The following is a 445,102-nucleotide window of genomic DNA, read 5'->3' on the forward strand; positions in this document are numbered from 1 at the left end:
TATCTAATCTAACGCGGGCCGATCCTTCTCCGATAAATCTTTCCCCCGAAGGGCGTATAAGGTATTACTCACCGTTTCCAGTGGCTATTCCTTAGAGAAGGGCACGTTCCCACGCGTTACTAACCCGTCCGCCGCTCATCCCGAAGGATGCGCTCGACTTGCATGTGTTAAGCCTGCCGCCAGCGTTCGTTCTGAGCCAGGATCAAACTCTCAAGTTGAAAGCATGTTGCCATGCTGTCCTTGACGTTCGAACCTCTGCACATCTCCAATACTCAGGGCCACCTTTGGGGGCAGGCCCATATGTCCACCCGGCTAAGGATTGAACACGCATTGGAAGTCATCTGTTTGTCTGTGCTTCAGGTTATCCAAAGATAACAAGAAACCGAACAAACAGTGAAGCTGACACTAGATCATCGAACAGACCAGATGGCCCACCCTACTAGCGTTGATATACAGACGTTGATCCATCGAAACGAACCAAACCGCCCACATATCTCTTCAGTTATCATCAATGTCAAAGAGCAGCATCCAGAAGACAAACAAAAGACCGATGCGCCAAATCGTCCAGCGCGCCCGCCTCAATACATCCAATAAATGCCCCGGCCTCTCCCGAGCGTCCCACCGTCTTCCCGATGCGCCAGGCTGTCTTTCCAACCCGTCCGGCCACCGAAGCGACCCAACCAACCGCGTCGCCGCTGCCGGTAGAGGGGGTTCTAGTGTTAACTCATACTTCCCGCAAGCGATAATTTCACAAAATTACATCTTTTTTCAAAAACCCCTGTTTTTTGCTTATAATCAAATAATTACCAGGTCATTTGCACAAGAGATCACGCAGGATCCGTCCAAAGTTGCCAAAGCGCGCGCAGAGCCGCCGCCGACCGGGATCCTGCCCCGTCCCGCCCATCAAGCGAGACGGCGTTTTGTCTGCCGGGGCAGCCGCAGGAGGAGCAGGGTCACAATGACTGCCAGGTAGATCAATGGCTCCATCTGGAAGCCCTTTGCCAGCATCACGTAGTGCAGCCCCCCCAACAGGGCGACCAGATAGGTCAGGCGATGCAGCTGACGCCAGCGCGGGCCAAGCCAGCGCGTGGCGCGATTATTGGAGGTCAGCGCCAATGGCAGCATCAGTGCAAAACCCACCATACCAATGGTGATATAGGGGCGCTTTGCGATGTCGCGCAGGATTTGCGACAGGATCTGAACATCCAGAACCAGCCAGACCAAGAGATGCAGCGTAACATAGGCGAAGGCCAAAACCCCAATTGCCCGCCGAAACCGCAACAGGTTCAGGCCAGTAAAGCGGCGCAACGGTGTCACGAACAGTCCCAGAATGACCAATTGCAGCGCCGCTTCGCCCAGGCCATGTTCCAGCGCCTTGACCGGGTCCGGCCCCGATCCGCCAGTCAGCCCCAGATACAGCAGCCAGGCTGGATAAAAGGCACCCAGCAGATAGAGCCCCCAAGGCGGCAGTCGGCGCAGCATCTGATTACAACGGTCGATCATTCTGGCAAACTTTCTGGTCTGTGATCCTGTGGCTCTGGTCTGCGGTGTCACGATGGGTCAAAAATGTTTGGTGAGATCCATCCCGTCATACAGGCTTGCGACCTCCTCCTCGTAGCCGTTGAACATCAGTGTATCATCGCGCCCGGCAAACAGCCCGCCACCAAGGCGGCGCTCGGTCGCCTGGCTCCAGCGGGGATGCGATACCTTTGGGTTCACATTGCTGTAAAAGCCATATTCGCGGGCATTGGCCATGTTCCAACTGGTCTGCGGCTGCGTATCGGTCAGGCTGATGCGGACGATGGATTTGATCGATTTGAAGCCGTATTTCCATGGCACCACCAAGCGCAGCGGCGCGCCGTTCTGATTGGGCAGGCCCTTCCCAAAGATCCCGGTCGCCATCAGCGTCAGCGGATGCAGCGCCTCGTCCAGGCGCAGGCCTTCGCGGTAGGGCCAGTCCAGCACGGGATAGGCGGTGCCGGGCATTTCGGACGGGCGGTACAGGGTTTCAAAGCTGACGTATTTTGCCCCCTCCTGCACCCCCGCCAAGGCCAAAAGATCCGCCAGCTCAAAGCCCATCCAGGGCACCACCATCGACCAGGCTTCGACGCAGCGGAACCGGTAGATGCGCTCTTCCAGGGTCATTTCCCCCAGGATCTGCTGGAAATCATAGTCGCCGGGGCGGTCCACCAGACCGTCGATCTTGACGCTCCAGGGTGTGGTGGTCAGCTGGCCGGCGTTTTTCGCAGGATCGCCCTTGCCGGTGCCGAATTCATAGTAGTTGCAATAGGTGGTCACATCCTCCCAGGAGTTTGGCTCCAGCGTTTCGGCCTGTGCCGCCCCTGGCAGCGCGCCAAGCCCTGCCAGCCCAGCCATGCCACCAAGTCCCGCCATTATCTGACGGCGATTCAAATAGGCCTGCTTCGGCGTCACATCAGCGGCACTTAGGGTATTGGTCCAGCGGTGGGCCATGGCGGCGTCTCCTCGAAAATTGCACTTATCGGAGACCTAACGCAGAGCAGAACCAAGGCCAAAACATATCCTGTCACGTCTGCGCGACTGCACTGTAACTTGCCTGAATTTCGTTCATCGGCCGCGAGCCGCCATTATCCTGCATAATCCGCACATGACGGCGGCGCAGCCTGCGTGGTTCTGTTACCCCAACAGAATGGGCAATGGTTTCTACCTCCTGGATGAGCTCGGTCGCATAGCGGGCGACACGTTTGTATTTGTCTTCGACCACCAACCCCTTTTGAAATCGCGGATCATGGGTGGTGATGCCGGTGGGGCAGGTGTTCTTGTTGCATTTCAACGCCTGAATGCAGCCCAGAGAAAACATGAAGCCACGCGCCGAGGTAACAAAATCCGCCCCCGCCGCCAGGGCCCAGGCAACATCGCTTGGGTTGATCAACTTCCCACTGGCGATCAGCCGGATACGGTCGCGAAAGCCATATTCATCGCGCAGATCGCAGACCAGCGGCAGGGCTTCGCGCACCGACATGCCGACCAGATCGATCAAAGGCATCGGCGCCGCGCCGGTCCCCCCCTCGCCGCCATCAATGGTGATAAAATCCGGCACATCGGCAGGGCGGGCCGCCATATGCAGGAACATCTCGCGCAACACCACCTCAGAGCCCGCCACGGTCTTGATGCCCACCGGTTTGCCTGTCACCTCGCGCAGGTGGGCAACCATATCCAGCAATTCGTCAAAATTAGCCATCTCCGGATGCCGGTTGGGGGAAATGCTGGCCTCGCCTTCGGGGATGCCACGGATTTCGGCAATCTCGGCGCTGACTTTGGCGGCAGGCAGGATGCCGCCCTTGCCCGGCTTGGCCCCCTGCGCCAGCTTCAGCTCGAACATACGCACCGTTGGATTTTCTGCCACCGCGCGCAGTCTGTCATCGCTCAGCCCGCCTTCAGCATTACGTACACCATATTTTGCGGTGCCGATCTGAAACACCAGATCGCAGCCCCCCTCCAGATGATAGGGGCTCATGCCGCCTTCGCCGGTATTGAGCCAGACCCCGGCCTCACGCGCCCCCCGGCTAAGCGCACGCACCGCTGGTTTTGACAGCGCGCCATAGCTCATACCCGAAACATTGAAGAAGGAAGGCGCCCGATAGGGCACCCGTGCGCCCGCCCCAATCACCATGGGTTCGGTACTGGCATATTGGTCATCCAGCGGTGGGAACGGAGCGTTGACAAAAATCGGCGTGCCCGGCACCTCGGTATTTCGGGTTGAACCAAAGGCCACTGTATTGCCCTCCCCCTTGGCGGCCCGATCGACCCAGTCGCGCTGTGCACGGTTAAACGGCAGCTCTTCACGGTCCATGGCAAAGAAATACTGGCGAAAGAATTCCCCCATGGTGCTGAACAGATGCCGGAAGCGGCCTATCACCGGATAGTTCCGCCGGATTGCATCCCCGGTCTGTGTTCGGTCCACCACAAACAGCAGCAGCGCCACAAGCACCAAGGCCCCCAATGCGAAAACAAAGCCAATGGCAAGAAATTCTATAGCCTTTGCCGCGAAACCCATGCAGAAACTCCTATATATAGATGAGACAGGTGGCCAGACGCTGCCTGTTCCTATCCTCCTAACGTGAGGGGGATACCCGCAATGGGCAAGCCACCGTCGTTCACATTAGGAGATGCCAGATGAAATATTTCACCGCAGTCGCCGCCTTTAGCATCAGTGCCACACTGATGGTGCCCGCCTTGGCGCAGGATATGGTCAGTTATCGCAGCGGGCTGGCCTATGACGATGTCACCTTTGGGTTGGAAAATGCCATCACCAACCATGGGCTGGTGGTTGATCATGTCAGCCATGTCGGTGACATGCTGGAACGCACCCGCAGCGCTGTCGGGTCTGATGTTGTGCTGTTCCAGCAGGCCGATGTCTATTCCTTCTGCTCAGCCAAACTATCGCGTCAGGTGATGGAGGCCAATCCGATGAACATCGCCTTCTGCCCCTATGACATCTTTGTCGCCCAGCGCCCCGGCGAACAAGCCGTCACCATCGGTTTTCGCGCCTTCCCAGAGGGGGAGATGCAGATCATCCAGGCCCTGCTGGACGACATCGTACAGGAAGCCATCGAAGAATAAGCCCCAACCCTGCACCCTGATCTACCGCCGAAACCAAACTGCGGTTGGTTCAACCAGCACAAAGCCCGCCAGATCTGGCGGGCTTTGTTTGTTCTGCTATCCGATTACCTGAAACACGGAAAGGCGGGACGCGGCATGACCTTTCTATGATTAAGGGCATTCTGCCACCAACCGCTGTTTCAGGTTCATGGCAGAACACTTTAGATCAGTGCACCACCGCATCCTCAGGTTTTGGGCGGTCCGTAGAGCCAAGGCGATCACCGATGATCAACCCGTCGCCACCTGCCGAAACAGGAATGGTATCCCCGTCCTTGACCTCGCCGCTAAGCAGCAATTCTGCCAGGGCGTTTTGCAATGACCGCTGGATCACCCGCTTCAGAGGGCGCGCACCAAACACCGGATCATAGCCTTCATCCGCCAGCCAGGTCTTGGCACTGTCGTCCAGCGCCAGAGTGATCTTGCGCCCTTCCAGACGTTTGGCCAGACGCGCCATCTGAATATCGACGATACCGTCCATATCGGAACGCCCCAGACGGTCAAAGATGATGGTCTCATCCAGACGGTTCAGGAACTCGGGCCGGAAATGCGCCCGTACCGCTTCCATCACGTCGCGCTTGGCGGCCGAAGCATCCGCCCCATCCGGCAGCTGGCTCAGCGCCTGCGCGCCGAGGTTGGAGGTCAGGATGATCAGCGTCTGCTTGAAATCAACCGTCCGCCCCTGGCCATCTGTCAGCACACCGTCGTCCAGCACCTGCAACAGCACGTTAAAGACATCCGGGTGCGCTTTTTCCACCTCGTCAAACAACACCACCTGATAGGGGCGACGACGCACCGCTTCGGTCAGCGCCCCGCCTTCGTCATAGCCGACATAGCCGGGAGGCGCGCCAATCAGACGGGCCACACTGTGTTTCTCCATGTATTCCGACATGTCGATCCGCACCATGGCGTTGTCATCGTCGAACAGAAAGTTCGCCACTGCCTTGGTCAGCTCTGTCTTGCCCACCCCGGTCGGCCCAAGGAAGAGGAAAGAGCCCAGCGGCCGGTTTTCATCGTTCAGCCCGGCCCGCGCACGGCGCACCGCATTGGCCACCGCCGTCACCGGCGCGTTCTGACCAATGACACGGGAATGCAGCGCGTCTTCCATGCGCAGCAGCTTGTCGCGCTCTCCCTCCAGCATTTTGGAGGTCGGAATACCGGTCCAGCGCTCCACCACACCCGCAATCTGCTCGGGGCGCACCGCTTCTTCAACCATGACGCCCTGCTCTTCGCGGTTTTCGGCTTCACTAAGCTTCTTTTCCAGCCCTGGGATCACGCCGTAAGACAGTTCCCCGGCGCGGGCCAAGTTGCCTTCGCGTTTGGCAATATCCAGATCGGCGCGGGCGCGGTCCAGCTGCTCTTTCAGATCGCGCGCCCCAGCCAGCTTGTCGCGTTCAGCCTGCCATTGGGCCGTCATCTCTGCCGATTGCTCTTGCAGATCCGACAGTTCCTTTTGCAGGGTTTCCAGCCGATCACGCGAAGCGGCATCCTCTTCGACCTTCAGCGCCTCTTCTTCAATCTGCATCTGCAGGATCTGGCGGTCCAGCGCATCCAGCTCTTCAGGCTTGCTGTCCACCTGCATACGCAAGCGGCTGGCGGCTTCGTCCACCAGGTCGATGGCCTTGTCCGGCAGGAAGCGATCGGTGATATAGCGGTTCGACAGGGTTGCTGCCGCCACCAGTGCCGCATCCGCAATCCGCACCCCGTGGTGCAGCTCATATTTTTCCTTGATGCCGCGCAGAATAGAGATGGTGTCCTCTACCGTGGGTTCCTGCACCATAACGGGCTGGAAACGACGGGCCAGGGCAGCGTCCTTTTCCACGTATTTGCGGTATTCATTCAGGGTGGTGGCACCGATGCAGTGCAATTCACCCCGCGCCAGCGCCGGTTTGATCAGATTGGCGGCATCCATGGCGCCTTCGGACTTGCCTGCGCCCACAAGGGTGTGCATCTCATCAATGAACAGGATGATCTCGCCGGCCGCCTCGGTGACTTCGGTCAACACAGCCTTCAGTCGTTCTTCGAATTCACCACGATATTTCGCCCCGGCAATCAGCGAGCCCATGTCCAGCGACAAAAGCTTCTTGTCGCGCAGGCTCTCGGGCACATCACCGTTGACGATGCGCAGGGCCATGCCCTCGGCGATAGCGGTTTTACCCACGCCAGGTTCGCCGATCAGAACCGGATTGTTCTTGGTACGGCGCGACAATACCTGCATGGCGCGGCGAATCTCTTCATCCCGGCCAATGATCGGATCAATCTTGCCTTCGCGGGCCGCCTCGGTCAGATCGCGGGCATATTTCTTCAGCGCGTCATAGCCTTCTTCGGCCGTGGCGCTATCGGCGGTGCGGCCTTTACGGATATCATTGATTGCCTCATTCAGGGCCTGGGCGCTGACATTGCCTGCGGCAAGCGCATCCTTGGCCTTGGATTTCACCATACACAGGGCCATCAAGACCCGTTCAACCGGGACAAAACTGTCGCCTGCTTTTTCGGCAATCTTGCTGGCTTCATCCAACACCTTGGCGGTCTGGCCATCCAGATAGACCTGACCAGTATCACCGGTGACTTTGGGCAGTTTGGACACGGCCAGATCAACGGCTTCGACCACGCGCGACGCGGTGCCGCCCGATTTGCCGATCAGATTGCTTGCCAGCCCCTGGTCATCATCCATCAATGCCTTGAGAAGGTGCTCCGGCAGCATCCGCTGATGCTCTTCGCGCATCGCAATTGTCTGCGCCGCCTGCACGAAGCCTCGTGCGCGCTCAGTGAACTTGTTCAAGTCCATGTCGTTCTCCTTATACAAGCGCCCGAATACATATGGCAGCGCCCGCTTTGCGGCACGCCCCGGTCCGGGCCTCTGAAATAGATTTGGGAGGTCTTCCCGCCTCTTCAAGATCACAGTGATGCAATATTACTGAAAAATCACTGATACATGTCAAACCCACAGCCTTGATCGGTGTTTTTTGGGCTTTCCTCGCATGGGGCAGCGCAGTAGGAAAGCGCGATTCCCACAGCCCAAGCCCCGGAGAGCCCCATGTCCCAGACCACAGCCGACGACCGCCTGATTGTTGCCATGGATGTACCCGATGCCCTTGCCGGATTGAAACTGGCTGAACAGCTGGGCGATGCCGTGTCCTTTTACAAGATCGGCCTGGGCATGTTGACCGGCGGCGGCCTGGCGCTGGCCAATGAAATGAAGCACGAGCTGGGCAAGAAGATCTTTCTCGACATGAAGCTCTTTGACATTGGCGCCACGGTTGAAAGCGCGGTGCGCGGGCTGGCGCAGTTCGACCTGGATTTCCTCACCGTGCACGGCGACCCCTATGTGGTGCGCGCCGCCAAGGAAGGCGCCGCTGGCAAAGATATGAAAATTCTGGCCGTAACCATTCTGACCTCGCTGGATCGAGCTGATCTGGACGGTGCACTGATCAAGCCCGGCGATATTCGTGACCTGGTGCAGGAACGCGCAGGCAATGCCTTTGCGGCGGGGGCTGATGGCGTCATCGCCAGCCCGCAAGAAGCCGCCCTGATCCGCGCCCTGCCCGAAGCCGCAGGCAAGTTGATCGTCACCCCCGGCGTGCGCCCGGCTGGCGCGGCACTGGGCGATCAGAAACGCGTCGCCACCCCGGCCACAGCCATTGCCGATGGTGCAGATCACATCGTTGTCGGCCGCCCCATCTGGCAGGCCAGCAACCCGCGCGCCGCCGCGCTTGCCATCCTGGACGAGTTGAAAACTATCTGAAACGACCCAACAAAAGGCGAAAACAACTGGTCAGATCCGACTATCGCCTAAAAAAGCATCAGAAATAAACTTTATCCAGGCGTTGCTGTTGATTGCTGTACCGCCGGGGCCTGCCTGCTTTACGTAGGGTCAAGATGCTGTATTGATGCGGAAATCCGCTTTACCCAGCGCTGCTGTGCCAAATTGTCTCGTGACGGGAAAGCCACAGAACCAGGCGCCACACCGTTGCGGGCAAGCGATGGAATTTGCGAAACTCGACAATATCGGTGATTCTAAGGCTGAGACACTCCCCTGACGAGCTCCTCTTCCTGAGGTTCGTCTGCCTGGCCCCCGCCATCGCGCGGGGGAATTTTTTGCCGCCTGCGCAGATCCCCTGACAGATTGATGTGACCACCGGCACAGATGGCAACTGGCCGTCAGCTCGACCGCCGCCCGAGGTAGTCGCGTAGCTGCCCGGCAAAATGCGGCACGGCCAGCCGGTGATCGCAATAGTCCTGCGGGCGCATCAGCTGCCAGCATTGCCCCTCATCTCCCAGGCGTACCTGCTGCTGCAGTTCGGCGGGCTGATGACTGACAAAGAACCAGACCAGACCACGCGGGCGGCGATAGCTGTTGGACCAGGTCAGATCGCTTGCCGCAAGGGATAGGCGGACTTCCTCATAGGTTTCGCGCAGGGCACAGGCCTGCGGTGTCTCATCGCCTTCGCGGCCACCGCCCGGCAGATCCCAATAGCCTGGATAGGGAATATCCGGGCGGTCGTCTCGCTTGATGACCAGCAGATCCGCCCCAAGAAAAAGCGCCAGTTTGGCACCGGAAAATGACATATCCACCCTTTGCAAACGCGAAGCCCTAAAGACAAATCCCCGAACTGACGATAAAATGCAGCACCGCCTCTGACACAGATATAGCCCCCACCCCGCCATGCAAGCCCTTTGCCGTGATTGCCTTCGCCAGATTGCCCCAACGCGTCGCTGCCCGGCCTGCGGCAGCCCGCGCATCACCCAGCATGCAGAACTGTTTTCCCTGACCATCGCGCATATGGACTGCGATGCCTTTTACGCCAGCGTCGAAAAGCGCGATAACCCGGCGTTGGCTGGCAAACCTGTGATCATCGGCGGCGGCAAACGCGGCGTGGTATCGACCGCCTGCTATGTGGCGCGCATCTCTGGCGTGCGCTCGGCCATGCCGATGTTTCAGGCGCTGAAACTCTGCCCCGATGCCGTGGTGATCAAACCGCGAATGTCCGCCTATGTCGAAGTCAGCCAGATGGTGCGCGCGATGATGGACGAATTGACCCCGGATATCGAACCCCTGTCTCTGGATGAGGCCTTCATGGATCTCTCTGGCACCCAGAAACTGCATGGGCACCCGCCGGCGGTCATGCTGGCACGGCTGGTCAAACGGATGAAGGATGAACTGGGCATCACAGGGTCAATCGGGCTGTCACATAACAAATTCCTGGCCAAGGTGGCCTCGGATCTGGACAAGCCGCGCGGCTATTCGGTGATTGGCAAGGCGGAAACTGCCAGCTTTCTGCGCGACAAACCTGTGCGACTGATCTGGGGTATTGGCCCGGCCACACAGGCCGCATTGGAAAAGGCCGGTATTCGCACCTTTTCCGATCTGCTGCGCTGGGACCGCCAAGACCTGAACGCGCGCTTTGGTGGCACCGGTGATCGGCTCTGGCATCTGGCGCGCGGCCAGGACCGCCGCCGGGTTTCCTCGAATGCGCCGGTCAAGTCGATCTCGAAAGAGACCACATTCATGGAAGACACCGCCAGCCTAGAGGTGCTTGACGGTCATCTGTGGCGGCTGGCGGTACAGGTAGCGGATCGCGCCAAGGCCAAGGCAAAGGCCGGCCGGGTTGTCACCCTGAAGTTAAAGCGCGCCAATCATTCTGCCCTGACCCGGCGCCTGTCCCTGCACAGCCCGACCCAGCTGGCCGATGTGATCTACCGCCAGTCGCGGGCCTTGCTGGATCAGGTGGGCGATCAGGGGCCCTATCGCCTGCTCGGTTGTGGAATCTCGGATCTGGTGCCCGAAGCGCAGGCCGATACCAGTGGTGATCTTCTGGACCCCCTGGCCGGAAAACGCGCCCAGGCAGAACGGGCTACCGATGCCATTCGCAAGCGCTTTGGCGAGGATGCCATCCGTAAGGGGCGCGCCCTGCGCTAGGGCGTGTTGCGCAAAAGGGGCTACCGGTTTTGCGCCATCTGCCAAATCAAATCAGGAAAGCCAGTCGCCTGAACGCAAATGGCGCTAGCAGCCGCACCACCGCAAGCGTCCGGCTGCCCGCTATTCAGCCGCCAGCCGCCGCCCGTCCTGGTCGATACCTATTTTGGCGATCAGCCCGGCAACCTCCCCCATAAGCGCCTTTACCTCGGCAAAACGCGCATTGGGCCGCACCTGTGCCTCGTCCATATATAAGGAGCGATCGATTTCGACCTGCACCGCATGCTGCCGCCGCGAAGGACGACCATAGGCCTGGGTGATATAGGCCCCGGCAAAGGGCGCGTTACGGACCACGCGCAGCCCGGCCTGGACAAAGGCCGCCTCCACCTGGTCCATCACCTCTGTCGCTGCCGAAGATCCAAACCGATCCCCCAGAACCACCTCGGGCAGCGCCGCCCGATGGGTCGGAAGGTTTGCCACCGCTTCATGCGGCATGGAATGGCAATCAATAAGCACCGCCTGGCCGAAACGATCATGCGCCTGGCGCAGCAACCCCTGCAGAGCCGCGTGATAGGGATACCAAATCTGGTCGATTCGCTGCAGCGCCTCTTGCCGGGGCATCTTGCCGTGATAGATCGCCCGGCCATTGGCCACCACCCGCGGAATCACCCCCAAGCCCGAGGCCACCCGCGGGTTCTGCCCCCGGCGCGGTACGCCTTCGATCAAGGCTGGGTCCAGCTCTCCGGGGGCGCGATTGAGATCGATATAGGCCCGCGGCTGGGTCGCCAGCAGCAGCGGGGCCCCGAATCCGGGCACATCAGCAAAAAGCTGGTCGACAAAGGCATCCTCTGAACTGCGAATCTGCTGTTGGTTCAGAATCGTGCCCTGCACAAAGCTCGGCTCATAGTATGACCCGCTATGCGGCGAGGCAAAAACCACCGATGACGTCAGTTCAGTGGGTGAAATAACGGAAAATGCGCGCTTAGACATAGGTGCTTCTGCCCTTGGTTCCTCGAAATCACCATAGAGCGAAAATTCTACGACCAAAAGCTCTTGCGCCCCTGCGCGACTCTGATTATAGACCCCTTCACCGGCGCGGCTACCACGCTCCAATCACTTGGTGTAGGGCGGTCGCAAGGGTTTCATGGGCGCTTAGCTCAGCGGTAGAGCACTTCGTTGACATCGAAGGGGTCACAAGTTCGAACCTTGTAGTGCCCACCATGAATTCATTGTTTTGGCCATTCGGCCGGAACGCCCGCAAACCCAGGCGCTGGTTCGCGCCGCAGAACAGGAGAATGACTATGAAAGTCAAGAACTCGCTCCGCTCGCTCAAGAACCGGCACCGTGATTGCCGCATTGTGCGTCGCAAGGGCCGCGTATATGTGATCAACAAGACACAGCCGCGTTTCAAAGCACGCCAGGGCTGAGACTAAGATCTCGCTTTGTTAAAAAGACCGCATCTTCGGGTGCGGTCTTTTTGCGTTTACACCCCCGTGCGGATGCAACTGCCCACCGGGTTTTGGAATGCTCTGGCCTGTCTGGACTGGTGCGGAATTGAGGGTGAGTTTTTTCCGATGGTTTTAGTAGGTTTCTATTTCCCTTTAGTGGTTTTTTCTATATTCGACTAAATAAGTCAGAAAATGACGTCAATCTGGAGATCACACTCGCTATGTTGAAAGCCACCACCATTCTCGCAGGGATCCTTGCTGCAACTCTTGCGACCTCGGCCGCTGCCGAAGGCGAAGTAAACCTGTATTCGTCGCGTCACTACGACACCGACGAGCGCCTCTATTCTGATTTCGAAGAGGCCACCGGCATCACCATCAACCGGATCGAAGGCAAGGCAGACGAGCTGATCGCCCGCATGACTGCGGAAGGCGTCAACTCTCCCGCTGATATCCTGCTGACCGTCGATACATCGCGTCTGGCCCGTGCCAAAAACGCAGGCGTTTTGCAAAGCATCGACAGCGATGTTCTGGAAACCAGCGTGCCCGGTTACCTGCAAGACGCCGACAACCAGTGGTTTGGTTTTTCCCAGCGTGCCCGCATCATTTTCTACGACAAGGCAGATGTGGCAAACCCGCCGCGCACCTATCTAGATCTGGCCGACCCTGCCTACAAAGGCCTGGTCTGCATCCGGTCTTCCTCGAACACCTATAACCAGACGCTGCTGGCCTCGATCATCACCCACCACGGTGCCGAGGTTGCCAAGGACTGGGCTGAAGGCGTGGTTGCCAATATGGCGCGCGCCCCACAAGGCGGCGATACCGATCAGCTGCGCGGCATTGTCTCGGGCGAATGTGAAATTTCGGTCGCCAATAGCTACTATTTTGCCCGTTCCATCCGCAAAGAGGTCAAGGGCCTGTCGGCAGACCGCGACATGATCGGCTGGATCTTTCCCTCGCAGGACGCCGAAGGCGCGCATATGAACCTGTCCGGTGGCGGCGTTGCTGCCCATGCGCCCAATCGCGACAACGCGATCAAGTTCCTGGAATATCTCGCCTCTGAACAGGCGCAGCAGTACTTCTCGGCTGGCAACGATGAATTCCCTGCCGTGCCCGGTATTGGCCTGGCGCCAAGCATCGCTGCACTGGGGCATTTCAAGCCTGATGATGTGAACCTGTCGGAGGTGGCCAAGAACATCCCCGAAGCGCAAAAGATCTTTGATGCGGCGGGCTGGGAATAATCCTGCCCCCTCTGATCTGCTGAAAAATTAGGCAAAGGCGCGGGGAAACCTGCGCCTTTTCTGCGTCTGACATTTCCTTTTCAGCATCGGTTTGCCACTCTGCCCGTATTCGCCACCGGAGCTAGAGATGACACCCCACCCCGTGCCGACGATCCGCCAGCTGACCGCCCCCGAGCTTGCGCAACACTGCCCCGCTCTCAGTGATATTCTGGTGACCACCGTCGAAGCCGGTGCCAGCGTCGGCTTCATCCTGCCCTTTACAGCGGACGATGCGGCGGCCTTTTGGAACAACCGTGTCTTTCCGGCGGTCCAGCGCGGCGACGTCCGGCTGTTTGGTGCCTTTGTGCAAGATGATGTCTTGGTGGGGACGGTGCAGCTCTCGCTGGCGATGCCTGCCAACCAGCCCCACCGCGCCGATGTGGCCAAATTGCTGGTACATCCAAGGGCGCGCCGCGCCGGATTGGGGCGCAGCCTGATGCTGACGCTCGAAGCCGAGGCCCGCCAATTGGGCAAGACATTGCTGGTGCTTGATACTCGTTCGGGCGATCCGTCACAGCGGCTCTATGAAAGCCTGGGCTACCGCGTGGCTGGTTCAGTGCCAGGATTTTGCCGCCACCCCAGCGCCGAGATCTATGAGGCCACCACCTACCTGTACAAAGCGCTCACATAGCGCCGCGACCGGCAGGCACCATAGGCTAGCGGCGCCGGTCCACTTGGCGACAGATCAGAATCACTGGCAGCAGCCCCACTGCCATGATCACCAGCGAGGGCACCGCCGCCCCCTCCAGTCGCTCATCCGAGGCAAGCCGGTACGCCTGCACTGCCAGCGTGTCATAGTTGAAAGGGCGCATGATCAAGGTGGCGGGCAGCTCTTTCATCACATCGACAAACACGATCAGCAGCGCTGTCAGCAGGCTCGGGGTGAGAAGCGGCAGATGCACCCGGCGCAACATGCCCAGCGGCCCCTGCCCCAGAGAGCGCGCCGCCGAATCCATATTGGCATGCACAGTGGATTGCCCGCTTTCATAAGCGCCAAGCGCCGCCGCCAGAAAGCGCACCATATAGGCCCCGACCAGCAACCAGATTGACCCTGAAATCAGCAGCCCCGTGCGGATCTCAAAATTGGCCCGCATCCAGGCGTCCAAAGCATTGTCAAAGGCCGCAAAGGGGACCATCAGCCCCACCGCGATCACCCCACCAGGCACCGCATAGCCCAAGCGCGACATATAGGCCGCCAGCGCCGAGCTGCGCCCCGGACGCAGCCGTTGATAAAACCCAAGGCAGATTGCCGCCATGACTGTCAACAGCGCCGCCAGCGTCGCCAGCAACAGCGAATTTTGCAGGAAACCGATATAGCGGCTGCTGAACAGGTTCTGCTCTGACTGCAGCCCCATGTTGAACAGGATGATCAACGGCAGCAAAAAACCAAAACAAACCGGCAGGGCACAGAGGATCCAGGCAAAAAAGGCCTGTCCGCCCTTCAGGTCAGCTGGTGGCATCGGTGCATGTTGCTTGCCCGCCTGATGATAGCGCGCCTTGCCGCGGGTGGACCGTTCGACTACTGCCAGCACCAGCGCAAGGCAGAGCAGGCACAGCGCCAGCTGCGCCGCTCCGGCCCGATCCCCCATGGAAAACCAGCTGGTGTAGATCCCGGTAGCAAAGGTCTGGACGCCAAAATAGGACACGGTGCCAAAATCCGCGATGGTCTCCATCACCGTCAGCAAGACCCCCGTGGCAATCGCCGGGCGCGCCATCGGCAGGCTGACCAGCCAAAAGGCCTGAAAGGCGCTTTTCCCAAGCGCCCTGGCGGCCAGAAAGGCACCACCGCTTTGTTGTAAGAATGCAGCCCGCGCCAGCAGATAGACATAGGGGTAAAGCACCAGCACCAGCATCGCTGCCGCCCCGCCAAGCGATCGGATTTCCGGGAACCAGTAATCGCGCGGCCCCCATCCCGTCACCGCGCGCAGCGTCGTCTGCACGATGCCGGGATGATCCAGAATGAAAGTATAGGCATAGGCCAGCACATAGGCCGGAAAGGCCAGCGGCAGGATCAGCGCGATCTCAAATATCCGCACGCCGGGGAACCGTGTCATGGTCACCAGCCAGGCCGCCCCCACCCCGATGGCCAGGGTGCCAACCGAGACCAGAATCACCAGCCCGACAGTGGTCAGAGCATAGCGCGGCAGCACCGTGTCCAACAGATGCAGGATGGTATCTGTGCCGCCAGTCAGCGCCGCCACCGCCACCGCAACCATCGGTAGGATACAGGCCAATGCAACGCACCAGGCCAGAATAGAGAACACTCTGGTTCCGGCGTGTCGCCCACGGCGATTGCCCTGCGGGGCGTAGTCTTTGGTCTCTTTCACGGCAGTCATGCGGTCCGCTCTTGGTCTGATTTTGCGCGTCCCCTCTTATGCGATTATTTTGCTCAGAAACTCCAGCCGGAAACCAATGTTCCGCCAGCAGGAACTGGCCCTTCAGATGGAGAGGGACGAAAAAATCCCCCCAAGGGTCGGCAGACCACCTGGAGGGATAAACAGAGCAAGCTTTGCGCGCCGCCTAGTCGTAGCTGCGCTGGTCCTCGATCACCACGCCATCCTTGGGCAGTGCACCGGGCGAGACGACTTCGATACGGCCCTTGAGTTTCAGAACCTCGATCACCGATTTGCCAAAGCTGATTTCATCGCCAGCACTGGCCTCGATCTGCACCGTCATGGTGTCCATTTCACCATCTCGGGCAGCAATGACACGTGCCTTGACGATTTCGTCATGTTTATCAACCAGTGCGGCAACCTGTTCTGGCCGCACAAACATGCCCTTGATCTTGGTTGTCTGATCGGCGCGGCCCATCCAGCCCTTGATCCGCATATTGGTCCGCCCACAGGGAGAAACCCCAGGCAGGACCGCCGAAAGATCACCCGTCGCAAAACGGATCAGCGGATAATCTGGGTTCAGCGTTGTCACGACGACCTCGCCCACTTCGCCAGGGGCAACGGGCGTCCCGGTGCCAGGGGTGACGATTTCGACAATGACCATCTCATCGACAATCATGCCCTCCATTGCGGCGCTCTCATAGGCGACATTGCCCAGATCCGCAGTGGCGTAGCTCTGCAGGCAGGTGATGCCGCGATCAGCATATTCCTGGCGCAGCGACGGGAACAACGCGCCACCACCGACAGCGGCTTTGGTAAAGCCAAGCGTCACGCCCATGGCATCGGCCTTATCCAGGATCACCTTCAGATAATCCGGAGTGCCCGCATAGGCCGTCGCCCCCACATCACGTGCGGCAGTCACCTGAAGTTCGGTCTGGCCGGTGCCGGCAGGCAGCACGGTTGCCCCAACGGCGCGGGCGCCACTTTCAAAGATCATGCCCGCAGGCGTCAGATGGTAGCCAAAGCAGTTTTGCACCACATCCCCCGGACCGATGCCAACCGCATGTAGGAAACGCCCCATGCGCCACCAGTCGTGATCCACCCCGCCCGGTTCATAGATCGGGCCAGGCGACTGAAAGATATGGGCAAACCCGGTGGCAGGTTTCACGGTAAAGCCCCCAAAGGGGGCATTGCCCCCCTGCGCTTTGCTGAGGTCGGATTTGCGCAGCACCGGCAGGGCGGCCAGATCGGCAGCCGAGGTAATGGCGCGCGCATCAATATCTTGCAGGCTGCCCGCATAGCCAGCTGCCGTTTGGGCCAGGGCAATCTGCCTTGGCAAGGCGGTGGCAAGGTCGCCGGCGCGCTGGTCGTCGGAACGCGTTTCCAAGCTGTCATAATTGGTCATAGTCTCACCATCCCTCCCTTAGCTCAGCCACCGCTTGCGGCGGCGGTAAGACCGCACATCACGGAAGCTCTTGCGGCCCTCGTCCGACATCCCAAGGTAGAATTCCTTTACATCGGGGTTTTCGCGCAGTTCAGCAGCAGGGCCATCCATCACCACCCGGCCAGATTCAAGAATATAGCCGTAATGGGCATAGCGCAGCGCTACATTGGTGTTCTGTTCAGCCAAGAGGAAGGTCACGCCCTCTTGTTCGTTGATTGTTTTGACAATCTCAAAGATCTGTTCCACCAGCTGCGGTGCCAACCCCATCGAGGGTTCGTCCAGCAGGATGGTTTCAGGGCGGCTCATCAGGGCGCGGCCCATGGCCACCATCTGTTGTTCCCCACCAGAGGTATAGCCCGCCTGGCTTTTGCGGCGCTCTTTCAGCCGGGGGAAATAATTGTACACCATCTCAAGGTCTTGCTGAATGGTGGCCCCAGCGTCAGAGCGGGTATAGGCGCCGGTCAGCAGGTTTTCTTCGACCGTCAGGTGTTCAAAACAATGGCGCCCCTCCATCACCTGGATCACGCCATTGCGCACCAGATCGGCGGGGTCTGCATTGTGAACCGTTTTGCCACGGTATTTCACCGATCCCTTTGTCACCTCGCCGCGCTCTGAGCGCAGCAGGTTGGAAATCGCCTTCAGCGTCGTGGTCTTGCCAGCCCCGTTGCCCCCCAAAAGCGCGGTGATACCACCCTTTGGCACATTGAGGCTGACGCCTTTCAGAACCAGGATCACGTGATTGTAGATCACCTCGACATTGTTGATCTCTAGCAGGGTCTCGGCCTGCACATCAGTGGTGTTGGCTGCATCCAGCATCAAAGTTGTCCTCATGCGGTCCAGGGCGCTGTGTATTTGGCGCATCCGGGTCTGTTCGGGGTGGTGCGGCAGCGCAGCCGCCGCACCGGATTAAAGCCCGACCCCACGGGAATGTGGGATCGGAGAAGGGTTTACTGGCACCGAGGCTCGATACCGTTTTCAGACGCATAGGAAGCCGAATCTGCGTCGATCAGCGGCTTGATCACATCGCTGTCGGTCTTCTGGAAATCGGCAATCAAGCTCCAGGTTTTGGACGATGCGTCCCACTGGGTCACACCAACAAGGCCGGGGCCGCCGTGGTTTTCGCAGCTCACGTTGAAGGCTGGGCCAAAGTAGCGCATGCCAAGCGCGGCCATGCGGGCCTCGGGCATTTCCAGGGCTTCCATACCATCGCGCATCATCGCAGGCGTGATGTCGGCGGTACCGTGCATTTCCTGCGCAGTCTTGGCAGCCTCGACTGCCAGCATCGCAGCGTACAGACCACGGTTATACAGAACGTTGCCGATCTGATCGCCCGCGCCTGCTGCCAGGCCCTTGTCGACAACATATTTCTGAATATCGTCAAACACCGGGAAGTCACGGCCAACATTGTGGAAGGTCACAGCCTTGTACCCATCTGCCGCATCGCCAGCAGGCATCACGTCATGTTCTGCACCAGACCACCATACACCAATGAAGTTTTCCATTGGAAAGCGGATGTTCGCGGCTTCCTGAATGGCAACCTGGTTCATCACGCCCCAGCCCCACATCAGGACAAAGTCAGGGCGTTCGCGGCGGATCTGAAGCCACTGGGATTTCTGCTCCTGACCGGGGTGGTCAACGGGCAGTGTGGTCAGTTCAAAACCATGCTTGGCCGACAGCTCTTCCAGGGTGCGGATCGGCTCTTTGCCGTAGGCAGAGTTGTGGAAAACCAGGGCGATCTTCTTGCCCTTCAGATCACCACCGTTTTCGTCCAGCAGGTAGTTGATGATACCCGAGGCGCCATCCCAGTAGTTGGCAGGGTAGTTGAAGACATTGCCAAAGACTTCGCCATTGGCAGCCGAGGTCCGGCCATAGCCCATGGTATGAAGCGGGATACCGTCAGCTGCGGTTTTGGGAATCAGCTGATAGGTGATCCCGGTCGACAAGGGTTGATAGACCAGGGCGCCTTCGCCTTTGGTGGATTCGTAGCATTCAACACCTTTTTCGGTGTTATAGCCGGTCTCACATTCGATCAGCCGTGTTTTCACACCACCGATGCCACCGTCACGTTCATTGACGAGGGTGAAATAGTCGGCATAGCCATCTGCAAACGGGATACCGCCCGCAGCATAGGGTCCGGTACGATAGCTCAGTGATGGGAACACCAGGTCCGCCATAGCAGGGCCTGCCGCCATCAAAGCGCCCAGCGCCAGAGTGGTCAACTTCATTTTCATCGGTTTACATCCTCCCTTGGTCTCATCCGATTGTCGTCTTGGGTCGGCGGGTTTGAATTTTGTCTTTGTTCCCACCGGTCGTGTAGGGACCTTACCGCTTAGTGCGGGAAGGGCCACAGTCTCAATTTTTCCTTGGCAACCCGCCAAAGCTGCGCCAGCCCATGTGGTTCAACGATCAGGAAGAACACGATCAGCGCCCCCACGATCACCAGCTGGAAATGCGCCACGATATCCGTGGGCCAGCCCAGCACATCAACGCCGACCACTTTCAGGATCACCGGCAGCAGCACCAGAAAGGCCGCGCCAGCAAAGGAACCAAAGATCGAGCCAAGGCCGCCGATGATCACCATGAACAACACCTGAAACGACTTGGTAATGCCAAAGGCCTCGCCCACTTCGACCGCGCCGAGGTAGAGTGCAAAGAACAGCGCGCCGGAGATGCCGATAAAGAAGCCAGAGACCGCAAAGGCCGTCAGCTTGGCTTTCAGCGGGTTTACCCCAATGATTTCCGCCGCAATGTCCATGTCCCGGATTGCCATCCAGCTACGGCCGACCATGCCGCGGGTCAGGTTGCGGGCCACAAGGGCACAAAAGGTCAGGAAAATCAGGCAGAACAGGTAGGTCGCCCATGCCGGTGCATTCGGGCCAGTGATCAGGATGCCAAAGGCTTCCCGCTCGGGGGCGTTGATCTGACCAGAAGCAGAGTAGTTGTAGAACCACGGCACCCGGTTGAACAACCAGACCAGAAAAAACTGCGCCGCCAATGTGGCCACCGCCAAGTAAAAGCCCTTGATCCGCAGACTTGGCAGACCAAACAACACGCAGACCACCCCGGTGATCCCACCCGCCAGCAGCACGTGAATGAACATGCTCACCTCGGGAAAGGTGGTCATCAGCTTGTAGCAGGCATAGGCGCCCACCGCCATGAACCCACCGGTGCCCAGACTGACCTGACCGCAATAGCCCACCAGAATGTTGAGCCCGATCGCCGCGATCGAATAGATCAGAAATGGCAGCAGAATGGCGCTGGCCCAATAGTCATTGATGGTGAAGGGAATGACCAGAAAGGCAATGAACAGCACAAAGTAATACCGATAGCGATCAAACTTGATCGGGAAGGTCTGGCTGTCCTGTTCATAAGAGACTTTGAAGTCTCCGGCTTCGCGATAGAACATGGGTTAGATGCTCCCCTGTTGTTGCGCGCGGTTACGATCCACTGCGCTTATTTGATTGGTTTCTTTGGCATATCCGCTCTGCTCGGCTGATTGGGCCAGGCGCAGATAGGCAATGAGGCCGGTAAAGAGCCCAGCCGCCGCCAAGAGCGCCGATGTCACGATCTGGGCGTCGGTAAATCCGTCGGCGCTAAGCGCCAGGAAACCAAAGGCCCAGAACCCGGACCAGGATATAACGTTGATGATGGCGATAAGCTTCATCTGTCAGCTGTTCCTTTCATAGGCGCCAGATCGGCGCGGGCTGCGGCAGTTTGCGAAGGCTCTTGTCACGCCCCAACCCCTGTTGGGGGGGGGCGCGTTATTGGTATCTGGGTCAGACCCGTTCGATAATCTTTTCGCCAAACAGACCCTGCGGACGGAAGACCAGGAACAGCAGCGCCAGAACATAGGCAAACCAGTTCTCGGTGGCACCGCCCACCATGGGGCCAATGGCAAATTCAAAGAGCTTTTCGCCGACGCCGATGATCAGGCCACCCACGATGGCACCGGGGATCGAGGTAAAGCCGCCCAGCATCAGCACTGGCAAGGCCTTGAGCGCGATCAGCGACAACGAGAACTGCACGCCTGATTTGGTTCCCCAGACGATCCCGGCAACCAGCGCGACAAACCCCGCAACCGACCAGACCAGAACCCAGATGAAGTTCAACGATATGCCAACCGACAGGGCCGCCTGGTGATCATCCGCAACAGCCCGCATGGCACGGCCCTGTTTGGTATATTGGGCAAACAGCACCAGCCCCGCCACCAAGAGCGCCGCAATCACGGTGGCCACGATATCCAGCTGGTCGATAAAGAAGCCGTAGAAGTTATCCGAACCAAGGCCCGCTGTCATATCTTCGATCCAGAAGGATCCACCCTGCGGCAGGCCCACGTCCAGTTTCTTGATCTCGGATCCCCACATCAGGTCAGAAAACCCTTCAAGGAAATAGGCCAGACCAATGGTCGCCATGAACAGGATGATCGGCTCCTGGCCCACCAGATGGCGCATCACGATACGTTGCACCAGCCAGGCAAAGATCACCATCACCCCAACCGTCAGTGCAATCGCCAGCAGTGCCGGCACATGCCAGCCAAAGTGGTGCACCTCGGTGCCAAACATCGCGTTGATGATATGGCTGAAGGGCACCTGCCCTTCCATGATGCCCACCAGGGTCATCGCCGCAAACAGGGCCATCACACCTTGGGCATAATTGAAAATGCCAGAGGCCTTGTAGATCAGAACAAAGCCCAGCGCCACGAGCGCATAAAGCACCCCGGCCATCAGCCCGTTAAAGAAGACTTCGGTTGCAAAAAGAAACTGGTCAGACATCAGTCGCTCTCCTCATATCTGTCAGAACTCTAGTCATGTGCCACCCCCAGATAGGCGTCGATCACATCCTGATTGTTGCGCACTTCATCCGGGGTGCCGTCGCCAATCTTTTTGCCGTAATCCATCACCACCACGCGGTCGGACAGATCCATGACCACACCCATGTCGTGTTCGATCAGGGCAATGGTGGTGCCGAATTCGTCATTCACATCCAGAATAAAGCGGGACATGTCCTCTTTTTCCTCGACGTTCATGCCCGCCATGGGTTCATCCAGCAGCAACAGCTTTGGCTCTGCCGCCAGGGCGCGGGCCAGTTCGACCCGCTTTTTCAAACCATAGGGCAGACGCGCCACCGGGGTTTTGCGGATGTGCTGGATTTCAAGAAAGTCGATGACCTTCTCCACCACTTCACGGTTGGCGGTTTCTTCGCGCTCGGCCTGGCCTTTCCAGAAGGCCTGCCGCAGCAGCCCCGTTTTCATATAGTTGAGCCGCCCGGTCATCACGTTGTCCAATACGGTCATGCCTTCAAACAGGGCAATGTTCTGGAAGGTACGCGCGATACCCTGCTGCGCCACCTCATAGGGGCGCATCTGCGGGCGTGGCTTGCCATGAAATTCAACCGTGCCCTCTTGCGGCACATAAAAGCCAGAGATCACGTTCAGCATCGAGGACTTACCAGCCCCGTTGGGGCCGATGATGGCACGAATTTCGCCTTGGCGGATATCAAACGAAATATCCTTGATCGCCACCACACCGCCAAAGCGCAGGGTGATGTTTTTCATTTCCATCACCACGCCGCCAATGGTGCGACCGTCTTCAGTGACATAGCTATCGGATTGGTCAAGCATGTGCGACGCCTCCAGTGATCTGCCAACCCAAATTGTTAACCATTTTAGGGGACAGTTGAGAAAGATAAGTAGCAAGGAGTTCCCTGCAATGTTTAGCGAGTTCGAGCACACCTGCCTGTTGAAGATGGCGCTTGAGTGTCGACGCGACGGCCTGTCTCAATCTGAAAGCTGCGCCGCCATAAAGTCGCGCACCGGCGATTTCAGCGCAGCCTTCATGATCCGCCAGGTGGTGCATACCGCCTTCCATCCCGAACGCCGTCCCGACCTGGTCTAAGACCCGGTCAAAGGGTTCGAAACGGGCAATGTGCCGGGGGGAATGCAAGCGGATCATTCTGCCGCCACCCTGTGCTGCGCCGTCGGGGCAAGCGTGGCATCCATGATCGTAAGCGTTGCGCTGATCGCGCCCTTGCGGCCATCTTCATAAGTGACTTCGGTGGTGGTCGAGATCTCGCTTGATCCGTCATAAAGCGCGGTAATGATATCGTCGAACTTCTCTTCGACGATACGGCGGCGCACCTTGCGGGTCCGGGTCATCTCCCCGTCATCCGCATCCAGTTCCTTATGCAGCACCACAAAGCGATGCACCTGACAGCCCGACAACATCGGATCTGCGGCAACCGATTTGTTCACCTCGGCGACATGTTCCTGAATAGAGGCCAGCACCTTGGGGTGGCCTGCCAGTTCCTGATAAGAGGCATAGGCAATATTGTTGCGCTCTGCCCAGTTGCCCACCGCCGAAAGGTCGATATTGATAAAGGCAACGCAGCGGTCCTTGCCATTGCCAAAGAGAACCGCCTCCAGAATATCGGGATAGAACTTCAGCTTGTTCTCGACAAACTTGGGGGCGAACATGCCGCCATCAGCCATCTTACCCACATCCTTGGCCCGGTCGATGATGCGCAGATGGCCGGTTTCTTCTTCAAAAAAGCCCGCATCCCCGGTGGCAACCCAGCCTTCTGGGTCTTTGGTGTCAGCTGTGCTTTCGGGGTTTTTGTAGTATTCCACAAAGGTCCCGGGTGAGCGGTAGAAGATTTCGCCATTGTCAGCGATACGGATCTCCACATCCGGTGCCGGCACCCCAACCGTATCGGCGCGCACTTCGCCATCGGGCTGCACGGTGATGAAAACGGTGGCTTCGGTCTGACCATACAGCTGTTTGAGGTTGATCCCCAGCGAGCGGTAGAATTCAAAAATCTCGGGGCCGATTGCCTCGCCCGCCGTATAGCCGACGCGCACATTGCCAAAGCCCAGCGTATCTTTCAGCGGGCCATAGACCATCACGTTGCCCAGCGCATATTTCAACCGGTCCATCAATCCGACAGGCTTGCCATCCAGAATGCTGGGGCCAACCCGTTTGGCATGGTCCATAAAGTAGTGGAACATCTTGCGCTTGAAATTGCCCGCGTCTTCCATGCGGATCATCACATTGGTCAGCTGGGTTTCAAACACCCGCGGTGGCGCAAAGTAATAGCTGGGGCCGATCTCGCGCAGATCGGTCATCATGGTCTCCGGGCTTTCCGGGCAGTTGACGCAGAAGCCTGACCAATAGGCCTGACCAATTGAGAAAATGAAATCGCCGACCCAGGCCATCGGCAGATAGGCGAGGATCTCGTCGCTCTGTTTCAGCTTGTCAAATTCGCAAGCGTTCTTTGCGCTTTCGATGATATTGCGATTGGACAGCACCACGCCCTTGGGCTTGCCGGTGGTGCCCGACGTATAAAGCATCACGCAGGTGCTGTCATAGGTCAGCGCGGCGCGGCGCGCCTTCAGTTCGTTGATCCATTCATCATGGGCGGCACGGCCCTGATCCTGCACATGGGCATATTCATGCAGGGTGCTGTGATCGTATTTGCGCAGGCCGCGTGGATCAAGATAGATAAGGTGTTCAAACTGGTGCAACTGGTCCTGCACCTCGATCACCTTGTCGACCTGTTCCTGATCAGCCGCAATCACAAAGCGGGCACCGCAGTGATCCAGCACATAGGCCATCTCTTCTGCATTGGCGTCCTGATACAGCGGCACCGGAATGGCACCGACGGACTGCGCCGCCACCATGGACCAGTACAGATAGGGGCGATTGCCACCGATGATGGCGATGAAATCACCCTCATTGACGCCAAGATTGATCAAACCCAGCGCCAGGGCCTCGATCTCCTTGGCGGTTTCCGCCCAGGTCCAGCACTGCCAAATGCCAAATTCTTTTTCCCGGTAGGCCGGTTTATCACCGAATTCCGAAACGTTGCGTTCAAGCAGCGCCGGCAGGGAGAGTTTCCCCGCAGCGCCTGACTGCATCTGAGCCAATGTCTTTCTCCTCCCATTCCGGCCTCCCCCGGCCGGCGATCGCTGTCACACGATTCTATTCCCAGTTTGGGACTGGCTCATGCTAGCGGGTCAAGTTTTTCGTGAAGTTTTCACAAACCTTACGAATTGTAACAGGCCAAAGACGGGCCCGGATTTCAGCCTTTGCCGCGCCCCGTTTTGCCGCCCCCCTTTGCCAATGCCGCCTGCAATGATAGCCAAGGTACGGGAGAGTGCCATGAACCGAGCAGACAAGACCTACGCCGCAATGACCAGCGCCGGGCTGAACCTGATTGCCCAGGCGATTTCGATATATGACAGCGAGTTGCGCCTGGCGGTGTGCAACAGCCGCTTTCAAGAGATGTTCAACCTGCCCGACGCCCTGGTCACCCCCGGCGCCCGGTTCGAAGATACCATTCGCCATATCGCCTCCAGCGGTGAATATGGTCCGGTGGATGACATTGAAGAACTTGTGGCAGTACGCGTAAATCAAGCCCTTGATTTTGAACCACACTACCTGGAACGCACCCGCGCCAACGGGCAGGTCATCTCGATCGAGGGGGCGCCCCTTCCGCAGGGCGGCTGGGTGGCGGTCTACACCGATATCAGCCGCGCCAAACGGGTCGAACAGCTGCTGCGCGCCCGATCCGAAGAAATGTCAGACCGGCTTATCGCCCATACCGAAGAACTTTCAGCAACCAACCGAGAGCTGGCAGCTACCAATAACGCGCTGGAAGAGGCCAAGCGGCAATTGACGGAAATAGAGGGGCGCACCCGGCTGACCACCGAAATGATGCCCGCCCATATCGCCCATGTCGATGCCGATGGCTACTACACCTATACCAACCGGCGGCTAAGCTCGGTGTTTCCAAGCCGACCCTCTGATATTTTGGAAATGCACATCTCGGATGCGCTGGGGGACCAGGCCTTTGCCAAGATCGAACCGCACCTGCGCGCGGCCTATCAAGGCGGCAGCCCGGTGTTTGAATTCACCGAAGCCCATGACAGCCGCCGCATCCGGGTGGCCTTTACCCCGGATCAAAGCGGCGGCGTCTATATCCTGTCGATGGATGTCACCGAGGAAACCCAGGCCCGCGTTGCCCTGCAACAGGCGCGGCGCCGCGAAATGGCGGCGCAGATGACGTCAGGTCTGGCGCATGACTTTTCCAACCTCCTGACCATCATTCTGGGGATGCAGGGCAAGCTGGGTAAAATGGACCTGCCCCCCCAGGGACAAGAGATGGTGCGCGGTACGCTTGCGGCGGCGCGGCGCGGCGGGCGACTGCTGAACCGGATTGCAGAGATGACAGGCCAGCGCAGCCTGCGCCCTCAGGCGACCAACATGCACGCGCTCTTGGCTGAACTGAAAATCCTCGCCACCCCGTCGTTGCCCCAGGGCATGGGGTTGAGCGTGCTGGACAATACCCCTGATGTGCTCTTCCTGCTGGACGCAGGGAAGCTGCAGGATGCGTTGTTGAACCTGATTCTGAACGCCCGCGATGCCTGCGGCGTCAACGGCCAGATTACCGTCAGCGCCCATAGCATTGGCCAGATCTGGCTTGAAATCAGCGTCACCGATACCGGTCCCGGCTTTTCTAACACGGCGCTGAAAGAGGCGCTCAACCCGTTTTTCACTACAAAAGGCAGCGAAGGATCGGGGCTGGGGCTGCCAATGGTATATGATATGGCCAAATCCGCCGGCGGCGATATGCGCGTTGGCAATACCGTGTCAGGCGCCAATGTCACCCTGCGCCTGCCCTACCGGCTTGCCCCGGATTGCCGGGGCGGCCTGGCGCTCTTGGTTGAAGACAACGAAGAGCTACGCTCTACCTTTCGTGACATGCTGATTGATCTTGGCTATTCGGTGATCGAAGCCACCAGCGTCGACGAAGCCTGCGCCCTGGCAGCAGACCTGCCCGATATCACGCTGGTCCTGTCGGACGTCAAACTAGAGGGCGAGGCCACCGGCATTGATCTGGCGCAACGCCTGAAGGGCACCGGTCTGCCAATTGTGTTGATGACCTCGCTGCTGCCCAGTGATCCGCAGTTCCGTATCGCGCTAAAGACTGGACCCGTGCTGCAAAAACCCTTTACCACACAGCAACTGTCCGCCCTTATCACCCCGGAGACCCCAGCATGACCGCGCCTCTTGTCACGATCCTGGATGATGAGCCCGAGATCCGGCAGATCCTTACCGACTGCCTGCAAGAGGCGGGGTTTCGCACTCAGAGTTTTTCCCGTGCCCGCGAATTTGAAGCCTCGCTGAAGCGGGTGACGCCGGATGTTTGCCTGGTGGATCTGTCGCTGCCCGATGTGGACGGGCTGACGCTGGTGCATCGGCTGGCGCTGGAACAGGGGGCGGCGGTGATCATCATCTCAGGCCGGGCACAGGTGCAGGATCGCGTCACCGGGCTGGAACTGGGGGCCGATGACTATATCACCAAACCCTTTGACCCCACAGAAGTGGTGGCCCGCATTCGCGCCCGCCTACGCTCTGGCCCGCGCAGCCAACCGACCAGCGGCAATACCGCCAGATTTGCCGGCTGGACCGCGCATTTCGACCGCTACATGCTAGAGGATGACGCCGGCACCGAGGTACCGTTTTCCCATGCCGAAGGCGAGGTGCTGCGGCTGTTTCTTGATAGTCCCAAACGGCTGATTTCACGCGCTCAGATGCAAGAAAGCCTGGGCGGCGGTGCTGGGGACAGTTTTGACCGGGCCATGGATGTTCGGGTGTCCCGACTGCGCACAAAACTGCGTGAAGATCCAAAAAACCCCCGTCTTATCAAGACAATATATGGCGCGGGCTATATTTTTCTTGGTGATGTCACCTGGGCCTGACCCCAGCAAACCGGGGGCAGATGCCGGGGGAAAAGATACTGCCTGCCCCCTCTTGCTCGCGCGATTCGCTCTGGTATAGAATCGGTGTATGGCCACCTGTCTGCTCTATACTCAAACCCAAAACCGTCGGTCCCGGTTTTACCGGATCGAATTGGCGTTGAACCTGTTTTCAGAAGTCTCGGTGCTCAGGGAATGGGGCTTTGCCGGCAGCAATGGCCAATGCGCCATCAACAACTATGACAACCTGCGCGAGGCCTCTCTGGCTGCAGACAGGCACCGCAATAGAATGTTGAAACGCGGCTACGCCCGCAGCTGATTCCCGTGCCACGGCCAACCCGGATCCGTCTGGACCGCGCTACAGCGACAGCGCCGCCTGGTGCAAAACCTCCAACCCCTTAACCAGATCTTCCTCTTTGGTGTCTTCGTCAAAGGCGTGGCTGATGCCGCCGATCGAGGGCACAAACAACATCGCCGTCGGCATCACCCGCGCCATATTGGCCGCATCATGCAGGGCACCCGAGGGCAGATCGCGCCATTTTCCGGGTGCCTGGGCCTCGGCCGCCTGACGCAGCGCTGCCTTCAGATGCGGATCCATGGCGGCCGGCTCAATGCCGCCCACCGTGCCCAGCTCTACGGTGACGCCGCGCTCCTGGGCGATCTCTGCTGCTACCGCGCGCATGATTTCTTCCAGCGCCAACAGCAGCGCCGGGTCACCGTCGCGCCACTGCAGCGCAAAACGCACAGTGCCCGGCACCACCGAAGAGGCATTGGGGCTGAGTTCCGCATGACCAAGGGTCCAGACCGTTGTCGATGTGGCCACCTCGGCAAAGCGCTGGTTGATCCGCTGGTTGAAATCGCACAGTGCCTGAAAGGCATCCTGGCGCAGCGCCATTGGCGTGGTCCCGGCATGGTTCTGCCGCCCATTGATCACGATACGCAGCTCGCGGATGCCGACAATGTCGCTGACCACGCCAACCTGATCGCCCGAGACATCCATGCCAGGCCCCTGTTCGATATGCATCTCGATAAAGCCGGTGAACATGTCATAGGGCAGAAAATCCTTGGCGCGCCCAGACATGCGGGCGCGGGCCGTGCTCAGCACCACCCCGCCGGTATCGGTCAACTGGTCTGCCTCTGCCAGAGACACGTTTCCGGTCCAGACATCGGACCCGGTCAGAATGCCAAAGCGCCCCTCTTCATCCTGGAAGTTCACGACTGAAATTGGCGGCCCGCCCGCCTCCTTGGCCGCCCGGGCGATTTCCAGCCCAGCCACCACACCCAGGGCACCATCCAGCCAGCCGCCTTCCGGTTGGCTATCGCTATGCGATCCAATCAGCAGGGATTTTTCGCCGGCCAGCCCAAAGCAATTGCCAATAGGGTCCAGGTGAACCGTTAGCCCGGCCTCTTCCATCCGTCCGGCCAACCAGCGCCGGGCCGCAATATCCACAGCACTATAGGCTGGGCGCACAACGCCTTTTCCCTGACCAGAGGCACCAAAAGACCGCAGGCGGTGCAGATCATCAAGAAAGCGGTCGCAATTCAGGCTCATAGGATTCTCTCTATCTTGAACTGTTTCCGGAACAGCGCCGGTCGTCGCGCATTCTGCGCTGCCCCTTTCACTTTCATGGGCATTGTCACAGTGCAATGTCCAAGAGCCGGAGAAAAGCCATTTACCCTTGGATGCGACATTATTACTAAATCGAACATTTTTCTGTAAATTCGGGCCCGCCGACCCCTGAGAATTATCACGCTTCCAAAAAATTTCGCCCGTGCCAAACCCTCTCTTCCATGTCGGAGCCTGCTCCAATATGAAATTCAGGAACAGAATTGGAACGCGCTGCATGACACATATCACCCTGATCCGCCACGGGCAGGCCAATACCGAGGCCCGCGATGAGGCAAGCTATGACCGGCTGAGCGCGCTGGGTCACCAGCAAGCGGCCTGGCTGGGCGACCACCTTGCCGAAACGGGCTCTCATCATCCAAGGATATATTGCGGCACCCTGACCCGACATATCGAAACCGCCACCGCGATGGGCTGCCAAGAGGTGATCCAGGATCCCCGCCTCAACGAGATGGAATATTTCACCATGGCCCAGGCGATGGAGCAGCAATTTGACCTGCCGATCCCGCAGGAACGCGAGGGCTTTATCGAGCATCTGCCAAAGGTGTTCCAAGCCTGGGCCGCCAATAAAATCGACGCCCCGCCCGAAAGTTGGCAGGCCTTTGAACAGCGCACCCAGCAGGTGCTGAGCGACATTGCCGAGGGCGACGGCCCGGCACTGGTGGTGACCTCGGGGGGCTTCATCTCGATGGCGATGCGTCAGGCCATGGGGCTGGATACCAACGGCATGGCCCGCGTTGCGCTGGCAATCATGAATACCTCTATGCACCGACTGTTTCCCATCGGCGGCCATCTCAGCCCCGTCTTGTTCAACGCGGTGCCGCATCTGGATAGCACTGAACGTCAATACGCCCAGACCCACCTGTAGCCCCACGCCTGCCCCAACCAAGACCCTGCCAGGAGATCAGACATGCAGCTTTACTACGCCCCCGGCACCATCTCGATCGCCGTCGCCATCGCCCTGGAAGAAGCCGGGCTTGAGTATGAGGCGATCAAGGTCGACTTTGCCAGCAAAGAACAGCAGACCCCAGGCTATGCCCAGATCAACCCAAAGGCCCGCGTACCCGCGCTGGCTGTTGAGGGCGGCATCCTGACCGAAACCGGGGCGCTGCTGGATTATATTGCCGATCTGGCCCCCCAGGCAAACCTGCGCCCTAGTGACCCGTTGCTGGCCGCCCGCATGCGCGAGGTGATGTATTACATTGCCTCTACCATGCATGTGAACCACGCTCACAAAATGCGCGGCAGCCGCTGGGCCAGCAAGACCTCCAGCTACAAGGACATGCAGGCCAAGGTGCCCGAAACCATGGCAGCCTCTTGTGCCTATATCTGCCAGTTTGGCCTGCGTGGTCCCTTTGTGCTGGGCGACACAGTCAGCCTTGCAGACTGCTATCTCTATGTGGTCTGCACCTGGCTTGCAGGCGACGGTGTAGATCTGACAAACTTCGCCAAAATCCAATCCTTCATGTCGGCCATGCAACAGCGCGCCTCGGTGCGCGCGGTGCAGGCCAAGGGAATGCTGTAAAGGACACGCAATGACACATCTCTGGGTTCGGGCTGAACAGCGCCCCAATGAAGACCGCACTGGGCTAACCCCGGAAGGCGCCAAGGCGCTGCTAGACGCAGGCATCAAGGTCACGATCGAAGAAAGCTCCGTTCGTGCCATTCCGCTGCAGGGCTATCGTGATGCAGGCTGCGCCATCGCGGCTGAAAATTCCTGGCCCACCGCCCCGGCGGATGCAATCATCTTTGGCCTGAAAGAACTGCCCGAGGACGGCACCCCGCTACCGCATCGCCACATCATGTTTGGTCACGCCTTCAAGGGCCAACATTCCGGCAAGGCCCTGCTGGACCGTTTTGCGGCGGGCGGTGGCACGCTGTATGATCTGGAATATCTGGTGGATGAAGCCGGTCGCCGGGTGGCTGCTTTTGGATACTGGGCGGGCTATGCCGGTGCTGCGGTGACGCTGAAAACCTGGTGCGCCCAGAAGCGCGGCGAGATCTGCGGTCCCGTCGGCGTCTATCCCGGCAAGGATGCGCTGCTGGCGGAATTGAGCGCCGAGCTGAAAGCGGTGCAGGCGGATGTGCCCTCTGCAATTGTCATCGGCGCCATGGGCCGCGTTGGCACCGGCGCGGCTGATCTTTGCGAGGCGATGGGCATCACAGTCACCAAATGGGACATGGCAGAAACCGCAAGCGGCGGACCCTTCCCCGAGATCCTGCAACATGATCTGTTTCTCAACTGTATCTTTGCCCGCCCCGGCACCCCGGTCTTTGTACCGCAAGAGGCCCTGACAGCGGATCGCAAGCTCAGCGCGATTGGCGATGTCGCCTGCGACCCCGACAGCGATTACAACCCGGTCCCCGTTTACAGCCAGGCCACCAGCTGGGACGCCCCGGCGCTGCGGGTGGCCACTGATCCGGTGATGGATGTGATGGCGATCGACAATCTGCCCTCGATGCTGCCGGTTGAAAGCTCGCAGGACTATGCAGCCCAACTGCTGCCCTCGCTGCTGACGCTGGACGATCTGAAGGCCGGTGTCTGGGGCCGAGCGGAAGCAACCTTCCGCGAATTCGTACCCGCCTGATGGAGCTATACCTTGGATATACTGCGGCGCTGATGGGCACTGTCTGCTGGCTACCGCAGGCCTGGAAAGCCTGGGCAAGCCGCGATACCTCTGGCCTGTCTCTATCTGCCAACCTTATGTTTTTGCTCACAGTGGGCCTGTGGTTCTGCTACGGAATCATGGTAGGGGACTGGCCGATCATCATTGCCAATTTCTGCGCCATTCTGATTGTGGTCAGCATCGTTCTGGCCAAACTGCGCTATAAATAACGGAGAACTCACATGACTATTCACTGGTGTGGCACCGGCCTTTCGGCCATTCCCGGTCTGCGTCGCCTGCTGGAAGCGGGCCACGATGTCGCCGTTTGGAACCGGACAACCGACAAAGCCCGCGAAGCTGTGGGCGACCTCACCTCCAATATCCATGCCTTTGACATCGACGCCCTGGGCGCATTGCTCAGCCCGGCAGATGTTGTCATTTCGATGCTGCCCGCCGATTTCCATGTACAGCTGGCCGAACTGGCGATTTCCAAGCAGGCGCATTTTGTTTCGTCGTCCTATATCGCCCCCGAGATGCGCGCCCTGGATGACAAGGCCCGCGCGGCCGGCGTTGCCTTGGTCAACGAGGTCGGCCTTGACCCGGGCATCGACCATCTGATGGCCCATGCGCTGGTGGGTGATTACAAGGCCTCGGCCGCCTTTGACGCCAGCAATGAGATCAGCTTTCTGTCCTATTGCGGCGGGATCCCCAAGATCCCCAACCCCTTCCGCTATAAGTTCAGCTGGTCGCCCCTGGGCGTGTTGAAAGCGCTGCGTTCACCGTCCAAATCCATCCGCGATTTCAAGGAACTGGAGGTCGCGCGCCCCTGGGATGCAATCTCGACCTACCACGCCCCCCTGCCCGAAGCCGAAAGCTTCGAAGTCTACCCCAACCGCGACTCGCTGCCCTTTGTTGGCCAGTACCACTTTGGCACTGATTGGCAGATCAAGGAGTTCGTGCGCGGCACCCTGCGCCTGAACGGCTGGAGCACAGCCTGGGCAGATGTCTTCAAGGAAGTCGAAACCCTGGAAGGCGCGGCAGGCGATGCCCGGCTCAAGGAAATGTCGGATCAGTTCTGGGATGAAAACGCCTATGACGAAGGCGAACCTGACCGGGTGGTGATGTGTGTCGAACTCAAGGCCGAACAGGCGGGCAAGACAGTCTGGCACAAGACCTATGTGATGGATGCCTGGGGCGATGATCGCGGCACCGCCATGGCGCGTCTCGTGTCCTTCCCGGTCTCCTATGCCATCGAGGCCGTGATAAATGGAAAAATCGCCCCCGGCGTTCACGCCGCCCCCAGCGATCCCGCCCTGGTCGAGGACTGGATGGGAAAGATCGCCCAGCTGGCGCAACATCTTGAAGTCAAAAACCGCCTCGCCTGATAGCGGCGATGGCCATGCGAATACCTTGGGCCCGCACAAGCGGGCCCTTTTTCTTGCCCGATCACCACGATTTCAGCCTGCAATGCGCGCCATGTTTTAACGGCCGATAACATCGCCTTCGACGTCGACCACCGCAATCCCCAGCGCGTCCAGACCCGCTTCCAGATTGTCCGCCAAATGGGGGGTGCCAATCAGGTATTCCACTGTCGGGGTGGTGGCTTCGGTCCGTGCCGTCTCGATGGCCTCTTCTAGCTCTTCGGCTTCAAAACTCCCTCGGCCAATCCACATGATCGCAGTCAGCTCGGCCTGCTCATCCTCGCCAAGTCGCTCAATAAAAGCCCGCAGTTCACCTTCTGCGCGCCCCAGTTCCCGCGCCATCAGTGCCACCTGTGCCACCTTGCGTGTTGAAATTTCCAGCATCGCCTACCTCCTTCTGTTCGCCGCTTACCCCATCAAACAGGAGCGCAGGATAAGGGTCTTTGATCTGAGGCAAGTAAAGCACCTTGCCCCATCAATCTGCGTCTGGGCTCACAGGCTCCTGTCCGAAGATTTCGAGCCCCTTGCTGCGCCCGCGCAGATGCACCGCAGGCAGGGCAATCCATCCCTCGCGCGCGGGCTCTGCTGCAGCAGCCTCAAGCACCGCAGCCGAGGCAATAACACCAACGCCCGCAGTTTTGGTCAGCTCTTCCAGTCGCGCTGCCGTATTCACTGTATCGCCAAAAACGGAATACTCCAAACGCTCGGCAGAACCGACAACACCCGAAAAAACATCCCCAAGGTGGAGGCCAATTCCGACCCGCACTTCATTTTGGCCACTGGCGCGTCGCTCAGCGCCCCAGTCCCCAAGCTCTCGGAGCAAGGCCTCAACGCAATTCAGCGCTTCGCGACCGGCATTTTCGCCATCAAACAAGATCATCGCCGCGTCGCCGATAAACTTGTCAATCATCCCACCGTGATTGCCAACCGCCAGATGCACCCGCCTGCGAAACTCGCTGATATAGGCGCCAACCTCTTCCGGAGCACGCCCTTCTGACCAACGGGTGAAGCCGCGAATATCCACAAACATCACCGCCATCTCATGCTGCTTGCCACGGCGCAGCTCGCTCAGCCCGCCGTCGGCCAGCCGATCCGCCAACTGCGCGGGCAGATAGCGGGTCAGGTTGGCACGGGCCTGTGCATCTATGATGGAACTGTGCAGCAGCTTGCGCGTCCGGTAGGCCACCGCAATCAGCACAACGCCCCCCAAGGCGATCATGGTGATCCGCACCACATTTGGTGGCAGCATGACAAGATCTTTCACCCGGTTGGTCACATAGGGGGTAATCGCCTCGGGTTGCCACAGGGTCAGGTAGGCAAGCCCGGCAACCGTCAAGGTGACGCAATAGGTCTGCAGATAGGGATTAAAGCGCAGCACTGAAAAAGCCAGAATCACCGGCACCAGCCAAGTCGGGGGGAGCAGAAAGGTCAGCTCTCCGGGCAGACCGGTATTGATCAACCCGGCCCAGGTGTTCACCAGCATGAAGGCACAGTCCAGCGTGACGGCCGGCCAGACCATCCAACTGCGAAACCGCCCGGAACTCGCCAGCCAGAACGCCACTGCGCCCAGCAGGAAATAGGAAATCAGGGTGCAGAAGGCCAAAATCCACTGCATCCGCAGATAGGGCTGCGTGTAGCCTGCATCTCCTTTGACAGCAAAAACAAAGGCAAACAGCAGACAGAAGGCCACGCCGATCCGCAGCAGGGCAACCAGCCGTTCGACTTCCACCTCGGCTTTGCGCAGCAGAGCGCCATCAAGTGTCTCGTGCGTCACGTCTCTTTTGCCCCCAGCGGTACAACATTGATTGTCGGCTCTGCCGGGATCTCTTCAAAATCAAAATTGTCCAGCCGCTGTGCCCGCCGCCCGGCCTTCTCGGCGCTGATCTTGATCTCGGCAATATCCTTGGCCGCCTGGCCAAAATGGCGATCCAGATTGCCGACGCGATCCCCCAGCCGTTCGACATCCCGGTGCAGATGCCCCAGTTCGGCACGGATGGCCCCCGCCTGTTCGCGCATGCGGGCATCCTTTAGAATGGCGCGCATGGTGTTCAGCGTCGCCATGCAGGTCGTGGGGGATACAATCCAGACCCGCGCGGCAAATCCCTCGCGCACCACCCCAGAGAAATTTGCGTGCAGTTCGGCATAAACGGCCTCTGAGGGCAGAAACATCAGCGCCCCCTCGGCGGTTTCGCCCTCGATGATATATTTCTGCGAAATCGCCGTGATATGCGCCCGCAACGCCGCCTTCATCTGCCGGATGGCATAGGCTTTTTCATCGCGGCTCTCGGCGCGGTGCAGCGCTTCATAGGGTTCCAGCGGGAATTTGGAATCGATCACGATCGGGCCCGGCGGGTTGGGCAGATGCACCAGGCAATCGGCGCGTTTGCCGTTGCTTAGGGTCGCCTGCATGGTGTAGCTGCCCGCCGGCAGCGCCTTGGACACGATGTCATTCAGCTGGATTTCCCCAAAGGCGCCGCGGGTCTGCTTGTTTGACAGGATATCCTGCAGCGACAGCACATCGCCTGACAGTTTGGTGATATTGTCCTGTGCCCTGTCGATCGCCGCCAGCCGTTCCTGCAACTGGGTCAGCGAGGTCACGGTGCGCTTGCTGCTGCCATGCAGGCTTTCTTGCATACGTTCCTGCATTTCAGCCATGGCCTGGGCCTGCCGCAGTGCATTTTCAGCCAGCCGGTCGTTCATATGCTGCTGCACATCATTCAGGCGCGTCTCAACGGTTTGTACCATCTGCAGCTGCGCGGTGGCCTGGCTGTCGGACACATGCTGCACCCCGCCGCGCAGCTGCTGCACCGATTGGCCCAGCTGGTTCATATGCTGCGCCAGCGGGGCAACAGCCCGCGCCGCTCGCGCGGAACTGCGCAGCGACAGCAGCAACAACAGCAGCAACACCGTGGCAAAGCCAAGTCCCAGCAAAATCAGAAGCCCGACTTCATTCATCGCCTGAACGGCCTGCTCCATGCCCTCCATCAACTGCGCCCAAACAGCCGTTCGATATCGGCCAACTTCAGCTCGACATAGGTGGGGCGACCGTGATTGCACTGGCCGGAATGCGGCGTGGCCTCCATCTCTCGCAACAAGGCGTTCATTTCCTCGCCGCGCATCCGCCGCCCCGACCGGATAGAGCCGTGGCAGGCAACCCGGCTCAGGATGGCCTCCAGACGCGCCTGCACCAGTTGGCTTTCGCCCTGGTCGTCCAGCTCATCCAGGATATCCTTGACCATGGCCTCGGCATTGACCTCGCCCAGGATGGCCGGGGTTTCGCGCACCGCAAGGGCAGATCCGCCAAAGGCTTCGATGGTCAGGCCGAACTGTTGCAGCGCCTCGGCATGGGCCAAGATGCGGGCACAGTCATTGCTTCCAAGTTCGACAATTTCCGGGATCAGCAGCGCCTGCGCCGCGACGCCGTTTTGCGCCATCTGTTTCTTCAGCTTTTCATAGACCAGCCGTTCATGGGCCGCGTGCTGATCGACAATGACCATACCGTCCTCGGTCTGAGCGATTATGTAGTTTTCGTGCACCTGCCCGCGTGCCGCCCCCAACGGCAGATGCTCGGCCCCGGGCGCGCTGCCCTCGGGCGCATCCAACATCGGCCCCGGGGCCTCCTCGGTCACGCGACCGCTGTAATCGCCCTGCAGCTCGGCAAAGCCCTGGGCGGCGGGTGGCGGCGCGGTAAATGCAGGGCTGAAACCTGGGCTCTGCCCCGCATAGGACGCACTGCGCGCCCCCATGGAAGGCCGGTCCATCTTATACACCCGCGGGGCACCCGTGGCGGTTGGCGCTTCGGGGCGCATCGCCCCAAGGGTCGCACCGGCCACAGTGGTCGAAGCCCGATGCCCCGCCTCTGCCAGGGCATGCCGCAGGGCGGATACGATCAACCCGCGCGCCAGACCGGGGTCGCGAAATCGAACCTCGGATTTTGCGGGATGGACGTTCACATCCACCAAGGTCGGATCGCAATCAATGAACAGGGCCGCCGCCGGGTGGCGATCCCGGCTGAGAAAATCAAAATAGGCCCCCCGCAACGCGCCCGTTAGCATCTTGTCCTTCACCGGTCGGCTGTTCACAAACAGAAACTGCGCCACCGCCGCGCCGCGTGAATAGGTCGGCAGCGCCGCATAGCCAAACAGGCGAATGCCATCGCGGCTGGCATCGACACGCAGCGCGTTTTCGCCAAATTCGCGCCCCAGCACCGAGGCCAGCCGCCCGTGCAGCGCATCAAACAGATCGCCAGTCAGTGGGTCAGCGCGAAAGGTCACCCGGCCCTCGCCGCCGCCCGAGACATCGCGCAGGGTGAACCCCACCGAAGGTTCCGCCATGGCCAGCCGCTTAATCACATCGCCAATGGCCTGGGATTCGGCGCGATCCGTGCGCATGAACTTCAGCCGGGCCGGCGTGGCATAAAACAGATCGCTCAGCTCGACGATGGTGCCCGCGCGCAGAGCCGCCGGGCGCACCGGTTCCATCTTGCCGCCAGAAACCTTGATCTGTGCTGCCTCATGCCCTGCCGCCCGGCTGGTGATGGTAAGTCGCCCCACCGCGCCCAAACTGGGCAGCGCCTCGCCGCGAAAGCCAAAGGTGTGGATATTGAGCAGGTCTGATCCGTCGATTTTTGAGGTGGCATGGCGCGACAGCGCCAGCGGCAGATCCTCGGGCGTCATGCCGCAGCCATCATCCGTTACCCGGATCAGGGTCTTGCCGCCATCGGCAATATCTATGGTGATCCGCCGCGCCCCTGCATCAATGGCGTTTTCAACCAGTTCCTTCACTGCCGAGGCAGGACGTTCCACCACCTCGCCGGCGGCAATACGGTTGATGGCGCTGTCATCCAGCTGGCGAATGGTGGGGCGCTGGGGATCGCTGATATGGGGGTTCTGCGTGCTCATACCGCTAAATTTAGCAGCTTCACGCGATTCTGCCACCGCTTGTGTTGTAAATTCCGAACAAGAGGGGAACAAAATTGCATACCGCAGGCTGCGGGGATTTTTCCCCTGCCTGCGGCACTATTCACACCCCGGCCGGGGCACCTGCGCGGCTGCGGCAGGGGCCGCATTTGGCGGTCACGGCAAGGACGCCCCCCGAAACTGTGGCGATCATTCCGGCGGCGCTGACCGCGTCCTGCCCGCCCAACCACAGCGGGCCATAGCCCGCAAGAACATAGCCGAGCACCGCCGCCAGCACCGCAAATCCCACGCTCCAGCCGATCTGGGCTTCCAGCCGATTGGTCATCATCCGCGCCGAGGCCGCCGGGCAAATGAACATGGCAATGACAATGATGGACCCCACCGCATCAAAGGCCGCAACCGCCGCAACGGCTGCGGTGATCACCAGGCCCAGGCCCAGCAGATTGGTGCGAATGCCCATGGTACGGGCAAAGCCCTCATCAAAGGTGGAAATCTTCAGCGCCCGCCAGAACAGTGCGATGAACAGGCAGACACCCACCAGCGTCAGGGCCATGCGGGGCAGCTCTACCGGCAGATAGCGCAGCGCCTGCGGATCCAGCAGCGACCTCCAGCCCGTGGCATCCAGCCAAATCAGGCTTTCCAGATTGCCATAAAGCGCATGTTCCACATCCAGATGCACCGCCGAGGTATCGCTCTGTTCCAGCAACAAAACCCCAAAGGCAAACATGGTGGTAAAGACAACCCCCATGGCAGCGCCCGGTTCAATCCGGCCCAGACGGCGAATGGCTTCGATCAGCACCACCGCAACCAACGCCGCACCCGCCGCGCCCAGCATCATCGGCCAGGCAGCGATCATGCCCGTCAGCAGAAAGGCCACCACGATGCCAGGCAGCACCACATGGCTGATGGCATCGCCGATCAGGGCCTGACGGCGCAGCAACAGGAAATTCCCCGGCAACGCGCAGGCCACAGCGGCAAACACGCCAATCAGCATCGGTGTCAGGGACAGGGGGACAAATTCTTCGCCGCTCATGACAGCACCTCACGCGGACCGTCAATTCGACGGTCGATTTCTTGGATTTGATCCACGGTCAGCACCGTTTCAATATCGCGCAGCCCATCATAGAGCGCCGCTGCGGCCTCTTGCGTGACGTCACCGCGCACCACTTCCCAACGCCTTTCGTCGCGCAGCGCCTTGGCGGCGCGGGCCTGGCCCTTGGCGGTGGCAACCCCATCCGCCCGCAGCAGGCCAGCCCGGCGCAGCAACCGCAGGGTCAGGCTCTCATAAATGGCCTGCCCCTGGGCCAGCGCCAGCAGGCCCTGGCGCAGGTGCACGCGCCGCTGGAACCGCATATGGCGCAGCATCGCCGCCAGTACGCCGCGGTTAGGCGCCAACAACAGCGAGAGCGCAAAGAGTGCAAAGCTTACCAAAACGATGATCGGGCCAGTTGGCAAATTCGGGGCCGAGGCAGAAAGCGCCGCGCCGATATAGGCCGCAATACCGCCAAACAGCCCAGCCAGCAGCACCACGCGATCGGATCGCTCGGACCAGAACCGCGCGGTGACGGCAGGGATGATCAACAGCGCGACGATCAGGATCAGCCCGACAATCTTTAGCCCGACAACGGTCACCGCCATGACCAGCCCCATCATCAGCAGGTCGATCCGGTCTACCGGCAGGCCACGTGCCGCGGCATATTCCGGGTCAAAAGCCACCAATGTCATAGGCCGACGGGTCAGCAGCACCAAGAGCAGCGTCACCGCCCCACCCGCAGCGATCACCAGCGCGTCGCTGTAAAGCATCCCGGCGGTAGAGCCGAGCAGGAACCCTTCCAGCCCGGCCTGTCGGCCCACCCCCAGCGTCTGGATCACGGTCAGCAGAACAATGCCAAAACCAAAAAACACCGACAGCACGGCGCCAATGGCCGCATCTTCCGCCAGGCGGGTATTGCGGGTCAGCCAGTTCATGCACCAAAGGCCGATACCGGCAGAAACGGCGGACCCCAACAACAGCCCCGCCAGATTGCGTCCATCGCCGCCTGCCAGGGCCATCAGCAAAAAGGCTATGCAGACCCCAGGCAGGGTGGCATGGCTCACCGCGTCGGAAACCAGCGCCCGTTTGCGCAGAAACAAGAAGGTGCCGGTGATCCCGGCTGCCGTCCCCAAGAGGGCCGCCCCGATGGCCACCAACGTGGCATTATAGCCAAGCTGCAGGGTAAGTGCGTCCAGTAGCATGATCTGTTCCTCTAGCCCCGCGCCAGCTGGTCAATCTGCGTCGCTGCCAGACGGCCGCCATAGGCCACCTGCAAGCTTTCTTCGCTGAAGGCCTCAGCAACCGGGCCTTCGGCGACGCGGCGGGTATTGATCAAGAAGACATTGTCAAAATATTCCGCCACCGTGGCCAGGTCGTGATGTACCACAACCACGGTCTTGCCAGCCGCCCGCAGGGATTTCAGCACAGAAATAATGGCCTTTTCCGTTGCTGCATCGACCCCAGCAAAGGGTTCATCCAACAGGTAAAGATCAGCGCCCTGCGCCAGGGCGCGCGCCAGGAACACCCGCTGTTGCTGACCGCCGGACAGCTGACCAATCTGGCGGGTCGCAAAATCCGCCATGCCAACACGGGACAGACAGTCCAGCGCCTTGGCTCGATGATTGCCCTTGATCCAGCCCAACAGGCCCAGTTCACGATAGAGCCCCATCAGAACCACATCAATCACCCGTGTCGGGAAATCCCAGTCCACGCTGGCGCGCTGCGGTACATAGGCGATACGGGCACGCTGTTCGGCCAACGGTCGGCCAAAGATCGTCACTCGGCCCGAAATCGGCGCAACAATGCCAAGTGCGGCTTTCAGCAGGGTGGATTTCCCCGCCCCATTGGGGCCAATGATGGCGGTCATCTGCCCTGGCTCTACCGTCATATCAACGGAAAACACCGCTGGCTTTTCACCATAGCTGACGGTGAGACCACGCACGGCCAGTGGGCTTTGGGCGATTTTGGCATCCTGGTCCAGCCCGGCAACCACGCGGTTTTCAATTAGGCTATTTGCTGCATCCAATGACATATTACAGCCCCGCCGACAGTTTGCTATCCATACCGCGCGCCGGGATTTCGGCCCCCAAGGCAGTGGCGATGGTGGTGATATTGTGATCGAGCATTCCCAGATAGGTGCCTTCATAGCTGCCATCTGCCCCCATCGCATCCGAGAACAGCTCGCCTCCGATGCTCACCGTATGACCCTGGGCCGCCGCGCCTTCGATCAGCGCACGCATAGAGCGGTCCGAAACCGAGCTTTCGACAAAGACCGCCTTGATATCGCGGGCAACCAGCAGATCGACCAGTTCGCCAATACGGTTCAGCCCGGCCTCTGACTGGGTCGAAATGCCCTGAATGCCCAGAACCTCATACCCGTAGTCACGGCCAAAATAGCCAAAGGCGTCATGGGCCGTCAGCAAGACACGATTGTTTTCCGGCACCTTGGCCAGTGCTTCGGTGCCATAGGCGATCAGGCGATCCAGTTCAGCCAGATGCGCCTGGGCATTGGCGGCAAACAGCTCGGCCGATTGTGGACGGGCTGTTGTCAAGGCCGCGCGCACCTCTTCCACCACCAGCTTCCACAGGGCCGGAGACATCCAGACATGCGGGTCATATTTGTCAGCATAGTCGTCGTGGCTGCGCAGCAGATCCTTGGGCAGCCCCTCGGCCACCGCCACCACCGGGCGCTTGCGGGTCAGATCGTGAAAGAATTCCTGCATCTGGGCCTCAAGATACAGCCCATGCCAAAGCACCAGATCGGCGCGGGTCATGGCCACGATATCGCTACGGGTCTGGCGATAGGCATGGGGATCAACCCCCGGCCCCATCAGCGCTTTGACCTCCACCTCGGCACCGCCAATCTGGCGCGCTGCATCGGCAATCATACCGGTTGTCGCCACAACTTTCAGTGGCGCGTCCGCCTGGGCCCGGCCCGCCACCAATGGCAGAGCAAGAAGCATCATCAGGCCCAACAGGGCAACATTTCTCAAACGCACAGGCTCACGCCTCCTCTAGATAGATTTGAAGTGAATATGCGAATGATTCTCAACCTAGTCAACGCAATTGCGACTTATTCGCAAAAAAACATGTCGATCTTGTCCAATAGAGTAAAATACCAACAGCCCAGCCCCGGCTTGCTTGCCAAGATGCCGCACCCGTGCGACTTTTGCGCGGAACTCTGTTGAGGATCCCCGGAATGGAAAGCCAAACCTTGGAACACACGACCCCGCTGGCCCTGGCCCAGGAACCGCGCAACCCCGGTATGGCGCTTGACCTTGATTGGGTCGCCAGCGTGCAGGCCAATACATCTGCAATTGAACGCCGCTGCGCCACGTTGCCCGCACGGCGCAGCGTGAAAAAGGACTATCAGGCTGCCTGGTTGCTGAAAGCGATCACCTGCATCGACCTGACCACCCTGTCCGGGGATGACACCGACGACCGGGTGCGCCGTCTTTGTGCCAAGGCCCGTCAACCGCTGCGTCCCGATCTGTTGCAGGCCCTGAACATGGGGCCGATCACCACCGGCGCGATCTGTGTCTACCATGACATGATCCCGGCCGCAGTGACCGCGCTGGAGGGCACCAACATTCCCGTCGCCGCAGTGTCCACCGGGTTTCCCGCCGGGCTGTCGCCCTTTCACCTGCGCCTTGCCGAGATCACCGAAAGCGTCAAGGCAGGTGCCCGTGAAATCGACATCGTGATTTCGCGCCGTCACGTGCTGTCGGGTAACTGGCAGGCGCTTTATGATGAAATGCAGGCCTTTCGCATGGCCTGCGGTGAGGCCCATGTAAAGGCGATCCTGGCCACCGGAGAGCTGGGATCGCTGCGCAACGTGGCGCGGGCCTCATTGATCTGCATGATGGCGGGGGCCGATTTCATCAAGACCTCAACCGGCAAGGAAAGCGTCAACGCCACCCTACCCGTCAGCCTGGTGATGATCCGCGCCATCCGCGACTATTACCACCGCACCGGTTTCCGGGTTGGCTACAAGCCGGCCGGCGGTATCTCCAAGGCAAAAGACGCGCTGGTCTATCTGTCCCTGATCAAGGAAGAACTTGGAAATCACTGGCTTCAGCCGGATCTGTTCCGCTTTGGCGCGTCATCGCTGTTGAATGACATCGAGCGCCAATTGGAACATCATGTCACCGGGGCCTATTCGGCCAGCTACCGCCATGCGCTGGCCTGATCAGATGCTGCAGTTGAGACCAAATTGTGAATGTTGCGATCGCGATCTGCCACCGCGCAGCCCAGAGGCCCGGATCTGCACCTTTGAATGCACCTTCTGCGCCGATTGCGCCGACAACATCCTCAAAGGGACCTGCCCCAACTGCGGCGGCAATCTGGTGCCGCGCCCCCTTCGTCCCGCAGCTGCACTGCTGCGCCATCCTGCCTCCACCCAACGGGTGCTGAACCCCCAGGGCTGCACGGCAAAGGAACCGATACAATGAGCATCAAAGAGATTTTTGAGACCATGGATTATGGCCCTGCCCCCGAAAGCGCCGCCGAGGCTCTGGCCTGGCTGGTTGACCAAGGCGACCGCTTTGGCCATTTCATCAATGGCAGCTTTACCGCGCCCGGCGATGGCTTCAACAGCCGCAACCCCGCAACGGGCGAGGTTCTGGCGACCCTCAGCCAGGCGAGCCAGGCCGATGTCGATGCCGCCACCGCTGCGGCGCGCAATGCCCAGCCCGGTTGGGAAAAACTTGGCGGGCCGGGACGGGCGCGGTTTCTCTATGCCATTGCCCGGCTTTTGCAGAAACACGCGCGCCTGTTTGCGGTGCTGGAAACCATGGACAACGGCAAGCCGATCCGCGAAAGCCGCGATATCGACATTCCCCTGGCGCAGCGCCATTTCTACTATCACGCGGGCATGGCCCAACTGATGGAGGCTGAGCTGCCGGGAGCCCAGGCACTTGGGGTCTGTGGCCAGATCATCCCCTGGAATTTCCCGCTGTTGATGCTGGCCTGGAAGGTCGCGCCGGCGCTGGCCATGGGGAATACCGTGGTGCTGAAACCGGCGGAATATACCTCGCTTACCGCGCTGCTGTTTGCCGATATCTGCCAGCAAGCCGGGCTGCCCAAAGGCGTGGTCAACATTGTCACCGGCGATGGCGCCGTGGGCGAAATGATCGTGGCTGCTGATGTGGACAAGATCGCCTTTACCGGGTCGACTTCGGTTGGGCGGCGCATCCGCGAAGCCACTGCCGGCTCTGGCAAGGCACTGACGCTCGAACTGGGCGGCAAATCCCCCTATATCGTGTTTGACGATGCTGATCTGGACTCTGCGGTCGAAGGGTTGGTGGATGCCATCTGGTTCAATCAGGGCCAGGTCTGCTGTGCCGGATCGCGCCTCTTGGTGCAGGAAGGCATTGCCGATCAGTTCTACACCCGGCTCAAGGCGCGCATGGACAAGCTGCGCCTGGGCAGCCCGCTGGATAAATCCATCGACATCGGCGCCGTGGTTGACCCGGTGCAACTGCAAACCATCAGCGCACTGGTCACGGCCAATCAGGCCGGCGAAACCTATCAACCTGCCCTGCCCCTGCCAAGCGAGGGCTGCTTTTTCCCACCAACGCTGATCCAGGGACTCGCGCCATCGGATCCGCTGATGCAGGAAGAAATCTTTGGCCCGGTCCTGGTTTCTTGCACCTTTCGCACCCCAGCCGAGGCCGTAGAACTGGCCAATAACAGCCGCTATGGGCTTGCCGCCACCGTCTGGAGCGAAAACATAAACCTGGCGCTGGATCTTGCCCCCAAGCTGGTCGCCGGGGTGGTCTGGATCAATGGCACCAATATGTTTGACGCCGCCGCCGGCTTTGGCGGGGTCCGCGAAAGCGGCTTTGGCCGGGAAGGCGGCTGGGAAGGCCTGAGCGCCTATACCCGCCCCAGGGACAAACCCAAGGCGCGCAAATCCCTTGCCGCCTTTGCAGGCAAACAGCCAGGCGGCAGCACCGATCCGGTGGACCGCACCGCCAAGATGTATATCGGCGGCAAACAGGCCCGTCCCGACAGCGGTTATTCCAAAGCCATCTACGCCCCCAATGGCAAGCTGATCGGCCATGTGGGACAGGCCGGGCGCAAAGACATCCGCAACGCTGTGGAGGCCGCAGCCTCTGCCAAGGCCTGGTCCAGGACCACTGGCCATCTTCGGGCGCAGATCCTGTACTATGTCGGCGAAAACCTGTCCGCCCGCGCCGCCGAATTTGCCCATCGCATTGATGCAATGACAGGCAAGAAAACCGGCGCGAAAGAGGTCGAAACCGCGGTTGATCGCCTGTTCATCGCCGCCGCCTGGGCTGACAAGTATGATGGTCAGGTGCATGGCGTGCCAATGCGCGCCGTGGCCCTGGCGATGAAAGAACCGGTTGGCGTGATCGGCGCGCTCTGCCCGGATGAGGCACCGCTGCTGGGGCTGGTGTCGCTGATGGCGCCGGCGCTGGCCATGGGCAACCGGGTGGTGCTGGCCGCTTCAACCCCGTTCCCGCTGGCTGCAACCGATTTCTTTCAGGTGCTGGAAACATCCGATGTCCCGGCAGGGGTGGTCAATATCCTGACCGGCGATGCCGAAGCGCTGGCCGAACCACTGGCTGCGCATATGAATGTCGATGCGGTCTGGAGCTTTGCCTCGGCAGATCTGGACAGCACGATTGAGCAGGCCTCGGCGCTGAACCTGAAACGAACCTGGGTCCCCCAGGGGGCCATTGACTGGAGTCAGGACCACAGCCGCACCGTGCTGCAGCAATCCACCGAGGTGAAAAACATCTGGGTGCCCTACGGCGAGTAAGGCCAGACCAGGCAGAACACAGAAAAGGCCGGGGAATTTCCCCGGCCTTTCTTGTTGCATGCGTCCGCTAAAGATCTGCGCCAGATGGGATCAGTTGATTGTCTCGGCCAAACCAACGGGGCGGCCCACAACGATAAATTGCAGCTCCTGCGGGCGCAGAACCTCTGCGGCAACGCGGTTGAGCTCCTCTAGTGTCACCGCGTTGATCTTGTCATTGCGGGTCCGCACATAGTCGATCGGCAGGTCATCCATCTGCATCCCCACCAGGATCGATGCAATCTGGCCATTGCCATCAAAGCGCAGCGGATAGGCCCCGGTCAGATAGGTCTTGGCATCTTGCAGCTCTTTCTCGGTGACGCCATCGCTGGCAAGGCGCTGCCATTCAGCCTGAATCACCTCGACCGCTTCGGCCATCTTGCTGTTGGCCGATCCCAGCTGCCCCATGTAGGTCGCCGCAAGATCCTGCGGCACCAGATAGGAATAGACACCATAGGTCAGCCCGCGTTTTGCCCGTACCTCTTTCATCAGGCGGCTGTCAAACGACCCGCCGCCCAGAATTTGGTTCATGATATAGGCGGCAAAGAACCTGGGATCATCGCGTTCAATCCCCTGATGGCCAAACAGCGCCACCGATTGCGGTGTGTCATAGTCAACGATGCTGACCCCCCCGGGAATGGTCACCTCGGCTGGCCCCGGCAGCGCCGCCCCGGCGGCGGGCAGATCGCCCAACAGCCGATCCAGCAGTAGCCCCAGATCTTCGGGGGTGATGTCCCCCACCGCACTGACATAGAGCCGGTCTTTGGCAAAGATGGCATCATGCGCAGCAAAGATATCCTGCCGCGTCAGCTCCGAAACGCTCTCGATGCTGCCCTTTCCGGAACTGCCATAGGGGTGGTCGCCATAGGCCATGGCGGCAAAGGCCTGGCTGGCGATCTTGTTGGGGTCCTTCAGATCAGACCGCAGCCCGGCAAGCACCTGTGCTCGAACCCGGTCCAATGCATCCTGATCAAAGCGTGGCTGCTGCAGGGTTTGCTGCAGCAGGGCAATTGCCGCATCGCGATTTTCGCTCAGAAAGCGGGCCGAGATCGACAGGCTGTCACGGTCGGCATCATAGCCAAAACTGGCTGCCAGATTTTCAACCGCGCGGGTATAGTCCTGCGCCCGCATGTCACCGGATCCTTCCTCCAGAAGGCCAGCCATCAGATAGGTCGCCCCCCGTTTGCCCGGCGCATCCAGCGAGGTGCCGCCGCGAAAGCGCAGCTCTAGCGCGGTAAAGGGGATCGAATGGTCCTCGACCAGCCAGGCAGTGATGCCACCGGGTGAAGTGACTTCTTCTATCTTGATTTCCGCCTGCGCCGGCAGCGCCAGCGCTGCGATCCCGGCCCAGAAAAACAGAGCCGTCTTTATCACTGTAAGGCGCATCACTTGCCCTCCTCCTGCCGCATCATCCACCCCGTCACCGAGGCCTCAGGACGAAGCAAATCCTGCGCCGCAGCGATGATTTCATCCGCGGTAATCGATTGCAAAACCTTTGGCCAATCCTGCACATCCGCAATCGTCAGCCCCGAGGTCAGCGCCCGGCCATAACGATTGGCGATGCCATCGACATTATCGCGCGCATAGATTTCCGAAGCCCGCAATTGCAGTTTGATCCGCTCTAGCTGCTCCATATCCACGCCTTTGGCCATGAATTCGGCCAGGGTGGCATCCAATGCATCCTCGGCCTCTTGCAGGGTGACCCCTTCGGCTGGAACCACCAGAAAATCAAAGCTGGTCGCATCCAGCGAAACGCCTGAATAAAACGCACCCGTGTAGACCGCGACCTGCTGATCAAACTGCAGCGCGTTGGCCAGATATGATGTCGTCCCCCCGCCCAGCAGTTCGGCCAGAAGATACAGCGCCGCGGCCTTTTCCTGTGCGCCCGCATCGCGTTCCGGCGCCAGATAAGAGCGCTGGACATAGGGCTGGGCGACGCGAGGGTCACGGTAGATCAGGCGACGCTCTGCGTTTTGCGGCGGCTCTTTGCTGCGCGCCCGAACCTGCGGCAGATCTGGATTTGCAGGGATCGCGCCATAATAGGTCTCGGCCAAGGATTTCACCTCTTCCGGATCCACATCACCCGACACCACCAGAATGGCATTATTTGGCGCGTAATAGGTGCCGTAAAAGGACAGCGCATCGGCCATGTCCAGCTCTTCCATCTCGTGACGCCAGCCGATCACCGGCTGCCCGTAGCGATGGTTCAGATATTGCGCAGCGTTCAGCTGTTCAGAAAACAAAGCGCGAGGGCTGTTATCCGTGCGCTGGTTGCGCTCTTCCAGGATCACTTCGCGTTCGGTAACAATATCCTCTTCGGCAAGGCGCAGATTGACCATCCGGTCGCTTTCCATCTGCATCATCAGTTCCAGCCGATCCGAAGCAACCCGCTGAAAATAAGCTGTGTAATCATAACTGGTGAAGGCATTGTCGCGCCCACCATTGGCCGCCACGGTCGCCGAAAGTTCGCCGGGGGCAAGGGTATCTGTGCCCTTGAACAGCAAATGTTCCAGAAAATGCGCAACCCCGGACTGACCAATAGGTTCATCAGCAGAACCCGCCCGGTACCAGACCATATGCTGCACCACGGGCACCCGGTGATCTTCGACCACGACAACCTGCATGCCATTGTCCAACGAAAAACTTGTGACCGGGTCTTCGGCCTTTGTGACCGTCGCGGGCGTTTCAGCCAGAGCGCCGCTGCCGACTCCGATCATGCTGCCTGTCAGGCTGATGCTCAGCATGGTCGCCGCCAAGGTAATCCTTGGGATCATTTGGCATTCTCCTCATTATCGAGACCAGGGCTGCAGACCGCAGCGCGGGCCTATATCGGGCGTTGATGTATCAGTGGGGCAAGTGGGTCGCTTCAAACCATGGTGCCAGTCAGATGAACCGGGCAGGCTGCCTGCGGCCCCGGATCAGTTTCGATCTAGCCGCGCTGGATCTGGCCTGCCATCTGACGGGTATCATGGTTGGAATAGCGCAACCCGCTCATCCGCGCTTAACCTACCCCCTTGAGGCGCAAGCGCAAGTATCACTATCGCAAAGGTGATCGCTGGCCGCACAGCCACCGCAGCCGGTCGCACCTGCCCAAAGCGGCGGCAGGCAACAAGACAAGGTGATCAGGCTGTGGCCGCTATTCTTCACTCACAGGTGGCGCAGAGGGTGTGCCAGCCCCGGCCCGGCGAAAGGCCTCATTGGCGGCAAAGGGGTCAAGCGTCTCTTTGGCGTAGATCTGTTCGTAGCGGTCAACCGGCGCGATCTTGATACGTCCGCCGCGCCGTCTGCGTTTGAGGAAAGCGGCATCTTCTGCAGCCAGGGCCTGGCGCACATTCGGCGACACGCCATACCGGCTAGACGCGGTGACAAGGCCGGCATCGCTGGCTGGAACACCTGATCCCGGCACCAGCGCCGAGGGCTTGCCGCCCAGGGCCGCCACGGCATCGGCCTGCGGATTGGTATCCGTGCGATTGGTGCCACCCGGCGTTGGCTGCGGCAACGCGGCATAGTCAGCCGGCGCGCTCAGCGGTTTTGGCGGCAGCACCAGAAATTCATCTGGTCCGGGGCCGGTGCTGCGAATGTCGCGCAACGATTTTTGTCCGCAGCCTGTTACAGCCACGGCACAGATCAGACCGATAATTGCCAGAGGAATTCGCATTTCCCCAATACTCCCGCCAGTTTCAACGCGGTTTTAGCCTATTTCCCGGGGGAGGTCACGCAGGCTTTTTGCTGCGTCCCTCAAACAGGATCAAACCAGCCGCCCCAGCAAAAATGAACACGTCTGCCAGATTGAACACATAGGGGTTGTTGACCCCGCAGCAGGACATATTGAGAAAATCGAGCACATAACCATAGAGCAGGCGATCCGCGACATTGCCAAGGGCCCCGCCGATCACCAGCCCGGCGGAAACATGCATCAGCGCGCCCTTGTCGCGGCCTCGCCCAACCCAAAGCACAAGCGCCAGACAAATCGCCAGCGACAGGCCAATCAACACCCAGCGCGCCGTATCGACATCGCTGTCAAACAGGCCAAAATTGATGCCAGTGTTTTCCCCATAGCGAAAATTCAGCAGGGGCGGCAGCACATCTATGCTCAGACGCCGGGACAGGCCCATCCAGTGGATGACCAGATATTTACTAGCCTGGTCCACCAGAAAGGCCCAGAAGGCGCCCCAAAAAATCAAACGTGCTGCTGCCATTTTTTTCTCGTGTCTTGTTTAGTGGCGGAAGTGGCGCATGCCGGTAAAGACCATGGCAATGCCCTGCGCGTTGGCAGCGGCGATCACCTCGTCGTCACGCATGGAACCGCCCGGCTGGATCACGCAGGTTGCGCCTGCTGCTGCTGCTTCCAGCAGACCATCAGCAAAGGGAAAGAACGCATCAGATGCCACAGCCGATCCCTTGGCCAGGCTTTCGTCCAGACCCAGTTCATCCGCCATGCGCTGCGCCTTGGAAGCCGCAACATTGGCGCTATCCAGGCGGCTCATCTGGCCGGCCCCAACGCCAACGGTGGCATTGCCTTTGACATAGACGATGGCGTTGGATTTCACGTGTTTGGCGACTTTCCAGGCGAACAGAAGGTCCTGCATTTGCTCTTCGGTGGGGGCTTTTTCCGTCACCACTTTCAGGTCATCCATGCCAACGTAGCCCACGTCTTTGTCCTGCACCAGAACACCGCCGCCCACCTGTTTATAAGCGGTGATGGCAGCGCGTGTATCCGGCAGACCATCAGTCAACAGCAGGCGCAGGTTTTTCTTGGCGGCAAAGATCGCCTTGGCCTCGTCCGAAGCGCCGGGGGCAATCACCACCTCAGTGAAGATCTCGACAATCTTGGTGGCTGTTTCCGCATCCAGCGGCTGGTTCAGCGCCACGATGCCACCAAAGGCAGAGGTGCGGTCACAATCAAAGGCCTTTTGATAGGCTTCAACCAGGCTCGCCCCCTTGGCAACGCCGCAAGGGTTGGCGTGCTTGATGATCGCCACCGCAGCTGTTTCAGCCGGATCAAATTCCGCCACCAGTTCATAGGCGGCATCCGTGTCATTGATATTATTGTAGGACAGCTCCTTGCCCTGCAGCTGCAGCGCCGTGGCGACACCGGGGCGATCGGTGCCATCGGTGTAGAAAGCTGCTTTCTGGTGGCTGTTCTCACCATAGCGCAGGGTCTGCTTCAGCTCACCGGCAAAGGCACGGCGGCGCGGGGCTTCCAGCTCTAGCGCGGCGGCCAGCCAGGTGGATACGGCAGCATCATAGGCAGCGGTGCGGGCATAGGCGATCTGGGCCAGCTTGCGGCGGAAATCAGGTGCGGTGGTGCCACCGTTCTGATCCATGTCGGCCAGCAGCGCCTCATAATCGGCGACATCCACAACCACGGTGACATCACCGTGATTCTTGGCGGCGGCGCGAATCATTGCCGGGCCGCCAATATCGATGTTTTCGATGCAGGTATCATAATCGGCACCCTTGGCCACAGTTTCTTCAAACGGGTAAAGGTTCACCACCAAAAGATCGATCGGGCCGATACCATGCTCTTCCATCGCCTTGATGTGATCGGCATTGTCGCGCAGCGCCAGCAGCCCGCCGTGTACCATCGGATGAAGAGTTTTCACCCGCCCATCCATCATTTCAGGAAAGCCTGTGATTTCAGCCACATCCTTGACCTCTAGCCCGGCCTCACGCAGGGTCTTGGCGGAACCGCCGGTGGACAAAAGCTCAACGCCGCGTGCGCTTAGCGCCTTGCCCAGGTCGATAAGACCCGTCTTGTCGGATACGGAAAGCAGGGCGCGGCGAATGGGGGTCTGGTCGGTCATGGCAGGGCGGTCCTTTTCAGGCTCAAGTCTAGGCTCAATCAAAAATCTCGGGCTCATCCCGATTCAGGTCACGCACGGCAATGGCGGTCTCTTGCGCCTTGCTCAGCGTCCACCGGACGCGTGTCGCATACTCGATTGCGCGGCCAGATAAAACGATCTGCTTGGCTGCTCGCGGCTTTAATCGCGTTTTTTCCAGATAAACACTGGGTTCCAGCGTCAATTCACAGTTTCCATCATGGCGGAAGACCCAGATCTCACCGCTTTTCAGCGCCATCGAAACTGCAGCGCCCCCCAGATCCAGCGTCGAATCCACCTCTGGGTGCAGGTGTAGTCGCAACTCAAAGCCAATACCCTGGGTGCCAGAGCGATCCAGCATTTTGGAGAAAACCCGCTTGGCAGGCTCTTCGATGGCCACCAGAAGATCTTCGCCCGACAGGCTGCGGCCATCATCTGACAATTCCAGGGTGCGCGCATGGGTCAGGCCAAAATCACGCAGATAACCGTCATGACCGCCCTGAAAGCGGTTGGCTGTGGTCTCTTCCTCCAGCGCGATCTGCACCTCGGCTGGCCCCTCGACCAGTAGCTCTTGCCCGGTGGTGCGGTCCGCCGGTGCCAGACGCGCGCTGGAATGCCCCGCCAGGCAAAGGGTGGAATGCGACGGGGTGGCCCGCCCTGCACGACGCCATTCCAGGCCAAAGGTCTCTCCCGATCCGCAGTTCACCACCAGGGGACGCCGCCCCGAGGTCAGCTCAAACGCCAGGGTCGAGGCATGGCCATTGCTCGAGGCCGCCCCTTGGGGCGGAACAGCCGCATCGATCACCACCGATGTGCGCCGGGCCGCAAGCCGGGCATAGCCCATCGCCAGACCATCAAGATGCTTGCCGGAAACATGGGCGGCGGCCAGCGCGTGATCCAGCCAACCTTCCAGTCCACGACCGCCGCCGTGAAACCGCGCCAGCCCGCCGTCCGCATGGCGCAACGTCCGCAGTGCCGGGGCAATCCGTTCTATCGCCTTGATCTGCGCTGCAGGCACCGTGCGCCCCGCCTCATGCAGGGCGGCGGCAGCCCAGGTCAGCAGGGTGAAGACCTCCAGCAGTTCTTCGGGGTTGCGGGTTGGCACACCGCCTTCAGCGTCGATCTGGCTTTCACATTCCTGCGCCAGGGCGCGGATGGCCGGATCGGCCAGCTCTTCGCGCCCCTGTAGCGCCAGCCCGGCATAGATCAGCCCTGTAAGCGCCTCAAACCGGGGCAACCCCGGAGAGGCCCCCTGCCAGCGCCGCGACAGGAACCAGGTCTGCTGCGACAGAGACTGATAAAAGGCCTCGCTCTCGGCCCGGTCCTTGCCGCTGAGCAAAAACAATGCGTGGTTGATCCAGCGGATAACCCGCCGCCCGGTCAGATCCGGCGACCATGACAGGGCCGCGCCAAACCCGGCCGCAGCGCCATGGGTTTCGATCCAGCCCCAGACCCATTTCTGGGCCTTCTGCCGCGCCCGGATATCGCCCACCGCTGCCAGATCATCCAGCCAGGCAAACCCCTGACGCTCTGCCTCGAAGGCCGCATCGGGGGCCGTCACATCCCAGAGCCCGGTGGTGTCCGATTCGACCAAAAACCCAGCAAAGAGCAGATTGCCTGCCACCAGCTGCCGCCCACGGGCAAAACTGCCGATGGTGCGCGGCTCGGGGCGTGACACAAACCCGCTGGCGGCTGGCTGCTTGCGGGCGCGCCAGGCATATAACCTATTCATGATCCGGGTCCCACGACCCGCCACTCTATCGTATCTGGACATGCTCTCTGCCTCACGCCTTTTGCTTTGAAGTTCTGGCGTTTTGGCAAAAGACTAGCGGTGTTGCTGTCTCAAGTCACCGAAGAATGCACAGGCGGGGTATCGATCAGGCAGATTTGCGCAAAAGCGCCATGTAAAACCCATCCATGCCACCCTGATCCCGCCAGTAATCCGGGCGCAGACGCAGGCCGCCTTCTTCAGTGATCCAGGCCGGATCAATTCCCAGCGACGCCAGCACGCTGCTGTCGGCGGACATATCCGGAAAGATCTCCAGCGCCTCTTCGATCTGGCATTCGCCTTCGTCCGGCAGCAGCGAACAGGTGCAAAAGACCAGACGCCCACCGGGTTTGACCAGGCTCCAGGCATGGGAAAGCATCTGCGCCTGCAGCTCTATCAGGGCACCAAAGGCCGCGCCGTCCTTGGCATGTGGCAGATCGGGGTGGCGGCGAATGGTACCGGTGGCAGAACAGGGTGCATCCAGCAATACCGCATCAAACTGCCCCGCCTGTTCCAAGGCATCGCCAACCACCAGATCGGCAGCCAGCCCGGTGCGGGCAAGGTTTTCGCGCAGGCGATCCATCCGCGCAGCAGAGCTATCCACCGCCGTCACCAAGGCACCGCTGGCGGCCATCTGCATGGTCTTGCCACCCGGCGCTGCACAAAGATCAAGCACCCGCTCGCCCTTTTGCGCCTGCAGGATCTGGGCGGGCAGTGCAGCAGCGGCATCCTGCACCCACCAATCCCCGGCCTCATACCCCGGCAGCACCGAAACCTGCCCGGCCTCGGCCAGACGCTGCGACCCCGTCGCCATGCGCTGTCCGCCCAGCGGCGACAAATCCGCACCCGGTTTTCCGGTAATATCCAACGGCGCGCCGGCATAGTGGGCCGCTTCAATCTCAAGCATGGCGGCACTGCCCCAGGCCTGCGCCAGCGGGCTGCGCAGCCATTTCGGCAGGCGCGGCACCCGCAGTTTGGCCCATTCTGCCGGACCCTGATCTGCCACTTTGCGCAGCACCGCATTGACCAGCCCTTTCAGTTGGCCATGGCGGCGGTGCTTGGAGATGATCGCCACCATGTCATTGACCACCCCATGCGCGGCAGCCCCGTGGCACAGTTCAACCGTTCCCAGCCGCAGCGCATTATGCACGGTCAGCGGCGTCGATTTCTTCAGATGCTTTTGCAGCACGCGATCGGCGCGTTCCAGGCTGCGCAGGGTCTGCAGGGTCAGGCGCTGGGTACGGGCACGATCTTCCGGCGTCAGCCGCTCCAGCGCGCCAGCGGCATAACATTCTGCCAACAACCGGCCCTCGCCCAGAACCTGATCCAGAAGGTAGATCACCGTACGGCGGGCCTGGGTTCCATCGGACATTGCTGCTCTCCTTCGCATGGGGGCGCGCCTTGCTGGCCATAGCATCAGCGCGTCGGGTGGCTTGTCCCCACCAAGGAGGGGCGTATACCATGGCCGCAGCATAAAGGAACCCGCGATGAGCGACGAGACCCAGACCCCGCAACAAAGCGCAGCCCCACAGGATGCAGAGAGCACACAGCCAACCCTGCCCCCTGCCGCCCAGCGCGCCCTGGCCGAAGCCGCACAGCGCCGCAAAGAGGCCGAGGCCAAGGCAAAACCACCCGTGGAACTCGGCGGACGTGACGGGCTGGACCCGGCCCGGTATGGCGACTGGGAGAAAAAGGGCATCGCCATCGATTTTTAGCGCATGCAACGCCAATGTAGGAACCGGCTTTGCGCGCCTGGAACTGGCTAATAACTCAGTGAGAGCCAGTCGCGCCAATGCCAATGATCGCAACTGGCCCTTGGATGGCCGACTGATGCGGCTTACAGCCCAAGCACATCCAGCATGTCGTATTCCCCCGGCGCCTGCCCCTGCCCCCAAAGCGCCGCCTTCAGCGCGCCACGGGCGAAAATCGCCCGATCCGTCGCCATATGGCGCAGCACGATACGTTCCCCGGCGGCAGCAAAAAGCACGTCATGCTCCCCCACGATATCGCCGCCGCGAATGGCGCTAAAGCCGATGTCACCACGTTTGCGTGCCCCGGTGATGCCATCACGCCCCGAATCAGACACATCCGCCAAGGCAACCCCGCGCCCCTCGGCGGCAGCTTCGCCCAGCATCAGCGCGGTGCCTGAGGGGGCATCCACCTTGTGATGGTGATGCGCCTCGATCACCTCGATGTCAAAATCCTCATCTAGCGCGGCGGCGACCTTTTTGGTCAGCTGCACCAGCAGGTTGACACCCAGGCTCATATTGCCGGCCCGTACCAGAACCGTCTTGGCGGCGGCAGGTTTCAGCGCCGCAATCTGCGCCTCGGACATGCCCGTGGTGCCAATCACATGCACCGCGCCCGCCTCGGCCGCCATCTTGGAAAAGGCCAATGTGGCCTCCGGAGAAGTGAAATCAATCACTGCCTGCGCCTGCGCAAACACTGCCTGCGGATCATCGCTGACCATCACGCCGATTTCACTGCCACCCATCGCCAGGCCAAGATCCTGACCGACCCAGGGATGACCGCTGCGTTCCACCACGCCGACCAACCGCGCCTTGTCGCTGTCCAGCACCGTCTTGATCAACATCTGCCCCATGCGGCCAGAGGCCCCCGTGATCACGATCCCCGGTGTTTTGGTCATTGCTGTGGTCCTCATTGCTGAATGGGTCGATGTTTTTGCTGGTTTTCTCCTACCTGCTTGGCGATGACTTGGCAAAGGGCAGGTTTCGGCTTAGATCGAAGTTATGGCAAAGAACAAATCTTCTGAGGGGCGCGCCCCCTCCCAACGGCAGCTGCGCGTCGGCGAGCTGATCCGCCGGACCCTGTCCGAAGTGCTGATGCGTGGGGAACTGCACGACCCCGAGCTGAACCGCATGTCCGTGACCGTCGGTGAGGTCCGCGTCACCCCTGATCTGCGCATCGCGACGGCCTATGTGTTGCCGCTGGGCGGCAAGGGGCAAGAGGACCTGCTCAAACTGCTGGCCCGCAACAAGTGGGAGCTACGCACCCTGGCAGGCAAGAAGCTTGGGATGAAATACACCCCAGACCTGCGCTTCCAGCTGGATCTGACCTATGATCAGATGGATGCCACCCGCAAGATGCTGGAACAGGACGCGGTGCGCCGCGATCTCGACGAGTGATCCGCCCGGCCCTGGCAGTGCTAGCCACCCTTTGGGCGGCACCGACACTGGGGGCCGACAGCGGGTCAGACGTGGTAGCGACCGCACAGATCACTGAAGAACAGGCAGCCGCCGAGACAGCTCCGCTGCAGTGCGAAGATATCGCCTATGATGGCAATCGCTATACGCTATGCGAAGTGGATGCCAGCCGGGCGCAGCTCCGGCTGTTTCTGCACGATGAACAAGGTCAGGTTTATGGCCATTTTTCCCGCATCGAAGAGGCGCTCGCTGCAGAAGGCAAGGCCCTCGCCTTTGCGACCAATGCCGGCATGTATCACGCCGATCGCGCGCCGGTCGGGCTCTATGTTGAAGATGGCAAGCAAGAGATGCGGCTGGTGACCAATGCCGGACCGGGCAATTTTGGCCTGCTTCCCAATGGCGTCTTGTGCCTGCGCGAAGGCCGCGCCGATGTGTTTGAATCCCTCGCCTTTCGCGATGCGGCCCCCCGCTGCACCTCGGCGACTCAGTCGGGGCCGATGCTGGTGATTGATGGCGCGCTGCATCCGCGGTTTCTGCCCGACTCTACCTCGTATTATATTCGCAACGGGGTTGGCACCTCGGCGGATGGCCGCCGCGCGGTCTTTGCCATTTCGCGGAATGCGGTGACCTTCCACCAGTTTGGCAGCCTGTTCCGCGACTATTTGAAACTGCCCAATGCGCTGTATTTCGACGGCAATATATCACGCCTGCATGCGCCACAGATCGGCCGCTCTGATGCGGGTTTCATGATGGGGCCGGTGATCGGCGTGGTGGAATAACCCGCCGCCAGACGCCACACCGGTCACCGTCCAGGCTGATCACACCGCCCCAGGACTTTGGACTGTCGAATTGACAGGACAGCATCCCTGGGCTAGGCCGCGTGCCTCACTTGCATTCGGGGAACGACATGGCACGCAAACGCAAAGGGCGCGATATTTCAGGTTGGCTGGTAGTGGATAAACCTGCCGGGCTGACCTCGACCGCTGTCGTCAACAAGGTCCGCTGGGCGCTGGAGGCCAAGAAGGCCGGCCATGCAGGGACGCTCGACCCCGAGGCAACCGGCGTGCTGGCCATTGCCCTGGGCGAGGCCACCAAGACCGTTCCCTATATTACCGACGCGTTGAAGGCCTATACCTTTACCGTGCGGCTGGGCCAGGCCACCAACACCGATGATGCCGAAGGCGAAACCATTGCCAGTAGCGATGCGCGCCCCACGGATGAAGAGATCAAGCAGGCGCTGGGTGCCTTTATCGGCGATATCCAGCAGGTGCCGCCTAAGTTTTCTGCCGTCAAGATCGACGGGCAGCGCGCCTATAAACTGGCCCGCGACGGCGATGATGACTTTGAAATCGCTGCCCGACCGCTTTGGGTGGAAGAACTGGTGCTGGTGGATCGTCCCGATCCCGACCACGTGGTCCTGGAAATGACCTGCGGCAAGGGCGGCTATGTGCGCTCTATCGCGCGGGATCTGGGCGCGGCACTGGGCTGTCATGGCCACGTGAAGGAGCTGCGCCGCATCTGGTCCGGCCCATTTGATGCCGCCGACGGGCTGAAGCTGGACGACATCCTGCGGATGGAACGCACACCAGAGCTGGACAGCTATCTGCGCCCGCTGGAACAGGGGCTGGCCGATCTGCCCGAGCTGAAATGCACCCCGGAAGGTGCGGTGCGCCTGCGCAATGGCAATCCCGGCATGGTGCTGGCGGCAACCGTCGAATACGGCGATGAAGCCTGGGCCTCGTTTGAAGGCAAGGCTGTTGCCGTGGGCATCTACAAGGCAGGCGAATTGCACCCCTCGCGCGTGTTTGTGCAGCCAGAGTGATACATAGCGCCGGACAGATCTGTGCTGCGATGGGCTTGCCTCATCGCTGGCAGGCTGGCAGGACAGCGCCATGATCAGCCGCAGCCATACCAAGGGCGATGCGCCCTCCACCGCTGTCTATTCCGACTGCGAAACCTATCGCTACAGCCTGACCCGCGTTTGGGAACCCACAGGCCAGCGGGTGATGTTTGTGATGCTGAACCCCTCCAAGGCCACTGAGGTACAGAACGACCCCACGATTGAGCGCTGCGAACGTCGCGCCCGCGCCCTGGGGTTTGGCGGCTTTCAAGCCACCAATATCTTTGCCCTGCGCGCCACCGATCCAAAGGTGATGCGCGCCGCCGCTGACCCGGAAGGCCCCGACAATCGAACGGCGATCCTTGCGGGCATGCACTGGGCCGATATGGTAATCTGCGCCTGGGGCACCCATGGGGCGCATCGCGGCCAGGGCGCGATCATCGCCGACCTGCTGCGCGCCAGCGGCAAACCGCTGCATCACCTGGGGCTGAGCAAGCACGGCCACCCCAAGCATCCGCTCTATATTGCCTATTCTCAGGCCCCGCAGCTTTGGAATTGACGTATTTTTAACGGCAGGAATTCGCTGAATTCTCTCCAAGCCGTTGAACTTGCCAGCAAAGCACCCAGGCGCCATGTTCCGCATTTGTTTGGAGACAATTAAGCCGGATATGGCAGACTGACCACGGATCGTCACCCTAGTCTGCGCGACGGTCGCTTTGGTTTTGGAGTGATGCCATGTTGTGGTTTGCAGGTCTTTTGGGGCTTATGGGGATTGGCGGTGCCGCCCTGTTGGATTTTAGCGACGATCAGACCTCAGAGGATCAGGCCGGGGACGATGCTCCGCCGGTTGCCCCTGTAGTTCCTGCCGATGAATTCCTTGATGGCGCAACAGAGGGCGACACCGACAGCGGCACCGACAGCGGGCTGGAACTCTGCGATTTTATTGACAGCAGCAGTGACACAGACAGCGAGAGCAACGGCAGTGGAGATCTGCCATTGTTGGACGGGCCGCAGCTGACAGGGTCTGACCTGGCTGACACCATTGTCGGCAGCGACCTAAACGACCACATCACCGGCCTGGCCGGCAACGACCAGCTGAACGGCTATGCGGGCGACGATTCCATCGAGGGCGGCGCAGGCAATGACAGCCTGCATGGGGCAACAGGGGACGACACGCTGGCGGGGGGCAGCGGCGGTGACACCCTGCACGGAGAATACGGCGATGACGCGCTGCGGGGCGATGCGGGCGACGACGCGCTGTTTGGCCATTTTGGTGCGGACACCCTGACAGGCGACGACGGCAACGATACCGCCCATGGCGGTGCGGACAACGACAGCCTGGACGGCGGGGCCGGCAATGACGCGCTGCATGGCAATGACGGCAATGACACGCTGGCAGGCGGCGACGGTCAGGACAGCTTGTTTGGCGGCAGCGGCGATGATTTTGTGTGGGGTGCCGATGATGGCGATGAGACGGATTACCTCAACGGCGGCGCGGGCGATGACACCCTGGTGGCCGGAGCCGGCGATATCGTAACCGCAGGCGACGGCGCGGATCACATCTGGGCCGAAGATCTGGCAGGCAGCGGCGAGGCTGTTGAATTGATTGATTTTGACAGGTCCGAAGATCAGCTGGTGGTCTTCTGGACCCCGGATAGCGAAGCGGAGCCGCAGATCACAATCGAACCCGATGAAGAGACCCCCGGCCAGCAGATCATCCGGGTAAATGGCACCGAGGTTCTGCGCCTTTCGGGCGGCGAAGGGCTGAGCGTCGCTGACATCGCGCTGATCGACAGCCAATCTGCGATCTCTGCCGGGTTCTTGCCTGGTTAATCTCAGCAGAATGATCGGGGCAAAACATCTTTGCCTTTTCCCGCAATACCGCCTATACGCCCGCATCTGCTCTGCATCTGTCATAGATTCGGGACAGCTCTACTCCATGGGCCTGCGCTGGACGACATCCCGGCCTGTGCCATCCCTCTAACCTTTTTAAGGAGACCCCGATGTCGATTACAGCTGAAGAAAAAGCACGCTTGATGAAAGAATTCGCAACCAAAGAAGGCGACACCGGTTCGCCCGAAGTACAGGTTGCTCTCCTTACCTCGCGCATCAACACCCTGACCGAGCACTTCAAAACCCACAAAAAAGACAACCACGGTCGTCGTGGCCTTTTGAAAATGGTTGCTCTGCGTCGTAAGCTGCTGGACTACACCAAAGGCAAAGATGTGGCCCGTTACCAGGACCTGATCAAACGCCTTGGCATCCGCCGCTAAGAACACCAATCCATTCGGATTATCAACGCCCGCTCTGATTAGAGCGGGCGTTTTTTGTTTGTCGCAGGGCGGCTCGCTTGCATCAAATCGATTCGATCATTAGAAGGTTTCGATATATTATAACATAATAGAATCGATGCCCTCTTCTTCAGCCACCCGCCCATCAAAACGCAACCTTGGTGAAACCAGCGTAAAGCGCCGCAAACGCAGCGAAGACCCCATGCGAGCCTATGACCAATTGCCGCGCGACCTGCGGCTTTGGATTCAGGGCGCCAAGCTGCCCTGGTCGCCTGCCTCTTGCCGCAAAGTCTGGCTAAAGACCAAAGCCAGAGGCGACACTCTGGAACAGGCCCTGGCCAGCCTGGACCGGGCAGAAGCGGCAACTCTGGCACGCAGCGATCGGCCTACACGGATCCCTGGAACAGGGGTGGCTTGATGCCTTTGATCGTTAGTCACGGCGCACCCATTCAAGACACCCGCACCAGACCCTTGCCTCTTCAGCCTTGTGGTCAATGCGGGACAGCAAGTCGATCAAATGATCTACTTGCCGATCCCCGGTGCAAAAAGACAACAGGCTAGTCAGATCAGAAGGGACTGATCCCCCCGAAGACGATCAAGAACAGGGTGTTTTACAGGGCAAATCCCGCGACCCTGCAACGGCTCGCAAGCAGTTTCACCATGGAAAGCGAAGCGCCTTAGTCAAGGCTGGCCTGCGCCGGAATCGGAAACACCAGATCATAGGCCCAGTTGTAAACAAAAGCATAGACAAGATAAAATCCGGCGAACCCAAGGTCCATCACCAGCGCGGCCCAGATCCCGATTTGCAGGTGCCAGGCGATGAAGGGCAACAGCATCGCCAACAGACCAGCCTCAAACAGCAGCGCATGAAGAACCCGCAGGGTCGGCCATTTCTGACTGTGACCAACCCAGTGGATCATGGCGCGGTCAAAGCCAAGATTGAACAGATAGTTCCAGAGTGTGGCCAGGGTCGCCCCGACCAAGGCAATCACGCCAATCGCGTGCATCTCCAGCCCAAAGGCCCAGGCTCCCAGCGGGATGGCCACCAGTAGTCCGATTACTTCAAAACTGATGGCGTGACGAATTCGATCTGCTGTACTGCGCATCTGCGACCCCATATATCTGTGGCCCCAAAGGGCCCAAAACCGGGCCGTCCCGTGTGCTAACCCGCTGCATGCGGGGGAGGTCGTCCTCATCTTTTCAGTAATATATCGCCGCTCTTGCGCGTAGCAAGGCCCGCCCCCTGTGCTTTTCCTTTCTTTTGGCGACATTCTGCTGTAAGGGCGGTTTATCTGAGACACGTGCTTGGCTTCGACACGCGAAATAAAGATGGAAGAAGCCGGCGGCAATGCGGCCGCTACATGCAACGGGAGACCCGGGATCCGCCTGGGAGTGCTCCCATATAGGATGCTGACATGTTCAACGTTACGAAAAAATCGATGCAGTGGGGCGAAGAAACGCTGACACTGGAAACGGGCAAGGTTGCCCGTCAGGCTGATGGCTCGGTCATCGCCACCCTGGGTGAAACAAGCGTTATGGCCAACGTGACTTTTGCCCGCCAGCAAAAGCCTGGCCAGGACTTCTTTCCCCTGACCGTCCACTATCAGGAAAAATACTATGCCGCGGGTAAAGTGCCCGGCGGTTTCTTCAAGCGCGAAGCGCGCCCCACCGAAAAAGAAACACTGACTGCGCGCCTGATCGACCGTCCGATCCGCCCGCTGTTTGTGCCTGGCTTCAAAAACGAAGTCCTGGTGATGTGCACCGTGCTGAGCCACGATCTGGTCAATGACCCGGACATGGTTGCGATGATCGCGGCCTCTGCCGCGTTGACCCTGTCTGGCGCGCCCTTCATGGGTCCAATCGCAGCGGCCCGCGTTGGTTTTGAAGGCGGCGAATACGTCCTCAACCCAACCGTCGACGACATGCAGGACCTGCGCCTGAACCCTGATCAGCGCCTGGATCTGGTTGTTGCCGGCACCAAAGACGCGGTGATGATGGTCGAATCCGAAGCCTATGAGCTGTCGGAAGCTGAAATGCTCGGCGCGGTCAAATTTGCCCATGATGCCATCCAGCCTGTGATCGACCTGATCATCTCGCTGGCGGAAGAAGCAGCAAAAGAGCCCTTCGATTTTGCTGCGCCTGACTATGCCGATCTGTTTGAAGCGGTGAAAGCTGCGGGTGAAACAGAAATGCGCGCCGCCTTTGCGATCAGCGACAAGCAAGAGCGCACCGCCGCTGTTGCCGCCGCACGCGCCACCATCAAAGAATCCCTGACCGAAGAGCAGCTGGACGACGCCAACCTTGGTTCCGCCCTGAAAAAGCTGGAAGCGGGCATTCTGCGTGGCGATGTTGTCAAAACCGGCAAGCGTATCGATGGCCGTGCCACCGATGAGATCCGCGACATCGTTTCCGAAACCGGCCTGCTGCCGCGTACACACGGTTCTGCCCTGTTCACCCGTGGTGAAACCCAGGGTCTGGTTGTGACCACGCTGGGTACCGGCGACGATGAGCAGTTCATCGACGCGCTGCATGGCAACTTCAAATCCAACTTCCTGCTGCACTATAACTTCCCTCCCTATTCGGTTGGTGAAGTTGGTCGTGTGGGCGGCCCCGGCCGTCGTGAAATTGGTCACGGTAAGCTGGCATGGCGCGCGCTTCAGGCGGTTCTGCCTGCGGCAACCGACTTCCCCTACACCATCCGCGTGGTCTCCGAGATCACCGAATCCAACGGCTCCTCCTCGATGGCTTCGGTCTGCGGTGGCTCCTTGTCGATGATGGATGCAGGCGTGCCGCTGAAAGCACCGGTTGCCGGTGTTGCCATGGGTCTGATCCTGGAAGACGACGGTTCCTACGCGATCCTGTCCGACATCCTGGGTGACGAAGATCACCTTGGCGACATGGACTTCAAAGTGGCCGGTACCGAAGCAGGTATCACCTCTTTGCAGATGGACATCAAGATCGCAGGCATCACGCCCGAGATCATGGAAAAAGCCCTGGAGCAGGCCAAAGCTGGCCGTATCCACATCCTGGGCGAGATGAACAAAGCACTGTCCGGTGCTGCGGAATTCTCGGTCCACGCGCCACGCATCGAAACCATGCAGGTGCCCACCGACAAGATCCGTGAAGTCATCGGTTCCGGCGGTAAAGTCATCCGCGAGATCGTCGAAGTTTCCGGCGCCAAGGTTGATATCAATGACGAAGGCATCATCAAGATCGCATCGCCCAACGGCGACTCGATCAAGAAAGCCTACGACATGATCTATTCCATCGTGGCCGAGCCCGAAGAAGGCAAAGTCTACACCGGGAAAGTTGTCAAAATCGTCGACTTCGGCGCCTTTGTGAACTTCTTTGGCAAGCGCGACGGCCTGGTGCACGTCAGCCAGATCGAAAACCGCCGCCTGAACCACCCTTCGGATGTTCTGAAGGAAGGCCAGGAAGTGAAAGTGAAGCTCTTGGGCTTTGACGATCGCGGCAAGGTCCGCCTGTCGATGAAGATGATCGATCAGGAAACCGGAGAAGAGATGGCTCCTGAGAAAAAAGAAGACTGATCCAGCCTTCTGATCTGACCAAACGAAAGGCCCCGGCGTGTTGCGCTGGGGCCTTTTTCATGCCCGTTGCGGCACCAGATCATCCCATGTTTCAAACGGGTACAGATCATCAATGGCAAGCAGGCACCGGGTCTTTGGCAGGAAGCTTTCCCTGGCGCCGGATCTGCGCTAGGTGAAGACATGCATTCGCTGATCATCCATATGCCCGGCAGCAGCAACCGCGCCGCCAATGTCGAACACCTGCTGTTCTCGCTGCCCAACGCCGAGGTGATCGAGGCGGTGAACGGACGCAAGGTGGCTGCGGACCATGCAGAGATGCTGCGCCCCGGCGATCTGCATCAGCCGCCCTACCCCTTTCCCCTCGGTCCCGGCGAAATTGGCTGCTTCCTGTCGCACCGACGCTGCTGGCAGCGCATTGTCGATACCGGCTGGGATTACGCGCTGATTGTCGAGGATGACCTGGCCCTTGATGCAATCGGCTGGGGCCAGGCCTGCGCCCTCATTCACCGCTTTGCGACCCCGGATCGCTTTATCCGCCTGCCCGCCAAACGCCGCGAGGCCCCCGCCACCCAGATCGGCCAGGAAGGCGACAGCAAACTGTTCCTACCCAAGGTGATCGGGCTGCAGACCGTGGCGCAGGTGGTTGGTCGCAGCGCCGCCCAGCGCCTGCTGGCCGCAACCGAGGTGCTGGACCGTCCGGTGGATACCTTTCTGCAGATGCACTGGATCCACCAGCAGCCGATTCACACCATCCTGCCCAACGGCGTTTCCGAACAAACCGAGGCGCTGGGGGGATCCACCATCCAGAAACGAAAATCTGGCAGCAAGCTCAGCCGCGAATTCAAACGCACTCTCTATCGCGCCCAGATTTCATCACGACCACAGAAGAGATAACCTGCCGATTTCGCACAGTCCGCTTCGATACGCCTAAGCGGCCTTGCAGCATCCGTCATCATGGGCCCGAGCTGACAAAACACACCGCCTGAAACGGAAAAAAGGGGCCAATGGCCCCTTTTCACGTCTTGGGAAATGTCATCAGCCTTAGCTGGGCGCTTTGGTTTTGCGCAGGTAGGGGAAGACGGTCTCGAATTCGCCAAACTTGGCTTTGGCATCCTCATTCGACACGGTGGGCGGGATGATCACATCTTCACCCGGAACCCAGTTTGCCGGGGTGGCGACACCGTTGCCGATGGACATTTGCAGCCCATCCAAGGCGCGCAGGATCTCGGCAAAGTTGCGGCCAACGGTCATCGGGTAGGTCATCGACAGCTTCAGCTGCTTGTCCGGCCCAATGATAAAGACAGACCGCACCGTGGCGCTATCAGCAGGGGTGCGGCCATCGGGCAGGTAGGCCTCGGCGGGCAGCATGTCAAAAGCCTTGGAAACGGCCAGACCTTCATCGGCGATGATCGGGAAGCCAGCGGCGGCATTGCCGTATTTCTCGATATCACCTTTCCATTTCTTGTGATCCTCAACACCATCAACAGAGACGCCGATGACCTTGGTGCCGCGCTTTGCCCATTCATCGCTCAGCTGCGCCACTGCCGAAAACTCGGTGGTGCAGACCGGGGTGAAATCCTTGGGGTGAGAAAACAAAATGGCCCAGCTGTCGCCGATCCAATCGTGGAAGCTGATCTCTCCCTGGTCGGTTTCGGCGGTGAAGTTTGGAACGACATCATTAATACGCAAACCCATAACGGTCTCCTCTTTGGTCATCATCGGGCCAGTCTTCAGCCCGGTTTCATGATGCCGCAACGTTACAGTCCAACAGAAGATTCACCACCCCAAAACACCAAAGCCAAGACTGATTGGGCCAATCCCTGCCAAACTTTGCCGTCAATCCGACTGGCACGAATAATTTGATCAAATTATTCCGCATGAGAGCTTGCCCCTCGGTAACCGGGATGACAGAGTACCGCTTGACCTCTGGCCCGCCAGCCAGAACCTGCATCGAAATGGGAGACCCGGACATGATTGAGAAACGCGACTTTTACATCAACGGTGCGTGGGTGGCCCCCGCACAGGCACATGATTTCGAAGTGATCGACCCCTCTACCGAAGAGGCCTGCGCGGTAATCTCGCTAGGCGATCAGGCCGATACCGACGCCGCCGTCGCCGCTGCCAAGGCCGCGCTGCCCGGTTGGATGGCTACCCCGGTGGCAGAGCGGATTGCCCTGGTGGAAAAACTGCTCGAGATTTATGCCAAACGCGGCGATGAAATGGCGGAAGCGATGTCTCTGGAAATGGGCGCCCCCATTTCAATGGCACGTAGCCAGCAGGTTGGCGCCGGCAGCTACCACCTGGACAACTTCATCAAAGAGGCCAAGGCCTTTGCCTTTGAAGAACCGCTTGGCGACCACGCCCCCAATGACCGCATCATCCATGAAGCGGTCGGCGTTGCAGCGCTGATCACCCCCTGGAACTGGCCAATGAATCAGGTCACCCTGAAGGTGGGTGCGGCGGCGGTTGCCGGCTGTACCATGGTGCTGAAGCCGTCTGAGCAAAGCCCGCTGAATGCAATGCTGTTTGCCGAAATGATGGACGAGGCCGGTTTCCCCAAAGGCGTCTTCAATCTGGTCAATGGTGATGGCGTTGGCGTTGGCTCACAGCTGAGCGCCCACCCCGACGTGGATATGGTGTCTTTCACCGGCTCTACCCGCGCAGGCACCGCGATTTCCAAAGCCGCCGCAGATACCCTGAAAAAGGTGCATCTGGAGCTGGGCGGCAAAGGCGCCAACCTGGTGTTTGACGATGCCGATGAAAAGGCCGTGAAACGCGGCGTGCTGAGCATGATGAACAACACCGGCCAAAGCTGCAACGCACCAAGCCGGATGTTGGTGCAAAAGGGCGTCTATGATCAGGCCGTCGCCACCGCCGCCGAAGTAGCGGCCAAGGTTTCCGTTGGCCCGTCCTCAAACGAAGGCCGCCACATCGGCCCAGTGGTCAACGAGGTGCAGTGGAACAAGATTCAAGACCTGATCCAAAAGGGCATTGATGAAGGTGCCAAGCTGGTCGCCGGCGGCACCGGACGCCCCGAAGGGCTGAACAAGGGCTTTTACGTCAAGCCCACCGTCTTTGCCGATGTGAACAACCAGATGATTGTCGCGCGCGAAGAAATCTTTGGCCCAGTGCTCAGCATCATCCCCTTTGAAACCGAAGAGGAAGCCATCGAGATCGCCAATGATACGCCCTATGGGCTTACCAACTACGTACAGACTCAGGACAGCGCCCGCGCCAACCGTTTGGCCCGTGTGCTGCGCTCTGGCATGGTTGAAATCAACGGCAAGTCCCGCAGCGCCGGCGCGCCCTTTGGTGGCATGAAACAGTCCGGCAATGGCCGCGAAGGTGGTCGCTGGGGTATCGAAGACTTTCTTGAGGTCAAATCAGTGGGCGGCTGGACGCCAGAATAAGGCCAGCGCAGCCCTGAAAACCACGCAAAGGCCGCCCAAGGGCGGCCTTTGCTGTGTTCGCACCAGCGACAATCCTGCCTGCGCCCCCCGATACCGTCAGACCTTGGCGGCCCCTTCGACCACCAGCTGCGGCACCCCATCAGAGGTCTTGAGCGTCGAACAGCCATCCCAGCCGATCACCCCCCGAACCCGTTGCCGCAATGAGGAAAAGCTCTCAAAGCGCACCACATCCACGGGGGTATCGAGATGCAGGACAACTTGGCGGCTTTCTCCGTCTCCCATCAGGGTCAGGCTGCGCACCTCGGCGGTGAAGGCCTGCCCCAGATAGCGCCCGCGCACATGATCACCGACGCGCAGCTGCAACCGGTTCCCGGCCCGCGCCTGCAGAGTATTCCAATCGCGGGCGCCGTATTGCTGCGCCACCAGTTCCAGCGATTGCGAATGGCCCAGGGCAACGCCGCTGGACTTGAGCTGCTGTCGCAGCCGCTTTGCCTGGAGCTTTAACGCATCCACAGGCGGTATATTTGAAAAATCAGTCATCTGTATCTCGTCCCATAAAGGCACGCAGGTCATGATGGGGGCCGCATTGCCATCCAGCGCGCCAGAGATATGAGCGATAGATGTGATCTTGGTCTTTAGGGTTTCACCATGGCCCCGACAGGGCTGCGGCAGGCAGGGAACCCAAACCTTGCGCCCCCTTACGGCACTCGCCCGCTTTGCGTCAAGCCCCATGCCGCCGCCCGTGCGCAGGCCAGAACTGGTCAAACCGGAAAATTCGCTCTATTCACAAGGGCGCAAAGCCAGGAAGGACCCTGTCATGATCACCGCTCGCCTACATGGCCGTCTTGGCAACCAGATGTTTCAATACGCAGCCGCCCGCGCGCTGGCGCACCGCCTGCACTGCCCCGTGGCGCTGGACAGTCGCGGTGCAGAACAGCGCGGAGAGGGGGTGCTGACACGGGTCTTTGATCTGCCCCTCACCCCGCCTAGCCCGCTGCCGCCACTGAAAAACAAGGCGCCGCTGCGCTATGCCCTGTGGCGCGGGTTGGGGCTGGCGCCAAAGTTTCGCCGCGAGCGCGGGCTGGGCTATAACCCCGCGTTTGAAAGCTGGAGCGATGACAGCTACCTGCATGGCTATTGGCAGAGCGAGCGCTACTTTGCCGGTATCGCGAACCAGATTCGCGCCGATTTCACCTTTCCCGAGGTCTCAAATACCCAGAACGCCGAGATGGCAGCACAGATCACCGACGATAACGCCATCTCACTGCATGTGCGGCGCGGCGATTATGTGGCCCTCTCGGCCCATGTGCTCTGCGATCAGGCCTATTACGAAGCGGCGCTGGCGCGCCTTCTGGACGGGCTGGCCGGTGACGATCCCACGGTCTATGTGTTTTCGGATGATCCCGACTGGGCCAAGGAAAACCTTCCGTTGCCCTGTCGCAAGGTCGTTGTCGATTTCAACGGGCCGGAGACCGATTTCGAAGACATGCGCCTGATGAGCCTGTGCAAGCACAATATCATCGGCAACAGCTCTTTTTCCTGGTGGGCCGCCTGGTTGAACCAGAACGCGCAGAAACGGGTGGCGGGGCCGGCCAACTGGTTTGGCGACCCCAAATTGCACAACCCGGATATTTTGCCGCCAGACTGGCTGAAGATCAGTACCTGACGCCCCAGCGCTGATCCGGCTAGAAATCCGCCTTGGCGCGAAACTTCATCGACAGGCTGCTATCCGGGTGCTTGATCCGTAGCTCTTCGGAATGCAGCATCATGCGATCATAGTCCAATCCCGCGCCACTGGCATAGAGCGGATCGCCCAAGATCGCATGGCCCAGCGCCAGCATATGCACCCGCAGCTGATGGGTCCGCCCGGTCTTGGGCGTCAGACGCACGCGGGTTTCGTCCTCGCCAAATTTCACCACCCGGTATTCGGTCAGGGCGGGTTTTCCGGTGTCATGGCAGACCATCTGGCGCGGCCGATTCGGCCAATCCACGATCAGCGGCAGATCCACCTCTCCGGCCCTTGGCTCTAGCCGCCCGGCAAGACGCGCCACATAGACCTTGCGCGCAGTGCGTTTTTCAAATTGCATCGACAGATGTCGCTGCGCATGCGGCGTAACGCCAAAAACCAGCACCCCCGAGGTATCGCGGTCCAGCCGATGCACCAGCAGGGCCTCGGGGAAAACCGCTTGCACCCGTGTGAGCAGGCAATCCGCAAGATGCGCGCCACGTCCAGGAACGCTGAGCAAACCAGCGGGCTTGTTGACCACCAGAATCTGGGCGTCATGATGCAGGATCTCCAGCGGGTCCTGCGGCGGGGTATAGTCACTTGAAACTGCCATGAGCGCCTGCCTACTGCGCCTTGCTGTCCGGGGCAAGTTCCCGCAACGTCGCGCTTGCCCCACAGGCCGCCAAAGGCAAGCATCGCCGCAAGCAATCCAAGGGAGAGAAGACCATGCACCCAACCATCACCCGCATGCAGGAGGTCGTCGCCAAGGGCGAGGAAGAGGCCATCGCCGAGCTGCTGGCCGAAGACGTGCGGTTTCTGCCACCAACCTATTGGAAAACCTGGACTGGACGCGCACCTGTTGCCGCGGTTCTGGGCCATGTAGGGCAGATCTTCTTGGATTTCCGCTATCGCCGCATCATGGGCGACGGTGCCGATTGGGCCTTGGAGTTCCAGTGCAAGGTCGGTGATCTGGACTGCGTCGGCGTTGACCTGATCACGCTGAATGATGCCGGGCTGATCCAGACCTTCGAGGTGGTAATGCGCCCGCATAAAACGATTGGGGCGCTCCGCGACGCGATCAATGCACGGGTCCAGACAGATGCCCGCTTTCTAGAATTCCGCAAGGCGCTCAGCTAGAACGCCCCGCCCCTGCGGCCTGGCCCAAAGCGGGCTTGGCCAGGGTGGCCTCAGGCGAGGGTCTTTGCCGGGCTGCGCCAGTTGCGGATCAATGGGATCGAATAGATCACCAAGGCCGCCCAGATCATCGGGAAGGCAATCATCCGGGCGCGGCCGAATTCCTCTCCGAACACAAAAACCGCGATCAAGAAGATCATGGTTGGCGCGATATATTGTAAAATCCCAATGGTCGAAAGCCGCAGCAATTTCGCGCCATTGGCATAGACGATCAGCGGCACCGCCGTCACCAAGCCACAGCCCATCAGCAGCCAGACATCAACGCCCTGAAAATGCGTTGTCCCAGTGACAGAAGCATAGACCAGATAGCCCAGCGCAGGCGGTGTCAGGATCAGCACCTCCAGCATAAAGCCCTGATTGGGGCCAACCGGCAGCCGCTTTTTGAAAAAGGCATAAAACCCCCAGCTGAGCGTCAGCCCAATGGCCGCCAGCGGCACGCGCCCGGCCTCAAGCGTCAACACCAGAACCCCGGCCGCCGCCAGGGCAATAGCCGCCAGCTGGGTGCGGCTCAGCTTCTCGCGCAGCAAGACCGCGCCCAGGGCAATACTGAACAGCGGGTTGATGTAATAGCCCAATGCGGCATCCAGCGCCTGCCCAGCCGAAATGGACCAGACATAGATCCCCCAGTTGATGGAAATCAGCGCCGCCGTCACGCAGGCCATCCCAAGGGTATGCGGACTGGTCAGCGCCGTGCGCAGATCACGGGTACGCCCCAGAAAGACCAGCAGGACCCCGGCCACCGGCACCGACCAAAGCACCCGATGCGCCACCACCTCGGCCGCAGGCACATGATCCAACAGCTTCATATACAGCGGCAAAAAACCCCACAGCAAATAGGCCGTAATGGCAAAGGCCAACCCCTGAGGGGTATCAACATTCTCGCGCGCATTCTGGGTCATCTGTGCCTCCTGTGACACGCCTTTATCGCAGCTCATTCAGAAAGAAGAAGCACAGATTATGTGATCCCGCCATCACAGATCGTGATGTGCGATCATTAGGGTTTTGCCGCAAGGATGGCATCGAAACGATCTTGCGCCCGGCGCGGAAGATCGGCGGGAAATGTTGTTTCTGGGCTGTTGCCAACTTCGATCAGCATCACCATGCCCATGGCGAAATGCGGCGAGCATTTGATTCCGTAGCGCCCCGGTACCGTCAGTGTAACCGTGTAATCTTCATTGATCTGGCTCTTGAACGGTGCGGCACCTTCGGGCGTCATGCCGTCGATGGTCGCAGCATTGTGGCCCGGTTGCACCGGGATGAAACGCACTTCGTCGCCGGGGGCGATCCGCAGAAAATCCGGTTCATAGATCATCGGGCCGCTTGCGTTGCGCGTATACATCTGCACCTCATGCGTCTCGGCCCAGGCAGGCCGGGCGGTCAGGGCCGTCAGGACACTCAGCAGCAGTACAATGGGTTTCATCTGTTCACTCCTCAAGACATTGAAAACGAAAGACCGTTGCGCCGTCGGCGGGGTCGCGCAGCCGGGTGGCCCGCACGCGAAAGATTGATGCAAGCCGCGCAGGGGTCAGCACATCCTCGGGCGGGCCGCAGGCGACCATCCGCCCCGCTTCCATCACGCCAAGGCGATCGCATCTCATTGCCTGATTAAGATCATGCAGCGCCATGACAACCGTCACCGGCAAATCGCCCACCAACCGCAACAGCGACAGCTGGTGGTGGATATCCAGGTGGTTGGTCGGCTCGTCCAGCATCAAGAGACGCGGCCGCTGCGCCAATGCCCGCGCGATCTGGACGCGCTGGCGCTCACCGCCCGAAAGCGTTGCCCAGCTGTGCCCCGCCATATCGGCCATGTCCACGGCCGCCAGAGATTCTGCAACGATGACCCGATCCTGCGCACTAAAAGGCGCCAGCGCCGAGAGCCAGGGCGTGCGGCCAAGCTCGACCACATCGCGCACCGAAAGCGCCTCGGAGGTTTCGGCAATCTGTTCCACAACTGCAATCTGCTGGGCAATGTCGCGCCTGCCAAGGCTGGTCAGGGGATCGCCGTCCAGCAAAACAACACCAAATGGCCGCGCCAGAAGCCCCGCCAAAAGACGTAAGAGCGTAGACTTGCCAGAGCCGTTTGGGCCGATCAGGCCGAATGTCTCGCCCGGGGCAATCTCAAGCGAGACCTCTTGAACAATGCGCCGCGATCCCGCCGCCCAGCCGAGGGATTTTGCTGCCAGTCTCACAGCCGCCTCCGGCTGTGTACAAGAATCAGCGCAAAGCCCGGCGCGCCGACCAGCGCTGTGACCACGCCGATCGGGACAACCTGACCGGGGATCAGCATCCGCGAGGCGATATCCGCCGCAATCAGAAAGACAGCCCCCGCAAGCGCCGAGGCGGGCACCAGCCGCGCGTGTCTCGGACCGACGACAAACCGCATGGCATGCGGGATGACAAGGCCGACGAATCCGATGGATCCAACCAGGCTGACCATGGTCGCAGTCATCAGCGTCACCACACCGATCAGCACAATCTGAACCCGGCGAACCGGCACGCCAAGCGATGCCGCTGAAGAAACACCGAAGGAAAACGCATCCATCGCGCGTGCAAACCACAGGCAGATCAGAAAGCCGATCATCGCGACGGGCGCCGCCAGCATGACATCCGGCCATCGTACGCCGGACAGATTGCCCAGCAGCCAGAACATGATGCCGCGCGCCTGTTCCGCATTCGCCGACTTGGCGATAAGAAAGGAGGTCAACGCGTTGAAAAGCTGCGAACCGGCGATGCCCGCAAGCACAAGCTGCGCCGAGCCGCCACCCGCGGCCCGCGCCAGCGCCGCCACCACGACAAATGACAGGGTCGCACCGATAAAGGCCCCGCCCGAAATCCCGAGCAACCCGCCACCGACGCCAAGGATCGTCACGGCCACGGCGCCCGCTCCGGCCCCCGCAGAGACGCCCAAAAGATAGGGATCCGCCAAGGCATTGCGCACCAAAGCCTGTAGAACAACGCCCGATAGGGCAAGACCCGCGCCACAGCCCGCAGCGACCAGGGTGCGCGGCAGCCGGTAGCTCCAGATTATGCCAGCGTCGATCGGATCAAGGATCAAACCCGCATCCCAAAGACGGTTTGCAAAGACCGCCGCCACCGTCGAAAGCGGCAGCGGCGTTTCACCAATGACAACCCCAGCCAGGATTGCCAGGATCAATACGGCTGGCCCCTGTGCAATCCACAGCCCAAACGAGCGCCGAAAAACGCCTGGAGCAGCCGCATCCGTCATTGCAGATCGAACTTCGGCAGGGCCTCGGCCAGCGTTTCAAGCGCCGTGATATTGCGGATTGATGGATCCATAGAATGCGCATTCAGGATCACGATGCGGTCATTCTTTACAGCATCCATCTGGCTGGTCACCGGGTCTGTTCTAAGAAATTCCAGCTTTTTCTCGACATCATCCGCCGCAAAGCGGCGCCTGTCCATCTTGGCCACCACGATGACTGACGGATTCGCGCGGGCGATGGTTTCCCAGCCGACAACCGGCCATTCCTCGTCGCTTTCCACGACATTACGCAGCCCGAGCTTGTCCATCATATAACCCGGAGGCCCCTTGCGCCCGGCAACGTAGGGGTCAATGTCCATCTCGGCCGACGAGAACCAGAAAACAGCCGAGGCATCTTGCAGATCCAACTCAGCCGCCTTTGCAATGGCCGCAGCTTCGCGGGCCTTCAGATCCGCCAGCAAGGCGTCGCCTTTGTCAGACACATCGAAGATCTGCGCAAGCTGGGTGACGCCTGCATAAATGCTGGCCATCTCAAACATGGCAGAGCGGGTTCCGTCCGATCCGGTGCTGTTGTCCTTGGCCCAGCAATCGGCGGGCAGAACAAAGGTCGGGATGCCAAGATCCGAGAATTGTTCGCGGGTGGCAACGATGCCCTGCGGGCCGATATGCCATTCATATTGCACCGCAACGATATCCGGGCGCTTGTCGACCACGGATTCGAAGCTGGGATCATTGTCCGCCAGCCGTTCGACACCCGCATTCAATTCAGAAAATTCAGGCAACACCTCGGTAAACCAGACCGATGTTCCCGCGACCTTGTCGCCAAGTCCAAGCGAATACAAAAGCTCGGTTCCGGCCTGACCGACCGTAACCGCAGTCTTGGGGGCTGCATCGAAGGTGACCTCGACACCGCAATTTTCAATCGTCAAAGGATAGGTCGTCTGGGCCTGCGCCATCGGCACAAAACTGGCCACGCCCAGCAGAGCCGCCGTCAGAAATCGGGAATACATTGATTGTCTCCAGGGGATGATGCGACCAGAAACAAAGAGGGAATAGCGAACCCGTGGCTGACGAATACGGCACCCGAAAGGGGCGACGCATAGGTACTGGCGATGGCAGGTGCCTTTGGGCACCGCAGGATTAATCTCATTCGACACCTCCCCGGACTCCCCGCCCGGGCCGCGTTGCATTCAGCGTCGGCAGGTCTCCTGACTTGCGAGTCATCACAGCAGCGGCCTTCCCATGGCACGGTGGCCACAGTGGCATGATCGCTGCACGCTCATCGCCTACAGTTGCGGGGGCAGTTCCGGTTCACCGGCAAGCCGGTGGCGGATTCCCTTTTGATTCCTCATGGAAACCGACAGGTTGTGTTCTAGTAAGCAATTTCCCCTGTTGCAACGACTATTCTGTTGCGGAACCCTGCCGCCTTTGCCCGCCGTGCTACGGCTGTAAAATGCGCAACCCGGCACTGCCCCCCTATTCCGCTGCGACCACCGAAATGCCGGTTGGGGTGTAGTTCAGCACCGGGGCCAACCAGCGTTCGGCCTCTTCCAGCGTCATGCCCTTGCGGGTCGCATAATCCTGCACCTGATCCCGCTCAACCTTGGCGACGCCAAAGTAATAGCTGTCGGGGTGGGCGATATAGAGGCCAGACACCGATGATCCGGGCCACATCGCCATGCTTTCGGTCAGCTCCACCCCGGTGGCGGCTTCGGCGTCCAGCAGGCTGAAAAGCGTACGCTTTTCGGTATGGTCGGGCTGGGCAGGATAGCCGGGGGCAGGGCGAATGCCGCGATAGGGTTCGCCCACCAGGTCAGCAGGGGCAAAGGTTTCATCGGGGGCATAAGGCCAGAGCTCGCGGCGCACACGCTGGTGCAACATCTCGGCCATTGCCTCGGCGTAGCGGTCGGCCAGCGCCTTGACCAGGATCGAGGAGTAGTTGTCATTTGCCTTGTCGAACCGCTCGGCAATCGCCTTTTCCTCTGGGCCGGCGGTAACAACAAAGCCGCCGATATAATCGTCAACGCCCTTGGGCGCGACAAAATCGGCCAGCGCCACGTTGGGCCGCCCCGGCCGCTTGGCATGTTGCTGGCGCAAGGTGTGTAGCGTGGCAAGCGGCACCTGCCGACCGCCATCCTTGAACAGGTGGATGTCATCGCCTTCAGCATTTGCGGGCCAGAAACCGACAACAGCGCGCGGGCCAAACCAGCGTTCGTCAATGATCCGTTTCAGCATCGCCTGCGCATCCGCGAACAACGCACGGGCGGCTGCGCCCTGTTTGTCGTCCTGCAGTATCTTGGGGTAAACCCCCTTCAGCTCCCATGTGCGAAAGAATGGCGTCCAGTCGATATACTCGGCGATTTCCGCCAGATCCCAATCATCGATCACCCGCGTGCCCAGACATTCGGGGCGGGCAACACTGTAGCCCTGCCAGTCAATTGTCATCGCATTGGCCCGCGCCTCGGGCAGCGGCACCCGTTTCTTGGCGCGCTCGGCGCGTTCGTGGCGCTCGGTCACTTCGATATATTCAGCTTTGATCCCATTGACATAGGCCGATTTGCGATCATCGCTCAGCAATTGGCTGACCACCCCCACCGCGCGGCTGGCATCCAGTACATAGATCGCCTGGCTGCCTGTGTAGCGCGGCGCAATCTTGACGGCGGTATGCACCTTGGAGGTGGTCGCGCCACCAATCAGCAGCGGGATATCGAAGCCCTCGCGCTCCATCTCGGCGGCCAGATGGGTCATTTCATCAAGGCTGGGGGTGATCAGACCCGACAGGCCGATCACATCAACGTTTTCCGCACGTGCAGTTTCAAGAATTTTCTGCGGCGGTACCATCACGCCCAGATCGATGATCTCGTAATTGTTGCAGGCCAGAACCACGCCGACGATATTCTTGCCGATGTCATGCACATCGCCCTTTACGGTTGCCATCAGAACCTTGCCGGCACTTTCGCGCCCTTCGCCGCCTGACAGGCGCTTTTCTTCTTCCATGTAGGGCAACAGGATCGCCACCGCCTGTTTCATCACACGCGCCGATTTCACCACCTGCGGCAGGAACATCTTACCGGCGCCAAAAAGATCGCCCACCACATTCATCCCCGCCATTAGCGGGCCTTCGATCACGTGAAGTGGGCGTTCGGCGGATTGGCGCGCCTCTTCGGTATCGGCCTCGATGAATTCAGTGATGCCGTTGACCAGCGCATGCTCCATGCGCTTTTCCACGCTCCAGTCACGCCAAGCCAGATCGCGGGTCTTTTCCTCGCGCAGGCCGCCGCGAAACCGCTCGGCAATGTCCAGCATCCGCTCGGTTGCGCTGCCCCCGGCTTTTGGACGGCGGTTCAAAACCACATCCTCGCAGGCCTCGCGCAGTTCCGGATCGATCTGGTCATAGACCGCCAATTGCCCGGCGTTGACGATGCCCATATCCATCCCCGCCTGAATGGCGTGATAGAGAAACACGGCATGCATCGCTTCCCGCACCGGTTCGTTCCCGCGAAAACTGAATGACAGGTTCGACACCCCACCCGAAACATGGGCATGCGGAAGGTTTGCCCGGATCCAGCGGGTCGCCTCGATGAAATCGACGCCGTAGTTGTCATGCTCTTCAATCCCCGTCGCCACCGCGAATACGTTGGGATCAAAGATAATGTCTTCGGGCGGAAAGCCGACCTCATCCACGAGGATGCGATAGGCACGCGCGCAAATCTCGGTCTTGCGGGCACAGGTATCGGCCTGCCCCTCTTCGTCAAAGGCCATGACCACAACTGCCGCGCCATAGGCAAGGCAGAGCTGCGCCTGATGGCGGAACTGGTCTTCGCCCTCTTTCATAGAAATGGAATTGACGATGGATTTGCCCTGTACGCATTGCAGCCCCGCCTCGATCACCTCCCATTTAGAGCTGTCGATCATCACCGGCACGCGGGCGATATCGGGCTCGGACGCGACGAGGTTCAGAAAGTCCACCATCGCCTGCTTGCTGTCGATCAGCCCCTCATCCATGTTGATGTCGATGATCTGCGCGCCGTTTTCCACCTGATCGCGTGCCACGTCCAATGCGGCGGCATAGTCATGGTTGGTGATCAGCTTGCGAAAACGGGCAGAGCCGGTGACATTGGTGCGCTCGCCCACGTTGACGAAGGGGATATCGGGCGTCAGAACAAATGGTTCCAGCCCGGAAAGGCGCAAATACCGGCTCATGCTGCGACCTCGCTTGGCAAGCGGCGCGGCGCAAAAGGCGCCACCGCCTCGGCAATGGCCGCGATATGGTCGGGCGTGGTGCCGCAGCAGCCGCCAACCACGTTCACCAGCGCTTCGGCCGCAAACTGCGCCACTTGGCGCGCGGTATCGTCCGGGCCTTCGTCGTATTGGCCAAAGGCATTGGGCAGGCCCGCATTGGGGTAGGCGCAGATCAGCGTGTCGGCGACGCCCGCAAGCTCGGCCAGATGCGGACGCATCGCGGCGGCCCCAAGGGCGCAGTTCAACCCCACGCTAAAGGGGCGCGCATGGGCCACCGAATGCCAAAAGGCCGTCGGAGTCTGCCCAGACAGCGTGCGCCCCGAGGCATCGGTGATCGTGCCCGAAATCATCAGAGGCAATTGTGCGCCATGTTTTTCAAACGCCTCATAACATGCAAAAATTGCAGCCTTGGCGTTCAGCGTGTCAAAGATCGTCTCGATCAGAATAAGGTCAGCGCCGCCAGCGATCAGCCCGTTCACCTGCTGGCCATAGGCAATGCGCAGGTCATCAAAGGTCACAGCGCGATAGCCGGGATCGTTCACATCGGGGCTAAGCGAAGCGGTACGGTTCGTCGGCCCAACTGCCCCGGCAACAAACCGCGGCTTGCCGTCGATCGCCGTGGCGCGGTCCATCGCGCGGCGGGCGATGCGCGCGCCTTCGGCGTTCAGATCATGCACCGCGTCCTCCATCCCGTAATCAGCCTGCGCGATCGTCGTGGCAGAAAAGGTGTTGGTCTCGACAATATCGGCACCTGCCATGGCAAAGTCGAAATGGATCTCCTCGACCGCCTTGGGCTGGGTCAGGATCAACATATCGTTGTTGCCCTTTTGCGGATGATCCGAATGGTGGCGGCAGGCATGGCCAGACCCGTGGCCGGCGTAGTCTTCCTCGCTCAGGCCAAGTGTCTGGATCTGGGTACCCATGGCCCCGTCAAGAATTAGGATTCTCTCGCGGGTTAAGGCCGCAAGCTGGTGAAATGTGTCGGTTTTGTTCTGTACTGGCATTCCGCACTTATGGCGCATCGCTCCACTAGATAAAAATTCATAATATGACGAAAGATTATGAATTTTACACATGTTCACCAGGTGCAGCGGCGATGCAAACTCCCTGCATCTGCCTGCCCGTAAACCAGCACCATAGGGGGGAAGGGGCCGCCACTTTTGAATGACACCTCAGGCCCAGACGCGCGCGGGGCCAGGGACAGCCCCGTCCCCAGCCCCTGGCAGGTTTTGCGATAGCGCCCCTGCCCGCCTCAGTTTTCGATAAGGCCGGGCAACCAGGTCCCGATGCCGGGTTGCCAGACAATCAACGCCAGCACGGCCAGCTTGATCACCAAAAATGGCGTCACGGCCGCATAGATATGCTTCATCCCGATGCCCTCTGGCGCGACCCCCCGCATGACAAACAACAACAGGCCAAAAGGCGGAGTCAGCAGTCCGATTTCCATGGTCAACAGATAGACCACGCCCAGAACCAGCTCGTTTATGCCCAGATGCGCCGCCAGCGGTACAAACACCGGCACGGTGACCATCAGCATCGACACCTGATCCACAAAGCATCCCAAGAACAACAGGATCAGGATCATCCCCACCAGAACCATTGTTGGGGTCGGGTCCACCGCATTGATTGCTGCAATCAACCCATTGGTTGCGCCGCTGAAAGACAAGACCTGGGCAAAGGTCTGGCTGGCGGCCATGATGAACAGGATCATCACCGACAGCTTGACCGTCTCCATCAGTGCCTTGGCGATCTTGGTCAGCGACAGGGCCCGGTAGGCGGCCCCGATAACAAGCGCGGCAAGACAGCCAAGAGCGGCGGATTCGGTCGGTGTGGCAAACCCCATCAGCAGGCTTCCGATCACCACCGCAAACAGCACCGACAACGGCGCGACATAGATCATGAAGGGGCGCCAGCGCTCTGCCAATGTCATCTCAGGCAGATCATCAGGCGGGGCGACGCTGGGGTCCAGAATGCTGCGCCCGATGATGTAGACGACAAAGGCACCCGCCAGCATCAGTGCAGGGATCACGCCCGCGATCAGCAGGCCCGAGATGGAGATGCCCGCAAGGCTGCCGACCAGAACCGCCAGCGCCGACGGCGGGATCAGCATTGCGATCGCGCCCGAGGCCATGATCGGCCCCATGGCCATGGTCGGGTGATATCCGCGCTGCAACATGCCCGGCATCAGTGTGGAGCCCAGCATAGCGGTATTGGCAATGGTGGAGCCGGACAGGGCGGCAAAGATCGTGCCGCCAAAGACGGTGACCACCGACAGACGGCCGGGCACCCGCGTCACCACGCGTTCGATCGCGTCAATGGCCCGATGGGCAATACCTGTCTGAAACAGAATTTCCCCCATCAATATGAACAGGGGTATCGGTGCCATTTGGAAATTGGCCACCGATTGGGTGGCATTTCGCGCCAATTGCAGCAGGCCGCGATCCCCGCCCAGAATCTCGAAAGCGCCGATCATGGTGACGGTGATAAAGGCAAAGGCGACCGGAAGGCCGATCAGCAAAAGCATCGCCAGACCGCCCAGCATCAGCGTGAGCGTGAGAATCCAATCCATGGAAATTCCTTTCAGAGGCCAGTCAGCGGCGCGGATTGCGGCGAGGGGCGGAAAATCTTGCGCAGGAACTCGATCATGCACAGAAGCATCGACAGTGGCAGGACGGTCAGCGCCCACCATTCGGGAAAGGTGAAGGCAGTGCGCACCATCGATCCGCGCGCATAGGACTGGATCAAGGCTTGCAACCCGGCCCATCCCAGCACCGCACAGGTGACGGCACCCAACAGGCAGGTCAGCACGGCGGCAACACGTGCGCCGCGCGGTGGCAATCCGCGGGTCACCAGATCCACCTGCACATGGGCATCCAGATGTAACACCCAGGGCGCGCCAAGAAAGGCAACCACCATCAGACCGTATTCGATCACATCAAGCGCCCCGTAGATGACGGGCAGACCAAGGTTGCGCAAAAAGACATTGAGCGGAATCACCAGCGTGATCGCCGCAAGGATGGCGGCGGCAAACACGGCAAGGCCAGTGGTCAGCGCGCCGAAATAGCGATTGAAGTTCAACATGGGAACAACGGTGGAGCGGCACCAGGCCGCCCCAGCCACCTTACTTTGTCAGACAGGATTGCAGTTTCGCGCCAAGATCGGCGTCGATTTCCATCACTTCGCCCCAGCCTTCGGATTGCGCGGTTGTGGCCCACAAATCCTTATCAGCACCCGCAAAGGAAATGGTTTCGATCCCCGCCTCGGCCTGGGCCTGGGCTTCGGCCTGATTGCGCGCGATATTCTCGGCGTTCTGCGCCTCGATCCAGGCGGCACCCTTTTGCAGCAGCGCCTGCTGATCTGCGCTCAGGTCGTTCCAGCTGTCCATGTTGACCAGGAAATTCACATCCACCTGGTAGAAGCCGGGGTCGACCCGATAGGCGGTCTGCTCATGCCAGCCCAGATCCAGAACCCCCTGGCTGGGCCAGCCATAGCCATCAATCGCCCCACGTTCGAGCGCGGTATAAACCTCGCCCGGAGCGGTCCGCACAAGCGTTGCCCCCAGCTTTTCGAACATGGCGCGATAGACTGGCGTGGTGCGGATAGTCAGACCGGTCAGGTCCGGGCCCTCCAGTGGTTTTGCCAGATACAGATGGTAGTTCATGTTATCACCCACGCGGGCGAGGTATTTCACGTTCATCTGTTGCTGGTGAATACCATCGATCAGCTCATAACAACCATTGGCGCGTTGCTCCTGAATGGTGTTCTGCGCCAGATGCAGCGCGTCACCGGTTGGCAGCAGGTTTGGATAATAGGCCGTAGTGTTATTTGCGATATCCACGATGCCAGCCTGAACTGCGTTGCCCAGTTCAAACGGCGGAACGGCCTCGGGGCCACCCAGAAGATCAATCTGAACCAGGCCCTCTCCGTTTTCATTGACCCAGCCAACGAAGGCTTCGAAGTCACGGGAAAACGTTGTGCCAGTGGCAAAGGCCGTGACGGCCTTTAACGTGACTTCCTCAGCCTGAACCGAGACGGCGGTGAGGGCTGAAGCGCCAAAAATTGCGGCTGTGGCGAATGATCTGATGGTCATATTCGGTCTCCCTGGGTGTGTGTTCTGGGGCGGATGGGGGCGGTTTTCTGCCTCTTGTTGATCCGTTTCCATTGTGAAAGCCTAGAGGCAGGACTGGTAATCTTCAAGCATGAAGTTTTATACATGAAGCAAAAAATTTCCTCGTATTTGCAATAGGATAGATATCCAAATCTCCAGGTCTCCATGATCTCGTGCATGCAGGCATCCAGCCCGCGCAGAGGTACTGCCGAGGTGTTGTTTCAGTCTGGCAATCTGGCCCAACCTAACGGCCGGACCGAATCTATTTTCAGGTCTTGGCCCGGCCAGGCTGGCCGATCCAGACGCCGTCGCGGAAAGGCCCGTCAGTCGTGATACAAATGGTGCCCGTCATGCGGTCTCTCCGGCGAAACTGCGAACCGTGGCCAGCGCTCCGTCCAGTTGCGCACCGGACTCATCCGCCAAAGCGGCAGTACGCAGGCGTCGCATCCAGTCGGCCGCATCGGGGCGCCCCTGCAGAATGGGCAGTGCCTGCATGATTCGGGCGAATTTTGAATGCCCGCGCACATGGGTGTCGGAATAGCCCTTGATCAGCCGATAGTTGGCCAGCAGTTCGGCAGCCAGCGCACGATCCTTGCGCGCCACATCTGTCACCGTGGCAAACCATCCGTCGACATGCGCCATCTCCGTGTCATGCCGCAACAATGCCCGGCGCCAAGGGCGCAGGGCCGAGACAGCCCAGAGCATCAGGAACCCGCGCAACCGGTCGGTTCTGATCCGGCGCCCCTTGTCCAGGTGCCGGGTGTAGAAGGCATCGAGACGTTGCGATTTTTGCAGGCGTTTGCCCAGCCACCTGGGCAATGTGGTGGTGAATTCTTCAAACCGCGGATGGAAATACTCGGTCACCATCAGCACCTGATCGTCACCAACAACAACCTCGTCGCGCACACGGCTCATGCGGCTGGCGCGGGTCTTGATGTCGGCGACCCGCAGAATGTCGTCATAGCACAGCGCCCGCGCGCAGTACTTGGCAGCCGCAACCGTCATTGCAAACGGTGCGCTATCCATCGTGGCCAGGCTTTCGACCATGTCCAGATACTGCGTCCCATAGGCGAGATCCTGATAGTCCACCACCTTTTTCAGGCCCAGCGCAGCCATGTCCTGTACCGGCGCGGGCAAGGCAGCAAGACGCGCTTGCAACTGCCCCCACTGCGCCTGATGGCGGGCTGGCACATGCAGCGTTTCAATCTGCTTTTTCACGACTTCCGGCTGCGGTGGTTGCCGTTTGCCGGTGGCACAATCAAAGGCATCGTTAAAGGCCCGCAGCGAGGCCTCGACACCGCGACCAGAAGCCCGGATCACGTCTTCATAGCTTTGCTTGGGAAAGGGCAGCGCGCCAGACCCGGCGAGCCCACCCAGCAGAGAGGAAGAGATCATCGACCCGGCGGATTTTGCAAGCGCCTCCATGTCGAAGGCCACGGTATGATCGGCGGCGATGCCCATGGCTTCCATCACCTTGTGACCATCGGCACGCCCGTCTCCGGGAACCGTTTTTTCCGCAACCGCAGGAATGCGATGGGTCGAAGCGATCAGGGTGGTGCGCCCCGGCGTCACAAAGCCACGCATGATGGCGCGACCGCCTTCCATCAGTTCGGATGCGATCAGGATATCCACGTCACCTTCAGCGGGCGATAGCGCAAAGACCGGCATACGGCCGGTGTCGCGACACATTTCAACGTAATAGATCGTGGCCCCCGTCCGCTGCGCCACCCCCGCAACCGAGGTGGACTGCGCACGATAACCGTTGGCCTCTGCCACGGCGGTGATCCAGTTCGTCAGGACGCCACCGCCCTGGCCGCCCACGGCAAGCGCAGCCAGCGTGATGATCTTTTCACCATCCGAACTGGGCGAACGGCGGGCGGCAATCGAGGTGTCTTGAATGTTCATCTCGTCAATTCCTTCAGGCAAAGACCACGCGTTTCGCGTCACGCCTGTGTTGCAGCCAATCAATGATCTTCTGGGTCCTGCGCGCCTTGCGGCCTTCGCGCGGGGTCGGGTTGGATACGATTTCGGCCTGGTAGAAACTCGGGCAGAGCACGGCTGCATCGGCAACTTCGCCGCAATTGCCGCATCCGACACAGGTCTGGTCGATCGCCGCGACCGGATCATCGCGCAGCGGATCGCCGGTATCCTTGACCGACAGGGACGGGCAGCCCGAAAGCCGCATGCAGGCGTGATCACCGGTGCAGATGTCCTCATCCACGCCAAAGCGTGGCCGCACGGTACGCTTGCCTTCCTTGGTGGCCTTGGCCAGCAGCGGTTTCTCCCGACGCTGCCTGTTCAGCATGCATTCAGAGGAGGCGACGATGACCTTTGGGCCTGCGACCTGTGTTGTCAGCGCCTCTTTCAGCGTGTCGCGGACCTTGGTGACGTCATAGGTTCTGTCGATCTGGCGGATCCATTTGACGCCCATGCCCTGGCAGGCCTCGACAATGGAGTTCTGGGTCTGCTTGGTCTTGTTGTCTGCACGAGAGGACAGAATGTCCTGTCCGCCGGTCGCCGCAGCATAAAAATTGTCGACGATCACGATCACGTTGTCGGACTTGTTGAAGACCGCGTTGCCCACAGACGACGTCAGACCATTGTGCCAGAACCCGCCATCCCCGACAAAGGAGATAGAGCGACGGCCATGCGGGTCTTCATTGTGAAACGCCGAAGCCGAGGCCGGGCCGAGACCATATCCCATGGTCGTCGCGCCAAGGTCGAAGGGCGGCATGATCGAAAACAGATGGCAGCCGATATCTGATGAAATGTGGTGCTCTCCCAGCTCCTGCTCGACCAGTTTGGTGGCGGCAAAGATCGGCCGCTCCGGGCAGCCGGTGCAGAACCCCGGCGGGCGGGCCGGCAGAACCTCTGAAAGATCCGGAATCACGACAGGTTCTTCATTCTTGGCCACGGCGGCCACAGGCATCAGTTCTGGCGCATGGGCCGTGAGAAAGGCCCCAAGACCCTGCAGCATCACCTGCCCGGTGTATTCACCGCCCATCGGCAGCATGCCCTTGCCCTCAAGCGTGACACGCTTGCCGGCCTTGTAGAGCATATGCCCGATCTGCTGTTCGATGTAGTTGGGATGGCCTTCCTCGACAATCAGCACCGCGTCCTTGCCTTCGCAGAAGTCAAGGATCTGGCTGTCGACCAGCGGGTAGACACAGTTGAGGCAGAGAATATCCAGATCGGTATCGCCATACAGATCGGCAAGGCCAAGACGGTTCAGCGCGCGGATTACCGTGTTGTAGGTCCCGCCCTGAATGATCAGACCAACCTTTCCAGATGGCTGCCCGAACCGCTCGTTCAGGCCGCGTTCCAGAATGAAGCGTTCAGCCGCGGGTTTGCGCTTGGTCAGCTTCTCCGCCTCATGAAGATAGGTGGCGGGGGGCAGGACGATCCGCTCAAGATCCCGGCGGGGGCTTTCCAGCGCCTGGCTCACCGTCATGTCGGGGCGGCGATTGTCGGAGGCGGCGAAAGAGCCGTGCACATGGCACGAACGGATGCCCATCTGCAGCATCACCGGCGTGTTGCTGGCCTCCGACAGCTCAAAACCATCCCCAACTGCGGCGACGATCGAGGGCAGGTTGGGGCGCGGGTCAAGCATCCAGACCTGGCTTTTCATGGCAAAGGCGTAGGTGCGCTCCTGCATGATCGAAGAGCCTTCGCCGTAGTCTTCGCCGACGATTATGAGGGCACCGCCGGTTACACCGCCCGAGGCCAGATTGGACAGCGCATCAGAGGCGACATTGGTCCCGACGACCGATTTGTAGGTGACCGCGCCGCGAATGGGATAATGCACCGATGCCGCCAGCATCGCCGTAGCCGTGGCCTCGCTTGCAGAGGCTTCAAAACGCACGCCCAGTTCCCCCAGGATATCCTGAGCATCTGCCAGAACATCCATCAGGTGAGAAATCGGCGAGCCCTGATAGCCCCCGACATAGCCGACGCCATTTTCCAGCAGCGCCTTGGTGATGGCGAGGATCCCTTCGCCAGAGAAGGTATCTCCATCTCCCTGTTTCAGTTTTTGGACTTCCTTGGCAAAGGAACGTTCAGCCATGGGTGGTCTCCTTGGGTCGTACCGACCGACATCTGAAGCGGGGCGACGCTATGTCGTCAGGCCTCCATGCCGGAAAACTTGGCCATGCGCGCGCTGCGGATGGCATTAATTTGCCCCTGGTTGGGACTAGGCCGTTGGGGCCTTTCAAAAATCGTGCTGCCGGATGCTGTAGAAAACGCGCAACAGCAGATCGTTCATCATCTTTCTGTCGTCAGCAGAGAGCACCGAAAACATGACGTCCTGCATCCGAAGCATGGCCGGCCAGGCTGTTTCGTGAACCCGCTTGCCGGTTTCGGTCAGTTGGATGTGGCGGATGCGGCTGTCCTTGGCGTCGGCTTCGCGACGGATCAGTCCGGCCGCTTCCATTGTGTCCAGTGTGCGCGACAGCGTCGGTTGTTTAATCACCGTCAACACCGACAGGGTGTTGATGGTGCAGGGGCCATTTTCGGTCAGGACGGCCAGCGCGCGCATCTGCGCCACCGTGATGCCCACATCTTTCAACGCCTCTTCAACGCCCTTGTTGTAGCGCGCCATGATGCGGTTCATCACATAGGGGGTGAAGCCTTCCAACTGATCGGGCCCGGCGGTCATGCGCCCAGCCCTGCGGCCCTGTGCCCTTTGCGTGGCGCAACGGGGCCGATGATGGCGAGGTCAGTGTAAGCGGCAGGCGACATGTCTTCAGGCCCCCGGAACCAGCGCCAGAACCCGAACGGGCGAACCGGTTCCCTTGACGATCTTGAGCGGCGCGGCAACCAGCACCGCCCCCTTGGCCGGTAGCTCTTTGAGATTCGTCAGCGATGCCAGGCCATAGCGGTTTGCCTTGTGCAGCAGGTTGTGGGCCGGGAAGGGCAGATCAAAACCTGCCGCCAGCCCAGCGTCGGTCCCGATGCACTGTGTGCCCCAACCCAGCGCCTTCTTCGCCATCAGGTATTCTATGCAGTCTGCCGACGGACCAGGCGTATGCGGGCCGGTTTCGTCGGTATTGAGAAACCTGTCCTCGTCGTGATTGTACTGATCCCAATCGGTGCGCATCAGCACCCATTCGCCAGCCTTGATCTCGCCATGCTCGGCTTCCCAGTCCTGCACGCCCTGCTTTGTCAGCAGGAAATCATTATCTTCGGCGGCCTGCGCCGAACAGTCGATGACATTTGCAGGGGCCATGAATTTTTGCGGATCAATCGTGTCGACCGACCCATCCGGGTAATCCTTGCCGGTGACCCAATGGTGGGGCGCGTCGTAATGCGTTCCCGAATGTTCACCAAGCTTGAGCCAGTTCCAGGCCCAGAATGGCCCGCGATCGCCGTATCGCGAAATCTGGTGGATTTCGATCTTGGGCGTATCATCGGCAAGCTCGGGCGGCAGTTTCAACAGCGGTGTATCAGGCCCCAGCGGTGCCGAACAATCGACAACCCTGATTTCCCCATCCAAAAGTCCGCTGGCAAGCGCGGCAAGCGTGTCCGTCTGGTTCATAGTGAAGTCATCCCTGTTGGTGTTGTTGATTGATATATATGCAGATGCATATTTCAATTTGTTTCAAGCATAAAGTTTATTTTCAGGTCGAATTTTTCGCTGGACGCTGGTTTTGGGACGAATTTTCACCGCTTTGGGCCACGGAAGGGCTGTTTTCTCTGCGCTGCAGCATCATTTACGGCCGCCGCGCCCCTGCGAATCCGGTTGTTTCCGGTTCAGCCTGACCGGCAATTGCCTGGGCCGTGGGCATGCAGCAGCCGCCCCTTTCACACTGTCATATGATCAGTTTAATCACCGCCAGCGCGGTCCAACAGTTGAGTTCGCGCGCCATACCACCTATTTCAAGCAGGCGTGCAGACACGCAGGATGCCTGTCGCACCCTTCAGACCCACACCAGGACCCCAGCCCAGGTCCAGCGCAGCCCTTACCGGCAAAGGATTTCCTTCGTGACCAACCATCTTTACCAAAACGATTTGCCTGATGATCTGAAACTTGGCCCGGTGGTGGCGATCGACTGCGAGACCATGGGGCTGAACCCGCACCGCGACCGGCTCTGCGTCATTCAGCTGTCGGATGGTGATGGCAATGCCCATATCGTGCAGGTGGCCAAGGGCCAGACCGAGGCACCCAATCTCTGCGCCATGCTGCAAGACCCTAATACGCTGAAGCTGTTTCACTTTGGCCGCTTTGATATTGCCGCCATGTACCACGCCTTTGGCGCGCTTACGGCACCGGTCTATTGCACCAAGATCGCCAGCCGATTGGTGCGCACCTATACGGATCGCCACGGGCTCAAGAACCTGACGCAAGAGCTGATCGGAGTAGACATCTCCAAGCAGCAACAGATGAGCGACTGGGGCGCCAAGACCCTGACTGATGCGCAACTGGACTATGCTGCATCGGATGTTTTGTACCTGCATCGCCTGCGCGAGGCGCTGAACAAGCGGCTGACGCGCGAAGACCGCATGGAAATGGCCCAGGCTTGTTTTGATTTTCTGCCAATGCGTGCCAAACTGGATCTCGCTGGATGGCCCGAAACGGATATTTTTGCACACTCATGACCTCATCAGACAAATTCCTCGCCACGGCCCGTCAGGTTGCCACCGACGAAGCCCGCGCGCTCGACGCTCTGGCCGAGAGCTTTGACCACCGCTTTGTTGCAGCGGCCGAGCTGATACTGGCGGCAACTGGCCGGGTGATCATCAGCGGCATCGGCAAATCCGGTCATATCGGCCATAAGATCGCCGCCACCCTGGCCAGCACGGGCACGCCGGCCTATTTCGTCCACCCCGCCGAGGCCAGCCATGGCGATCTGGGCATGCTGTCCAAGGGCGATGTGGTGCTGGCGATTTCCAACTCTGGCGAAGCGCCGGAACTGGCCAATCTGCTGGCCTTTACCCGCCGTTTCAACATTCCGCTGATTGGCCTGTCCAGCAAACCCGAAAGCACCCTGATGACCCAGGCGGATGTGCAGCTGCAAATCCCCGCCATGGGCGAGGCCTGCGGCTATGGTATCGTGCCGTCCAATTCCACCACGCTGACCCTGGCCATGGGCGATGCGCTGGCCATTGCCATCATGAAACACCGCGATTTCAGGCCCGAAAATTTCCGCGACTTTCATCCCGGCGGCAAGTTGGGTGCCCAGCTCAGCAAAGTACGCGATCTGATGCATGGCGGCGATGCCCTGCCATTGGTGCGCCAGGATACCCCGATGTCCGAAGCCCTGATCGAGATCAGCCAAAAGGGATTTGGCGTTGTCGGCGTCACCGATGACACGGGTCAGATTTTGGGCATCATCACCGATGGCGATCTGCGCCGTCACATGGATGGGCTGCTGCAAAAACAGGCCAACGAGGTCATGACCAAGCAGCCAACCACCATCGCCCCCGACGCCCTGGCCGAAGAAGCCGTGGCCATCATGAACCTGCACAAGATCACCTGTCTATTTGCCATTGATCCCAGCAAGGGCCAGCGCGCCGAGGGGCTTTTGCATATCCACGACTGCCTGCGCGCAGGCCTTGGGTAGGCACAGGGAAACCCGATCATGGATCCGTATTCGCGCACAGTAAGCTATCTCAAAGTGCTGCTGCCCCTGGCAGCGCTGGCACTGTTGTCGACGCTGTTCATGATCTCGCGCGGCGTCGAAACCGAAGCGGTCATTCCCTTTGCCGACCGCGAAATTGAGGAACGCCTGCGCGGCCAGCAGGTAACGGCACCGTTCTTTTCCGGATCTACCGCGCAGGGCGATGAAATCCAGGTCACCGCAACCGTGGCCCGCGCCAAGGCGGACGAACCGGTGATCGCCAGCAGCCTTGAGGCCGAGATCCGCATGGTGGCCGGAGGTCGGCTGACGCTGAGTTCCGATCGCGGCACCGTGCATCCGGATCAGGATCTGGCCCGCTTTATCGGCAATGTCGAACTGACCACCGCCGATGGCATGGTTGTCACCACAGAGGCGCTCAAGACACAGCTGAGCCGTGTGCAGGCTGAAAGCCCCGGCGCCATTCGGGCCACCAGCGCGCTTGGCGATCTGACGGCCGGCCATATGGAAATCACCTCAGAAACTGTTGGTGGTCCCGTGCATCTTCTCTTCACCAAAGGCGTCAAGCTGGTATACGCTCCTTAAAAATTGGAAAGATAGATCCTTGACCCATTTGTGCCGCCTATTGATTGCCCTGATGACCAGCCTGTTTCTTTCGCTGCCGGTGTCGGCGCAAAACGCCTCTGTCGCCTTTGGCTCGGCCAAGGCAGATCCGACGCAGCCGGTTGAAGTCACTTCGGATAAGCTGGCGGTCAACCAGGTGGATGGATCGGCGGAATTTACTGGCAATGTACTGATCATACAGGGCGTTATGCGGCTTTCGGCTGCTCGGGTTCTGGTGATCTACAAAACCGACGACACCGGCAAGCGCGGCATCGAACGACTGGAAGCCACGGGCGATGTGCTGCTGGTCAGCGGCCCGGATGCGGCTGAGGCCCAGAAAGCGGAATATAGCATCGACCAGGGCACCATCGTGATGACGGGCAATGTTCTGTTGAACCAGGGGACAGGCTCGCTTACCTCGCAGCGGATGGTGGTCAACCTGACCACCGGCACCGCTAGCATGGCCGGGCGCGTCAAAACCATTTTGAACCCCAGCTCCGAAACGGACGACAGTAACTGATGCCCCGCACCCCTGATCTGCACCTGACCGAAGGCTCCTCTGGCCTGCGTATCGAAAAGCTCCGCAAAAGCTATCGCAAAAAAGTGGTGATCCGAGATGTGTCAATCTCGCTGAATCGTGGCGAGGTCGTGGCGCTGCTGGGGCCAAATGGATCAGGCAAAACCACCAGTTTTTACGCCATCGCCGGGCTGGTCTTTCCCGAGGCTGGAACCGTGACGATTGATGGCCAGAACGTCACCAGCCTGCCGATGTATCGTCGTGCACGACTGGGGATTGGCTATCTGCCGCAGGAAATGTCGATTTTTCGCGGCCTCTCGGTCGAGGACAATATCATGGCGGTGCTGGATATTGCCGTCAAACACGACCACAAACGCCGCGAACGTCTAGAAGAGCTGCTGTCGGATTTTTCGATCGAGCATCTGCGCCGGGCTCCGGCGCTGGCGCTTTCGGGGGGGGAACGTCGCCGGGTGGAAATTGCCCGCTGCCTGGCCGCCGATCCAAAATACCTGCTGCTGGATGAACCCTTTGCCGGGGTCGATCCGATTTCGGTAGGCGATATCCGCCATCTGGTGGCCGATCTCAAGAAGCGCGGGATCGGGGTCTTGATCACCGACCACAACGTACGCGAAACTCTTGAGATCGTAGATCGCGCCTATATCCTGCATGACGGTCAGGTGCTAATGTCAGGCAGCCCTGCCGAAGTGGTTGAAAATGAAAACGTCCGCCGGGTCTATCTGGGCGACAATTTCCGCATCTCTTAGGCCGTAGGATCCGGGGCGGAAATCAGACAAGCGCCGGAAAAGAGAGACCTTTTTTGCTGCACTCAGCAATAGCGGGTTTCCGCCAATCAGACACAACTGGCGGGATCAAATTAGCGGAATGCCATTGACTCTGATGCTGGTTTGTCATCGAATTGAAACATGGCAAACGTGCACTCTCAGGCAGACCTAAACGTGGTCTTGGCAACAAGACCTGAAGGCCTGTCCCGCACTTCCCTGCCAAATCCCCTGACCCAAAACTGACGACACCCCTTCGGGCCCGGCCCGGATGGTGTTTTGGGTGGCAATTTGTGAAGGAGATCACATGCATTACAAAATCACCGGTAAACAGATCGACATTGGCGAAGCATTGCAGACCCATGTTCAAGCCGAGCTAGGGGCCGTCGTCTCGAAATATGCTGAGCGTCCAACTGACGCAAATATTGTATTTTCCAAGTCCGCGCATGAATTTGTCTGCGAAGCCACCGTGCATCTTTCCACTGGGCTAACTGCGCAGGCCAAGGCGCATGCCACTGAAATCTATGCCGCTTTTGAAGCCTGCTGTGAAAAGATGGAAAAGCAGCTGCGCCGCTACAAACGGCGGTTGAAAGATCACCATCGTGATCGCAGCGAACCGGTTGAAATTCTCGGCGCAAACTCCTATATCCTCGCCTCTGACGACGCGGATTCCAGTGCCGAACCCGACACACTGCAGCCGATCATTGTTGCCGAAATGGAGACCAGGATTCAGTCCCTCTCTGTTGGTGAAGCCGTGATGCAAATGGAGCTTGCAGGTGCGCCGGTATTGGTGTTCCGCAATGAGAGCAAAAACGGTGTGAACGTGGTATACCGCCGGGAAGATGGCAACATTGGTTGGATCGACCCGCAACAGGTATAGGCCAGACATAGGGCTGGGCCACAGCATCTGAACAGAGCAGGTGACCTATGCAGATTTCTAGTATTCTGAAACCCGGCGCCGTCCGGGTAATTGGGGCCGCATCCAGCAAAAAGCGCCTGTTTCAGGAAATTTCTGAAGTCGCACATACCTGTTATGGCCTTGATGCCCAGTCCACTGTTGAGGCTCTGCTTGATCGCGAGAGCCTTGGTCCTACCGGCGTGGGGCACGGCGTTGCCCTGCCCCATGCCCGCCTTGATGGTCTGAACGAGGTACGCGGCGTCTTTGTGATTCTGGAAAAACCGCTGGATTTTGACTCGGTTGATCGCCAGCCGGTGGATATCGCCTTTTCGCTTTTTGCGCCGGAAGATGCCGGGGTGGAACACCTGAAGGCGCTGGCTCTGGTGTCACGCACCCTGCGCGAACAGAGCTTTTGCACCAAACTGCGTGCCAACCACGACCCGGCGACGCTGTTCGCCATCCTGACAGAGAATCAGCCCGTCCAGGCCGCCTGAATACGCAAGAACGCGACAGGTTCTAGCCCTCGGGCCCTGCTGCCCAGGGGGCAAAGCCAAACATCATGTAATCGCGCTGATAGAGCGATGAAACCTGCTTTTCCAGCGCCGCGTCCCAGATCGCGGCCAAGGGATAGGGCTGATCCGCCGCCGCCTGCTGCAGTTGCCCTGGGCTATCACAGCCCAACCGCTGCGCTAGAGCAGGCAGCGCCTCGCCCAGTTCGTCTTCGCGCAGAATCAGATCCGGTGCCCCCACCTCAGCCAGCCCCGACAGGGCCTGCGACTGGCTGGCCCAGTCCGCATCCACTCGGATCGAGGTCTGCCCGGCTAGATTGGCCTGCAAAAAGGTCAGAAACTGCGAAAAGGCCGCCCGGTGATCGGCAAGGCTATAGCTGGCATCGGGGCCGTCTTTGGGGATCGGGAGTTTGAACTGGCGCCGCAGCGTCTCGCGGATATTGCCATAGCTCTCGCCACCCTTGGCAAGTACACGGCGGCAAAAGACGGCATGCACCCGCGCAGCCGGATGGCGCAACACCGTAAAGCTGCGAAACCCCGGATGATGGCGCTTCCAATGGCGCAACTGCTTTTGATTCATCCGGCTTTGCAGCTCTTCCCCTGCCCCCTGATCCAACTGGGCCATCCAGGCGGTTACCTCGGCCTCGGGTCCGCCCCTGATCGGCAGGTAGAGCAACGGCGTCACCGCGCCAGCGACATAACTGGGGACTGCAGGCCCGCGGCGGGGTTCAAAATTGGGGCTGCGGCCCAGGTTGAAATGATCCATTTCCGCCAGGGCTGCCGCCATCTCGGCGGGGTTCTCGACCTTGGACCTTAGCGGTGCCGGATTTTGCGGCTTCAGGCTCGCGTCCAGCGCCGCTAGCCGCCCGGATATCCCCAGCCACTGCGCAAGCCCATTCATTACCTCCAGGCTCTGCAGGTCTTCATAGGCAAGGAAAAAGGCGCTTTGGCCGCTTTTTTGCAACCTGTTCAACAGGGTAACCTGAAACGCCTGCAAATCGGCCACATGTTGGGAAAACTCGGCACTGTCAAAGCGGGCCTGCGCCTCTTTGCGGCGCTTTACATTGGTCAGTTTCCACTGCCCGGTGGCCTGCGCGATCTTCCAGGAAACATAGCTCTCCAACGGGTTTCTGGTCAGGATGATCTTGGCGCAGCGCGGATCCTCTAGCGCCAGATCCAGAATGCGCGGATCATGGTCATGGAAATAGCGAAACCCGGCAAGCCCGCCAGCCGCCGCAGATCCCTTGATACGCGCAAGCAGCCCGCCCGGATCCTGTTCGCGCATCTCCTGGGTCATCCCCAGAAGATCATCACGGTTGGGATAACCAATGAAGTGCGGGTTGAAGGCCTCACCATGGCAGGTAACACCCGAGATCGCATTGAGGTTGGTTTCCAGAAAATTGGACCCCGTCCGCATTTCGGCAAAAACAATGAAGTAGTCAAACGAATCTGTCATTGGTTACCTTTGCACCAGATAGGGTTTCCGAGGGGGTTTGGCACGATCCATCCGCCCCTGCTCGACTGGGAAATCCCCCATTAGATGGGGGTGCATGCCCTGGTTCTTCAGGTTTTGCAGAAACTGGCCAAACCCATCAAGATTTACCAATGCAGGCGGCGCGCTCAGCGGGTGCAGATGTCCCAGTTCGTCCAGAATGGCCTGCAGCGGCTCCATCGGTGCCTCGACAAACTCTGCCATGCTCCAGATGCGCACCCGCGCCGTGGTCTCGCGGTGGCGCAGGGTATGCAGATAGCTGGCCTCTATCTGTTGCAGCCGTGCAGCCTCGCGGCGCACCTCGCCAAAATCCCGTTCAGATCGAAACAGTGGCACCGCCCAGGCACCGCTGATCACCGAGATTTGCGCATTGGGATCACGGGCCAGCTCTTCTCGGATCTCTTGCCGGTCGCCGGGGCCAAACTGAAAGCACTGGTGCTCGCCTCGGGTGTTCCAGATCAGATTGGTCAAAAAACTCTGGGGGTTGTAATCGCGCAGCTTGGCGCAGTCAGTCAGCGCCCCATTGATCATGGTGCTGCCCTGGACCAGCTCTGCGCGTTCTGCCGCAAACAGATGCCCATGCACCCTGGCCCCGGTAATCTGCGCCAGCCAGGTTTCAAAATCCTCAAACAGTTCGGAAAAGCCCTGAAACACCGAATAGCGGTTCGACGTAACACTTTTGACCGACCAGTGGCTGGGAAACCGGCTTTGCATGTACAGGCCTGGGCGACTGCGCGTGCGGCGCTCTACCGCCTTGGCAAAAATGCGGTCGATCTTGCCGGGGTTGGGTTCGGTGCGCGTCAGCGCCCTGGCACCATCGGTCAAGAACGCCTGATACAACCGATCCGCCCGTGGCCAGATCTTGCGCGCGACAAAACAGTCAGAGCGCCGCAGCAGTTGCAGGTGGTCATCGTAGAACACATGCGGTTTGCCCTGAAAATCGAATTTCGACAGGGTCAGAGAGCGGCTCTCGATCCGGCTGGAATGTTTCCGCGCCAGGGTCTGGAAATAACTTTCGTCCGGGATCCAGACCTTTTGGAAGTAGCGATCATAGCGCGCGCGTTCGCGATCCTGCAGGATCGCCGTCAGGGTCTGCCGGGTCAGGCACCACCATTGGCTGCCCATATGCGGCACCAGGCCCGCCGGGATGCGCCGACGTATCCCCAGCCTGCGCTGCAGATCGACATAGCGGTCAAACAGATAGCGATGCCTTTTCCATGAAAACGGAAACCGCAGGGTAAAGCGTTCCACATCCAAACCGCCGACGATCCAGGGCACATCAGCAGTGGTGGCGCTTTCGATGAAATCGGTCTGCGGCCGCGCCTCCAGATAGGCGGCCAGCTCCTCTGCCGGGCGTAGCGGCAGGCAAGACCCCGAGGACAGGTAGACATGGCGGACCTCTGCAAAGTCCTGCAACATCAGGGTCGCGGCAGATTGCGACGCCGCGACAATGCCCCAGGTGCCCCATTCGCAGCGATGCCGTGTGCAGAACCGGACCAAGGGATCTGACGCCAAACCTTGACGAAACCTTTGAAAGACGGCCTCATCGACGTTCTTGTCCACATGCAGCACCACAGGACAACCCGCTGCCGTCCAGTGTCGCGCCACCTGTTCCGCCCGCTCCAGAGCAGTGTGCACCAGCATGACAATACCAACCGAAGCGGCGCTCATGCCCAGTTTCCCTTGGACATCAGGCCCAGGATCTCTAGCTGACGCCAGTTGATGTATTTCTCGCTCCATTTGCACCACAGCTCTGGCTGCTGTTCCAGCGCTTCGGCATAGGCCTTGTATTCGCGGGAATTGGCATAGTGCTCGCTGCGCGCCAGCTCTTCCTGAGCCTTGGCCCCCAGCGTATCAAGAAACTTGGTATGCAGCAGCGCGCCGCTGGCTTTTTCACCGCCGTCGGTTTCGTAAACCTGGTTCAAGCCGCGCGGCAACAAGGCATGTGTCGAGCTGACATAGGCATAGCGGCGATCCCATTTCACCAGCGGGATCTTGTTCAGGGCAGGCGCATTGCGCGGCGCATCGGCAAAGAACACCCGCGCGCGTGGCCCGCCCTGGATCCACAGATTGCCATACATCGGGTTCTTGCTGATGGTGTAATTGCCGCTATCAAACCAATTGGCGATCTCCAGCGGGTTTTGCCCAGCGTGATAGGGGGTCTCGCCCAGCGGCCCCTTGGGGTAGGTATCTATCAACATGGCAGAAAAACTGCGGATGGCCGAACTATCCAGCCAATCGGTCAGTGCCTGAATGGGCCGGGTATCACAGAAGGGATAGATAAACAGCTCATCCGGGTCGACCACCAGAACCCAATGCCCATGGGCGTATTTGCGTTTCAGGTAGTTCATCCAATCAACGCCATAATGCGCCCGCCGATAGCTCGCCTGGGTTTGCCACAGCGACACGTCATCCATGCCCTGCAGATAGGCCACCGTATCATCGTCAGAATCGTTGTCGACAAACAGGAAATGGTTGATCCCGAGCTTGCGGTAATAGTCTAGAAAATAGGGAAGCCGGATCTGTTCGTTGCGCATGGTGCAGACCAGCAGAACATCACTAGGCTGGATCGCGCGCGTATTGTCCTGCAGGCAGCTCAGCTCAGCCGATTTACGTAGCGCCCGCACCAGCCTGCGCTTGCGCCGAACCCGCATACGGTAAGAATCCCAAAGCCCCACAGTCCCTCCACGCCTGTTCTATGCCCCGTACCAGACGCAATGGCACATACTGCGACACATTCTGTAGCAGGGCCAAATCGGCATGGACCCAGGGTAATTCCAGGGCCGCGAAACGGCCTGCCACAGGCCGCAATATGTCATGGAAAACTTCTATAAACAACGAATTTAGAAGCGGTTAGGCGGCCTCTTTACGGCTGACTATTGTCTGCCTGCCCCCATGCGCCCGGTTCGGGCGACCTTACCACTGCAACCGTGGCATCAACCCCGCCGCACAGAGCTGCGCCGGGCCACGATAGAGCTGCGCCTTTTCATGCCATAAATTCGGCGCGCCCATCAGCCTGTCATAGTAGCCATCAAAATCTTGCGGTGTGTGAAAATGCTGCTGGCGCTGCTTTTCACTTGCCGATTTACCAACAATCTCCGGCAGGAACTTGCTGTGCAGCAAAACGCCCGCAGGCTGCAGCCCGCCCGGCCCCTCGTATATCTCGTTCAGGCGCGGCGGCAGCAGGGAATGGGTTGAGTTCACATAGGCATACCGTCGATTCCAACGAACCAGTGGAATCTTGTTCAAGGTCGGAGAGCGCTCTGGGCGGTCTGCGAAAAACGCCCGTTCCCGTGCCCCCCCCTGTAGCCAGAGACTGCCCATCGGGCTCTGGCGGGTGGCGCGGTAGGGGCCTGTGTCGAACCAGTTCAGCACCGCGCAGGGGTCCTGCCCCGGCCTATACTGGTGGCTGTCCAGCGGCCCCTTGGGGAACAGATCCAGCATCATCGCGCCAAAGCCGCTGCGCCCCTGCGCCGCCAGATGCGCCGTCAATGCCTGCAGATCATGGCTGTCAATGCCATCATAGGTCAGCAGCTCATCCGCATCGACCGTCAAACACCAATGCCCATGACCATAGCGCAGCTGCAGCCAGGCACTCCAGTCCAGGCCAAAGCGCGCCGCGCGATAGCCATCTGCAACCTGCCATAGCGAGACATCCGGTTGATCGGTCAAATAGGCAGCGCTGCCATCCGTGCTGGCATTGTCGACCACCAGAAACTGCGAGACGCCGAGGCGGCGATAATAGTCCAGAAAATAGGGCAAGCGCACCGCTTCGTTGCGCAGCACCACAAAGGCCAGAATATCCTGCGCTGCAATCTCGCTGGTGCGGTCCACCAGGGGCATCAGACGGTGCCGCGCCCGCAGGGCACGCCACAGAAGTTTTCGACGCTTCAGGCGCAGCCGATAGCGCGCAGCCCAGCCCGGCAGGGCGGATGCGGCGGCATGGGGCTGCGCCACCAGATCAGGCCTCGTAGTGGCCCGTCTGGTGCCAGGCCCAGGCGTCGGCAATCATGGTATCCAGGGTTGACCGGCGCGGTTCCCAGCCCAGATCGGTGACCGCGCGGGTCGAGCCAGACACCAATTTGGTACAGTCACCAGCCCGGCGCGGGCCGGTATTGCAAGGCACCGGGCGGCCCGTAACCGCAGCGCCACGGTCCATGACTTCGCGCACCGAAAAGCCGCTGCCGGTGCCCAGGTTGAACACCTGGCTGCCCTTGCCATCCTCTAGCCACTTCAGGCCCAGAACATGCGCATCAACCAGATCGCAGACATGCACATAATCACGGATGCAGGTGCCATCAGGCGTGTCGTAATCGGTACCAAAGATGGTCAGCGCGTCGCGCTTGCCGTCGATCGCATCCAGCACCAGTGGCACCAGATGGGTCTCGGGGCGGTGGAATTCACCCACCTCGGCCTCGGGGTCGGCACCGGCCACGTTGAAATAGCGGAAGATCACCGAATTCAGCCCGGCAGAGGCGCCAAAATCCTGCAGGATATCTTCGACCGCACGTTTAGAGGCACCATAGGCATTCAGCGGCAGTTGCGGCGTGTTTTCATCCAGGACCACGTTGTCGTGTTCACCATAGGTGGCGCAGGTGGAAGAAAAGACAAAGTTCAGACAGCCCGCCGCCACGGCTGCCTCGATCAGGTTAAGCGAGCCACCGGTATTATTCGCCCAGTAACGGCCCGGTTCGCTCATGGCTTCGCCAACCTGGCTAAGGGCGGCAAAATGCATCACTGCCACCGGCTTGTACTTGGCAAAGACCTCGTCCAGCCGGGCACGATCCTTCAGATCCCCCTGTTCAAAGGGACCAAATTTAACCGCATCTTTCCAACCGGTTACCAGGTTATCATAGGTGACAGGTGTGTATCCCGCCGCTCTTAGCGCCTTACAGGCATGAGATCCGATATAGCCGGCACCGCCGGTCACAAGAACAGTCGTCACGTTGATTTACGCCTTTCACAGCCCTGGTATCTATTGGTCACTGCGGGCATGCGATCAATAGATGTTTTCATCTAAAGCGTTCCGCCGTCTCGCTTATTCAGCGGCCTTGTCGATCTGGGTGACCTTGTTCAGATGCGCCATCAGATCGTCGCGCAAATCAGGACGGGACAGGGCAAAGGACACCGTCGCCTGCAGGAACCCGGCCTTGGAGCCGCAGTCAAAGCGCTCGCCCTCGAAACGGAAACCCGAAACCGGCACATCCGAGCCAATATCCTGGGCGATCGCATCGGTCAGCTGGATTTCCCCACCAGCCCCAGATTTCATCTGGCGCAGGTTACGCAGCACCGATGGCCCAAGGATATAGCGCCCGATCACCGCCAGGTTCGACGGCGCCTCAGAGGCTTTGGGCTTTTCCACCATACCCTTGACCGACACGACAGAGCCGTGATCTTCGGCAACATCCAGCACCCCGTAAGAGCTGGTCTGTTCCGGGGCCACTTCCATAGCTGCAACCATATTGCCACCGGTTTCGTCGTAGGCTTCAACCATCTGCTGCAAGCAGGGTTTCTCGGCGGCGATGACGTCATCCGGCAGAATCACTGCAAAGGGTTCATTGGCAATCAGGCGACGGGCGCACCAAACAGCATGGCCGAGCCCCATGGCGCGGTGCTGGCGAATATAGGCGATGGCGCCGCTATCCATATAGGTGTCTTTCAACACCTCCAGCAGTTGGTCCTTGCCCTTTTTGCGCAGCTCCTGTTCCAGCACTGGAGAGTGATCAAAATAATCCTCCAGCGCGCCCTTGCCGCGCGAGGTAACAAAAATGAACTCCTTAATGCCAGCCGCGCGGGCCTCGTCGATGGCATATTGCACCAAGGGACGGTCAACCAGTGTCATGATCTCTTTGGGGACCGATTTGGTTGCCGGCAAAAAACGCGTGCCCAGACCGGCCACCGGGAAAATTGCTTTTGTTACTTTTTTACGCATGGAGTTCTCACTCTTTCACATCAATAATTTGGTCAAATATCACAGGACGTCTACCGATCAGTCCGCAATACAAGCGCTCCACATTCATTGTCTCGCCATCGGCCGCGCCCAACATTCATGCAGGGAAGGCCTGAGCCTCCCCTATCATTATTGTGAACCGAATCCATGACTGATCTCAACTACAGCGCGGCAAAACGAGACAAAACCTGCTCATTTCAGGGAATATTTACGCTAATTTTCACCCATTTTCGCCATCATCGCCTCTAGTCGCGCCACATCTTCGGGATTGTTCAGCTCCCAGAACTCTCGCCCGCGCGCGGAAACCTCAACACAGAGAATCTTGCGGCCATTTTCCAGGAAGCGCAGCTGCTCCAGCCCTTCCAGCTGTTCCAGCGGGCCAACCGGCCAGCTGGGATAATCCGCCAGGGCATCCGGCCGATAGGCATAGACCCCGACATGATGAAAGACCGGCGTCAGGTCTTCGGCGGCGAACTGTTCAGCGCAAAAAGGTACCACCTCCTTGGAGAAATACAGCCCGCTGCGATCGCGGCCAAAAACCGCAGTGGTACCGCCAACGCGCCCCGCCGCCCGATCAGCCAGCAGGCTGTTCAGCGTTGCGCCGTCACATTGCAGCACCGGCGTTGCCAGGCCCATTTCAGGCGCAGCGCGCAGCCCCTTGACCAGGTCTTCGATAAACCAATGCGGGGTCAGCGGCGCATCGCCCTGCAGATTTACCACCACCTCATAGCCGCCGCCCAAGGCGGCATGGGCTTCGGCGCAGCGTTCGGTGCCATTGCCACAGCTTTCGGCGGTCATCACCACCTCGGCACCAAAGCCTTCGGCGGCCTGACGGATGCGGTCATCATCCGTTGCCACCACCACCCGATCGACCCCCTGCACCGCACAGGCAGCACGCCAGGACCGTTCAATCAAGCTGCGCTTTTCACCGCTCGCCCCGGTCAATGCGACCAGCGGTTTGCCGGGGTAGCGCGTCGAGGCATAGCGGGCAGGGATGACGATCAGGACGGACATCAGGCTTCTTTCAGTTCAACATCAGGGGCATAGGCAATGAAAAAGGGATTGGCATAATCCTCTTTGCCGTAGAGCAGCGGCGAATGATCGTCAAAGCGTACCACTTTGCCGCCCGCACCAGACAAGACCGCGTGGCCTGCAGCGGTATCCCATTCCATGGTGCGGCCAACGCGGGGGTAGATATCCGCCTCGCCTGTGGCCACCAGGCAGAACTTCAAGGAAGATCCCGCGCTCTTGCTGTCTTTGACGTTATACTTGCCAATGTAGTCCTCTGTCGCCTGATCGCGGTGCGATTTCGACGCCACCACCATCAGCGCGGTATTGTCGCTTTGTGCAACGCTCAGGACGCGGGTCTCGCCGATCACCTGCGGATCAAAGACGCCGGCTGCGCTGGTTTCTTCCACGGTAGAGCCATCCGCCAGGGTAAAGAACATCCGCTGTTTCGCAGGCGCATAGACAACACCACGGGTGGGTACACCTTTTTCAACCAAGGCAATATTCACAGTGAAATCACCACGGCGGTGGATGAATTCTTTGGTGCCATCCAGCGGATCCACGATCAGGAAGGTATCGCCACGCGTCTTGTGCGATTCGGATTGCTCCTCGGTCACTAGCATTATGTCAGGGAAGGCACTGCGCAGACCGGCCGAGATCAGGGCATCGGCTGCCTCGTCCGCAGCGGTCACCGGGCTGTCGTCAGACTTTACCTTTACGTCAAAATCGTCGGAATTGTAGATTTCCATGATCTTGTCGCCAGCTTCGATTGCCAGGCGACGGATCACCGGAATTAGTGCTTCATAGGTCATGCACAGCCCCCACGTTGAACGGGTTAATTGAAAATTTTTCTCTGCCCCCTTATGCTGATTACAGGATGGATCAGCAAGAAGTCCGTTCAGTTATCAGCAGGCTCGTGTGGCCACAGCACAGATCGCAGGCAAAATGTTTCAGGTTCGCCCCGAAGAGACGAGGTTTTACAGCGCCATTTCGCTGCTGGAAGTAGTATTCCACTCTATCGTGCGCAGCGTCCGTTCCAAGCATAACAATGCGCTGATCGCCCTGGCGATGAACATCATGCAGGCGGTGATCTTTGTTGCCCTGTTCTACGTGATGTTTGCAGTGATCGGGCTGCGTGGCTCGGCGATCCGGGGGGATTTCCTGCTCTACGTGATGTCGGGCATCTTTCTGTTTCTGACCCATACGAAAACCGTTGGGGCCGTGGCCGGTGCCGAAGGCCCTGCCAGCCCGATGATGCAGCATGCGCCGATGAATACCATGGTGGCGATTCTCTCGGCGGCGATTGGCTCGCTTTATATTCAGACGGTTTCGCTGTTCCTCATCCTCTTTGTCTATCATGTGGCCTTTACCCCACTAGAAATTGAACAGCCTATCCAGGCTTACGGCATGGTGCTGCTGGCCTGGTTCACCGGTGCGGCGGTCGGGCTGGTGTTTCTGGTACTCAAACCCTGGTCCCCCGGAACGGTTGGCATTTTGACAACTGTCTACCAGCGGGCAAATATGATTGCCTCGGGCAAGATGTTTTTGGCCAATACCCTGCCCAGCTCTATGCTGGCGATGTTTGATTGGAACCCGCTGTTTCACTGCATCGATCAGGCAAGGGGCTATACTTTTATCAACTACAACCCGCATTTCAGCAGCTGGCAATATGCCGCCTGGGTGGCGCTGGCGCTGGTCATGATTGGCTTGATGGGTGAATTCTATACCCGCCGCCATGCCTCTATCAGCTGGAACGCACGGCGCTGAAACGTATCGCCTTTATGTGCGGTCACGCGACTGGCTCTCCTGCTTTGATTTTGCATGTTCAAAGCGTTCGTCCATAAACCTGAAACACAGGTTTGTGGCAGCACGCCCTTTCCATTGAGAGGTCATGCCGCGCGCCCCCGGTCCCGCTGCGGGGCTTGGCGGGGGCTCAGGTCACCACCCGCAGCGTCAGATTGATCCGCCCGCCCTTGGGCAGCAACCGGGAAGAGCCAAAGCGGATCCTGTCCACCCCATGATAATTCAGCCGCGCCGCGCCGCCCATCACCACCACATCGCCTGAATTCAACCAGAGCCGATCCGTCGCCCCACCTCGGCGGGTGTCGCCCATGCGAAACAGCCCGTCATCGCCCAGGCTGATCGACACCACGGGATAGGAATAATCCGCCTCGTCCTTGTCCTGATGCAGCCCCATCCTGGCATCCTTGCCATAGTAATTCAGCAAACAGGACTCTGGCTGCCGCTCCAATCCGGTGAGATCCTGCCAGATATCCAGTACCGGCTGCGGGATATCTGGCCAGGCCTGACCCTTGGGGTGGCAATCGGCATAGCGGTATCCAGCCGCGTCGGCATACCAGCCAAAATCGCCAGCCGAGGTCATCCGCACCGACATCTTGCCGCCACCTGGCACCGCAGGCGAAAACAGCGGTGCCGCCCGCAGAATCGGTCGCAACACCTCGATCAGGGTGCGCTGCGCCGCAGGACCCAGATACCCTTTGTGAATTTCAAACCCACGCAATCGCAGCATGCTCATGGTGATTAGCCCGTTCTTAACCCTCTCCCGTGCAAAAAAGCGCACTGAATCGCAATTCTCGATGCGTTCAGGCGGTTGCAGGGGCAATTTCTGCTCCCTATATACGCCGTGACGCAGTGAGGTGCAGACCCCACTGCAACAAAATCGGGGCCTGGATGCCACAACGGGTTCAGGCCGCGGGTAATCGCCTTAGTAAGTAAAGGGATCAAAATGAGCAAAGTTATCGGGATCGACCTCGGAACCACCAACTCTTGTATCGCCATCATGGATGGGTCGCAGCCGCGCGTTATCGAAAACGCCGAAGGCGCACGCACCACACCATCGATTGTTGCCTTCACCGACGACGAGCGTCTGGTCGGCCAGGCTGCCAAGCGTCAAGCTGTAACCAACCCTGAAAACACCGTCTTTGGTGTCAAGCGTCTGATCGGTCGTCGCTTCAACGACGAAGACCTGGCCAAAGACAAAAAGAACCTGCCCTTTGCCCTGGTGAACGGTGGCAATGGCGATGCATGGGTTGAATCCAAGGGTGAGAAATACTCCCCTTCGCAGATTTCTGCCTTCATCCTCGGTAAGATGAAAGAAACCGCCGAGTCCTATCTCGGCGAAGAGGTGACACAGGCCGTGATCACCGTTCCTGCCTATTTCAACGACGCCCAGCGTCAGGCCACCAAAGATGCCGGCAAGATTGCTGGCCTCGAAGTGCTGCGCATCATCAACGAGCCAACAGCCGCTGCGCTGGCCTATGGGCTCGACAAGGAAGAAACCCAGACCATCGCGGTTTATGACCTTGGTGGTGGTACCTTCGACGTGACCATCCTGGAAATCGACGATGGCTTGTTCGAAGTGAAATCCACCAACGGCGACACCTTCCTTGGCGGTGAAGATTTTGACATGCGCATCGTCAACTACCTGGCGGGCGAATTCAAAAAAGAACACGGCGTTGACCTGACCAAAGACAAGATGGCACTGCAGCGTCTGAAAGAAGCCGCTGAGAAAGCCAAGATCGAGCTGTCCTCTTCCAGCCAGACCGAAATCAACCAGCCCTTCATCTCGATGGATCCTTCCTCGGGCCAGCCGCTGCACCTGGTCATCAAACTGACCCGTGCCAAGCTGGAAAGCCTAGTAAACGACCTGATCAAGGCGTCGATGAAGCCCTGCGCCGCCGCTCTGAAAGACGCCGGTCTGTCCGCCTCTGACATCGACGAAGTCGTTCTGGTCGGCGGTATGACCCGGATGCCAAAAGTCTTTGAAGAGGTAACCAAATTCTTCGGTAAGGAGCCACACAAAGGTGTGAACCCTGACGAAGTGGTTGCCATGGGTGCTGCCATTCAGGCCGGTGTTCTGCAAGGTGACGTCAAAGACGTTGTTCTGCTCGACGTGACCCCGCTGTCCCTGGGCATCGAAACTCTGGGCGGTGTCTTCACCCGCCTGATCGACCGCAACACCACCATCCCGACCAAAAAGTCTCAGGTCTTCTCGACCGCCGAAGACAACCAGTCGGCTGTGACCATCCGGGTTTTCCAGGGTGAGCGCGAAATGGCGGCTGACAACAAGATGCTGGGCCAGTTCAATCTGGAAGAAATCCCACCGGCACCTCGCGGCCTGCCACAGATCGAAGTGACCTTTGACATCGACGCCAACGGCATTGTGTCGGTTTCGGCCAAGGACAAAGGCACCGGCAAAGAGCAGGTCATCACCATCCAGGCTTCCGGTGGTCTGTCCGACGCTGACATCGACCAGATGGTCAAAGACGCCGAAGACAATGCCGAGGCCGATAAGGAACGTCGCGAGCTGATCGAAGCCCGCAACCAGGCCGAAAGCCTGATCCATTCGACCGAAAAGCACGTCGAAGAGCATGGCGAAAAAGTGGATCCCTCCACCGTCGAAGCCATCGAGCTGGCCCTGGCTGCTCTGCGCGACGATCTGGAAGGCGAAAATGTCAACGCCGAAAAGATCAAGGCAGGCATCCAGAACGTCACCGAGGCCTCCATGCGTCTGGGCGAAGCCATCTACAAGGCTGCTCAGGAAGAGAGCGGTGAAGAGCCATCTGCTGCCGACAGCAATGAAGGCCCCGGCGATGATGACATCGTTGATGCCGAATTCGAAGATCTGGACGGCGACAAGCGCTAAGGTCTGAACACTTGGCCGCAACGGGCCGGTCCGAGCACGGGCCGGCTCGTTGTCGTTGAGGCAGCAGGGGTAAACCGATGTCGAAACGCGATTACTACGAGATTCTCGGCGTAGCCAAAGGCGCCAGCGCTGATGAAATCAAGAAGGGCTTTCGCAAGAAGGCCAAAGAACTGCATCCGGACAGCAACAGCGATAACCCGGATGCGGAAGCACAGTTTAAAGAGGCCAACGAGGCCTATGACGTCCTGAAAAACGCTGAGAAAAAGGCCGCCTATGATCGCTTTGGTCACGCTGCCTTTGAAAACGGCATGGGCGGTGGCGGCGGTGGCCGTGGTCCCGGCGGCCCAGGTGGCGGCAATGGCGACTTCTCATCTGCCTTCTCTGATGTCTTTGACGACCTGTTTGGCGATTTCATGGGGGGCCGTGGTGGTGCTCCGGGCGGCGGGCGTCAACGCGCCTCTCGCGGGGCTGATCTGCGCTACAACCTGCGGGTCTCTCTGGAGGAGGCCTATTCCGGGCTGCACAAGACCATCAAGGTGCCCACCTCAGTGGCCTGTACCGCCTGCGACGGATCCGGCGCCGAAGGTGGGGTCGAGCCAACCACCTGTCCGACCTGCTCGGGCATGGGTAAAGTACGCGCCCAGCAGGGGTTTTTCACGGTAGAACGCAGCTGCCCGACCTGCTCGGGGCTGGGCCAGATCATCAAGAACCCCTGTAAATCCTGCCATGGCCATGGCCGCACCGAAAAGGATCGCTCCCTCTCGGTGAACATCCCGGCCGGCGTGGAAACCGGCACCCGCATTCGCCTTGCTGGCGAAGGCGAAGCTGGCCTGCGCGGTGGGCCTCCGGGCGATCTCTACATCTTTGTCGAGGTAGCGCCACACGGTCTGTTTGAACGTGACGGCAACAATCTGTATTGCCGGGTACCCGTCTCGATGGCCAAAGCGGCCCTGGGCGGCGCCATAGAGGTGCCCACCATCGACGGTGGCCGTGGACGGGTCCAGATACCCGAAGGCAGCCAGTCCGGCCGCCAGATGCGCCTGCGCAGCAAGGGCATGCCCGCCCTGCGTGGCGGCGGTGTTGGCGATATGTTCATCGAACTGGCGGTGGAAACCCCGGTGAATCTGACCGCCCGGCAAAAGGACATTCTGCGCGAATTCGAGGATCTGTCGGAAGACACCACCAACCCCGAATCCCGCAGCTTCTTTTCCTCGGTCAAGGGCTTTTGGGACGGCATGAAGGGGTAAGCGGCCATCCCGGAAACGCCTTCGTCTGGCGTTTCGGCGCTCAATCAAAATGCTACCATCAAAAGCGCCCCTCCGGGGGCGTTTTTCTTTTGCCACTCTCTCTGTCCGCCTAAGCTGAAAGCCTCTGCATCCGCAAAGGAAAGGAATCATGGCACAGGGTAAGACACGCAATGCAGCCACCCTGCCCCTGTTTCCAGATGCCCCCCTGACCGGGGACCGCCCGGCCACAGCCGGTGCGGCTCTCTCCACCGGTCGCCTGCCCTCCTACATCAAAGATCACCGCAGTCGGCTGCGGGACCGGTTTCGCGACGGGGGCGCCGCTGCCATGCCCGATTACGAACTGTTGGAACTGGTGCTGTTTCGATCGCTACCGCGGCAGGACGTCAAACCGCTAGCGCATCAGCTGCTGAAACAGTTTGGCGATTTCAGCCGGGTTGTAAGCGCCCGCCCGGAACGGTTGGCCCAGGTTAAAGGTGTCGGCGAAGCCTTGATCACCGATCTCAAGGTGCTGGAGGCCGCCGCCCAACGCATGGCCCGCGCCAAGGTGATGCGGCGGCAGGTAATTTCCAGCTGGGACGCCCTGCTGGACTATTGCCACACGGCAATGGCCCATCGCAGTACCGAGCATTTTCGGGTGCTGTTTCTGGACCGCAAGAACTGCCTGATCGCGGATGAGGAACAGGCGCGTGGCACCGTCGATCACGTACCCGTCTACCCGCGCGAAGTGGCCAAACGGGCTCTTGATCTCAATGCCAGTGCGGTGATTCTGGTGCATAATCACCCATCGGGCGATCCTTCGCCCTCGGCCAGTGACATTGACATGACCGAACGGGTCAATCAGGCGCTCTCTCCCTTGGGGATTGTCCTGCATGACCACCTTATCATCGGCAGCGCCGCAGAGCTCAGCTTTCGCAGCGAAGGCCTGCTATAGTGCCACCGCACGGCAAGGCCGCGCCAAATGACGCTAGCGCACCCAGACTTCGACCCTGCGGTTGACCTGTCGGCCCCAGTCGCTGTCATCGCAGGCCATGGGAAGGGCCTCGCCAAAGCCATCGACCTCTAGATCTACACGTTCGACCCCGATGGTCTCTGCCGCTTCCAGCACCGCCCGCTGCACCCCTTTTGCCCGTTTGATGGCAATGGCACGGTTGCCAGAGGCTGGGCCTTCGCCATCGGAAAAACCAACGAATTTCAATGTTTTTCCATCATATAACCCGGTTTCCAACGCCCGGGCCAATTGCGCGATATTGCTGCGTGACTGGGCGTCTGGCCGGGCCGATCCGGTTTCGAACCGAAACGAGATACTCAGCCGCTGAAACCCGGAAAGCACCTGTACCAGCCGCTGCAGCTCTGCCAGATCCACCTCTGGGCCAGCGGCAAGGATGGCATTGCTCAGCCGGTCGCCCTGGGCATTCAGTGAAATCATCTCGGGGGCCTGATCGACAAACCCGGCGCGGCGAATAACGATCTGTGCCCCCGGACCGCGCACATAGCCCAGAAAATCGCGCGCAACCTTGGGCAGGCGGCGCTGAGGCAGATACAAAAACATCGGCGCGGTCAGCGGGTAGTCTTCGGTCTTGATCCCGCGGCGATTAGCCCGCAGGGAAAAGCCACAAGGCCCCGTCAGCGTCAACATGCGCGCGGTGCCTGTGTCAGAAAAGCTTGCCATTCCAATCGCAAAAGGATCGGTGGCAACCCGCCGTACCAGATTCTTTTCCCGTTCGTGATAGCGCAGCCCCCCTGCCAGCTGCCGATCTGAGGCGGCCAGCACCCGATCTTGAAAGGCCTGGGTCATCCCCGATCCCGCCACTGGCAAATGCAGCGAAATCGGTGCATCCGGTCCGCCCAGGACCTGCCAGTTGTCGATCTCGCCAGAAAACACCGCCGCCAGTTGCGGTAGGGAAATCCGCGTCACCGGGTTTTCCCGCGATACCACCGGCACCATGGCATCCAGCGCAACGATCCTGCTGCGGCTGGCCGTGGTCATGTCACCAAGCCCCACCGCACGGGCCTGGGTCTGCTCTCCCGGTCGCATCTCGCGTAGGGCCATGACGATATCAGCCTCCTGCGCGATCAGATCACGAAAGCCATCATCCGTTGTGCCAACCAGAAAGGAAAACCGCGCTGCCGGGGCCCCGTCCGGGCGCAGCAGAGTATAGTCGAAATCACCGCCGGACAGTGTCTCGCGGCGGGTTTGATAGCCATTGCGCAGTGCAAAGCCTTCGATCAATGCCGGCAGCAGAACCTCTGCCATGTTTGCAGACCCCGACAGGGTCACTTCGGCGACAAAATCAGACAGGCTGGGGCAGCCCGGCCCGTCACAACTGACACCAGATCCATCCAGGGTCAGCTCTCCGAACTTTGTCTCAACCCGGTAGAATTCACCGTCGAATCCCAACAGGTTACCGGTGATTTCAACCACACCATCCGGCGACGACAGGGTAACATCCTGCGCCTGCGCGAATTTCGGAGAGACAAAGAGGAGCAGTGCGGCGCAAACCGCCGCACGAAAATCGAGCATGTGAAATCCTGAAGTAGCCGAAAATTACCTAGAGGCGATTTTCAGGTTTTCTACCAGATTATTCAACACCAGAAAGTCACCCGTGGCACTGCAATCTGGTACGGTGAGGGTTAAATCGCGGCTTTGCACCCGTCCGTCCGACATACGCAGGCTTTGCGCGGCGATTTCGCGGCCACAGTTGATCTCGGTAATTTCGGTCTCGATGCTGATTTCGATATCGCCTGCCGCCTTGGCCCCTGCATGATCCGCATCGCGGCTAAAGCTGTAGATCTCGGCCAGGTGCGGCACCAATTGCGCCGGATCCCCTAGTTGCAGCAACAGCCCGGCCCCCTGCGCCGGATCCGCACCATGCCAGACATGGCCCGCTTCGCCATATTGGGCGCCAAATTCACGTGCATGGATTTCAAAGCCGCTGTTGCCGCGCCATTGCAGCACAACCCGATCAACGCTGGCCATATCGGGTACCGTCACTTGGACAACCCTACCCGCCGAGGCCAGCGCGACAGCCGGAGCAGACGATGACGATGACGAGGGCACCACGATAAAGGTTGCAGTACTGGCAAGCGCAGGGACCACCAGATCCAATGCGCCGTCTTCATCCAGCGTTTCTGTAACCATCATGCCCTGGTGGTGCAGGGTAATACGTTCCCCCGGACGACAGGGAGCAGAAACCTGTAGCTGCACCAAAGCGCCGGGCAGCGCCTTGCCCTTAGCCTGAAGCGCACAACCGGCAACCGGAACCGCCGGTACAGCCTGGACAGCCCCCTCTGGGGCAGAGATCTGCGGCTTGGCCGAGGTGAGTGTAATTTTTTCAATCGCAACGGGTTGAGCCAAAGCCGGATCCTGCGGCAGCTGCGGTTGCGCGGCCTCTGCCTGTCGCATCTGCGGCTGGTGATCCGCAGAAGGCTGCATCATGAAACCGATTCCCAAAGCACAGGCGGCAGTCGCGGCGCTTATCAGAATGACACGTTTATTCAGCATCTTACCCTCCAGAACCAAGCATCAACATTTACATTTGGCGCCTTGATTTAAGGCTGTAAAAGAGGCCGGTTTATGGCCACCACCTGAAGAGATTCAGGCATTCGCCCGTCATTTCCGCCTGCAAAACCCCCGTCACAAGGGGGGGGGCAGGCGGTGACGACATTGGAAATATGATTGGCCAAAAAGAATTAACCCCAGCCAAGGGCCGGGGTCATTCACGCGGATTTTATGGCTGCCCTGACCGCAGCTGCGATCAGGGCAGGATCATTGCTGGCCGGGGGCTTAGGTGATGCGCCCGTGGCAGTGTTTGAACTTTTTACCAGACCCGCAGGGGCATTTGTCATTGCGCGAAGGGTTGCCCCAGGTCTGTGGATCATCTTCGACAAAACCGGGTGCCGCATCCTCGGGGGTGCCTGCCGGGGCAGGCGCGCCCCCCAGGGCCATCTGCTGCATGGCCGCCTGACGCGCCGCCATTTCCGCCAGCATTTTTTTCTGCTCTTCCTCGGTCATCGGCCGCACACGGCTGAGCTGCTGGGTCACATCCTGACGCAGCGAGTCGAGCATGGTTTCAAACAGCTGAAAGCTTTCGTTTTTGTATTCGTTCAGCGGATCGCGCTGCGCATAGCCACGGAACCCCACAACAGAGCGCAGATGCTCCAGTGTCAGCAAATGTTCACGCCATTTGGCGTCGATGGTCTGCAACAGCACCTGCTTTTCGATGTTGCGCATGCTTTCCGGGCCGAAGGCTTCGGCTTTTTCCGCCATCATCTGATTGGCGGCATCATTCAGGCGCTCAGCCATCTGTTCATCATCGACGCCTTCTTCGGCGGCCCAGTCGGCAACCGGGGCATCCATGCTCAGCTTTTCCAGAACAGCCGCGTGCAGCCCATCGACATCCCACTGTTCGGCATAGGTTTTTGGCGGCATATAGGTGTCGATCATCTCTTCGATCACCTCTTCACGCATGTCGCCAACAATCTCTGACAGATCCTCGGCGGCCATAATTTCACGACGCTGACCAAAGATCACCTTCCGCTGATCGTTCATCACATCGTCAAACTTCAGCACGTTTTTACGCATGTCAAAGTTACGGCCTTCGACCTTGGCCTGGGCGCGTTCCAGCGATTTGTTCACCCAGGGGTGAATGATCGCCTCGCCTTCCTTCATGCCAAGGCTGGACAGCACTTTATCCAGACGTTCCGAGCCAAAGATCCGCATCAGATCGTCTTCCAGGCTCAGATAGAAACAGGTGCGCCCCGGATCGCCCTGACGGCCAGAACGGCCGCGCAGCTGGTTATCGATGCGGCGACTTTCGTGGCGCTCAGAGGCCATCACACAGAGACCGCCGGCCTCAAGGACCTTTTTCTTTTCTTCCGCGTGTCTGGCTTCTTCATCGGCGCGCAGGGCGACAGGATCGGCATCCGGGTTGGCCTCTAGCGCGGCCATCACCATCATATCGACGTTACCGCCAAGCTGAATATCGGTGCCGCGCCCCGCCATATTCGTGGCGATTGTCACCGCGCCAAGCCGACCGGCATCCGCCACAATCTGCGCTTCCTGCTCGTGATGGCGGGCATTCAGCACATTGTGTTTGATGCCTTCACGCTCCAGCATCTGGCTCAGCAGTTCTGATTTTTCAATCGAGGTGGTGCCCAGCAGAACCGGCTGCCCCTTGGCATGGGCTGTTTTGGTTTCATCCACCATAGCCTGAAATTTTTCAACCGCGGTGCGGTAGACGCGGTCGTCTTCGTCGACACGGGCAATAGGTTTGTTGGTGGGTACTTCGACCACGCCCAGACCGTAGATTTCGGTAAATTCTTCGGCTTCGGTCAGGGCGGTGCCGGTCATGCCGGACAGCTTGTCATAAAGGCGGAAATAGTTCTGGAAGGTAACCGAGGCCAGCGTGGTGTTTTCCGGCTGGATGGTGACCTCTTCCTTGGCTTCGATCGCCTGGTGCAGCCCCTCAGAGAGGCGGCGCCCCGCCATCATCCGGCCAGTAAATTCATCAATCAAGACCACTTCGCCATCGCGCACAATGTAGTCCTTGTCGCGCTGGAACAGCTTGTGCGCCCGCAAGGCGGAGTTGACGTGATGCACCACTGTGGTGCTCTCGGGATCATAGAGCGACGCTTCCTCATCCAGAAGCCCATGCTCTCGCAGGGTTTTCTCGAGAAAATCGTTACCCTCTTCGGTGAAGGTCACACCGCGGGTTTTTTCATCAATCTCAAAATGCTCTTCCGACAGGAAGGGGATCATCTTGTCGATGGAAATATACAGTTCCGAACGATCTTCGGCCGGGCCAGAGATAATCAGGGGCGTGCGGGCCTCGTCGATCAGGATCGAGTCGACCTCATCCACGATGGCAAAATTGTGCTGTAGCTGGAACACCTGGTCCAGGCTGGGCTTCATGTTGTCGCGCAGGTAGTCAAAGCCAAGTTCGTTATTGGTGGCGTAGGTGACGTCGCATTTGTAAGCGGCCATCTTTTCATCTTCGGGCTGGCCCGACCAGATCACGCCGGTTGTCATGCCAAGGGCGTCAAAGACCTTGCTCATCCATTCCGAGTCACGCTTGGCCAGGTATTCGTTCACCGTCACCACATGGACACCGCGCCCAGTCAGCGCGTTCAGATAGGCCGGGAAGGTCGCCACAAGGGTTTTGCCCTCGCCGGTTTTCATCTCGGAAATGTTACCCTGGTGCAGAAAGATGCCGCCCATCAGCTGGGTGTCAAAGGCCCGCAACCCCAGCGCCCTGCGCGCGGCTTCGCGGACATTGGCAAAGGCCTCTGGCAGCAGAGCGTCCAGGTTTTCGCCGTCCAACGCCCGCTTGCGCAGTTCTTCGGTCTTCGCTTTCAGCCCCTCATCGCTAAGCTTTTCGAACGTCTCTTCCAGCGCATTGATCTTTGCAACCAGCGGCCGTGTCGCCTTGATTTTGCGGTCATTCGGTGTTCCGAAAACCTTTTTGGCGAGTGTTCCGATACCCAGCATGTGTTCTCCAACGATCCTCTTATTGGCCTCTGTATCAGGCAGGCTTGCCCGTCGCGGTCTCAACCCATAAACAACGGGGGAAACGACGGTCCTGCCCTAGGCCTCTTTGGGATGTAAGGGGCAGGAAAATAAGTGTCAACGCCGCGCCCCGTTGCGGCCCGGGAATAGGAAGAATTCAATGCGTAAAGGCCTCACTTTTCTGCGTGGTACAGCACTGGGCATATTTTTGGCCCTGCCCCTGCCTGCATTGGCTGCGCCACATGCCAATACCGTGATCGCAACCGTTAATGGCGAAGCCATCACCCTGGGTCACATGATCATGGCCCGCGACAGCCTGCCCGAGCAGTACAAACAGCTGCCCGATGATGTGCTGTACAACGCGATCCTTGATCAGCTGGTGCAACAGACCGCGCTGAAACAGGAACTGCACGGCGGCGTGCCCCAGTACGTAAAACTGGCCGTCGACAACGAAGAGCGCGCCCTGCTGGCCGCCAATGTCATCGACAAGGTAATGGAAGCCGCCAGCCAGGAGGACGACCTGCGCCAAGCCTATGAGGATAAATATTCCGATGGCGATGGCGGCGATGAATTCAACGCAGCGCATATTCTGGTCGAAACCCAGGAGGACGCGCTGGAAATCAAGACAGAGCTGGACAGCGGCGCTGACTTTTCCACCATGGCCAAGGAACGCTCTACCGGACCATCCGGGCCAAATGGCGGCGATCTGGGCTGGTTCACCCGCGGTCGCATGGTCCCTGAATTCGAAGAAGCCGTGCTGGACCTGCGGGCCGGCCAGATCTCTGCCCCGGTTGAAACCCAGTTCGGCTGGCACCTGATCCTGCTGAAAGAGCGCCGCAAGACCGCCGCCCCCGCCTTTGAAGAGGTCCGCGAGGTGCTGAGCCAGGAACTGAAAGATGCGGCCGTCGAGGCCCGCGTCAGCGACCTGACCGCCGCCGCCGTGATTGAACGCCCGGAGATTGAAGATTTCGACCCGGAAATCCTGCGCGACCTTAGCCTGGTGAGGAACTGATCATGGGCAACAGCCTGCCCCGCTCTCCGCTTGCCCCAGCGGCCTTTCCGGATTTGCCGGTGATCAAGGGCCTGCGCCTCTGCGCTGGCTCCGCTGGTGTCAAATATAAGGATCGCAACGATGTCATGCTGGCCGTGATGGATCCAGGCACCACCGTCGCCGGCACCTTCACCCGGTCCAAAACCCGATCAGCACCAGTGCGCGACTGCCAGGCCAAATTGGGCGGCGACAGCAGTACCGGCGCTGCCATTCTGGTGAACTCTGGTAATTCCAACGCCTTTACCGGCCATTATGGCCAAACCTCGGTGGCGGAAATCACCGCTGCGGTGGCGCAGATTACCGGGCTGCCGTCTGCACGCGTCTTTACCGCCTCGACCGGGGTGATTGGCGAACCGCTGCCGCATGACCGCATCATTGCCCAGATTGCGGCGTTGAACGATGGGCTGCAGGATACCGCGCTTGAGGCCGCCGCCGAGGCGATCATGACCACCGATACCTTTGCCAAGGGCGCGTCGGCCAAGGTTACCGTTGAGGGCAAGACCCTCTCTATCGCCGGTATCGCCAAGGGGTCGGGCATGATCGCACCCGATATGGCCACCATGCTGGTCTATATCTTTACCGACGCCAAAATCCCGCAGGAGCCACTGCAGGCAGAGCTGAGCCGCCTCTGCGACCGCAGCTTCAACTGCATCACCGTGGACAGCGATACCTCTACCTCGGACAGTCTGATGCTCTGTGCCACCGGGGCCTCTGGCGTTGATGTCACCAATCAGCCTGAGTTTTCCCAGGCACTAGAAGCTGTTATGCTCGATTTGGCGCATCAGGTCGTGCGCGATGGTGAAGGTGCCACCAAATTTGTCGAAATCCAGGTCACCGGCGCCGTTTCAGATGCAGAGGCCAAGACACATGGGCTAGCCATTGCCAATTCACCGCTGGTGAAAACCGCCATCGCCGGGGAAGACCCCAACTGGGGACGTGTTGTCATGGCCATTGGCAAATCTGGTGCGGCAGCGGACCGCGACCTGCTCTCCATCTCTTTTGGCGATGTTCTGGTGGCGGAAAAGGGCTGGGTCAGCCCCAGCTACCGCGAAGAGGACGGGGCCGCACAGATGCGCCGTGACGAGATCACCATCAAGGTGGATCTTGGCCTTGGCGAGGGGCACTGCACCGTCTGGACCTGCGACCTGACCCACCAATATATCACCATCAATGCGGACTATCGCTCATGAAGGTGGTTCTGGTCTCGGCGGTTGCCTTGATTGATGTCGAGGGGCGGGTGCTGCTGGCACAGCGGCCAGAGGGCAAATCCATGGCCGGACTTTGGGAGTTTCCCGGTGGTAAGATCGAGCCAGGCGAAACCCCAGAGGCCGCCCTGGTTCGTGAGCTGCAAGAGGAGCTGGGAATCGATACCTGGTCATCCTGCCTCGCACCGCTGACCTTTGCCAGCCATAGCTACGATAGCTTCCACCTGTTGATGCCGCTGTTTGCCTGTCGCAAATGGAACGGTATTCCCCAGGCCCGCGAAGGGCAGACGCTGAAATGGGTGCGCCCGCAAGAGCTGCGAAACTATCCAATGCCGGCGGCCGATATTCCGTTGATCCCCATTCTGCGGGACTGGCTCTGAACGAGGGGTTGCAGCCAACGGGCTGTGGCCCGCCCCTGCCCCTTTGCACTGTTCTGACAACTCGTCCCGTGGGGTTGCCTTTTGCTCCGGCAGACAACCGGCGCCAACCATCGACCCTCCGTAAAAATACTCGGATTGGCAAAATAACCCGCCCCGCGAATCGCTGGAAACCTTTTGTTAACCAATTTGGCAAAATATGGGCGCAGTCTTAACAAGCCCACCCAGAGCCAACGGCTTTCCTGGGCAGATCCTAAGCCGATAGCTACCCCTCTGCGGGGTCTTTGCAAGGGATCTGCGGAGCGGCCATACAGGCAATACCTATCTACGCAGCCCGCTGCGGAGCGCATATAAAGGTCCCCAAGGTCCGCCCGCGCTCTACCATATTTCAAGACCACCACTCACTCGCAGAACCGGGGCGGCCAATCTGGCCGCCCCAAGCGTGCTCGCCGCGCAGCCCTAAGCGTGCTCGCCGCGCAACAGCGCCGCTGGAGCGGGCAGAAACGCATACGCGCCCCCAGACGCAGCAAAGGCCCCCCAACCATCAATGGATCGCCAAACACATCTGCCAGGGCGCTGCATGTGCAAAAGCCCCGGCATTTCTGCCGGGGCTTTTTGATTTCAGATCCAGACGCTTGCCCAAAATCAGGCGGGCTGTAGATCGATATTTCAGGATCAGATCAATCCAGGCTACGTTCAACTTCCTGGCGTTCAAAGATCTCGATGACGTCGCCTGCGCGCACATCTTCGTAGTTTTCAAAGGCCATGCCGCATTCCTGACCGGACTGCACTTCGGCAACCTCGTCCTTGAAACGCTTCAGGGTCTTCAGCGTGCCTTCGTGGATAACCACGTTGTCACGCAGCAGGCGCACACCAGCGGACCGGCGGGCAACACCTTCGGTAACCAGACAGCCTGCAACCTTGCCAACGTTAGACACCTTGAAGACATCCTTGATCTGCGCGTAGCCGATAAAGGTTTCTTTGATCTCGGCGCTGAGCAGACCGGAAGCGGCCTTTTTCACATCGTCGACCAGATCGTAGATCACCGAATAATACCGGATCTCGACGCCCTTTTGGTTGGCCGTGTTCCGGGCCGAGGTATTGGCCCGGACGTTAAAGCCCATGACCGGCGCGCCGGAGGCTTCGGCCAGGCCGATATCGGTTTCGGTGATGGCGCCCACACCAGAGTGCAGCACCCGGACGCGAACTTCATCGTTGCCGATTTTTTCCATCGCCTGAACGATGGCTTCAGCAGAGCCCTGCACGTCAGCTTTGACTAGGATCGGCAGCTCAGAGACGGTTTCGTCATCTTTCGCCTTCTGCATCAGCTGTTCCAGGGTTGTCGCAGCGCCGGCAGCGGCGCGCTTATCCTTGGCAGCCTGAGCACGATATTCAGCAATCTCGCGCGCCTGGGCTTCGGTTTCGGTCACGTTCAGAACGTCGCCCGCTTCAGGTGTGCCGTTCAGGCCAAGGACCTCAACAGGGACCGAAGGGCCGGCTTCTTGCACGCGCTCGCCCTTGTCGTTGATCAGCGCACGGACCTTACCGTATTGCTCACCGACAACAAAGATATCGCCCTGACGCAGGGTGCCGTTCTGAACCAGAACAGTGGCGACGGGGCCACGGCCCACATCCAGCTGCGCTTCGATCACGGCGCCCTGGGCAGCACGATTCGGGTTGGCCTTCAGTTCCAGGATTTCAGACTGCAGTGCAATGGCTTCCAGCAGTTGGTCCAGACCCTGGCCAGTATGGGCCGAAACCTCAACGTCCTGCACGTCGCCAGACATCGCTTCGACGATGACTTCATGCTGCAGCAGATCGGTGCGGACCTTCATGGGGTCAGCAGCCGGTTTGTCGCATTTGTTGATCGCCACGATCATCGGAACCTCGGCCGCCTTGGCATGCGCGATGGCTTCAACGGTCTGCGGCATCACCGCGTCATCCGCCGCGACAACCAGAACCACGATATCCGTGACCTGTGCACCGCGCGAACGCATCGAGGTAAAGGCTGCGTGGCCAGGGGTGTCGAGGAAGCTCAGCACCGCGCCACTTTCGGTGGTGACCTGATAGGCCCCGATGTGCTGGGTAATACCGCCGGCTTCACCGGCCACAACGCGGGCGTTGCGGATGGCATCCAGGATCGATGTCTTACCGTGGTCGACGTGGCCCATGATGGTGATGACAGGTGGGCGTGGCTGCAAGTCTTCAGCCTTGTCTTGCACTTCGTTGATCACATCTTCGACGTCAGACGCCGAGACACGCACCACTTTGTGGCCGAATTCTTCGATGATCAGTTCCGCAGTATCAGCATCAATGGTCTGATTCTGTGTCACCATCATGCCCATGTTCATCAGCGATTTGACAACCGCGCCAACACGTTCGGACATCCGATTTGCCAGCTCGGAAACCATGATGGCTTCGGGCAGCTGCACTTCGCGCAGAACCTTTTCGCGCTCGACCGTGCCCATGGCTTTTTGCCGGGCGCGCTCTTGCTTGCGCTTCATCGAAGCCATGGAGCGGTGACGGTTGCCCGCGCCGCCGGTGGCCTGACCCAGTGTCAGCTTGCCGGAACGACGGCTGTCATCTCCGGTCCGCCCCTTGTTGCTGCGACCACGCTCTTCGCGTTCACGATCAGATTTTCGCGGGGTCTGGGCAGGTGCCGGTTTGGAAGCGGGCGCACGGGGGGCCGCAGCTTCGGAAGGGGCCGCAGCAGCCTTGCTACTGGCAGCGGGCTCGGCAGAGCGCTTGGCTGCCTCTGCGGCTTCAAGCTTCTTGCGCTCTTCCTCTTCGGCCTTTTGACGGGCGCGCTCTTCGGCTTCGCGCTGTTCGCGTTCCTTGGCCTCGGCCTCGGCCCGGCGACGGGCGCGGTCTTCTTCGCGGGCTTTCTCTTCAGCGGCACGATTGGCCGCGTCTTCGACTTCACGCGCCTTGGCAGCCTGCAACGCCTTCAGGCGGCGGCTCATCTCTGCATCGGTAATACCAGCGGGCCGACGGGATCCGTCGGTTGCAGGCGCGGCATTGCCGCCCTTGTTGCCACCCGGCTTTGGCACCACAACGCGCTTGCGCTTGGTTTCCACCACGACATTCTTGGTCCGCCCGTGGCTAAAGCTCTGTTTTACATTCCCAGGCCGGGAACCGCCGCCACGCAGACCCAAGGTCTTTTTGCCGTCACTATCGCTCATAAAGCTCTTTATCCTTCTGTGCGGCCGTTGCCGCCCACCATTTCGCGCAAACCCTGCAATCGTTGCGCCTCGTCTACAACACGTTTGCTGAGTCCACCAGAGGCGAGCGCCGCATGTATCACAGTTTGGCGCCCAAATGCCATCCCCAGCTCGTCAGCCGTCAGGCACCCGATGAATTTTCCCCGATGCGGGGTACTCAATTTTGATTTGCCACGCCCTGATCCATCACTTGCTTGAATCAGGACCGTGGCTTGTTCTTTACCCAGCCAATCCTTGACTTTTTCATAGCCACCAACGGCCTGGCCCGATTTTCGCGCCAGGCTCAGCAGGTCCACCAGGCGGCGCAGTGTCTGCCGCTCCACCTCATCGGGCAAATCCTCCGGCAGAGTCACCGGCGCTTTGAAACCACGGGCAAAGAGTTTTTTCTTTACCGCCAACTCCAGCGCTTCGCGGCTGGCTGTCACATAAACCCCACGCCCCGGCAATTTGCCGAAGATATCGGGCACAACCTGCGACTCAGGCCCCATCACAAAGCGGAGCAGGCCCTGCTTGGGCTCTGACTCGCCAGTCGCAATACATTTGCGTTCCGGCCCATCTTCGTGATTTTTGCTGGCGCCTGCGCGACCCATATCGTTCTCTCCTGTCCGAAACCCGAGGCTTACGCCTCGGCTTCCTCTGCATCATCTTCAATGCTGTCTTCAGCATCATCGCTATTGCCAAGCAGATCATCAGGATCCACCCAGCCCAGCATGACCCGTGCGGTCATCACCAAGTTCTGTGCCTCTTCCAGGCTCATGCCAAAGGGCTCCAGAATGCCGTCGTCCTTGATCCGCTCGCCGTTGTCATTGGTCCAGCCACCGGCCAGTTCCCAATCTGCACAGGTTGCAAAATCTTCCAGCGTCTTGATGTCGTCCTTGGCCAGGGCCTCGATCATCGGCGGGGTCAGACCTTCAAACAAGATCAGGCTGTCCTCGGCGCCCAGCGCGCGGGCGGCATCAATCGCGGCCTTTGCCTTGGCTTCCAGATGGTCGCGGGCACGGGCCTGCAATTCAGAGGCCGTGGCCTCATCCACACCATCAATCACCAAGAGCTCGTCGAGCTCGACATAGGCGACCTCTTCAAGGTTGGTAAAGCCTTCGGAAACCAGCAACTGGGCAAAGAATTCGTCCAGATCCAGCGTTTCCATGAAGAGACCGGTGCGCGCTTCGAATTCCTTCTGGCGGCGGGCCGATTCTTCTTCTTCGGTCATGATGTCGATATCAAGCCCGGTCAGCTGCGAGGCCAGGCGCACGTTCTGACCACGGCGACCAATCGCCAGGCTCAGCTGCTCTTCCGGCACGACAACTTCGATCTTGCCGGCTTCTTCGTCCAGAACCACCTTGGAAACCTCGGCGGGCTGCAGCGCGTTCACCAGGAAGGTGGGCTGATCATCGTTCCATGGAATGATGTCGATCTTTTCGCCCTGCAATTCGTTCACAACAGCCTGAACCCGGCTGCCGCGCATACCGACGCAGGCACCAACCGGATCAATCGAGCCGTCGTTGGAGATCACGGCAATCTTGGCGCGCGAACCGGGGTCGCGGGCAACCGCCTTGATCTGGATAATGCCGTCATAGATTTCGGGCACTTCCATTTTGAACAGTTCGGCCATGAATTCTGGCGCGGTCCGCGACAGGAAGATCTGCGGGCCACGGGGCTCGCGGCGCACGTCCTTGATGTAGCAGCGGATACGGTCATTGGGGCGATAGCTTTCGCGGCCAATTTTTTCATTGCGACGCAGGATGCCTTCGCCCGCACCCACATCAACAATGACATTGCCGTATTCTTCGCGTTTGACCAGCGCGTTGATGATGGTGCCCGCGCGATCCTTGAACTCTTCGTACTGGCGGTCCCGTTCTGCTTCGCGCACCCGCTGCAGAATAACCTGCTTGGCCGATTGCGCCGCGATACGGCCCATTTCCACTGGCGGGACCTCTTCGACAAAAGTGTCCCCGACCTTGGGGTCTGCCATATATTGCTTGGCCTGCTCGACGGTGAATTCAGCCTGGTAGTTTTCCAGCGCGTCATCCTCGACGACCGAGCGCACACGGGTAAAGGTCGCCTTGCCGGTCTTGCGGTCGATCGACACGCGGATGTCCATCTCGCTGCCATAGCGGCTCTTGGCGGCGCGGGCGAGGCTTTCTTCCATCGCGTCAACCACCAGACCGGGGTCGATCATCTTTTCGCGTGCCACAGCTTCGGCAGTTTGCAACAGCTCTAGCTGGTTTGCAGAGGTGATAGCCATTACTTCGTCTCCCCTTCGGGCTCTTCGGCCTCGATCTCGTCAAATGCGTCTTCGTTCAAGGTGCCGGCCGCTTTGCGCTGACGCAGCATTTCCGTGATCAGATCATCGGTCAAAACCAGCTTGGCATCGGACAGCCAGTCAAATTTCAGACCAATGGTAACGGTTTGGCCCTGATCGTCGATATTGATCAGAACTTCATCATCTTCGGTGCCGGCCAGCTCACCCTTGAAGCGGCGACGGCCCCCGACCAGCTCATCTGTTTCCAGCTTGGCCTCGTAGCCTTCGAACATATCAAAGTCCTTCAGCCGGGTCAGCGGCCTGTCGATACCGGGGCTTGATACCTCCAAAGTATAAGCATCCAGAATCGGGTCTTCAACATCCAGCGAGGCGCTGACTGCGGTGGAAATCGCCGCGCAATCATCCACCTCGATGCCGCCGTCTGGCTTGTCGGCCATGATCTGCAGCGTGGTGGTTTTGCCGGACATCAGGCGAATACGAACCAACTCATAGCCAAGATCCTCGATCACAGGGATAAGGATTTCGGCCAATCGGCGGTCAATCGCAGCTTTGGCAATAAGGTCGTTGGTCATTTGACTTCCCACAATCGGGTTGGCCACAATCGGGTTGGGCATTGGATTTAGCGTCCGATCAGGACACAAAAAAACGGGCGCGCGGCCCGTTGACTAATCCGGTGGTGTCTTGAACCAGAGCTCAACACGCCGCTGTTGAATTGCCATATACGCCCCTTGTTCCGAATCTGCAAGCCTTCAGTTGCGCGCGGTCCATTCGCGGCAAATCCGCACCGAAGTTACAGCCGCCACCAGCGTTCACCTATCCGCCCGTCGTCCAGGGCGTTATGTTGGGCCACCACCCGCGGAATGCCCACATCCGATCGGGCAGCCAGGGCCATGTCCTCGGCCGAGGGGTGATACAGGAAACCGCCCCGCGCCAACAATGCCTCAGGCTGCGGCAGGGCCGTTACATCGACAAAGCCATCGCGCAGGGCCTCGGCCCGCACCGCCGGGTCAGAGATAACAATCACTTCAAGGCTATCGACCCAACCGGCCTGCCCTTCCTTATAATGTGCGGCCACCTTGGTGGCGCGAAAATGCCGCCCCTCCTGGGCGCGGTCCACCTGATAGCAGCCGGTACCGATCAGCTGTGCCAGCGGCAGATCAACTGCACCCTGCGGCGCAATTGCATAGCCCGCCCCCGCCAGCAGATAGGGCAGATGCGGATTGGGATGGGACAGGTGGAATTCAACCTGATGCGCCCCCAGTGCAACCATCGACAGCTGTTCAACACCCGGCACGACCAGATCCACCAGCGAGGCCACAACATCTGCTGCCTGCAAGGGGCTGCCATCATGGAAGACAACATCCTGGCGCAAATCAAACTGCCAGATGCGGGCGTCCGAACGGCTGTGCCAGCTGCTTGCCAGTTCGGCCCGCAACAGGCCATCCGGGGCAATTTCGGTCAGACAGTCCAGCACCGCACCGCGCGCCACCAGATCCAACAGCCCACCATCGCGCGGCAGCGCCAGACGCAAGGTGCCACCGGGCCGCGGTGAAGCAGCCAAAGAGGTTCCTGTCGCGGCCAGCAGGGCTGCGGCAGCACCAGAGGTAAACAGGGCGCGGCGGTCGATACGGGTCAAGGCAACAGTTCCTTGGCAATACGGTCCATGGCCAGCACCAGCTCTGCACTGATTCCCGGCTCTGACAAAGCATGCCCCGCATTGCGCACCATGATCAATTCGGCATTTGGCCACAGCTCTGACAGTTTCCAGGCGGATGCGGGCGGGCAGATCATATCATAGCGCCCCTGCACGATCACGCCCGGAATATGTGAAATCCGGCCGACATTGGCCAGGATCTGCCCGTCAAAATCGAGAAAGCCACCATGGGTGAAATAATGGTTCTCCAGTCGGGCAAAAGCGCGGGCATAATCGCCGGGCCCCTCGACAGAGGTGCCATTGGAATGGATCGAGGCCAGGGCATTTTCCCAGGCGGACCAGCTGCGGCCCAGCCGGGTTTCTTCCGCCCTGTCGCCCGAAAACAGCCGGGCATTATAGGCGGCGATCATATCGTCGCGCTCTGACTGCGGGATCGGAGCGACAAATTTGGCCCAGGGCTCCGGCCAGAACCGCCCAGCGCCGCCACCGTAAAACCAATCAAGTTCGCCTTTGGTCATCAAGAAGACACCGCGCAGCACGATCTGCATCACCCGCTCCGGGTGGGTCTGGGCATAGATCAGCGACAGGGTTGCCCCCCAGCTGCCGCCAAAAACCACCCACTTCCCTATCTCTAACTGGCGGCGAATGAGTTCCATGTCGGCGACCAGATGCCAGGTGGTATTATCTTCACAAGAAGCATGCGGCTGTGAACGGCCACAGCCACGTTGGTCAAACAGGATGACGCGATAGATCTTGGGGTCAAAATAGCGCCGCATTGCCGGGCTGCTGCCGCCCCCTGGCCCACCGTGACAAACCACCACAGGGATGCCACGTGGATTGCCGGATTGTTCGACGTATATCTTGTGTCCCTGCCCCACCTCGATCATTCGCTGATCGAAACTGTCAAGCGGGGGGTAAAGATAGTGCACAGCGCGCTTTTGATCCGTGTATTTGTCCATTACTGACCTAGATGACATCATAGGCTACAAAAGAACATACGGAGACAGGAATGCAAGCGCCTCAATCCACGGTCGACCCGGCAGAAATCGCAAAATTCGAGGCCATGGCCGCTGAATGGTGGGATCCCAATGGCAAATTCAAGCCATTGCACATGCTGAACCCCTGCCGTCTGGACTATATCACCAGCCAGATCGCCGCCGAGTTCGATCGGGATCTGACCCAACCAGAGCCTTTTGCTGGGCTGCGCTTACTGGATATCGGCTGCGGTGGCGGGCTGTTGAGTGAACCCATGGCGCGGCTTGGCGCCAAAGTCACCGGCGCCGATGCCGCCGCTGGCAACCTGCCGGTGGCGCGGCTTCATGCCGAACAGACCGGGCTGCAGATCGATTACCGCCATACCACCGCCGAAGACATGGCCGCGGCTGGCGAACAGTTCGACGTGGTGCTGAACATGGAGGTGGTGGAACATGTCGCCGATCCGCTCAGCTATCTGACTGCGACGCAACAGCTGTTGAAACCGGGCGGGCTGGAAATCTGTTCCACCATCAATCGCAACCCCAAAAGCTATGCCATGGCAATCTTTGGTGCCGAGGTGGTGATGCGCTGGCTGCCGCGCGGCACCCATGAATGGCATAAATTCATCACCCCCGATGAATTGGCAGAGCTGTTGCAGCAGGCTGGGCTGACCCCGGTAGATCGCAAGGGGTTTGTCTTTAACCCGCTTAGCTGGAACTGGTCGATTTCCGACCGTGATCTTTCGGTCAATTACGTAACCGCCAGCATCAAAAAGGCGTAGTCTGCGCTGGGTTTTGCCTATCTCTTCTGATGCGATGCAGCTCGAGTTGCCCCTCCTATCCTTTTGTATAGGAGGCCTGCACCTTTGCGGCCTTGGGCTTGGGGGGCAAAGCCTATAGGGCCATTTCAAATAAGGCTTTTGCGCCTGTCTTCACGCCAATGATCACAGGCCGCAACACACCTTTTTGAGACCCCGCCCAGGGCTTGGCCCTGGTTCTGCCACCACTCACACCTCGACAGGGGGCTCAAACGCAACAAGGGATGCCTGATCGCAGGCATCCCTTGCTTTTTACTACCGAACTATTTCCGATTTCTTGCGGCACAGTCGCAAGGCCCAGAGGCCGGTTGCGTCGCTTCAGCGGGCCGCGTCAGGCGTTGGATTCCAGCTTTACCCGCAGTTCACGCAGAATTGGCAAGGTCGCCCGGACGCGTTCACCACCCAGATCGCTGACCACTTCAGAAATCAGCGGCACGATGCTGGCCAGCGCCGCATCACGGGCCTGTCGTCCAGCCGGGCTGATCGCCACCATCTTGCGCCGGGCATCATCCCAATCCGGGCGGATATGCACGTAGCCGGCAACTTCCAGTTTGTTCAGCGTATTGGTCATCGCGCCGCGCGTCACATGAAAGGCCTTGGCCAATTGCGCCGGGGATCGCTCAACCCCGGTACGTGTCAGGTGATTGAGCACGGAAAAATGTGACAGTTCCATCCCCTTTGGCAGGGCTTTGCCCAGACGGGCCCGCGCCAGCTGGTCCGCCATCAGGATCTCGCTGAACAGCGAAACCGCCAGGGAGTGGGTTTCTTCCATCACGGACTGTCAAACTCTCGGTCATGGGCCAGGGCGGGGATGCGCCTGCGTGCTTGTGCCACTTTATCACGGTCAAGATCAACGTAGCTTATCCCCGGTTCGCGCCCTGCATCCGACAGGATTGCACCCCAGGGATCCACCACCAAAGAATGGCCATAGGTCTTGCGCTGCGCGCCCCGGCTGGTTTTGTGCAGACCCGTCTGGGCAGCGGCCAGAACATAGCAGCCGGTTTCGATAGCGCGGGCCTGTAGCAGGGCGTGCCAATGGGCCGCACCGGTCACGGGCGAAAAGGCTGCTGGCGCAATCAGGATCTCGGCCCCTGCCTTGGCCAGCGCCCGGTGCAGATGGGGAAAGCGCAGATCATAACAGATGGTCAGCCCCAGCGTGCCAAAAGGCGTCTTGGCGATCACCGCGCGATTGCCCGGCCGGTAGCCATCTGATTCGCGAAACGTTTCTTCCGGGGTGACCGCCACATCAAACATATGAATCTTGTCATAGCGTGCCGCCACCTCGCCATGCGGCGAGATCAGGAACTGGCGATTGGCAAAGCGGCCATTCGCATCGTCACCGGTCTTTACCCCGAAAGATCCCAGCGACAGCCAGATTCCATGCTTGGCGGCACAATCGCGCAGGGCGGCAAGGCTGGGGTCTTCGGCTTCCAGATGAAGCACTGACTGCTGATGCGTGCGGCTCAGCGAGACACAGTTGGAGACCTCTGGTGTCAACACAAACCCGGCGCCATTGGCCGCAGCCTCGCCAATCAGGCGCTGTAACAGGGCCAGGTTTTCTACCGGGCTATCGCTGGAGGTGATCTGCAACAGGGCAGCGCGCATCAAATATCCCTTCTGCTATTTGGGTTTACCTCAGACAGCAAGCAGGGCGTCCAGCTTGCCGGCCTGTTCCAGCGCGTACAGATCATCACAGCCGCCTACATGGGTGTCACCAATAAAGATCTGCGGCACGGTATAGCCGCCATTGGCCCGCGCGATCATCTCGGGTTTGCGCTCCGGATTGGTCAGCACATTGACCTCGGAAAATTCCACGCCTTTCTTGTTCAACAGGCGTTTGGCCGCGTGGCAAAATCCACAAAGCGGCGAGGTATAAATTTCAACCATAGTCTTCCAAGGCTCCATATCCGGTTGCTGAGTTTCTGAGGTATATGGGGGGATATTGCAATCTTTGCCAGTAGCTGCCCGGTAAATCACGCCCGTGTGACCCGCGCCAAAACCGCGACCCGCACCTCTGCGGCGCCCGCCGCCAGGCAGGCTTCGGCGCAGGCCGACAGCGTCGCCCCCGATGTCATCACATCATCAACCAGCAAAACCACCCGGCCCCTCAGGCTTTCGATCTGGCGCGGATGCACTGCTATGACATCTTGCATCACTGCAAATCGCTGCGCCCGCGTCTTGCCCTCTAGGCTGGGGGTCTGTTTTGTCCGCTTCAACAGGTCGGGCCGATAGGTCAGCCGCGCCTGACGCGCCAGTTTTTCTGCCAAAAGGGCCGATTGATTGTAGCGTCGTTTCAGCAAACGCGACCAATGCAACGGCACCGGGCAGATCAACGGATCACCGCACAGCAACGGCGCGGCCACCCGTTGCAGCCAGATTGCAGCAGGCGCGGCCAGCTCGGTGCGGTCGCCATGCTTCAGCGCCATCACCAGGCTGCGTGCCGTTTCCTTGTAGATCATGGCTGCCCGCCCCCGGCTCCAGGGTCGCGGTTGTTGCATGCAATCGTCACATTCCAGCCGGTGGTCATCTGCCTCACCGGGCAGCGGCAGGCCGCAGCCGTCGCAGGTGGTGCCACTGATGAAATGCGCCCCGACCCAGCAGGTGCCACACAGGCCGAAATCCTGTTCCACCAAATCGCCGCAGCCCAGGCATTTGGCGGGATAAACAAGTGAAACAGCAGTTTGAAACTGCGCGCGCAACATTTACATAGCTCCTATGACGCAAGCACCCAAATCACAGCCCGACCTGTTTGACCGCCAGACCCTGGCGACCCATCGCAGCCGCCACCAGCCTGCGGCGCTGTTTCTGCATGACCTTGCCCGCGACGAGGTCGAAGATCGCCTGAAACTGGTAAACAGAGTCTTCAAACACCCTTCGATTGTGACTCCTTTTTCGCAGGTTTGGCAGGATTCGTTTCCCAAGGCCAAAATCATCCCCGACGCGGATGTGCTGGATCTGCGTCCCGGCAGCCATGATCTGATCATCCACGCCATGGGGCTGCACTGGGCCAATGATCCGGTTGGCCAGCTTATCCAATGCCGCCGCGCCCTGACCGAAGACGGCTTGCTGCTGGCGATCATGCTGGGCGGGCGCACCCTGCACCAGCTGCGCAGCGCCCTAGCCGAGGCCGAAACACAGGTCTGTGGCGGGCTGTCGCCGCGTATTGCCCCCATGGGAGAGGTCCGCGATCTGGGTGGGCTGCTGCAACGGGCGGGATTTGCCCTGCCCGTGGCCGATGTGGTGCCGCTGACGGTCGAATACCGTGACAGCCTGCATCTGATGCGGGATCTGCGCGCCATGGGCGAAGGCAATGCGCTGAGCACGCGGCTGAAACAGACCAGCCCCAGGGCGCTCTTTGCCCGGACCGAAGCGATATACCGAGAGCACTTTGCCACCAAGGACGACCGCCTGCCTGCCACCTTTGAGCTGGTCTGCCTGACCGGCTGGTCGCCCTCGGACAGCCAGCAGCAGCCCCTGCGCCCCGGATCCGCCAAGATGCGCCTGGCCGAAGCCCTGAAGGTGCCGGAAACAAAACTACCCGATTAGCGCCCTGGCGAGCGCCCCGCACTGTTCCATAAGAAAAACAAATGCCTGCGCCAATGTGATCCGATTGGCCTTTGGCCTCGTAACACTCTATCTTATGGCGAATTGTGACTTTCGCCATGGTTTCCATACGCAAAGCTTTGCCGCAGATACAGGACCACCACCCCCATGCTGGATTCTTCCCCCCCCGCCACCTGCCCCGCCCATGCACCAGCCGATCACCCCAAGATCAAGGGCGAGAAGGTCGGCGTTCTGCTGGCAAACCTCGGCACGCCGGACGATTATAGCTATTGGCCAATGCGCCGCTATCTGAGCGAATTCCTGTCGGACAAGCGGGTGATCGACTACCCCGCCTGGAAATGGCAGCCGCTGCTGCAGCTGATCATCCTCAGCAAGCGGCCGTTTTCATCCGGTGCGGCCTATAAATCCATCTGGAACCACGACAAGGGCGAAAGCCCGCTGATGACCATCACCAAGGATCAGACCGCCAAAATGAAATCGGTCATGTCCGAACGCTACGGCGATCAGGTCATGGTGGATTTCTGCATGCGCTATGGCAATCCGTCGACGCAGGAAAAGGTCCGCGCCATGGTTGCGGCAGGCTGCACCAAGATCCTGTTTATGCCGCTCTATCCGCAGTACGCAGGTGCCACATCAGGCACCGCCAACGATCAATTTTTTCGCGCCCTGATGCAGGAAACCTGGCAGCCTGCGGCCCGCACCATCCCGGCCTATTTTGACGATCCCGCCTATATCGAGGCCCTGGCGCGTTCGGTCGAGGAGGCCTACGCAAAGGCCGACAAACGCCCCGACATTCTGGTGGTCTCCTACCACGGTATGCCAAAACGCTATCTGATGCAGGGCGACCCCTATCATTGCCAGTGTCAGAAAACCACGCGGCTGCTGCGTGAACGACTGGGCTGGGACGGGACTGAAATCACCACCACCTTTCAATCAGTCTTTGGCCCCGAAGAATGGCTCAAACCCTATACCGTCGATCACGTTGCCACCCTGGCCAAGGAGGGCAAGAAAAGCATCGCGGTAATGGCCCCGGCCTTTTCCGCCGATTGCATCGAAACCCTGGAAGAGATCAACGAAGAGATCAAAGAAAGCTTTGAAGAAGCTGGCGGCAAGGAGTTTCTGTATATTCCCTGCCTGAACGACGACGACGATCACATCGCTGCCCTTGCCGGCGTGATCGAGAATAATCTTAAAGGTTGGCTGGACTAATCTGTCTTCCCCTGTCCAAATAGGATCCAATATTGGATTGTCGTGACAGCGACAAACGGGGAGAGAAATAAATGAGTCTTGCGCATTGGGTCGATGCCCTGAAATCCCATTGGGGCATCACCGCCGAGCTAAGCCGGCTTGATGGGGAATATGACCTGAACTTCAAGGCCCAGGCCAGCGATGGCCGGGGCTATATCCTCAAGGCCATGCGCCCCGGCTGTGACAGCTGGCTGGTTGAAATGCAGGTGCAGGCCTTTCAGCATATTGCCACCCGCGCCCCCGATCTGCCCTGCCCCAGGGTGATTGCCGCCAGCGACGGCGCGACCATGTGCCTGATCACCGATGAGACGGGCGCTGAACGGCTGTGCTGGATGCTCGAATGCCTACCGGGCAAATGCTACGCCAGGACCAACCCCAAGCTGCCCCCCCTGATCCATGAGATCGGAGCAACACTTGGCGGTGCGGGCAAGGCGCTGGCCGATTTTCAGCACCCCGGACTGGCACGTGACTTCAAGTGGGATCTGATGCAGGCCGGCTGGATAGGCTCTGAACTTGCCGCCATATCAGAGCCTGCACGGCAGAGCCTGATCCGCGACATAGACACAGAATTTTCCAAGTTAGAGCCTATTTTGGCGCAGTTACCCAAGCAGGCCATCCACAATGACGCCAATGATTATAACATCATGGTCGCGGGTGAGCTGACAGAGCCGCGCCAGGTCTCGGGCCTGATTGATCTGGGCGATATGTGCGCTGCGCCGCGGATCTGTGATCTGGCCATTGCCGCCGCCTATATCGTGCTGGACCAGGCCGACCCCGAAGCCGCGCTGGCCGCATTGGTGGCCGGATATCACGCGGCCTATCCGCTAACCCCGCAAGAGATTGATCTGATCTATCCGCTGCTGCGGGCGCGACTGGCGGTTTCGGTGGTGAATTCCACCCTGATGGCCCGCGAAAATCCCGATGATCCCTATGTGACCATCTCGCAGGCACCAGCCTGGCGCTTTCTTGAAAGCCATGATCTGAATCCCGCATTGGTTTCCGCCCGCCTGCGCGCTGCCTGTGGCCTGCCAGTTGTTGATGGTGCCGATCGGGTCATGGACTGGATCGCATCCGAACGCGGCAATTTTGCCCCACTGATGGGCGAAGATCTTGGCGCGGCACCAATGGGCGCGCTCTCGGTTGAACATTCGACCTGGCCGCAAAACCCCTTTGACATGCCCCTGAGCGAGGCTGCCCGTGTGGGCGAAGAATTTGAAGACGGCGGGCGCATCTGGCTGGGCTATTACCACGAACCCCGGCTGATCTATGCCGAACCCGCCTTTCGCAAAGGCCCCTACAAGGCCAGCAATCGGCGCACCGTGCATTTGGCGGTGGATGCCTTTGCCCCGGCGGGCACGCCGATGTTTGCGCCGCTGGCAGGCGAGGTCTTTGTGGTGGAAAACCGCACCGGGCATCTGGACTATGGCGGTGTCATAATCCTGCGCCACCAGACCCCGGCAGGGGATGCCTTCTATACGCTCTATGGCCACCTGGACCCGGAATGTTGCGACAGGCTGCAGCCCGGCGACCAAATCGACAAAGGCGCCGAATTCTGCCGCCTGGGCGATGCGACCCAGAATGGCGGCTGGGCGCCGCATGTGCATTTCCAACTGGCACTCACCACCAAGGGCATCGAGGCCGACTGGCCCGGTGTTGGCGACCCGGATGAAATGTACATGTGGCGGGCGATCTGTCCCAATCCTGCGGCGCTGTTGAACCTGCCGGATGAAAAATGCTGCTTTGCCCCGACGAGCAAGGATGACATCCGCCAGGGACGGCGGGATCACTTTGGCGGCAATCTCAGCCTGACCTACAGCGATCCGGTGATGCTGCTGCGCGGCTGGAAGCACCACCTGTTTGATGAATGGGGACGCCCCTATCTGGATGCCTATAACAACGTGCCCCACGTCGGCCATGCCCATCCGCGCATTCAGGCCGTCGCGGCAGATCAGCTCAAGCGGATGAATTCCAACACCCGCTATCTACACCCGGCCCAGACCGCCTTTGCCGACAAGATACTGTCAAAGATGCCCGATCATCTGGATGTCTGCTTCTTTGTCAATTCCGGCACCGAAGCAAACGAACTGGCGCTGCGACTGGCCCGCGCCCATACAGGCGCCAAGGGCATGGTGACACCGGATCACGGCTATCACGGCAATACCACCGGGGTGATTGATGTCTCGGCCTATAAATTCAACGCGCCGGGCGGGGTTGGCCCCTCGGACTGGGTTGAACTGGTCGCGGTGGCTGATGACTATCGTGGAGCGTTCCGCCGCGATGATCCGCAGCGGGCCCAGAAGTTTGCCGATCTGGTGGATCCCGCCATTGCCGCACTGCAAGCGCGGGGTCAGGGCATTGCCGGCTTCATCGCGGAAACCTTCCCCTCGGTTGGCGGCCAAATCATCCCGCCAAGGGGCTACCTGCCGGCCGTCTATGAAAAGATCCGCGCCGCTGGCGGCATTTGCATTGCCGATGAGGTCCAGACCGGACTGGGCCGTCTGGGCGACTATTACTTTGGCTTTGAACACCAGGGGGCCAGCCCCGATATCGTGGTGCTTGGCAAACCCATCGGTAATGGCCACCCCCTTGGTGTGCTGGTCACCAGTCGCGCCATCGCTGACAGTTTTGCCAATGGCCCAGAGTTCTTCTCCACCTTTGGCGGATCGACCCTGTCGTGCCGCATGGGCAAGGAAGTGCTGGATATTGTCGATGACGAGGCCCTGCAGGACAATGCCCGCCAACGCGGTGCGGCATTGATTGCAGGCCTAAAGGCGCTTGAACAGAGATACCAATCTGTCGGCGATATCCGCGGCATGGGGCTGTTTCTAGGGGTAGAGCTGATCAACCCGGACGGTTCCGAGGCCACGGCGCTATGTTCCTACGTCAAGAACCGCATGCGCGACCACCGCATTCTGATCGGCAGCGAAGGACCCAAAGACAATATCCTGAAAATCCGCCCCCCGCTGACCATCGACGCCGAAGGGGTCGAGATGATCCTGGAGGTGCTGGACGGGGTTCTAGCCGAAGCAGAGCCGGGCTAAAGCGGCGCTTTGCACCCTGCTGCCTTATCAGACCTGCCCAGCGGGTTTGATAAGGTGGGCCAAGTCAATTCAAGTGCGGTCAATTCAAACGCGGTCAAATTACCGGCAGCCGCAAATAAAAAAGGCGGTGATAAATCACCGCCTTTTCTAAATCATATGCAGAGCAATTAGCTGCTTGCAACAGCTGCGCCAACCAGGACGAGCAGCAGCAGGGGCAGAATGATGCCGCTGGAAGAGCTGGTTGCAGCTTCTTCGATTACGACGGGCTCTACGATAGGCTCTGCCAGGTTGCCAGCAGTAGCGGTGGATGCAGCAGCGGTCAGAGCGGCTGCGAGTACAAGTTTGTTCATGTTAACCTCCAGAATTAGCGCAGACCCAATAGATCTACGCAACCAAGACTTACCTCGTGATTTTTTCTAACCAGTAAACCCTCAGAATTGCAATTGCTTGTTGCGATTTTTCGCCCCTCTGACAGTGCGATGTGGTTAAATAAGCAACACTTGTGTGCCCACCTGTGTCAGGGCAAACAGCTCTGAGATGTGCTCGTTATAAAGCCCGATACAGCCGTTCGAGGATTTGCGGCCAATCTTGCGTGTGTCATGGGTTCCGTGGATGCGGTAGAACTTCCAGCTTAGATATAAAGCGTGTGTTCCCAGTGGGTTATCAGGTCCAGGTGGAATGTAAGACGGCCATTCTGGATTGCGCTTTAGCATATTGGGCGTTGGCGCCCAGCCGGGACCGTCCACTTTACGGATGATTGATGTTCGCCCCCGACGGGTCAGATCATCGGACAGCGGCACGGAAGAGGGGAAAAGCCGGTAGTTATTCCCATCTTCAGACCAGTAGTGCAAAGCGCGGCTATCGATATCGACGAGAATCGCCCCTTTGCGCAGGTGATCAAAGTAGGGCTGCCAGCGTTTTGCCCGAAAGGCCGAGATATTGCGCTTTACCGGCGGCTCTGGCTCGGGCGGCGGGCGCAGCGGGTCAAAGGCTTGATCATCCTCAGGTTCTGGCGCCACCTGAGACAGTGCAGGCGTGGCAATCATGGCAGCAGAGCCAGCAAGAAACTGCCGACGGGTGCCGCTAGCTAATAGTGTAGGTTTCATCTGAAATATATCCTGCGCGTATTCATCCGGGCTGGGTCATAGTATGGCCGGAATGCCTCAGTCGCAAATCAAACCATGTATTTTCCCTGCAGTTTTCTGCCGGCCTGTTTGCGCAACCGCCACAGGAAGGCTAAGTGCTGGTGCGAATGATAAAGTGAGAAGCAAGATGAAGCGCGTTTTTCTGATCTTGATGGCTGCCACCCTGACGCTGGCAGCGGCCTGTACGCCCACATCTGAAACCGGCAGCGGTGGCAAGGCCTACCGCATTCGCAACGCCGATAAGGTACAGTTGCGCATGCTTGATTCCGTCAATGCCCTGCGCCAGGCCTCGGGCGCGGCACAGGTGCAGCTGAACGCGCAGCTCAATGCTGCGGCGGCCACCCATTCACGCGATATGTCGGTACAAAACCGCCCCTGGCATTTTGGCTCTGACGGGTCCTCGCCTTTGGACCGGGTTGCACGTACCGGCTATAGCGGCACGGTACAGGGGGAAAATATCTCTGAAACATACGAGAACGAGCTACAAACCCTGACCGCCTGGATGGAAGAGCCAAGCACCCGTGCGGTGATTCTGGACCCGAAGGCGATCAACATGGGATTTTCCTGGTTTCAGGAAAACAACGGCAAGATCTGGTGGACCCTGGTGATGGCCAACTAAGCCAGTCCCGTGCATCTGCATTCACGAGACTTGTCCTCCCGGCTTGATTTCGCATGTTTTCAGACGCGCAAGAGCGGTACTTCTCTCGCGCGACATGCCCTGGTCTTGGCCTGACCAGCCGGTCATCCGCTAGCCAGATCGCGCCACGGCTAGCTGCGGAAGCTCCATAAGCATTATCTTCCAGAGGATGTCGGGGCTGCAGGCGAAACCGCCTTTCGTGCTTGGCTTTGGAACTGAACGGTGGCCGGGCAAGGCATCCCCTGCCCGACCGGTTTCTCAGCCCTTCAGTTGCAAAGCAGCGTTTGGGAACGGATAGCCAAAATCATCCACTTCACGCCGGGAAACCTCTTGGAATCCAAGCGACATGTAGAAGCCGAAAGCCTGTTGATTCGCGATGTAAACCTCAAGGGATAGCTCCCCTTTCTGGTCCAGCGCATGCGCAATGAGCCTGCGCCCAACGCCCATACCTTGCCTGTCTGGCGCAATGAATATCCCGCCGATAAAACTGCCCAGCAAGCTGATAAAACCAAGAGCCTCGCCGTTATGGCAGGCAACCCAGGTCTCGGCTGTTGGCAAGTATTCTGTCTCGATCAGGCGACGTTGCTCGATAAGCCTTGGCACACCGATGAACGGATGTGCCTTCAGCGAGGCGGCAAACCAGATGCCCAACAGGTTTTCGACATCCGTCTCTCTATCGAAAGGACGGATCAATATGTTTTGAGTTTTCATGGAAACTCCGAAGAAGTCATACACAATGGTTCGGCTACTAAATGTGCCGAGCGATACCGCCAGATGCGGTGAAATCTAGACCTCTGTGCATAAATCTCCTTCTGTGATCGCCCCAAAGTAAATCGCAGGGCCGATGTTCGCAACCAAAACTGTCGGCTCCGCGCCGACAGTGTGCTCTGCAAACCCTTTGTTTTCCTTCAGATAGTCCGCCCAGTCCGCACTCTGGTCAGCGCGGTAGCGGATCACTAGGCCCGCAGGGCGATCGGGGTGCCATCGCGCACCATGGCGTAGATTTCCTCGATCTCTTCGTTGCGCACGGCAATACAGCCTGCCGTCCAGTCCGACACCCGCCCTGCGCGCTTGCGGGCCTTCCTGTCGTTTGGCTCACCATGGATGAAGATTTCCCCGCCCGGCGTTTTGCCAAGGGCTGCAGCACGGGCGCGATCTTCCGCATTGGGATAGGAAATCCCCAGCGACAGATGAAAGGCACTGTTCGGGTTGCGCCGGTCGATACGGTACACCCCTTCTGGCGTTTTGCCATCGCCTTCGACCCGTTTGGGGCCCTGCGGCGCAAAGCCGAGATCCATCTTGTAATCGCGCAGAACCTCCTGCCCATGCAGAAGATAGATTTTGCGCGCGCCCTTGTTGATCACAAGGCTGGTCACCTCTGGTCCGGTATAGGACTTAAACCTGCTGACCTGAGTTGGCCCGCCGCACCCTGCCACTGCCACACTCGCAACTGCGCTTAATCCGAATGCCCGTCTGTCCATGTGTCTTCCTGTCTGACCTGCCAATATCTGGGCTGTATCGCCCTTGTCAGCGCCATACCGCAAATTGAAGCAAAGTCAAAATCACAACTTGTTATCTTTTGGCTGATCCGCTGCCCGGGCTGAAACAACGCCTGAACCCGGCAGCGCGGACCGATCCGCGTTGACCATGTTTTCAATGGCTTTCAGCCGCTCCAGTACCTCGTCACGATAGGCATCGGTGCGCTCGCCCTCTTCGGCGGAATGTGCATCCTGCATCGAGTTGACGATCAGACCCACCAGCAGGTTCACCACCGCAAAGGTGGTCACCATGATAAATGGCACAAAGAAGGCCCAGGCATAGGGGTAGACCTCCATCACAGGCCGCACGATCCCCATCGACCAGCTTTCCAGCGTCATGATCTGGAATAGGGAATAGCCGGATTGCCCAAGACTGCCGAACCATTGTGGAAAGCTCGCGCCAAACAGCTTTGTTGCCATCACCGAGCCAATGTAGAAGATGATCGCCATCAGCAGAAACACCGACCCCATGCCCGGCAGCGCGGTGACAAAGCCTTCGACCACCCGGCGCAGGCTGGGGGCAACGGACACGACCCGCAAAACCCGCAGGATACGCAGCGCCCGCAAGACCGAAAACCCCTGCGCGCCTGGCACCAGGGCAATGCCCACGATGACAAAATCAAACAGGCTCCACCCGCTAAGGAAAAACCGCAGGCGGCGCACAAACAGTTTGATCAGGATCTCGACGATAAATATGCCAAGGCAGATCTTGTCGATAAGATGGACCATCTCGCCCATCCGCGCCATCACTGGCTCAGAGGTTTCCAGCCCAAGCGTCACCGCGTTGACCAGAATAACCGCCATGATGAAACGGGTAAATCGCGCGTCTTGCAAAAGCCCATCCAGGCGTTCGGTCACTGTCATCAGATTCTATCCAAGTTCGGTCTTGCAGGCGGCTGCGCATGGGCTGCAGCTGCGGTCAATCATTCAGGGTGAAACTGGCAACCAGTTCAGTATGAGCGGACCATCTGAACTGATCCACAACCTGCACCCAATTCAGCCGGTAACCCGCAGCCACCAGCGTTTTGGCATCACGGGCAAAGGTCACAGGGTTGCAGGACACATAGGCAATCACCGGCAGGCGCGCGGCCGCCAGCTGCGCCACCTGGGCCTCGGCACCGGCGCGCGGGGGATCAATCACCGCCGCCTCATAGTGGGCGCCAAAGGGTTTCAGATCTTCCGGCAGCAGCGGATTGCGGAACAGATCACGCACCTCGGCCTTTAGCTTCTTCAGCCCTTTGCCCTGACGCCAGCCCGCCTGCAGCGCGGCAATCATATCGGCCTCACCCTCCAGCGCGTAGACTTCGGCATTGGCAGCCAGTGGCAGTGAAAACGTCCCGCAGCCGGCAAAAAAGTCGACGATGCGCTTGGCGCCCATGGTGATTTCTTGCACGGCGGCCAGCAGCGCCGCTTCGCCATCACGGGTGGCCTGCAAAAAGGCACCGGGCGGCGGGCAGACGCGAGCCGAGCCAAAACTATGCAAGGGCGGCTGTTCCATCGCCACCTGCTCGTCCTGCCAGGTGAGGCGAGCAACCCCGTGCAGCCCCCCAAGCCCGGCCAATTCGGCCCGCAGATCACTGTCCAGCGGCTTGCCGTCACGCACCAGCACATCCAGCCCGGTTTCAGACTGGGTCAACGTTACCGATAGTGGCGTTTTGCGGCTGGCCCCCGCCATTGCCAGGGCCTCGGCCAGGGGGATGGCCGCAATCAGCGCCGGGTCCAGCAAAAGGCAATCGGGAATCGGCGTGATCACCCCAGAGGCACGGCCATGAAACCCGGCCATGGCCCCCTTTTTGGTGCGCCGGACAGCCAGCGTGGCGCGGCGACGCGACTGCGACGGAGACGTATGGATCGGGCGGAAGCTGGTCTCCAGCCCCTGTGCCTCCAGCGCATTTTTCACGATATCCTGCTTCCAGGCTGCGACAAAATCATCGCTGGCGTGCTGCAACTGACAGCCACCGCAGGATTTATAGTGGCGACAGGGCGCCTGAATGCGGTGCTCGGATGGCGTCTCGATCCGAATATCGGTCAGCTGCGTGCCCTGCCGCACACCGCTGACCTGTTCATCTGGCAGGGTACGGGGCGCAAAAAGCGGGCCGAGGGCGACACCATCGCCTTGGTGTCCAAGGCGGGTGATGGTTGCTGTGGTTCTGGCTACATCTGTCATCTGGGCTAGATAGCGACTGTCGGCCCGCTAAAAAAGGTGAAAACCCGGCCAAGGCAACAGAAAGCCGGTTTTAGTGCAAATACACAGCCCCGCCACCGATTATTGCCCGCCAACTCACTCGGCGGCTGTGCTCTCTTCCTCATCCGTGCAGATGAAACCGCCGGACTGACGCGACCAAAACTGCGCATAAAGCCCACCCTTGGCCAAAAGCTCGGCATGGCTGCCAACCTCGGCGATTTGGCCCTGCTCCATCACGATGATGCGGTCCATTTCGCTTAGCGTGGACAGACGGTGGGCGATGGCCAGAACCGTCTTGCCATGCATGACCCGCTCCAGGGCCGACTGGATCAGTGCCTCGACCTCGGAATCCAGCGCAGAGGTTGCCTCATCCATGATCAGGATCGGCGCATCCTTCAGGATTGCCCGCGCCAGCGCGATCCGCTGCCGCTGCCCGCCCGACAGTTTCACGCCCCGCTCGCCCAGATAGGCGTCATAGCCCTGCCGCCCCTGCCCGTCTTGCAGATCCAGTATGAAATCATGCGCCTCGGCCTGTTTCGCCGCCGCGATCAGCTCTGCCTCGCTGGCGTCAGGGCGACCGTAAAGAATGTTCTCACGGGCAGAGCGATTGAACATCGCGGTTTCCTGCGTGACCATGCCGATCTGGCTGCGCAGACTATCCTGCGAGACCGTCGCGATATCCTGACCATCAATCAGGATCCGGCCCTCTTCCCCCTCGTAGAGCCGCAGTAAAAGCGACACGAGGGTGGATTTCCCTGCGCCGGAGGCCCCGACAATACCCAGTTTTTCCCCCGCTTTGATCTGCAGGGATACATTGCGCACCCCACCCACATCGCGCCCATAGGCAAAGCCCACATCATCAAAGGTGATCTGCCCTGCGGCCGCCGACAGGGGCGTCGCTTCGGGGCGATCTTCAACCCGATCCGGACGGCTGAGGGTCTTCATGCCGTTTTCAATCTCGCCAACGTTTGAATAGATCGCCATCAGGGTAAAGCTGACCCAGCCGGTCATCTGTGCAATCCGAATGGAAACCGCACCAGCCGCCACGATATCGCCCTCGGTGGCGGATCCGTCGCGCCACAGCATCAGCGTCGCACCAATCAGCAAGACCGGCAGCAGCCCCGCCAGCGTCATCAGGCAAAACCGGAAGGTTGCCGCCAGATAGCCAAACTCCAGCGCAGTCTCGCGGAATTGCACCATCGCATCCTGGGCGCTGCGTTCCTCATGGTCGGCATGGGCAAACAGCTTGACGGTTTTGATATTGGTGATGGTATCCACCACCTGCCCCGAAACCATGGCCCGTGCCCCGGCCCGTTTGCCCGACCGCTGCCGCACCCGCGGCAAGAACCAGCTGATCATGGCAAAATAGCCTAGCAGCCAAAGGCCAAACAGCAGCGTGATGCGCAGATCGATTGCCCCCAACAAGGCCATCGACCCCGCCAGAGATGCCAGCGCAAAGGCCACCACGTTGATCACTTCGGTCGCCACCGAGGTCACCGCCGAGGCCGTCTGCATCTGTTTCTGCGCAATACGACCCGCAAAATCATCGTCAAAGAAGCGCACCGACTGACCCAGGGTCCAACGGTTGAGCCGCGACAGTACCAGCGGATTCACATTGGGCTGCACCACAATCGCATTGGACGCCGCCGACAGGCCAAACAGCACTGGCCGCAGGATCAGGAAAAAACCCAATGCGCCCAGAATGACCACAATATTGCCCATGGTGAAAAACTGCTCTGGCCCGCTTGCCAGAGAGGTATCAATCACCAGCCCCAGGATATAGGCGGTGCCGGCCTCCATCGCGCCGGCCAGGGCAGAAAACCCCGCCGCCAGGATCAGCATCGGCCAGGCACCCGACAGGCACCACATCATAAAGGCGCCCAGGGTATTGGGGGGGGCGCCCTTGGCGGGCTGAAATGCGTCGATGAGATTGCCTATCTTCATTCTGCTGCCTCGATATTCAAAAACCCACCAGATTGCCGGGCCCAAAACTGGGCGTAGAGCCCTTGGGCCTGCAGCAGATCCACATGGCAACCCTGTTCTGCAATCCGGCCCTGATCCAGTACCAAAATGCGGTCCATCTGTGCGATGGTGGACAGCCGATGTGCAATTGCAATCACCGTCTTGCCCTGCATCATCCCATAGAGCGTCTGCTGAATTTCGGCCTCGACCTCGGAATCCAGTGCCGAGGTGGCCTCGTCCAGCAGCAGGATCGGCGCATCCTTTAGAATCACCCGCGCCAAGGTCACCCGCTGGCGTTGCCCGCCCGATAGCTTCACGCCACGCTCGCCCACATGGGCATCATAGCCGCGCCTGCCCTGGGGATCTTCGAGATCCAGAATGAAATCATGCGCCTGCGCCTGTTTGGCGGCAGCGATGATATCCGCCTCGCTTGCATCAGGGCGGCCATAGAGCAGGTTATCGCGCACTGATCGGTGCAACAGGGCGCTGTCCTGCTGCACCATGCCGATGGCGCTGCGCAGCGAATCCTGCGTGACATGGCGAATGTCCTGATTATCTATCAGGATTTGCCCGGCATCGGGGTCGTAAAACCGTAAAAGCAGCTTGACCAGCGTTGACTTGCCCGCGCCAGATCGCCCTACAAGGCCAATCTTTTCCCCAGGCTTGATCGCCAGATCAAGGTGATCCAGACCGCCGGCCTCGCGGCCATAGTGATGCGACAGATCCTTCAGCACAACCGCGCCCTGTGTCAGCTGTAGCGGCTTGGCCTCCTTGGCATCCACCAGATCAATCGGTTGCGCGATGGTCTCCATCCCCTCGGCCACTACGCCAAGCTGGCGGAAAAACGACGTCAGCGCCCACATGATCCAGCCGGTCATCGCGTTCAGCCGCAGGGTCAGCGCCGTCGCCGCCGCCACCACCCCGGCAGAGGCCGCGCCAATCATCCACAGATGCAGGGCCCAGCCCACCACACCCACAATCAACAGCCCGTTCAAGGTAACGAGAACAGCATCCATCACAGTGAAAATCCGCATCTCCTGCTGAAAGGTCTCGCGGGTGTTTTCAATTGCCTCTTTTGCATAGGATAGTTCACGGTCGTCATGGGCAAACATCTTGACCGAATGAATATTGGAATAGCTGTCCACCACCCGGCCCGTTACGGTTGAACGCGCATCGGACGCCGCCTGGCTGGCCGGCCCGACGCGCCGGATCGTCCAGCGCACCAGCAGCGCATAAAAGCCAAACCAGACCAAAAGCGGCAGCATCAGCCGCGCATCGGCCACCATCAGCATGATCGCCGCGCCAACCAGATAGGCCAGCGAAAAGGTGATGGCGTCAAAAACCTGAAACACCACCTCGCCCGCTGCTGGCGGCGTTTGCATGATGCGGTTGGCAATGCGGCCGGCAAAGTCGTTTTCAAACCACGACACAGACTGGCGCAGCACATGTTTATGGGCGCGCCAGCGGATCAGGGTGCCGAAATTCGGCAGGATCGCATTATTCAGCAACAAGACATCAGCCAATTGCAGGATCGGCCGCAGCAGCAGAATGAACAGCCCCACCAGGATCAGCTCTGTCCCGTGCTGCTGCCAGACCTGCTCGGGCGTCTTGCTCAGCAGATCCACCACCCGGCCCATGTAATAGATCAGGCCAACCTCGATCGCCGCAACCACCACCGACATGCAGGCCGTCAGTATGAAAACCATGCGAAACGGCTCAGTATAGGCCTTTAGAAAGGGCCATAGCCGGGTCGGCGGTTGGTCCGTTTCGCGATAGTCGCAATAGGGATCAACAAGATTTTCAAAAAAGCGAAACATCGGAAGTGCGCTCCAACGGATGTGATCAAATGAGACGTGCAGTATTGCAGATAAGGCGTGATACGATGCCCGCCAAGGCGCGGGCGCGATAACCTTAGCTGGACCAAATGCAGTGGTGCATATGCATCCCACCCGGCATAAGTGTCTTGGCTCTGCTCCAGATACTTAAAATATCTCTGACTGTCACCCCCGGCTAGACCCCGCAGCTACGCCCCGGTGGTTTCGGTCTGGGGATGCCGCGCGTTATTTCAACCGCTCCAACAGGTCTTCGCGGGTCAGCTCAAAGCCGGACTCAATCCAGGCCTGCTGCAATTTCTTCAGCGCAGCGCCAAGCGCGGGTCCAGACAGATCCGGCATCAGATCCGCCGCCACAACCGGAAAGACAGCCGCAGCTCCGCGCGCCAGATCAGGCTCTAAATAAGGGGAAACCGGCTGTTCCATCAAGGCTGCGCGCAACAGACAGGCAGATCGTGCCATGTCAGATCCCAACTGATAGCTCAGCTTGCTGGCCCAGTCGGAACCAGTCGCAGCGCTGCGCAGCTGCTGCAATCGGCGCGCCTGCGCCTTGCTGAGGCGCAGATAGGGCAGCAGCTCTTCGCCGCCCAGCGCCGCCAGTCTGCAGATAGGATCGGGTGTTATGGCAGCCCCGGGATTATCCTGGCACTGCACATCCTGCAGATGCACCAGCGGCGCCAGGGCGCGATCATGGCTGCCGGGCAACACCTGCCCCAGCACCCCCAGCTGGCGCATCACCGCAATCGCCGGGGCGGGATCAGCGGCAGCAAGCAGTTTCAGCATTTCGCTGCTGACCCGTTCAAGTGAAAGCTGCGACAGCCCTTCCAGATTATTCGCAATCGCCGCCAGAGCATCAGGATCAAACCCCGCCTGGGCATCGCCATACCAGGCGTGAAAGCGAAAATACCGTAGGATACGCAGGTAATCTTCGCAGATGCGATTCCCTGCCGTACCGATAAAGCGCACCCGCCGGGCCTGCAGATCAGCCAGCCCCTGCAGCGGGTCAACCAGGCTGCCATCGGGGCGGGCATAAAGCGCATTCATGGTGAAATCGCGCCGGGCGGCGTCCTCGGCAATATCTTGGGAAAAGGCCACGACAGCGCGGCGACCATCGGTGGTCACATCCTTGCGAAAGGTGGTCACCTCATGCGGGATATGATTGGCCACCAGCGTCACGGTGCCATGGTCGATCCCGGTGGGGATCGCCTTGATCCCCGCCGCCTGCGCCAGGGCCAGCACCTCTTGCGGCGTGGCATCAGTGGCAATGTCGATATCCGAAACCGCCACCCCCATCAGCGCATTGCGCACACAGCCGCCGACAAAATAGGCCGCCGCACCCTGTGCCGTCAGCGCCGCGCAGACCTGCTGCGTTGCCGGATTCTGTAACCAGGGCTGCGCCGCAAGAGAGGTCATTTCTGCATCACTTTAGCAAGGTTGAACAACATCCGCGCGGTGGCGCCCCAGATGTAATAGGGCCCAAAGGGCACGGTATAATAATGTCGGCGGGTGCCGCGCCAACTGCGCGCAGTGACGGTATATTTTGCCGGATCCAGCAGATGCGACAGCGGCACGGAAAAGACTTCGGCCACCTCGCCGACCTCTGGCCGGATCTCAAAATCTTCATGCAGCAGCGCCACCACCGGGGTCACCTGAAAGCTGGTCACGGTTTCATGGCTAGGCAGCTGGCCGATAACATCGGGCAAGTCTTGCGGCAGGCCAATTTCTTCCCAGGCTTCGCGCAGGGCCGCGGCGATCACATCGGCGTCGCCTGCATCAACCTTGCCACCGGGAAAAGCGATCTGGCCAGGGTGGTGTTTCAACGCCGACGACCGTTTGGTCAGGATCACCCGTGGCTGATCAGCCTGGGCCAATGAAATCGCCACCAAGACCCCGGCCGGACGCAGCCTGCGCGGGCGAGGCACCACAAGATCAGGGTTGAGGTCAAAATCCGAAGACCCGGCCTGCCCTGCCTCGCCCGCCTGCCCCTGGGTCTGTGACTTGGACAGGGCGGCCTGCAATGCCTGCCGCAGATCAGTCACCTGTTGCGGTTTCCGCTTCAAAGCCAACGCTCGCCGGGTCCAGATCGTAATGGGCGCTACAGAACTGGCAATCCGCCGTGACACGGCCCTCGTCGGTGGTCATGGTTGCGATGTCCTTCGCCGAATAGATCGACAGGCTTTGGCGCACGCGTTCTTCAGAACAGGTACAGCCAAAATGCACTGACTGGGCATCATAGACCCGTGGCTGTTCTTCGTGGAACAGGCGCAGCAGCAATTCGGTTGGCGTGACCGAGGGTCCGATCAGTTCCAGCTCTTCGACCGTGGCCATCAAGGTATTGACCCGGTGCCAGTTCTCGGCGGCTTCGCCTTCAACAAGATCCTCTGGCTGAAGCGTGGAGCCCGTGCCCTCGGCTCCGCCCGCCACAAACGGAGAGGCCTTGGGCATATGCTGCAGCATCATGCCGCCGGCACGCCAGTGTTCCGCCACACCGGGGCTGGACGATTTGCCAAAGCTTAGGCTGAAAACCGTCGGCAACTGTTCTGACTGGGCAAAATAGGCACCGGCACAGGCCGCCAGCGACGGCCCGTCCAGGGCAGCAATGCCCTGATAGGGTGTGGTATCTTCGCCCTGGTTAATCATCACCGCAAAATAGCCCTCGCCCACCTGATCAAAGGGGGCTGCATCGGTCAACCGATCCGCATCATAGCTGGCATAGGCGCGAATGCGTGCGGGATCGCCCTCTTTTTGCGGCGCATAATAATCAGTGGCGATCATCCGCACCGCGCCTTTGGACTGAACCTGCAGCGACAGTTTCCAGCGCAGCTTCACCGTCTGGCCGATCAAGGCGGTCAGCAGGGCCATCTCGGCGACCAGGGCTTCGACCTGCGGCGGGTAATTGTGCTGTTTAAGGATACCATCCAGCGCAGAATCCAATCGCACCACACGACCGCGCATATCCGACGCATCAAGCTGAAAGGGCAGGACGGTATCGTCCCATGCGATTTTTGATCCAAGCGTCATTTTTGATCCAAGAGCCATGGGGGTTTCCTTAAGCGCCGAGGGTTGGCATATCGAGCCTATATAGGGTTTTCCACAATAGAGTGAAGGGGGCGATATGATCAGACGATTCGGAGAGCGGCCACAGCTGGGTCAAAACTATCGCATGCGCCCCGGTGTCTATGCAATTTTGCCCCGTGATGGCCAGGTCTTGCTGACCCGCCAGCTAGAGCCCGGCCCGGAAATCCAACTGCCCGGAGGCGGCATTGATCCAGGCGAATCGCCCCTTCCGGCGCTGCACCGCGAAGTGTTTGAGGAAACCGGCTGGTCCATTGCGGCCCCCCGGCGGCTGGGCGCATTTCGCCGCTATACCTTCATGCCGGAATATGACCTCTGGGCCGAGAAGCTCTGCCAGATCTATGTCGCCCGCCCCCTGCGCCGGTTGGGCCCACCCGCCGAAAGCCAGCATCAGGCCGTCTGGTTGGCACCACAGGATGTCATATCCTGCCTGGGGAATCCGGGGGATCGGCATTTTGCGCAGCAGTATTTCTGCAAGCGCTAGCGCGGCGCGACTTTCGCGCCGTTTAAGACCCTAAATCAGGGGCCTTCGAATTCAAACAGGGTCGCAGAGACGTCATCTTCCAGCCCGTGTTCCGACGACATGATCTGCGTCAGGTTCCAGTATAGGTCATCCAGGAATTCCTTGCCGCTCTGGCCCCGATCACATTTGCCAATCAGGTCCAGCAGACCCTCTGTCTCCAGCATCTCGCCGTTTTCCAGCCTCGCCTCGGTGAAACCGTCGGAATACAGCAGCAGGCGATCGCCTTTTTCCAGGTGGATTTCTTCTTGGCTGTGGCTGATATCCGGCACCAAACCGATCGGCACACCGCCCTTGCCAAGGAATTCGGTGGTGCCATCACGGCGCAGCAATAGCGGGTGCGGATGTCCGGCCTGCACCATTTTCAACAACCCATTGCGCAGATCAACGATGCAATAGGCCATGGTGAAATATTCTTCGATGCCAGTATCCGCAATCAGGCGCGCGTTCAGCAGCCGCGCCACCTCATCCGGTTGCCGCAGGGCATAGAACCGCTTGAATCGCTGCTCCATCCCGACGTTCTGATCATAATAGGTCGAAGAGAGATAGCCGCCCAGACGGGCCGTCATCATCGCCGAGGTAATGCCATGCCCCGACACATCAATCGAATAAAAGCCAATCTGATTCACACTGGGGCAGAACATGCCAACCAGGTCACCGCCGATATGGCCACAGGGCTTCAGCAACAGGCTCACCGTGGAAGAGCCAAACTCTTTCGACAGCTCCGGCACCAGTGATTCCTGGATTTTGCGGGCCTGGATAAGATCCTTGTCGATGGCGTCATAGACGCGCTGCAATTCGTCCAGCGTGTCGGAAACGATACGATTCTTTTCCGACAGCTCTCGCTGCATGCGCAGGATACGTTCACCGGCAGAGATCCGCGCCCGCAGCTCATCCGAACTGACTGGCTTGGTCAAGAAATCATCGGCACCGGCATCCAGACCTTCGGCAACCTCGTTCTTTTCGCTCTTGGAGGTCAGCAGAATGAAATAGCCGTAATTGTCTTTCGATTGTTCGCGAAAGGCCTGACAGAATTCCAGCCCATTCATCCCCGGCATCATCCAATCGCTGAGAATCAGGTCCGGCGGCTCTTGGCGGCAAATCTCCATCGCAGCCTCGCCGCTGTCTGCCTCGACGACATCGAACCCCCACTTTTGCAAGGAGGCAACAAGTATCCGGCGCTGCAAGCGGCTGTCGTCGACAACCAGCACACGGCTAATCGACCCGCTCATGGCGTGTTCCTCGTTGTCCGATGAACTGTCTTGCAGCACCCTTGGTACCTCATAAAAAATGATCGCGGCCTTATCACTGCTATTATTATCCGTGCAGACCTTTAATACGATGTGAACGTGAAAATTTGTCCTGTTGTCGATTTTTCATCATAAGTTTACTATATATAGCCAAGCTAACCTCCGCAAACTGAAGGCAAACAGGAACACGACGATGATAAATTGGCCTCGGGTAAAAGAGTTGAAAGACGAAATTGGGTCCGATGGATTTGACGAAGTTGTGGAACTTTTTTTAGAGGAAGTCGACGAAATTATTGAAAAGCTGCGCGGTGAAGATCGCGGCCAGCTGGAACAAGACCTGCATTTCCTCAAGGGATGTGCCTTGAATCTTGGCTTTGACCGGTTCTCGGACCTTTGCCTCAAAGGCGAACGCCAAGCAGCCGGGGGCGCAGCAGATACTGTCGATCTGCCTGGAATTCTGGCAAGCTTCGATCAGTCAAAGCAGGTCTTCCTGGCAGAAGTTTCCGACCATTAATTGCCAGTAGAATTCTGTATTAAATCAAGAATTGCGCCAGTGTCTCATCACTGGTGATATCTGTATAGGACATGCCCGCAGCATCCAGGCGGGCAAAAAAGTCGGAAAAATTCTCTGGCCGCTTGGTCTCTATCCCGATCAGGACCGAGCCAAAGTTTCGGGCCGATTTCTTCAGATATTCAAACCGCGCGATATCATCCTCTGGCCCCAGCATGCCAAGGAACTCTTTCAAAGCGCCGGGCCGCTGCGGCAGACGCAAGAGAAAGTACTTTTTGACGCCGCTGTAACGGAGTGCCCGTTCCTTGACCTCTGGCAGGCGTTCAAAATCAAAATTCCCGCCCGAGGTGATACAAACAACCGTCTTGCCGCGGATCCAGGACCGCAGATCGCCCAGCGCCTCAATCGCCAAAGCGCCCGCCGGCTCCAGCACAATCCCTTCAACATTCAGCATCTCGATGATGGTGGCGCAGACCCGATCTTCTGCCAGGGAAATGACATCCGGTAACAGCACATGTTTCAGCGCCTCATAGGGACGCGCACCAAGGCGACCCACCGCAGCGCCATCGACAAATGTATCCACATGGTCCAGCGCCACCGGTCGCCCGGCAGCAAGTGCAGCACGCAGGCAGGCGCCGCCAGCCGGTTCGACATAAAGACTGTGCACCCGATCACCAAACCAGGTGGTGACACCAGCGGACATGCCACCGCCGCCCACTGGCAGAACCACATGGTCCGGCACCCGGCCCAGCTGCGCCTCGATCTCGACCGCGATAGAGCTTTGCCCCTCAATCACATCCGCATCGTCAAAGGGCGACAGGAAATGCCCACCTTCACGGGCGCACCAATCCTGTGCAGCGGCCAGCGTGACGTCAAAGTAGTCGCCAACCAGATGGATCTCGACATTGTCACCGCCAAACATCCGGGTTTTCTGAATTTTCTGCTGCGGTGTTGTCACCGGCATAAAGATCACGCCCATGACGCCCATATGTTTGCACATGAAGGCCACGCCCTGCGCGTGATTCCCCGCCGAGGCGCAAACAAACAACTGCTGATCAGGCTGTTTGCGCATGGCGTTAAAGGCACCACGAATCTTGTAGGATCGCACCGGGCTCAGATCTTCGCGCTTGAGGTAGATATCAGCCTCGAACCGTTCAGACAGATGCACATTGCGCTGCAATGGCGTTGCGGGAAAAACATCGCGCATCGCTGCTTCGGCGGCACGGGCGGCGGTATGGAAAGGGGTGTCTGGATTGCTCATGCGCTATTGAGTGACCCAAGCCAGCCCCCAAGGCAAGGGGGCTGGCTAATGTCAGGCGTAAAGCAGCCCCGATTACAGCGACCGCCCCTGGATACTGATGCCATATACAGTGGTCAAAATACTGATCCCAACCATGGTATAGGCCCATTGCAGCGCAGCAATCGCCGCCAGCCCCAGCGTAATGCTCAGCGGAATCAGCACAAAAGCCGCAACAACCCCGATCGCCACGGCCGACAAAGCCAAGAACAATACCGCCATCAAGACGGCCCCCGAAATCTGTGCCGTGGCTTCCCAGGCTTCTTTCACGCCCAGCTTTTCACCCAGGGCCGCAGCGGGCAACAAAGGCGACAACCGGTAGAACATCCAGATTGCCACAACAACCAGCGCAAACAGCAACACGAAAAACACTGGCATCAGGTTATAGGTAACCATTCCGATCACTGCCCCAGCAATGCCAACAAGCAGCCCGATGCCAAGACCCAACAAAACTGCAGTAAAGAAATAGGCAAGCATACGCATGCCATGAAACGGCGGGATAGGACCGGATGCCTCCTCTAGCAGTACATAGCGATGCCAGGCGACGGCAACCCAGACACCGGCAACCGCCATGGCCAGCTGCAACAGGATATCCGTACCAGTTACCTGTTGCGCCGCAGCAAAATCACCGCTGACATCAGCCGAGCTGCCGAAAATGAACCCCAAAACGGTGATCAAGATCAGCGGCCAGGAAATCCGAACCGCATCACTAAAATTATGTTTCAGCAAGAAAACTGAATGAGAAAAAATCTTCCAACCTGTCACGGCCAACACCCCACGAAAGAACTGCATATATTTTGTCACGTTATGCGAGTGTATAGGAAAGGAAAACCCCGCCAAACCTTGCCCTCGCACGTGAAACCCGGTATCGCCCAGTCGATCTGACTGAGAGGAAATTCCATGTCCGCGCCCAAGAAAGTTGTGCTGGCCTATTCCGGTGGCCTTGATACCTCAATCATCCTGAAGTGGCTGCAGACCGAATACGGCTGCGAAGTTGTCACCTTCACCGCCGACCTTGGCCAGGGTGAAGAGCTGGAGCCCGCCCGCAAAAAGGCAGAGATGCTCGGCATCAAACCGGAAAACATCTATATCGAAGACGTCCGCGAAGAATTCGTGCGGGACTTTGTCTTCCCAATGTTCCGCGCCAATGCGGTCTATGAGGGTCTCTACCTGCTGGGCACCTCAATTGCGCGTCCGCTGATCTCCAAACGTCTGGTGGAAATCGCCGAAGCCACCGGCGCCGACGCGGTTGCCCATGGCGCCACCGGCAAGGGCAACGACCAGGTTCGCTTTGAACTGGCCGCCTATGCGCTGAACCCCGACATCAAGGTCATCGCGCCCTGGCGCGAATGGGATCTGACCTCGCGCACCCGCCTGCTGGAATTTGCCGAGGCAAACCAGATCCCCGTGGCCAAGGACAAGCGCGGCGAAGCCCCCTTCTCGGTGGATGCCAACCTCTTGCACACCTCTTCCGAGGGCAAGGTGCTGGAAGACCCCGCCGAAATGGCACCCGATTATGTCTATCAGCGCACGGTTAATCCCGAAGATGCACCAGACACACCCGAATTCATCGAAATCGGCTTTGAAAAAGGCGATCCCGTCTCCATCAATGGCGAAGCCATGTCGCCCGCCACCGTGCTGACAGCGCTGAACGAATATGGCCGCAAGCATGGTATTGGCCGCCTCGATCTGGTCGAAGGCCGCTTTGTTGGCATGAAATCGCGTGGCATCTACGAAACCCCCGGCGGCACCATCCTGCTCGAAGCGCACCGCGGCATTGAATCCATCACCATGGACCGGGGTGCAATGCATCTCAAAGATGAGCTGATGCCAAAATATGCAGAACTCATCTACAATGGCTTCTGGTACAGCCCCGAACGCGAAATGCTGCAAGCGGCAATCGATGCCAGCCAGGGTCATGTTACCGGCACCGTGCGTCTCAAGCTCTACAAAGGCATGGCCTCGACCGTTGGCCGCTGGTCCGATCATTCGCTCTATTCCGAGGCCCATGTAACCTTCGAAGAAGATGCCGGCGCCTATGACCAGACAGATGCGGCGGGCTTCATTCAGCTCAACGCGCTGCGCCTGAAACTGCTGGCAGCCCGTGATCGTCGGTTGAAAAAATGAGCGACTTTGACGACATGGACGGTGATTTCGAAGACGACTTCGAAGAAGAGCTGGAGATGTTTGTCGAGGCCCAGGATACCGTTTGGCCGGATGTCCTGGCAGAGCTGAGCGCGGGTAAGAAGACGGGCCACTGGATGTGGTTCGTCTTTCCCCAGCTGGCCGAACTGGGCCAGTCACACATGGCGCAGCTCTACGGTATCGAAGACCTGGCAGAGGCCACCGCCTATCTGGGTAACGACACCCTGCGCACCCGCTTGGTTGAAGTCAGCCAACTGATGTTGACCCATCAGGGGCAAGAGGCCGCCAGCATCCTTGGTGCAACAGATGCCAAGAAACTGCGATCCTCGATGACATTGTTTGCCGCAGTTCCCGGCGCGCCCGATGTCTTTGCCGAAGTTCTGGCAATCTTCTTTGCCGCCAGCCCCTGCGACGTGACGCTTCAAGCCATCGCCTGAACGACGAAACAGGCTCTGATTCTGGGCATTTTTCCTTTTGCCCTGCCCCTGCCGCCCCGTCAGGCTTGTCGGCTATCGCGGGCTGGCCTATCCCTTTGTGTGACATTCCAAGGGGACAATTCGATGGTGCTACAAGACATTGCAAACGGCATTTCTGACGGGCTTCACGGTAAGACCTTTGAAGGATCTCTGAAATTTGACTGTGGCAAAGATGGCGTCATCATTCTGGCCGATGGCTGCGCTACAACAACGGATCGCGACACCGATTGCACCATCAAACTCACCCAGGATAATCTGATCAAACTGCTCACAGGCAAGCTCAATCCGATGACCGGGGTGATGATGGGCAAGTTGAAAATTTCCGGCGATATGACCACCGCAATGAAGCTGGGAAAACTGATCGGCTGATCTATTTCATCTTACCATAAATACCTTGGGGGAGCGCCCCCAGGCGCGGGGGGCAAAGCCCCCGCAAATACCTTTCAGATCTTTTGCGCCTTCATCGCCTCATAATAAGGCAAAGCTGCATCCAACACTGGACGCAACGTATCAGGCACTTGCGGCAATGGACCTTCAGCACCGGCAAAACCCGTTGAATTCCACACGGCACCGTACCAGACGGGGGCCCAGACGCCATCATCCGGGTGGCCGCCCTTGGGCCAACTCAGCATCTTGGGCGAAGGCGGCAGGCCAATCGCATCGCAGAGCTGCGGAAGCTTGGCACCAGGGTCTTCGCGGATGTCGTGACTATCCACAACCACCGGCACCTGCCCCCAGCTTTGGCACAGCTCAAACAGCTCTGCCTGTTGGCGAAAGCCAATATCATCCAGCGTCGGGTTCTCTCGTTTCGCCGCATAAGAGGCGATGACCCGTGCCGGATGGCGGATCAGGAAGACATTTGTGACCTCACGCATCCAATCCCGCGGCACCCCGGCGATCATGTGCTGGGTCATATGCTTTTGATAGAAATAGGGCTTGGCCGCAGGCACCGGTCCCAACAGGGTCTTTGCCACGGCTTTGGCATCCTGTGGTTGGCTTTCCAGGATTTCTGCCTGCATCGGATGTGTCAGGCCCGTCATGGCCAGATAGGCCGCATAGAAGGGTTCATCCACCACCGCGCAATCACCACGATTGCCAAAGGCATACATCATTGCCGTCGACAGGTTACGCGGGCCGGACCACATGGCGATCCGCATCAGGCGCACTCCGCTTCGATCATGTCCTTGTACAGCGCACGAATACGCTTGGTCACGGGTCCCATTTCCCCGCTGCCGATCTGGCGGCCATCAATATCCCCCACAGGGGTCTGCGCACCAAATGTACCGGTCAAGAAAGCCTCATCGGCGCCGTAGGTATCCACCAGCGAATAGTTGCGTTCAAACACCGGAATATCATTGGCACGGCACAGGTCGATGACCTTTTGTCGGGTAATGCCATTCATGCAGTAGTCCCCGGTCGACGTCCAAACGGCACCGCCGCGCACAATGAAAAAGTTGCAAGCATTGGTGGTGTTCACAAAGCCGTTCACATCCAGCATCAGCCCTTCGTCCGCACCGGCCTTCTCCGCTGCGATACAGGCCAGGATGCAGTTCAGTTTGGAATGGGAATTCAGCTTTGGATCCTGGGTCATCGGCAGCCCACGCAGATGCGGCACGGTTGCCAGCCGGATGGGGCGCGGCAGGTTGGGTTTTGAATGTTCCATGATGATCACCATGGTCGGCCCCTGCTGCGACAAGGACGGATGCTGGAACGGCCGTGTCTTTACCCCCCGCGTCAGCATCAGCCGGGCATGGGCATCTGTGGTCATGCCATTGGCCTTTTGCGTCTCTAATATAGCATTTTTCACGCCATCTCGGTTCAAACCGATGTCCAGGTCAATCGCCTTTGCGGCCTCGAACAGACGATCAAGATGGGCGTCAATAAAGGCCCATGTGCCATTATACAGCCGCAGCCCTTCCCAGACCCCATCGCCCAGCATGAAGCCGCTGTCATAAACGCTGACCGTTGCCTCGGCCTTGGGCACGATTTTACCATTCAGATAGATCAGGATCTCTTCGTTGCGCTGATCTTCTGCAGCCTGATGGGTGCTCATTTTTTCTGACATGGTATCCTCCGTTTGACGGCACGCTAGAAGGATTGGATCCAATTTCCAAGCGGTAACTTGCCCTCACCTCTGCGTGAGATTTGATGTCACCGGGTTGCGGCAATACCGCTGCCGCCGCAGAGTACGGAAATACTGCAAGATGGAGGGTGCAATGCCCCATTTGAACACTGTGAAACCCATCGCGCTGACCCTGTTTATGGTGTTGGCCCTGGTCCTGCGCAGCCATGAGGCAAAGACCCAGGCCATAGAGGCATTGACCGTCGTGGGCAGCTGTTTCTGGTGCGTTGAGAGCATTTTTTCATCGGTAACAAGCGTCATTTAGACGCTTGTCGCAGCCATGCAACGCGCCATGCCCAATTTACGTGACACGCTTTGGGACATCCCTGGTGCCATCGGCAGTGTGTGATGACGGGCTATCCCCACCAAAGACCATTACCAAACCTGTGAGGACCCCGATGGGGCCAGCCCCCTCTTGCGCCCAGGCGCAATTCACCCCCGGGATATTTCGAGCCAAATGAAGGCGCGACGGATCTGCGTCAAAAGCGGGCGTTCTGCACCTCTTTCAGATCGGGAATCACATCAGCTGTGCCGTGACGCATCACCATCAGGGCAGCCGCACGAGCCGCCAGCGCCAGAGCCTGTGGCATGGGCAAGCCGCGATCCAATGCGGATAGAACATAGCCCGTGAAGGTATCACCGGCCCCGGTGGTATCGATAGCTGTAACTGGCAGGGCCGGTACATCCTGCACCAGAGACGTCATGCTGCTGTAATGACGCGCCCCACGGGCCCCCAGCGTGACAATCACATCCGCGATGCCGAGCCCATCGGGGGCCTTGCCGGTGGCCTGCTGCAACTGCTGTGCCTCCACCTCGTTCAGGAACAACAGATCGAGAAAGGGCAGCAGGGCCTGCACTGCCTTTGCGTCGAACGGGGCGGCAGCATAGGCCACTTTCAGACCTAGATCTTGTGCCATCTGCGCCGCCTGGGCCTGCATGTTTGTTTCATTTTGCAGCACCAGCATGTCGCCAGCATTTGCGGCGCTCAGTGCCTGACCGATCTGATCCTGGCCGATGGCCCGATTGGCACCGGGAAACAGGATGATCTGGTTTTCGCCGGAAGGGTCCACAGCGATTATGGCATGGCCAGTGGGCTGGTCGAGACTGGCTATATGGCGGGTATCGACGCCATATTCCATCAGCCGTGCCACCGCCCAGCCGCCTTCGGGGCCAACCGCGCCAATGTGATGCACCACCGATCCAGCGCGGGCGGCGGCGACCGACATATTGGCCCCCTTGCCTCCCAGAAACTGGTCCAGCCCGGTGGCCGCAAGGGTTTCACCCGCGCCGGGTAGGTGCGGCAGGGCATAAACCATATCTGCATTGATGGACCCGAGGTTCCATATTGCCATGTGATCTACCCGATATTGCAGGCCGCCAGAACGGCCATGTTCAGCACGTCATTGGCGGTGGAGGTGGTGGAGCAAATCTGGATCGGCTTATCCACGCCCGAAAGGATGGGGCCAACAACGGTCGCACCGCCCATTTCCTGCATCAGTTTCACCGAAATAGAGGCCGAGTGCCGGGCCGGCACGATTAGAATATTGGCCGGACCAGTCAGGCGCTGGAAGGGATAGGCGTCTTGCGCGGCAGCGTTGAGCGCCACATCAACGGTCATCTCGCCTTCATATTCAAAATCCACCCTGCGGCGGTCCAGCTCGGCTGGAGCCAGGTGCATTTTTTCGGCCCGTTCCGAAACCGGATAGCCAAAGGTCGAGAAGCTGACAAAGGCCACCCGAGGCTCCAACCCCATATGGCGTGCCACACCAGCGGCACGTTCGGCAATATTGGCCAGGTCGTTTTCATTGGGCCATTCATGCACCAAGGTATCGCCGATCAGCACAATCCGCCCCTTGTGCAAGAGTGCGGTCACCCCGGCGGCGCCATGGCTGCTGTCGGCGTCAAACACATGGTTGATCTGATCCAGAATATGCGCCGATTTGCGTGTCGCGCCGGTGACAAGACCGTCCCCATGGCCATGGGCCAGCATCAGGGCAGAAAACACATGCCGGTCGCGCCCGACCAGGCGGTGCACATCCTTGCGATCAAAGCCTTTGCGCTGCAAACGTTTGTAAAGAAAGTCTTTATAGACTTCAAAATGGCTGGTGTTGGCGGCATTGACGATCTCAAGCTCGCGCACGGCATCGCCGAGACCGGCGGCTTCCAACTTTTGCTTTACGTCTTCATTGCGCCCCACCACCAGTGCCTTGCCAAAGCCAGACCGCTGGTAGTTGACAGCGGCGCGCAGCACCCGTGGATCATCACCTTCGGCAAAGATCATCCGGCTTTGCGCGGAACGCGCCCGTGCGTTGAGACCGCGCAGGATAGAGGCAGTCGGATCCATCCGCCCCTTCAGGCCAACCTCGTAGGCCTCCATGTCGATAATCGGGCGGCGCGCAGCACCGGTATCCATGCCCGCCTTGGCCACGGCGGGTGGAATACGGTGGATCAGACGCGGATCAAAAGGCGTGGGGATGATATAGTCGCGACCAAAGGTCAGCGATTTGCCATAGGCCAGCGCCACCTCATCCGGCACGTCTTCGCGCGCGAGAGCGGCCAGCGCATGGGCGCAGGCGATCTTCATTTCGTCATTGATGGCGCGGGCGTGGATATCCAGCGCCCCCCGGAACAGATAGGGAAAGCCCAGCACGTTGTTGACCTGATTGGGATAATCGGACCGTCCAGTGGCCACGATGGCATCAACGCGCACCTCGTGGGCCTCTTCCGGGGTGATTTCCGGGTCAGGGTTGGCCATGGCAAAAATGACCGGATTGTCGGCCATGGATTTGACCATATCCTGGGTCACCGCACCCTTGACCGATACGCCAAGGAAAACATCGGCCCCCTCCATCGCCTGCTCCAGGCTCCGCAGGTCCGTGGTTACAGCATGGGCCGATTTCCACTGGTTCATGCCCTCGGTCCGGCCCTGATAGATCACACCTTTGGTGTCGCAGACGATGCAGTTTTCGTGCCGCGCGCCCATGCGTTTCAGCAGTTCGATGCAGGCGATACCAGCCGCCCCTGCCCCGTTCAGAACGATGCGCACGTCTTCGATCTTTTTGCCCGAAATATGCAGCGCATTGATCAGCCCTGCCGCACAGATCACCGCTGTGCCGTGCTGGTCATCGTGGAACACCGGAATATCCATCTCTTCCTTGAGCTTCTGCTCAATGATGAAACATTCAGGTGCCTTGATATCTTCGAGGTTGATGCCGCCAAATGTTGGCCCCATCAGGCGCACGGCTTCGATGAATTTATCCGGGTCTTCGGTGTCCAGCTCGATATCAATCGAATTCACATCGGCAAAGCGTTTAAAGAGAACAGATTTGCCCTCCATCACCGGTTTCGACCCTAGCGCGCCAAGATTACCCAGACCCAGAACCGCCGTGCCGTTTGAAATTACCGCCACAAGGTTGCCCTTGTTGGTATAGTCATAGGCAGTTTCGGGGTTGGCGGCGATCGCCTCGCAGGGGACCGCCACACCGGGCGAATAGGCCAGCGACAGATCGCGCTGCGTCGTCATCGGAACGGTGGCATTGATCTCCCATTTCCCTGGCGTTGGATCCAGGTGAAAGGCGAGGGCTTCTTCATCAGTGATCTTTGCTTTGGGCATCGTATCCGTCGTTCTTTTTCCAAGGGCGCTGGAACTTCATAGCCCAGCCCGTGGGTTGCCACAACGACTATACGTTTTCACCTTTCGTCGCAGGTCGGCGGTTTGTATGGTCGCCCGACAAAACCCACCCCGATACGCGGAGATCTCTTTTGGCCACAGTCACGCCGATGATGGCGCAATACCTCGACATCAAGGCACAATATCCGGATGCGCTGCTGTTTTACCGGATGGGCGATTTCTACGAGATGTTTTTTGACGACGCGGTCAATGCCGCCGAAGCGCTGGACATCGCCCTGACCAAACGCGGCAAGCACAACGACCAGGATATCCCGATGTGTGGCGTGCCGTTTCATGCCGCCGAAGGCTATCTCTTGACGCTGATCCGCAAGGGTTTTCGCGTGGCGGTGGGCGAACAGCTGGAAACCCCCGCCGAAGCCAAGAAACGCGGCGGAAAATCGGTGGTCAAACGCGATGTGGTGCGGCTGGTCACCCCCGGAACCCTGACAGAAGATTCCCTGCTGGAAGCGCGACGCCATAACTTTCTGGTGTCATACTGCGTGTTGCGCGACGAGGCAGCCCTGGCCTGGGCCGATATCTCCACCGGGGATTTTCACGTCATGCCGATCAGCCAGCTGCGGCTGTCGCCAGAACTCGCCCGCCTTGCGCCATCCGAACTGATCGTCGCCGAAGGCACCTCCTATGACGCGGCAGCCCCCCTGGCTAGTGAATACAAGATCCCCCTGACCCCGCTGGGCAAGGCCAGCTTTGACAGCACCGCCGCAGAAAAGCGCATCTGCAATCTGTTCTCCGTCAGTGCGCTGGAAGGTTTTGGCACCTTTTCCCGCGCCGAAATTTCCGCCATGGGGGCGCTGATCGACTATCTGGAAATCACCCAGAAGGGCAAATTGCCACTGCTGCAGCCGCCGCAACAGGAAGCCCAGGATCGGGTAGTGCAGATTGATGCCTCGACCCGCGCCAGCCTTGAACTCACCCGCTCTCTTTCAGGGGGGCGGGCAGGATCGCTGCTCGCAGTGGTCGACCGCACCGTCACCCCCGGCGGCGCCCGCCTGCTGGAACAGCGGCTCTCCAGCCCTTCGCGCAGCCTCGATGTAATCAATGCCCGCCTGGCGGCACTGGATTTCATGGTGGACCGCGACCAGCACTGCGAAGAGCTGCGCAGCGCCCTGCGCAAAACCCCCGATCTGGACCGTGCCCTGTCGCGCCTGGCCCTGGATCGCGGTGGCCCCCGCGATCTGGCCGCAATCCGCAATGGATTGGCCCAGGCCAGCGCCATAGCTGCATCCAATCACAACCAAGAGCTACCGCCGCTCATTGCCAGCGCAACCCAGGATCTGACTGGCTTTGACGCCCTGCTCGATCTGCTTGACAGCGCCCTGATTGCCGAACCACCCCTCTTGGCCCGCGATGGCGGTTTCATTGCGGCAGGCTATGACGACGACCTGGATGAGGCCCGCACCCTCCGCGATGAAGGCCGCTCTGTCATTGCCACCATGCAACAGACCTACGCCAGTGAAACCGGCATTGCCTCGCTCAAGATCAAGCACAACAATGTGCTGGGTTATTTCATCGAAACCACCGCAACCCATGCAGACAAGATGCTGTCGCCGCCGCTCTCCGACAAATTCATCCACCGTCAAACCACCGCAAATCAGGTGCGCTTCACCACGGTAGAACTCAGCGAGATCGAAACCCGCATCCTCAACTCTGGCGGCCGTGCGCTAGAGATCGAAAAGCGGCTCTATTCCAGGCTATCTGCGGCAGTTCTGGATCAAGCCCCCCGGCTGAACACCGCAGCGCGGGGCCTGGCAGAACTGGATCTTGTCTGCGCCCTTGCCGATCTGGCACGGGGCGAAAACTGGGCCCGCCCCAAGGTCGACACCTCGCGCGCCTTTGACATCACCGGCGGGCGTCACCCGGTTGTGGAACGCGCCCTGCGCCAGCAGGGCGGCGATACATTTGTCGCCAATGACTGCAATCTCAGCGCCACAGATGGCGCCGCCGTCTGGCTGTTAACCGGCCCCAACATGGCCGGTAAATCGACTTTCCTGCGCCAGAACGCCTTGATCGCCCTGCTGGCCCAAATGGGCAGCTATGTGCCATGTGAAACGGCCCATATCGGGTTGATCAGCCAGCTCTTCAGCCGCGTCGGAGCCTCGGATGATTTGGCCCGTGGCCGCTCCACCTTCATGGTCGAAATGGTCGAAACCGCCGCCATCCTCAACCAGGCTGACGACCGCGCCCTGGTCATTCTCGACGAAATCGGCCGCGGCACCGCCACCTATGACGGGCTCTCCATCGCCTGGGCCACCCTAGAACACCTGCACGAGGTGAACCGGTCCCGGGCCCTCTTTGCCACCCACTACCACGAATTGACCCAGCTCTCGAACACGCTCAACGGTGTCGAAAACGCCACCGTCGCGGTCAAGGAATGGGAAGGCGAAGTGATTTTCCTGCACGAGGTCACCAAAGGCGCCGCTGACCGGTCTTATGGTGTACAGGTGGCACAATTGGCCGGCCTGCCTGCCAGCGTTGTCGCCCGGGCCCGCGATGTGTTGAATATGCTGGAAAAAGGCAGCCGCGAAGGTGCCGGTGTCAAAATCCAGATCGATGACCTGCCACTTTTTGCCGCCGCCCTACCGCCACAAGAAAAAGCCCCATCAGGCCCTTCCCCGGTGGAACAGCTGCTGTCAGAAATTCACCCGGATGAGCTAACACCACGTGAAGCCCTAGAGCTGCTCTACCAACTGAAAGACACAGCAAAATAACAGAAGGCGGCCCACAAAGCCGCCTTTCTCTTCATCTTGCTAAAAATACCTGCGCCGCAGGCCGGCCCCAGCGGGGCCGAAAATTCAAGAGCCCGCGATCAGCTCGCCGGTGTCGAAGACACCCCAACCTGCGCGGGGCGCAACAGCCGATCATGCAACATGAAACCCTCGGCCGATACCTGAATGATATCGCCAGCTTTGGTGCCTGGCACCGGCGCTTCGAACATTGCTTCATGCAGCTGCGGATCAAAGCGATCACCGACCTTTGGCGATACAACCCGCACGCCGTGTTTCTCAAACACGCCAACCAGTGCCCGCATGGTCAGCTCAACACCTTCAATCAAGGCGCCAGCAACTTCCTTCTGTTCATCGGTGGTGGATTCTACCGCACGTTTTAAATTGTCAAAAACCGGCAACATGTCGCGTGACAGTTTTGACCCACCGTACTGTTCAGCCTCCCGGCGTGCCTTCTCGCCCCGTTTGCGGGCATTTTCCGCATCGGCCAGCGCCCGTATAAAGCGGTTTTTGTATTCGTCACGCTCCGCTCGCAACTCATCCAGCTCAATCGCAGCATCGTCCAATTCAGCCATCTCCGATGCCAGCTCTTCCGCTTCGACATTTTCGATGTCGTCCAAAAAATCGTCGTTTCTGGGCTCTGCCATTTGTTCACCTCTAGCTCCGGTCAGATAGTAACCGTCCAACCAGTTGCGCCGTGTAATCCACAATCGGCACAATCCGTCCGTAATTCAGGCGGGTCGGGCCAATCACGCCAACCGCGCCAATGATCTTTCGATCCGAGTTCATATAGGGAGAGACCACCAAAGAGGAACCCGAAAGTGAGAAAAGTTTGTTCTCAGAACCGATAAAAATGCGAACGCCCTCGCCATCTTCGGTCAGTTCCAGGAATTCGGCAATATCTTGCTTGCGCTCCAGGTCATCGAACAGGCTGCGGATCAGATCCAGTTCCGCCGGCACGCCGCCCTCCCCCAAGAGATTCGCGCGTCCGCGCACGATCAGCCGCGCCTTATCGGCATCATCGGCTTCCCAGGCCGCCAAACCGCTTTCGATCATTTCCTGCGCCAATACGTCAATCTCTTGTCGGCGAGCGTCGATTTCCTTTTGCATATCGCGCCGCAATCCGCCCAGGGTGCGTCCCTCAATCAGCGAGTTCAGAAAATTTGCTGCCTCGCGCATCGAACTGGGCGTCTGCCCAGGCGGCGGGGAAAACAAGCGGTTTTCCACATGCCCATCGGAAAACACAAGAACCACTAGCGCCCGGTCCTGCGCCAGTGACACAAACTCGATATGCCGCAGCTCACTTTCCTGCTTTGGCGTCAACACCAGAGATGCGCCCTGCGTCACCCCCGACAGCGCCGATCCAACCCGATCCAGCATACCGCCGACATCGCCACCGTTCTTGCCCAGGGTCGCATCGATCTTTGCCCGGTCGCGGGCTTGCAGATCTTCGACCTCCAGCAACCCGTCTACAAACATCCGCAGCCCCATCTGGGTTGGAATACGCCCGGCACTGACGTGCGGACTATCAAGCAACCCCAGGAATTCCAGGTCCTGCATCACATTGCGCACCGTCGCCGCACTGACCTTTTCGTTCAAAGATCGCGTCAGGGTGCGACTGCCCACAGGCTCGCCGCTTTCAAGATAGCTTTCAACAACGCTCCGGAACACCTCGCGGGAACGATCGTTCATATCACTTAGTATTTCTTTGGCATTTGTCATCAGCGATTTTACGGTCACATTTTGCGGTTACGGGATCCCCTACCCAATTTGCATTAAAGAGCGATATGGGAAAAGGTCAATCATGCTTGCATCCCCGCGCCCCCGGCGGCTATCCGAAGGGCAGCAAAAAAAGGATAGCCCATGCGACCTTCTAACAGAGACCTGAACGAAATGCGCGCCGTGTCGATCGAGACCGGTTTCACCAAACACGCCGAAGGCTCTTGCCTGATCAAAATGGGGGAAACCCATGTTCTGTGCACCGCCACCCTGGAAGAACGCGTGCCGTCCTTTATCAAGGGATCGGGCCTTGGCTGGGTGACGGCAGAATATGGCATGCTGCCCCGCGCCACCAATACCCGGATGCGCCGCGAAGCTGCTGCCGGCAAACAGGGTGGCCGCACCGTGGAAATCCAGCGCCTGATTGGCCGGGCCCTGCGCGCCGGGGTGGATCGCGTTGCCCTGGGCGAACGCCAAATCACCATCGACTGTGACGTGCTGCAGGCCGATGGCGGCACCCGCTGCGCCGCGATTACCGGTGGCTGGGTCGCCCTGCGCCTTGCCGTCAACAAACTGATGAAGGTCGGCGACGTCAAAATTGACCCGCTGATGGATCCTGTTTCCGCTATCTCTTGCGGCATCTACGCTGGTCAGCCAGTGCTTGATCTGGATTATCCGGAAGACTCTGAGGCCGGCGTTGACGGTAACTTCATCATGACCGGATCGGGCAAGCTGATCGAAGTTCAGATGTCGGCAGAGGGATCGATATTTTCGCGTGACCAGATGAACCAGCTGATGGATCTGGCGGAAAAAGGCACGTCAGAATTGGCCGCCCTGCAAAAGGCAGCCTGCGCATGACCCGCAAATTTGAGGGCGACCAGATTCTGGTCGCCACCCACAATGCCGGCAAACTGCAGGAAATCACCGAGATCCTGGCGCCTTTTGGCGTCAAGGTCATCGGCGCTGCCGCAATGGACCTGCCCGAACCGGACGAAACAGAAGACAGCTTTGTCGGCAATGCCCGGATCAAGGCCCATGCCGCCGCCAAGGCCACAGGCCTGCCTGCACTATCAGATGACAGCGGCATCACCATCGACGCACTGGATGGCGCCCCTGGTGTCTATACCGCCGATTGGGCAGAAACTGGCAATGGTCGCGATTTCATGCTGGCCATGACCCGCGCCAATGATGAAATTACCGCAAAAGGCCCGGATGCCCCCCGCAGCGCCCAGTTTCGCTGCACTCTGGTTCTCGCTTGGCCCGATGGGCATGACGAAGTGTTTGAGGGTGTGATGCCCGGAACACTGGTTTGGCCCATTCGCGGCGAAGGCGGCTTTGGCTACGATCCAATGTTCATGCCAGACGGCTATGACATTACCTGCGCCCAGATGGCCAAGGAAGAAAAGAACCAGATCAGCCACCGTGGCCGCGCCGTCAGCGCCTTTGTCAAAGGCTGTTTCAGTGGATGATTGGCGCCAGGGTGGGTTTGGCCTCTACGTGCATTGGCCCTTTTGCCAAGCGAAATGCCCCTATTGCGATTTCAACAGTCACGTCACCAATAATATTGATCAAAAACGGTGGGTTATCGCCTATCTGAGCGAACTGAAGCGCTGTGCGCCTCCGCTGTCAGGGCGGGTGCTGAATTCCATTTTTTTTGGCGGAGGCACGCCCTCTTTGATGATGCCGGAAACCGTCGCGGCCGTGATCGAAGGCGCACGTGAAATCTGGCCGTTTGCCAATGACATCGAAATTACCCTGGAAGCAAACCCAGGATCGGTCGAGGCCGGGCGCTTTGCCGGCTATCGCGATGCCGGGGTAAACCGGGTCTCTATGGGCATTCAGGCCCTGAACGACGAAGACCTGCGCCGACTTGGTCGGCTTCATTCTGTTGCCGAGGCCCGTGCCGCTTTTGACATTGCCCGCAAATGTTTTGACCGGGTCAGCTTTGATCTGATCTATGCCCGCCAGGGTCAGGACCTTGCCCATTGGCAGGCAGAGCTGACCGAGGCACTGTCGATGGCAATCGATCACCTGTCGCTGTACCAGCTGACGATCGAGGAAGGCACCGCCTTTGGTGATCGCTACGCCCGAGGCAAACTGCGCAATCTACCCAGCGACGACAGCGCCGCCGACATGTATCAGGCCACCCAGGACATCTGCGGAGCCCAGGGTATGCCCGCCTATGAAATATCCAACCATGCCCGCCCCGGCGAAGAATCACGCCACAACCAGATCTATTGGCGCTATGGCGACTACCTTGGTATCGGCCCGGGCGCCCATGGCCGATTGACGCTGGATGGGCAACGCTACGCGACGGAAACCCACCGCGCACCGGGGGCCTGGCTCCAGGCTGTCGCGGCAGGATCCGGGGAAAGCCTGTGCCAACCCCTACCCCGTGAAGATACCGCAATCGAATACATGATGATGTCGATGCGGCTGCGCGAGGGCATGAATATTCCCCGCTATATCGCCCTGGCCGGCAAGGATTTACCCCTGGCGCAGGTTGCGCATCTGGTAGATTTAGGCATGGTTACCCACACAGATCAGACACTATGCGCCACGGATCAGGGTCGCGCAGTTCTGAATGCCGTGCTCCGAGAGCTCTTGGTTGACTGACCAAGCTTGCAAGGATTGGACAGATTGATGCGCCTTCTCTATGCCACTCTTGCGTTTCTGTCGCTGATGCTTGCCCTGATTGGGGCGATCTTGCCGCTGGTCCCGACGGTGCCCTTCCTGCTAGTGGCGACCTTCTTTTCGGCAAAATCATCAGAACGGCTGCACAATTGGCTGCTAACCCATAGGGCCTTTGGTCCAATGATCCAGGATTGGCAAAGCCGTGGCGCCATTCGACCCGCCGCAAAAAAGGCGGCAACCCTATCGATTGCCGCCGTCTTTCTTGTGTCTCTGTTCTTTGGTGCGCCTGCTCATGTGCTTGCCATTCAAGCTGTCGTTCTGACAGCAGTGTTGACCTTTATCTGGACCCGCCCAACAGCCTGATTACTTGCTCAGGATGTTGCAAATCTCATCAAGTTGATCAAGCGTCTCATAGCTGATGGTCACCGAACCGGATTCGCCACCCGATTTGTGATCGATAGAGACCTTCATCCGCAGAATTGCAGCAAGATCGCCCTCCAAGGCCTTGGTATCAGCGTCTTTTTCACCTGACTTTGCTGATCGTTTCGGCGCAGAGGTCTGCAGCCCCGCTGCATCCTTTTTTACCAGGGCTTCGGTTGCACGCACCGACAGCCCACCCTTGACGATTTTCGCCGCAAGATCAGAGGCATTATCCGAAGTAATCAAAGCCCGCGCATGACCAGCCGACAGCTTTCTTTCATGCACCAGGGCCCGTACATCCTCTGGCAGATGCAACAGACGTACCAGGTTGGCAATGTGGCTACGGCTTTTGCCAAGGGCCTCGGCCATCTTTTCCTGCGTATGGCCAAAACGTTCCATCAGTTGCTTATAGCTGTACGCCTCTTCCATCGCATTCAGGTCAGATCTCTGAATGTTTTCGATGATCGCAACTTCCATCATCTCTACATCGGAATAATCCCGGATCAGTACCGGAACTTCGTGCAGCTGTGCCGCCTGGGCTGCCCGCCAACGCCGTTCCCCAGCGACGATTTCATAGATATCGCCATCACGAGGCCGCACGATCAAGGGCTGTAAAACGCCCTTTTCCTTAATTGAGGCCGTCAGATCATCCAGATCTTCCTGCAAAAACTGTCGACGTGGCTGATCAGGGTTCGCAATCACCTTTTCGATTGGAACCAGGACCTCTGCATTACGCGGTGTCTGAGGCCGGGCGTCGGTGCTGACCGGATCAGGATTTACATCCGCCATCAGGGCAGACAGCCCACGACCCAGCCCACGGGGCTTATTTCTCTTATCTGACATGTCGTACTCCGTGCTCAGGCCGCAATTTGTTGATTTTTAGAGATCAGCTCAGCTGCCAGGGCACGATAGGCCTTGGCCCCAAGCGAGTTGCTGTCATAGTTCAGCACCGGCAAAGCATAAGATGGCGCCTCACTGACCCTGACATTTCGCGGAATCTTGGTTTCAAACACCAGCTCTCCCAGGTTTTCGCGCGCGTCCTGTTCAACCTGTTGCGACAAATTATTGCGACGATCAAACATGGTTAAAACCACACCTTCGATCCGCAATCCGGGATTCGCCGATTGCCGGACCTCTCGAATCGTCAGCAACAGCTGCGACACCCCTTCCAAGGCAAAGAACTCGCTCTGCAAAGGAATCAGCACAGAGTGTGAGGCAACCATCGCATTCACGGTCAAAAGGTTAAGAGAAGGCGGACAATCGATTAGGATATAATCCCAATCATAGTCATCCATGGCTGTCTGCCGCAGGGCGTCATGCAATAGAAAACTGCGCTTTTCATTGGCGAAAAGTTCAATATCAGCCGAGCTAAGATCAACAGTTGCAGGGATAACGCAAAGGTCTTCAATCTCTGTTGTGCGAATGACTTCACTCAGCGGGGCATCATCAACCAACAAATCGTAGGTAGTAGAATCACGATCGGCGCTGTCGATGCCCAATCCGGTAGAGGCATTGCCCTGCGGATCCAAATCAACAACCAAAACGCGTAAACCGGTTTCGACCAGGGCCGCAGCCAGGTTGATTGCCGTTGTTGTTTTACCTACTCCACCCTTTTGGTTTGCAACCGCGATGATTCGTGGCCCCTCCGGGCGGGATAAATCAGGCACGAGTGACTCCCTTGATTTTCAAAACAACTGCTTCACTTTCAGTCAAACTTGTAATCGGTTCAACATCAAATCGCCATCGTAAGCCCGCGTTATCTACTTCTTTTTTCCAACTTGCGCCTTTTGGAAACAGTGCTGTGCCCTGCTCTGCCAGATGTCGTTCAGCAAATTCCAGCAGAATATCAAGATCAGCAACAGCGCGTGCTGATAAAATGTCTGCTTTTTGCCCAGGAACTTTCTCAATACGTTCATTCAAAACTGATATATCGATACCACACTCTCGCGCGGCACTGCGCAGAAAGGCAGATTTCCTTTGATCACTTTCGATCAAGGTAACCTTTGTTATCGAAGCGATTTCAGCCGCAAGAATCCCAACAATAATACCGGGAAATCCACCACCACTGCCAATATCCACCCAGGTATCGACTACCTCGTCGGCACAGCGAAACACCTGTATCGAATCAGCGATATGTCGTTCCCAAAGAAAAGGCAGGCTATTTTTCGAAACCAAGTTGATGCGCGGGTTCCACTTTAGAAGGATCGCCTCGAAGATCTCCAGCCGTTCCAGTGTTTCACGTGAAACATCAAACTGATCCAGTATCACCTTGTGCTTCATCCAACCTTCTCCTGCAGTTTTTTATCGCGCCGCAACCGCGCCAAGACAAGGGCAAGCCCAGCGGGTGTCATCCCATTGATCCGGCTAGCTTTTGCCAAAGTTTCGGGTCGTGCAAGCGTAAGCTTTTGCTGCAGTTCAGATGACAAGCCATCGATACCGCTATAGTCAAAATCCGCCGGAATTCTATATCCTTCGTCGCGTTTCACCGCGGCAATTTCCTTTTCCTGCCGAGCGATATAATGGACGTAAAGCGCATCACGCTCTAGCTGGCGCCGCGTCACATCATCCGAGTCGGCGCACGTCGGCAACAGTGGAATAAGATCGCTAAAACTCACATCCGGGAAGGCCAAGACTTCATAAGCAGTTCGCTTGTTGCCATCTTGATTGACGTAAATTCCTGATTCCGCAATTTGTTTTGGTGTAAAAACATTTTCTTCCAAAATCTGCCGCGTGGTTTCAAGACGCTCCATCTTTTCGCCAAACTGTGCCGCCCGTTCTTCTGAAATACAGCCTAACGCGGCCGCAAGCGGGGTAAGACGTTGGTCAGCGTTGTCTGCCCGTAGTGACAGGCGGAACTCAGCGCGTGAGGTGAACATCCTATAGGGTTCTGTCACGCCATGGGTTGTCAGGTCGTCGACCATCACACCGATATAGCTGTTGGCGCGTCCAAACAGGATAGGATCCTTGCCAAGACACTGCGCAGCGGCGTTCAAACCTGCAACCAAGCCCTGGGCAGCCGCCTCTTCATAGCCGGTAGTCCCATTGATCTGACCCGCCAGATAAAGACCGGGAACGTCTTTCAGCGATAGATCAAGCGACAGCGCGCGTGGGTCGATATAGTCGTATTCGATTGCGTAGCCTGGTTGCAGGATTTCAGCCTGTTCCAGCCCAATAATAGATCTGACGTAATCTTGCTGCACATCAACGGGCAGACTGGTTGAAATCCCGTTGGGATAGACCGTGTGATCTGTTGCACCTTCGGGCTCCAGAAAGATCTGATGGGACGTCTTATCCGCAAAGCGAATGATTTTGTCTTCGATAGACGGACAATAGCGCGGCCCGACCCCATCGATATGACCACCATACATTGCAGATCGAGATAGATTCTTGCGAATGATCTCATGCGTATTTTCATTTGTATGGGTGATGCCACAGACAACCTGCTTGGCTGACAATCCCTTGGTCATAAAGGAAAAGAATGTCGGATCATCATCCCCTGGCTGGCCTTCCAGAATATCCCAATTGATTGTTCTGCCATCCAGGCGCGGCGGAGTGCCCGTTTTCAATCGCCCCATCGGCAGACAGAAGCTATCTAGACGTTCCGCCAGCTTGACCGAGGGGCGATCCCCCATGCGGCCACCAGGTTTGGATACATCACCGATATGAATAACGCCGCGCAGAAAAGTACCTGTGGTCAGAATGACCGCCTTGCAGTGAATTTCGCTGCCATCCGCCAAGCATACCCCGGCGACACGAGAACCCGACATAATGAAGTCAGTCGCTTCGCCTTCGATAATCTGCAACCTGTCTTGGGCTTCAGTTGCTTTCAACATCTCGCGCCGGTAGATACCCCGGTCTGATTGCGCGCGCGGCCCCTGTACTGCTGGGCCCTTCCGTCGATTGAGCAGTCTGAACTGGATACCGGCCAGATCTGCCACCCGGCCCATCACGCCATCCATGGCGTCAATCTCTCGGACCAAATGCCCTTTGCCCAATCCGCCGATAGCGGGGTTACAGGACATTACGCCGATTCCATCTTTGGTCAATGTCACCAGGGCTGTGCGCGCCCCCATGCGGGCGGCGGCATGGGCAGCTTCGGCGCCGGCGTGACCACCACCAATGACAACAACATCAAAATTTGAATGTTTCACGTGAAACACTCCTTATTTTCCAAGACAGAAACTTGAGAAAATCTCATCAAGGAGATCTTCCACACCAACGCGACCAACCAACATTTCAAGCGAGCGAATCGCAGAGCGCATATCTTCGGCGGCCAGATCATAGAATTCAGAGCCACGTTTCAATACGGTCTGCGCCTCGGTCAAGCTGCTGAGGGCTGAAAGCATCATATCGCGATGGCGGGCGCGCGTCGCCACCCCAACCTGGGTTGAGCGTGTTTTTAGCACATCTGAAATATGGCTGACCAGCTGGTCGACCCCTGCCCCGGTCTTGCCGGATATTGCGCCGGCAAGATCCGGCCGCATATCCGCCTTTGGAGAAAGGCGAATGTCACCATCGCGCAGCTCCATATCCAGGGCTTCGTCCGGTTCCGCCAGAAAGACCCGCAGATCTGCCTGATCGGCCCGTTTGCGCGCCAGTTCAATGCCGATACCTTCGACATGGTCATCTGTTTCGCGCAGGCCGGCAGTATCCAACAGCGTTACCGGCAGGCCGGAAAGTTCCATCCGAACCTCGATCACATCGCGCGTGGTACCCGCATATTCCGAGGTAATCGCTGCTTCCCGACCAGCTAAGGTATTGAGAAGAGTTGATTTTCCTACGTTTGGGGCACCAATGATGGCAACTTCAAATCCAGCCCGAATGCGTTCGGCAATTTTCACACCTTGGGTTTCGCGGCGCAAATCACGGGCAACGCCGGCCAGTAATTCCGTCACCTCTGGGGTGACATCGACGGGCACATCCTCATCAGCGAAATCAATGGTCACTTCAATAAGAGACGCCGCGCGGATCAGGTCAAGCCGCCATTGTTCGGCCAATTTTCCCAGCCCCCCGGCCAGTACAACCTGTGCCTGGCGGCGCTGTGCCTCTGTTTCGGCATCAATCAGATCTGCCAGGCCTTCAACCTGTGCCAGATCCAGCTTGCCATTTTCAAGCGCGCGCCGGGTAAACTCCCCTGGCTCTGCCAGGCGAAGCCCCTCTAGCTGCGACAGGGTATCAAGGAGAGATGACACAACAGCCGTGCTGCCATGCACCTGAAATTCAATGACATTCTCTCCGGTAAAGCTGGCCGGCGCCGCAAAACTGAGGACCAGCCCTTCGTCCAGATGCCGACCAGCAAGGTCGGTCAACACACGCAGACCGCGCCCTTTTTCCGCCATCGGGCGATCGCAAAGCTGATTGGCAGCCACCAGGGCCAAAGGGCCAGACACACGTATTACAGAAACCCCAGCCTTCCCCTGCGCGGAAGCCAGTGCAAAGATCGTATCCATCTTGGCCTTCCTCTTTCGTCGGCCGGTGAATTCTAGGTGTTCATCGAATCAAAGAAATCCGCATTGGATTTGGTTTGCTTCAACTTGCCTAGCAAGAATTCTACCGCGTCTGTGGTGCCCATGGGGTTGAGAATTCGGCGCAGAACAAAGGTCTTGGCCAGATCGGCCTTGTCGACCAAGAGTTCTTCTTTCCGGGTGCCGGATTTAAGGATGTCGATGGCAGGATAGACCCGTTTGTCGGCGATTTTACGATCCAGAACCAGTTCAGAGTTACCTGTGCCTTTGAATTCTTCAAAGATCACCTCATCCATACGGCTGCCGGTGTCGATCAGCGCGGTCGCGATGATGGTGAGCGAGCCACCCTCTTCGATGTTCCGGGCAGCCCCAAAGAATCGCTTGGGGCGTTGCAGGGCGTTTGCGTCCACACCACCGGTCAAAACCTTACCAGAAGAGGGCACAACCGTGTTGAAGGCTCTACCAAGTCTTGTGATTGAATCAAGCAAGATAACAACATCTCGTTTATGTTCGACCAGGCGCTTTGCCTTTTCGATCACCATTTCAGACACCGCAACGTGGCGTGTCGCAGGTTCATCAAAGGTGGAGGAAACCACCTCCCCCTTGACCGAACGCTGCATATCGGTGACTTCCTCGGGGCGTTCATCAATCAGCAGAACGATCAGATAGCACTCTGGGTGGTTTTTCTCGATAGAGTTTGCAATATTCTGCAAAATCATTGTCTTACCGGTACGTGGTGGCGCCACGATCAGCGAACGCTGGCCCTTGCCGATGGGCGCAACCAGATCAATCACCCGCGCGGATCTGTCCTTCAGCGTCGGGTCTTCAACTTCCATCTTCAGCCGCTCATCAGGGTAGAGCGGCGTGAGGTTGTCAAAAGCGATCTTGTGGCGGGCTTTTTCCGGGTCTTCAAAGTTGATCTTGGTGACGCTGGTCATGGCAAAATAGCGCTCTGCCTCCAGCGGGGCCTTGATCTGGCCTTCGATGGTGTCACCCGTGCGCAGCGAATGTTTGCGGATCATTTCAGGCGATACATAGATATCATCCGGGCCGGGCAGATAGTTGGCCTCGGGTGAGCGCAGGAAACCGAATCCATCCTGCAACACTTCCAAAACGCCATCACCGCCAATTTCCCAGCCTTCATCTGCGCGTTCACGCAGGATTTGGAACATCATCTCGCCCTTGCGCATGGTCGAGGCGTTCTCGATCTCCAGCTCTTCTGCCATAGACAGAAGGTTTTTTGGGCTTTGCGCCTTTAGATCGGACAGATTAAGGGATTCGACGGTCATCAATATATGGCCTTTATGCCCCGGCTATTGGGGGAGAAGTGTTTTATCAAGTTCGGAGAACACGAGTGCCCGGACGGGCCTGTTGGGCGCCATACATAGGGGTTGCCCCCCCGCAAGTCAATCTGCTTGCAAATCCCCACTCATGGCACTGTAGCCCCCCTACAGAGGCGCATGGTCACCTACAAAATGGCCGGGGTTAAAATTTGAAGATCACCGAAACAACGATCACCACCATCAGCAGCGTAGGAACTTCGTTCATCAGCCGATAGTGCTGCCCTGACAGCGCGTTCTGCCCCTCTGCAAAGGCGCGCTGGCGGCGCGACAGCCAGATGTGGAACCATGTCATGCCAATCACCGCCAGTGCCTTGCTCCAGGGCCAGAACAGGCCCCAATCGACAATGCCGGGGGTAGCCACAAGAAACAGCCCTGCCCCCCATGTGACCATCATTGCAGGCCGCATGATGAAGCGCAGCAGTTTGTATTCCATGGTGACAAAGATCGCCAAGCTTTCAGGAACCTTCTCTGCCTGCTCCACGTGATACACGAACAGACGTGGCAGATAGAACAGACCCGCCATCCAGCTTAGCACTGCCATGATGTGCAGCGATTTTGCATAGGGATAGAGGGTAAACATCCAGTCTGTCAGGTCCATGGCTCTGTCCTTTGGCGTGTGATGGCCCACCCTTATAATAATAAAGAAAGATTAAAAGGATGATGTTTTTGTAGGGACAGCGATTTCGGTGGATTATTCAGTTTCTCACCAGCTTATCCCCAGTGGGGACATATTCTTGGGTCTGGTCGGCCATATTGGTGACACATTGGTTAACCGGCTTGCAAATAAGGGGGATTAACGACCCGTTAACAGGGCCAACCGTGGGGATAACTGTGGGAGGAATCGTGGAGATCAGAGATATCCCGTTTTTCAAAGTTATCCCAATCCCCGGCGGAGGAATCAGCGCGCAGTTTCGTGGAATTTCAGCTTTACCTGTGCACTTGCGAAAATCGCGGAAAACCATACAAACCGTCCTACAAGCTTGCGTATCTTTTCCATGGGGTTTTCCACATGTCTGCCCACATCCTTCTGGCCTCTGGCTCAGAGATCCGTGCCCAGTTGCTGCGACAGGCGGCAGTGCCGTTTGAAGCAGAGGTCGCCCGCGTCGATGAGGCTGCAATCAAGGCGGCGCTATTGGCCGAACAGGCCAGCCCGCGTGATATTGCCGATGCTCTGGCCGAGGCAAAGGCCCGTAAAATCAGCGTAAAAAGACCCGGTCGACTGGTTCTGGGCTGTGATCAGGTGCTGGATTTCGAAGGCGAACTGCTGTCAAAACCCAAAACCCCCGAAGAGGCGCTGAGCCAGCTTAGCGCGATGCGTGGCAAACGCCATATCCTGCTGTCGGCTGCGGTGATCTATCGCGATGGTGAACCGATCTGGCGCCATGTTGGCCAGGTGCGACTGCGGATGCATCTGTGTTCGGATGACTATCTGTCCTCTTATGTGACGCGCAACTGGCATAGCATTCAACATGCGGTTGGCGCATACAAGCTGGAAGAAGAAGGCGTGCGCTTGTTTTCAAACATCGAAGGCAGTTACTTTAACGTACTGGGACTACCCCTGGTAGAACTGCTCAACTATTTGGCTCTGCAGGGGGTAATTGATCAATGAGCGATAAGAAAATCCCGCTAGCCGGGGTGATTGGCAGCCCTGTGGCGCATTCCAAATCACCACAGCTGCAGCATCACTGGTTGGCAGCCCATGATATTGCGGGGCACTATGTTCCCATGCATGTGGAGGCGGAAGACCTTGAGCATGTGATCAGAACCTTGCCCAAAGCCGGGTTTGTTGGGGCCAATGTCACCATCCCGCACAAAGAAGCAATGATGCAGATCGCCGATAAGGTCACAGATCGGGCCAGACTGATGGGCGCGGCAAATACTCTGATCTTTCGCAGTGACGGCAGTATTCTTGCAGATAATACAGATGGCTATGGCTTTATCACCAATTTGCACCAGGGCGCGCCCAATTGGGTGCCCGATAGCGGCCCGGCTGTTGTGCTGGGCGCGGGTGGTGCCTGTCGCGCGGTGGTGGCCTCTTTGCTAGAGGCAGGTACGCCCGAGATTTTGCTGACCAACCGTACCCGCGCTCGTGCTGAGCAGCTTCAGAAAGATTTTGGAAATCGTATCACGGTGGTAGATTGGGTTCAGGCGGGTAACATCATTGAACAGGCGGCGCTGGTTGTGAACACAACCTCGCTGGGTATGCAGGGCAAACCCCGGTTGCGCGTGCCGCTTGATGGGCTGCGGCCACATATGGTTGTCACCGATTTGATTTACACGCCGTTGAAAACCGATCTGCTGCAAGCTGCTGAACAGGTAGGCTGTACTGTGGTTGATGGGCTTGGCATGTTGCTGCATCAGGCGGTGCCTGGATTTGAACGCTGGTTTGGCCAACGCCCCGAAGTGGATGAGGCGGCGCGGGCGGCGGCGCTGAAATGACAGTCTCTCTTGGTTTGACTGGCTCTATCGGGATGGGCAAAAGCACGACGGCAGAGATATTTGCCGATAACGGCTGCGAGATCTGGGATGCGGATGCGGCGGTGCACCGGCTTTATGCCAAGGGCGGCGCGGCAGTGGTGCCGATGCAAGCGGCTTTTCCGGATGCGGTAATTGACGGTGCGGTCAGCCGCGATGCGCTCAAGCAGATCCTGGCTGCGGCTCCTGCGGAGTTTGCCCGGCTAGAGGCCATTGTTCACCCGTTGCTGGCGGCAGATCGTCAAGCCTTTCGCGATAAGGCCCGCAGCGATATTCTGGTGTTTGATATTCCGCTACTGTTTGAAACTGGCGGCGACGCGGCCATGGATGCCGTGGTCTGCGTGCATGTGGATGCGCAGACCCAGCGGGACAGGGTGCTGGCGCGCGGAACCATGACAGAGGCCCAGTTTGAACAGATCTTGGCAAAACAGATGCCGATTGACGAAAAATGCGCCCGTGCCGATTTTGTCATAGAAACAGATACGCTGGACCATGCGCGCCAGCAGGTAAGCGCGGTACTGGAACAGATCAGAAAGATGCAGGCAGATGCGTGAAATTGTGCTTGATACCGAAACTACGGGTTTTGATCCGTTTTCCGGTGACCGGATTGTCGAAATCGGTGCGGTTGAACTGTTGAATCACATGCCTACCGGCGAAACCTATCACGTCTACATCAACCCCGAGCGCGGTATGCCGCAAGAGGCCTTTGGCGTGCATGGTATTGGTCCCGATCTTCTGGAACCACCGCAACGGCCGGAACCAGGCCAGGTCACCCTGCGTGACAAACCCGTCTTTGCCAAGGTCGGCCAGAGCTTTCTGGATTTTGTCGGTGATTCCAGGATGGTGATTCACAACGCCAGCTTTGACATGAAGTTTCTCAACGCTGAACTGGATTGGATGGGACTGCGGCAATTGCCGATGGATCAGGCGCTGGATACGCTGGCCATTGCCCGCAAACGCTATCCCGGTTCACCCGCCACGCTGGATGCGCTGTGCCGACGGTTTCACATTGATAACAGCAACCGAACCCTGCACGGCGCCCTGCTCGATTCCGAAATCCTGGCCGAGGTCTATCTGGAGCTGATCGGCGGGCGGCAACCTGATTTTGGTTTATCGACCAGCACATCGGGCAGCGGCGAAATCAGCGATGATTGGCGCCCTACCCCGCGCGCAACTCCGTTGCCAACGCGGCTCACCCCGGAAGAACGCGCCAATCACGAAGCCTTTGTTGCCAAGCTGGGCGAAGATGCGCTTTGGCTGCAGGACCGATCGTAAGGAATATGGGATTTTCCGACAAAAAAACGCCGCTGAATAATCAGCGGCGTTTTGCATTCGGGCAGATGCAGATCGTTTACTGCTGCGGTGCGGCCTCAGCCTGACGGCGGGCCAGTTCGTTGCGGTAAATTGCAACAAAATCGATGTTATCAAGGTTCAGTGGCGGGAAACCACCATCACGGGTGACATCGGACACGATCCGGCGCAGGAAGGGAAAGGTCATGCGCGGGCATTCGATCAGCAGGAAGGGGTGCAGTTGATCTTCTGGCACGCCAGAGATGTTGAAAACGCCGACATATTCCAATTCCAGCACAAACAGAACGTCGCCGCCCTCTTTGTTTTTGGATTCGATGTTCAGCTTGGTCATCACCTCGTACTGGTTTTCGACTGACCGCTTCTTGGCATCGAGGTTGACCGCAACGTTGACGTCAGGCTGAACCTCGCCACCAGCGCCATTTTGCGCCATGACGTTTTCAAAAGACATGTCACGGATGTATTGACCCAAGATATTCATCTGGACCTGAGGCTGCTGTGCGCCTTCGGTTGCGCCATTTTCGGCCATTGAGATACTCCTACAAATATGTTTGGTCCGTGCTTATCAGCTTGGCTCGGGTAGCTCAACGGGTGGCGATAACGGCAGGGAGTAAAGGCCTATTTTGGTCCTTCAACCCAGCCGGATGGCTTACGATTGGAATTCTGGGGATCCTTTGGCGTGACCTCTTGATAATCGCCATCAATGATATCGCCCTGCCCGGCGGGATGCGTTCGCTGACCTGTGCGGGAATGTCGTCCCTGCATGGGATCGGGACCCATCTGAAATTGCGCCACGGTGATCCGCTTGCTGATATAGCGATAGACCGCCATGCGTACGGGCGGCATCAACAGGGCAAAGCCAACAGCATCGGTGAAAAATCCCGGCGTCAGTAACAGCGCGCCGGAAAACAGGATCATCGCCCCATGGGCCAAGGGTTCAGTCGGGTTGCCGAGTGTTTGAAAAGAGTTGCGCACCTGCCCCAGTGCCAACCGCCCCTGCGCGCGTACAAGCGCCGTGCCAAGGATCGCGGTCAGTACCACAATCGTCAGCGTTGGCCATAGGCCAATTGCGCCACCGACCTGAATGAACAGACCAATTTCAATAAGTGGCACCATCAGAAAGGCGATGAAAAGATACATTTGGTGGTTTCCTGTGATCATGCGCTGGACGGTAGACTTGCCCCCCCCAAGCACCTACATAAGGAGGGATCGGCCAGGTTTCAAATCGGGCCTGTAATATCCAGCGAGAGGTTCTTATGGAGTCGCCCTTGATTAGTCTTTTGGTTCTGGCCGGTATCGCGGTGTTTTTGATCCTGCGCCTAAGAAGCGTTTTGGGCACCCGTGAAGGTTTTGAAAAACCTCCGGTGGCCCCAACACAGAAGAGCCGCCGCCCCGATCTGGAAGTGATCGAAGGTGGTCCCGACCGCGACATTACCGATTATGTCGAAGAGGGCAGCGCCCAGGCCACGGCCCTGGCCGCGATGAAGCGCGCCGAGCCTTCGTTCCAGGTGGGGGAATTTGTGCAGGGTGCCCGCAGCGCCTATGAAATGATCCTGATGGGTTTTGAGCGCGGCGAACTAGACAGCCTGCAGGGCTTTCTCGCCGAAGATGTGTTCGACAGCTTTGTAGAGGCCGTGGCGCATCGCGAAGATCAGGGTCTGACCATCGAGGCCGAATTCATTGGCGTGCGTGAAACCGCTGTGTTGAATGCACATTTTGATGAATCAACCCGGATGGCGGAAATCACCATGCGGTTTGTCGGCGAACTGACATCAGTGGTGCGCAACAGCGCAGGCGAGATCATTGAAGGCGACGCCAATGCGGTCAAGCGGCAGAAAGACTCCTGGGTCTTTGCCCGCAGAATGGGTGTAGATGATCCAAACTGGCAGCTGATCGCCACGGACGGGTGAGTGCGGTGCTCCGGGATTTTTTCCGGGCAAAGGCACAGGCCGCTGCGCAGGCCGCCGTTATGGCGGCCTCAATGCTGGGGGCTGTGATGACAGGATCGGGCGCGGCTGCCGAGGTCAGCTATACGATGTTGGATTTCTCTCAGCTCGACGGCTGGGAGAAAGATAACCACGCCTCCGCGCTCAAGGTATTTTTGGAAACCTGCCCCGATCTGAAAGATCAGGACTGGCATAGCCTCTGCGCCCTGGCGCAATCGCAGGCCCCAAAATTGGCACAGCCAGATGGTAGCCTGGCTGCCCGCAGTTTTTTTGAACTGTTCTTTCGTCCGGTGCTGATCGAAGATGGTGCCCCTGCCCTGTTCACTGGCTATTTCGAACCAGAGCTGGAGGGGTCGCGCTATCGCACCGCCCGCTACCGCTATCCGGTCTATAAAATGCCGCCAGAGGCGAGTATCAACAGCCCCTGGCTGTCGCGCCGCGATATCCTGACCGGTGATGCAATGCAGGGTCGTGGGCTGGAAATTGCCTGGGTGGATGATCCGGTAGAACTGTTTTTTCTTCAAATTCAAGGATCTGGCCGCATAAAGCTCAACAGTGGTGGCACCCTTCGGGTTGGCTATGGCGGCGCCAATGGTCATCCGTATCGCTCTATCGGGATGGAAATGGTACGGCGCGGCATCTACAAGGCGCATCAGGTCAGTGCCCAAGTGATCAAATCCTGGGTGCGGCGTAATCCGGTTGATGGCAGCGAGCTGCTGTTGCACAACCCGTCTTATGTGTTCTTTCGTGAAATCCGTAAAATCCGCCCGTCAAAAGGACCGCTTGGCGCTATGAACAGGTCGATTACGACGCTGCGCAGTCTGGCGGTGGATCCCAAATATACGCCACTTGGGGCGCCGGTCTGGGTTGAAAAGGACGGTGAAACCAAGATGCGCCGCCTGATGATCGCGCAGGATACCGGCTCTGCCATCAAGGGTGCCCAGCGGGGGGATATATTTTATGGCACCGGCGACAGCGCCGGACAGGCAGCCGGGCGTCTGCGCGACCCTGGCCGCATGGTGGTTCTTTTGCCTATTCAACGTGGCTTTGCGCTTGTGCCGGATGGTTTCTGATGAGCCGCCGCAAATTGACATCCGAAGAGATTACGCTTTGGCATCAGGTGGTTGAACATGCCGAACGGCTGCATCCGGGCAGCCATTCGACGCCTCCTGCCCTGCCGCTGCCCAAGCCAAAGCCGAAAAAACAGCCAGAGCCCCGGTCAGAAAATCTGCTGGAAGCCTTTGAACTGGGCAGCCGCGCCAAACCCAAAGCGGCGCGCCATGATCTGAAGCCCAGCCCGGCAAAGTCCTTGTCCGCGCAGTCGGTGCAGATGGATGAAAAGGCCTTTCGTCGAATGAAACGCGGCAAACTGCGCCCAGAAGGCAAGCTGGACCTGCATGGCATGCGGGTTGATAGCGCCCATCCGGCGCTTACCCGGTTTATCCTGTCGGCGCAGGCCTCGGGGAAGCGGCTGGTGCTAGTGGTGACGGGCAAGGGCAAAGACCGGGATGAGCCAGGCCCAATCCCGGTGCCGCGCGGGGTGCTGCGCCATCACGTGCCGCAATGGCTGGCGCTGCCCCCCTTGGCGCAGGCGGTGCTGCAGGTCAGCCAATCCCATGTCAGCCATGGCGGTGCCGGTGCCTATTACGTCTATCTGCGGCGTACCCGCTGATAGTGCCGCGTTCATTTTCAGGCAGGCGACAAGCGCTCCCCCCTTTTGATTTCTTGAAAACCCGTAGCTACCTTTGCGCGATATGCGCTAGCGGCTTCCGCCTATCAGGGTCAGCACCTCAGCTTGACCTTCCCTGCGGGATATCAGCGCAGTTTGCGGCAGTGCGGCCCCGATGTCGATAACGCGCGGATTAACCGAAAAGGCATCATGCGTTGCCTTTGCCTGATTGAGAAGCGACAGCAACGCCGGAGAGGTCGCAGTCACAAAATGGCTGGAGTCGGCATTCTTGGCAAAGGCTGTTGTATCGATGATTTCGATAGGCAAGTCAGCCACCTGATCGGCTGAACTCAGATTGCCCAAACGTTCACGGCTATAGGTGCCGCGCAGCCGCTGAGACAGGTTGAGGATGGTATCTTTGCGCGACACAAAGACCAAAAACGGCTGCGGGACCCGCTCCATACGACGCATCTGGCTGTGAAAGACATCAAGATCCAGGTCCGGCGACATCAGCACCACGCCGGCCAGGTTCTCGTCAGACCAGCTTGGCGTCTTGATCTCGATCTGTCGCAAGACCTCCATCGTTAGCACCGTGCCCATGGAATGGGCCGCCAGAACGATGCGTCCGGCCCCGGCCTTTCTAAGGTGGCGCAGCAGGTCTTCCAATCCGTCGCGGGCAAACATGACGCTGTCGCCATCATAGGCATAGCCCAGCGGGCTGCCGAGGCTTGGCCAGGAATAGATCACCGTTGCGCCCGGCGTATTCAGATCATGGGTAAGCTGGGCCGCACGAAAGGCTGTTTCGGTCTGGGTGGAATTGAAACCGTGCACAAAGACCAGCACATCGCGTTCATTGGGGGAATAGCGGTTAAGCTGCTCATTCAGCCGACGATCAAACGCCGCTTTGTTTTCAAACCGATGACGTGCTGCCAGGGTAAATTTATTCTGGGGATCCGGGTCGCCATAGCCAAACTCCAGCTGTCCTGGTGTATGGTTTGGCGGAATAGACACGGTGAGTTCCAGCAGGCTGTTTTTGCCACTGCGCTCTGGCCCAAAAGAGCCATCAGGTAGTTCTGTCCGGTTGGTGGCAACAAAGATTGTCTTTGGTGTGCCCACCTGCAGGGCCTGAGGGGTCACCGGAGACAGGCTGCGGTCGGTGCAGCCGAGCAGTACCAGAGACAGGCCAAAAGCGGCCGCCAAACGAAGAAAGACCATGCTGAACCCTTGTTGAACCCGACCTGGTCAATCTGACCTGGGCTATTGCCTGCCCATAGGCTAGCAAGCCTATGGGCAGATTTGAACCCACGTTATTGCTGTTGAAACTGGCTATAGCACATAGCGGCTGAGATCGCTTTTGCTCGCCAGCTCGCCCAGATGTTTGCTGACGAACTGTGCATCGACGGTGATCTGCTCGCCGCTGCGATCCGGCGCACTGAAAGAGAGTTCCTCGAACACCCGTTCAATCACTGTATAGAGCCGCCGCGCACCAATGTTTTCCACCGCGTGATTGACCTCTGCGGCGATCTTGGCCAGCGCGGCAATGCCGTCGTCGGTAAAGGTGACATCAACCTCTTCGGTGCTCATGAGGGCAGTATATTGCAGCGTCAGCGCATTGTCGGTTTCGGTCAGGATGCGGACGAAATCATTCTCGCTCAGCGCGCGCAGATTGACCCGGATTGGCAGGCGGCCCTGCAATTCGGGCAACAGATCCGACGGTTTCGCGATATGAAAGGCACCAGAGGCAATGAACAGGATATGGTCGGTCTTGATTGGCCCATGTTTGGTGCTGACGGTGGTGCCTTCGATCAGCGGCAACAGATCGCGCTGCACCCCTTCCCGGCTGACATCGCCGCCGCGCGCATCAGAGCGGGCGCAGACCTTGTCGATTTCATCCAGAAAGACGATGCCGCTCTGCTCTACCGATTCAACCGCGGTGCGGGTGACAATTTCGTCATCCAGCAATTTGTCGGCCTCGTCACTGATCAGCACATCATAGCTTTCGGCGACAGTCATCTTTTTGCGTATTGTGCGCCCGCCCATGGCCTTGCCAAAGATATCGCCAAGGTTCAGCATCCCCATATTGCCGCCGCCGGGCTGGCCGGGGACATCAAACATATTGCCCATGGGGTTTGATGTATCTGCCACGTCCAATTCGATCAGCGCATCGTCCAGCAGGCCGGATTTCAGCTTTTTGCGGAAAATCTCGCGGGTGGTTTCGCGGGCATCTTCGCCGGCCAGGGCAGTGATCACCCGGTCTTCCGCGGCTTGATTGGCCTTGGCCCTGACATCTTCGCGCATGAATTCACGGGTCTGCACGATGGCGCTGTCAACCAGATCGCGGATGATCTGTTCCACATCGCGCCCGACATAGCCGACCTCGGTGAATTTTGTGGCTTCGACCTTGATAAACGGCGCACGTGCCAGTTTGGCCAGCCGCCGCGAGATTTCGGTTTTGCCGACGCCCGTGGGCCCGATCATCAGAATATTCTTGGGGTAGACCTCGTCGCGCAGATCATCGGACAACTGCTTGCGGCGCCAGCGGTTGCGCAGGGCTACGGCAACGGCGCGCTTTGCATCGTTTTGGCCGATGATAAAGCGGTCAAGTTCAGAAACGATTTCACGGGGGGTAAGATCAGTCATGGCAGGTCTCGTTTCAGTGTGAAGGAGGAAGCCGGTGCAGCGGCAGCACACCAGCCAAAGGAGAGAGCAGGACAGCCCGGATCGGTGCCCAGAAGGCACCCAGGATCACCAGGACAAGACCAAGCAACAGGATGGTCACCGCAGCACCTTCGCCGTCAAAGACAGTGCTGGCCAGCGTGACGCTATAGCCGATGGCGGCGATCAGAAAGGACCGGCGGTCGATGATGATGGCCACCAGGGCAAACCCCAAGAGCACCGCCATCAGCGTTAGTTGCCCCTGGGTTGTACCGTCCTGCAACAGGTTGAGAGCAATGGTATTCACCAAGGCCGGCGCGGCCACCACATGCAGCCAAAACCCCTGCGCCGAACGGCGGGTCACCCGATGCGGATCGCTAAGGTCAAACCCCATGGCGACGCCAAACACAGCCAGCCCCACCAAAAGTGTCACCCAGGCAAAGGGGCCGGATGCTGAAAACAAGAAGAAATCACTGATGCCAGCCGGGCTACCGGCCTGTTCGGCGGCGACCATAAGGGCAAAGGCAAAAATCCCCAGCGCGATCAGTGCCATGGCAAAGGGAACGCGAAAGCGCAGCCAGAACAGCGTCATGGCCAGGGTGGTCAGCGCCATGGGCAGTGGCAGGCTGGAATAATCGTTCTGCGCCACCATGAAGGGTTCCGAAAAAAAGGTCGTGATGCCGACACCGGCATTCCCAGCCCATAGCAGCGACAGTGCAACTGCCGGGGCGACCATGCGGCGGCGGCGAATGAAGTATTCGGCAAATCCCCACAGGACCACCGCGCCCAGAGCCGAAGAGTAGATGGTCTTGTCAATATAGCCACCCAGGCTGCCTGCGATATAGGCAGCTGTCACCGCCGCCCAGCCCGAGGCCAGGATCAGCATGCCGATGACGATGAAAATTTCGTTGAAACCTCGGAACAGTTCAAAAGGTTCATCGCCGGGGGCCAGGTTTTCGCGCGCCCCACGGCGGCTCTGGGCCATGGCCACCAGAGAGGTCGCCTGAGCTTCGCTGATCAGGCCAGAGCCAACGGCTGCGCGAATGTCATTCTGGTCGATCAGGCTCACTTCAGTGCTCCGGTTTTCTGGTTGGGTCGCTGCCATCGGCGGCAATGGCTTCAACCGTCAGGCGCCCATTGGTATAGACGCAAATATCGGCGGCAATTGCCATCGACTCGCGCGCCACTTCTTCGGCAGAACGTTCACTGTCAAACATGCCACGCGCCGCTGCGAGCGCAAAGTTGCCGCCCGATCCGATCGCCGCCACGTTATGTTCCGGTTCCAGCACATCACCGGCCCCGGTGATCACCAAAAGCTCGGTTCCGTCGGTGACAATCAGCATGGCCTCTAGTTTTTGCAGATATTTGTCGGTGCGCCAGTCCTTGGCCAGTTCAACACTGGCGCGGGCCAGTTGGCCGGGGGTCGCTTCCAGCTTTGCTTCCAGACGTTCTAGCAGGGTAAAGGCATCGGCGGTTGAACCAGCAAAGCCGGCAACCACGTCGAACCCGCCGGGGGACAGGCGGCGCACCTTGCGGGCGGTGCCCTTGATCACGGTTTGCCCCAGGGAAACCTGTCCATCGCCGGCGATGACGACCTGGCCGCCTTTCTTGACCCCGATGATGGTGGTTCCGTGCCAGCCGGGGAATTGATCCTCTGCCATTTATGCCTCCAGTTTTGTTGCCCCCTATATGGAAGCATCGCCAGCGCTGTACAAGGCTCGGCTGCTGCGGGGGAATAGAGGGGCGTTAATATGCTGCTTACTTGCTATGCATCCAGCGCATTTCCGGACTGTTTAATAGGCAATTGTGAGACTCACATCGCTCTCCTACATGGAGGTCACAGACATACACTGTGCTCAACACTCTTCACTTTAAGGACTCGTGCAATGACGACCGCAAACCTCCATGCGCCGCTGGGCGCAGTCTCCGTTCTTCGCCTGGTAGACTTCATCTACAACGCCAAGGAAAATCTGGTTGAGTGGAACGAATCCCGCCAGACCCGCAAGGCGCTGTCGCAGCTTTCGGCTGCTCAGCTGGAAGATATCGGCCTCACCGCCGAAGATATCGCCAAACTGTAACAGCAGTCTGGTCCGGGCGCAGCCGCGCCAGAGATAGGATGAGCCGCTCCCATTTTGGGGCGGCTTTGTCTTTTGGCGCACCCACCTCAGGAACTGAGCCTGTAATGCGCTGCCAGATCCGGCAGCCAGGCTTCGATTGCGGCAGTGGCAACGACATGCGGGCTGCCAGATCCGGCATCGGCCACATCCAACCCGCCTTTGACCGCTCGCACCGATGCACAGCCGCGCGGCAGATCCTGCGCCACCAGATCACAATCTACCAGATCTGGCTGTTGTACCGCGATGGTGACAGCGACCCGCATCTTGCTGTGATCGACACCCAGCTTGGCAAACAGCGTGATCGATGAATGATGCAGCGCGTCCTGCACCGCGCGCCGCGCCGCCTTGGTATAGTCCTGACCGTAGAGATCGTTGCCGGTGCCCATTTCCAGGATGATGCGTTTTTCGCCCATGTTTTGTTCCATCATATGGTCTCCATATCAAAAGAGACACTTACAGCAGCATTGGCAATTACTGTGCGCCCTGCCCCATCTGGTTTTTCCACATCCAACCCGCCCTGGCTGACAGTGATTTCCGGCTGGCCATAGGGAAAGATCGCCTTCAGCGCGGCCAGATCAACCTGATCAGGCCGGGCCACGCCCACCTCGGCATCAATAATCATCGCCTCTTTCGGAAAATCAAACAGCTCTGCAACATTCACCGAATTATGCCAAAGCGCATCTTTGATCGCGCGTTTTGCCGCCTCGGTGTAATCCTCGCGGCGCAGCGAGGTGCCCATACCGAATTCCACCAATACCCGTGTTTTGGCCATCTCTGCCTCCCCGTTTCTGTTCTGCTCACTCTCCGCAGCAGGCCGCAAAAGAAAACCCCATATTTTCATTTGGCAAAAAATATCCCGGGGGGTGAGGCCCGTTAGGGCCGAACGGGGCAGCGCCCCTTAGGATAGACATCTTCCCGGCAAAGCATCGCTGTGTCCGGGTCAGACATACTAGGCGCCGGTTTCCAGCATGTTGCGGATTTTCACGGCCTTTTCAAAATGGTCCAATTGATGCGTTTCAATCCACCAACGGGCCACCTGCATCAGCAGCAGGGGATCATCATTGCGGTTTTTGAAAAAGGCATAAAACGACAGGCCAACGCCTTCGCCCTTTTTGGCGATCTTGTCGGTGCAGATGGAAATGGCCTTCTGGCGAAAATCGGGTGTCATAAACTGTCCTTTGAAATGAAAAAGACGCCCTCAGCGAGGGCGCCTTTGAAATCCAGCGGATCGCTTGGATCAGATAGAATCGTTGATCCAGCTTTGCAGCGCCGCCTTGGGGGCGGCGCCGGCGCGGTTGGATACAACCTCACCATCCTTAAAGATGAACAGCGCCGGAATGCCACGCACGCCCATGGCGGCGGCGGCATTTGGGTTGCTGTCGACATCAACCTTGGCAATCTTCAGCTTATCGCCATATTCTGCAGCCAGTTCTTCCAGCGCGGGGCCGATCTGTTTGCAGGGACCGCACCATTCGGCCCAAAAATCGACCACAACGGGGACAGAGGAGTTCTTGACTTCGGCGTCAAATGTTTCGTCGGTGACGGCTACGGTGGACATGGAAATGTCTCCTGAGATCTATGGCAACTGAGGTTGGAACCTAGGTAGGGCTTAACGGATCGTCAAGGTCCAGCACCGGCTTCAGCGCATCTGTCACAAGATCGTGCGGCAGCGGCATGAGGCTGGCACTACGGGTCCACAAAAGCGCGGTGTCGATCCTCCGGTCCGGGTAGATCTGTTTCAACGCATGGGCATAGGCCCCCATCTGGCGCAGCAGCCCCTTGGGGCAAGTTTCCGCGCGGTCCGGCACCTGGGCATTCGATTTGAAATCCACCGCCAGCACCCGTTCCGGCGTCACCACCAGCCGGTCGATGATGCCAAAAAGGCGGCTGTCGCCTAGCTGCGCCGTAACTGCCACCTCGGCCAAGGCATCGGCGGCAAAGATATGCGCCAGGGCCGGGGCTTGCAGCACTGCGCTTGCTTCGGCCAGCAGCTCTTCGCAGTCTTCGGCCCCGGGTAGCAGGCGTCCTGCCAGTATGGGCCAATCGGTGCTTGGTTGTGCGGGCAGATGTTCCAGCAGCAGATGCAACCGGCTGCCGCGTGCCTTGGCGTCTTCTTCCTCCAACCCCTGGTCCCCCGGCAGCGCCTTCGCCCCGCCCAGATCCGATGGATTCAGCGTAGTATCCGGGGCCTGATAGGCCGGGGCAGGCTGGCCAAAGACTGCAGGCAGGCTGGCGCGGGTCCGCTGGGCGACCTCATGCGGGACAAATTCCAGCCCCTCCCAATCGCCATGCGACAGCCGCAGGCCTTCGCCGCCGGGCAGATCACAGGCGCTGGCGCCGGCTTCGCGTAGGGCGGTTTCCACCCGTTGATACCAGCTGTCGCCCTCTTTCGACAGCGTGCCGGCCGTGGCGACGATCAGCCATTTTTCCGCCCGGGTCAGGGCGACATAGAGCAGGCGCAGCCGTTCATTTTGCTGTTTTTCCTGGGCCAGTTCACGGGCGGAAAACAACAGATCCGGCATTTGGTCTTTGGGCAGTTTCCACAGTGGTGTGCCCTCGGCCAGCATGATTTCGGCGTCACTGGGGGCATTGCGCTTGGCGGTGTCCGGCAGGATGACGATCGGGGCCTCCAACCCCTTGGATCCATGCACCGACATCACCCGGATCATATTGCCCGCAGCGCCCATCTGGCGTTTGATTTCCAGATCATCTGTCTGCATCCAGACCAGAAACCCGGTCAGGCTGGGAATGTCTGATCGTTCATAGGCCAGCGCCTGCGATAGCAGTGCATTTATGCCATCTTCGGCCTCTACCCCCAGACGGCCCAATAGTTTTTGCCGCCCTTGGTGCCGGGTCAGGATGCGTTCGATCAGATCGAATGGGCGCAGGAAATCGGTCTGGCTGCGCAGATCGTTCAGCACCGCCATGGTGTCTGCAAACTCTGTGCTGCGTGCCCGCAGGGCGGCCCAAAGATGTTGCCCCCCGTCGCGGCGATGGGCCAGGTCAAACAGCATTTGTTCCGACCAGCCAAATAGCGGCGATTTCAGGGCCTCGGCTAAGGATAGCGAATCTTCCGGCGTGGCGAGAAATGACAAGAGCGCCGCAATATCCTTTACCGCCAGTTCCGCCCCCACCTTCAGCCGGTCGGCGCCGGCGATGGGCAGGTCGGCGGCTTTGCAGGCGCGGATGATTTCGGAAAACAACTCGGATCGGCGCTGCACCAGAATGAGAAAATCGCCGGCATGCACGGGGCGGCGCTGGAATGTGCCGCGTGTGGCGCTGTCCTCTGGGATGGTGACCTGACTGACGATCATTTCCTTGATCTGTGCCGCGATGCGTTCGGCCAGCACCACGGTGTGATGGCGGCTGCCGGGACGATCAACCGGATCGGTCCAGTCGCTGTCTTCTTCGTCTTCGCTCTTTTCCACCGCGGGCCAGAGATCAACCCGGCCGGGCAGATCGGATTTGAAGGCACGGTGCAGGGCGTCGCTGTGAAACCCGGCGCGCGGGCTATCTTGGAACACCAGATCAACCAGTCGCAGGATCGCGGCAGAAGAGCGAAAGGAAAATTCCAGCGCTGCGTTCTGCAGCCCATCGCCGGATTCGGCCAGACGATTGGCAAATTCTACCTGCATCCTGTCAAAGGCATCCGGGTCGGCCCCCTGGAACGAGTAGATCGACTGCTTCTTGTCGCCAACCACAAAGATCGTGCGCTCCACATCAGAGCGCGCGCCTTCCCCGGCGGTGAATTCCTGCGCCAGGGTTTCAATCACATCCCATTGCACCGGGCTGGTATCCTGGGCCTCGTCCACCAGAATGTGATCAATGCCGCCATCCAGCCGGTACAGCACCCAGGCTGCCACTGCCGGGTCATTCAACAGCTGGCGGGCTTTGAGGATCAGATCGTCAAAATCCAGCCAGCCGCGCAGGCGTTTGCGGGCCTCGTATTCCGGTAGGAAGGCAGCGGCAAAGCGGTGCAGATCATGCGATTTTTGCGCTGCCACCAGCGCCAGCCGCTTGGCACGGGCATCTTCCACCCGCAGCATCAGGGGTTCCAACTGGTCCATCAGGCCCAGATTGGCCTCTCGCAGTTTCTTGGTAGGGAATTTGCCAATTTTTGCAGAGAAAGGCGACGCGGCGCTTGCTCCGGTCAGAAAGATGCTTTCCAGCGCTGGCAGGTCAGCCAGGGTTGGCGCGGTAAGTCCTGCCAGCTTGTCAGCGGCGCGCTGATCGGTGGTGCCGCCTGCGGCCAACATATCGCGGGTGGCTTGCAACAGCTCTGCCTCGCCACCCAGAAAGACCAGCTGTTCCAGCGCGCTGCGGTCAAACCCCGGCGGCAGATCAAACCGCGCCAGCAGCTCGGGCCAGTCCAGCGGCGCATCAAAGGCGGCGCGGCGTTGGCACAGGGCTGCGGTGAGGTCTTCGAAATCGCTGCCCCCCACATGGCGCGCCAGAGGTTCAATCAGATGCGCCAGTTCGCCCTTGGCAAAGTCTTCGACAATTTCCGCCCGTAATAGCGCGGCGGCGCGGTCTTCCATTTCTGAAAATTGCGGGCTGACGCCTGCCTCTAGCGGGAAACGACGCAACAGGGACGAACAAAAGGAATGGATGGTCTGAATTTTCAGCCCGCCAGGTGTTTCGATGGCACGGGCAAACAGGGTGCGCGCCTGGGCCAGACCTTCCGTAGATATCGCATCATCCGCCCCCAGATCGCTTAGCGCGGCGGTAAGCTGATCATCGCGCAGCATGGCCCATTCGCCAAGGCGCTTGAACAGCCGGTTCTGCATCTCGCTGGCGGCGGCTTTGGTATAGGTAAGGCACAGAATATGCTGTGGTTGCACCCCCTTGAGCAGTAGCCGCGCCACCCGGTCGGTCAGCACCTTGGTCTTGCCAGAGCCGGCATTGGCCGCCAGCCAGGTCGAGGCGTCGGGACGGGCCGCGCGAAACTGCGCCTCAGAGGCGGCATCGCGGGGTTTGGCGGTTGGGCTGCTCATGTCAGATCCTCGGGGCTGGGCATGGCGCTGCGATCCCATTCGCCAAAACGGGCCAGGTGATCGTAATCGCCGGCAAAATCATCGCGGTGCACCATGCGGCGGCTGGAATAGCCCTGTTCCTGTTCAAAATAGGCACCGATCAGGGTTTTTAGTTCTTCCCAGATCTTGGCGGGGGGCTGATCTTGCAGCGGCGCGGGCACCTCTTTCAGGCTGCTGCCCAACCCGATAAAGGCGGCGCTGGCCACCTCGGCGGGGCCAATCTCCTGAAAGGCGCCTTCCTCGGCCATGGCGGCCTCGATCAACAGCTGTTTTTCAAACTTCTTTTGCTGCGATTCCGAAGGCGGAATGCCGGTTTTGTAATCATAGAGATGCAGAAAACCACGATCATCCTGGTCAATCCGGTCAGCCCGGCAGGCGATAGAGAAATCCAAAGGCGCCAGCTGTGCTTCGCCCTTCGCTTCCAGTTTCAGCGGTTTGCCACGGCTTTGGCGGGCCTGTTCGGACAGAATGAAATCTCCTGCGATCCGCTCAATCCGCGATAGCCAAAGCATGCGGGCCACCGGCCAGGGCACATCGCGTTCCAGCAGGGTGCGGGCCGTTCCAATCAGGTGATCAGTGGTGAGCAGCCCAGGATCCTGCAGCGTATCGCGAATGAAATCTTCAAATATTTCATGTACAACCGTGCCGCGCAGCAGGGCGTCAGGTTCCTGCACCAGCGGGTTCAGCTTGCGCAGGCGCAGCACGTGTTTGGCATAGATCGCATAGGGGTCGCGGATCAGTCGCGGAATTTCGGTGATGGTCAGCCTGCGGGGGCGGCTGGCCAGGGGCGGGCGCGGAGCAGGGCGATGGGCGGCTGGAAGTTCGATCGGATCTTCCAGCGCTTCAGCCCAATCCAGCCAAGTCTGTCCGCGTGCTTTCATCGCATCCAAAGCCGCTTTGCCGCCTTGATCTGGCAGGCCTTTTAAAAGGTTTGTCAGGCGGTTAAGCCAGCGCGAGGCAACGGTATCGGCCTCGTCTGTGCGGGCGGCGCGCGTCAGCCAGACCTCGGGTGCGGCGACGGCCTGTTGGAAATCATGCGCTGACAGGCCGATGCGGCGCTCCGGCAGCAGCAGCCCGGCCTGATGGCGCAATTGTCGGTTCAGCCAGGGATCGGGCTTGGCGGCTTCGGGCCAGCTGCCTTCGTTCAACCCACCGAGGATGACCAGATCGGCACCCTGCACGCGTGCCTCTAGCGTGCCCCAGATCATGATCGAACCATAGGGGGTGTCGCGGTCGCGCACTTCGGCCTGTGACAACAGCGCCGAGAGCAGATCGGCAAAATCGCGCGCTGACATTTCGCCGCCATATGCGGCTTCTGCTTCCAGGTTGGCAAAGACCTCATGCGCTATTTGACCGGCCTTTTTGTCCCACAGCGTGCCGCTTGCCCCGGGCAAGGTGATCTGGCTGCCGGCTGCGATGGCTTCGGCTCGGCTGCGTAACAGAGCGACCCAATCGCTCAGGTGGAGGGGGTGCTGGACCTGTTGGTTGGCAAAGTTATGCGCCAGCCAGCTGGTCCAGCCCGGTGTCAGATCCTGTTTGGTGCCAAAGGCTGCAAAGCTGTTAGCGTCGGGGAAGGGTGGGCCATTGCGGCGCAGGTCCAGTTCAAAATCGCGGGTATGGCGCAGGTGTTCACCGCGCGCGGCATCCGGGCTGGTGCCGTCATGGGTCAGCGGGTGTTTCAACAGGGTCAACAGCGCATCGGCGGTCAGCGGGCGGCAGAACAATTCGGCGACATGCCGTAGGAAACGCCCCGGAGGCGTCAGCTGCAGCGGCAGACCGGCTGAATCATCGGGCAGGATGTCCCAGCGGTCCAACGCCACCGAAACCAACCGGGTAAGCATCCGATCCGGCGAGATCAGCGCCGCGGTCTTGCCGTCTTCGGCGGCCTGGCGCAGTCGCAGGGCAATGGCCAGTGCCTCGGCGCGCGGGGTGGGGGCCTCGACCAGGGTGATATCGGCGCAGGCCCTGTCCAGATCGGTGAGATCGGGGCCTTCGCTCATCCAGGCGTCAGTGACCGGAGCCGGGCGCAGGGCTAGGGAAATCAACCGGTTGCGCGGCACCGAGGCAGGTTCGGCTGTGTTCCAGCGGCGCACCATATCCGGTGTCATATCAAGATCGGCGATCAGCTTGGCAAAGCGATACTGCGGGTGGTCTTCGCTGGTCAGCGCATCATGCAGGTGCTGCCAGACAGGGCTGGGTTGCTCAAAATCATAACCGGGCAGCACCACGGCCCCCTGCGGCAGCCGGGCGATGGCCTGCATCAGCAGTAGGGTGGTGCCGCGCGACCCGGTAGAGCCGGCCAGAATGACCGGATGCTGCGGCGGTGTATCTTGCCAGGTCTCGATCAGGTTCAGTACCATCTGGCGCTGGCGGGCTTCGGCATCCATGGCGCCATCATGGCCCTCGATGAAATCATCTGCGATGCCAATGAAAGACTGCGCCCGGGCCCAGTGGCCCGACATATCGGAAATATCAAGATTGCGGATCACGTCGGTGCTGACGCCTTCGCCCTGCATTTCGTCAATCAGCGCCGCCAGACTGTCCGACAGATCATAGAGCGAAGACCGGGCGGCCAGATCGGGTTGCGCATCCAGCAATTTGGCAATCAGCTGTGACAGTTCCAGTCGCCGTCGCAGTGGCGGTAGGGCGGGGGGCAGGCCCTGCAGGCTGGCCTCATGGGCAAGATCGGTCAACAGGCGCATGCGTGGCAGCAGCAGGGCCGGGCCTTCTTCAAACAGCGCGCGACAGCGGCGCATCATCCGAGAGGTGTTGAGGATCACTTCGACCTGCGCCAGGCCTTCGGGCGGCAGCGCATGCGCCCGGTGCTGCAGCCCCTGGGCCAGCGCACGGGGGAAATCGACGCCAATGGGAACAGCAAAGATGCGGGGCGTATCCTGAGGTTCAAACAACATCATTGGCAATCAGATCCTCGGCAATGGCAATTCCTTCGGGATGGCCCACATCGCACCAGTGGCCAGGGTATTCCACCGCAAAAAGCCGCCCATCGCGCGCCATATCGTTCCACAACAGGTTGAGTGAAAAGACATCTTCTTTAATCGACGCAAGTCCGGCGGTTTTGACAATTTGCACCCCGCCATAGACCAGATCGCCGCCCCGGCTGATTCGCCCATTGGAATCGCGGGTGAAATCGCCGGCCCCGCTGCGGCCATGGCAGCGGGGGATTGGAATGCAGACCAACAGCGCGTCCATGCGGGCCGGATCCCAGGCGTTCAGGGCAACCTGAAATGGGTTTGACCCCTTCCAGATCACATCGGTATTGGCGGTAAAGACCGGCGCCGACCCCAAGAGGGGCAGCGCATGACGCAGCCCGCCGCCGGTATCCAGAACCTCTGGGCTTTCCTGGCTGAGCAGCACGCCTTTGGGGGCGAGATGCGCCGCGAGGACATGCGGCAGATAGTGCAGATTGGCCACGATATGGCGTGGCTGCATGGCCTGGGCCAGGGTCAGCGTATGGTCAATCAGCGGCTGGCCGGCCACAGTGATCATCGGCTTGGGGCAGGTCTGTGTCAGTGCCTTCATCCGGGTGCCAAAGCCGGCGGCAAACAACAGGATGCTTTCGGGGCTGTCTTGCGGGTGGGTGGCGTTGGTCATCGGCGCAGCTTTGCCAGGTTTTCCGGGCTTGGCGGGGGCAGGTCCTGTTGCAGCCAACTGGCCAGCGGTGCCAGCGCCGGGTGTTCCAGGCCGTTGATCACATGGCTCCAGACCCGTGGTATCAGTTCCAGATACTGCGGCTTTGCCTGCTCTAGCGAGAGCCGGGCAAAAACGCCAAGGATGCGCAGATTGCGCTGCACCCCGATCACCGCATAGGCGCTGCGAAAGCTGGAGCCGTCGATTGGGCTGTCCGCAAGGTAGCGGTTGATCATCTGCGCCTCGATTGCGGCGGGCACATCGCGGCGGGCATCCTGCAAGAGCGACACCAGATCATAGGCGGGATGGCCGACGCGGGCGTCTTGAAAATCAATCATGCCGACCTGGGCAAGCCCGCTGCGATCCGGCAGGTACATCAGGTTTTGCACGTGAAAATCCCGATGCACAAAAACCATTTCGCCGCGCAGGGTCTGGCGCAGGATGTCTTCGAACTGGTTTTCAAAGCGGTGTTGCAGGTCGGTGTCGACACCACCGCGCAGTGGGCCGCAATAGTGGCTGATTACCAGACCGGACATTTCCGCCATGGCGCGCGGTCCAAGTGGCTCTAGCGCCAACGGAATGCTGGTGGCGGGCTGCTGGTGCAGATGCAGCAACAGGTCGGTGGCCAGGCCATAAAGCGGCTTTTCCTGGCTGGGATCCGCCTGCAGGACTTCGTAAAATAGCTGGTCACCCAGGTCTTCGATCAGCAAAAAGCCAGCTTCTGGGTCTTGGGCAAGGATGGCAGGCGCGCTAAGCCCTTGATCACGTAGAAAATTGGCGATGCGCACAAAGGGGAGAATGGTTTCGCCGCTGTCAGGCGGGGCATCCATCAACACGAGGCTGCGCCCATCCGGGCTGGTCAGCCGGTCATAGCGTCGCGCCGATGCATCGCCCGCCAGTGTTGCGCGCTGCCAATCGCCGTGGCCGCTACGCTGTAAGAATGCGGTTATCTGGGTGTCACGACTGGTCATCTTGGCTCTCACTTGGGGTAGGCTGTGCAGGGGTCGAACTGGCCCGGCTGAGGCAGGCGATCTGATCCAGCCGGTGCTGCCATTTCGGATCCGTCCATGTCAGGGTCAGGTGGCGGCTGTCTTCCTGCGCCGGGTCCAGCGAGAGTGACAGCTGCAGCGCATGGGCTGGAGTCAGCTCAGCCAGGCGGTCGGGCCATTCAATCAGGCAAATGGCTTCGTCAAAGGCCTCAACCAGGCCCAGTTCCTCGATCTCTTCCAGGGCGGCAAGACGATAGAGATCCGCGTGCCACAGGTCGCAGCGCGGCAGCTCATAGGTTTGCACCAGGGTGAAGGTGGGCGAGGGTACGTCCTCGGGCACTGGCATCAGGGATTGGATCAGGCTGCGGGCAAAATGCGTTTTACCGGCCCCGATTGGTCCCGCCAGAAGCAGGCAATCGCCGGGCTGCAACTGTTCCGCGATCCGCCGTGCCAGTTCTGCAGTTTCCTCGGCAGAGGTAAGGTCGCAGGAAAACGGGCTGCTGGGGGAGGCGGTGGTGCCGCTGTCCGGGGGGGAGGCAGTATCAGGGCTTTCAGTCATGGCGCCACAATGCCTCTGGCCGGGCTGCGCTGCAAGCGGGAAGGGCGCGACCAGCCCCCGCTGATCGCGCCCTTTTTGTGCCAATGATTGGCCTGATGTGGTGCCAGGCTTCAGGTCTGTCCGGTCTGGTCAGTGATGGCGAATTTTTGCTGCTCCAGCGGTGGCAGACCGGGTTCTGGCGCCTGAAAGCTGACCATGGTTGCGCCGTTCTGGATTGCGGTGACCTTGCAAAGCAGCGGCGTGCCGTCGCGCAGTTGCACCTGGGTCCACCATGGCCTGCGCCCATCGCTGGCGGCCACAAAATCGCGGATCTCACCCCAGGCGGGGTTGGGGCGACAGGTGTCTTGCCAGATGCGGGCCGCATCCATGATAGAGACCTTGGCAAAGCTGGCGTCAGGATCCATTTTCCACAGCGAATGATAGGTTTCATTCGAAAAGCTCATGGTGCCATCATTGGCAAAGACCGCAATGGCTTCGTCCATCTGATCCATGATCGACTGGCCCAGTTCCAATTCAGAGCGGAACTGCCGGGTGAGCGTGACCTCGGCGGTGATATCTTCGAACAGGAAGGCGATGGCCCCATCGGGGTGGGGACGGCCAGAGACCGAATAGACCGAGCCGGAGGGCAGCGACCAAGTGTCCTGGTAGCGGCCTTCTGCGGCGGCTTCCAGCAGGTCTTCGATCTGGTGGCGCCAGCTGGAATAGTTCTTTGGTTCAGGCATCAGCCGCTGGTCGCGCAGTCGATCAAAGAAGGTCATCAGGCTGGGGCGCGAGCTGAGGAAATCTGCCGGCAGGGCAGTCAGGTCGATTAGCACCGGATTGAACAGCACCAGCTGGCGGTTGCGGTCAAAAATCGCGAGCCCGATGGACAATTGGGCAAAGGTTTTTGCCAGCGTCTGTACAAAGTTGCGCTGTGCAATCTCGGCATCGACCACAGCGTTGACGTCAACTGCATGGCATAGCCAGCCGGCCTCGGTTTCGGTGGTCGAGATATTGTACCACAGGCGCTTGGTGCTTTCGGGCATCGGGATGAACAGCCGCTCTGCCTTGCCGCTGGCTTTGGGTTCTTCAAGATTGTCGAACAGCGGGATGGAAAAATCGGCATCGCGTCCGCGCAGTTTATGGCTGAGATCATCATAGGCCAGGTTCGACCAGGTGACGGCACCCTCGTCCGATTGCAGCCAGACCGGATAGGGGGCCTGATGCACCGCAGCGCGCAGGGTGGTCAGCTCTTGGTCGAGCGATTTGTTCTGCTCTTCCAAGGTGCTGCGGCGCAGTTGCACGCGGGTGATCCCATCAATCCATTCGCAATGGGCCTCGCGGCTTTCGGCAGAGGCGGTTCCGGTCAGCACAAGCGGGCCGATATCTTTCAGAAAACCCGGGCTTTGCGGCAGGCCTGGATAGTTGCGGGCGAGTTGGTCGCGCAGCATATTCCAGCTGAAATGTTCGGCATGTTCGCCGATGAATTTTCGCGCGCCCGAGGACCACCCGATCAAGCTGGTGTCATCAAAGAGAAAAACGGCGTCGGTACGGCCATCGCCAACCAAAAGATCCTGCTCCATACTCTTGGAGCGCTGTTCTGGTGACAGCCACCATACGGCCGCTGCTGCAGTTGCACAGCAAAGTGTGGCCAGCATCAACCACTCGATCGAGATGAGGTTCTGCATATTGTCCTGCCTATTTCAGTGCTCGTTTTTCTCATGGTGGACCACAAATGGTTAACTGCAGTTTAATTAATTACCTAAAAGTGAACAGCTAAACTTCTATCCACTTATTTTTCCCCTTCGGAACGGCATTTTCCCCGAACTGGGCGTCAATTTTGCCGCGCGGCCAGGATACCACAACGATGGCACCGGGGCGATCAGATGGGTGTGGCGGCGGTTCACTGGCCCCATTGGCGAATTTCAACTCGGCTCCGGTGCGCTCTAGCAGGGTTTTGGCAATGAATAATCCCAAACCCATGCCCTGGTATTCCGGGCGCTGTTTGCGGTCGGTTTCGCTGCGGCGGCGACGCATGAAGGGGTCACCAATGCGGCCCAGCAGATGTGGGGAAAACCCGCGCCCGTCGTCGTGGATATTCAGAGTGATCTTTTCGTCGTTCCAGGTTGATTCTATCCAGACGGTCGTGCGCGAGAAATCAACGGCGTTCTGCACCAGATTGCGCAGCCCATGGATGATTTCCGGTTTGCGTAGGATGGTGGGTTGCTGGAAACTGCCATCTTCCAGCGGGGCCTCGTCGAAATGGATCTCCTTGCCGCGATTGATATGCGGTTCGGCGGCTTCGTGAATGACGGTGGACAGCGGTGCCTGGCGCAGGTGCAAATCGTCTTTGCCGGCCCGGCCCATGTCGCGCAGGATATCGCGGCAGCGCTCCGCCTGCTCGCGGATCAATACCGCGTCTTCGCGCAGGTCAGGCAGCGCGTCCAATTCGTCGATCAGTTCACCACTGGCCAGCTTTATGGTGGCCAGTGGTGTGCCCAGTTCATGCGCGGCGGCCGCAACGACCCCGCCCAGATCGGTAAGCTTTTGTTCCCGTGACAGCGCCAGCTGGGTGGCGGCAACCGCATCGGACATGCGCCGCATTTCGGTGCTGATGCGAAAGGAGTTGGCGCCGATAAACAGAATGGCGATGACGATGGCAGTCCAATTGCCAAAGATAAAGACATCTGGAATACGCAGGACAAATCCCTGTGCAGTGCGCAGCGGAATGTGGAATTCAGCCAGTAGCGTCACCAGAATGATTGCTGTTCCCCCCACCACCAGCGTCGAGCGCAGCCCCATCATTGCGGCGGAAATGGTCACCGGAGCCAGCACCAGCAGGGTAAAGGGATTGTTCAGCCCCCCCGTCAGATAGAGTAAGAACCCCAGTTGCAGCAGATCAAACAGAACCATCAGCAGGTTTTCAAACTCTGATAGGCGCTTGTTGACCGGAAAGACAAAGATCGCCAGCATGTTGCTAATCACCGAGATTCCGACCGCAAGCAGGCAGAGGACCAGATCCAGCTGTAGATTATAGAGCTGCTGCGCCACAGTGATGGCAATCAGCTGGCCAGTGATGGCCACCCACCGCAGCACAATCAGGGTGCGCAGCCTAATCCAATGGCTGCGTTCCTGCCCCTGCATCAGGTCAATTTGCCTATCACTCATGCTATCGCTCCTGCAGCCTGCGCAAACCGGGGTCGGCCTCGCACAGCTGTGATGTTTTGGCGTAGTTGCATTGCCTGTGTTTCTTGATAGGTCTGGCGGCAGAAACGATCAACTCTCCTCCTGCAACATAAAGTGTGATCACATGACCCGTCTCTATTCGATTCTTGCTGTCCTTTTTGTCGCTGCCCTGGCCGGCGGCACCTGGTTCTTCACCCGCAGCAGCGGCGATGATAAATTCGCGCAGTGTGGCAGCAGCACCATCGCCAGCGGTGGCGATACGATTGGCGGCCCCTTCGAGTTGATCAATGCAAAGGGAGAGCTGGTAACCGACCGCGATGTCTTTACTGAACCGTCGATCCTTTACTTTGGCTATACCTTCTGCCCGGATGTCTGCCCGTTGGACGTGACCCGCAACGCCGATGCCGTCGATCTGCTGGCGGAACGTGGTATCAGCACCACACCGGTTTTTGTCTCGATCGATCCTGAGCGCGACACCCCCGAAGTGATGGGGGATTACGCTGAAAATATGCATGAAAAGATGATTGCGCTGACCGGATCGCTTGAACAGGTAAAAGCAGCCAGCCGGGCCTATAAGACCTATTTCAAACGCCAGCCCGGCGATGAAGATTATTACCTGGTCGATCACTCGACATTTGCCTATCTGGTGCTGCCCGAGATCGGTTTTGTGGACTTCTTCCGCCGCGATGAAACGCCCGAACAGGTCGCAGACAAGGTCAGCTGCTACGTCGAGAATATGTAAAATAGCCTAGGCTGTTTGACCTTGCTGGCGGGGTCGCTAGTATCGCCTTCAATGATCTGCGTAACCTTTGCGCAGAATTCGCGGAGAACCGGGCATGACCGAAGACGCACTGCAGGAAATTGGGCCAGACAAGTCGCTGTTGCTGGTTGATGATGATGAACCCTTCCTGCGGCGTCTCGCCAAGGCCATGGAAAAACGCGGCTTTGATGTGGAAACTGCCGATTCAGTTGCCGGTGGATCTGCCATCGCAACTGCCCGCCCGCCGGCCTATGCGGTGGTGGATCTGCGCCTGGAAGATGGCAATGGCCTGGATGTGGTCGAAGTTCTGCGCGAAAAACGACCCGACAGCCGGGTGGTGGTGCTGACCGGATATGGCGCCATCGCCACTGCGGTTGCGGCGGTCAAGATCGGTGCCACGGATTATCTGTCAAAACCGGCAGATGCGGCGGATATCATGAATGCCCTGCTTAGCGGTGATGACGAAATGCCGCCGCCGCCTGAAAACCCGATGAGCGCAGATCGCGTGCGCTGGGAACATATCCAGCGTATCTATGAGCTTTGCGATCGCAACGTATCCGAGACCGCGCGCCGGTTGAACATGCATCGCCGGACGCTGCAGCGCATTCTGGCCAAACGCAGCCCGCGCTAGGGGCTGCGGGATGTTACCGCCATCTCAGCCAGAAATCATCGACCCGGCCTTGCAGCCCCTGCCAAGTGGCGGCTGGTCCGAAAACATGCAGATCTTGGCCGATGCCTGCGTGGTGCCGCCGAAAATCAGCGCCTTGGTACAGCCAGCCGGTGTGCTGTACAGTGATGGCAGCTATTGCCCCGAGGCGGCGCTCTGGCGTAAATTCCGCCCCATCACCATCGCACCTGAACGCCCTGGGAAGGTTCGCAGATCCCTGCAGGGCCGTTGGCTTTGGGGCGGGGTACTGTGGGCACATTTTGGCCATTTCCTGGTCGAAAGCTCTTCTCGGCTCTGGGCTTTGTCGCGGGTGGAAGACGATATTCGCGGCATTTTGTTCATCCCCAAACGACCCAAGGTGGGCGATGTGGTGCGTGGCTACCAGCGGGAATACCTGTCGCTGTTTGGCAGCGATCTGCCCATCCACGTCGCGACTCGCCCGACCCAGGTGGAAGAACTGGTGGTGCCGGGGCAGGGGTTTGGCCTGGGAAAAATCACCCGAGGTACGGGAAAATTCCGCCAGGCGGTCCACAGCCGATTTGCCTGCGATGTCGTGGCCGAGGGGGCGGAAAAGCTGTATATCTCGCGGTCCAAACTGGGCCTGGGTAAGGGCGGTCTGCTGGGCGAAGAACGGCTGGAAACCCTGCTAGAGGCCGAAGGATATGAGATTTTTCACCCGCAGGAGCACAGCCTGACGGTGCAGGTTGCGCGTTACAAGGCGGCGCGCAAAGTGATTGCTGCCGATGGATCGGCGTTGCATCTGTTTGCCATGGTGGGACGGGCCGACCAAGAGGTGGCGATGATCCTGCGGCGCAGCTCTGGTGCCAATAATTTGCTGGCGCAGCATGTCGAAAGCTTTTGCGAACGCGCCCCGGTGGTGATTGGCGGTCTGCGGGCGGAATGGGTGCCCCAAGCCAAGCAAAAATCCAGTCGGCTTAGCTTTGGTGAATTGGATCACCAGGTCATTGGCGACACCTTGGCGCGGCTTGGCTTTATCTCGCAGACAACGGGTTGGACCACCCTGACAGAGGCAGAGCGCAACCAGATCCTGCAGGACAAAGGTCTGGGCGGGCAGGCCGGGTTTGTCGAGGCTAAGCCTCGAAAAAAGCGCGGTGAGGCAGCCTAGGCCTAGAGGCGGGCTAGCAATTCCGCATGGCGGGCGATAAAGGACTGGCGCACCTGTAGCGGTGGGCGCAGGTCAATGGCCAGCCCGGCGATCACCTCGGTTCTGGGGCGGCCAAACAGCTTGTTGGCCTCGGCCTCGGAAAAGCCGGCAATCTGCACCGCCTCCATCCAGGCGCTGGTTTTGTCGGCCCGTTTGATCTGCGCCTTGATGGTTTTGGGCAGTTGGGCTGGCAGGCCGAATTTGATGTGAATGGCCGAGGTCAGCCGCTGATCCAATTCGCCATAGCCCGGCCCCACCGCTGCCTTCACCGGCGAGATCATATCGCCGATGACATATTCCGGCGCATCATGCAGCAGCGCCGCCAGCTGCCATTTCACTGGCGCTTTGGGGTGCATGCGCGAAAACAGTTCTTCCACCAACAGCGAATGTTCGGCGACGGAATAGGCAAAATCCCCCTGCGTCTGACCGTTCCAGCGCGCGACAAAGGCAAGGCCGTGGGCGATATCGCTGATCTCGATATCCATCGGCGTCGGATCCAGCAAATCCAGACGACGACCAGAGAGCATACGTTGCCAGGCGCGGACGGGTTTAGGGGGCATCGGGCGTAATTCCGGTGATTAGCAGACCTTCTCTGCCTATCTGTTTGGTGACCCAGAGGTAAACCGCGAAGCGCAGCAAAGCCGGATTTTTGCCGACAACCGCGCAGGTGTTTTGCAGGGCGGTGGCAGGGTCCCCGACGCGAAGGTGATCCGCCGTGAGATTGAAATTCCCGGTTCAAGGCCTAAATCATATACCAGAACAGGGGCGCTATTCGCCCGGATAACGCGCCCCTAGTAGTGAGAGAAACCTCTACAAAATAGGAGCTTATCATGTTTAAACGTCTCTTCTCATCCGCCCTGATCTTTGGCATGGCTGCAATGGCGCCGCCGGCCTTGGCTGCAAGCTGTGCGCCGCGCGAAGGGTTGGTAGAACAATTGCAAGCCGCCTTTTCCGAAAGCCTGTCCTCGGCCGGCCTGCAGAACTCTCAGCCTGTTGATACGATGATCGAGATCTGGAGTTCCGCCGATAGCGGGACCTTTACCGTGCTGGTGACCTATCCTTCGGGTATCAGCTGTATCGTCGCCTCCGGTCAGAATTATTTCAAAGTGACAAAGACAGGTTCCCAGTCCGGAGTGCCCAGTTGATGGCGGGTTTGCCGGGAACGAATCCGGCATGCCATCGCAGCTGCTATCTTCGTTGCTTGTAAACCATTGCGGTGTTACCTCCTGCTGCCAAGAGAACTCGTAACCAGAACGGAGCGGACCATGGCCGAGGATTATATTGTAAAAGACATTGCGTTGGCTGAATTTGGCCGCAAGGAACTGGATATCGCCGAGACCGAAATGCCAGGCCTGATGGCGCTGCGCGCCGAATATGGGGATAGCAAACCGCTGGCAGGGTCTCGTATCGTTGGCTCGCTGCATATGACAATTCAGACTGCGGTGCTGATCGAAACGCTGGTGGCGCTGGGCGCAGATGTGCGCTGGGCCTCTTGCAACATCTTTTCGACCCAGGATCACGCGGCTGCGGCCATCGCTGCAGGTGGTACACCCGTCTTTGCCATTAAAGGCCAGACGCTGGTTGAACATTGGGACTATCTCGACCGCTCCTTCATGTTCCCCGAGGGTGCCAATCTGATCCTTGATGATGGCGGCGATGCCACGCTTTATGTGCTGCTTGGTGCCCGTGTTGAGGCCGGCGAAACCGATCTGATCGAAGTGCCAACTTCGGAAGAAGAAGAAGCCATCTTTGCCCAGATCAAAAAGCGTATGGCGGCAAGCCCCGGCTGGTTCACCAAGACCCGCGAATCCATCCTGGGCGTTTCGGAAGAAACCACCACTGGTGTGCACCGCCTGTATGAGCTGCAGAAAAATGGCCAGCTGCCTTTCCCTGCGATCAACGTGAACGATTCGGTCACCAAGTCGAAGTTCGACAACAAATATGGCTGCAAGGAATCGCTGGTCGACGGTATCCGCCGTGCCACTGACACCATGATGGCTGGCAAGGTTGCTGTTGTTTGTGGCTATGGCGATGTGGGCAAAGGCTCTGCTGCGTCCCTCTCCGGTGCTGGCGCCCGCGTCAAAGTTACCGAAGTTGACCCGATCTGCGCCCTGCAGGCCGCGATGGATGGCTTTGAGGTGGTGCGCTTGGAAGATGTCGTCGATAGCGCCGATATCTTCATCACCACCACTGGCAACAAGGATGTGATCCGCATCGAGCACATGCGCGAGATGAAGGACATGGCGATCGTTGGCAACATCGGCCACTTTGACAACGAAATTCAGGTGGCCAGCCTGAAGAACCACAAGTGGACCAACATCAAAGAACAGGTCGACATGATCGAGATGCCTTCGGGTAACCGTTTGATCCTGCTGTCTGAAGGGCGTCTGCTGAACCTTGGCAATGCGACCGGGCACCCGTCTTTTGTGATGTCGGCCTCCTTCACCAACCAGGTTCTGGCCCAGATCGAGCTGTGGCTGCGCGGCGATGAGTACAAGAACGAAGTCTATATCCTGCCCAAGCATCTGGATGAAAAAGTCGCCCGTCTGCACCTTGATCGGATCGGCGTCAAACTGTCTAGCCTAAGCCCAGAGCAGGCCGCCTATATCGGTGTGACCCCGGAAGGCCCCTTCAAGCCAGAGCACTATCGCTACTAACTGTGTAGCCTATAGGTCGTAAGACCCTTAGATCCTTCGCAAGATACTATCTTGCGGAGGATTTTTTGTTGGCGGGACCGGCACGGCTTTGGCGCGGCTTATGCTGACCTGTCTTTTCCAAAGGAAGGCATTGATCTTATAGCGGGGAAGGGCTGAAGCAGCGTGAGTTCGGACCGCCAAAATTCCCAGTTGCTCTGTGTGTATCTGCCTCTAAACTATAGGTGGCAACGATATAGCCGGAAGGATCCTGAACAAGATCCAACCCAGAAGGGAGAAAAGATTTTGGGAAAACGTGATGACCTGATCGCGCAATATGCTGATGATCTGAAAAACAAATGCGGTATGGAACCAGATATGGATCTGCTGACCAAGGTGACCATTGGCTGCGGCCCGGCGATCTATAATGCCGATGCCTCTACCGTGGCGGCCACCCAGGACAGTGAACTGGAAACCGTCAAGGAAAACTTTCTGGTCAAGAAACTTGGCCTGGCGGATGGTCCAGAACTGATGGAGGCAATCTCTAAGGTTGTAGAGATCTACGGAAAATCCGAGCGCAACAAGTATCGCGCCGTTGTCTATTACATGCTGACCAAGCATTTCGGCAAAGAAGCCGTCTACGGCTAAGCCACATTTTTTGTGGATTTGTGGCTCTGCGCCAGCGATACAGGGCGCGACACAAGACCAGGAACACTCGGCAGGCGTGCCGGGTGTTTTTTATTTGAATTGAATTGTCTGTGGATAGAGTTTGCCACCACAACCCCAAGTAGGCTATGAAATGTATACCAGCCAGGATGGCTAGGACGGAATTTTCATACGCGTGTGGTGGACTGTGGAGCACGCGGGGTGAAAGGGAAGATCCTACTATCCTGTAGGGTCTTCCCTTTTTTTATGTCTGATCCTCTTTGGGCCTGTGGCAGCGTCAGCAGCAGGGCCGCCAGCCGTTTCAGAACAGCGTCAGCACCAGGCCAATGGTGGCGCAGGCCAGGCTGGCATAGCCGCCATCAATCAGCGTGAGTTTGACAGGGCGTCCGCCAAAGAGATTGTTCAGCGCAATCCATGGGCTGATAAAGAATAAGCCAACACCCAGACCAGCCACCAGACCGGCACCTGCGTCAGAGATGCCTGACAGGGTGAAAACATGGCGCATCATGCCCGCCACAACCAGTTGCAGGCAGAAGCTCAGCACAAAGATCAGCGGTTTTTGGCCGCCTTCGGGTTTGCCATCGGTGCCACGTCTAATCCCGGCGGCCACCATCCAGGGTTCTGCCAGGATCCCGTAATAGACAGCCCCCAGCGCAAAGCCGGCAAGGGCTGCGATGACTACATTCAAAAGTTCCAAGACGTTCCTCCCATTTCAGCACTCTAGAGCAGATCTGAATCAGGCCAGGATTGGGCCAGGATCAGACCCTGGACAACGCGACCCCGGATCACTCTGGATCGGTTTGTCCCATTGCGCAGATCACCTGCCATTGTTCTGCACTGACGGGCTGCACCGACAGGCGGGGGCTTTTGACCAGCGGCATCTCTGCCAGTCGCGGATCGGATTTGATCTGCTGCAGCGTCACGGGCTGTTCAAAGCTGCGCACTGCCTTGATATCAACGCAGTCCCAGCGGTCATCAGCTGTGGTGCTGTCGGGATGTGCTTCGGCGCAGATCTCTACAATGCCGACCACCGCCCGTTCCTTTTGCGAATGATAGAAAAACCCCCGGTCCCCAAGGGTCATGTCTCGCATGTGATTGCGCGCCTGATAGTTGCGTACGCCGTCCCACTCCTCGCCCGCGTCACCCTTGGCGACCTGATCTGGCCAGCCCCAGGTTGAAGGTTCCGATTTGAACAGCCAATACCGCATCAGCCGATGACTTTCTTCCAGGTGATCAGCTCTACCGATTCAAACAGGCCGGCCAGTTTATAGGGATCAGCTGCAGCCCAGGCTTCGGCTGCCGTCATGTCTTCAACATCCAGAATGACCAGCGACCCGGCCATATCGCCGTTCTGATCCAGCAGTGGCCCAGCCTGCGCAACAGCGCCAGTTTCTTCGATATAGGCCAGGTGGGCGGCGCGGTTGTCGACGCGGGTCTGTAGGTGCTCTGGTTTGTCGCGGGCGATCAGGGCAATCAGCATGTTATTCCTCTTTCAATGGGCGCGCCAACAGTTGAGCGCTGGCGCTGGCAATCGTCAAGTCACCATTCAGCAGCCCGACAACGGTTTCTGTCAGGGGCATATCCAGCCCCATGGTTGCGGCCTTGGCTGCGGTGGCGCGGGCGGTGGCGGCACCTTCGACGGTGATATTGGGGTCAAATACCTCGCCCCGGCCAATCGCCAGCCCCAGCTGATAATTGCGTGACAGGGCAGAGCTACAGGTCAGGGCCAGGTCGCCAAACCCGGACAGGCCAGCCAGGGTTTCAGGCCGGGCACCACAGGAAAGGGCCATGCGCTGCATCTCGGCATAGCCGCGTGTCATCAGCGCCGCACGGGCGCTATCGCCAAGGCCTGCCCCAATTACGGCACCGCAGGCGATGGCGATAATGTTTTTCAGGGCCCCGCCCAGTTCGGCACCGCTGGTGTCGGTTGTACGGTAGAGCCGCAGGTTGGCGGTGGTCAGCTGTTCCTGCAAGCGATGGCAAAGTACGGCATCGGCGCAGGCCAGGGTCAGCGCCGTCGGCAACCCGCGGGCAATGTCGGCGGCAAAACTGGGGCCGGTCAGCAGCGCAGGTCGGGCCTTGGGCAGGGTCTCGGCGATAACCTTGACGGGGCCAAGGCCGGTTTTCAGTTCAATCCCTTTGCAGCAGGCCACCAGCACCTTATCGGTCAATTCGGCCTGATAGGTGGTCAGAACAGCGCGCAGTTTCTGCATGGGCACCGCCAGCAGCAGCACCTGTGATTTTGCGGCGCTGGCAATATCATCCGTCAGATTCAGCCCTGCTGGCAATGGCACATCGGGCAGACGCGCCGTGTTGCAGCGTTCAGCCTGCATCTGCGCCACATGCGCCGGATCGCGCGCCCAGAGGGTGACGGGTGTTTCCTTGGCCAGTGAAATGGCCAGCGCGGTGCCAAAGGCCCCGGCACCCAGAACCGAAATACTCATGCCTTTGCCCCTTTGCGGCCCGCCCCCAGCATGGCGGGGCTGGTTTGATCCAGTGGCCAGCGGGGGCGGGCAGTCAGATCCATGCCATCGCGCGCACCTGCGCGAAACCGCTCTAGGCCGGCATAGGCGATCATCGCCGCATTATCGGTGCACAGGGCCAGCGGCGGTGCAATGAAACGGGTGTTTTCCGTGGCACAAACCGTCTCTAATGCGGCGCGAATGGCGGTATTTGCTGCGACGCCACCAGCCACGGCCAGGGCTGGGAATCTGGGGGCGTCCTGCATGTAGATCGCCAGCGCGCGTCGCGTTTTAGAGGCTAGGACATCGGCAACCGCAGCCTGAAACCCGGCGCAAAGATCGGCCCGGTCCTGCTGTGTCAGGCCTGATTTTTCGGCAACGATCTGATCGCGCATCCGCATCAGCGCGGTCTTCAATCCCGAAAAGGAAAGGTCGCAATCATCCCGGTTGATCAGTGGTCGGGGAAAGCGAAACCGCTTGGGATCGCCGGTTTCGGCCTCTTTCTGCACCGAGGGACCGCCAGGTTGCGGCAGGCCCAGCAGGCGCGCGGTTTTGTCAAAGGCTTCGCCAGGGGCATCGTCAATGGTACCGCCAAGCCGGGTGAAATCTTCGGGGCCCCGCGCAATCAGATATTGGCAATGTCCGCCAGAGACCAGGAGCATCAGATAGGGATAGGCCAGATCATCGGTCAGCCGTGGGGTCAGCGCATGACCGGCCAGGTGGTTGACGCCAACCAGCGGCAGCCCAGTGGCAGCGGCAATGCCCTTGGCGCACATCACCCCAGACATCACCCCGCCAATCAGCCCTGGCCCGGCGGTAACCGCAATCGCGTCCAGATCGCGCAGGGTGACATTGGCAGCCTGCAGCGCGTCGCGGACGCAGTGATCCAGCTTTTCCGCATGGGCGCGGGCGGCAATTTCCGGCACCACCCCACCAAAGGCGCTGTGCAGCTCGGTTTGGCCAAAGACAATAGAGGAAAGAACCTTGGCCCGCTGGCCCGGTTCCTGCCGCACCACGGCGGCGGCGGTATCGTCACAGCTGCTTTCCAGCCCCAAGAGTGTCAGGCTTTGTGTCATGCTCTACCCGTTGCATCGAATTGCTGGTGGAGCTAGCACCTATGCGACATGCAAACAATCCCAGGAGCAACAGGCATGGACAGTGCCAGCGACCCATCGCCGCGCCAGGTGGCCTTGTTGATGACCCGACCCAAAGCGGCGGCGGCCCGGTTTGTTGCAGAGCTGCCAGCGTCGCTGCGCGCAAAGTTGCAGCTGATCAATGCGCCGCTGATGCAGGTGCAGGGGTTGGAGGCAGAGGTTTCATGTGCCGATTACGGCGGGGTGATCTTCACCTCTGCCAATGGGGTTGCAGCAGTCACCGCCGCTGGCGAGATCCCAGCCTATTGCGTGGGGCAGCGCACCACCCAGGCGGCGCAGGCGGCGGGCTGGCAGGCGCAGTGCTGCGGCGCCAACGGCGCAGAACTGGTGGCGCAATTGATCAAGATGCGGCCGGCCAGCCCGCTGCTGCATCTTCATGGCCGCCATACCCGTGGCGATATCGCGCCCCGGCTGAGCGCAGCTGGCCTGCCCTGCCGAGGCCAAGTGGTCTATGAACAACAGCTTTTGCCGCTGGGGGATGCGGCCCGGCAACAGATCGGGGCGCAAAGCGATATAATCGTGCCGCTTTTTTCACCACGTACTGCGCGGCATTTCGCCAGCCTGGGGCTCGACACGGCGAATTTGTCTTTGATTGCAATAAGCCAGGCCGTTGCTGCAGAGTTGCAGGGCTTGAAATGCAAGGGCTTGCAGGTCAGTAAGAAACCAGACGCGGCCAGTATGGCTGAGATGGTCCGTGATGCCGCAGTCCGCCTGACGCGGCTTGAGGGTGGGGATTCTGCGCAGTAGGATCACAGAAATCCCGGTGCGTTTGGGTGATTTTTAGAATCGAGGGGAGGCCGGCGTGGCTGACAAAAAGACTGCCGACAATATGACCAAGCCGGAGGTCGAAACGCCGGACACTGACTCGCAGACGGCCAGTGGACACGCAACGGATACGCCGGAGTTTGCGGAGCCCGAAGGTCTGAACGAAGATCAGACCCCCGCCGAAACGGTTGATCTTGATGCGCAGGATGAGGTGTCTTCTTCCGAGACCGAGACCGAGACCGAGACCGAGACCGAGACCGAGACCGAGACCGAGACCGAGACACCGGATGCGGTTGCATCTGCGGATGAGATACCCGCACCCGCGCCAGATCCGCAGCCAGCGCCTGCACAGATCATCGAAAAACGCGGAGGTTTTGGTGCCGCGCTGCTGGGCGGTGCGGTTGCCGCTGTTTTGGGGTTTGTTGTTGGCCAGGGCGGGCTGCTGAATGGGGTGCTGCCACCCAGCCTGCAGGGCGGCAGCGCCGCTGATGTAACGGCGATGCAGGCCGAACAGGCTAAGTTGCAAGACCAGATTGCCGCTCTTCAGGCAGAGCAAAGTGATCCAAACCAGCCCGATATCTCTGAAGTGGCGCAGCGTCTGACGGGGGTTGAGGCCAGCCTTCGCACCGCCGAGGCCAAGATAGAGGCGGCGGGTTCCGGCGCGGTTTCCCAGGGTGATCTGGACGCGGCGCTTGCCAGCATGGCGGCCCGGATAGAGACTCTGGAGATGCGCCCGCTGTCTGATGCGGCCGCGCCCGAGGCGGTTGCCGCCTTTGAGGCCGAGCTGGGCAAATTGCAGGACAGTCTGGCGGCTCAGCGCTCTGAGGTCGAAGAGATGCTGGCTGAGGCCCGCATGAAGGAAGAAGCGGGGATAGAGGCCGCCCGAATAGCTGCGGCGCAGACCGCGCTGGCCCGGATAAGCGGCGCCTTGCAGGCCGGCACGGCCTATGGTGCGGCGGTGGCAGATCTGCAGGCGCAGCAGGTCGAGGTCCCGGCAGAGCTGCTGGCCAGTGCCGAAACGGGCGTGACGTCGCTTCAGGGATTGCAGGCCAGCTTTGCCCCGCTTGCCCGTGAGGCCCTGGCGCTGGCGCGGCAAGAAACCAAAGGCAACGGCGGCATGATGGCCTATATCAACCGCCACCTTGGCGCCCGTTCGGTCACCCCGCGTGATGGCGATGACGCGGATGCCATTCTGTCGCGCGCCGAAGCTGCGGTCCAGTCTGGCCAGATTGCGGCGGCACAAGAGGAGCTTGCAGCCCTGCCCGAAACAGCCCAGGCCGCCTTTGACGATTGGCAGGCCGCGGCGCAAACCCGTCTGGCAGCCCTGGCTGCTGTAGATCAAATGGCCCAAAGCCTGAACGCCAAATAAGGAAGCCGACATGCTCTGGTCATTGTTGAAAATTCTCGTTTTTGTTGCCCTTGTCGCCTTGCTTGCCTTTGGCGCCGGGATCCTGATGGAAACCGCCGGCGGGGTGCAGATTACCGTCGCCGGGGTGGAATATACCCTTGGGGCGCTGCAATCTGTCATGGCGCTGGGTGTCTTGTTTGTCGGGGTCTGGCTGTTCCTGAAACTGCTGCGGCTGTTGATCGCGACGCTGAAGTTCCTCAACGGTGATGAAACGGCAATTTCGCGCTATTTCGACAAGAGCCGAGAAGAAAAGGGCTTTCAGGCGCTATCCGACGGTATGATGGCGCTGGCCTCTGGCGAGGGACGCCTGGCAATGACCAAGGCAGCAAAGGCTTCGCGCTATCTGCAGAAACCGGAACTCACCGATCTGCTAAGCGCCCAGGCGGCCGAGATGGCGGGCGAGACCAAGATCGCCGGCGAGGCCTACAAACGGTTGCTTGCCAATCAGTCCACCCGCTTTGTCGGGGTGCGTGGCATCATGAAACAAAAGCTGTCAGAAGGCGACAAGGACACTGCCCGGCAGCTGGCCGAAAAGGCGCTGGCGCTGCGTCCAAAACATGTCGAGGTGCAGGATATATTGCTGCAGTTGCAGGCACAGGCCGAAGACTGGGCCGGGGCACGCAAGACCCTGTCGACCAAGCTGAAAACCGGCACTCTGCCACGCGATGTCTTCAAGCGTCGCGATGCGGTGCTGGCGCTCTCGGCTTCGCGGGCGGTTGTGGATGAAACCGCCAGCCTAGAACAGCGCGAACAGGCGATCGAGGCTAACCGGCTCTCGCCGGATCTGGTGCCGGCCGCAGCCATGGCGGCGCGTGCCTATCTGGATCAGGGTAAAAAGCGCAATGCCATCAAGGTATTGAAAAAGGCCTGGGAGGCGCAGCCGCATCCCGACCTGGCCCATGTCTTTGCCCAGATCGAACCGGATGAAACTGCACAGCAGCGGGTGAAACGGTTTGAGCAGCTGGCGCGGATGAAACCACAGGATGATGAAACCCGGCTGGTAATGGCTGAATTGCATATCGTCGCCGAAGACTACCCCGAAGCCCGTCGGGTTCTGGGGGATCTGGTTGAACGCAGCCCCGATGCCCGTGCGCTGACCTTGATGGCAGCAATCGAAAAAGGCGAAGGCGCTGACAATGCGGTGACCCAGGCCTGGCTGGCACGGGCGCTGAATGCGCCACGTGGTCCGCAGTGGCTGTGCAGCAATTGCAACCACATCCATGCCGATTGGGCCCCTGTGTGCGAGCATTGCACCAGCTTTGATACCCTCAGCTGGCAGCGGCCGGAAACGCCGGAACTGGCCAGTGTCTCTGGGGCGCAGATGCTGCCGCTGATCACCGGCACTGCCGCCTCTGATGCGGTGGTGGTGCAGGATCTGGACCCGGTGGATGATATCGAAACACCTCGGGCAGAAGAAGATGCCGATCTTGCGGGCGATTCTGAACAGCTGCCTGCAGATGATGCAGAGACGCGGGCCGCCCTGCGCTAGGCTTCCCAAGCCAGGCCAGGCCGTCTGGCGGTCTTCCCTCTGTGTGACGCGGTGTAAACCTGTACAGTTTCGGGCCTGCGGGCTTGTGTTGTGTAGACCAGCTAGCCAGAGGGAGGACAGGCCATGCAATTTGACTATGTCATCGTCGGAGGCGGATCCGCGGGATCGACCCTGGCGGCACGATTGAGCGAAGATACTGATATATCGGTTTGCCTGATCGAGGCCGGCGGCAAGGGCGATGGCCTTCTGGTGCGCGCTCCGGCAGCGGTGGTGGCGATGTTGCCGGGCAAGCCCAAAATCAACAACTGGGCCTTTGAAACCGTACCGCAACCGGGGCTGAACGGGCGCAGGGGCTATCAGCCGCGCGGCAAGGCCCTCGGCGGATCCAGCGCCATCAATGCCATGCTCTATGTGCGCGGCCACGCCAAGGACTATGACGAATGGGCCGATCTGGGCTGCCAGGGCTGGAATTGGAATGCGGTGCTGCCCTATTTCAAGCGCTCTGAAAACAATGCCCGTGGTGGCGATGCCATGCATGGCGAAGCGGGGCCGCTACAGGTCAGTGACCAGCGCTCTCCGCGGTCGATCACCCGCGCTTTTATTGCGGCGGGGCAGGCACGGCAAATCCGCGAGGTGGCGGATTTCAACACCGGCGACAATACCGGTATCGGCGAATATCAGGTCACCCAGTTTCACAGCGCGGATAAGGCGGGAGAGCGCTGCTCGGCGGCGGCGGCCTATCTGCACCCGGTGATGGATCGCAGCAATCTAACGGTGCTGACCAAGGCGCAGGCGACCAAGGTTCTGTTTGACGGCAAGCGCGCCACTGGCGTGGCCTACCGGCAGGGCGGGCAGGATAAACAGGTCACAGCGCGGCGCGAGGTTGTGCTGTGTGGTGGCGCGTTCAACTCGCCGCAGCTGTTGCAATTGTCGGGCGTGGGACGGCCAGAAGACATCGAACCGCATGGCATCAAACTGCTGCACGCGCTGCCCGGCGTCGGGCAAAACCTGCAGGACCATCTTGATTTCACCCTGGCCTACAAATCCAAGGATCGCGACAATTTTGGCATCTCGCTTCCCGGTAGCCTGTCGCTGCTGAAACATATTGCCAACTGGCGCAAGACCGGGCGCGGGATGATTGCCACTCCCTTTGCCGAAGGCGCGGCCTTTCTGAAGACCAAAGCAGATCTGGAGCGGCCCGATATCCAGCTGCATTTTGTCATCTCAATTGTCGATGATCATGCGCGAAAACTTCATATGGGGCATGGCTTTAGCTGTCATGTCTGTGTGCTGCGGCCAAAATCACGCGGCGCGGTTGGGCTGACTTCGGGTGATCCGCTGGCACCGCCACGGATTGATCCGCAGTTCCTGTCGGATCCTGATGATCTGGCAACCCTGATCAAGGGGGTTCAGATGACCCGCGAGATCATGCAGACCCCGCCGCTGGCCGGTTACATCCACAAGGAGCTTTTTATCAAAGAAGAGCCGGATGACGCAGCGTTGGAGCAGCATATCCGGGCGCGCTCGGATACTATTTACCATCCGGTGGGGACCTGCAAAATGGGCCAGGACGACATGGCCGTGGTGGATCCGGAATTGAAGGTGCGCGGCATGGAGGGGCTGCGCGTGGTGGATGCTTCGGTCATGCCTCGGCTGATTGGCGGCAATACCAACGCGCCCACTATCATGATTGCGGAAAAGGCTGCGGATTTGATCCGTGGCAGCGCAGCACTGGCTGCAGGGAATATTTGAGGAGACAGGCGAGATGCTTGGCAAGATGATGCACAAACCGCTGACGATCAGTTCTTTGATTGAACATGCGGGCCGTTACCACAGCGATACCACGGTGACCTCGGTCGAGACCACGGGCGAGGTGGTGCATTCCAGCTGGAGAGAAGTGGAAAGCAATGCCCGCAAACTGGCGGCGGGGCTGGCGCGTCTGGGTGTGGCGCAGGGCGAACGTTGTGGCACCATTGCCTGGAACAACCGCCGCCATCTGGAAATCTATTTTGGCGTCTCCGGGGCGGGCATGATCTGCCACACGATCAACCCACGGCTCAAGCCAGAGCAGCTGATCTATATCATCAATCACGCGGACGATCAGGTCCTGTTCATTGATGCGACCTTTGTCGCGGCTGTTGGCCAGCTGAAAGAACATCTGACAACGCTGAAACATATCGTCCTGATGGGGCCGCGCGATGAAGCCGCTGCAAAGACCGTGCCGGGTATCCTGTTCTATGACGAACTGATCGCGGCTGAAGGGGATGATTACAGCTGGCCAGATCTGGATGAAAACATGCCGTCGAGCCTGTGCTATACCTCTGGCACCACGGGCAATCCCAAGGGGGTGCAATATACCCACCGTACCACGGTGCTGCACTCGCTTGGGGGCAACCAACCCGATGGGCTGGCGATTTCCGCGCGCGATACCGTCATGGCGGTGGTGCCGATGTTCCACGTCAATGCCTGGGGCGTGCCCTATATCGCGGCAGCTGTTGGTGCCAAGCTGGTGCTGCCGGGGCAAAATCTGGATGGCGAAAGCCTGGTGCGGCTGATTGATGGCGAAAAGGTCACCCTGGCGCTGGGCGTGCCAACCATCTGGATGGGGCTTTTGCAGGCCTTGGAAAAAACCGGCAGCAAGGCCGAGAGCCTGACCCGGACCGTTGTTGGCGGATCAGCACTGCCAACCGTGATGATTCCGGCCTTCCGTGACAAATACGGGGTAGAGCTGATCCACGCCTGGGGCATGACCGAAACCAGCCCCTTGGGAACGCTGAATCACCTGCTGCAAAAACATCAGGATCTGTCCGAGACCGAAAAGGGCGCGATCCGCGAAGGTCAGGGCCGTCCGCCCTATGGGGTCGAACTGCGCCTTGTCGATGAGGCGGGCAACCTGCTGCCCACCGATGGGAAAACCCAAGGCGAGCTGCAGATTCGCGGCCATTGGATCGTCGACACCTACTTTGGCCAGGACAGCAGCGCCCTGACAATGGATGGCTGGTTTGACACCGGCGATGTCGCCACCATCGATTCGGATGGCTATATGATCATCCGCGACCGCTCTAAGGATATCATCAAATCCGGCGGCGAATGGATCTCGACCGTGGAACTGGAAGATATCGCCATGTCGCATCCCAAGGTGGTACAGGCCGCCGCAATTGCGGCCCAGCACCCCAAATGGGATGAACGTCCGGTGTTGGTGGCCATAAAGGCGGACGAGAGTCTGACCGAAGCCGAGCTGCTGGCCTATTACGAGGGTCGCGTCGCCAGCTGGCAAATCCCGGATCGGGTGGTCTTTGTCGGGGAGCTGCCGTTGGGCGGCACTGGCAAGGTGCTGAAAAACAAGCTGCGTGAAACCTATGGCACCCTGCTGCTTGACAGCTAAACGATCAGATTCGGTGCCTCTGCCTGTCAGGTAGGGGTGCCGGTCTCCTGGGGCTGCAACCTTCCATTGATAAAGCTTAACTGCCGGCAAGTTTAATTGTTAGGGACCAGTTAACGCTCCTGCTGCTATCCCAGTGATGGGTGAAAATTAGTGGTGGTGGATATGAGCGCAAAAGATGGAATGGCGCCTATTATCATCAAGAGGAAAAAAGTCAGCGGTGGCGGTGGCCACCATGGGGGCGCCTGGAAGGTGGCCTATGCCGACTTTGTGACAGCCATGATGGCGTTCTTCTTGTTGATGTGGCTATTGAACGCAACAACTGAAAAGCAACGCAAAGGGCTGGCGGATTACTTTTCGCCCTCTATCCCGCTAAGCCGAATTTCGGGTGGCGGCAATGGGGCCTTCCAGGGTGACAGTATGTTCACCGAAGACATCCAACCGCAGTCCGGCACAGGCGCGACAGACATCAATCCGATGGATGCGCAAAAGGCGCAGGGCGAAACCGGCGTCAATGATGCCGAAAAGGCCGAGGAAGACAGCAGGTTCCGCGCCATCGAAGAGCAGCTTCAGGGTCGCGGCGGCGAGAGCATGGTCTCGGTCGAGATGTCGCGCCACATTATCACGCAGGTCACCGATGAAGGCCTGATCATCGAGCTGTTTGAAACCGAAGACGTCCCACTTTTTGTTGGCGATGGGGCGGAACCGACGCCGCTGTTCAGGGATCTGGTGCGCATGGTCGCGCGGATCAGCGGCAGCGTGACCAATAATATCGCGATCAGTGGTCATGTGCAGTCGCATCCGGTTGTCCTGGCACAGAATCCGGTTTGGGAAATGTCCTATGCCCGCGCCAATGCCACCCGTGCGCTGCTTGATTCGGGGGGGCTGAAATCCAGCCGAATCCATCGCGTTACCGGCCATGCGGATCGCACGCTGGCGGTTAGAAATCCGATGTCGGTGCGCAATAACCGGGTGGAAATCATCCTTTTGCGCGACTGATACCCCAATAAACACTACCCTAGGGCGGCGGCGGATAAATTGCATTTTATCTGTTAGCCGCCCGTTAAGTGCTGATGCGCTAGCTGTTGCTGCAAGAACGATCGACTTATTGCAGCAGAAAGGCGCAACATGACCATTTCTTCCGCCCTGAACGCCGGTGTATCCGGCTTGAGCGCAAACGCGAGCTCCTTGGCCGCAATTTCGGACAATATCGCAAACTCTTCTACCAGTGGCTACAAACGGGTGCAGACCGATTTCCAATCCATGGTGATTGGTACCTCCGGTGGGCGCTATACTGCGGGTGGTGTTTCTTCCAGCAATATGCGTCTGATTGACCAGCGTGGCCCTCTGGTGGGGACCAATAACGCAACCGACCTGGCGGTCAGTGGTCGCGGCATGTTGCCAGTTGCCTCTTTGACAGAGGTGCAGGGCAACAACGGTTCGCCTACCATGATGATGACCACAACCGGGTCGTTCCGCACCAATGAGGAAGGCTACCTGACGACCAATTCAGGTCTGGTTCTTCTGGGTTGGCCGGCCAACCCCGATGGCACCGTCTCTGATGGACCGCGTGATACGGCCGAAGGCCTTGAGCCGGTGCAGTACAACATGAACCAACTGACAGGTGAGCCGACGACAGCCGTTGGCCTTGGCGTCAACCTGCCGGCAACCGACACCGAAGCTGGCAGCGCCGGGACCGTGCGGAACATGACGGTTGAATATTATGACAACCTTGGCAGCTCGCAGACCCTGGGGATTACCTATACCCCAACCGTGCCTGCCATGGGGTCGTCGAATGAATGGACCATGTCGATCACCGATAGTGCCTCTGGTGGTGCGGTGATCGGGGAATATACCGTGACTTTCAATGATAGCCGGACCGCAGGCGGTTCGCTTGCTTCGGTGACAGCGATCTCTGGCGGGGCCTATGACCCGGCCACGGGCAGCTTCGTGGTCAGCGTCGATGGCGGCCCGGTGGAAATCTCGGTTGGTATGATTGGTGAAAGCGAAGGTCTGACCCAGTTGTCCGATACTTTTGCCCCGGCGACAGTGACTAAGGACGGCTCTGAAGTGGGCACCATGGTTGGCGTCGAGGTCGATCCGCAGGGCTATGTACGCGCCAACTACGATTCCGGTGCCAGCCGCGTGATCTACAAGATTCCGCTGGTGGATGTGCCCAACCTGAACGGGCTGAAGTCGATGGACAACCAGACCTATCTGCCCTCGTCGGATAGCGGATCCTACTTCCTGTGGGATGCGGGGGATGGTCCAACCGGCGATATCGCATCCAATGCACGTGAAGAATCGGCAACCGATGTGGCCACCGAACTGACGGATATGATCAAGACGCAGCGGGCCTATTCGTCCAACGCCAAAGTGATCCAGACCGTCGATGAGATGCTTCAGGAAACCACCAACATCAAGCGGTAAACATCGCTGATATCTTGATCTCGACTTAGAAAGAGTGGCCGGAAATGTCTATCACAAGTGCGCTTAACTCCGCGATGACCGGGCTGACAGCCAATGCGCGGTTGTCCCAAGTGACCTCAGAGAACCTGGCAAATGCGCTGACGCCCGGCTACTCTTCTCAAAGACTGAACCTCTCCTCTGGGCAGTACGCACCAGGGGTGAGGATTGGCGATGTTCAGCGCAATATCGACCCCGCATTGCAATCCTCGACCCGCAAGGCCGAGGCTGAATTTGGCAGATCAGAGGTCTTTGCCAATTTTTATGCACGCATGTCAGACTATGTTGGCATCGTTGATGACGGCACCTCGATCGCCGCACAAATGTCGAATTTTGACGCCGCTCTGGTACAGGCAACGTCGCGACCAGATTCGGTGGAACGCCTGCATGACCTGTCGGTAAAGGCGGATCTGGTGATCCAGTCGATTACCACTGCCGCGCAGGGGTTGAACAAACAACGGGTTGCTGCCGAGACAGCCATTGATGTGCAGGTCGACAATCTCAACAATCAGTTGAAAGAGCTTGAAAAGCTGAACGCCCGCATTGTGGTCTCGCAGGCGGCGGGCGCGACAACCTCGGCCATGGAAGATCAGCGTGATCTGTTGATTGACAAGGTGAACCAGGCGATTCCCGTCAATGTGGTACAGCGGGGGCAGGGGCGGGTTGCGCTCTATTCTGTTGGCGGTGTTGCCCTGCTGGATGGCAAGGCAGCCGAGCTGAGCTTTGACGCCAAACGCAATATCGAACCGCATATGACCCAGGATAACGGGTTGCTGTCAGGGCTGGAAGTCAATGGCCGGGCGATGGATACCTCTGCCAGCGGAGAGCTGCGTGGCGGCACCTTGATTGCGCAGTTTGAAATTCGCGATACCGCCGCCGTTGAGGCCCAGAATGATCTGGACGCGGTGGCACGCGATTTGATTGAACGGTTTCAGGATCCGGCGCTGGATGCCACAATCGGCGTGACTGATGCGGGGATTTTCACGGATGGTGGTGGCGCCTTTGATGCCGCCGATACGGTTGGTATCTCGGCGCGGCTTGAATTGAATGATCTGGTGGCGATGGATGGCCAGGCAGAAACCTGGCGCTTCCGGGATGGCCTTTATGCGGCAACGCAGGGCGATCCGGGTGATGCCAGCCAGTTGATCGGATATTCTGATGCCCTGGCCGAAAACCGCACCATTTCTACCACCAAGCTGGGCAATATCTCGGCAGATATGAACACGCTTACCGCCTCTCTTATGTCGCGGTTTGCCCGTGATACCGACAGCGCCAACAACATCATGAGCTATGCCGCGACCAGCTATACCGAGATGGCCAAGGCCGAACTGGCCCTTGGGGTGGATTCGGATGCCGAACTGCAAAATATGATGCTTATCGAAAACGCCTATGCGGCGAACGCCAAGATGCTCTCGGCGATCGATGAGATGATGCAATCTCTTTTGAGGATCTAATTCATGATCTATAAATCTTATGGCGACCTGACCACACATAGCTTTCTGCGCAATCGTAACGCAGAGCTGAAGCTGGATCTTGCAACCCTGTCACGCGAGGTTTCGACGGGTAAGAAATCCAACCTGACCGCAGAGCTGGGTGGCGATTTTTCTTACTTGGCAGATATTGAAAACAACCTGAACCGGATCACCAGTCAGATGGTTGCGACGGGTGAAACCAAGCTGTTTGCGCTAAGCATCCAGGACAACCTGTCGCGGGTTCAGGAAAGCACTCAGAAAATGCGTGATGATGTCTTTTCGGTCTCGGCCACCATGACGGGTACCGATGCGGCCCGTTTTGCCCTGGAGGCAGAGCGGCAGTTGGACGTTGCGATCAGTTCCTTTAACGGCTGGGCTGGTGGGCGCAGCCTGTTTGCCGGGACAGCAACCGGGACCACGCCGCTCAACAGCAAAGATACATTGATGACGGAACTGGTGGGCGAAGTCGCCGGCCTGACCGATGCGGACGACATCATCCAGGCGGTGAAGGATTGGTTTGCTGATCCAGCCGGGTTTGACGCCGCCATGTACAATGGATCTACCACCTCTCTCTCTCCGGTAGAGGTGGGCGACGGAGAAAAGATCTCGCTTGACTTGCGCGCCGATGATCCTGATCTGAAAAGCGCCCTGCAGAGCTTTGCCATCATTGCCCTGTTGGATGAACCGGCGCTTGGCCTGTCTACCGGAACCCAAAAAGATCTGGCACGCAAAGGCGGGGCCGAGCTGTCCGACAGTACGGATCGCCTGATCAACGTGCAGGCTGATATTGGTTTCATGGAAGCGCAGCTAGAGCGGGTAAGTACCCGAAATCAAGCCAGCAAAACCGCGCTGAGCCTGGCCTTCAACGAGATCGTCCTGGTGGATCAATATGAGACCTCCGCCAAGTTGAAGTCGACAGAAACGCAGCTGGAAGTTCTTTATACTGTGACCGCGCGCAGTGCCCAGCTCAGCCTTGTGAAGCATATGTAATGATGAAATTCCTTCGCCTTTTGATCGCCTGCCTGCTGTTGCCGACCCTGGCCCAGGCCAATGCAATCCGCCTGAAGGACCTTGTCGAATTTGACGGGGTACGCGGCAATGACCTGGTGGGCTATGGCCTGGTGGTCGGTCTGAACGGCACTGGGGACGGGTTGCGGAATTCGCCCTTCACCGAGGAAATCATGACCAATATCCTGGAACGTCTTGGGGTCAATGTGACCGGCGAGCAGTTCCGGCCGAAGAATGTGGCGGCGGTCTTTGTCACCGCAACCCTGCCGCCGTTTGCGCGGGTGGGCGGTACCGTGGATGTTACGGTTTCCGCTATCGGCGATTCCAAGAGCCTGCTGGGCGGTACCCTGATCATGACGCCGCTGAATGCTGCGGACGGGCAGATCTATGCGGTGGCTCAGGGCAATATCCTGGCCGGTGGTGCCGTAGCCGAAGGTGATGGCGCGACCGTGACCCAGGGTGTGCCTACCTCGGGTGGTATTCCGTCGGGGGCGCGGGTTGAACGCGAGATCGGCTTTGATCTGTCTTCGCTGTCCACCATGCGCCTGGCCCTGCGGGAACCCGACTTCACGACTGCCGAGCGGATCGAGAGGGTGGTGAACGATGAATTCGGGCGCGGCGTTGCCCTGATGCGCGATTCTGGCACGGTCGAAATTGACATCAAACGTACAAATGCGCGCTCTACTGCTCACGCGCTGGGTCGGCTGGAGAACCTGCTGGTGGAACCCCAGCGCAAGGCGCGCGTGGTGGTGGATCAACGCTCCGGTACCATTGTGATGGGTAGTGACGTGCGGATCTCACGGGTGGCCGTGGCCCAGGGCAATCTGACCCTGCGGATCGAAGAAGCCCCCCTCGTGTCGCAGCCCAGCCCCTTCTCTGATGGCGAAACCGTTGTGGTACCGCGCACCAATGCTGCCATTGATGAAGAAGACGGCATCCAGCTGGCCGAGGTGCGCGAAACCACCTCGCTGTCGGAAGTGGTGGCTGGCCTCAATGCGCTGGGTGTCTCACCCCGTGACATGATTGATATCCTCAAGAGCCTGAAGGCAGCAGGTGCTCTACATGCCGAGTTTGTCGTGCGCTAAGCCTCTGTCGATTGCCTGTGCTACAGATCCCCCCAGACCGTCGCCGACGGTCTGGGGGGATTCGTTTCTGCGGGCTAAGGTGTCACTTTTCCCCGTTCAGGACAGACACGCGCGACCCAAACAACAAGACCGGATCGGTTGCGTCAGCGTTGTCCCCACTGCGGAAAGGGGTCTGCCATATCGGCCCAGGCGTCGGGCTGGTAATCATCCACATCAAGCAAGGCTTCATTCAGTCGCGCGCAGATGGTTTCACGTTCAAGTCCGGCACCAATGAAGACCAGCTCCTGACGCCGGTCGCCCCAGGGTTCTACCCAGTTGCGGGCAATTTCGGCCTGCGCCTGTGGATGATCGGGCAAGCGGTCCTGCGGTACCGAGGCCCACCACCGGCCTAACGGAGCCACTGAAGACAGCGCGCCGGCCAGGCTGAATTCGGCGGCCCAGTCGGGCCGGGTTGCGATCCAGAAATGCCCCTTGGCACGGATCACCCCCGGCAGCGTGCCATTCAATACGGTATGTAGTTTGTGCGGATCAAAAGGCGCGCGGGCGTGATAGGCGAAGGATTCGATACCGTATTCTTCATCTTCGGGGGTGTGGTTGGCAAAGCCATAAAGCTCTTTTGCCCACATCGGGTGTTCATGGGCGGTGTCAAAGTTGAACAGGCCCGTGTCGAGGATGGTATCGGTTGCCACCTCGGAATGATCCGTTTCGATGATTTTGGCATCGCCATTCAGGGCCCGGATGATCTTGCGCGCGTTTTGGGTGCGGGCAGCACCCGCATCTGTCACCTTGTTGAGGATCACAACATCGGCAAATTCGATTTGTTCGGTCAGCAGGCTCACCAGACTGCGGTTGTCTTCTTCGCCAAGCGATTCTCCACGATCATTGAGAAAGTCATGGCTGGAAAAATCCTGTAAGAGATTCACCGCATCGACCACGGTGACCATGGTGTCGAGCCGTGCCACGTCAGACAGGCTCTGGCCTTGGTCGTCGCGAAAATCAAAGGTCGCCGCCACGGGAAGCGGTTCTGAAATTCCGGTCGATTCGATCAACAGATAGTCAAAGCGGCCTTCTTGCGACAGTTTGCGCACCTCTTTGAGCAGGTCATCACGCAGGGTGCAGCAGATACAGCCGTTGGACATTTCCACCAGCGTTTCCTCGGAACGCGAGAGTTCGGTGCCTTCTCGTACCAGGTCGGCGTCGATGTTTACCTCGGACATGTCGTTGACGATGACGGCGACACGCCGCCCGTCACGGTTGTTCAAGACACGGTTGAGCAATGTCGTTTTGCCAGCCCCAAGAAAGCCGGACAGAACGGTCACGGGGAGGCGGGTATCAGATAGGGCAGTGTCACGCATGGGGTGGTTCCTTGGCTTTTCTAGGCGGCGAACGATGACTGAGTTGGATATATAATGTTATATCATAACGTTCAGCAAGATAATTCTGCCTAATCCCAATCAGCCATGGGCCAAGACGGGCAGAAGGGCATGTGGACATACGACAACAGCCCCGGTGCAGAACCGGGGCTGTGAAAGCAGAATGCCACAGGCACCCTGCGGGATTTATGTCTTATTTTAGCGGCTAGGGATAATAGCTGCGCACCAAGGCGGTTGCGATCAAGCTCCAGCCGTCGGCGACGACAAAGAAGGCCAGCTTGAACGGTAGAGAGACCACCGCAGGCGGCACCATCATCATCCCCATCGACATCAGAACTGCGGCGACAACCAGGTCGATGACCAGGAAGGGCAGAAAGACCAAGAAGCCGATCTGAAAGGCGCGCGAGATCTCTGACAGCAGAAAGCTGGGCACCAAAACCGAAAGCGGTGCCTCGGGGGTTGGGTCGATTTCTTCCAAGCCAGGGCGCAGATCGGCAATGGCGTAAAAGGTATCGGGATCAAGCCGATTGGCCATAAAGCCGCGAAAAGGCTCCAGGCTGCGCATCATGCCGGTTTCCACGTCGATCTGTTCTTCGATCAGCGGGCTGATGCCGGTTTGCCAGGCCTCGGTAAACACCGGTTCCATCACAAAATAGGTGAGAAACAGCGCCAGGCTGATCATCATCATGTTGGGTGGGGCCTGCTGCAGGCCAATGCCCTGACGCAGAATCGATAACACGGTGACGAGAAAGGGAAAACAGGTGATCATGATCAACAGGCCGGGGGCCAGGCTGAGCACGGTAATCAGCAGGATCAGCTGGATCGAGCGGGCCGAGATCGACTGCCCGTCGCCCATCGACAGGTTCAGCTCCTGTGCCAGTGCCGCCTGCGGCAGCATCAGCGCTGCGCAGGCGATCAGGACAGTAAAGGCTATGGTGGCTGTGCGTGTCATCCCAGGCCGTTTTGCAAATCGGCAATCTCGGTCAGGCGCACGGCCAGTTGACCGGCTTGATCGCCTTCCATTTCTTCAAGCTGACCACGGGCGACCAGGCGGTCCCCAACATAGAGATCAACGGGATCATCAACGCGCTTGTCCAGCGCCAGAATCGCATTTTCGCCCAGGTTAACCAATTCACGCACCAAGGGACGGGCTTTGCCAACCGAGACAACCACCTCGACGGGAACCGACACAAAGGGGTTGGAGGCGTCGGTGGCTTTCTTCTTGAGATTGTCGGCGTCATCCATAATTTCTGTCCTCTTTAACGTGATAGGTGAAGGCGTCGATTGAATCCTTGATGGATTCAACCAGCCCTGAACTGTCTATTTCGCGTTCTGTACTACCAACCCGCAGATAGGCCTGACCCGGCGCGAGCTGTTCGTCTTCCTGAACCTGCACCGGTGTTGAAAAAGAATCGGGCAATAGGGCGCGCACTGCGGCGCCTTCGCCCGGTGAGGCAAAGATGCTCATCGGTTGGTCCGTGTGGAATTTTGCCATATCAACCATCTGATCGACGATATGGTGACCAAAGGTCGCCGCCATGGTGTCGGGCAGGACTGCGCTGGTCAGAACCTTGAACATCGGGTCCAGCGATTCGATTAGCTGCGATTGCGCCTCTTTGAAGGTGAAGTTCAGATCCTCTAGCGAGCTTGCCAAAGTGGCGGAAATCTTGGTGTTTTCCTTGTCTTTCGCGGTCACGGCGTCGTCCCAGCCGGCGCTATAGCCTTTTTCAAAAGACACCAACCGTTCCTCTTCGATTACCTCTTCCGAGACATCTTGAACGACTGGGGGAACGATGACTGCGGTACCAAAATCTTCTAGCAGGTGAGTAATGCCCATTATGCGCGCTCCTCATTTTCTTCAAGCCAGCCCCGAAGGATCTGGACAGTTTCTTCTTGGCGTTCGCCGATCATGTCGCGCAGGCGATCAACTGGGTTTTCGCCACCGCCGCCAAGCGCGGGCAGGCCACCCATATCGCCGATGCCGCCGAACTGGCCGTTGCCATCCTGAATTTCACCATCCAGGGCTATGTTGGACCCAAGATCCGGGTTCATCATGAAATCGCCCATGCCGGGTGCTGTGCCCATAGCTGGCAGATCCGGCAGCCCACCCATGTCGGGTGCATCCGGGGCGCCAAGAGCGGGCAAACCTTCGTTTTTGCCGGCCAGAATCGGGCGTACCACAAAGAGACCAAGCACCAGGGTAACAAGGGCAAGCGCCGCGATCTGGATGATTCCCATGGCATCGAAGTAGATATTGTCCATGAAGGAGGAGGTCGCTTCGGTGCCCTGCGGCTCTATGCTGGGCAGGTCCATGGATTTCAGGGTGATGACGTCACCGCGCGATTCGTCAAACCCGATAGCAGAGGAGATCAGCTCGCGCATGGCGCTCAGTTCTTCCTCGGGGCGGGGTTCAAAGATCGTTTCACCAGCTTCGTTGGTGCCCGTAGTGCCATTTATCAGCACAGCTACTGTCAGCCGTTTGATGGCACCAGGGCCGCGGATGATTTCTTTCTCGGTCTCCGAGATCTCGTAGTTCACCCGCTCGCGTGTGGCGGTGGTGTTGTTCTTGGAGCCCTGGCCAGAAGCCGCATCCCCATCGGGAATATTGGAGGCTACGGTGACTTCACCGGACTGGTTGCTTGAGACATCGGCGCGTTCTTCGACATCTGTGCTGATCGCGACGCGGCTAGCGGGATCCACCAGCTTTTCGCGGATCGATTCTGTATCGGTGACGGTGTCGACGCTGACTTCGACCACGGCATTGCCATGTCCGACGCGGGCCTCAATCAGGCGCAGCACCCGTTCTCGAATCGACTGCGAGCGGTCATCCGTCCCAGCGCCGGCAGCTGCGGCGGCTTCGGGAGAACCGATGAGCGACCCATTGGCGTCGATCACGGCGACATTATCTACCGCAAGACCGGTGACAGCAGAAGCAACCAGAAAGCGAATCGCATTGGCCTGGGCCGGTGTGATTGGCGATCCCAAAGGCACCACAGATACGGAGGCTGTTGGATCTACGGTGCGTTGAAAGGGATTGGCGCCTGTATTGGCAATATGAACGCGGGCCTGGCTGATGTGGGGGCTGGCAACGATGGTTCGGGCCAGCTCTCCTTCTTTGGCGCGCCAGTAGGCCGCGTCAAACATCTGCGATGTGGTGCCAAACCCGGTAAGCGAATCGAGCAGCTCATAGCCACGGCCGCCATTTGCGGGCAGACCTTCACTGGCGAGCGTCATGCGCAGTTCATCCCGGCGATCGGACGGCACATATATAGAGCCGCCGCGTACTTCATATGGTGTGCCAGTCTGTTCCAAAGACCGCACAACATCCCCTGCCGAGCCACTTTCCAGCCCAGCATAGAGCAATCTCATGGTGGGCTTGCTTGCCACATGGGACATAGCAAACACGCTTGCAATGACTGCTGCTGTGGCGCCTGCCACAATCAACCGCTTGCGCGTATCCAAACCAGTCCAGACATTCTTGATCTGCTGCAATGTAACCTCCGTCGCACCGGCATTCTGTCCGGCGTGACCCCTTTTTGACCGAGGGGCCTTAACATTCGGTTAGTCCCTCAGGGGTTATGAAGGCTTTGCACGACGTTTTAGGAAAAGCCATGACAGACGCTGTAGTGAATGCGGAAGAAGACGCAACAAAGCCCAAAAGCAAACTGCCCCTCATCATTGGGGTCGTCCTTGCAATTGCAGGTGGCGGTGGCGGTTTTTTTGCGGTCTCGTCAGGGCTTCTTCCTTTTGGTCGATCCGCGGAACACACTGAGGTTCCCGCGGCTGTAGCAGCGCCAGAAGGCGTAGATAGTGGTGAGTCGGCGGCAGATATTGCCCAGCTCGCCTTCATCGAGATGGAACCCATTGTGATTACGCTGCGCAAAGCAAGCGGCATTAAACACTTGCGGTTCAGCGCACAACTAGAGGTGGATAAGATCCACCAGGCCGAGGTCGAAAAAGTCCTCCCCCGTGTAGTCGATGTACTGAATAGCTATCTTCGCGCCTTGGAGCTTGAGGATCTGTCCGATCCGATGGCGCTGCCAAGACTGCGCGCACAGATGCTGCGGCGAATCAACATAGCCACCGGACAGGGGCGTGTGCGTGATTTGCTGATCATGGAATTCGTACTGAACTAGGAGTAACGGGATGGACCTTATTGCTGATATCCTGCTTGCAGCAGGGGCCCTTGGGGCTGGATTTTATTGTCTGGTGCTCTCGCGCCGACTCAAGCGGTTCAATGACCTGGAAAAAGGCGTCGGCGGTGCCGTTGCTGTTCTTTCCTCGCAAGTAGATGATTTGAATAAATCTTTCGCAACGGCCCGCAAGGTGACCGAGGGCTCTAGCCAGGCGCTGGATCAGTTGACCGGGCGCGCCGAACAGGTGGCGCAGCGGCTAGAGCTGATGATGGCCTCTATGCATGACATGCCCGAGGCGGCTGCCGCTGCCCCTCAGCGCACCCGCGAGATGGCTGTCGCAGAGGCGGAAGAGCGTGATGCCCTGGCCGTTGCCTATGAAACCAACCGGGCGGCTGAAGTTGCGCCAGAACCTGTGGCGGAAGAGACCGGCAAATCGGCAGGCGTGATGTTTGTACGCCACAACCGTGACAAGAATCGGGTGGCATGATGAGCACAAAGAAAGCAAAGGCCAAGAAGCCGGGGCGCAGCCGCAGCAGTGCGCTGATGATGCTGTCCTTTCTGTTGATCGGCTCGGCGTTGGTTCGCCTGGGCATGGAAGCAGGCCCTGCGATCGCGCGAGAGGTTTCCAGCATGGATAGAGGTGGGGCCGAATCGCAGAATGATGGCGGTGCATTGCACCGCGACGGCATGCCGTCTTCGGCGGAATTGCAGGCGATGCTGGCAGCCTTTCAGGAACGCGAAGCCGTATTGGAAGCGCGAGAGGCAGAGATCGAAGATCGCCAGAAGGCCCTGGGAATCGCCGATGCCGCGATTGATCGCAAATTGGCAGCTCTGGAGCAGGCCGAGGAAGCGCTGCGCTCTACCCTGGCGCTGGCGGATGGCGCGACCGAGGCAGATGTCGGTCGACTGACCACCGTTTACGAACAGATGAAGCCCAAAGAATCGGCAGCCCTGTTTGAAGAGATGGATCCCAATTTCGCCGCCGGCTTCCTGGCCCGTATGCGACCCGAAGCAGCAGCTGGCATCATGGCCGGCCTGAGCCCGGAAGCTGCCTATACTATCAGTGTTGTGATGGCAGGCCGTCACAGCGGTGTTCCCAAGGAATAACTTGTCTCTAGCGCTCAGGCTTTCTTAATCAGACTCGCCTAGGCTTGGATAAAGCAATTAGATTTGGAGTGACCCTATGGTCGGAATTGTAGGTATCCTGATTATCTTTGTCATGGTGTTCGGCGGGTATCTGCTGGCGGGTGGCAAAATGGGGATTATTCTTAAATCGCTACCCTTTGAGTTGATGATGATTGGCGGTGCGGCAGTTGGGGCATTCCTGATCAGCAACGACATGAGCAGCGTCAAGCATACCCTAAAAGATCTGGGCAAGGTGTTCAAAGGGCCCAAATGGAAGTCGGATGACTACCGCGATCTGCTCTGCCTGTTGTTTTCGTTGATCCGTATTGCCCGTGCCAACCCGGTCGAGGTTGAACAGCACATCGAGGATCCGGAAAATTCATCCGTGTTCAACAAATACCCAAAAATCCTGGCCGATGGCGAGGCGGTGAACCTGATCTGCGATACCATGCGCTCCGCTTCGATGAACTACGACGATCCGCACCAGGTTGAAGAAGTGCTGGAAAAACGCATGGAGGCCAACCATCATCACGCGCTGCATTCCAGCCACGCATTGCAAACCATGGCAGATGGCCTGCCTGCTTTGGGGATTGTGGCTGCGGTTCTGGGCGTGATCAAGACGATGGCCGCGATCGACCAGCCGCCCGAGGTGCTGGGCAAGATGATTGGTGGCGCGCTTGTCGGGACATTCCTTGGGGTTTTTCTGGCCTACGGCCTGGTTGGTCCTTTTGCCGACAAGGTGAAAACCATCACCGAAGAGGACTCGCATTTTTACAAACTGATCCGCGAAGTTCTGGTTGCAAACCTGCATAACCACGCGGCTGCCATCTGTATCGAAGTTGGTCGCCAGAACACACCTTCGCATATCCGCCCCGGCTTCTCTGAACTGGAAGAGGCCCTTAGATCGGTGAAACAGGACGCAGCATGATTTGGCGCGCATTTGCGATAGCCGCCCTTGGCGTGGCGGCGGGCTCAGCCCAGGCACAGACCATTGTTACCCGTTCCGGGGAACATGATGGCTTCTCTCGTCTGGTCATGCGCCTGCCCGATGGTGCCACATGGTCCCTGGACCAGTCCGGGCGGTCGGCAAGCCTTAAACTGAATGCGCCTTCGGCCGTCTTTGATACGTCGCGGGTGTTTGATCTGATCCCGCGCAAGCGGCTGCAACAGATCAGCCAGAGCGGTGCGGGGCAACCGCTGAAGATGGCTTTGGGATGTGACTGTAAGATCCGATCGTACCTGCAAGGCAATGGGTATCTGGTTGTCGATATTGCTGACGGTGATGGCAATCCGGTGGGCAATCGGCAAGTGGCCAGAAACCTGGGCGCCGCCCCGGTGCCGTCGGTCTTTGGCACCCTCTCTCTTGGTGCGCCTGTGGATATGCCTTCACAACAGCCAATGAATTCTGCGCCAGCGACTTCGGGTTATCGTTTCAATCTGACACAGGGTGCGGTTGCCGATGCACGCATAGCCTTGAGCCAGAATTCAACCCTGCGCCCCGGTCTTGCCGGCGGTGCAACAGCGCAGCCGCGCGCGGCAGAAACAGAGACAGCACCAGCCAAAACCAGTGCAGAACTGGCCGCCGAATCTGCTCGTTTTGCCGAGCCTGCGCCGGTTGGATCGCGTGGGTCTGCGGTTCTGGCGGCTGGCCTGGATGCCGAACTGGGATTGAACCAGCCGCAGATTGCCGCACCAGAAGAACCTGCGCCAGAAGACAAGAACCGTGAATTGCCCGAGGTTAATCTGTTGCTGAATATGGATGAAACCGCGCGGGCTGCCATCGTCAATGCATCCGAACACCGTCTGTTGCAACAGATTGGCCGGGCCGCGAACCAGGGCCTGCTGGATGTGGCTCAGGCCGCAACCGACGGCAACCGCCCGCTGGAAACGCTGGGCCGTTCAGATCGGCCGCTGAACCCGTTGGATAATGTTTCGGTGACCTCGGCGATTGACCGACAGACGGGGCTGTTTGCAACCCGTGATCCGGCGACGAAAGTGGATGACCATTGCATGCCAGATCGTCAGATCGCCGTGCATAGCTGGGGCAATGACAGTTCTTTTTCGGATCAGCTCGGCCCATTGCGGGGCGCCCTGGTGCGAGAGTTTGACGATATTAACCCGGCCAGCGTGCGGGCCTTGGCCAAGCTGTATCTCTATTTCGGCTTTGGGGCAGAGGCACGTTCTACGCTGGCAATGTTGCCACCCGAACGGGTCGATCCAGGGCATCAGGCTACACTTTTGGCGATGGCGGATCTGATGGACGGCCGGGATCTTGGTATCAACCATCCGTTTTCCGGCCAGCAGGGCTGCAACAGCGAAGCCGCGCTTTGGTCTGTTCTGGCGGATGGCAGCCTGCGCAAGACAGCCAATACCGATGCAATCCAGCAGGGGTTTGCCAGATTGCCGGTGCATCTGCGGGTGAACTTTGGCCCTCAGCTCAGCTCTTTGTTTGCCGAATCTGGAGAGCTTCACATTGCCGAGGCGATTCTTCGCTCGGTTGGTCGTACCGGTATGGACCATGTGCCCGAACTGAACCTGGCAGAGGCCGCGATTGCTGAGTTGGAAGGTGATACCGAGGTGGTCGCGGAAAAGCTGACCGACGAAGTGGCCGGACGGACCGAAAGCGCGCCAACGGCTTTGATCGACCTGATTACACTCAGCTATAAAGAGCGCAAGGCTTTGTCGCCGGATGTGCCAGAGTTGATCGCTTCCTACGAATTGGAAAGCCGGGAAACCGAACTGGGTGGGGCTTTGCGTCAGGCTGGCGTAATCGCGATGGCCTTGACCGGACAGTTCCCGCAGGCATTTGATGAACTGCAGAATGTGACCCACCGTGATGGGCCCGCCGCGCGGGTCGACGTGATCGAGCCATTGATGACGCTACTGACCGAACGGGCTGATGACGTGACCTTCCTGCAGTATGCCCTGGTCTTTGCCGGTCGGGCGACTGCCGCCGAAGCCGCGCCAGTGGCGGAAATCATGGCGCGCCGCTTGTTGGATCTCGGCTTTGCCGAGCAGGCGCAATCGCTGCTGCAAAAGCTGGCGCTTGAACCGGAAAACAAGGATCGCCGCTTGATGATGGCGGAAACCGCTTTGGCGCTGGGCAAACCACATAGCGCCCTGGTCGAGCTGATGGGGCTGGATGGCTCTGCTGCGAACCGGATGCGGGCCGAGGCCCTGTGGCGCAATGGTGAATATGCCCGCTCGGGTGAGTATATGCTGGCCGAAGAAGAAGTGAACGCTGCGGCGCGTGGGTTCTGGCATTCGGAAAATTCAGAAGGGCTTGAGACCCTGACCGCCGATGAGACTGCCCCCTTTGGTCAGGTCGCGACAGTAACGACCCAGATCTCCGAGACCAGCCAGGACCCGGAAGGCCTGTCGCCGCTGGCCCATGCCCGCGCGCTCGTCGATAGCAGTATCGGTACCCGCGATAATATTCTGGATCTGCTGAACCGGGTTGATGCTGCGAATAAACCGCCCGAGAGCTAGGCACTGGGAAAGCGAAGATCGCTAAAATCGTGAAAGGCCGTCCCGATGGGGCGGCCTTTCGTCATGGATGCTAACACTTTGTCAACGGTCTGAAACTAACTTGGATTTTAGAATAATCCCCGATTGGACAGGCAGAATGCCGTTAGCTTTACAAATCTCAGAACCGCTGAATGGCGGGGCAGGCGGGGCGTTTGCCCGCAGTGATGCCAGTTGTGATGCCTGCCGGGCGGTTCGCCGTCCGGCCTGGAACTGGCCCCAGACAGCAGCAGTAGCATGGCCTGTGAGATTGGGTTTTTCTGCTTTAAATCATTCAAAATCAGCATCTTCGTTACTCCCATCCGGCTTTGGTGGCGGGCTTTTGGCCCTGCACGGATCCGGTGATGAAATCAGCAATCTACCTGCTCCAGAACAAGAGAAACCTCGTGCCTAAGATAACTGCTCAACAGCTTTTTAGCCCGACCGTACTTTTGGCGCTGGCATTGATGGCGATCATCGTGATGATGATTCTGCCAATGCCGGCCTGGGTGCTGGACGTGGGTCTTGCCGCCTCTTTTGGGCTGGCAATCCTGATTTTCACCATCACCCTGTTTATCGAACGCCCGTTGGATTTCTCGTCTTTTCCGACGATCCTGCTGGCCTCTTTGATGCTGCGGCTGTCGCTGAACATTTCCTCGACCAAGCTGATCATTGGCCAGGGACATACCGGCACCGATGCGGCGGGCGACGTGATCCAGGGGTTCGCGCAGTTCGTCATGGGCGGCAGTGTGTTTCTGGGGTTGGTGACCTTTGGGGTTTTGCTGATCGTCAACTTCATGGTGATCAACAAGGGTGCGGCCCGGATGGCCGAAGTCGGGGCGCGGTTTGCCCTGGACGGGATGCCGGGCAAGCAGATGGCGATTGATGCTGATATGGCTGCTGGTGCCATTGACCATGCCACGGCCAAGGCGCGCCGGGAAAACGACCAGAAGGAAACCACTTTCTTTGGATCTCTGGATGGGGCCTCGAAATTTGTCAAAGGCGATGCGGTTGCAGGCCTGCTGATCACCCTATTGAACCTGGTCATGGGCTTGGTCATGGGGGTTCTGGTGCACGGAATGCCGGTCTCGGCCGCCTTTGAAACCTATGCAATTCTGACTGTTGGCGATGGTCTGGTATCGCAGATTCCATCTGTGATCATTTCGATTGCCGCCGCGCTGCTGCTGGCCCGTGGCGGTGCAACCGGCGCGACTGATATTGCGCTGGTGGATCAGTTCGGCAAACATCCGGCGGCGCTGGCCACGGTTTCTGTACTGATGATCATGTTTGCACTGGTGCCCGGCCTGCCTTTCCTGCCGTTTCTTATCGGTGGCGGGATTCTTGGCTTTGCGGCCTATCGTTTGCAGATGAAGGTTCAGGCCAGGGAAGAGGCCGAAATCGAAGAAGAAATGGAAGAAACCGCCAACCCAACACCAAGCAAGGCGCTGGGGGATATTCTGGATCTTGACGATCTGCACCTGGAGTTCGCCCCGGATCTGGTCAGCATGGTGCTTGATGCCGGCACCGGGCTGGATGCGCGCATTGCCAATATGCGGACCCATATCGCCACCAGCTTTGGTCTGATCCTGCCGGAAATCCGGCTGACCGATCAGGCCGATCTGGACCGTGGGACTTATGTGGTCAAGGTGCAGGGTGTGGAACAGGTGCGCGGGACGCTGCATCCCGATATGGTACTGGCGCTGATGCCCGACAACCACGATGCACTGCCCCCTGGAACCGATGTGACCGAACCCGTCTATGGTGCCCCCGCGCGCTGGATCAAAGGGGTGCAACAGCAGGACGCGGTTCTTGCCGGGGCCACCGTGGTAACCCCGCCTGAAATTCTGGCGACCCACCTTCTGGAGGTGATCAAGCAGAACTTTGCCCGCCTGTTGACCTTCAAATCCCTGCGTCGTTTGCTGAATGAGATGAGCGAGCTGTCGGATCCCTTCCGGGCCGAAGCGAACCGCAAACTGCTAGAGGATCTGGTGCCTGACAAGGTGCCAATGGATACGCTGCATTCGGTGCTGCGCCTGCTGCTGGAAGAGCGGGTCTCAATCCGTAATATTCCGCTGATCCTGGAAGCCATCGCCGAAGCCCGCGTGCATGTGACCCAGCCAGAAGCCATCTGCGAACATGTGCGTCAGCGCCTGGGTTTCCAACTGGTGGCCGAAATGAAGCGCGCGGATGGAACCATCCCGCTGATTCAGCTGGCACCGGAATGGGAAGAAACATTCTCGACCTATCAGGTGGATGTCAGCGGCGGCAATCTCGATGTGGCGCTACCACCGGATATGTTCAACCGTCTCGCCGAAGGGCTGAGCGAACGTTTGACCACGGTGACAGATCAGGGTGTTTTTGCCGCTGTCGTGACCTCTACCCGGCGTCGCCGTTATCTGCGCACCATTCTGAAATCGCGTGGCATCACCAACCCGGTGCTCTCCTTCGAGGAAATCGGTCTTGAGGCCCGCCCGGCACTGGTGGGAATGGTCGCCGCATGACACCGCTGGACTTTCCTCCGGAATTACGGGCGTTTCTTGGGGCGAGTTTCTGGCATTTTGCCATTGTCTTTTTGCGCGTCGGAGCGATGACCTCTGTCTTGCCGGCCTTTGGCGAACAATATGTGCCAATGCGGGTCAAACTGGCGATTGCCGTTGCCTTTACCTTCGTCGTCGCGCCAGCGCTGGCGCGGTTCCCAGAACCGGAAACGCCCCTGCATTTTGCCAACCTGGTCGTGAGCGAAACAATTATTGGCCTAGGCATGGGCATTGCGGTCCGGCTGTTTGTGATGGGGCTTCAGATCGCTGGCACCATCGCAGCACAGAGCACCTCTTTGTCGCAGGTTCTGGGCAATATCGGTGCCGAGGCACTGCCCGCCATTGGGGGTGTCTTGCTGGTCTCGGGGCTTGCCCTGGCGGTGATGATGGGGCTGCATGTTCGGGTGGCCGAGTTCCTGATTTATTCCTATCAGATCTTTCCGGCAGGCGCCTATCCAGATCCGGCCGGTTTTTCGGAATGGGGCATTCACCGGATTGCCAAGGCCTTTTACATGGGCTTCACCCTTTCGGCGCCCTTCTTGATCACGGCGGTGATTTACAACCTGACACTAGGGGTGATCAACCGCGCCATGCCACAGTTGATGGTGGTCTTTATTGGCGCACCGGTGATCACCTTTGGCGGATTGTTCATTTTGATGGTGGCCAGCCCGATGATCCTTGATGTCTGGATCCGAGAGATGATGACCTTCTTCTCCGATCCCGGAGGTGGCCTGCCATGAGCGATGACGACGATTCAGAAAAGTCATTTGAGCCCACCGAAGAGAAACTGCGAAAGGCGCGGGAAAAAGGTGAAGTTGCCAAATCCACCGACCTATCGGTTGCGGCGGCCTATATGGGGCTGGTTGTTGCCTTTTATGCGTTTGGTTATGACATGGTCACCGGGCTTGGCACGGTGTTGATGTCGATAATTGACCAACCGGACCGGCTGGCAAAGCAACTGTTTTCGGGTAATGGCACCCCTCCGGTGGGCGGCATGATTGCTGCCATGGCCTGGCCGCTTATTCCGTTGTTTATGATTCCCTTTGTTCTGGTTCTCTTGTCGATCGTTGGTCAAAGAGCCATGGTTTTTGCCACCACCAAGCTCGAACCAAAAATGTCGCGGATCTCGGTGGTTTCCAACGCCAAGAACAAATTTGGCCGCGCTGGGCTGTTCGAGTTTGGCAAAAGCACGATCAAGCTGATGCTCTATTCGATCTGCTTGGGGGTCTATCTGAACTACCGAATGCCTGAAATGATCGCCTCGGCGGCAACCGGGCCTTTTTCGGTGATCAAGATGCTGGCCGAGCTGGGGATGGAATTCCTGGTGATCGCGCTGCTGATTTCGCTGATCATCGGCGTGGTTGATGCGATCTTCCAGCATGATGAACACCGCCGCAAAAACATGATGTCGCGCAAGGAAATCATGGACGAGCATAAAGACTCTGAAGGCGATCCGCATATGAAGAACAAGCGCCGCCAGAAAGCCCAGGAAATTGCTATGGGACAGATGATGGCCGCAGTGCCAGAGGCCAGCGTCGTCATCGTCAACCCGACCCACTATGCGGTGGCGCTGCAATGGGGCGGTGGTGCCGGGACTGCGCCGGTCTGCGTCGCCAAGGGCGTCGACGAGGTTGCCGCCACCATCCGGCGCATCGCCAATGAAAATGCCGTTCCAATCCACTCTGATCCGCCGACGGCACGGGCGCTCTATGCGACCATCGGCATCGGCGACGAGGTGGAAGAAGAATACTATGCACCAGTCGCCGCAGCGATCCGGTTCGCCGAAGAGATGCGCCAGCGGGCCAAAGGAGGAATCTAATGCAACAGAAGATGGCAATGCTGACCCAGATGGCCGCCGTAACCGAGGCGCAATATCTGAAGGAACACGCCAAGATCAAACCGATTCTCGACCATGAGGCACGCTTGCGTGGACAGATCAGCAAGCTCGACGCACAGGTGCAAGAGGCCCGCGAAGAGGCCAACAAGGACATGCCGATGAAAGCCCTGGGCGCAGATCTGTTGTGGCAGGGCTGGCACACCAATGCGCGGCGCAATCTCAACATGCAGTTGGCGCAGGTGACCGCCCGCAAGCTGATGGCAATGGATCGCCTGCGCAAAAGCTTTGGCCGCAAGACGGCGGTGGGGGATATGGTGAAGACCGAGAAAACCCGGATCAAGACCCTGCGCGCCAAGACGCTGGAAGAACAACTGCTGCAATTGTGAGGTTCAGCCCCTGATGCGCCCCGCAGGGGCCGATAAAGGTAAGCCTGTGCCCCAGGCTACATTGTTCTTATCTTGGCAGACATCTTGGCTAAACGGGTTTTGCGCCCGCCATTTTCATTACAAGGAAGCACTGCTTTTTCTGGTCACAGTGTTCGCAACAGAAGCTCGAATATCAGCATTCCGGCAATCGACATGGTCACAGCGCTGGCGATCATCGGGCTGGTTGCGTTCTCGAGAGCCTCTGGGATCAATTCGGACAGGGTCATCCAGATCATAGCGCCGGCAGCCAAGCCCAGCCCGACGGGCAGGAACGGCGTGAAGAACGTCACGAACATGAAGGCAGGTACCGCTAGAACCGGCTGAGGCAGGCTTGAGAAAACGCTCCAGCCCATTGCCTGCCAGATCTTGGTGCCCCTTGGAATCAAGACAAGCGCGATGGCAAGCCCTTCGGGAATGTTGTGTACGGCAATCGCTGCGGTAATAAATTCACCCAGATTGCCGTCACCGGCATAGGCAACACCAACGCCGACGCCCTCAGCCGCGGAATGCAATGTCATGATCCCGACAATCATCAGCATCTTGATGGCATCCGCCCCTTTGACTGCGCCAAAGCGGAAGTCGTCGTAGCGTTCAATGATGCTGTAGCTTAGCGCGATAAACATGAAACCGCCAAGCAGCCCCAGAATTGTGCGAATGGGGCTAAGCGCGCTTCCCTCCTTGAGCAGACTGAAGCTGGCCGCGAGCATCAACCCAGCAGCGATACCATTACAGATGGAGACGGCTTTAGGCGACATCTGGCGCCAGAATACAAACGGCAAAGGGCCAAGGCCAGTTGCCAGCGCCGTGACAAGTGCTGCAAGAAAAACAAGGATGACTGGGTCCATGATGGCCTCGATCTGGACAGAATTTCTAATGCAAAGGGGCTGCCGCATCAGTTAGTTTGGAATCATTCTAATATTATTTAGGTGAATTCTAGATCTCTGTGAAGCAAATTTCCACAGCCCCTGAAAACGGATTCCTAAGGGCTTGGCCGCCAAAGAAGGCGAAATAACCATTGTGGTGACCACTGCGAAGGTTCGCAAAACCGGCTACGCCGAAAGCCAGCCTGTGGCACCGCGCGTGTTCCTGGGCTCGATATGAAAACGCCGACGCCTGAAGGATACAGGCATCGGCGTTGCAGGTCTTGTCCGGGTCAGATCCGGGTGGCGGGTGCCTTAGACGTCCTGACGCGAAATTTCTACGATCAAAACGTCATAGACGCTTTTGCCCAGTTCCTTTTGTGCGGCTTCGCGCAGGGCGGTGCGCAGCGGGTTGAGCACATCAGAACGGGTAAAGGCCCCGCGAAAGCCGCCCATATTGGCGTGGTCAAACAGCACCTGCAGGAAGGCATCGCGCAGTTTGGGTTCCAGCATCCGAATTTTGTCGCTCATGCCAGGCTTTGCTTCCAGGCTAAGCGCAATCACCACCAGAGAGGAAAGATCGTCACGCTCGACCACGGGGATCACAAACTGGTTGTCGATCTTGACGTATTCGCGGTCCTTTTCAGGCGCAAGATGATCCGATCCAGTATCGTCCTCCGCGTGAGAGTCCGCAGCCTCGTCGGCATGATCAAGGTCGTCGCCCATGTTGTCGTCGGTGGCATGGGCCGTTGCGGGCTCTGGGGCGGGGGCCAGCATGATACCAGCCCCAATTCCAGCCCCGGTTCCAACCATCAGCAAGATAACAGGAAGTAATTTAGCGATCATGGGTCACCTCAGAATGGTAGGATCGCGTCCAGCACTTGCTGGCCGTATCGGGGTTGTTGCACATCGGTAATCTGTCCACGTCCACCATAAGAGATGCGCGCCGAGGCAATCTTGTCATAGGTGATTTCATTCTGGCGGCTGATGTCCTGTGGCCGGACGTAGCCGGACACAAGTAGCTCACGCAGTTCAAAATTCACCCGGACTTCCTGTTTGCCGCTGATGGCAAGTACACCATTTGGCAAGACATCGACCACGGTGGCGGCGACGCGCAGTTCCAGCTTTTCGCTGCGTTTGACGGATCCATTCCCCTTGGAGCTGCTTGACCCGGACAGATCAACCGCATCCGCCGAAGAGGCGCCATCGGGCAGGTGTTCGTCAAGCCGCTGTGGCAGGCCCAATAGCTGCGGCATGCCCAGGCTTTCGGCGCTGGAGCGCGAGCGGCTGGTGCCGTTGGAGATTTCGGCCTCTTCGTCGATCTGGATCGCAACGGTAAGGATATCACCCTTGTTGATCGCCCGGCGATCCCCCAGCAGCGAATTCTGCGACCCGCTCCAGAGAGAGGAACCATCAACAGCGCGTTGGTTCTGGACCTCGTTGGGCAACCCCTGCCAGAGCATGGCAACATGTTCCGGGGATTCCGCAGCGGGGGACATGGTGGGTGGTTTGCCGATGTGATCCATGCGGGCGCAGGCCCCCATAAGGACCAGGCCGGCAAGTGCAATTTTGGTGGCAACTGTTTTCGTTTTCATTATCTTACCTCTACTGTCCCATCTGAGTTGACGCGCCCGGTCACGGTGCTGCGCGACGCCAGGTTCATGACTTTAATCCATTCGCCTTCGGCACCGCGCGCCAAGGCACGGCCTTCTGCCAGAATCGTTAGCGCGCCGCGGTGAAACGAGAGCATGACAAGATCGTTCCGGTCGACGATGGCGGCGGGGCCGATATCGCCGGGGCGCATGGGGCGCCCGGGATACAGCGGCACACGGGCTTCCATTCCCACCACTTCATTTGCATCGGACATAGCCCCTGCCACCTGGACCGGTTTAAAGGTCAGGTCGCTGGCACGAATGACTTCTTTGGCGCGGATGGTACGCAGGGGCACCAGAATATCCGCCCAGGCGGGCTGAACAGTCAGTGCAATGAGAAGGGCGAGAATGTGTTTCATTAGCGGATCTGTGTCGTTGCTGACATCATCTGGTCGACGGCAGAGATGACTTTGGAGTTCATTTCATAGCCGCGCTGGGCTTCGATCAGTTCGGTCACCTGGCGCACTGAATCAACAGAGCTGCCTTCCAGATAGCCCTGTCGCAGGGTGCCCAGGCCGTCTTCGCCGGCGGTGGATACATTTGGCGCGCCCGAGGCTTCGGTCTCTGCAAAGAGGTTGCTGCCGATCGCTTCCAGCCCCTTGGGGTTGGTAAAGCTGGCCAAGTTGAACTGACCCAGCAGCTGGCCCTCGGGTGTTTCGTCAAAATAGGCGTAGATTTCACCTTCGGCATTGATCGAAATGCTCAGCGCGTCATCCGGGATGGTCACGTCCGGGGCGACGGTATAGCCGTCCGAGGTGACGATCAGCCCCTCGGATGAGCGTTTCAAAGAACCATCCCGCGTATAGCCGCTTTGCCCAGATGGCAGAGTGACTTCGAGATAGCCTTTGCCTTCGATGGCGACATCCAGATCGCTATTGGTCTGTTCCAGCGCCCCCTGTTGCAGATGCACAGAGATGGCGGCAGGCCGCACACCGAGGCCGACCTGCACACCGGTTGGCAGGATCGTGCCATCAGATGCGTTGATCGTGCCGGCGCGGCTGACCTGCTGATAGTGTAGATCGGCAAATTCAGCCCGGCGCGGGTTGTAGGCTGTGGTGTTCATATTGGCGAGGTTGTTCGCAATGGTTTCAACACGCAGTTGCTGTGCGCTCATACCAGTTGCAGCGATTTTTAGGGCACGCATCGGTTGTCTCCTACGATTTGATCAGGTTTTTAATGGCGTTACGAATGCGCTGGTCTTCTGTTTCCAGGAAACTCTGGCCCATTTCATAGGCGCGCTGAATTTCAATCATGCGGGTCACCTGGGTGATCGCATTGACGTTGGAGCCTTCAAGATAGCCCTGCACCATCTTGGCGCCCTCCGCGTCGACGATTTCACCTTCGGCGCGGAACATCACACCGTCCTCACGCATCAGGATGGTGTCTTCGTCTGGCTGGAACAGACCAATCTGACCAACCGCATTGCCATCGGCGGTGATGGTGCCGTTGGCGCCCACCTGGATTGATCCTGCGGTGCCTGGCACAAAGACAGGCGCGCGGCCTGCATCCAGAACCCGGTGGCCATCCATGGTCACCAGATCGCCTTCGGCATTGGGTGAAAAAGCACCCGAGCGGGTCAGCCGTTCGCCCTGCGGGGTCTCGATCATGAAATAGGCATCGCCTTCGATGGCAAAATCAAAGGTGCCGCCCGTCTGGGTCAGCTGCCCCTGTTCCATCGAGGTGTTGAAAATATTGGCCCGCGCCATGGACAGCGATTCCTGCCCCTGAGAGGACTGTACAAATTCCGAAAAGATCAGTCCTTCGGAGCGGTAGCCCGTGGTCGCGGCGTTGGCGATGTTGTTTGCTACCACACGCATTTCACGCATGAGACCCGTCTGACGGGATAGGGTTGCATAGCCTGCAGATTCCATCACTAAACTCCTGCAATCAAAGGAATGACATGGCCATTGAAAAAGGCCACGAGCGTTTGGGTCATGAAGCCCATCGACATCCAGAATACGACGACAATGGCCGCCAGTTTGGGAACAAAGGTCAGGGTCATTTCCTGGACCGATGTCAGGGCCTGAAACAGGCCAATGGCAAGGCCAACAACCAGGGCCACCGCCAGGATCGGCAACGACATGGTCACCCCGGCCCAAAGCGCCTGTCGCAAAGTGTCGTAGAATTGGCCTTCGCTCATCATGGGCTTAGACCGGCATCCGAAGGATTTCTTGGTAGGCTTCGACAACCTTGTTGCGCACGGTGACGGCGGTTTCGACGGCCAGTTCGGTCTGTGCCAGGGCCTGTACCAGGGCATGTGGATCACCACTGCCTGTCATGGACTGCACGGCAGTCTGTTCGCCAACCTGCATGGTATTGTTAAAGCTGGCAAAGCTGTTGCGCAGTTGATCGGTGGCGCTGGTGCCATGGAATTCCGGGTCAACCTTGGTGGCGGGGCGGGCGGCGGCGTAGCCACCAGCGGCGGCAGTGATAGAGCGAATATCCATTCTGGATCTCCTCGAATGTGGTTAGCGTTTCAGCAGGTTCATCAGGGACGATGACATGCTGCGGGTTTGTTCAAACATTTTCAGGTTGGCGTCGTAGCTGCGCTGGGCTTCGCGGGCATCCGCGATTTCAATCATCAGATCTACGTTAGAGCCTTCATAGTGGCCGCTGGCATCCGATAGCGGATGCGAAGGATCATAGACGCTCTCCAGATCGCTGCGGTCCAGAGAGACGCGGCCGGTCTTGACGCGCTCGACGTCATTTTTGAGATCGCGCACGGCTTCAAAGGGAACGCTTTTGCGGCGATAGCCGGGGGTATCAGCGTTCGAGATATTTTCAGAGACGTGACGCAGCCGGGTGGCCTGTGCCTTCAGGCCGCTGGCGGTCACACTCAGGGAATTGGCGAATTCACTCATGGATCATGCTCCTCTAACCGCGACCCAGGCTGGATCGCAGTATGTTCATCGATGATTTGTAGATGGCGAGCGCACGGTCGTGCTGACGCTTGACCTCAACCCCGTTGAGGATTTCCTCTTCGATAGAAACCGTGTTGTCATTGGGGTCGGCACCATCTGACGACGTGGTTACAGCCCAGTCCATATTGGAACCATTGATGCCATTCAGATGCGAGCCACGAGAGGCCACCATGTCACCAGGGCGTGGCCCGGCGGCATAGACCTCCTTAAAAGGTTTGATATCCTTGGCGTGATAGCCAGGGGTATCTGCATTGGCGATGTTCTGTGACACCAATGCCTGGCGCTTCCCTGCATGGGTGGCCATTGAGTATGCGATTTTAAAAACGTTCAGTTCAGTAAACACCGGGGCTTCTCCCTCGATCAATTTCAATCAAGGCTTAACCCTGATTCCTTTAGAAATTGTTTCAGGAACTAGATGGAGGCCTCAGGCCATGATCGCAGAGCTGAAAGCTTTGACTGAACAAATCGCCGGTCAGAAACTGGCAACCTCTATGGGGCGCGTCAGCGGTATCTCGGGTGGGGAAATTGAAATATCCGGCCTAGAGAGAGAGGCACGAATCGGTGATCGCCTGGTCCTTGTCCGTGGCCCAGGGGATGAGTTGCACGGCGAAGTCCTGAAGATTGATATAAACAAAATCAGCATGTTACCAGATCGTGCGCCAGATCGTGTGGCCATGGGCGACCGGGTGAGCCTACATCCGGCGCCGGAATTTGCACCGGGTGACAACTGGATTGGTCGGGTGATTGATCCCTTTGGTGTGCCGCTGGATGGCAAGCCGATGCTGCGCGGAGAGAAGGCCCGAGACCTGATGGCACCGCCGCCAAAAGCGGCGGGTCGGCGTCATATGGGGGCGCGTCTGGACACCGGGCTTGCGGTGTTCAATACGATTCTCCCCGTCGTTCAGGGCCAGCGTATCGGTCTTTTTGCGGGGTCGGGTGTTGGTAAATCGACATTGCTTGCAAAAATGGCGCAATTTATGGAGGCCGATGTCGTCGTCATGGCGCTGATTGGTGAACGTGGCCGCGAAGTGAATCACTTTGTTGAGGATGTTTTGGGCCCCGAAGGCATGAAGCGCGCGGTTGTGGTTGCCGCCACCTCGGATCAATCAGCGCTTGTGCGTCGTCGCAGCGCCTGGGCTGCCATGACCATCGCCGAACATTTCCGCGATCAGGGAAAGAATGTTCTGTTCATGGCCGATTCCGTGACCCGATTTGCCGAAGCCCACCGGGAGATCTCTGCCGCCTCGGGGGAGGCACCGGCGCTGCGGGGCTTCCCTCCATCGGTGACGCCACTTATCACGGGGCTGTGCGAACGTGCGGGGCCTGGGTCTGAGGGGCAGGGTGATATCACGGCGGTCTTTAGCGTCTTGGTTGCCGGCTCTGACATGGATGAACCAATCGCAGATATTCTGCGCGGGGTTCTGGATGGGCATATCGTGCTCAACCGTGAAATTGCTGAACGTGGCCGCTTTCCGGCCGTGGATGTGTCGCGCTCTGTCTCGCGGAGCCTGCCCGCGGCGGCCACCCCGGAAGAGAACGCTGCCATTCTGGAGGTGCGTAAGTTCCTTGGATCCTATGAGCAATCCGAAGTGATGATCCGCGCCGGTCTATATTCCGAAGGCAATGACGCGGTGCTGGATCAGGCCGTGAAGATCTGGCCCGAGCTGGACGCCTTCTTTGGCAAGGAAGACCCGCAGGGCGTAGAGAACAGCTTTAACCGGCTGCAATTGATGCTGCGCCGCGCCAGCAAGGGGCGCTAACAAAGGAAAACAGCGTTCCCCCCCCTGCGGGGCAGCGCTGGCCTGCGGCCCGGCAGCGGCTACAGACCTAGGCAATGCCAAAAGCAGAACATGAAAAGGCGCCGACCAGATAGTCTGGCGGCGCCTTTTTCAATGTGACGGTTCGTTTTGTCAGGTCGCCTGGATATCAGGCTTGCAAGAGTGAAAGAGCCGCCGAGCTTGACGAATAAGCGTTGCCAACGGCGGCAACCTCGGCGCGGGCCAGATAGGTGATCGCCAGCTTGTTCATGTCTTCTTCGCTGGACAAGGAGCTGAGATCATCGGTGCCCAGGAACCGCTGCGCCGCCTCTTGGTAGACGCGCACCTGCTGATCAACATCAATCAGGTTGATCGATTCCGGCAGGTTCAGGGTGACCTGCATCATCTTCGCCAGCTGCGGCTGGCCAATGATATTGTACCACTGGGCTTTGACGGACGGCCCGTCTTCTTCGGCGTCGTCGGGGAGGATGACCTCTTGCAACTCGCGCAGGGCATAAAGCGCGATCCGCATGGTTTCGTCCTGCTCTCCAACGGCAATCTCGAAGGATTGTGCCTCGTTGTCGGCCACGATGGCCGCCATGGCAACAGGGTCGGTATTGGTGCGGGTTTCCCCTCCACCAAAGCCAAAGGCCTTGGAGAAATCAACCCAGCGGCTGTCATCCAGCTTGGAGGCCAGGTTGCCATCGGCGGTTGTGCCCTCTTCCAGAACCTTTTGGATCATCGCCTTGTAATCAATCTGATCTTCCAGGCCAAAAGCCTTCAGGGCGACCCCCAGCAGGCGGCGATCCTTGACCAGATCCTCTGCCGAACTGATATTCCCGATGTTCTCGGTGAAATAGTCATTCTCGCGCTTCAGAACGGTGTCGTTCTTGAAGTTCTCGAATTGGTCATCATAGGTCGACTGCAAGAATGTCCAGCCGGTGATGCCAGTTGACAGAAGGATTGGCTCAAAGCTCATGAGGGGCGTATCGCCAGCAGGCGATCCTCTCTTGGCAACAGGCCACGCAGCGCCTTGAGGCAGCGATAGTGGTTGTTGCTCAGCAGGGCTTCGGTGGCCTCGGCCAGGCTGGCGCGGCTGTCCGAATCGTGGAAGACTTGGCTCAGCTCTTCGATGTGGCGCAGCATTGGCATACGGCCCTCTTCGGGGTCGGTATCACCGGTCAGCACCAGCTGTGCGGCATAACAGACCCGGCGCACAGGCGTTGTGGCCTCTTCCGGGTGAATTGCGTCACGCAGGCGCAGGATATTGGCGTCCGGGGTCACAATCGACAGACGGCTGCGGCGGTCCCCGTTTTCAATGACAGCGCCATTGACCAGAACGCGTTCTTTTGGGGCAAGTTTGAGAACTAGTCCACTCATTATTATGTTGCTCCGCTGCGAAGGCCACGCATGATGGCCGTGTTGATTTCTACCAGCGGCCGGATGTTCGCCTCGCGCGACATGACCTTGCTGGTGTGTTGTTTGGTGAATGCAGCAAGCGAGATGATGTGCTCTTTCAGTTCCATCGGCAGCCCATTGTCTTCGCTGGCGACGTCTGCGGCGAAAAGGATCCAAAGCCTGCGATTGGCGCTGACTGCGGCGATCATTTCCTTGAAGTCGTAAGGACGCGCCTTGGCAGCTGTAATCATTTGTCGTGTGATGCGGGCAACGGCATCGAATTCCAGATCTTTGACTGTTCGCGTAGGGGCTTTTGCCGCCGAATAGGCACTTGTCGCTTTCATAAGTGCATTCACGTGTTTTCCTAACGTTTTATTTCTTCAGATTCTCTGAGAAGAGGGAACCGGGGCGCGGTGAACGCGCCCCGGTTCAAGTCGTTTAGCGGAACAGCTGCTGCAGAGTTTCAGGCTGCTTGTTCGCAATGGTCAGCGACTGCACGGCCAGCTGCTGCTGAGTCTGAAGGGCCTTCAGACGGGCAGATGCTTCTTCCATGTTGGCGTCGGTCATTGCAGACACACCCAGTTTCATCGCATCGGTCAGTTTCGATACGAATTCACCCTGGTCCTTCAGACGCGAAGCGTCCGCACCCAGCTGAGCAGCGCCGGTGATGGCGGTGGACAGCATGGCTTCGATTTCACCCATTGCAGTTGCCGCAGTTGCGGCGTCTGTAATGGCTGTCATGCCGGCGATGTCGATGTTGGTCTCGAAGTCAACAGTGGCAACCGAGATCTCGACAGGTGTAGGTGTGCCGGAGGGACCAACGCGGTCCAGCGAGGCGAGAACGCCCAGAGATGTTGTGGTGTTGCCATCAACATCAGCGGCCAACAGGTTGGCGCCGTTGAACTGAGACGCGCTAATGATCGAAGTGATCTGTGCAGTCTTCTTTGCCATGTCGGCCTGAATGGTGGTGTGGTCAACGTTTTCGGATTGCGCCGAAACCGCCAGCTGTTTCATTTCCTTCAGAACGTCAACGATCTGTTCGGCGCCGGCAGAAGCAACGGCAACGGTGGCTTCACCAACGTCAAGGCTGTCCTGAATGGCGGCGAAACCAGAGATGTCAGATTCCATGGTCTTGGAAATCGCCCAAACAGCGGCGTTGTCTTTGGCGCTGCCGACCTTTTTACCAGTGGAGACTTCGGCCTGGGTACCTTCCAGATTGTCGTTCACCATCGACAGAGTCTGGAGTGCAACCATTGCGCCACTGTTTGTCAGAATGCTGGTCATAGTATAGTTCCTTTAGCGATCGAGACACTTTGGTCTCTAGTTTTTCCCAGCCCCGAAGGGCATTTTAGCGTCTTTCTGACAGTGCGTTCCGCCGATCGGCTTCCGCGCCACCCCAGTGATGAGATGCAAGATGACATTGCAGCGAAAGGTGCTAAGGGAGTGCTAATGTCCAAGGGGGCATTTCCTAGAATTTTACTCAACCGCGGCAGATCCTTAGCTACGCTTTTCCAACCGCTGACCCATTGCGGTGCCATAGCGTGATTTGCGCCCGGCGCTGTCATACACATCAAGCCCTTTCTTGACCCGGCGCAGTTCAGACATACGGGCGGCCACGCTGCGGATGCCTTCCATCGCACTGTTGAGCAGCTCTTGATTGCGTGACACCTTTGTCTGCACTTTGCTGAGAGTGCTGCGTTCCAGGTTCTCAATCATGTTGAGTTGCGCGATGACCGCCTCTTTGCGGACCAGCAGATCTTGGATCTGATCCAGCTCGCCGCGCACCAGGGCGCCGCGTTCTTGATCAAGGATGTTGTCCAGTTCTTCGATAAGGCTCTGTGGGGTAAGGTCAGTCATTAAAGGAATCCTTCATTGCGTGATAAAGTGATTCGGCGAGGCCGATGCCGCCGGATTCAGTGATTTGTTCCGCCTGCGCGCGCACGAGGAAGCTGGAGAACTGGTCTTCGCCAGCGCCGCCTCCGCCCAGGCCTTCGCGGCTTTTTCCAAGCCCGGCAGATTTCAACATTTCAGTTAGAAAAGAGGCTTCTAGCTTCTTGGCGGCGTCCCGAATCGCATCCTCTTGCGAGGGGCGTTGAAGCGCAGGTGAAGGGGGCGCCGCCTGATGAACTGTTGTCAGATTGGCCATTCCGCAGGTCTCTCCAGTTTAAATCCAGCTTTAGATGATTTTTCTGAGATTGCCCCAAGAGCGGTTAAAATTACCGTAACCGCTTTGCGCTAGTTAGGAGGGCATCGAGATAGAATGTCTGGAATCCTATGCTTACAAGTATACTCTTTGGTCAGGCGCGCCCCGGCGCTGCAGACCAGGCCGGCGCCAAGGCGACACAAAGCCCGACGCGACAGCAAAGCACGCGCAGCTTCTCTGATCATATGGATGATCGCGCCCGTCGCCGCGAAGCAAATTCCGTTTCCGACAAAGATCGCGCTGATCAACCTGAAAAACAGACTGAAAAAGCTGCAGACAGCAAGACTGTAGAGGCAGGGACGAAGCCCGCCGCACAAAAACTGGTAGTCGCAGGCCAGGCCGATGCAGGCCCGCAGGTCGATGACACAGCGGCGCTGCCCTTTGACGGCGAACTGACAGGGGCTGCCGACGACAGCGCAGAGTTCCCTGAAATATCGGCTGAGGCAGCAGAAGGTACCGACCTTCCCGCAGAAAACGCTGACTTTACCGCAGAGGATGCCGACCTTCCCGCAGAAGGCGCTGATCTTCTTGCGGAAGACGTGGTTAAACTTGGTCTGGTCGCACCGGGCGATACACAACAAAAGCCTGTGCGCTCCACATCAGGCGATTCGTCTGAGGCCGTCGCGCGGGTGCAAAACACCGCCGCTGCGCCAGCAGAAGACGGGGCAGAAATTGCACTGCAAGCTGCCGCAACCGCCAAGGTGGAGCCGCAGAGCGGCAAGCCACCAGCTACTGCCGTCGCCGGTCAGGTGCAGGGGGGCTCTCGGGCGGTGGCTCAGCCGAGCGCGACAACAGCCGCAGCAGAGGTCACCGTTGCCGCCACTACTGATTCCCCCAAGGGCGGTGATGTTGATCTACCCGCATCCGAGCGCCAGGCCAGCATAGGGGCACCCCAGACAGCACAGCGCGTGCAGGAGGGGGTGAACTGGCAGGTTCAGACCGGGGCAGGCGCGTCCAAATCTGCGGCACCCCTTGCCGTGGGTGCAGCCGGTAAGGAGGGCGTCGCTCAGCCTGTGCCTCTCCCCGCCGCAGATACAGATCCCGCAACACAGGCTGCTGCGGTGGATGCGAGCGGTAAATCCGCTGGCAGCAAATCACCGGGCCTTGCCGAAACCATGGCGGCTGTTGGGCAATCGCGCGCGGCGGCAGCCAGTGAACCGGGCCGCCGGGCGCAGGGCCGCGCACATGAATCGCGTGAGGCACAGGCCATCGTGTCGGGCAATGCCGTGACGGGGGCCGCTGCGGCGGGCGTGAAATCCGCTGCGGCTGCGCAGATCAGCGCTGTTCAGCAGGCCTTTGCCGCCCAGGTTCTGGGCGCTGATGGCGGTGCAGCGGGTGGACGTGGTGCCGAGGCGCAGCTTTTGACGGGTGATCCCGCCGTTGATATGCCCGGCCTATCGCAGTTGCTGACCGAAGCGGTCCTTCAGCCGGGCACCGTTCATCGCCCAGAAACACCGCGCCTGATTGCAGCGCAACTGGCCCAAGCCATTGTGGCCAAGGGGGATCGCAACGTTGATGTTGCCCTGAACCCAGAGGAGCTTGGCCGGGTCAAAATGCGGGTCAGCACCAGCGAATCAGGGATTACGGTGGTGATTCAGACCGAACGCCCGGAAACCGGCGATCTGATGCGCCGCCATATCAACGAGCTGGCAGATGAATTCCGCAAGATGGGGTTCGAAAACATTTCTTTTGAATTCAACGGTGGTGGTGCGTCGGGGGGGCAGACCCAAGGCGACAGTGAAAGCCAGGCCGGTGTTGGCATATCCGGCACCGGACACAGCGATGATTTGACTGCGGCAGAGGTCGCAGAAACACAGGTACAACATCTCCGGCTTGGAAATGCCGGCGTGGACATGAGGGTTTAAGCGATGACAACTGAAGTATCTTCTGCCAGCGCGGGGGTCACACCCCGCCCGGCAAGCGCCGCCGCCAGAGGCGGTACCAACCTGACTTCTGATTTTGACACTTTCATCAAGCTGTTGACGGCCCAGGCAAAATACCAGGACCCGACAGAGCCAATGGACAATACCGAATATGCCTCGCAGCTGGCGGAATTCTCTATGGTTGAACAGCAGGTTCTGACCAATGACAACCTTGGTTTTGCGCTGGATCAGCTGGGTCTGGGCAATATGGCGGCTTTGACCGGCTGGGTCGGCATGGAGGTGCGTTCAGCCACGGCGGCGCATTTTGACGGCACCAATGCAGTCAATATTGCCCCCAACCCTGCGGCCTCGGCCGATGAGGTGACGATGATCGTACGCAATTCCGATGGCGATGAAGTCAATCGCATCGATCTTCCAGTTTCGGCGGATCCCTATGATTGGGACGGCACCGATTTTAGCGGCGATACCCTGCCCGCCGGTGCCTACAGCTTCGTCGTAGAAAGCAAGGTCGACGGTGAAGTGGTGCTTTCCGAGTTGGCCGAAGTTTATACTTCAGTGCGTGAAACCCGGATGCAGGGCAATGATGTTGTCTTGATCAATGACACTGGCGCTGCGATTCTGGCGACTTCTGTGACGGCGCTGCGTGATCCTGGTTCTGGCCAAGAAGAGGCTTGATCCAATCGGCGTTGCGCGGTCTAGAGAGAATGCGCTCTGGCTAAGGGGCGCAAGCACCGGAGAGCAACGCCCTGCAAGGCCTGACCACAGAATTTGACCAGCGATTCTTTCAATCGCTCAGGGGGCAGGGGGGGCACCTCCCTGCGCCCTTGCCGTTTCAGGGGGGGCGGTCCAATCGGGTGTGGCGCTGTGGCGATCAGGTTGTGAAACTCTACCTGCCGCAACAGGCGAATCCGCTCTTTGCCAATGATGCAAAACGCGAAGTGGCAGCGCTGACAGCGCTGGCAGGCACCGGCATGGCCCCCCGCCTGCGGCGCTGCGGCCGTTTTGAAGGCCAGGACTGGCTGATTTACGACCATATTACCGGCGCGCCCTGGCAGCGGGATGCAGCGCATGTGGCGCAGCTTCTGGGTCGGTTGCACGATCAACCCGGCTTTTGCGCCTTGCCGCAGGGCCGCAATGGCAGCGCTGATTTAGAGGCCCAGGCCCTGGCGATTCTGGCGCATTGCGGTGATGTGGCGGTGGCGGCGCAGTTGATCGGGCAGCGCCCCATTGGTCAGGTGCCGCCGCTGCGGCAGCTGGGGGTGATCCATGGCGATCCGGTGCCAGGCAACCTGCTGGCGCACGATGGCACCCTGACGCTGATTGATTGGCAATGCCCGCAACAGGGCGACCCCAGCGAAGATCTGGCGCTGTTCCTGTCGCCGGCCATGCAGTTTATCTATCGCGGTGCGACGCTGTCCCAGGCAGAGGAAGACAGCTTTCTGAGCGCCTATCCCGATCCGGCAATTGTGGGGCGATATCTATCGTTAAAACCTTGGTTTCACTGGCGTATGGCGGCCTACTGTCTCTGGCGCAGCCACAGCGGAGAGCCGCGCGACAGGCAGGCGCTGCGGCTGGAGCTGACGGCGCTGGATCAGTCCAGCATCGCCAAGAGAGCATAGGCAGGCGGCATCACCACCCGGCGGGCCCGCCCAAAGGGAAAGCGGCCCATCTGCTGCATCAGTGCAGGATAGGGCAGACCAGGGCGCTTTCCCTGCGCCAGATCTGCCAGAATCCGGCCGGCATAGCTGCCCATGGCGACCCCGTTGCCGTGATAGCATAGCCCGGCAAATATCCCCGGCTGCTGCGGTACTGGCCCGACAAAGGGTACGAGATTGCGTGACAGGCAGACCATACCCGACCAGCTATGGGTGGTTTCAACGCCGTGCCAGGCCGGGAACAGCCGTTCAAAATCGCGGCGCAGTTTCTGCCGGATTCCGCGTTCGACTCTCGGTGATGACAGCAGACCGCCGCGCATGCCAAACAGGAAACGCCGATCTGGCATCAGACGGAAATAATGCAGCATGTTGCGGGTGTCATAGGCCATCTGGTCGCTGAACCAGCCCTGCGCCTGCAGATCTTGGTCTGTCATGGGCCGGGTCACCATTGCGGTGGACTGGGCTGGCATATACCGGGCTGACAGCCAGTCGGGCAGATCGTCTGAGGAATAGCCATTGGTGGCAATGATGACCTGATCGCTGCGCAAGCTGCCCCGTTTCGTGGTAACGATCTGCTGGCTGCCACTGGCCCTAATCTTCAGCGCCGGGCTGTGCTGAAACAGCTGCCCCCCGGCCTTGGTCGCGGCACGGGCCAGGCCAAACAGATACTTGCGCGGGTTGAGACCAAAACCGACCGGGGTGGTCAGCGCACCATGAAAGGTGCCGTTCAGCCCCTGTTGTGCCAGTTGCGCCTTGCTGAAAAGTTCTACCTTGCCACCGCTGCGGGTGATGTCGTCAGCCTGCTTTTGCAGCCTGGCCCAGGCGCGCGGGCTATGGGCCATCTGGGTTTCGCCCTTGGAATGGGTATCGGCTTTGATGCCGTGTTTCTCCAACACTCCGGCCACCAGGGCGACGGCCTCTTCTTCTGCCGCTTCATAGATCTGGGTTTCTTCCGTTCCATATCGGCGGCGCATGCTGGCACTGGAGAGTTTTGACCCGCCCACGCAGCAAAAGCCGCCATTGCGCCCCGAGGCCCCCCAACCGGGGGTCTCGGCCTCAAGCACGGCGACGCTGGCACCGGCCTCGGCCAGATGCAGCGCCGCAGACAGGCCGGTGAAACCACCGCCTATGACGGTGACATCAACCTGCGCGTCGCCGCTCTGCTCTGGCCAGCGTGGCGCGGCACAGGTTTCGTCCCACCAGCAATTGTTGCGGGGGCCGGGACCATAGGCATAGTCGGAATAAATGCGTCGCATCAGCTGCGCACCGCTGACTGTTCATCGCGTTGCTGGCGCACCATTTGCCGTTTGTTGACCAGCGATGCGGTGATAACGCCGATGGTGACAATCGCAATCATGATGGTCGACAGGGCGTTGATTTCAGGCGAAACCCCCAGCCGCACTGCGGAATAGATCTTGATCGGCAGGGTGGTGGCCGCCGGTCCTGAGGTGAAGGAGGCAATCACAAGATCGTCCAGTGACAGGGTAAAGGCCAAGAGCCAGCCGGAAATCACGGCCGGGGCAATGATCGGGAGGGTGACAAGACGAAAGGCCTGCGCCGCAGAACAGCCCAGATCAAGCGCCGCCTCTTCCAATGACCGGTCAAAGGTCATCAGCCGTGAGGAGACCACGACCGAGACATAGCACATGGAAAAGGTGGTATGGGCCAGGATGATTGTCAGCACTCCGCGGTCAAGGCCAATGCCGATGAACAGCAACAAGAGCGACAGGCCAGTGATGACTTCGGGCATCACCAAGGGCGCGTAGATCATGCCTGAAAACAGCGTTCGCCCCATGAAACGTCCGCCGCGCACCAGTACATAGGCGGCCATGGTGCCCAGAACCGTGGCAATGGTGGAGGATGCTACCGCGACCTTGATGGTGACCCAGGCCGCGTCGAGAAAGGCCTCGTTTTGCATCAGCTCTCCATACCATCTGGTGGAAAACCCGGCCCAGACAGTGACCAGCTTGCCGTCATTAAAGCTGAAGATCACAAGAATCAGCATCGGCACATAAAGAAAGGCAAAGCCAAGCGTAAGGGATACGGTATTGAACCAGCTCATGCGTGTCATGTGTCGGCCTCCTCTTGCTTTTGCTGATTGCGCTGGAACAGCACGATGGGAATGATCAAGAGCAGCAAGAGCACCACCGCCACCGCCGAGGCCACCGGCCAATCCCGGTTGGAAAAGAACTCTTCCCACAGGACCTTGCCAATCATCAGCGTGTCAGACCCGCCCAAGAGCGAGGGAATGACAAATTCACCAATGACCGGGATGAAAACAAGGAAGCAGCCGGCAATGATGCCGGTTTTCGACAGCGGAATGGTTATCAGCCAGAATGCAGTGAGACGCGAGCAGCCCAGATCCTCGGCGGCTTCGATCAGGGAATCGTCCAGCCGCTCCAACGCGGCATAGATCGGCAGAATCATAAAGGGCAGATAGGTGTAGACGATGCCGATATAGACGGCGGTATTGGTGTTGAGGATGGTCAGCGGCTCTGAAATCATCCCGGTCCAGAGTAAAAACTGGTTGAGGAACCCTTCGTTCGACAGAATCCCCATCCAGGCGTAGACCCGGATCAGAAAGCTGGTCCAGAAGGGCAGAATCACCAGCATCATCAGGGTGGCGCGCCATTCCGCTGGGGCGCGGGCCATGGCATAGGCCATTGGATAACCCACCAGCAGCGTCATGAAGGTTGAGATCAGGGCAATTTTCAGCGAGCTGAGATAGGCCTTCCAGTAGAGATCATCCTCGGTCAGCCAGATGAAGTTTTCAAAATCCAGCTTTTCCAGAAAGGCGCCAATACCGGTGGCCCAGTCAAACTGTGGCGTGTAGGGCGGGATAGAGATCGCATAGTCCGACAGCGAGATTTTCAACACGATGGCAAAGGGCACCAGAAACAGGGCCAACAGCCAAAGATAGGGGGCGGCGATCAGGGCAAAGCGGCGCATCAGTTCGCCAACAGGACGCCAGCCGTGGCGGTCCAGGACAGCCAGACAGTGTCTTCCCAAGTAAAGGCCCGGCGCGAGATACGGCGGGTATTGGCGCTCTGCGCCTTGATCACAACGCCCGAGGGCAGTTCCACATGATAGGTCGAAATATTGCCCAGATAGGCAATGTCGAGGATCTTGCCCTGCACCACATTGTCGACGTCGGCGGGTTTCTCGGCGTTGATGGTCACTTTTTCGGGGCGGATGGCCAGATGGCAGCTCTGCCCGTCAGAAAAGGCGGTGGGGGAAATCACATTCAGCGGCGGCTGGCCATCTTTCCAGGCGACGGAATAACTGTCTGGCCCATTGGGAGTGACGGTGCCATCGATGATATTCACCTCGCCGATAAAGTCGGCGACATAGACTGAATTGGGGTTTTCGTAGATGCGATCCGGGGTCGAAACCTGGATGATCTTGCCATTGTCCATCACCGCAACGCGGCTGGCAACGGTCATCGCTTCTTCCTGGTCGTGGGTAACGATGACAAAGGTGGTGCCGGTCTTTTCCTGAATATCCATCAGTTCAAACTGGGTGTCCTGGCGCAGTTTTTTGTCCAGCGCGCCAAGCGGTTCGTCCAGCAGCAGCAATTTGGGGTGTTTGGCCAGTGATCGTGCCAGGGCCACCCGCTGGCGCTGACCGCCGGAAATCTGATGCGGCTTGCGGCGGGCAAATTTTTCCATCCGGGTGAGGCGCAGCATTTCGTCAACGCGGGCCTCGATATCAGGCTTGGGCATGCTTTCGCGCTTCAGGCCAAAGGCGATGTTGTCCCAAATCGAAAGATGCGGGAACAGCGCATAGGACTGAAACATCATATTGGTGGCGCGCTTGTTTGGCGGCACCGGCGCCATGTCTTGCCCTGCGAGAAAGATCGCCCCCTCGGTTGGGGTTTCAAATCCGGCGAGCATCCGCATCAGGGTGGTCTTGCCACAGCCCGAGGGGCCTAGCAGCGCAAAGAACTCTTTTTCATAAATGCCGATGGTCAGATCATCGATCGCCGTGAATGAACCAAAGCGTTTGGTAACATTCTGGAACTCGATCAGAGGTTTGGCCTCGGGATCGTTCCAGGGTTCGAATACAGGACTGGTCAAGCTGTTTCCCCCGCAGGTTCTGAATGCGCAGGGGCAAGTGGCGCGCCTGGCTGTCAGAAATGTGATGCAATTTGGCATGGGCAGGGCGCGCTGGGCGCCCCGCAGGATCAGTCACCCGAAGGTCAGGTGCCCGATTTGATTTTGGTCCAAAGGCGGGTCACGATACGCTGCACCTTGGGGGCATATGGCGTGGTTGTGAACAGGTTCGCCAGTGTTGCGTCATCTGGGTAGATCGCCGGATCGCCAATCACGTCTTCGACCAGGAATTCTTGTGATGCCTTGTTGCCGTTGGCGTAATAGACGTAGTTCGACGCAGCCGCCATGTTCTGTGGGTCCATGATGAAGTTCAGGAATACATGTGCTGAATCCGGGTTGGGCGCATCAACCGGGATGGCCATCTGGTCAAACCACATCTGCGCGCCCTCGACTGCGGCGTGATAAGCGATGGTGACGCCGTTCTCGGCCTCGGCGGCGCGGTCACGGGCCTGCAGGATGTCGCCAGACCAGCCAACTGCCACGCAGATGTCGCCGTTTGCCAAGGCGTTGATATACTCGGAAGAGTGGAATTTCTGGATATAGGGGCGAATTGCCATAAAGACGGATTCGGCCTTGGCGATCACGTCCGGGTCATGGCTATTGGGGTCTTCGCCGATGTATTTCAGCGCGGCGGGGATCATTTCGGCAGGCGCGTCCAGGAAATGTACACCACAGTCGCCCAGTTTTGCCATGTTGTCTGGGTTGAAAACCAGTTCAAGCGAGTTGATGGGAGCGTCCTCGCCCAAGAGCTCCTGAACCTTGCCGATATTCACACCGATGCCGGTGGTGCCCCACATGTAATTGATGGAATAGGCATTGTCCGGGTCGTATTGTTCGGTACGCTCTTCGACCACGTTCCACATGTTTTTGTGGTTGGGCAGTTTTGACATGTCCAGCTTCTGAAATGCGCCTGCTGTAACCTGGCGCTGCAGGAATGTGCCGCTGGGCACAACCACGTCATAGCCGGATCCACCGGCCAGCATTTTGGTCTCTAGCAATTCGTTGCTGTCGAATACGTCATAGATTAGTTCGATGCCGGTTTCGGTTTCGAATTTTTCCAGCAACGCTTCATCGATATAGTCAGACCAGTTGTAGACGCGCACCTGTTCAGCCATGGCGACAGATCCGAGCAAGGCAAAAGCTGCAGTGGTTGTCATCATTCTAAGTGTCATGATTTTCTCCCTGTGGGTACCGGTGTGAGCCCGGCTGACCTAGATTTGATCAAGTTTTGCTTCGTTCGGCAATACTGTTTATGTTTCCACCAGGCAAATCTTGGTGCAAACTGCCCAGAAATTAGAAGGAAAACCCCACGTGTCGGTGACCAATTCAGCCGTTGAAGCATCCCAGGCAAACCCCGTTGAGGGGGCCAAGCTGCCTGCCCATGAAATCGTCTATCAAAAGCTGCGGGAGCAGATCCTTTTTGGCGAATTGGCGCCGGGGCAGGCGGTCACAATTCAGGGGCTGACAGAGTCGCTGGGGGCGGGCATGACGCCCGTTCGAGAAGCGATCCGCCGCCTGACCTCGGATGGCGCGCTGGTGTTCCAGGGCAACCGGCGAGTGTCGGTTCCCATGTTGCGAACACAAGACATTGATGAGCTAGGTTTTGTAAGAAAAACAATAGAATGTGAGCTTGCTCGCCGCGCAGCACTGCGTATCAAACCGGTTCATATTGATCACCTGGAGGCCATTGATGTGGCGTTGGATCAGGCCATTTCCGCCGGCGATATCGCTGGCTACCTGGTGCAGAACTACAGCTTCCATGCCGCGCTTTACGCGCATGCCGATGCGCCGATCATGGCGGATCTTGCCGATCGTCTCTGGCTGCGCTTCGGCCCCTCACTGCGGGTGGTCTGCGGCCGCTTTGGCACCCAGAGCTTTCCCGACCGCCACAAGGACATCATTGATGCCATGCGTAAGGGCACGCCAGAAAAAGTGGCACAGGCGATGGAAAAAGACGTGGCACAGGGTATGGACCAGGTGAGTCAGGGCCTGGCAGAGGCAAAGTGATTCGATTGACAAAGTGAAATTTGATCATATTCTGAACTCAATCTCTTACAGATGGAGCGAGTCTGATGAACGTGATCACCAACCATATGCCCACTGCTGAATTGCAGGCGCTGGATGCAGCGCACCACATGCACCCCTTTACGGCCAATGGCGAGCTGGCCGAAAAGGGCAGCCGTATTATCACCCGCGCCACGGGCGTGACCCTGACCGACAGTGACGGCAACGAGATCCTTGATGCCATGGCCGGGCTGTGGTGTGTGAATATTGGCTATGGTCGTGATGAACTGGCGGATGTCGCCGCGCGTCAGATGCGTGAGCTGCCCTATTATAATACCTTCTTTCAAACCAGCCATGTGCCCGCCATCGCGCTGGCCGCCAAGATCGCAGAGCTGGCACCGGGTGATCTGAACCATGTGTTCTTTGCCGGGTCCGGATCAGAGGCGAATGATACCAATATTCGCATGGTGCGGCATTACTGGGCGCTGAAGGGCAAGCCGGAAAAATCCATCATTATCAGCCGCAAGAACGCCTATCATGGCTCCTCTGTTGGGAGTGGTTCCTTGGGCGGGATGAGCGCAATGCACGAGCAGGGCGGCCTGCCGATTCCCGATATTCACCATATCAATCAGCCACATTGGTGGGCTGAAGGCGGCGACACGCCCGAGGATGATTTTGGCCTGGCCTGTGCACAAGAGCTGGAAGCGGCGATTCTGGAGTTGGGCGAAGACCGTGTTGCCGCCTTTATCGCAGAGCCGGTGCAGGGGGCCGGGGGCGTCATCGTGCCGCCAGCCACCTACTGGCCTGAAATCCAGCGGATCTGCGACAAATACGAAATCCTGCTGATCGCGGATGAGGTCATCTGCGGCTTTGGCCGGACCGGCAATTGGTTTGGCTCGCAGACCGTGGGCATTCGCCCTGACATTATGACCATCGCCAAGGGGTTGTCCTCTGGCTATGCGCCGATTGGCGGCTCTATCGTGTCGGACGAGGTCGCCGCCGTGATTGGCAGCGGCGAATTCAACCACGGCTATACCTATTCAGGCCATCCCGTGGCTGCAGCGGTGGCGCTGGAAAACCTGCGCATACTGGAAGAGGAAGACGTTGTTGGCCATGTCCAGAACACAGCGGGCCCCTACCTGAAAGAGAAGTGGGAAGCGCTGGTGGATCACCCTCTGGTCGGAGAAGCCCGGATTGTTGGCATGATGGGGTCCATCGCGCTGACCCCCAACAAGGAAACCCGCGCTGCCTTTGCCGCTGATGGGGGAACGGTTGGCTATATCTGCCGCGAGCGCTGCTTTGCCAACAACCTCATCATGCGCCACGTCGGGGATCGGATGATCATTTCTCCGCCTCTGGTCATCACGACAGATGAAATCGATGTTCTTATAGAGCGGGCCCGCCGCTCTTTGGATGAATGCTATGCGATCCTGCAGGAAAAAGATCTGCTGCACAGCGCGTAAGGTATAGGTGAAACGCGGGTCCGGTCTCTTGGTCTTTGGGTGATTTGCCACTGACCAGGCTGGTCTAGCTTATTAACTTTGTGTGAAATTTCAGGCCCTGCATAGTATTTGTGCAGGGCCTTTTTGTCGTTTTGGGCTGGGCCGTATTTCGCACAAAAACGCCTGTGGGATAGGCCTGATACGCAAACTATGTCGCAAATTTTACACTAATTGCCGCAATGGGTTTAATTCCAGGGCAGTAAGAGCCTAAGCTAACGACAGTTTTGTAAATAAACGATACGGTTGCATACCCTGCCAAGGTTATGCTTACATCGCGACACAAGCGCAGAACCAATCTGCCGACTAATAAAAAACGGGGAGCCTGCTTTGGCTGATGCGTCTAATAATGACGCGTTCGTAGAGTTCGAACGCGTACAAAAGAGCTATGACGGTGAGAACCTTGTCGTAAAAGACTTGAACCTCTTTATGCCCAGGGGTGAGTTTCTTACCATGCTGGGCCCCTCGGGGTCGGGCAAAACAACTTGCCTCATGATGTTGGCTGGTTTTGAGACGGCAACCCATGGCGACATACGCCTTGGCGGCACCTCAATCAACAACATTCCGCCGCATAAACGCGGCATTGGCATGGTGTTTCAGAACTATGCGCTGTTCCCACACATGACCATCGCTGAAAACCTGGCGTTTCCACTGGAAGTCCGCAAAATCGGCAAGTCGGATCGTGAGGCCAAGGTCAAGCGTGCGCTGGACATGGTGGAAATGGGCGACTTCGGTGGCCGCCGCCCCTCGCAGCTTTCGGGTGGGCAACAGCAGCGGATCGCCCTGGCGCGTGCGCTGGTGTTTGAACCTGAACTGGTCTTGATGGATGAACCGCTTGGCGCCTTGGACAAGCAACTGCGGGAAAAGATGCAGTTTGAAATCACCCATCTGGCGCATCGTCTTGGGATCACTGTGGTCTATGTGACCCACGACCAGACCGAAGCCCTGACCATGTCGGACCGGGTGGCGGTGTTTGAAGATGGCCGCATTCAGCAGCTGGCGCCGCCAGACAAGCTCTATGAAGAGCCGCAGAATAGTTTCGTTGCGCAGTTCATCGGGGAAAACAACACCCTGGAAGGCACTGTCAAAGAAATCAGCAATGGCGTCGCGCTGGTGCAGCTGGACGGTGGAGAGCTGATCGACTGCAAGCCGATCAATGTCACCAAGCCAGGTGAACGCACCCGTGTGTCGATTCGCCCCGAGCGGGTTGAATACAACAAGGATCGCCTCGCCGAAGGCGTTCACACACTCAAAGCCGAAGTGCTTGAGTTCATTTACATGGGGGATATTTTCCGGACCCGCCTGCGGGTTGCTGGCAACGATGAGTTTATCATCAAGACCCGGAATGCCCCCGACCAAGTGCGTCTGAAACCGGGCCAGCAGATCGAAATTGGTTGGCTGCCCGAAGATTGCCGCGCTCTGGACGCCTAAGCGTCCAACCGCGCAAACCCCGGCATCAATGATCGGGGCTGTAAACCGACGAAAATCAACAAGGAGAGATCTCTTATGAAGATGACGAAACTGTCTGCACTGGCAATGACCACAGCGCTGATCGCGCCTGCGGCCTTTGCTGAAGACATGGCAAACGAATTGACCCTGGTATCCTGGGGCGGTGCCTATCAGGACAGCCAGAACAAAGCCTATGTCGAACCCTATCTGGCTGCAAACGAAGGCGTTAGCGCCGTTTGGGACGAAAGCTCGGCTGAAGCGGTTGCCAAGCTGCGCGCCATGAATGAAGCCGGCAATGTGACCTGGGATCTGGTCGACGTTGTGGCCTCGGATGCGATGCGTCTGTGTGACGAAGGTCTCGCCGCAGAGCTGGACCACGACGCAGATCTGGCCGCCGCACCCGACGGCACCCCTGCCACGGAAGACTTTGGCGACCTGCTGGTTTCCGAATGCTTTGTGCCACAGATCGTTTACTCGACCACCTTTGGCTACCGCACCGATCTGGTTGGTGCCGAAGCACCAACCTCTGTCTGCGACATCTTTGACCTGGCCAAATTCCCAGGCAAGCGTTCGCTGCAAAAGCGCCCAATCGACAACATGGAATGGGCTCTGTACTGCGATGGCGTTGCCAAGGAAGATCTCTATGACGTTCTGGGCACCGACGAAGGTGTGACACGGGCGCTGAACAAGCTCGACACCATCAAAGACAGCGTTGTCTGGTGGTCTGCTGGCGCGGAAACACCTCAGCTGCTGGCCGATGGCGAAGTCGTGATGGGTTCGACCTTCAACGGTCGTCTGTTCTCGGCGATTGCCGAGCAGAACCAGCCAATTGGTATGCTCTGGGACATGCAGTCCTTTGACCTTGACGGCTGGATCGTTCCTGCCGGTCTGCCTGCGGACCGCAAGGCCCGCGCGATGGACTTCCTGAAGTTCGCCACCGACACCCAGCGTCTGGCTGATCAGGCTGCTTACATTTCTTACGGTCCCGCACGTGCCTCCTCGGCACCGCTGGTTGGTAAGCACGCAGTGCTGGGCATCGAAATGGCGCCTCACATGCCAACAGATCCTGCCAACTCTGGCAATGTGCACACCTATGACTACGAATGGTGGGCAGACAACCGTGATGATCTGGATGCAAAATTCCAGGCCTGGTTGCTCCAGTAATCTGACCTCGTTGTGAGAACGGGAAAGGGCCCGGCATTGTCTGGGCCCTTTCTCCACCAATCAAAAAAGACCCGACGGGGATCCCCACCATGAGTGATACCACCCAAAATGGCCCTGTGCTGGCCGCTGATGGCACGCCGCTAAAGCGTAGCCTCGCGAAGGCACTGCGGCTGCAGAAGCTCAGGGCTTTGATGCTGATTGCACCGCTGCTCTTGTTTATTCTTGTGACCTTCATCCTGCCTGTGGGCGACATGCTGTTCCGCTCCGTGGACAATCGCATCGTTCAAGAGGTTCTGCCCAAAACCGTTGACGCATTGGAAAGTTGGGACCCGGACTCAAGCGAACTGCCAGATGAAGCCGTATTTGCGGCCCTGGCCGTGGATATGAAGGCGGCGGCCGAACTCAAGGTTCATACCCGTGTGGCCAAGCGTCTGAACTACGAAAATCCTGGTATGTCCTCGGTGTTTCGTAAATCTGGCCGCAAGATCGGAAAGTGGGATGTCGAAAACGACGGCCCCTATAAGGAACGCCTGATCGAACTGGACGATGGCTGGGCTGATCTTGAATTATGGCGCACCATCAAGACCTATTCCGGCACGCGGACGGCGGGGTATTTCCTCAACGCGGTCGATCTGAAGCTGGGCGCCGACGGGGTCGAAGTTCGCCCCGAGACAGAGCGCATTTATAATACCATGCTGATCCGCACCATGCGGATGTCGCTGATCATTACCTTCAGCTGCATCATGCTGGGCTATCCAGTGGCCTGGTTGCTGGCAAACCTGCCAACACGCAAAGCCAATCTCTTGATGATCCTGGTCTTGCTGCCCTTCTGGACATCCTTGCTGGTTCGAACGTCATCTTGGAAAATCCTTCTGCAACAACAGGGGGTTATCAATGATGTCCTCGTTTGGATTGGTCTTGTGGCCGATGACAACCGGCTTGTGCTGATCAACAATGAGCTGGGTACCATCATTGCGATGACCCATATCCTGCTGCCCTTTATGATCCTGCCGATGTATTCTGTGATGCAGACGATCCAGCCCACCTATCTGCGGGCGGCAAAATCGCTGGGTGCGACCAACTGGACGGCCTTTTGGCGGGTGTATTTCCCGCAGTCGGTGCCGGGCATTGGTGCTGGGTCGATCCTGGTCTTCATTCTGGCGGTTGGCTACTACATCACCCCGGCCCTGGTTGGCGGGACCAAAGGGACCTTTATTTCTAACCTGATTGCCTATCACATCTCGACATCGGGTAACTGGGGTCTGGGCGCTGCGCTTGGTTCGATCCTGCTTGCAGTGGTGCTGCTGCTGTACTGGGTCTATGACAAGATTGTCGGCATCGACAACGTGAAGCTGGGGTAACCGACAATGAGTGCACTTCCTCCATATGCGACGACGGGCCAGCGGGCTTGGTACTACTCTTTCCGGGTGATCTGTGGGTTGATTTTTTTCTTCCTGATCGCGCCGATTGTGGTGATCATCCCTCTGAGCTTCAATGCGCAGGACTTCTTTACTTTCACCCCGGAAATGCTGCGGCTTGATCCAGAAGGGTTTTCGCTGAAACACTACCGGGATTTCTTCAACAATGATTCCTGGCAAAGTGCGATGTGGAATTCGCTGAAGATTGCCCCAATGGCGACGCTGCTTTCGGTCAGCTTTGGCACATTGGCGGCAATCGGGCTAAGCCAGCAGCATGTGCCGTTCCGGCGCGCGATCATGGCGATCCTGATTTCGCCAATGATTGTGCCGCTGATTATTTCGGCTGCGGGCATGTATTTCTTCTACAGCCGGATTGGTCTGCAGGGCACCTACCTTGGGGTGGTGCTGGCCCATGCGGCACTGGGGATTCCCTTTGTGATCATCACTGTTACGGCAACGCTGGTTGGGTTTGACCGCTCGCTGACCCGTGCGGCGGCCAATATGGGCGCGGATCCGGTGACCACCTTCTTCCGCATTCAGATGCCCCTGATCCTGCCTGGCGTGATCTCGGGCGGCCTGTTTGCCTTCATCACCTCGTTTGATGAAGTCGTGGTGGTCCTGTTCGTTGGCTCGGCTGGTCAGAAGACCCTGCCCTGGCAGATGTTTATCGGGCTGCGGGAACAGATCTCACCCACCATTCTGGCGGTTGCGACAATCCTGGTGGCGATTTCGATCATGCTGCTGACAACGGTTGAATTACTGCGCCGCCGTTCGGAACGTCTGCGCGGGATGAGCCCTGGTTAAAGTTCTGAAATAAACATAAAAAATAAGGCCCCGCAGATATTTCTGCGGGGCCTTTCGCGTTTTATTGGCTTTGTTGGAGCGCAGAAACTGCGCGCTGCCTCAGCTCTTGCGCTTGCGTTCGGTTTTACGTTTGACCTTGGCGGCCTTGTGTTTTGAGCGATTGCTTTTGCGTTTAACGGTACGCCCGGCGGGGCTACGCCTGCCGCCGCCACCACTACGAACATTGCCCTTTGGCAGCTCGTCTCCTTCGATGGAAAGCAGCTCCAGCTCTAGGCCGCCGGTGACGGGCGCCGCCTGGGTCAGGCGTACGGTGACCCGCTGGCCGATGGAAAGGGTCAGGCCGGTATCAACCCCCATCAGGGTATTGCCCTCGGCATCAAAGTGAAAGAACTCGCGCCCGATTGTGCGCACGGGCACCAGGCCGTCGGCACCGGTTTTATCCATTTTCACAAAGGCGCCAAATCGGGCGATGCCGCTGATCCGACCAGTGAATTCATTGCCAACCCGTTCGGACAGATAGGCCGCGAGATAGCGGTCGGTGGTGTCACGTTCGGCAATCATCGATCGGCGTTCGGTCTCCGAAATATGGGTGGCGGTTTCTGCCAGGCCTTCAATCTCTGCAGGCGACAACCCATCGTCGCCCCAGCCATGGGCCGAGATCAGCGAGCGATGCACGATAAGATCGGCATAACGCCGGATCGGCGAGGTGAAATGCGCATAGTTGCGGAGCGCGAGGCCGAAATGACCAAAGTTTTCAGGCGCATAATAGGCCTGCTGCATGGATCGCAGGGTCGAGATATTGATCAGCTCTGCGTCGTCGGTTCCCGCTGCGCCATTCAGCAGCGCGTTCAGGTGGCGGGTCTGGAGCACCTGTCCCTTGGCCAGCGGAAAGCCCGCCGCCATGGCGGTTTCGCGCAGCGATTCCAGTTTTTCCGGCGCCGGCTCTTCGTGCACCCGGAACAAGAGCGGTGAGCGCTTCTTGATCAGGGTTTCGGCGGCGGCGACATTGGCGAGGATCATGAATTCCTCGATCAGGCGATGCGCGTCCAGCCGATCGCGAAAAGCGACTGATGTCACCTGGCCACTGTCGCTGAGGATGATTTTGCGTTCCGGCAGGTCCAGATCCAGCGGTTCGCGCTGCCTGCGGGCTGCCTTCAGCGCCTCATAGGCGGCATAGAGCGGTTTGATCACCGGCTCCAGGAACCGCTCGGTCCGTTCGGTCACTTGCCCGTCAATTGCATCCTGGACCTCGGTGTAGTGCAGCGAAGCAGCGGATTGCATCATCCCGCGCACAAAGCGATGAGAGATCTTGTTGCCCTCGGCGTCGATCTGCATACGCACGGCAAGACAGGGGCGTGGGACGCCCTCATGCAGGGAGCACAGATCGCCTGACAGCCGGTCCGGTAGCATTGGCACAACCCGGTCGGGGAAATAGGAAGAGTTGCCGCGCTTGCGCGCTTCGCGGTCCAGCGCGCTGCCGGGGGTGACATAGGCGGCGACATCGGCGATCGCCACCCAGATGACATGGCCGCCGGGGTTCTTCGGATCCGTGTCGGCTTCGGCATAGCAGGCGTCATCGTGGTCGCGGGCATCTGCCGGGTCGATGGTGATCAGCGGCATCTGGCGCAGATCTTCGCGCCCTTTCAGGCCCATGGGCTTGGCGGCATCCGCTTCGGCCACGACCTTGTCGGGGAAATCATCGGGAATGCCGTGCTGATGAATGGCGATCAGCGACACCGCCTTCGGGGCCGAAGGGTCGCCCAGCCGGTTGAGAATCCGGGCGCGCGGCAGACCCATGCGGCCCTTGGGGCCAGCCTGTTCTGCCTCTACCAGTTCCCCATCCTGGGCGCCTAACATGGCATCCGCCATCACCGCCCATTCGTTGGCCGAGGCTTTTTCGATGGGCACAATGCGGCCGCCTTCGGTGCCTTTGCGGAAGATGCCAATCACCCGCTTGGGATTGACGCCAATGCGGCGAATAAGCCGGGCCTCATAGTGGTGATCACCGCCCTCAACCTTGGTAAGCCGGGCCAGAATGCGATCACCCTGGCCCAGGGCGGGCCCGGCCGGGGTGGTGACAACCAGAACGATGGGTTCGACGCCTTCGCCGTGCCATTCCAGTGGCTGCGCATAAAGATCGCCATTATCATCCGGCGCCTTGATCAGCAGCACGGTGACTGGGGGCAATTGCTCTGGATCGCGATAGGTCTTGTTGCGCTTTTGCAGATGACCTTCGGCCTCCAGCTCTTTCAGCAGGCGCTTTAGGTCGATTCGGTCGGCGCCCTTGATGCCAAAAGCCTTGGCAATGTCGCGTTTCGATGTCTGGGTCGGGTGGGCGCTGATCCAATCGAGGATCTCTGCCTTGGAGGGGATACGGGTCATATCCTTCGCCTAGCATGGCTGGCCCGGCAGGTCATGATAAAAGCGCGCCCGGCAGTGCAACCCTGCTATACGCAGTGCAGGTCGGCGCCGGTGTCCACATCGCGCAGCTGGTCGATCAGGGCAATGCGCTGATCGGGCAGGCTGCGGATACTGTCGGCAAGGGCCTGCGGACTGGACCAGCGCACCCTTGAAAGCAGGCCGGGCGGCAGGCGGCTTGGATGTTTGGCACCGATCAGCCAATACCCGCCATCCATCGCCGGGCCAAAGACCACATCATGGGCCCCAAGCGCGGCAAAGGCGCGGCCGATATGGGCGGGGCTGATACCAGGAATATCCGCGCCAATCAGGCAGACCGGGCCGGGGCTGATGCGGGGGTGGCCAAAGTGGCGCAGCAGTCGCGCCATGCGCTGGCCCAGATCACCAGGCCCCTGGGGGTGGCGGGCAATATCGGCGGGCCAGACCCGCGCGGCAACAGCCAGATCGGGGGCAACCGCAAGGATGATCTGCCAGCGTGGATCACGTAGGCGGCGGATCAGCCGGGCACTTTGATGACGAAACCACCAGGTTGCGGCGATCTGGCCAATGTCACGCCCCAGCCGGGTTTTCACCCGGCCAGCGCGTGGCTCTTTGATCATAATGATCAGGGTTGGTTTCACGCCAGCTCCATCACCATGTCGCGGTGGTCAATGCCAGCGTCGTCATAGACCGGGCCTGTGGCGCTAAAGCCCAGCTTTTCATAAAACCCCAGCACCTGGATTTGCGCGCCCAGCTTGACCGTCGCAATGCCGGGGGTGTCGCGGGCAATGGCAAGGGCGGCACGGATCAGGTCTGCGCCAAGCCCGGTGCCCCGAAGATCTGGTAGCACACAAACGCGCCCGATCTTGGCCAAGTCACCATCAAACACAATGCGGGCCGTGCCAATGGGCGCGTGGTTCTGCCATGCCAGAAGATGGGTGGCGCTGGCATCATGTGCATCCAGTTCCTCGCTTTCAGGGACACCCTGTTCTTGCACAAAGACCTTATGGCGCAGCGCATAGCAGGCAGTAAAATCCTGGGTAATTTCGATCACAGCTGTCATGTGAAATAGTCTTTCAGGATGCGGGTATAGATGGATTTCAACTGCTTGATCTGCGCCACAGGCACGTTTTCGTCTACCTGGTGCATGGTCTTGCCGACCAGACCAAATTCAACCACCGGGCAATGGTTCTTGACAAAGCGCGCATCCGAGGTGCCGCCCGTGGTTGACAGTTCGGGGGTGACGCCGGTTTCGGCCTGCACAGCCGCCGAGACCAGATCCGACAGCGCACCGGGCGGGGTGATGAAGCTCTCGCCGGAAATCTGCGTCTTGAGGTCAATCTCAACGCCAAACTCTGCCGCGACGCTGTCTGCCTCTTGTTGCAGCCAGGCCGTGAGACTGGCACCAGAATGGCTGTCGTTGAAGCGGATGTTGACGGTTGAACGGGCCTGCGCCGGGATCACATTGGTCGCCGGGTTGCCGGTGTCGATGGTCACCACCGCCAGGGTCGAGGCATCAAAATGCGCGGTGCCCTGATCCAGCGGATGGCTTGCCAGACGATCCATGAGCCGCGCCATGGCGTTCAGCGGATTGTTGGCGCGATGCGGATAGGCGGAATGGCCTTGTTTGCCCGTCACGGTGAACCAGGTGGTCATGGACCCACGCCGCCCGATCTTGATCATCTCGCCCATGATATTGGGGCAGGTGGGTTCGCCCACCAGACAGACATCCATCTTTTCGCCTGTGGTCTGCATATGGTCCAGCAGCGCAGTGGTGCCGTCAATGGCATCGCCTTCCTCGTCGCCGGTGATGGTTAGGATCACGGCACCATCAGGCGGAGTCTGGGTGACAAAATCAATGGCAGCGGCGGCAAAGGCGGCAACGCCCGATTTCATATCGGTTGCTCCCCGGCCATACATCACCCCATCTCTTACCTCGGCGCCAAAGGGGGGCATGGTCCAGGCGGTTTCATCGCCCAGCGGCACCACATCGGTGTGGCCATTGAAGCCAAAGCTGCGGACATGGCCCTTGTCGCCCCAGCGGGCGAACAGGTTGGAAATGCCGCCACGATCCACGCGGGTGCAGGCAAAACCGGCCTCGCAGAGCAGGGCTTCCAGCAGGTGCAGCGCGCCGCCTTCTTCTGGGGTGACCGAGGGGCAGCGGATCAGATCTGCGGTCAGGCGAACCGGGTCGATGGCGGACATTGGGGGATGCTCCTGTAGGGCGTCAAGGCCTGACGCATGAGATGAGGTTGGCCTGATTTACCGTGCTTTGAAAGACCTTGCAAATCCGGCGCCAACATCGGGCAAATTCTGAAAAATCCCATGTAAACAGTCGGCATATTGGGCGCAACGTCCAGACTTGGCCAAAGGGTTCAAGCTTGCCTGGTCAGGGCGAACCCCCTAAGACGGATTCAGGAATGTTGTATTTGGCTCTTAGGTATAGATTTGCGCTCCTTTCGTTGTATGCTCCCTTTTATTCTCTTGTTGTGGGGAACTGCGCTGGCAGCGCAGGTGATAGAGGTCAACACAGTGACCCGCCCCCCCTTTTCAATGATTGAAAAGGGAGAAGAGACCGGGTTTTCCATCGACTTGCTACATGCGATTGCTGACAGGTTGAACTGGCAGGTGGTGATCCATCGCCAGGGCACCTTTGCCGAGATGCTTGATGGGGTGGCCGACGGAGAGGTGGATCTGGCGGCGGCAAATATTTCGATCACAGCTGCCCGCGAGGCAGTGATGGATTTCAGTCAGCCGGTTTTTGAAAGTGGGCTGCAAATTCTGGTGCAGGCAGATGACGCGCGCGCGCCTTCATTGATGTACGCGCTATTGTCCTGGGATCTGGTGATCGCCATTGGCCTGGCCTTTTTGCTGCTGCTGGTGGGGGGCATGTTCATGTGGGCGCTGGAACGCCGGGCCCAGCCCTATTTTGATCGCCCGCTGAAAGAGGCCTGGTTTCCCTCTTTCTGGTGGGCGCTGAACCTGGTGGTCAACGGCGGCTTTGAAGAGCGGGTGCCCCGCACGCCGATCGGACGAATGTTTGGGGTTCTTCTGGTGGTTTCCTCGCTGTTTGTCGTGTCGATCTTTGTGGCCAAGATCACGGCGGTGATGACGGTAGAAGCGATCAGCGGATCGATTACATCGGTCAATGATCTCTATGGCAAACGGACAGGCACCATAGAGGGATCTACCGCTGCGAGCTTTCTGCAGCGTCGCGACATCGATTATCAAGGCTACAGCAGCCTGGGCGCGATGCTGGCGGCCTTTGAGGAGGGCGATATCCGGGTTGTGGTCTTTGATGCGCCAGTGCTGAATTATTATGTCCAGCATGGTGGCAGTGCCTATGGGCGCACAATTGGCCAGGCTTTCCTGCGCGAATATTACGGCTTTGTCTTCCCGCAGGGGTCTGCCCTGACGGAACCGGTTAACCGGACGCTCCTGGAGATGCAGGAAGACGGCAGCTATGAGGCAATCTATCGTAGCTGGTTCGGCCAGCTGGACTAGGACCTGCTGGACCAGTAGCAGCCGCAGCGCCCGCGCGGTTCGGCGATCGGCGTCATTTTAAATGATTAGTGCAGCGTTGGTTCCTGGCCGTCAAAGAACGGTGTCATTTGGGCGACGATCACGGAGTTTTCTTCCAGCGCCCGCTGCATCAGCGCGTGCTCTTCCTCGCCGATCTCATGGCCTTCTTCCTCACGCTCGGCCAGGGTGCCATAGCCCGTCACATCCAGCGGCGCGGTATCTGCCTGCTTCAGGATGGCGACGGTTTCGCGCACGGCTTCGGCCTCGTCCACGCCAGAGGCATAGATCATCAAGGCTGCCCCGGTGGCGCCTTCGGGCAGGCCGTCGCCTTCTTTGCGTCCAATCTGAACCAAAAGCGTGTAGACCTGTTGGCGGGATATCTTCTTCTTTTCCATGCGCTCGCCATAGCCCTGCTGGTGGCGTGCGGTCAATCGAATTCCAACCTGTTGATCGCGGGGCGGATCGCCCCAATCGCCCCAATCGCCCCAACCGCGCGATTGCTGCGGTATCGCCCAACATGAGCCGGGAAATGATCTGCAGTGGCTTGCCTGCCGTTTGAAAAAGCCGCAAAACCGGTCAGGCAAAGATCTGACGGGGGATGACAATATGCGGTTTTCGGTGGCGGATATCCCGGTGCAGGCTTGGAAGAACGGGGGCGGCTCTACCCGAGAGCTGGTCTGCCACCGGGCCGGAGACTCCGCAGAGGGGGCAATGCTCTGGCGGGTGAGCCTGGCAACCATCGAACAGGACGGCGTCTTTTCGCGCTTTCCCGGGATGGCGCGGATCCACTGCATTGTGGCTGGGGCCGGGTTGCGCCTGACTGGCGCGGATCTTCAGCTAGAGGCCAAGCCATTGCAGCCGCTGCATTTTGATGGCGGGCTTGATCTGATGGCAGGGCTGAATGACGGGGGCTGCACCGCTTTCAACCTGATCTATGATCCTAGAAAAATCAGCGCTGAGATACAGATCTTGTCGCAGGGTACGCATCCCCTGCCCGCTGATGCGGTGGTGCTTTTTGTACTGTCGGGACAGGCTGATGGCACCGTCTTCCAGCGCCTCTCTACTGGCGAGGGATATCATGGCGCGCTTGGTCCCGAGGTAACGCTGTCTGACGGCGGGCAGGCCGTATTGCTGCGCCTGCGCGACATTCCCTAGGCTTGGAGCCGTTCATCCTGGATCACGGGCTTGACGGATGAGCGGCCAGAAAAGAGCGGCTTTTGCAAAAATGCGCGCCGTTTCGGGCTGAAACGGCGCGCATTCTGGATGGTGCAAGGCGTTTGACGCGGCTGGGGCTGCCCCCGCCTGGGATCAATGCCTGGGATCAGTCGCGCAGCAGCTCGTTGATCCCGGTTTTGGAGCGCGTCTGGGCATCGACTCGTTTCACGATGACCGCGCAGTACAGGTTGACGTTGTTCTTGGAGGGCATCGAGCCGGAAACAACCACCGAATAGGGCGGCACTTCGCCATACATGACTTCGCCGGTTTCGCGGTCGATGATCTTGGTCGATTTGCCGATATAGACACCCATTCCCAGAACCGAGCCTTCGCGCACGATGCAGCCTTCAACCACTTCCGAACGCGCCCCGATAAAGCAGTTGTCTTCAATGATGGTTGGGCCGGCCTGCATGGGTTCCAGTACGCCGCCAATTCCCACGCCACCAGACAGGTGCACGTTCTTGCCAATCTGTGCGCAGGACCCAACGGTGGCCCAGGTATCTACCATGGTGCCTTCATCAACATAGGCACCAAGGTTGACGAAAGAGGGCATCAGCACAACGCCGGGCGCGATATAGGCGCTTTTGCGAACGATGCAGTTTGGTACGGCTCGGAAACCGGCTGATTTCCAATCTGCCGCGTCCCAACCCATAAATTTGCTGTCAACCTTGTCCCACCAGCTGGACCCCTGCGGGCCACCGGACTGCATTTCCATGTCCTTGATACGGAACCCCAGAAGAACAGCCTTTTTGGCCCATTGATTGACATGCCAGTCGCCGCTGTCCTGCTTTTCAGCAACCCGCAGGGCACCGGAATCCAGCGCGTGCAGGGTTGCTTCGATGGCGTCGCGTTGTTCGCCGGTGGTGGCGGGGGTGATGCTATCACGGGCCTCCCAGGCGGCCTCGATCGCGGTTTCCAGCTGAGCGTTGGACATAAGGGGGTACTCCGGCGTGATTGACGTGCAAAAAGGATTCGCAGCTTTCTAACGGCAATTGGCGCGCAGGTCATGCCCGATTGCGCCGAAACTGGGCGGCAAAGCGGTGGCTGCGGGCTTTAGCGCACTCGGCGCAGGTGGCGGCGCAGAATTTCACAGGCGGCGCTGGCGTCCTGATTGCCAATTGCGCGCAACAGCGCGGCATGGTCCTGATCAATCCGCGGTCGCCACTGATGTTGCCAATTGGCAAAGAGATGCCGCGCCGAGGCGATGTGTAGATCATCAATCGAGGCCAGCAGTCGCGGCATCTGGCAGGGTGCCAGCAGCACCCGGTGAAAGGCGCGGTTGCAGCGCTCCCAGCTGGCCATGTCTTCGGCCGCATCGCAGGCCTGGCGGGCGGCCTCGGCCTCGGCCATATCGGTTTTGGAGAACCGGGCAATCCCATGGGTCAGCGCCAGAACCTCAAGCGCGACGCGCATTTCGATCACCTCGCGGATTTCACCGGGGTTAAGGGCGCTGACACGGGTGCCGCGCCTGGGTTCGGATATGGCCAGCCCATGTGCTTCCAGTCGCAGCAGGGCCTCGCGTACCGGCACATGGCTGGTGTCAAAGGCCCGCGCGATATGGTCCTGACGCAGCTTTTCCCCGGCGGGCAGGGCGCCGGTAACGATCTGCTCGCTCAGGGCGTGATAGATGCTATCTGCGATTGTTGCATTCATGACTGGTCGATAGGCTGCGTATGGCGCTGGTGCAAGGCTTAGCCCAGCGGATCGGGGGCGATATTTCCACCGCAGAGCAACACGGCCACTTTTTCGCCCGGCGCGGGCTGATACGCGCCGCAGGTCAGCGCCGCAAGCGCGGTGGCACCAGCCGGTTCGACCAACAGGCGGCGTTCGCGCCACAGGGCGGATTGCGCGGCAGTGATTGCCTCGTCGCTGACGGTGAGCGAGGTCAACTTGTCGGCCTGGTGTTGTTGCTGCGCCAGATCAAAGCAGATGGTGCCGATCCGTCGCGCCCCCAGCGCATTGGCGGCCACGCCCGAGACCTCTACATCCACGGGTGTGCCCGCAGCGAGGGCGGCATGCAGCGCGCAAGAGGTTGCGGGTTCGACCGCGACGATTTTCTTGGCCCCCTGAAACCAGGCCAGGGCACCGCCCACCAGCCCGCCACCGCCCACGGCGATGATCACTGTATCGGCCGCAAGCCCCTGTTCCTGCCATTCGGCAAAGCAGCTGCCCTGTCCCGCCACGGTTGCCGGTGCGTCATAGGCATGGACCTGCATGGCGCCGGTTTCCTGTTCATAGGCCTGGGCCAGTTCTAGCGCGTTGGCATAGGCACCGGGCACCACCTGCAAATCGGCACCGCTGTTGCGGATCAGGGCGATCTTGGCGGGGCCAGCCATCTCGGGCACATAGATTCGCGCCCGATGGCCCAGTCTGTTCGCCGCATAGGCCACCGCCGCGCCGTGGTTGCCGCCTGATGCCGCCACCAGACCCGCCGCGGGAATGTCTTGGCTGAGCAGGGTATTAAAGGCACCGCGCGCCTTGAAGCTGCCGGTATGCTGCATCTGTTCCAGCTTTATCTCGATCGGGATATCCAGCCCAAAGCCCTGGCACTGCAATACCGGGGTTACCTGGGTGTGCCCCGTAATCCGTGCCGTTGCCGCCTTGATCTCAGTGGTCCAATCCATATGCGCGCTCTCCCGTTTTGCAGCGTACTGACCTTAGCGATTGGCGGGGGCGGTACAAGACCTGCTGATGTTCCTGCTGGCACCTCTGACCCAATGGGGGATAAGCTGGCGCTATAATTGTTCAAACAGGATTGCCCGAGACGCCATGAATGATGATCGCCACAGCCGTTTTACCGATGCAAATGCCGACAAGAGCCGTGCCGAACACGTGCCACAGACGCCGCAATCTGCGTCGCCTGCATATCGGCTGGCCTTTGCGGATGGGGATTTCCTGTGCCGCGAAGAGCTGCGCCCGGTCCGGTTGCAGCTAGAGCTGCTGAAGCCGCAGCTGATGCTGGACGAACGGGGCATCGAGACCACAATCGTGATGTTTGGCGGCGCGCGTATCCCCAGCCCGGCGAATAAGGGCGGTGCCCGCACCCAGACGCTGGCAGATCTGTCGCATTTCTACGATGAGGCGCGTGAATTTGCCCGCATGATGACAGAGGTTTCGCTGCAAAGCGGCGGCCGCAAGAACGTGATTGCCACCGGCGGGGGGCCGGGGGTGATGGAGGCTGGTAATCGCGGTGCCATTGATGCGGGGGGCGCATCCATCGGGCTATCCATCGTGCTGCCGCATGAACAGGCGCCCAATGGCTATGTCACCCCCGAGCTGAGCTTCAACTTTCACTATTTCGCCATTCGCAAGATGCATTTTCTGATGCGCGCGGCAGCGATTACGGTGTTCCCTGGCGGCTTTGGCACCCTGGATGAACTGTTCGAGAGCCTGACCCTGATCCAGACTGGCCGGATGGAGCGGGTGCCCTTTATCCTGTTTGGACGCGCCTTCTGGGAAAAAATCATCAACTGGGAGGCGCTGGCTGATGCCGGCACCATTTCCGAACAGGATCTGCAACTGTTCAAATTTGTCGAGACCGCCGAAGAGGCGGCGGAGATCATCCAAAACTGGTCGCCAGAGCCGGCGCGCGATAGCCTGCCTGGCCGCGAACGCTGATTGCGGGCGGCCTGTTCCCGTAGATCTGCGATTGCCTGTGTCAAAGGCCCCAATAGGGGCCAGACAGTTTTGCGCGGGTTCAGGCGATGTCGGCGGGCAGCACACCAATTTCGGTGCCTTTGGGCAGGCGGGTCAGGATCTGGTCACCTGCCACACGTTTGATGGCATAGCCATAGCCGCGCAGGCGGAACTGCCATTCACGTGGGCTCAGCGCTTTTTCGCGTTCTTCGCGGATCAGTTCCAGCAGGTTTTTGTCCAGCGGGGATGGGGGTGCTTGGGTCATGCTCAGTCCTCATAGACTTGTTTAATTGTTTCTGAGGTTGAGATTGTTGGCGCGCTGTGGCCGGATTATATCCAGTTTGAGGAGATTTTGTGGCGGCGTCGCGCTGATGCGCCAAAGACACGCACAGCAAAACGCCGCAAAGCGTTGGCTTGGCGGCGTTTCGGTAGATCAGGGATTTGCAGCGGCGCAGATCAGGATTTCATTCCCGCCTCTGCCTCGATCTGCTTGCGGCTTTTGCGGGCGCGTTCGGTGGCTGATTTCAACTGGCCGCAGGCCGCCATGATGTCTTCGCCACGCGGTTTGCGGATTGGCGAGGCATAGCCGGCATCATGGATGATATCGGCAAAGGCGTGGATTCGATTGCCCGAGGACCGTTTGTAGGGCGCGCCGGGCCATTCGTTGAAGGGGATCAGGTTGATCTTGGCCGGAATGCCTTCGATCAGTTTGACCAGACGATGGGCATCTTCCTTGCTGTCGTTCACATGATCCAGCATCACATATTCAAAGGTGATGCGTTCGGAATTGGCCAGGCGCGGATAGGCGCGCAGGGATTCCAGCAGGGCCTCGATGTTCCAGCGTTTGTTGATCGGCACCAGTTTATCGCGCACCTCGTCGGTAGTGGCATGGAAAGACACCGCCAGCAGGCAGCCGATTTCTTCGGCTGTACGGGCGATTTCCGGCACCACGCCGGATGTCGACAGGGTGATGCGGCGACGGCTAAGCTGGATACCTTCGGGATCCATGGCGATTTTCATCGCGTCGCGCACATTTTCGAAATTATACAAGGGCTCGCCCATGCCCATCAGCACGATGTTTGACAGCAGGCGTGCCTCATCGGTGTTGCGGGTGCCGGGTACGGGCCATTCGTCCAGATCGTCGCGCGCCATCATTACCTGGCCGATGATTTCAGCTGCGGTCAGGTTGCGCACCAGTTTCTGGGTGCCGGTATGGCAGAAGGAGCAGGTCAGGGTGCAGCCGACCTGGCTGGAAATGCACAGCGTGCCGCGGCTGTCTTCCGGGATATAGACCACCTCGACCTCGTGACCGCCGGCGATGCGCACCAGATATTTGCGGGTGCCGTCCTCGGAAACCTGTTTGCTGATCACCTCGGGGATGCTGATCTCAAAATGCTGTTGCAGATCGGCGCGCAGGGATTTCGACAGGTTTGTCATCTCGGCAAAGTCGCGTTTGCCCCATTGGTAAATCCACTGCCAGATCTGGCCGACGCGCATTTTCGCCTGCTTTTCCGGGGTGCCGATGTCGATCAGTGCCTGGCGCATCTGGTCACGGGTCATGCCCACCAGATTGGCCTTGCCGCCCTCGGGCAGCTTGCGGGGCAGGGTCAGAACGTCTTGGGTGATCGGCGCGTTGGCAGTCATGGCAGCTCGACTCTAGGTTTGGAGGGTGAATGCGGGTCTATATAGGAGATCGGCAAAAGATCAAAAGATTCCTTCGCAGACCGGCTATGCAGAGGCCCAATTGATATTGGTCCGTTTTGTACGGACCACCATAGTAGGGCGGGGTGCAAATGCAAAACCCCGGCCATTGGCCAGGGTGCAGGGCAGGTCCGCTTGGCGAGGCCGCTGGGAATGGGTGATCAGCTGCCGCAGCGTTTTTCTGCATCCTCGACTGCAGCGGTAAAGCCCAGCAGGGAAAAGGCGTCTTTGGTCTGGGTGCCACGCGCAGAACGTGCAGTCAGCACCGCGTCGGCGCCGCGCTTCATTGCGGTGATGATCTTGGCATCATCCGCTGCGGTTGCAGGCCAGGCCCATTCGCCTTCGGTAAAGAGTTCAAATTCGCTGTCGCCGATGGTCATGTTGACGGTCGAGCCGGGCGCGAAGGGATAGCCGCCGGTAAAGGTCACCTGACCATTGCCGGCATTGTCGGGCCGGTAGAACACAAACAACTGGATTGCGCTGCGGCGCACGGCAACAACGCGGCCATCGCGGGTGTTGACGCTTTCCTTGGGGGCTGAAACGCCCCAACATTCTTTGGGGCTGTCGCCCTGAAAGACGCTCCAGTCCACATTGGCGCCGACGCGATTGTCGGTTGTGGTCTGCTGCGCGGTTGCAGATGTGGCCATAGCGGCCAGACACAGGCCCGCGACTATACGGGCGAGTTTCGATGCCATTTGTCCCGACTCCAAGACTGTCTCTACCTCAATTACGATGAGAGCAAGCGGCGTTTAAACCGCCGTCTGTACCAGATGCTCTCGCTTGCCATACACAAGCACACTAACGTAACAAGCGCTACGGGCGAAAGTGCGTTTGGCAGGAATTCGCCAAGAAAAGAGGCTGAAACAATGACGAAACCAGTTCCAATGGCTGAAATTTGGCGTGGGTCTCTGTTGGAGAGCCTGCATCTAGGGCATGCGGTGATCTGTGATGACAGTGGCCAGATTGTGCGCAGCTGGGGCGACCCGGAAGCGGTGATCTATCCGCGCAGCTCTTCCAAGATGATCCAGGCACTGCCCTTGATTACCTCGGGTGCGGCGGCAAAATACGGGTTGAGCACAGAGCAGCTGGCGCTGGCCTGTGCCTCGCATAACGGGGCGCATATCCATACCGACCGGGTGAACAACTGGCTGTCGCAGTTGGGGCTGGGTGACGATGACTTCCGCTGTGGCCCCCAGGAGCCCGCCGACCGACCCGCCCGCGACGAACTGATCAAGAATGACGCCAGCCCCTGCCAGGTGCATAACAACTGTTCCGGCAAGCACGCTGGCTTTTTGACCTTGAACCAACACCTGGGTGCCGGGCCAGACTATGTCGAGGTCGATCACCCGGTGCAGCAGGCCTGCCTGACGGCCTTTGAAGAGGTGACGGGCATGTCCAGCCCCGGTTACGGCATTGATGGCTGTTCGGCGCCGAACTATGCCACCACGGTGCATGGGCTGGCGCGGGCGATGTCCTGGTTTGCATCGGCTGGGGATCGTTCGGACCGCGCCTCGGCGGCGGCAGCAGAGCTGAGTGCTGCCATGATGCTTCACCCCGATCTGGTGGCGGGTGAAACCCGCGCCTGCACCAATCTGATGCGCGCCATGGGGGGCAAAGTGGCGGTGAAAACCGGGGCCGAGGCGGTGTTTATTGCCATCATTCCAGAAAAGAAGCTGGGCGTTGCGGTCAAAATCGTTGATGGCGCCACCCGTGCCAGCGAATGCGCCATCGCCGCGATTCTGGTGGGGCTGGGCGTGCTAGAGGCTGATCACCCCGAGACCCGCAAATACCTTGATGCGCCGCTGCTGAACCGGCGTGGCATCGACTGTGGATCTTTGCGGCCCAGCGCCGAGCTGCGGTTCTAAGCGCCTCTAGAATTTGCTTACATGCAAAGGCCTGCTCCGAAGATCTGGGGCAGGCCTTTGCATTGTGTACCTGTGGTCCCAGGCTGAGGCTACATTTCGATCAGTGGCGCAACCTCAACCGAGCCGGTGCTATCGGCCACCAGGGGGCAGCCTCTGGCCATGGCGCAGGCAGCGGCCTGGTCGGCGGCTTCAACCACGGAATAGCCCGAGATCGGATTGGCTCCGCCGTCTTCTGTCGTGCCAGTGCTGGCGACGGTATGTGACTTGCCGACCGGGTTTCCCGGAACCACCAGGGCCGCGCCAAGGTCGTCCATCCATGCGCGCCAGGCTGCCATCGCCGCAGCACCTGCTTCGGCGGTTTCGGGGGTATTGCCGCCGTGATAGGCGAATATGAACTGTGGCATTTTCTGTCCTCCTTGGGGGCTGGTGTATCGTGGGTGCTTTGGACCTGTGCTTGGCACGGTTGCCGCAGGCAATTGGTCAGCGCGGGGCGATCCATCGCTGCTGCTGATCACCCGGCAGTGTGTCGCCATAGTTAGTGATAATGGCGATTTTGGGAAGGGCGGCCCGGCCGTGGAGGGATTTTGTGCTGAATCCCCTTCCGCTGGGTGTGCGAGGTCAGAGCATGTCCCAGATCAGCTTCGCGGCCAGCGACAGCGAGGTTAGTACCAGAAGCGGTTTGATCATGGCAGCCCCTTTGGACTGCGCCAGGGTGGCCCCAGCCTGGGCGCCTGCGATCTGCGCCAGCCCCATGCACAGCCCGGTGATCCACCAGGGCGTCGCCACAACCGCAAAGGCACAAAGAGCCCCGGCGTTGGAGGCGAGGTTGAGCAATTTGGTATGGGCGGTGGCCTTGAGCACGCCGTAGCCTGCCAGCGACACAAAGGCGAGCATATAGAAACTGCCCGCCCCTGGCCCCAACAGCCCATCATAGGCACCACAGAGCGGCACCATGGTGGCGGCAAAGAGACCCGCGCCCATGCGCCGGGCGCGGTCCAGATCGCCCAGCCCTTTTTTGCAGGCAAAGAACAGCGCGATCCCGATCAGCAGCACCGGCAGGATCATTCGAATCCACCCGGTGGGCAGAATGGTGATCAGCAGCGCGCCGGCAATCGAGGCGGCAAAGGCAATAAGGGCAGAGCCCGCCTGGTCTCGCAGGTTCACATGGCCGCCCTTGGCGTAGGCTCGTGCCGCAGTGGCTGCGCCAAAGAGACCCTGAATTTTGTTGGTGGCCAGTGCCGTGACCGGGTTCGCCCCAGCCAAGAGCAGCACTGGCACGGTGATCAAACCGCCGCCACCTGCCACCGCGTCAATAAACCCGGCGGCAAACCCTGCCGCCATGAGAAGCAGCAGGGTCTCGATCCCGACCTCAAGCATATGTGCTATCCTTTGAAATCGTCGCGGGCATAGCCCTGCAGATACAAGAGCGCCGTCAGGTCGCCGTGGTTGACGCGGATCTGGCACTGCGCCGCCACCGAAGGTTTGGCATGCAGCGCAACGCCGGACCCGGCCCGAGTCAACATGCCCAGATCATTGGCACCATCGCCTACCGCAATCACCTCTGCTTCGGTGATGGAGAGCTTTTTGGTAATCTGCTCCAGGGCTTCCACCTTGGCCTGGCGTCCCAGGATCGGGCGACCTGCCTCCCCTGTAAGCTTGCCTTCGGCCACAAGCAGCGTATTGGCGCGGTTTTCATCAAAGCCCAGCTCTGTCGCGATGCGGGTGGTAAAGGCAGTGAACCCGCCAGAGACCAGCGCCGCATAGGCGCCATTGGCTTTCATCGTGGCAAGCAGCTGCCGACCGCCCGGCATCAGGCTGATGCGGTTGTCCAGAACCTGCGTAATCACCGTTTCAGGCAGCCCCTTGAGCAGGGCAACCCGTTCAGTCAGGGCTCCGTCAAAATCCAGCTCACCGTTCATGGCGCGGGCGGTGATTTCCTTGACGCGGGTGCCGACGCCTGCCTCTTCGGCCAGTTCGTCGATGCATTCCTGTTCGATCATGGTTGAATCCATATCGGCCAGCAGCATCTTTTTACGGCGGTTGGCGGCGGGCTGAAGGATCAGATCAATCCCCAGCGCCTGGAGGTCCTCCCAGACGTGCCACTGGTTGTCGGGCACTGTGTCCAGTGCAAATTCCGCCGCGATATCGGGTGCCAGCCACTGGGCGCTACCGCCGCCCCAGGCATTGCGCAGTGAGTCCAGCAAGGTGGCATCAAGACAGGGCGTGGCAGGATTGCAAAGCAGCGTGACGATATACATGAGAGAGTTCCATCTGGGCCTTCGGTTGCGGTGTCATAGCGTCCAGAACCCGGATGAGCCAGTCCCGAAGCGGTTTGGCTGTAAACCTGCGCTCAGAGGTCGCCCTTTTCCGACATCATCACGGCGATCCAGCGGGCATTGGGGATCTCGGCCAGGATGATCATGACCATCGCCGTAAGGGGAACCGCCAGGATCGCGCCGGTCATGCCCCAAAGGGCGCTCCAGATGGCCAGTGCCAGCAGCACGGTAAAGGGGCTGAGATTGACAGAACGCCCCAGGAATTTGGGCTCGACATAATAGGCAACAATCAGCTGCGGGATCATCAGCAGCACCAGCACCACACCTGCATGGCTGAAAGAGGTGAACTGGATCAGGCTCATGGTGACGGGAAAAACCACCGCAATGACCGACCCGATATAGGGAATGTAGTTGAGCAACCCGATGAGGATGGCCCAAAAGGCCGGATGGGCGATGCCCAGTAGTTTCAAGATCGCATAGGAGACCAGCGCCAGGATCAGGTTGACCAGTGTCTTGGCTGCCAGATAGCTGCCGATCTTGTCGTTGATCTTGCGGGTGAGCGCCATGGTGTGCTCTGCCTGCATGTTATTGCCCAGGGCGCGGCGCGTCTTGTCCGGCAGGGCGTCAAGTTCGGCCAGTAGAAACACTGCATAGAGCGTGGCAGCGACAATCACCGAACCGCCATTGCTGATGGTCGCCAGCGCGGTGGGCATCAGCGTTGTCGCATCGACCATATCAAGCAGATATTCCCCCAGACTGCCCCAGTTCTGTTCTTGTTTGATGCCCAATGCGGTCAGGAACTTGCTCTGCAGCGCATCAAAATTCTCTGCATAGAGCGGCAAGGCAGTCGAAAGCGTGGTGGCGCTGGCGGTGATAAAGGAGGCTAGAACCAAAAAACTCAGGGTGAAAATCACCAGGGCCAGTAAGCGGCGGAACCGTCGCGGCAGGCGGCCAATCAGGGGCACGGGCATCAGCGCATCGGCGGCGGTGGTCAGGATATAGACCGCAATGATGGCAACCAGCACGGGCAGCAGGATGGCCTGCCCCGCCACCAAGAGCCAGCCCAGCATCAGGATGAGAGCAAGAGAATAGGTGACCTGTGCCAATCTGCTTGTCATTTTCCGCCTCGAATCGTTCGTGCCAGGATGGGGATTTCAGAGTCCTGAAAAGGCCAGGCCTTGCGGCATCTGGACCGCAAAGCTGATGAGACTTTGGTAAGGAAGTTTCCGAAAGGCGTCAAAGCCTGTCGCAAAAAATGCCTAAAGCGGCGCCTCCTGGCGATATATAGGTTGCACTGACCCGTTTTGCCCCCTAGCTCTAGCGGCGGGACACCCTTCCCCAACGAAGGGCAGATATCTGTAAGGATAGCATTTATGGCTACTCAGCAACCGGCGACGCGGCCGGGTAATCCGCGTTTTTCTTCCGGCCCCTGTGCCAAACCCCCTACATTTGAACTGTCCAAACTGGCCGACGCCCCCCTGGGTCGCAGCCACCGCGCGAGCGTTGGCAAGGCCAAGCTGAAGTCGGCCATCGAAGGCACCCGCGAAATCCTGGGCATCCCCGCTGACTATCGTATCGGCATCGTTCCCGCGTCTGACACTGGCGCGGTTGAAATGGCCCTGTGGTCGCTATTGGGCGAACGCAAGGTTGAGATGCTGGCCTGGGAAAGCTTTGGCGCTGGCTGGGTCACCGATGTGGTGAAGCAGCTGAAGATCGACGCCGAAGTGAAAACCGCCGACTACGGTCAGATCGTTGATCTGGCCTCTGTCGATTGCACCAACGATGTGGTCTTTACCTGGAATGGCACCACCGCTGGCGTACGGGTTCCCAACGCCGACTGGATTGCCGATGACCGCGCCGGTCTGACCATCTGCGACGCAACCAGCGCCGCCTTTGCGATGGATCTGCCCTGGGACAAACTGGATGTGACCACCTTCTCCTGGCAGAAGGTTCTGGGCGGTGAAGCGGCCCATGGGGTGATTGTTCTGTCGCCCCGCGCTGTGGAACGGCTGGAAAGCTACACCCCGGCCTGGCCCCTGCCAAAAATCTTTCGCATGACCAAAGGCGGCAAGCTGATCGAGGGTATCTTTACCGGTGCCACCATCAACACGCCGTCGATGCTGGCGGTCGAGGATTACCTCTTTGCGCTGGACTGGGCCCGTTCGGTGGGTGGCCTGACAGGCATGATCGCCCGCGCTGATGCCAATGCGCAGGCCGTGTTTGATTTCTGCGACGCCAACCCCTGGATTGCCAATCTGGCCGAAGACGCGGCGACGCGCTCCAACACCTCGGTCTGTCTGAAGTTCACCGATGACCGCATTCAGGATGGCGCTGCCTTTGCCAAGGCCGTGGCCAAGCGTCTGGAAGCGGAGAACATCGCATTGGACATCGGCGCCTATCGTGATGCGCCTGCCGGTCTGCGGATCTGGTGTGGTGGCACGGTGGAAACCGCCGACATCCAGGCCATGCTGCCTTGGCTTGCCTGGGCCTTTGAGGCCGAGATCGCCGCACAAGGCTAAAGTGTTTTTGCCCGGCCGATAGGCCGGGCAGCGCCCAACCGCCCCGTCTTGCCGAAGGCAAACCTTTGGTTTGACGGGCGGGCGCATCGCCCCCTTCCCTCGGTCGGTTGCTGCCCTAGCGCAGGTCCGGCCCCCGATATTCAAAGGACCTCCAAAAATGGCTCCCAAGGTACTTATCTCCGACAAACTCTCCGAAGCGGCTGTTCAGATCTTTCGGGATCGCGGCATCGACGTGGATTTTCAGCCCGATCTGGGCAAAGACAAGGACAAGCTGGCCGAAGTGATCGGTCAGTATGATGGTCTTGCCATCCGTTCGGCCACCAAGGTGACGGAAAAGATCCTCGCCAATGCGCCCAACCTCAAGGTCATCGGCCGCGCAGGCATCGGCACCGACAACATCGACAAGGAAGCCGCGTCGAAAAAAGGTGTGATCGTGATGAACACGCCTTTTGGCAACATGATCACTACCGCCGAACATGCCATCGCCATGATGTTTGCCGTGGCGCGCCAGATCCCCGAGGCCTCTGCTTCGACCCATGCCGGCAAATGGGAAAAGTCCAAATTCATGGGCACCGAGCTGACCAATAAAACCCTGGGCGTTATTGGCGCCGGCAATATCGGTGGCATCGTTTGTGACCGCGCCCGTGGGCTGAAGATGAAGGTCGTTGCCTATGACCCCTTCCTGGGTCAGGAAAAAGCCGACAAGATGGGCGTTGAAAAGGTAGAGCTGGACGACCTGCTGGAACGCGCCGATTTCATCACCCTGCACGTGCCCTTTACCGATGCCACCGCCAATATCCTGAGCCGTGAAAACCTGTCCAAGACCAAGAAAGGCGTGCGCATCATCAACTGTGCCCGTGGTGGTCTGGTGGACGAAGAGGCCCTGGCCGAGGCGCTGAAATCTGGCCATGTTGCCGGTGCCGCCTTTGATGTGTTCTCTGAAGAGCCCGCCAAGGAAAATGCCCTGTTCAAACTGCCCAACGTGGTCTGCACGCCGCATCTGGGGGCCGCCACCTCTGAAGCGCAGGAAAACGTCGCCCTGCAGGTGGCTGAACAGATGTCGAACTATCTGCTGACCGGTGCGGTGGAAAATGCGCTGAACATGCCCAGCGTAACGGCCGAAGAGGCCAAGGTCATGGGCCCCTGGATCAAACTGGCTGAACATCTTGGCTCTTTTGTGGGGCAGATGACGGATGAGCCCATCAAGGCTATCAACATTCTCTATGATGGTGTTGCTGCGGATATGAACCTGGAGGCGCTGAATTGTGCGGTGGTTGCGGGCATCATGAAAAAGGTGAACCCGGATGTGAACATGGTCTCGGCCCCTGTTGTGGCCAAGGAACGTGGCATTCAGATCTCGACCACCAACCAGGACAAAACCGGAGCCTTTGATGGCTACATCAAGGTGACAGCAGTAACCGATAAGCGCGAGCGCTCGGTTGCGGGTACAGTGTTCTCGGATGGCAAGCCACGTTTCATCCAGATCAAGGGTATCAATATCGACGCCGAGGTGGGCGCACATATGCTCTACACCACCAACAACGACGTGCCCGGCATCATCGGCACCCTGGGTCAGACCATGGGTGAGCATGGCGTCAACATTGCCAACTTTACCCTGGGCCGTGCCGAAGCCGGTGGTGAGGCCATTGCGCTGCTTTACGTGGACGACGTCGTCCCCGCCGAAGCCCGCGCCAAACTGGCCGAAAGCGATCTGTTCAACCAGATCAAACCGCTAACCTTTGATGTCGCCTGATCAAGGCAACAGGTTTCTGAATGGTCAAAATGCTCCCGCCCTGTCAGGCGGGGGCATTTTTTCTTGCGGTCGTATCGTTTTGTGCAGGCTGGGGCTTTATCACCAACCAGGCAAAAACCAGCATCGACATCAGGAAAATCAGCGATCCGATTTTGGCGGGTGTTTCGGTGACGTCTAGAATGGCTAGGGCGATACCCGGCACCAGAACCACCAGCGCCACAAAGGTGAGTACAAAATGCATCCTTGCCAGCCCTGTCGCTGCGGCATGTGGCGTCAAGTGATAGTAAAAGGCGAAGAGCGCGCAGCTCACCCATCCCAAAAGGTTCAGATGGCCATGGGCTGGCGATAACTCATGGTTCTGGCTGGCTGCCATGGCAATGCCCCAGACAATGCCACACAGGGCAGAGAGGATTGCCAGGATCATGAAGCTACGGCTTAGTCCTGTCATGGGGTGTTTCCTTTCTTTTCTATTCGCAGGGGAAGTCTGCCAAGCCCGCATGAATTTTGGAAATTTATTGTTTGTATGATATGAATTGACGGCATGAATTTATCTGGTTTCGATCTCAACCTTCTCAAGGTGTTGGATGCGCTGCTGCAAACGGGATCGACCACCGGGGCCGCCAAAGAGGTGGGCCTGTCGCAGCCTGCGGTTTCTGCGGCTTTGAAACGCCTGCGGCACGCTTTGGAAGATCCGCTGTTTGTGCGCCAGGGGCGCCTGCTTGCGCCAACTGAATTTGCCCAAAATCTAAGAATCCCGCTGCGCGAGGTGCTCAACCGTACAGAGGGGATTTTGTCCGGGAGTGACCAATTTTCCCCCGAAACGACTGAAACCGTCTTTCGGCTGTTGGGAAGCGATTTCTACGCCGAGCTTTTGATGCCGCAGTTGGCCTTCCTGCTGACAAAAGAGGCGCCTGGCATCAAGGTGCAGCTGGTCGATTCCAGATTGGATCAAGATATCGAAGCTTTGGAAAGTCGCGGTCTGGATATGGCCCTGGTTCCGGCAACCATGTTCCCCAAGTGGGTAGAGACGCGGGACCTGCTGTTGTCACAGTTTCTGGTCATTGCCCGACGGGGGCATCCTGATCTGTCCCAAAGGGGGATCACCCCAGGCGATGTTCTTCCTCTGGATCTATATTGTGGGCTCAACCATGTGTTGTTTTCAGCCGCCGGAAAACTGCAGGGACAGGGCGATCTGGCCCTTGCCGCCCTTGGCAGACGACGAAATGTGGTGATGACTTTGCCTGGATTTACAGGGGTTTGTAACGTGGTATCCCAAAGTGATCTGTTGGCTTTGGTACCGGAGCAATTCGCGCGGCGCGTGGCCCCCAAGCTTGGCTTGGGTATTTATCAACCACCGTTTTTCGTAGAACCGGTACAAGGCGTTTTGGCATGGCATACGCGCCTGTCCACAGCGCCTGCACACCGTTGGCTAAGAGATCGTATTGCGGTGCTTCTCAAGGCTCCATAGCCAAGGTAAGTGTTTGTTTCCACTATTTGGGACGCAGGAATGCGGCTAGAAAACACAATATATGAGGGTATCGAATGCTGAATCCGATCTACGCAATTGGTGATATCCACGGCCAACGCGATATGCTGGAGACCGCCCTGGCGCGGATCGAGGCAGACGGCGGGCCGGACGCACGGGTGGTGTTTCTGGGGGATTATGTTGATCGCGGGCCAGATTCGCATGGCGTGATTGATATTCTGGCGCAGGGCATGGCCGCTGGACGCAACTGGGTCTGCCTGCTGGGCAATCATGACCGGATGTTTTCAATGTTCCTCGAGGACTACCCGCGCACTGATGACCGTTTGTTGGTCGGCTACGACTGGCTGCATGCGCGCATCGGCGGGGAAGAGACGCTAGGGTCTTATGGGGTTGAGGTCGGCGAACGCCGCCGGATTCATGAGGTGCATGCGGAGGCGCGGCAGGCTGTTCCGGATCACCACCGCGCCTTTCTGGCGGCACTGCCAGATTATCACCAAGAGGGTGAACTATTGTGCGTTCATGCCGGCATTCGCCCCGGCGTGGCGCTGCAAGAACAGATCCAGAATGACAAGATCTGGATCCGGCAGGAATTTCTGGAATATCAGGGGGCGCACCCCTGGCTTGTAGTGCATGGCCACACCCAGGTGGCCGCCCCCGAACATCACGGCAATCGGGTTAATCTGGATTCAGGTGCCGGATTTGGTCGTCAGCTGACAGCGGCGGTTTTTGAAGGCCGCAAGTCCTGGGTGCTGGAGGAGGCGGGGCGCAGGCCGTTGCTGGCAGAGTAACGAGGCAAAGCCCCGGAATGTGCTGCATGTGAACTTTTTGATAACGAAAACCCGGTTAGGTTGAACCAGTGATCGGCGACCTGGTGGCAGCCTGAACGGTTAAAAAGTTACAGAGGTCCTGTGCTGCCGTGGTAACAAGTGGCGATATGGCTGCAAGGCTTTGATTTATTTTGCGGTCGCTGATCACTACTGATTGTGTTGCCCCTGTCGCGTTCGCGTCTTTGCATGTGGTTGGCGCGCTTTAGTTGATCTTGCATGTATTCGTTGCGCAAAACCGGTGCTCGCTTTTGCGCAACATGCTCTCGTTTCGGTTTAGCACCAGTCCAGCACCACCTTGCCGCTGTTGCCTGATTTCATCGCGGCAAACCCCTTGGCAAAGTCTTCAACCCCAAACCGATGGGTGATGACCGCGCTGACATCCAGCCCGTTTTGCAACATGGCAATCATCTTGTACCAGGTTTCAAAAATTTCACGGCCATAGACCCCTTTCAGGGTGATCGCCTTAAAGACAATCCGGCTCCAGTCGACGGGGGATTTTCCCGGCGGAATCCCCAAGAGCGCGATACGGCCCCCCATCACCAGGGCTTCGATCATCTGATCCAGCGCGGCCTGGTTGCCAGACATCTCCAGCCCGACGTCAAAACCCTGGCGCATGCCAAGTTCGGCAATTACATCGTTCAGGTCTTCCGTCGCGACATTCACGGGCCGCACATTTGCGACCTTGGCAGCCAGCGCCAGTCGACCGGGGTTTACATCGGTGATGGCCACATGGCGGGCACCAGCGTGGCGCGCCACGGCTGCCGCCATGATACCGATCGGGCCTGCGCCGGTGATCAATACGTCCTCGCCCACCAGATCAAAGCTGAGCGCGGTATGCACTGCATTGCCAAGCGGATCGAGAATGGCGCCGATGTCATCCGGGATGTCATCCGGCAGCGGCACCACATTAAAGGCCGGCAGGGCCAGATACTGGGCAAAGGCTCCCTGTTCGTTGACGCCGATGCCACGGGTTTCGGGGTCCAGATGGAACTTGCCGGCCCGGCTCTGGCGGGAGTGTTTGCCAATCAGATGCCCCTCGCCGCTGCAGCGCTGGCCAATCTCCAGATCGGTGACATTGCGGCCAAGTTCGACGATTTCGCCGGCAAATTCATGGCCGGTGATCAGTGGTACGGGCACGGTTTTCTGCGCCCAGGCATCCCAGTTCCAGATATGGACATCGGTGCCGCAGATACCGGTTTTGTTCACCTTGATCAGCACCTCGTCGGGGCCGATTTCCGGCACCGGTGCCTGCACCTTCCACAGGCCTTCTTCGGGCCGGGATTTTTCTAGCGCGATCATGGTGTTCGGCTTGGCCCAAACTGTCATGAGATCACCCCTAATGCGCGACCTACCTTGCCAAAGGCAGCGAGGGCACGCTCCAGTTCCGGGCGTGTTAGGGCGGCACTCATCTGTGTACGGATGCGGGCCTGCCCGCGTGGCACCACCGGAAAGAAAAAGCCCGAGACAAAGACGCCTTCATCAAACAGGCGCGCGGCCATGTCCTGCGCCAGTTGCGCCTCGCCCAACATCACCGGCACAATGGGGTGTTCGCCCGGCAGCAGATCAAACCCCAGATCGGTCAGACCTGCGCGCCAGAACTTTGTGTTTTCAAATAGCTGTGTGCGCAGATCTGCGCCTTCCTCGACAAGGCGAATGGCCTCGATCCCGGCAGCAACGATAGAGGGCGGCAGCGAATTGGAGAACAAATAGGGCCGCGCCCGCTGCCGCAGCAGGTCGATCACTGGCTGCGGCCCGGCGATATAACCGCCAATGGCCCCCCCAAGTGCTTTGCCCAATGTCCCGGTGAGGATATCCACATCCACCCCCGCATGATCCGGCGTGCCAGCGCCATTTGGCCCCATGAACCCGGTGGCGTGGCAGTCATCCACCATCACCACGGCGTCATATTTATCCGCCAGGGCGCGGATTTCCGGCAGCTTGGCCAGATAGCCATCCATCGAGAATACCCCGTCGGTTGCAATCATGATATGGCGCGCGCCATCTGCGCGGGCCTGTTTCAGCCAGGCCTCCAGGTCGTTCATGTCGCTGTTGAGGTAGCGATAGCGTTTCGCCTTGCACAGGCGCACCCCGTCGATGATCGACGCATGGTTTAGACTGTCAGAGATAATTGCATCTTCTGGCCCCAAGAGCGGTTCGAACAAGCCACCGTTGGCATCAAAGCAGGCGGCAAACAGAATGGCGTCATCCTTGTTCAGGAATTTTGCCAGGCGTTGCTCCAGCGCGCGGTGGATATCCTGGGTGCCGCAGATAAAGCGGACCGAGGCCATGCCAAAGCCCTTGTCATCCATCACCCCACGCGCGGCGGCAATCAGATCGGGGTGATCGGCCAGCCCCAGGTAGTTGTTGGCACAGAGGTTGATCACCTGACGGTCACCCACCGTGATTTCGCCCCCCTGTGGGGAGGTGATCATTCGTTCCCGCTTGTACAGGCCGTCGGCCTCAATCTGGGCCAGCGTTTCAGAGATATCGTTCAGAAATGCAGTGCTCATAGCGGGAAACTCCTTATCCATGGAATTGCATCTACCATAACGGATTTGATTCCCAAATAGAAGATTTCACTATCTCGGAAAAAAATCCGTGAAGATGGATTTTCCATGGAGAGAACCGCCCCCACCATGGCGCGGGCGCATTGCAATACAGGGCCTGACAGTCCGCACCAAGGTGGAGTTGCTGCGCTATATTGCAAAGGATCTGGCGGGTGGGTTTCAAATCACCCGGCCGCCGATGTCTCACGGGACGATTAGAAAACCGTCCTGTCAGGATTTGAAATCAGGCATCTTTCACAATCAGAAATACCCGCGCGGGCCCATCAGGGGCGGTGATTGCATGGGGCACATCGCCTGCGTAACGGGCGGTATCGCCTGCGTGCAAATGGTCTGACGCGCTGCCAGAGGTCACTGTGATTTCACCTTCCAGCACGGTCAGCTGTTCTAGTGCGCCACGGGTGTGTGGGGCACTGTTGAGGGCGCCACCCTTGTCAAAGCGGATGTCATAGACCTCATGCCCGCCGGCCTCTTCCGGGGGGGACAGGATGCGAATGCGGCAGCCTTCCCCGATGTTTTCGATCTTCGGAACATCGACAGCGCGCAGCACCTCGATCCGGTCTTGCATGTCGCCGGCTTCCAATAGGCCGGCAAAATCCACCTGCAGGGCGCGGGTCAGATTCCACAGTGTGGCAATGGTTGGGCTGCTTTCGCCACGTTCGATCTGGCTGACCATCGAGCGGCTGACGCCGGAGAGATTGGCCACCGCCTCAAGCGAAAGCCCCTTGGCGCGGCGGGCCTCTTTCAGGCGGGCAGGCAGCAGGGTCAGGATATCGTCTGTATGTTCCGTCATAACAGATGTCCTGCGGGGTCTGCGCTCTTTTGTCAATGACGGGACGTTCACAGATCAAGGGGGCAGACAGGGCGATGCTGCGGCTGCATAATGGGCGCAACAGACCTTTGAGGAGAAAAAAACCATGACTGATATTGTCATCCTGGATGGTGCCCGCACCGCAATTGGCACCTTTGGCGGGGCGCTGGCCAATACGGCCCCTATTGATCTGGCTGCGGCTGTATCCAAAACAGCGATGCAGCGCTCTGGCGTCGACCCCGCGCAGATTGGCCATGTGGTCTTTGGTCATGTGATCAATACCGAACCACGCGATATGTATCTGAGTCGCGTTGCCGCGATGCAGGCCGGCGTGCCCCATGGCACCCCGGCGATGAATGTGAATCGTCTGTGCGGATCGGGCGCGCAGGCGCTGGTTTCCGGCATTCAATCGCTGATGCTGAAGGATGCGGAATTCGCCCTGGCCGGGGGGGCGGAAAACATGTCGCGCAGCCCCTTTATCATGCAGCAGCAGCGCTGGGGCGCCAAGATGGGTGATGTCAAATCGCTTGATATGATGCTGGGCGCGCTGAACTGTCCCTTTGGCACCGGCCACATGGGGGTGACGGCAGAAAACGTTGCAGATGAGCATGACATCACCCGCGAACAGATGGATGAATTTGCCCTCGCCAGCCAGACCCGCGCGGCGGCCGCAATCGCTGCGGGCCATTTCAACAGCCAGATCACGCCGATCGAGGTCAAGGTCAAGCGCGACATGGTGCCCTTTGAGGTGGACGAGCACCCCAAGGCAACCTCGCTTGAGGCGCTGGCGGGGCTACGGGCGGTGTTCCAAAAAGACGGACGCGTCACGGCCGGCAATGCCAGCGGCATCAACGATGGCGCCGCGGCGCTGGTGTTGGCACGGGCTGAGGCGGCCGAAAAGGCCGGTCTGAAACCCAAGGCACGAATTCTGGGCTATGCCCATGCCGGGGTGCGCCCAGAGGTTATGGGCATTGGCCCGGTTCCGGCGGTGCAGAATCTGCTGGCCAAGACCGGCCTGAAGGCGGGCGATTTCGATGTTGTCGAGAGCAACGAGGCCTTTGCCTCGCAGGCGCTGGCGGTGAACAAGGAGCTGGTGCTGGATCCGGCAAAGGTGAACCCCAATGGCGGCGCCATTGCGTTGGGCCATCCTGTTGGCGCCACTGGCGCAATCATCACCCTGAAAGCGCTATATGAACTGGAGCGCACTGGTGGGTCGAAGGCTTTGATCACCATGTGTATTGGTGGCGGTCAGGGGATTGCCCTGGCGATCGAGCGTCTTTGAAAATGAGAGGTGGTAGGGGGGCCTTGCCCCTCTGGCCCTTTGGGCCATTCACCCCAAGGTATTTTGGGTAAGATGAAGGGGGCGCGGCGATTGCGGCGCCCTTTCTTGTTCAGCTTATTAGCTGGTTGACGAGGAGGGTGAGCAGGATCCCAGCGGTCGCGCCAACTGCGGCAGGGGTGTGCCAGGTGCGGTTCTTTTTATCGCCGCCGGGTTCCTGGGATTGGGCAATGAGGGCCTGTTCCATCAGGGCAGGCAGGCGGGGGCCAAACCGGGCCATGACCCTGGCGGTTTTCATCAGGTCAGAGGCCATGGCGCGCGGTCCGATGCTCTTTTTGATGTAGTCTTCGACCACCGGTTGCGCGACTTCCCAGATGTTGATCTTGGGGTCGAGAGAGCGGGCGACGCCTTCTACCACCACCATGGTGCGCTGGAGCAGGATGAGTTCAGTGCGTGTTTCCATGCCAAAGCGTTCGGTGACCTCGAACAGGTAATTCAGCAGGCTGCCCATGGAGATATGGCTGGCGTCCATGCCAAAGATGGGTTCCCCGACCGCGCGGATGGCGCGGGCGAATTCATCCACATCGCGGTTTGCCGGGACATAACCTGCTTCGAAATGGACCTCGGCGACGCGTTGGTAATCGCGTTTGATAAAGCCAAAGAGGATTTCGGCGTAGACCCGGCGGGTGTATTCGTCGATATGCCCCATGATGCCAAAATCATAGGCGATGATATTGCCGTTGGCGGCGACCTTGAGGTTGCCCTGATGCATATCAGCATGGAAGAAGCCATCACGCAGCGCGTGTTGCAGGAACAGGGTGAGCACCCGTTTGGCCAGGGCTTGGCGATCATGGTCGGCTGCATCCAGGGCGGCATTGTCGCCAAGTGCGGTGCCATCGGCCCAGTCCAGCGTCATTACCCGGCGCGCCGAGGCTTCCCAGCGGATGCGCGGCAATTGAAAGCCTTCATCCTCGGCGGTATTGGCGGCAAATTCCGAGGCGGCGGCGCTTTCGAGGCGTAGGTCTAGCTCTCCCTGTACGACGCCGGCAAAATGTTCGATCACATCCATCGGGCGCAGGCGGCGTGCGCCGGGGGCAAAGAGATCGACGATGCGGGCGGCAAAGTAGAAGGCGTCGACATCCCTGTTGAAGGCACGTTCGATGCCGGGGCGCAACACCTTGACCGCGACATTTTCGCCGGTCTCTGTCAGGCGGGCGCGATGGACCTGGGCGATCGAAGCTGCGGCGATGGGTTCGCTGAATTCCGAGAAGATCTCGGCCAGGGGGCGGCCCAGTGCGCTCTCTACCTCGGCCATGGCGGCAGCGCGGGAAAAGGGGGGCAGTTGATCCTGCAGCACGCGCAGCTGTTGTGCCAGATCGTCGCCAACCACGTCGGGGCGGGTCGAGAGCACCTGGCCGAATTTGATATAGGCGGGCCCCAGCGCGGTGAGCGCACGGGTGGCGGGCGGCATTGAGGGATCGCCCTTGTAGCCGAGCCATTTGAAGGGCCAGCCCAGGGTGCGCGCCAGGATGCGCAGCGGTTTGGGGGCCTCAAAGGCGTCAAGTACCAGATTCATTGCACCGGTGCGCTCGAAGGTGGCACCGGTGCGGATCAGGCGGATAATGTTGTGTGGGCCGCGCATTCTCTAGATTTTCCAGCCGGAGTGCAGCGCGGCAATGCCCAGCGACAGGTTGCGGTATTTGGCGTTGGCAAAGCCTGCGGTTTTCACCATCTCCAGAAAGGTATCCTGATCGGGGAAGTTGCGAATTGATTCCACCAGATACTGGTAGCTGTCGTAGTCACCAGCGATCAGCTTGCCCATGCGGGGGATGACGTTGAAACTGTAAAGATCATAGAGCTTTTGCATGCCATCATTGGGCAGCTGGCTGAATTCCAGTACCATCAGGCGACCGCCGGGCTTCAGTACACGAAAGGCTTCGTTCAGGGCCTCTTGCGGGCGGGTGACGTTCCGGATGCCAAAGGAGATGGTGTAGACGTCAAATGTGTTATCCTTGAAGGGCAGCGCCATGGCGTCGCCGGTGACCCAGTCAAGGCTGTCGGCCATTTGTTCGGCTTCGGCGCGTTTGCGCCCCTCGATCAGCATTGGTGCGGTGAGGTCCAGAACGGTAGAATGGCCATGACCTGCGCGTTTCAGGAAACGAAAGGAGATATCACCAGTGCCACCCGCCACATCAAGCAGACGCTGACCTGGGCGCGGCGCCAGCCAATCCATCATGGCGTCTTTCCAGATGCGGTGGATTCCCATGCTCATCACGTCATTCATGATGTCGTATTTTGAGGCCACGGAATTGAACACACCCTGCACCCGGCCTGCTTTTTCATGCTCTGGGACGGTTTCAAAGCCAAAATGGGTGGTGCTGTCTGATCTATCGCTCATGTGGCTTGCCGTTTTATTAGGATCGCCCCAGTTATAGGGCCTTGAAGGGCAGGCACAATGCGGCCCTTATGTCATACAGGTTTAGGGAGCGATGTAATGCCTGAATTGCCCGAGGTCGAGACCGTGATGCGGGGTTTGCTGCCTTCTATGCAGGATGCAGTGATTGCGCAGGCACATGTGAACCGCCCGGATCTGCGCTGGCCCTTCCCCGAGCGCATGGCAGAGCGGCTAACGGGCGCGCGGGTCGTGGCCCTGCGGCGGCGGTCAAAATATATCCTGGCAGAGCTGGATCGTGGCGAAACCCTGCTGGTGCATCTGGGCATGTCGGGGCGGATGACGGTTTCGGGCGATCCCCTGGGCCAGTTTGCGCATGATCATCCACAGGCGGAAAAACATGATCATGTGATCTTTGACATGGAGAACGGTGCCCGGATTACGTTTAATGATCCGCGCCGATTTGGTGCCATGGATCTGATCGACACGGGCGGGTTGGCTGAACATAAGCTTTTGAAGGTGCTGGGGCCGGAACCTCTGGGCAATGATTTCCACGAAGATTACCTGATTGCGGCCTTCGCGGCGAAGAACACACCGGTGAAATCGGCGCTGCTGGATCAGGGAATCATCGCGGGCCTGGGCAATATTTATGTGTGTGAGGCTCTTTTTCGTGCACAGATTTCGCCCATACAAAAGGCAGCCCAGATCGCACCAGAGCGGGTTGCCGGCCTGGTTCCGATCATCCGGCAGGTGCTGGAAGATGCGATCAAAGCCGGGGGATCTTCGCTAAAGGATTTCCGCCAAGCCAGTGGAGAACTTGGATATTTTCAACATAGCTTTGATGTCTATGGTCGCGAAGCAGCCCCCTGTCGTAGGGTGGGATGTGGGGGGGAGATTGAGAGAATCACCCAATCCGGGCGATCCACCTTCTATTGTGGCAAGTGTCAAAGATAGCTTGAACGCGATATCTCTCGTGGTAATGACTCGTTTCTGAACGGAACAACGAAAGCATCAATTATGGCCTATGAGACGATCAACGTCGATGTGCAGGACCACGTTTGCCTTATCAAACTGCATCGCCCCGAGGCGTTGAACGCGCTCAATGCTGCGCTTGTGAGTGAGCTTTGCGCTGCGCTGGAAGAAGCAGATGACAGCGACAAGGTGCGCTGCATCGTCCTGACCGGTTCGGAAAAGGCCTTTGCGGCCGGCGCGGACATCAAAGAGATGGCAGAGCTGAACTTTGCTCAGGTGTATTCCAGCAATCTCTTTGCCCAGGTGAATGATCGCATTGGCGCCATTCGCAAGCCGATCATCGCAGCTGTGGCGGGATATGCCCTGGGCGGCGGTTGTGAGCTGGCGATGTTGTGCGATTTCATCATCGCGTCGGAAACTGCCAAGTTTGGTCAGCCCGAAATCAACCTGGGCGTTGTGGCCGGTATTGGCGGCACGCAGCGTCTGACCCGGTTTGTTGGTAAATCGAAATCCATGGATATGAACCTGACGGGCCGTTTCATGGGGGCCGAAGAAGCCGAGCGTGCCGGTCTGGTGTCGCGGGTGGTGCCGCCGAAAAAGCTTATTGAAGAGGCCATGGGCGCGGCGCAGAAGATCGCTGAAAAATCCCAGATGACTGCCAAGGCCGTCAAGGAAACCGTGAACCGCAGCTATGAGCTTTCGCTGAGCGAAGGTATGCTGTTCGAACGCCGGGTGTTTCATTCGATGTTTGCAACAGAAGACCAGAAAGAAGGCATGGCCGCGTTCCTGGAAAAGCGCGAAGCCCAGTTCCGCGACAAGTAACTTTTGCAATAGATCATCAGCTAGGGGGGGCAGCCATTGGGTTGGCCCCCCTTTGTTTTTGGTGCCTAGACAGTGCCTCATTACTGGATTGCCTGCGGGCGTGGCCCTGTAAAGACCGGGTTTTGGTAATTGACTTGCATCTTGCACCACATGTCTTTAAGGACCGCTCCCATACATGCGCGTGCAGCCCGCTTGGCTAGAATCACTCCGATGATCCGATCCGGGTTTGGCTGGCTTGCGCCGACATTGAAATACGAACCCAAAGAGAAGGTCATCAGACATGGCAAATACACCTCAGGCTAAAAAGCGCGCGCGTCAGAACGAAAAGCGTTTTGCAGTCAACAAGGCCCGCCGTTCGCGCATCCGCACTTTCCTGCGTAAAGTTGAAGAAGCCATCGAAGCTGGCAACAAAGACGAAGCCGCTGCTGCTCTGCGTCTTGCCGCTCCTGAACTGATGCGCGGCGTCACCAAAGGCGTCTATCACAAGAACACCGCATCGCGCAAAGTGTCGCGTCTGACCGCACGGGTCAAAGCGCTGGCATGATTCCCTGACGGGAATTTCGCGCAAGCAAGAATTTGAAAAAAATGAAGGCGTCGCATTTTTGCGGCGTCTTTTTTATTTGTCCTTATCTGTCTAAGCACTGCTGCAACCGCGAGAGATTCTTTCTTGGCAAAGCATGAGTCAACCGCAGAGTTTCGTTGCCGCTCCCCCTCGCAAATTGCTACCACATGTACAGCGATTCACTCGCTGGGGGACAGGCTGCTCGCGGTGACCTTGACGGGCATCAGGGTTACAAACGGCATGGGGTTCACCGATGGCCAATAGGGTTTTCGGGGGATCACGATGCCGCTGTATTTGAGTTTTAGTCAGCTGCCTTGTCTCATTTGTGTGCAGAACGGTTTTCACTTCTGAAGCGCGCCAAGGTTTGGCGATCTTTGTTGGATAATCGATTGCCCCGTAAGGGAATGCGGTCAGGGTGCCTGACCGTAAACGCAGTTTGTGTGTATATGTGGGTGAGACGTGGCTCCGGTTCGGAGCGTGACAAAATATTAGGCGAAGATGAAGCGGACGGCTGCTTGTTCGGGGATGCATGAGGCGCAGGATGACGGAAGAAAAATGGGGACAGCTCAGGACACGTCTATTAAAGACGGTTGGGCAGAACAACTTTACCACCTGGATTGAACCGCTGGAGTTCAATTCGGTCGATGATGGCGTCGCGGTGTTTCACGTACCGACCAATTTCATGGGCAACTATGTCAGCCAGAATTTTGCAGATCTGATCTTGCATGAATTCAGCCTTTCGGGTGTGTCGGTGCAGCGTCTGGCCTTTCGGGTCGCCGCCAATTCGCCTGCGCGTCCGGTGCGCCAGGTTGAACAGCCCAGCGAACCCTTCGCTGAAATGCAGGCAGGCGGCAGCCAGCCCCAGCAGAATCAGGATGAAGCCCCGGCACGATCGGTCACTTCAGGCGCGTCGCTGTCGAGCAAGGCCACAGCAGCGGCCCCGATGGAGACCCTGCAGGCCGCACCGTTGGATCCGCGCTTTACCTTTGACAACTTTGTTGTCGGCAAGCCAAACGAGCTGGCCCATGCCGCCGCGCGCCGCGTGGCCGAGGGCGGTCCGGTGACCTTTAATCCGCTGGTGCTTTATGGTGGCGTTGGCCTGGGTAAAACCCACCTGATGCATGCGATCGCCTGGGAAATATCGGCCCAGAACCCCGGTTTGAACGTGCTGTATCTGTCGGCGGAACAGTTCATGTATCGTTTTGTGCAGGCCCTGCGCGAGCGCAAGATGATGGATTTCAAACATCTGTTCCGCTCGGTTGATGTTTTGATGGTGGATGATGTGCAATTCATCGCCGGAAAGGATTCCACTCAGGAAGAGTTTTTCCATACATTCAACGCTTTGGTGGACCAGAATAAGCAGATCATCATCTCTGCCGACCGGGCACCGGGTGAAATCAAGGATCTGGAAGATCGGGTGAAATCGCGCCTGCAATGTGGCCTGGTGGTGGATCTGCATCCTACGGATTATGAACTGCGTCTGGGCATTCTGCAGACCAAGGTTCAGCTGCAGCAAAAGACCTATCCCGACCTGCAGATCGCCGATGGCGTGCTGGAGTTCCTGGCGCATCGGATTTCTACCAATGTGCGGGTGCTCGAGGGCGCATTGACCCGGCTGTTTGCCTTTGCCTCCCTGGTCGGACGCGAGATCGACATGGATCTGACCCAGGACTGTCTGGCCGATGTTCTGCGCGCCTCAGAGCGCAAGATCACGGTTGAGGAAATTCAGCGCAAGGTTTCGGAATATTACAATATTCGGATGTCTGATATCATTGGTCCCAAGCGCCTGCGCTCCTATGCGCGGCCGCGTCAGGTGGCGATGTATCTGTGCAAGAAACTGACCAGCCGCAGCCTGCCGGAAATTGGTCGCCGCTTTGGTGGTCGTGATCATACCACGGTGATGCACGGGGTGCGCCGCATCGAAGAGTTGAAGTCCACCGATGGTCAGATCGCGGAAGACGTGGAAATGCTGCGCCGGTCGCTCGAATCCTAAAGCCTGTGGGTGCAAACCTGCAAAAATACACGGCTCCGGTTTTCCGGGGCCGTTTTTATTGCAGCACTTGGGGCGGCACTTGGGCTTGCCCCCTTGACGCTGTTGATTTTCCCTTGGAAAACTTCATAAAAGCCTTGTGCATGAGGGGTAAACCGCTACTTTGCCTATCCCGGACATTGCATTGACATGCCTGGGCGACAGCGCAGCGGCGCGACGAAAAGGAAAGCGACATGAAGATCAGCATTGAACGTGGCACACTCCTGAAGGCCGTTGCACAGGCCCAGTCGGTGGTTGAGCGGCGCAATACCATTCCGATCCTGGCCAATGTTCTGATCGAAGCCGAGGGCGATGTTGCGCAGTTCCGCGCCACCGACCTTGATATCGAGGTGGTCGACAAGGCACCGGCGCAGGTCGAACGGGCAGGTGCCACCACCGTGGCCGCCACCACCCTGCATGAAATCGTGCGCAAGCTGCCCGATGGTGCCCTGGTGACGCTGACGGCGGATGCGGCAACTGGCCGACTGACCGTCGAAGCCGGGCGTTCCAACTTTTCGCTGGCAACCCTGCCGCGCGAAGATTTCCCTGTGATGGCCAGTTCGGAATATCATTCGAACTTTACCGCCAATGCGGCCATGCTGCGCCGTCTCTTTGATAAATCGAAATTTGCTATCTCGACCGAGGAAACCCGCTATTACCTCAATGGGGTCTATATGCATGTTTCGGATGCTGCTGAGGGTGGCAAGGTCTTGCGCTGTGTCGCCACCGATGGCCACCGTCTGGCGCGAATTGATGCTGCCCTGCCGATGGGCGCCGAGGACATGCCCGGCGTGATCGTGCCGCGCAAAACCGTCGGGGAGCTGCGCAAGCTGCTGGATGACGATGAGATGGATATCGCCGTCTCGGTGTCAGAAACCAAGGTGCGCTTTGCCACGCCCAACCTGACCCTGACCTCCAAGGTCATTGATGGCACTTTCCCCGATTACACCCGCGTGATTCCAGCCGGCAATACCCGCCGCCTGGAGGTGGACGCGGCTGAATTTGCCCGCGCTGTGGATCGGGTTGCCACCGTGTCCTCTGAGCGGTCGCGCGCGGTGAAACTGCAGCTGGACGAAGACCGGCTTGTGCTTTCTGTCAATGCGCCTGATAGCGGTGCCGCCGAGGAAGAGCTGGCGGTGGCCTATAATGACGAACGTCTGGAAATTGGCTTTAACGCCAAATACCTGCTGGAAATCGCCAATCAGGTTGATCGCGAAAATGCGGTCTTCATGTTCAACTCTTCCGGGGATCCGACCCTGATGCGCGAAGGCAGCGACGAAAGCGCCGTCTATGTTGTTATGCCGATGCGCGTATAATCGGTAGTGTACAGCTGCGCCCGTGTAGCAAAAGGCGCGCCCAGTCATGTTGGCCTTAACTGAATTGACTCTGTCTCATTTTCGCTCGCATCTGCGGGCGGATTTGCATCTGGATGGCCGCCCCGTGGCCATCCATGGCAACAATGGTGCGGGCAAGACCAATATTCTGGAGGCAGTTTCGCTGTTTTCACCGGGGCGCGGATTGCGCCGGGCCAGTGCAGCCGAGATGGTGCGCCGCCCCGATGCCCCTGGCTGGAAGCTCAAGGCGGTACTACAGGCGCCCGAACAGGCCTATGAGGTTGAAACATGGTCAGAGGCGGGCGCGGCGCGGCAGGTGCGGATCGACAACAAGGCCTCCAATCAAATTGCGCTGGGGCAGATTTGCCGGGTCGTCTGGCTGGTGCCGGTGATGGATCGGCTCTGGGTTGAGGCTGCCGAAGGCCGCCGCCGTTTCCTGGATCGGATCGCGCTGAGCTTTGATCCCGACCACGCCGAGGCAACACTTGCCTATGAAAAAGCCATGCGCGAACGCAATAAATTGCTGAAGGAACAGATCCGCGATGCGGCCTGGTACCGGGTGCTTGAGGCGCAGATGGCCGCTGCCGGGCATCGCATTCATCAGGTGCGCTGTCAGTCCCTGACGCGGCTTGCCGCAGCGCAGACCAATACCGAGACGCAGTTTCCCACCGCCGATCTGCAACTGATCCAATCCGAGGGCGAGATGCCCGAGAGCGAGGCGGATCTGGCGGCTGCCCTTGCCGATGGGCGGCTGCGCGACATGGCCGTGGGGCGCACGTTGGTTGGCCCGCATCGCAGCGATCTGATCGGCACCTATGCCCGCAAGGGGATTGCCGCCAAGGACTGTTCGACCGGAGAACAAAAGGCGCTTTTGGTTTCGCTGATCCTGGCCAATGCCCGGGCGCTGTCGGCTGCAGAGGGGGCGCCGCCCATCCTGTTGCTGGATGAGGTTGCCGCCCATCTGGATGCGGCGCGCCGGGCGGCCCTTTATGATGAGATTTGCGCCCTGGGCACTCAGGCCTGGATGACGGGCACCGGGCCCGAGCTCTTTGCCGAGCTGGGCGGGCGCGCCCAGCGGATTGCGGTGACAGAGACCGCAGGCGGTTCGGGGCTGTTGCAGTCGTGAGCTTGTCGATCTGGGATCTGCTGCTCTATGCCGGGGCGCTGTTTGTGTTGTTTCTGACGCCGGGGCCGGTCTGGCTGGCAGTGATGGCCCGGTCGGTGTCTGGCGGGTTTCATGCCGCCTGGCCGTTGGCGCTTGGGGTGGCCTGCGGCGATGTCTTCTGGTCGTTGGTAGCGATCGGCGGCATGTCTTGGCTGGCGGCAAGCCTTGCAGAGGTGATGCTTGTATTGCGCTGGGGGGCCTGTGTGATGTTCGTCGTGATGGGTGTACTGGTGTTGCGCCACGCGAACCGCAAGCTGAGCGAAAACCGCGCCCTGACCCGCCCCGGTCTCTGGGCTGGCTTTGTTGCTGGGCTGGCGGTGATCCTTGGCAACCCCAAGGCAGTATTGTTCTACATGGGGCTATTGCCGGGATTCTTTGACCTTGGTGCGACCACCCTGCTGGATGTCGCTGTGATTGCCTGCCTGTCCTTTGCAGTGCCCTTGCTGGGAAACCTGAGCATGGCGGCGATGGTGCATCGTCTGCGGGTGGTGCTTGCTTCTGACCGGGCGCTGCGGCGAATGAATAGGGTGTCGGGCGGCCTGTTGATCGCCGTGGGGCTGCTGTTGCCCTTCACCTGATCACAACCCAGCCCGGACGCGGCTGACAGGCGCGGCGCGCTGTTGTTCTACGCCCCTGCTCACGATCAATAAAAACCGGGCTCTGTGGGTGACAATAGGGGCGCGGTTGGGTATAAAATCCCAAAGATAAAACAGGAAATCGCGAATGTCTGATATCGAACAGAACCCGGCCGACTATGGCGCAGATTCCATCAAGGTTCTCAAAGGGTTAGAGGCGGTTCGCAAGCGTCCTGGGATGTATATCGGGGACACGGATGATGGCTCTGGTTTGCACCATATGGTCTATGAGGTGGTGGACAACGGTATTGATGAGGCCTTGGCCGGTCATGCTGATGCGGTAACCGTCAAAATTCACGCTGATTCCAGTGTCTCGGTCAGCGATAATGGTCGCGGGATTCCGGTTGGCATCCACGAAGAAGAGGGCGTCTCGGCGGCCGAGGTCATCATGACCCAGCTGCATGCGGGCGGCAAATTCGACAGCAACTCTTATAAGGTCTCCGGCGGTCTGCACGGGGTTGGCGTTTCGGTTGTGAACGCGCTGAGCGATTGGCTGGAGCTGCGGATCTGGCGGGAAGGCAAGGAACATGTCGCGCGGTTTGAACGCGGCGATACCGCTGAACACCTGAAGGTGGTGGGTGACTGCGGCGATCGCACCGGCACCGAGGTCCGCTTCATGGCCTCGACCGATACATTTTCCAATCTGGATTACGTCTTTGAAACGCTGGAAAAGCGACTGCGGGAACTGGCCTTTCTGAATTCGGGCGTCAAGATCATCCTGATTGATGAGCGCCCGGCAGAACGGCTTGAGACCGAGCTTTGCTATGAAGGTGGCGTCAAGGAATTCGTGAAGTACCTTGATCGGTCGAAAACCCCGGTGATGGATACGCCAGTCTATATCATCGGTGAAAAAGACGACATCGTTGTCGAAGTGGCGATGTGGTGGAATGACAGCTACCACGAAGCGGTGCTGCCCTTTACCAACAACATCCCCCAGCGCGACGGTGGCACCCATTTGGCGGGCTTTCGTGGCGCGCTGACTCGCACCATCAACAACTATGCCCAGTCCAGCGGTATCGCCAAGAAAGAAAAGGTCACTTTTACCGGCGATGATGCCCGCGAAGGTCTGACCTGTGTCCTGTCGGTAAAGGTACCGGATCCCAAATTCTCTAGCCAGACCAAGGATAAGCTGGTTTCGTCCGAAGTGCGCCCGGTGGTGGAAAGCCTGGTGAACGAAAAGCTGGCGGAATGGTTTGAGGAAAACCCCGCCGAGGCCAAGCAGATCGTCGGCAAGGTGGTGGAGGCTGCCCTTGCCCGCGAGGCTGCGCGCAAGGCGCGTGAACTGACGCGGCGCAAAAACCCGATGGATCTGAATTTCCTGAGCTCAAAACTCAAGGATTGTTCGGACAAAGACCCTGTAAACACTGAAATATTCCTGGTGGAGGGTGACTCTGCCGGCGGCTCTGCCCAGACGGGCCGTGACCGGAAAACCCAGGCTATCTTGCCGCTGAAGGGTAAGATCCTGAATGTCGAGCGGGCGCGTTTTGACCGGATGCTGGGCAGCCAGGAAATCGGTAATATGGTGATGGCGCTGGGTACCGGCATTGGCCGCGATGAATTTGACATCAGTAAACTGCGCTACCACAAGATCGTCATCATGACCGATGCGGATGTCGACGGTGCCCATATCCGCACCCTGCTGCTGACCTTCTTTTACCGGCAAATGCCCGAGCTGATCGAAGGCGGGTATCTCTATATCGCCCAGCCGCCGCTGTACAAAGTGGCGCGCGGCAAATCGGAAGTCTATCTGAAAGACCAAGCCGAAATGGACGATTACCTGATCCAGCAGGGGGTCGACGGTGCCACCCTGAAGCTGGGCACTGGTGAAGAGCTTGTCGGGCAGGATCTGGTCCGCGTCGTAGATGAGGCGCGCCAGTTGAAGCGGGTGCTTGATGCCTTCCCAACCCATTACCCACGGCACATTCTGGAACAGGCCGCTGTTTCCGGGGCCTTTGTTCCTGGTGCGGTTGATTCAGATCTGCAAGGGGTGGCCGACAAGGTCGCGGCCCGGCTTGATCTGATTGCGCTGGAATATGAAAAAGGCTGGCATGGTCGGATCACCCAGGATCATGGGATTCGTCTGGCCCGCATCCTGCGTGGCGTCGAGGAAGTGCGCACCCTGGACGGGCCAATGCTGCGCTCGGGCGAGGCCCGCAAAACCGGCAGTTTCACCAAGAGCCTGCAAGAGGTCTACAACACCTCGGCACAGCTGGCCCGCCGCGACCGGACGCAGGCCATTCACGGCCCGCTTGAGCTGCTGAAGGCGATCATGGAAGAGGGCGAAAAGGGCCTGTCTCTGCAGCGCTACAAAGGATTGGGAGAGATGAACCCTGACCAGCTGTGGGAAACCACGCTGGACCCTGACGCGCGTACCCTGTTGCAGGTGCGTGTCGATGATTTGGTCGGGGCGGATGATCTCTTTACCAAACTGATGGGCGATGTGGTGGAACCCCGCAGAGAGTTCATCCAGAAAAACGCGCTGAGCGTCGAAAATCTGGATTTCTAATCGCCTGTAGATGAACCCGTATTTTTCGCGGCGCGCATATTTTTCGCGCCGCGGGAAGTCCAGCGCCCATCATGGGTTCGTGCCTTGCAGATTTGCCATCGGCGCATGGGTGCCAATCGTAAGCATGCGGCCACCGCGTTTGCGCATCGTCAGGCCCTATTTGCGGTAGATCGGCAGCGTGTCTTTCAGGTTACTTTCCAGCCTTCCCGGTTCAGCGGGATATGCAGATACCGGTAGGGGCAAAAGAGAAATCGATTGCCAGGGGGAAAGTTGACGAACAATTCGATGAAATCTTGAGATCTGACGTGCCGGATCGAACTGCGTTCGCAATTTCCATGCGCGTTCTCTCAAACCCTTAGGGTATATGGAAAAAGGGGGATTGGGCGTCCAATAGGGCAGTGTTCGGTTGGGTTTCTCACCCTCTTGCACTTAGTCCGTCGGAAGGGGGGTAAACCTAAAACAACCTTTCCGTTCAAGGTGTACAGTGCCTGTCCGGATCGGATTGTAAGGTGGTGCCCAGGAGAGGACTCGAACCTCCACATCGTTGCCAATACTAGCACCTGAAGCTAGCGCGTCTACCAATTCCGCCACCTGGGCAGGTGTCGTGAAGGGGCGTATAGGCCCCTGCGAGAGGGGCGTCAAATAGATTTTTCAGTTTTTGCAAAACTATTTTTTGTCGGGTCAGGCGGCGCGGCCTGTGTGTTGTGATGGGGGGTTAAGCTTCAGCCGTATAGTTCATTCTTTTGGCCACAAAACGCAGGAATTTGTCCCAGGCCTGCTGGCTCTCTGTGTTCCATTCCGGGCCAAGTGTTCTGGAAAGCGCAGTGATGAAGCTCTCGATGAAACTCTCGAAATGGGCATCAGAGATCAGCATGCCGCGATGCTTGTCGCCGAGCTTGCGGAGGATCGCATCTAGCCGGGTGTTGCTGTCCAGGGCCTCGGCCAGATGGGTTAGGGTGCCCATCATCTTTGCCTCGAGCCGCGCGGTATCAGTTGGGAAAAGTGGCCTGACCTGCGGCGAGAGGTCAAAGAAGATGCGGTAAAATTCCGTGATAAAGCTCTCCAGGTTCATCCGGTCGCTTTCAAGGCTATTGCGCACTTGGGATCTTCCAGGAATGGCTACCATTTTCATGCCTCTCTACTAAACGCGTGTCGGCCTCGTTAAATATGATTATTTATTGCATCTTTATAATGCATTAGCTGACATTTACTTAGCCAAAATTGGTAGTGCTGAACGGAACGTGAAGCAACTGAAAGCTTGGCAGCCTGCGTAGCGGGCAAATGCAGAATCTGCGGCCATTGTGCCGCGGCCGGTATGTTTTGCGCCTTGTTTGAAAGGCGAAGGAGCGGTAGATCGGGGGCATAGCTATTTCAGGAGCCAAGAGATGTCCAAACTGGTCACGATTTATGGCGGGTCTGGTTTTGTCGGCCGCTACATCGCACGGCGCATGGCAAAAGAGGGCTGGCGGGTGCGGGTTGCGGTTCGCAGACCCAACGAGGCCATGCATGTAAAGCCCTATGGTGTGCCAGGTCAGGTCGAGCCAGTTCTGTGCAATATCCGCGATGCGGGCTCGGTTGCGGCGGCGATGCAGGGCGCGGATGCGGTGGTGAACTGCGTTGGCGTGCTGAACGCGCATGGCAAGAATACGTTTTCCGCAGTCCAGGCCGAAGGCGCGGCGCGGGTGGCACAGATCGCCCAAAGCCAGGGCATTGGCCAGTTGGTGCATATTTCGGCGCTTGGTGCAGACCCCCAGGGGGCCAGCGAATATGCCCGGACCAAGGCAGAGGGCGAAGCGGCCGTTCTTGCGGCTTTCCCGGATGCGGTGATTCTGCGTCCTTCTGTTATTTTTGGCGCTGAAGATCAGTTCTTCAATCGGTTTGCCGGCATGGCCAGCCTGTCGCCAGTGCTGCCGATTGCCAAGGGCAAGACATTGTTCCAGCCGGTCTATGTCGATGATGTGGCCCGTGCTGCGGTCAAGGGTGTTCTGGGCGAAGCCAAGCCCGGCATCTATGAATTGGGCGGCCCCGAGGTGAAGAGCTTTGCGGACCTGATGAAACAGATGTGCGATGTCATCCTGCGCCGCCGCTTGGTGCTGTCGTTGCCGGGCTTTGCGGCTTGGCCCATCGCTTTTGGGTTTGACATGCTGCAGACCATCAGTCTGCAACTGATCGAAAACAAGGTGCTGACCCGCGACCAGCTGAAAAACCTGGGCCGGGACAATGTGGTTTCTGACGGCGCGCTTGGCTTTGCGGATCTTGGCATCACCCCGGAAATGCTCGGCCCGATTCTGCCAAGCTATTTGTGGAAATTCCGCCCCTCTGGCCAGTATGACGAGATGACCGCCTCGGCGCGCAATCTCAAGGGCGATGCCTGAGGTCTGGCCTGTTCGGCGATAGATCAGGATGGGGCGCGGAGAGATCCGGCGCCCCTTTCTTTTTGTGCGGTGCGGAGGTCAGGCGCCGTAGGCATAGCACAGCAAGGCAAGGCCCAGAAGTACCCGATAGATCACATAGGGCGTAAAGCTGACCGAGCGCAGCAGCCGCATCATCAGGCTCAGCGCTGCGAGGGCAGAGAACAGCGCCAGCAGGGCGGCAAGGGCTGCGTCGCGGAGCAGAGCCATATTTGCCTCTAGCGCGACCTCGGTTCCAAGCAGCAGCCCCGAGGCGATGATGGTCGGGATAGACATCAGCATGGCGATCCGGGCGCCATCTTCGCGGTTATATCCCAATTGCCGTGCCCCGGTGATTGTGATGCCAGACCGTGAGGTGCCCGGGATCAGGGCGATCATCTGCCAGAGCCCCATGATCAGCGCATCGCGCAGCCCCCAGTCACTGGCCTGTTTTTGGGTGTCGCCTTTTTGATCCGCCACATAGAGGACGATGCCAAAGATCAGCATGGTCCAGCCAATCACCGCTGGTGTGCGCAGTGCATCACTAAGATGGGTGAAATGCAGAAAGGCCCCAAACAGCACCGTGGGGATGGTGGCGACGATCAGCCCCAGCGCCAGCCGCGCTCCGGGGGTGTCTGCCCGGCCCCGCGCCAGTCGGACAAGTCCGATCAGCCCGATGCGGACATCCTGCCAGAAGTAGATCACGACCGCTGCAAGGGTGCCAACATGCACCGCCACATCGATCACCTGCCCCTGATCGGCGTATCCGGTCAGGCCCGGCAGGAGAATCAGATGCCCAGAAGAGGAAACAGGCAGAAATTCAGTTATTCCCTGGATCAGCGCGACAAGAATAAGTTGCAGTAGTGGCATAATGGGGTCCTGAAAAGAGATGTCACGGCACTTTGGCGCGGTATTTTCCCTGGTGGCTGGCCCAGTGTCTGGTGGGATGTCAGGGGGTGAAAACAATGCGTCTTGTATAAATCCTGCAGCTAGATAGGGAAGGGCGGTTTTAGGTCCGATGTGGCCCCAAAATTCCTGTACAATTCTGCAGAAATCAGTATCACGGGCTGAAGCTGCTCAATTTGGGTCAGCAATGTTTACCTAATCTCGCAGCGCTCCAGACCGGACCTGTCGCAGCCAGCCAAACTAGGGAGTTCGCCCATGGCCAAGCAACCGATGCTCAAATTCGTGAAGATCGCACGCGATATGCCGCAAAAGCGCGCCGCTGATACCCGGCGGGAAGACTTTGACGAAATCTATGCGGAATACGCTGCGGCCAAGGCCGAAGAGCAGGCCAGCCGCTGCAGCCAATGTGGCGTGCCCTATTGCCAGTCCCACTGCCCGCTGCACAACAACATCCCCGACTGGCTGCATCTGACGGCGACTGGCCGCCTGCAAGAGGCCTATCAGACTTCCCAGGCCACCAATACTTTCCCCGAAATCTGCGGCCGCATCTGCCCGCAGGATCGCCTGTGTGAAGGCAACTGCGTGATTGAACAGTCGGGCCATGGCACCGTCACCATTGGGGCTGTCGAAAAATACATCACCGATACCGCCTGGGATAAGGGCTGGGTCAAACCGATTGTCCCGGCACAGGAACGCGGCGAAAGCGTTGGTATCATCGGCGCGGGCCCTGGCGGGCTGGCGGCGGCGGATATGCTGCGCCGTGCGGGCATTCAGGTCACGGTCTATGATCGCTATGACCGGGCGGGGGGATTGCTCACCTATGGTATTCCCGGTTTCAAGCTGGAAAAAGACGTGGTGATGCGTCGCAACCAGCTTTTGGCTGATGGTGGCGTCACCTTTGTGATGAATTGCAATATTGGCGAAGACATCAGTTTTGATGAGATCCGCGCCAAGCATGACGCGGTGATCATCGCTACCGGCGTCTATAAATCGCGCGATCTGGAAATGCCCGGCTCTGGTGCAACTGGTATCGTCAAGGCGATCGATTTCCTTACAGCTGCCAACCGCGCGTCGAACTTTGGCGACACGGTGGAAGATTTTGAAAACGGCACCCTGAATGCGGCCGGCAAGAAGGTTGTGGTGATTGGCGGTGGCGATACCGCGATGGATTGCCTGCGCACCTCGATCCGGCAGGGGGCGACCTCGGTCAAATGTCTGTACCGCCGCGACCGCGCCAATATGCCCGGCTCGCAGCGTGAAACCCAGAACGCCGAAGAGGAAGGCGTGCAGTTTGAATGGCTGACCGCGCCCAAAGGCTTTGCGGATGCAGGCGGCAAGGTTTCCGGCGTCATGGTGCAAAAAATGCGCCTGGGCCAGCCCGATGCAACCGGACGTCAGGCCCCCGAGGTGATCGAGGGTGCCGATTATGTGGAAGAGGCCGATCTGGTGATCAAGGCGCTGGGCTTTGAGCCGGAAGCGCTGCCAACCCTGTGGGATCAGCCCGATCTGCCGGTGACCCGCTGGGGCACCATCAAGGCGGCGTTCCGTACCGGCGCGACCGATCTGGATGGCGTCTATGCCATTGGCGACATCGTGCGCGGTGCCTCGCTGGTGGTCTGGGCTATCAAGGATGGCCGCGACTGCGCCGATGCGCTGGTTGCGCGTTTTAACAGTGCTGCTGCTTCGGTCGCAGCCGAGTAGTCACAAAAGCCACCGCAAGGGAGCCAGGGTAAATGAGCGAGTTGCAAGGCCAATGCATGTGCGGTGCGGTTACCGTGTCAATGACGCCAGCGCAAAACACGCTGCGGGCCTGTCATTGCGATATGTGCCGTCGCTGGACCAGCTCGACGTTGATGACCATCCCGGCGGCCTCGGGCTATGCAGCGCTGGGGCCGGTAACGACCTATAGGTCGTCCGACTGGGCGGAACGCGCCTTTTGCAGCACCTGCGGCTCGGCGCTTTGGTATCGCATTACCGCGCCCGGTGACATGCACGGCCAGGTCCAAATGGCTGCTGGCCTCTTTGAAAATACCGGCGGGAACACTCTCGACCTGAAATTCTATATCGACAAGAAACCCGAAGGCTACGCCTTTACTGGAACGCAACGGCAGATGACCGAAGCGGATGTAATGACAGCGTTTCGCCCCGCGGCAGAAGGAGACGACCAATGACCAATCGTGATGCAGTCAACTATGACGCGGACTGGGTGCGCGCCGAAGAAGCCAAACGTAAGTGGATGGCGGAAAACGGTCTTTATACCGAAGCAGAAGAGCATTCCTCTTGTGGGGTTGGGCTTGTGGTGGCGGTGGATGGCAAGGCCAGCCGCAGCGTCGTTGAGGCCGGTATTGATGCGCTCAAGGCGATTTGGCACCGGGGGGCGGTTGATGCCGATGGCAAGACCGGTGACGGGGCTGGCATCCATGTGCAGATCCCGGTGCCGTTCTTTTATGATCAGATCAAACGCACCGGCCATGTGCCACGCGAAGATCAGCTGATGGCCGTGGGCCAGGTCTTTCTGCCGCGCACCGATTTCGGTGCCCAGGAAACCTGCCGGACCATCGTTGAAACCGAAGTTTTGCGTATGGGCTATTACATCTATGGCTGGCGCCATGTGCCGGTGGATGTGACCTGCCTTGGCGGCAAGGCCAACGCAACTCGCCCCGAAATCGAACAGATCCTGATCTCCAACTCCAAGGGCGTGGACGAGGAAACCTTCGAACGCGAGCTTTATGTGATCCGCCGCCGTATTGAGAAGGCCGCTGCCGCCGCCGGGATTGGCGAGCTGTATCTTGCCTCGCTGTCCTGCCGCTCGATCATCTACAAGGGCATGATGCTGGCGGAACAGGTTGCTGTCTTCTACCCCGATCTGATGGATGAACGGTTTGAAAGCGCCTTTGCGATCTATCACCAGCGCTATTCCACCAATACCTTTCCGCAGTGGTGGCTGGCCCAGCCCTTCCGTATGTTGGCGCATAACGGTGAAATCAACACGCTGCGCGGCAATATGAACTGGCTGAAAAGCCACGAAATCCGCATGGCCAGCACCACCTTTGGCGATTACGCCGAAGATATCAAACCGATCATCGCCGGCGGATCATCCGACTCGGCTGCGCTGGATTCGGTGTTTGAGGTTCTGGTGCGTGCAGGCCGGTCGGCGCCAATGGCCAAGACCATGCTGGTACCGGAAAGCTGGTCAAAGCAGGCGGTAGAGCTGCCCCAGGCCTGGCGCGACATGTATTCCTACTGCAACTCTGTGATGGAACCCTGGGATGGTCCTGCCGCCCTGGCGATGACCGATGGCCGCTGGGTCTGTGCGGGCCTTGACCGCAACGGCTTGCGCCCCATGCGCTATGTGGTGACAGGGGATGGGCTGGTGATTGCCGGATCCGAGGCCGGCATGGTGCCGATCGACGAAGCCACTGTGGTGGAAAAGGGCGCGCTTGGCCCCGGTCAGATGCTGGCAGTCGATATGAAAAAGGGCAAGTTGTACAACGACACCCAGATCAAGGACAAACTCTCTGCGGCGCTGCCCTTTGGCGATTGGGTGAGCAAGATCAACGATGTGGATCAAACCCTTGCCACCGTCACCGAAGCGCCGCTCTTTACCGGAGAAGAGCTGCGTCGCCGTCAGGTGGCAGCGGGCTATACCATCGAAGAGCTGGAGCAGATCCTGTCGCCGATGGCCGAAGATGGCAAGGAAACCCTGGCATCCATGGGCGATGACACGCCCTCGGCTGTGCTGTCGAAACAGTACCGCCCGCTGTCGCATTTCTTCCGCCAGAACTTTAGCCAGGTGACCAACCCGCCGATCGATTCACTACGTGAATTCCGGGTGATGTCGCTGAAGACCCGCTTCAGCAACCTCAAGAACGTTCTGGATGAAGACAGCAGCCAGACCGAAATCGTCGTGTTGGAAAGCCCCTTTGTCGGCAATGCCCAATGGGACAAGCTGGTCAGTGAATTCACCGCCCCACTGGCGGAAATCGACTGTTCCTTTGATCCGACCGAGGGCTCGCTTAGCCAGGCGCTCGAACGTATCCGTGCCGAGGCCGAAGATGCGGTGCGTTCAGGTGCCGGGCATCTGGTGCTGAGCGATCAATATTCCGATGCCAACCGCGTTGCCATGCCGATGATCCTGGCGACATCGGCGGTGCATTCGCACCTGACGCGCAAGGGCCTGCGGACCTTCTGCTCGATCAATGTGCGTGCCGCCGAATGTGTTGACCCGCATTATTTTGCTGTGCTGATCGGCTGCGGTGCCACCGTGGTCAACGCCTACCTGGCCGAAGATTCTCTGGCTGACCGCATTGAACGCGGCCTGCTGGATGGCACCCTGACGGAAAATGTGGCGCGCTACCGCGATGCCATCGACCAGGGCCTTCTCAAGATCATGGCGAAGATGGGGATCTCGGTGATCTCGTCCTACCGTGGCGGGCTCAACTTCGAAGCGGTGGGCCTGTCGCGCGCCATGTGCGCCGAGTTTTTCCCCGGCATGACCAGCCGTATCTCCGGCATCGGCGTCAGCGGCATTCAGGTCAAGGCGGAAGAAATCCACGCCCGTGGGTGGAAGAGCGCTGAAAATATCCTGCCAATCGGGGGTTTTTACAAAGCGCGCAAATCCGGCGAAACTCACGCTTGGGAAGCCACCTCGATGCATATGTTGCAGATGGCCTGTAACCGCGCCTCATTCGAGATGTGGAAACAGTATTCCGCCAAGATGCAGACCAACCCGCCGATCCACCTGCGCGATCTGCTCGACATCAAGCCGCTTGGCAAATCGGTGCCGATCGAGGAAGTGGAAAGCATCACCTCGATCCGCAAACGTTTTGTCACGCCAGGCATGAGCCTGGGCGCCCTGAGCCCGGAGGCGCATAAGACGCTGAACGTGGCGATGAACCGGATCGGGGCCAAGTCTGACTCTGGCGAGGGCGGCGAGGATCCGGCGCATTTTGTGCCGGAACCCAATGGCGACAACCCCAGTGCCAAGATCAAGCAGGTGGCTTCGGGGCGCTTTGGTGTTACCGCCGAATACCTGAACCAGTGCGAAGAGCTGGAGATCAAGGTGGCCCAGGGGGCCAAGCCCGGCGAGGGTGGCCAGCTGCCCGGTATGAAGGTCACCGACCTGATTGCCCGTCTGCGCCATTCAACCAAGGGCGTGACGCTGATTTCACCACCGCCGCACCATGATATCTACTCGATCGAGGATCTGGCACAGCTGATCTATGATCTGAAGCAGATCAATCCGCGCTGCAAAGTGACGGTGAAACTGGTGGCCTCCTCCGGGGTTGGCACCATTGCCGCTGGCGTGGCCAAGGCCAAGGCCGATGTTATTCTGATCTCGGGCCATAATGGCGGCACCGGGGCCTCGCCTGCGACCTCGATCAAATACGCCGGTCTGCCCTGGGAAATGGGCCTCACCGAGGCGCATCAGGTGTTGGCGATGAACAACCTGCGGGAACGCGTCACCCTGCGCACAGATGGGGGCCTGCGCACCGGGCGTGATATCGTCATGGCGGCGATGCTCGGGGCCGAGGAATACGGCATCGGCACCGCAGCGCTGATCGCCATGGGCTGCATCATGGTGCGCCAGTGTCAGTCCAATACCTGCCCGGTTGGCGTCTGTACCCAGGACGAAGCCCTGCGGGACAAGTTCACCGGCACGGCGGATAAAGTGGTCAATCTGATTACCTTCTATGCGCAGGAAGTGCGGGAAATCCTGGCCTCTATTGGTGCGCGTAGTCTGGACGAGGTGATCGGCCGTGCCGATCTGCTGGCACAGGTGTCGCGTGGCTCGGCACATCTGGATGATCTGGATCTGAATCCGCTGCTGATCACCGTCGATGGTTCTGCCAATATCGTTTACAACCGCGACAAGGATCGCAACCCGGTGCCAGATACCCTGGATAGCGAAATTGTCCGCGACGCGGCGCGTTTCCTACAGGATGGTGAAAAGATGCAGCTGTCTTATGCGGTGCAAAACACCCACCGATCTGTGGGCACCCGCACCTCGAGCCACATCGTGCGCAACTTCGGCATGCGCAATGCGTTCCAGCCGGATCACCTGACGGTGAAATTGCAAGGCTCTGCCGGGCAATCTCTGGGGGCCTTTGCAGCGCCGGGGCTGAAGCTGGAAGTTTCGGGCGATGCCAATGACTATGTTGGCAAGGGTCTGTCGGGCGGTACCATTGTGGTGCGTCCTCCGATGGCTTCGCCTCTGGTTGCCAGCGAAAACACCATTGTCGGCAATACCGTGCTTTACGGTGCCACCGATGGCTACCTGTTTGCGGCAGGTCGCGCAGGCGAACGCTTTGCCGTACGGAACTCGGGCGCCAAGGTGGTGATCGAAGGCTGTGGGGCATGTGGCTGCGAATACATGACGGGCGGCGTTGCAGTCATTCTTGGCAGCATCGGGGCCAACTTTGGCGCAGGTATGACCGGCGGTATGGCCTATCTCTATGATCCTGATGGCCAGGCGGAAACCATGATGAACATGGAAGGCCTGGTTGTCTGTCCAGTTTCGGTGGCCCATTGGGAAGCCGAGATGAAGGGCCTGATTGAACGCCACCTGGCAGAAACCGGCAGTCGCAAGGCGGCAGAGATTCTGCAGAACTGGGATCTGGAGAAGGGGAACTTCCTGCAGGTTTGCCCAACCGAAATGCTGGACAAACTGGCCTATCCCTTGAGCACGGAGCAGGCGGCGGTTCCCGCCGAATAGGCCCGCGCCGATAGCTCCGATATATATGCCCCGTAGGTTCACCGCCTGCGGGGCATTTTTTTCCCGGAGAATCCGGCGGATGCCCGCACAGCAGGCGGCTTTTGCAGTTGGTTCTGACGGCGCTGCTATTCTATAGAGAGACATGGCAAAGGCAGCAAAAAAAACCAAAAAGCAGGCAAAACCCGCAGGCAGCTGGATTCGAACGCAGCTGGCGGTGCCGCTGCGCTGGCTGCGGCGGTGGATTTTGCGCGCCGTGCTGGGCTTTGCTGCCCTGGCCACGCTGTTGGTGCTGTTGTTTTCCGTGGTGAACCCGCCCACCACCCATACGATCTGGAGCGAAAAGCGCCGCCTGGGGCAGGTCGATCAGGAATGGGTGCCGCTTGACCATATGGCACCGGTGCTGGTGCGCTCTGTCGTGGCGGCCGAGGATGCACGGTTCTGCCAGCATTGGGGGATCGATGTGCAGGCCATCCGCGCTGCCCTGGCCGAGGGCGGCCAGCGGGGGGGCTCTACCCTGTCGCAGCAGGTGGTGAAAAACGTCTTTCTGTGGCAGGGGCGCAGCTGGCCGCGCAAGGCGCTGGAAACCCTGCTCACGCCCTTGGTTGAAGTCTTTTGGAGCAAAAAGCGTATTCTCGAAGTCTATCTCAACGTGGCCGAGATGGACAAAGGCATTTTTGGTGCCGAGGCCGCCGCGCGGCATTATTTTGGCGTCGGCCCGGATCAGTTGAGTGCCCGCCAGGCGGCGCTTATTGCGGCCGTCTTGCCCAATCCAAAGCAACGGTCTGCTGCACGACCAAGCAAGTTTGTGGTGCGCCGAGCGGCCAGTATCCGCGATGGGGCAGCCACCATCCGCGCAGATGGGCGGGCCGGCTGTTTCGAGGATTGAAGTTTTGTGACACACAGGGCATTGCTGGAAATCATTCCTGCAGCTCGACCCGGAGTTTCAAAAGTCCCCATGGCCCGTCTCTATCATGTCCCGCTTTCGCCTTTTTGTCGGAAAATTCGCCTGTCGCTGGCGGAAAAAAAGATTGAAGTCGAGCTGGTCGAAGAACGCTATTGGGAGGCGGACCCGGATTTTCTGCGCCGCAATCCGGCGGGCAAGGTGCCGGTCATCCGGTTGGATGGCAAGATGATGTCTGAGAGCGCCGCCATCTGCGAGTATCTGGAAGAGACCCGGCCGACGCCGCCGCTGATGCCATCTGATCCCGATGGCCGCTATGAGGTGCGCCGTATTGTCAGCTGGTTTGACGACAAGTTCCATAGCGAGGTAACATCAAAGCTGCTGTATGAGCGGGTCAACAAGAAGGTCACCGGTGAAGGCTATCCGGACAGCAAGAACGTCAAGGCGGGGGCCAAGGCGATCAAGTATCATCTTGATTACATGACCTGGCTGCTGGATCATCGGCGCTGGCTGGCCGGTGATCAGATGAGCCTGGCTGATTTTGCCGCCGCCGCGCATCTGTCTTCGCTTGATTATATTTCGGATGTCGATTGGAACCGCTCGGCCGTGGTGAAAGACTGGTATGCCAAGATCAAATCGCGCCCGGCGTTTCGGTCAATCCTGGCGGATCAGATTGCCGGTTTTCGCCCGCCCGCCCATTATGCCGATCTCGACTTTTGAGCGGTTCGTGCAGTGGGGGGGCTGTCTGCCCCCTCTTGCCTTTTGCAAAGGCAATTCACCCCTGAGGATATTGTTGGCCAAATGAAGAACGGGTCCGAACTGAAGGAGCGGTTGGTTGCACAGGCCCTTTCAGAGGGGTTTGTGGCCTGCAAGATCTGTCGACCCGGTGATGTGCCGCAGGTGCCGGCCCGGCTGCAGCGCTTTCTTGACAAGGGCTATCACGGGCAGATGGGCTGGATGGCAGAGCGAAGCCATTGGCGCGGCGATCCGGCCGCGCTGTGGCCGGAGGCGCGATCGGTGATCATGCTGGCCGAGAGCTATACCCCGGAGGAAGACCCGATGGCGGTGGTGGGCTGCGCCGATCGTGGTGCGGTTTCGGTCTATGCCCGCAACAAGGATTATCACGATCTGGTAAAGAAGCGTCTGAAGCGTTTGGCGCGCTGGTTGATTGATGCGGCAAAGCAGCAGGGTGAGGCGGCACAGGTGAAGGTCTTTGTTGACACCGCACCGGTACCGGAGAAGCCGCTGGGGCAGGCGGCCGGGCTGGGTTGGCAGGGTAAACATACCAATCTGGTGAGTCGGGATTGGGGGAATTGGGCCTTCTTAGGCTCTGTTTTTACCACGCTTGAGCTGCAGGTGGATGCGCCGGAACCGGATCGCTGTGGATCTTGCTCTGCCTGTTTGACTGCTTGCCCGACAGAGGCCTTTACAGCGCCTTACCAGATGGACGCGCGGCGCTGCATTTCCTATCTGACGATTGAGCACAAGGGCCCGATTGAGCCAGAGTTGCGCCGCAAGCTGGGCAATCGAATCTACGGCTGTGATGACTGTCTGTCTGCCTGTCCTTGGAATAAGTTTGCCGTCGCGGCCAGCGATCTGCGCTATGCAGCCCGTGCCGAATTGCAGGCGCCAAGACTGGCAGAGCTGGCGGTGCTGGATGATGCGGCGTTTCGCGCGTATTTCTCCGGCTCGCCAATCAAGCGGGTAGGGCGGGATCGGTTTGTGCGCAATGTGCTCTATGCGATTGGCAATTCCAACCAGCCCGATTTGCGCGCCGTGGCAGCTGGCCTGGTCGATGATCCGGACCCCACGGTGGCAGATGCGGCACGATGGGCTGTTCAACGTCTGACATGACGCAAACAGGATGGACCCGGCGCAAATAGGCGTTACACCCGGCATGCGAACAGAATGGAGAGGGTGGCATGGCGCTATTGCTTGGGGTCGATACCGGCGGGACCTATACGGATGCGGTTTTGATCCGCGATGAGGTGGAGGTGATCGCCAGCGCCAAGGCTCTGACGACGCGCGGGGATCTGGCCATCGGCATAGGCTCTGCCGTAGGGGAGGTATTGCTGCAATCTGGATGTGACGCAGCCGAGATCAGCATGGCGGCCCTGTCGACCACCCTGGCCACCAATGCGCTGGTCGAAGGGCAGGGCGGTCAGATTGCGCTTGTTTACATTGGATTTGAAGCGACCGATCTGGATCGCCACGGGCTGAAAGAAGCGTTGAAAGGCGATCCGGCACTGGTTGTGGCAGGGGGGCACAATCACGCGGGGGGAGAGGTGACTGCGTTGGATTATCTGTCTCTAAAGCGCTTTTTAGAGACAGAGGCGGCAGAGGTTTCGGGCTTTGCCGTGGCTTCGGTCTTTGCCACGCGCAATCCAGCGCATGAGCTGGCCGCTGCCAGTCTTATTGCTGAGGTAACCGGCAAGCCGGTGACCTGTTCGCATCAGCTGTCAGCCCGGTTGAATGGACCCAAGCGGGCCCTGACGGCTGTGCTAAATGCGCGGCTTATTGGGATGATTGACCGGTTGATTGGCCGGGCGCAAGACAGGCTGGTCGAGCTGGGTATTACTGGGCCGATGATGGTTGTGCGCGGTGATGGTGCGTTGATGTCGGCGCAACAGGCCCGGGCACGTCCGATTGAAACCATCCTGAGCGGTCCGGCGGCTTCGCTTGTGGGGGCGCGCTGGTTGACGGGGGTGGATCATGCCCTGGTCAGCGATATTGGCGGCACCACCACCGATGTGGCGTTGATCCGCGATGGGAAACCGGCGATTGATCCTGCCGGCGCGCGGGTCGGCGAATTTCGCACCATGGTCGAGGCGGTGGCGATGCGCACCACAGGCCTGGGCGGTGACAGCCAGGTGCATGCGTGTGCCAGCGGCCTGCAGGGCGGGGTGGTTCTTGGCCCACGCCGAGTGTTGCCCATCTCTTTGATGGCGGTCGAGGCCGCAGAGGTCGTGCATGGTGCCTTGGACAGGCAGCTAAACGCGCCGGTCGTGGGGGAATATGACGGTCGGTTTCTGCGCGCGGTTCCTGGCCTGCCTGCTGTCGGGATTGGCCCGCGAGAGCGTGCCCTGTTGGAGCGCATCGGCACAGAGGTACATCCCCTGGGCGCCATCCTTCGGAACCGGATTGATCAGGGGGCGTTGGGCCGCCTGCTGGATCGGGGGCTGGTGCAGGTTGCCGGTATCACGCCCTCGGATGCGAGCCACCTGTTGGGTCGGGTACAGGTCTGGGACGCCTTGGCGGCCGAAAAGGCGCTGACGCTGTTTGCCCGTCGCCGGATTGGTAGCGGAGAGCCCCTGGCCCCGGATGCCCAGGCCCTGGCGCAGATGATTGTGGATCAGTTGACAGAACAAACCTCATTGGCCTTGTTAGAGACCGCATTCTTTGAGGATGGCGCCGATTTTGGCTTGCCAGTTGAAGGGGCGGCGAAGGATCAGGGTGCAGATCGGGCCCGTGATCTGGCGCGTCATGTCCTGACCCGGCGTGGGCTGGCGGCGCATCGGGGCATTCTGGCGCTGGATACTGCGATCAATGTGGATGTTGTCGGGCTTGGGGCCTCGGCGCCCAGTTATTATCCGGCGGTTGGTGAGCGGCTGAAGTGCCGTATGCTGCTGCCGCAACACGCCGGTGTCGCCAATGCGATTGGTGCGGTTGTCGGGCGTGTCACCATGCGGCGCAGTGGCAGTGTTACCTGCCCGGCCGAGGGGAAGTTTCGGGTCCATTTGGACAGTGGCCCGCAGGATTTTTCCAGCTCTGACGCGGCGCTGCAGGTGCTGGAACAGGCCTTGCAGGGGCAGGCGCGCGGCGACGCCGAACTGGCCGGTGCGCAGGATATTCACATTGATATCAGCCGCGACATTCGCACCGCCACAGTCGAGGCGCGCGATGTGTTTGTCGAAGCGATGGTGACGGTCGAGGCCAGTGGGCGTCCCAGGGTCGCCAAGGGCTAAGGGGCTGAACAATAGCCAGAGATGAGAAGCCCCGCACTGAAATAGCGCGAGGCCCTGGCCTTTGTGTGGCTCTAATCCTGGCTATTCAGCCGCGTCTTTGCGTTTTGGCAGCACCCAGTCGGGGCGGGCAAAGTGGCAGGTATAGCCATCTGGTCGGCGTTCCAGATAGTCTTGATGCTCTGGCTCTGCCTCCCAGAAATCGCCAGCAGGTTCGACTTCGGTCACGACTTTGCCAGGCCAGAGGCCGCAGGCTTCGACATCTGCGATGGTGTCGAGCGCGGTCGCCTTTTGGGCATCATCGACATAGTAGATCGCCGAACGGTAGCTCATCCCCAGATCATTGCCCTGGCGGTTTTCGGTTGTGGGATCGTGGATCTGAAAGAAGAACTCCAGCAGATCCCGATAGGATGTCTGGCTGGGGTCAAAGACTATTTCGATCCCTTCCGCATGGGTGCCGTGGTTCTGATAGGTGGCATGGGCCACATCGCCGCCGGTATAGCCGACGCGGGTTTTCAGCACGCCTTTGCGTTTGCGGATCAGATCCTGCATGCCCCAAAAACATCCCCCTGCCAGAACAGCGCGTTCGTTCATGATCTTTCCTCCACCTGGTTGATGTAGTCTGCATAGCCTTCGTCTGCCATGTCGGCCAGCGGGATAAAGCGCAGCGAGGCAGAGTTGATGCAGTAGCGCAGCCCGCCATGTTCTGCTGGCCCGTCAGGAAAGACATGGCCCAGGTGGCTGTCGCCATGGGTTGATCGGACTTCGGTGCGGATCATGCCAAGGGCGCGATCCTCCAGTTCGCTGACATGGGCGGGTTCGATCGGTTTGGTAAAGCTGGGCCAGCCGCAGCCAGAATCGTATTTGTCGCCAGATGCAAACAGCGGCTCTCCCGAGACGATGTCGACATAGATGCCAACCTCTTTGTTGGAGAGCAGCTTGCCGGTGCCGGGGCGTTCGGTACCGGCGCGTTGGGTGACGTAGAATTCTTCCTCAGAGAGGGCGGCAATGGCCGCGGGGTCTTTGCTGTATTTGGTCATGAAATCCTCCGTCCTGTGCGGTGTTCCAGAATGGTTTTAGCCTCTGGCGGCGTGGGTGGCTACGGGGTGAAAGATGGGGCGTGGTTGGAAAATTGCAATTTTTGTTCACAGGCGCGTGTCTCCCGACAGATCGTTTTGGTCGGCAGGTGATCAATTGCTCCAAACGCTGGAAATACCGAGCTATCGCCCAGATGCCCCAAAGGTTCGGCCGGAGCCCAAATTGACCGTGATCCTACACGCGGATACAACGGACCAATCAAATCGTAGTCGACCGGCGGCAGGCCGCTTGCATGTGGAGAGCAGTGTGAATGGACGACAATCTGGCCACCGGACAGTGCCTATGTGGCGCTGTGAAGTTCTCGATATCGGGAGCGTTCGAGAGCTTCTTCCTTTGCCACTGTAGCCGCTGCCGCAAGGACAGCGGTTCGGCACATTCGGCAAACCTGTTTTCGTCGACGGCAAAGATCACCTGGGTGTCAGGCGAAGGAAATATCAAGACATTCCAAATTCCTGGGTCACGACACGTGAAGAGCTTCTGCACCGAATGCGGTTCCGCGCTGCCGGTTTCTCAAGCATCTGCTGGTATTCTTGTCGTGCCAGCAGGGTCACTTGATAGCCAGATCGATATACGACCCAAGGCGCATATCTGCTTTTCCAGCCGCGCGAACTGGGACAACGAATTGGCCTCCATTGCAAAAATCGACGGGCTTCCCGGCTGAACGGTCGATCGCGTGACGCATCTTCAACACCCCCAGACAACAGTGAAGTGATAGCCCGTTTTTGGGTCGTTGCGGGCTGGGTGGCGAAGGATTGGCCTGGGGGGGGAATGCGATTGGTGTTGGGGTGTTATTTCGGGCGAAGGCGCCATCTGGTTTCAGAAAACCAAGCCTAATTGGGCCAAAGTGGCGCGCGTCTCATATTGCGCTATCTGGGCTGCGGGCGGGCGGTCTGTGGGGCGGCGGCTGCGGCGCTGACGCTGGGTTGGCGCGAAAGTTGCACCGCCAGAATACCCAGGGTCACCACCCCGACCCCCAGCACATCCAGCAGGCCAAGGCGTTCCCCCAGAAGCAGGCTGGCGATGGCGACGCCAAAGACGGGGTTGAGGAAATGAAAGGTGGCGGCGCGAATGGCACCGATACGATTCAGCAGCAGCACCCAGATAAAGGTTGCCATCAAGCCGGGCACCAGGGTGGTATAGGCGAAGGCCAGTCCCAGCCGTAGGGTGGGCGTGACAAAGATCTCTTCGCTGAGGGGGGCCGCAACAAACAGGATGGCCGATCCAATCAGCATCTGCAGCCCCACCACCATCATGAAGTTGCCACCCGATGTGGCGCCACGCAGCGCCAGGGTTGCCACTGTCAGCGCCGCGACCCCGGCAAAGCAGAGCACAAGGCCAAAGAGGTCAACCCCGGCATTGATCCGGGTGCCCATGATCAGCGCCACGCCGGCCACCCCCGCCATCAGGCCCATCAGGCCCAGCGGCTTGATCCGATCACCAAAGATCACCCAGGAGGCCAGCGCAACACAGAGCGGCATGGTGGAGGCAATGATGGCAGCCAGCGAGGCTTCGATCCATTGCATGGCAACAAAGTTTAGCCCCAGATACAGCGCGTTCTGGCACAGGCCAAAGATCACCGTGGCGCGCCATTGGTTGCGGCTCAGCCGCCAGGTTTGGCCCAGGGCGCGGGCGATGGCGACGCCGATCAGGCCAGAAATCAGAAAGCGCACCGCAAGCGAAAACAGCGGCGAGGCGTCCATCACAATGATCCGCGCCGAGGTAAAGGCAGAGGACCACATAAGGGCAAAGGTCAGCCCCATTGCGATTGCGCGAATATCCATGACCCTGGCCTTTCCCTGGTGGCAGATCGCCTGCCCGCCCTGCTACCGATCTTTAGCAAGGCGGGCAGGGACAGCAAATGGAATTCTCTGGGGTGTTCCGCTTTTGCACGCAAGCCGTCGGAGTGCCCCCGGCAGCAAAGGGCGCTGCCACAAAAAAAAGGGCCGCCAAAGGCGACCCTGATTTTCTTGGCTAGATCCCCAAAAGGGCTGGGATCAGGCTTCGCCGTTGACGCTGTCTTTCAGAGCCTTGGCAATGGTCATTTTCACAACCTTGTCGGCTTCCTTCATGAACTTTTCGCCGGTGGCGGGGTTGCGCACTTCGCGCTCGGGGCGCTCGCGGCAATAAATTTTTCCGACACCAGGCAGGGTCACGGCACCGCCGTTGGAAACTTCGCGTGTGATCAAGGCACAGACGGCTTCAAGAGCAGCGCCTGCGGTCTTTTTATCTTCGCCCATTTCCTCAGCCAGAGTGGCAACAAGCTGGGTTTTTGTCATCGGTTTGGACACTCTCAGATCTCCTTAAAACTGCCCGAACTGTGGGGCCTCATCGGGCAACATTATCGTTATGTTGTGTCGGAACACAACGCGTAGTGTGACAAAAGACCATAGAAACCAGAGGTTTTTTGCCGAAAATTGGAAAAACGGTCGATTAGAGGAAGGCGGTTTCATCAAAAGAGCGCAATTTGCGGCTGTGAAGCCGTTCCAGCGGCATGGATCTCAGTTGCTCCATAGCCCTTATGCCGATCTGCAAATGACGCGCAACCTGTGTCTGATAAAAGTCAGAGGCCATGCCCGGCAGCTTCAGTTCGCCATGCAGCGGTTTGTCGGACACACAGAGCAGGGTGCCGTAGGGGACGCGAAACCGATAGCCATTGGCGGCAATGGTGGCGCTTTCCATATCCAGGGCGATGGCGCGGGACTGGCTAAGCCGCTGCACCGGGCCGGACTGGTCGCGCAGTTCCCAGTTGCGGTTGTCGATGGTGGCGACTGTGCCGGTCCGCATGATCCGCTTCAGATCATAGCCTTCAAATTCGGTGACCTCAGCCACCGCCTGTTCCAGGGCGATCTGGATTTCCGCCAGGGCGGGAATAGGCGTCCAGACCGGAAGGTCATCATCCAGCACGTGATCTTCGCGCAGATAGGCATGGGCCAGGACAAAATCCCCGAGCGCTTGGGTGTTGCGCAGGCCCGCACAGTGGCCAACCATCATCCAGGCATGCGGGCGCAGCACTGCAATATGATCGGTGGCGGTTTTGGCATTTGATGGTCCAACGCCGATGTTGACCAGGGTGATGCCTTTGCCGTCGGCGCGCTTCAGATGATAGGTGGGCATCTGCGGCAGCTTGGCGATGGCCGGAATATCCGCCTTGGAGTCGGATATCTCATGGTTTCCAGTGCTGACAAAACTGGTGTAACCCGATTCCGGATCCGCCAGCTGTGCACGGGCGTAGGCTTCAAACTCGGCAACGTAGAACTGATAGTTGGTGAACAACACATGGTTTTGAAAATGTTCCGGTGCGGTGGCGGTGTAATGCGCCAGCCGGGCCAGCGAATAATCCACCCGCTGTGCGGTAAACAGCGACAGCGGCCCAATACCGTCATCGGGGTGATAGGTGCCATTGACGATGTCGTCATTGGTGGTGGCCAGATCCGGCACATCAAAGACATCGCGCAGGGTGAACCCGGCGGCGCCATCTTGCGGCACGGTTAGATCCGGGCGAGAGGCCACGGCAAAATGCACCGGGATCGGCGTATCTGATGCGGCAATGGTCACTGGCTGTCCGTGATGCTTGATCAACAGTGCAATCTGTTGCGTCAGATAGTGGCGAAACAGATCCGGTCGGGTCACCGTGGTGGCATAGGTGCCAGGGGCCGAGACATGACCAAAGCTGAGGCGGCTGTCCACCTGGGCAAAGCTGGAAGTGGTAAAGCGGATTTCGGGATAAAAGGCGCGGATGCGTCTGTCCCGGGCTGTTGCCTCGGCCATGCTGGCGATGAAGGCATCGCACAGAAATGTGGTGGCTTGGGTATAAAGCTCTTCCAGCCGGGCCACAGCGGCAGCGGCATCGGTAAAGTTCTCGGGGGCGGGGGCCTTGGGCTGCGCGATTTCCGCAAGGTGACTGGTTTGGGTCATGTCAGGGGCTCGATCACAGGAATCATTTCGAATGTGCGCACGTCAACAAGACCAAGGTCCGAAATCCGCAACTCGGGGATCACCACCAGGGCCAAAAGAGAGTGCTGCATATAGGCGTTGTTCAGTGCGCAGCCGCAGGCCTCCATCGCGGCGCCCAGTTTCTGCGCTTTGGCGGCAACTTCGGTGGCGGGGCTGTCGGACATCAGGCCGGCGATGGGCAGTTCAACCAGCGCCAGTTCTTTGCCATCACGGAAGATGGTTACACCACCACCGACCTCGGCCAGGCGATTGGCGGCCAGGGCCATCTGGTCGCGGTCGGTGCCCACCACGATCATATGGTGGCTGTCATGCGCCACGGTGGAGGCCATGGCCATTTTGCCAGTGTAGCCAAAACCCGAGACAAAGGCATTGGTGACGCCGCCGGTTGCCTGGTGGCGTTCCACCAAGGCGATCTGGCAGGTCTCACCCTCGGTGGCCATGGTGGCTTCCACCAGCCCGTCATGCACTGGCAATTCAGCCTTTAGCGCTTTGGTCGGGGCCTGGTTTTCCACCATGCCAATGACATTGGCGGTGACGGCATTGGCGCCTTCGGGGGCCTTGATCTCAAAATCTGTTGCGGTCAGCTCATGGCCCAGATGGATGGTGCCACGGGCGCTGTCAGGCCAGTCAAGATGCGGACAATCCACAGTAATAGAGCCTGATTCAGCGACAATCTGCCCGCGCGCCACGACCAGTTCGATGGGCAGTTCTGTCAGGTCTGAGGTGAGGATCACATCGGCGCGCCGTCCCGGCGTGATAGAGCCGATATCGCGTTCCAGACCAAAATGCGTGGCGGTGTTGATCGTTGCCATCTGCAGGGCAATCAGTGGATCACAACCGCAGGCAATGGCATGGCGCACCACCCGGTTCATGTGGCCGTCATTGACCAAGGTGCCAGAGTGGCAGTCATCGGTGCACAGGATGAAATTGCGCGGGTCCAGGCCTTTTTCAGTGATGGCGGTGATCTGCGCTTCGACGTCATACCATGCCGACCCCAGCCGCACCATGGCGCGCATTCCTTGACGCATCCGGGCGATGGCATCGGCTTCGCAGGTGCCCTCATGGTCATCTGCCGGGCCGCCTGCAACATAGGCGGCAAAATCGCGCCCCAGATCGGGCGAGGCATAGTGGCCGCCAACAGTTTTCCCGGCGCGCTGGGTGGCGGCGATCTCGGCAAGCATCTTGGGGTCGGCATTGGCAACACCGGGAAAGTTCATCATCTCGCCCAGGCCGACGATACCGGGCCAGGACATCGCCTCGGCCACGTCTTCGGGGGTGATTTCATATCCGGTGGTTTCCAGCCCCGGCGCCGAGGGCGCGCAGGATGGCATCTGGGTGAAGATATTGATCGGCTGCAACAGGGCCTCGTCATGCATCAGCCGCACGCCTTCCAGGCCCAGCACATTGGCGATTTCATGCGGATCAGTGAACATGGAGGTGGTGCCATGCGGGATGACGGCGCGGGCAAATTCCGCCGGGGTAAGCATGCCGGATTCAATATGCATATGCGCGTCGCAGAGACCGGGGATCATATAGCGCCCGGCTGCCTCTATCACCTGCGTATCTGCGCCGATGCAGTAACTGGCATCTGGTCCCACATAGGCGATGCGCCCGGATACGATGGCAATGTCATGCCCATCAAGCACCTCTCGGGTGTGGACATTGACCCATTTGCCCTGCCGGATCACCGTATCCGCCGGGCTGCGGCCTGCGGCAACATTGATCAATTGCGGGGCGATGTCGGGCCAGCTGGGGAATGCGTTCTCTGTCATGTGCCAATTGTTCTGATTGTTCCGGCAAGTGCAAGCCCTGCAATTCTTGCCTGTGTTGAAACAGTTATAGCCAAGACAAGAGGATAGCCCCAGCGCCCGGTGCCAAGGTGGCACAAAATAGCCGACCATCGCTGTGCTTGTTTGCAGAGGCAGCCCAGAGACGGCGGAGACAGCGGCGGGCAATTTGGATCTGGTCAAATGGGCTGTGGTAGATCAGGTTTTGACCACTGTGATTTACCCCTTCTCACCCAAGACCCAAGGAGACCCGAGATGAACACTCCCGAGCTGCGCCCCAATATGGACCACTGGCAAGAGCGCATAGATCTGGCGGCCAGTTTTCGCTGGGTCGAGCGGCTGAACATGCACGAAGGTGTCGCCAATCATTTCAGCCTGGCGGTGAATGACGAAGGTACGCAGTTCCTGATGAATGCCAATCAGATGCATTTTGCCCGTATCACGGCCTCTAATCTATTGTTCCTGGATGCCAATGATCCGGAAACCATGACCAAGCCCGGCGCGCCGGATCCAACGGCCTGGGGGCTGCATGGTTCTATCCACCGGCTATGTCCGCAGGCGCGCTGCGTGATGCATGTGCATTCGATCCATGCCACGGTTCTGGCCTCTCTTGCGGATAGCAACCTGCCGCCGATCGATCAGAACACCGCGACCTTTTTCAATCGCTATGTGATCGACGATGGCTATGGCGGGTTGGCGTTTGAAGACGAAGGCGCGCGCTGTGCGGCGATGCTGACGGACCCCAAGCAAAAGGTAATGATCATGGGCAATCACGGCGTTCTGGTTATCGGTTCTGATCCGGCAGATACCCTCAATAGGCTGTATTATTTTGAACGCGCGGCCGAAACCTATATCCGCGCTTTGCAAACCGGTCAGAAGCTGCGCGTCTTGTCAGATGAGATCGCCGAGAAAACTGCGCAGGAGCTGGAGGACTACCCAAGCCAGGCAGAGGCGCACCTGCGCGAGATCAAGCTGGTTCTTGATGCGGAAGGTTCTACCTACGCCAGCTAACCTGCTCCCCTGTTACCCCGTGCCGTTGCGCATCTGGCGCGGGGTGGCACCAAATTCGATGCGATAGGCGCGGGTCATGGCGCTGGGGTTCTCATAGCCGCTGCGCAGGGCAACCTCGGCGACGGATAAATCAGTCTCTAATATGAGCTTTCGAGCCTGTATCAGCCGCAGGTGTCGGTAGATCGCCTGCGGGGTGGCGCCCAGTTGCGCCTTCATGCGGTGTTCCAGATCTTTGCGGTTGCGTCCAATCTGGCGGGCGATCTCGGCAATCGACAGCGGGGCCTCGATATGGGCCTGCATCAGGGCCAAGGCGCGTGCCACAGATCGGCTGCGGGCAGAGCCCATGGCAAGGGGGCTAGGCTCTGCTTCGGTGACTTCGGGGCTCATGAACAAGGCCGCAACCTCCAGTCTCAGAGCCTGACCGTGGCGCTGGCCGATCAGTTCCATCATCAGGTCAAAGGCCGCGAGCGCCCCGGTACAGGTTATGCGATTGCCATCTTGCACATGACGCAGGCGCTGCACTGCGATCTGCGGGAAACCCTCGGCAAAACTGGCCAGTTCCTCCCAGTGGATGGTGGCGCGCCGCCCGTCTAGCAGGCCGGCCGCAGCCAAGAGCCAGGCACCTGCGTCAAACCCGGCCATCACCCGATACCGCAGCGCCGCTGCCCGCAGCGCCGCCTTGGCCTTTTCGGTGGCCAGCGGGCGATAGCGATAGGATGGCATGGCAATCAGCATGTCGCCCTGACAGTGCGGCAGGCGATCATGTGGGTTGACCTCCATCCCGGCCGAAGAGCTGGCCGGTGCCCCATCAAGGGTGAGAAAGCGCCAGGCATAGATCTGTCGCCCGGCCAGCGTATTGGCGGCGCGCAGCGGTTCAATTGTATTGGCCAGGCAATGGCCGGAAAAATCATCAAACAACAGCAGATCAACTTGCTGCATCGCGGCATCATCTTTGATCCATCTTTGCATGATATCCGCCGTTTCTGCACGAAGAGACCCTAGCCCGACGTTACACTGCTGGGCAAGTCAAAGAAAAGGATATGCGCGATGCAGTTTGGCATGACAGAAGAACAGTCGATGATCGTCGAAACCACCCGTGCCTTTGTGGAGAAAGAGCTCTACCCCCACGAGCTGGAGGTCGAGCGCAGTGGCCACCTCGATATGGAGGTGATCAAGGAAATCCAGAAAAAGGCCATGGAGGCAGGGCTTTACGCCGCCAATATGCCCGAAGAGGTCGGCGGTGCTGGTCTCGATACCTTGTCGTGGCTGATGTATGAAAAAGAACTGGGTCGGGCCAACTACGCGCTGCACTGGACCGGTGTTGCCCGCCCGTCGAACATCCTGTTGGCCGGCACCGAAGAACAGAAGGAAAAGTATCTGTTCCCCTGTATGAAGGGTGAAAAATGGGATTGTCTGGCGATGACCGAGCCAGATGCCGGGTCCGACCTGCGCGGCATGAAGGCGACAGCGCGTCAGGATGGTGATGACTGGATCTTGAACGGCACCAAGCATTTCATCAGCCATGCAGATATCGCCGATTTTGCTATCTGCTTCATGGCCACCGGGGTCGAGGACACGCCGCGGGGCCCGAAGAAAAAGATCACCGCCTTCTTTGTCGACAAGGGCACGCCGGGATTTGAAGTGCGCGCAGGCTACGGCAATGTCAGCCACCGCGGTTACACCAATGCGGTGCTGGAATTTGACGACTGCCGCCTGCCGTCTTCGGCCATTCTGGGCGAGGTCGACAAAGGATTTGACGTGGCCAACACCTGGCTGGGGGCGACTCGGTTGCAGGTGGCGGCGACCTGCCTGGGCCGGGCAGATCGGGCCCTTCAGCACGCGGTTGAATATGCCGCCGAGCGCAAGCAATTTGGCCAGCAGATCGGTAAATTCCAAGGCGTTTCCTTCAAACTGGCGGATATGGCGCTGGAACTGAAGGCGGCCAATCTGCTGACCTGGGAAGCCGGCTGGAAGTTCGATCAGGGCAGCGTTACCGAATCCGACATGTCGATGGCCAAGCTCAAGGCGACCGAAATGCTGGCCATGGTTGCGGATGAGGCAATCCAGATCCATGGCGGCATGGGCCTGATGGATGAACTGCCCTTGGAACGCATCTGGCGCGACGCCCGCGTTGAACGCATTTGGGAAGGGACGAGCGAGATCCAGCGTCATATCATCAGCCGCGAAATGCTACGCGCTCTTGGAGGCTAAAATGACCACGACTCTTTCCCACAAACCCAAAGTCACGATCACCTATTGCATCGGTTGCAACTGGATGTTGCGCGCTGCCTGGATGGCGCAGGAACTGCTTGCCACCTTTCAGGAGCAGCTGGGCGCGGTCACTTTGGTGCCGGGAGAGATCGGCGGGATCTTTGAGATCTCGGTCAATGACACCCTGATCTGGGAGCGCAAGCGTGATGGGGGCTTTCCGGATGTGAAAGAACTGAAATCCCGCCTGCGTGACCAGATCAACCCGCAACAGGACCTGGGCCATATCGACCGGGTCACAAGGGATGAATAGATAGAAATGAAGTCTCTAAACAGACTGTTTAGGCCCAAAACCATCGCCGTTGTCGGCGGGGGGGCCTGGTGCCGACTGGTGATCGAACAGTGTCAGAAGATGGGGTTCGATGGGGTGATCTGGCCAGTCCACCCCAAGGCAGAAGAGCTGGCAGGCCTGCCGGTCTACCGTGATATCGCCAGCCTACCCGGCGCGCCCGATGCCACATTTGTCGGCGTTAACCGTTTTGCCACCATCGAGGTGGTGCGGGATCTGGCGGCCCGTGAGGCGGGCGGAGCGGTCTGCTTTGCCTCGGGCTTTCTGGAAGCCCAGGCGGAGGATGCCGAGGGCGCGGATCTTCAGGTGCAGCTGCTGGAGGCCGCGGGCGATATGCCGATCCTGGGGCCCAATTGCTATGGCTTTATCAACTACCTGGATGGGGCGCTGTTGTGGCCGGATCAGCACGGCGGAAAACGGGTCGAAACGGGCGTCGCCCTGATCACCCAAAGTTCAAACATCGCCATCAACCTGACCATGCAGATGCGTGGCCTGCCCATCGCCTATGTGGTGGCGGCGGGCAATCAGGCGCAGTCGGGCATCGCCGAGATTGGCGAAGCCCTGCTGGAGGATGATCGCGTCACGGCGCTGGGCCTGCATATTGAAGGCTTTGGCGATCTGCGCGCATTCGAAGCCCTGGCCGCCAAAGCCCGCGCCCTGGGCAAGCCGATCATCGCGCTGAAGGTCGGAAAATCCGCCGAGGCCCAGGCGGCAACGATCTCTCATACTGCTTCGCTTGCAGGTGGGGATGCGGGGGCTTCAGCTTTGCTTGCCCGGCTTGGCATCCCACGGCTGGAGGATCTGCCCGCCTTTCTGGAAACGCTGAAACTGCTGCATGTGACCGGGCCGCTGGCCAGCAACCGGCTGGCCTCTATCAGCTGTTCTGGCGGCGAAGCCAGCCTTGCGGCCGATACCGCGCATGGGCTGCCAGTGGTGTTTCCACCACTGAACGACAGCCAGAGCACCAACCTGCGTGCCGCGCTTGGGCCGATGGTGGCACTGGCTAATCCGCTAGATTATCACACCTATATCTGGCGCGATACCGAGGCGATGATCCGGGCCTTTTCGGCGATGATGGATCCGTCGCTGGCGATGACCCTGCTGGTGGTCGATTTTCCGCGCGGTGATCGGTGCTCTGCCAGTGACTGGGACTGTGCCATCGATGCGGCCATTGGCACGCATCAGGCCACGGGGGGCAATGTTGCCATGGTAGCAACATTGCCGGAACTGCTGCCGGAAGCCGTTGCTGAACAGCTGATGGCTGCCGGGGTGGTGCCGTTTTGCGGGTTGCGCGAGGCGCTGACCGCCTGTGCTGCTGCCAGCCTGCCCCAGCGGGATCTGGCCGTGCCGTTGTTGCTGCCAACTCCAACCGTTGAACCAAGCCTGATCCCCGAAGCCGAAGCCAAGCTGCGCTTGTCGGACTATGGCTTGCGGGTGCCACAGTCGATTCAGGCCAAATCCCCCGGTGCGGCCCGGGCGGCTGCCGCGGATATCGGCTTTCCGGTGGTGTTGAAGGGCGAGGGCATCGCCCACAAAAGTGAGGCTGGCGCAGTGGTGCTGGGGCTGACAACGGGCAGCGATGTCAGTACGGCGGCCAGCCAGATGCCTGCTCAGCGTTTTCTGGTGGAAGAAATGGTGCCTGGCGCGGTGGCCGAGCTGCTGATTGGGGTGGTAAAGGATCCGGCGCATGGCTTTGTCCTGACACTTGCGGCAGGTGGCACCCTGACAGAGCTGTTGCAGGACAGTGCCTCGCTTTTGCTGCCAGCCAGTGATGCCTCGATTGAGGCCGCGTTGGAGGGGTTGAAAATTGCGCCGCTTCTGGCGGGGTTCCGGGGGCGTCCGGCGGCCAATCGCGCCGCTATCCTGGCCGCTATCAAGGCGGTGCAGGCCTATGTCCTGGCCGAGGCTGAGGGCCTGGAAGAAATTGAAATCAATCCGTTGCTCTGCACACCTGACGATGCGGTGGCGGCGGATGCGCTGATGCGGAGAAAGGACTTTATGAGATGAGCGACATGACACAGGACCACGGACCGGTGAAAACCCGGCGCGAGGGCGCCATTCTGGAGGTGACACTGGATAGGCCCAAGGCCAATGCCATTGACCTCGCCACCAGCAAGATCATGGGCGAGGTGTTTCGCGATTTCCGTGACGACCCCGACCTGCGTGTGGCGATCCTGACCGGGGGCGGCGAAAAGTTCTTTTGCCCAGGCTGGGATCTGAAAGCCGCCGCCGATGGCGACGCCGTGGACGGCGATTACGGCGTTGGGGGCTTTGGCGGCTTGCAAGAGATGCGAGAGATGAACAAGCCGGTGATTGCAGCCGTGAATGGCATCGCCTGTGGTGGAGGGCTGGAACTGGCGATCTCTGCCGATATGATCCTGGCGGCAGACCACGCGACATTTGCGCTGCCTGAGATCCGGTCTGGTACCGTGGCCGATGCGGCCTCGATCAAATTGCCCAAGCGCATCCCCTATCATATCGCCATGGAGCTGCTGCTGACCGGACGCTGGTTCGACGCCGCAGAGGCCAATCGCTGGGGGCTGGTGAACGAGATTGTTCCAGGCGATCAGCTGATGACCCGCGCCTGGGATCTGGCGCGGCTGCTGGCATCGGGGCCACCGCTGGTCTATGCGGCGATCAAGGAAGTGGTCCGCGATGCGGAAGACTGCAAATTCCAGGATGCGATGAACCATATCACCCAGCGACAGCTGCGCTCGGTGGATGTGCTCTATTCCAGCGAGGACCAGCTGGAAGGTGCCCGCGCCTTTGCAGAAAAACGCGACCCCGTCTGGAAAGGTCGCTAACCCAATCCAGAAAAAAGGGGGGGGGCTCTCCCGCCCCTGCCGTAGCAATCACAGATTGCCACTTTAGGGTTGGGCCGGGCACCGCGCTGACGCGCGGTGCCCGGCGTTCCTGTCGGAACTGCATGATTATTGGGCGCGGCGGTAAAACGGCCTGCCAGTGGGGGAACAGGTCTTGCACCTTGTCTGACTTCTGCCCATTTAGGACAGATGCAAAACACGCTTCTTTGTCTTGGATGTGGATATACTGCGCGCGCCTTGGCGCCGACTCTGTTGGCGCGGGGCTGGCGGGTGATTGGCACGGCGCGGGAAGCTGCGGATGTGCCTGGCGTAGAGATGATCATCTGGCCGGGGCAGGATATCCCCCTGACGGGCGTCACTCATATCCTCAGCTCGATCGGGCCCAATGCCAAGGGCGATCCGGTGCTGGCGCGCTTGCGGGATGAAATCGCCGCGGTGGCACCGGATCTGGCCTGGGTGGGCTATCTGTCGACCACTGCCGTTTATGGTGATCGGCGCGGTGATTGGGTGGATGAAACCACGCCCATTGCCCCTACCAGCGAACGCGGCACCTGGCGCGCCGAGGCCGAAGCGCAGTGGCAGCAGGTTCCGGATCTGCCGCTGCATATCTTTCGCCTGGCGGGGATCTACGGCCCCGGACGCGGCCCCTTTGCCAAGCTGATGGCCGGCAAGGCGCGGCGCATTGTGAAACCGGGGCAGGTGTTCTCGCGCATTCATGTGGATGACATCGCGCAAGCCCTGCTGGCCTCGATTGACGCGCCGAACCCGGGGGCGATCTACAACCTCTGCGATGACGACCCGGCGCCGCCGCAGGACGTTCTGGGCTACGCCGCAGAGCTGCTGGGGCTACCAGTGCCCGCCGAGGTGCCGTTTGACGAGGCGGGGATGACGCCGATGGCGCGCAGTTTTTACGGTGAAAACAAGCGGGTCAGAAACCAGCGCATCAAGGATGAGCTGGGGGTGCAGTTGCTCTACCCCAGTTACCGCGAGGGGCTGTGTGCAGTGTTGGCAGCCGAGGACATGGAACGCTTTGTGCCCCCGGCAGACCCGCCGGCGCTATAGTCCTGCCCACTTGCCCCGTTTTATTGTCGGCAGGCACAATGTGTTTCTTCAGGGCGATCCTGAGATCTTGTTCTTTGCTTTCTGCTGTTCTTGGGATGAGCCCTAGGCCCGCTTTTCCCCGATCTGCGCCACGCCCAGTACCTCTAGCACCTTGGCTTCGATCTGGGGGGCGTTCATGGCGGCGGTTTCGTACATATCGGCGGGGCTGGCCTGGTCGATGAAGGTATCAGGCAGCACCATCGAGCGGAATTTGAAGCCCGCGTCAAACACGCCCTCATCCGCCAGCAATTGCGCCACATGGGAGCCAAAGCCGCCGACAGCACCTTCTTCAATCGTGATAAGCGCCTCGTGGTCGGCCACCAGCTGCAGGATCATTTTGCGGTCCAGCGGTTTGGCAAAGCGGGCATCGGCAATCGTCGGCGTGATGCCCTTGGCCGCCAGCGATTCGGCTGCCTTGCGGACCTCTCCCAGGCGGGTACCAAAGGAGAGCAGCGCCACCCGTTTGCCCGACTGAATCATCCGGCCCTTGCCGATTTCGAGCAATTGCGGAACTTCGGGCATTTCAACGCCTTCGCCTTCACCGCGCGGGTAGCGGAAGGCGATGGGGCCGTCGTCATGGGCGGCGGCGGTATGGACCATATGCACCAGCTCTGCCTCGTCAGAGGCGGCCATCACCACCATGCCGGGCAGGTTGGCCATAAAGCCGATATCGAAAGAGCCGGCATGGGTGGCACCATCTGCCCCCACCAGCCCGGCGCGGTCGATGGCAAAGCGCACTGGCAGGCGTTGGATGGCGACGTCATGCACCACCTGGTCATAGCCGCGCTGCAGAAAGGTCGAATACATGGCGCAAAAGGGCTTCATCCCGCCAGCGGCCAGCGCGGCGGCAAAGGTGACGCCGTGCTGTTCAGCAATGCCCACGTCAAAACAACGCGAGGGATAGCGTTCCGCCATCAGCGACAGGCCTGTGCCATCGGGCATGGCCGCAGTGACGGCGCAGATCTTGTCGTCCTTGGCGGCCAGCTTGACCAGCTCATCGCCAAAGACCCCGGTATAGGACGGTGCGTTGGAGGGCGCTTTTTTCTGCTCTCCGGTGACCATATTAAACTTGGCAGTGGCATGGCCTTTGTCGCGGGCGGCCTCGGCGGGGCCATAGCCCTTGCCCTTTTTTGTCAGCACATGGATCAGGATCGGCCCACGGGCGCGGGCCTTGACGGTGCGCAGGACCGGCAACAACTGGTCCATGTCATGGCCATCGATCGGGCCGATGTAGGAAAACCCAAAGGATTCGAACATGGTGCCGCCGACGGCCATGCCCTTGAGCATGTCTTTGGCCCGTTTGGCCCCCTCGCGGAAGGGTTCGGGCAGCAGCGAGGCAGCGCCCTTGGCCACGGCTTTCAGTTCTTGAAACGGTTCCTCGGCATAAAGCCGCGACAGATAGGAGGACAGCGCGCCCACCGGGGGGGCGATGCTCATCTCGTTGTCGTTGAGAATGACAAACAGGCGTTTGTTCAGATGGCCGGCGTTGTTCATCGCCTCAAAGGCCATGCCGGCCGACATGGCCCCATCGCCGATCACCGCAATGGCATCGCCCAGACCTTCGGGCACCACACCGCCCAGATCGCGGGCAACCGAAAAGCCAAGCGCGGCGCTGATCGAGGTTGAGCTATGGGCGGCGCCAAAAGGGTCGTAGGGGCTCTCGCTGCGTTTGGTAAAGCCCGACAGCCCGCCCTTGGTGCGCAGGGTGCGAATACGGTCGCGGCGCTCGGTCAGGATCTTATGCGGGTAGGACTGGTGGCTAACATCCCAGATCAACTTATCACGCGGGGTGTCAAAAATGGCATGCAGCGCCACGGTCAGTTCCACCACGCCCAGACCTGCGCCCAGATGGCCGCCAGTTGTCGAAACCGCTGAAATGGTCTCTTGCCGCAGCTCATGTGCCAGCTGCACCAATTGTGCATCGCTGAGCCCCTTTATATCGGCAGGGCGCGAAATCTGGTCCAGAAGCGGGGTAGAGGGCCGGTCAGACATGGTGTTTCCTTGTGGCGGTCAGGGGCGGGGCGGGCCCCGGTGTCAGCTGTCTCGCGCAATAACGAAACGGGCGGCCTGCTTCAAGGTTTCTCCGGTTGCGCCATAGGGCGCTAGCGCAGCGCAGGCCTCATCAGCCAGGTCCCGTGCACGCTGTTTTGCGGGCTCCAGCCCCAGCAGCGACACAAATGTCGCCTTGCCGGCCTCGGCATCCTTGCGCACGGCTTTGCCGACCTTTTCGGCGTCGCCTTCTACATCCAAGATGTCATCTGCAATCTGAAAGGCAAGCCCAAGTGCGGTCGCGTAGTGTCGCAGGGGGGTGCAATCTGCTCCGGCCAACACCGGCCCGGCGGTGGCGGCCCATTGGATCAGACAGCCGGTTTTGCGCGCTTGCAACCGGGTAATTTCGTCCAGCGTTAGCGGTTTTGTGGCGGTTTCGGCGGCGATATCCAGCATCTGCCCCGAGACCATGCCCCCCTTGCCGGCCGATTGTGCCAGCCCGCGGATCAGCGCCAGCGCATGGGGTCCCAGATCGGGCGTGGCCAACAGTTCAAAGGCCAGGCTTTGCAGGCTGTCGCCAGCCAGTACCGCCATGGCCTCATCCCATTTGCGGTGCAGTGTGGGCTGGCCGCGCCGCAGATCGTCATCATCCATGCAGGGTAGATCGTCATGCACCAGCGAATAGGCATGCAGGCATTCAATCGCCAGAGCCGCATCCAGCGCGGCCTTTGAGTCCACACCGTGCAGTCGGGCGCTTTCCAGTACCAGAAACCCGCGCAACATCTTGCCGCCGCGCACGGCGTAGCGCATGGCTTGATGCAGCTGGTCTTCTCCAGCCAGGCGCAGGGTCAGGTGGTGTGAAATCTGCCCCTGGGCTTGCTGCATGGCGGCGGCAAACCCAAGGCCCGGTGCATCAACTGTGGTCATGGTGTCAGCCTGCGTCTAGGGGCTGCGTGGCGGTGGGCGTGCCACTGGCATCCAGGGTCAGCGCAGCAACCTTTTCTTCGGCGCGCTTCAGCTCGTCCTCGCAGCGCTTTTTCAGCTGTGCACCGCGCTCATACAGCGCAATAGAGGCATCCAGCGCCACATCGCCGCGCTCCAACTGACCAACCACGGTTTCCAGCTCATGCATGGCCTGCTCAAAGCTCATCTCGTTCACGGGGGTGTCGGTGGTCATGGTGCTGCCTTTATCAATTCTTCCACATGTGCGCGGGTGGCCTGCGCAAGGGCGTTCAGATCATATCCGCCCTCCAGAGTCGAGACGATACGGCCCGCACAGAGCGCCGCTGCCAGAGAGCAGAGCTCTGCCGTGAGCCAGGCAAAATCCTCGGTGCTCCAGTTGAGGTTTGCCAAGGGATCGTCGCGATGCGCGTCAAACCCGGCCGAGATGATGATCAGCTCTGGCTTAAAGGCGCGCAGACGTGGGAAAGCCTGTTCCGCATAGGCGCTTCGCATGGTCGCGCCATCTGAATCCGGGGGCAAGGGCATATTGAGGATCTGCCCATATGCGCCATCTTCATCAACGCGGCCGGTTCCGGGCCACAGGGGCATTTGCTGGCTGGTGATCACCAGCGCGCGTGGCTCATCCCACAGCAGATCCTGGGTGCCATTGCCATGGTGGACGTCGAAATCCACCACCGCGACGCGTTTCAGCCCGTGATGATCCAGTGCATGTTTGGCCGCCAGCGCCGCATTGCCAAACAGGCAAAACCCCATGGCGGTCTCGCTCTCGGCGTGGTGGCCGGGCGGGCGAATGGCGGCAAAGGCGTTGTCGACCTCGCCGCTCAGCACCATATCCACGGCCCGCACCATGGCCCCCGCCGCCCGAAAGGCCGCATCCAGCGAGCCAGGCGACATGAATGTATCGCCGTCGATCTTCGCAAAGCCTGCCTGCGGCAGGGCGTCCCGCAGCCCGCGCAGATGGTCAATGGGGTGAATGCGCAGGATGTCGTCCTCGGCCGCCAGCGGCGCACCAACCCGTCTAAGCGCAAGCGGCTCTAACGCGTGCAGCACATGTTCAACGCGCGCCACCTGTTCCGGGTGACCTGTCGGTGTTTCGTGTCGCAGGCAATCCGCATGGGTGATGAGAGCTGTTGTCATATGGCATATCCCAGGGTTTGGCATGAAGCAGAGAGCAGGGTCTTGGCCAAAGCTTAAGATTCATTGGCGCTAACCCACAAGCGGCAACCTGCCCTGATACGCAACTGTTACCCATCAGATGCAGCGCCGACGTGCAATCAATCGGGGGCCAGCATATATCCCGCGCCCCGCACTGTTTGCAGGTACTGGGGCTGTTTTGGGTTGGGTTCGATCTTGCGCCGCAGCCGGGTGATCTGCACATCCACCGCGCGTTCCTGCGCCTGGCCCCGGTCGCGGCCCAGATCTTCCACCAGCTTGGTGCGGCTCACCGGTTCGCCGGGGCAGGTTGAAAAGATCTTCATCAGCTGGCTTTCGGTCCCGGTCAGCCGCACCAGGTCATTGCCCTGCCACATTTCTCCACGCTCGACATCATAGCGGATTTCACCCAGGTGCAACACCTTGGGGGCGTTATCCTGGGCCGAGGTATCGGGCACCCGACGCAGGATGGCATTGACCCGCAGCAGCAGCTCTTTGGGTTCAAAGGGTTTGGGCAGGTAGTCGTCAGCCCCGGCTTCGAACCCCGTGATGCGGTCGTCAGTCTCGCCCTTCGCAGTCAAGAGCAGGATCGGCGTGGTCATGGTTTCGCGCAGCGATCTGGTCAGCGATATGCCATCCTCGCCCGGCATCATCACATCCATGATGATCAGGTCAAAATCCAGCCCGGCCAACACCCGCCGGGCATGGGCGGCATCGCGCGCTGCCGAGACCAGAAAACCGGCCCGCATCAGGAATTTCTTCAGCAACCCGCGAATGCGCTCGTCATCATCAACAATCAGCAGATGGGATTCAAATGTGCTCATGCGCCGGTTTCCCGCAGGTTGATATAGGCGCGGCGCATATCGGCATCCATCATTGCCTCCAGCACCTTTTTGAACCCCTGCACCGCCTCGGGGCCGGCGTCCTTGTAGGCGGCGCGCATGCGGGCGCGCTGGGCATCTGATAGCTTGGCCTCCAGCTGCTGGCCTGCCTCTGTCAGATGCAGATGCCGCTCGCGCTTGTCTGTCACGCCAACCCGGCTCTCGACCAGGCCGTCGCTGATCAGGGTGCGCAAGACCCGGTTCAGCGATTGCTTGGTCACGCCAAGGATGGTTAGCATATTGTTCACCGTGGTGCCGGGGGCGCGGTTGATAAAGTGAATGGCGCGGTGATGCGCCCGACCATAGGAAATCTCTGCCAGAATGCGATCAGGATCGGCGGTAAAGCCCCGATAGGCAAAGAACATTGCTTCGATCCCCTGGCGCAGCTGTTCATCGGTCAGAAACAGCAGATTTTCACCGCCAAACCCCTGGTTGGACCGCCCCATCGACCGCCCGCCTGCGCTATCTTCTGCCATGGTGCTGCCCCTTCTGCTTGTCTTTGGTGTCTCTTGCTCAGTTTATGTCAGCGATATTGACATTCCAAGGGTGAAGATGTATCGAATCGCAGCTTTGGCGCAATATTATGTCCGTTTCGGTCATTTGCGACGCAACTTTTGGAATTAATGACTGCTTTGAGGAGGCTGTGGCATGGCTGGATATGACGATCGTGACGGTGTGATCTGGATGGACGGAGAGCTGATCGAGTGGCGGGACGCCAAGGTGCATGTCCTGACCCATGCGATGCACTATGCCTCTTCCGTCTTTGAAGGAGAGCGCGCTTATAACGGCAAGATCTTCAAAAGCCGCGAACATTCCGAACGCCTGATCGCCAGTGCCGAAGCTCTGGATATGCCAATGCCCTATTCGGTGGATGACATCGAGGCTGCCAAGGCCGAAACCCTGAAGGCCTCCGGGCTGGAAGACGCCTATGTACGGGCCTTGGTCTGGCGTGGCTCTGGCGAAGACATGGGTGTCGCTTCGGCGCAGAATCCGGTGCGCATGGCCATCGCGGTCTGGGGCTGGGGGGCCTATTACGGCGATGCCAAAATGCAGGGCGCCAAGCTCGATATCGCAGAATACAAACGGCCCAGCCCGGACACCATCCCAGTGCATGCCAAGGCGGCCGGCCTCTACATGATTTGCACCATCTCCAAACACAAGGCTGAGGCCAAGGGCTGCTCGGATGCATTGTTCATGGATTATCGGGGCTATGTGGCCGAAGCCACCGGCGCCAACATCTTCTTTGTCAAAGATGGCGAGGTCCATACCCCGCTGGCCGATTGCTTCCTCAACGGGATCACCCGCCAGACTGTCATCGCCATGCTGAAAGACAAGGGAATCACCGTGCATGAACGCCATATCATGCCCGAGGAAATGGAAGGCTTTGAACAGTGCTGGCTCACCGGCACCGCCGCAGAGGTCACCCCAGTTGGCGAAATTGGCCCCTATAGGTTCGAAGTTGGTCAATTGACCCGAGACATCGCAACAGAATACGAAACCCTGGTGCGCAGCTAGTCGTCGATACAGGCTTAAAAATACAGAAGATGCGCCCCAAGCCGGACGCATCTTCATCTTGCTGAAAATACCTCGGAGCGCGAGGCAGAGCCTCGCATCCAAGATTTGCCCCTGTCAGACCACCTGGGTGGTGACCTCGACATTGCCGCGCACGGCCTTGGAATAGGGGCAGATCTTGTGGCCTGCCTCTGTCACCCGCTCGGCGTCCGCCGCGTTCAGGCCAGGCAGTGTCACCGCCAGGTCAACGGTCAGACCAAATCCTCCTTCTGCATGCGGTCCGATGCCGACGCTGGCCTGTACCGATACATCGCTCGGTACCTTGGCCAGGCTGGCATCTTGGGTGGTCGCAAATTGCATGGCACCAATGAAACAGGCGGCGTAGCCGGCGGCAAACAGCTGTTCCGGGTTGCTGCCTTTGCCATCCCCGCCCAGGGCGTTTGGAGCTGCCAGAACCAGATCAAGACCGGAGTCCTCGACTGTTGCGCGGCCGTTGCGGCCGCCGGTTGCTTGGGCCTGGGCGGTGTAGATTGGGGATATGGTCATCTGGATGTCCTCGCCTTTTGATATTTATATCGCTGATGAATAAATCGTGCACGATTAATTTAGGCCCTCTGCCTTATCCTTGCAAGGGGTTGTGATTTAATCGCGTGCGATTTAAATAACTGCATGATTGACCGTCCCCTTTCTCTTGATGATCTGCTCTGCTTTGCGCTGTATTCTGCCAATAACGCGATGGGGCGCCTGTATCGGCCGCTATTGGCGCCCCATGGGCTGACCTATCCGCAATATCTGGTCCTGGTCGCGCTCTGGCAACGCGATGGTCAAAAGGTGACTGACCTTGGGGCGGCGCTGAATCTGGAATCCAATACGCTCACCCCCTTGCTGAAACGGATGGAGCAGGCCGGGTTGGTCCAGCGCCAGCGCAGCCAAGAAGATGAGCGCAGCGTGATTGTCACCCTGACCTCCAAGGGGCGCGAACTGGAAAAAGCAGCGGCAGAGATTTCGCGCTGCATTCTAGAGGCGGCGGGAGAGGACGTAGCAGAGCTGATCCGCCTGCGCGACCGTATCCAGACCCTGACGGCCCGGTTGCAGACCGCGCAGTAGCCTTGCGCCACCAAACATCCGTACCCGGCAGCCAGCGCTGACAGGGCCTGTCTTGCGACCCTGTGTTACCCGCCTTTGGGGTCCGTCAGGGATCTTGCCTTGCCGCGCACCAGACCAAGGCGGCTTTCCCGCCAGATCACCAGGATATTGCCGCAAATCACCAGCGTCGCACCGGCGAGCATCACCAGGGTCGGCAACTCTTCGAACCAGAGATAGCCGATGATGATGGCAAAGATCATCGAGACATAGTCATAGGGTGCCAGCATCGAGGCCGGGGCAAAGCGATAAGACGAGGTAATCAGGATCTGCGCCACCCCACCCAGCAGCCCGGCGCCAATTAGCAGCGCCAGGGTTGTCGGGTCGGGCATGACCCAGCCAAAAGGCAATGTCAAAAGCGACAAAAGAGAGGCGGTCACAGAAAAGTAGAAGACAATTGCAGCCGTATGTTCGGTCATCACCATGCGGCGAATATGGATCTGCACAAAGCCACGCGCGAATGTCGCAGCAAGAATCAGCATAACCCCCAGCGTGGCTGTTTCGGACATATCTGCACTGCCGGACAGGCGCGGGTAGATCATGATCAAGACCCCCAGCAGGCCAATGCCCACGGCACTGATCCGCACCAGGCGGATTCGCTCGCCCAGGAAAATCGCTGCCAGGATCAGGGTGAAAATCGGCGTGGCATAGCCAATCGCGGTGACCTCGGGCAGGGGAAGCATGCCCAGCCCCATAAAGGTCATCGCCATGGCAGAGGTCCCCACCAGGCCGCGCCAGACATGGCCCATCGGCTTCTGGGTTCTCAGGCCATGGCGCAGATCGCCGCGCATCGCCAGCCAGACGACAATCACTGGGATGGCAAAGAAAGAGCGAAAGAACACGGCCTCTCCGGCCGGAACTACTTCTGAAACTGCCTTGATCAGGGCCGACAGGCCGGTGAACATGCCAATGGCTGCAACCTTCAGGCTAATGGCCATCATGGGTCGATGCGATGTTAAGGAATTTACCATGGCGGCAGACTGCGCTTCTGCGACAGAAAGATCAATGGGCTGAGTAGGGGCATTATTACTGCCTCTTGCCGGGGCATCGGGTTGGGCGTTTGAAGCATGTTCTTTGGGGGGGGCGCGTTGCTTTAGGTCAAAAGCCAAAGCAGCAGCGTCAGGGTGACAAAGGCACCGCTGGTTGCGGTGAGCATCGCCAGACTGGCCGCCCCCTCCAGGCCATTACGCTGGGCCAGCACCGTGTAGATACCAAACATCGGCATCGCGGCTGACAGGATGACGGCACTATGCAGGGATGGTGACAGGGTGACAATTCCAGATGTCATCAAGACCGCCGCCGTAAGCGCCGTAAGCGCCGGATGCAGCAGGAGCTTGCTGGCGCTGATCTGTGCCGCCAGCGCCCGGTTGCCATGCAGCGGTAGCCCGACCAGAGATCCGCCGATGACCAGCAGCGCAAGCGCTCCGGCGGTTGCCGCCAGCATTTCGACAAATTTCAGCATCGGGCCGGGCAGTGGCACCCCGCTGAGGGAAACCAGAAGCCCCAGCGCCAGGCCGATGATCATCGGCATCTTCGCCAGACCGCCCAGAATGCGCCCCAATCGTGGCAGCAGTCGTTGGCCTGGCGGCGCATCGGCCAGCTCAACCAGCAGCAGGCAAATCGGGATCAATATCAGGTTCTCGACGGTCAGGTTCAGGGCCAGCACCAGCCCCGCCTGATCGGGAAAGGCCAGCAGCATGATCGGATAGCCGATAAAGCCATTGTTGGGGCAGGTTGACCCCATCACCCCCAGGGCGCGCCGCCTGGGATCGGTGCCACGCAGGGTCAACAACAGGTAGGACAGCGCAATGGTGCCCAGCCCGCCGAGGGTATAGATCGCGGCATATCCGGGTTGGAACACTTCGGCAGGGCTGCGCGAGGCTAGGGCGGAAAAGATCATCGCGGGCAGCGCGATATTCAGCACATAGCGCCCAAAGCTGCGCATATCCGCTGCGTTGAACCAACCTTTCCAGACCACCCCATAGCCCAATGCCAAAGTCGCATAGATGGGAAAGGTGATGGCAAGGATGGCGGTCATGTCAGTGCTTTCCCTTGGGCTTTGGCGCGGGGGGAAGATCCAGCTGCCTGGCCCAGTGTTCGGGGAGCTCGGTGTCCATTTCCTTGGCCAGTTGCCGCAGATAAGCCAGCATCAGCCGGGCCCGTTTACGGGCAATCTTGCGGCCAGTGTCGGTGGCCATATCGCCGGGCAGTTTCAGCAGCTTCAGATGCCAGTGATCAATCGACCAGAGCTGATCATCCAGCGGCCGATTGGCAGCAAAGGGGTCGTCCGGGTCACAAAGAGCCCGATCAATTGCCCCCGCCACCATGAAGGTGCGGGCGATCCCCACCGCCCCCAGCGCATCCAGCCGATCGGCGTCGCGCAGGATTTCGGCCTCAAAGCTTTCCGGGGCAATCCCGGCAGAGAAACTATGTGCGGCGATCACATGCTGGGCGGCGCTGATCTCGTCTGCGTCATAGCCCAGCCCGGCCAGCAGCGGCGCGGCCTTCTGAGCCGAGAGAGACGAGGCAAGGTGGCGATCCGGGTGGTCTTTGGACAGGTTTACCAGATCATGCAGATAGGCTCCGGCGATCAGCACCCGCAGATTGACCCGGCCTGGTGTCCGGGCGTTTTCATCGCGGGCGATGCGCTGGGCATTGGCCCAGACCCGGTCCAGATGCGCGATGTCATGCGCCGGATCCTGCGCCATCTGCACTGCGGTGATCCGGCGCAGCTGCGCTTGCAGCGCCTTCATGCGCCGATGGTGCCCTGATTGGTGCCGATCTGGCCACGATGCAGCAGCAGATGATCCAGAAACACGCAGGCCATCATCGCTTCGGCCACTGGCACGGCGCGGATGCCGACGCAGGGGTCATGGCGGCCCTTGGTGATTACCTCGGCGGCGCTGCCATCCTTGCGGATCGACTGGCGTGGGGTCAGGATAGAGGAGGTTGGTTTCACCGCAAAGCGCACCACAACATCCTGTCCGGTCGAGATGCCACCCAGGATGCCGCCGGCGTGATTGGAGGAATAGACCGGCTGGCCATCATTGCCCATGAAGATCTCATCCGCGTTTTGCGAGCCCTTGAGCCGCGCCGCGTTCATGCCTTCGCCAATCTCAACCGCTTTGACCGCATTGATCGACATCATTGCAGCGGCCAGATCGGTATCCAGCTTGTTGTAGACGGGCGCACCAATGCCCGCAGGCACACCGCGGGCCACGACTTCCACCACGGCGCCGACGGAATCATGCGCCTTGCGCAGGGCCAGCAGGTAGTTTTCCCAGTCCTGGACCGCGCCCGCGTCAGGAACCCAGAAATCATTCTGGCCGATGGCCTCCCAGTCGAAACGGGCCCGGTCGATTTCCATCTCGCCCATTTGTGTCATGTAGCCGGTAATCTGCAGATCCGGCACCAGCGCCTGGATCGCCGCGCGGGCAACCCCGCCGGCTGCGACCCGGGCCGCAGTTTCGCGGGCGGAAGAGCGTCCGCCGCCGCGATAATCACGATTGCCGTATTTCTGGAAATAGGTGATATCCGCGTGACCGGGACGAAAGGTCTGGGCGATATCGCCATAGTCCTTGGACCGCTGGTCGGTGTTTTCGATCATCAGCTGGATCGGCGTACCAGTGGATTTGCCCTCAAACACCCCCGACAGGATCTTGACCGCATCCGGTTCATTGCGCTGGGTGGTGTGTTTGTTCTGGCCGGGGCGGCGGCGGTCCAGCCAGTGCTGCAACATCGCAGGGTCCAGCGGCACATTCGGCGGGCAGCCGTCCACGGTAGCACCCAGCGCAGGCCCGTGGCTCTCGCCCCAGGTGGTGACACGGAAAAGATGGCCAAAGCTGTTCATCGACATCGGGGGATCTCCTTTGCGAGATGTGCTTAGCGAGGCGGCGGCGATGGCTCAAGGGCTATTGCGTGGAGATTTGCGCGGCGGATTGTTGCAAAAGCTGCGCGCGGTGAGGGGAGGCTGGGGCGCTGCCCCCGCCACCTGCGGCGGCTCCCCCGGGATATTTTGCGCCAAATGAAGCCGGGGTGGGCCTGTCGGGATGCATGGGCAAGCGGCGCGGGCTGATATTGGTTGGGCTTGCCTTTAGGGGGCTTGGCACCTAGGAAACTGGGTACCTCGGGGTGCGTGAGAGATCACGCTGAGAGCACACCCGTAGAACCTGAACCGGCTAGAACCGGCGGAGGGAAGGTTTTGGAATTGTTCCACCCTTGCCCGATGCCGCAAAGGAGGATGCCATGAAGTATTCCGTTTTTGCAGCGGCACTCTTGAGCGCGACGGCGGCCTATGCCGATACGCCAGAGCTGACTGTCTATACCTACGATAGTTTTGTTTCCGACTGGGGCCCTGGCCCGCTGGTGGAAGAAGCCTTTGAGGCGCAGTGCGGCTGCGATCTGAAGCTGGTGGGGGCAGGCGATGGCGCGGCCTTGCTGGCCCGGATCAAGCTGGAAGGGGCGCGATCAGATGCCGATGTGGTCTTGGGGCTGGATACCAATCTGACCGCAGCGGCCAAGGACACAGGCCTGTTTGCCGAACATGGCGTCAGCGCTGAATATGACCTGCCGGTTGCCTGGGATGATGCGATCTTTGCGCCCTATGACTGGGGCTATTTTGCCTTTGTCCACAATGCCGATGCCACGGTGCCAACCAATTTCAAGGCGCTGGGTGCCAGCGACATGAAGATTGTCATTCAGGACCCGCGTTCTTCGACCCCTGGCCTGGGTCTCTTGATGTGGGTGAAGGCCGCCTATGGTGATGAAGCACCAGCGATCTGGGCTGATCTTGCGGACAATGTGGTCACCGTGACCAAGGGCTGGTCCGAGGCCTATGGCCTGTTCCTGGATGGGGAGGCTGATATGGCCCTGTCTTATACCACTTCGCCCGCCTATCATCTGATTGCTGAGGAAGATGCCTCAAAAGCGGCCGCTGCCTTTGATGAGGGGCATTATATGCAGGTGGAAGTCGCCGGTGTTCTTGCCGGGAGCGATCAGCCGGAGCTGGCGCGCGATTTCATGCAGTTCATGGTGGGTGAAGAGTTCCAGTCGGTCATCCCAACTACCAACTGGATGTACCCTTCGGTGACACCGGCTGGCGGCCTGCCAGCCGGGTTTGAGACCCTGATTACGCCGGCCAAGTCGTTGCTGCTGTCGGCAGAGGATGCGGCAGCCCTGCGTGATGGTGCATTGGACGAATGGCTCGACGCGCTGAGCCAATAGGCGCGGTTCCGGGGATTGGCGCGGCCCTGTTGGTGGCCGCGCTGATCTTTGGAACGCTGGCGGCGGTGGCCCTGCGGGCGGAATCCGGTCGCGGCTTTGCTGCCAGTGATTGGGCAGCCCTGCGCTTTACCCTGGTGCAAGCACTGTTGTCGGCAGGCATTAGTGTGGGTCTTGCCACTGGTCTGGCGCGGGCGCTGGCGCGGCGTCGGTTTTGGGGTCGATCAGTGCTGATTGCCCTGCTGGGCGCGCCCTTTATCCTGCCGGTGATCGTGGCGATCCTGGGTCTGCTGGCGGTGTTTGGCCGGGCGGGCTGGGTCAGCCAGGTGCTGATCTATTTGGGTGCGGAGCCCCTGCAGATCTACGGCCTGCACGGTGTGGTGCTGGCGCATGTGTTTTTCAACCTGCCATTGGCAACGCGGCTGATTTTGCAGGGTTGGCAGGAAATTCCGGCAGAGCGCTTTCGTCTGGCTGCCCAGTTGAACGCGGGGCCTGTGGCCATGTGGCAACTGCTGGAGGCCCCGATGCTGCGGCGCGTGGTGCCGGGGGCGCTGGCGGTGGTCTTTGCCATTTGTCTGTCCAGTTTTGCCGTGGCGCTGACCCTTGGCGGCGGGCCGCGGGCCACCACGATCGAGCTGGCCATTTATCAGGCGTTTCGCTTTGATTTTGATCTTGGCCGCGCGGCGCTCTTATCGGTGTTGCAGCTGGGGCTGACAGGCTGCGCCGCATATGTAGCGCTGCGGGTCTCTGCGGGCGAGGGCATGGGGGCCGGTCTGGATCGGGCGCTGCGGCGCTGGGATGGCGCGGGGGGCGCGGCGCGCCTGCTGGATGCGGGATGGATTGCGCTGGCGGGGCTGTTCCTTGTTTTGCCGCTGGCGGCTGTTGTCCTGTCTGGTCTGCCGGGACTTTTGCTCTTGCCAGGCGCAGTCTGGGCGGCGGCGCTGACCTCGGTGCTGGTGGCGATGATCAGCACCCTGTTGTTGCTGGTATTGGCACTGCCGATGGCGGCGGCTGTGGCGCTGGGGCGGCGGAAAGTCATCGAGGGCGCGGGTATTCTGGGGCTGGCAGCGTCGCCGCTGGTGATCGGGACCGGTTTGTTCATCGTGATCTATCCGATTGCAGATCCGTTCACGCTGGCCTTGCCGGTGACGGCGCTGGTAAATGCGGTGATGGCGCTGCCCTTTGCACTGCGTATTTTGGTGCCACGTGCGCGCGAGATCACGATGCGCTATAGCCGGTTGGCGCTCTCGCTTGATATGGCGGGCACGGCCTTTGTCTGGCGGGTGTTTTTGCCACGGATGCGGGCGCAGATCGGTTTTGCAGCCGGGCTGGCAGCGGCGCTGTCGATGGGGGATCTGGGGGTGATCGCCCTGTTTGCTGACCCAGAGGTTGCCACCCTGCCGCTGCAGGTCTATCGCCTGATGGGGGCCTATCAGATGCAGGCCGCAGCGGGCGCGGCGTTGCTTTTGCTGCTGCTGTCGATGGGCGCATTCTGGATACTGGATCGCGGAGGTCGCTGGCATGCTGAGGCTTGAGAAGTGTGAGATCGCCAATGGCGTCTTTACGGTCCGCGCAGACCTGCAGATCGCGGCTGGATCACGGGTGGCTGTGGTCGGCCCCTCCGGGGCGGGCAAGACAACCCTGATCGAAGCAATCGCGGGGTTTTTGCCGTTGATACAGGGGCGTATTCTGTGGCGGCGGCAGGATCTGAACGCGATGGATCCGGGCAAGCGTCCCGTGGCGATGCTGTTTCAGGATGGCAATCTGTTTCCGCATCTGACTGTGGCGCAGAACGCGGGTCTTGGGCTGCGACCCAATCTGCGCCTGACCCTGCCAGAGCAGGCAAAGGTGCAGCGCGCCCTGGATCGGGTTGGCCTGGCTGACCTGGCCGCGCGCAAACCCGCTGCATTGTCGGGCGGGCAGCAAAGCCGGGTGGCGCTGGCGCGGGTCTTGTTGCAGCGGCGCGATCTGTTGCTGCTGGATGAACCCTTTGCCGCATTGGGGCCGGCGCTGAAGGCGGAAATGCTGGATCTGGTGGCGGAAATCGCCAGCGAAACCGGTGCCACGGTGCTGATGGTCAGCCATGACCCGCAGGATGCCCGCCGAATCGCCGATCAGGTGATCCTGGTGGCAGAGGGGCAGGCCCATGCGCCGCAGCCAACCGCAGAACTGCTGGATAATCCGCCGCCTGCGCTCAAGGCTTATCTTGGCTAGCAGGCGACGGAGCTGGCGGACAGATGTCCCCTTAGGCCGCGACCTGCGCGGCGGGCAGCGGCTGGGCGATCCCGGCCTCTTGGCGGGTTCTTGTGATCATCAGCGCGGCCTGGGCAGCTTCGCGGCCCTTGTCGATGAAATGCGCGCGGTAGATGGCGCTGTGGTGATCGGTTTCCTGGAAGTGATGCGGCGTAAGCGAGACCGACAGAACCGGCACCCCACTGTCCATCCCGGCGCGCATCAGCCCGTCGACCACGGCCTGGGCGACAAAATCATGGCGGTAGATACCACCATCCACCACCAGTGCGGCGCAGGCCACAGCGGTGTATTTTCCGGTCTTGGCCAGCTCTTGCGCCATCAGGGGCATCTCAAACGCGCCGGGTACGTCAAAAACATCAACCTGTTCTGCCGGGATGAGTTGGGTAAAACCAGTCAGCGCCTGGTCGACGATATCGGCATGCCATTGCGCCTTGATAAAGGCATAGCGGGTGTGTGTCATGGGTCTCTCCTATAGGTTTTGACACGTCACCCAAGGCGATAACGAACAACACAAACCACACCTGGCGGTAGCCAAAGGCAGTTTGGTCGTACGTTCTCTTCCATCCGGACTATGACCGTCGGCTCTGGAATCTCACCAGATCTGCTAGACACTTCCTTGTTTGCTCCACAGCGCAGTCCGAAAACCGGTTCCCACTTTTCGGGCTGTGGACGCGTCAAACGCAAAAGCCGCTCGCGGGCTTGCGGGGAAACCCCGCTTACCGCCGGTGGGGAATTTCACCCCGCCCTGAGAACAGCGCGACCCTGCCAAGAAGTTGCGCGGCGCGCAAGACAGGAAGTGCAGATGTGACGCAGGGCTTTTTGTGAATTGGCCGGGTCATGGCCTGTCGGGCTTTCCATTTGCCGCCAAGCGGCTAGGCTGCGGTCAATCGACGAGGAGAGCGCGATGAAACTTCACTATGCCCCGACATCCCCCTTTGTGCGCAAGGTTATGGTGCTTTTGCACGAAACCGATCTGTTGGATCAGGTTGCGCTGAACCAGGTGGTGACCTCGCCCTTTGCCCCCTGCGCTGATGTGCAGGCGCAGAACCCGCTGGCAAAAATACCGGCCTTGGAGCGTGAAGACGGTGGGGTGCTTTATGATAGCCGAGTGATTTGTGATTACCTGAATATGCGCGCTGGAGCGGATCTTTATAACAGGGGCTGGGACAGCAAGGTGCTGGAGGCCCTGGCCGATGGCCTGATGGATGCGGCTGTTCTTGCCACCTATGAAATGCGCCTGCGCCCCGAAGATCAGCAGTCGCAGGATTGGATCAAGGCGCAGCATGGCAAGGTGCTGGCGGCCTGCACGGCGCTGAATGCGCAGTGGATGCCACATCTGGAGGGCGCGCTGGATATCGGGCAGATCGCAGTGGCCTGTGGTCTTGGTTATGTGAACTTCCGCCACCCGACACTGGATTGGCGGGCCGGCAATCCCGCGCTGGCCGCTTGGTTCGAAGGCTTCGAATCGCGCGCCTCTATGCAGGCCACGCGACCACCAGAAGGTTAATGCCGCCTTTATTTACGGTGGCTGGCGGCGGATCTGCTGTTGCCTTGAAAGCGCCGTTGCAAAGAAACTTGAAACTGTAAGGACCTGTGCGGCTTTGACCGCTGGACGAAAGCCTTTCACCCGTTTATGACCCGCGATGATCACCGCGTTTTAGCGGTGCATGCGCATGTTTGCCCTAAACGGGCGCTGGAAATGGAGAAAACCTCGTGTCCCACGCAGAAGACAACGAAGGAACCCGGAGAGATTTCCTCTACTACGCCACTGCCGGCGCCGGGGCAGTGACCGCGGGTGCCGCCGTATGGCCCTTGGTCAACCAGATGAACCCCTCGGCTGACGTCAAGGCGCTGTCCTCGATCCTGGTGGATGTGAGTGGCGTAGAGGTTGGAACGCAGATCAGTGTGATGTTCTTGGGGAAACCCGTGTTCATCCGCCGTCGCTCTCAGGAAGAGATCGACGAAGCCCGTGCTGTAGATCTGTCCGTATTGATCGACGATTCGTCGGAGAACCCCAATAAGCCTGGCACCGATGCTGCGGATCAAAACCGCACCATGGATGAAAACGGCGAATGGCTGGTGATGATGGGTGTTTGTACCCACCTCGGCTGTGTGCCACTGGGAGACGGTTCTGGCGATTTCAACGGTTGGTTCTGCCCCTGTCACGGGTCGCACTACGACACCGCCGGCCGGATCCGCAAAGGCCCCGCGCCCCAGAACCTGCACGTTCCCGTCGCAGAGTTCACCGACGCAACAACCATCAAGCTGGGATAAGGAGACGCCAAATGTCCGGTATTCCGCACGACCATTACGAACCAAAGACGGGCGCAGAAAAGTGGCTGCATAGCCGCCTGCCCATCGTCGGCCTGGTTTATGACACCATCATGATCCCCACCCCGAAGAACCTGAACTGGTGGTGGATCTGGGGCATTGTACTGGCCTTCTGCCTGGTACTGCAGATTGTTACCGGCATTGTGCTGGTGATGCACTACACCCCCCACGCCGATATGGCCTTTGCCTCGGTTGAGCACATCATGCGCGACGTGAATGGTGGCTATATGCTGCGCTACGTACACGCAAACGGCGCCTCGCTGTTCTTTGTCGCCGTGTATATCCACATCTTCCGCGGCCTGTTCTATGGCTCTTACAAGGCCCCGCGTGAGATCACCTGGATCATCGGCATGATCATCTACCTGCTGATGATGGCCACTGGTTTCATGGGCTACGTTCTGCCCTGGGGTCAGATGTCATTCTGGGGTGCGACCGTGATCACCGGCCTGTTTGGCGCGATTCCCTTTGTTGGCGAAGCACTGCAGACCTTCCTGCTGGGCGGACCTGCGGTGGACAACGCCACGCTGAACCGCTTCTTCTCGCTGCACTATCTACTGCCTTTTGTCATCGCGGCGCTGGTTGTGGTCCATATCTGGGCCTTCCACACCACCGGCAACAACAACCCAACCGGGGTTGATGTGCGCAAGGGGTCGAAAGCGGAAGCCGAGAAAGACACCCTGCCGTTCTGGCCCTATTTTGTGATCAAGGATTTCCTCGGCCTGGCCGTGGTTCTGGTGATCTTCTGGGCCATCGTCGGCTTTATGCCAAACTACCTGGGCCACCCCGATAACTATCTCGAGGCAAACCCGCTGGTGACCCCGTCGCATATCGTTCCTGAATGGTACTTCCTGCCTTTCTACGCGATCCTGCGGGCCTTCACGTCTGAAGTTTGGGTTGTTCAGATTGCCTCCTTCGTGACCGGTGGCATCGTTGATGCCAAGTTCTTTGGGGTTCTGGCGATGTTTGGTGCGATCGCAGTGATGGCACTGGTGCCTTGGCTGGATACCAGCCGCGTGCGCTCCGGTCGGTATCGTCCGATGTTCAAGTGGTGGTTCTATCTGCTGGTCTTTGACTTCTTTGCCCTGATGTGGCTGGGCGCGATGCCTGCGGAAGAGCCCTATGCCTCTTTCTCACTGATCGCATCGGCCTACTGGTTCGGCTATTTCCTGGTGATCCTGCCGATCCTGGGTGTCATCGAGAAGCCACTGGCAGAGCCTGCTACAATCGAAGAAGATTTCGACGCCCACTACGGCGAGAAATCCGACGCAGCCACTCCTGCCGAGTAACTGAGAAGGACAGCTACCAATGTTGAAGAAACTCGCAATCGGTGCCGCCTTCGCTGTTGCCCTTGCCCCTGTCGCATCCCATGCGGCAGGCGGAAGCGGCCACGTCGAGGACTTTCAGTTCTCGTTTGAAGGACCATTCGGCGCCTATGATCAAAACCAGCTGCAGCGCGGCCTACAGATCTACACTGAGGTTTGTTCGGCCTGCCACGGGCTGAAATTCGTGCCGCTGCGCACCCTGGCGGATGAGGGTGGCCCGGCGCTACCCGAGGACCAGGTGCGCGCCTATGCTGCCGACAACTTCTCGGTCTATGACGCGGCACTGGACGAAGATCGTCCGGCAAAGCCGATTGACCATTTCCCTGCCAATACCGCCGCTGGCGCCCCTGACCTGAGCCTGATGGCAAAGGCGCGGGCCGGTTTCCATGGTCCCTATGGATCCGGTATCAACCAGCTGTTCAAAGGCATTGGTGGCGCGGAATATATCGCGTCATTGCTGCACGGCTATACCGGCGAAGAAAAGGAAGAGGCGGGCACGATCTTTTATGAAAACACCGCCTTCCCTGGCGGCTGGATTTCAATGGCCCCGCCCTTGTTTGATGAGCAGGTCGAGTTCGCTGATGGGCATGAAAATAACGTCGAGGCGATGGCGCAGGACGTTGCGGCCTTCCTGATGTGGACTGCTGAGCCCAAGATGATGGCACGCAAGCAGGCCGGATTTGTTGGCGTGTTGATCCTGACGGTCTTGTCGGTTCTGCTGTATCTGACCAACAAGAAGCTCTGGGCGCCGCACAAGGGTAAGAAAACCGCCTGATAGGCTGGTTTGAGATTCAGAAAGGCCCCTGCAAGGTAATTTGCAGGGGCCTTTTTGTTTGCTCGGGCAGCTGGCGGGCGCAGGGGCGCTGCCCCTCTGGGCGTGAACGCCCATTCACCCCGAGGTATTTTTAGCAAGATGAAAGGCTTTGCGGGCGTCAGGCGGTGAGCCGGGGGCCGTCGATGCCGAGGATGCGGGTGGAGATGATTTTGCCTTCGGTCTGGGGGCTGGTGAATTTCACTTCGGTGAATTGTTCGGTGCGGCCCAAATGGGGATTTTCCATCAGCACCTGGTGTGATCTGCCGACCTGTTTGGCAAGGTGGCGGGCCACCTGGGTTTCCCCGGCGGTGCGCAGGCGGGCGGCGCGGGATTTGATGGTATTGCCGTTGACCTGATTGGGGATCTTGGCCGCTGGGGTGCCGTCGCGTTTTGAATAGGGGAAGACATGCAGCCAGGTGAGGTTGCAGTCTGTAACCAGCTTCAGCGAGTTTTCAAAATGCGCTTCGGTTTCTGTTGGAAAGCCGGCGATGATATCGGCGCCAAAGGTCATATCGGGGCGCAGGCGCGTCGCCTCTTCGCAAAAGCGGATGGCATCGTCGCGCAGATGTCGCCGGGCCATGCGTTTGAGGATCAGATCGTCGCCGTGCTGAAGCGACAGATGCAGGTGCGGCATCAGCCGGGGTTCGGTGGCGATAGCCTGCATCAGGTTTTCATCCACCTCAATCGAATCGATCGAGGAAATCCGCAGGCGCGGCAGATCGGGGACCAGCTTCAGGATACGCATCACCAGGTCGCCGAGTTTTGGTGTGGCGGGCAGGTCGGCGCCCCAGCTGGTGAGATCAACGCCGGTCAACACAACCTCGTTGTAGCCCTTATTCACCAGCCGTTTGATCTGATCCACCACCACGCCGGCAGCAACCGAGCGGGAGTTGCCGCGACCATAGGGAATGATGCAGAAGGTGCAGCGGTGGTCGCAGCCGTTTTGCACCTGTACATAGGCGCGGCTACGGGTGCCAAAGCCGTCAATCAGATGGCCGGCGGTTTCGGTCACCGACATGATGTCATCGACCTGGACCTTTTCGGTTTCGCCAATGAAATCAGCGGCCATGCCTGCCCAGGTTTCCGGCTGCATCTTTTCGGTATTGCCCAGGACGGTATCGACCTCTGGCATCTGGGCAAAGGTTTCCGGTTCGGTCTGGGCGGCGCAGCCGGTGACCACGATGCGGGCCTGCGGATTATCACGACGCAGACGGCGGATTTCCTGGCGGGATTTGCGCACCGCCTCCGCCGTCACCGCGCAGGTATTGACCACAACGAGATTGTCGAGACCGGCCTGCTGGGACAGCTCTTTCATCGCTTCGGTTTCATAGGCGTTGAGGCGGCAGCCCAGGGTGGTGAACTTGGGTGCGGACATGTCAGAGGCTTTCGAAAAAGGCGGCGGTGAAGCTGCCGGTAAAGACATGCATGGTCGGGCCGGTCATCCAGACGCCATCGTCGCGCCAGTCGATCCAGAGTGTGCCGCCGTCCAGATCAACCTGCACCCTGCGCCCTGTCAGGCCGCGTCGTGCGGCGGCTACGGCGGTGGCGCAGGAGGAGGAGCCAGAGGCCAGTGTAATGCCTACACCGCGTTCCCAGACGCGCATACGGATGTGATCGGGGCCGACCATATGGGCGACCTGCACGTTGGTACGTTGTGGGTACAGCGGGTGGTGTTCATAGCGTGGGCCGAATTCGGCCAGCGGAATCAATTCGGCGTCTTCGACAAAGAAGGTGCAATGCGGATTGCCCATGCCGGTGGCGGTTGGGCTGCCTTCGATGGGGAGTTCGAGGGTATCCATCTCTTCTGTCAGTGGGATTTCATCCCAGGCAAGCTGCGGCAGGCCCATATTGACCGATGTCAGCCCATCACCGGCATCGCGGGCAAAGAGATCACCGCGATCAGTGGTCAGATGCAGGGTATCCTTGCCCGTTTCATCCATCAGATAGCGGGCGATGCAGCGGGTGGCATTGCCGCAGGCCGCCGAGGTCGAGCCATCCGCATTGTAAAAGGTGAGATGCGCATCGCCGGTGCCCGTCTCGATCAGCGCCAGCTGGTCAAAGCCGACGCCAAACTGGCGGTGGGCGATTCCCCTGGCCAGAGCTGGGGTGATCGCCAGCTTTCGCGCGCGCGCATCAACAACGACAAAATCATTGCCAAGCCCATGCATCTTCATGAAGGGAAATTGGGGATCTGGATACATACTCATACCGGGCATATAGACCTGCGATGAAAATGAATCCAGTCTGTGACGTATAAAGTTCAAAAAAGGGCTTGACCCCTTACCCTGCTAACCGTAGACAGCCGCCAATCGAGACGGCAAGAACGATACGGACTTGTCAGACGATAGCAAATTAAGTGCTTGATCAACTTAGACAAACCACTTAAGCAGCGATTATAAAGTGGGCCGTTAGCTCAGCTGGTAGAGCAACTGACTTTTAATCAGTAGGTCGATGGTTCGAACCCATCACGGCTCACCACTTTATCAAAGCCTTAGGCGGAAACGCCTGAGGCTTTCTCTTTTTTAGCCATGTATTTGCCCGAATTCCGAAGTGGAAGGGCCCAGACGAATCTGGACCCCGTGTTGGACAATGAGGCGCCTGCGCTAAAAGGCTGCGTTGAATTTATCCCGCAGATCGCGGCCCGCCTCTGAGTTTTCAAAGCAGATATGCAGCCCGTGTTCGGCCAGCGGCTGGGCGTTGAATTCCAACTGGCTAGCAAGCTTTGGCATGGTGGCAAGCAGATGCGCCATGACTTCACGATCAATCACGGCGGCATCAATGCGGCCTGCACCAAGCTTTTTGAGATTCGCCTCATCCGAGGCGACCTCTTCGGTTTTGATTTCCCCATTGGCGACCATGGTGTCGAAATGCTCTTCGTTCAGGTAGCCCGCGACAACGCCGATGGAATATTCGGTCAGATCGGCATGGTCAGACCAGCTGATCGGCGCATCGATACGCTGGACAAAGCCAACCGGGCTGGTCCCAAATGAATTGGAATACAAGCAGCGTTCCCCGGCTTTGTCGGCATCATCGGTCTCGGCGTAGTATTCGGGGTAAACGCCAAGCCATGCCGGATCTTTGGCGGCCAGATTGACGGCGCGGTTCCAGGGGAAAACCCGCACTGTTGCTTCGATTCCCGCACCTTTCAGGATCTCGATAACCCGGTCCGTGCTGGTGCCGGATCCATCTGCATTCACATAAGGGGGCCATTCCAATGTGGTGAGCTGCACTGGCTCGGCCATGGCCTGCGCGGCCAGAAGCGAGGCCCCGCACGCTATTGTCGCCGCCAGTGAGCGCGTTTTTCTACCAAGGTTCATTCTCGTCTCCGCAATTTGTCGCCCGGATCGGGGGTTAACATTTGCAAAGGGTATGTGCGGAAAACGATCATGGGGTTAATGCAGCCCGGTTGATCGGCACAAATGAACTTCAAATTGGCGGTAAGAGGCGCAGGGGGAGGCTGTGGGTCGTGAACCAGGCAGCGTGCCTCTTACTTTGCGAGCGGCAGGTTGAATTGGGCTTTGCGCGCTGTGCCGCTGATCTGGTCGAAGCTTTGCCCCAGACGCGCCTCTGCCAAGAGCACCACCTGCGCTGCGGCGCGGGCGTCTTCCTCGGCGTCGTGATGGTGGAAAGACAGTCCCAATTCTTGCTTCAGGTTGGCCAGCCCATGGCCGCCATTGCCCTTGAACTCGGGCCAGGCCTTGCGGGCGATTCGAACGCTATCGCTCCAGCTGAGGTCGGCATTGGGCAGGCGATAGGCGCGGCAGGCAGCCTCTAGCGCCCTGCTGTCAAAGCTGCTGTGTTGCACCAGGTGGTGCAGTTGCAGCAGCGGTTTCAAGCGTTGCCAGGCCTCTGGAAAGCAGGGCGCAGAGGCCACTGTCTGTGCGTCAATACCGTGCAGTTCGGTGTTGAAGGGGGCAAAGGTCTGCTCGGGGTTCACATAGGTGCTGTAGGTCACGATCTGGCCGGTGGCGGTGACACAGGCAAGCCCGATCTGGCAAATGCTGGCGCTGTCACGGCTGGCGGTTTCCACATCCAGCGCGATAAATCTAAAGGTACCGTTGGGCAAAGATCTGTCGTGCTTGCGGTCAGGCGATCCAGGGCGAGCGGTCGGTTGGCTGTGGGGCATCGTGGTCCTTGGCTGCGATATTGCGCGGATATGGCAGGACTACGCGATTTTGCGGCAAAAGGATATTGCCGCGGGCTCTGCTTTGCGCTGATCCACTCATGCCGAAATTGCATGTGTTGGGTGAATATTGTCATTGGAAGTCATGTCTGTTCTCGCTGATAACGGGCGCAGGTATGACAAAAGGATAGCCAATGGACCGCGCTCAGATCGTGCATCAGAACTTTTTGGACCGGGTTGGCGCCGGGCAACTGCCGCAGGGCGCCGCGCCTGCCGGTGATCTGTCGGCAGAGCAGGCCGTGGGCATCTACCGCGCCCAGGTGCTGAGCCGGGCGCTGGATATCACCAGCCGGTCGATGCAAAAGGCGGGGCAGGGGTTTTATACCATCGGCTCTTCCGGGCACGAGGGCATGGCGGCTGTGGCACGGGCGCTACGCCCGGATGATATGGCCTTTCTGCATTACCGCGATGCTGCCTTTCAGATTGCCCGTGCCGATCAGGTGCCCGGGCAGCGCATCGCCTGGGATATGCTGTTGTCCTTTGCCTGTTCTTCTGATGATCCCACCTCGGGCGGGCGTCACAAGGTGCTGGGATCAAAGGCGCTGATGATCCCGCCGCAGACATCGACCATTGCCAGCCACCTGCCCAAGGCGGTTGGCGCGGCCTATTCCATCGGAGCGGCAAAGCGCCATGCGCCGGAACACCAGCTATTGCCCGACGACAGCCTTGTAATGTGTTCCTTTGGCGATGCCTCGGCCAATCATTCAACGGCGCAGGGGGCGATCAACACGGCTGGCTGGACCTCGGTACAATCAACGCCGCTGCCGCTGCTGTTTGTCTGCGAAGACAATGGTATCGGCATTTCGACCAAGACGCCGCGGGGCTGGATTGAAACCTCGATGCGCAGTCGTCCGGGGATCAAGTATTTCCAGGCGGATGGGCTGGATCTCTATGCCGCGCACGCGGTCGCGCAAGAGGCCGCCGACTATGTCCGCCGCCGCAAGAAGCCGGCGTTTCTGCATCTGCGCACCGTGCGGCTCTATGGGCATGCGGGGGCAGATGTGCCCACCACCTACCTGCCCAAGGCAGAGGTGGAGGCGGATGAGGCCAATGATCCGCTGCTGCATTCGGTGCGCCTGCTGGAACAATCCGGTGCCCTTGGCCGTGCCGAGGCGCTGGAGATCTACCGCGAGACCTGCGCGCGTGTTGAACGTATCCGCGCCGAGGTGGTGACGCGTCCGCATCTGAAAACCGGTGCAGATGTCGCGGCCAGTCTTATCCCGCCTGCGCGCGCCTGTGCCGCGAGCAATGGCCCCAGCCCAGAGGCGCGCGCCAAATGCTTTGGCAGTGACATGCGGGCGATGGATGACGCCCAGCCGATGTCACGGCTGATCAACTGGGCGCTGACCGATCTGATGCTGCAGCATGGTGAAATTGTCATGATGGGCGAAGACGTTGGCCGCAAGGGCGGCGTCTACGGGGTGACGCAGAAACTGCACCAGCGCTTTGGCCCGGATCGGATGATCGACACGCTGCTGGACGAACAGTCGATTCTGGGGCTGGCCATTGGCATGGGGCACAATGGTTTTGTGCCGATGCCGGAAATCCAGTTCCTGGCCTATCTGCACAATGCCGAAGACCAGCTGCGCGGTGAGGCGGCAACCCTGCCGTTTTTCTCTAACGGGCAGTTCAGCAACCCGATGGTGCTGCGCATTGCGGGGCTGGGCTATCAAAAGGGGTTTGGTGGCCATTTCCACAATGACAACTCGCTGGCGGTGCTGCGCGACATTCCTGGGATCGTGATTGCCTGCCCGTCGGATGGGGCGGAAGCGGCGATGATGCTGCGCGAATCCGTGCGGTTGGCGCGCGAGGAGCAGCGGGTGGTGGTCTTTGTTGAACCTATTGCACTGTATCCGATGCGGGATCTGCACGAGGCCAAGGATGGGGAATGGATGCGGCATTACCCGGCCCCTGATCAAAGCATTGCTTTGGGCGATGTCGGCCAGCATGGCGAGGGCACGGATCTGGCCATCGTCACCTATGGCAATGGCCGCTATCTGTCGGCGCAGGCCCAGACCGAGCTGGAGGCGCGCGGCATCAAGACCCGCGTTATCGACCTGCGCTGGCTGGCGCCACTGCCGACAGAGGCGCTGATTGCGGCCACCAAAGGTTGCAAACATGTGCTGATCGTCGATGAATGTCGCACCACCGGCAGCCAATCCGAGGCACTGATGGCCCTGTTTTGCGAGCAAGGTGATCGCCCGGCGGCGCGTATCGCTGCCGAGGATTGCTTTATCGCGACCGGGCCGGCCTATGCCGCCACGCTGCCGTCAAAGGACAGCATCCTTGCCGCCGCGCTGGATCTGGTAGGAGCAAAGCAATGACCCGCACAGCCGTTTTGATCTGTCCCGGCCGGGGCACCTATAACAAGCCGGAACTTGGCTATCTGCACCGTCATCATGCCGATAAGGCGGCGCTCTTTGCGGGGTTTGACGCGGCGCGGGCCGCGCAGGGGCAGGAAGAGGTCACCGCCCTGGATGGGGCAACGCGGTTTTCGGTGTCGAAATATTCACGTGGCGATGTGGCCTCCCCCCTGATCTATGCCGCATCCCTGGCAGATGCACAGTCTCTGGCGGATGATATCGAGGTGGTGGCGGTCACTGGCAATTCTATGGGGTGGTACATCGCGCTGGCGGTTGCCGGGGCGCTGACGTCGCAGAATGGGTTTGATCTGGTCAATACCATGGGCCGTCTGATGCAAGAGCACCTGATTGGCGGTCAGCTGGTCTATCCGGTGACAGGGCCCGACTGGCGGCCTGATCCGGCGCGCCGCGCGGCCTTGCTGGCGCTGGTGGGGGAAATCAATGCCCGTGCGGATCATGTGCTGGCCCTGTCGATTGATCTGGGCGGTATGCTGGTACTGGCAGGGGATGCGGCCGGGCTTGCCGCCTTTGAGGCCTCGGTGCCACCACTGGAAGACCGTTTTCCCATGCGACTGGCCAATCACGCGGGCTTTCATACAGGCTTGCAGGCCCCGGTTGCCGCCGAGGGGCGCAAGCGGTTGGCGGCGGATATGCTGGGACAGCCTGCGCTGCCGCTGGTGGATGGGCGCGGGGCGATTTGGCAGCCAGGATCCACCGATCTGGCGGCGCTGTGGGACTACACTCTGGGGCATCAGGTGGTCGAACCCTATGATTTTACCCGCGCGGTGCAGACTGCAGCTCTGGAATTTGCCCCGGATCTGTTCATTGTGACAGGCCCCGGTACCACCCTGGGCGGCGCAGTGGCGCAGTCACTGGTGCATCAGGGTTGGCGCGGAATGCAGGACAAGGCGGCGTTTAAGGCGCATCAGGAGGGTGAGCCGCTGTTGATTTCAATGGGTGATGCGGCGCAGCGTGCGCGGGTCACACCCTAGTGGTTGCGCCCGGCTTGCGTGGGGCTCCCGCGCGCCGGGCGTATTTTGGCAGGCCCAAACACCCCCTGCCAGACCGCAGATCCGCACCGGATCTATTTGACCGGGCGAACAGAGTTGTCGCCGCTGTTCGGGGCAATGACTGTGACGGGGACCGGCGGTGGGCCTGCCTGGAGGGTGTCTTCCGCCTTGGAGATAGGGGCGTCGCGCAGCGGGGCCACAGCGTAGCTCTCGACAGGGGTGCTGACATTGTGCAGCTGCAGCGGACCCAGAGGCGTGGCGTTCTGGCAGGCACCGGGCAGAGAATTCTGGCTGACCACGATCTGATGCCCCAGCCTCTTGCCATGATCCCCCAGGCGGGCGGCGACATTGGCGGCCTGGCCGATGACGGTGAAATCCAGTCGCTCGCGCGAGCCGACATTGCCATAGGTCACGGTGCCAAATGCAATGCCGCTGGCGCAGTCAAGCCGCGGCAAGCCATGTTCGGCGGCCAGTGCGGCAATCGCCGGGGGAATGCTGCGGGCAGAGCGGAGAGCCTGGGCGCGGGCCTCTTCGTCGTCAGCTTCGGCAGGAAACACCGCCAGCACCGCGTCGCCAATGAATTTCAGCACTTCGCCGCCGTTGTCATGCACAATGGTCGAGACGGTTTCAAAGAACCCGTTCAGCAGTTTGATATAGTCGCCCCGGCCTAGCTGTTCCTCGAGCAGGGTGGAGCCGCGCAGATCGCAAAACATGATGGCGGCGTCGATTTCGTCGCCTTCGCCGCGACGGATCTCGCCGCCTAGAACCCTCGCGCCCGTGCGTTTGCCGACATAGGTTTCCAGCAGGCTCTGGGCGTTTTCGCGCTGCATGAAGACCTCGTAATAGCGCGCCACCACTGCCGAGCATTCAAAAATCAGGCCAAGGTTCGCAGTGGAAAACCCATCCGGGTGATCCGAAGCAACAGTCAGCACATTGATCCGCCCATCGGAGAAGGGCAGCGGCATGGCGACATAGTCGGTGGACCCAGCTGCGCGCAGATCGCTGAGGATCGGAAAGGCATCCTGCGAGTCTTCGCGGTCGATGCGGTGACGCACGCCGCCCCGGCCCCGCGAGACATGGCGCAGCGGGCTGGCGTGATAAGAGGGGTGTTCATAGATTTCATAGCTGGGCGCATAGGTGGTCACCTCATTGGTGGCACGCTGCCAGATGAAGTTCTTACCGGCAATCTGCGGATGCAGCGACCAGGCCAGCACCGAGAGCCGCGACAGATGCACCCCCTGCTCCAGCAGCTTTTCCGAAAAGGCCTGGGTGAACTCGGCTGGGGTTGGCAGAAAGGCTGCCTCGCGCAGCAGCCAGTCGATCAGCGGGCCAGAGATATTGCCATATTCTGGCGGCGCAATTAGGTTTTCGCCCAGATCGATTTTGGTGCAGGGATCCGAGACAAAGCCGACATGGCCTTCGATTTGGGCGGCCTCTGGCAGGGTATTTTCATAGATCCAAACCGCATTGTCGACCCGGCCGTCGTCCAGCTTCAGATCATGGTAAAAGGCCGTCCCCTTGAACGGGCAAAAGGTTTGCAGCCCCACCTTGTTGGATAGATCCACGGTCAGATCATCGCGCGGAATATAGATGGTGGGCGGTAGCCGGGTTTCATACATCACCCGCGCGCGCGTGCTCTTGGCCAAGAGACAGCCGTTGCGCCGTACCTGCACTTCCCCACGCAGGGGTTCGACCAGAATACCATAGCCACGGTTTTGCAGGCTGCGGCGGTGCGGGCCAGAGCCTGAGTTTTGTGGCCCAGAAGCTGGGGGTTGGGGGGGGATTTGCGCGTTCATTTGATCTGTCCTTTTGTCCCCGCCCGGCGGGGGCCTTTTGGGCCGCAGGCACATGAAAGCCCCCAAGGCCGCTTCCAGAACGGAAGTAGCCTTCTATGTGGGATTTTCGGGTGGAATATCCAGTGGCGAAACAGAGCATCCCTGCACAGCGCATGTGTGAGCCTTGCAGGACATTGTTTTTCTGCGAAAAACCTATTTCCCCTCAAGCAGCTTTAATCACCCGCTGGCGTGGCAGGCAGTGTCGCGCCCCTTGATAGTCATGGTCGTGGTTGGGAATGGGGGCTGGGGGGATCAGACCATGCGAATGACATCCTTGCTGATCGCCAGAACATAGCCGCGTTTGGCGATATTCTTGACCAAAAGCTCGCTGACCATCTGATTTCCCAGGGTGTCGCGCAATCGCTTGATTCGGGTGGCGCCGGCCGCTTCTTCGCACTCGCTGCTGTGGCGTCCGGAAATCACCGCCTCTATCTCGGCACCTGACAGCACATCGTCATCCATGCGGGCCTCGGCCAGGGCCGAGAGGGTCTCCATCGCGGCGGCGGTCAGTTTGAAGCCCATGCTGTTGAGGTAGACGGTATGTTCTTCGCGGCTGATCAGTAGTTCGGTAACCTGAATGCCAGAGCGTTCGATCTGGGCCATACGGCGGTTCAGCAGCACCAGCATGGCCAGAACCACCAGCGCCACGATCATCATCGCGGTGGCAAAGAGCAGCAGCACAAAGATCACCATCCGGTAGCTGGCCAGGGTATCGGCAAAGGCGGTACCCGATTGGGCGAGGATTTCAAGCAGCTTGATTTCGGCCTGGCTGGTCAGGTCGTTTTCAACAAATAGCTGTTCAACCCGCGCGTTAAAGGCATTGCCATCAGGCAGCGTCAGCAACAGGACCGTGCCGGCCAGCGCAAGCAATGCGGCAATCAAGGCGATACCAAAGGCGATAATGCGGCTGCCCGCCATGCGGGCCTCAGAAACGGAGAAAATAGGGTCCGGCATTGGCCTTCCTCTGCTGTAGGCCTTCGGGGCCAAAGACCGTCATCACATTCAATAGAGTCCAGCCCGCAGGCGCAATGCGGGCCTGAATTTCGTTCTTTGCATCGGCTTTGCGACAGGCACCCTGGATCTGGATCACACCGTAATGCAGTTTCAGCGGATTGTTCTGCTTGGCCTTGTAATCGGCATAGCAATCGGCGGCCAGGACAGGCGTGGAAAGCGCCAAGAGGGCCATGCTTATCAGCGGTATAGCAAGGGAATGTTTCATGCCCTTACCCTGCGCCGAACCCCGCCGATATTCAATAACAACAAGTGTTTGGCACCATGGTTATTGGATAGCAGGGGGGTGTTATTGCCTGTCTGACGCCCCAGGGGTGAGGCTGGGTTCATAGGCTTTTGAGCGCAAGACAGTCGCGTTCAACAGTGACCCCAATAGCACCAAGAGGATATGATCCGATGACACAGCGCATGCAGCCCAAACAACACCGAAAATTTATCGCCCTGATTCTGGCGGCGTCCCTGGCGATTACCGGGATGTCTTCGACCCAGGTTCAGGCAGGCAATGACGTTGGCAAAGTGGTGGCCGGCCTGGCGGTTCTGGGCATTCTCGGCGCCGCCCTGCACGATCATAACACCCGTGATCGCCGCCACGAGACGGTGACCCGCCCCCATCGCCCTCATCGCGACCCCGTGGCCCGGCCGCTGCCGCCGCGTGTGGGTCGCTATGATCTGCCAGCGCAATGCGTAAAGTATTTCCCCCGGTTCAAGAACGGTCGCTCGCTGGTGGCGCAGAATTGCCTGCGTCAGAACTATGGCCAGGTGAAATCCCTGCCGCGCTCTTGCAAAGTTACCTTCTGGAATGGCCGCAAGAACCGTTCTGCCTATAAGCCGCGCTGCCTGAAACAGCATGGTTATCGCCTGGTCAATCGCTAAGGGCAAAGGTCTGAGTCCGGTCGGCAGACCAGTGCAGACTGGAGGGGGCTTGCCCCCTCTTTTTTGCGACAAGTTTGCGACGCCAGCCCGAGAAGCGGCAAAAAACGCGTCCCTGACTTGCGAATCTGCCTCGACTTGGGTCTGACAGCGGTATGGAACAGCCAGATACCAGCCTAGAGAGTGCCGCCCAGAACAAGGGCTATGTCAGAATCGCCGGTGTGGACGAAGTTGGCCGGGGGCCACTGGCCGGGCCGGTCACCGCAGCCGCCGTTGTTTTGGATATGACCTGCCTGCCGCCGGGTCTGAATGATTCCAAGAAGTTGAGCGCCAAGAAGCGGGCCGCCCTGGCCGCGCTTCTTGTGGACTGTGCCGAGGTCTCGGTGGCCGAGGCCAGCGTCGAAGAGATCGACCAGCTGAACATTTTGCGCGCCTCGCATCTGGCGATGGAGCGGGCCGTGGCAGGCCTGTCACCAGCGCCGGATTATCTGCTGATCGACGGCAATCTGATCCCCAAAGATCTGGAAATTCCAGCCGAAGCAGTGGTCAAGGGCGATGGCAAATCAGTCTCGATTGCAGCGGCCTCTATTGTGGCAAAAGAGGCCCGCGATTTGCTCATGGTGGATTTGGCGCAACAGTTCCCGGGATATGGCTGGGAGAAGAATGCCGGATATCCATCAAAGCAACACCGAGAAGCCCTGGTTGAATTGGGCGTAACACCACATCATCGTCGATCATTCAAACCGGTACACAAGATATTGTATCAAGAGTGAACCGTATTGCGCTGATCTAAAAAACAAATTGACCTCGAATCCCGGATAACTCATCCTGTGGATAACCAAAATGAGCGCAAAAATGCGCCGGATGGTTATTGAGGCAGAGCAAATGAACAAAACCATGACAAAGGGCGCCGCGACGCTCCCTCTAAACACGATTCTGGATGGTGACTGCATCGACGTGATGGCAGGGCTTCCGTCCAATTCGGTGGATCTTATTTTTGCGGATCCCCCTTACAATCTTCAACTGAAAAACCAGCTGCACCGCCCCGACAACAGCAAGGTCGACGCGGTGGATGATCACTGGGATCAGTTTTCCAGTTTTGCAGCCTATGATGATTTCACCAGCCGCTGGCTGCATGAAGCCCGTCGGATTCTAAAGCCAAACGGCTCTATCTGGGTGATCGGATCCTACCACAATATCTTCCGCGTCGGCACAGCGATGCAGGATGAAGGGTTCTGGATTCTGAACGATGTCGTCTGGCGTAAATCCAACCCGATGCCGAACTTCCGTGGCAAACGCTACACCAACGCGCATGAGACGATGATCTGGGCGTCAAAATCCGAAGGCGGCAAATATACCTTCAATTACGAGGCTCTGAAGGCGCTGAACGAGGGCATTCAGATGCGTTCGGACTGGGTGTTGCCGATCTGTACCGGCCATGAGCGGCTGAAGGATGAGAACGGCGACAAGGCGCATCCTACGCAAAAACCCGAATCGCTGCTGCATCGTATCCTGGTGGGATCTACCAACCCTGGTGATGTAGTGTTGGACCCCTTCTTTGGCACGGGCACAACCGGCGCGGTGGCCAAGATGCTGGGACGTGAATTTATCGGTATCGAGCAAGAGGATTCCTATCGCAAGGTGGCCGCAGCACGTATCGCATCGGTGCGTAAATTCGACCGCGAGGCACTACAGGTTTCAACCAGCAAGCGCGCCGAGCCGCGGGTGCCTTTTGGCCAGCTGGTGGAACGTGGCATGCTGCGCCCCGGAGATGAGCTTTATTCGATGAACCGACGCCACAAGGCCAAGGTGCGCGCCGATGGCACGCTGATTGGCGACAATGTCAAAGGCTCGATCCATCAGGTTGGCGCGCATCTAGAAAACGCGCCCTCCTGCAATGGCTGGACTTATTGGTGCTTTAAACGCGATGGCCAGACTGTGCCTATCGACGTGTTGCGCCAGCAAATTCGGGCTGAAATGCAGAACTAGACGTCGGCCTTCAGGGCTCTGGCCGGTTCCGGCGCAGGCTTTCACGACATTATCAAGTTAACCAACGGTCCCTGTGCTGTGACACAGGTGCCGCACCTTGCCCCGCCCTCTGGCGGGGCTTTTTTGGTTTCCGGGACCGAAGCGGTAAAAGGGGGTGTATGCTATGGGCAGAGTGCCTATTTAGGATGCAGGAATAGGGACCGCCTGATGACTGATGCCGCCATGACACCGCCTGCGCCGAAACTTCGCAATATTGTGCAGGAAGATGAGAGCAGCCAGGCCGCCGAGTCGCGATATACCCTGGCAGCCCTGGAAAACCACAAGCGCGAGGGGCTGGAACTGGCAGTCAAAGCCCGTTGGATTGCCATGGCAATCTTTTCGGTCTTTTTGCTCTGGGTACATCCGCAGTTTGAGGTGATCTACTATATTGGGATCCTGGCGCTGCTCTGCGTCAACGGCTGGTTCATGCGGCGTATCGGCCGGGTTGGTCGATCGCGGATGGAGCTGTTCTTGATCTTTATCGATCTGTTTCTGATGACCCTTGGCATGGTTGGCCCCAATCCGCTGGACATGGATATGATGCCGCTGGCGATGCAGTACAGGTTTGACAATTTCATCTACTTCTTTGTCATTCTGGCGCTGGGTACCATGGCCTATTCTTGGCGTACGGTGATTGCCATTGGCATCTGGACACTGGTGATGTGGATGTCTGCCCTGGCCCTGGCCTGGTGGTTTGCCAGCCCGGTTCCCGGCCTGAGCGAGGCCGCCGCCGCCGCCTTTGGCGAGGGCAGCCAATTGGCAGAGTTCCTTGATCCCAACAGCTATGCGGTGCCGGTACGGGTCCAAGAGGTCATCGTCTTTCTGATCGTGGCCATCACGCTGGGCATTTCTGCCCGCCGTACCAACCGGCTCTTGCTGAGCAACGCCGGGCTAGAGCGCGAGCGCGCCAACCTGTCGCGCTACTTTTCGCCGAATGTGGTGGAAGAGCTGTCGCAGAACGATGAACCGCTGAAGCAGGTGCGCGTTCAAAACGTGGCGGTTTTGTTCATCGATATTGTTGGCTTCACCCGGTTTGCTGCCGGGCGTGACCCGCATCAGGTGATTGTGCTGCTGCGGGAGTTCCACGCCAGGATGGAGCGCGAAGTCTTTCGCCACAATGGCACCCTGGACAAATATCTGGGCGACGGTCTGATGGCGACTTTTGGCACCCCCTCTGCCGGCAAGCGTGACGCCAGCGATGCGCTGGGTTGCGCGCTTGCCATGCAAGTCTCCCTGGCCCAGTGGAACCGCGATCGCCGACGTCTGGGCGAGCCGGAAATCAAGGCTGGGATTGGCATCCATTTTGGCGAAACACTGCTGGGGGATATTGGGCTGAACCGGCTGGAATATGCGGTGATCGGCACGGCTGTGAATGTCGCCGCACGCCTTGAAGAGATGACCCGCCGCCTGCAGACCTCGATTGTAATGAGCGAAGATCTGCGTTTGCAGGCCGAACGGGAAACGCCGGGCCGCGAGTTGAGCGAGGGCTTTGTCTGTTACCCGGAGCAGGATGTACGCGGTCTGGATGCACCGATAAAAGTCTGGGCCAAGCGCTAAGATCCTAGCCCGGGTCGATGGTCTGGCTGGTATGATTCTGACACATCTTTAGGATGCATGTTATGTGAAGCACCTCTTGGTTATATGGAGAAATTTGAAAATATCGACATTAATTCAGATGTTTGTGGAAATAACTCTAGATTGTGCCTGCCCTGTTAAGCTTTTGAAAAGTATCAGGTGAGAAAGTATCCGTGTTGCTACGCGGCTTTGGGGTTGTCCGTCCAAGATTCCCTGATCCGCGCCTCGTGAGAGATCTTGCCAGGTCTCGCCCAAAAAGCGCTGACAGCTATTCGTGGCAGTCAGCGCTTTTTGTATTTTTCCCTATGGCAGGCTTGAATTACGCGCTTGTCCCTGCGCGCGGCATGGGCGTTTTTGCCTTGTTGTAGGCACTCCACTCGGTGATTTCGGGATAATACATCTGCCGCCAGCGCCGCACCTTGGGGTTCATGACCCGGCGCCACAGCGGTGGACACATCGCCAATACTGTCATCACCGGATAGCCAAAGGGCAGTTGCGGGGCCTCGGCCTGGGTATAATTCTGCAACAGGGGAAAGCGGCGATCCGGGCGAAAATGGTGATCAGAGTGGCGCTGCAGGTTGATCAGCAACCAGTTTGACGCCCGATGTGCCGCATTCCAGGAATGATGTGGGCGCACATGTTCGTATTTCCCATTACCCAGATGCTTGCGGGTCAGCCCGTAGTGTTCCACATAGTTCACCAGCTCCAGCTGCCAGATGGCGATGCCCGCCTGCACCAGGAACAGCAGGACCCCACCGACCCCGCCCAGCAGCGCAGCCAGAAGCAGCATCGCCAGTTGCAGCGCCCAGTAGCGAAAGAAGGGGTTCCTGGCATCGCTCCAGGGGCGGTCTTTCCTGGCCAGTTTTTCCCGTTCTGCCCGAAAGGCAGAGCGCCAGCATTGCCGCAAGACCCGCGGAAAGTAGCGATGAAACCCTTCGTTATAGCGCGCAGTGACCGGATCACGTGGGGTGCCGACATAGCGGTGATGCACCAGCAGGTGTTCTGACCGGAAATGTGAATAGAGCACCATTGCCAGCAAGAGATCCGCCAGATTGCGCTCCAGTCGGCTGCGCTGGTGCATCAGCTCGTGGCTGTAGTTGATGCCGATGGTGCCGGTGACAACCCCGACGCCAAAGAAGACGCCAAACTTTTCCAGCCCCGACAGGTGGCTGCTGTGGGTGACATACCAGATCAGCCCAAAGAGGCAGGCAAATTGTAGCGGGACCCATGCCGTGGTGAGCCAGCGATACCAGCGCAGATCGTCTTCATCGGTCATCGGATCGGCGTTTTCGAGGTTCAGGCCAAAGACCCCATCCAGCGCAGCAAAGAGATACCAGGTGACCAGCGGTGGCAGCAGGATCGTCCAGCCGCCAAACATCGCCGCCAGCCAGATCAGTGGCAGCAACAGCATGGAGAGCCAGAAGGGCAGGGCGGATTGCCAGCGTGTCAGGCGGTCAGCAGCGGTCATCAGGGGGTCTCCGGATTGGGTCGCGTCCAAAGGCTTGGCAGCCTGGACAAAGTCTAGGCCGATTGCCTGCTAAACCCAAGGGGCCAGAACCGCGCATCCCGCAAGGCCCCCTAGGGCCTAGGCACCTGGGTTGAAGTCTGATCCGGCCCAAAGATCAAAGGCCTTGCGCATTACCGTTGGCAGATCAGTGGGGCGAAAGGCATGGCGTGACAGCAGTTCCTGGTTCGGCGCCCCGTTGTAGCCTGCGGGCAGTTCGGCCAGCTTTACCTCTAAGATCAGGTGGAAATGGGTGAAGGTATGGCGCACCTCTCCGCCCAGATTCTGCCAATCAGCATCAAAGGGCGGGCGCGGTTCGGGGGCCTCGTTCCATTCGGTGCCAGGCCAGCCCAACATGCCGCCCAGCAACCCCTTTTCGGGGCGGCGTTCCAGCAGCCAGCTGCCTGTGGCGCTACGGGCCAGATAGGCAGTGCCGCGTCGGGTGGGTTTGGGCTGCTTTGGCGTCTTCTTTGGCAGTTCGGCGGCGGTTCCGGCGACCCGTGCCAGGCAGGGCGCGCGCCAGGGGCAAATCCCGCAGGCTGGGTTCTTGGGGGTGCAGATGGTGGCGCCCAGATCCATCACCGCCTGGGCATAGTCACCGGGGCGGGTGATTGGTGTCAGCGCGGCGGCGCGGGCTTTCAGCACGGGTTTTGATCCGGGGAGCGGATCATCGATATCATAGAGCCGCGCCATCACCCGTTCCACATTGCCGTCCAGCACGGTTTCTGCACGATCAAAGGCGATAGAGGCCACTGCCGCGGCCGTGTAGGGGCCAATGCCCGGCAGTTTCAGCAGCGCTTCATAGCTGTCGGGGAACAGGCCACCCAGATCATTGGTGACGACGCGGGCGCATTTCAGCAGGTTGCGGGCACGGGCGTAATAGCCAAGCCCGGCCCATTCGCCCATGACGTCGGCGTCTTTGGCTGCGGCAAGATCCTGCACTCTGGGCCAGCGCCGGGTGAAGCGTTGAAAATACTCTGTCACGGCTGCCACGGTGGTTTGTTGCAGCATGACTTCGCTGAGCCAGACACGATAGGGATCGGGGGAAATGCCATTGGCGCGATCGCGGGGGGAAACACGCCAGGGCATGGCGCGGGCGTTATGGTCATACCAGTGCAGGATTTCTGGGGCCAAAACCGCCTGTTGTGCGTCCGTCTGCTCTGCTGCTGGCTGCTTTATCTGCCCTGGGGATCCATCCAAATCACGCATTCTTTACCCCTTTGAGGTGGTGGTTTTGCAGGCCTCGCCATGAGGACCCTTTACAATAGGGCGTCCAGTCACGCAAAACCACCGGTATGGCATTTAGGCGCAGCAGCACACGCGGGTTCGCACGGACCTCCCGGCTCTTGAATGAGCAAATCCGCAAAGCGGGCGAAAGCCGTGGCTTTGCGGTGTCTCGGCTGTTGACCCACTGGGAAGAGATCGCCGGGCCAGACATCGCCTCCATCGCCCGCCCGGTCAAGGTTGGATACGGGCGCAGTGCCTTTGGGGCAACGCTGACAGTGCTGACCAACGGGGCCAATGCCCCCATGCTAGAGATGCAAAAAGAGCGGCTGCGCGAGAAGGTGAATGCCGTTTATGGCTATAACGCCATCTCCAAGGTCTGGATAACCCAGACTGCCCCCACCGGGTTTTCCGATGGCCAGGTTGAGTTCAAATACGCCCCCAAGGTGAAAAAGCCACTGCCGGTTGATCCGCAGGCGCAGGTTGAAGCTGCCGCGGCGGCCGAGGGGGTTGAAAACGAAGATTTGCGCGCCGCGCTAGAGCGGTTGGGGCGCAATGTGCTGACAAAAAAGAAAACTGAACGAAAGGGGTATGAATGACCCGTCTTATGTCTGGTGTTTTTGCTGCGGTGGCGCTTGTCACCGGCGCCTATGCGCTTACAGGTTACAATAGCCAAACGCGCCTGCCTGAACTGCCGCTGGTCGGTGCCGCTTCGGCCCAAGAGGCCGAGGTTGATACCTCAACCATCACCGAAATGGTGATCGGTGCCGAAGACGCGCCGGTGACCTTGATTGAATATGCTTCTTACACCTGCCCGCATTGCGCAAATTTCCACACTGGCGTCCTTCCGCAGCTGAAAGAAGAATATATCGACACCGGCAAGGTAAAGCTGATTTACCGAGAGGTCTATTTTGATCGCTATGGTCTTTGGGCCTCGTTGATTGCGCGCTGCGGTGGGCCTGAAAAATTCTTTGGCATCAGCAATCTGATCTACAAGGGCCAGGCCGACTGGACTCGCGCAGGCGGAACCAGCGAAATCACTGAGGCACTGCGCAAGATCGGTGCCGTCGCCGGGCTGGAGAAAGAGACCCTGGAAGCCTGCCTGCAGGACGGTGCCAAGGCCCAGACTCTGGTTTCCTGGTACCAGGAAAACGCCAAAGAGGATGATATTGAATCGACGCCCTCCTTTATCCTGAATGGCACGAAGATTGGCAATCAGTCCTATCAAAAGTTCAAAGAACTGATTGACGCAGAGCTGGAGAGCTAAGCCTTGCCAGGCTGAGATACTGAGCGAGTAGGACACGAACAGCCCGGGGCACTGCGCCTCGGGCTGTTCTGTTTCTGGCGGTCTGTTGCAATTGCCCGGATACCGGAGCCAGGCAGGACGGGGGCAGGGGTGTCAGGGCGGGGGCGCAATGGTTTCCAGCCGGGCGATCAGCGTATCAGCGCGGGCAATCTGCAGCCGCACCGGGAGGGTGATCACCCTGTGGCGAAAGCTCTCGGGCAGGCGCACCGCGTCTTTTTCGGTGGTGACCAGCTGGGCACCCTGTATCTGGGCTTCGGCCTGCAATCGGTTCATCAAGGCGGTGGACAGCGGTTGGTGATCCTCTAGCGCTTCGGCGCGCAGAACCCTGGCCCCAAGGCCGCGCAGGGTGGCAAAGAATTTTTCCGGATGGCCGATGCCGGCAAAGGCCAGCACGGGGGTATCCTGCCAGGGCATTCCGGTTTGCAGCGGTTCCAGCTTTGCCCGGCAGTGGGGCAGGCCCTGTAGCTGATCGCCCCAGAGGCGGGCAAACTGTTCTTGTGCAGCATCCGACCCGATAGAGAGCACCAGATCTGCCCGTGTCAGCCCCTGTGGTACGGTTTCGCGCAGGGGGCCGGCCGGCAGGCAGCGCCCATTGCCAAAGCCGCGCTGCGCATCCACCACCACCAGTGACAGATCCTTGACCACGCTGGGGTTTTGAAACCCATCATCCAGCAGGATCACCGTGGCGCCGGCGGCCTCGGCGGCGCGGCAGCCTGCGGAGCGATCCCGTGCCACCCAGACCTCGCCAAAGGCGGCCAGCAGCAGTGGTTCGTCCCCGCAGGCATCTGCGCGGTGCAGACCGGGATCCACCGCGACCGGGCCGGTCAGGCTGCCGCCATAGCCGCGGCTGACCACATGGGGTTCATGTCCCATATTGCGCAGGGTTTCCATCAGCCAGATCACCGTTGGGGTCTTGCCAGTGCCGCCTGCGTTGAGGTTGCCAACGCAGATCACCGGCACCCCGGCGCGATGGCCGGGACCGGCGCGCAGCCGCCAGGCTGTGGCGGCACCATAGATCCAGCCCAGCGGCGCCAGGGCAAGGCGGCGCAGGTCAAAGACATCGGGGGATTTGTTCCAGAACTCAGGGGGCCGCATGTGTTTCCTCGCGCAGGTCCAAGATATCCTGCACCTGTTCTAACAATTGATCGGTCATCGCGGCACCTTCGGTGACGGCGGTCCAGCCTGCCAGCGCCCAGCGTGCTGCCACATCCGGCGCCGAGAGGTGGATCACCGCCTCTGCCAGCTCTCGGGCGGTGCGGATCTGTTTGGTCGCCTTCAGGGGGGCCAGTTGGTCGTAGACCGGTTGGTGATGGCCGCAGCCGGGACCATGCAGCACTACCGTCCCCAGGGCCAGTGCCTCTAGTGGGCTTTGGCCGGGCATCTGGGGCTGCAGGCTAGAGGCAAGCAGCGTGACTGGGGCCAGCCGATACCATAGCCCCAGATTGGCGCTGTCGGTGATCAGGATCTGAGTGTAGTCGTTGATCTCTTCGTTGGCATTCCAATCGGTGCAATTTAACCCACTGTCCTGTACCAGATTGCGGGCGCGGGCGCAGCTCTCGGGGTCATCAAGGGCAATTACCAGCAGCATCCGGTGCAGCAGTCGCAGGGCGGTGCGATGGGAATCGAGCAGCTGCGGCAGTTCTGCCAGTTGCACCCGCGAGGCCAGCCATACGGGGCGACTGCCCAGGCGTTGTTGCAGGCTTGCCAGCACCTGCTGGTCGCAGCCCGGTGGCACCGCCGAGAGCCGCAGCGGGCTGGTCAGGTGGATCTGATCGCGCGGCATCCCCGCCTTGATCAGTTGCCTCTGCACCGCCTTGGCGGGGGTAAGGACCGCATTAAAGCCGCCAAAGAGACGTCGCCGCTGATCCGGGAGCCAGCGCAGTTTGCGGGTGGGCAGCTCCTGCTCTTCGATATCAACCAGCAGGGCCGAGATACCCAACTCGCGCATCTGTCGCATCATTCCCCGACGCAGGTTGCCACCAGCCCAGAGACATAGATCCGGGCGCCAGTGGTTCAGGAAGTACCTGCTTTCAGGGGATTGGTCAGGTGCCAGCGCCCCCAGGGCATGATCGCAGCCCTCGGTCTTGGGCATCTGGCCCATACCCGCCTCCCAGGTGGCAAGAACAAAAAGATCCGGCCGCATGGATTTGAGCCGATGGGCAATATCGCAAAGCGCCAGATAGCGCTGGATCGTGGTGGCATGAAGCCACAGGATTTCGCCCTCGGGGCGGGTCTGGGTCTCAAGCTTTGTCATGTGTATTCCGCCCGGCCACAGCCTCTCAATGCCCTGCAATGCCCGGCCCCGCCGGGTCCAGCGCCTGCAGCAGGTCGTGATGGATGCCAGGCGTTGCCGCCACCACCCCATCCAGCAGCGGTACCGCGTTGTTGAACCGCAGGGGCGCGCCCAAACGGTTGCTGGTCAGCCCACCGGCTTCACGCAGGATCAGATCGCCTGCCGCGATATCCCATTCCCAGCTCTGGCGCAGTGTCAGCATAGCGTTGTAGCATCCCTCCGCCACCCGTGCCAGCCGATAGGCCAGTGACGGGCGATAGCTGCGCTGCAGATCGGGGGCTGTGCCGCCGCGCCAGTGGTGGCCAACCAGGTTGGGCGTTGCGGTCAGTATCTTTGCCATGGCCAGCGTGCTGGGCGGGGCAACCGCAATGGGCTGGCCGTTGCAAAAGGCGCCCGATCCTTTGGCAGCGGTATAGAGCAGATCTCGTTGGGGCAGGAAGATCACGGCCGCCGTGACATCGCCGTGATGCGCCACCGCCAGTGAGTGGGCCCAGGTGGCAGAGCCCTCGGCAAAGCTGCGGGTGCCATCGATGGGATCAATGATGAAAACCCGTTCTTTCTCTAGCCGGGCGGCGCTGTCTTCGCTTTCCTCAGATAGCCAGCCGTAATCGGGCCGCGCTGCCCGCAGCATGGTTTCCAGCATGGTGTTGACCGCCAGGTCGGCCTCGGTTACCGGGCCCTGACCGCCGGGTTTTTCCCAGCGCCGCGCCGTTGGACCGGAATATTGCAGCGCAATATCGCCAGCGGCCTGCGCTGCGCGGATCAGCAGGGCAAGATCGTCAGCTGCCTGCAAGGGTCATTCCTTCGACCAGAAGCGAGGGGACCACCCGCGACAGATAGCGGCGTGCATCATTGGCCGGCAGTATCCGCGCTAGCATATCGCGGAGATTTCCCGCGATGGTGCACTCATTGACCGGATAGGCGATCACGCCATTCTCGACCCAAAATCCCGATGCCCCGCGTGAATAGTCGCCGGTGTTGGGATTGACGGTAGAGCCGATCAAAGAGGTGACCAGAAGCCCGGTGCCCATTGCCGCAACCAGGTCATCGCGGCTCTGCTCTCCTGGCGTCAGGGTAACGTTCCAATTGGCGGGGGCCGGCACAGAGCCAACGCCGCGCGCCGCATTGCCGGTGCTTTGCAGTCCCAGTTTGTGGGCCGAGGCCAGATCCAGGGTCCAGCCAGTCAGGATGCCCTGATCAATGATCGCCCGGCGTTGCGTCGCGAGGCCTTCACCATCGAAGGGGCGCGAGCCGGAAATGCGCGGCCTGTGCGGGTCTTCGATCAGGGACAGCCCGGCGGGCAGGATCTGTTCCCCCAGTGCCCCCTGCAACCAGGAAGAACCACGGGCGATCGCCGCGCCATTGGCCGCCGCAAGCAAATGCCCGATCAGCGAAGAAGACACCCGTTCGTCAAACAGCACCGGGTAGCTGCCCGTCTTGGGGCGGCGCGCATCAAGCCGCGCCACGGCCCGTTCACCAGCGGTGCGGCCAATATCCGCGGCACTGCGCAGATCAGCCTGAAAGGTGCGGGAATCGCCATCATAGTCGCGCTCCATCCCTGCACCGGTTCCAGCGATCCCGGTACAGGAGAGGGAGCGACCGCTACGCTGGTAGCCGCCAGAAAACCCGTTGGAGGTGGCAAGGTGAAAGGATTGCTGACCATAGCCTGCGGCGGCACCCTGCACCTGGCTGATGCCCGGAATTGCGGCGCAGGCTGCTTCGGCCTGCAGGGCGTCATCCTGTAGGGCCTGTGGCGTTGGTTCTGGGCTGGGATCGCAAAGTTCAAGCGCGTCGATGTCCCAGTCCTGGGCCAGCTGGTCGGGACTGGCCAGGCCGGTATGGGGATCTTCGGGTGCCTCGCGGGCCATGGCCAGGGCGCGTTCCGCCATGGTGATCAGGGTTTCTGTCCGGCTGTCAGAAGAGGAGACCTGCGCCTGCCGTTGGCCAACAAAGACGCGCAGCCCCAGATCAATGCCTTCTGAGCGTTCCGCCTGTTCCAGCTTGCCCTCGCGCACCTCGATGCTGAGAGAGCTGCCCGTCGCGACCATGGTATCAACGGCATCGGCCCCGGCGCGTTTGGCGGCGTCGATCAGGGCATGGCATAGCGCTTGCGGAGACTGGGTCATGGGCACCTACTGATTTTTGATTGCTACCAGAGCTAGCCAGACCCGCGACCCGCTGCAAGGGTGTGGTACAAAAAAGGGCCGCGCGGGGCGGCCCTGATGTTTGTTTTTCGGTTGCGAACGGCGCTTATTTGATACGCTGGCCATTGGCGTGGATCTGGCCATCCTCAGAGACCTTGATTTCCGAGGTGAGGGTATCTTCACCTTCACCGGGGACACCAAACATGCCCATCATCATCCGTGCGCCCATGGCATCGTTGTCGCTGAGCAGGCCCATCTTGATCAGGTTGTCGATCAAGCCATTGGCACCTGTGAGTTCGACATTGGCCACGCCGTCGGGGGCAGGCATACCGTCAAATGTTTCCAGATCGGCATTGTTGAAGGTGAAATCGCCGGTGCCTGTCAGTTTGGCGCCAGCGGCAGAGACCAGCAGCTGTTTGATGCTCAGCGCGTTGACTTCGCCAGGCTCCTTCTCGCCATCCTCAAGCGCTTCGATCGCTGTGGGGTCGAACATGTCAAACAGCAGTTTGCCCTTGCCGGCCAGGTCCAGCACAATGGTGGCCGGGTCACGCGGCAGGTTGCCTTCCGGGTCAACCATACCCCAGAGCATGTCTGGCACAGCAAAATCACGTAGGGTGATGCCGAGGCCAAAATCCTGCTCGTCTTCGGATTTGGCGATGGGCATTTTCAGTTTGAAGCCGGTTTCCGCCATGGACAGTGCCAGAGGGAAGGGGATTTCAGACCCGGACACATCCAGTTTGATATCGCGCTGGCTGACATCATAGGCCAGGCCATCGCTGCTCATGGCGACGCCAAATGTCCCGCCCGCAGAGCTGCTTTTCAGATCAAAGCTGTCGCTCCCGGTCACCATGACGGTGCTGTTCCCGCCTGTATAGGCCAGGTTGGCATCGACGTTGAGCCCCCCCTTGATCAGGTCAGGCAACATGGGGCTGACCGCATCGGTGGGAATGATGCTGGAGACCGCACCCGTGATATTTTCAAGACTGCCCTTGATACTGCCGCTATCGTCGCTGTCGGGGTCCTTGAAGGCGATATCATAGGTGATATTGCTGATGGACTGCGACTGCGTATAGCTGCGCTGATCAGCAATCCGCATGATGGTTTTTGAGGCAATATCCTTCAATACCACTGTGGCCTGCAGCAAGTCGGCAGGGATGTCTTCGCCGGTGGCGCCGAATTTGCCCAGGGTCAGGGTGCCCTCGGCAGAGGCATAGTCGTAGGTCATCTCGGTAGGATCGCCCGAGACCACAATCGGCGCGCCATCATGGGCATAGATGATCTCTGCCGAGAAACGTTTGTTATCCTCGTCAGCGGCAACGACGATGGGGAATTCCTTGGGGAACACCACATTGACGGTGCCATCACCATTTTCGACGAATTCAAGGGAGGGCAGGGTCATCTCCATGTCGCCCTCTTGCGCGCCGATCTGCATGTTCATGGAAAAATCGCTGACGGTCAGCACATTTCCTGACTGGGATTCGGTGCCCGTCACAGTATAGCCTGTGCCTGTCATATAGGCTTTCCAGTCAGACCAGACATCCTGGGCGCTGACATCAGCAAATGCCCCTTGGGCTGTGATAATCAAAACCGCAGCTGCGCCCGTGCCGCGCGCGAGGGAAACTGTCATGGGATAACCTTTCTGCATATAGGCAAATACAATGGTCCATATGGTCAACTGCAAGGTTGATTGCGTCAAGGGGCCTGGGGCTGGACCGTTCCCCCTAAGCAGTTTACCACATTTGGAACTGCGGATTTGGAGATTAATCAAATGGATATCAAGGGAAAAACAGTTGTGATCACCGGCGCAAGCCGCGGTATCGGGGCCGATGCGGCCCGAGTCTTTGCTGCTGCAGGGGCCAATCTGGCCTTGCTGGCAAGAAGCACAGAGAGCCTGACGACCCTGGCGGAAGAGATCGGCGGAAACACGCTGGCCTTTGCCTGTGATGTCTCGGACCCGGCTGCTGTCGCTGCCGCGTTGCAAAAGGCACATGCCGATTTTGGCAGCCTGGATGTGCTGATCAACAATGCCGGCGTCATCGACCCGATCGCCCGGATCCAAGAGGCTAACCCGGCGGACTGGGGCAAGCTGATGGATATCAACATCAAGGGCGTCTTCAACGGTATTCACGCGGCCCTGCCCTTGATGAAATCCGGCAATGGCGGCACCATCATCAACATTGGCTCCGGTGCGGCCTATAATGCGCTGGAAGGCTGGAGCGCCTATTGCACCTCCAAGGCGGGCGTCTTGATGTTGACCCGTGCGCTGCATCTGGAAGAGGGCGGCAATGGCATTCGCGTGCTCAGCCTGTCACCGGGGACGGTGGCCACTGAAATGCAGCGCAAGATCAAATCCAGTGGCATCAACCCGGTTAGTCAAATCGATTGGGAGGATCACGTGCCCGCCGCATGGCCTGCCAAGACGTTGTTGTGGATGTGCGGTGCGGATGCCGATGAATTCCTCGGCGATGAGGTCTCGTTGCGCCTGGAAGACATTCGCAAGCGTGTCGGCCTGATATGATTGACCTCGAAATCTCCGACGCCGGGCTTTGGACTGTCACCCTCAACCGTCCGGAAAAGGCCAATTCGCTGACCGGGCAGATGCTGGAAGATCTGTTGGATATTACCAGCCGCGCGCAGGCGGCGCGTGGGCTGATCCTTACCGGCAGGGGCAGGGTCTTTAGTGCTGGTGCCGATCTGGAAGAGGCCCGCGCAGGCCTTGCCACCTCTCCCCTGTGGGAGCAGCTCTCGGCGGCGCTGGCCCAGTTGCCCTGCCTGAAGATCGCCGCCCTGAACGGGACATTGGCGGGCGGTGCGAATGGCATGGCGCTGGCCTGTGACATTCGCCTTATGGTGCCAACGGCCAAGGTGTTTTACCCGGTGATGAAGCTTGGCTATCTGCCGCAGCCCTCGGATGTGGGGCGCATGACGGCGCTGATTGGGCCGGCGCGCTGCAAGATGATCTTGGCGGCTGGGCAAAAGATTGATGCGGCAGAGGCCTGCGCCTGGGGCCTGGTGGACCGGCTGGTTGCCCCTGAAGAGCTGATGGATCAGGCACAGGCCCTGATGGGTGATGCCTTGGCTGCCACACCGCAGATCGCCGAGGGGATTCTGGAAATGTGCCGTGAGAGGGCGCAACGGTGATGGATCCGATGCAGGATGAGGTTTGGGATGCGGTGGTGATTGGCGGCGGGCCTGCCGGCTTGATGGCGGCAGGGGAACTTGCCACTGCCGGGCACCGCGTTTTGCTGGCCGAGGCCAAGCCATCCCTGGGGCGCAAGTTCCTGATGGCGGGGAAATCCGGTCTGAACCTCACCAAAGATGAGGATCTGGTGCAATTGTTGCGGCACTATGGCAGCGCGGCCAAAGCTTTGACGCCAATGATTTCCGCCTTTGATGCGACGGCTGTGCAGGATTGGGCGCGGTCTCTGGGGCAAAAGCTGTTTACCGGCTCTACCGGGCGGGTCTTTCCAGAAACAATGAAGGCCTCGCCGCTGTTGCGGGCCTGGCTGGGCCGGTTGGAACAGCAGGGCGTGACCTGGCGCCGTCGCTGGCGCTGGACCGGCTGGCAGGGGGATATGCTGTGCTTTGACACCCCCGAGGGCGCGGTACAGATCAAGGCGGGCGCAACGGTGTTGGCGCTGGGCGGCGCGAGCTGGGCACGGCTTGGATCGGACGGCGGCTGGGTGCAGCCGCTGGCGGCGCAGGGCGTGACGCTGCAGCCGTTCCAACCGGCAAATGCAGGTCTGCTCTGTGATTGGTCGGCGCATATGCAGGCGCAGTTTGGTCAGCCGGTCAAGGGCGTCACCTGGCAGGCGGGAACCAGCATGTCGCGGGGCGAGGCGATTATTTCGCAGCACGGATTGGAGGGGGGCGGCATCTATTCGGTCAGTGCTGCGGTCCGCGATGGTTCAGATCTTTGCGTCGATTTGTTGCCGGACCTGTCGCTGGCCCAGATCACCGAGCGCCTGGCGCGCCCCCGGGGCAAGGCCAGCCTGGCCAATCACCTGCGGCGTTGCCTGAAACTGGGGGCCGCACGCACTGCGCTGTTACAGGAATTTGGTCGTCCGCTGCCGCAGGCTCCTGCGGCACTGGCGGCGCGGATCAAGGCGCTGCCGGTCAAGCACGCAGGCCTGCGTCCGTTGGACGAGGCGATCTCGACCGCCGGGGGCATTGACTGGCGCGAACTGGATGAGGATCTGATGTTGACCAAGCGCCCCGGTACTTTTTGCGCCGGTGAAATGCTGGACTGGGAGGCCCCTACAGGTGGCTACCTTCTGACCGGTTGCTTTGCCACCGGGCGCTGGGCCGGGCGTGGGGCGGCGGCCTATCTGGCCCGGGGCTGAGCGGTCGACACCGCAGCCTGCCCCAGGCCCACTGTTGTCAGGCCAGGGCGGCTGCGCGCTGGTAGGCGGGCCGTTCCTGCATTGCCGTGCAATAGTCCAGCATCGCCTGGCTTTCGATGTTGAACTTGGCACCAAGGGCCCAGGTCAGGCAATGGGTCAGAATGATATCCGCGATGCTAAAGGTTTCTCCCATGACATAGGGGCCTTTGAATTGCTGTGCTATTCGGTTGAGATTGTTGGAAAACTCTAGCTTCAGGCTTGGCTTGATCTCGGCCACGCGCTGGTCTTGCGGCAGGATGAAGCTATGCCGCGCTGCGGTCCAGAGCAGCGAATCCAGCTCATCCAGGTAGCGCTGGGTCATGGCATCCTGCTGGGCGCGCTGCAGCGTTCCGGCCGGGGCGGTCAACTGGCCATGTTTATCCGCCAGATAGGTCAGAATTGCGGTTGAATCCGTCAGCACCGCGTCTCCCTCTTGCAGCACTGGCACCTTGCCCGAGGCATTGAGCGCCAGCACATCCGGGCTATGGGGCTGGGCTGGGTTCAGACCATACTCCAGCCCCATTTCTTCCAGCGCCCAAAGCACGCGGAAGCTCCGGGTTTTGGGCAGGCCGATAAGGGTATACATGGTGGGTTCTCCGGTTGTGCAGGTTGCGCCGCCAGCATGAAGCCGGGCGGAAATAGGTCAAGTCCGCATCGACTGCGCCTGGCAAAAGCACGCAGCGTTAGGGCATGTCGTGCAAAATCAACCCAGAGCCTAGCGCGCCCGTCCCAGCATCGCCAGCCGGATCAGCGCACGTTCCATCAGCGCCAGCGCCGGGGCGGTTTGCCCGGCAGAGCGCAACTGTAGGTCGGTATCGGTCAGCAGCGTCAAGGCGCGTTGCAGCCTGTCCGCCCCCCAGGCCTGCGCCTGTCGCTGCACCCTATCGCGGCGTTTGCCATATAGCGGCGGGCGCAACCGGCCGATGCCCTGGGCCGGGCCACCAGGATCGGCGGCAACGGTGTAGAGCGTACGAAAATGCCGGGTCGCGCCGATGCACAGTGTCACCGCATTGGTGCCCTGGGATTGCAACCGGTTGATCAGGGGGCCAATTTCCGGGGTGCGTCCCTCGGCCACCACATTCAGCACATCATCCAGGGCGGCTTCGGTGGATTGCGGCGCAATCGCCTGAATATCCTCTAGCGACAGCGGCGCGGCATCGCCGTGTTTATACAGCGACAGCTTTTCAATCATGCGGGAAAAATCACCCGGGCCAATGTCATTGGCAATATCGGTGAGCGCAGACATGCTGTCATTGGGCACATCGCGGATCTGGGCCGCTGCCAGGATCCGTTCAATTTCGGCCCGCGAGGGCGGATCGTCATACAGGCCGGCGGCATAGGTGGCCGGGTGGCTCTCAAACCCTTTGCGCAGCTTCGATGTGGCCTTGAGTTGGCCTGCCGTGACCACGATCTGGGCATCGCCAGGCTGCCATTCTTCCAGCGCCGCAAGAATGGCCGGGGCGGCAGTGTCGTTGGCCTCTTCGACAAAGACGGCGCGGGCACCGGGGAAAAAGCCCACCGCTTTGACCGCGTCCAACAACTGGGCCGGATCCTTGCGCAGCGCACTGGCAGACATCCGCGACAGGCGCATTTCCTCTTCGGCACCGGGCCCCAGAAGCGCTGTCAGCATTTGCTGACGTTTCAGGGCCACCCGCATTGCATCGGCGCCATAGATCAACAGGCCGGTTTTCTTTGGGTCGGGCCGCTGGCAATAGGCATCGGTGTCGCGCGGGGACAGTTTCATGCGTTGGGCTTCATTCGGCAGGGGCGGGTGTTGGTGCGGCTTCTGGCGCGGGTGGAGTCACAACAGCGGTGGCCAGAATGCGTGTAGCAATTTGATCGGCCAGGATGCGCATTAGCCGCTCAAAGGCATCACGTTCGCCTGCCAAGGTTTCCACTGATGACCCGGTGGCGGAGTAACCGGTGAAATTGGTCTCGCTACCGCTGGAAATCACCGCGCCATCCGACAGCCGCGTCAGGCTGTAGCCTGCCGCGCCGATGATAGAGTAGCGGGTGATCGAACTGTCAGCAGTGATCGCCTGGCCTTCGGTGCGGGTCGACAGCTTTAGGGCAAGCCGGTAGTCGCCACTGGTGGTACGCCCCAGGCGCTGTTCCAGATCGCGCACCAGGAAATAGCCATTGGCATCCCCCCGCGAATCGGGCTGATCCAGGGGGGCTACCTCTACCCGCCCATAAAGCGCAGCGCCGGTGCCCCCTGGCGCATTGACCGGGGTGAACCCACAGGCGCTGACCACCAGGGCGGCGGCCAGCGACAGGCCCAGCAGGGGCAGTCTAAGCAACGACATTGACGATACGACCCGGCACCACGATGACCTTTTTCGGGGCGCCACCATTCAGCGCCTTTTGCACAGCTTCGTGTGCCAGGGCGATTTTTTCAACCTCTGCCTTGTCGAGATCCGCAGCCACGGTGATTTCGCCGCGGCGCTTGCCATTGATCTGGATCGGCAGCGTGACGCTGGCCTCGATCAGCATGGCCTCATCCGCCACTGGCCAGGGGGCTGTGGCGATCAGGCCTTCGCCGCCCTGATGTGCCCAGATGGCCTCGGCCAGGTGCGGCACCATGGGAGACATCAGCTGTGCCAGGACCATGATGGCCTGTTTCTGCGCCGCCTGTCCCGCCTTGGACTTTGCCAGGGTATTGGTAAAGCCATAGAGCCGCGCGATGGAGGCGTTGAAGCCAAAGCTTTCCACTCCGAGGGTCACATCGCGGATGGTTTTATGCATCTCGCGCAGCAGATCTTCATCGCCCTGACCGGGGGCGCTGGGGTCCATCTGGGCGATCTTGTCGCTGAGGTTCCAGACGCGGTTGAGGTGCTTGTAGGCGGCCTCGGCACCCGCAGCTGTCCATTCCACATCCCGTTCGGGTGGCGAATCAGACAGCACAAACCAGCGCGCGGTATCCGCACCAAAGGCCGAGATGATCGACAGCGGGTCGACCACGTTGTTTTTGGACTTCGACATCTTGGCCGAGGGAATCACCGTGACCTCTGCGCCGCCCTCTTTCAGGAAGGCCTTGCCGTCGCGCAGCTCTACCTCTTCGGGGTAGTGATAGACCGGGCGGCCGGCATTCCCGGCGGTTTGGTAAATCGCATGCGTCACCATGCCCTGCGTGAACAGCGCATCAAAGGGTTCCTTGGCGCTCTCGGGCAGGTGGCCGCAGATATGCATCGCGCGGGCAAAGAACCGTGAATAGAGCAGGTGCAAAATCGCGTGTTCAACGCCGCCGATATACTGGTCGACATTCATCCAATAAGAGGCCGCTTCCAGATCGGTCGGCGTTGCGGCCCTTGGTGCGGTAAAGCGGGCGAAATACCAGCTGGAATCGACAAAGGTATCCATGGTGTCGGTTTCCCGCTGGGCCGGTTTGCCACAGGCGGGGCAGGCGCAGTCGCGCCAGCTGGGGTGGCGATCCAACGGGTTGCCGGGCACCGAGAAATCAATCGCCTTGCCGTCCTCGTCATAGGGCAGGGCGATGGGCAGGTTTTCTTTCTTTTCCGGCACCACACCGCAATCGGCGCAATGCACCACCGGAATCGGGCAGCCCCAATAGCGCTGGCGTGACAGGCCCCAATCGCGCAGGCGGAACTTGGTGACACCCTCGCCCCAGCCTTCAGCCTCGGCCTTGTCGATGGTTGTGTCGATCGCCTGTTCACCAGTGGCGATGTCCAGTCCGGCAAAGTGATTGATCCACTTCACCTTTTCAGACTTCAGCGGCACAAAGGCCTGATCGGTGACTGGATTGTGGTTTTCCAGCGCTTCAAAGGTTTCCACCACGGGCAGGTCATATTTGCGGCAGAAGTCCAGATCGCGCTGGTCATGTGCGGGGCAGGCAAAGACCGCGCCGGTGCCGTAATCCATCAGGATGAAATTGGCGATCCAGACCGGCAGTTCCCAATCGGGGTTCAGCGGGTGTTTTGCCCGAATGCCGGTGTCCAGACCCAGCTTTTCGGCGGTCTCGATGGCCTCTTCTGTGGTGCCACCCTTGCGGCATTCTGCAACAAATGCGGCCACCTCGGCAGAGTTTGCTTCCAGTTCCTTGGCAATCGGGTGATCAGGCGAAATACCAACAAAGCTGGCGCCCATCAGGGTGTCGGGCCGGGTGGTATAAACTTCGATCGGGGCGCCGCCATCGCAGCGTTCAAACCCGAATTGCAGCCCGCGCGATTTTCCGATCCAGTTTTCCTGCATCAGGCGCACCTTGGCAGGCCAGTTTTCCAACCCGTCCAGCGCGCTCAGCAGCTCATCCGAATAATCAGAGATCTTGAAGAACCACTGGGTCAGTTCGCGCCGTTCCACCAGCGCGCCAGAGCGCCAGCCGCGCCCGGCTTCGACCTGTTCATTGGCCAGAACTGTCATATCAACCGGATCCCAGTTGACCACGGCGTTTTTACGGTAGACCAGATCCTTTTCCAGGAAGTCCAGGAACAGGGCCTGCTGCTGGCCGTAATACTCTTCGTCGCAGGTGGCAAATTCGCGTGACCAATCCAGCGAGAGCCCCAGGGGTTTCATCTGTTCTTTCATTGCCTCGATATTGGCATAGGTCCAGTCCTTGGGGTGGCCACCCGAGGCCATGGCAGCGTTTTCTGCTGGCATCCCAAAGGCATCCCAGCCCATGGGGTGCAGCACATTATGCCCGGTCGACATCTTGTAGCGCGCCACCACGTCGCCCATGGTATAGTTGCGCACATGCCCCATGTGCAGCTTGCCCGATGGGTAGGGGAACATCTCGAGCACATAGTATTTTTCTTTGCCAGGTGTGGCCTGGGCCTCAAAAATACCGGCCTCATTCCAGGCCTTTTGCCATTTTTCTTCGATTTCGGTGGCAGCGTAGCGCGACATTGCGAGAGGTCCTTTAAGAATGAAAACGCCGGGTTGTGACCCGGCGCCTGTAATACTGTTGTTTTGATCGCTGTGCCAGCGCTTCGTCGCGGTGTTCAGAGGTTCTTGTCGGCGATGCGCAGCTGGCGGGCGCGCGACAGGATCGCATCCTCGACTGCGCGGGTGGTGGCGGCCTCAACCGGGCGCCCCCCTTTGGTCTGCAGCGACACATTCAGAGACCGCGCATCCAGTGCCGGGTCCTTGATATGCACGGTCGCACGATAGGACCTGCCGCTGCCGGGCGGGGTGCCATAGCCTGTCACGATCACCCCGGTGAAAGGGTCAACTGATTGTACTGGCAGGAATTCCAGCACATCCAGGCTGGCGTTCCACAGGTAGCGGTTTACCTGTACCTTCTGATCGGGCGTGCCGCCAAACAAATCCCAAATCGAAGAGCTGGAGCTTTCGGCCGCCTTAACATCGTTATTAAATTCTTGTGGAGTTTGTCCTCTGGGGGCCTTGCCACCGCCACAGGCTACCAAACCAAAGCACAAAAGCCCCGCGAGGGTTCTTGTCATCATCTTATGCAGTGTCATCGTCGCTCCCGGAGCCAGTATCTTGCCGCACTCCTATCGTATCGGCGCCCTGCGGAGCAAGCGCTTTAGCGCGGCAGGGGCGGTTCCGGCGAATCGAAGGGACGGACAGTTATATATAGGATACATGTCATTGCCCCCGCCCCTGCGCGGGAAAACCCTGTCGTTGCAGGCTACACTGTGCGAGCGGCTAAATTCCTCTATCCGGAACACAAATGGCTGAAACACAGTGGAAACAGGGCGCAAACGGTGGGGGCAGGCGTCAGACTGTGGCAAAGCTGCACCATCCTAAAGGCCAATGCTGTCTGGTCGTTGAGCCGCTCTTGCCAAAACGGGGGTGAAAAAGCGAAACCCCTTGTCATACCCACGCCGGATTCCCCGGTTTGGGCATCAGAATTAAAACCGAGGGAAAAATCGATGAAAAAGGTTCTCTTCGCGACTACCGCGCTGATCGCCACTGCTTCCGTAGCAGCAGCTGACGTCCGTCTGTCCGGTTACGGCCGCTTTGGTCTGGACTATAACGCCGCAAACAAAACCGTTGCTGGTGTTTCCGAAACCAACATCACCAGCCGTCTGCGTCTGCAGTTCGACATGTCGACCGAAACCGACGGTGGCGTAGGCTTCAACGCGCGCTTCCGCGCCCAGGCCGAAAGCCGTGACGGTGTTGCCGGTACCGCAGTATTCAACGGCGCACGCTTTGGCGTGACCTATGGCGGCCTGACCGTCAACGTTGGCAACATCATCGGTGCTGTTGAAAACGCACCTGGCCTGTATGTCACCGGCACCCGTTCCGCCGGCACCGGCATCGACGGCATGGGCTTCAACTCCCTGGTTGTTCGTGGCGCAAGCGCAGCAACCGGTTCCGTTGGCACCTTTAACTGGGATGCATATGACTCCGCAGGCGCAGGCTCCAACGGTATCGAAGCTCTGTACTCCATGGGCGGCTTCACTGGTCACGTGTCTTACAGCCAGCGCAATACTCCTGTGACAGGTACCCAGGTTCCTGGTCAGGCCGATGGCGAAGCTCGCACCGCAGTCATGCTGACATACTCGTTCTCTGACTACTATGTGACTGGTGCCTACCAGGCCGCAAGCAACACCAACGCAGCCGGTTCCGGTACCCAATTCACCACTTCGAATGGTACCATCATCGACGCCAACGACGGCCTGTACCTGATTGCAGCTGGCGGTGACTTCGGTGCCTTCGGTGCGCGTCTGGCATACGGTTCTTCCGACGCTGCTGACTCCGTTACCCTGGAAGGTAACATGGACATCGGCGCAGCCTCCAACTTGGTTCTCTGGGTTAACAGCACTGACGTTGACTCGAACCTGCTGGCAGACACCACCGTTGCCGGTGCGACCACTCGTGGCGCGAACGCTGCTGCTGCTGACGGTACTTCCTTCGGCATCAACTACCAGTACGACCTGGGTGGCGGCGCTACCTTTGTTGCTGGTTACGTGAACAGCGCTGCTGACGTAAACGACGACCAGTTCCAGGCCGGTGTATACTTCAGCTTCTAAGCTGAACTTACGCTTCGCGTGAATTGGGGGCGGGCTCTTAACAGGGCTCGCCCTTTTCCGTTTGGCCCTTAACATTTGCCCCAAAACCGTGTTGTTCTGGCGCAAAAGCCGGAGAGAGCCAGATGTCGCTGCAAGAAATCAAAACCCGTATTCAGACCGCTGAAACTGCCGCAGGCCGTGCCCCGGGATCTGTCAAGCTGATCGCCGTGTCCAAGGTGCAGCCCAATGAACGGGTTGCCGCGGTGCTGGATCAGGGCCAGCGCTGTTTTGGTGAAAACCGGGTGCAGGAAGCCATGGGCAAATGGCCTGACTTTGCCCAGACCTACAGCGATCTCGATCTGCATCTGATTGGCCCCTTGCAGACAAACAAGGCGCGTCAGGCGATGACGCTGTTCAACAGTATTCACACGCTGGACCGGCCCAAGCTGGCCAAGGTGCTGGCGCGATTGGCGCAGGAGCTGGGGCACTGCCCGGATCTGTTCATCCAGGTCAACACCGGGGCAGAGCCGCAGAAGGCCGGCATCCTGCCCGCAGATACCGACGCATTTGTCGCCGAGTGTCGTTTGCTGGACCTGCCGATCTGGGGGCTGATGTGCATCCCCCCGGTGACCGAACCCGCCGAGACTCATTTTGCCCAGCTGGCCGAAATGGCCGACCGCAACGGCTTGATGGGGTTGTCGATGGGGATGAGCAGCGATTTTGAACAGGCGATTGCCCAGGGGGCCACCCATGTCCGGGTTGGGTCCGCCATCTTTGGTGCCCGCACCGCAGCCGAGGGTTAGCGCGCGTCAGGCCAGCCCCGTCAGGCCAGCCCCGTCAGGCCAGATCGGGCACAATTACCCGACTGCCCAGCTGTACCCGTGCTGCCAGCCAGTGCAGATTGGCGCGCGAAAAGGCGATGCAGCCCTCGGTCGGGTAGCCCGGTCGTCGCCATTGGTGGATAAAAATGGCGGATCCCCGGCCCGGCGTTGCCACTGGCCAGTTCCAATCCAGCACCAGCACCAGATCATAGAGCGGATCGGCGCGGCGCAGGTGTTCGTGGCTATGGGGATAGGGCGTGGTGACATGGGTGTTGTAGCGCGCATCATTGCTGTCGTCAGACCACAGATCGCCAGGGCCAATCGCCCGCGCCCAGGGCGTGGGGCATGTGATGCGGTCGGGGCGATAATACAGGCCGACGACGTGATGTACCCCGATCGGGGTGGCGCCGTCCCCTTCGCGCTTGTCACTGCTCAGCCCTCCCTTGCCGATACTGCAGGGCAGCAGTCGCCCGGCAAAGCGCAGTCCGCGCTTGGTCAGCACCAGATCGCCGGGATGACATGCGGGTGGCACTGTCACAGCATATGACCGGATTTTGCGGCCTTGGTGGCCAGATACTGGCTGTTGAAGGCGTTCTTTCCCACCTGCAGTGCCACGCGTTCCGCCACTGTGATACCGGTCTTTTCCATCATGGCGATCTTGTTGGGGTTATTGGTCAGCAGCCGCACCTGGTCAAATCCCAGCTCCTTGAGGATGGCTGCACCCAGTCGAAAATCGCGTTCGTCGTCTTCAAAGCCCAGGCGGTGGTTGGCCTCAACCGTATCAAAGCCCTGATCTTGCAGGGAATAGGCGCGCATTTTATTGGCCAGCCCAATGCCGCGCCCTTCCTGGTTTAGGTAAAGCAAGACGCCGCTACCTTCCGCGCCCATCTGCGCCAGCGCTGCATTCAGCTGTGGGCCGCAGTCGCATTTCAGCGACCCCAGCACATCACCGGTGAAACAGGCGGAATGCAGCCGCGCCAAGACCGGCTTGCTGCGATCTGGCCGCCCGATTTCGATGGCATAGTGTTCTTCGGCTCCATCGTTGGGGCGAAACACATGCAACCGGCCAGCCTCGGCGGCCTGCATCGGCAGGCGGGCGGCGGCCACGGCATGCAGTGGCGAGCTTTGGCTCATCAGTGGTTCGGCGGCGGCCTGCGGCAAGAGGGTCAGGCCATGCTGGCTGGCAAAGGCGGCACCGCCACCCAGCGGGACCAGCAGGGCGGCAGGCAGCAGCCGGGCCGATTTGACCAGGGCGATGGCCAGCCGGTGCAGGGTTGCGCTGCCCTCGCGGGCACTGGTCAGCGGGCCCTTCATCGGTTGGCTCAGATCATCGGCGGGATCGGCCAGGGCCTGGATCCAGCCCAGATCGGCGGCGGCTGGCAGGCAGATGCGTGCGGTATCGCCATCGTAGGCCCGCGCCTTCAGGGTTTCGGCGCGGCGCGCGGTCAGGGCCAGGGTGACCTCTCCCAGGGCCTGCATATCCTGCAACCGGGCGGCAGAGAGGCTCTCGGCGGCGATGGCCAGGGCGGCCTGATCACCATCGGTCAGAACAACAGGCAGCCCCATGCGCAGATCCACCCGCGCGCGGGCCAGGAGTTCGATCAGGGTGGGTATCAGGCTCATGCGGCAGATCCAGGGCTTGGTGACATAAATGCCAGCCTTTCCTAGGCTCAATTCTTGCAGAAGTGAAACAAATCCTTTGGCAGGGACACGACGGCGTGAATGTTTTGCAGCATATCTTGTTGTTTGCCTGTGGGCAGCGCATCTGTGACAAAGGCAACCCGGAGAATAGAGCGATGGCGCAATTGAAGAAGATCCTGCTGGTCGATGATGATGAGGACCTGCGCGAGGCCCTAAGCGAACAGTTGGTGATGACCGAGGACTTTGACGTCTTTGAAGCCGACAGCGGCCAGAGCGCCATGGAGCGCGCCAAGGAGGCGCTGTATGATCTGGTGATCCTGGATGTGGGCTTGCCTGATACCGACGGCCGAGAGCTGTGCCGCTTGATGCGCAAGCAGGGCGTCAAGGCACCCATCCTGATGCTGACCGGCCATGACAGCGATTCGGACACCATTCTGGGGCTGGACGCCGGCGCGAATGATTATGTCACCAAACCATTCAAATTCCCGGTGCTTCTGGCCCGTATCCGGGCGCAGTTGCGTCAGCATGAACAATCCGAAGACGCGGTTTTTGTGCTGGGGCCTTATACCTTCAAGCCGGCGATGAAACTGCTTGTGACCGATGAAGACCGCAAGATCCGCCTGACCGAGAAAGAGACCAACATCCTGAAGTTCCTCTATCGGTCGACGGATGGGGTTGTTGCGCGTGATGTGCTGCTGCACGAGGTCTGGGGCTATAACGCCGGGGTCACAACCCACACGCTGGAAACCCATATTTACCGGCTGCGGCAAAAGATTGAACCGGATCCTTCCAATGCCCGCATTCTGGTGACCGAATCCGGTGGCTATCGGCTGATCTCCTAAGGGGCTGGGCCAGCCCCCCGGTGCTTGGCGCGGGATAGGAACCAGCCGCGAAATAGCGTCGTGGCGGCAGGGGTATGACATTCCTTTCAGGGCTGCTCTTCTCTGGGCGACTGGCCTATGGTAGCGAATGATACCCCTGCCAAACGGAGCACCTCATGGCCTTTACTCTTGCCACCTGGAACATCAACTCGGTTCGCCTGCGTGAAGGGCTGGTGCAGAAGCTGCTGCGCGAAGAAGCCCCGGATGTGCTGTGTCTGCAGGAATGCAAAAGCCCGGTAGAGTTGATTCCAACCGATGGCTTTGCCGATCTTGGCTATCCCCACATGGTGGCGCGCGGCCAAAAGGGATATAATGGCGTTGCCATCCTGTCGCGCCTGCCCATCGAAGAGGTGGGGTCTATGGATTTTGCCGATCTGGGCCATGCCCGCCACATCGCCGGGCGGCTGGAAAACGGGGTCACCATCCAGAATTTCTATGTGCCTGCAGGCGGCGACAAGCCCGACCGGGCGGTGAATGAGAAATTCGGCCAGAAGCTGGACTACCTTGCCGAGATGCGCGATTGGTTCAAGGCAGAGGCCCCCGAGAAATCCATTCTGGTGGGGGATCTGAACATTGCCCCGCGTGAAGATGATGTCTGGGATCACAAGAAAATGCTGAAGATTGTCAGCCATACGCCCGTTGAGGTCGATTTGCTGGCCGCCGTGCAAGAGGCTGGCGGTTGGGCTGACGTCACCCGCGCCGATATTCCCGAAGGTCTGCTGTACAGCTGGTGGAGCTATCGGGCCAAGGACTGGGATGCGGCAGATAAGGGACGTCGGCTGGATCATGTCTGGGCCACCGGCGATATCCGGCACGCGGCACATTCCAGCCGGGTTCTGCGCTCTGCGCGCGGCTGGGAAAAACCCAGCGATCACGCGCCGGTCTTTGCCACTTTCGATCTCTAGGCGGCCTGGCCGCGGCAGAAGGCAAAGGGGGAACTCCCGCCTGTTGCGGGGCATGAAATGCCCCTTCACAGTTGGGCCCGGCGCCGCGCTGTTGCGCGGCGCGGTGGCGCATCTTGCATAGCGAAGCCGCGTGACCGCAGCTGGCTGGGCCTTGGCCCGGACAAATTCGGCCGGGGAGCCGCCTTGGTGAACTCCTCTCTTGGTTTCTTTGCTACGGGATTCCATATAGGGGCCAAGCTTCAAACGGAGAAGGTTGAGACATGGATATTATTGGCGGAGCGGGCGACGCAGCCCCCGTAGGTGATTTGGTCAAGGACGTCGATGAGGCGACCTTTATGCAGGATGTGGTCGAGGCCTCGATGCAGGCACCGGTCATCGTTGATTTCTGGGCGCCCTGGTGCGGCCCCTGCAAAACGCTGGGCCCGGCGCTGGAGGCTGCTGTTGTCAAGGCCAAGGGGGCCGTGACCATGGCCAAGATCAACGTTGATGAAAATCAGCGCCTGGCCCAGGCGCTGGCGCAGCAGGGGCTGCCGTTGCAGTCCATTCCGACCGTTGTGGCCTTTGTCGAGGGCCGCCCCGTTGATATGTTCCAGGGCGCCCTGCCCCCCAGCGAGATTGACGCCTTTGTGAAAAAGACCATCGAGGCCGCAGGCGGCAGTGCTGACGGCGGGCTGGTTGAGGCGCTGGAAGTAGCAGAGCAGATGCTGGCGGATGGCGATCATGCCGACGCGGCCCAGACCTTTGCCGCCATCATTGGCGAAGACGACAAAAGCGCTGCGGCCTATGGTGGCTTGGCGCGGGCGCATATCGCGTCGAACGATCTGGACCAGGCAGAGGCCGTGTTGAACGGCGCTCCAGCGGAGATTTCCGAAGCTGCCGAGATCGAGGCCGCGCGGGCCCAGATCGAATTGGCCCGCCAGGCCGAAAATGCCGGACCGGTTGCCGAGCTGGCGGCGAAAGTCGCTGCCAGCCCCGACGATCTGGAAGCCCGTTTCGAGCTGGCCCAAGCGCAACACGCGGCTGGCGATGCCGAGGCTGCCGTGGCCGAGCTGCTGGAAATTTTCCGCCGCGACCGCGAGTGGAATGATGGTGCCGCGAAGGCGCAGCTCTTTACCATCTTTGATGCGCTGCAGCCCAATGATCCTGTGGTGCTGAACGGGCGACGTAGGCTGAGCTCGATGATATTTGCCTAATCGGGTCTGCGCTCTACAGTAGTAGATATGATGCACCCTGCTGATCTGCCGGACACCCTTGCGGTGTTTCCTCTGCCCCGGGCGATTTTATTGCCCCGGGCCCGCCTGCCGTTGCATATTTTTGAGCCGCGCTATTTGCAGATGTTTGAAGATGCACTGAAAACGCCTGAACGATTGATTGGCATGGTCCAGCCCTGTCCGCAGCCTGCCAGTGCAGGCAAGTCAGTTTTGCGGCAGGCAGATGCCTCCTACAGCAGCGCGGCGGGCAGCGAGCCTTTGCACAGGATTGGCTGCGCCGGCCGGGTGACGCAGTTTTCAGAAACCGAAGATGGCCGCTATCTGGTCACGCTGGCGGGTCTGTCACGTTTTCGCATTCAGGGAGAGGTCGCTGGCTTTTGCCCCTATCGGCGCTGCGATGTGACCTGGGACGGATTTGAACGCGATCTTGGCGTGGGAGAGGCCGACACGCAGTTCGATCGCGCCGATTTTCTGGCGCTGCTAGAGCGGTTCTTCAATGCGCAGGGGCTGTCAACCGATTGGGAGTCCTTGCAGGACGCAGAGGATGAGCTGCTGATCAACTCGCTGTCGATGCTGCTAGAGTTCGACGCAGAGGATAAACAGGCCTTGCTAGAGGCGCCCTGTCTTGTCACAAGACGCGAAACCCTTGTCACATTGATCGAATTTGCCCTGCGCGGTGGCGCCCATGAGGATATCTTGCAATGACTGAAACAGCCCCTGTCAGCTTTGACCGCCGGATGTTGGAAGCGCTTGTCTGCCCACAGACCCAGGCGACGCTGGAATATGATGCCGAAGCCCAGGAACTGGTGTCAAAAGCCGCCAATCTGGCCTTTCCAATCCGCAACGGTATCCCTGTCATGCTGGTGGACGAGGCCCGCACCCTGGACTAAGGGCGCGCGAGGGGCCTGGGCCAGGCTGCTGCAACAGGGGTGCGGTAGGGGGCTGATGCGGGCCCTAGATCGCTTCACCTTTCAGCAGGCGTGGCATATCCCCGGTCAGACCTGCCGCTTCACGCATGAAACCACGGCGCAGGCCGGGCAGGGCGTTGACCATCCCCATACCAAGATCGCGCCCCAGTCGCAGCAATGGATTGTCGTTGGAAAACAGACGATTGACCATGTCCGTGCTGGCGGCCAACGTGGCGGTATCAAAGCGGCGCCACTGCTGATAGCGCGCCAAAACCAGTTCTGACCCGATGTCTTCACCGCGCCGGGTTGCTTTGGTCAGCACCTCGGCCAGCGCGGCGATGTCGCGCAGGCCGGCGTTCAATCCCTGGCCTGCAATCGGATGCATGCCATGGGCGGCATCGCCCACCAGCGCCATGCGGTCGGCAATGAAACTATTGGCGATGGTCAGGTTCAGCGGGTAAGTGAACCGCTTGCCTGCCAGGGAAATATCGCCCAGAAAATCGCCAAACCGGGGTTTCAGCGCCATAAGGTAGTCGCTGTCGGCCAGTGCATGAATAGCCGCCGCCAGCTCTGTTTTTTCGCTCCAGACAATGGAAGACCGGTTGCCCGGCAGCGGCAGGATCGCCAAAGGTCCGGCGGGCATGAAGAATTGATGGGCAATGCCATGATGCGGTTCAGCATGGTCAATGGCGCAGACCAGCGCCGTTTGCCCATAGTCCCAGCCAGTGCGCTTGATACCGGCGCGGGTGGCGGTGCCGCTGCGGCGTCCATCTGCCCCCACCAGCATGTGTCCGCGCAGGCTTTCGCCATTTTCCAGTGTCAGGGTCACGCCGGTTGGATCGCTGGCCTGCGCCACAACGCGGGCCTGGTTGATCAGCGTGATGCCGGGGGTGTCGTCCAGTGCCTGCAGAATGGCGCGGCGCAGGTAGCGATCTTCCAGCATATAGCCCATCGGGCCTTCTTCCAGCTCTGCCTGATCAAAATGCACAAAGAACGGCGCGGCCCCCTGGCCGACGTGACCGTCACTGGCCTTGATTTCCAGCATCGGCTGGGCGTGCTCCGCCACCTGCGACCAGACGCCGATCTGATCCAGCAGGCGCTGTGAGGCCAGCGCCAGCGCATAGCCGCGCCCATCGAAGGTTTCGGCTTCAAAGTCGGCGCGCGGCAGGGCGTCAACTACGGTGACGCTGTGGCCAGTTTGCGCCAGGGCCATGGCGAGTGCAGGACCATTCAGGCCGCCGCCAACGATCAGGATGTCGGATGTATTTTTCATAGCTGGCAATATGCGCTGATTGTTTGATTTGTCCATGGGCGGTTGTGTCGCTTTTCGCGTTGGAGGCCTGGGCAGGACGCTGTCGCTGGTGCTTCGGGATTGTACCGCCGCCGCCACGGGGCTACCGTCTCCGCAAAATGGATCGGCCGTAGAACGGACAGGAGACGGGAAAGATGCAGACGTGGTTGAAGATGAGCGCAGCAGAGCTGGGGCGCGGTATTGCCGCCAAAGAGATCGACCCGGTTGAACTGACCCAGACCTATCTGGCTGCTATTGATGCACATCCGCACCGGGATCGGATCTACACGCAAGTCACCCATGATCGCGCCATGGCCGAAGCTCATGCCGCGGCACAGCGGGCACAGCAGGGCCTGCGCCTGTCGCCGCTGGATGGGGTGCCGATCAGTTGGAAGGACCTGTTTGATTCTGCGGGCACAGCCACCGAGTCGGGCTCGGCCCTGTTGCAGGGGCGGGTGCCGGATCAGGATGCGCTGGTGCTGGAAACTGCCACCGCCATGGGCAGCGTTTGCCTGGGCAAAACCCATATGAGCGAGCTGGCATTTTCCGGTCTTGGCCTTAACCCGGTAATGCAGACACCGCCTTGTATCAATGATGAGACGGCGGTGCCGGGGGGCTCTTCCTCTGGTGCGGCGGCCTCGGTGGCCTTTGGGTTGGCGGCGGCGGCGATCGGCTCTGATACGGGCGGTTCGGTGCGTATTCCGGCGGCCTGGAATGATCTGGTGGGCCTGAAAACCACCGCCGGACGGGTCAGCCTGGAAGGGGTGGTGCCACTGTGCCTGAAATTTGATACGGTTGGCCCGCTGGTGCGCTCGGTCGAGGATGCGGCCCTGTTGCTGGGGCTGCTAGAGGGGACAACCGGCCCGGATATGCGCCACCCGGCCAGCCTGAAGGGGCGGCGCTTTGGCGATCTGCGCGGTATTGCACAGGCGGATCTGGACCCCAAAGTCGCCGAGAGCTACGCTGAAAGCCTGCGCCGTCTGGAGCAGGCCGGTGCCGAGATTGTGCCGCTGCAGGTACCCGAGTTGGAGACGGCGATGGGGCTGAGCGCGATCCTGTTCACCACCGAGGCCTACGGGCTGTGGAAAGAGGTGATCGAAGCGCGGCCCGAGGTGATGTTTGACAAGATCCTTGAGCGGTTCCGGTCGGGGGCAGAATTTTCTGGGGCGGATTATGTTGCGGCCTGGGCCAAGCTGGAACAGGCCCGTGGTGCCTGGGACGAGGCCGCTGCCGGCTTTGACGCGATCCTGACGCCAAGTTGCCCGATACTGCCCCCCAATCTGGAACGGCTGCAACAGGATCAGGCCTATTACGTGCAGGCCAACCTGCTGACGCTGCGCAATACCCGGATTGGTAATCTGATGGGTCTCTGTGCTCTTAGTCTGCCCAGTGGCACCCCCAGTTGTGGTTTGCAGATCCTTGGTCAGCCCGATTGCGAAGAGGCCCTGTTGCGGCTTGGCGCATCGGTAGAAGCGGCGCTGGCGGTAGGGTGATGTACTGGCGGGGCTGCAGGCTGCGCGCTGCAAAACCGACTGCCCAGCAATGCGCAGCTGGGTGGATGCTGGCGGGAAAGTCACAAATATTGCCTGCGGGGCAGGCAGCGGCTGGACGCGATGGTGCTTGCTCTGTAATTTATCCCCAAACGGGGCGTGAATGATCCCGAATTTGAGGCACAGCTATGACTTTCCCTGAGCGGTTTTCGAACCTGCCGGCCTATGCATTTCCGCGTTTGCGGGCCCTATTGGACCACCACAGCCCCGGCGGCGATGTGGTGCATATGACCATTGGCGAACCCAAACATCCCTTCCCGCCTTGGGTCAGCGATGTCATCGCGGAAAATGCAGCCGGGTTTAACAGCTACCCGGCCAATGACGGATCGGACGCACTGCGCGGCGCCATGAGCGATTGGGTCGCCCGGCGTTACGGTGTGACGATGGATCCTGCCACCCAGGTCATGGCGCTGAACGGTACCCGCGAGGGGCTGTATAATGCGGCCATGGCGCTCTGCCCTGAGGTGAAGAATGGGGCGCGGCCTGCGGTGTTGATCCCCAACCCGTTTTACCAGGTCTATATGGTGGCCAGCCTGTCGGTTGCAGCAGAGCCAGTGTTCCTGCCCGCCACCGAGGCCACTGGCCATCTACCCGATTATGATAGCCTGCCACCAGATCTGCTTGATCGCACCGCCATTGCCTATATCTGCTCTCCGGCCAATCCGCAGGGCGCGGTGGCTGATCGCAGCTATTGGCAGCGGCTGATCGCATTGGCGGAAAAGCACGATTTTTGCATCTTCGCCGATGAATGCTACAGCGAAATCTACCGCGATGAAGCGCCTGTGGGCGCGCTGACCGTGGCACAGGAGATGGGGGCCGATCCCGAACGGGTGGTCCTGTTCAATTCGCTCTCCAAACGGTCGAACCTGCCGGGGTTGCGCGCCGGGTTGGTTGCCAGTGGGCCAGAAAACATCAAACGGCTGAAGCAGTTGCGCGCCTATACTGGGGCGCCTATTCCGGGGCCGCTGCAGGCAGCCGCCGCCAAGGTCTGGGCGGATGAGGTGCATGTAGAGGAAAACCGGGCGCTCTACCGGGAAAAATACGCGCTGGCGGATGAGATTTTTGCTGGTCTGGATGGGTACATGCCGCCCAAGGCCGGTTTTTTCCTGTGGTTGCCGGTGCCGGATGGCGAAGCAGCGGCGCTGAAGCTCTGGCGGGAAACCGGGGTGCGGGTGTTGCCGGGGGCCTATCTGGCCCAGGGCGTGGCCGGGGAAAACCCGGCAAGCGGCTACATCCGGGTGGCGCTGGTAGCGCCGGCAGAGGAAACGCGGGCTGCATTGACGGCTTTGCGGCGCTGTTTGTACGATAGGTGAAAGACTGCGCGCAGAGACTGGACGTGGTCTCTGTGCGCCAAGAAATAGCATTGGTCCAGGGCAGATATTGGACCAAGATAAACACTGGCTGATGACACGATCCTGGGGCAAACACCGGGCGCATTGGCACTAATGAACCGAGGTTGGCATGGCATTTCAAACCCGTAGCAGGGACCCCCTGCTTGACAGCACAATGCAGGCGGCGATCGAAAAACGTGGCAAAGAGTTGATCGGGATTTTCCTTATCGCGCTTGGCCTTGCTGTGGCTGCGATGGTGGGATCCTACACGCCGGATGATCCCAATTGGATGGTTTCGACCGATGCGCCGGTGCAAAACTGGCTGGGTCGGCCCGGCGCCTCTATTGCGGCGCCTTTGTTCATGGTCGTGGGCTGGGCGGCCTGGACTCTGGCGCTGACGCCGCTTGCCTGGGGCGTGCGCTTCCTGCTTCACAAAGGGGAAGAGCGGGTGCTGGGCCGGATGATCTTTGCCCCGGTTCTGCTGGCGGTGGCGGCGATCTATGCGGCGACGCTGGTGCCAGAGGCGGACTGGAAGGCAACGCACAGCTTTGGCCTTGGTGGGCTGTTCGGCGATACTGTCATGGGGGCCTTGCTGACACTCTTGCCGGTGAGTTCGCATTTCGCGGTGAAATTGATGTCGCTTGTGATGGCGGCGGCGATGCTGGGTCTTGGTGTCTTTGTCGCCGGGTTCTGCCGCACCGAGCTGTCACGTGGCGGCAACTATCTGATGCTGGGCTTTGTGTTGATCTATGGTGGTATTGCCAGCCTGCTGGGGCGGGGTGCCACTCGCGGGTTTCAGGCCGCCATTGCCCTGCGTAACGAACGGCGGGCTGCCAAACTGCAGGCCGAGCAAGACGCCTGGATCGCCGATGACGACGGTGCCCAGTTGTTTGAAACCTATCCGCAGGAGGATACGCCAGCGCCCCTGGTAGCAGAACGGCCGGAAAAAACCGGTCTGTTTTCCCGCGTGCCCACCCTGATGTGGCGCAGCGAGCCAGAGCCGATGCAGATGCCCGAGCCCGAGCTGGTGGACACTGCTGCTGGCGGCGAAGAGCTGCTGTCGGGGGATGCGCGGATCTCGGAAAAGATTGCCAGCGCCGTGCGTATTCGCCGTGCGGCCGCCCAGATGCCGGATCACGATCCCAATCTGCCTCTGACCAAGGGGCGTGGACGGCGGGCAGAGCCTTTGCTGTTCAACCCGAATGCCGCCGACGGCCTGCCACCAGAGCCACCGCTGACCGCCAGCCAACCTGTTCCGGCCGCCCCTGATGTGGCAACAGCCGAGCAGGCCAGTGCGACCCCGACCTTTGTCCCCACGGCCCCGATGGACCATATGTCTGATCCCGGATTTGAATCGCAGCCCAGTGTCCCGCAGCCCAGTATTGCGCAGGCCAGTGCGCCGGTTTCGGCAGAGGCTCCGCAGGCAGGCATGCAGATTCCCGATGGGCTGACGCCGGATCGGGTGGTGAGCGAGGACCTGCCCGCCGGGCGTGTAATCAACCGTGACGTTGACCCGGCGCCCAAGGCTGCTGCGACACCGGAAACAGCTGCCCCGGCAGCAGCGGCCCCAATGGCAGCGGCAGCTGGCAGTTTTGAACTGCCGGTGGCAGAGCCGCGCAAAGCCGTGGTGGAACAGCCGCCGCGCAAGGCGGTGCAGCCTTCGACGCGGGCCAAGGCCGAGGCCCAGCCCGATCTGGCCTTTGAAGAGGCGGACAATGATTTTGAACTGCCCCCCTTGTCGTTGCTCGGCCATCCCAGCCAGGTGCAGCGCCATCACCTGAGCGACGAAGCCCTGGAAGAAAATGCCCGGATGTTGGAAGTGGTGCTGGATGATTATGGGGTAAAGGGGGAAATCGTATCGGTGCGCCCCGGCCCCGTTGTCACCATGTATGAGCTGGAGCCCGCGCCGGGTCTCAAGGCCTCGCGGGTGATTGGCCTGTCGGATGATATCGCACGGTCCATGTCGGCGCTCTCGGCGCGGGTGTCCACCGTGCCGGGCCGTACGGTGATTGGCATCGAACTGCCGAACGAAAAGCGCGAGATGGTCAATTTCCGCGAAATCCTGTCGTCGCGCGATTATGGCGATGGCACCCAGAATCTGCCCTTGGCGCTTGGCAAGGATATTGGCGGGTCGGCCATGGTTGCCGACCTGGCCAAGATGCCGCATTTGCTGATTGCCGGTACTACCGGGTCGGGTAAATCGGTTGCAATTAACACCATGATCCTGTCGCTGCTGTACAAGCTGTCGCCAGAGGAATGCCGTCTGATCATGATTGACCCCAAGATGCTGGAACTGTCGGTCTATGACGGTATCCCACATCTGCTGTCGCCAGTTGTCACCGACCCCAAGAAGGCGGTTGTCGCCCTGAAATGGGTGGTGGGTGAAATGGAAGACCGCTACCGCAAGATGTCCAAGATGGGTGTGCGCAACATCTCTGGCTACAATGGCCGGGTGAAAGAGGCGCTGTCCAAGGGCGAGATGTTCAGCCGCACGGTGCAGACCGGCTTTGACGATGACACCGGAGAGCCAGTGTTCGAGAGCGAAGAATTCGCCCCCGAAGCGCTGCCCTATATCGTGGTTATCGTTGACGAGATGGCCGATCTGATGATGGTTGCGGGAAAAGAGATCGAAGCCTGCATCCAGCGTCTGGCGCAGATGGCACGGGCCAGCGGCATTCACTTGATCATGGCTACCCAGCGGCCCTCGGTGGATGTGATCACCGGGACCATCAAGGCGAACTTCCCTACCCGGATTTCCTTCCAGGTGACCTCTAAGATCGACAGCCGTACCATCCTAGGCGAAATGGGGGCCGAACAGCTCTTGGGGATGGGCGATATGCTTTATATGGCGGGCGGCGCCAAGATCACCCGCTGCCACGGGCCGTTTGTGTCGGATGAAGAGGTTGAAGAGGTGGTCAACCACCTGAAACAATTTGGCCCTCCTGAATATATGGGCGGCGTGGTTGAGGGGCCCGATGATGAAAAGGCCGACAATATCGACGCGGTTCTGGGCCTGTCGACCGGCGGCAATACCAACGGCGAAGATGCGCTCTATGATTCTGCGGTGCAGATCGTGATCAAGGATCGCAAGTGCTCGACCTCTTACATCCAGCGCAAGCTGGCTATCGGCTACAACAAGGCGGCACGGCTGGTTGAACAGATGGAGGAAGAAGGCCTGGTCTCGCCTGCCAACCATGTGGGCAAACGGGAAATTCTGGTGCCAGAGCAATGACACTGGACATCCCCTACAGGGTCTTTCAGCAATAAATCGCGGGGCCGGTCCGGAAATGGATCGGCCTCTTTTCTTTTGCGCCTCAAGGCTTATCTAACTCTTATGAAAAAGCTTCTCTCTGTCTTGGCGCTGGGCGTCACTGCTACGTTCATCACCTCTGCGGCCTGGGCCAGCGAAAAGCTGAGCCTGGCTGAAATCTCAGCCTATCTGAATGATATGAAAACTGCGACGGCGGGTTTCACCCAGATCAATGATGATGGTTCGCTGTCCACCGGCAAGCTGTACCTGCATCGCCCAGGACGGATGCGGTTTGAATATGACGGTGATGCGGCCGGCACGGTGGTGGCGGGCGCGGGGGCTGTGCGGGTGCATGATCCCAAATCCAACCAGCCGCCCGAAACCTTTCCGCTGCGCCGCACGCCTTTGTCGATTATCCTGGCCAAGCAGGTGAACCTGGACCGGGCCAATATGGTTGTTGGCCACGGCTTTGACGGCACCTCGACCGTGGTGCAGGCGCAGGATCCCGAAAACCCGGATTATGGCAGTATCGAACTGATGTTCACCGCTGACCCGGTAGAGCTGCGCAAATGGGTGGTGCACGACGGGGCCGGGGGCAAGACAACCGTGATTCTCGGCACGCTGGAAACCGGCATGCGCCTACCATCGACATTGTTCAGCGGTAGCGGTGGAAATTCCCCATAACTAGAGAGGAAGGTCGGCTATGCGGGACGAAAGCCGCCGTTCTCTGCGGTGCGGAAAACGACAGCTTCGCTATAGGTGCTCAGACTAGCGGGCGCGGCGGCAGGTGGCCAGTTGCGTTTGATACATCTGCGAGCGGGCCTCGACTTGGCTGGCGACGCGCACCAACCAGGGTTTGGAATTATAGGTGCCGCGGGAATAGCCGGTATGGCCGTCGTGATAGGCCAGATATTGGTTGCGCGCATCGTAGAGCTGGATGCCGTTTCTTTCCTTGCTGGTGTTCATGTACCAGCCCATGAAATCGGTGGCGTCCTCTATCCGGTCGCGCTTGGCCCGGCGCCGCCCGGTGTCGCGTTTATAGTCTTCCCAGGTGCCATCCAGTGCCTGACCGTAGCCAAAGGCGCTGGACTGCCGTCCCATGGGGATCACCCCCAAAAGATACTTGTGCGGCGTACGGGCCTTGCCGCGAAATCTGCTTTCCTGGTGGATGGTGGCCATCTGCACATGCATGGGCACGCCCCAGCGCCGTTCAGCCGCGCGAAAGGCTTTGAGGTATTTTGGGCGCTCTTTGATGATGGCGCATGCATTGTCCAGATTGCGCGGCGGCGTGTTGTGACCGCCTCCGCAGGACGCGACGACCAAAAGAAGTGCGAGCGCGACGATGATTCTGCTCATTGTCTCTGCCTAAGTTGTTATCTTTTTTTCCCATTCTAGCGAATTTGCTCAAAAGAGAAAATCACAAATCAATCAATACTGACAGGACCAGCGGCAATGCGGCGATGGCCATCAGGGTTGAAACCACCACAAGCCCTGCAACGGCTTCGGCCTCGGCACCGAATTTCTCGGCCAAGAGATATGAGGTGACGGCAACCGGGGTGGCCAGCTGCAGAACCAACACGCCAAAGGCGATGTCATCAAGACCAAAGGCCAGCCCCAGCCCCCAGCCAATGGCGACGCTGGTGCACAGCTTTGCCAGCGACAGCAACACGGCGAGCCCCGTTTTTCCGGGCGACAGCCGGGCGATGGCCACGCCCAGGGTTATCAGCATCATCGGGATCGCCATTTGCCCGATCAGATCCAGCGTATTGGTCAAGAACTGCGGCGTCTGCCAATCCTGCCAGAGAAACAGCGCCCCCAGAAGGGTGGCCCAGACCATGGGTTCTTTCAGTGCCTTGCCGCCGCCGCCCTTGCCCGCCACCAGCGTCAGGCCCAGGGTAAACGACAGGACGGCAGAAACCGCCAGCATCACCACCGCATAGCCCAGCCCGGCCTCGCCAAAGGCGAACAGCGCCAGCGGGATGCCCAGGTTGCCGGTATTGCCAAAAATGAAGGGTGCCAGATAGGTCTGCCGATTCAAATGGCCAAGCTTGACCAGTATCGCGCCAACCAGCGCCAGCAGCAGATGCCCCAGAAGGGCCGCGATCACAAAGACCCCAAGGGCGCCTTTGTCGAGGTCGGTTTTCATCAAGGCGGTGAAGATCAGCGCCGGTACCGCAAGGGTCATCGCCAGCCGGGTAACAAACTGAATACGGTATTCAAATCCCAGCCGGACCCAGGTGAATCCAACCCCGGCAAGCAGAAAAACGGGGGCGGTGATTTCAAGCACTGTCAAGGCCAGGTTCACAGTCTGTTTCCTTTAAAATTTACGTCAAGAGTTGGACATTTGCCAGTGTTTCGCGTTAGTAACAAGAGACGGAGACAGTCAAGAAATGCTTAGAACGCGCGCGAAATATAACTTGGGGCAGGTTGTCCGGCACCGCAAACACCCGTTTCGCGGCGTGGTTTTTGACGTGGACCCAGAGTTCGAGAATACACAAGAGTGGTATGACGCCATTCCTGAAGGCAGCAGGCCAATGAAAAACCAGCCGTTTTATCATCTGCTGGCAGAGAATGATCAGACCTATTATGTCGCCTATGTGTCAGAGCAGAATCTGGTTGCCGATTATTCGGGCGAACCGATCAGCCACCCGGACCTGCCAGAGATGTTTGGTCGCTTCGATGGCGCGGCCTACTCTTTGCAGTATCAGCTGAACTGATCTCGCTACACGCGTTTGCTGTGACCCGCTGCTTGCCGCCTTCGGGCTTCCTTCCATCTTATTTCCTTGCACTGCGCGCGGTTGCTTGCCGGGTGGCTGGTGATGCCGGGCCTGTGGCCCGGCGTTTGACCAAAGAAAATAGCCCTGATCAATAGCCGAGCGCGCAGCCGTCTTTGCGCGGATCGCTGGCACCTTCCAGGATACCATCTGCCCGCAGAGTGATCGCCTGGGCACCGCCGATGGCGGTCTTTGGGGTTTCAACTTGATGGCCCATGTCGCGCAGTGCCTGACGGGTTTCATCGCTATAGCCGCGTTCAACCTTTAGAATACCGGCATCGCTGTAGCTGCGCGGTGCGTCTATGGCCTGCTGTGGATCCATGCCAAAATCCTGCAGGTTAGAGACAAACCGCGCATGGCCATTGGGCTGATAGGCCCCCCCCATCACCCCAAAGGGCATCAACACGCGCCCCTCTTGCCGCAGCATGCCGGGAATGATGGTATGCATCGGGCGCTTGCCGCCTGCCAGCGCGTTTGGATGGCCCTCTTGCAGGGTAAAGCCGGCGCCTCTGTTCTGCAGCAGGATGCCGAATTTCTCCGAGGCAAGGCCAGAGCCAAAGCCGTGAAAGATCGAATAGATCAGCGAGACGGCCATGCGATCTTTGTCGACCACGGTGATATAGATCGTATCCTTGTGGACCGCCTCGCTCAGCGCTGCGGGGGCCGCCATCGCGCGCTTGTGGTCAATCAATGCCGCCAGCCGCGCTGCTGTTTCGGGTGCCAGCATGTGATCCAGCTGCGTCGTATGATCGGCATCGGCCAGAAAGCGGTTGCGGGCATCATAGGCCAGTTTGGCCGCTTCGGCTTCGATATGGGCCCGCTTGGCCCCCAGCGGATCCATTGCCGCAATGTCAAAATGTGACAGGATATTGAGCAGCAGTAGCGCGGTTGCCCCCTGACCATTGGGTGGATGCTCGACCAGATCGATCCCCTTGTAGCAGGCCGAAACCGGGATGACCCGGTCGCATTGCGCTGCGGCAAAATCTGCGGCGTTGTGATGCCCGCCAGCCGCCTGCAGCGTCGCCAGCATATCGTCGGCGATTTCGCCAGTGTAAAAGGCATCGCGACCATCCCGGGCAATTCGGCGCAGGACTTCGGCCTGGCCCGGGGCGCGAAATATCTGGCCGATCTTTGGTGGCTTGCCGTCAAACAGGTAGGCGTCGCGGGCCGATCCCTGCAGGGCGTCGGCGTCATTGGCCCAGTCAAAGGCCACACGCGGCGCAACCGGAACGCCGGTCTCGGCGTAATGGATCGCAGGGGCCAGCAGGGCGTCCAAGCCCAGTTTCCCTTCGGTTTCGGCCAGGGTGCAGAAGGTTTCGATCGCGGTGGGCACTGTAACGGCATGGGCGCTGCGCAGCGGCACGGTGGCCTTGCCCTGGTTCCGCAGCTCTGCAGCACTGGCACCAGCGGCGGCGCGCCCGGATCCATTCACCGCGTGAATGTCGTTGCTGCCGCCACGGGAAAAGAGCACGAAGCAATCGCCACCGATCCCGGTCATCTGCGGCTCACAAATGCCCAGCAGAACGGCACCTGCGATGGCCGCGTCCATGGCGTTTCCGCCGCGTTTCAGCACATCAATCGCCGCACCGGCAGCCAGCGGGTGCGAGGTGGCGCAGAGGCCATTCTGGGCAAAGACGGCGGAACGTCCGGGGGATTGAAAATCGCGCATTTACCACTCCTGTTTGGTCGTCGGCAGGGTAGTTCCTGGGCTGGGAATGGCAATGAAAATTCAAACCGGCAAGCGGCCTGCGGTGCCATCCGCCCAGGCGCTCTTTGGTCCAGCCAAACGATAGCAGTAACATCCTCGCCATCTAGGCCTAGGATGCCACGCGCTTACATTCATGGGGGTATCCCTGGCGTTGCACGGTTGGTGGGGGCTTAGATGTCCAGCGCCAGGGGAAGCCTAGGTCAGCTACAGGTTAACTCATAGATGAGGCCTGTGACGAGAGTAGGTCCGCATTGTGGCGCGTTTTGGGCGCTCTTGATCACCCTCAAGTCGGTGGTACCTGAAAATACAGCGAGAGCCGATTGTTCCGCCCCAGTCGTTCGTAGTGCAGCCGACTGGTTAGCTCGCGGATCAGGAACCAGCCAAAGCCCCCCTCGGGGAGGGTCTCAATCGGGCCGGACAAATCGGCGGGCTCGCCCGGCGGCAATGCGCAATCAGTCAGCGGGAACCCTGCATCGCAAATCTGGATTCGCAGTTCCTGTGGGTAAAGATTGCACTTGATACGCACATCCCCTTTTTCTGTGCCCGCATAGGCGTGTTCGACAACGTTATTCACCGCCTCGGCCAAAGCAATTTGGACGTCTCCGGCCCGTTCATCGGGCAAATCTATCTCTCGCAGTCGTTCCATAACCGCCGAGATGCCGCTTCTGGCATCCAACTCTGTTGCGGTGAACGAGCATGCAAAAATTTCAGCCATTCATCTCTCACTTCCTACCCTGGGATCATTTCGTGGGCGAAGTTCAGGTCTTGGTCTCGGTGACGGCTTCGTTCAGCGTGCTATAGAGATTGAAAATTGTATCCATGCGGGTCAGGCGAAAGACCTTCTCCACCATGGGGGTCGGGCCGGCCAGATCAAGGCGGCGATCACGACCCAGCTGTTTCATGGCGGCGACGATGGCCCCCAGACCGCTGGAATCGATGAATTGCACCAGGGATAGGTCCAGAATGATACGATCGGTGCCGTCTTCGGTTTCGGCCCGCATGTCTTCTTTGAATTGAATGGCCATGGCTGCATCAATGCGTTCTGCGTTTACAGTCACGATCTGCGCGCCATCTGCCCGTGTACTTGTCAGGCTCATAGGGATCCCCCAGGTGTTGTCTCAACGTATTTATACCAGTCTAGACCTCAAAGCTTAGCATTCGGTATTCATATTGGCGACGATTGGAGGAATATGTGATGAAAAATGTTGTGATTGCAGGTGCAGCCCGAACCCCTATGGGTGGGTTTCAGGGGGCGTTTTCCGGGCTTTCGGCCTCTGCCCTGGGTGGTGTCGCCATCAAGGCAGCCCTGGAGGGCGCAGGTGCCAATACGGTAGACGAGGTCCTGATGGGCTGTGTGTTGCCCGCAGGGCAGGGCCAGGCCCCGGCACGCCAGGCAGGATTCGCGGCGGGGTTGGGCGAAGAGGTGCCCGCAACCACCCTTAACAAGATGTGCGGATCCGGCATGAAGGCGGCGATGATCGCCTATGATCAGATCGCCCTGGGTCAGGTGGACAGCGTTGTCGCAGGCGGCATGGAAAGCATGACCAATGCACCCTATCTGCTGCCCAATCACCGAGGCGGTGCCCGAATTGGCCATGGTCAGGTGATCGACCATATGTTCCTTGATGGCTTGGAAGATGCCTATGACAAGGGCCGCCTGATGGGCACCTTTGCCGAAGACTGCGCCACCCAATATCAATTCAGCCGGGAAGCCCAGGACGAGTATGCGCTGAAATCCCTGTCCAATGCACTGGAAGCGCAACAAACAGGCGCTTTTGACGGTGAAATCGCTGCCGTCCTGCTGGAAACGCGTCGGGGTGAAACCACTCAGGCGGTTGATGAACAGCCCGGCAATGCCCGCCCGGAAAAAATCCCGGCGCTGAAACCCGCCTTCCGCAAGGATGGCACGGTGACCGCAGCCAATGCCTCGTCAATCTCCGATGGGGCGGCCGCCTTGGTACTGGCGTCGCAAGAGGCCGCGGCGGCGCAGGGGCTGACAGTGCGCGCCCGCATTCTGGGTCATGCCAGCCATGCCCAGGCTCCGGGCCTGTTCACCACTGCACCAGTTCCAGCGGCCAAGAAACTGTTGGATAAGATCGGCTGGAGCACCGAAGATGTCGACCTCTGGGAGGTGAACGAGGCCTTCGCAGTGGTGCCGATGGCCTTCATGCACGAGATGGGCATCAGCCGCGACAAGATCAATGTGAACGGCGGCGCCTGCGCGCTGGGCCATCCCATTGGCGCTTCGGGCGCACGCATCATGGTAACCCTGCTCAATGCGCTTGAAAAACGTGGCCTCAAACGCGGGGTGGCGGCGATTTGCATTGGTGGCGGCGAAGGCACCGCCATCGCAATCGAACGGGCTTGATCTTCATCTTGCGATAAATACCTTCGGGGGTGAATTGACCCTCGGGTCAAGAGGGGGCAGACAGCCCCCTTACACCGCCGGAAGGAAGACAGGCATGCGCGCAGATTACCAGATGTTGGCCAAAACCATCCGGGCTTTGACCGAAAATGAGCAGGACGAAATCGCCCTTATGGCCACCGTCACCTGCGAATTGCACCATAGCGATGACCGCTTTGACTGGACAGGGTTTTATCGGGTGGTTGCGCCTGATCTGTTGAAGATCGGTCCCTATCAGGGCGGGCATGGCTGTTTGCAAATCCCGTTCTCGCGCGGCGTCTGCGGTGCGGCAGCGCGTAGCGGCAGGGTACAGCTGGTGGCGGATGTCGAGAATTTTCCCGGCCATATCGCCTGTGCCTCTTCAACCCGCTCCGAAGTGGTGCTGCCGGTCTGGAACCATGCAGGCGATCTGATCGCGGTGCTGGATATCGACAGTGACCAACCCGCAGCCTTTAGCCAGCAGGACGCAGACCAATTGGCGGCGATCCTGACCCAGGTCTTTGGCGGGGCGGGGCCAGCCGGGCCGACAGTCTGATCTGTATCAGGTGAAGCCAAGCACCCATATGAGGGGCAGCAGCAGCTGCGCCCCGGCGATCCTGTTCAGGCGGCGACAAAAGGGCTGTTTGCGGGTCTTGTGACGAAACAGCCACCGCGCCAGATAGGCGGCAGGGCTGCCGCCAAGCGCGGCCAGCAGCAGTAACCGTGCCTCTGGTACCCGCCAGAACCCGTGTTTGGCGCAGAATTTATCCAGACCGAATGCGATAAAGCTCAGCCCGTTTATGGCAAGGAGGCAGGGCAGCGCCCAGGCCCAGAACTCTGACTGCATCGGTTTCTCTTTTGTCTGTCGCCTATATCTGCGGGGTTTTGCCCAGGGATGTTGCAGACGCAAGGGCAATCTTCTGGCGGATTTGGTGAAAAAATCCTTGGAAATTTCATTCAAGGAGGGCAGTGTGCCGAGAATGGTGAAACTTTGCCGTCAAATTTCATCCATGCCGCAGGAGACGTCAACCGTGACCAGCCAAGCCCCCCATGCCGCAACCCTGGGCGCTGACATTCGCGCCCTGCGCAAGGCGCGTGGGCTGACCCTGACAGCAATTGCAGGGCAGCTGGAGAAATCGGTGGGTTGGCTCAGCCAGGTAGAGCGGGATCTGTCGGATCCTTCGATCTCTGATCTGCGCCTGCTGGCCAAATGCCTTGGCGTGCCGATGTCGATGCTCTTTGCCCATTCCGATGCGCCGGTGCGGGAACATGGCTATATCGTGCGGGCGGGATCGCGCCGCCCCATGGGATCAGGAGAAGAAGGTCTGATCGAAGAGTTGCTGTCGCCAGACCTGACGGATGATTTTGAAATGGTGCATTCCACCTTTCAGCCCCATTCAAAGATGCAACAGCCTGCTGATCGTCCCACGCAAGAGCTGGGCTATATGATCTCGGGGAAGCTGGATCTGGTGATTGATGGCAAGGGCTTTACCGTAGGGCCGGGCGACAGTTTCCGCATCAAGCACCAGCCCTACCAATGGGCCAACCCCTATGATGATGCAGCCGTCGCGGTCTGGGTCATCGCGCCGCCAGTGTATTAAGGCGGTGTCTGTGGGATGAGTTTTGAAGCATGGACCATATTTGCCCTGTTCTGGGTCGTTTTTGTCACCACGCCGGGGCCAAATGCGGTGAATTGCATCAGCAACGGCATGATGCTCAGCTTGCCAAAGGCAATGCTGGGGGTGCTGGCAATCCTGACCCAGGCGACGCTGTTTTTGCTGCTCTCGGCGTTGGGTGTCACGGCGCTGATCGCGGCCGCGCCGCTGTGGTTCTTTGTGGCCAAGATCATTGGCGCCGGATTTCTGATACTCATGGGGCTGCGCAGTTGGCGCAATGCGACCAAACCGGCCCCGGCCGTAGAGCGCCCGGCGCGCCATGTCTATTTGCATGCTCTGGCAGTGGCCACGATCAATCCCAAGAGCGTCGCTGGGTACCTGGCCGCCTTTTCCCAGTTTGTGCAGCCTGATGTACCGATCTGGCAGCAGATGGGGGGCATTATGCCCACCGCCCTGGGGCTGACCGCGCTCAGCTATACCGGCTTTACCCTGCTGGGATTTGTCATGGGGCGGGCGGCGTTGAAGGCGGTGTTCAACACCTGGATCCGCCGGGGGCTGGCGCTGTGTTTTATTGTCTACGGTATGTTGCTGGGGGCCAGTAGCGCACCACAACTGGAGGAATTTCGATGACAACAGGCATAACCAAAGGCGCCTGCCTCTGCGGTGATATCACCTTTGCAACCGGGGCCAGGCCGCAGGGGGCTTCGATGTGCCATTGTAGCCAGTGCCGCAAACAGTCCGGCGGCATCTGGTCCTCGGCCTATGTCAAAGACGATGACCTGACCATTTCCGGCCCGGTCAGTTGGTTTGAGGCCAGCCCTCAGGCCAAACGCGGCTTCTGCGCCCGGTGCGGATCCTATTTGTTCTGGAAGGCCCACGATGAGGATACCACGAGTTTTGCCCTTGGCGCTGTCGAGCCCCCCAGTGGGCTGAAGATCGAAAAGCACATCTTTGTTGGTGACAAGGGTGATTTCTACGACATCGCTGATGGCGTTGCGCAACAAGACTAACCGGGAGAGAGCAAACATGTCCGAGAGCACAGACAAGGCCCGCCTGCCAAGCAAGGCCCGCGTGGTGATCATTGGCGGCGGTGTGGTCGGGGCCTCATCGCTGTATCATCTGGCCAAAAAGGGCTGGGGCGATTGCGTCTTGTTGGAAAAGAACGAGCTGACGGCCGGATCGACCTGGCATGCGGCGGGCAATGTGCCGACCTTCTCGACCTCCTGGTCGATCATGAACATGCAGCGCTATTCGACCGAGCTTTATGCCCGTCTGGGCGAAGAGGTCGATTATCCGATGAACTATCACCAGTCCGGCTCTATCCGGTTGGCCCATAGCAAAGAGCGGATGCAAGAGTTTGAGCGTGCGCGCTCCATGGGGCGGTATCAGGGCATCGCGATGGAAATCTGGACGCCAGAGCAGGCCAAGGAACGCTATCCCTTTCTGGAAACTCATGATCTGCAAGGCGTGCTGTTTGACCCGTCGGATGGCGATATTGATCCGGCGCAGCTTACCCAGGCTTTGGCCAAGGGGGCCCGAGACATGGGCGCAAGAATTTTCCGCTTCTGCCCTGCGACCGGGGTGACGCAGAATGCGGATAAGACCTGGATTGTCCATACGGATCAGGGGGATATTTCCTGTGATTATGTGGTCAATGCGGCGGGCTACTATGCGCAGCGCGTGGGCGAATGGTTCCGCCCCTATGGCGGGCGGCAGGTGCCGATGATGGTGATGAGCCATCAATACCTTCTGTCGGAAGAGGTGCCAGAGGTCGAGGCCTGGACCAAGGCCAATGGCGGCAAAAAGCTGCCTCTCTTGCGCGATGTTGATGTGTCCTACTACCTGCGGCAGGAAAAACACGGTTTCAACCTTGGCCCCTATGAACCCAATTGCCGCGCCCATTGGCTGAGCGAAGCAGATCCGATGCCAGAGGATTTCTCGTTTCAGCTGTGGAACGATGATCTGGACCGCATCGAGGATATCGTCACCGACGCGATGGAGCGGGTGCCACTGATGGCGCAGTCCGGCGTGGCGCGGGTGATCAATGGACCGATCCCCTACGCGCCTGATGGGCTGCCGCTACTGGGGCCGATGCCTGGCGTCGATAATGCGTTTGAGGCCTGCGTCTTTACATTTGGTATCGCCCAGGGCGGCGGGGCAGGCAAATGTCTGGCGGAATGGATCGTCGACGGCCAGACCGAATGGGACATGTGGGCCGTCGATCCGCGCCGCTACACCGATTACACTGACTCCGATTACTGTGTGCAAAAGGGGATGGAGGTCTACGGCAACGAATATGCCATGCATTTCCCGCATCACGAATGGCCTGCGGGCCGGGATAAGAAGCTCAGCGCTGTGCATGATCGTGTTACTGCGCTGGGCGGTGTCATGGGGGCCTATAACGGTTGGGAGCGCGCAAACTGGTTTGCCAAGCCGGGCGACGACACATCCGAGGCGGCAACCCAGACCTGGGGGCGCTCTGGTCCCTGGCAGCAGCGTATCCGCGAAGAATGCGAAGCGGTGCGCGATCACGTGGGCGTGCTGGACCTGCCGGGCTTTTCCCGCTTCAATCTTGCGGGCACCGGGGCTGCCGCGTTTCTGCGCGGGCTGGTGACCGGGGGCCTGCCCAGGATCGGCCGAATGAACCTGGTGTATTTTGCCGACAGCCGGGGTCGTATCCTGACTGAGATGTCCTGCATCCGCCACGCCGAAGACCACTTTACCATGATCACAGCGGGCAGCGCCCAGTGGCATGACTATGACATCCTGCGCAAAGCGCTGCCTGCGGGGATCAGCCTGACGGATCATACCGCTGAATTTGGCACCATGATCGTCACTGGCCCCAAGGCGCGCGATCTGTTCGCTGGCCTGTCGGATGCGGATCTCACCCTCGGGTGGCTGACCCATCAACAGGCGACTGTCGCCGGCCAGCCTGCCTTGTTGGCGCGGGTCTCCTTTGCGGGGGAACTGGGCTGGGAGGTACACTGCGCCAATGCGGACCAGCCTGCGATCTATGCCGCCATTCTGCAGGCAGGTGCCAAACCCTTTGGCATGTATGCGCTGAATTCGCTGCGGATTGAAAAGGGCTATCGCAGCTGGAAGGGCGATCTTTCCACTGACTATTCGCTGATGGAAGGCGGTCTGGGCCGGTTTGTCAAACTCGACAAGCCGCAGGATTTCCCCGGCAAGGCGGCGATCCAGAAAGAACAGCAGCAGGGGCGGCAAAAGGCCTTTGTCACGCTGGTGGTCGACGCGGAAGATGCGGATGCGCCCTATATGTCCTGTATCTGGAAAGATGGTGTGATCGTGGGAGAGACCACATCGGGGGACTGGGGCTACCGGGTCAACGCCTCGATCGCGCTGGGAATGGTACGTGCCGATCTGGCGGTTCCGGGCACCGCGCTGGAGGTGGAGATATACGGCACGAAATGCCGCGCCGTGGTACAGGAAGACAGGCCGCTTTGGGATCCCGAAAACGATCGTTTGCGGGCCTGAACGGGCTTTGGTAGCAGGGCCTGTATCGTCATGGAGGCCTTGCCTGTGAATATGTTTCAGGCACTCAAGGGTGCGCGCTTTCGCGGCTCTATCGGGTGGGGCTAGCGGGCGGTGGCCCGGGTTTGTGAAAGGACAAGATACATGGAAATAACCCTGTTGGACGGCTCGATTGGCCAGGAAATTGTTAAACGTTCCGGCGACCGTCCGACGCCGCTTTGGTCTACATCTGTGATGCTGCACAAGCCAGAGCTGGTGGGGGCGGTCCATCGCGACTATTTTGCCGCCGGGGCGACGGTGGCCACCGCCAATACCTATGCGGTGCACCGCGACCGTCTGGTGCGCGCCGGGCTTGAAGACCAGTATGAAGCGCTGCTGGCCATGGCGATGACCCAGGCTGAAGCCGCCCGCGATGCCCATGGCACGGGGCGCATCGCGGCTGCCCTGGGGCCGCTCGGGGCCTCTTATCGCCCCGATCTGTTGCCCCCGCTGGCCGAGGTGCAAAGGCTCTTTGCCGAACAGGTACGCCTGCTGGACGCAAGGGCCGATCTGTTTATGCTGGAAACCGTTTCCTCGTTGGATCACGCCCGTGGTGCCCTGATGGCCTGCAGGGCAACCGAAAAACCGGTCTGGCTGGCGGTTTCGGTTATGGATGAGGATGGCACTCGGCTGCGTTCAGGTGAACCGGTGCGGGAGCTCGCTGATCTGGTTGAGGCCTTGCAACCCGCTGCGGTGCTGATCAATTGCTCGCTGCCCGAGGTGATTGCCGCCGGGCTGGAAATCATCAAGACCTTTGGCAAGCCCTTTGGGGCCTTTGCCAATGGCTTTACCCGCATTACCGAAGGCTTCTTGCAAGAGGCCCCTACCGTAGAGGCGCTGGAGCAACGTCATGATATGGGACCCGCCGAATATGCTGCCTTTGTCATGACCTGGGTGGCGCAGGGCGCAACAATTGTTGGCGGCTGCTGCGAAATCGGCCCGGCGCATATTGCCGAAATAGCGCGGCAACTGCGACAGGCCGGGCATCAGATCGTCTGAACCCCTGCGCAAGAAAGGCGGCATTCATGGGCAAGCAAGCGGAGAAACAGCAGCGTGCCGGCACGTCTCGGGTCTGGTGCGTGGATATTCTGCTGGCCGATGGGTTTGTGCTGACCGAGATGGCCGCTGTGGCCGATACGCTGCGCATCGCAAATCGGGTTCTGGCCCAGCCGCCTTTTCGGATCTGCATGCGCTCTGTCCGGGGGGGGCAGCTGTCCTGCCGGGCCGGGCTGTTGGTTGATACTCAGGCCCTTGCGGATCGCCCCGAGGCGGATTTTGCCTTTGTTCTGGGGAATACCGATCCTGATCACCCCGATCTGTCACTGGCGTCGGTGATAGAAAGCTATACCAACCGGGGCGCGCAGGTTTATCTATTGGCCGAGGCGGCGGCGCGCCATCTGAAAGATCGCGGCGGGTCTGGCGCCACGCATTGGGAAAACGCCGCCCTGCTGCGCGAACGCCTTGGCCTGTTCGAAGCGAGCCAGGCCCTGGCCAGCACCGATGGTCCGGTGATCACCTGTGCCGGCATGGGCGCGACCACCGATATCGTGTTGGCGCTGATTGGCCGACTGACCTCGGCGGCGGTGCAGATGAGCGTAGCCAATATCATGCTGCATGAACAGGTGCGCGACCCGGCTTCTTTACAGCCCTATTCGGGGGCCCAATCCAGCCTGACCGGTGACCGCGATCTGGATCACTGCATGCGCCTGATGCAGACCAATATCGAGGATCCGCTGCCCATCGGCAGTATTGTCGCCGAGTTGGGCGTTTCCCCCCGGTCGCTGGAGCGCAAGTTCAAGACCAGCCTTGGTACCACGCCCAATGGGTTCTACCGTGAAATGCGGCTGAACAAGGCCAATAACCTGTTGCTCAACACCAGCCTGAGCCTGCGCGAGATTGGCCTTGCCTGTGGGTTCCCCAACGGGTTTTCATCGCTCTACAAATCCGTCTTTGGCATCACGCCCCATGCCCTGCGCAAACAGCGCCGTAATGGCGGCAATGGCCATAAGGAAATGTGAGCTCACAGGGAAACTTGCGGGATAGCTGACGTTTTTGATGCCTTTTCTGGCGCCAGGCGGTGGTAATCTGGTGCCAGTCGGTTTTATCGGAGGCATGATATGCACGATCTTCCTGCCCAGGCCCGTGTGGTCATCATCGGGGGTGGCGTTATTGGCTGCTCGGTTGCTTATCACCTGGCCAAGCTCGGTTGGCAGGATGTGGTGCTGCTGGAACGCAAGCAACTGACCTCTGGCACCACCTGGCATGCCGCCGGTCTGATTGCCCAGCTGCGCGCCACCGCGAATATGACCAAACTGGCGAAATACAGCCAAGAGCTCTACGGCGCGCTGGAAGAGGAGACCGGTGTTGCCACCGGGTTCAAGCGCTGCGGGTCGATCACCGTGGCCCTAACGCAGGAGCGCCGCGAAGAGATCTTTCGCCAGGCGGCCATGGCGCGGGCCTTTGGCGTGGATGTCGAAGAAATCTCTGCGCAAGAGGTCAAGGCCCGCTATGCGCATCTGAACACGCGCGACGTCACCGGCGGCGTCTGGTTGCCCAAGGATGGCCAGGGCGACCCTGCCAATATCGCGCTGGCCCTGGCCAAGGGCGCACGTCAGCGCGGCGCCCTGGTGAAGGAACGCACGAAGGTCACTGGCGTGACCAAACAGGGACGCCGGGTGACGGGCGTTGACTGGGTTAGCGATGATGGCGCGGCCCATGGGCATATCAAGGCTGACATGGTGGTGAACTGTGCCGGCATGTGGGGCCACGAAGTTGGCCGCATGGCCGGCATCAACGTACCGCTGCATGCTTGTGAACACTTCTACATCGTGACCGAGGCCATCAAGGGCCTGACCCAGCTGCCGGTGCTGCGGGTGCCGGATGAATGTGCCTACTACAAGGAAGATGCGGGCAAGATGCTGCTGGGCGCCTTTGAAGCCAAGGCCAAGCCCTGGGCCATGGCGGGCATTCCTGACGGGTTCGAATTTGACCAGCTGCCGGAAGATTTTGACCACTTCGAACCCATTCTGGAAAACGCTTGTAACCGGATGCCCATGCTGGCCGAGGTCGGCATCCACACCTTTTTCAACGGCCCCGAGAGCTTTACCCCCGACGATGCCTACCATCTGGGCCTGGCACCTGAGATGGACAATGTCTGGGTGGCGGCGGGTTTCAACTCGATTGGTATTCAATCGGCCGGCGGCGCGGGCATGGCGCTGGCGCAGTGGATGGATGCGGGCCAGAAACCCTTTGATCTGGGCGATGTCGACATCAGCCGCATGCAGCCCTTTCAGGGCAATAAACACTACCTGTTTGAGCGTTCACAAGAAACGCTGGGGCTGCTCTATGCGGATCACTTCCCCTATCGGCAAAAGGCCACAGCGCGCGGGGTGCGACGCACGCCTTTCCATCACCAGCTGCTGCAGCAGGGGGCGGTCATGGGCGAATTGGCCGGTTGGGAACGTGCCAACTGGTTCGCCAATGAGGGGCAGAAGGCGGAGTATGAATACAGTTGGAAACGGCAGAACTGGTTTGAAAACGCGGCAGCGGAACACCGCGCCGTGCGGGAAAATGTCGGCATGTATGACATGTCCTCCTTTGGCAAGATCCGGGTCGAAGGCCCTGATGCCGAGGCCTTTCTCAACCATGTCTGTGGGGCGAACCTGTCGGTGCCTGTGGGCAAGATTACCTATACGCAGTTTCTCAATACCCGCGGCGGCATCGAGGCGGATGTCACCGTCACCCGGCTGAGCGAGACCACCTATCTGGTGGTCACTCCGGCGGCCACGCGGCTGGCGGATGAGGTCTGGATGCGGCGGCACCTTGGCGATTACCGCGTGGTGATTACCGATGTGACGCCGGGCGAAGGCGTGCTGGCCGTGATGGGGCCCAATGCCCGCAAACTGCTGCAACGGGTCTCTCCCAATGATTTTTCCAACGCGGTGAACCCCTTTGGCACCGCGCAAGAGATCGAGCTGGGCATGGGCCTGGCCCGTGTCCACCGGGTGACCTATGTGGGGGAACTGGGCTGGGAAATCTACGTCAGCGCCGATATGGCGGGCCATGCCTTTGAAACGTTGCATGCGGCGGGGCAGGATCTGGGGCTAAAGCTCTGCGGTATGCATATGATGGACAGCTGCCGGATCGAAAAAGGCTTTCGCCATTTTGGCCATGACATTACCTGCGAAGACCATGTGATCGACGCGGGCCTTGGCTTTGCGGTGAAAACCGACAAGCCAGATTTCATTGGCCGCGCAGCGGTGTTGGACCGGCGCGAAACTGGCCCAAAGGCGCGGATGGTGCAATTCATGCTCAATGATCCGGAACCGCTGCTCTATCACAATGAACCGGTGCTGCGGGATGGTGAAATCGTTGGTTATATCGCATCGGGCAATTATGGTCATACGCTGGGCGGCGCGATTGGCCTGGGCTATGTGCCCTGCGAAGGCGAGAGCGCAGCAGAGGTGCTGGCCTCGGCCTATGAAATTGACGTCATGGGAACACGGGTCCGTGCCACGGCGTCGCTGAAACCGATGTATGACCCCAAATCGGAGCGGGTGAAGCTTTGACCAGCTCTACCCATTTGATTTTGCATGTTCTTGCTGCGTAGTGCAGGGATTCGCTTTGGCGCAGCATACGCTAGCTGGGCAGATGTGGACGGGTCAGAAACATGATTGCCGGGTTTGAAACGCCACTGGTGCGGATCGTTTCCTGCAGGGTTGCTGCGCGGCAATGGGCCACCACCTGGTCGCTGTGTTCAGCCCGCGACACGATGTCGATGGTCACCTCTTGCGCCAGCCCGGCCTGTGTCAGCGCCTTTGTGATCTCAGCTGCCGCGCCGACGCCCATGTAGATGGCCATGCGGGTGCCGGGTTGCAACTGGGCAATCCAATTGGCATTCCCGGCGGCCTTCTGCGTCTGTCCGGTGGCCAGCACCAGGGTGTCGCAGGTGCCGCGCTCTGTCAGAAACCCGCCAAGCGCGGCCGAGGCGGCACTGGCGGCGGTCACACCGGCCACGATTTCATAGGGGATATTGGCGACGCTCAGGGCATCAACTTCTTCAGCACCGCGGGCAAAGACGCCGGGATCGCCGCATTTCAACCGCACAACCCGCTTGCCCTGCCCGGCAACTGCCACCAGCGCGGCGCAGATCTTGTCCTGCGTCCAGTGGTGCTGGCCGGGGGCCTTGCCGACATAGATGCGTTCTGCCCGCGCCGGGGCAAGAGCCAGCACTTCGGGATCCACCAGCCTGTCATAAAAGATCACATCGGCGGCCTGCAGGCGGCGCAGCCCCCGCAGGGTGATCAGATCGCAGGCTCCCGGCCCAGCCCCAACCAGAGCCACGGTCCCGGCCTGTTGCCGCCCTTTGCGGTGGAGCCGTCGCGCTGGCTTATCCGGCCAGTCAAGCAACCAGCTCAGAGGATTTGCACTGCGTGGCCAAAGCGGAGGCGCTGATTGGGGCAGGCGCGGTAGCAGCGGGCCGTAATAACCGCTGATCTTGGACCAGATCTCGGCCAGTTTCTGCCCCGAACGCGGACGACTGGAGGCGGGCTGCAGGGGAAGGGTCTTCATAGCGAACTCCGATTTTGGCTGTGGCGCTGCTGCCAAAGTTTGGTTGCCAGCGTTGTTGCTGCGGGAAGTGTGGGGGCGGCTTGCAGGCTCCATAGTGCGAGGGCAGCGGTGCCGGTCACGGTGGTCCGGGCAAAGGCATCATCCTGCGCGCCGGACCAGATGGCCCCCAGGTCCAGCGGGTGATCCGGCTCATGCAGGCGGCGGGCATCATCCTGCAGCAGCGGCGCGGCGCGGGCATCCAGTTCTGTGCCCTTGCGGCGGCCAAAGAGGATGATTTCCTTGCCGGGGTGGCGTTCAAATTCGCCGCCGCCACCCTTGATGACCAGCAGATCCTGATCCCCCAGCAGTACAGCTGCCCGCGATTGCAGCCCGCGATAGGTGGGATGAAACACCCCCTGCACCGAAACCGGCGCGGCCAGCGGGTTCCACATGCGCAGCACCGTGTTGATACAGCTGCGCAGGCCAAAGGTATCGCGCAGTCGCAGCAGGTCAAAGGCTGCAGGGTTCAGAAGTTCCAGCGGGGTATAGCTCAGGCCTCCTCCTTCTAGCGGCAGTTCTTGCAGGGCGCGGCGCAGATCGGCGGTGCCGCCTTGATGCGAATTCCAGCCATGCAGCGCCACCCGGTAGCCCGCCTGTGCCACCAGTTTGGCTGCCAGCAGAAACAGCGGCGCGCCACGGGTGCGCCCGGCGGCATAGCAGGGCCAGTCGAGATCTGCCCCTTTCACGGTATCTGGCAGCCGGGTGGCGGCGCGCAGCGCGGCGGTGAAACCCGCGATCTCGCTGTCGGTTTCGCCACGCAGGCGCAGCACCATCAGCAGGGCACCCAGGGCTTCAGGGGCGGCTTTGCCCGCCAGAATCAGGGCCATGGCCGCCTGGGCTTCGGTCTGGGTCAGGGGGCGGGCGCGGCCCTTGCCCTGGGCCACGATGCGGACAAAGGGTGCCAGGGTCATTCGGCGGCCATCGCGACACTGTACTGCGCGATCAGGCTGGTCAACTCGGGTTTGCAGGATCCGCAGCTGGTGCCGGCGCAGGTCGCCTCCCCCAGAGCCTGAACCGTCGTGGCCCCGGCAGCAATCGCGGCGCGCAGGGTATTGACGCCCACATTCATGCAGGCGCAGACGCTGGCACCCGGGTCGGGCTGATCGCTGCCGCTGCGCCCGGCCAGCGCCTGCAGCGGTGGCGTTTCACTGCCAATCAGCGAGATGGCAAAGGCACGGGCCAGCGACACTGGTTCGGGCCCGGCAAAGAACAGACCTGCCAGGGTCTCCCCCCGATAAAAGGCCAGCCGGGTCTGGCGCTGATGCGGATCGCTCACCTCGGTGACCTCGCAGTCGGCCATATTCAGCAGATCCTGCGCCAGTCCCTGCCAGCTTGGCGGGGTCTCTTGCCCGGCAAATTCGCCCTGCCATCCGGTCAGCGATCGGGCGATGGCGCCATAGACCCCACCAGGCCGAAGCGGCGAGACAGAGGCGGCAAACCCATACCAGGCGGCAGTGAATTTCTGCGCCGAAACCGCGATGAGCTTGGAGGCAGGCTGCCCCGATATCGGGTCGGTGATCGACGGCACAAGCGCATTGATGCAGCCACCCGTGCTGTTCTGGCGGGTCCAGTGCATCGGCGCAAAGAGCTGCCCCCGTGTACCCCGATCAGTGATCAGCGCCCGTAGAACTGCCTGGCCATAGCCGGTTTTCAAATGTACCAGATCACCTGCCTGCAGCGCCAGATCGGAGGCATCACCGGGGTGGATTTCGACATAAGGTTCGGCCAGATGCGCGCCCAGACGTGGTGCCTTGCCGCTGCGGGTCATGGTATGCCACTGGTCACGGTTGCGCCCGGTATTGAGTGTCAGATCAGATCCCTGCCTGCGCACCGGCGCGCGGACCGCCACCATGCGGGCCTTGCCGTCGGCGTGGTAAAACCCGCCATCCGCAAAGAAGCGTTTGTCGTTTTGCGGCCATTGGGTGGGCAGCAGATTGGCGTAGTCAACATCGGCAAAGATGCTGAGATCAAGATCGCAGCCAAAATCCGCAGTGGCAGACCCAAGGGCGACATATTCGGCAAAGATTTCCGCCGGGCCAGTGTAGTCGAAGGCCTTGCCCCAGCCCATGCGACTGGCGAGATCGCAGATGATCTGCCAGTCAGGCCGCGATGCGCCGGGGGCGGGCAGAAAGGCGCGTTGCCGCGAGATCCGGCGTTCGGAATTGGTGACGTTGCCGTCCTTTTCGCCCCAGCCTGTGGCGGGCAATAAAACAGTAGCGAGATCGCCGGTGTCGGTGCGCGCCATGATGTCAGAGACGGCAACAAAGGGCACCTTGGCAATGGCTGCCACGACCCCATCGGCATCGGGCATGCTGACGGCGGGATTGGTGGATATCACCCAGAGCGCCTTGATCTTGCCACTGGCGCAGGCCTGAAACAGATCGACGGCCTTGAGACCGGGCTGGGCGCAGATCGTCGGGCTTTGCCAAAAGGATTGTACGCTGGCGCGGTGATCAGGGTTTTCGATATCCAGGTGGTTGGCCAGTATATTGGACAATCCGCCAACCTCGCGCCCGCCCATGGCATTGGGCTGGCCAGTCACCGAAAAGGGGCCGCACCCCGGTTTGCCGATCCGCCCGGTGGCAAGGTGGCAGTTCAGGATCGCGTTGACCTTGTCGGTGCCACAGCGGGATTGATTGACCCCCTGCGAATAGACCGTGACAACCTTTTGGGTGCCTGCCCAAAGCTGGTAAAACTGCGCCAGCTCTGCCTGCGTCAGGCCGCTGTCCAGCGGATCGTTTAGACGGGCCTGGGCCAGGGCGGGCGCAAAGCCGGAAACATGCCTTTGCAGGTAATCCTGGTTCAGCTGGCCAGTGTCAGCCAGATGGGCCAGCAATCCGTTGAACAGCGCCACATCGCCATCCGGCACAATCCGCAGGTGCAGGTCAGCAAGCGCGGTGGTTGCGGTCTTGCGGGGGTCGATGTTCACCACCTTCAGGCCGGGTCTTGCGGCTTTGGCAGCGGCAATGCGCTGATGCAGCACCGGGTGGCACCAGGCCAGGTTGGATCCAACCAGCACGATCAGATCGGCCTCTTCCAGATCTTGGTAGCTGCCCGGAACGGTATCACTGCCAAAGGCGCGTTTATGCCCCGCCACCGAAGAGGCCATGCAAAGCCGGGAATTGGTGTCGATATTGGCTGATCCGATAAAGCCCTTCATCAGTTTGTTGGCAACATAGTAGTCTTCGGTCAGCAATTGCCCCGAGACATAAAAGGCAACGCTGTCGGGGCCGTGGTCCCGAATGGCTGTGCTGAATTTATCTGCCATCAGGTCAAGCGTTTCGTCCCAGGTGGCATCCTGGCCTTTGATCCGGGGGGTCAGAAGCCGCCCTTCAAGATCAATAGTCTGGCCCAGGGCGGCGCCTTTTGAACAAAGCCGCCCAAAGTTGGCGGGATGTTCGGGGTCGCCTTTGATGGTGCCATCCACCCCGGCAAGCACGCCGCAGCCGACGCCACAATAGGGACAGGTGGTCCGGGTCAGAGCCGGGGCTACGGCCTGAGTTAGGGGCTGATCCAGATCCTGACGGCCTGTCATGCGACAGCTCGCTGTTGCAGGAAATCGGCATCCAGCAGGATGCGACCTCCGGTGACCTTGGCGGGATAGGTGGCGACCTGTCCCTCATCCGCGCCCTGCGCCACGCCGGTCTCCAGTGAGATGACCCAGTTGTGCAGCGGGCAGGTCACGGCCTTGCCATGCACGATACCATCGGCCAAGGGGCCGTTTTTATGCGGGCAGGCATTGTCGAGCGCAAAGACCTCATCCCCGGCGGTGCGAAAGATGGCAACGCAGCCATGCGGGGTTTTCACCAGACGCGCCCCGCGTTGGGGCACCTCTTCCAGGGCGGCGATATCGATCCAGTTGCTCATTCGGCGGCCTCCAGCGTGAGATTGGCAAGGGGTATATAGGGGGCAGATTTGACAACCTGCTGCGCCCAGGGGTCCTTACGGTAGATGGTCTGTGACAGATCAAACCGGGCCACCAGCGCAGCGCGGGTATCGAGATCGGCGATCTGCGCCTGGATCCAGTCAAGCCCGACCTTGTCCATCCATTTGTAGATCCGGTCCAGATATCTGGCGTTCTCGCGATAGGACTGCGTGACGGCCTTGACCACATCCATGACCTCTGCCTCGGTTGCCACCTGACACAGCAGCGAGGTCTCGCGCACATCCATGCCGGCCGCGCCGCCAATGCTGATCTGATAACCGCTGTCGACGCAGACAATGCCAATGTCCTTGCAGGTGGCTTCGGCGCAGTTGCGTGGGCAGCCAGACACCGCCAGCTTCAGCTTATGCGGTGTCCATGAGCCCCAAAGCGCCTTTTCCAATTGGATGCCCAGCCCGGTGCTGTCCTGGGTGCCAAAACGGCAGTGATCACTGCCAACACAGGTCTTCACCGTGCGCAGCCCCTTTGAATAGGCATGCCCCGAGACCATGCCAGCCTGGTTCAGATCATGCCAGATGGCGGGAAGGTCTTCGTTTTTGACGCCCAAGAGATCAATGCGCTGACCGCCGGTGACCTTGACCGTGGGCACCGCGTATTTCTCCGCCGCATCGGCAATGGCGCGCAATTCATCCGGGGTGGTGATGCCGCCCCACATGCGTGGAACCACGCTAAAGGTGCCGTCTTTCTGGATATTTGCGTGTTTGCGCTCGTTTACATAACGCGACTGTGGATCGTCTTCATAGTCCAGCGGCCAGTCGGCCAAGAGGTAGAAGTTCAGCGCCGGGCGGCAAACATGGCAGCCACAGGGGGTTTTCCAATCGCAGGCCTGCCAGACTGCGGGCAGGGATTTCAGCTCTTGGCTTTTGATCATGCGGCGCAGATCTTCGTGGGTCATATCGGTGCAGCCACAGACAGGCTGGGCGGTTGGCAGGACAAAGTCATCCCCCAGAGTGACGGAGAGCACCTGTTCCACCAGCCCGGTGCAGGTTCCACAAGAGGCCGAAGCCTTGGTCTGGCTGCGCAACGCCCCGATATCTGTGGCGCCAGCGGCAATTGCATCCTCGATCTGTCCTTTGCAAATGCCGTTGCAGCCACAGATTTCCGCATCACGCGGTAAGGCTGCAACGGCTGAGAGCGGGTCCGAGGGGGCGCCTCCCTGATAGGCGGGGCCAAAGATCACCGTGTCGCGCATATCCGAGATATCGGTCTTGTCGCGGATCAGGCCAAAGAACCAATTGCTGTCGCTGGTGTCGCCATACATTACCGCGCCGACGATACAGTCGTCTTCAATCACCAGGCGACGGTAGACGCCACGGGCGGGATCGCGGAATACGATGTCTTCGCGCCCTTCGCCACTTGCAAAATCACCGGCACTGAACAGATCACAGCCGGTGACCTTCAGCTTGGTCGACAGCTCCTTGGGGGTGAAAACCGCAGGCGTCTCCATCAGGCTATGGGCCAGCACCTTGGCCTGGTCATAAAGCGGTGCCACCAGACCAAAGAGCTGACCATCAAATTCAACACATTCGCCAACCGCAAAGATATCGGGGTCCGAGGTCTGCAGCTGAGCGCCAACCTCGATGCCGCGCGCCACCTCCAGCCCGGCGTCGGTGGCCAGACGGGTTTCGGGGCGGATGCCTACGGCCATGACCACCAGATCGGCCTCCAGCCTTTCGTTATCTTCCAGCAGCACAGCTTCGACCTTGCCCTCGCCGATGATCGCCTTTGTCGAGGCGCGGCATTTCACCGTGATGCCGCGCTTTTCCAGATCGCGTCGCAGCAGAAACCCGGCGGCCTCGTCCAGCTGGCGCTCCATCAGATGGCCCATCAGATGCAGCACGGTCACCTCCATGCCGCGTTCGGCCAGGCCGGCGGCGGCTTCCAGCCCCAGCAGCCCGCCGCCAATGACCACGGCCTTGCCGCCGGTCTCTGCGGCCTGGATCATGGCATTGGTGTCATCCAGATCGCGGTAGGTGATGACGCCGGGCAGGTCCTTGCCCTGCACCGGAATGATAAAGGGCGCCGAGCCGGTGGCGATCAGCAGCTTGTCGTAGGAAGTCGTGCCCTTGGTGCTGGCGACGGTTTTGGCCTGGCGGTCAATGGCGGTGACATGGGTGCCAAAGTGGCAGGTCACATTGTTGACCTCATACCAGTCGGCGTCATGGGTGACGATATCCTCATAGGTTTTTTCACCCGACAGCACCGGCGACAGCATGATCCGGTTGTAGTTGCCGCGCTCTTCGGCGTTGAACAGGGTGACGTCAAAATCAGCGTTGCTCTCAAAGAGATGTTCCAACACGCGGCCAGATGCCATGCCCGCACCGATAACAACAAGTTTCTGGGTCATGTCTTACTCCGCCGCGATGTTTGTGGGTTTTGATTTGGGTTTGGCGCCGTGCTCGTATTCTTCCAGAAAGTCGAGAACCTCGGCGCGGTAGTTATAATAATCGGGGTGCTCCAGCAGCGCCTTGCGGGTGCGCGGGCGGGGCAGTTTGACCTGGGTGATTTTACCAATTGTGGCCTGTGGGCCATTGGTCATCATCACCACCCGGTCGGCCAGCAGGATTGCCTCGTCCACATCATGGGTGACGCAGATCGCGGTTACTTTGGTGCGCGACCAGACCTCCATCAGCACCTCTTGCAATTCCCAGCGGGTCAGGCTGTCGAGCATGCCAAAGGGTTCATCCAGCAGCAGCAGTTTGGGGGACAGGGCAAAGGCCCGTGCAATGCCGACGCGCTGGCGCATGCCGTTGGACAGACCCGAGGCCTGTTTATCCATGCTGTCGGCCAGGCCAACCCGTTCGAGATAGTATTCCACCACATCCTGGCGCTCCGCCTGGCTGGCACTTGGATAGACCCTATCTACCCCAATAGAGACGTTTTCCTTGGCAGATAACCAAGGAAACAGGTTCGGCGACTGAAACACCACAGCGCGTTCGGGATTTGCGCCTTCAATGTGTTTTCCATCCAGCCGGATACCGCCTTTGGAAATTTCGTTCAGGCCAGCAGCCATGGTCAAAACCGTGGATTTACCGCAGCCGGAATGGCCGATCAGGCTGATGAATTCACCCTTCTTTACCTTCAGATCAAAGTCTTCCACCACGGTCAGCGGACCCTTGGGGGTTGGGTAGACCTTGTGCAGCTGTGAAAACACCAGATAGCGCTCTTCCAGCATGGTTTGTTGCGCTTTGGACAGGGCGGCAGGAACTCCATGGATGGGGGTGGCATCGGGCAACAGGCGGGTTTCCTCGATCTTGGCGGCGATGCCCACATCCATCAGATATTTGGTGACCTTGGCCCGCAGCGCCTTGAAGGTTGCATCGTCATTCATGGCGCCGCGATCCCGCGGGCGCGGGATATTGACGGTGACTGGATCAGCCAGGGTGCCATTCGGGTTCAACGGAATGATCCGGTCGGCCAGCAAAATAGCTTCGTCCACGTCATTGGTGATCAGAATGCAGGTCTTTTTCTCTTGCTCCCAGATCTCCAGGATCTCATCCGCCAGATTGGCACGCGTCAGCGCATCCAGCGCACTTAACGGCTCATCCAGCAGTAACATCTCCGGGTTCATCGCCAGGGCGCGGGCCACGGAAACCCGCTGCCGCATACCGCCGGACAGCTCGGCGGGGCGACGGGTGGTGGCATGGGAGAGGCCAACCATGCCGACGTAGTGGTCGATCTTGGCCTGGCGTTCAGTGGCTGACAGCTTGGGAAAGACCGCATCCACCGCCAGGCCGATATTGCCGCCCACGGTAAGCCAGGGCATCAGCGAGTAACTTTGGAACACCAGCCCGCGTTCGGGGCCGGGGGCGGTGATGGGCGCGCCCTTGAAGGTGACGCTGCCGGTGTCAGGCATTTCCAACCCGGCAACCAGGTTCATCAGGGTGGATTTCCCGGTGCCGGAAAATCCGAGGATGGCGACAAACTCGCCCTCGTTGACCTCGAGGTTGATGTCTTTCAGCACATCCACCCGGTTGGTGCCCTGACCAAAGCTCTTGGAGACGTTCTCGAACTTGAGGATACTCATTGGACTCACCGGTTTTCTGTGAAGGTGAACATGGACTGCAGGGCATACATCACCCGATCCAGCAGGAAGCCGATGATGCCGATGGTAAAGACGGCGACCATGATCTTGGCCAGCGACTGCGACGAGCCGTTCTGGAATTCATCCCAGACAAATTTGCCAAGGCCAGGGTTCTGCGCCAGCATTTCGGCGGCGATCAGCACCATCCAGCCAACCCCCAGCGACAAGCGCAGCCCGGTGAAGATCAGCGGTAGCGCCGAGGGCAGCACCAGCTTGGTGATCTTGGAATAGGTGCTCATCTTCAGCACTTTGGAGACGCTGATCAGATCCTTGTCGATGGAGGCCACCCCAAGCGCTGTATTGATCAGGGTGGGCCAGAGCGAACAGAGCGTGACGGTGATTGCCGAGACAAGGAAGGATTTTGAGAACATACCGTCATTGGTGGCGTAAACCGCCGAGACAACCATGGTCACAATCGGTAGCCAGGCCAGCGGGCTGACCGGTTTGAAAATCTGGATGATCGGGTTGATGGCGGCATTGGCAGTGGGCGACAGCCCGGCCATGATCCCCAGCGGAATGGCAATGGCAGACCCAATCAGAAAGCCAAAGAACACGGTTTTGATCGAGGTCCAGATCTGCTGGTAATAGGTGGGTTTGCCGGTATAGCTGCGCTGGCGCACCTTGTCGGGCTTGCCCTCGGCGATCAGCTTGGCGTTGCGGATATCCTGACGTTCATAAAAGGCATCGGCCTTGGCGCGGGCGCGCTGGGCATCGGCGTTCAGATTGCGGGCCTGGTCCCAGACCTGGGCCGGACCGGGAATGGCACCAAGCGAGGTTTGCACCTTGGGGGCCAGGGCGGCCCAGCCGGCGAGGAAGATCACAATGGCCAGCAGCGGCACCCCCAGTAGGCGCCAGATTTCCCCAACCTGCGCGCGCGGATTATCCCCCGCAGCCGCCTTTAGCATCGGCGTGATCCAGGCCAGGCCAAGCACTTTGAACCAGGTGTCTGCCTTGTTTATGCGGGTGAAGAGACGGGCTCGGCGGGCTTCGGCGTTCAGGGTATCTGGGTCAATGGCGGTCATGACAGGGGGCCTATGATCTGGAGAAATATGCAAAGCGAGTGCCCGCCGCGGTGACTGAAGCGCCCGGCGGCGGAGCGGGGACAGAGGGGGAATTAGTTCACGATGTCAGAGCCCGAGAGCGTCTGATCACCTTTGAGGCCAATCGGCAGGCTGTCGAGATAGGCGTTCGGGCTACGCCCGTCGTAGGCAATCCCATCGATGATATCTGCCGCCGGTGTTGGTGCCTTGTAGCCATCGCTGTCCCAGGGGAAATCGGCCTCATTTGCCTGATCGTCATCCACCAGCATGCGGGCGGCCTGTAGGTAGATATCGGGGCGGTAGACCGATTTGGCAGTGTCGTGGAACCAGGCATCTGTCTGCGCAGTGGCGATCTGACCCCAGCGGCGCATCTGTGTCAGGTACCAGATGGCATCGGAATAATAGGGGTAGGTCGCGTTGTGGCGGAAGAAGACGTTGAAGTCGGGGACCTCGCGGATGTCACCTTCTTCATATTCAAAGGTGCCCGTCATCGAATTGGCGATCACCGCCTCATCTGCACCCACATATTCGGACCGCGACAGGATCTCGACCGCTGCGGCGCGGTTGGCGTTATTGTCTGCGTCCAGCCAGATCGCTGCCCGGATCAGCGCCTTGGTCAGCGCCAGGGTGGTATTGGGGTTTTCTTCAACAAATTCAGCCGAAAGCCCAAAGACCTTTTCCGGGTTGTTTTTCCACAGCTCATAATCGGTGATCACCGGAACCCCGATGCCTTTGAACACCGCTTGCTGATTCCAGGGTTCACCAACGCAGTAGCCAAAGATGGTGCCCGCTTCCATGGTCGAGGGCATCTGCGGCGGTGGTGTCACGCTGAGAAAGACATCGGCACCGATCTGGCCGCTGACATCTTCGGGAGAGTAATAGCCGGGCTGCAAGCCACCCGCAGCAAGCCAGTACCGCAGTTCATAGTTGTGGGTCGAAACCGGGAAGACCATGCCCATTTTGAAGGGAATGCCCTGATCCTTGTAATCTGCCACCACCGGTGCCAGCGCGCTGGCGCTGATCGGGTGCTGCGGGCGGCCATCCTCCATCAGGGGAATATGGGGTTTCATCTGTTCCCAGACGCCATTGGACACGGTGATGCCATTGCCGTTCAGATCCATTGAAAAAGGTGTGACGATATGGGCCTCGGTGCCATAGCCGATGGTCGCCGCCAGCGGTTGACCCGCCAGCATATGGGCACCGTCCAGCTGGCCGTCGATCACCCCATCCAGCAGCACCTTCCAGTTGGCCTGCGCTTCCAGGGTGACAAACAGGCCTTCGTCTTCAAAATAGCCGTTTTCATAGGCCACGGCCAAAGGTGCCATATCGGTGAGCTTGATGAACCCAAGGGTGAGCTCGTCTTTTTCCAGGTCCAGCATATCGGCCAGGGCGGGGCTGGCGCAGAACGCGGTGGAGGCAATAAGCCATGTAAGAGTTTTCATTGCATTGGTCCCTCTGAAACAGAAAAGCCGCTCGATTGCTGCACGCGGGAGGAGGGGCGTGCACAATCGAGCGGCTTTGCTCTTGAATTTCGTGGTCGACAGCGTCGTCAACCTGATGGGGCATCGTTGCCTTGATTTGATTGTGCTAGCCAGGGGAGCGCGAATCTAGCAAAACCCACGCTGCGTTGCTGGGGTTTTTCTGCGATGCGGCATATGCCTAGTTTTTGAGCGGATTTTGCGCCGGAAAGTCGAATACCGCGCCGTTAAAAAAACCATCCGGCCCGAGAATCATTTCCCCCATGGTGGATGGAATGGCGCTGGGCTGGTGCTGCGCGCCCTCGGGTTTTTGCGAGGCCAGCGGCAGATTGACCCCCAGCGGTGTCAGGGCATCGCGGTACAGATCGGTGCGGAAACAGGCACGCGCAGTGGCCTCGGCCTCGGCGTGGTCAAGCCCATGCCATCTGGATAGAAACGCGGCAATCCAGCTGGCCTGGCTCAGCCAGGGGAAATTGGCCGCGCCCTGATAGAATCGCAAAAATCGGTCGGTCTGCCGGGGAGATTGCCCCAGCCGGGTGGTCAACCGCTGCGTCAGGGCCGGGTCGATGGCATGTTCGGGCAGGTCCAGATGCTGGCTGCGCGCCAGGATGCTGACCGCCAGCGGCGTGTTTTCTGGCTGATCCAGCCACTGGGCGGCCTTTGACATCGCGCGGATCATCGCCGCGCAGGTGGCGCTGTTCTCTGTCGCCCACTGGTGGCGCACGCCAAGAACCTTTTCTGGCGCAAATTCCCATATGCGTGATCCTGGCAGGATCATTGCCGCACCGCTTTGCTGGACGGCAACGGTGCCCCAGGGTTCGCCCACGCAGAACATGTCCAGCGCGCCACGGCACACCGCATCGGCCATTTTCGGCGGTGGCACGGTTACGATTTGGATCTGCTCTGCGCTGTAGCGGGGGGCCTGTGACAGCCAGGTCTCTAGCAGCATCCGGTGCATGGAAAAGGGAAAGGGCACGCCAATGCGCAGCGGCTGGGTCGTGGCGCTGAACAGCGCCTCGGATGTGGCCTCTGGGCTGCTGAAATTATTTTGCCAGCCGGTGGCCTGCATCCGGCGCTCCAGATCGGCAGAGACGCCAATAACCGTGCCATTCACCGAAAGCACCATCAGCGCATCAACCTGTGTCGTCACGCCGCCAAGGCCCAGCGACATCGCAATCGGCATCGGTGACAGCATATGGGCAAAGTCGATCTGCCCAAAGGCAAGCCGATCGCGCAGGGCCGACCATGAGGGCTGCTTCATCAGCTGCAGGTCCAGGCCTTCTTCGGCGGCAAAGGTCAATTCCTTGGCGATGATCAAGGGGGCGCAATCGACCAGAGGCAGGTAGCCGCAGTGTATTCGGGAACTCTTCATTGCAGCAGATCTGCGGCGGTGACCAGGGCGGTTGCCACATCGATCACCTTGCGCCCCTGATCCATCGCCGTCTTGCGCAGCAGGCTATAGGCCTCGTCTTCGGATATGTTGCGGGCGCTGATTAACAGGCCCTTGGCCCGGTCAATGGTCTTGCGGTCAGACAGCGCCTGCTTGGCGGCCTCCAGCTCTGATTGCATTTTGGCGATCATGGAAAACCGGGCAATTGCGGTTTCCAGCACGGGTTTGATGCGATCCTTTTGCAAGCCGTTCACCACATAGGCGCTGAGTCCGGCGGAAATGGCAGCCTGGGTCATGGCATTGTCCGTCTGGTCGACAAACATGGCAACAGGCCGGTTGCGCGCGTTGGAGACAAAGCACAGATGTTCCAGCGTGTCGCGATCAGGGTTGGCCAGATCAATCAGGATGATGTCGGGGTCCTGTTGTGTGAGGGTACGTTCCAGCGCCGCAGTCGTGGCAATGACAGTCGCTGTGGTCCAGCCGCCTTCCTTCAGCGCCTCCAGGATCTCTTGCGCCTTGGCGTGGTCGGCTTCCACCACGAGTATGTTCAAATCCTTGTGCACCCGGACTGGGTAGCCGCAAGGAGGGCGCAAAAGCGAGCCGCCGGGGCCCGTTGCCGGTATTTGGCCGCGAAACCGTAGGCGCTGCACAAAAATGCGTCAGTTTGTGGGGTGGGTGCCTGCAAACAGGACGTTTTGCGAATAGTTCAGCGGACGAGTGCTGACGCCCCAATGCGCTGATCTTCGCCCGCGTCTTAGTAAACGCCCTGCCACAGCCAAGAACGAATGGGCACCACCAGCGCGGCCCAGCAAGCCATCAGTAAAAATAATGAAAAACAGATTCCTGCCAATACACTATAAGTTTGCAAAAATAGATAATTCGGGATCGGTGCGTTTGTGAAATATACTATATATTTCAGCGCATTGTGAGGTGGTCTTTGATGCCGCAAGGCATAAGCATGCACAGGCGACACATAAGCATGCACAAGCCGAAGGCGCGGATCAGCGGCTCGATGACGAGGCCCCAGCGTGATGCGCAGGCAAAACCCCGGCGCTGCAGGAAATCGACTTCAACGAGGTTGTCGACATTGATATCGGCGCGTTCGGCATAGGTATAAGCCTCGAAAGCGGACCTTCGTTTCTGGGGTTTCTGGCCAGTCCTGTTTAGGGACAGTTCCTAAGGTCATCGCAGGCTCCCGCAGCCCCATCCGGTCTCATCAGTCCACCCGAGCTTTCGTTGAACCTTTTAGAAATTATGCGCGTCAGACCCTTTGATTTCGTGTACCATGACCAGAAATGTGTCGGGCCCGAAATGCTGCGGGGGTCATCCCTTTGCGCCGCTTGAACTGCGTGTAGAAGTTGGACTTCGAGCCAAAGCCTGCGGCGTACATGATATCCAACAGCGAGCGGTCCGGATCTTCGCCCATGAGGCGTGTGGCCAGAATGATCCTTCTGTCATTGAGCAAATCAGAAAAGCTCTGCCCGGTCACCCTGTTCACGGCGACACTGACCGCGCGCGCCGGGACGCCCAGGCGTTTACTCACGCGGCGAAGGGTCAAGGCATCATCTGCGAGAACATCCGGGTTCGCAAGAAATGTGTCGAGGCGCTGAACGAGCGCATGATCGGCGGGGCCGGGTTCCGGCCTTGCGTCTTTGACGTCCGGCAGGGACGCCCGGTCAACGACCATGTCATACACATGCTCAAAAAGAGAAGGACGTCCCATCGCCCCAAGCAGCGCATAAGACACGAGACCAAAGAAGAGCGCAGTAGAGAGCAGGAGAGGCCGCGACGTCTCGATTGCGCCGCCCCGAACCAGTTCGGTAAAGATTGCCACCTCAAGCGCCAGACTGGCGCAGAGCACTGCGATGACAATGCGCAACCAGATGAGCGTCGTTGCCATGTCAGGGCCGAGACAGCGGAAGTGCTGCGCCCCGCGACCATGCAGGCGCAACAGCGCCCAAAGATATCCGCCATAGGTCACGAGCAAGATCGGGTCGATTGCCCAGAATGCGTTGACCAGAAGGGATGTTGCGACAGCCACCATCGGAACTATGTGAAACAATTCTGCAGAGCCCGGGCGACGCCCGGGGGCTGACCCGAAGGCGAAATGCAGGTAGAGCGCGGGGAGCGCCGCCGCGCCTAATACAGCACGCCATTGTCGCAGAGAGGTGTCCGGCCAAAGCAGCGTGGCGAGGAGGAGGCCTGCAGAGACGGTTGTGAGCCCGAAAAAGGCGCCGAGAGCTGCCGAGGAGGCGCCATAGCGCCCGGCCACAGCGATACGGGCCATGAAAAGGGTCATCACGGCACTTAGAGACATTGTCGCCGCAAGAATTGCAATGTGCAGCACCGGAGGCCTCCTTTTGTCCAGCCCAGTCCGGCTGCGTTCTGGATCGCAACACAGAACCACGAAGAGCCGTCCTTGATCGCGTTTCAGGACGCCGGGTGATCGGTGTCCCTGATAGGCCACTTGTGTTTCAAAAAAAAGGGCACCAACCATGAAACCTCTCTATTCACTTGCCATTTTGATCCTCGGCCTGACGTCTGGTGGCGTTCAGGCACAAGAGCATATTCCAGTCGCAACCCAGAAGTATGAAGCCGGATTGAGCACGCTTACTGTTCTTGACGACCGACGCGACCGGGGCCTCGAAGGGCTGATCTGGTATCCGGCCAACGCCGCCGAAGCGACGAGCCTGGACTTCGAGAGCGCGGTTTGGGTCGGCTCAGAGGTCATCCGGGATGCAGACGCGGCACCAGGGTCCTTCCCGTTAGTTGTTCTGTCCCATGGCATGTTCGGAAACTCCCGAAACCAGGCGTGGTTCGCAGCCGAGATGGCCCGAAGAGGATTCGTTGTGGCCGCAGTCGATCATCCGGGAACATCGACCTGGTTGCGCGATCCGGACCAGCGACGTGCGCTCTGGGAACGCCCGGGCGATATCACTCGGGTGATTGATTTCGCGGTTTCGCCAGGCGCATTGCCGGTGCAGGTCGATCCCGATCAGATCTTCATGGCAGGCCACTCTCTTGGCGGTTTCACAGCGCTGGCGCTGGCCGGTGCCCGATATGACGCGCAACGTCTTGAGCGGTTCTGCGATACAATGCCAGGCGAGTTGGCCTGCGGGATCTTTGCGGATTGGCAAATCGCACAAACACCTGAAGACAGGGAACAGATGCAGGGCGATTTGGCGGATGAAAGAATTCGCGCATTCGCAGTCTTCGATCTGGGCGGAACCCAAAGCTTTTCAGACGAAAGCCTGAACAAGATTGACAGGCCGCTGATTGTTTTCGGAGCCCCGATCATGAATTCTGGCTTGACGCTCGATATCGAGTCTCGCGCGCTTGTCATGGCGTTGCCCTCAGGGACCTTCCGATACATTGAGCCAGCCACATTGAGCCATTTCGATTTCTTCAACCTGTGCAAACCGGCAGGCTACGAGATTCTGGCCAAGGAACTGCCGGGAGACGAAGTCGTTTGCGAAGATGGCGGTTCTCACCGGGGGGGCATGCATGATTTGATCCTTGATGAGGTAACGGCATTCTTCGCGCGAAGCCTTTGATGACACAGACAGAAGCCAGCAGAGACGCCCCAGGAAACCTGCTGATCAGCCCCACTTGTGTGTTCAAGTTTGATTGTTAGTGCATGACTGGCCTCGGGGCCATCAGGACGATGTCTGCCGGGGCTGGAGGGCGGTACTGGCACTGGCTGGTGGGAGCTAACTTGATCCATTGCGAACACAACGTCGTCGATACGAAGCGGACCAAAGTGGTCGAGACCATGATATTTTCCGGATGGCCGCAATGGGTCGAGGTGTTCGCCGTGACGACAGCATCACGGCGACATAGTGTTCTCTTGCGAAACTGGTGAGCCCGGCCACCCCAGTGGCGTGCCTTATCAGAATTGCATCGAAACTGGAGGTCCGAGAAGCGCACGTTAGCGACATTTGCAAGGTCGCGGAACCTGCGATCCTGGCGGCGGTCCCACGCTGCAGGAGCAATGGAAGGAGCAGACCTTCACCGCAGGTGCAGCCGACAAACATCCTCGAACGGAAGGGATGCGGACAAAGTTGCCGCTGGCGTGACTGTTTCGAGAGACCGCTTTCATTCGGTTTCTACGTGCGTCAGCGGGCTTTCGACCGGCGGCGGAGCGACATCCAATACACCGAGTGCGTCCAAACCGCCCAGAATTGAATCCACAGCGATTGTTGCGAGAACAATTCCCATGACCCGGCTGATGACGCTTGCACCGGTGTTTCCGATCACTTTGTGGACGGCGCTGGCAACAAGCAAAAGGAGCAGAGTTAGTAGCAAAACGATCAATAGAAGGCCTGCTGTGATAGCCTGATCTGCAATAGACTCCGTGTGGTTGTCCGTCAGGATCACGATGGCCAGCATCGCACCGGGTGAGGCGATGGATGGCATAGCAAGCGGGAAAACTGCCCCGGCGAGGTGATCGCGCTCGGCCTCCTCGATCTCGCGTGCGGGTTTGGATTCGCCAAAAACCATCGTCATTGCGAACAGGAATAGAATTACCCCGCCAGCGATCTGAAACGAGCCGAAGCGAAGTCCAAGTGCCTCAAGAAGAAACTGACCGCCAACAAGGAACGCGAGAAGAACAAACGCCGCTATAAGGACAGCGCGCATGGCAAAGCGTCGGTGCAGCGTTCGAGGCACGCCCTGAACGGCAAACAGAAATACCGGGATGGACCCAATCGGGTCGATGACGACGATCAGTGTGATCAATTCCTTGGCAAGCGCAGCCCAATCCATGGTCGGTCAACAGTCTTTCTGTTAAGTTAGAGCCTTCTATGTCGGCAAGTTGAGCCAGAGGCAATGTCTATGTTGAGAGCAACGATACTGAAAGCAATCGTGATTCTGAACCTTTCAGGTGTCTCCGCTCTGTCGCAGAAACTTGACGAAGCGAGGCGTCTCCCGAAGCGCAGGAAGCGCCCTTTGCAAACTCGGCCGTTTGACCCAACCAGCTGAGATTATATGCTGCGGCGCGGCCCGCCGTTCCCGCCGTTCGCTGCACCTGCACCACAACGACAGAGAGGGCGCAGAATTGGGCCAGGTGCCTCTCCTTGCAGCTCTGCTCCAAGGAGCATCCTTACATGCGTAAATTGTATGTTAACCTCGCGTAATAGTATTTTAATGATTGTAGAGGGAAGTTTATGACCCAGCGATTCCACTTCCGGCGTGCGCTTCGAGGAGGCGCCGCACTCCTGTTCATCACGTCGGCATCAACGGCAAGCGCGCAAGATGCGCCGCGGGACGGCTCGGTTCTGCCGCTGCCGCAGGCCCCTTTCGAAGGGGTCATCACGGAAACCTTCGAGGGCTCGACCCAGGACTATCCCCAGCCGGTGAAACCGCCCCAAGAGGCCCCCAACATCATTGTCGTACTCATCGACGATCTCGGCTACGGGCAGCCCGGCACATTCGGGGGTCCGGTTCCGACCCCGGCCATGGATGCCCTCGCCGAAGATGGCCTGCGTTTCACGCGGTTTCACACCACCGCAATCTGTTCGCCGACACGGGCGAGCCTGCTGACCGGCCGAAACCACCATCAGAGCGGCTTTGGCACGATCACCGAGCTCTCCACCGGCTATCCGGGCTATGACAGCATCTGGCCGCGCTCTACCGCGACCATAGCGGAGATCCTCAAGGATCACGGCTATTCGACCTCGGCCTTCGGCAAGTGGCACAATACGCCGGATTGGGAGACCTCTCCGTTGGGGCCGTTCGATCACTGGCCGACCGGGCTCGGATTTGAATACTGGTACGGCTTCCAGGGCGGCGAGACCAGCCAATGGGACCCTCAGCTCTTCCGGAACACGATCCCGGTGGAGCCGGAGACCACCCCGGAGGAAGGCTACAACCTCAACGTCGATCTGGTGAACGATGCGGTCGCCTGGCTCGATCGCCAACAATCCGTCGCGCCCGACAAGCCCTATTTCATGTATTTTGCGCCGGGCGCGGTGCATGCCCCGCTGCACGTCAGCGAAGAATGGATCGACAAGTTCGCCGGCCAGTTCGACCAGGGCTGGGACGCGGTCCGCGAAGAGACACTGGCCCGGCAGAAGGATATCGGCGTTGTCCCCGAGGATACAGACTTCACGCCGCGACCGGAGGAGATCCGGGCCTGGGACTCCCTGGACGCAGATGCGCAAAAGCTCTTCAGCAAGCACCAAGAGGTCTTTGCCGGCTTCCTGGCGCAGACCGATTATGAAATCGGGCGCCTTATCGAAAAGGTGCGCACCATGCCCGGCGCCGACAATACGTTGATCATCCTCATTGCGGGCGACAACGGCCCGAGCGCCGAGGGCAGCATCACCGGCACGCTCAACAACATGATGACCCAGAACGGCGTACCCGACACGGTCGAAGCGCAGCTGCCCGTGATAGACGAGATCGGCGGCCCGCTGCATGAAAATCACTACCCTGTGGGCTGGGCCTGGGCAGGTTCGTCGCCGTTCCAGTGGATGAAGCGCGTGCCCTCGCATTTCGGGGGGACCCGAAATGGCATGGTCATCAGCTGGCCCGCGCAGATCACCGACACCGGCGGCATCCGGACGCAGTTCCATCACGTCGTGGACATCGCCGCCGAGAACCCCGAGAAGCTCGCCGAGCTTCAGGCGATGTTCGACGAAGAGGCCCAGAAGTTCCAGGTCTACCCGCTCGACGATCGCTTCTCTGATCGCGCAAGAAACCCCGAACGCCCGTCTGTGACCCGCGGTCGCGACGTCTTCAGCTATGCGCCGGGCACGGTCCGCATACCCGAAGGCAGCGCGGCTCCGGCCTATCAGCGCTCTCATACGATCACCGCCGAGATCGAGGTGCCCGAGGGAGGCGCAAGTGGCGTGATGATCGCGAACGGTGGGTCGTCGGCGGGATACACGCTGTATCTTGAGGACGGGGTGCCGGTCTATGAGTTCAACTTTTTCGGCAAGGAACTCTACCGGGTCGCGGGAGAGGCCTCGCTGGAGCCGGGCGAGCATACCGTGACGATGGTGTATGAACAGCTTCCTTTCGAGGCCGGGAAGGAGGTCACAGGCGGCACGGCGACCCTTCTCGTGGACGGTGCCGAGGTTGCAACCGGACACGTCGAGAAGGTCGTGCCGTCCCGCTACTCTGCAACCGAGACGCTGGACATTGGAATGGACCTCGGTGCAACGGTCACTCCCGGCTACAGGGAGGATGCGCCATTCGCATTCACTGGCACGATCAAGCAGGTGACCGTAGAGCTGCAGTAGCGGCAAATTCGGGCCGCGGCGGATAGGGCAAGTGCCCTGTGCCGCGGCCCAGCCGACGACGGGCATGGCGCAGGAAGGATCGAGATGGGGCGTTTCCGCCCGGAGGCCGTGGTGCCCAGCGCTGCCACTGTCTTCATTTGACAGCGCAGAGCGGCTTATCTACCGCGCCAAATAAGCTATCGGAGGAGGGCACCTCCTTCGACATGTCCAACATCGTCGAGGATTTCATCAGCAAGGGGATGCAGTAACGTGCGTCTCTCCGGGCAATGTTCGCAATCAGGAATTCCTTCATGACACACTCGGTATCATTTTTGCTGTCAATCTTGTGTGTCGTTGGCGTTGAAGCCGACGCCGCCGAGCTAGTGCGGATCGAGGGAGGCCGGTTCCAGATGGGATCGGCCAACCATTACAGGGAAGAACAGCCGGTCCGATGGGTTGAGGTCGGGCCGTTCGAGATATCAGCCACGGAAGTCACGAACGAGCAATTCGCGTCCTTCGTCGACGCAACCGGATATGTCACCACCGCCGAGCGCGTACTGGCCCCTGCCGACCATCCGAATTGGCCAGAGATTCTGCTGCAGCCTGGCTCCATGGTGTTCGCGCAGCCGTCGGAACCGACGGAACTCGATGACGCGACCGCCTGGTGGCGTTACGTACCTGGTGCAAACTGGCGTCAGCCGACTGGCCCGGATAGTTCCATTGTGACGCTGGGGGATCATCCTGTTGTGCAGGTATCCCCGGAAGATGCGGCGGCCTATGCCGAATGGGCTGGCGGTCGGCTGCCGACGGAAGCCGAATGGGAATTCGCAGCGCGAGGCGGGCGCAAGGACAATAGTTGGGACGAGCCCTACGACCCGGCTTCGGGATGGAAGGCAAACAGCTGGCAGGGCGCGTTCCCGAGCAGTGACCTCGAACTCGACGGGCATCACGGCACGTCGCCCGTCGCATCGTTCCCCGCGAACGACTATGGCCTCCACGATATGATCGGTAACGTGTGGGAGTATGTCTCGGACTGGTGGGTGCCAGCCCATCCGCGTGTCAACCAGATTGACCCGATCGGCCCGCCCGAGGTGCTGGCGGCTAAGTTTTCGTCGTCTGATATCGGCGCCCGCAAGGTCGTCAAGGGGGGCTCCTGGCTTTGTGCGCCCAACTACTGCGGACGATACCGCCCTTCCGGACGTCAGCCTGCGGAACGTGGGCTTGGTTCCAACCACATAGGTTTCCGTGTCGCGCGCGACATCGAATAGCGCAGCGGAATGTGGATGAGGGCTTCAGGCGTCCCATCACTCGCCGCACATGAAGTCTCCACGACACGCTGGCAAGAACACCAAACTGAGTAAATGCACGCGCATCAAACTTGGCAGCGGCAGCGAAAGTCCGCTCCGGCAAGGCTGCGGCGCGGCGAAGATCAGCACTTCGAACGACTGGAAAGGGCTGGGTGGCGCCATCTGGACGCTTGGATTTAATGCGGATCCGCTGCAACCTTGCTGCCGCGATGCCGCAAGTCGGCTTCGAGCCCATACCTACCAAAGTTCAAGGGCGTCTTCGTTGCTTCAAGCGATGCCGAATGTTATCCCGATCCTATGATCAACGTAATGACGAAAATTCAAGAACAGTTCGGTTTTCAAAAACCGCCGCACGGCCTCTTTTACTCTTTTGATCGAGCCTTGCGGTTTGAACTGGGAGGCGAAGGTTTTGGATCAGATCGCCCAATACGTCGCTTCGTTCAAGCTCACGAAAGGGCAAATACAATTTCGCAGACGCTCTTTGAGAACTCGTCCGAAGTTTTCGTTCTGCTTTCCAGCTACGGAACAGAAAAGCCAAAGAAAAAGCGCCTAAAGTCCCTCAAGCTATGCGGGATAAAGCGGCGAGAAATTCAATACTTGTGCAGAGAGCCGCAACAGGATGCCGAGCATATTGCAGCGTTTGGTAACGATATTTTTCGACACTGGGAAGTCGCTAAGCTCGAAGATAGACGAGCCATTTCGGAAATCCTGTGGCTTGGAATAGCTTCAGAAATGGCCATTGAGCCAAGCTTCCGTGGATCGTTAAGCGCATATCTGGTTGATTTATCGAACGGGTTAATGCTGCACGTCTACGATGATCGAGGGATGGACATCATCGCGACTAATGAGGTACCGCTGAAAAAGCTTTTCACAACATACCGCTCATGGTTGCTTGAGTATGATCTCCCTCAAATGACTGCAATGTTTGGCGGCGGCACCCAGTAACTTACTAGGCGTTTTGTCCGCGCTGCCGACCCACAGTAGCCTTCGAATTTCGTGCTTGCGGCGAATGGCGGCAATGCGGGTCGCGGATGCAGAAATCGAGGACATCACTGGACGACGGCTTAGGGCCGTCAGTAAGGGCACTCGGGCGAGGGACGAAGAACACCATCAACAACTACTCTACCCTCGGCGACTTCTGCGCCCTCACCCGATAATACAACAACCAAGACACCTTCGACATCTTTGGTCGCGAGTAATCCATCGTCTTCAAGTTTCCGCAGCACCTGCTTTAATTCGGGAGAGCTCCCAGTCAGCCCAATCACGCTAAGCCAGTCAGACAGCAATAGCTCGTTTGAAGAGTAGGCAGGGCAACGAAACAGCACCCTCAGCAACGCCAACGCCTTGTGTTGGCTAGAGAGCGTTTCAAATTGATGCGGAGTATTCTGTAACATTCGGAAAGAATTGCACGTTCGCTGTCTGTTTTACCACCCCTCACCAAGCTCCCGATGTCCGCTTTTATGGGCCACGCTGCAGCAGAACTATAGGGTAGCGAAGGTCCGTAGTGGGCCTTCCACGTCGATCACCGATGCCTAGTTTAGGCGAAACGTTGCGGTGCCGCCGCACGAAGTCCTGAATCCGATCATGTGATCATCGCCAGGGCGGTGAGCTGTTGGTCGCTGCGCTCTGGACGAAGGGCGGCAGTGCGCAATAGCGACATTTGCAAAGTCCCCCTTTCCTAGGGGAACTACACCTCACGAACGTCCCTTTACCGACCTTGGTCGCTTCCCAACGGGCCGCGTGACTGCTTACCCAAACCAGACACTGAAAGATGTCGTAACGAGTTGACTGCTGGCGCTCAGTTGGCAATCCTCAGAGCCTCGCAATAGCGTCAGAGTAGTGGGCATTCCTTGGGATGCCAGGTGTGGTTAGTTGCAGTGTGTTGGCAAGCAAATCCATGAAGGCGTCATACACGGCCCTTCTGGACCCGTTAATACGCCGTGTGCGATAAGCGAACCAATGGAACACAAGCCTTGAGACGACTTTGCCAAAGAACGACCTGACGCCACACAGCGCGTTGTAGGCTTCAGCAGGAAGGGAGTCGGTTTGAAAATGACCAAGCGTCTTTGCTTTACAGAGTAACGAAGACGTTTTTACGAAAGGCTCGCGCGCTCCCGGCGTCGCGATGATCGACATTGGACTTTGACGATTGAACAACTTCTCATGGTGGCCAATGTACTTGTAATCCAAGGCACAAATGCGCCGAAGCTTTTGTGACAAGCTATCCCTAAAGGCAACGAACTCAGCTCGAATAGCCTGCCTGCGGTTGGTTGTCGCAAATAGCGACAAAGCCGACGTGAACTGAAAATCCAGTATGACGTCAGATTCCCAACTGTAACCATAGGTATTAATCACCTGCGGATGGTCGATAATTTGGTTTCGAAGGTCGTCATAGTCTCGATCCATTGCGACGACGACGTTTGATATGCCATCGTCAACCACTTTTTGAGCAAGAGGCCGCACCAGAGATTTCCCGCCCATACTTTTACAATGGACAGCCTTACCATTTTCAACGAACACGCGCTCCCAAAAGACCTCGTCTAGAGAGGAACCCTCGCCTTCAACCACCTTTCCCTCGCAATAGACAATGAAGTCTACGTCGTGAAATAAATGCTCGTTACCAATTCCCAAACTTGTTCTAGTAAACATCTGAAATGCACTGCTCAATCTTAATTACACGATCTTGAAACGATCCGACAATATCGGGTGAATGCGTGGCTGAAATGATCTGGCAAGACCCATTCAAGCTTCTAATATGCCCAAATAATGCGCTCTGCCAACTAACATGCAGCGATAGTTCTGGTTCATCATAGATGAACACCACAGGCCGCTCTTCTTGCAACAATGCTTCACCCAGAATGATAAATAACTGTTTTTCCCCCGAAGAAAGAACCTCAATGCCCACGACTTCTCCAGTTTCGAGGTGAACCATCGGAGTGTTTCTTTCATCGAAGTGGATTTCCTTGCCGGAAAAAAGCTTGTTGATAATTCCTTCGAATTGAACTCGTGGTTGGAAAATCGCTTCCCGTTGCTCTTGAAGACTTCTCCACTCTTTGAGCATTTCACTTACACGGGCGGCGTCAGACAGAGAAATGGCATCTTGCAAGGTCAACCCTTTCTCCTTGTTTTGCCAATTCTCTCTAGCTTGCGCAGTTCTAGTGTAGTGAGCCGTTACGCTTCGTGTAGCCTTCGTATTTGAAACCCCAAGGTCCTTCAAAACGCTAACTACTGACTGCTTACTTTCTGCTTCCATGAAAGCTTGGCCAAGAACATCTTGATCGGAGTGCTTTTGGTCGAGAAGCGATAGGAAGACATGCTCTTGAAAATTCTTACTTTCTGCTTCGGCTTTTGAGTTAAGCAACGAAAAGAAATTTGAAAATGCGCGAGATATATCCTGCAACTTGTGATCAATGGAAGACTCGTAACTATCTTCACGGCGATTACGACGTTCAAGTTCGGCGCTTGCGCGATGAATGGAAAGCCAGTTGACCTCGACTAGATCGGACAGAATGCACTCAATCTTGCACCAACTTCTCTATGCCTCATGTTCCGTGTAAATCTTGCGTCGCGGTATATACGGTCGTCGAAAGGGCCTTCGACGCCATAGGTCGTTCCTTTCTCGCTGGCCTTCTCCTTGACGGTGTAGATCAGTTCGAAACTGCCCATTTTGGGATCAACAACCTTGGCCACCTCAATCAACGGCTTCCGGTTTGCGCCGACGGTCTTCATTTTTATTGTGACTTTGTCGAACTGAACAGCATAAAGCGCTGGAATATCCGCACGAAGAACGGCGGAAACCAAGTTAATTATTGTGGTCTTCCCACTGCCATTAGGCCCGATAAGAAAATTTAGATCAGGGTGCAGTTGCAACGATACATTCTTTCGCCCCCAAAAACCTTCAATCTCAACGCTTTCAATGTAATTCACGTTTCCAAGTCCAATTACTATTAACAGTATCCCAGTATCCAAGCCAAAGGCGTTGTCGGCTTAAGGCAACCCTACGACGTCAGTGCGTCCCTGACCATTCCTTAAGGGAGCAAAAAGCGACTATGGCTCAAGGTCTGCTTAGGATGTCCGTTGCTCAAGCACATAGTGCCTGTGGCGAACGGCCGGTATCCGCCATTCCAGCATGTGCTGCCCAGGCAGTCTACAGACGAAATGGATTGCTGCTTTGGGCTGGCTGGCGTCATCTGGCAGCTTGAATTTGGTGCGGATCCGCTGCAACCTTGCAGCCGCACCGCCGCATGTCGGCTTCGAGCCCAATACTCGACATTCGCAATGGCTCCAATGAGTGGCGCGCTTTAGTGGAAGCCAAGGTTGGAAACGCGGAAGTCGGAGCCGATCAGGTAGAGAAATATCGGGAAATTGCCAAAGAACAGGGCCTTGATTGCGTTATCACAATATCAAACCAATTCGCCACCCAGCCCGAGCATCACCCGGTCGAAGACATTCGGAAAAGCCGCTCGAAAATACCAGTTTTCCACTGGTCTTGGATGTCCATCCTCACCATCACCGACATATTGCTCAAACAAGACGGCGTTTCCGATGAAGACCAGAAACTGCTCTTGAACGAATTAAGGCGATTCCTGACGCATGAAAGCGCAGGCGTTAAAGGGTTTGATCGAATGCCTCCTGAATGGGCCGAGATCAACAGGCTGGTGTCGGCTGGCGGGAAAATCCCGGCCAAATCACACGAAGCGTCTGTTGTTCTGGATGCGTGGCACCAAGAAACTCGCGACCTGTCGCTTATTCTCAGTCGGCAGACTGAAGCTGCGGTGCAGGAGAAGTTGCCAAGGAAACATCAGACAGATCCCGCGCAGCGTAGAAAGGACGAATTGCAACACCTGCGCGAAGACGGACAGCTCAAGTCGGTATTGGACGTGCCCGACGCAGCGGCCCCGGTCGAGGTCGTTGCAGATATCGCGCGCCGAACAATTGATATCGGCATGTCGCTTCGCGCGCCGGAAGACAAGGTTTCATCCAAGGCACGTGTGAACTGGTTACTTCGCCAAGTAAAAACCGAAAAGATTGACCAAGTCTTTGTTAGGATGATTTGGCCAGGACGAAGTGAAAGCACTCAATTTCAGCTATCCGAACTCATCGAAGACCCAGCGATTTGTGAAAAAGACAAAAACGGCCTTCAAGTCACCAGATTCCACATTTTCATCGCACGCCGTTTAGGCGCGAAGTTCACACAGCAAGTCAACTTCATTAAAGAACTCGAAGACGTGGTGCCCTTCTTCTACCGCGAGATTGGCCAGAACCTGCAAGAATGGCGCAAACCAGCACCAAAGATCAAAGTGGATCGCAGCGCGGCAGAGGATGTAGCAGTCGATGCGCTGCAAGATGAAGCGGAAGCAGATCGAGCGGAGTAGCTTTAGGCCTCGATTCCGCGCAGAAGTTAAACGTCCGCTCTGTCCGGTCACCCGTCCTCGACAGTGGTTGGTGGCTGCATCTGCAGCGAAGGTCTGTTTCCTCCATTGCTCGTGCAGCATTGGACCGTTGCCCAGGTGGCAGATCCTGAGACTTTGCAAATGTCGCTAATTCTGGATAGCCGACATTCGCGCAGAATGCAGCATCCGACACATTGGGCTCGAAGCCGACTTGCGGCATCGCGGCAGCAAGGTTGCAGCGGATCCGCATTAAATCCAAGCGTCCAGATGGCGCCACCCAGCCCAAAATGACCGGTGCGAAGTGAGGTTGGTTGTTGTTGCCGCACATGCACACACCGCGCCTCGACTTCCCGGAACCTGACATTCAAGCTGTCAAACGCGGCTTTTTGCCTTCAATGTAGGCAGTGAACCCAGACCTACCAACCCTTAGCAGATACTATGAGTTCATATAGCTGAGGACATCTTGCCTACTTGGCTTGTTTTGAAGGAGGGTAAGTACTTCCGCATAACCGCGAGGGAAACCATCAATTTCAGAAACTACATTGCAGGCAAACTGCTCAATTTCTTCGTCAATATCGGTGCTAAACTTCCCAATCATTTCAAAGGCTTGTTCCATTGCAAGCCTCTCAGATTGAAATTCTTTCATCGCTTTTAGCCAAGCACTTGTAAACAATTGCCAGTCTTGATCGTCCATATGAAATTCTTGCCTCTAAGCTGCAAAAAGAGATTTGGCTCAAGGTATGAGCATACTGGCAATGATGGACTTACGACACTAAAAGCATAAGCGTTGCGATTTCAGCAGACGGTCGCTTCGTCCCGCTCAGCCGCGGTTGGCACCACAAACTCGCTGGGCTTCCCTACCAAACTTGCCAGATGTCCGCTAGGAGCCTATTTTGTTGAAAAACTCGCCCTTTGCGGTCACTGACCACTAGGCGGGCCCTCGCAACCGTAGAAGGCCGTGAACGGGTCTGACCAGCGGCCAGCCTTGGCTGCGGTGACCGGATCGACGCCCTGACGGACAACAAGCTCCGTGAAGAAACCGTGCCGTCCTGCGGGATGCGCAGAAAGATACGGGATACCCGCACGCTGGCAGATCGTCTTCCAGCGCGTGTTGTAGCCCGTCGAGCTGCCATACCCAAAAACTCGCGCCTTCATCAGTTTGCCGGTCTTGCGGTTCTTGGGGCGTTTGGGCGGCAAGGACAGCAACTCGTCCATCATCTGAGGCGAGACGGTGATCCAACTCTCCGGATGGCCCTTTTGCGCTTTCACGCGGACTTTGTTTTCGTGCGGTCGAAGGTCATCCGGCTCCAATGACACGGCCTGATCAATCCGTGCGGCCGTCTCGAACATGAAACGGACCAGCGCGGCGTTGTATGGATCAGCGGCACGGCAGAAGGCCTCGATCCACTCCTTGTCGGCGGGCTTGCGTTCCACACGGCTGGTCTTTCCGCGCCGCTTGTCCTGAGCAATGCGCTCAAACTTGTCATAGGGCTTCACCCGTATCAGAGGCGTACCTTCCAGCTCGTGCGCGTTGTTGATCACCGCACTCGCGGGCGTCACGATTTCACGCCACCAGGTATCGGTCGGCGCTTTGGGTTTCAGTGTCCGTCGTCATATAAAATGGGACATCAGAGCGGCTTGAACATTGGAGGCTCTGGTTCGGTTGCGTGATTGATTATGCTGCTTGTTTTTTGATGTTGCAAGCGGCGGCTTTGGATCGTCATTTTCTTGATCTTTTCCCTTTCTCTGATGATGGCTTTGTCACGTCCAAAATAGACGTCAGCGGGTGTGACGTTGCTCAGGCTCTCGTGGTAGCGCTGGTTG

417 protein-coding genes, 3 tRNA genes, 1 rRNA gene, 2 pseudogenes and 3 riboswitches are annotated in these 445,102 nt (G+C 59.4%); of the genes and pseudogenes, 184 read left to right on the plus strand and 239 right to left on the minus strand.

All coding sequences use genetic code 11. The features are described from left to right. The 4 genes from ACN0VH_RS06425 to ACN0VH_RS06440 form a co-directional block, all read right to left on the minus strand. Positions 1 to 218: ribosomal RNA gene (locus tag ACN0VH_RS06425) — 16S ribosomal RNA — on the minus strand; the annotation flags it as partial. Between the two features lie 685 nt (positions 219 to 903). Next, a complete protein-coding gene (gene msrQ / locus ACN0VH_RS06430; RefSeq protein WP_417700015.1) occupies positions 904 to 1,503 on the minus strand; it encodes a protein-methionine-sulfoxide reductase heme-binding subunit MsrQ in 600 nt (199 codons plus the stop codon). 57 nt (positions 1,504 to 1,560) lie between these two features. Beyond that, positions 1,561 to 2,472, minus strand: a complete 912-nt coding sequence (msrP, locus tag ACN0VH_RS06435) for a protein-methionine-sulfoxide reductase catalytic subunit MsrP (RefSeq protein WP_417700017.1) — start codon at positions 2,470 to 2,472, stop codon at positions 1,561 to 1,563. A 73-nt stretch (positions 2,473 to 2,545) separates the two neighbouring features. Continuing rightward, complete coding sequence (locus ACN0VH_RS06440; protein WP_417700018.1) at positions 2,546 to 4,036, minus strand: FMN-binding glutamate synthase family protein; 1,491 nt, start codon at positions 4,034 to 4,036, stop codon at positions 2,546 to 2,548. 119 nt (positions 4,037 to 4,155) lie between these two features. Here ACN0VH_RS06440 and ACN0VH_RS06445 point away from each other — a divergent pair, with 119 nt between their 5' ends. Further along, on the plus strand, positions 4,156 to 4,602 hold the full coding sequence (locus tag ACN0VH_RS06445) for a DUF302 domain-containing protein (protein ID WP_417700019.1): 447 nt from the start codon (positions 4,156 to 4,158) through the stop codon (positions 4,600 to 4,602). A 205-nt stretch (positions 4,603 to 4,807) separates the two neighbouring features. On the opposite strand, the gene clpB is transcribed toward ACN0VH_RS06445, so the two are convergent. Beyond that, entirely contained in the window at positions 4,808 to 7,426 is a 2,619-nt protein-coding gene (gene clpB / locus ACN0VH_RS06450; protein WP_417700021.1) for an ATP-dependent chaperone ClpB, read from the minus strand. Between the two features lie 249 nt (positions 7,427 to 7,675). Here clpB and pyrF point away from each other — a divergent pair, with 249 nt between their 5' ends. Beyond that, a complete protein-coding gene (gene pyrF / locus ACN0VH_RS06455; protein ID WP_278922336.1) occupies positions 7,676 to 8,383 on the plus strand; it encodes an orotidine-5'-phosphate decarboxylase in 708 nt (235 codons plus the stop codon). Between the two features lie 416 nt (positions 8,384 to 8,799). Here pyrF and ACN0VH_RS06460 read toward each other — a convergent pair whose 3' ends face one another. Beyond that, positions 8,800 to 9,207: an NUDIX hydrolase gene (locus tag ACN0VH_RS06460; protein ID WP_278922335.1), complete on the minus strand. Its 408-nt coding sequence runs from the start codon at positions 9,205 to 9,207 to the stop codon at positions 8,800 to 8,802. A gap of 97 nt (positions 9,208 to 9,304) precedes the next feature. Between ACN0VH_RS06460 and ACN0VH_RS06465 the strand changes: the two genes are divergently transcribed. Then, positions 9,305 to 10,558: a DNA polymerase IV gene (locus ACN0VH_RS06465; protein WP_278922334.1), complete on the plus strand. Its 1,254-nt coding sequence runs from the start codon at positions 9,305 to 9,307 to the stop codon at positions 10,556 to 10,558. Between the two features lie 120 nt (positions 10,559 to 10,678). On the opposite strand, the gene ACN0VH_RS06470 is transcribed toward ACN0VH_RS06465, so the two are convergent. After that, positions 10,679 to 11,545, minus strand: a complete 867-nt coding sequence (locus ACN0VH_RS06470) for an N-formylglutamate amidohydrolase (protein ID WP_417700023.1) — start codon at positions 11,543 to 11,545, stop codon at positions 10,679 to 10,681. A gap of 156 nt (positions 11,546 to 11,701) precedes the next feature. Here ACN0VH_RS06470 and ACN0VH_RS06475 point away from each other — a divergent pair. From ACN0VH_RS06475 to ACN0VH_RS06490, 4 genes are all read left to right on the plus strand, one after another. Then, a tRNA-Val gene (locus ACN0VH_RS06475) sits at positions 11,702 to 11,776 on the plus strand. Positions 11,777 to 11,856: 80 nt separating this feature from the next. Next, positions 11,857 to 11,982 (plus strand): type B 50S ribosomal protein L36, encoded by a 126-nt coding sequence (ykgO, locus tag ACN0VH_RS06480; protein ID WP_008205324.1) that lies wholly within the window; start codon positions 11,857 to 11,859, stop codon positions 11,980 to 11,982. 242 nt (positions 11,983 to 12,224) lie between these two features. Continuing rightward, the gene (locus ACN0VH_RS06485) at positions 12,225 to 13,241 is read left to right on the plus strand and encodes a Fe(3+) ABC transporter substrate-binding protein (RefSeq protein ID WP_417700024.1); all 1,017 of its coding nucleotides are present in this window, start codon (positions 12,225 to 12,227) and stop codon (positions 13,239 to 13,241) included. A gap of 127 nt (positions 13,242 to 13,368) precedes the next feature. Beyond that, positions 13,369 to 13,911 (plus strand): GNAT family N-acetyltransferase, encoded by a 543-nt coding sequence (locus ACN0VH_RS06490; protein ID WP_417700026.1) that lies wholly within the window; start codon positions 13,369 to 13,371, stop codon positions 13,909 to 13,911. Positions 13,912 to 13,936: 25 nt separating this feature from the next. Here the strand turns inward: ACN0VH_RS06490 and ACN0VH_RS06495 are convergent, their stop codons facing one another. The 8 genes from ACN0VH_RS06495 to ACN0VH_RS06530 form a co-directional block, all read right to left on the minus strand. Further along, positions 13,937 to 15,616 carry an ABC transporter permease gene (locus ACN0VH_RS06495; RefSeq protein WP_417700028.1) on the minus strand — a complete coding sequence of 560 codons (1,680 nt, stop codon included), beginning with the start codon at positions 15,614 to 15,616 and terminating at the stop codon, positions 13,937 to 13,939. A 184-nt stretch (positions 15,617 to 15,800) separates the two neighbouring features. Then, positions 15,801 to 17,018: a phenylacetate--CoA ligase family protein gene (locus ACN0VH_RS06500; protein ID WP_417700030.1), complete on the minus strand. Its 1,218-nt coding sequence runs from the start codon at positions 17,016 to 17,018 to the stop codon at positions 15,801 to 15,803. 18 nt (positions 17,019 to 17,036) lie between these two features. After that, a complete protein-coding gene (locus tag ACN0VH_RS06505) occupies positions 17,037 to 17,873 on the minus strand; it encodes an ABC transporter ATP-binding protein (protein WP_278922328.1) in 837 nt (278 codons plus the stop codon). 131 nt (positions 17,874 to 18,004) lie between these two features. After that, entirely contained in the window at positions 18,005 to 19,288 is a 1,284-nt protein-coding gene (locus ACN0VH_RS06510) for an ABC transporter substrate-binding protein (protein WP_278922327.1), read from the minus strand. Between the two features lie 98 nt (positions 19,289 to 19,386). Continuing rightward, positions 19,387 to 20,463 carry a branched-chain amino acid ABC transporter permease gene (locus ACN0VH_RS06515; protein ID WP_278922326.1) on the minus strand — a complete coding sequence of 359 codons (1,077 nt, stop codon included), beginning with the start codon at positions 20,461 to 20,463 and terminating at the stop codon, positions 19,387 to 19,389. Positions 20,464 to 20,466: 3 nt separating this feature from the next. Next, positions 20,467 to 20,721 (minus strand): hypothetical protein, encoded by a 255-nt coding sequence (locus ACN0VH_RS06520; protein WP_278922325.1) that lies wholly within the window; start codon positions 20,719 to 20,721, stop codon positions 20,467 to 20,469. Positions 20,722 to 20,833: 112 nt separating this feature from the next. Then, entirely contained in the window at positions 20,834 to 21,829 is a 996-nt protein-coding gene (locus tag ACN0VH_RS06525) for a branched-chain amino acid ABC transporter permease (protein ID WP_278922324.1), read from the minus strand. 29 nt (positions 21,830 to 21,858) lie between these two features. Next, positions 21,859 to 22,677: an ABC transporter ATP-binding protein gene (locus ACN0VH_RS06530; RefSeq protein ID WP_278922323.1), complete on the minus strand. Its 819-nt coding sequence runs from the start codon at positions 22,675 to 22,677 to the stop codon at positions 21,859 to 21,861. A gap of 88 nt (positions 22,678 to 22,765) precedes the next feature. On the opposite strand from ACN0VH_RS06530, the gene ACN0VH_RS06535 reads away from it, so the two are divergent. Beyond that, a complete protein-coding gene (locus tag ACN0VH_RS06535; protein ID WP_278922322.1) occupies positions 22,766 to 22,951 on the plus strand; it encodes a hypothetical protein in 186 nt (61 codons plus the stop codon). 53 nt (positions 22,952 to 23,004) lie between these two features. On the opposite strand, the gene ACN0VH_RS06540 is transcribed toward ACN0VH_RS06535, so the two are convergent. Then, positions 23,005 to 24,969: an AMP-binding protein gene (locus tag ACN0VH_RS06540; RefSeq protein ID WP_417700326.1), complete on the minus strand. Its 1,965-nt coding sequence runs from the start codon at positions 24,967 to 24,969 to the stop codon at positions 23,005 to 23,007. A gap of 244 nt (positions 24,970 to 25,213) precedes the next feature. Here ACN0VH_RS06540 and ACN0VH_RS06545 point away from each other — a divergent pair, with 244 nt between their 5' ends. The 3 genes from ACN0VH_RS06545 (at position 25,214) to ACN0VH_RS06555 (ending at position 28,132) form a co-directional block, all read left to right on the plus strand. Next, positions 25,214 to 27,115 carry a hybrid sensor histidine kinase/response regulator gene (locus tag ACN0VH_RS06545; RefSeq protein WP_278922321.1) on the plus strand — a complete coding sequence of 634 codons (1,902 nt, stop codon included), beginning with the start codon at positions 25,214 to 25,216 and terminating at the stop codon, positions 27,113 to 27,115. After that, a complete protein-coding gene (locus tag ACN0VH_RS06550; protein ID WP_278922320.1) occupies positions 27,112 to 27,816 on the plus strand; it encodes a response regulator transcription factor in 705 nt (234 codons plus the stop codon). The genes ACN0VH_RS06545 and ACN0VH_RS06550 overlap by 4 nt, the downstream gene beginning before the upstream one ends. 88 nt (positions 27,817 to 27,904) lie before the next feature. Then, complete coding sequence (locus ACN0VH_RS06555) at positions 27,905 to 28,132, plus strand: WGR domain-containing protein (protein ID WP_278922319.1); 228 nt, start codon at positions 27,905 to 27,907, stop codon at positions 28,130 to 28,132. 39 nt (positions 28,133 to 28,171) lie between these two features. Here the strand turns inward: ACN0VH_RS06555 and ACN0VH_RS06560 are convergent, their stop codons facing one another. Further along, a complete protein-coding gene (locus tag ACN0VH_RS06560; RefSeq protein ID WP_417700034.1) occupies positions 28,172 to 29,365 on the minus strand; it encodes a hydantoinase/carbamoylase family amidase in 1,194 nt (397 codons plus the stop codon). Positions 29,366 to 29,657: 292 nt separating this feature from the next. Here ACN0VH_RS06560 and ACN0VH_RS06565 point away from each other — a divergent pair, with 292 nt between their 5' ends. The 5 genes from ACN0VH_RS06565 to ACN0VH_RS06585 are packed head-to-tail and all read left to right on the plus strand — an operon-like array spanning position 29,658 to position 33,431. Then, positions 29,658 to 30,308: a histidine phosphatase family protein gene (locus ACN0VH_RS06565; RefSeq protein WP_417700035.1), complete on the plus strand. Its 651-nt coding sequence runs from the start codon at positions 29,658 to 29,660 to the stop codon at positions 30,306 to 30,308. A 42-nt stretch (positions 30,309 to 30,350) separates the two neighbouring features. Further along, on the plus strand, positions 30,351 to 30,965 hold the full coding sequence (locus tag ACN0VH_RS06570) for a glutathione S-transferase family protein (protein ID WP_417700038.1): 615 nt from the start codon (positions 30,351 to 30,353) through the stop codon (positions 30,963 to 30,965). 10 nt (positions 30,966 to 30,975) lie between these two features. Beyond that, positions 30,976 to 32,028, plus strand: a complete 1,053-nt coding sequence (locus ACN0VH_RS06575) for a saccharopine dehydrogenase (protein ID WP_417700040.1) — start codon at positions 30,976 to 30,978, stop codon at positions 32,026 to 32,028. After that, a complete protein-coding gene (locus ACN0VH_RS06580) occupies positions 32,028 to 32,276 on the plus strand; it encodes a SemiSWEET family sugar transporter (RefSeq protein WP_232401181.1) in 249 nt (82 codons plus the stop codon). The genes ACN0VH_RS06575 and ACN0VH_RS06580 overlap by 1 nt, the downstream gene beginning before the upstream one ends. A 12-nt stretch (positions 32,277 to 32,288) precedes the next feature. After that, positions 32,289 to 33,431, plus strand: a complete 1,143-nt coding sequence (locus ACN0VH_RS06585) for a saccharopine dehydrogenase family protein (protein ID WP_417700042.1) — start codon at positions 32,289 to 32,291, stop codon at positions 33,429 to 33,431. Between the two features lie 96 nt (positions 33,432 to 33,527). Here ACN0VH_RS06585 and ACN0VH_RS06590 read toward each other — a convergent pair whose 3' ends face one another. The 8 genes from ACN0VH_RS06590 to ACN0VH_RS06625 form a co-directional block, all read right to left on the minus strand. Beyond that, positions 33,528 to 33,851: a DUF3775 domain-containing protein gene (locus ACN0VH_RS06590; protein ID WP_278922313.1), complete on the minus strand. Its 324-nt coding sequence runs from the start codon at positions 33,849 to 33,851 to the stop codon at positions 33,528 to 33,530. Positions 33,852 to 33,942: 91 nt separating this feature from the next. Next, positions 33,943 to 35,241 (minus strand): adenylate/guanylate cyclase domain-containing protein, encoded by a 1,299-nt coding sequence (locus ACN0VH_RS06595; RefSeq protein WP_278922312.1) that lies wholly within the window; start codon positions 35,239 to 35,241, stop codon positions 33,943 to 33,945. Next, a complete protein-coding gene (locus tag ACN0VH_RS06600; RefSeq protein WP_417700045.1) occupies positions 35,238 to 36,452 on the minus strand; it encodes a DNA recombination protein RmuC in 1,215 nt (404 codons plus the stop codon). Before ACN0VH_RS06600 ends, ACN0VH_RS06595 begins: the two co-directional genes overlap by 4 nt. After that, positions 36,452 to 38,368 (minus strand): DNA mismatch repair endonuclease MutL, encoded by a 1,917-nt coding sequence (gene mutL, locus ACN0VH_RS06605; protein WP_417700047.1) that lies wholly within the window; start codon positions 38,366 to 38,368, stop codon positions 36,452 to 36,454. Before mutL ends, ACN0VH_RS06600 begins: the two co-directional genes overlap by 1 nt. Before the next feature lie 121 nt (positions 38,369 to 38,489). Next, positions 38,490 to 39,419 (minus strand): metal ABC transporter permease, encoded by a 930-nt coding sequence (locus ACN0VH_RS06610; protein ID WP_417700049.1) that lies wholly within the window; start codon positions 39,417 to 39,419, stop codon positions 38,490 to 38,492. Further along, complete coding sequence (locus ACN0VH_RS06615) at positions 39,416 to 40,621, minus strand: metal ABC transporter permease (RefSeq protein ID WP_417700052.1); 1,206 nt, start codon at positions 40,619 to 40,621, stop codon at positions 39,416 to 39,418. The genes ACN0VH_RS06610 and ACN0VH_RS06615 overlap by 4 nt, the downstream gene beginning before the upstream one ends. A gap of 11 nt (positions 40,622 to 40,632) precedes the next feature. Continuing rightward, positions 40,633 to 41,451 carry a metal ABC transporter ATP-binding protein gene (locus tag ACN0VH_RS06620; protein ID WP_417700054.1) on the minus strand — a complete coding sequence of 273 codons (819 nt, stop codon included), beginning with the start codon at positions 41,449 to 41,451 and terminating at the stop codon, positions 40,633 to 40,635. 1 nt (position 41,452) lies between these two features. Further along, positions 41,453 to 42,385, minus strand: coding sequence for a metal ABC transporter solute-binding protein, Zn/Mn family (locus ACN0VH_RS06625; RefSeq protein ID WP_417700328.1), 933 nt, complete (start codon positions 42,383 to 42,385; stop codon positions 41,453 to 41,455). Between the two features lie 233 nt (positions 42,386 to 42,618). Between ACN0VH_RS06625 and deoC the strand changes: the two genes are divergently transcribed. From deoC to ACN0VH_RS06640, 3 genes are read left to right on the plus strand one after another with little or no spacing between them, the layout of a single operon-like run. Then, positions 42,619 to 43,608 (plus strand): deoxyribose-phosphate aldolase, encoded by a 990-nt coding sequence (gene deoC, locus ACN0VH_RS06630; RefSeq protein WP_278922306.1) that lies wholly within the window; start codon positions 42,619 to 42,621, stop codon positions 43,606 to 43,608. Positions 43,609 to 43,612: 4 nt separating this feature from the next. After that, a complete protein-coding gene (locus ACN0VH_RS06635) occupies positions 43,613 to 43,870 on the plus strand; it encodes a DUF1272 domain-containing protein (protein WP_278922305.1) in 258 nt (85 codons plus the stop codon). Continuing rightward, the gene (locus ACN0VH_RS06640; protein WP_417700057.1) at positions 43,867 to 46,206 is read left to right on the plus strand and encodes an aldehyde dehydrogenase family protein; all 2,340 of its coding nucleotides are present in this window, start codon (positions 43,867 to 43,869) and stop codon (positions 46,204 to 46,206) included. The genes ACN0VH_RS06635 and ACN0VH_RS06640 overlap by 4 nt, the downstream gene beginning before the upstream one ends. A 90-nt stretch (positions 46,207 to 46,296) precedes the next feature. On the opposite strand, the gene ACN0VH_RS06645 is transcribed toward ACN0VH_RS06640, so the two are convergent. From ACN0VH_RS06645 to ACN0VH_RS06675, 7 genes are all read right to left on the minus strand, one after another. After that, complete coding sequence (locus ACN0VH_RS06645) at positions 46,297 to 47,628, minus strand: M16 family metallopeptidase (RefSeq protein ID WP_278922303.1); 1,332 nt, start codon at positions 47,626 to 47,628, stop codon at positions 46,297 to 46,299. Further along, entirely contained in the window at positions 47,628 to 49,016 is a 1,389-nt protein-coding gene (locus tag ACN0VH_RS06650; protein WP_278922302.1) for a M16 family metallopeptidase, read from the minus strand. Before ACN0VH_RS06650 ends, ACN0VH_RS06645 begins: the two co-directional genes overlap by 1 nt. A gap of 362 nt (positions 49,017 to 49,378) precedes the next feature. Next, positions 49,379 to 49,900, minus strand: a complete 522-nt coding sequence (locus ACN0VH_RS06655; protein ID WP_417700060.1) for a DUF3035 domain-containing protein — start codon at positions 49,898 to 49,900, stop codon at positions 49,379 to 49,381. A 55-nt stretch (positions 49,901 to 49,955) separates the two neighbouring features. Next, on the minus strand, positions 49,956 to 50,441 hold the full coding sequence (lspA, locus tag ACN0VH_RS06660) for a signal peptidase II (protein ID WP_278922300.1): 486 nt from the start codon (positions 50,439 to 50,441) through the stop codon (positions 49,956 to 49,958). Between the two features lie 18 nt (positions 50,442 to 50,459). Beyond that, positions 50,460 to 52,049, minus strand: coding sequence for a bifunctional phosphoribosylaminoimidazolecarboxamide formyltransferase/IMP cyclohydrolase (gene purH / locus ACN0VH_RS06665; RefSeq protein ID WP_278922299.1), 1,590 nt, complete (start codon positions 52,047 to 52,049; stop codon positions 50,460 to 50,462). Between the two features lie 34 nt (positions 52,050 to 52,083). Beyond that, entirely contained in the window at positions 52,084 to 53,838 is a 1,755-nt protein-coding gene (locus ACN0VH_RS06670; protein WP_278922298.1) for a heparinase II/III family protein, read from the minus strand. A 103-nt stretch (positions 53,839 to 53,941) separates the two neighbouring features. Continuing rightward, positions 53,942 to 55,204: an RsmB/NOP family class I SAM-dependent RNA methyltransferase gene (locus ACN0VH_RS06675; protein ID WP_417700062.1), complete on the minus strand. Its 1,263-nt coding sequence runs from the start codon at positions 55,202 to 55,204 to the stop codon at positions 53,942 to 53,944. A 115-nt stretch (positions 55,205 to 55,319) separates the two neighbouring features. Between ACN0VH_RS06675 and ACN0VH_RS06680 the strand changes: the two genes are divergently transcribed. After that, complete coding sequence (locus tag ACN0VH_RS06680; protein ID WP_278922296.1) at positions 55,320 to 55,547, plus strand: DUF1674 domain-containing protein; 228 nt, start codon at positions 55,320 to 55,322, stop codon at positions 55,545 to 55,547. A gap of 122 nt (positions 55,548 to 55,669) precedes the next feature. Here ACN0VH_RS06680 and dapB read toward each other — a convergent pair whose 3' ends face one another. Next, the gene (gene dapB, locus ACN0VH_RS06685) at positions 55,670 to 56,479 is read right to left on the minus strand and encodes a 4-hydroxy-tetrahydrodipicolinate reductase (protein WP_278922295.1); all 810 of its coding nucleotides are present in this window, start codon (positions 56,477 to 56,479) and stop codon (positions 55,670 to 55,672) included. Positions 56,480 to 56,582: 103 nt separating this feature from the next. Here dapB and rbfA point away from each other — a divergent pair, with 103 nt between their 5' ends. The 7 genes from rbfA to ACN0VH_RS06720 all read left to right on the plus strand — a co-directional run bounded on the left by rbfA (position 56,583) and on the right by ACN0VH_RS06720 (position 61,545). Beyond that, positions 56,583 to 56,978 carry a 30S ribosome-binding factor RbfA gene (gene rbfA / locus ACN0VH_RS06690; RefSeq protein WP_278922294.1) on the plus strand — a complete coding sequence of 132 codons (396 nt, stop codon included), beginning with the start codon at positions 56,583 to 56,585 and terminating at the stop codon, positions 56,976 to 56,978. An 89-nt stretch (positions 56,979 to 57,067) separates the two neighbouring features. Continuing rightward, the gene (locus ACN0VH_RS06695) at positions 57,068 to 57,775 is read left to right on the plus strand and encodes a phosphodiester glycosidase family protein (protein ID WP_278922358.1); all 708 of its coding nucleotides are present in this window, start codon (positions 57,068 to 57,070) and stop codon (positions 57,773 to 57,775) included. Positions 57,776 to 57,903: 128 nt separating this feature from the next. Further along, positions 57,904 to 58,818 (plus strand): tRNA pseudouridine(55) synthase TruB, encoded by a 915-nt coding sequence (gene truB / locus ACN0VH_RS06700; RefSeq protein ID WP_278922293.1) that lies wholly within the window; start codon positions 57,904 to 57,906, stop codon positions 58,816 to 58,818. A 70-nt stretch (positions 58,819 to 58,888) separates the two neighbouring features. Further along, positions 58,889 to 59,395 carry a DUF1643 domain-containing protein gene (locus ACN0VH_RS06705; protein ID WP_417700064.1) on the plus strand — a complete coding sequence of 169 codons (507 nt, stop codon included), beginning with the start codon at positions 58,889 to 58,891 and terminating at the stop codon, positions 59,393 to 59,395. Positions 59,396 to 59,571: 176 nt separating this feature from the next. Further along, positions 59,572 to 60,669 (plus strand): calcium-binding protein, encoded by a 1,098-nt coding sequence (locus ACN0VH_RS06710; protein WP_417700065.1) that lies wholly within the window; start codon positions 59,572 to 59,574, stop codon positions 60,667 to 60,669. Positions 60,670 to 60,839: 170 nt separating this feature from the next. Continuing rightward, positions 60,840 to 61,109, plus strand: a complete 270-nt coding sequence (rpsO, locus tag ACN0VH_RS06715) for a 30S ribosomal protein S15 (protein WP_278922290.1) — start codon at positions 60,840 to 60,842, stop codon at positions 61,107 to 61,109. Between the two features lie 136 nt (positions 61,110 to 61,245). Continuing rightward, positions 61,246 to 61,545 carry a DUF6525 family protein gene (locus tag ACN0VH_RS06720; protein ID WP_278922289.1) on the plus strand — a complete coding sequence of 100 codons (300 nt, stop codon included), beginning with the start codon at positions 61,246 to 61,248 and terminating at the stop codon, positions 61,543 to 61,545. A gap of 259 nt (positions 61,546 to 61,804) precedes the next feature. Here ACN0VH_RS06720 and ACN0VH_RS06725 read toward each other — a convergent pair whose 3' ends face one another. Then, positions 61,805 to 62,233: a PACE efflux transporter gene (locus tag ACN0VH_RS06725; protein ID WP_278922288.1), complete on the minus strand. Its 429-nt coding sequence runs from the start codon at positions 62,231 to 62,233 to the stop codon at positions 61,805 to 61,807. A gap of 309 nt (positions 62,234 to 62,542) precedes the next feature. On the opposite strand from ACN0VH_RS06725, the gene pnp reads away from it, so the two are divergent. Next, positions 62,543 to 64,675 carry a polyribonucleotide nucleotidyltransferase gene (gene pnp / locus ACN0VH_RS06730; protein ID WP_278922287.1) on the plus strand — a complete coding sequence of 711 codons (2,133 nt, stop codon included), beginning with the start codon at positions 62,543 to 62,545 and terminating at the stop codon, positions 64,673 to 64,675. A gap of 180 nt (positions 64,676 to 64,855) precedes the next feature. Beyond that, positions 64,856 to 65,569 carry a glycosyltransferase family 25 protein gene (locus tag ACN0VH_RS06735; protein WP_417700066.1) on the plus strand — a complete coding sequence of 238 codons (714 nt, stop codon included), beginning with the start codon at positions 64,856 to 64,858 and terminating at the stop codon, positions 65,567 to 65,569. 147 nt (positions 65,570 to 65,716) lie between these two features. Here the strand turns inward: ACN0VH_RS06735 and ACN0VH_RS06740 are convergent, their stop codons facing one another. Continuing rightward, the gene (locus tag ACN0VH_RS06740) at positions 65,717 to 66,370 is read right to left on the minus strand and encodes a peroxiredoxin (RefSeq protein ID WP_278922285.1); all 654 of its coding nucleotides are present in this window, start codon (positions 66,368 to 66,370) and stop codon (positions 65,717 to 65,719) included. Positions 66,371 to 66,645: 275 nt separating this feature from the next. Between ACN0VH_RS06740 and ACN0VH_RS06745 the strand changes: the two genes are divergently transcribed. Next, positions 66,646 to 68,085, plus strand: coding sequence for an aldehyde dehydrogenase family protein (locus ACN0VH_RS06745; RefSeq protein WP_278922284.1), 1,440 nt, complete (start codon positions 66,646 to 66,648; stop codon positions 68,083 to 68,085). A gap of 96 nt (positions 68,086 to 68,181) precedes the next feature. On the opposite strand, the gene ACN0VH_RS06750 is transcribed toward ACN0VH_RS06745, so the two are convergent. After that, positions 68,182 to 68,625 carry a glyoxalase superfamily protein gene (locus ACN0VH_RS06750; RefSeq protein WP_278922283.1) on the minus strand — a complete coding sequence of 148 codons (444 nt, stop codon included), beginning with the start codon at positions 68,623 to 68,625 and terminating at the stop codon, positions 68,182 to 68,184. Between the two features lie 277 nt (positions 68,626 to 68,902). On the opposite strand from ACN0VH_RS06750, the gene ACN0VH_RS06755 reads away from it, so the two are divergent. Beyond that, a complete protein-coding gene (locus tag ACN0VH_RS06755) occupies positions 68,903 to 69,751 on the plus strand; it encodes an alpha-1,2-fucosyltransferase (protein ID WP_417700067.1) in 849 nt (282 codons plus the stop codon). A gap of 19 nt (positions 69,752 to 69,770) precedes the next feature. Here the strand turns inward: ACN0VH_RS06755 and ACN0VH_RS06760 are convergent, their stop codons facing one another. Beyond that, positions 69,771 to 70,424 carry a pseudouridine synthase gene (locus tag ACN0VH_RS06760; RefSeq protein ID WP_417700068.1) on the minus strand — a complete coding sequence of 218 codons (654 nt, stop codon included), beginning with the start codon at positions 70,422 to 70,424 and terminating at the stop codon, positions 69,771 to 69,773. 113 nt (positions 70,425 to 70,537) lie between these two features. Here ACN0VH_RS06760 and ACN0VH_RS06765 point away from each other — a divergent pair, with 113 nt between their 5' ends. Then, the gene (locus ACN0VH_RS06765) at positions 70,538 to 70,948 is read left to right on the plus strand and encodes a nuclear transport factor 2 family protein (RefSeq protein WP_278922280.1); all 411 of its coding nucleotides are present in this window, start codon (positions 70,538 to 70,540) and stop codon (positions 70,946 to 70,948) included. A gap of 50 nt (positions 70,949 to 70,998) precedes the next feature. Here ACN0VH_RS06765 and rarD read toward each other — a convergent pair whose 3' ends face one another. From rarD to ACN0VH_RS06835, 14 genes are all read right to left on the minus strand, one after another. Further along, positions 70,999 to 71,904 (minus strand): EamA family transporter RarD, encoded by a 906-nt coding sequence (rarD, locus tag ACN0VH_RS06770; RefSeq protein WP_278922279.1) that lies wholly within the window; start codon positions 71,902 to 71,904, stop codon positions 70,999 to 71,001. Positions 71,905 to 71,999: 95 nt separating this feature from the next. Next, entirely contained in the window at positions 72,000 to 72,425 is a 426-nt protein-coding gene (locus ACN0VH_RS06775) for a pseudoazurin (protein WP_417700069.1), read from the minus strand. Positions 72,426 to 72,429: 4 nt separating this feature from the next. Beyond that, positions 72,430 to 73,197: an ABC transporter ATP-binding protein gene (locus tag ACN0VH_RS06780; RefSeq protein ID WP_417700070.1), complete on the minus strand. Its 768-nt coding sequence runs from the start codon at positions 73,195 to 73,197 to the stop codon at positions 72,430 to 72,432. Beyond that, on the minus strand, positions 73,194 to 74,234 hold the full coding sequence (locus tag ACN0VH_RS06785) for a FecCD family ABC transporter permease (RefSeq protein WP_417700072.1): 1,041 nt from the start codon (positions 74,232 to 74,234) through the stop codon (positions 73,194 to 73,196). Before ACN0VH_RS06785 ends, ACN0VH_RS06780 begins: the two co-directional genes overlap by 4 nt. Beyond that, entirely contained in the window at positions 74,231 to 75,241 is a 1,011-nt protein-coding gene (locus ACN0VH_RS06790) for an ABC transporter substrate-binding protein (protein WP_417700073.1), read from the minus strand. Before ACN0VH_RS06790 ends, ACN0VH_RS06785 begins: the two co-directional genes overlap by 4 nt. A gap of 171 nt (positions 75,242 to 75,412) precedes the next feature. After that, positions 75,413 to 75,608: riboswitch (cobalamin riboswitch) on the minus strand. Positions 75,609 to 75,707: 99 nt separating this feature from the next. After that, positions 75,708 to 78,434 (minus strand): methionine synthase, encoded by a 2,727-nt coding sequence (gene metH, locus ACN0VH_RS06795; RefSeq protein ID WP_417700074.1) that lies wholly within the window; start codon positions 78,432 to 78,434, stop codon positions 75,708 to 75,710. Then, positions 78,431 to 79,477 carry a homocysteine S-methyltransferase family protein gene (locus tag ACN0VH_RS06800; protein WP_417700075.1) on the minus strand — a complete coding sequence of 349 codons (1,047 nt, stop codon included), beginning with the start codon at positions 79,475 to 79,477 and terminating at the stop codon, positions 78,431 to 78,433. The genes metH and ACN0VH_RS06800 overlap by 4 nt, the downstream gene beginning before the upstream one ends. Before the next feature lie 248 nt (positions 79,478 to 79,725). Beyond that, positions 79,726 to 81,042 carry a TRAP transporter large permease gene (locus ACN0VH_RS06805; RefSeq protein ID WP_417700076.1) on the minus strand — a complete coding sequence of 439 codons (1,317 nt, stop codon included), beginning with the start codon at positions 81,040 to 81,042 and terminating at the stop codon, positions 79,726 to 79,728. A gap of 11 nt (positions 81,043 to 81,053) precedes the next feature. Continuing rightward, positions 81,054 to 81,554 (minus strand): TRAP transporter small permease, encoded by a 501-nt coding sequence (locus tag ACN0VH_RS06810; RefSeq protein WP_278922271.1) that lies wholly within the window; start codon positions 81,552 to 81,554, stop codon positions 81,054 to 81,056. 40 nt (positions 81,555 to 81,594) lie between these two features. Beyond that, complete coding sequence (gene dctP / locus ACN0VH_RS06815; protein ID WP_278922270.1) at positions 81,595 to 82,563, minus strand: TRAP transporter substrate-binding protein DctP; 969 nt, start codon at positions 82,561 to 82,563, stop codon at positions 81,595 to 81,597. 366 nt (positions 82,564 to 82,929) lie between these two features. Continuing rightward, complete coding sequence (locus ACN0VH_RS06820) at positions 82,930 to 84,486, minus strand: indolepyruvate oxidoreductase subunit beta family protein (RefSeq protein ID WP_417700077.1); 1,557 nt, start codon at positions 84,484 to 84,486, stop codon at positions 82,930 to 82,932. Positions 84,487 to 84,499: 13 nt separating this feature from the next. Beyond that, a complete protein-coding gene (locus ACN0VH_RS06825) occupies positions 84,500 to 86,644 on the minus strand; it encodes an indolepyruvate ferredoxin oxidoreductase subunit alpha (RefSeq protein WP_278922268.1) in 2,145 nt (714 codons plus the stop codon). A gap of 144 nt (positions 86,645 to 86,788) precedes the next feature. After that, on the minus strand, positions 86,789 to 87,235 hold the full coding sequence (locus tag ACN0VH_RS06830; RefSeq protein ID WP_278922267.1) for a MarR family winged helix-turn-helix transcriptional regulator: 447 nt from the start codon (positions 87,233 to 87,235) through the stop codon (positions 86,789 to 86,791). A gap of 87 nt (positions 87,236 to 87,322) precedes the next feature. Continuing rightward, a complete protein-coding gene (locus ACN0VH_RS06835) occupies positions 87,323 to 88,114 on the minus strand; it encodes a cyclase family protein (protein ID WP_278922266.1) in 792 nt (263 codons plus the stop codon). A gap of 446 nt (positions 88,115 to 88,560) precedes the next feature. On the opposite strand from ACN0VH_RS06835, the gene ACN0VH_RS06840 reads away from it, so the two are divergent. From ACN0VH_RS06840 to ACN0VH_RS06870, 7 genes are all read left to right on the plus strand, one after another. Next, complete coding sequence (locus tag ACN0VH_RS06840) at positions 88,561 to 89,175, plus strand: ribonuclease D (RefSeq protein ID WP_278922265.1); 615 nt, start codon at positions 88,561 to 88,563, stop codon at positions 89,173 to 89,175. Next, positions 89,172 to 90,140, plus strand: a complete 969-nt coding sequence (locus ACN0VH_RS06845; protein WP_417700078.1) for a KpsF/GutQ family sugar-phosphate isomerase — start codon at positions 89,172 to 89,174, stop codon at positions 90,138 to 90,140. The genes ACN0VH_RS06840 and ACN0VH_RS06845 overlap by 4 nt, the downstream gene beginning before the upstream one ends. An 18-nt stretch (positions 90,141 to 90,158) precedes the next feature. Further along, positions 90,159 to 90,740 carry an LPS export ABC transporter periplasmic protein LptC gene (lptC, locus tag ACN0VH_RS06850; RefSeq protein ID WP_417700080.1) on the plus strand — a complete coding sequence of 194 codons (582 nt, stop codon included), beginning with the start codon at positions 90,159 to 90,161 and terminating at the stop codon, positions 90,738 to 90,740. Positions 90,741 to 90,792: 52 nt separating this feature from the next. Then, positions 90,793 to 91,278, plus strand: a complete 486-nt coding sequence (locus tag ACN0VH_RS06855; RefSeq protein WP_417700330.1) for an LptA/OstA family protein — start codon at positions 90,793 to 90,795, stop codon at positions 91,276 to 91,278. After that, the gene (gene lptB / locus ACN0VH_RS06860; RefSeq protein WP_278922261.1) at positions 91,278 to 92,039 is read left to right on the plus strand and encodes an LPS export ABC transporter ATP-binding protein; all 762 of its coding nucleotides are present in this window, start codon (positions 91,278 to 91,280) and stop codon (positions 92,037 to 92,039) included. Before ACN0VH_RS06855 ends, lptB begins: the two co-directional genes overlap by 1 nt. Before the next feature lie 322 nt (positions 92,040 to 92,361). Continuing rightward, on the plus strand, positions 92,362 to 92,934 hold the full coding sequence (gene hpf / locus ACN0VH_RS06865; protein ID WP_278922260.1) for a ribosome hibernation-promoting factor, HPF/YfiA family: 573 nt from the start codon (positions 92,362 to 92,364) through the stop codon (positions 92,932 to 92,934). Positions 92,935 to 92,981: 47 nt separating this feature from the next. Next, on the plus strand, positions 92,982 to 93,446 hold the full coding sequence (locus ACN0VH_RS06870; RefSeq protein WP_232401285.1) for a PTS sugar transporter subunit IIA: 465 nt from the start codon (positions 92,982 to 92,984) through the stop codon (positions 93,444 to 93,446). Between the two features lie 22 nt (positions 93,447 to 93,468). Here ACN0VH_RS06870 and ACN0VH_RS06875 read toward each other — a convergent pair whose 3' ends face one another. The 8 genes from ACN0VH_RS06875 to cysQ all read right to left on the minus strand — a co-directional run bounded on the left by ACN0VH_RS06875 (position 93,469) and on the right by cysQ (position 102,723). After that, positions 93,469 to 94,917, minus strand: a complete 1,449-nt coding sequence (locus tag ACN0VH_RS06875) for a sulfotransferase family 2 domain-containing protein (RefSeq protein WP_417700081.1) — start codon at positions 94,915 to 94,917, stop codon at positions 93,469 to 93,471. Between the two features lie 3 nt (positions 94,918 to 94,920). Then, positions 94,921 to 96,624, minus strand: coding sequence for a DUF5927 domain-containing protein (locus ACN0VH_RS06880; protein WP_417700082.1), 1,704 nt, complete (start codon positions 96,622 to 96,624; stop codon positions 94,921 to 94,923). Further along, the gene (locus tag ACN0VH_RS06885; RefSeq protein WP_278922357.1) at positions 96,621 to 97,607 is read right to left on the minus strand and encodes a glycosyltransferase family 2 protein; all 987 of its coding nucleotides are present in this window, start codon (positions 97,605 to 97,607) and stop codon (positions 96,621 to 96,623) included. The genes ACN0VH_RS06880 and ACN0VH_RS06885 overlap by 4 nt, the downstream gene beginning before the upstream one ends. 262 nt (positions 97,608 to 97,869) lie before the next feature. Continuing rightward, positions 97,870 to 98,910 carry a glycosyltransferase family 2 protein gene (locus tag ACN0VH_RS06890; RefSeq protein WP_417700083.1) on the minus strand — a complete coding sequence of 347 codons (1,041 nt, stop codon included), beginning with the start codon at positions 98,908 to 98,910 and terminating at the stop codon, positions 97,870 to 97,872. Between the two features lie 4 nt (positions 98,911 to 98,914). After that, the gene (gene galE / locus ACN0VH_RS06895) at positions 98,915 to 99,898 is read right to left on the minus strand and encodes a UDP-glucose 4-epimerase GalE (RefSeq protein WP_417700085.1); all 984 of its coding nucleotides are present in this window, start codon (positions 99,896 to 99,898) and stop codon (positions 98,915 to 98,917) included. A gap of 93 nt (positions 99,899 to 99,991) precedes the next feature. After that, positions 99,992 to 100,885, minus strand: a complete 894-nt coding sequence (galU, locus tag ACN0VH_RS06900; RefSeq protein ID WP_278922254.1) for a UTP--glucose-1-phosphate uridylyltransferase GalU — start codon at positions 100,883 to 100,885, stop codon at positions 99,992 to 99,994. Between the two features lie 231 nt (positions 100,886 to 101,116). Next, a complete protein-coding gene (locus ACN0VH_RS06905) occupies positions 101,117 to 101,917 on the minus strand; it encodes a 3-deoxy-manno-octulosonate cytidylyltransferase (protein ID WP_278922253.1) in 801 nt (266 codons plus the stop codon). Then, positions 101,917 to 102,723, minus strand: a complete 807-nt coding sequence (gene cysQ, locus ACN0VH_RS06910; protein WP_278922252.1) for a 3'(2'),5'-bisphosphate nucleotidase CysQ — start codon at positions 102,721 to 102,723, stop codon at positions 101,917 to 101,919. The genes ACN0VH_RS06905 and cysQ overlap by 1 nt, the downstream gene beginning before the upstream one ends. A 133-nt stretch (positions 102,724 to 102,856) precedes the next feature. On the opposite strand from cysQ, the gene ACN0VH_RS06915 reads away from it, so the two are divergent. After that, positions 102,857 to 103,678: an ABC transporter permease gene (locus tag ACN0VH_RS06915; RefSeq protein ID WP_278922356.1), complete on the plus strand. Its 822-nt coding sequence runs from the start codon at positions 102,857 to 102,859 to the stop codon at positions 103,676 to 103,678. A gap of 166 nt (positions 103,679 to 103,844) precedes the next feature. Here ACN0VH_RS06915 and ACN0VH_RS06920 read toward each other — a convergent pair whose 3' ends face one another. Further along, positions 103,845 to 104,447 (minus strand): alpha-ketoglutarate-dependent dioxygenase AlkB family protein, encoded by a 603-nt coding sequence (locus tag ACN0VH_RS06920; protein WP_417700087.1) that lies wholly within the window; start codon positions 104,445 to 104,447, stop codon positions 103,845 to 103,847. Positions 104,448 to 104,657: 210 nt separating this feature from the next. Here ACN0VH_RS06920 and dnaK point away from each other — a divergent pair, with 210 nt between their 5' ends. The 3 genes from dnaK (at position 104,658) to radC (ending at position 108,755) form a co-directional block, all read left to right on the plus strand. Beyond that, a complete protein-coding gene (gene dnaK, locus ACN0VH_RS06925; protein ID WP_278922250.1) occupies positions 104,658 to 106,577 on the plus strand; it encodes a molecular chaperone DnaK in 1,920 nt (639 codons plus the stop codon). 77 nt (positions 106,578 to 106,654) lie between these two features. Further along, entirely contained in the window at positions 106,655 to 107,824 is a 1,170-nt protein-coding gene (gene dnaJ / locus ACN0VH_RS06930; RefSeq protein WP_278922249.1) for a molecular chaperone DnaJ, read from the plus strand. A 148-nt stretch (positions 107,825 to 107,972) separates the two neighbouring features. Then, on the plus strand, positions 107,973 to 108,755 hold the full coding sequence (gene radC, locus ACN0VH_RS06935; RefSeq protein WP_417700089.1) for a RadC family protein: 783 nt from the start codon (positions 107,973 to 107,975) through the stop codon (positions 108,753 to 108,755). Positions 108,756 to 108,788: 33 nt separating this feature from the next. Here the strand turns inward: radC and ACN0VH_RS06940 are convergent, their stop codons facing one another. The 3 genes from ACN0VH_RS06940 to secA form a co-directional block, all read right to left on the minus strand. Then, positions 108,789 to 110,345, minus strand: coding sequence for a phosphate ABC transporter substrate-binding/OmpA family protein (locus tag ACN0VH_RS06940; protein WP_278922247.1), 1,557 nt, complete (start codon positions 110,343 to 110,345; stop codon positions 108,789 to 108,791). A 24-nt stretch (positions 110,346 to 110,369) separates the two neighbouring features. Then, entirely contained in the window at positions 110,370 to 111,326 is a 957-nt protein-coding gene (locus tag ACN0VH_RS06945; RefSeq protein WP_417700090.1) for a hypothetical protein, read from the minus strand. Positions 111,327 to 111,608: 282 nt separating this feature from the next. Beyond that, positions 111,609 to 114,311: a preprotein translocase subunit SecA gene (gene secA, locus ACN0VH_RS06950; protein ID WP_417700091.1), complete on the minus strand. Its 2,703-nt coding sequence runs from the start codon at positions 114,309 to 114,311 to the stop codon at positions 111,609 to 111,611. A gap of 178 nt (positions 114,312 to 114,489) precedes the next feature. On the opposite strand from secA, the gene ACN0VH_RS06955 reads away from it, so the two are divergent. Genes ACN0VH_RS06955 through mutT form a run of 3 tightly spaced genes read left to right on the plus strand, consistent with a single transcriptional unit; the run spans position 114,490 to position 116,965 of the window. Beyond that, the gene (locus tag ACN0VH_RS06955) at positions 114,490 to 115,341 is read left to right on the plus strand and encodes a peptidylprolyl isomerase (RefSeq protein WP_278922244.1); all 852 of its coding nucleotides are present in this window, start codon (positions 114,490 to 114,492) and stop codon (positions 115,339 to 115,341) included. A 2-nt stretch (positions 115,342 to 115,343) separates the two neighbouring features. Continuing rightward, positions 115,344 to 116,570: a bifunctional glutamate N-acetyltransferase/amino-acid acetyltransferase ArgJ gene (gene argJ, locus ACN0VH_RS06960; protein WP_417700093.1), complete on the plus strand. Its 1,227-nt coding sequence runs from the start codon at positions 115,344 to 115,346 to the stop codon at positions 116,568 to 116,570. After that, positions 116,567 to 116,965 (plus strand): 8-oxo-dGTP diphosphatase MutT, encoded by a 399-nt coding sequence (gene mutT, locus ACN0VH_RS06965; protein WP_417700094.1) that lies wholly within the window; start codon positions 116,567 to 116,569, stop codon positions 116,963 to 116,965. Before argJ ends, mutT begins: the two co-directional genes overlap by 4 nt. 677 nt (positions 116,966 to 117,642) lie before the next feature. On the opposite strand, the gene infB is transcribed toward mutT, so the two are convergent. The 6 genes from infB to pip form a co-directional block, all read right to left on the minus strand. Beyond that, complete coding sequence (gene infB, locus ACN0VH_RS06970) at positions 117,643 to 120,144, minus strand: translation initiation factor IF-2 (protein WP_278922241.1); 2,502 nt, start codon at positions 120,142 to 120,144, stop codon at positions 117,643 to 117,645. 8 nt (positions 120,145 to 120,152) lie between these two features. After that, a complete protein-coding gene (locus ACN0VH_RS06975) occupies positions 120,153 to 120,773 on the minus strand; it encodes an RNA-binding protein (RefSeq protein ID WP_278922240.1) in 621 nt (206 codons plus the stop codon). A gap of 29 nt (positions 120,774 to 120,802) precedes the next feature. Then, entirely contained in the window at positions 120,803 to 122,428 is a 1,626-nt protein-coding gene (gene nusA, locus ACN0VH_RS06980; protein ID WP_278922239.1) for a transcription termination factor NusA, read from the minus strand. Then, positions 122,428 to 123,018 (minus strand): ribosome maturation factor RimP, encoded by a 591-nt coding sequence (rimP, locus tag ACN0VH_RS06985; protein WP_278922238.1) that lies wholly within the window; start codon positions 123,016 to 123,018, stop codon positions 122,428 to 122,430. The genes nusA and rimP overlap by 1 nt, the downstream gene beginning before the upstream one ends. Positions 123,019 to 123,236: 218 nt before the next feature. Continuing rightward, positions 123,237 to 124,082, minus strand: coding sequence for an ABC transporter substrate-binding protein (locus ACN0VH_RS06990; RefSeq protein ID WP_417700096.1), 846 nt, complete (start codon positions 124,080 to 124,082; stop codon positions 123,237 to 123,239). After that, positions 124,079 to 125,059, minus strand: coding sequence for a prolyl aminopeptidase (gene pip, locus ACN0VH_RS06995; protein ID WP_417700097.1), 981 nt, complete (start codon positions 125,057 to 125,059; stop codon positions 124,079 to 124,081). Before pip ends, ACN0VH_RS06990 begins: the two co-directional genes overlap by 4 nt. A gap of 50 nt (positions 125,060 to 125,109) precedes the next feature. Here pip and ubiG point away from each other — a divergent pair, with 50 nt between their 5' ends. Continuing rightward, positions 125,110 to 125,856 carry a bifunctional 2-polyprenyl-6-hydroxyphenol methylase/3-demethylubiquinol 3-O-methyltransferase UbiG gene (gene ubiG / locus ACN0VH_RS07000; protein ID WP_417700098.1) on the plus strand — a complete coding sequence of 249 codons (747 nt, stop codon included), beginning with the start codon at positions 125,110 to 125,112 and terminating at the stop codon, positions 125,854 to 125,856. Positions 125,857 to 126,223: 367 nt separating this feature from the next. On the opposite strand, the gene ACN0VH_RS07005 is transcribed toward ubiG, so the two are convergent. The 4 genes from ACN0VH_RS07005 to ACN0VH_RS07020 all read right to left on the minus strand — a co-directional run bounded on the left by ACN0VH_RS07005 (position 126,224) and on the right by ACN0VH_RS07020 (position 128,594). Continuing rightward, positions 126,224 to 126,664 (minus strand): MarR family winged helix-turn-helix transcriptional regulator, encoded by a 441-nt coding sequence (locus tag ACN0VH_RS07005; RefSeq protein WP_278922234.1) that lies wholly within the window; start codon positions 126,662 to 126,664, stop codon positions 126,224 to 126,226. After that, on the minus strand, positions 126,664 to 127,497 hold the full coding sequence (locus ACN0VH_RS07010) for a carbon-nitrogen hydrolase family protein (RefSeq protein ID WP_417700099.1): 834 nt from the start codon (positions 127,495 to 127,497) through the stop codon (positions 126,664 to 126,666). Before ACN0VH_RS07010 ends, ACN0VH_RS07005 begins: the two co-directional genes overlap by 1 nt. A gap of 30 nt (positions 127,498 to 127,527) precedes the next feature. Beyond that, positions 127,528 to 127,779 carry a glutaredoxin 3 gene (gene grxC, locus ACN0VH_RS07015; protein WP_417700101.1) on the minus strand — a complete coding sequence of 84 codons (252 nt, stop codon included), beginning with the start codon at positions 127,777 to 127,779 and terminating at the stop codon, positions 127,528 to 127,530. Between the two features lie 86 nt (positions 127,780 to 127,865). After that, positions 127,866 to 128,594, minus strand: a complete 729-nt coding sequence (locus ACN0VH_RS07020) for a double zinc ribbon domain-containing protein (protein WP_417700103.1) — start codon at positions 128,592 to 128,594, stop codon at positions 127,866 to 127,868. 13 nt (positions 128,595 to 128,607) lie between these two features. Between ACN0VH_RS07020 and ACN0VH_RS07025 the strand changes: the two genes are divergently transcribed. The 3 genes from ACN0VH_RS07025 to ACN0VH_RS07035 all read left to right on the plus strand — a co-directional run bounded on the left by ACN0VH_RS07025 (position 128,608) and on the right by ACN0VH_RS07035 (position 133,745). Continuing rightward, positions 128,608 to 129,438: a methyltransferase domain-containing protein gene (locus ACN0VH_RS07025; protein WP_417700105.1), complete on the plus strand. Its 831-nt coding sequence runs from the start codon at positions 128,608 to 128,610 to the stop codon at positions 129,436 to 129,438. Positions 129,439 to 129,603: 165 nt separating this feature from the next. Next, a complete protein-coding gene (gene hemH / locus ACN0VH_RS07030) occupies positions 129,604 to 130,665 on the plus strand; it encodes a ferrochelatase (RefSeq protein ID WP_417700106.1) in 1,062 nt (353 codons plus the stop codon). 71 nt (positions 130,666 to 130,736) lie between these two features. Then, on the plus strand, positions 130,737 to 133,745 hold the full coding sequence (locus tag ACN0VH_RS07035) for an aminotransferase class III-fold pyridoxal phosphate-dependent enzyme (protein ID WP_417700108.1): 3,009 nt from the start codon (positions 130,737 to 130,739) through the stop codon (positions 133,743 to 133,745). A gap of 167 nt (positions 133,746 to 133,912) precedes the next feature. Here the strand turns inward: ACN0VH_RS07035 and ACN0VH_RS07040 are convergent, their stop codons facing one another. Further along, entirely contained in the window at positions 133,913 to 134,095 is a 183-nt protein-coding gene (locus ACN0VH_RS07040; protein ID WP_232401332.1) for a hypothetical protein, read from the minus strand. 135 nt (positions 134,096 to 134,230) lie between these two features. Further along, positions 134,231 to 134,851: a L,D-transpeptidase gene (locus ACN0VH_RS07045; RefSeq protein ID WP_278922227.1), complete on the minus strand. Its 621-nt coding sequence runs from the start codon at positions 134,849 to 134,851 to the stop codon at positions 134,231 to 134,233. Positions 134,852 to 135,017: 166 nt separating this feature from the next. On the opposite strand from ACN0VH_RS07045, the gene dalA reads away from it, so the two are divergent. After that, positions 135,018 to 135,509, plus strand: a complete 492-nt coding sequence (dalA, locus tag ACN0VH_RS07050) for a divisome-associated lipoprotein DalA (RefSeq protein WP_278922226.1) — start codon at positions 135,018 to 135,020, stop codon at positions 135,507 to 135,509. 276 nt (positions 135,510 to 135,785) lie between these two features. On the opposite strand, the gene ACN0VH_RS07055 is transcribed toward dalA, so the two are convergent. From ACN0VH_RS07055 to hslO, 9 genes are all read right to left on the minus strand, one after another. Continuing rightward, the gene (locus ACN0VH_RS07055) at positions 135,786 to 136,238 is read right to left on the minus strand and encodes a GNAT family N-acetyltransferase (protein WP_417700110.1); all 453 of its coding nucleotides are present in this window, start codon (positions 136,236 to 136,238) and stop codon (positions 135,786 to 135,788) included. Between the two features lie 245 nt (positions 136,239 to 136,483). After that, on the minus strand, positions 136,484 to 137,008 hold the full coding sequence (locus ACN0VH_RS07060; RefSeq protein ID WP_278922224.1) for a L,D-transpeptidase family protein: 525 nt from the start codon (positions 137,006 to 137,008) through the stop codon (positions 136,484 to 136,486). A gap of 81 nt (positions 137,009 to 137,089) precedes the next feature. After that, complete coding sequence (locus tag ACN0VH_RS07065) at positions 137,090 to 137,929, minus strand: ion transporter (protein ID WP_278922223.1); 840 nt, start codon at positions 137,927 to 137,929, stop codon at positions 137,090 to 137,092. Between the two features lie 55 nt (positions 137,930 to 137,984). Then, positions 137,985 to 139,232, minus strand: a complete 1,248-nt coding sequence (locus ACN0VH_RS07070) for a class I SAM-dependent RNA methyltransferase (RefSeq protein ID WP_417700112.1) — start codon at positions 139,230 to 139,232, stop codon at positions 137,985 to 137,987. 114 nt (positions 139,233 to 139,346) lie between these two features. Beyond that, positions 139,347 to 141,194, minus strand: coding sequence for an ABC transporter ATP-binding protein (locus tag ACN0VH_RS07075; protein WP_278922221.1), 1,848 nt, complete (start codon positions 141,192 to 141,194; stop codon positions 139,347 to 139,349). Continuing rightward, a complete protein-coding gene (locus tag ACN0VH_RS07080) occupies positions 141,191 to 143,029 on the minus strand; it encodes an ABC transporter ATP-binding protein (protein WP_417700114.1) in 1,839 nt (612 codons plus the stop codon). The genes ACN0VH_RS07075 and ACN0VH_RS07080 overlap by 4 nt, the downstream gene beginning before the upstream one ends. Positions 143,030 to 143,272: 243 nt before the next feature. Further along, entirely contained in the window at positions 143,273 to 144,457 is a 1,185-nt protein-coding gene (locus ACN0VH_RS07085) for a CCA tRNA nucleotidyltransferase (protein WP_417700116.1), read from the minus strand. Beyond that, positions 144,454 to 145,083, minus strand: a complete 630-nt coding sequence (locus ACN0VH_RS07090; RefSeq protein ID WP_417700118.1) for a CoA pyrophosphatase — start codon at positions 145,081 to 145,083, stop codon at positions 144,454 to 144,456. The genes ACN0VH_RS07085 and ACN0VH_RS07090 overlap by 4 nt, the downstream gene beginning before the upstream one ends. Beyond that, the gene (hslO, locus tag ACN0VH_RS07095) at positions 145,076 to 146,065 is read right to left on the minus strand and encodes an Hsp33 family molecular chaperone HslO (protein ID WP_278922353.1); all 990 of its coding nucleotides are present in this window, start codon (positions 146,063 to 146,065) and stop codon (positions 145,076 to 145,078) included. Before hslO ends, ACN0VH_RS07090 begins: the two co-directional genes overlap by 8 nt. Positions 146,066 to 146,159: 94 nt before the next feature. On the opposite strand from hslO, the gene ACN0VH_RS07100 reads away from it, so the two are divergent. Further along, positions 146,160 to 146,603 (plus strand): NUDIX hydrolase, encoded by a 444-nt coding sequence (locus ACN0VH_RS07100; RefSeq protein WP_278922218.1) that lies wholly within the window; start codon positions 146,160 to 146,162, stop codon positions 146,601 to 146,603. Between the two features lie 35 nt (positions 146,604 to 146,638). Here ACN0VH_RS07100 and ACN0VH_RS07105 read toward each other — a convergent pair whose 3' ends face one another. Continuing rightward, entirely contained in the window at positions 146,639 to 147,871 is a 1,233-nt protein-coding gene (locus ACN0VH_RS07105) for a PP2C family protein-serine/threonine phosphatase (protein WP_417700120.1), read from the minus strand. 211 nt (positions 147,872 to 148,082) lie between these two features. On the opposite strand from ACN0VH_RS07105, the gene ACN0VH_RS07110 reads away from it, so the two are divergent. After that, entirely contained in the window at positions 148,083 to 148,403 is a 321-nt protein-coding gene (locus ACN0VH_RS07110; RefSeq protein WP_278922352.1) for an Hpt domain-containing protein, read from the plus strand. Between the two features lie 19 nt (positions 148,404 to 148,422). Here ACN0VH_RS07110 and ilvA read toward each other — a convergent pair whose 3' ends face one another. Both ilvA and ACN0VH_RS07120 read right to left on the minus strand, forming a co-directional pair. Next, positions 148,423 to 149,661, minus strand: a complete 1,239-nt coding sequence (gene ilvA / locus ACN0VH_RS07115) for a threonine ammonia-lyase IlvA (protein WP_278922216.1) — start codon at positions 149,659 to 149,661, stop codon at positions 148,423 to 148,425. Between the two features lie 72 nt (positions 149,662 to 149,733). Beyond that, entirely contained in the window at positions 149,734 to 150,489 is a 756-nt protein-coding gene (locus ACN0VH_RS07120; RefSeq protein WP_417700122.1) for a hypothetical protein, read from the minus strand. 108 nt (positions 150,490 to 150,597) lie between these two features. Between ACN0VH_RS07120 and ACN0VH_RS07125 the strand changes: the two genes are divergently transcribed. The 3 genes from ACN0VH_RS07125 (at position 150,598) to ACN0VH_RS07135 (ending at position 152,687) form a co-directional block, all read left to right on the plus strand. Beyond that, positions 150,598 to 151,824 carry an argininosuccinate synthase gene (locus ACN0VH_RS07125; protein ID WP_278922214.1) on the plus strand — a complete coding sequence of 409 codons (1,227 nt, stop codon included), beginning with the start codon at positions 150,598 to 150,600 and terminating at the stop codon, positions 151,822 to 151,824. Further along, positions 151,821 to 152,279: a DUF1810 domain-containing protein gene (locus tag ACN0VH_RS07130; protein ID WP_278922213.1), complete on the plus strand. Its 459-nt coding sequence runs from the start codon at positions 151,821 to 151,823 to the stop codon at positions 152,277 to 152,279. Before ACN0VH_RS07125 ends, ACN0VH_RS07130 begins: the two co-directional genes overlap by 4 nt. A gap of 123 nt (positions 152,280 to 152,402) precedes the next feature. Beyond that, on the plus strand, positions 152,403 to 152,687 hold the full coding sequence (locus ACN0VH_RS07135) for an SCP2 sterol-binding domain-containing protein (RefSeq protein ID WP_278922212.1): 285 nt from the start codon (positions 152,403 to 152,405) through the stop codon (positions 152,685 to 152,687). A gap of 74 nt (positions 152,688 to 152,761) precedes the next feature. Here ACN0VH_RS07135 and ACN0VH_RS07140 read toward each other — a convergent pair whose 3' ends face one another. Both ACN0VH_RS07140 and ACN0VH_RS07145 read right to left on the minus strand, forming a co-directional pair. Then, a complete protein-coding gene (locus ACN0VH_RS07140) occupies positions 152,762 to 153,475 on the minus strand; it encodes a sulfotransferase-like domain-containing protein (RefSeq protein WP_278922211.1) in 714 nt (237 codons plus the stop codon). Then, positions 153,475 to 154,383 (minus strand): D-amino acid aminotransferase, encoded by a 909-nt coding sequence (locus tag ACN0VH_RS07145; RefSeq protein WP_417700123.1) that lies wholly within the window; start codon positions 154,381 to 154,383, stop codon positions 153,475 to 153,477. The genes ACN0VH_RS07140 and ACN0VH_RS07145 overlap by 1 nt, the downstream gene beginning before the upstream one ends. A 151-nt stretch (positions 154,384 to 154,534) precedes the next feature. On the opposite strand from ACN0VH_RS07145, the gene ACN0VH_RS07150 reads away from it, so the two are divergent. Next, positions 154,535 to 154,705, plus strand: a complete 171-nt coding sequence (locus ACN0VH_RS07150; RefSeq protein ID WP_278922209.1) for a hypothetical protein — start codon at positions 154,535 to 154,537, stop codon at positions 154,703 to 154,705. 214 nt (positions 154,706 to 154,919) lie between these two features. Here the strand turns inward: ACN0VH_RS07150 and ACN0VH_RS07155 are convergent, their stop codons facing one another. Together ACN0VH_RS07155 and ACN0VH_RS07160 are read right to left on the minus strand one after the other, a co-directional pair. Then, positions 154,920 to 155,792, minus strand: a complete 873-nt coding sequence (locus ACN0VH_RS07155; protein WP_278922208.1) for a ribokinase — start codon at positions 155,790 to 155,792, stop codon at positions 154,920 to 154,922. A 5-nt stretch (positions 155,793 to 155,797) separates the two neighbouring features. Beyond that, positions 155,798 to 158,053, minus strand: a complete 2,256-nt coding sequence (locus ACN0VH_RS07160) for an NADP-dependent malic enzyme (RefSeq protein WP_278922207.1) — start codon at positions 158,051 to 158,053, stop codon at positions 155,798 to 155,800. Between the two features lie 167 nt (positions 158,054 to 158,220). Between ACN0VH_RS07160 and mutS the strand changes: the two genes are divergently transcribed. Beyond that, the gene (mutS, locus tag ACN0VH_RS07165; protein ID WP_417700333.1) at positions 158,221 to 160,839 is read left to right on the plus strand and encodes a DNA mismatch repair protein MutS; all 2,619 of its coding nucleotides are present in this window, start codon (positions 158,221 to 158,223) and stop codon (positions 160,837 to 160,839) included. A 98-nt stretch (positions 160,840 to 160,937) separates the two neighbouring features. Here the strand turns inward: mutS and ACN0VH_RS07170 are convergent, their stop codons facing one another. Together ACN0VH_RS07170 and hrcA are read right to left on the minus strand one after the other, a co-directional pair. Then, on the minus strand, positions 160,938 to 161,501 hold the full coding sequence (locus ACN0VH_RS07170) for a nucleotide exchange factor GrpE (RefSeq protein ID WP_278922206.1): 564 nt from the start codon (positions 161,499 to 161,501) through the stop codon (positions 160,938 to 160,940). A 10-nt stretch (positions 161,502 to 161,511) separates the two neighbouring features. Then, complete coding sequence (gene hrcA, locus ACN0VH_RS07175) at positions 161,512 to 162,576, minus strand: heat-inducible transcriptional repressor HrcA (RefSeq protein WP_278922205.1); 1,065 nt, start codon at positions 162,574 to 162,576, stop codon at positions 161,512 to 161,514. 141 nt (positions 162,577 to 162,717) lie between these two features. Between hrcA and rph the strand changes: the two genes are divergently transcribed. Genes rph through ACN0VH_RS07195 form a run of 4 tightly spaced genes read left to right on the plus strand, consistent with a single transcriptional unit; the run spans position 162,718 to position 165,570 of the window. After that, complete coding sequence (rph, locus tag ACN0VH_RS07180; protein ID WP_278922204.1) at positions 162,718 to 163,431, plus strand: ribonuclease PH; 714 nt, start codon at positions 162,718 to 162,720, stop codon at positions 163,429 to 163,431. Then, the gene (rdgB, locus tag ACN0VH_RS07185) at positions 163,428 to 164,042 is read left to right on the plus strand and encodes an RdgB/HAM1 family non-canonical purine NTP pyrophosphatase (protein ID WP_278922203.1); all 615 of its coding nucleotides are present in this window, start codon (positions 163,428 to 163,430) and stop codon (positions 164,040 to 164,042) included. Before rph ends, rdgB begins: the two co-directional genes overlap by 4 nt. Beyond that, positions 164,035 to 165,189: a radical SAM family heme chaperone HemW gene (gene hemW / locus ACN0VH_RS07190; RefSeq protein ID WP_417700128.1), complete on the plus strand. Its 1,155-nt coding sequence runs from the start codon at positions 164,035 to 164,037 to the stop codon at positions 165,187 to 165,189. The genes rdgB and hemW overlap by 8 nt, the downstream gene beginning before the upstream one ends. Positions 165,190 to 165,216: 27 nt before the next feature. Next, complete coding sequence (locus tag ACN0VH_RS07195) at positions 165,217 to 165,570, plus strand: YbaN family protein (protein ID WP_278922201.1); 354 nt, start codon at positions 165,217 to 165,219, stop codon at positions 165,568 to 165,570. On the opposite strand, the gene ACN0VH_RS07200 is transcribed toward ACN0VH_RS07195, so the two are convergent. From ACN0VH_RS07200 to ACN0VH_RS07230, 7 genes are all read right to left on the minus strand, one after another. Continuing rightward, complete coding sequence (locus ACN0VH_RS07200) at positions 165,571 to 166,470, minus strand: ParB/RepB/Spo0J family partition protein (RefSeq protein ID WP_417700131.1); 900 nt, start codon at positions 166,468 to 166,470, stop codon at positions 165,571 to 165,573. 14 nt (positions 166,471 to 166,484) lie between these two features. Continuing rightward, positions 166,485 to 167,294 (minus strand): ParA family protein, encoded by an 810-nt coding sequence (locus ACN0VH_RS07205; protein ID WP_232401381.1) that lies wholly within the window; start codon positions 167,292 to 167,294, stop codon positions 166,485 to 166,487. Next, positions 167,287 to 167,907, minus strand: a complete 621-nt coding sequence (gene rsmG, locus ACN0VH_RS07210; RefSeq protein ID WP_417700133.1) for a 16S rRNA (guanine(527)-N(7))-methyltransferase RsmG — start codon at positions 167,905 to 167,907, stop codon at positions 167,287 to 167,289. Before rsmG ends, ACN0VH_RS07205 begins: the two co-directional genes overlap by 8 nt. Continuing rightward, a complete protein-coding gene (gene mnmG, locus ACN0VH_RS07215) occupies positions 167,904 to 169,778 on the minus strand; it encodes a tRNA uridine-5-carboxymethylaminomethyl(34) synthesis enzyme MnmG (RefSeq protein ID WP_417700135.1) in 1,875 nt (624 codons plus the stop codon). The genes rsmG and mnmG overlap by 4 nt, the downstream gene beginning before the upstream one ends. 12 nt (positions 169,779 to 169,790) lie before the next feature. Further along, positions 169,791 to 171,077, minus strand: coding sequence for a tRNA uridine-5-carboxymethylaminomethyl(34) synthesis GTPase MnmE (gene mnmE, locus ACN0VH_RS07220; RefSeq protein ID WP_417700137.1), 1,287 nt, complete (start codon positions 171,075 to 171,077; stop codon positions 169,791 to 169,793). A gap of 32 nt (positions 171,078 to 171,109) precedes the next feature. Continuing rightward, complete coding sequence (rho, locus tag ACN0VH_RS07225; RefSeq protein ID WP_278922196.1) at positions 171,110 to 172,381, minus strand: transcription termination factor Rho; 1,272 nt, start codon at positions 172,379 to 172,381, stop codon at positions 171,110 to 171,112. Positions 172,382 to 172,577: 196 nt separating this feature from the next. After that, a complete protein-coding gene (locus ACN0VH_RS07230) occupies positions 172,578 to 173,033 on the minus strand; it encodes a CopD family protein (RefSeq protein ID WP_417700138.1) in 456 nt (151 codons plus the stop codon). A 411-nt stretch (positions 173,034 to 173,444) separates the two neighbouring features. Here ACN0VH_RS07230 and ACN0VH_RS07235 point away from each other — a divergent pair, with 411 nt between their 5' ends. From ACN0VH_RS07235 to dnaQ, 4 genes are read left to right on the plus strand one after another with little or no spacing between them, the layout of a single operon-like run. Further along, positions 173,445 to 174,044 carry a Maf family protein gene (locus ACN0VH_RS07235; RefSeq protein ID WP_417700140.1) on the plus strand — a complete coding sequence of 200 codons (600 nt, stop codon included), beginning with the start codon at positions 173,445 to 173,447 and terminating at the stop codon, positions 174,042 to 174,044. Continuing rightward, positions 174,041 to 174,874: a shikimate dehydrogenase gene (locus ACN0VH_RS07240; protein ID WP_278922193.1), complete on the plus strand. Its 834-nt coding sequence runs from the start codon at positions 174,041 to 174,043 to the stop codon at positions 174,872 to 174,874. Before ACN0VH_RS07235 ends, ACN0VH_RS07240 begins: the two co-directional genes overlap by 4 nt. Continuing rightward, positions 174,871 to 175,464, plus strand: coding sequence for a dephospho-CoA kinase (coaE, locus tag ACN0VH_RS07245; RefSeq protein ID WP_278922192.1), 594 nt, complete (start codon positions 174,871 to 174,873; stop codon positions 175,462 to 175,464). Before ACN0VH_RS07240 ends, coaE begins: the two co-directional genes overlap by 4 nt. Next, a complete protein-coding gene (dnaQ, locus tag ACN0VH_RS07250) occupies positions 175,457 to 176,185 on the plus strand; it encodes a DNA polymerase III subunit epsilon (RefSeq protein WP_278922191.1) in 729 nt (242 codons plus the stop codon). Before coaE ends, dnaQ begins: the two co-directional genes overlap by 8 nt. Positions 176,186 to 176,261: 76 nt before the next feature. Here dnaQ and secB read toward each other — a convergent pair whose 3' ends face one another. Both secB and ACN0VH_RS07260 read right to left on the minus strand, forming a co-directional pair. After that, on the minus strand, positions 176,262 to 176,747 hold the full coding sequence (gene secB / locus ACN0VH_RS07255) for a protein-export chaperone SecB (RefSeq protein ID WP_278922190.1): 486 nt from the start codon (positions 176,745 to 176,747) through the stop codon (positions 176,262 to 176,264). A gap of 89 nt (positions 176,748 to 176,836) precedes the next feature. After that, a complete protein-coding gene (locus tag ACN0VH_RS07260; RefSeq protein WP_417700141.1) occupies positions 176,837 to 177,358 on the minus strand; it encodes an FxsA family protein in 522 nt (173 codons plus the stop codon). Positions 177,359 to 177,474: 116 nt separating this feature from the next. On the opposite strand from ACN0VH_RS07260, the gene ACN0VH_RS07265 reads away from it, so the two are divergent. Genes ACN0VH_RS07265 through ACN0VH_RS07275 form a run of 3 tightly spaced genes read left to right on the plus strand, consistent with a single transcriptional unit; the run spans position 177,475 to position 179,836 of the window. Continuing rightward, positions 177,475 to 178,128, plus strand: a complete 654-nt coding sequence (locus ACN0VH_RS07265) for a Tim44/TimA family putative adaptor protein (protein ID WP_278922188.1) — start codon at positions 177,475 to 177,477, stop codon at positions 178,126 to 178,128. A gap of 59 nt (positions 178,129 to 178,187) precedes the next feature. Beyond that, positions 178,188 to 179,237, plus strand: coding sequence for a murein transglycosylase A (gene mltA, locus ACN0VH_RS07270; RefSeq protein ID WP_417700334.1), 1,050 nt, complete (start codon positions 178,188 to 178,190; stop codon positions 179,235 to 179,237). Then, positions 179,237 to 179,836, plus strand: a complete 600-nt coding sequence (locus ACN0VH_RS07275) for a Smr/MutS family protein (protein WP_278922187.1) — start codon at positions 179,237 to 179,239, stop codon at positions 179,834 to 179,836. Before mltA ends, ACN0VH_RS07275 begins: the two co-directional genes overlap by 1 nt. An 87-nt stretch (positions 179,837 to 179,923) precedes the next feature. On the opposite strand, the gene ACN0VH_RS07280 is transcribed toward ACN0VH_RS07275, so the two are convergent. The 4 genes from ACN0VH_RS07280 to hslV all read right to left on the minus strand — a co-directional run bounded on the left by ACN0VH_RS07280 (position 179,924) and on the right by hslV (position 184,149). Beyond that, a complete protein-coding gene (locus tag ACN0VH_RS07280) occupies positions 179,924 to 181,048 on the minus strand; it encodes an alpha/beta hydrolase (protein WP_417700144.1) in 1,125 nt (374 codons plus the stop codon). Positions 181,049 to 181,159: 111 nt separating this feature from the next. Next, positions 181,160 to 182,473: an ATP-dependent protease ATPase subunit HslU gene (gene hslU, locus ACN0VH_RS07285; protein WP_278922185.1), complete on the minus strand. Its 1,314-nt coding sequence runs from the start codon at positions 182,471 to 182,473 to the stop codon at positions 181,160 to 181,162. Positions 182,474 to 182,486: 13 nt separating this feature from the next. After that, positions 182,487 to 183,557, minus strand: a complete 1,071-nt coding sequence (locus tag ACN0VH_RS07290) for a hypothetical protein (RefSeq protein WP_417700145.1) — start codon at positions 183,555 to 183,557, stop codon at positions 182,487 to 182,489. A 1-nt stretch (position 183,558) separates the two neighbouring features. Further along, positions 183,559 to 184,149, minus strand: coding sequence for an ATP-dependent protease subunit HslV (hslV, locus tag ACN0VH_RS07295; RefSeq protein WP_278922183.1), 591 nt, complete (start codon positions 184,147 to 184,149; stop codon positions 183,559 to 183,561). 225 nt (positions 184,150 to 184,374) lie between these two features. On the opposite strand from hslV, the gene ACN0VH_RS07300 reads away from it, so the two are divergent. Continuing rightward, the gene (locus ACN0VH_RS07300) at positions 184,375 to 184,566 is read left to right on the plus strand and encodes a DUF1127 domain-containing protein (RefSeq protein WP_278922182.1); all 192 of its coding nucleotides are present in this window, start codon (positions 184,375 to 184,377) and stop codon (positions 184,564 to 184,566) included. 86 nt (positions 184,567 to 184,652) lie between these two features. Here the strand turns inward: ACN0VH_RS07300 and ACN0VH_RS07305 are convergent, their stop codons facing one another. The 11 genes from ACN0VH_RS07305 to regB all read right to left on the minus strand — a co-directional run bounded on the left by ACN0VH_RS07305 (position 184,653) and on the right by regB (position 197,981). After that, positions 184,653 to 185,018: a Lin0512 family protein gene (locus ACN0VH_RS07305; protein ID WP_417700335.1), complete on the minus strand. Its 366-nt coding sequence runs from the start codon at positions 185,016 to 185,018 to the stop codon at positions 184,653 to 184,655. A gap of 11 nt (positions 185,019 to 185,029) precedes the next feature. After that, entirely contained in the window at positions 185,030 to 185,377 is a 348-nt protein-coding gene (locus ACN0VH_RS07310; protein ID WP_278922181.1) for a Lin0512 family protein, read from the minus strand. A 177-nt stretch (positions 185,378 to 185,554) separates the two neighbouring features. Continuing rightward, positions 185,555 to 185,773, minus strand: a complete 219-nt coding sequence (locus ACN0VH_RS07315) for a DUF6500 family protein (protein ID WP_417700147.1) — start codon at positions 185,771 to 185,773, stop codon at positions 185,555 to 185,557. Positions 185,774 to 185,842: 69 nt separating this feature from the next. Then, positions 185,843 to 186,163 (minus strand): thioredoxin, encoded by a 321-nt coding sequence (gene trxA, locus ACN0VH_RS07320; protein WP_232401411.1) that lies wholly within the window; start codon positions 186,161 to 186,163, stop codon positions 185,843 to 185,845. Between the two features lie 40 nt (positions 186,164 to 186,203). Further along, positions 186,204 to 189,599: a double-strand break repair helicase AddA gene (addA, locus tag ACN0VH_RS07325; protein WP_417700149.1), complete on the minus strand. Its 3,396-nt coding sequence runs from the start codon at positions 189,597 to 189,599 to the stop codon at positions 186,204 to 186,206. After that, a complete protein-coding gene (gene addB, locus ACN0VH_RS07330) occupies positions 189,596 to 192,550 on the minus strand; it encodes a double-strand break repair protein AddB (RefSeq protein ID WP_417700337.1) in 2,955 nt (984 codons plus the stop codon). The genes addA and addB overlap by 4 nt, the downstream gene beginning before the upstream one ends. Further along, on the minus strand, positions 192,540 to 193,250 hold the full coding sequence (locus ACN0VH_RS07335) for a nucleotidyltransferase family protein (protein WP_417700150.1): 711 nt from the start codon (positions 193,248 to 193,250) through the stop codon (positions 192,540 to 192,542). Before ACN0VH_RS07335 ends, addB begins: the two co-directional genes overlap by 11 nt. Continuing rightward, complete coding sequence (locus ACN0VH_RS07340) at positions 193,247 to 194,257, minus strand: aminoglycoside phosphotransferase family protein (RefSeq protein WP_417700151.1); 1,011 nt, start codon at positions 194,255 to 194,257, stop codon at positions 193,247 to 193,249. Before ACN0VH_RS07340 ends, ACN0VH_RS07335 begins: the two co-directional genes overlap by 4 nt. Then, positions 194,244 to 194,834, minus strand: a complete 591-nt coding sequence (gene tsaE, locus ACN0VH_RS07345; protein WP_417700152.1) for a tRNA (adenosine(37)-N6)-threonylcarbamoyltransferase complex ATPase subunit type 1 TsaE — start codon at positions 194,832 to 194,834, stop codon at positions 194,244 to 194,246. Before tsaE ends, ACN0VH_RS07340 begins: the two co-directional genes overlap by 14 nt. A gap of 110 nt (positions 194,835 to 194,944) precedes the next feature. After that, the gene (locus ACN0VH_RS07350; protein ID WP_417700153.1) at positions 194,945 to 196,501 is read right to left on the minus strand and encodes a PAS-domain containing protein; all 1,557 of its coding nucleotides are present in this window, start codon (positions 196,499 to 196,501) and stop codon (positions 194,945 to 194,947) included. 88 nt (positions 196,502 to 196,589) lie between these two features. Further along, positions 196,590 to 197,981, minus strand: a complete 1,392-nt coding sequence (gene regB / locus ACN0VH_RS07355) for a sensor histidine kinase RegB (protein WP_278922174.1) — start codon at positions 197,979 to 197,981, stop codon at positions 196,590 to 196,592. A gap of 142 nt (positions 197,982 to 198,123) precedes the next feature. On the opposite strand from regB, the gene ACN0VH_RS07360 reads away from it, so the two are divergent. The 3 genes from ACN0VH_RS07360 (at position 198,124) to ACN0VH_RS07370 (ending at position 200,552) form a co-directional block, all read left to right on the plus strand. Then, positions 198,124 to 198,741 carry an SCO family protein gene (locus tag ACN0VH_RS07360; protein WP_278922173.1) on the plus strand — a complete coding sequence of 206 codons (618 nt, stop codon included), beginning with the start codon at positions 198,124 to 198,126 and terminating at the stop codon, positions 198,739 to 198,741. Positions 198,742 to 198,835: 94 nt separating this feature from the next. Continuing rightward, complete coding sequence (locus ACN0VH_RS07365; RefSeq protein WP_278922172.1) at positions 198,836 to 199,390, plus strand: ActR/PrrA/RegA family redox response regulator transcription factor; 555 nt, start codon at positions 198,836 to 198,838, stop codon at positions 199,388 to 199,390. A 10-nt stretch (positions 199,391 to 199,400) separates the two neighbouring features. After that, positions 199,401 to 200,552, plus strand: coding sequence for a glycosyltransferase family 61 protein (locus ACN0VH_RS07370; protein ID WP_417700154.1), 1,152 nt, complete (start codon positions 199,401 to 199,403; stop codon positions 200,550 to 200,552). Between the two features lie 2 nt (positions 200,553 to 200,554). On the opposite strand, the gene ACN0VH_RS07375 is transcribed toward ACN0VH_RS07370, so the two are convergent. Continuing rightward, the gene (locus tag ACN0VH_RS07375) at positions 200,555 to 201,151 is read right to left on the minus strand and encodes an HD domain-containing protein (protein WP_417700155.1); all 597 of its coding nucleotides are present in this window, start codon (positions 201,149 to 201,151) and stop codon (positions 200,555 to 200,557) included. A gap of 270 nt (positions 201,152 to 201,421) precedes the next feature. On the opposite strand from ACN0VH_RS07375, the gene ACN0VH_RS07380 reads away from it, so the two are divergent. The 3 genes from ACN0VH_RS07380 to ACN0VH_RS07390 all read left to right on the plus strand — a co-directional run bounded on the left by ACN0VH_RS07380 (position 201,422) and on the right by ACN0VH_RS07390 (position 203,872). Beyond that, positions 201,422 to 201,736, plus strand: coding sequence for a hypothetical protein (locus tag ACN0VH_RS07380; protein WP_278922169.1), 315 nt, complete (start codon positions 201,422 to 201,424; stop codon positions 201,734 to 201,736). A gap of 120 nt (positions 201,737 to 201,856) precedes the next feature. Beyond that, entirely contained in the window at positions 201,857 to 203,248 is a 1,392-nt protein-coding gene (gene ahcY / locus ACN0VH_RS07385; protein ID WP_278922168.1) for an adenosylhomocysteinase, read from the plus strand. A gap of 282 nt (positions 203,249 to 203,530) precedes the next feature. Continuing rightward, positions 203,531 to 203,872, plus strand: a complete 342-nt coding sequence (locus ACN0VH_RS07390; protein ID WP_278922167.1) for a DUF2853 family protein — start codon at positions 203,531 to 203,533, stop codon at positions 203,870 to 203,872. 319 nt (positions 203,873 to 204,191) lie between these two features. Here ACN0VH_RS07390 and ACN0VH_RS07395 read toward each other — a convergent pair whose 3' ends face one another. The 5 genes from ACN0VH_RS07395 to tsaD form a co-directional block, all read right to left on the minus strand. Further along, positions 204,192 to 204,587, minus strand: coding sequence for a DUF1761 domain-containing protein (locus ACN0VH_RS07395; protein WP_278922166.1), 396 nt, complete (start codon positions 204,585 to 204,587; stop codon positions 204,192 to 204,194). 88 nt (positions 204,588 to 204,675) lie between these two features. After that, positions 204,676 to 205,098 carry an EVE domain-containing protein gene (locus ACN0VH_RS07400; RefSeq protein WP_278922165.1) on the minus strand — a complete coding sequence of 141 codons (423 nt, stop codon included), beginning with the start codon at positions 205,096 to 205,098 and terminating at the stop codon, positions 204,676 to 204,678. Then, positions 205,098 to 205,370 (minus strand): YciI family protein, encoded by a 273-nt coding sequence (locus ACN0VH_RS07405; RefSeq protein WP_278922164.1) that lies wholly within the window; start codon positions 205,368 to 205,370, stop codon positions 205,098 to 205,100. Before ACN0VH_RS07405 ends, ACN0VH_RS07400 begins: the two co-directional genes overlap by 1 nt. Before the next feature lies 1 nt (position 205,371). Further along, the gene (locus tag ACN0VH_RS07410; protein ID WP_278922163.1) at positions 205,372 to 206,334 is read right to left on the minus strand and encodes an NAD(P)H-dependent glycerol-3-phosphate dehydrogenase; all 963 of its coding nucleotides are present in this window, start codon (positions 206,332 to 206,334) and stop codon (positions 205,372 to 205,374) included. Next, the gene (gene tsaD / locus ACN0VH_RS07415; RefSeq protein WP_417700158.1) at positions 206,331 to 207,428 is read right to left on the minus strand and encodes a tRNA (adenosine(37)-N6)-threonylcarbamoyltransferase complex transferase subunit TsaD; all 1,098 of its coding nucleotides are present in this window, start codon (positions 207,426 to 207,428) and stop codon (positions 206,331 to 206,333) included. The genes ACN0VH_RS07410 and tsaD overlap by 4 nt, the downstream gene beginning before the upstream one ends. A 75-nt stretch (positions 207,429 to 207,503) precedes the next feature. On the opposite strand from tsaD, the gene ACN0VH_RS07420 reads away from it, so the two are divergent. The 10 genes from ACN0VH_RS07420 to ACN0VH_RS07465 all read left to right on the plus strand — a co-directional run bounded on the left by ACN0VH_RS07420 (position 207,504) and on the right by ACN0VH_RS07465 (position 220,581). Then, positions 207,504 to 208,253 carry a uroporphyrinogen-III synthase gene (locus ACN0VH_RS07420; RefSeq protein WP_417700160.1) on the plus strand — a complete coding sequence of 250 codons (750 nt, stop codon included), beginning with the start codon at positions 207,504 to 207,506 and terminating at the stop codon, positions 208,251 to 208,253. A 55-nt stretch (positions 208,254 to 208,308) separates the two neighbouring features. Beyond that, positions 208,309 to 209,640 carry a COG4223 family protein gene (locus tag ACN0VH_RS07425; protein WP_417700162.1) on the plus strand — a complete coding sequence of 444 codons (1,332 nt, stop codon included), beginning with the start codon at positions 208,309 to 208,311 and terminating at the stop codon, positions 209,638 to 209,640. 10 nt (positions 209,641 to 209,650) lie between these two features. Continuing rightward, positions 209,651 to 211,168: a heme biosynthesis protein HemY gene (locus tag ACN0VH_RS07430; protein ID WP_278922159.1), complete on the plus strand. Its 1,518-nt coding sequence runs from the start codon at positions 209,651 to 209,653 to the stop codon at positions 211,166 to 211,168. A gap of 123 nt (positions 211,169 to 211,291) precedes the next feature. Next, the gene (locus ACN0VH_RS07435) at positions 211,292 to 212,920 is read left to right on the plus strand and encodes a GMC family oxidoreductase (RefSeq protein WP_417700164.1); all 1,629 of its coding nucleotides are present in this window, start codon (positions 211,292 to 211,294) and stop codon (positions 212,918 to 212,920) included. A gap of 13 nt (positions 212,921 to 212,933) precedes the next feature. Then, a complete protein-coding gene (locus ACN0VH_RS07440; protein ID WP_417700165.1) occupies positions 212,934 to 214,553 on the plus strand; it encodes a long-chain-fatty-acid--CoA ligase in 1,620 nt (539 codons plus the stop codon). 162 nt (positions 214,554 to 214,715) lie between these two features. Continuing rightward, a complete protein-coding gene (locus ACN0VH_RS07445; protein WP_278922156.1) occupies positions 214,716 to 215,549 on the plus strand; it encodes a flagellar motor protein MotB in 834 nt (277 codons plus the stop codon). Positions 215,550 to 215,678: 129 nt separating this feature from the next. Continuing rightward, positions 215,679 to 216,980 carry a flagellar hook protein FlgE gene (locus tag ACN0VH_RS07450; protein WP_417700166.1) on the plus strand — a complete coding sequence of 434 codons (1,302 nt, stop codon included), beginning with the start codon at positions 215,679 to 215,681 and terminating at the stop codon, positions 216,978 to 216,980. A 44-nt stretch (positions 216,981 to 217,024) separates the two neighbouring features. After that, positions 217,025 to 218,470 (plus strand): flagellar hook-associated protein FlgK, encoded by a 1,446-nt coding sequence (gene flgK / locus ACN0VH_RS07455; RefSeq protein ID WP_278922154.1) that lies wholly within the window; start codon positions 217,025 to 217,027, stop codon positions 218,468 to 218,470. A 3-nt stretch (positions 218,471 to 218,473) separates the two neighbouring features. Next, positions 218,474 to 219,478, plus strand: coding sequence for a flagellin (locus ACN0VH_RS07460; protein WP_278922153.1), 1,005 nt, complete (start codon positions 218,474 to 218,476; stop codon positions 219,476 to 219,478). Beyond that, positions 219,478 to 220,581 carry a flagellar basal body P-ring protein FlgI gene (locus ACN0VH_RS07465; RefSeq protein ID WP_278922152.1) on the plus strand — a complete coding sequence of 368 codons (1,104 nt, stop codon included), beginning with the start codon at positions 219,478 to 219,480 and terminating at the stop codon, positions 220,579 to 220,581. The genes ACN0VH_RS07460 and ACN0VH_RS07465 overlap by 1 nt, the downstream gene beginning before the upstream one ends. A gap of 143 nt (positions 220,582 to 220,724) precedes the next feature. Here ACN0VH_RS07465 and ACN0VH_RS07470 read toward each other — a convergent pair whose 3' ends face one another. From ACN0VH_RS07470 to fliF, 5 genes are all read right to left on the minus strand, one after another. Then, the gene (locus tag ACN0VH_RS07470) at positions 220,725 to 221,936 is read right to left on the minus strand and encodes a GTP-binding protein (protein WP_417700168.1); all 1,212 of its coding nucleotides are present in this window, start codon (positions 221,934 to 221,936) and stop codon (positions 220,725 to 220,727) included. Between the two features lie 223 nt (positions 221,937 to 222,159). Then, complete coding sequence (gene fliP / locus ACN0VH_RS07475; RefSeq protein ID WP_278922150.1) at positions 222,160 to 222,906, minus strand: flagellar type III secretion system pore protein FliP; 747 nt, start codon at positions 222,904 to 222,906, stop codon at positions 222,160 to 222,162. Next, on the minus strand, positions 222,903 to 223,199 hold the full coding sequence (locus ACN0VH_RS07480; RefSeq protein ID WP_417700169.1) for a FliM/FliN family flagellar motor switch protein: 297 nt from the start codon (positions 223,197 to 223,199) through the stop codon (positions 222,903 to 222,905). Before ACN0VH_RS07480 ends, fliP begins: the two co-directional genes overlap by 4 nt. Continuing rightward, the gene (locus tag ACN0VH_RS07485; RefSeq protein ID WP_278922148.1) at positions 223,192 to 223,791 is read right to left on the minus strand and encodes an ABC transporter ATP-binding protein; all 600 of its coding nucleotides are present in this window, start codon (positions 223,789 to 223,791) and stop codon (positions 223,192 to 223,194) included. The genes ACN0VH_RS07480 and ACN0VH_RS07485 overlap by 8 nt, the downstream gene beginning before the upstream one ends. Then, positions 223,791 to 225,446, minus strand: a complete 1,656-nt coding sequence (gene fliF / locus ACN0VH_RS07490; protein ID WP_278922147.1) for a flagellar basal-body MS-ring/collar protein FliF — start codon at positions 225,444 to 225,446, stop codon at positions 223,791 to 223,793. The genes ACN0VH_RS07485 and fliF overlap by 1 nt, the downstream gene beginning before the upstream one ends. A 119-nt stretch (positions 225,447 to 225,565) precedes the next feature. On the opposite strand from fliF, the gene ACN0VH_RS07495 reads away from it, so the two are divergent. The 9 genes from ACN0VH_RS07495 (at position 225,566) to ACN0VH_RS07535 (ending at position 235,479) form a co-directional block, all read left to right on the plus strand. After that, entirely contained in the window at positions 225,566 to 226,090 is a 525-nt protein-coding gene (locus ACN0VH_RS07495; RefSeq protein ID WP_417700170.1) for a flagellar basal body-associated FliL family protein, read from the plus strand. Positions 226,091 to 226,100: 10 nt separating this feature from the next. After that, positions 226,101 to 226,577, plus strand: a complete 477-nt coding sequence (locus tag ACN0VH_RS07500) for a hypothetical protein (protein WP_417700171.1) — start codon at positions 226,101 to 226,103, stop codon at positions 226,575 to 226,577. Next, positions 226,577 to 227,197, plus strand: a complete 621-nt coding sequence (locus ACN0VH_RS07505) for a MotE family protein (protein ID WP_417700172.1) — start codon at positions 226,577 to 226,579, stop codon at positions 227,195 to 227,197. The genes ACN0VH_RS07500 and ACN0VH_RS07505 overlap by 1 nt, the downstream gene beginning before the upstream one ends. A 76-nt stretch (positions 227,198 to 227,273) precedes the next feature. Then, the gene (motA, locus tag ACN0VH_RS07510; protein WP_278922143.1) at positions 227,274 to 228,143 is read left to right on the plus strand and encodes a flagellar motor stator protein MotA; all 870 of its coding nucleotides are present in this window, start codon (positions 227,274 to 227,276) and stop codon (positions 228,141 to 228,143) included. Next, the gene (locus tag ACN0VH_RS07515; protein WP_417700174.1) at positions 228,140 to 230,704 is read left to right on the plus strand and encodes a hypothetical protein; all 2,565 of its coding nucleotides are present in this window, start codon (positions 228,140 to 228,142) and stop codon (positions 230,702 to 230,704) included. The genes motA and ACN0VH_RS07515 overlap by 4 nt, the downstream gene beginning before the upstream one ends. Before the next feature lie 482 nt (positions 230,705 to 231,186). After that, positions 231,187 to 233,220, plus strand: a complete 2,034-nt coding sequence (gene flhA / locus ACN0VH_RS07520; RefSeq protein WP_417700338.1) for a flagellar biosynthesis protein FlhA — start codon at positions 231,187 to 231,189, stop codon at positions 233,218 to 233,220. Beyond that, positions 233,217 to 233,996: a flagellar biosynthetic protein FliR gene (locus tag ACN0VH_RS07525; protein ID WP_278922140.1), complete on the plus strand. Its 780-nt coding sequence runs from the start codon at positions 233,217 to 233,219 to the stop codon at positions 233,994 to 233,996. The genes flhA and ACN0VH_RS07525 overlap by 4 nt, the downstream gene beginning before the upstream one ends. Next, on the plus strand, positions 233,993 to 235,075 hold the full coding sequence (flhB, locus tag ACN0VH_RS07530) for a flagellar type III secretion system protein FlhB (protein ID WP_278922139.1): 1,083 nt from the start codon (positions 233,993 to 233,995) through the stop codon (positions 235,073 to 235,075). Before ACN0VH_RS07525 ends, flhB begins: the two co-directional genes overlap by 4 nt. Beyond that, entirely contained in the window at positions 235,075 to 235,479 is a 405-nt protein-coding gene (locus ACN0VH_RS07535) for a hypothetical protein (protein WP_278922138.1), read from the plus strand. Before flhB ends, ACN0VH_RS07535 begins: the two co-directional genes overlap by 1 nt. Positions 235,480 to 235,622: 143 nt before the next feature. Here the strand turns inward: ACN0VH_RS07535 and ACN0VH_RS07540 are convergent, their stop codons facing one another. From ACN0VH_RS07540 to ACN0VH_RS07585, 10 genes are all read right to left on the minus strand, one after another. Then, positions 235,623 to 236,363 (minus strand): ZIP family metal transporter, encoded by a 741-nt coding sequence (locus tag ACN0VH_RS07540; protein WP_278922137.1) that lies wholly within the window; start codon positions 236,361 to 236,363, stop codon positions 235,623 to 235,625. A gap of 330 nt (positions 236,364 to 236,693) precedes the next feature. Next, complete coding sequence (locus ACN0VH_RS07545) at positions 236,694 to 237,224, minus strand: flagellar basal body-associated FliL family protein (RefSeq protein ID WP_278922136.1); 531 nt, start codon at positions 237,222 to 237,224, stop codon at positions 236,694 to 236,696. An 8-nt stretch (positions 237,225 to 237,232) separates the two neighbouring features. Further along, positions 237,233 to 237,973 (minus strand): flagellar basal body L-ring protein FlgH, encoded by a 741-nt coding sequence (flgH, locus tag ACN0VH_RS07550; protein ID WP_417700176.1) that lies wholly within the window; start codon positions 237,971 to 237,973, stop codon positions 237,233 to 237,235. Continuing rightward, entirely contained in the window at positions 237,973 to 238,389 is a 417-nt protein-coding gene (gene flgA, locus ACN0VH_RS07555) for a flagellar basal body P-ring formation chaperone FlgA (RefSeq protein WP_278922134.1), read from the minus strand. The genes flgH and flgA overlap by 1 nt, the downstream gene beginning before the upstream one ends. Then, complete coding sequence (flgG, locus tag ACN0VH_RS07560) at positions 238,389 to 239,174, minus strand: flagellar basal-body rod protein FlgG (RefSeq protein WP_278922133.1); 786 nt, start codon at positions 239,172 to 239,174, stop codon at positions 238,389 to 238,391. The genes flgA and flgG overlap by 1 nt, the downstream gene beginning before the upstream one ends. A gap of 10 nt (positions 239,175 to 239,184) precedes the next feature. Next, on the minus strand, positions 239,185 to 239,901 hold the full coding sequence (locus tag ACN0VH_RS07565) for a flagellar hook-basal body complex protein (protein ID WP_278922132.1): 717 nt from the start codon (positions 239,899 to 239,901) through the stop codon (positions 239,185 to 239,187). 2 nt (positions 239,902 to 239,903) lie between these two features. Further along, complete coding sequence (locus ACN0VH_RS07570) at positions 239,904 to 240,173, minus strand: flagellar biosynthetic protein FliQ (RefSeq protein ID WP_278922131.1); 270 nt, start codon at positions 240,171 to 240,173, stop codon at positions 239,904 to 239,906. 4 nt (positions 240,174 to 240,177) lie between these two features. After that, positions 240,178 to 240,477, minus strand: coding sequence for a flagellar hook-basal body complex protein FliE (gene fliE / locus ACN0VH_RS07575; protein WP_278922130.1), 300 nt, complete (start codon positions 240,475 to 240,477; stop codon positions 240,178 to 240,180). A gap of 21 nt (positions 240,478 to 240,498) precedes the next feature. Beyond that, positions 240,499 to 240,891 (minus strand): flagellar basal body rod protein FlgC, encoded by a 393-nt coding sequence (gene flgC, locus ACN0VH_RS07580; RefSeq protein WP_232401474.1) that lies wholly within the window; start codon positions 240,889 to 240,891, stop codon positions 240,499 to 240,501. A 13-nt stretch (positions 240,892 to 240,904) separates the two neighbouring features. Further along, positions 240,905 to 241,294, minus strand: a complete 390-nt coding sequence (locus ACN0VH_RS07585; RefSeq protein WP_278922129.1) for a FlgB family protein — start codon at positions 241,292 to 241,294, stop codon at positions 240,905 to 240,907. Positions 241,295 to 241,382: 88 nt separating this feature from the next. Here ACN0VH_RS07585 and ACN0VH_RS07590 point away from each other — a divergent pair, with 88 nt between their 5' ends. After that, on the plus strand, positions 241,383 to 242,711 hold the full coding sequence (locus ACN0VH_RS07590) for a FliI/YscN family ATPase (RefSeq protein ID WP_278922128.1): 1,329 nt from the start codon (positions 241,383 to 241,385) through the stop codon (positions 242,709 to 242,711). Positions 242,712 to 242,877: 166 nt separating this feature from the next. Here the strand turns inward: ACN0VH_RS07590 and ACN0VH_RS07595 are convergent, their stop codons facing one another. The 6 genes from ACN0VH_RS07595 to ACN0VH_RS07620 all read right to left on the minus strand — a co-directional run bounded on the left by ACN0VH_RS07595 (position 242,878) and on the right by ACN0VH_RS07620 (position 246,252). Beyond that, positions 242,878 to 243,687, minus strand: coding sequence for a DUF1217 domain-containing protein (locus ACN0VH_RS07595; protein WP_278922127.1), 810 nt, complete (start codon positions 243,685 to 243,687; stop codon positions 242,878 to 242,880). Further along, positions 243,684 to 244,088, minus strand: a complete 405-nt coding sequence (gene flbT, locus ACN0VH_RS07600; RefSeq protein ID WP_278922126.1) for a flagellar biosynthesis repressor FlbT — start codon at positions 244,086 to 244,088, stop codon at positions 243,684 to 243,686. Before flbT ends, ACN0VH_RS07595 begins: the two co-directional genes overlap by 4 nt. Before the next feature lie 2 nt (positions 244,089 to 244,090). After that, complete coding sequence (flaF, locus tag ACN0VH_RS07605) at positions 244,091 to 244,462, minus strand: flagellar biosynthesis regulator FlaF (RefSeq protein WP_278922125.1); 372 nt, start codon at positions 244,460 to 244,462, stop codon at positions 244,091 to 244,093. 82 nt (positions 244,463 to 244,544) lie between these two features. Then, positions 244,545 to 245,390, minus strand: coding sequence for a flagellin N-terminal helical domain-containing protein (locus tag ACN0VH_RS07610; protein WP_417700177.1), 846 nt, complete (start codon positions 245,388 to 245,390; stop codon positions 244,545 to 244,547). A gap of 213 nt (positions 245,391 to 245,603) precedes the next feature. Further along, the gene (locus ACN0VH_RS07615; RefSeq protein WP_417700179.1) at positions 245,604 to 245,963 is read right to left on the minus strand and encodes a flagellar biosynthesis protein FlgN; all 360 of its coding nucleotides are present in this window, start codon (positions 245,961 to 245,963) and stop codon (positions 245,604 to 245,606) included. Then, entirely contained in the window at positions 245,956 to 246,252 is a 297-nt protein-coding gene (locus ACN0VH_RS07620; RefSeq protein ID WP_278922122.1) for a rod-binding protein, read from the minus strand. Before ACN0VH_RS07620 ends, ACN0VH_RS07615 begins: the two co-directional genes overlap by 8 nt. A 128-nt stretch (positions 246,253 to 246,380) precedes the next feature. Between ACN0VH_RS07620 and fliK the strand changes: the two genes are divergently transcribed. The 3 genes from fliK (at position 246,381) to ACN0VH_RS07635 (ending at position 249,811) form a co-directional block, all read left to right on the plus strand. Continuing rightward, positions 246,381 to 248,174: a flagellar hook-length control protein FliK gene (gene fliK, locus ACN0VH_RS07625; protein ID WP_417700180.1), complete on the plus strand. Its 1,794-nt coding sequence runs from the start codon at positions 246,381 to 246,383 to the stop codon at positions 248,172 to 248,174. A gap of 3 nt (positions 248,175 to 248,177) precedes the next feature. Then, entirely contained in the window at positions 248,178 to 248,867 is a 690-nt protein-coding gene (locus tag ACN0VH_RS07630) for a flagellar hook capping FlgD N-terminal domain-containing protein (protein WP_278922120.1), read from the plus strand. Between the two features lie 149 nt (positions 248,868 to 249,016). Next, positions 249,017 to 249,811, plus strand: a complete 795-nt coding sequence (locus tag ACN0VH_RS07635) for a phosphotransferase family protein (RefSeq protein ID WP_417700181.1) — start codon at positions 249,017 to 249,019, stop codon at positions 249,809 to 249,811. Here ACN0VH_RS07635 and ACN0VH_RS07640 read toward each other — a convergent pair. From ACN0VH_RS07640 to ACN0VH_RS07660, 5 genes are all read right to left on the minus strand, one after another. Then, positions 249,784 to 251,103: an NAD(P)/FAD-dependent oxidoreductase gene (locus ACN0VH_RS07640; RefSeq protein WP_417700182.1), complete on the minus strand. Its 1,320-nt coding sequence runs from the start codon at positions 251,101 to 251,103 to the stop codon at positions 249,784 to 249,786. The two genes, ACN0VH_RS07635 and ACN0VH_RS07640, sit on opposite strands and share 28 nt — an antisense overlap. Then, entirely contained in the window at positions 251,103 to 251,918 is an 816-nt protein-coding gene (locus tag ACN0VH_RS07645) for an ABC transporter permease (RefSeq protein WP_417700184.1), read from the minus strand. The genes ACN0VH_RS07640 and ACN0VH_RS07645 overlap by 1 nt, the downstream gene beginning before the upstream one ends. Next, complete coding sequence (locus tag ACN0VH_RS07650; protein WP_278922116.1) at positions 251,915 to 252,796, minus strand: ABC transporter permease subunit; 882 nt, start codon at positions 252,794 to 252,796, stop codon at positions 251,915 to 251,917. Before ACN0VH_RS07650 ends, ACN0VH_RS07645 begins: the two co-directional genes overlap by 4 nt. Beyond that, positions 252,796 to 253,923: an ABC transporter ATP-binding protein gene (locus ACN0VH_RS07655; RefSeq protein WP_278922115.1), complete on the minus strand. Its 1,128-nt coding sequence runs from the start codon at positions 253,921 to 253,923 to the stop codon at positions 252,796 to 252,798. The genes ACN0VH_RS07650 and ACN0VH_RS07655 overlap by 1 nt, the downstream gene beginning before the upstream one ends. 122 nt (positions 253,924 to 254,045) lie before the next feature. Next, complete coding sequence (locus tag ACN0VH_RS07660) at positions 254,046 to 255,131, minus strand: polyamine ABC transporter substrate-binding protein (protein ID WP_278922114.1); 1,086 nt, start codon at positions 255,129 to 255,131, stop codon at positions 254,046 to 254,048. 139 nt (positions 255,132 to 255,270) lie between these two features. Between ACN0VH_RS07660 and ACN0VH_RS07665 the strand changes: the two genes are divergently transcribed. From ACN0VH_RS07665 to ACN0VH_RS07690, 6 genes and pseudogenes are all read left to right on the plus strand, one after another. Further along, positions 255,271 to 255,966: a GntR family transcriptional regulator gene (locus tag ACN0VH_RS07665; protein WP_417700187.1), complete on the plus strand. Its 696-nt coding sequence runs from the start codon at positions 255,271 to 255,273 to the stop codon at positions 255,964 to 255,966. A 65-nt stretch (positions 255,967 to 256,031) separates the two neighbouring features. Then, positions 256,032 to 257,426 carry an aspartate aminotransferase family protein gene (locus ACN0VH_RS07670; RefSeq protein ID WP_417700189.1) on the plus strand — a complete coding sequence of 465 codons (1,395 nt, stop codon included), beginning with the start codon at positions 256,032 to 256,034 and terminating at the stop codon, positions 257,424 to 257,426. A 366-nt stretch (positions 257,427 to 257,792) separates the two neighbouring features. Continuing rightward, positions 257,793 to 258,893, plus strand: coding sequence for an ABC transporter ATP-binding protein (locus tag ACN0VH_RS07675; protein ID WP_278922112.1), 1,101 nt, complete (start codon positions 257,793 to 257,795; stop codon positions 258,891 to 258,893). Positions 258,894 to 258,968: 75 nt separating this feature from the next. After that, on the plus strand, positions 258,969 to 260,075 hold the full coding sequence (locus ACN0VH_RS07680) for an extracellular solute-binding protein (RefSeq protein WP_417700191.1): 1,107 nt from the start codon (positions 258,969 to 258,971) through the stop codon (positions 260,073 to 260,075). A gap of 89 nt (positions 260,076 to 260,164) precedes the next feature. Next, positions 260,165 to 261,436, plus strand: a complete 1,272-nt coding sequence (locus ACN0VH_RS07685) for an ABC transporter permease (protein WP_278922110.1) — start codon at positions 260,165 to 260,167, stop codon at positions 261,434 to 261,436. A 15-nt stretch (positions 261,437 to 261,451) separates the two neighbouring features. Then, positions 261,452 to 262,297 (plus strand): annotated as a pseudogene (locus ACN0VH_RS07690) (ABC transporter permease); the annotation flags it as partial. Positions 262,298 to 262,396: 99 nt separating this feature from the next. Here ACN0VH_RS07690 and rnr read toward each other — a convergent pair. The 4 genes from rnr to dapE all read right to left on the minus strand — a co-directional run bounded on the left by rnr (position 262,397) and on the right by dapE (position 266,899). Continuing rightward, positions 262,397 to 264,679, minus strand: a complete 2,283-nt coding sequence (rnr, locus tag ACN0VH_RS07695) for a ribonuclease R (RefSeq protein ID WP_417700193.1) — start codon at positions 264,677 to 264,679, stop codon at positions 262,397 to 262,399. Between the two features lie 65 nt (positions 264,680 to 264,744). Further along, entirely contained in the window at positions 264,745 to 265,335 is a 591-nt protein-coding gene (locus ACN0VH_RS07700; RefSeq protein ID WP_417700194.1) for a TIGR04282 family arsenosugar biosynthesis glycosyltransferase, read from the minus strand. Beyond that, positions 265,332 to 265,757: a GNAT family N-acetyltransferase gene (locus tag ACN0VH_RS07705; RefSeq protein WP_417700196.1), complete on the minus strand. Its 426-nt coding sequence runs from the start codon at positions 265,755 to 265,757 to the stop codon at positions 265,332 to 265,334. Before ACN0VH_RS07705 ends, ACN0VH_RS07700 begins: the two co-directional genes overlap by 4 nt. After that, on the minus strand, positions 265,754 to 266,899 hold the full coding sequence (gene dapE, locus ACN0VH_RS07710; RefSeq protein ID WP_417700198.1) for a succinyl-diaminopimelate desuccinylase: 1,146 nt from the start codon (positions 266,897 to 266,899) through the stop codon (positions 265,754 to 265,756). The genes ACN0VH_RS07705 and dapE overlap by 4 nt, the downstream gene beginning before the upstream one ends. A gap of 261 nt (positions 266,900 to 267,160) precedes the next feature. On the opposite strand from dapE, the gene ACN0VH_RS07715 reads away from it, so the two are divergent. After that, entirely contained in the window at positions 267,161 to 268,198 is a 1,038-nt protein-coding gene (locus ACN0VH_RS07715) for a transporter substrate-binding domain-containing protein (RefSeq protein ID WP_278922104.1), read from the plus strand. 65 nt (positions 268,199 to 268,263) lie between these two features. On the opposite strand, the gene ACN0VH_RS07720 is transcribed toward ACN0VH_RS07715, so the two are convergent. Beyond that, a complete protein-coding gene (locus ACN0VH_RS07720) occupies positions 268,264 to 268,611 on the minus strand; it encodes a DUF8846 family protein (RefSeq protein WP_278922346.1) in 348 nt (115 codons plus the stop codon). A gap of 211 nt (positions 268,612 to 268,822) precedes the next feature. On the opposite strand from ACN0VH_RS07720, the gene ACN0VH_RS07725 reads away from it, so the two are divergent. After that, on the plus strand, positions 268,823 to 269,371 hold the full coding sequence (locus ACN0VH_RS07725; RefSeq protein ID WP_417700199.1) for a HutD/Ves family protein: 549 nt from the start codon (positions 268,823 to 268,825) through the stop codon (positions 269,369 to 269,371). Positions 269,372 to 269,537: 166 nt separating this feature from the next. On the opposite strand, the gene dapD is transcribed toward ACN0VH_RS07725, so the two are convergent. From dapD to ACN0VH_RS07740, 3 genes are all read right to left on the minus strand, one after another. After that, positions 269,538 to 270,365: a 2,3,4,5-tetrahydropyridine-2,6-dicarboxylate N-succinyltransferase gene (dapD, locus tag ACN0VH_RS07730; protein ID WP_278922102.1), complete on the minus strand. Its 828-nt coding sequence runs from the start codon at positions 270,363 to 270,365 to the stop codon at positions 269,538 to 269,540. A 119-nt stretch (positions 270,366 to 270,484) separates the two neighbouring features. Next, positions 270,485 to 271,084 carry a GntR family transcriptional regulator gene (locus tag ACN0VH_RS07735; protein ID WP_278922101.1) on the minus strand — a complete coding sequence of 200 codons (600 nt, stop codon included), beginning with the start codon at positions 271,082 to 271,084 and terminating at the stop codon, positions 270,485 to 270,487. 38 nt (positions 271,085 to 271,122) lie between these two features. Next, a complete protein-coding gene (locus ACN0VH_RS07740; RefSeq protein WP_417700200.1) occupies positions 271,123 to 272,055 on the minus strand; it encodes a threonine/serine dehydratase in 933 nt (310 codons plus the stop codon). A 145-nt stretch (positions 272,056 to 272,200) separates the two neighbouring features. Between ACN0VH_RS07740 and ACN0VH_RS07745 the strand changes: the two genes are divergently transcribed. Then, positions 272,201 to 273,049, plus strand: a complete 849-nt coding sequence (locus ACN0VH_RS07745; RefSeq protein WP_278922099.1) for an LOG family protein — start codon at positions 272,201 to 272,203, stop codon at positions 273,047 to 273,049. A 79-nt stretch (positions 273,050 to 273,128) separates the two neighbouring features. On the opposite strand, the gene ACN0VH_RS07750 is transcribed toward ACN0VH_RS07745, so the two are convergent. From ACN0VH_RS07750 to ACN0VH_RS07760, 3 genes are all read right to left on the minus strand, one after another. Further along, positions 273,129 to 273,332 carry a hypothetical protein gene (locus ACN0VH_RS07750; RefSeq protein WP_417700202.1) on the minus strand — a complete coding sequence of 68 codons (204 nt, stop codon included), beginning with the start codon at positions 273,330 to 273,332 and terminating at the stop codon, positions 273,129 to 273,131. 191 nt (positions 273,333 to 273,523) lie between these two features. Beyond that, positions 273,524 to 274,711, minus strand: coding sequence for a dual-specificity RNA methyltransferase RlmN (gene rlmN / locus ACN0VH_RS07755; protein WP_278922097.1), 1,188 nt, complete (start codon positions 274,709 to 274,711; stop codon positions 273,524 to 273,526). A gap of 218 nt (positions 274,712 to 274,929) precedes the next feature. Beyond that, positions 274,930 to 275,463: an invasion associated locus B family protein gene (locus ACN0VH_RS07760; RefSeq protein ID WP_417700203.1), complete on the minus strand. Its 534-nt coding sequence runs from the start codon at positions 275,461 to 275,463 to the stop codon at positions 274,930 to 274,932. Positions 275,464 to 275,634: 171 nt separating this feature from the next. On the opposite strand from ACN0VH_RS07760, the gene ACN0VH_RS07765 reads away from it, so the two are divergent. Then, on the plus strand, positions 275,635 to 276,633 hold the full coding sequence (locus ACN0VH_RS07765) for an asparaginase (RefSeq protein ID WP_417700205.1): 999 nt from the start codon (positions 275,635 to 275,637) through the stop codon (positions 276,631 to 276,633). A gap of 89 nt (positions 276,634 to 276,722) precedes the next feature. On the opposite strand, the gene ACN0VH_RS07770 is transcribed toward ACN0VH_RS07765, so the two are convergent. The 4 genes from ACN0VH_RS07770 to ACN0VH_RS07785 all read right to left on the minus strand — a co-directional run bounded on the left by ACN0VH_RS07770 (position 276,723) and on the right by ACN0VH_RS07785 (position 280,027). Beyond that, a complete protein-coding gene (locus ACN0VH_RS07770; protein ID WP_417700206.1) occupies positions 276,723 to 277,037 on the minus strand; it encodes a YciI family protein in 315 nt (104 codons plus the stop codon). A 214-nt stretch (positions 277,038 to 277,251) separates the two neighbouring features. Next, positions 277,252 to 278,010: a TSUP family transporter gene (locus ACN0VH_RS07775; RefSeq protein ID WP_278922093.1), complete on the minus strand. Its 759-nt coding sequence runs from the start codon at positions 278,008 to 278,010 to the stop codon at positions 277,252 to 277,254. Between the two features lie 5 nt (positions 278,011 to 278,015). Next, on the minus strand, positions 278,016 to 278,891 hold the full coding sequence (gene serB / locus ACN0VH_RS07780) for a phosphoserine phosphatase SerB (RefSeq protein WP_278922092.1): 876 nt from the start codon (positions 278,889 to 278,891) through the stop codon (positions 278,016 to 278,018). A gap of 92 nt (positions 278,892 to 278,983) precedes the next feature. Next, a complete protein-coding gene (locus ACN0VH_RS07785) occupies positions 278,984 to 280,027 on the minus strand; it encodes an AI-2E family transporter (RefSeq protein WP_278922091.1) in 1,044 nt (347 codons plus the stop codon). Positions 280,028 to 280,282: 255 nt separating this feature from the next. Between ACN0VH_RS07785 and ACN0VH_RS07790 the strand changes: the two genes are divergently transcribed. Beyond that, complete coding sequence (locus ACN0VH_RS07790; RefSeq protein ID WP_278922090.1) at positions 280,283 to 281,428, plus strand: phosphoserine transaminase; 1,146 nt, start codon at positions 280,283 to 280,285, stop codon at positions 281,426 to 281,428. 157 nt (positions 281,429 to 281,585) lie between these two features. Further along, positions 281,586 to 283,181, plus strand: a complete 1,596-nt coding sequence (gene serA, locus ACN0VH_RS07795; protein WP_278922089.1) for a phosphoglycerate dehydrogenase — start codon at positions 281,586 to 281,588, stop codon at positions 283,179 to 283,181. A 43-nt stretch (positions 283,182 to 283,224) separates the two neighbouring features. On the opposite strand, the gene ACN0VH_RS07800 is transcribed toward serA, so the two are convergent. Next, positions 283,225 to 283,629 carry a hypothetical protein gene (locus ACN0VH_RS07800; RefSeq protein ID WP_417700208.1) on the minus strand — a complete coding sequence of 135 codons (405 nt, stop codon included), beginning with the start codon at positions 283,627 to 283,629 and terminating at the stop codon, positions 283,225 to 283,227. Between the two features lie 93 nt (positions 283,630 to 283,722). Here ACN0VH_RS07800 and ACN0VH_RS07805 point away from each other — a divergent pair, with 93 nt between their 5' ends. Beyond that, positions 283,723 to 284,649 (plus strand): LysR family transcriptional regulator, encoded by a 927-nt coding sequence (locus ACN0VH_RS07805; protein ID WP_417700209.1) that lies wholly within the window; start codon positions 283,723 to 283,725, stop codon positions 284,647 to 284,649. A gap of 74 nt (positions 284,650 to 284,723) precedes the next feature. Further along, positions 284,724 to 285,455: a metallophosphoesterase family protein gene (locus ACN0VH_RS07810; RefSeq protein ID WP_417700210.1), complete on the plus strand. Its 732-nt coding sequence runs from the start codon at positions 284,724 to 284,726 to the stop codon at positions 285,453 to 285,455. 312 nt (positions 285,456 to 285,767) lie between these two features. On the opposite strand, the gene tdh is transcribed toward ACN0VH_RS07810, so the two are convergent. The 3 genes from tdh to ACN0VH_RS07825 all read right to left on the minus strand — a co-directional run bounded on the left by tdh (position 285,768) and on the right by ACN0VH_RS07825 (position 288,851). After that, complete coding sequence (tdh, locus tag ACN0VH_RS07815) at positions 285,768 to 286,793, minus strand: L-threonine 3-dehydrogenase (protein WP_278922345.1); 1,026 nt, start codon at positions 286,791 to 286,793, stop codon at positions 285,768 to 285,770. A gap of 23 nt (positions 286,794 to 286,816) precedes the next feature. Continuing rightward, positions 286,817 to 288,004, minus strand: a complete 1,188-nt coding sequence (locus ACN0VH_RS07820; RefSeq protein WP_417700211.1) for a glycine C-acetyltransferase — start codon at positions 288,002 to 288,004, stop codon at positions 286,817 to 286,819. A gap of 280 nt (positions 288,005 to 288,284) precedes the next feature. Continuing rightward, positions 288,285 to 288,851 (minus strand): helix-turn-helix domain-containing protein, encoded by a 567-nt coding sequence (locus ACN0VH_RS07825; protein ID WP_278922085.1) that lies wholly within the window; start codon positions 288,849 to 288,851, stop codon positions 288,285 to 288,287. A 124-nt stretch (positions 288,852 to 288,975) separates the two neighbouring features. Here ACN0VH_RS07825 and ACN0VH_RS07830 point away from each other — a divergent pair, with 124 nt between their 5' ends. After that, positions 288,976 to 290,151 carry an acetyl-CoA C-acyltransferase family protein gene (locus tag ACN0VH_RS07830; RefSeq protein WP_417700213.1) on the plus strand — a complete coding sequence of 392 codons (1,176 nt, stop codon included), beginning with the start codon at positions 288,976 to 288,978 and terminating at the stop codon, positions 290,149 to 290,151. A gap of 109 nt (positions 290,152 to 290,260) precedes the next feature. Here the strand turns inward: ACN0VH_RS07830 and ubiB are convergent, their stop codons facing one another. Then, complete coding sequence (gene ubiB, locus ACN0VH_RS07835) at positions 290,261 to 291,790, minus strand: 2-polyprenylphenol 6-hydroxylase (RefSeq protein ID WP_278922083.1); 1,530 nt, start codon at positions 291,788 to 291,790, stop codon at positions 290,261 to 290,263. Between the two features lie 3 nt (positions 291,791 to 291,793). Further along, positions 291,794 to 292,546: a bifunctional demethylmenaquinone methyltransferase/2-methoxy-6-polyprenyl-1,4-benzoquinol methylase UbiE gene (gene ubiE / locus ACN0VH_RS07840; RefSeq protein WP_278922082.1), complete on the minus strand. Its 753-nt coding sequence runs from the start codon at positions 292,544 to 292,546 to the stop codon at positions 291,794 to 291,796. A 96-nt stretch (positions 292,547 to 292,642) separates the two neighbouring features. On the opposite strand from ubiE, the gene mutM reads away from it, so the two are divergent. From mutM to gyrB, 8 genes are all read left to right on the plus strand, one after another. After that, on the plus strand, positions 292,643 to 293,494 hold the full coding sequence (gene mutM / locus ACN0VH_RS07845; RefSeq protein WP_278922081.1) for a bifunctional DNA-formamidopyrimidine glycosylase/DNA-(apurinic or apyrimidinic site) lyase: 852 nt from the start codon (positions 292,643 to 292,645) through the stop codon (positions 293,492 to 293,494). A 63-nt stretch (positions 293,495 to 293,557) separates the two neighbouring features. Continuing rightward, positions 293,558 to 294,334, plus strand: a complete 777-nt coding sequence (acuK, locus tag ACN0VH_RS07850; protein WP_278922080.1) for an acryloyl-CoA hydratase — start codon at positions 293,558 to 293,560, stop codon at positions 294,332 to 294,334. Between the two features lie 280 nt (positions 294,335 to 294,614). Beyond that, positions 294,615 to 294,878 (plus strand): 30S ribosomal protein S20, encoded by a 264-nt coding sequence (gene rpsT, locus ACN0VH_RS07855; RefSeq protein ID WP_232401537.1) that lies wholly within the window; start codon positions 294,615 to 294,617, stop codon positions 294,876 to 294,878. A 559-nt stretch (positions 294,879 to 295,437) separates the two neighbouring features. Then, complete coding sequence (gene dnaA, locus ACN0VH_RS07860) at positions 295,438 to 296,889, plus strand: chromosomal replication initiator protein DnaA (protein ID WP_278922079.1); 1,452 nt, start codon at positions 295,438 to 295,440, stop codon at positions 296,887 to 296,889. A 230-nt stretch (positions 296,890 to 297,119) separates the two neighbouring features. Next, positions 297,120 to 298,241 carry a DNA polymerase III subunit beta gene (gene dnaN, locus ACN0VH_RS07865; RefSeq protein ID WP_417700217.1) on the plus strand — a complete coding sequence of 374 codons (1,122 nt, stop codon included), beginning with the start codon at positions 297,120 to 297,122 and terminating at the stop codon, positions 298,239 to 298,241. A 46-nt stretch (positions 298,242 to 298,287) separates the two neighbouring features. Continuing rightward, positions 298,288 to 299,385 carry a DNA replication/repair protein RecF gene (gene recF / locus ACN0VH_RS07870; protein WP_417700219.1) on the plus strand — a complete coding sequence of 366 codons (1,098 nt, stop codon included), beginning with the start codon at positions 298,288 to 298,290 and terminating at the stop codon, positions 299,383 to 299,385. After that, entirely contained in the window at positions 299,382 to 300,002 is a 621-nt protein-coding gene (locus tag ACN0VH_RS07875) for a LysE family translocator (RefSeq protein ID WP_278922076.1), read from the plus strand. Before recF ends, ACN0VH_RS07875 begins: the two co-directional genes overlap by 4 nt. A gap of 145 nt (positions 300,003 to 300,147) precedes the next feature. Beyond that, positions 300,148 to 302,565 (plus strand): DNA topoisomerase (ATP-hydrolyzing) subunit B, encoded by a 2,418-nt coding sequence (gene gyrB, locus ACN0VH_RS07880; RefSeq protein WP_278922075.1) that lies wholly within the window; start codon positions 300,148 to 300,150, stop codon positions 302,563 to 302,565. 510 nt (positions 302,566 to 303,075) lie between these two features. Here the strand turns inward: gyrB and ACN0VH_RS07885 are convergent. Continuing rightward, positions 303,076 to 303,162: transfer RNA gene (locus ACN0VH_RS07885), tRNA-Leu, on the minus strand. 118 nt (positions 303,163 to 303,280) lie between these two features. Next, positions 303,281 to 303,664 carry a globin gene (locus ACN0VH_RS07890; protein ID WP_278922074.1) on the minus strand — a complete coding sequence of 128 codons (384 nt, stop codon included), beginning with the start codon at positions 303,662 to 303,664 and terminating at the stop codon, positions 303,281 to 303,283. A 286-nt stretch (positions 303,665 to 303,950) separates the two neighbouring features. Here ACN0VH_RS07890 and ACN0VH_RS07895 point away from each other — a divergent pair, with 286 nt between their 5' ends. Beyond that, the gene (locus ACN0VH_RS07895; protein WP_417700221.1) at positions 303,951 to 304,940 is read left to right on the plus strand and encodes a complex I NDUFA9 subunit family protein; all 990 of its coding nucleotides are present in this window, start codon (positions 303,951 to 303,953) and stop codon (positions 304,938 to 304,940) included. Between the two features lie 78 nt (positions 304,941 to 305,018). Here the strand turns inward: ACN0VH_RS07895 and ACN0VH_RS07900 are convergent, their stop codons facing one another. After that, positions 305,019 to 305,825, minus strand: a complete 807-nt coding sequence (locus ACN0VH_RS07900) for an undecaprenyl-diphosphate phosphatase (protein ID WP_417700223.1) — start codon at positions 305,823 to 305,825, stop codon at positions 305,019 to 305,021. A gap of 291 nt (positions 305,826 to 306,116) precedes the next feature. Here ACN0VH_RS07900 and ACN0VH_RS07905 point away from each other — a divergent pair, with 291 nt between their 5' ends. The 7 genes from ACN0VH_RS07905 (at position 306,117) to ACN0VH_RS07935 (ending at position 317,442) form a co-directional block, all read left to right on the plus strand. Continuing rightward, positions 306,117 to 307,562 (plus strand): NAD(P)-dependent oxidoreductase, encoded by a 1,446-nt coding sequence (locus ACN0VH_RS07905; RefSeq protein ID WP_417700224.1) that lies wholly within the window; start codon positions 306,117 to 306,119, stop codon positions 307,560 to 307,562. 32 nt (positions 307,563 to 307,594) lie between these two features. Further along, positions 307,595 to 308,032 (plus strand): GFA family protein, encoded by a 438-nt coding sequence (locus tag ACN0VH_RS07910; RefSeq protein WP_417700225.1) that lies wholly within the window; start codon positions 307,595 to 307,597, stop codon positions 308,030 to 308,032. Further along, complete coding sequence (gltB, locus tag ACN0VH_RS07915; protein WP_417700226.1) at positions 308,029 to 312,576, plus strand: glutamate synthase large subunit; 4,548 nt, start codon at positions 308,029 to 308,031, stop codon at positions 312,574 to 312,576. Before ACN0VH_RS07910 ends, gltB begins: the two co-directional genes overlap by 4 nt. Positions 312,577 to 312,718: 142 nt before the next feature. Beyond that, the gene (gene mtgA / locus ACN0VH_RS07920; RefSeq protein WP_278922068.1) at positions 312,719 to 313,462 is read left to right on the plus strand and encodes a monofunctional biosynthetic peptidoglycan transglycosylase; all 744 of its coding nucleotides are present in this window, start codon (positions 312,719 to 312,721) and stop codon (positions 313,460 to 313,462) included. Positions 313,463 to 313,531: 69 nt separating this feature from the next. Further along, complete coding sequence (gene fzlA, locus ACN0VH_RS07925; RefSeq protein WP_278922067.1) at positions 313,532 to 314,197, plus strand: FtsZ-binding protein FzlA; 666 nt, start codon at positions 313,532 to 313,534, stop codon at positions 314,195 to 314,197. A gap of 81 nt (positions 314,198 to 314,278) precedes the next feature. Then, complete coding sequence (queG, locus tag ACN0VH_RS07930) at positions 314,279 to 315,331, plus strand: tRNA epoxyqueuosine(34) reductase QueG (protein WP_278922066.1); 1,053 nt, start codon at positions 314,279 to 314,281, stop codon at positions 315,329 to 315,331. Positions 315,332 to 315,399: 68 nt separating this feature from the next. Beyond that, positions 315,400 to 317,442 (plus strand): hydantoinase/oxoprolinase N-terminal domain-containing protein, encoded by a 2,043-nt coding sequence (locus ACN0VH_RS07935; RefSeq protein WP_417700228.1) that lies wholly within the window; start codon positions 315,400 to 315,402, stop codon positions 317,440 to 317,442. 81 nt (positions 317,443 to 317,523) lie between these two features. Here ACN0VH_RS07935 and msrA read toward each other — a convergent pair whose 3' ends face one another. Next, positions 317,524 to 318,033, minus strand: a complete 510-nt coding sequence (gene msrA / locus ACN0VH_RS07940; RefSeq protein WP_278922064.1) for a peptide-methionine (S)-S-oxide reductase MsrA — start codon at positions 318,031 to 318,033, stop codon at positions 317,524 to 317,526. Next, positions 318,030 to 318,479: a peptide-methionine (R)-S-oxide reductase MsrB gene (gene msrB / locus ACN0VH_RS07945; RefSeq protein ID WP_278922063.1), complete on the minus strand. Its 450-nt coding sequence runs from the start codon at positions 318,477 to 318,479 to the stop codon at positions 318,030 to 318,032. The genes msrA and msrB overlap by 4 nt, the downstream gene beginning before the upstream one ends. A 308-nt stretch (positions 318,480 to 318,787) precedes the next feature. Between msrB and ACN0VH_RS07950 the strand changes: the two genes are divergently transcribed. After that, a complete protein-coding gene (locus ACN0VH_RS07950; protein ID WP_417700230.1) occupies positions 318,788 to 319,198 on the plus strand; it encodes a GFA family protein in 411 nt (136 codons plus the stop codon). Between the two features lie 205 nt (positions 319,199 to 319,403). Here the strand turns inward: ACN0VH_RS07950 and ACN0VH_RS07955 are convergent, their stop codons facing one another. The 4 genes from ACN0VH_RS07955 to ade all read right to left on the minus strand — a co-directional run bounded on the left by ACN0VH_RS07955 (position 319,404) and on the right by ade (position 324,263). After that, on the minus strand, positions 319,404 to 320,318 hold the full coding sequence (locus ACN0VH_RS07955; protein WP_417700232.1) for a DMT family transporter: 915 nt from the start codon (positions 320,316 to 320,318) through the stop codon (positions 319,404 to 319,406). Positions 320,319 to 320,531: 213 nt separating this feature from the next. Beyond that, positions 320,532 to 320,825 (minus strand): HU family DNA-binding protein, encoded by a 294-nt coding sequence (locus ACN0VH_RS07960; protein WP_232401587.1) that lies wholly within the window; start codon positions 320,823 to 320,825, stop codon positions 320,532 to 320,534. Positions 320,826 to 320,967: 142 nt separating this feature from the next. Continuing rightward, a complete protein-coding gene (locus tag ACN0VH_RS07965; protein WP_278922060.1) occupies positions 320,968 to 322,452 on the minus strand; it encodes an AMP nucleosidase in 1,485 nt (494 codons plus the stop codon). Continuing rightward, positions 322,449 to 324,263 carry an adenine deaminase gene (ade, locus tag ACN0VH_RS07970; protein ID WP_417700234.1) on the minus strand — a complete coding sequence of 605 codons (1,815 nt, stop codon included), beginning with the start codon at positions 324,261 to 324,263 and terminating at the stop codon, positions 322,449 to 322,451. The genes ACN0VH_RS07965 and ade overlap by 4 nt, the downstream gene beginning before the upstream one ends. A gap of 270 nt (positions 324,264 to 324,533) precedes the next feature. On the opposite strand from ade, the gene ACN0VH_RS07975 reads away from it, so the two are divergent. Further along, positions 324,534 to 325,289: a class II aldolase and adducin N-terminal domain-containing protein gene (locus ACN0VH_RS07975; protein ID WP_417700235.1), complete on the plus strand. Its 756-nt coding sequence runs from the start codon at positions 324,534 to 324,536 to the stop codon at positions 325,287 to 325,289. A gap of 12 nt (positions 325,290 to 325,301) precedes the next feature. On the opposite strand, the gene ACN0VH_RS07980 is transcribed toward ACN0VH_RS07975, so the two are convergent. After that, entirely contained in the window at positions 325,302 to 326,258 is a 957-nt protein-coding gene (locus ACN0VH_RS07980) for a GlxA family transcriptional regulator (protein ID WP_278922057.1), read from the minus strand. A 78-nt stretch (positions 326,259 to 326,336) separates the two neighbouring features. Here ACN0VH_RS07980 and ACN0VH_RS07985 point away from each other — a divergent pair, with 78 nt between their 5' ends. The 5 genes from ACN0VH_RS07985 (at position 326,337) to ACN0VH_RS08005 (ending at position 331,730) form a co-directional block, all read left to right on the plus strand. Continuing rightward, positions 326,337 to 327,500: an acyl-CoA dehydrogenase family protein gene (locus ACN0VH_RS07985; RefSeq protein WP_417700237.1), complete on the plus strand. Its 1,164-nt coding sequence runs from the start codon at positions 326,337 to 326,339 to the stop codon at positions 327,498 to 327,500. A 1-nt stretch (position 327,501) separates the two neighbouring features. Beyond that, entirely contained in the window at positions 327,502 to 327,810 is a 309-nt protein-coding gene (locus ACN0VH_RS07990) for an Rdx family protein (protein ID WP_417700238.1), read from the plus strand. Between the two features lie 6 nt (positions 327,811 to 327,816). Then, on the plus strand, positions 327,817 to 329,853 hold the full coding sequence (locus ACN0VH_RS07995; RefSeq protein WP_417700239.1) for an acetate--CoA ligase family protein: 2,037 nt from the start codon (positions 327,817 to 327,819) through the stop codon (positions 329,851 to 329,853). Next, the gene (locus ACN0VH_RS08000) at positions 329,850 to 330,650 is read left to right on the plus strand and encodes a carnitinyl-CoA dehydratase (protein WP_278922053.1); all 801 of its coding nucleotides are present in this window, start codon (positions 329,850 to 329,852) and stop codon (positions 330,648 to 330,650) included. Before ACN0VH_RS07995 ends, ACN0VH_RS08000 begins: the two co-directional genes overlap by 4 nt. 207 nt (positions 330,651 to 330,857) lie before the next feature. Next, the gene (locus tag ACN0VH_RS08005; protein ID WP_417700241.1) at positions 330,858 to 331,730 is read left to right on the plus strand and encodes an SDR family oxidoreductase; all 873 of its coding nucleotides are present in this window, start codon (positions 330,858 to 330,860) and stop codon (positions 331,728 to 331,730) included. A 102-nt stretch (positions 331,731 to 331,832) separates the two neighbouring features. Here ACN0VH_RS08005 and dxs read toward each other — a convergent pair whose 3' ends face one another. From dxs to ACN0VH_RS08035, 6 genes are all read right to left on the minus strand, one after another. Beyond that, entirely contained in the window at positions 331,833 to 333,761 is a 1,929-nt protein-coding gene (dxs, locus tag ACN0VH_RS08010; RefSeq protein ID WP_278922051.1) for a 1-deoxy-D-xylulose-5-phosphate synthase, read from the minus strand. Positions 333,762 to 333,803: 42 nt separating this feature from the next. Beyond that, positions 333,804 to 334,685 carry a polyprenyl synthetase family protein gene (locus ACN0VH_RS08015; protein WP_278922050.1) on the minus strand — a complete coding sequence of 294 codons (882 nt, stop codon included), beginning with the start codon at positions 334,683 to 334,685 and terminating at the stop codon, positions 333,804 to 333,806. A gap of 4 nt (positions 334,686 to 334,689) precedes the next feature. Then, a complete protein-coding gene (locus ACN0VH_RS08020) occupies positions 334,690 to 334,935 on the minus strand; it encodes an exodeoxyribonuclease VII small subunit (RefSeq protein WP_232401607.1) in 246 nt (81 codons plus the stop codon). Further along, a complete protein-coding gene (locus tag ACN0VH_RS08025; RefSeq protein WP_417700243.1) occupies positions 334,932 to 335,858 on the minus strand; it encodes a histone deacetylase family protein in 927 nt (308 codons plus the stop codon). The genes ACN0VH_RS08020 and ACN0VH_RS08025 overlap by 4 nt, the downstream gene beginning before the upstream one ends. A gap of 137 nt (positions 335,859 to 335,995) precedes the next feature. Beyond that, positions 335,996 to 336,697, minus strand: a complete 702-nt coding sequence (locus ACN0VH_RS08030) for a response regulator (RefSeq protein ID WP_278922048.1) — start codon at positions 336,695 to 336,697, stop codon at positions 335,996 to 335,998. Further along, complete coding sequence (locus ACN0VH_RS08035) at positions 336,694 to 337,230, minus strand: MarR family winged helix-turn-helix transcriptional regulator (RefSeq protein WP_417700245.1); 537 nt, start codon at positions 337,228 to 337,230, stop codon at positions 336,694 to 336,696. Before ACN0VH_RS08035 ends, ACN0VH_RS08030 begins: the two co-directional genes overlap by 4 nt. A 172-nt stretch (positions 337,231 to 337,402) precedes the next feature. On the opposite strand from ACN0VH_RS08035, the gene ACN0VH_RS08040 reads away from it, so the two are divergent. Further along, positions 337,403 to 338,269, plus strand: coding sequence for a branched-chain amino acid aminotransferase (locus ACN0VH_RS08040; protein WP_278922046.1), 867 nt, complete (start codon positions 337,403 to 337,405; stop codon positions 338,267 to 338,269). Positions 338,270 to 338,383: 114 nt separating this feature from the next. Here the strand turns inward: ACN0VH_RS08040 and ACN0VH_RS08045 are convergent, their stop codons facing one another. Then, complete coding sequence (locus tag ACN0VH_RS08045) at positions 338,384 to 338,812, minus strand: organic hydroperoxide resistance protein (protein ID WP_417700247.1); 429 nt, start codon at positions 338,810 to 338,812, stop codon at positions 338,384 to 338,386. 123 nt (positions 338,813 to 338,935) lie between these two features. Here ACN0VH_RS08045 and ACN0VH_RS08050 point away from each other — a divergent pair, with 123 nt between their 5' ends. Beyond that, positions 338,936 to 339,373, plus strand: a complete 438-nt coding sequence (locus ACN0VH_RS08050) for a MarR family winged helix-turn-helix transcriptional regulator (RefSeq protein ID WP_417700249.1) — start codon at positions 338,936 to 338,938, stop codon at positions 339,371 to 339,373. 65 nt (positions 339,374 to 339,438) lie between these two features. Here ACN0VH_RS08050 and ACN0VH_RS08055 read toward each other — a convergent pair whose 3' ends face one another. The 4 genes from ACN0VH_RS08055 to aroC form a co-directional block, all read right to left on the minus strand. Further along, complete coding sequence (locus tag ACN0VH_RS08055; protein WP_417700250.1) at positions 339,439 to 340,380, minus strand: DMT family transporter; 942 nt, start codon at positions 340,378 to 340,380, stop codon at positions 339,439 to 339,441. Positions 340,381 to 340,502: 122 nt separating this feature from the next. Beyond that, positions 340,503 to 341,447 (minus strand): AEC family transporter, encoded by a 945-nt coding sequence (locus ACN0VH_RS08060; protein ID WP_417700251.1) that lies wholly within the window; start codon positions 341,445 to 341,447, stop codon positions 340,503 to 340,505. 1 nt (position 341,448) lies between these two features. Then, positions 341,449 to 342,162, minus strand: a complete 714-nt coding sequence (locus tag ACN0VH_RS08065) for an HD domain-containing protein (protein WP_417700253.1) — start codon at positions 342,160 to 342,162, stop codon at positions 341,449 to 341,451. Further along, positions 342,159 to 343,265, minus strand: a complete 1,107-nt coding sequence (gene aroC, locus ACN0VH_RS08070) for a chorismate synthase (RefSeq protein WP_417700255.1) — start codon at positions 343,263 to 343,265, stop codon at positions 342,159 to 342,161. The genes ACN0VH_RS08065 and aroC overlap by 4 nt, the downstream gene beginning before the upstream one ends. Before the next feature lie 261 nt (positions 343,266 to 343,526). Next, positions 343,527 to 343,622: riboswitch (TPP riboswitch) on the plus strand. A 32-nt stretch (positions 343,623 to 343,654) separates the two neighbouring features. Here aroC and thiB point away from each other — a divergent pair. The 3 genes from thiB to ACN0VH_RS08085 are packed head-to-tail and all read left to right on the plus strand — an operon-like array spanning position 343,655 to position 346,843. Then, entirely contained in the window at positions 343,655 to 344,632 is a 978-nt protein-coding gene (gene thiB / locus ACN0VH_RS08075; RefSeq protein WP_417700257.1) for a thiamine ABC transporter substrate binding subunit, read from the plus strand. Further along, positions 344,608 to 346,164, plus strand: coding sequence for a thiamine/thiamine pyrophosphate ABC transporter permease ThiP (locus tag ACN0VH_RS08080; protein WP_417700258.1), 1,557 nt, complete (start codon positions 344,608 to 344,610; stop codon positions 346,162 to 346,164). Before thiB ends, ACN0VH_RS08080 begins: the two co-directional genes overlap by 25 nt. After that, on the plus strand, positions 346,151 to 346,843 hold the full coding sequence (locus tag ACN0VH_RS08085) for a thiamine ABC transporter ATP-binding protein (RefSeq protein ID WP_417700259.1): 693 nt from the start codon (positions 346,151 to 346,153) through the stop codon (positions 346,841 to 346,843). The genes ACN0VH_RS08080 and ACN0VH_RS08085 overlap by 14 nt, the downstream gene beginning before the upstream one ends. A 31-nt stretch (positions 346,844 to 346,874) precedes the next feature. Here ACN0VH_RS08085 and ACN0VH_RS08090 read toward each other — a convergent pair whose 3' ends face one another. Next, positions 346,875 to 347,342 (minus strand): 6,7-dimethyl-8-ribityllumazine synthase, encoded by a 468-nt coding sequence (locus ACN0VH_RS08090; RefSeq protein WP_417700260.1) that lies wholly within the window; start codon positions 347,340 to 347,342, stop codon positions 346,875 to 346,877. A gap of 88 nt (positions 347,343 to 347,430) precedes the next feature. Further along, a riboswitch (FMN riboswitch) is annotated at positions 347,431 to 347,639 on the minus strand. Positions 347,640 to 347,786: 147 nt separating this feature from the next. Between ACN0VH_RS08090 and ACN0VH_RS08095 the strand changes: the two genes are divergently transcribed. The 4 genes from ACN0VH_RS08095 to ACN0VH_RS08110 all read left to right on the plus strand — a co-directional run bounded on the left by ACN0VH_RS08095 (position 347,787) and on the right by ACN0VH_RS08110 (position 351,310). After that, a complete protein-coding gene (locus ACN0VH_RS08095) occupies positions 347,787 to 348,389 on the plus strand; it encodes a glutathione S-transferase (RefSeq protein ID WP_417700261.1) in 603 nt (200 codons plus the stop codon). Between the two features lie 206 nt (positions 348,390 to 348,595). After that, positions 348,596 to 349,156: a ubiquinol-cytochrome c reductase iron-sulfur subunit gene (gene petA / locus ACN0VH_RS08100; protein ID WP_278922034.1), complete on the plus strand. Its 561-nt coding sequence runs from the start codon at positions 348,596 to 348,598 to the stop codon at positions 349,154 to 349,156. Between the two features lie 11 nt (positions 349,157 to 349,167). Then, complete coding sequence (petB, locus tag ACN0VH_RS08105; protein ID WP_278922033.1) at positions 349,168 to 350,499, plus strand: cytochrome b; 1,332 nt, start codon at positions 349,168 to 349,170, stop codon at positions 350,497 to 350,499. A 19-nt stretch (positions 350,500 to 350,518) separates the two neighbouring features. Further along, positions 350,519 to 351,310, plus strand: a complete 792-nt coding sequence (locus ACN0VH_RS08110; protein WP_278922032.1) for a cytochrome c1 — start codon at positions 350,519 to 350,521, stop codon at positions 351,308 to 351,310. A gap of 157 nt (positions 351,311 to 351,467) precedes the next feature. Here ACN0VH_RS08110 and mtaB read toward each other — a convergent pair whose 3' ends face one another. Beyond that, entirely contained in the window at positions 351,468 to 352,724 is a 1,257-nt protein-coding gene (gene mtaB / locus ACN0VH_RS08115; protein ID WP_278922031.1) for a tRNA (N(6)-L-threonylcarbamoyladenosine(37)-C(2))-methylthiotransferase MtaB, read from the minus strand. Between the two features lies 1 nt (position 352,725). Then, a complete protein-coding gene (gene dapF / locus ACN0VH_RS08120; RefSeq protein WP_278922030.1) occupies positions 352,726 to 353,565 on the minus strand; it encodes a diaminopimelate epimerase in 840 nt (279 codons plus the stop codon). A 186-nt stretch (positions 353,566 to 353,751) separates the two neighbouring features. On the opposite strand from dapF, the gene ACN0VH_RS08125 reads away from it, so the two are divergent. Next, positions 353,752 to 353,827 (plus strand) — tRNA-Lys (locus tag ACN0VH_RS08125). A gap of 125 nt (positions 353,828 to 353,952) precedes the next feature. Here ACN0VH_RS08125 and ACN0VH_RS08130 read toward each other — a convergent pair. Both ACN0VH_RS08130 and ACN0VH_RS08135 read right to left on the minus strand, forming a co-directional pair. Next, positions 353,953 to 354,666 (minus strand): substrate-binding periplasmic protein, encoded by a 714-nt coding sequence (locus ACN0VH_RS08130; RefSeq protein ID WP_417700264.1) that lies wholly within the window; start codon positions 354,664 to 354,666, stop codon positions 353,953 to 353,955. 170 nt (positions 354,667 to 354,836) lie between these two features. Next, positions 354,837 to 355,415 (minus strand): 3'-5' exonuclease, encoded by a 579-nt coding sequence (locus ACN0VH_RS08135; protein WP_417700265.1) that lies wholly within the window; start codon positions 355,413 to 355,415, stop codon positions 354,837 to 354,839. A gap of 251 nt (positions 355,416 to 355,666) precedes the next feature. On the opposite strand from ACN0VH_RS08135, the gene ACN0VH_RS08140 reads away from it, so the two are divergent. Beyond that, complete coding sequence (locus ACN0VH_RS08140) at positions 355,667 to 357,856, plus strand: thiamine pyrophosphate-dependent enzyme (protein ID WP_417700267.1); 2,190 nt, start codon at positions 355,667 to 355,669, stop codon at positions 357,854 to 357,856. Next, positions 357,853 to 358,887: an ACP S-malonyltransferase gene (locus tag ACN0VH_RS08145; protein WP_278922026.1), complete on the plus strand. Its 1,035-nt coding sequence runs from the start codon at positions 357,853 to 357,855 to the stop codon at positions 358,885 to 358,887. Before ACN0VH_RS08140 ends, ACN0VH_RS08145 begins: the two co-directional genes overlap by 4 nt. 92 nt (positions 358,888 to 358,979) lie before the next feature. Here the strand turns inward: ACN0VH_RS08145 and ACN0VH_RS08150 are convergent, their stop codons facing one another. The 3 genes from ACN0VH_RS08150 to ACN0VH_RS08160 form a co-directional block, all read right to left on the minus strand. Beyond that, the gene (locus tag ACN0VH_RS08150; protein ID WP_278922025.1) at positions 358,980 to 360,701 is read right to left on the minus strand and encodes a DUF427 domain-containing protein; all 1,722 of its coding nucleotides are present in this window, start codon (positions 360,699 to 360,701) and stop codon (positions 358,980 to 358,982) included. Positions 360,702 to 360,992: 291 nt separating this feature from the next. After that, the gene (locus ACN0VH_RS08155) at positions 360,993 to 361,694 is read right to left on the minus strand and encodes a winged helix-turn-helix domain-containing protein (protein WP_278922024.1); all 702 of its coding nucleotides are present in this window, start codon (positions 361,692 to 361,694) and stop codon (positions 360,993 to 360,995) included. After that, a complete protein-coding gene (locus ACN0VH_RS08160; RefSeq protein ID WP_278922023.1) occupies positions 361,666 to 361,959 on the minus strand; it encodes a hypothetical protein in 294 nt (97 codons plus the stop codon). Before ACN0VH_RS08160 ends, ACN0VH_RS08155 begins: the two co-directional genes overlap by 29 nt. A 188-nt stretch (positions 361,960 to 362,147) precedes the next feature. Between ACN0VH_RS08160 and ACN0VH_RS08165 the strand changes: the two genes are divergently transcribed. From ACN0VH_RS08165 to ACN0VH_RS08180, 4 genes are all read left to right on the plus strand, one after another. After that, positions 362,148 to 362,624 (plus strand): hypothetical protein, encoded by a 477-nt coding sequence (locus tag ACN0VH_RS08165; protein ID WP_278922022.1) that lies wholly within the window; start codon positions 362,148 to 362,150, stop codon positions 362,622 to 362,624. A 152-nt stretch (positions 362,625 to 362,776) separates the two neighbouring features. Beyond that, positions 362,777 to 363,394 (plus strand): ribonuclease HII, encoded by a 618-nt coding sequence (gene rnhB, locus ACN0VH_RS08170; RefSeq protein ID WP_278922021.1) that lies wholly within the window; start codon positions 362,777 to 362,779, stop codon positions 363,392 to 363,394. Between the two features lie 112 nt (positions 363,395 to 363,506). Continuing rightward, positions 363,507 to 364,610 (plus strand): site-specific DNA-methyltransferase, encoded by a 1,104-nt coding sequence (locus tag ACN0VH_RS08175; RefSeq protein WP_278922344.1) that lies wholly within the window; start codon positions 363,507 to 363,509, stop codon positions 364,608 to 364,610. A gap of 207 nt (positions 364,611 to 364,817) precedes the next feature. Continuing rightward, a complete protein-coding gene (locus ACN0VH_RS08180; protein WP_417700269.1) occupies positions 364,818 to 366,206 on the plus strand; it encodes an adenylate/guanylate cyclase domain-containing protein in 1,389 nt (462 codons plus the stop codon). Between the two features lie 337 nt (positions 366,207 to 366,543). On the opposite strand, the gene ACN0VH_RS08185 is transcribed toward ACN0VH_RS08180, so the two are convergent. Then, the gene (locus tag ACN0VH_RS08185; RefSeq protein ID WP_278922019.1) at positions 366,544 to 367,692 is read right to left on the minus strand and encodes an alkane 1-monooxygenase; all 1,149 of its coding nucleotides are present in this window, start codon (positions 367,690 to 367,692) and stop codon (positions 366,544 to 366,546) included. A 117-nt stretch (positions 367,693 to 367,809) separates the two neighbouring features. Then, positions 367,810 to 368,937 (minus strand): A/G-specific adenine glycosylase, encoded by a 1,128-nt coding sequence (gene mutY, locus ACN0VH_RS08190; protein ID WP_417700272.1) that lies wholly within the window; start codon positions 368,935 to 368,937, stop codon positions 367,810 to 367,812. Positions 368,938 to 369,023: 86 nt separating this feature from the next. On the opposite strand from mutY, the gene ACN0VH_RS08195 reads away from it, so the two are divergent. Continuing rightward, a complete protein-coding gene (locus ACN0VH_RS08195) occupies positions 369,024 to 369,551 on the plus strand; it encodes a DUF721 domain-containing protein (RefSeq protein ID WP_278922018.1) in 528 nt (175 codons plus the stop codon). Next, positions 369,548 to 370,219 carry a DsbA family protein gene (locus ACN0VH_RS08200; RefSeq protein ID WP_278922017.1) on the plus strand — a complete coding sequence of 224 codons (672 nt, stop codon included), beginning with the start codon at positions 369,548 to 369,550 and terminating at the stop codon, positions 370,217 to 370,219. Before ACN0VH_RS08195 ends, ACN0VH_RS08200 begins: the two co-directional genes overlap by 4 nt. A 132-nt stretch (positions 370,220 to 370,351) precedes the next feature. Here the strand turns inward: ACN0VH_RS08200 and lpxK are convergent, their stop codons facing one another. From lpxK to ACN0VH_RS08225, 5 genes are all read right to left on the minus strand, one after another. Then, entirely contained in the window at positions 370,352 to 371,353 is a 1,002-nt protein-coding gene (gene lpxK / locus ACN0VH_RS08205) for a tetraacyldisaccharide 4'-kinase (protein ID WP_417700273.1), read from the minus strand. Then, a complete protein-coding gene (locus ACN0VH_RS08210; protein WP_417700274.1) occupies positions 371,340 to 372,512 on the minus strand; it encodes a 3-deoxy-D-manno-octulosonic acid transferase in 1,173 nt (390 codons plus the stop codon). The genes lpxK and ACN0VH_RS08210 overlap by 14 nt, the downstream gene beginning before the upstream one ends. 25 nt (positions 372,513 to 372,537) lie before the next feature. Further along, on the minus strand, positions 372,538 to 373,344 hold the full coding sequence (locus tag ACN0VH_RS08215; RefSeq protein WP_278922014.1) for an inositol monophosphatase family protein: 807 nt from the start codon (positions 373,342 to 373,344) through the stop codon (positions 372,538 to 372,540). Further along, positions 373,331 to 374,677 (minus strand): TldD/PmbA family protein, encoded by a 1,347-nt coding sequence (locus ACN0VH_RS08220; RefSeq protein ID WP_417700275.1) that lies wholly within the window; start codon positions 374,675 to 374,677, stop codon positions 373,331 to 373,333. Before ACN0VH_RS08220 ends, ACN0VH_RS08215 begins: the two co-directional genes overlap by 14 nt. Before the next feature lie 124 nt (positions 374,678 to 374,801). Then, on the minus strand, positions 374,802 to 376,322 hold the full coding sequence (locus tag ACN0VH_RS08225; protein ID WP_417700277.1) for a DUF2125 domain-containing protein: 1,521 nt from the start codon (positions 376,320 to 376,322) through the stop codon (positions 374,802 to 374,804). 141 nt (positions 376,323 to 376,463) lie between these two features. On the opposite strand from ACN0VH_RS08225, the gene ACN0VH_RS08230 reads away from it, so the two are divergent. From ACN0VH_RS08230 to ACN0VH_RS08240, 3 genes are read left to right on the plus strand one after another with little or no spacing between them, the layout of a single operon-like run. Beyond that, the gene (locus tag ACN0VH_RS08230; protein ID WP_278922011.1) at positions 376,464 to 377,213 is read left to right on the plus strand and encodes an SDR family oxidoreductase; all 750 of its coding nucleotides are present in this window, start codon (positions 376,464 to 376,466) and stop codon (positions 377,211 to 377,213) included. Next, positions 377,210 to 377,836: an enoyl-CoA hydratase/isomerase family protein gene (locus tag ACN0VH_RS08235; RefSeq protein ID WP_417700278.1), complete on the plus strand. Its 627-nt coding sequence runs from the start codon at positions 377,210 to 377,212 to the stop codon at positions 377,834 to 377,836. The genes ACN0VH_RS08230 and ACN0VH_RS08235 overlap by 4 nt, the downstream gene beginning before the upstream one ends. Before the next feature lie 8 nt (positions 377,837 to 377,844). Next, positions 377,845 to 379,038 (plus strand): TIGR03862 family flavoprotein, encoded by a 1,194-nt coding sequence (locus ACN0VH_RS08240; RefSeq protein WP_417700341.1) that lies wholly within the window; start codon positions 377,845 to 377,847, stop codon positions 379,036 to 379,038. A gap of 37 nt (positions 379,039 to 379,075) precedes the next feature. On the opposite strand, the gene ACN0VH_RS08245 is transcribed toward ACN0VH_RS08240, so the two are convergent. The 5 genes from ACN0VH_RS08245 to ACN0VH_RS08265 all read right to left on the minus strand — a co-directional run bounded on the left by ACN0VH_RS08245 (position 379,076) and on the right by ACN0VH_RS08265 (position 384,512). Beyond that, on the minus strand, positions 379,076 to 379,663 hold the full coding sequence (locus ACN0VH_RS08245) for a glutathione S-transferase family protein (protein WP_417700279.1): 588 nt from the start codon (positions 379,661 to 379,663) through the stop codon (positions 379,076 to 379,078). 129 nt (positions 379,664 to 379,792) lie between these two features. Further along, entirely contained in the window at positions 379,793 to 380,821 is a 1,029-nt protein-coding gene (gene holA / locus ACN0VH_RS08250; protein WP_278922008.1) for a DNA polymerase III subunit delta, read from the minus strand. A 10-nt stretch (positions 380,822 to 380,831) separates the two neighbouring features. After that, positions 380,832 to 381,383, minus strand: coding sequence for an LPS assembly lipoprotein LptE (gene lptE, locus ACN0VH_RS08255; RefSeq protein ID WP_278922007.1), 552 nt, complete (start codon positions 381,381 to 381,383; stop codon positions 380,832 to 380,834). Next, the gene (gene leuS / locus ACN0VH_RS08260) at positions 381,370 to 383,937 is read right to left on the minus strand and encodes a leucine--tRNA ligase (RefSeq protein ID WP_417700281.1); all 2,568 of its coding nucleotides are present in this window, start codon (positions 383,935 to 383,937) and stop codon (positions 381,370 to 381,372) included. Before leuS ends, lptE begins: the two co-directional genes overlap by 14 nt. A gap of 95 nt (positions 383,938 to 384,032) precedes the next feature. Next, positions 384,033 to 384,512: a DUF3576 domain-containing protein gene (locus tag ACN0VH_RS08265; protein WP_278922005.1), complete on the minus strand. Its 480-nt coding sequence runs from the start codon at positions 384,510 to 384,512 to the stop codon at positions 384,033 to 384,035. A 414-nt stretch (positions 384,513 to 384,926) separates the two neighbouring features. Between ACN0VH_RS08265 and ACN0VH_RS08270 the strand changes: the two genes are divergently transcribed. Together ACN0VH_RS08270 and ACN0VH_RS08275 are read left to right on the plus strand one after the other, a co-directional pair. After that, the gene (locus tag ACN0VH_RS08270; protein ID WP_417700283.1) at positions 384,927 to 386,030 is read left to right on the plus strand and encodes a porin; all 1,104 of its coding nucleotides are present in this window, start codon (positions 384,927 to 384,929) and stop codon (positions 386,028 to 386,030) included. A gap of 122 nt (positions 386,031 to 386,152) precedes the next feature. Beyond that, positions 386,153 to 386,812 (plus strand): YggS family pyridoxal phosphate-dependent enzyme, encoded by a 660-nt coding sequence (locus ACN0VH_RS08275; protein ID WP_417700284.1) that lies wholly within the window; start codon positions 386,153 to 386,155, stop codon positions 386,810 to 386,812. Positions 386,813 to 386,846: 34 nt separating this feature from the next. On the opposite strand, the gene ACN0VH_RS08280 is transcribed toward ACN0VH_RS08275, so the two are convergent. Further along, complete coding sequence (locus ACN0VH_RS08280; RefSeq protein ID WP_417700285.1) at positions 386,847 to 387,368, minus strand: L,D-transpeptidase family protein; 522 nt, start codon at positions 387,366 to 387,368, stop codon at positions 386,847 to 386,849. Beyond that, entirely contained in the window at positions 387,365 to 388,453 is a 1,089-nt protein-coding gene (gene ribA, locus ACN0VH_RS08285) for a GTP cyclohydrolase II (RefSeq protein WP_278922001.1), read from the minus strand. Before ribA ends, ACN0VH_RS08280 begins: the two co-directional genes overlap by 4 nt. A gap of 173 nt (positions 388,454 to 388,626) precedes the next feature. Here ribA and ACN0VH_RS08290 point away from each other — a divergent pair, with 173 nt between their 5' ends. From ACN0VH_RS08290 to ACN0VH_RS08310, 5 genes are all read left to right on the plus strand, one after another. Then, entirely contained in the window at positions 388,627 to 389,313 is a 687-nt protein-coding gene (locus ACN0VH_RS08290) for a response regulator transcription factor (protein ID WP_278922000.1), read from the plus strand. A gap of 155 nt (positions 389,314 to 389,468) precedes the next feature. Continuing rightward, positions 389,469 to 390,257 carry an exodeoxyribonuclease III gene (locus ACN0VH_RS08295; RefSeq protein WP_278921999.1) on the plus strand — a complete coding sequence of 263 codons (789 nt, stop codon included), beginning with the start codon at positions 389,469 to 389,471 and terminating at the stop codon, positions 390,255 to 390,257. A gap of 260 nt (positions 390,258 to 390,517) precedes the next feature. Beyond that, the gene (locus ACN0VH_RS08300; RefSeq protein ID WP_417700286.1) at positions 390,518 to 391,450 is read left to right on the plus strand and encodes a tetratricopeptide repeat protein; all 933 of its coding nucleotides are present in this window, start codon (positions 390,518 to 390,520) and stop codon (positions 391,448 to 391,450) included. A gap of 27 nt (positions 391,451 to 391,477) precedes the next feature. Continuing rightward, complete coding sequence (locus ACN0VH_RS08305) at positions 391,478 to 392,173, plus strand: LON peptidase substrate-binding domain-containing protein (protein ID WP_278921997.1); 696 nt, start codon at positions 391,478 to 391,480, stop codon at positions 392,171 to 392,173. Beyond that, complete coding sequence (locus ACN0VH_RS08310; protein WP_278921996.1) at positions 392,170 to 392,358, plus strand: Trm112 family protein; 189 nt, start codon at positions 392,170 to 392,172, stop codon at positions 392,356 to 392,358. Before ACN0VH_RS08305 ends, ACN0VH_RS08310 begins: the two co-directional genes overlap by 4 nt. Before the next feature lie 64 nt (positions 392,359 to 392,422). On the opposite strand, the gene ACN0VH_RS08315 is transcribed toward ACN0VH_RS08310, so the two are convergent. Continuing rightward, positions 392,423 to 393,649 (minus strand): FAD-dependent monooxygenase, encoded by a 1,227-nt coding sequence (locus tag ACN0VH_RS08315; protein ID WP_417700287.1) that lies wholly within the window; start codon positions 393,647 to 393,649, stop codon positions 392,423 to 392,425. Between the two features lie 173 nt (positions 393,650 to 393,822). Between ACN0VH_RS08315 and ACN0VH_RS08320 the strand changes: the two genes are divergently transcribed. From ACN0VH_RS08320 to ACN0VH_RS08335, 4 genes are all read left to right on the plus strand, one after another. Continuing rightward, positions 393,823 to 395,160: an amidase gene (locus tag ACN0VH_RS08320; RefSeq protein WP_278921994.1), complete on the plus strand. Its 1,338-nt coding sequence runs from the start codon at positions 393,823 to 393,825 to the stop codon at positions 395,158 to 395,160. Positions 395,161 to 395,345: 185 nt separating this feature from the next. Next, positions 395,346 to 396,530: an aminotransferase class I/II-fold pyridoxal phosphate-dependent enzyme gene (locus tag ACN0VH_RS08325; protein WP_278921993.1), complete on the plus strand. Its 1,185-nt coding sequence runs from the start codon at positions 395,346 to 395,348 to the stop codon at positions 396,528 to 396,530. Between the two features lie 148 nt (positions 396,531 to 396,678). Then, the gene (locus tag ACN0VH_RS08330; protein WP_278921992.1) at positions 396,679 to 399,780 is read left to right on the plus strand and encodes a DNA translocase FtsK; all 3,102 of its coding nucleotides are present in this window, start codon (positions 396,679 to 396,681) and stop codon (positions 399,778 to 399,780) included. A gap of 102 nt (positions 399,781 to 399,882) precedes the next feature. Further along, positions 399,883 to 400,482 carry a LolA family protein gene (locus ACN0VH_RS08335; RefSeq protein ID WP_417700289.1) on the plus strand — a complete coding sequence of 200 codons (600 nt, stop codon included), beginning with the start codon at positions 399,883 to 399,885 and terminating at the stop codon, positions 400,480 to 400,482. 84 nt (positions 400,483 to 400,566) lie between these two features. Here ACN0VH_RS08335 and ACN0VH_RS08340 read toward each other — a convergent pair whose 3' ends face one another. Together ACN0VH_RS08340 and ACN0VH_RS08345 are read right to left on the minus strand one after the other, a co-directional pair. Next, on the minus strand, positions 400,567 to 401,154 hold the full coding sequence (locus ACN0VH_RS08340; protein ID WP_417700290.1) for a transglycosylase SLT domain-containing protein: 588 nt from the start codon (positions 401,152 to 401,154) through the stop codon (positions 400,567 to 400,569). Between the two features lie 61 nt (positions 401,155 to 401,215). Further along, positions 401,216 to 402,103, minus strand: a complete 888-nt coding sequence (locus tag ACN0VH_RS08345) for an AEC family transporter (protein WP_278921989.1) — start codon at positions 402,101 to 402,103, stop codon at positions 401,216 to 401,218. A gap of 85 nt (positions 402,104 to 402,188) precedes the next feature. Between ACN0VH_RS08345 and hspQ the strand changes: the two genes are divergently transcribed. Beyond that, a complete protein-coding gene (gene hspQ, locus ACN0VH_RS08350) occupies positions 402,189 to 402,515 on the plus strand; it encodes a heat shock protein HspQ (RefSeq protein WP_278921988.1) in 327 nt (108 codons plus the stop codon). Between the two features lie 148 nt (positions 402,516 to 402,663). Here the strand turns inward: hspQ and ACN0VH_RS08355 are convergent, their stop codons facing one another. From ACN0VH_RS08355 to ACN0VH_RS08365, 3 genes are all read right to left on the minus strand, one after another. Then, the gene (locus tag ACN0VH_RS08355; protein ID WP_417700292.1) at positions 402,664 to 404,241 is read right to left on the minus strand and encodes a gamma-glutamyltransferase family protein; all 1,578 of its coding nucleotides are present in this window, start codon (positions 404,239 to 404,241) and stop codon (positions 402,664 to 402,666) included. 322 nt (positions 404,242 to 404,563) lie between these two features. Next, a complete protein-coding gene (locus tag ACN0VH_RS08360) occupies positions 404,564 to 404,995 on the minus strand; it encodes an ATP-binding protein (protein ID WP_278921986.1) in 432 nt (143 codons plus the stop codon). 43 nt (positions 404,996 to 405,038) lie between these two features. Further along, positions 405,039 to 405,377: an STAS domain-containing protein gene (locus ACN0VH_RS08365; RefSeq protein WP_278921985.1), complete on the minus strand. Its 339-nt coding sequence runs from the start codon at positions 405,375 to 405,377 to the stop codon at positions 405,039 to 405,041. Positions 405,378 to 405,475: 98 nt separating this feature from the next. On the opposite strand from ACN0VH_RS08365, the gene ACN0VH_RS08370 reads away from it, so the two are divergent. Together ACN0VH_RS08370 and ACN0VH_RS08375 are read left to right on the plus strand one after the other, a co-directional pair. After that, positions 405,476 to 406,648: a thiolase family protein gene (locus ACN0VH_RS08370; protein ID WP_417700294.1), complete on the plus strand. Its 1,173-nt coding sequence runs from the start codon at positions 405,476 to 405,478 to the stop codon at positions 406,646 to 406,648. 94 nt (positions 406,649 to 406,742) lie between these two features. Then, positions 406,743 to 407,219 carry a GAF domain-containing protein gene (locus tag ACN0VH_RS08375; RefSeq protein ID WP_278921983.1) on the plus strand — a complete coding sequence of 159 codons (477 nt, stop codon included), beginning with the start codon at positions 406,743 to 406,745 and terminating at the stop codon, positions 407,217 to 407,219. 6 nt (positions 407,220 to 407,225) lie between these two features. On the opposite strand, the gene ACN0VH_RS08380 is transcribed toward ACN0VH_RS08375, so the two are convergent. Next, positions 407,226 to 407,510 (minus strand): DUF1294 domain-containing protein, encoded by a 285-nt coding sequence (locus tag ACN0VH_RS08380; protein ID WP_417700295.1) that lies wholly within the window; start codon positions 407,508 to 407,510, stop codon positions 407,226 to 407,228. 184 nt (positions 407,511 to 407,694) lie between these two features. Between ACN0VH_RS08380 and ACN0VH_RS08385 the strand changes: the two genes are divergently transcribed. From ACN0VH_RS08385 to ACN0VH_RS08415, 7 genes are all read left to right on the plus strand, one after another. Beyond that, a complete protein-coding gene (locus ACN0VH_RS08385; protein WP_278921981.1) occupies positions 407,695 to 408,264 on the plus strand; it encodes a helix-turn-helix domain-containing protein in 570 nt (189 codons plus the stop codon). A gap of 15 nt (positions 408,265 to 408,279) precedes the next feature. Then, positions 408,280 to 408,909 (plus strand): LysE family translocator, encoded by a 630-nt coding sequence (locus tag ACN0VH_RS08390; RefSeq protein WP_417700296.1) that lies wholly within the window; start codon positions 408,280 to 408,282, stop codon positions 408,907 to 408,909. A gap of 8 nt (positions 408,910 to 408,917) precedes the next feature. Beyond that, positions 408,918 to 409,289 (plus strand): GFA family protein, encoded by a 372-nt coding sequence (locus ACN0VH_RS08395; protein ID WP_417700343.1) that lies wholly within the window; start codon positions 408,918 to 408,920, stop codon positions 409,287 to 409,289. A gap of 16 nt (positions 409,290 to 409,305) precedes the next feature. Beyond that, positions 409,306 to 411,774, plus strand: coding sequence for a GcvT family protein (locus ACN0VH_RS08400; RefSeq protein WP_417700297.1), 2,469 nt, complete (start codon positions 409,306 to 409,308; stop codon positions 411,772 to 411,774). A 141-nt stretch (positions 411,775 to 411,915) separates the two neighbouring features. Further along, entirely contained in the window at positions 411,916 to 412,809 is an 894-nt protein-coding gene (locus ACN0VH_RS08405) for a homocysteine S-methyltransferase family protein (protein ID WP_417700298.1), read from the plus strand. A 26-nt stretch (positions 412,810 to 412,835) separates the two neighbouring features. Continuing rightward, complete coding sequence (locus ACN0VH_RS08410) at positions 412,836 to 413,828, plus strand: GlxA family transcriptional regulator (protein ID WP_417700300.1); 993 nt, start codon at positions 412,836 to 412,838, stop codon at positions 413,826 to 413,828. Positions 413,829 to 413,927: 99 nt separating this feature from the next. After that, on the plus strand, positions 413,928 to 416,378 hold the full coding sequence (locus ACN0VH_RS08415) for a GcvT family protein (protein ID WP_417700301.1): 2,451 nt from the start codon (positions 413,928 to 413,930) through the stop codon (positions 416,376 to 416,378). Between the two features lie 70 nt (positions 416,379 to 416,448). Here the strand turns inward: ACN0VH_RS08415 and cobA are convergent, their stop codons facing one another. The 11 genes from cobA to ACN0VH_RS08470 form a co-directional block, all read right to left on the minus strand. Next, a complete protein-coding gene (cobA, locus tag ACN0VH_RS08420) occupies positions 416,449 to 417,381 on the minus strand; it encodes a uroporphyrinogen-III C-methyltransferase (RefSeq protein ID WP_417700302.1) in 933 nt (310 codons plus the stop codon). Beyond that, on the minus strand, positions 417,378 to 418,331 hold the full coding sequence (locus tag ACN0VH_RS08425; RefSeq protein ID WP_417700303.1) for a glycosyl transferase family protein: 954 nt from the start codon (positions 418,329 to 418,331) through the stop codon (positions 417,378 to 417,380). The genes cobA and ACN0VH_RS08425 overlap by 4 nt, the downstream gene beginning before the upstream one ends. Continuing rightward, a complete protein-coding gene (locus ACN0VH_RS08430; RefSeq protein WP_417700304.1) occupies positions 418,328 to 420,955 on the minus strand; it encodes a nitrate reductase in 2,628 nt (875 codons plus the stop codon). Before ACN0VH_RS08430 ends, ACN0VH_RS08425 begins: the two co-directional genes overlap by 4 nt. Next, entirely contained in the window at positions 420,952 to 421,287 is a 336-nt protein-coding gene (nirD, locus tag ACN0VH_RS08435; protein ID WP_417700305.1) for a nitrite reductase small subunit NirD, read from the minus strand. The genes ACN0VH_RS08430 and nirD overlap by 4 nt, the downstream gene beginning before the upstream one ends. Continuing rightward, positions 421,284 to 423,710, minus strand: a complete 2,427-nt coding sequence (nirB, locus tag ACN0VH_RS08440; RefSeq protein WP_417700306.1) for a nitrite reductase large subunit NirB — start codon at positions 423,708 to 423,710, stop codon at positions 421,284 to 421,286. The genes nirD and nirB overlap by 4 nt, the downstream gene beginning before the upstream one ends. Before the next feature lie 3 nt (positions 423,711 to 423,713). Next, positions 423,714 to 425,390: an ABC transporter ATP-binding protein gene (locus tag ACN0VH_RS08445; RefSeq protein WP_417700308.1), complete on the minus strand. Its 1,677-nt coding sequence runs from the start codon at positions 425,388 to 425,390 to the stop codon at positions 423,714 to 423,716. A 5-nt stretch (positions 425,391 to 425,395) separates the two neighbouring features. Continuing rightward, entirely contained in the window at positions 425,396 to 426,469 is a 1,074-nt protein-coding gene (locus ACN0VH_RS08450; protein ID WP_278921969.1) for an ABC transporter permease, read from the minus strand. Between the two features lie 92 nt (positions 426,470 to 426,561). After that, a complete protein-coding gene (locus ACN0VH_RS08455) occupies positions 426,562 to 427,929 on the minus strand; it encodes a CmpA/NrtA family ABC transporter substrate-binding protein (protein WP_417700309.1) in 1,368 nt (455 codons plus the stop codon). Between the two features lie 217 nt (positions 427,930 to 428,146). Further along, positions 428,147 to 429,337 carry a CmpA/NrtA family ABC transporter substrate-binding protein gene (locus ACN0VH_RS08460; RefSeq protein ID WP_417700310.1) on the minus strand — a complete coding sequence of 397 codons (1,191 nt, stop codon included), beginning with the start codon at positions 429,335 to 429,337 and terminating at the stop codon, positions 428,147 to 428,149. Then, positions 429,334 to 429,918, minus strand: coding sequence for an ANTAR domain-containing response regulator (locus ACN0VH_RS08465; protein ID WP_278921966.1), 585 nt, complete (start codon positions 429,916 to 429,918; stop codon positions 429,334 to 429,336). The genes ACN0VH_RS08460 and ACN0VH_RS08465 overlap by 4 nt, the downstream gene beginning before the upstream one ends. A 698-nt stretch (positions 429,919 to 430,616) precedes the next feature. Beyond that, positions 430,617 to 431,702: an AraC family transcriptional regulator gene (locus ACN0VH_RS08470; RefSeq protein WP_417700312.1), complete on the minus strand. Its 1,086-nt coding sequence runs from the start codon at positions 431,700 to 431,702 to the stop codon at positions 430,617 to 430,619. Positions 431,703 to 431,850: 148 nt separating this feature from the next. On the opposite strand from ACN0VH_RS08470, the gene ACN0VH_RS08475 reads away from it, so the two are divergent. Next, on the plus strand, positions 431,851 to 432,909 hold the full coding sequence (locus ACN0VH_RS08475; RefSeq protein WP_417700313.1) for an alpha/beta hydrolase family protein: 1,059 nt from the start codon (positions 431,851 to 431,853) through the stop codon (positions 432,907 to 432,909). Positions 432,910 to 433,450: 541 nt separating this feature from the next. Here the strand turns inward: ACN0VH_RS08475 and ACN0VH_RS08480 are convergent. After that, positions 433,451 to 434,119 (minus strand): MarC family protein, encoded by a 669-nt coding sequence (locus tag ACN0VH_RS08480; protein ID WP_278921963.1) that lies wholly within the window; start codon positions 434,117 to 434,119, stop codon positions 433,451 to 433,453. Positions 434,120 to 434,520: 401 nt separating this feature from the next. Here ACN0VH_RS08480 and ACN0VH_RS08485 point away from each other — a divergent pair, with 401 nt between their 5' ends. The 3 genes from ACN0VH_RS08485 to ACN0VH_RS08495 all read left to right on the plus strand — a co-directional run bounded on the left by ACN0VH_RS08485 (position 434,521) and on the right by ACN0VH_RS08495 (position 438,830). Beyond that, positions 434,521 to 436,599, plus strand: coding sequence for an arylsulfatase (locus tag ACN0VH_RS08485; RefSeq protein ID WP_417700315.1), 2,079 nt, complete (start codon positions 434,521 to 434,523; stop codon positions 436,597 to 436,599). A gap of 290 nt (positions 436,600 to 436,889) precedes the next feature. Further along, entirely contained in the window at positions 436,890 to 437,846 is a 957-nt protein-coding gene (locus ACN0VH_RS08490; protein WP_417700316.1) for a formylglycine-generating enzyme family protein, read from the plus strand. Positions 437,847 to 438,194: 348 nt separating this feature from the next. After that, entirely contained in the window at positions 438,195 to 438,830 is a 636-nt protein-coding gene (locus tag ACN0VH_RS08495) for a DUF3885 domain-containing protein (RefSeq protein ID WP_417700317.1), read from the plus strand. A 128-nt stretch (positions 438,831 to 438,958) separates the two neighbouring features. On the opposite strand, the gene ACN0VH_RS20870 is transcribed toward ACN0VH_RS08495, so the two are convergent. The 4 genes from ACN0VH_RS20870 to ACN0VH_RS08510 all read right to left on the minus strand — a co-directional run bounded on the left by ACN0VH_RS20870 (position 438,959) and on the right by ACN0VH_RS08510 (position 441,812). After that, a complete protein-coding gene (locus ACN0VH_RS20870; protein WP_490362983.1) occupies positions 438,959 to 439,279 on the minus strand; it encodes a VpaChn25_0724 family phage protein in 321 nt (106 codons plus the stop codon). Positions 439,280 to 439,697: 418 nt separating this feature from the next. Continuing rightward, a complete protein-coding gene (locus ACN0VH_RS08500) occupies positions 439,698 to 440,534 on the minus strand; it encodes a DUF4435 domain-containing protein (protein ID WP_417700318.1) in 837 nt (278 codons plus the stop codon). Further along, complete coding sequence (locus tag ACN0VH_RS08505) at positions 440,524 to 441,405, minus strand: AAA family ATPase (protein WP_417700345.1); 882 nt, start codon at positions 441,403 to 441,405, stop codon at positions 440,524 to 440,526. The genes ACN0VH_RS08500 and ACN0VH_RS08505 overlap by 11 nt, the downstream gene beginning before the upstream one ends. Next, positions 441,381 to 441,812: an AAA family ATPase gene (locus ACN0VH_RS08510; protein ID WP_417700320.1), complete on the minus strand. Its 432-nt coding sequence runs from the start codon at positions 441,810 to 441,812 to the stop codon at positions 441,381 to 441,383. The genes ACN0VH_RS08505 and ACN0VH_RS08510 overlap by 25 nt, the downstream gene beginning before the upstream one ends. Before the next feature lie 299 nt (positions 441,813 to 442,111). Here ACN0VH_RS08510 and ACN0VH_RS08515 point away from each other — a divergent pair, with 299 nt between their 5' ends. After that, positions 442,112 to 443,260 (plus strand): hypothetical protein, encoded by a 1,149-nt coding sequence (locus ACN0VH_RS08515; protein ID WP_417700322.1) that lies wholly within the window; start codon positions 442,112 to 442,114, stop codon positions 443,258 to 443,260. Positions 443,261 to 443,714: 454 nt separating this feature from the next. Here the strand turns inward: ACN0VH_RS08515 and ACN0VH_RS08520 are convergent, their stop codons facing one another. From ACN0VH_RS08520 to ACN0VH_RS08530, 3 genes and pseudogenes are all read right to left on the minus strand, one after another. Next, on the minus strand, positions 443,715 to 443,972 hold the full coding sequence (locus ACN0VH_RS08520) for a hypothetical protein (protein WP_417700324.1): 258 nt from the start codon (positions 443,970 to 443,972) through the stop codon (positions 443,715 to 443,717). 224 nt (positions 443,973 to 444,196) lie between these two features. Then, a complete protein-coding gene (locus ACN0VH_RS08525; protein ID WP_417700325.1) occupies positions 444,197 to 444,838 on the minus strand; it encodes a tyrosine-type recombinase/integrase in 642 nt (213 codons plus the stop codon). 68 nt (positions 444,839 to 444,906) lie between these two features. Beyond that, positions 444,907 to 445,102, minus strand: a pseudogene (locus tag ACN0VH_RS08530) (hypothetical protein); the annotation flags it as partial.

Source organism: Pseudophaeobacter sp. (genome assembly GCF_048267565.1).
Lineage (GTDB): Bacteria > Pseudomonadota > Alphaproteobacteria > Rhodobacterales > Rhodobacteraceae > Pseudophaeobacter > Pseudophaeobacter profundi.

Coding starts and splice junctions, on each gene's coding strand:
- ACN0VH_RS08365 (WP_278921985.1), bottom strand. CDS start 405,377: ATGAGCCTGACAAGTACACGGGCAGATGGCGCGCAGATCGTGACTGTA.
- hrcA (WP_278922205.1), bottom strand. CDS start 162,576: ATGACAAATGCCAAAGAAATACTAAGTGATATGAACGATCGTTCCCGC.
- ACN0VH_RS06540 (WP_417700326.1), bottom strand. CDS start 24,969: ATGCAGTCAGGCGCTGCGGGGAAACTCTCCCTGCCGGCGCTGCTTGAA.
- ACN0VH_RS06680 (WP_278922296.1), top strand. CDS start 55,320: ATGAGCGACGAGACCCAGACCCCGCAACAAAGCGCAGCCCCACAGGAT.
- ACN0VH_RS06820 (WP_417700077.1), bottom strand. CDS start 84,486: ATGAACATTCAAGACACCTCGATTGCCGCCCGCCGTTCGCCCAGTTCG.
- trxA (WP_232401411.1), bottom strand. CDS start 186,163: ATGTCCACCGTAGCCGTCACCGACGAAACATTTGACGCCGAAGTCAAG.
- ACN0VH_RS08090 (WP_417700260.1), bottom strand. CDS start 347,342: ATGACACACACCCGCTATGCCTTTATCAAGGCGCAATGGCATGCCGAT.
- ade (WP_417700234.1), bottom strand. CDS start 324,263: ATGACAGAGAACGCATTCCCCAGCTGGCCCGACATCGCCCCGCAATTG.
- gyrB (WP_278922075.1), top strand. CDS start 300,148: ATGTCTGATATCGAACAGAACCCGGCCGACTATGGCGCAGATTCCATC.
- lptB (WP_278922261.1), top strand. CDS start 91,278: ATGCCCCGCACCCCTGATCTGCACCTGACCGAAGGCTCCTCTGGCCTG.
- mutL (WP_417700047.1), bottom strand. CDS start 38,368: ATGAGCACGCAGAACCCCCATATCAGCGATCCCCAGCGCCCCACCATT.
- ACN0VH_RS06675 (WP_417700062.1), bottom strand. CDS start 55,204: ATGTCCGATGGAACCCAGGCCCGCCGTACGGTGATCTACCTTCTGGAT.
- ACN0VH_RS07340 (WP_417700151.1), bottom strand. CDS start 194,257: ATGACCAGTCGTGACACCCAGATAACCGCATTCTTACAGCGTAGCGGC.
- rnhB (WP_278922021.1), top strand. CDS start 362,777: ATGGAACAGCCAGATACCAGCCTAGAGAGTGCCGCCCAGAACAAGGGC.
- ribA (WP_278922001.1), bottom strand. CDS start 388,453: ATGAGCCTGATACCCACCCTGATCGAACTCCTGGCCCGCGCGCGGGTG.
- ACN0VH_RS07705 (WP_417700196.1), bottom strand. CDS start 265,757: ATGACAGCTGTGATCGAAATTACCCAGGATTTTACTGCCTGCTATGCG.
- ACN0VH_RS08110 (WP_278922032.1), top strand. CDS start 350,519: ATGTTGAAGAAACTCGCAATCGGTGCCGCCTTCGCTGTTGCCCTTGCC.
- ACN0VH_RS07465 (WP_278922152.1), top strand. CDS start 219,478: ATGATGAAATTCCTTCGCCTTTTGATCGCCTGCCTGCTGTTGCCGACC.
- ACN0VH_RS07640 (WP_417700182.1), bottom strand. CDS start 251,103: ATGCGACGCATTTATTCCGACTATGCCTATGGTCCCGGCCCCCGCAAC.
- ACN0VH_RS08245 (WP_417700279.1), bottom strand. CDS start 379,663: ATGTATACCCTTATCGGCCTGCCCAAAACCCGGAGCTTCCGCGTGCTT.
- ACN0VH_RS06645 (WP_278922303.1), bottom strand. CDS start 47,628: ATGCGCCTTACAGTGATAAAGACGGCTCTGTTTTTCTGGGCCGGGATC.
- ACN0VH_RS07110 (WP_278922352.1), top strand. CDS start 148,083: ATGATAAATTGGCCTCGGGTAAAAGAGTTGAAAGACGAAATTGGGTCC.
- infB (WP_278922241.1), bottom strand. CDS start 120,144: ATGAGCGATAGTGACGGCAAAAAGACCTTGGGTCTGCGTGGCGGCGGT.
- ACN0VH_RS06555 (WP_278922319.1), top strand. CDS start 27,905: ATGGCCACCTGTCTGCTCTATACTCAAACCCAAAACCGTCGGTCCCGG.
- lspA (WP_278922300.1), bottom strand. CDS start 50,441: ATGGCAGCAGCACGTTTGATTTTTTGGGGCGCCTTCTGGGCCTTTCTG.
- ACN0VH_RS06830 (WP_278922267.1), bottom strand. CDS start 87,235: ATGACCGCCGGGCCCGATCAGTTGGAAGGCTTCACCCCCTATGTGATG.
- ACN0VH_RS06775 (WP_417700069.1), bottom strand. CDS start 72,425: ATGAAACCCATTGTACTGCTGCTGAGTGTCCTGACGGCCCTGACCGCC.
- ACN0VH_RS06720 (WP_278922289.1), top strand. CDS start 61,246: ATGCCCTCTTCTTCAGCCACCCGCCCATCAAAACGCAACCTTGGTGAA.
- ACN0VH_RS06940 (WP_278922247.1), bottom strand. CDS start 110,345: ATGCTCGATTTTCGTGCGGCGGTTTGCGCCGCACTGCTCCTCTTTGTC.
- ubiE (WP_278922082.1), bottom strand. CDS start 292,546: ATGAGCGATAGATCAGACAGCACCACCCATTTTGGCTTTGAAACCGTC.
- ACN0VH_RS07470 (WP_417700168.1), bottom strand. CDS start 221,936: ATGCGTGACACTGCCCTATCTGATACCCGCCTCCCCGTGACCGTTCTG.
- ACN0VH_RS07105 (WP_417700120.1), bottom strand. CDS start 147,871: ATGAGCGGGTCGATTAGCCGTGTGCTGGTTGTCGACGACAGCCGCTTG.
- ACN0VH_RS06470 (WP_417700023.1), bottom strand. CDS start 11,545: ATGTCTAAGCGCGCATTTTCCGTTATTTCACCCACTGAACTGACGTCA.
- ACN0VH_RS07485 (WP_278922148.1), bottom strand. CDS start 223,791: ATGGGCATTACTCACCTGCTAGAAGATTTTGGTACCGCAGTCATCGTT.
- ACN0VH_RS08225 (WP_417700277.1), bottom strand. CDS start 376,322: ATGACAGTTTCCCTCGCGCGCGGCACGGGCGCAGCTGCGGTTTTGATT.
- hpf (WP_278922260.1), top strand. CDS start 92,362: ATGCATTACAAAATCACCGGTAAACAGATCGACATTGGCGAAGCATTG.
- ACN0VH_RS08005 (WP_417700241.1), top strand. CDS start 330,858: ATGCAAAACACGCTTCTTTGTCTTGGATGTGGATATACTGCGCGCGCC.
- ACN0VH_RS06670 (WP_278922298.1), bottom strand. CDS start 53,838: ATGTCCAGATACGATAGAGTGGCGGGTCGTGGGACCCGGATCATGAAT.
- msrA (WP_278922064.1), bottom strand. CDS start 318,033: ATGAACGAACGCGCTGTTCTGGCAGGGGGATGTTTTTGGGGCATGCAG.
- argJ (WP_417700093.1), top strand. CDS start 115,344: ATGGGCAACAGCCTGCCCCGCTCTCCGCTTGCCCCAGCGGCCTTTCCG.
- ACN0VH_RS07715 (WP_278922104.1), top strand. CDS start 267,161: ATGCTCCCTTTTATTCTCTTGTTGTGGGGAACTGCGCTGGCAGCGCAG.
- serA (WP_278922089.1), top strand. CDS start 281,586: ATGGCTCCCAAGGTACTTATCTCCGACAAACTCTCCGAAGCGGCTGTT.
- dnaK (WP_278922250.1), top strand. CDS start 104,658: ATGAGCAAAGTTATCGGGATCGACCTCGGAACCACCAACTCTTGTATC.
- ACN0VH_RS06755 (WP_417700067.1), top strand. CDS start 68,903: ATGATCACCGCTCGCCTACATGGCCGTCTTGGCAACCAGATGTTTCAA.
- nusA (WP_278922239.1), bottom strand. CDS start 122,428: ATGGCTATCACCTCTGCAAACCAGCTAGAGCTGTTGCAAACTGCCGAA.
- flgA (WP_278922134.1), bottom strand. CDS start 238,389: ATGAAACACATTCTCGCCCTTCTCATTGCACTGACTGTTCAGCCCGCC.
- dctP (WP_278922270.1), bottom strand. CDS start 82,563: ATGACCATCAGATCATTCGCCACAGCCGCAATTTTTGGCGCTTCAGCC.
- ACN0VH_RS06495 (WP_417700028.1), bottom strand. CDS start 15,616: ATGACTGCCGTGAAAGAGACCAAAGACTACGCCCCGCAGGGCAATCGC.
- ACN0VH_RS07240 (WP_278922193.1), top strand. CDS start 174,041: ATGAGCGATAAGAAAATCCCGCTAGCCGGGGTGATTGGCAGCCCTGTG.
- ACN0VH_RS07910 (WP_417700225.1), top strand. CDS start 307,595: ATGAGCGAGTTGCAAGGCCAATGCATGTGCGGTGCGGTTACCGTGTCA.
- tsaD (WP_417700158.1), bottom strand. CDS start 207,428: ATGACACAAAGCCTGACACTCTTGGGGCTGGAAAGCAGCTGTGACGAT.
- dnaN (WP_417700217.1), top strand. CDS start 297,120: ATGAAGATCAGCATTGAACGTGGCACACTCCTGAAGGCCGTTGCACAG.
- ACN0VH_RS06520 (WP_278922325.1), bottom strand. CDS start 20,721: ATGAAGCTTATCGCCATCATCAACGTTATATCCTGGTCCGGGTTCTGG.
- ACN0VH_RS07300 (WP_278922182.1), top strand. CDS start 184,375: ATGACGACCGCAAACCTCCATGCGCCGCTGGGCGCAGTCTCCGTTCTT.
- ACN0VH_RS08355 (WP_417700292.1), bottom strand. CDS start 404,241: ATGCGCGATTTTCAATCCCCCGGACGTTCCGCCGTCTTTGCCCAGAAT.
- ACN0VH_RS07680 (WP_417700191.1), top strand. CDS start 258,969: ATGAAGATGACGAAACTGTCTGCACTGGCAATGACCACAGCGCTGATC.
- ACN0VH_RS07005 (WP_278922234.1), bottom strand. CDS start 126,664: ATGGAAGAAACCCACTCCCTGGCGGTTTCGCTGTTCAGCGAGATCCTG.
- fliE (WP_278922130.1), bottom strand. CDS start 240,477: ATGGATATTCGCTCTATCACTGCCGCCGCTGGTGGCTACGCCGCCGCC.
- ACN0VH_RS07645 (WP_417700184.1), bottom strand. CDS start 251,918: ATGACACGCATGAGCTGGTTCAATACCGTATCCCTTACGCTTGGCTTT.
- ubiG (WP_417700098.1), top strand. CDS start 125,110: ATGCAAGCGCCTCAATCCACGGTCGACCCGGCAGAAATCGCAAAATTC.
- ACN0VH_RS06785 (WP_417700072.1), bottom strand. CDS start 74,234: ATGACGGATGCGGCTGCTCCAGGCGTTTTTCGGCGCTCGTTTGGGCTG.
- mutM (WP_278922081.1), top strand. CDS start 292,643: ATGCCTGAATTGCCCGAGGTCGAGACCGTGATGCGGGGTTTGCTGCCT.
- ACN0VH_RS06740 (WP_278922285.1), bottom strand. CDS start 66,370: ATGGGTTTGCGTATTAATGATGTCGTTCCAAACTTCACCGCCGAAACC.
- msrQ (WP_417700015.1), bottom strand. CDS start 1,503: ATGATCGACCGTTGTAATCAGATGCTGCGCCGACTGCCGCCTTGGGGG.
- ACN0VH_RS08020 (WP_232401607.1), bottom strand. CDS start 334,935: ATGACCACCGACACCCCCGTGAACGAGATGAGCTTTGAGCAGGCCATG.
- ACN0VH_RS06945 (WP_417700090.1), bottom strand. CDS start 111,326: ATGCTGAATAAACGTGTCATTCTGATAAGCGCCGCGACTGCCGCCTGT.
- ACN0VH_RS07805 (WP_417700209.1), top strand. CDS start 283,723: ATGAATTTATCTGGTTTCGATCTCAACCTTCTCAAGGTGTTGGATGCG.
- ACN0VH_RS07060 (WP_278922224.1), bottom strand. CDS start 137,008: ATGGACAGACGGGCATTCGGATTAAGCGCAGTTGCGAGTGTGGCAGTG.
- ACN0VH_RS08490 (WP_417700316.1), top strand. CDS start 436,890: ATGACACACTCGGTATCATTTTTGCTGTCAATCTTGTGTGTCGTTGGC.
- addB (WP_417700337.1), bottom strand. CDS start 192,550: ATGTTGTTTGAACCTCAGGATACGCCCCGCATCTTTGCTGTTCCCATT.
- pyrF (WP_278922336.1), top strand. CDS start 7,676: ATGTCCCAGACCACAGCCGACGACCGCCTGATTGTTGCCATGGATGTA.
- ACN0VH_RS08295 (WP_278921999.1), top strand. CDS start 389,469: ATGGCCTTTACTCTTGCCACCTGGAACATCAACTCGGTTCGCCTGCGT.
- ACN0VH_RS08015 (WP_278922050.1), bottom strand. CDS start 334,685: ATGACCACAGTTGATGCACCGGGCCTTGGGTTTGCCGCCGCCATGCAG.
- ACN0VH_RS08400 (WP_417700297.1), top strand. CDS start 409,306: ATGTCCGAGAGCACAGACAAGGCCCGCCTGCCAAGCAAGGCCCGCGTG.
- ACN0VH_RS07315 (WP_417700147.1), bottom strand. CDS start 185,773: ATGACACCCGATTTTCGCCAGAAGGCCATTTCCATCTGCACCGACAAG.
- ACN0VH_RS08300 (WP_417700286.1), top strand. CDS start 390,518: ATGGATATTATTGGCGGAGCGGGCGACGCAGCCCCCGTAGGTGATTTG.
- ACN0VH_RS07595 (WP_278922127.1), bottom strand. CDS start 243,687: ATGAGCTTTGAGCCAATCCTTCTGTCAACTGGCATCACCGGCTGGACA.
- ACN0VH_RS07445 (WP_278922156.1), top strand. CDS start 214,716: ATGAGCGCAAAAGATGGAATGGCGCCTATTATCATCAAGAGGAAAAAA.
- pip (WP_417700097.1), bottom strand. CDS start 125,059: ATGGACAAATACACGGATCAAAAGCGCGCTGTGCACTATCTTTACCCC.
- metH (WP_417700074.1), bottom strand. CDS start 78,434: ATGAGCCGGTATTTGCGCCTTTCCGGGCTGGAACCATTTGTTCTGACG.
- ilvA (WP_278922216.1), bottom strand. CDS start 149,661: ATGAGCAATCCAGACACCCCTTTCCATACCGCCGCCCGTGCCGCCGAA.
- ACN0VH_RS20870 (WP_490362983.1), bottom strand. CDS start 439,279: ATGTTACAGAATACTCCGCATCAATTTGAAACGCTCTCTAGCCAACAC.
- ACN0VH_RS06845 (WP_417700078.1), top strand. CDS start 89,172: ATGACCTCATCAGACAAATTCCTCGCCACGGCCCGTCAGGTTGCCACC.
- ACN0VH_RS08200 (WP_278922017.1), top strand. CDS start 369,548: ATGACCCGTCTTATGTCTGGTGTTTTTGCTGCGGTGGCGCTTGTCACC.
- flgK (WP_278922154.1), top strand. CDS start 217,025: ATGTCTATCACAAGTGCGCTTAACTCCGCGATGACCGGGCTGACAGCC.
- ACN0VH_RS07895 (WP_417700221.1), top strand. CDS start 303,951: ATGTCCAAACTGGTCACGATTTATGGCGGGTCTGGTTTTGTCGGCCGC.
- ACN0VH_RS06875 (WP_417700081.1), bottom strand. CDS start 94,917: ATGACAGATTCGTTTGACTACTTCATTGTTTTTGCCGAAATGCGGACG.
- queG (WP_278922066.1), top strand. CDS start 314,279: ATGAAGAACGGGTCCGAACTGAAGGAGCGGTTGGTTGCACAGGCCCTT.
- dalA (WP_278922226.1), top strand. CDS start 135,018: ATGAAGCGCGTTTTTCTGATCTTGATGGCTGCCACCCTGACGCTGGCA.
- ACN0VH_RS07120 (WP_417700122.1), bottom strand. CDS start 150,489: ATGCAGTTCTTTCGTGGGGTGTTGGCCGTGACAGGTTGGAAGATTTTT.
- cysQ (WP_278922252.1), bottom strand. CDS start 102,723: ATGACCTATGAAGCACTAATTCCGGTGATCCGTCGCCTGGCAATCGAA.
- ACN0VH_RS07990 (WP_417700238.1), top strand. CDS start 327,502: ATGACCACGACTCTTTCCCACAAACCCAAAGTCACGATCACCTATTGC.
- ACN0VH_RS07790 (WP_278922090.1), top strand. CDS start 280,283: ATGGCTACTCAGCAACCGGCGACGCGGCCGGGTAATCCGCGTTTTTCT.
- flgC (WP_232401474.1), bottom strand. CDS start 240,891: ATGAGTGAATTCGCCAATTCCCTGAGTGTGACCGCCAGCGGCCTGAAG.
- dapD (WP_278922102.1), bottom strand. CDS start 270,365: ATGTCCAACGCTCAGCTGGAAACCGCGATCGAGGCCGCCTGGGAGGCC.
- ACN0VH_RS07630 (WP_278922120.1), top strand. CDS start 248,178: ATGACAACTGAAGTATCTTCTGCCAGCGCGGGGGTCACACCCCGCCCG.
- fzlA (WP_278922067.1), top strand. CDS start 313,532: ATGGCCCGTCTCTATCATGTCCCGCTTTCGCCTTTTTGTCGGAAAATT.
- ACN0VH_RS07495 (WP_417700170.1), top strand. CDS start 225,566: ATGACAGACGCTGTAGTGAATGCGGAAGAAGACGCAACAAAGCCCAAA.
- rlmN (WP_278922097.1), bottom strand. CDS start 274,711: ATGACTGCCAACGCGCCGATCACCCAAGACGTTCTGACCCTGCCCCGC.
- ACN0VH_RS07130 (WP_278922213.1), top strand. CDS start 151,821: ATGAGCGACTTTGACGACATGGACGGTGATTTCGAAGACGACTTCGAA.
- ahcY (WP_278922168.1), top strand. CDS start 201,857: ATGGCCGAGGATTATATTGTAAAAGACATTGCGTTGGCTGAATTTGGC.
- ACN0VH_RS07145 (WP_417700123.1), bottom strand. CDS start 154,383: ATGTCAGAAAAAATGAGCACCCATCAGGCTGCAGAAGATCAGCGCAAC.
- ACN0VH_RS08290 (WP_278922000.1), top strand. CDS start 388,627: ATGGCGCAATTGAAGAAGATCCTGCTGGTCGATGATGATGAGGACCTG.
- ACN0VH_RS08360 (WP_278921986.1), bottom strand. CDS start 404,995: ATGGCTGAAATTTTTGCATGCTCGTTCACCGCAACAGAGTTGGATGCC.
- ACN0VH_RS06525 (WP_278922324.1), bottom strand. CDS start 21,829: ATGTCTGACCAGTTTCTTTTTGCAACCGAAGTCTTCTTTAACGGGCTG.
- ACN0VH_RS07260 (WP_417700141.1), bottom strand. CDS start 177,358: ATGTATCTTTTCATCGCCTTTCTGATGGTGCCACTTATTGAAATTGGT.
- ACN0VH_RS07200 (WP_417700131.1), bottom strand. CDS start 166,470: ATGTCAGATAAGAGAAATAAGCCCCGTGGGCTGGGTCGTGGGCTGTCT.
- tdh (WP_278922345.1), bottom strand. CDS start 286,793: ATGATCGCGCTAGAAAAATCCCGGCCCGAAGAAGGCCTGTGGAAGGTG.
- ACN0VH_RS07265 (WP_278922188.1), top strand. CDS start 177,475: ATGGAGTCGCCCTTGATTAGTCTTTTGGTTCTGGCCGGTATCGCGGTG.
- thiB (WP_417700257.1), top strand. CDS start 343,655: ATGAAGTATTCCGTTTTTGCAGCGGCACTCTTGAGCGCGACGGCGGCC.
- hslU (WP_278922185.1), bottom strand. CDS start 182,473: ATGACTGATCTTACCCCCCGTGAAATCGTTTCTGAACTTGACCGCTTT.
- ACN0VH_RS08055 (WP_417700250.1), bottom strand. CDS start 340,380: ATGGTAAATTCCTTAACATCGCATCGACCCATGATGGCCATTAGCCTG.
- ACN0VH_RS07450 (WP_417700166.1), top strand. CDS start 215,679: ATGACCATTTCTTCCGCCCTGAACGCCGGTGTATCCGGCTTGAGCGCA.
- ACN0VH_RS08185 (WP_278922019.1), bottom strand. CDS start 367,692: ATGACCGCTGCTGACCGCCTGACACGCTGGCAATCCGCCCTGCCCTTC.
- ACN0VH_RS06445 (WP_417700019.1), top strand. CDS start 4,156: ATGAAATATTTCACCGCAGTCGCCGCCTTTAGCATCAGTGCCACACTG.
- ACN0VH_RS07230 (WP_417700138.1), bottom strand. CDS start 173,033: ATGGACCTGACAGACTGGATGTTTACCCTCTATCCCTATGCAAAATCG.
- ACN0VH_RS08140 (WP_417700267.1), top strand. CDS start 355,667: ATGGACCGCGCTCAGATCGTGCATCAGAACTTTTTGGACCGGGTTGGC.
- ACN0VH_RS07565 (WP_278922132.1), bottom strand. CDS start 239,901: ATGGAATCTGCAGGCTATGCAACCCTATCCCGTCAGACGGGTCTCATG.
- ACN0VH_RS08210 (WP_417700274.1), bottom strand. CDS start 372,512: ATGACAAAGCTTGAGACCCAGACCCGCCCCGAGGGCGAAATCCTGTGG.
- ACN0VH_RS07660 (WP_278922114.1), bottom strand. CDS start 255,131: ATGACACTTAGAATGATGACAACCACTGCAGCTTTTGCCTTGCTCGGA.
- ACN0VH_RS07070 (WP_417700112.1), bottom strand. CDS start 139,232: ATGACAGATGTAGCCAGAACCACAGCAACCATCACCCGCCTTGGACAC.
- ACN0VH_RS07195 (WP_278922201.1), top strand. CDS start 165,217: ATGCGCCTTCTCTATGCCACTCTTGCGTTTCTGTCGCTGATGCTTGCC.
- galU (WP_278922254.1), bottom strand. CDS start 100,885: ATGCGTAAAAAAGTAACAAAAGCAATTTTCCCGGTGGCCGGTCTGGGC.
- ACN0VH_RS08380 (WP_417700295.1), bottom strand. CDS start 407,510: ATGCAGTCAGAGTTCTGGGCCTGGGCGCTGCCCTGCCTCCTTGCCATA.
- motA (WP_278922143.1), top strand. CDS start 227,274: ATGGTCGGAATTGTAGGTATCCTGATTATCTTTGTCATGGTGTTCGGC.
- ACN0VH_RS07785 (WP_278922091.1), bottom strand. CDS start 280,027: ATGACAAGCAGATTGGCACAGGTCACCTATTCTCTTGCTCTCATCCTG.
- ACN0VH_RS06620 (WP_417700054.1), bottom strand. CDS start 41,451: ATGTCATTGGATGCAGCAAATAGCCTAATTGAAAACCGCGTGGTTGCC.
- fliP (WP_278922150.1), bottom strand. CDS start 222,906: ATGACACGCACAGCCACCATAGCCTTTACTGTCCTGATCGCCTGCGCA.
- ACN0VH_RS08080 (WP_417700258.1), top strand. CDS start 344,608: ATGGCTCGACGCGCTGAGCCAATAGGCGCGGTTCCGGGGATTGGCGCG.
- mtaB (WP_278922031.1), bottom strand. CDS start 352,724: ATGTCCGCACCCAAGTTCACCACCCTGGGCTGCCGCCTCAACGCCTAT.
- ACN0VH_RS07685 (WP_278922110.1), top strand. CDS start 260,165: ATGAGTGATACCACCCAAAATGGCCCTGTGCTGGCCGCTGATGGCACG.
- ACN0VH_RS07760 (WP_417700203.1), bottom strand. CDS start 275,463: ATGGCATCGAAACTCGCCCGTATAGTCGCGGGCCTGTGTCTGGCCGCT.
- ykgO (WP_008205324.1), top strand. CDS start 11,857: ATGAAAGTCAAGAACTCGCTCCGCTCGCTCAAGAACCGGCACCGTGAT.
- ACN0VH_RS08500 (WP_417700318.1), bottom strand. CDS start 440,534: ATGTTTACTAGAACAAGTTTGGGAATTGGTAACGAGCATTTATTTCAC.
- ACN0VH_RS08405 (WP_417700298.1), top strand. CDS start 411,916: ATGGAAATAACCCTGTTGGACGGCTCGATTGGCCAGGAAATTGTTAAA.
- ACN0VH_RS08325 (WP_278921993.1), top strand. CDS start 395,346: ATGACTTTCCCTGAGCGGTTTTCGAACCTGCCGGCCTATGCATTTCCG.
- ACN0VH_RS06870 (WP_232401285.1), top strand. CDS start 92,982: ATGCAGATTTCTAGTATTCTGAAACCCGGCGCCGTCCGGGTAATTGGG.
- dapB (WP_278922295.1), bottom strand. CDS start 56,479: ATGACCAAAACACCGGGGATCGTGATCACGGGGGCCTCTGGCCGCATG.
- ACN0VH_RS07500 (WP_417700171.1), top strand. CDS start 226,101: ATGGACCTTATTGCTGATATCCTGCTTGCAGCAGGGGCCCTTGGGGCT.
- nirB (WP_417700306.1), bottom strand. CDS start 423,710: ATGACCCAGAAACTTGTTGTTATCGGTGCGGGCATGGCATCTGGCCGC.
- secB (WP_278922190.1), bottom strand. CDS start 176,747: ATGGCCGAAAATGGCGCAACCGAAGGCGCACAGCAGCCTCAGGTCCAG.
- ACN0VH_RS07370 (WP_417700154.1), top strand. CDS start 199,401: ATGTTACCGCCATCTCAGCCAGAAATCATCGACCCGGCCTTGCAGCCC.
- ACN0VH_RS08265 (WP_278922005.1), bottom strand. CDS start 384,512: ATGACACTGCATAAGATGATGACAAGAACCCTCGCGGGGCTTTTGTGC.
- ACN0VH_RS08430 (WP_417700304.1), bottom strand. CDS start 420,955: ATGACAGGCCGTCAGGATCTGGATCAGCCCCTAACTCAGGCCGTAGCC.
- ACN0VH_RS06615 (WP_417700052.1), bottom strand. CDS start 40,621: ATGCTACTGGACGCACTTACCCTGCAGCTTGGCTATAATGCCACGTTG.
- ACN0VH_RS07420 (WP_417700160.1), top strand. CDS start 207,504: ATGGACAGTGCCAGCGACCCATCGCCGCGCCAGGTGGCCTTGTTGATG.
- ACN0VH_RS07305 (WP_417700335.1), bottom strand. CDS start 185,018: ATGGGCGAAAAACGCATCATCCTGGAAATGGGCACCGGCAACGATCTC.
- ACN0VH_RS08270 (WP_417700283.1), top strand. CDS start 384,927: ATGAAAAAGGTTCTCTTCGCGACTACCGCGCTGATCGCCACTGCTTCC.
- ACN0VH_RS08445 (WP_417700308.1), bottom strand. CDS start 425,390: ATGAGTATCCTCAAGTTCGAGAACGTCTCCAAGAGCTTTGGTCAGGGC.
- ACN0VH_RS06580 (WP_232401181.1), top strand. CDS start 32,028: ATGGAGCTATACCTTGGATATACTGCGGCGCTGATGGGCACTGTCTGC.
- ACN0VH_RS06855 (WP_417700330.1), top strand. CDS start 90,793: ATGACCAGCCTGTTTCTTTCGCTGCCGGTGTCGGCGCAAAACGCCTCT.
- ACN0VH_RS06710 (WP_417700065.1), top strand. CDS start 59,572: ATGTTGTGGTTTGCAGGTCTTTTGGGGCTTATGGGGATTGGCGGTGCC.
- ACN0VH_RS08480 (WP_278921963.1), bottom strand. CDS start 434,119: ATGGATTGGGCTGCGCTTGCCAAGGAATTGATCACACTGATCGTCGTC.
- ACN0VH_RS07800 (WP_417700208.1), bottom strand. CDS start 283,629: ATGACAGGACTAAGCCGTAGCTTCATGATCCTGGCAATCCTCTCTGCC.
- ACN0VH_RS07020 (WP_417700103.1), bottom strand. CDS start 128,594: ATGTTGCGCGCGCAGTTTCAAACTGCTGTTTCACTTGTTTATCCCGCC.
- ACN0VH_RS07745 (WP_278922099.1), top strand. CDS start 272,201: ATGAATGATGATCGCCACAGCCGTTTTACCGATGCAAATGCCGACAAG.
- ACN0VH_RS06545 (WP_278922321.1), top strand. CDS start 25,214: ATGAACCGAGCAGACAAGACCTACGCCGCAATGACCAGCGCCGGGCTG.
- ACN0VH_RS07980 (WP_278922057.1), bottom strand. CDS start 326,258: ATGCAAAGATGGATCAAAGATGATGCCGCGATGCAGCAAGTTGATCTG.
- ACN0VH_RS07055 (WP_417700110.1), bottom strand. CDS start 136,238: ATGAAAACTCAAAACATATTGATCCGTCCTTTCGATAGAGAGACGGAT.
- msrB (WP_278922063.1), bottom strand. CDS start 318,479: ATGACCAAATACAGCAAAGACCCCGCGGCCATTGCCGCCCTCTCTGAG.
- ACN0VH_RS08415 (WP_417700301.1), top strand. CDS start 413,928: ATGCACGATCTTCCTGCCCAGGCCCGTGTGGTCATCATCGGGGGTGGC.
- lptE (WP_278922007.1), bottom strand. CDS start 381,383: ATGTCGTTGCTTAGACTGCCCCTGCTGGGCCTGTCGCTGGCCGCCGCC.
- cobA (WP_417700302.1), bottom strand. CDS start 417,381: ATGAAGACCCTTCCCCTGCAGCCCGCCTCCAGTCGTCCGCGTTCGGGG.
- ACN0VH_RS08375 (WP_278921983.1), top strand. CDS start 406,743: ATGCGCGCAGATTACCAGATGTTGGCCAAAACCATCCGGGCTTTGACC.
- ACN0VH_RS08220 (WP_417700275.1), bottom strand. CDS start 374,677: ATGACCCAGTCTCCGCAAGCGCTATGCCATGCCCTGATCGACGCCGCC.
- ACN0VH_RS07950 (WP_417700230.1), top strand. CDS start 318,788: ATGGACGACAATCTGGCCACCGGACAGTGCCTATGTGGCGCTGTGAAG.
- ACN0VH_RS08060 (WP_417700251.1), bottom strand. CDS start 341,447: ATGACCGCCATCCTTGCCATCACCTTTCCCATCTATGCGACTTTGGCA.
- ACN0VH_RS07905 (WP_417700224.1), top strand. CDS start 306,117: ATGGCCAAGCAACCGATGCTCAAATTCGTGAAGATCGCACGCGATATG.
- rdgB (WP_278922203.1), top strand. CDS start 163,428: ATGACCCGCAAATTTGAGGGCGACCAGATTCTGGTCGCCACCCACAAT.
- ACN0VH_RS06880 (WP_417700082.1), bottom strand. CDS start 96,624: ATGAGCGCCGCTTCGGTTGGTATTGTCATGCTGGTGCACACTGCTCTG.
- ACN0VH_RS07405 (WP_278922164.1), bottom strand. CDS start 205,370: ATGCTGATTGCCCTGATCGCCCGCGACAAACCAGAGCACCTACAGACC.
- ACN0VH_RS08475 (WP_417700313.1), top strand. CDS start 431,851: ATGAAACCTCTCTATTCACTTGCCATTTTGATCCTCGGCCTGACGTCT.
- regB (WP_278922174.1), bottom strand. CDS start 197,981: ATGAGTGATAGGCAAATTGACCTGATGCAGGGGCAGGAACGCAGCCAT.
- lptC (WP_417700080.1), top strand. CDS start 90,159: ATGGATCCGTATTCGCGCACAGTAAGCTATCTCAAAGTGCTGCTGCCC.
- ACN0VH_RS07830 (WP_417700213.1), top strand. CDS start 288,976: ATGACTGATATTGTCATCCTGGATGGTGCCCGCACCGCAATTGGCACC.
- hemH (WP_417700106.1), top strand. CDS start 129,604: ATGCTGGATTCTTCCCCCCCCGCCACCTGCCCCGCCCATGCACCAGCC.
- rph (WP_278922204.1), top strand. CDS start 162,718: ATGCGACCTTCTAACAGAGACCTGAACGAAATGCGCGCCGTGTCGATC.
- ACN0VH_RS06650 (WP_278922302.1), bottom strand. CDS start 49,016: ATGATCCCAAGGATTACCTTGGCGGCGACCATGCTGAGCATCAGCCTG.
- rarD (WP_278922279.1), bottom strand. CDS start 71,904: ATGACCCAGAATGCGCGCGAGAATGTTGATACCCCTCAGGGGTTGGCC.
- dxs (WP_278922051.1), bottom strand. CDS start 333,761: ATGTCTGACCGGCCCTCTACCCCGCTTCTGGACCAGATTTCGCGCCCT.
- ACN0VH_RS07935 (WP_417700228.1), top strand. CDS start 315,400: ATGGCGCTATTGCTTGGGGTCGATACCGGCGGGACCTATACGGATGCG.
- ACN0VH_RS07480 (WP_417700169.1), bottom strand. CDS start 223,199: ATGGATGACGCCGACAATCTCAAGAAGAAAGCCACCGACGCCTCCAAC.
- ACN0VH_RS07525 (WP_278922140.1), top strand. CDS start 233,217: ATGACACCGCTGGACTTTCCTCCGGAATTACGGGCGTTTCTTGGGGCG.
- ACN0VH_RS07995 (WP_417700239.1), top strand. CDS start 327,817: ATGAAGTCTCTAAACAGACTGTTTAGGCCCAAAACCATCGCCGTTGTC.
- ACN0VH_RS08455 (WP_417700309.1), bottom strand. CDS start 427,929: ATGAAAACTCTTACATGGCTTATTGCCTCCACCGCGTTCTGCGCCAGC.
- hslO (WP_278922353.1), bottom strand. CDS start 146,065: ATGACGCTTGGATCAAAAATCGCATGGGACGATACCGTCCTGCCCTTT.
- ACN0VH_RS08310 (WP_278921996.1), top strand. CDS start 392,170: ATGACTGAAACAGCCCCTGTCAGCTTTGACCGCCGGATGTTGGAAGCG.
- ACN0VH_RS08160 (WP_278922023.1), bottom strand. CDS start 361,959: ATGAAACATTCCCTTGCTATACCGCTGATAAGCATGGCCCTCTTGGCG.
- ACN0VH_RS06510 (WP_278922327.1), bottom strand. CDS start 19,288: ATGAAAATGAAGTTGACCACTCTGGCGCTGGGCGCTTTGATGGCGGCA.
- ACN0VH_RS06610 (WP_417700049.1), bottom strand. CDS start 39,419: ATGAGCGGCGAAGAATTTGTCCCCCTGTCCCTGACACCGATGCTGATT.
- ACN0VH_RS07820 (WP_417700211.1), bottom strand. CDS start 288,004: ATGAGCACTGCATTTCTGAACGATATCTCTGAAACGCTGGCCCAGATT.
- fliK (WP_417700180.1), top strand. CDS start 246,381: ATGCTTACAAGTATACTCTTTGGTCAGGCGCGCCCCGGCGCTGCAGAC.
- ACN0VH_RS07515 (WP_417700174.1), top strand. CDS start 228,140: ATGATTTGGCGCGCATTTGCGATAGCCGCCCTTGGCGTGGCGGCGGGC.
- ACN0VH_RS08370 (WP_417700294.1), top strand. CDS start 405,476: ATGAAAAATGTTGTGATTGCAGGTGCAGCCCGAACCCCTATGGGTGGG.
- dnaA (WP_278922079.1), top strand. CDS start 295,438: ATGACGGAAGAAAAATGGGGACAGCTCAGGACACGTCTATTAAAGACG.
- ACN0VH_RS08520 (WP_417700324.1), bottom strand. CDS start 443,972: ATGGACGATCAAGACTGGCAATTGTTTACAAGTGCTTGGCTAAAAGCG.
- holA (WP_278922008.1), bottom strand. CDS start 380,821: ATGAAACTGTCCCCGCGCGACACCGATGCCTATTGCCAGCGGCCCGAC.
- aroC (WP_417700255.1), bottom strand. CDS start 343,265: ATGTCGATGAACAGCTTTGGCCATCTTTTCCGTGTCACCACCTGGGGC.
- ACN0VH_RS06920 (WP_417700087.1), bottom strand. CDS start 104,447: ATGAGCATGCTGCGATTGCGTGGGTTTGAAATTCACAAAGGGTATCTG.
- ACN0VH_RS06655 (WP_417700060.1), bottom strand. CDS start 49,900: ATGCGAATTCCTCTGGCAATTATCGGTCTGATCTGTGCCGTGGCTGTA.
- grxC (WP_417700101.1), bottom strand. CDS start 127,779: ATGGTTGAAATTTATACCTCGCCGCTTTGTGGATTTTGCCACGCGGCC.
- secA (WP_417700091.1), bottom strand. CDS start 114,311: ATGCTGGGTATCGGAACACTCGCCAAAAAGGTTTTCGGAACACCGAAT.
- ACN0VH_RS07335 (WP_417700150.1), bottom strand. CDS start 193,250: ATGACCAACGCCACCCACCCGCAAGACAGCCCCGAAAGCATCCTGTTG.
- lpxK (WP_417700273.1), bottom strand. CDS start 371,353: ATGCGGCCCCCTGAGTTCTGGAACAAATCCCCCGATGTCTTTGACCTG.
- dnaJ (WP_278922249.1), top strand. CDS start 106,655: ATGTCGAAACGCGATTACTACGAGATTCTCGGCGTAGCCAAAGGCGCC.
- ACN0VH_RS08460 (WP_417700310.1), bottom strand. CDS start 429,337: ATGAAGAGTTCCCGAATACACTGCGGCTACCTGCCTCTGGTCGATTGC.
- ACN0VH_RS07650 (WP_278922116.1), bottom strand. CDS start 252,796: ATGCGCCGCTTTGCCCTGATCGCCGCCCCCTATCTTTGGCTGTTGGCC.
- ACN0VH_RS07505 (WP_417700172.1), top strand. CDS start 226,577: ATGAGCACAAAGAAAGCAAAGGCCAAGAAGCCGGGGCGCAGCCGCAGC.
- ACN0VH_RS06705 (WP_417700064.1), top strand. CDS start 58,889: ATGATCAGCCGCAGCCATACCAAGGGCGATGCGCCCTCCACCGCTGTC.
- flhB (WP_278922139.1), top strand. CDS start 233,993: ATGAGCGATGACGACGATTCAGAAAAGTCATTTGAGCCCACCGAAGAG.
- ACN0VH_RS07170 (WP_278922206.1), bottom strand. CDS start 161,501: ATGGCAGAGCCCAGAAACGACGATTTTTTGGACGACATCGAAAATGTC.
- ACN0VH_RS06800 (WP_417700075.1), bottom strand. CDS start 79,477: ATGCCAGTACAGAACAAAACCGACACATTTCACCAGCTTGCGGCCTTA.
- addA (WP_417700149.1), bottom strand. CDS start 189,599: ATGAGCAGCCCAACCGCCAAACCCCGCGATGCCGCCTCTGAGGCGCAG.
- ACN0VH_RS06625 (WP_417700328.1), bottom strand. CDS start 42,385: ATGATGCTTCTTGCTCTGCCATTGGTGGCGGGCCGGGCCCAGGCGGAC.
- rimP (WP_278922238.1), bottom strand. CDS start 123,018: ATGACCAACGACCTTATTGCCAAAGCTGCGATTGACCGCCGATTGGCC.
- rnr (WP_417700193.1), bottom strand. CDS start 264,679: ATGACCCGTATCCCCTCCAAGGCAGAGATCCTCGATTGGATCAGCGCC.
- ACN0VH_RS08390 (WP_417700296.1), top strand. CDS start 408,280: ATGAGTTTTGAAGCATGGACCATATTTGCCCTGTTCTGGGTCGTTTTT.
- ACN0VH_RS08235 (WP_417700278.1), top strand. CDS start 377,210: ATGATTGACCTCGAAATCTCCGACGCCGGGCTTTGGACTGTCACCCTC.
- ACN0VH_RS06600 (WP_417700045.1), bottom strand. CDS start 36,452: ATGGAGGGCATGGAGCAGGCCGTTCAGGCGATGAATGAAGTCGGGCTT.
- flhA (WP_417700338.1), top strand. CDS start 231,187: ATGGCGATCATCGTGATGATGATTCTGCCAATGCCGGCCTGGGTGCTG.
- ACN0VH_RS07235 (WP_417700140.1), top strand. CDS start 173,445: ATGTCTGCCCACATCCTTCTGGCCTCTGGCTCAGAGATCCGTGCCCAG.
- ACN0VH_RS08030 (WP_278922048.1), bottom strand. CDS start 336,697: ATGAGCACATTTGAATCCCATCTGCTGATTGTTGATGATGACGAGCGC.
- ACN0VH_RS07770 (WP_417700206.1), bottom strand. CDS start 277,037: ATGCCACAGTTCATATTCGCCTATCACGGCGGCAATACCCCCGAAACC.
- ACN0VH_RS06905 (WP_278922253.1), bottom strand. CDS start 101,917: ATGTCCGTCCTGATCGTCATCCCTGCCCGCTATGCCTCGACGCGCTAC.
- ACN0VH_RS08175 (WP_278922344.1), top strand. CDS start 363,507: ATGAACAAAACCATGACAAAGGGCGCCGCGACGCTCCCTCTAAACACG.
- ACN0VH_RS06515 (WP_278922326.1), bottom strand. CDS start 20,463: ATGTTCTATCGCGAAGCCGGAGACTTCAAAGTCTCTTATGAACAGGAC.
- ACN0VH_RS08025 (WP_417700243.1), bottom strand. CDS start 335,858: ATGACAACAGCTCTCATCACCCATGCGGATTGCCTGCGACACGAAACA.
- ACN0VH_RS08040 (WP_278922046.1), top strand. CDS start 337,403: ATGGCTGGATATGACGATCGTGACGGTGTGATCTGGATGGACGGAGAG.
- ACN0VH_RS08330 (WP_278921992.1), top strand. CDS start 396,679: ATGGCATTTCAAACCCGTAGCAGGGACCCCCTGCTTGACAGCACAATG.
- ACN0VH_RS07160 (WP_278922207.1), bottom strand. CDS start 158,053: ATGCCCAAAGCAAAGATCACTGATGAAGAAGCCCTCGCCTTTCACCTG.
- ACN0VH_RS06805 (WP_417700076.1), bottom strand. CDS start 81,042: ATGGATTGGATTCTCACGCTCACGCTGATGCTGGGCGGTCTGGCGATG.
- rho (WP_278922196.1), bottom strand. CDS start 172,381: ATGACCGTCGAATCCCTTAATCTGTCCGATCTAAAGGCGCAAAGCCCA.
- rpsO (WP_278922290.1), top strand. CDS start 60,840: ATGTCGATTACAGCTGAAGAAAAAGCACGCTTGATGAAAGAATTCGCA.
- ACN0VH_RS07460 (WP_278922153.1), top strand. CDS start 218,474: ATGATCTATAAATCTTATGGCGACCTGACCACACATAGCTTTCTGCGC.
- ACN0VH_RS07155 (WP_278922208.1), bottom strand. CDS start 155,792: ATGGCAATATGGAACCTCGGGTCCATCAATGCAGATATGGTTTATGCC.
- ACN0VH_RS06500 (WP_417700030.1), bottom strand. CDS start 17,018: ATGACCAATTATGACAGCTTGGAAACGCGTTCCGACGACCAGCGCGCC.
- ACN0VH_RS08315 (WP_417700287.1), bottom strand. CDS start 393,649: ATGAAAAATACATCCGACATCCTGATCGTTGGCGGCGGCCTGAATGGT.
- ACN0VH_RS08275 (WP_417700284.1), top strand. CDS start 386,153: ATGTCGCTGCAAGAAATCAAAACCCGTATTCAGACCGCTGAAACTGCC.
- ACN0VH_RS06550 (WP_278922320.1), top strand. CDS start 27,112: ATGACCGCGCCTCTTGTCACGATCCTGGATGATGAGCCCGAGATCCGG.
- purH (WP_278922299.1), bottom strand. CDS start 52,049: ATGACCGACCAGACCCCCATTCGCCGCGCCCTGCTTTCCGTATCCGAC.
- ACN0VH_RS06590 (WP_278922313.1), bottom strand. CDS start 33,851: ATGCTGGAAATTTCAACACGCAAGGTGGCACAGGTGGCACTGATGGCG.
- ACN0VH_RS06535 (WP_278922322.1), top strand. CDS start 22,766: ATGTTTAGCGAGTTCGAGCACACCTGCCTGTTGAAGATGGCGCTTGAG.
- ACN0VH_RS08195 (WP_278922018.1), top strand. CDS start 369,024: ATGGCATTTAGGCGCAGCAGCACACGCGGGTTCGCACGGACCTCCCGG.
- ACN0VH_RS07750 (WP_417700202.1), bottom strand. CDS start 273,332: ATGACCCAAGCACCCCCATCCCCGCTGGACAAAAACCTGCTGGAACTG.
- ACN0VH_RS07380 (WP_278922169.1), top strand. CDS start 201,422: ATGTTTAAACGTCTCTTCTCATCCGCCCTGATCTTTGGCATGGCTGCA.
- ACN0VH_RS06465 (WP_278922334.1), top strand. CDS start 9,305: ATGCAAGCCCTTTGCCGTGATTGCCTTCGCCAGATTGCCCCAACGCGT.
- ACN0VH_RS07085 (WP_417700116.1), bottom strand. CDS start 144,457: ATGACCTCTCTTGCGGCGCAGCCCTGGTTACAGAATCCGGCAACGCAG.
- ACN0VH_RS07400 (WP_278922165.1), bottom strand. CDS start 205,098: ATGCGGTATTGGCTGTTCAAATCGGAACCTTCAACCTGGGGCTGGCCA.
- ACN0VH_RS07365 (WP_278922172.1), top strand. CDS start 198,836: ATGACCGAAGACGCACTGCAGGAAATTGGGCCAGACAAGTCGCTGTTG.
- ACN0VH_RS08450 (WP_278921969.1), bottom strand. CDS start 426,469: ATGACCGCCATTGACCCAGATACCCTGAACGCCGAAGCCCGCCGAGCC.
- ACN0VH_RS08085 (WP_417700259.1), top strand. CDS start 346,151: ATGCTGAGGCTTGAGAAGTGTGAGATCGCCAATGGCGTCTTTACGGTC.
- ACN0VH_RS08410 (WP_417700300.1), top strand. CDS start 412,836: ATGGGCAAGCAAGCGGAGAAACAGCAGCGTGCCGGCACGTCTCGGGTC.
- flgG (WP_278922133.1), bottom strand. CDS start 239,174: ATGCGTGCCCTAAAAATCGCTGCAACTGGTATGAGCGCACAGCAACTG.
- ACN0VH_RS08000 (WP_278922053.1), top strand. CDS start 329,850: ATGAGCGACATGACACAGGACCACGGACCGGTGAAAACCCGGCGCGAG.
- ACN0VH_RS07430 (WP_278922159.1), top strand. CDS start 209,651: ATGCTCTGGTCATTGTTGAAAATTCTCGTTTTTGTTGCCCTTGTCGCC.
- acuK (WP_278922080.1), top strand. CDS start 293,558: ATGGCCTATGAGACGATCAACGTCGATGTGCAGGACCACGTTTGCCTT.
- ACN0VH_RS07965 (WP_278922060.1), bottom strand. CDS start 322,452: ATGACCCAAACCAGTCACCTTGCGGAAATCGCGCAGCCCAAGGCCCCC.
- rbfA (WP_278922294.1), top strand. CDS start 56,583: ATGGCAAAGAACAAATCTTCTGAGGGGCGCGCCCCCTCCCAACGGCAG.
- ACN0VH_RS06640 (WP_417700057.1), top strand. CDS start 43,867: ATGAGCATCAAAGAGATTTTTGAGACCATGGATTATGGCCCTGCCCCC.
- ACN0VH_RS08145 (WP_278922026.1), top strand. CDS start 357,853: ATGACCCGCACAGCCGTTTTGATCTGTCCCGGCCGGGGCACCTATAAC.
- ACN0VH_RS08180 (WP_417700269.1), top strand. CDS start 364,818: ATGACTGATGCCGCCATGACACCGCCTGCGCCGAAACTTCGCAATATT.
- ACN0VH_RS07350 (WP_417700153.1), bottom strand. CDS start 196,501: ATGCAGAACCTCATCTCGATCGAGTGGTTGATGCTGGCCACACTTTGC.
- ACN0VH_RS07615 (WP_417700179.1), bottom strand. CDS start 245,963: ATGACTGACCTTACCCCACAGAGCCTTATCGAAGAACTGGACAACATC.
- hslV (WP_278922183.1), bottom strand. CDS start 184,149: ATGGCAGAGGATCAATTCCCCGGCTGGCACGGAACCACCATCATCGGG.
- ACN0VH_RS06915 (WP_278922356.1), top strand. CDS start 102,857: ATGTTTCAGGTTCGCCCCGAAGAGACGAGGTTTTACAGCGCCATTTCG.
- ACN0VH_RS08155 (WP_278922024.1), bottom strand. CDS start 361,694: ATGCCGGACCCTATTTTCTCCGTTTCTGAGGCCCGCATGGCGGGCAGC.
- ACN0VH_RS06530 (WP_278922323.1), bottom strand. CDS start 22,677: ATGCTTGACCAATCCGATAGCTATGTCACTGAAGACGGTCGCACCATT.
- ACN0VH_RS08305 (WP_278921997.1), top strand. CDS start 391,478: ATGATGCACCCTGCTGATCTGCCGGACACCCTTGCGGTGTTTCCTCTG.
- ACN0VH_RS06975 (WP_278922240.1), bottom strand. CDS start 120,773: ATGGGTCGCGCAGGCGCCAGCAAAAATCACGAAGATGGGCCGGAACGC.
- ACN0VH_RS07720 (WP_278922346.1), bottom strand. CDS start 268,611: ATGGAAAAGAAGAAGATATCCCGCCAACAGGTCTACACGCTTTTGGTT.
- dapF (WP_278922030.1), bottom strand. CDS start 353,565: ATGCCCGGTATGAGTATGTATCCAGATCCCCAATTTCCCTTCATGAAG.
- ACN0VH_RS08095 (WP_417700261.1), top strand. CDS start 347,787: ATGAAACTTCACTATGCCCCGACATCCCCCTTTGTGCGCAAGGTTATG.
- ACN0VH_RS07610 (WP_417700177.1), bottom strand. CDS start 245,390: ATGACCAGCATTCTGACAAACAGTGGCGCAATGGTTGCACTCCAGACT.
- hspQ (WP_278921988.1), top strand. CDS start 402,189: ATGCTTAGAACGCGCGCGAAATATAACTTGGGGCAGGTTGTCCGGCAC.
- ACN0VH_RS08050 (WP_417700249.1), top strand. CDS start 338,936: ATGATTGACCGTCCCCTTTCTCTTGATGATCTGCTCTGCTTTGCGCTG.
- ACN0VH_RS06560 (WP_417700034.1), bottom strand. CDS start 29,365: ATGAGCCTGAATTGCGACCGCTTTCTTGATGATCTGCACCGCCTGCGG.
- ACN0VH_RS06760 (WP_417700068.1), bottom strand. CDS start 70,424: ATGGCAGTTTCAAGTGACTATACCCCGCCGCAGGACCCGCTGGAGATC.
- ACN0VH_RS07740 (WP_417700200.1), bottom strand. CDS start 272,055: ATGGATTGGACCACTGAGATCAAGGCGGCAACGGCACGGATTACGGGG.
- truB (WP_278922293.1), top strand. CDS start 57,904: ATGGCACGCAAACGCAAAGGGCGCGATATTTCAGGTTGGCTGGTAGTG.
- leuS (WP_417700281.1), bottom strand. CDS start 383,937: ATGTCGCGCTACGCTGCCACCGAAATCGAAGAAAAATGGCAAAAGGCC.
- ACN0VH_RS08425 (WP_417700303.1), bottom strand. CDS start 418,331: ATGACCCTGGCACCCTTTGTCCGCATCGTGGCCCAGGGCAAGGGCCGC.
- ACN0VH_RS07975 (WP_417700235.1), top strand. CDS start 324,534: ATGAACACTCCCGAGCTGCGCCCCAATATGGACCACTGGCAAGAGCGC.
- ACN0VH_RS08240 (WP_417700341.1), top strand. CDS start 377,845: ATGCAGGATGAGGTTTGGGATGCGGTGGTGATTGGCGGCGGGCCTGCC.
- mutY (WP_417700272.1), bottom strand. CDS start 368,937: ATGCGTGATTTGGATGGATCCCCAGGGCAGATAAAGCAGCCAGCAGCA.
- ACN0VH_RS06575 (WP_417700040.1), top strand. CDS start 30,976: ATGACACATCTCTGGGTTCGGGCTGAACAGCGCCCCAATGAAGACCGC.
- tsaE (WP_417700152.1), bottom strand. CDS start 194,834: ATGACTGAAAGCCCTGATACTGCCTCCCCCCCGGACAGCGGCACCACC.
- clpB (WP_417700021.1), bottom strand. CDS start 7,426: ATGGACTTGAACAAGTTCACTGAGCGCGCACGAGGCTTCGTGCAGGCG.
- ACN0VH_RS06505 (WP_278922328.1), bottom strand. CDS start 17,873: ATGCTGGATGCAGCCAACACCACTGATGTGCAGGCCGAGACCCTGCTA.
- ACN0VH_RS06765 (WP_278922280.1), top strand. CDS start 70,538: ATGCACCCAACCATCACCCGCATGCAGGAGGTCGTCGCCAAGGGCGAG.
- ACN0VH_RS06440 (WP_417700018.1), bottom strand. CDS start 4,036: ATGGGTTTCGCGGCAAAGGCTATAGAATTTCTTGCCATTGGCTTTGTT.
- ACN0VH_RS07810 (WP_417700210.1), top strand. CDS start 284,724: ATGCTGAATCCGATCTACGCAATTGGTGATATCCACGGCCAACGCGAT.
- petB (WP_278922033.1), top strand. CDS start 349,168: ATGTCCGGTATTCCGCACGACCATTACGAACCAAAGACGGGCGCAGAA.
- rsmG (WP_417700133.1), bottom strand. CDS start 167,907: ATGAAGCACAAGGTGATACTGGATCAGTTTGATGTTTCACGTGAAACA.
- ACN0VH_RS07135 (WP_278922212.1), top strand. CDS start 152,403: ATGGTGCTACAAGACATTGCAAACGGCATTTCTGACGGGCTTCACGGT.
- ACN0VH_RS07545 (WP_278922136.1), bottom strand. CDS start 237,224: ATGATCGCTAAATTACTTCCTGTTATCTTGCTGATGGTTGGAACCGGG.
- ACN0VH_RS08165 (WP_278922022.1), top strand. CDS start 362,148: ATGACACAGCGCATGCAGCCCAAACAACACCGAAAATTTATCGCCCTG.
- ACN0VH_RS07540 (WP_278922137.1), bottom strand. CDS start 236,363: ATGGACCCAGTCATCCTTGTTTTTCTTGCAGCACTTGTCACGGCGCTG.
- ACN0VH_RS06635 (WP_278922305.1), top strand. CDS start 43,613: ATGCTGCAGTTGAGACCAAATTGTGAATGTTGCGATCGCGATCTGCCA.
- pnp (WP_278922287.1), top strand. CDS start 62,543: ATGTTCAACGTTACGAAAAAATCGATGCAGTGGGGCGAAGAAACGCTG.
- ACN0VH_RS07075 (WP_278922221.1), bottom strand. CDS start 141,194: ATGAAGATAGGCAATCTCATCGACGCATTTCAGCCCGCCAAGGGCGCC.
- ACN0VH_RS06750 (WP_278922283.1), bottom strand. CDS start 68,625: ATGACTGATTTTTCAAATATACCGCCTGTGGATGCGTTAAAGCTCCAG.
- ACN0VH_RS07010 (WP_417700099.1), bottom strand. CDS start 127,497: ATGCGCGCTGCCCTGTTGCAGATCACCTCCAGCGATAGCCCGGTAGAA.
- ACN0VH_RS07025 (WP_417700105.1), top strand. CDS start 128,608: ATGACGCAAGCACCCAAATCACAGCCCGACCTGTTTGACCGCCAGACC.
- mnmE (WP_417700137.1), bottom strand. CDS start 171,077: ATGGATACGATCTTTGCACTGGCTTCCGCGCAGGGGAAGGCTGGGGTT.
- ACN0VH_RS07535 (WP_278922138.1), top strand. CDS start 235,075: ATGCAACAGAAGATGGCAATGCTGACCCAGATGGCCGCCGTAACCGAG.
- ACN0VH_RS07765 (WP_417700205.1), top strand. CDS start 275,635: ATGACGAAACCAGTTCCAATGGCTGAAATTTGGCGTGGGTCTCTGTTG.
- ACN0VH_RS07150 (WP_278922209.1), top strand. CDS start 154,535: ATGCCCCATTTGAACACTGTGAAACCCATCGCGCTGACCCTGTTTATG.
- ACN0VH_RS07775 (WP_278922093.1), bottom strand. CDS start 278,010: ATGCTTGAGGTCGGGATCGAGACCCTGCTGCTTCTCATGGCGGCAGGG.
- flbT (WP_278922126.1), bottom strand. CDS start 244,088: ATGAGTGGACTAGTTCTCAAACTTGCCCCAAAAGAACGCGTTCTGGTC.
- ACN0VH_RS06790 (WP_417700073.1), bottom strand. CDS start 75,241: ATGTATTCCCGATTTCTGACGGCGGCTCTGCTGGGCGTGGCCAGTTTT.
- ACN0VH_RS06585 (WP_417700042.1), top strand. CDS start 32,289: ATGACTATTCACTGGTGTGGCACCGGCCTTTCGGCCATTCCCGGTCTG.
- ACN0VH_RS06485 (WP_417700024.1), top strand. CDS start 12,225: ATGTTGAAAGCCACCACCATTCTCGCAGGGATCCTTGCTGCAACTCTT.
- dnaQ (WP_278922191.1), top strand. CDS start 175,457: ATGCGTGAAATTGTGCTTGATACCGAAACTACGGGTTTTGATCCGTTT.
- ACN0VH_RS07620 (WP_278922122.1), bottom strand. CDS start 246,252: ATGGCCAATCTGACAACAGTTCATCAGGCGGCGCCCCCTTCACCTGCG.
- ACN0VH_RS07360 (WP_278922173.1), top strand. CDS start 198,124: ATGACCCGTCTCTATTCGATTCTTGCTGTCCTTTTTGTCGCTGCCCTG.
- ACN0VH_RS06565 (WP_417700035.1), top strand. CDS start 29,658: ATGACACATATCACCCTGATCCGCCACGGGCAGGCCAATACCGAGGCC.
- ACN0VH_RS07725 (WP_417700199.1), top strand. CDS start 268,823: ATGCGGTTTTCGGTGGCGGATATCCCGGTGCAGGCTTGGAAGAACGGG.
- ACN0VH_RS08150 (WP_278922025.1), bottom strand. CDS start 360,701: ATGAACGCGCAAATCCCCCCCCAACCCCCAGCTTCTGGGCCACAAAAC.
- gltB (WP_417700226.1), top strand. CDS start 308,029: ATGACCAATCGTGATGCAGTCAACTATGACGCGGACTGGGTGCGCGCC.
- ACN0VH_RS06745 (WP_278922284.1), top strand. CDS start 66,646: ATGATTGAGAAACGCGACTTTTACATCAACGGTGCGTGGGTGGCCCCC.
- ACN0VH_RS06825 (WP_278922268.1), bottom strand. CDS start 86,644: ATGGCTGAACGTTCCTTTGCCAAGGAAGTCCAAAAACTGAAACAGGGA.
- ACN0VH_RS08340 (WP_417700290.1), bottom strand. CDS start 401,154: ATGAGCAGAATCATCGTCGCGCTCGCACTTCTTTTGGTCGTCGCGTCC.
- ACN0VH_RS08230 (WP_278922011.1), top strand. CDS start 376,464: ATGGATATCAAGGGAAAAACAGTTGTGATCACCGGCGCAAGCCGCGGT.
- ACN0VH_RS08130 (WP_417700264.1), bottom strand. CDS start 354,666: ATGAACCTTGGTAGAAAAACGCGCTCACTGGCGGCGACAATAGCGTGC.
- ACN0VH_RS07140 (WP_278922211.1), bottom strand. CDS start 153,475: ATGCGGATCGCCATGTGGTCCGGCCCGCGTAACCTGTCGACGGCAATG.
- ACN0VH_RS06735 (WP_417700066.1), top strand. CDS start 64,856: ATGCATTCGCTGATCATCCATATGCCCGGCAGCAGCAACCGCGCCGCC.
- mtgA (WP_278922068.1), top strand. CDS start 312,719: ATGGCAAAGGCAGCAAAAAAAACCAAAAAGCAGGCAAAACCCGCAGGC.
- ACN0VH_RS07125 (WP_278922214.1), top strand. CDS start 150,598: ATGTCCGCGCCCAAGAAAGTTGTGCTGGCCTATTCCGGTGGCCTTGAT.
- ACN0VH_RS07900 (WP_417700223.1), bottom strand. CDS start 305,825: ATGCCACTACTGCAACTTATTCTTGTCGCGCTGATCCAGGGAATAACT.
- ACN0VH_RS07735 (WP_278922101.1), bottom strand. CDS start 271,084: ATGAATGCAACAATCGCAGATAGCATCTATCACGCCCTGAGCGAGCAG.
- ACN0VH_RS07275 (WP_278922187.1), top strand. CDS start 179,237: ATGAGCCGCCGCAAATTGACATCCGAAGAGATTACGCTTTGGCATCAG.
- radC (WP_417700089.1), top strand. CDS start 107,973: ATGGCACAGGGTAAGACACGCAATGCAGCCACCCTGCCCCTGTTTCCA.
- ACN0VH_RS07440 (WP_417700165.1), top strand. CDS start 212,934: ATGCTTGGCAAGATGATGCACAAACCGCTGACGATCAGTTCTTTGATT.
- ACN0VH_RS08035 (WP_417700245.1), bottom strand. CDS start 337,230: ATGGCAGAAGATAGCGCAGGCGGGCGGTCGATGGGGCGGTCCAACCAG.
- ACN0VH_RS07590 (WP_278922128.1), top strand. CDS start 241,383: ATGATCGCAGAGCTGAAAGCTTTGACTGAACAAATCGCCGGTCAGAAA.
- ACN0VH_RS07040 (WP_232401332.1), bottom strand. CDS start 134,095: ATGAACAAACTTGTACTCGCAGCCGCTCTGACCGCTGCTGCATCCACC.
- mutT (WP_417700094.1), top strand. CDS start 116,567: ATGAAGGTGGTTCTGGTCTCGGCGGTTGCCTTGATTGATGTCGAGGGG.
- ACN0VH_RS07310 (WP_278922181.1), bottom strand. CDS start 185,377: ATGGCCAAAACACGGGTATTGGTGGAATTCGGTATGGGCACCTCGCTG.
- dapE (WP_417700198.1), bottom strand. CDS start 266,899: ATGTCCGCCATCGACCCGGTTCGCCTGACCGCAGATCTGATCCGCTGC.
- deoC (WP_278922306.1), top strand. CDS start 42,619: ATGGAAAGCCAAACCTTGGAACACACGACCCCGCTGGCCCTGGCCCAG.
- ACN0VH_RS07100 (WP_278922218.1), top strand. CDS start 146,160: ATGATCAGACGATTCGGAGAGCGGCCACAGCTGGGTCAAAACTATCGC.
- ACN0VH_RS07435 (WP_417700164.1), top strand. CDS start 211,292: ATGCAATTTGACTATGTCATCGTCGGAGGCGGATCCGCGGGATCGACC.
- ACN0VH_RS07080 (WP_417700114.1), bottom strand. CDS start 143,029: ATGTTTCGCTTTTTTGAAAATCTTGTTGATCCCTATTGCGACTATCGC.
- ACN0VH_RS06885 (WP_278922357.1), bottom strand. CDS start 97,607: ATGCGGGTTCGGCGCAAGCGCAGGCTGGTGCGGGCGCTACGTAAATCG.
- mltA (WP_417700334.1), top strand. CDS start 178,188: ATGGCGGCCTCAATGCTGGGGGCTGTGATGACAGGATCGGGCGCGGCT.
- ACN0VH_RS07955 (WP_417700232.1), bottom strand. CDS start 320,318: ATGGATATTCGCGCAATCGCAATGGGGCTGACCTTTGCCCTTATGTGG.
- rpsT (WP_232401537.1), top strand. CDS start 294,615: ATGGCAAATACACCTCAGGCTAAAAAGCGCGCGCGTCAGAACGAAAAG.
- ACN0VH_RS07065 (WP_278922223.1), bottom strand. CDS start 137,929: ATGACAGTGACCGAACGCCTGGATGGGCTTTTGCAAGACGCGCGATTT.
- ACN0VH_RS08485 (WP_417700315.1), top strand. CDS start 434,521: ATGACCCAGCGATTCCACTTCCGGCGTGCGCTTCGAGGAGGCGCCGCA.
- ACN0VH_RS06490 (WP_417700026.1), top strand. CDS start 13,369: ATGACACCCCACCCCGTGCCGACGATCCGCCAGCTGACCGCCCCCGAG.
- ACN0VH_RS07035 (WP_417700108.1), top strand. CDS start 130,737: ATGAGTCTTGCGCATTGGGTCGATGCCCTGAAATCCCATTGGGGCATC.
- ACN0VH_RS07410 (WP_278922163.1), bottom strand. CDS start 206,334: ATGAGTATTTCGGTTCTGGGTGCCGGGGCCTTTGGCACCGCGCTGGCC.
- ACN0VH_RS08320 (WP_278921994.1), top strand. CDS start 393,823: ATGCAGACGTGGTTGAAGATGAGCGCAGCAGAGCTGGGGCGCGGTATT.
- ubiB (WP_278922083.1), bottom strand. CDS start 291,790: ATGCGCGGCCCACACAACATTATCCGCCTGATCCGCACCGGTGCCACC.
- msrP (WP_417700017.1), bottom strand. CDS start 2,472: ATGGCCCACCGCTGGACCAATACCCTAAGTGCCGCTGATGTGACGCCG.
- ACN0VH_RS07045 (WP_278922227.1), bottom strand. CDS start 134,851: ATGAAACCTACACTATTAGCTAGCGGCACCCGTCGGCAGTTTCTTGCT.
- recF (WP_417700219.1), top strand. CDS start 298,288: ATGTTGGCCTTAACTGAATTGACTCTGTCTCATTTTCGCTCGCATCTG.
- ACN0VH_RS07570 (WP_278922131.1), bottom strand. CDS start 240,173: ATGATGAGCGAAGGCCAATTCTACGACACTTTGCGACAGGCGCTTTGG.
- coaE (WP_278922192.1), top strand. CDS start 174,871: ATGACAGTCTCTCTTGGTTTGACTGGCTCTATCGGGATGGGCAAAAGC.
- flgH (WP_417700176.1), bottom strand. CDS start 237,973: ATGAAAACGAAAACAGTTGCCACCAAAATTGCACTTGCCGGCCTGGTC.
- serB (WP_278922092.1), bottom strand. CDS start 278,891: ATGTATATCGTCACGCTGCTTTGCAATCCTGCCACGCCCTGTCTTGAT.
- ACN0VH_RS08045 (WP_417700247.1), bottom strand. CDS start 338,812: ATGACCATATCCCCAATCTACACCGCCCAGGCCCAAGCAACCGGCGGC.
- ACN0VH_RS08065 (WP_417700253.1), bottom strand. CDS start 342,162: ATGAAGGCGCTGCAAGCGCAGCTGCGCCGGATCACCGCAGTGCAGATG.
- ACN0VH_RS07985 (WP_417700237.1), top strand. CDS start 326,337: ATGCAGTTTGGCATGACAGAAGAACAGTCGATGATCGTCGAAACCACC.
- ACN0VH_RS07670 (WP_417700189.1), top strand. CDS start 256,032: ATGAACGTGATCACCAACCATATGCCCACTGCTGAATTGCAGGCGCTG.
- ACN0VH_RS06810 (WP_278922271.1), bottom strand. CDS start 81,554: ATGTTGAACTTCAATCGCTATTTCGGCGCGCTGACCACTGGCCTTGCC.
- ACN0VH_RS06955 (WP_278922244.1), top strand. CDS start 114,490: ATGCGTAAAGGCCTCACTTTTCTGCGTGGTACAGCACTGGGCATATTT.
- ACN0VH_RS06725 (WP_278922288.1), bottom strand. CDS start 62,233: ATGCGCAGTACAGCAGATCGAATTCGTCACGCCATCAGTTTTGAAGTA.
- ACN0VH_RS06570 (WP_417700038.1), top strand. CDS start 30,351: ATGCAGCTTTACTACGCCCCCGGCACCATCTCGATCGCCGTCGCCATC.
- ACN0VH_RS08495 (WP_417700317.1), top strand. CDS start 438,195: ATGACGAAAATTCAAGAACAGTTCGGTTTTCAAAAACCGCCGCACGGC.
- mutS (WP_417700333.1), top strand. CDS start 158,221: ATGATGGCGCAATACCTCGACATCAAGGCACAATATCCGGATGCGCTG.
- ACN0VH_RS08335 (WP_417700289.1), top strand. CDS start 399,883: ATGAAAAAGCTTCTCTCTGTCTTGGCGCTGGGCGTCACTGCTACGTTC.
- ACN0VH_RS07375 (WP_417700155.1), bottom strand. CDS start 201,151: ATGCCCCCTAAACCCGTCCGCGCCTGGCAACGTATGCTCTCTGGTCGT.
- nirD (WP_417700305.1), bottom strand. CDS start 421,287: ATGAGCAACTGGATCGATATCGCCGCCCTGGAAGAGGTGCCCCAACGC.
- ACN0VH_RS07825 (WP_278922085.1), bottom strand. CDS start 288,851: ATGACGGAACATACAGACGATATCCTGACCCTGCTGCCTGCCCGCCTG.
- ACN0VH_RS06835 (WP_278922266.1), bottom strand. CDS start 88,114: ATGAACCAGACGGACACGCTTGCCGCGCTTGCCAGCGGACTTTTGGAT.
- ACN0VH_RS07280 (WP_417700144.1), bottom strand. CDS start 181,048: ATGGTCTTTCTTCGTTTGGCGGCCGCTTTTGGCCTGTCTCTGGTACTG.
- ACN0VH_RS06460 (WP_278922335.1), bottom strand. CDS start 9,207: ATGTCATTTTCCGGTGCCAAACTGGCGCTTTTTCTTGGGGCGGATCTG.